The sequence below is a fragment of the Devosia sp. FJ2-5-3 genome (genome assembly GCF_029201545.1).
In the GTDB taxonomy this organism is placed as follows: domain Bacteria; phylum Pseudomonadota; class Alphaproteobacteria; order Rhizobiales; family Devosiaceae; genus Devosia.
This window is the reverse complement of record NZ_CP104007.1, coordinates 1,389,660-1,844,773: the sequence shown is the minus strand read 5'-3', so window position 1 is coordinate 1,844,773 and position 455,114 is coordinate 1,389,660. Positions and strand designations below refer to the sequence as shown.

Here is a 455,114-nt window from a genome sequence, read left to right as displayed (position 1 = left end):
TCGGCCGGTCCCAGCAAAAGCCGCATCAATTGCTTTGCCCCGGACGACACCCTCATCGGCGCCATCCCCGTCCCGCTCAAGAATCCGACCATGCCCTGTTTCGGCGGGCCGAATACGAAGACCCTCTTCGTCACCAGCCTCGACTCCAAGATCGACGCTCCCGGCCACGACGGCATCCTCGCCATCGACATGGATATTGCCGGCGTGCCCGTGCACAAATTCGGACGCTAAACGCCGGGAACCGTTTCACAGGCCCCGGACGCCAATGCTAGCACTCTGCTAGCGAATGCACCCTGAATGCGAAAATTTAGAGCTGTGCGAGCACATAGTCCGGCATGGTCGATGGCGTGCCCTTCATCGGCACCCCCGTCTCCAGCAACACGCTGCGCACCCCCGCATTCCGCGCCGCCTTGATGTCGGTATCTATCTGATCGCCCAGCATAATCGCGTCCCTGGCCTCGGCCCCGACCACCTTCAGCGCCATTCTTATGATCGCCGGAGCCGGCTTTCCAAGGATCACCGGCGTCGCCCGGGCCGATGTGGCAATCGAAGCGACAATCGCCCCCGTTCCCGGCTCATATAACCCGCCCGAAATCGGCCGGATCACATCCGGGTTGGTGCCGATAAGTTCCGCCCCCGCAATAATATTTCGCACGGCCGTGGTCATCATCGCATAGTTGAACTGCCGGTCCAGCGCCACGATCACGACCCGCGCCCCGGTCTCCACCAGCTCAAATCCTGCAGCCTCGACCCGCGCCTTTAGCGAAGCAGAACCAATGACATAGGCCCCACTGCCCACGGGGTATTTTTTCGTGGCATAATCCAAGGCAACCTCGGCTGACGTCAGCACCTGGTCAGGCGCGCAGTCGATCCCCAGTCGCCGGATCTTCTCGGCAAATTCCGCCGGGGATTTTTCGGCATTATTCGTTATAAAACAATACCTTAGACCCTGCTTCTGCCACAGATTGAAGCGTTCAACCGCCCCTGGAATGGCATCCTCGCCACGATAGACAACGCCATCGAGATCGGACAGAACGGCGTTGAACTGGATCTCTTCAATCGAGGCAAGCCTTTGAGATGTCAGCATAAAATTCATCATACCTTGCCCTGAAGATTGGGATCAAGCTTGTCCCGCAGCCAGTCGCCCAGAAGCGAAATGGCCAGAGTTGTCAGGAATATGACGACCCCAGCCGGAATGCCAATCCACCACGCCGTCGCCAGATAATTCCGCCCCTCGCCCAGCAGCAGACCCAGACTCGTTCCAGGAGGTTGCACGCCTAAGCCGAGGAAAGACAACGATGTTTCGAGGAGAATGATCTCTGGAAAATTGAGCGTCACCTGCACCATGATGATGCCCATCATGTTCGGCAGCACATGCCGCCAATAGACTTTTGCCGGATGCACGCCCAACGTCCGGATGGCGAAGGCATAACCCTGACCATTGGTCGAGAGCACCAGCCCGCGGGCGATGCGCGCATATCCATCCCAGCCAAAAAGCCCAATCAAAACAACGAGCAGGATGAAATTATTGCCGAAGAAAGCCAGCACCGCCAGCGCCACGATCAGGAACGGGATCGAGGCCTGAAAGTCGACCAGCATCATGATGAAATCATCGACCCAGCCCCGGAAATGGGCGGCAACAATCCCCATCAGCGTTCCGACCGTCGCCCCAATGACCGTTCCCATCAGCGCGATGAGAATGCTGGTCCGCATGGCGTAGATCACCCGACTGAGCACATCGCGGCCGAGATTGTCCGTGCCGAGGAAATAGTCCGGCAACCCGCCCATAAAACTCGGCGGCTTAAGTCGCTTGAGCAGGCTCTGCTCGGCATAGCCGTAAGGCGCTATGAAATCAGCGAAAATCGCCGCGAGAGTAATCAGCAAAAGCCAGCCTATGCACAGCCCGATCACAACCGGCGGCCGGGATTTCCAGATGCGGGTCAACCAATTCGGACGACGGCGAAGCCCCGCCGAAGCAATATCCATCGTGCTCATGCGGTTGCCGCTTTCTTGCTTTGCAGTTCGATCCGGGGATCAAGCCAGCCATAGGCGAGGTCAACGATCAGATTGACCGCAACCATGGTGAAGGCGATCAGCAGCACCACGCCCTGCACCACCGCCAGATCGCGTTGGTTGACAGCATTGACCAACAACATGCCGACACCCGGCCAGGCAAACACGGTTTCAATCGTCACCGCACCGCCGATCAGCCCGCCGATACGCATGCCGACCACAGTCACCACCGGGATCGCGGCATTTGGAATGGCATGGCGGAGAACACGCCGCTCATGAGGAATGCCCTTGGCCTTGGCCGTCCGCATGAAAGGCTGATGCAGCACATCGAGCATGGACGAGCGGGTAAAGCGCGCCACGGTCGCCGCTGCCGCCGTCCCCAGCGTGATCGCCGGCATGAGCAGGTGCCATATGCTGCCGGTGCCCGAGCTCGGAAGCCACCGAAGCGTCATGGAAAACAACAGGATAAGCAGGATCCCGAGGAAGAAGTTCGGGATCGAATGACCCAGAATGGTAAAGCTCATCGTCGCCTGGTCCACCCAGGTCCCCCTCTTGAGCGCGGCCATCACCCCCGCCGGAATGCCGACCGCCAGTGTGATCAAAAGGGCCGCAAGGCCAAGCTGCAGCGTCACCGGCACGCGTTCGGCGATCACTTCCAGCGCCGGTCGACCGTCGCGGAAGGAATTACCGAAATCCCCCTGCAGCATCGCCCCGAGATAGGTGAGATACTGTTCGAACATCGACTTATCGAGGCCCCAGCGCTCCCGGAACGCCGCAATGGCGTCCGGGGAGGCTTCGTCCGACATCATGATCTGCGCGGGGTCACCCGACGCACGCAGCACGATGAACACAAAGGTCACGGCCAGTAGCAGGGTCAGCGCCCCGCGAAAAAGCTTGGTGACGAGGAATTGCAAATTCATGCGCTCCAGGCCCCCGTTCCCGCCGTCCAACCGCAATCGACGATGGTCTTGCCCTCGATCACCCACTGGCGGAGATATTGCTCATGCCCCCTATGGCTGGCGCTGAGCACGCGGGTCTCGACATCAGGCGCCGTGCCAAAACCCGGGGTATCCCCGACAAGCGCCTCAACCAGCGGACGACCCGATGTGCCGTCCAGCGGCAGCCCCATCGTGGTGAGAATGGTCGGCGCGATATCGGGCAGCCAGCAAGGCGTCTCCGAAGCGAAATTCGAGCGATAGGCAGTCCCCTGCCCAGCCAGAACCGTCGAAAGTTCGCCGCGATTGAGGCCGCCATGCATGCCCCCACCCGGCTTGATCCAGGCGGCAAAAATGCAGCCATCCTCATTGGGGCCATAACTCTCGGACGAATTGGTGGCCCGCAACGTAAAGCCAACATCGGCGTTGCGCGAATGACCATTGCGAACCGCTGCCCACGGCAACGCGCCCTCGATGGCCGAGCCATCTTCCGCCGTCGCGAAGACCAAACCGCAGAAATCCTGCTCGACCAACCAGGCAACCACCCGCGCCTTTTCCGCGTCGCATTTGTCGTTGAGATAGATGCCGCTGAAGGAGCCGATCGACGCCTGGCCAAACTCGGCCGGGATGATGTCGAGCGTCGCAAGCTGACGCTGGCCGGTGATCTGCCCGTGGTCGGACATCACGATGATGTTTTCCGGCCCATTCCCCGCGCGCCACCAGGCCAGTATCCGCCCGAAATTATCGTCGCAATGTTTCTGCGCCGCCTCGGTTTCCGCCGCCGTGACCCCGAAAAGGTGCGAGCTCATATCCGGATCATTCATCCAGAACACGCAGAGATCTGGATTATAGTCGGGATAGATGACCTCCATCAGCACGTTGGTCGAGTAGGTCATGCGGTCAAAATTGGGCGCAGACGCCTCGGGAATGTCGCCGAGACGCGCGACCACCTTGTCATGCAGTTCGGCGTTCGACACCGGTAGGCCATGCATGGAGAACACAGGCTGGCCAAGATCATGCGCGCTCGAATTCATCATGCGCGACGCGCCCTTGGTGGCGGTGCTGAGTACAGCCATGGTGCGCCCGGCTTCCGCCATGCGCTGGCCGAGCGTCTTGCGATCGAGCAGCTGCCCCGCTAGCGCAGCCGCTTCGAGATGCTCCCATTCGGCGGTCTTGAACAGTTCGCCGGGCCGAACCGGATGGATGAACTGATTGGCCACAACGCCATGATCGGCCGGCGGACAGCCGGTCATGGTTGAGGTTACGGCCACGCGCGTCTCGCTCGGAAAGATGGACCGGGAGTTGAGGAAATTGCTGCCCTCGGCCATGAAGGCGGCGAGGTTCGGCATCAGCTCCGGCGTGGCGCGATCGCGGCGCAACCCGTCAAAGGTGATGATAAGCGTGGAACCGCGGCTCATTGGAGCGCCTCCAGGATGGATTTGGTCAGGGCAACATCGTTGATCAGCACGCCATCGACACCCATTTCGGCCAGCGCCGTGAGGCTCGGCGCATCCGCATCGCCGACCTTGCGGCCGGTCGTGTGGTGGCCGGTTGTCACCCACACCTCCGCCCCCGCCGCCTTCAGCGCCGCCACGCGCTCATGGGTCACATCGCTTTCCCAGAGGCGGATGAGACTGGCCCCTGCCCGGTGAAATTCCAGGGCGAGATCGGGGTTCGGAATGAAACCGAGAATAGTCACGCTGCCTTTGGCCGCGAAAAATTCCGTGGCGTCCATCGTGTGGCAACCGGCGATCACCAGGTGCCGCAAGGCCGCTGGCACAGCGCCCTCGATATCCGCCCAGAGACGCACAAGCCCCTCGGGGCTCTCATCCTTGAGGTCCAGCAGCACGGGCTTGCCACTGGCGGCATAGGCCAGCACTTCGGCAAAGGTGCTGACGCAATCACCAAAATCCGTGCTCAGCGCCGACAGTTCGCCAAAGCTCAGCGCATCGGCGCGATCCGTCAGGCCGAACAGGCGCTGGAGCGTTGGATCGTGGGAGCAGATGCCCACGCCATCGGCTGAATAGCGAATATCCGCCTCGATGGCGAAGGCCCCCTTTTCGAAAGCCGAATCCCAGCTGGCTGGCGTGTTTTCGGGGAAGGCGGCGCTGTCGCCGCGATGTGCGATGATCTTCATGTTCTGTCCGATCCGTTCGGAAACTGATGGCGCTCAGAGCGCCGCAAAAGTCTGCAAGTCGCGTTGTCGGCGCTGGCGCGGCGTATCGGCCGGAATGGCCGCCAGCAGACGGCGGGAATAGTCGTGCTTGGGGGCTTCAAAGAGCGCCGTGGACTCCCCGATTTCCAGCAATTGCCCCCGATGCATCACCCCCACCCGATGGCTGATATGGCGCACCACTGAAAGGTCGTGGGAAATGAACATCATCGAGAGGTTGAGCCGTTCGCGCAGCTCTAGCAAGAGGTTGATGATCTGGGCCTGCACCGACACGTCGAGTGCACTCACCGCCTCGTCGCACACCACCAGCCGAGGCTTCAGCACCAGCGCCCGGGCGATCACCGCACGCTGCAATTGCCCACCCGACAATTGGTGCGGCAGGCGATGGCTCATTGGCCCCAGGCCGACCATATCGAGCATGTCCTGCGCCCGGTCATCGGCCTCGGACGCCGCCAGCGTCTCATGCGCTGTCAGCGCCTCCCGCACCTGAGCATGAACACTCCAGCGCGGGTCGACCACCGAAGCCGGACTCTGGAAGACCACCTGAACCCAGCGCCGCTGCGCCCGCCATTCCTTGGTGCCCACCGGCGCGTAGTTCTGCCCCCAGAACGACACCTGCCCGCTGGTCGGGGTTTCGATGCCGGCGATCATCCGCCCGAGGGTGGATTTGCCGCTGCCGCTCTCGCCGACAATGCCCAGGGTCTCCCCCTCGGCGATATCGAGCGTCACCGTGTCGACCGCCCGGAACACTTCCGGCTTGCCGAAGAGCTTTCGGCCGACCGGATAGCTCTGGACGAGGTTGAGCGCCTTGACGCCGCTCATTGGGAAAACCCCGCACCGATGTGGTGGCAGGCCACCATCGTGCCCTGCCCTTCGACCATCACCGGCGTGGTCGTGCAGCGTGCACTCGCCAGCGCGCAACGCGGCGAGAAGGCACAGCCCTGGGGACGCGCCGATGGCGACGGCACGGTTCCGGCGATCGCCTGCAGCGGCGTCCCGGGCACGCGGCCAAAGCCGATCCGGCTGTTCATCAGCGCGCGCGTATAGGGATGGGACGGATGATCAAACAGCGCATCCACGCTGCCGGTTTCAACCACCTTGCCGGAATACATCACCGCCACGTCGTCGGCGATTTCCGCCACGACACCGAGATCGTGGGTCACAAACACCACCGCCAGATCGAGCTCGGTCTGCAGATCGCGGATCAGCCGCAGGATCTGCGCCTGAATGGTCACATCCAACGCCGTGGTCGGCTCGTCGGCAATAAGCAGTTTTGGCTTGCAGGCCAGCGCCATGGCGATCATCACGCGTTGGCACATGCCGCCCGACAGCTGGTGCGGATAGTAGTTCTTGTGGCGCGGCACATTGGGAATGCCGACCTGATCGAGCAGCTCCTCCATGCGCGCCTCGGCCTTACGGCCGCGCAGATCTGTGTGCTGCAGGATCGCTTCGACAATCTGCTGTCCAACCCGACGGATCGGGTTCAACGCCGTCATCGGGTTCTGGAAGATCATCGTGACATCACGGCCACGCAGACGGTTCAGCGCCCGCTCCGGCGCGCCGATAGTCTCTTCACCGAAAAGACGCACAGAGCCGCTGGAGACGAGGCCGTCATCGAGAAGCCCGAGCGCCGACATGCAGGTGAGGCTCTTGCCGCACCCACTCTCCCCAACGAGACAGAGCGTCTCGCCGGGGCGAACGGCGAGGCTGACACCATCCACCAGATTGGCCGACCCGGCGCGCACCACGAGATCGCGGATATCGAGAACCGGCTCGGCCAGCTTGCGCCCAGCCTCGGCGAAAGGGGCAGGCGCAGGTGCGCCCACTCCTCCAAGATGTGCCAGCCCCGTCATCACTTGCCTTCAAAGCTGAGATTATAGGGACGCAAATCCATGTAGTAGAACGTGTAGGGGTTCCAGTTCACGTCCTTGGCCACGCCATAGGTCTCGAGCGGCTGGTAGAGCACGGTACCGGGGGCATCGGCTTTCCAGATGTCGATCATCTCCCAGGCAGCTTCCTGGCGCGTCGCCAGATCCACGGTGCTTTCCAGCACGGCGCCCAGCTCGTTGAAGCGCGCAACGCCCTCCGTGCCGATCCAGGTCTTGTTGGTCTTCTGTGGGCCAGAATGCGGGCCCCAGGTGTTCCAGACGCCGCCGACCGGGTCAGGGTAACGGGTCGAGTTCGACCAGGTACGCACCTGCAGCGCCCCGACGTCAACGCCGGTCAGGCTCTCGACGACGTTGAGCTCGACATTGACGCCGACTTCCTTCCACATCTCGACGATCACCTGCGCGGCCGGCAGGGCGTTGAGATAGTAGTTCGGCTGGGTCGTGTATTTGATCAGCTCGCCATTATAGCCGGCTTCCTTGAGCAGCTCGCGAGCGCGTTCTGGGTTGTACTCAACGCCGACGAAGTCGGGGGTGTACATGTCGCCATATTCCGGATATTGGTGGCCATTCGGCACCACGGCCTTGCCACCCCAGAGCGCTTCATTGAGCAGGTCGCGATCGATCGCCAGGTTCAGGGCCTGGCGGATGCGGGCATCATCCATCACCGGATCTGTAACGCTGTAGACCAGCACGTGGGAGTTCGCGAGCACCACCGAGCGGGCCTCGATATCGTCATAGGAATTGATCTGCTCGATCTGGTCCGGCGACACATTGGTGATGATGTCGAACTCGCCCGACACGAGACCAGCGACACGGGTCGAAGGCTCCGGCACTTCGCGGAACGTCACCGTCGCAGCGTTGGGTACGCCGCCGAAATAGCCATCATTGGCTGATAGCACGATCTTTTCGTCCGCCTTGTATTCCTCGAGCATGTAGGGGCCGGTGCCGACCGGGAACATGGGCAGACCGCCATCCTGTTCGGCCTTGGCCAGCCAATCTTCCTTGTTCACCACCCACGATGCCCAGGAGGCGAGGCGCTGCTCGAGCAACGGATCGGGCGCCTTGGTGATGAAGTGCAGCGTGGTCGGATCGATCACCTTCACTTCGCTCAGCACGGAAAAATAGGCCGGGCCTTCGGGCAGCAGCGCATTTTCGCCGCTCAGGCGCTCAGGCGAGAAAGTGAAGGCAACGTCTTCGGCAGTGAGCGGCGAACCATTGTGGAATTTGACGCCTTCGCGCAGCTTGATCTCGAGCGTGAGATCGTCGATGCGCGTCCACGATGTCGCAAGGCCCGGCACCAGCTCGGAGCCACCACCACCTTCGGCGGAGAGGAAATCGCGACGGATCAGCGTGTCGAAGATCGAATAATTGACGCGCGTACCGACATTGGACAGCTCCTTGCCCGGCTCGAGGGTCGGCGGCAGGTCCGCCACGCCAACGACGAGATCAGGCCGCTCCTGGGCGAGCACGGGAAGCGATACGGAGCCGAGTGCCAATGCACTGACCAGTCCAAGAATGAGGCGATTGGAAGAGAGAGAAGCAGGCATTGGAAGCCCCCATTTGGTTAGCTGGGAGCGACCTACAAACCGCCAATGACAGTGCGGTGACGTCGATACGACAATTCGATGAACTTGGCCGGGCCTCCCCGCCGTCGGTATTAACCGGCAGCCAGATGCAGGCCATCGGGCGCCCTATTGCCAGATATTGATGGTGGCGAGCGTGCGCATCAGATGGTCGTTGACCAGTTCCTCCGCCCGCTTGCCGTTGCGCTCGGCAATGGCATCGACGATGGCCGAAAGGTCCTTGTGGGTCTGCCGCTTGACCAGGTCCGGCGCGGGCTTGTCCGTATCATGCCCGTCGAACAGAACGGCGCGGCGGTCATCGAGGATCGAGTTCATGATCTGCACCAGGAACTTGTTCCGCGTCGTCGCGAAGATGGCCCGATGCAGCGCATAGATGCTTTCCTTGAAATCCTCCCAGGTCGGCGATCCAAGAATATCGTCCAGGATTCCGCGCATCTCGGCGATATCCCGATCCTGTACGCGATTGACCACGAGGAGCATCATCGCCGGCTCGAACAACAGCCGCCCCTCGACGATTTCGCCGAAGGACGGCACGTCGTCATGGGAGGCAGCGCTGGTCTGGTCCATGCGCTCGAAAACCGAAAGCGCATCATCGGCGAGGAACGTGCCCGCCCCCACGCGGCGATGCACCAGGCCCTCACGCTCCATGATGGCCAGCGCGGACCGAACCGCCGTACGGCTGGTATTGAGTTGCTGTGCCAGATCCCGCTCATTGGGCAGCTTGGCCCCGGGGACCATCATGCCCTCTCGCAGCGAGCGCAGGAGGGCGCGGTAAACCAGCGATGGCGTGGCGCGCTCATTGGTCGATATAGAAACGAGCGGGGTCGCCGCGCCATTGGTGGTCATCTGAGGATCCTCGAAGCGGTCTGCAATGAGCAGAATCAGTCCCCCATTGTCAACCATTCGTGCCGAATGCGAAATTAACGGTTCACTTCCACGACCTTGCCCGTCTGTGCCGAGAGCGCCAGCGCGTCGAGCACCGGGATTGCGTCCAGTGCCTCGCGATAATGCTGTACATAGTCCCGCCCGGCCAGCGTCGCCTGGACGAAATGGTTCAGCTCATCCGCCAATGCACCGGCGATCCGTCCATTGATTTCCGGCCAGAGATGGGTGTCGCCACCGACCGTCCCACCATCGTTCACAAAATAGAGACCCTGGTCGGTCACATCCATCGCCGCGGCGGTCTTGGTGCCGACAATCTCGAAGGCGGAACGGAACCCGTTCATCATTCCATCCGGCCACGCCCAGGAATAATCGAGATTGCCGATGGCCCCATTCTCGAAATTCAGCACGGCATAAAGCGCGTCCTCATTGCCGGTCCCCAGCATTTCCACCTTGCGGGCATAGACGCTGGAGATGCGCGACCGCGCCACCCATTGCATCGCATCCACATCGTGAACGCCCATGTAGAAAAGTATAGACGAGGACGACCCCAGGCGCCTGGCCGTCGAGCGGATGCCGTTGCGTTTGGCGCGCAGATGGATCGGATTGCCCAAGAGCTCCGGCGCCGCGGCCTCATAAACCTGCACATAGCGCGGGTCGTGCCGCAGGATGTGCCCGATCATCAGGCGCACATTGGCCGCTTCCACGGCCTCGACGATCCGGCGTGCTGCCTCGCCATTATGCGCCAGCGGCTTTTCCAGGAGGATGGTCTTGCCGGCGCGCGCGCAGGCGATCGCAACCTCCTCATGCAGACGGTCCGGCAGGCAGATGCTGACAGCCTGGAGCTCCGGCATGGCCAGAAGATCCTCGACCGACGCGAAGGCCTCCGCCCCCAGCGCCGCGCCAATCTCTTCCGCCCGCGAAAAATCTGCGTCGCAAACGCCGATCAACTCCGCCGCAGGATGGTCGGCATAGATGCGCGCATGGCGTCCGCCAAAAAAGCCGAGGCCGATCACCCCGATCTTGAGGGTCTTCATTGTTTACGTCCTGGAAGTGTCCAGCCTCGAAAATCGCCGATAAACGCCGCCAGGGCCTCGGCTGCGGCGTTGAAAAAGCGCTCTCCCGCCTCGGCGCTGGCAAGAGATGGATCCCCCAGCGTTCCGGTTGGCGAGAGATCTCCGAAATCGTGATAGACCCGCACCGACTGGCTCCCGATGAGGTCGGTGGTGAGATAGTCCGATCCCGGGTCGGGATAATGGGTTTCCGCCCGCTCGATCTTGACCAGCTCCGGCCGCAGATGCTGGATCAGCGATGTTTCATATTCGCACGCATGCCCCATGCCGCCTGGCGCCGACTGCCGGCCCGCCGCAATGGAATCCCGCGCCAGCGCGAAATAGGTCAGTGTCGCGATCCGCGCCTTGCCATAGTGCTTGTGGCCAAGCGTGGAGGCCAGCACGTCGATCACCCCGCCATTGCCGCCATGGCCGTTGACGATCAGGATCTTGCAGAACCCATGCGTTACCAATGACGCCACAACGTCATCAGCCACCGCCATCAGCGTCTCCGCGCGCAGGCTGATCGAGCCGGGGAACCGCATATGGTGCGCCGAAAAGCCGAACCACGGTCCCGGCAATACGGCCACTTCGCCCGCCAGTTCGGCCGCCTTGAGGCTCACCGCATGGGCCAGAATGCTGTCCGTGCCCAGCGGCATGTGATTTCCATGTTGCTCGATTGAGCCAATGGGGAGCACGACCACCGTGCGCTCCCGATCGAGCGCGCCGATTTCCGGCGACGTCATTTCTTCCCAACGCATCAGCGCACCGTAAATGTTGCAGTCTTGAGATCGCACATGGCCATCAGCGCATGCTTGCCGCCGACGCGGCCCATGCCGCTATCCTTGCCACTGAGCCCGCCAAAGGGAATGTGCAATTCCCAATAATTGGATGTGTCGTTGATGTTGACGATGCCCGTCGGCATCTCTTCGACATAGCGGAAGGCGCGGTCGATATCTTGGGTGAAGACTGACGACACAAGGCCATAGCGATTGTCCCGCGCCATATCGAACGCCTCCTCGTCCGTGTCGAACACCAGGAGCGGCGCCACCGGTCCAAAGGTTTCTTCGGTGTTGATGATCGCCTCACGGCTCACACCGGTCAGAATGGTTGGCTCGAAATAGAGCGGGCTGAGCGCGTTGTCCGGCCGCTTGCCGCCCGTGATCGCCTTTGCCCCCCGTTCCAGCGCATCATTGACGTGCTGGCCGACCTTTTCCGCCACCGATGCATTGTTGAGCGGCCCCATCGTCGTACCGTCCTTGCGGGGGTCGCCGAGCACCACGGCGCGAGCCTTCTCAGCCATCCGCGCCGCAAATTCATCATAGACGGCGCGATGCACGAGGATGCGCTCGGACGACGAACACACCTGCCCCGCATTGGCAAAACATCCCGAAGCCGTGGCGGTGACAGCCCGTTCGAGATCGGCGTCCGGCAGGATCACCACCGGACCATTGCCGCCCAGTTCCATCAATTGCGGCTTGCCCGCGGCCCTCTGCGCGATCACCTTCCCGGTCGCCGCGCTGCCGGTAAACCCGACGCCATTCGTGCCCGCATTTGAGACGATTTCGTCCCCGACCACCGCCCCGGCCCCGGTCACCAGATTGAGTATGCCCGGGGGAATATCCGCCTCGGAGATCACCCTCACCAGCGCCGCCGCAATCAGCGCCGTACTGGGCGCGGGGGTCCAGACAATGGTGTTTCCCGCGGCCAATCCCGGCGCGATATATTCGACCGGAATGTTGACCGGAAAATTCCACGGGGTCACCACGGCGTAGACGCCGCGCGGCTGGTAAAACGTCATCACCCGCTTGGTCGGATCCTCGGTCGGGATCGTGCTGCCCTCGAGATATTTGACCAGATCAGCCGCCAGATTGAACCCGTCGACCGACTTGCCGACCTCGAAATAGGCCTCGGCAAAAGGCTTCCCCTGCTCAAGCGTCAACAGCCGGGCCAAATCCTCGCGGTTTGCAGCAATGGCCGCGCCGATGCGCTGCATGGCCCGCGCCCGATCCCACGTCGAAACCTTGCGCCAGCGCGCCTGCGCGATCTGCGCAGCGTCTATCGCCCGCTGCGCCGCGCCCCGAGAACTCCAGGTCACCGGTCCGATTTCGCTGCCATCAATGGGCGAGCGCTGCATCCTGACGTCGCCGTCAGGGTCGCCTACCCACTGTCCGCCGATAAAGTTCGTTCTGGCGTTGTCGGTCATCACGGGCCTATTCGAATAATTGGTTGCAATTGATCACGAGTGGTTCATATAGTCCAACCAGCAGCCCCGGTGTCAACGACTATCGACACCGCTGCGAGGGAACATAGCCCGCGGGAGACCGGGCTAAGGAGAGGATGAATCAAATGAACATGTGGAAACTCCTTGCCACGTCGGCGGTCGCCGGCCTCATGGCACAGCCTGCGCTTGCGCAGGATGTCACGCTCGAATTCGTCGTATGGAATTATTCGCTCGAGACCGTCCTGGACAATATTGCCAAGTTCGAGGCCGAAAATCCGGGCATAAAGGTCAACGTCACCGACTATGCCTGGCCCGACTACAATGACAGCCTGATCCTGCGAATTCGCGGCAACACCCAGACTGACGTTGTCTATGGTGGTCAGGATTGGTTGCCAGCTTGGGGTGCAGCGGGTTTCATCGCGCCATTGGACAGCGTCGCACCTGCCGGCGCCGTGGAAGAACTGAGCAAGGATATCGCCCCCTACGCCCTGACCGACGTCACCTATGACGGCAAGGTCTACGGCCTGCCCTACTATTCGGACACGATCAGCTTCCTCTACAACAAGAAGATTCTCGACGATAACGGCATCGAGGTGCCGACTTCCTGGGAAGAGGTGACTGCCGCCGCCGAAAAGCTCAAGGCCGCGGGCATGGATAAGCCGATTATCTATGAATATGATCAGGAACTGCCCAATTTCTACGACGCCTTCGTCGCTCAGGCCTATTCGCGCGGCGCCGAAATGTTCGATGCCGATCTCAATCCGCTGTTCAACGACCCGTCCAACGGCGCCTACCAGCAGCTCGAATGGATTGCCGACGCCTGGTCCAAGGGCCTTGTCCAGCCGGACCCGCATGAATCGACCATCATCACGGCGATGAACACGGGCAACCACGCCTTCACCATCGTCTACACCTATGTCCTTGCAGCGCTGAACGATGTGGGCTCCCAGCCGCTGGCCGGCCAGTTCGCCATGGCGCCAATGCCCGGCGAAACCCACGCCACGCTTGGTTTTGCAAAATCCTATGTCGTCACTGCCCAGGCTGCCGCCGATCCGGCCCGAGCCGAGGCCGCCTGGAAGTTCGTGAACTTCATGGCCGGCAAGCCATATACGATCGCCGAGCGCTGGGCCGTTGAAAAGGGCCTCGGCTTCGGTCAACTCCCCCTCTTTGAAGACGAAGACGTTATCGCTGCATGGGGCAAATGGGCCGATATGGCTGATCTGGGCGCCCAGGCCGGGCGCGCAAAGGCCGGCACCTACACTGAATTCTCCTCGATGTGGTCGGCCTATTTCCGCCCGCTTCTTGCCCAGGCAATGATCGGCGAAACGCCTGTCGCCGACGTCATGAACTCGGGTGCCCAGCGCTGGAGCGAACTCAAGGAACAGTTCGCCAACCGCTGATATCCGTCAACACGACAGGTGAGCAGCTTCGGCTGCTCACCCAATGCAGGCACTGAGCATGTGGACCATTCATCGTTATCCGGGCTTGTGGCTGCTGCCGGCCTTGCTTCCGGTCATTCTTCTGACCGTCTACCCCATCGGGCACACCCTCTGGACCTCCCTGCACGAGGTCATGCTGCTCTTTCCCGGTGAGCCCTTCGTCGGCCTGCGGAATTACCAACGCGTGCTGTATGGAGACTATTTCGGCGTCGCCCTGCGCAATTCTCTGGTCTTTACCATCGTCTCGGCGCCGCTCGCCGTACTTTTGGGCACCCTGATCGCCCTCTTCCTGCAGCGAAAATTCCTTGGCTCGCAGGTGGTCCGCTCCGTGGTCCTGCTGCCCTGGGTTTTGCCCGGCGCCATTTCCGCCGTGTTGTGGGTCTGGGTCTTTCACCCCAGCTTCGGCTTCCTCAATGGCCTCATGCTCGAACTTGGGCTGATCAATTCGCCCATCGGCTGGCTGACCAGCCCGCAGACGGCGTTGGGCGCTGTCATCGTCGCCCATGTGTGGACGCAGATCCCCTTCGTCGTCGTCTTGATGATGGCCACCCTGTCGACCATCAATCGCGAAACGCTCGAGGCCGCCGCCATCGATTGCCGCAATCCGTTCAAGCGCTTCCGCTACGTGGTCTTCCCCGAGATCAAGTCGATGCTGGTGGTGCTGCTGGTCTATAACGCGCTCACCGCCTTCACGAGCTACGACGTCGTCTATGCCATGACCGGTGGCGGGCCGGGCACCGCGACCACCATGCTCAGCTTCCAGATCTGGCGCGAGAGTTTCTCCATGTACGATTTCGGCGCGGGTTCCGCCGTGGCCTTCATCGTGGTGGTCATCAGCGCCCTGCTGATCGTCGCCATCACCAAGGCCCTCCCCTCCGACCTGTTCGCGGGAGATTGAGATGACCGGACGACTTCACCCCATCGCCACCTTCATCTTCGCCTTGCTGATCCTGTTGTTCAGCGGCGGGCCGGTCCTCTTGTCGCTCTATGGCAGCGTTGTGCCCGATCGGGTCTTGCTCAGCCCGAATATGAACCTTCTCACCGAAGGCCCGAGCTTTGAGACCTATCGCTATGTCTTCACGGGGCAATTACCGGATTCCTACAATGCCGAGGGCGCCAACCGGGCGATGATCTCCGATGCAGCGCGACAGGTGCCCCGTGCCCTCGTCAATTCCTCGATCAACGCCCTCGCCGCTATGGTGCTCAACATCATCCTGGGCGCACCGGCCGCCTTCGTCTTCGCCCGCTACGTCTTTCCGGGCAAGAAGATCAGCTTCATGTATCTCATCCTCTCGCCGTTGGTCCCGGCCGTGGCGTTGATCACGCCGATCTACATTCTTCTCCAGTCCATGAATCTGGTGGGCTCGCCCCTCGGCATCATTCTTGTCCACACGGCCAAGGCCCTGCCCTTCACCGTGCTGATCCTCTCGGTCTTTTTCCGCAAGATCCCCGGCGAAATCTTCGAGGCCGCAATGCTCGACCACTGCAATCGATTCCAGACCTTCTGGCGCGTGGCAGTTCCTCTCGCCCTGCCGTCCATTGGCGCTACAGGGCTATTCGCATTCATGATCAGCTATTCCGAATTCATGTTCGCCCAGATCCTCTCCGGCAGCAGCCAGACCCGCCCGGTCTCCGTGGTCATGGCGGCCCTCGCCCGCAATACCGACGTCAGCTGGAGCCTGCTCAACACCGCCATCTTCATCGCCATCGTCCCAACGCTGGCCCTCGTAATCCTGGTCTGGCGCTTCGTCGTCGAAGGCCTGCTATCCGGCTCCGTCAAGGGGTAACGATGACTGACACACCCGAATACCACCCCCTCAAGACCCGTCCGAAAGACGCGCGCCAGCACGTTACCGCTGGCCCCTATTCACCCGTGCTTGAAGTCGATGCCCGCCACCTCGTGGTCCTTTCGGGCCAGGTGGCCGTGGACCTCGATGGCCAGGTCATCGGCACCACCATCGAGGAGCAAACCCATGCAACGCTTGCCAATTGCGCCACCCAGCTGGCCTCGGCCGGCTGCTCGCTGGCCGATGTCTTCAAGGTCAATATCTACCTGATCAATCTCGATGAATGGACGCGCTGCAACGCGGTCTACGAGCAAATCATGCCCGCCCCGCTACCGGTGCGCACCGCCATCCAGGCCGTGCTGCTCCCCGGATTCCTGGTGGAGATCGAAATGTGGGCCGTCAAGGCGAAGAACTGAACCATGGCTTCAATCGAGCTGGAAAATATCAGCAAGAGCTTCGGCAAGATCAGCGTTGTCCATGGCGTCACCCTGTCCGTGGCCGACAAGGAACTCCTGGTTTTCGTCGGCCCCTCTGGCTGCGGAAAATCCACCCTCCTGCGGATGATCGCGGGCCTTGAGGAAATCTCCCACGGCACTTTGCGCATTGGCGGCAAGCCGATGAACAATGTCCCTGCCGCCGATCGCGGCATCGCCATGGTGTTCCAGTCCTACGCGCTCTATCCGCATATGAGCGTGGCCGAGAACATGGGCTTTGCCCTCAAGATGATGGGCGTTCCAAAGGCGGAGGCGGAGGCAAAGGTCGCCCGCGCCGCTGGTATCCTGCAGCTCGAGCACCTGCTCGACCGCAAGCCCAGGCAGCTCTCCGGCGGCCAGCGCCAGCGCGTTGCCATTGGCCGCGCCATCACCCGCTCGCCCGACGTCTTCCTCTTCGATGAGCCCCTGTCCAACCTCGACGCCGATTTGCGCGCCCAGATGCGCGTCGAGATCGCGCGGCTCCACACCGAGCTGCAGACAACCATGGTCTATGTCACCCACGACCAGGTCGAAGCCATGACCCTTGCCGACCGCATCGTCATCCTCCGGGATGGCCGCATCGAGCAGGTCGGCTCGCCGATGGACCTCTATCAGAACCCGGCCAACCGCTTCGTTGCCGGCTTTCTCGGGCAGCCCAAGATGAATTTCATCCCGGTCACCAGCGAGGAAGGCACGCTCAGGCTCGCTGCGACCGGCGTCGCCATCCTCGACCGCAACGCCCCCAATGCTGTGGAGATCGGCGTCCGGCCAAACGCCATCCGCATCACCGAAAACGGCAGGGCCGCAGCGAAAATCATTCTCGTCGAACAGCTTGGCGGCTCGAGCCTTGCCCATCTGCAGCCCGAAGGCACCGATCTCATGATCACCGTGGAATTGCCCGGCGCGTCCTCATACGCCCCCGGAACATTTGTGCGCTTCGACATCGACCCTGAACAGGCCCACATCTTCGACGCCCAGGGATTGACCCTGCGCTGACCCCTTCCTGGGTCCAGGGGCAGCCGGTGGCAGCCCCATTTTCGTAACGGGCGGATGCTCCATTCCGCCCGTTACGCTCCGCCCGGAGACGCCCCCGCAATCGCTCGCTCAGCGCCGCACGCGCCCGGCGCCTGGGCCCCTTGCCCAGTTTTCCACCCCTCCAGCCCACGCATGCGACTCGTCTTGATTCAATTTTCCCATCCTGCTAATACGTATGAACGCTAATACGCATTAGCAGATTGGAACCACGCACTTGGCGACGCCCAAACGCTTGACACAAAAGGATATTGCCCGCCTGGCCGGTGTAAGCCAGGCCACGGTATCGCTTGTGCTCAACGGTTCGCCCGAAAACGCCAATCGCATTCCCGACGACACCCGCGAGCGCGTCCTGAAAGTCATTCGCGACACCGGATACGTCGCCGACCCCATCGCCCGTCGCATGGTCAACGGCCACAATCGCATTCTGGGCGTGTTCACCTACGAACCCGCCTTCCCATCCGATCAGGCCGACTTCTTCCTGCCCTTCCTTCTCGGCATCGAGGAAGCCGCCCAAAAGCTCGGCTATGACCTCCTGCTGCTGACCGGTGCGGGTGCCGGAGCCAAGCGCAAGATTTTCGGCAATGACGTGCGCCTCCGCCTCGCCGATGGCTGCATCATCCTCGGCCGTCAGTTCGACACCAAGGAACTCGCGCGCCTCGTTGCCGGCGATTTTCCCTTCGTGGCCGTGGGTCGACGCGATGACGCCGGCGGCCCCGTCCCCTATGTCGGCGGCGACTACGCCACGGCCACTGCCGCCCTCGTCAACCGCGCCCGCGGCCTCGGTCACCGGAAGCTCGGATTTGTCGGCTTCAAGGATGGCGCTGAATCGAGCGCCGACCGCTGGACAGGTTTTACGGCCAGCCTCGAAGGCGCCGATCTCGCCTTTACCCACCATGCGGTCGGCGTTGATCCCACATTCCTGCTCGACGGCCTCCTCGCGGCGGGCGTCACCTGCGTCTTCTGCACCGAACTCGTCGACGCCAATGGCCTCGAGGCCGTCGCCACCGAGCGCGGCCTCACCGTGCCCGGCGATCTCTCCATCGTGGTGCTGGGCAACCACATCCGCGCCGAGGAACCTGGCCGGAAATTCACCTCATTCGCCATTCCCCGGGAAGCCATGGGCAGCGGCGCCACCGAAATGCTGGTGCGCCGCGTCGAACAGGCCGCCCCCCTCGAGCAGATCCTGCTCACCTGTGACCTTCGTGAAGGCGACACACTGGGCCCCTGCCCGGAGATGCCGCCTTCGCACTCCTCTCAAGCAAAACCGAACGGATCAAATGACTAAAGAGCTTCACGCAGACATTCTCATTGTGGGCGGCGGATTGGGCGGCGTTGCAGCGGCCCTTGGCGCGCTTCGCGCGGGCCGTTCCGTCATCATGACCGAGGAATATGACTGGATCGGCGGCCAGCTGACCAGCCAGGCCGTGCCCCCCGATGAGCATTCCTGGGTCGAGCAGTTCGGCATCACCCGCTCCTATCGCCAGCTCCGCACCGGCATCCGCCAGTACTATCGCGATCATTACCCGCTGACCGAAGCCAGCCGCGCCTGGGGCGATCTCAATCCCGGCGCCGGCTTCGTCAGCCGCCTCTGCGTCGAGCCCCGCGTCGGCCTTGCCGTCATGGAAGCCATGCTCGCCCCCTATATAGGCGGCGGCAAGCTGACCATCCTCAAGCCCTATCTGCCGATTTCGGCGGATGTCGTTGGCGATGAAGTCAAATCCGTCACCCTGCGCCATCGCGACAGCGGCCGGACCATCACCTGCTCGGCCCCTTACTTCGTCGATGCCACCGAGCTCGGCGACCTGCTGCCGATGACGGGCACGGAATACGCATCCGGCTTTGAATCCCAGGCCGACACCGGCGAGCCCAGCGCTCCCGCCGAAGCCCAGCCCGACAATGTTCAGGCGGTTTCGGTCTGCTTCGCCATGGACCACCTCGATGGCAACCATGTCATCGACAAGCCGGACAACTACGACTACTGGCGCAGCTACGAGCCCCATTTCTGGGGTGGCCCGATGCTTGGCTTCACCGCGCCCCATCCGCGCACGCTCGAAAGCACCACCCGCACCTTTACCCCGAACCCGGATGACAATCCGCTCCTGGTCGATGCCGATCAGCGCCGCAATCCCGGCGACGGCAATCTCTGGACCTTCCGCCGCATCGCCGCGCGCCGCAACTTCGTGCCCGGCGCCTATAATTCCGACATCTGCCTCGTGAACTGGCCGATGATCGACTATCTCGATGGCAACATCATCGACAAATCCGAAGAGGAAAAGGCTCGCCACCTCAAGGCTGCCGCCGATCTCTCCTACTCGGTCTTCTACTGGCTGCAGACCGAAGCCCCCCGCACCGATGGCGGCCAGGGTTTTCCGGGCCTGCGCCTGCGCGGTGATATCACCGGCACCGAGCATGGCCTCGCCATGGCGCCCTATATCCGCGAGAGCCGCCGCATCCTGCCGGTCACCCGCATCGTCGAGCAGGACGTCTCCATGCTCGTGCACGGCAACAATCTGTCCAAATCCTACCGCGACAGCGTCGGCATCGGCATGTACCGCATCGATCTGCACCCCTCCACCGGCGGTGACAATTATGTCGACGTGGAATCCGCGCCCTTCGAGATCCCGCTCGGCTCGCTCCTGCCGCGCCGCGTCAAGAACCTGCTCGCCGGCGGCAAGAACATGGGCACCACCCACATCACCAATGGCTGCTACCGCCTGCACCCCGTCGAATGGAACGTGGGTGAAGTGGCCGGCATGCTCGCCGCACACTGCCTCAACAATGGCCTCACCCCGCACCAGGTTCAGGCCGACGACGCTAAACTCCAGGACTTCCAGGCACAGCTCTACCAGGCGGGTATCGAGATCCGCTGGCCGGACGTCCGGGGCTATTGATTACGCATAACCACAGGGAGAGAAGAATGACCCATATTTCCAACCTCAAGGCCAGCGCTGCGCTGGCCGGCATCCTGCTTCCGCTGGCTTTTGGCGGCGTCGCCTGGGCCCAGGACGCAGTCAATCTGCGCATGACCACCTGGAGCGCCAACGAAGCGCACATGGCGCTCTTCAACGGCATTGCCGAAGAATTCAAGAAGACCCACCCGAACGTCACGGTGACCTTCGAACCGCTGCCGTTCGACAATTACACCACCACGCTCACCACCCAGATCGCCGGCGGCAACGCTCCTGATCTGGCCTGGATCTTCGAAACCAGCGCCATCGACTTCGTGTCCTCGGGCGCTCTCGTCCCGCTGACCGAGCGCTTCAACGCCGTCGAGGGCTATAACCTCGCCGACGTCACCGAGAGCGCAACCGCCCTCTGGCGTCGCGATGGCGAACTCTTCGCCTACCCGTTCTCGACCTCGCCCTTCGCGATGTTCGCCAATACCGATCTGATCACCGCGGCCGGCGCCAAGACCCCGTCCGAGCTGATCGCCGCCGGCGAATGGACCTGGGAAAACGCCCTGGCTTCGGCCAAGGCCGTCGCTGACGCGGGCAAGGATGGCATCGTCATCCGCGACTTCAACTACCAGAACTGGCAGAACCTCACCGCCTACTTCCGCGCCTGGGGTGCAGACGCCTGGAGCGCCGACGGCAAGACCTGCGGCTTCAACACGCCGGAAATGGTCGAAGCCATGACCGTCTTCCACAATGCCGTCTTCAAGGATGGTTCGCTCCCGGGCCCGGGCGAGAACGTTGACTTCTTCACCGGCGACGCCGCCATGACCGTCACCCAGATCTCGCGCGCGTCGCTCCTGCCCAAGGAAGACCCATTCAACTGGGAACTCGTTCCGCTTCCGGCTGGTCCTGTCGGCACCTATTCAGTGGTCGGCCAGGCCGGTGTTGGCGTGCTCTCGAGCGGCAAGAATGTCGACACCGCCGTCGAATTCCTCGCCTTCTTCACCAATGCCGAGAACAGCGCCAAGCTGGCCAGCTTCTTCCCGCCGGCCCGCGCCTCGCTGCTCAACACCGTCACGCTCGCCTCCACCAATCCGCTGCTCACCCCTGAGCAGATCGAGAACGTCGTCATCAACGGCATCTCCACCGGCAACGTGGTCGCCGGCCACACCAACTACGCCCAGATCCAGCAGACCGTCCGCGCTGGCCTCGACGCCCTCTGGGTCGCCGATGCCGACGTCGCTGCCGTGCTGGACAATGTCTGCACCAGCGTCAGCCCGCTGCTGATGCGCTGACCGTCGGCCGGCTCCGGAGGAAACTCCGGAGCCACCCACGCACGCCCTGCCCTCGGGCTCGACCCGAGGGTCATTCGCCGCAACCACAAAGGTGGCGGTGCCCAAGAAGGTCGTCGGTTTATCCCCGGCCCCGTCGGGAACATCAATGCAATGCGCCCACCAATCAGACTGTGGGAAGCGGCGAAGGAACCTACCCCATGAGTGCCTCGGCCTCGCCAAACTCCAAGCGCCCGTTCTGGACCATCGCGCGTCGCGATGCGGCGGCCGGCTACATATTCATCGCCCCCCAGCTGCTCGGTACGATTATCTTCGTGCTGATCCCGCTTGGGCTGGTGTTCTACTACTCGCTGCACGAATGGAACGTGCTGGCCAACACTTTCACTTTCGTCGGTGATGCCAATTACCAGCTGCTGCTGCGCGACCCGAACCTGCCGCAGGTTCTGTGGGCGTCGGCCGTGTTCTCGGCTGGCCTTGTCGTGCTCAATATGAGCCTCGCGCTGCTGCTCGCCGTGCTGATGGATCAGAAGCTCAAGGGCATCGTCGTCTTTCGCACCCTGTTTTTCTCGCCCGTCGTCGTCTCGCTCGTCGCCTGGACCATCGTCTGGAGCTTCCTGCTGCAGGTCAATGGCGGCATCAATGGCCTGCTCTCGATGATCGGCGTCGAAGGCCCCAACTGGCTTCGCCAGCCCGGCACCGCCATGATTTCCGTGGTCGTCGTGCAGGTCTTCAAGAATGTCGGGCTGAACATGATCCTCTTCCTCGCCGCCCTCCAGGGCGCGCCGAAGGAGCTTTATGAGGCCGCCCGCGTCGATGGCGCCCCCGCCTTCAAGCAGTTCCGCCGCATCACCCTGCCGATGATCTCGCCGACCATCCTGCTGACTTCGATCATCACCATCGTCGGCTCGCTGCAGGTCTTCGCGCAGATCGCCATTCTCACCAAGGGCGGCCCGGGCGTCTCCACCACGGTTCTGGTCTATTACCTCTACCAGCAGGCGTTCCAGTTCAACTTCTTCGGCTACGGATCGACCCTCTCGATCCTGCTCTTCCTCATCGTCGCGGTGCTGACTTTCATCCAGTGGCAGATGCGCAAGCGGATCGTCTTCTATGAAAACTGATCTCTCCCCCCGCATGAAAGTCGCGCTCTACGGGCTGCTCTGCGTGCTGCTCGTGCCCTTCGTCTTCCCCACCTGGTGGATGATCACTTCCTCGGTGAAGCCGATCAGCGACATCTTCGCTTTCCCGCCCGATATCTGGCCACGCCGGTTTGACTGGACCACCTATCAGAAGGTGTTCGAGCTCCAGCCCTTCGCGCGCCAATATTGGAACTCGGCCTATATCGCCGCCATCGTCACCGTGGGCACGATGATCATCTCGTCCATGGCCGGTTACGCTTTCGCACGCATCAAATTCCCCTTCTCCAACGCGATTTTCATGATCGTGCTTCTGGGGCTGCTTATTCCGTCCGAAGTCACCATCGTGCCGCTGTTCCAGATGTTTTTGAGCTGGGGCATGATCAACACCCACTGGCCGCTGATCCTCGTGCCGATCTTCGGTGCGCCCTCGGTGTTCGCTACCTTCGTCATGCGTCAGTTCTTCATCTCGCTCCCGGGCGAATTGGAAGAAGCCGCACGCGTCGATGGCCTGGGCCGGTTCAAGATCTTCTGGACCATCGCCCTGCCGCTGGCCAAGCCCGCGCTCGGGGCCGTCGCGATCTTCACCTTCCTCCACTCCTGGAACCTCTATCTCGAGCCCATCGTCTTCATCTCCTCGACCAACATGTTCACCCTGCCCCAGGCGCTGACCCAGTTCACCGACGCCTATGGTGGCGCCATGTGGAACATCCAGCTCGCCGCTGCGACCATGACCGCCATCCCGGTGCTCATCGTCTTCATCGTGGCCCAGAAGCAGTTCGTCGAAGGGCTCGCCCATACCGGTCTGAAAGGCTGACCCATGGCCAAAGTAACTCTCGATAACGTCCGCAAGGCCTATGGCGACATCTCCATCCTGCATGGGATCAATGTCGACATCACCGATGGCGAATTCATCGTCCTCGTCGGCCCCTCGGGCTGCGGCAAGTCCACTCTGCTGCGCATGATCGCCGGTCTCGAAACCATCTCCTCGGGCGAAATCTCGATCGGCGACCGCGTCGTCAACGAGCTCGAGCCCAAGGACCGGGACATCGCCATGGTGTTCCAGAATTATGCGCTCTACCCGCATATGACGGTCGCCACCAATATGGGCTTCTCGCTCGAGCACCGCGGTGCCTCCAAGGCCGAGATCGCCGAGCGCGTCAAATGGGCGGCCGACATCCTCGACCTCTCGCACCTGCTCGATCGCTATCCGCGCCAGCTCTCGGGCGGTCAGCGCCAGCGCGTGGCCATGGGCCGCGCCATCGTGCGCAACCCGCAGGTCTTCCTCTTCGACGAGCCGCTCTCCAACCTCGACGCCAAACTCCGCGTCGTCATGCGCGGCGAGATCAAGGCCCTGCACCAGCGGCTGGGGGTCACCACCATCTACGTCACCCACGACCAGATCGAAGCCATGACCATGGCCGACCGCATCGTGGTCATGCATGGCGGCAAGGTGGAACAAATCGGCGCCCCGCTCGATCTTTATGATCGCCCGGCAAATCTCTTCGTCGCCGGCTTCATCGGCTCGCCGGGCATGAACATCATCCCTGGCACCATCGAAGCCAGCGGGTTCGTTGCCAATGGCGTCACCTTCCCCCTGCCCGCTGGCATCACCGCCACCGGCGCGGCCAAATACGGCATCCGCCCCGAGCATCTGACCCTCGACCCCAATGGCATCCCGGCCGTGGTCAATCTGGTCGAACCCATGGGTTCTGAAACCCAGGTCACGCTGACCCTCGCCGGCCAGACCATTATCGGCATTTTCCGCGAGCGGCTCACCGCCCGCCCCGGCGAAACCATCTCGGTCACGCCCGAGCTTTCCGCCATCCACCTCTTCGACGCTGCAGAAGGCAACCGGATCAACTGATGTACGCGACGACCCCGTTCTACACTTCCCTCACCGACGGCAGCTTCCCGGTCATCGTCTCGCTGGCGCGGCACGATATCGACCTCGCCAAGGCCGCCCTCGATGCCGGCGCGACCGCGATCAAGACCCACCTCAACGCCTACCACCGCGCCACCGACCGCACCTTCGGCACCTTTACCGAAGAGCGCCCGTTCTTTGAGGAACTGGCAAAGCTCGGATGCCCGCTGCTGGTCATGGCCGGTCAGGAAACCGTCCCCACCGCCGAGGAAATGGACGCCCTCCACGACCTCGGCTTCCAGGGTTTTAACGTCTACATCGACCATCTGCAGCCGCATCTGCTGCAGTCAAAACTCCGGCCCATGCCGGCGCTGTCCGCGACCAGCACCCCGGACGATGTGAAATCCATCGCCGCCATTCCCGGCTGCATCGTCGAAGCCTCGATCATGACCTTCGACCGCTACCGCACCGCCATGACCGCCGACGATCTCGCCCGCTACAAGGCCATCGTCGACGCCGTCGACGTCCCAGTGATCGTGCCGAGCCAGCTCGCGCTCACCCCCGACGACGCCCGCGCCCTCAAGGACATCGGCATCGCCGCCCCCCTCCTTGGCGCCATCGTCACCGGCGACACCGTGGAGAGCATGGCAAAGTCCGTGAAGGCAATCGCTACCGCCTGACCCCATCCCGCCACTCTGCTTCCCTCGGGCTTGACCCGAGGGCCCCGATCCAAGCACACTTTATGGCTATTTGGTTCACGCTGTGGCCCTCGGGTCAGGCCCGAGGGCAGCGCGGTGCTCCCTTGAGCGATGAGAGCAACAACCGCGCACAGTAAGCGCTTCAATCACCGTCGGGCCAGGATAGTCCTGGCCCGCGCAATCACCGGCGCATCGACCATTTTACCGTCGAGCTCAAACGCGCCCTCGCCGCCAGCCGCCCGCGCCACCACCCGCTCAGCCCAGTCCAATTCCTCCGCACTGGCCGAAAACCCGGCATTGAGCAGCGGCACCACCGCCGGATGCACGCAGCTCGCGCCATCAAAACCATGCGCCCTGGCCTCGGCCACCGCGGCTTTGATCCCCTCGAGATCCGCATAATCGGCCACGCTGCGCAACAGCCCCAGCGACAGCAAGCCCGCCGCTTTGGCCGCATAATGCACCATCAGCTTTGGCACCCGCAGCACCTCAGGCGTCGGCTCTCCCCCGATCGCCAGAGCAAAATCCTCGCCGCCGAGCGACAGCGCCATCAGCCGCGGCCCCGTCGCAATTCTAGCAGCATCGAGCAGCGCCCCCGGATCCTCCAGCACCGCCACAAACTCCATCGGCGCCCGACCGGCCTTTGCCTCCTCGGGCTCTAGCAAATCCGCCAGCGCAGCAAATTCATCCGGACTCCGCGCCTTGGGCACCGAGAGCCCATCCGCCCCCGCCCGACACGCCGCCAGCGCATCTTCGCGCTGCCGCTCCCCGGCATTGATCCGCACCAGCACCCGCGCCCCGTTCCGCCGCACCGCCGCCACCGCGTCAGCCAATCCGTCCCGCGCCGCATCCTTGCTCGCTTCGGGCACCGCATCCTCGAGGTCGAGGATGATCGCGTCGGCCCCCCGCTCATGCGCCTTGGCGATAAACCGCTCGGAATGCGCCGGCACATAGAGCAGCGACCGCATCATTTGCTTCCGCCCTCCACCGCACGGGGCTCGACGCCAATCTCGCGAAGAATCTCGTCATTGTGCTGGCCCAGTTCGGGCGCCGGCAGCCGCCACACGCCCGGCGTACCGGACATGCGCGGCACGATATTGTGCATGGGCAGCGTCCCGAACTCGTCATCTTCCGCCGCCACGATAATCTCGCGCTCGGCAAAATGGCTGTCCGCCATGGCGTCGGCGATATTGTAGACCGGCCCCACCGTTGCCCCCGCCGCGCGCATGGTTTCCAGCGCCTCGGCGCTCTCACGCGTCGCAAACCAGTTACCGATCGCCTCATCCACCAGTGCCCGGTTCTTCACCCGATCCGAATTGGTGGCAAATCGCGGATCCCCGATCATCTCCGGCCTGCCGATGATCTCGAAAATCCGTTTCGCCACCGCCGGCGTCGAGCCCGACAGCGCCAGATATTTCCCATCGGCGCAGAGATAGACGTTTCGTGGCGAGGCCGTATTAGACGCGCTGCCAGAGCGCTGCTTGATCTTGCCGGTCACCGCATGGATCGCCGCCTCCGGCCCTAGCACCGAAAACATCGGCTCGAGGAGGCTGAGATCAATCACCTGCCCCCGCGCCGTGCCGCCCTGCCGCGCATAAAGCGCCATAATTGTCGCCGAGGCCCCATAGATCCCGGCGATCATATCCGCCAGCGCCAGCGGCGGAAGAACCGGTTCGCGATCCGGAAACCCCGTCCGATCGGCAAACCCGCTCATCGCCTCGACAATGGTCCCGAACCCCGGCAGATGCGCATAGGGTCCCGTCTGCCCAAACCCCGAAATCCGCACGACGATCAGATCCGGATTGCGCGCCAGTAGCTTTTCCGGCGCCAGCCCCATTTTTTCGAGCGTCCCCGGTCGAAAATTCTCGATGAACACATCCGCCGTCTCGACCAGCCGCCACAGCGCGTCCATCGCCTGGGGCTCACGCAGATTGAGCATCACCGACCGCTTGTTGCGCCCATAGGTCTTCCAGAACAGCGAATGCCCGTCATCCTTCCACGCCCGCAGCGGATCCCCCTCCGGCGGCTCGATCTTGATCACATCCGCCCCAAAATCCGCCAGCTGCAAGCTCAGCATATTCCCCGCCATCAACCGGCTGAGATCCAGCACGCGAATACTTTCCAGCGGTCCCCGCGCTGCAGGATCGAATCTTCTCGTCTCAAAACTCATATCTGATCCCTAAACACTGGGAGCCCCGATCTCACGGGCAAACACCGTGTCATCCCCGCGAAAGCGGGGACCTCCGTTAAACAGAGCTTCCCGCTTTCGCGGGAATGACATCGCGCAATTTCTAATCCCTCTTCCAAACCACCCCCACCCTTGATCCCTCCCCACAAGGGGGAGGGAGACGATGGAGCCGAGAGTTCGAGATAACCGTTGCTTCCAGGCTATCAAACCATTCGACCAAATATCGCGATCTCCCAGTCTGCGCCCCTCCCCCTATCAGGGGGAGGCCGGGTGGGGGTAACGAGGGCCCCTCAGCCCCCCTTCACCTCAACCGCAACCCCGTCGCCTTATCAAACACAAACACCCGCGCCGGATCGATCACCAGCCTGATCTCCTCTCCCGGCCGCAGCAGCGCATGGTCCCTAACAACCACCGAAATCTCCTCGCCGCCCAGATGCGCCAGCACTTCCTGCGCATCACCGGTCGGCTCCACCACCTGCACGCTCACCGGAACGCCCTCGGCCCCGACGGCAATCTGCTGCGGCCGCACGCCATAGACGATCTCCGTCCCCGCGGGCACGTCGAGCGGCGTGCCCAGCGGCAGATCCTGCCCACCAACCTGAACCGAAGCCCCGCCCTCGTAGCGCGCCTCGAACAGATTGATCTCCGGCGAGCCGATAAAGCTCGCCACAAACAGATTAGCCGGGTTGTTGTAGAGCTCGAGCGGCGCGCCGGCCTGCTCGATATTGCCGCCATTGAGCACCACGATCTTGTCGGCCATGGTCATGGCCTCGGTTTGATCGTGGGTCACATAAATCATCGTCTTGCCCAGCCGCTGATGCAGCCGCTTGATCTCGCCGCGCATTTTCACGCGCAGCTTGGCATCGAGATTAGACAGCGGCTCATCGAAGAGGAACGCCCGCGGGTTGCGCACGATGGCCCGCCCCATGGCGACGCGCTGCCGCTGCCCACCAGAGAGCTCCTTGGGCAGCCGGTCGAGCAAATTCTCGAGCCCCAAAATCTCCGCTGCCTCGGCCACCCGCGCCTTGATCTCGGTCTTGGACGTGCCCGCCAGCCGCAGCGCAAAACTCATATTGTCGGCGACCTTCATATGCGGATAGAGCGCGTAGCTCTGGAACACCATGGCGATGTCCCGCTCCTTGGCCGGCATATTGTTGACGACCTTGCCCCCGATGGTGATCTCGCCCGAGGAAATATCCTCCAGCCCCGCAATCATCCTGAGCAGCGTCGACTTCCCGCACCCTGAGGGCCCGACCAGCACGACGAATTCGCCGTCGCCCATTTCGAGCGAAATATCATTAAGCACCGCGACCGAGCCATAGCGCTTGCCCACATGCTTGAGTTCGATTTCCGACATTATCGCCTCCTCAGAACCACCGCGTCATTCCCGCAAAAGCGGGAACCTCTGTTACCCTCTTCACCTCTTCCCCTCGGGCTTGACCCGAGGGTCGATGCGCAGCATCGGGTGAGGGGGCCTTCTCTCTTCACTCAGCTCTCGACGATCTCGATCCGCCCGACACTCATCCGCCCCGCCGAAGCGAGCCGCAGGCCGGCCATACCGTGCTGATACTCCCCGTCCGAGGCACTGATCAGCTCCATCCCATCCACCGCAAAAGTCAGCTGATCCCCCTTTACGCTGAAGGCGAACTGATAGCTCTTCCCGGTCTCCGGAGTGAACTTCGCCCGCGCCAGCGCGGTCGAGCCAAATTTCTCCTTGAGGATGACCACCTCATCGCCCTCAAACCCGGCCGCATAGAAGCGTCCCGTGCCCAGCACCCGCGCCGTCACCAGCTGCGACGCGCCCGAGAGCCGCTGGATATCGGCCGAGACGGTGACATCCTTGGCGTAATAATGCCCGGTCCACATATCGGCATCGCCCGCCGTATGCCCCTGAATGCGCCCAAAGCTCTTCGTCCAGTGCCCACGATTGTAGGTAAACCGCGTGATCGCGCCCCATTCCTGCGCCTCGGTCTCCGGCTCGATGACGATCCGCCCCGGTCCCTCCACCTTGAAATCGGCGAGGAACAGCCGCCCGAGGAACTTCAGCCGCCCGAAATATTCGATGGAAATGCCGATCTCGTCGATCGCTTCCATCCCATCCGGCACCGCGAACGAATAGTCCTGCCAGCCCTCGGCGGATGGCACATCCCAGGCACCAACCTCTTCGATGGCCCCGCTCATCGTCCGGCGCACATAGGGCGCCACGCGCAGATTGCCGTCGCCATTCCACGGATCGAGCCAGAGCTTGAACGACACGATCTGCCCTGCATCCACCACCGGGCTGAACATCGGGCGATAGCGCTCATCGTCAAAATCCGTGCGCCGATAGAACGACTTCCAGAACACCCGACCGCCCTGCCCGCGCTCGAGCCGATCGAGCTGGATTTCCAGCGATCCGCGCGAGCCCTCCACATGCCGTTCCCCGGAATGTTTTAGGGTGATCTGGTTGAACCCCTCCGTCCGGAAACCATGGGTCGAGCCCGGCAGGTCAAAATCAAACCGCAGCCCGCGACGGGTGAAATCCTCCCGCCACAGCGCCGGAACCTCCCGACCCGCCAGTTGCAGCGCCAACACAGTCAGCTCCCGCGCAAAGCTCGGAATATCGACGATGTTGATGGCGCCAACGATGCCCGAGGCAATCAGGAAATCATTGATCGGCTTGCGATATTTGCCCCAGCCTTCATCGAGGCCCTGGAAGGTCGCGACAATCGCCGCCGCATTGCCGGCGTTACAATCGGTGTCCCAGCCGGCCATGGTGGCGATCTCGGCCGTCCGCGGCAGATCGCCCGCGCCATAGAGGATCGCCATGATGGTCACCCCCGCATTGGGAATGATGTGGCAGACGCCGGGATAGCGGTCATAGCCCCATTCGGCCTCCAGCATGTCGCGGCAGGCGCGCCAGTCCGAGGGGTTTGCCTTATGGAAGTCGATCACCGCCTGGCAGACGCGGGCATAGGTCGAGCCGGCATCAATGGTCGACATCGCCGTCGCGATGATCTCGTCAATGCTTCCGGCCTCAAACGCCGCCGCAATCGCCGCCGCACAGAACCGCGCGCCATTGAGCCCGTCGCCATCGTGCGCCACGCTCGCCGCCATCGCCGACATGTCGGCCGCCCGCTGCGGATTGCCCGGGTTCACCCAGCCCCAGCTGTCGATGAAAATCTGCCCGCCGATCTGCTCGGCCACCGTCGTGCCGTTCTGCGCAATCGAGCCCGATTGCGGTGCGGGGATACCGGCCCGCAGATTACGATAGGCGGTGTGCTCGGTCGAAACACCAAACCCACCCCACCAATACATGCCGTGCTCCTCGGCGGCGTAGTTCAGCCAGGTCTTGCCCACGTCCTCGGCGGTGCAATCGAGCCCATAATCGCGCAGCGCCCGGATGAAATAGACCGGGCCATTAGTGTCATCATCCGCCGCGAAGTTCTTGAAATCGCGGAGATATTGGGTCACCTCGCCGTAGGTTTTGTGGATGCGCTCATAGCTCCAGATGGTCGGCTCGACCGGGGCGCCGAGGCGCACGCCAATGGCCTTGCCGATAAAGCCGGCGTAGATCTTTTCGAGGATTTGGGTTTCGGACAGCATTCGTTTCGGACTTTCAAAATTCTTGGTGCGTTCGTCCCGCCGTCACAGGCAGGAGCCGGAAAACTCAGAGAAAAATCACGCCAAACCCAGTTCCGCCCTGGCCACCCAGCGCGCCTCCGCAGCCGCACGATCCGCAGCCAGAATTTCCGTCACCACCCCGGCAAACGCATCCGCCGACGCCGTCAGATCGAGCCTGTTCGCCCGGTTGATCTGCGCATGGTCCTCAGCGTCGATAACGCCCTCGCCATGCATCGCCCCCAGGATCGCCCCGGCCATCACGCCGATGGAATCCGTATCGCGCCCCGAATTGATGCCATCTTCGATCGACAGGCGGAAATCGCCATCATTGAAGAGGCAAAAACCCAGCGCCAACGGCAGCTCCTCGATCGAGAGCAACCGGCTCGGCCGATAGGCATCGGTCCGCCGCCCGACCTTTTCTTCCAAATGATTGACGTCGTCGCCCATCACCGAAAACCCACCGATGATCTCGTGGAAGATGGCGCAGACCTCTTCATGCTCAGCGTCCGTCTTCCGCAGCCGCACCGCCGCCTCGGCAATCGCTTCAATCGCCTCCCGCGTGCCATCCTTGGCCAGCCCGGTCACAGTCTCGACAATCTCGTCAATGCTCGTGCCCGGCACGAAGGCTGCCGCCACCGCCGCCGCCATCACCCCGGCCGCTTCGAGCCCATAGCTCTCCTGATGCCCCGAGGCGAAGGCGATCGCCTCGTCATAGGCGGCCTTCGGGTCCGCCGCATTCACCGCCCCGATCGGCGCGATGTACATCGCCGCCCCACAGTTCACCATGTTCCCGATCCCGCCCTGTCGCGGATCGCAATTGGCCAGCTGGTGACGCTGAAAAATCCACTTCTCCGGATAAAACAGCCGGTCGATGAGCATCGCCTCGCGCTGCAATTCGGGCACCCAGCGCTTGATCCAGGCGATCTGGCGCACCATCCCGTCGGCCATGTCCCAGGCGTCCAGATGCCGCTTCACCTCAGCGTAGATGTCCATCACCGCCAGCGTCATCAGCGTGTCATCGGTGACGATCCCGTCGCCGCGCACCCTGTGGTTCCGCTGCTCGGGCGGCAGATCCATCTTGTGCCACCGCGTCATCACCGACCGCACCCGCCCATAGCGCTCACGGATCTGGGCAGCCGACAGCTTCTCCACCGGCGCACCCAGCGCATCGCCCAGCGCCACGCCATGCATCATGCCGCGAATGCGGGAGTTCAGGGATGGGGTCATCGTATTCTCTTCATTCCTCAGCACGCGACGGTGCCGATGTTCATCGTCTCCCTCCCCCCTGTGGGGAGGGATCAAGGGTGGGGGTGGCAACAAACACCGCGCTTGTGGCGTCACCCCACCCTCATTCCCTCCCCATCAAGGGGAGGGAGGCGCAGACTGTTACATCTGCGCCCCTGCCCTTACTCGCCCAACACGCTCGCCGCGTATTCGGCCATGCGGGCACCACCGGCAGCGTTGTATTCGCTGACGAAATCGCCCCACTGGTCCAGCGAGGCCTCACCGGTGATGAAGCGGGCCACCCAGGCGCGGTAGATCTGCTCGGTGGCGTCGACCTCGGCGGCATATTCGGCCGGCCAGACAAAGGAATTGTCGGCGACGAAATCGGCCTTGATATTGTCGAGCGCGGCCTGTGCGGTCTCGCCCAAGAGCGGGGTCGGCGGCGTCCAGTTCGATGCGTTGAAGAAGCGCGCATACCAGGTCGAGATCGCGTCGGTTAAGGTCACGCTGCCATCGGCGGCAGTGTTGTGGTGCACACCCTCAAAGCCCAGCCGGTCGATGTCCTGGCCCTCCTTGGAGGCCATGAATTCGAGCACCTTGAAGGCTTCTTCCTTGTGCTCGGAGAGCGAGGAAATCGCCCAGCCGCGGGATTCCTTGGCCACATCCACCGCGGCCAGACCCTTGCCGCCCGGGCCCGACGGCGCCGGCAGCAGTACGAGGCTCACGTCCGCGTCCGGATGGGTCTGGCGCATCTTGCCCGAATAGATGTCGATCACTTCCGGCGACGAGCCGAAAATCACGCCAGCCTTGCCGGTGTAGAATTTGTCTTCCTTCACGTCATAGGTGTTGGTGACATATTCCTTGTCGAACAGGCCCTTGTCGGCCAGCCGCGCATAGAACTCGATCTTGGCCTTTTCCGCGTCGGTCACGCGGGCATTCACCCACTTGCCCTCGCCGTTCTTCATCCAGGTCCCGGTCACGCCAAACGCCTGGTTGAAGATGGAGTCGAGTTCGCCCGTATTGCCGAACCCGGTCAGGCCCAGCGTATTGCCCGGCGTGCCGTCGCCATCGAGGTCGGCGTCGTGAATGGCCTGGAACAGCGCCTCATATTCTTCCACGGTGGTCGGCGGCTGCAGGCCCAGCTCATCCAGCCAGTCCTTGCGCATCACCGGCTGCGGCGCGCGCGCAGGGTAGAGATAGATGAGATAAGGATAGTTCTCGAGCCGGTCGAAATTGTGCGGCCACATGCCGGCCTTGACCGTTTCGGACCCTTCCACCCACGGGCGCAGATCCTCGAGAATACCCTGCTCGGCCATCTTCTGGTCGCCGCCCTGGAAATACATGATGTCCGGGATATCGCCCGACAGCAGCATGACGCCCAGTGCTTCGCCATAGGCAGCAGTGCCGCCCGGCAAATCGATGGTCTGGATATCGACATCGGTCCCCTGCGCCTTGAGCGCAGCTTCGATCGCCTCGATTTCCTTCATGTCATCGGGGTTGGTGGTCAGCAGATCCTTGCTCACCAGCCGCAGCGTTGTCTGGGCCATAGCCGGCGCCACAGCAGCACCCAGCATCGCCATGGCCGTCGTTGCCAAAAGCAGCGTCTTCAATTTCATTTTTCAGTCTCCTCCGTTTATTCCGTCACACCGCTTCCGCGGAATTTTTTGTCACTTGGTCGCTACGGGCACCTCGCCCGCCACCTTCACGATGTCATTCCCGCGAAAGCGGGAACCTCCGTTCAACCGGGGTCCCCGCTTCCGCGGGGATGACCCGGGCCAAAACACCCACCAGCCCGCCTCCCTCCCCCTTGCGGGGAGGGATTGAGGGTGGGGGGCGAGAGCCCCGATCCATCGTCCGCCACCACCTCTCCTTTGGCAAAGAGGTCGAAGTCCCATCCTCGATGTCATTCCCGCGAAAGCGGGAACCTCCGTTCAACAGGGGTCCCCGCTTCCGCGGGGATGACCCGGTAGAAGGAGCCGCCCTCCATCTGCCCCCACCTCGCCCCCAAGGGAGAAGTGAACACCCCCAAAAACCCCTCATCCCTTCAGCGCCCCCGACATTGTGCCCTTGGTGAAGAACTTCAAAATCAGCGGGTAGATCGCCAGGATTGGCAGGATGGTGATGAAGATCATCCCGGCCTTGAGCGCGCGGATATTGATCTGGGCAATGGCGGTGTTGTTGGCGACATTATGGGCGCCGACGATTGCCACCTTGTCGCCCTCGATGACAAACTGGCGCAGCACCACCTGCAGCGGCCATTTCGTCTGGTCGTTGAGGTAGATCATCGACCGGAAGAACTCGTTCCAGTGCAGCACGAGATAGAAGAGCGCGATGGTGGCGAGCGCGGGCTTGGCCAGCGGCAGCACGACCAGGAAAAAGGTCTGGAACGGATTGGCGCCGTCGAGCTCTGCCGCCTCCAGCAATTCCTTGGGAATTTCCTCGAAGAAGCGAATGAGGATGATGAGATACCAGGCGCTGATCACCTTATACATGATCACCGACCAGGGCGTGTTGAGCAGGCCCATCCGCTTCATCAGGAAGTAGTCGGGAATGATGCCGGGCTCGAACACGATGGTCACCAGCACCATGATGAAGATCAGCCGCCGACCCGGCAGGCCCGGTCGCGACATGCCCCAGGCCATCAGCGCCGTGCCGAAAACGCCGAGGCACACGCTGGTGGCCGTCATCCAGATCGAGTTGAAGAGACCCCGCTGCACATTGGGATGCTGCAACAGCAGCGCCCACACATCGGTCGAAAACCCGTCGGGGATGATCGACAGGCCCGAAAAGCCAGCTACCTTGCTCGGCTCGGTGAACGACAGCGCCAAGAGGTTCAGCAGCGGATGCAGCGTGAACACCACAAGCAGCAGCAGGGTCGAGACGATAAGCACATATTCGACGCGTTCGAGCGGCGTCCGGCGCGAAAAACTGGCCATCACCACACTCCCTTGCCGGTCAGTCGCTTGCTGATGAAATGTGAGATCAACACCAGCGCCATGCCGATCACCGCCTTGAAGAGGCCCGCCGCGGTCGCCAGCGCGTATTCCCCGGTAAACAGGCCCATGCGGTAGACATAGGTGTCGAGAATATCGATGGTCGACGCATTGACCGCGTTCTGCATGTTGACCACCTGGTTGAGGTCAGCCGAGAGGAACATGCCCATGTTGAGAATGAACAGCGTGGCGATGGTCGGCACGATGCCGGGAATGGTCACGTGCCGGATCTTCTGCCAACGGCTCGCGCCGTCCAGCTCCGCCGCCTCATAAAGCTGCGGGTCGATGGCAAAGATCGCCGCGAGATAAAGGAGGCTGTCCCAACCGGCCGAGCGCCAGATTTCCGAGATCACCAGCACCCAGCGGATCGTTCCGGTATTGGTCATGTAGTTGATGGGCGCAAAGCCCATCGCCGTCTGGATCTGGTTGACCGCGCCATCGGTTGGCGACAGCAGCGCGATGAACACGCCCGCGATCACCACCCACGACAGAAAGTGCGGCAGATAGATCGCCGACTGGATCATCCCGCGGAATTTGCCGCTGCGGATTTCATTGAGCAGCAGCGCCACGATGATCGGCACCGGGAACACGAAGAGGATCTTCATGCCCGAGATGATCAGCGTATTGGCCAGCACCTGGTAAAACAGCGGCGAGGAAAACAGCGTCTGGAAGTTCTTCAGCCCGACCCAGATATTGGGCGGAATGATGCGGACCTGCTCGAAAGCCATCTTGGCTTCCCAGATCGGAACATAGTGCCAGACGAAGAAGAACAGGAGGCCCGGCGCCATCATCGCGTAATAGGGCCACCATTGGCGCACGCTTTCGCGAAAGCCCCGTCGCGATGATAGCACTGGGTTAACAGACTCGCCCGAAGTGCGAAGCGCACCACTTGCGGGAACGTTCCCACCAATAGGCGAATGTGTCGAACGCTGAGTGGCATCGGTCGCCATACTTATACCCTCCCTGTCCCCGCAATGTGCTGGGACCGCTGCGTCGACAGATCGGCGAGTGAGCCTCGCTCTAAGAGGCGACACGGCATGTAGATGCGCCGGTGGTCCGGCTTGTGTTCGATTTCGTCAAACAGGCACTCCACCGCCCGCTCGCCAATATCCCTTCCCGGCTTGGCCACGGTCGTGAGCCCAGGCCAGGCGAATTCGCCTGAAGGAATGCCGTCGAAACCGAGGATGGACACATCGCCCGGGCAATCGAGGCCCGCGTCGCGCACGGCCATCATTGCCCCCAGCGCCATCATGTCGTTGGCGGCGAACACCGCGAGATGCCCGACCCGAGCCTGCGCCAGCAGGCGGCGCATGGCCTCGCGCCCGCCCTCGACGGTATATTCGCCATCTTCGATCGGCAGGATCGCCGAATCGACATCGCGCTCCACGCAGTGCTCATGCACCGCGCGCAGAAAGCGCGACCGCGCCAGACGTCCCCGGGACCCCAGAATAAGCGCCGGGGCCATGTGTCCCTTGCTCACCAGAAAATCGAGCCCCAGCCGTACCGCTTGTGCGATATCCGAACCCACGCTCGAAATATCGGGAAACCGCTCGGCGCTCGATCCGATGAACACGCAGGGCATGCCGAACCGGTCGAGATCGTCAAAACTATCCGAGACCGGATTGACGATGGCCCCGTCCACCCGGGCGCGGCGCAGCGCGCGCAGATGCGCCGCCTCGACCTGTGGGTCCCAGTCCGATGAAAACACCAGCAGCGACGCCCCTGCCCTGGAAGCCCGGTCCTGCGCACCGCGCGCCACGTCGGCCCAGAACGGGTTGGCGATATCGGGAATAACGAGGCCCAGCATCCCGCTGCGTCCCGATCGCATCCCCACGGCCAGATGATTGCGCTCATAGCCCACGGCCTCGGCGGCCTGCACGACTTTTTCGCGCGTTTTTTCGGTGATGTTGGAAGAACCAGCCAGCGCCCGCGCCGCGGTGCTCTTGGACACCCCTGCGCGCTCGGCAACATCGATAATGGTAGGCCGTCGGTTACGGCTCAGTCCCATGGCTCTTCCCTCGCCCGGCTCCTCCGCCGTGCATGGGAACGTTACCGCGAATGGTGCGCAAGTCAACCCCGCCAGCGTCGCCCCGATGACAAACCCCAGGATATAACTTGTTTTCCAGGAGCTTAGTCGGCCCTATGCCCGATTGCCTTCGTTCCCAAATCGCCCGAAAACCGCCTTCGCCCTCGGAATTTCGCGCACAAAAAAGCCCCGCCCAGCTCGGGCGAGGCTCCAGAAATGCGGGAATAGATTATTTGGATTCGGCTGCGATGGCGGCGCGAGCCGCCTCAACCAGGGCCGGACCATCAACGCCGATGGCTTCCATTTCCTTGTACCATTCGGCATAGGTCGGCTCGGCCGCGGCCACCCAGCGCGCGGTCTCCTCGGCATCGAGCTGGACGATGTTGTTGCCGGCCTTGACGGCAAGAGCGAGGCCATTGGCGTCGCCATTGTCCATCACCCGGCCGAACTGGCGCGACAGCTCCAGCCCCGAATGCTCGTCGATGATCGCCTTCAGATCGTCCGGCAGATTGTTGTAGCTGTCATGGTTCATGAACATGCCGAAAGTCTGGCTGTAGAGGCCATGATCGCTGGTGAAACCAGTGTGGTTTTTCACCAGTTCGGCAATGCGCAGCGAGGGCGTAACTTCCCAAGGCACGGTCGTCGCTTCGATGACGCCCTTGGACAGCGCCTCCGGCGTCTGGGTCACCGGCATGCCCACCGGCTCGGCACCAAGCAGGCGCAACATATTGGAAATAATGCGAGAACCGCCTCGCACCTTCATGCCCTGCAGATTCTCGAGGGAGTTGATTGGCTCCTGCGAATGGAAGAGGCCCGGGCCGTGGGTGTGGAGCGCCAGCACCTTGGAACCGGCCACTTCGTCGGCCGCATTGTCCATCACATATTTGTAGAAGGCCGCCGAAGATGCCTCGCCGGTCGTCAGCATGAACGGCAGCTCGAACACTTCCGATTTTGGGAAACGGCCTGGCGTATAGCCCAGAATGGTCCAGACGATATCCACCACGCCATCCTTGGCCTGGTCGTAGAGATCGGCAGGAACGCCGCCCAGCTGCATCGCCGGATAGAGCTCAAAGGCGATGCGACCGCCGGAGGCCTCGGACACCATATTGGCCCAGGGCTCGATGGCCTGAGCGGGAATGGTTGCCTGCGCCGGCAGCATCTGGTGAATGCGGAGCGTCACCTCCTGGGCAAAGCTTGTGGTAGACAGCGCCAAGGCAGCAATTGCACCCAGGATAAGGCTGGTCGACTTCATTTTACTTCCTCCCTTTGAAGGACCGAACTTTCGTTCGGCCAGTTGGCCCTGCGCCTCATTTCCTCCTCGACGCACAGGGCATTTTCGCTAGTAGATCCACCAGACCAGACAGAGTGTGATCGCGGGAAAAGCTACCAGGATTATGGTGCGGACAATGTCGCTCAGAACGAATGGCAACACGCCCCAATACGTGTCGGACAGCTTTGTGCCGGGGGACATCGTATTGATAATAAAGAGGTTCATTCCAACGGGCGGCGTTATCAGCCCCACCTCCACCGCGATCAGGACGATGATACCGAACCAGATCCCGAACTCGTCCGGCGTCATGCCGAAGTCGAGCACCATCATCATCGGATAGAGGATGGGGATGGTCAGCAGGATCATCGACAGCGAATCCATGACGCAACCGAGGATAAGGTAGAACACCAGCACGATCGCGAGCACCACCCAGGGGTTGAACCCCTGCTCCCCGATCCAGTTGGCCGAAAATTGCGGCAATTGCGACAGCGCCAGAAAGCCGTTGAGAACGGCCGCTCCGAACACGATCAGGAAAATCATCGCGGTCGACATGGCGGTCGAAATCAGTGCATCGCGGATACCGGCCAAGCTCAGGCTGCGGTTGGCCAGGGCGATGAGCCCGGTGCCGGCCGCGCCGATCGCCGCCGCCTCGGTCGGCGTGAAAACGCCGGTATAAATCCCGCCGATCACGAGTACGAACACCGCCAGAACTGGCCAGATGTCGAAAAGGGCCTTGAACCGCTCGACATAGGGAACGCGCTCCAGCGTCGCGCCGGCGCCGGGCCGGACGCGAACATAAATGGCGATCACGATGATATAGCCGATGGCCGCCAGCAGCCCCGGGATAAAGGCGCCCATGAACAGTTTGGCGATGTTCTGCTCGGTCAGCACCGCGAAAATGACGAGGATCACCGATGGTGGAATAAGAATACCTAGCGTGCCCCCGGCCGCCACGGTTCCTGTCGCCAGACTATCCGAATAGCCATATTTCTTGAGCTCCGGCAGGGCCACCCGCCCCATCGTCGCCGCGGTTGCCAGCGACGAACCGACAATGGATCCGAAGCCCGCGCTGGCGCCGATCGCAGCCATGGCGACCCCACCCTTGCGATGCCCGAGCCAGGCCGTCGCGGCCTTGAATATCTTGGTGGACAGCCCGCTCATCGTCGCGAACTGGCCCATCAACAGGAACAGCGGCACAACGGAGAGGCTGTGAGACGCGAACGTGCTGTACGTGAGTGTCTTGAATTGCGACATCACCGGATTGAAGGTCTTGGTGACAAGCCAGGTCCCGACCACACCGACCACCATCATGGCCAACCCGATTGGAACGCGCAGAAAAACCATCAGCAGGACCACGGGAATGCCCAGCAGCCCCAGAATAAGATTGGTCGTCAATGTTCGCTCCCCACATGCTTGGGTCCGGCGCGCCCTGCCAGTGCATCGCTGATGGAGCGACCGAAAACATAGAGGGCCACAAAGACCATACCCGCCGCGCCCACCATCGCTGCGGCAAATGCCCATCCCATTGAAAGTCCAAGAAGAATAGTGGTTTCGCGATAGCTGAACTTGTCCAGCATGCCGAACCACAGCCGCCAGGCGATAAAGGCCGAGGCAACCAGCATCATGAAATCGGTGACGACAAGGATCCAGGCGTTTGCCCGAGGCCCGAAATTGTCCGTGACCAGCGACACCAGGGCATGGCCGCGCGAAATGTGGGCGATGGGCAGAAAGGCGAAAATCGCAAAGCCCATGCCCACCGTTATGAGCTCATAATCGCCCAGAATTGGCTTTAGCCCCGCCCAGATGAAGGCTCTGCCAATAACGCTGACGACGACAATGACAATCATCGCCAGGAGGACGACGCCCCCGGCTATCGCCAGCCAGCGCGCGACACCATTCGCCGCTCGCCCAAGCACGGACGTATCCTGGAACACTATTCCCCTCCCCGTTAGTTTGACCGCCCAGTATCTCTGTCGTGATATGCTAGCTAGGCGAGACAGCCCTCCTCGGCTATCGACACCTCAACGCGTTGGACGACGCCTTCCAGACGATGGGAACATCAAAGCAATTGACGATGCGCCCTCTGGAATTTGCCCATTCGGAACTTCAGACGACCTCCTCGAGCCGCTTGACGAACCCGCCGCCTAAAATGTTATTTATCATAACAAAACTCTTTGGTCGCATCAAGCGACACTCCCTACAGACGGAGCGCCCGAATGCCGAAAACTGATGCCGTGCCCGAAAACGATGAGACCGAAATCGGGGCGGCAGCCGATGCCCAGCTCGGAATGATCGGCTATCGTTTGCGGCGCGCTCAGCTCAGTGTGTTTCAACGGTTCATGGCAGTTTTTTCCGACCTCGCGCTGCGCCCGGCCGAATATTCGGTGCTTGTCCTCGTCGACGGCAATCCAGGGCGCAAGCAGACCGAAATCGCCTCCGCACTCGGGGTCAAGCGCGCCAATTTCGTCGCCCTTGTCGATGGTCTGCAGGCCCGGGGCCTGCTTGAGCGCGTGCACGTCAAGACCGACCGCCGGGCCAATGCATTGCACCTCACGCCCGAAGGCGAGAAATTCCTCGCCCAGGCGCGCAAGGTGCACGAAGAGCTGGAGCAGGAATTCATCGACAGGCTGGGGGGCAATGCGCAACGCGACCAATTGCTGTCTCTCCTCGAGCGGCTGACCTAGCGAAACACCGGAACGCGCTTTTCAAGGAAGGCTCGCAGCCCCTCTTCCGCATCGGGCCCGGTCTGGCTGAGCGCCGCCGTCAGGCTTTCAGCATAGAGGCCGGCCTCTGGCGGCATTGCCGAAATCTGCGCGATCGCCTGGATGATCAGCTGGTTGATGGTGGGCGAATTGCACACGATGCGCTCGGCCAGCTCGAATGCCTTGGTCAGCGCCTGCCCCTCGGGCACGCAATGATGGGCCAGACCCAGCCGTTCTCCATCGAGGCCCGAATAGCTGCGCCCGGTCAGCATCATCTCGGTCATGCGATGCGCCCCGATCAGATTGGAAATCCGCACCGAACCACCCCCGCCGACGAAGATGCCGCGCATGCCCTCGGGCATCTGAAACCGCACCGTCTCCTCGGCCACCCGAACATGGCAGCTGGCGGCGAATTCCAGCCCGCCCCCCATGACAGCGCCGCTCATCGCCGCCACCACCGGACGCGGCGACTGCGCGATCAGCGCCATCACCCTGTGCCAGTTGCGCGAATGCGCCATGACTTCCAAGGGCTCGCGGGAGACATGTTGCGATAGGTCGAGGCCTGACGAAAAATGACCGCCGGCGCCCGAAACGATGATTGCGCGGGTGTCGTCTCCCACCGTCGAAAAGAAGTCATCCAACGCCGCGATCAGCGCATCATTGAGCGCGTTGCGCTTGTTGGGCCGATTGAAAACAATGTGAGCAATCGCGCCCTTGTGGCCGATTTCGAGCACATCCGTGTGCGTCATGTCTTGTCCTTTCACATGACAGAAGCGAGGCGCACAAGGCGCAGATGGGGCCTGCCTATTCCGACAGACATTTGCGTACGGCATCGGGGAGAGGTGCGGAGCGGATCGCCCCGGTTTCGTCCCGTCGGGTCCAGACGCGCTTTTCGAGCGCCTCGACCGCCAGGTCGGTCTCCCGCAAGATCTTGTGGCGCACCGAAAAGCTCGATCGCCCCAGCTCAGTTATTTCGCTCTTGATATCCAGCACGTCACCGAAGCTCGAGGGCACGAAGAACTTCGCGCTCGTATCGACCATCGGAATGCCGGCAATACCCTGTTCGGCGAGCCATTGACGCTTGTTCATGCCGAGAGCTGCCGACAGCAGCGCCGCCGTCGCATTGTCGAACATGCGGAAATAATTGGGATAATAAACGATGCCCGCCGGGTCGCAGTCGCCGAACTGGATCGTCACGGTGGTGAGATTGCTGAACATTTCCGCCTACTTTGCCTGCATGCGCAGCGCGCCGTCGAGGCGGACGACTTCGCCGTTGAGATAATCGTTCGCAACCATGGCCATCACCAGCTGGGCAAATTCGGCCGGACGTCCGAGCCGGGGTGGATTGGGAATATTTCCCGACAACCCGTCCTGTACCTCCGCGGGCAGTTCCTCGAGCAGCGGGGTCAGGAACAGTCCCGGCGCAATGGCAAGGACACGCACGCCAAACCGCGCCAGCTCTCGCGCCGCCGGCAGCGTCAGCGCCACGATCCCGCCCTTGGACGCGGCATAGGCCGCCTGCCCGATCTGGCCTTCATAGGCGGCAACCGAGGCGGTGGAGATGATCACGCCGCGCTGCCCGTTCGCGTCCGGCTCCGCCTGAGACATGGCATGAGCGCACAACCGCATCATGTTGAAACTGCCCACCAGATTGACATTGATGACCTTCTGGAAGGCCGCCAGATCCATGGGCCCTTCGCGCCCCACAATGCGTGCTGCGGTGCCAATTCCGGCGCAATTGACCAGCACCGACGGCGCCCCCAATGCCGCAATAGCCTCGGCGATGGTCGCTTCAGCGCTCGCCGCATCCGAGACGTCCACCGCGAAAAACTGTCCGCCCAGTTCCGCCGCCACGGCTTTGCCCTTGACCGCATCCCGGTCAAAAATTGCCACGCGGGCGCCGCCCCCCAAAACCAGCGCCCGCGCGGTCTCCGCGCCTAGCCCGGAGGCGGCGCCGGAAACGAATACCGTCTTGCCCGCAATATCCATCAGCGGGCCTCCACATTTTCAATGAGCAGGGCAATTCCCTGCCCGCCGCCAATACAGGCCGAAGCGATGCCATAGCGCAGCCCCGACCGCTTGAGCTCCAGCGCCAGCGTCAGCGCTAGTCGCACGCCGGTCGCCCCGAGCGGATGCCCGATGGCAATCGCTCCGCCATTGACGTTGAGCTTGGCTTCATCGAGCCCCAGTTCCGCCACGCAGGCCAGCACTTGCGCCCCAAAAGCCTCGTTGATCTCGATCCGGTCGATCTGGTCGAGCGTCATTCCGGCCGCATCGAGCACGGCGCGGATGGCCGGCGCCGGGCCGATCCCCATGATCTTGGGCGGCACGCCCACGGCGGCGCTGGCAACAATACGCGCCAGCGGCGCCTTGCCCTTGCGTCGCGCATAGTCGGACGAAGCCACCAGCACCGCGGCCGCACCATCGACGATGGCCGACGAATTGCCGCCCGTCTGCACGCCACCAAAGGCCGGCCGCAGCTTGGCGAGCACCGCATAGGGCGAGATCCGCACATGACTGTCTTCGGTCACCGCGGCAATGTCGCGCGGCAATCTGATCCCGCGATCGCCAAGCCCTTCGATACTGAAAGTCTCGGTTTCGACCGCAACGATCTCCTCGGCGAGGATGCCCGCCTCCCTGGCCGCCACCGCGCGCTCGAAACTGCGCTCGGCAAACCGGTCAACCGCCTCGCGCGAAATCCCGTATTGCTGCGCCAGGTTTTCGGCCGTGTCGCCCATGCTGACGCAACCGGCCGGATCGTAGAGCGCCTCGAGCAGGAAGTCCTTGAACTCCACCTCGCCCAGCGCAAATCCATTTCGGTGCGTATAGGCCGCGATCGGGTTCCGGCTCATCGACTCGCATCCGGCGGCAAGCGCAAGGTCGATCCGACCCAGCGAAACCGAGTCCGCGGCCTGGGCGATCACCTCGAGCCCCGTTCCGCAAATCCGTTGCACCAGAAGCGCCGGCGCCTCCACGGACGCCCCGGCATAAAGCCCGATATGGCGCGGCGTCACATAGGCGTCGAACGAGGCCTGCGCCATCGAGCCGGCGATGGTGTGCTCGATATCCTCTGCAGGCACGCCGACGCGCTCGATTGCGCCCCGCGCCGCCTTGATCCCCAGGTCGATAGGCGAAATCGACGAAAATGCGCCCCGATAATCGACAAACGGTGTCCGGGCGCCGCCAAGCAGCCAGGCATCGTCAAACCGCATTGCGAGTGGCCTAGCCATTCTGCTCTCCCTGGCGACGGAAAATCATGATTTCGGCATCCGGCGTGTCCGCATAGAGCCGTTCGACGAGATGGCGCCGGTGTGTGCGCACGGCGCGCTGATTGATGGAACCCTTGTCGGTAACCTCGCCCTTGTCGATGTCGGGAAGGCAATCGAGCAGCAGGGCACGGGCGACATGGTTCGAACTGCCCGTCGCCTGCTGCGAGAGCGAATTGAGTGCGGCCTCGAAATGCGCTCTCACCTCAGGCCGGGAGACGATGGCATCCGGCGGCGTCGCCTCGTCGAGCCCCGCATGTCGGCAACAGCCTTGCATGTCCGGGAAAATCATGGCGCCGATGAAATTGTGGTCGAGCCCGGTGATGACGACATCGCGGATCAGCGGCGCGCAGGCAGCTATGATCTTGCTCCGCAGCGCCGCGAAATTCACCCATGTCCCCGTCGAGAGCTTGAAATCCTCGGTCACGCGGCCATCGAACACCAGCCCACGATCAAGCCGGTCCGGCTCCGCAAACCGCACGGCGTCGCCAATGCAGTAATAGCCCTCGTCGTCGAACGTCTCGGCCGTCTTTTCGGCGTCCCGCCAATAGCCCGGCGTCACGTTCGGGCCTCTGAGCCGCAATTCGAGCTTTTCGGCGTTGCGCACCAGCTTCACGCTCATCCCGGCGGCGGGAAGGCCGATATGGCCCGCCTCTTCCACCGGCCAGGTGGTGGTGAAAGCAAAAGGAGCGGTCTCGGTCGAGCCGTAACCGGTAATGATCAGGATACGCTCGCCCGTCTCGGCGCGCGCTGCCTCGTCCAGTCCGTCAAAGACATGCTGGGCGAGCCCCGCCCCCGCATATTGCAGCAGCTTGAGCCGCGCGAAGAGGTTCTTGCGCGCAGTGGGATTGTCGGCAAATGCCGCCACCAGAAACTCGTAGGCCTTTGGCACATTGGTGAAAAAGGTGGGCTGCACCATGGAGAGGTTTTCTAGCGTGCGGCCGAAGCGTGCCGGCGTCGGCTGTCCGTCATCTATGTAGAAGCTGCCGCCATTATAGAGTGTCAGCCCCACATTGTGGCTCCCGCCCGCCACATGGTTCCAGGGCATCCAGTCGAGCAGCACCGGCGGCTCATCCTCGAGGAAAGCAAGAGCCTGGCGGATCATCTGCTGGTTGCAGGCCATCATCCGGTTCGTGGTGATGACGCCTTTGGGCAGGCCCGTCGAGCCGGACGTAAAGAGCACCTTGGCAATGGTATCGCCTGAGATCGCCGCATGGGCGTGCGCCACCACCCTGGTGACGGGCGTTTTCAGCAATTCGTCGAAAACGAGGCTGTCGCGCGACGCCAGGGGATTGGTGCGAACCACCACCGGAACATCGCCCCCAATGACGGCCTCGATTGCCGCCTCGAAACGCTCGCCATCGCTGGCATAGATCATTCCCGGCGTCAGCAGTTCTGTAATGTGCCGGAGCTTGCCGAAATCGGTCGAGACCAAGGAATAGGCTGGGGAAATCGGTGCATAGGGAATACCGACCCAAATAGCCGCCATTCCGAGCAGGAAGTGTTCGATCTCATTCCCCGACAGGATCATCAGCGGCCGCTCTGGCCCGAGCCCGGCATCGAGAAGCGCCTGCGCCAGTGGCTGGATGCGCTCCACTGCCTGCGAATAGGTCAGCGAGCGCCAACCCGCGCCTTCGCGATCCGAGATCAGAATGGCATCGGGGGTCTTTTCGGCCCAGGCAGCAAGCGCATCGACGATGGAGCGCGGATAGGCACCCAGAGTCTCTGAAGATTTGATCAGTATACTGCCGTCAGGCCGTGGCTTGGCCGTGGCTGCCATATTCCCCAGACGCACAGGCCGTATGGACGCTGCCTTGAAATCCATGAGTCCCCTCCCTCATGAATCTTGTTATATATCATAACTAATCCCGCGCAAGGGGGTGCGGTGCCGTGCCTCACGCCCCCCGAAGGAAGCGAGAGACACGGCAATTTCAGGCGCGATATCCCACGTCGATTGTGCCGCCGCCGGCGGTCAGGCGAGAGACGCAGGCGCACATGCGGTCGTTCTCCGCCTTTTGCTCCGCGCTGAGGAAGACGTCGCGATGGTCGATCGCGCCCTGGCGCTCCAGCACTTTGACGGCGCACAGCCCGCATTCGCCGCGCTGGCAGTCATAGACCATGTCCACCCCTGCATCGAGCAGCGCTTCCAGCAGCGTCTGGTCGGGACGAACCGTAACGGACTGATTGCGATTGAGGATGTCGACGCTGAACGCCTCCTCGGCAAGAAGACCACTATCCCCGAACACCTCGTAGCGGAGACGGCTGAGGGGCCGCCCTGTTCCCACCCAGGCTTCTTTCGCCGCCTCCAGCATGCCGATCGGCCCGCAGAGATAGCATTCCCCGCCGGGCGGCAGCGCCGCGAATTCACCTGCAAGGTCAACATGCTCGCCGACGGAATTATCCCGCAGCACGAGCCTCTCGCCGAGCAGCTCCTGCAGTTCCTGGCGGAATGCCATCAGGCCGGTCGCGCGGGCCCCATAGACGAGCCGCACCGACGCTCCGCGCCCCATAAGGGCCTTCGCCATCCCATAGATCGGCGTGATGCCGATGCCGCCGGCGAGCAACAGATAGTGCGGTGCGCGCCAACTCAGTTCGAACCGGTTTTCCGGCACCGTGAGCCGCACCGGATCGCCCTCCCGCAGGCTCCACATATGGCGCGAACCGCCCCGGCTCTGCGGATGCAATTTCACAGCAACCGCCAGATGCCCTTTTGGAGCCGGCACGATGGTATAGGTCCGCACCGCATGCCTTTCGCCGATATCGACCCTGATATTGGTGTGGGACCCGGGATCGAAACGTGGCAAGGCGCCTTCGACGGCGAAGGTCAGGCAGAGAACATCGTCCGCGACATGCCGCAGGCTGGCGACGCGCCCATTGCGCCATTCAAGTCTGTTACGCATGGGACTACCCCACCACCAGTGAGAGTGCCGGAACGCGGCGGATCAGGCTGCGATCCTCATCCAGCACGAATTCGAGGTTTTGCCGGGCCAGCATTGCATGTTCCCGGGCCAAGGCTTCCGCACGGGCCCCTTCCCTGCGCTCGACAGCCTGCACCATCGCGCGGTGCTGGTCCTGGGCCCCGTAGAGAGATCGACGGAACGCCAGCACATCGGCCTGCTTGTTGAGAAAGGCGCTGGGCGAAGCGAAAGGCAGGCTTGTGACGCGCTCTATCTCGCGCTGGATTGTCTGGCTTGCCAACCCCCAGAGCCGCGTATGCAACTCGGCATTGAGGGTGACATAGCGCTCGAAATCCATGCTTTCGGCGACAACCCCGAGCGCCTCGTCCAATTCTGCGAGCAGGAGCTTGAGCCCATCCATCCTGCCGGTATCGACGCCCCGTTCCGCCGCCAGCCGGAGGGCGGTGCCCTCCAGCACGCCACGCAGTTCTATCGCGTCGGTGACGTCCTCACGGGTAAATCCGCGAACCGCATACCCACCGGTGGGGATCGCTTCCACAAGCCCTTCCTGCTCGAGCCGCGCCAGCGCCGACCGCAAGGGGGTCCGCGATATACCCAGCCGTTCGGCCAGCGCCACTTCCGACAGGCGCGCATGGGCGGGTATTTCTCCGCAGATGATCAGATCGCGCACACCCATCAGAGCGCGTTGCGATTGGCCCGCACGATCCGAACTGGCGTTCATTCTGCGGCCTGCTGCATTTCATTTTCGGCCGCGATCATGCGGTCGATGAGCTTGCGGGCCCACATCGATCCGGCATCGATGTTGAGATTGTAGATGACATGGTCGGGATTGGCGTCGATCGCCTTCTGCTGGGCCTCGAGGATGATCTCGTCTTCCTTGAAAATCCCGGAAACGCCTTCGCGCAGATTATGCGTTCGCGCCTGTTCATCGAGCTTGTAATTGCGCGCAAAGGCCCAGAAATAGTGGCAGGTCTTGTCGGTTTCCGGCGTCATGGTGTTGAGAACGAAGCCGTTCACCCCCTGGCTGCGGTCGCCCTCCGGCGCACCCGTGCCTGCAGGCGCCACGCCCACATCGATGGCGATGGTCGAAGGCGCCTGGAAATTGATGATCTGCCAGCGATCCACATTGCCGGGCTTGCCCAACTGACCGCGCCAGAATGGCGGCGCATCGATATCGCGCATCCACCGGGTGATGGTTGCGGTCGTGTCGGTATGGGTCGCCTCGAACGGCGCCTCGGCAACGGCCCGATTACCGATCGAGGAACCATGCACATAGGTCTCGTGCGTGAGATCCATCAGATTGTCGATGACGAGCCGGTAGTCGCACTTGACGTGGATCACCTTGCCGTCCGACGCCCATTCAGGGTCCTGGTTCCAATGCAGATCCGGCACCAGCGCAGGATCGGCCAGTTCGGGCTCCCCCATCCACAGCCAGATGAAACGGTGACGTTCGACTAGCGGATAGGATTTTACGCAGGCCGATGGATTAATCGTATCCTGCGACGGCATGTATACACAACGACCGGTATCATCGAATTCGAGGCCGTGATAGCCGCAGATGACGTTGTCGCCGTAAAGCTCTCCCATCGAGAGCGGTAGCAGACGATGCCAGCACGCATCGGCCAGCGCGGCCGCACTGCCGTCTTGCTTTCTATAGAGAACTACGGGCTTTCCGCAGATCGTGCGCGCCAGGAGGCTGCGCTTGACCTCAACATCCCAAGCAATGGCGTACCAGGCATTCATCGGAAATGTTTGCGTCGTCATTCAGTCCCCTCCCGAGCCAACAACAGTGCAATTCCAAAATTGTATACATAATTGCCAGTTCTTGTCACGCGCCATGAATTGCCGGATTCACGCCTGGAATGCGCTGATGTTACCCTTTGGCTAACACCAAGCCCCTCGGTGCGAAGACCCTGGCGCGATTAAGTCCCCGCAGGATAAGTCGAACGGACCGTTGCTTCTCTTGGCCCTCTGTCATATTGGGCCTAGGCAGACCCGAGATTTCCTCGAGAACGGACCGGCACTGCGCATGGTTTTGGAGGGCAGTGTGAGCGAACAGGCTCCGCGTATCGCTTTTGTCGCAAACGAGACCACGACGGCCGAGGCCGCCGCCGCAAGGCTCCGAAATCTCTATGGCGATGCCCCGATCGAAGACGCCGACATCGTCGTCGCCCTTGGTGGCGACGGGCTAATGTTGCAGACACTTCATAGGGTTATGCAGACCAACATCCCCGTCTATGGCATGAATTTCGGCACTGTCGGCTTCATGATGAACGCCTATTCCGAAGACGGCCTGGAGCAGCGTCTTCGCTCCGCGCAGCGGACCCGCATCTACCCATTATCCATGCGCGTCGTCGATTCCGCTGGCAACGCGCAGTCAGCGCTGGCACTCAACGAAGTCTCGCTTTTCCGCTCCAGCCACCAGGCCGCCAAGGTCCAGATCGCCGTGGACGGCGAAGTCCGCCTGAGCGAACTGATCTGCGACGGCATCCTGCTTGCCACCCCGGCCGGATCCACCGCGTATAATCTCTCCGCCCACGGCCCGATCCTGCCGATCGAGGCGCAAATCCTTGCATTGACACCGATTTCCCCGTTTCGGCCCCGTCGCTGGCGGGGTGCAATCCTGTCCAACAGGGCCGAGGTGAAGTTCACTTTGCGCGAGGCAGAAAAGCGCCCGGTCAGCGCCGTGGCCGACAATGTCGAGTTCAAGAATGTCAGCGAAGTGACCGTGCGCGAGGATCGCACTCACGGCGTCACGCTACTGTTTGACCCCGGGACAAGCCTCGAAGAACGCGTCCTGAGCGAGCAGTTCCGGTTCTGATCAGGCCGCCGGAAGGGGCAGAAGGGCCGACTGTTCCACCGGCGGAAGCGACATCGGCGCCCTGGCTACCCCTGCAAATGTCGACATCACGCCGCGCGCGGCCTTGCGGGCCAGCGCGATGTTCTGCTCGCTGAGATAGGCAAAGGCTTCTTCCAGCGCCTGCGGGATATCGCCGTCATACTCGGCAATGAGTTCTTCTGTCAGCGCCGTCACCACATAGTGCCGCGCGGCAACATCATCGGCGAGGTCGGCAGCCCGGGCATGGAACACCAGCCGGACCAGCAGGCGACCGGTTTCGCCGCCAAGTCCCGCCCGCGAAAAGAGCGCAATCAGTGCCGCTCGGCTCCCATTTTCCAGCAGTGTGAACACCTTACCGCGCGACACGCCACTCAGCTCCGCCACGCAGGCGGCAAAGAACATGACGTGACCAGTGACCAGCGCGTGCAACAAGATGCGCATGTTGAGCTCATCCGATCCGACAAGACGCTCGAAGAATTCGCCCCGCGCCTGAACCGCCTCGGTCTCGCCGATGGCGGAAAGCGCCGTGTCGGTACCATCGCGCAGGAGCCGCTCCAACCGATCCGGCGCGAGTGCCCCTCGAACGATGCGCGCCTGGCGCAGACTTTCCGTAATTCGCTGCACAAGGATCAGGCGCGCGGGTGCGGGAAGGTCTTTCCGGCCCAACAATGCCCCCCGCATGTTCGCATCCCCGCCATTGCGGTGTGCGAGTTCAAGCAGCAGACCGGGATCAAGCTGCACGTCATCCCGGCGAAGAATGCGCATCGTGAGCGCTGAATTTTCCTGCGCAATCAACGCGCTGGCGATCCGCGCCGAGAGTTTTTCCCGCTGGGAAATAGCCAGTAGAGTCGATGGATCGCCGCACAACACCAGCCCCACAAGGTCAGCGTCGAGCAAGACCGGGCTATACTGCAGGACTGCCCGCGAGATCACGGCGCTATCGCGCAGCAGGGCCATGATGATCGGCCGGGGCGCCTGAACGGAATGCAGCAGGCCATAGGCCAGCGCTGCGCGGACCTTCACCGAAGGATCATCGAGAAAGCCGATCAGGGCCGCATAGAGGGCCGCATGCTCGTCGGCAGGACCATCGTGATCGAGATAGGCAAGCGCAGCCAGATGCGCGGCGTGGCCGCGTTCGTCGCTGTCGCCGGACCGGGAGAGCCGTTCAAACTCGCTGTACTCGATCATCACCTTCTCCGCACCGAGGCGAAGGAAAGCCTAGCTCATAGTGTTTAAGGAACTCTTCACCATAAGAGCTAAGCCGATGATAACTATTGGCTATAGAGTTGGGTGAAAAACGCCGAGCCGCCCTGTCCGCGGGTCTGGATGTTCTCGGCCTCGGTCTTGAAGAGGCCAGTAAAGGTCAGGTTCTCGCGGGAGAACCGGGACGGCACGACCGGCGCCGGTACGGGGGCGCCACTGCCTTGCCCGGCCATTTGCTGGGCGGAAAACTCAGCATTTCCAATATCTTGGTGCTTGGCGACCAGCACTCGATAGACTTCGCGGATGGTGCGCGGCTGGCCATTCGCGTAAAAAATCGAGCGGTTGGCATCGGCCTGGCGGGGAAAGACCTCGACCGCCAGTTGGTCAGGATTTTGAAGGCCGGCCTGGAACATCCGCTCGGCACCCTGGGCGCCGAGGAAGTGGGCGATATAGAGTTCGCCGGCGCTTGGATTGCGCCCAAACCGTTCGCGCAGATAGTCGCCGTTCGAGCGTGTGAAGGCGGCGGCAAGGTCCGAAGCAATCTGCGGATTTTCGCGTAAGGCAAGGATTTCCCTACGTTTTTCCGGATCGCTGATGGTGTAGTTGCCGCCGCTGGTGACCTCGATATGGGCCGCGTACTGGCCGTAGCCCAGGCGCGGCCCATCGGTCTTCAAAACCTGCAGCCAAGTGCCCTCCAGAAACTGAAAAAGCCCGACGGCAGAAGAGGTTGAAGCCCGCGCATTGGGGTTCAGGCTGCTCTCGCGCATGGCCGTCTGCAGCAGATAGGAAAAATCCACGCCGCTGCGATTGCCGGCCGTGGTGAGCGCCGAGGCAAGGTTTTGCGGGATGGAAATCGGCTGCACGCCCATGAACGGCCCAATTGCACAGAATCACATTCCGTTAACTTTTGGACCGAGTTCGCTAACAGACTGTTAACCTTGACGCCTCCTAAGGCTGCCAGAATGTGACAATGTCACCCAACTGAGGCCGCGGCCTGTCCTCGATGATTGTCTTGGGTGTGCCAATATGGACAAAACCCACGAAACGCTCGCCGGGCTGCGCCCCAAGCAAAGCCGAGGCCTCCTGCTCGAGTGCATACCAGCGGGTAATCCAGTTCGCGGCATAGCCCAGTGCGTAGGCGCCGTGGACGAGATTGAACGCGACATTGCCGGCCGAAATCAATTGCTCGAATTCGGGGATCTTCGGATGCGCTTTCGGGGCCGAGAGAATACCGATCACGAGCGGCGCGGGCAGAAACTGGTTACGCTCGACTTCGAGCGATGCCTCGTCGATATCGGGACGCCTCTGCTGAACCAGATTGGCCAGCTTCTCGCCCGCCGCCACCCGGGCGTCTCCCGAGAAGACCACCAGCCGCCAGGGGGTGAGCTTGCCGTGGTCGGGCACGCGCGTCGCAATGGTAAGCAGGGTATCCAGGTCCTCTCCCGTCGGGGCGGGCTCGGTGAGGAAGGCCTGGCCGACAGAACGACGGGTCAAAAAATAGTCACGCAGGGCAGGATTGGCGGGCATTGTGTGGCTCTTGCTCGAATAGGATGGTAGGGCGGGACCTGTAGGAAAAAGCTTTGAGCCCAATGCGCACCGGTTTTCAAGCCGTGCCGTCTGTGACAGAGATTTTCCCTACTCGCGCCTGTGGCTCCAGGAGTCGGCGCGTCTGTCCGTCAACGCTAGAGGATGGCCCGGGATTTTCATGCTCTCAGCCAAACGCCTGATTGTCGCGGCCGCGCTGGCCTGTGCCGTATTCACCTCCATCGTGCCCGCTGCAATGGTGGCCGCCCAGGAGAGCACGGAGATCCCGCCGCTGCCGCGTCCCCGGCCGGACCGCGACGCCGCCCCGTCCGAAACGACCACGCCCGCCCTGCCGACGCCAGCCTCGGAGGCGGCCTCGGCCCTCGCCAACACGCCGCAACCGGTAACGCTGAGCGCACGGATTTCCCAGAACGGCCAGACGATCCCCGACGGCCTGGTCTGGCGCGTTTTCGAAGCCGTGCCGGACAGCACCGGGGAAATGCCCCTGGTCGCAAAATCCGACGAGGGCACCGCGCGGCTCGACCTGCCCCCGGGCGACTATGTCGTGCATGTTGCCTATGGCCGTGCCCAGCTCAGCGAACAGCTGACGATTTCGCCGGGCAACAATGAAAAGATGATCGACCTCGAGGCAGGAGCGCTCCGGCTCAATTCGGCCGTGACGGGGGATATTCCGATTCCCGCGACACAGCTCAAATTCGATATCTTCACTGCTGGCACCGAGGCCAATCGCGTCCTCATCGCCGAGGGCGTCCCGCCCAACGACATCGTTACGCTCAATGCAGGGACCTACCACATCGTGTCCTATTTCGGCTCGATCAATGCCGTGGTGCGAGCCGATCTGCGCGTCGAGGCTGGAGAACTGACCGACGCGACATTGTTCCATCAGGCCAGCGAAGTCTCGTTCAAGCTGGTTTCAGAAGCCGGCGGAGAGGCCATCGCCGACGTCGAATGGACGGTCAAGACGGCCGATGGCGTAACCGTGTTCAGCGACCGCGGCGCCTTCCCATCTACGGTTCTGGCCGAGGGCGACTACACCGTTCTCGCCAAGCAGGGCGAGCAGGTCTACAATCGCGATGTGGAAATCGTGCCGGGTGGCTCCCGCGAGATCGAAGTGCTGACCTCGGTCTATCAGGGCGGCTGACGCCCTTTCTGGGCAAAACACGCCAGGGGTCGCTTGTGCCGCGGCCTCTCGCATCCCATTTGCCTGTCATCTATTTGCCGGATAATCCTGGAAATCGAGAGATTCTGGCCATGCACCAGTCTGGCCGGTTGACCATAGGGAGCGAGATATGTCCTTGAGCGTGACCAAGAAGCGCAGCCTGGCAGCCCTTGCGGCTGCCTGCCTTGCCAGCGTTGCCCTGCCGGCGACGCCGGCCCTGGCCCAGAAGGTGAAAAACAAGACACCAGCCGCAGAGGCCAGTGCGTCGTCGGTAGACTATGTGGTCACCATTCCCAGCGTGGAGGCGGTCCAGTCCAGCATGGACGAAGCCACCATCACCGATATACTGAGCGGCAATCTCGCCGGTAACGCGGCTGCCCTGGCCGAGCTGGACGCAACCAGCATCACCATTCCCGAAATCACGGTGACGCTCGATGTCGAAGTCGATGGCGAGACCGAACGCGGCACGCTGACACTCAGCAATCTGGTGCTGGAAGATGTTTCGGATGGTGTTGCCACATCGATGCGCCTCAACGGGTCCAGTTTTGCGACGCCTGAAGGGAATGCCGACATGGGCACGATTTCGGCGGAAAACGTCAATCTCGCGGCCATTTTGGGCATTTACGGTCTGGTCGACGCCGGCGCTTCGCGCGAAATGCAGACGCTTTACACCGACTTCCTTGTGGGAGGCGGCTCGTTCTCCTCGGACGAATTCAGCTGTGATATCGGTGCGATCAGCGGTGGCGAAGTCCGCGGCCGTCCGTTCGAGACATCCTTTGTCGAGATCATCTCCATCGCCCAGAGCATGGAAGACAATCCGGAAGATATCAGCCCCGAGCTTCTCGGCAAGTTTGTGCGGATGTATGCCGACCTCCTGACTGCCTTCGAAAGCTCCGAATTCACATTCGACGGCCTCGATTGCGCCGGCACCACCGATGAAGGTGAGGCGCTGGCGATTTCGGTGGCCGGCATCACCATGGCGGGCATGTCGCCGGGCATCTATCCCCAGCTGTCCTTCGACGGGCTGAGCATCGTGGCCGATGACGGCACCATGGCGCTGGAGAATTTCACGCTCAAGCAGTTCGATCTCAGCAGTGTTATCGCCACTCTCGAGGCAGCTCCCGAACTGGTCGAGGAAAGCTGGTTCGAAGCCAATGGGCGCGGTCTCATCCCGGCCTTTGAAGGGTTCTCGTTCAGCGGCCTCTCGATGGATATCGAGGACCAGGACAATGAAGGCGAGCGCATCATTGCCGATGTCGCCGAATTCGACCTGAGCCTCGGTCAATATCTCAATGGCATCCCCTCCGCGCTCGACACCTGGGCACGGGGCCTCCGCGTCGACCTGCCGGAAGATTCCGAAGACGAGCAGGTCCAGCAATTGCTGGCGCTGGGGATCACGACGATCGATGCCGGCTTCCGCATCGCTGCGGCCTGGAACGCGGACACCAACACAATCGATGTCGAGGAAGTCTCGATGTCGGGCGTCGATCTGGCATCGGTCGCGCTCAAGGGAACCATTGCCAACGCCACCGAGGCCTTGTTCTCGCTCGACATGGATGAGGCGATGACGGCGGGCATGGGCATGGCAGTCAAGGCGCTCAGCGTCGACGTCGTCGATTCCGGCCTCTCGGACATTGTCCTCGCCGTGGTGAGCGCCGAGCAGAAGGTCGATCCGAAGACGCTGCGTCCCGTCTTTGCGGGGCTGGCCGAAGGCACCGTCGTCGGCATGATGGCGGGCGTCGCCGACGCCGCCAAGCTGGGGTCCGCGCTCAGCAGCTTCATCGCCGGAAAAGCCAAATCGCTCAACATCAGTGTCGAAGCCAAGGACGATCCCGGCCTTAGCCTCGAAGACTTCATGATGGCTGAAGACGACCCGACCACCCTGCTGGGCAAGGTCAATATCGACGCCTCGGCCAAGTGAGGCCTTGCGAGACCCAGTTGTTGAAGGGGGCGCCGAGGCGCCCTCTTTTTTTGGAGGTGGCGGTGCTTGTGGGTACCCCCTCCTAACCTCCCCCTGATAGGGGGAAGGATTGGGCTGGTGGTGTGGCGGAAACGAGAGCCACTATCTGCTCCTCCCCCTATCAGGGGGAGGTTGGGTGGGGGTGGCCCCGCCGACGACTTGGGTCAGCGGACCGCCTTTTTCAGCACGTCCATGGCCCAGCCGAGCAGGCTCGTTGCCTTTTCCGGTGTGCCGGCCTCGACATAGCAGCGCAGTTCGGGGGCGTTGCCGGAGGCGCGGAAGTGGACGGTTTCGCCGCTCGCGAGGTGGAATTGCAGCCCGTCGATGGCGTTCACGCCAGAAATGGCGTTTGGCCCGAAGATGGCGCTGGCGTAGGCCGGATCGATCTCGAGACGCGAAAGGAATTCGGCGCTGCGCTCGCTGGGAACCTCTTGCAGGCGATCCGCCACCGCAATCTGGAGCGGCAGGTTTCGGACCAGCTGGGCGATTGAAATCTGCTGCTGCTGCGCAAGGCCAAGGGCGGCGAGCAGTGGCAGGATGGCGTCGCGGGTAGGCAGTGGGCTGAGCTCGAAACCGGGGCCGACAAAAGTGCCGCCATTGGCTTCAAAACCGACCACCTTATCGCCCGCCGCTTCCATGCCTGCGACCACGAAGGGCGAGCCGACGCGGGTGCGGATAACGGCGGCAAAGAAGCCGGTGCGCTCGATGGCGGAATTTGAGGTGACGGGCGTCACGACCGTGCGGGCGCCGAGGAAGCGCGCCGCAAGCAGGCCCAGCGCATCGCCGCGCACGAAATTGCCTTCCCCGTCCATGAGAAGGGGCCGGTCGGCATCACCGTCGGCAGAGACGATGGCGTCGAGCTGGTGCTCGGTGATCCAGCCCTTGAGCGGGGCAAACACCGCGTCGGAAAAGGCCTCGGTATCGACCGGCACGAACAGATCGCTGCGGCCCAGCGAAACTGTTTCGGCGCCGAGGGCACGCAGCACCTGACCCAGAAGATCGCGCGAGACGGTGGAATGCTCGAAGACGCCGATGCGCAGCCCCTTGAGGGCATTTTCGGGAAGGAGCGCAACGCAGCGATTGAGATAGGCCGCTTGGGTGACGGCGAATTCGTCCTCGGCGGAGACGGCGTTTTCGGCAATATCGGCGTCGGATATCTGGGCGAGAATGCCTTGCTCGTCGGCCTTACTGATTTCGCCGTCGGGCGTATAGAATTTGAGGCCGTTCCGGTCGGCAGGGATGTGGCTGCCGGTGATCATCACCGCGGCCGCCCTGGTGTCCAGCGCGCGCAGGGCAAGGGCCGGCGTCGCCACCGCGCCGCAATCGATCGGGGTGAAGCCGGCAGCGGCAATGGCGGTGAGGCAGTCGCGCGCGATATCGGGGCTAGAGGAGCGCAGATCATAGCCGACGAGCACGCGTCCCGCCTGCATCTGCCCCGAGGCCTGGAGGTGGCGGAGGAAGGCGGCGACATAGCGGCGGGCCGGCTGGCCCCGCAGTTCGGTGACGAGGCCGCGGACGCCGCTGGTGCCGAATTTGAGACTCATGGTGTGGCCCTTCTGGAATGATCAGTCTTCGGTGCCCGGGGCGCCGCGCAGGCGCTTGACGCCGGAACGAATGGTCTTGCCCTCGAGCCGGCGCTTTTTTGAGGCGAGCGTCGGGCGCGTGGCAATGCGCGGCTTGGGCGGGTGTGCGCCCTCGCGCAGAAGCGCCACGAGCCGCGCCTGTGCCTCGGCCCGATTGAGCGGTTGGTCGCGATGGGAGTTCGACGTGATGACGATGACGCCATCCTTGGTCAGGCGGCTGCCGGCAAGCGCCGCGACGCGCCGCTTCATCGGCTCGGACAGACTGGGGGAATTGGCGAGATCGAAGCGCAGTTGCACCGCGCTTGCGACCTTGTTGACGTTCTGCCCGCCCGGCCCCGAGCCCCGGACGAATGTTTCTTCGATCTCGGAGGGATCGATGGAAACGAAGCGGGTGATCATGATTGGTTCGGCCATCAACACCCCCTCCTAACCTCCCCCTGAAAAAGGGGGAGGAACCGTTCGAGTTCCTGGCGCTGTCAGTGCACCTGTTCCGTCAGCGCTTCCAGCGTCCGGTGAAATAGACTTGCTCGTCGTGGATGATGCGGCCCTTTTCGGTCGTCCGGTATTTTCCGGGCTGGCCTTCGGCCTCTTCGACCCATTTCTTCTTGAGCATGCCGGCAAAAGTCTTTTCGCCGATATCCTTGAAGTCATCCGGGCCGAGAGCCTTGTCCTCTCCCATATGGAAGAGGGCCTTCATCTCGCGATTGGACGGACGCTGCGGCATCAGGCAGCCTCGGCCGTCTTCTTGAGGTCCGGCGGGGTGCCTTCGGCCATCAGCGCGACGATGGCTTCCATCGCCGGCATGACCTTCTGACCTTCAGTGCCGAGACGACGCACCGACACGGTGCCCTCTTCGGCTTCACGCTTGCCGATGACGAACATCAGCGGGACCTTCTGCACAGAGTGTTCGCGGACCTTGTAGTTGATCTTCTCGTTGCGCGTGTCGATCTCGGCACGGATACCGGCGGCGCGCATCTGGTCGACGAGCTTCTGCGCATAGCCATCGGCTTCCGAGACGATAGTGGCGACAACGACCTGGGTCGGGGCCAGCCACATCGGCATCTTGCCAGCGTGGTTCTCGATCAGGATGCCGATGAACCGCTCGAGCGAACCGAGGATCGCGCGGTGCAGCATGACGGCGTATTGGCGCGAACCGTCCTCGGCCACATAGGTGGCGTTGAGGCGCTCGGGCAGGACATAGTCGAGCTGCAGCGTGCCGACCTGCCAGGACCGGCCGATGGCGTCCTTGAGGTGGAATTCGAGTTTTGGCGCGTAGAAGGCGCCCTCGCCTTCGGCGATCTCGAAATCATAGCCAGTGGCACGGAGCGCGTCGCCCAGGGCCTTTTCGGCGGCATCCCAGCGCTCGATCGTGCCACCGAATTTTTCGGGGCGCGTGGCGAGCTTGATGACGACGTTTTCGAAGCCGAGATGGCCATAGACCGAATAGAGCAGATGCACGAAATGCTCGGTCTCGGACTGGATCTGGTCTTCGCGGCAGAAGATATGCGCGTCGTCCTGGGTCATCTGGCGCACGCGCATCAGGCCATGGAGCGCGCCATGGGCCTCGTTGCGGTGGCAGCAACCGAATTCGGCCATGCGCAGAGGCAGATCGCGGTAGGACTTGATACCCTGGTTGAAGATCTGCACGTGCGCCGGGCAGTTCATCGGCTTGAGCGCGAGAAGGTCGGCGCCCGACTCAAAGATCGGCGCGTCATCTTCCGTGTTCGGCACCTGGTCGGGCACCACGAACATGTTCTCGCGGTACTTGCCCCAGTGGCCGGACTGCTCCCAGAATTTGGCGTGCATCAGCTGCGGCGTCTTGACCTCGACATAGCCGGACGAGTTGAGGCGGCGGCGGATATAGGCTTCCATCTGGTTGTAGATGACGAAGCCGCGCGGATGCCAGAACACCGAGCCCTGCGCTTCCTCCTGGAAGTGGAAGAGATCGAGGTCGCGACCGATCTTGCGGTGGTCGCGCTTTTCGGCCTCTTCAACCATCGTCAGATAGGCTTCGAGCTCTTCCCTTGTCGCAAAGGCGGTGCCGTAGATGCGGGATAGCACTTCGCGATTGCTGTCGCCGCGCCAATAGGCACCGGCAACCTTGGTCAGCTTGAAGGCCTGACCGACATCCTTGACGGAGCGCATGTGCGGGCCGCGGCAGAGGTCGATCCACTGACCCTGCTTGTACATCTTGAGCGACTGGTCGGCCGGGATGGCGTCGACGAGCTCGACCTTGAACTCCTCGCCCTTGGCGCGGAAGAAGTCCTTGGCCTGGTCGCGCGTCCACACTTCCTTGGTGAAGGCAGCGCCGCGCTCGATGATCTCGCTCATCTTCTTTTCAATGACGCGCAGCTCATCCTCGGTGAAGGGGCCGGCCGGACGATAGAAATCGTAATAGAAGCCGTTTTCGATCACGGGACCGATGGTCACCTGCGTATCGGGCCAGAGCTCCTGCACGGCCTCGGCGAGAACGTGGGCGGCGTCATGGCGGATAAGCTCAAGCGCATCCTTGGAGCCTGAATCGCGCGTGACGAATTCGAGCTTGCCGTCGGCTTCGAGCGAGTCCGAGAGATCGGAGAGGACACCGTTCCAGCGCATGGCCACAGTCTTCTTGGCCAGGCTCTTGGAAATGCCATCAACGATGGCGGTGCCGGTAGTGCCACGCGGAAATTCGCGCACTGCACCATCGGGGAACGTCACCTTGATTGACATTTTTGATCTCCAGAAAAGGGTTGTCGCGCTTTCCGAATGGGCGCGAGGTGGACGGATTACCACGAATTGCCGGGATTTCCAGCCTTTACTTGCCAATCATGTCGGCAGTTCGGGGAACTGTGGCAAATCGTCATTGATCTCGTACCAGGGCGCCTTGGAGCCGACGAAGATGTGAAACGAAGGGCGGACCGAGGGCGGGTCGATCAGGGTGCCCATGGTGACATGGCCGTTTCCGTTGCCCGCAATGAAGGAATAGAGAAGCGATCCACACTTGCCGCAGTGGAAATCGCGGCTCCCCTCCGGATCGCCATAAAGCAGGAGATCGGCCTCGCCGGTGACGATGCGGATGCGGTCGAAGGGGATGGCGCCCATAGGCTTGAAGGCCGAACCGGTGGCTCGCCGGCAGTTTGAGCAATGGCAATAAAAGGCGGCCGTAAAGGCGTCTTCGACCTCGTAGCCTACCGCCCCGCAAAGACAACTTCCTCTCAGCATTTCTTGCTTACCTCCAGCGCCCATAGAGCCATGGATGATACCAACGGCCTGTTTCGGGCAATTCGATCGGCACCGGATCGTACCCATGGGTGCCACCGGGGCGACAGCGCCAAAACCGCGCCAGCCCCATCCAGCCGCCCGGCCAGAACCCGAAACGCCAGATGGAATCGCGGGTATATTCAGAGCAGGTCGGCAAGTGTCGGCAGGTTCGTCCGACAAAGGCTGAGAGGGTATAGCGGTAGAGCGTGATCAGGAAAATTGCGGCCAGCTTGAAGGGGAAATCGACCGCCTGCCAGAACGCTGCGATGATTCTCTTCATGAACCGGATGCACCAAGCGACTGACTCGATTCGAGTTTTCCCAGCGCCTCAACCACAGCGTCAAAGACGAGGAGCGTGGAGGTGTGACGCGCCGGAAAATCGCGCACGGGCTCGAGGTACCGCAAATCACGCCACTTGCCTTCCGGCGGCGCACCATCGGCCTTGAGCATGGCATGCATGGTATCGCGCAGGGCTCGGAAGTCTGCCACCGGCGTACCGACAATCTGTTCTGCAACGATGGCGGCGCTGGTCTGGCCCAGCGCACAGGCGGACAGATCATGGCCATAGGCGGTGATGACGCCATTTTCGACGACGACATCGACCTCGATCATCGAGCCGCAAACCCGGCTAACCTTGCGCGCGCTGGCATCTGGCGCGATGAGGCGACCCGGCTGTGGCGCATTGCCCGCCAGTTCGAGAATCCGGTCGGAATAGAGATCGCTCAGAGACATGATCGAAAAAAATCTGTTCCTTGTTCCTATCGTCCTAGACTTCTATATAGGGTGTCGCCAGCAGAGCGTCACGGAAATCAATCTGCTCGACTGGTCCAGATCGGTCCCGCCTGCGTAAAGAGTTTGGATCGCAACGCCCCTAGGAGCCTGCCAGATGGATGTCCGCGCCGAGCCATTTTCCGCTGTGCCCATGAGCGAGGAAGCTGCACGCCGTCCGACGCGCGAAGAGGCCGAAGCGGCCGTTCGCACGCTCATTGCCTGGGCGGGCGACGACCCGACCCGCGAAGGCCTGCTGGAGACCCCTGCCCGGGTCACCAAGGCCTATGGCGAGCTGTTCGGCGGCTATAAGCAGGACGCCAAGACGGTGCTGGCCAAGACTTTCAAGGAAGTCGGCGGCTATGACGACATCGTCTTCGTGCGCGACATTCCCTTCTATGCCCATTGCGAGCACCACATGGTGCCCTTCTACGGCAAGGCGCACATCGCCTATCTGCCGCATGACGGGGTAGTCGGGTTGTCCAAGCTGGCCCGCCTGGTCGACGTTTTTGCCCGGCGCCTCCAGACCCAGGAAACCATGACGGCGCAGATCATCGACGCCATCAACGATAGCCTCGGACCGCGCGGCGCCGCCGTCATGCTCGAAGCCGAACACATGTGCATGACCATGCGCGGGGTGAAGGCCCATGACGTGATGACCATCACGCACCGCTTTACCGGTGTGTTCGCCGAAGATCGGGTGGAGCAGGACCGCTTCTTCGCCATGATCAACCGGCGCTGACGCGCCAGTTTCTACTCACCAGAGCAGCTAAGATGGGTCGCTCTTAACGGCGGAGACGCCCATGCTCACAGCCTATGCTTCAGTCGACAAACTCCTCGTGCGCCGGGACTTCGCCGCGGACGATCTGCCCAATCTTGTCTGGGTCGATCTCCTCAATCCCACGCCTGAGGAGAACGGGGCCGTCGAGGCAGCTCTCAAGATCAGCGTACCCTCGCAGCACGACGTCGCCGAGATCGAGCTGTCCTCGCGCCTCTATCTCGAGGATGGCGGCGAATTCCTGACGGTGACGGCGCTCACCGACCTCGACACGGACGATCCCGGCAAGATGCCGGTGACCTTCATTCTCAAGGCAGGCGTGCTGGTGACCGTGCGCTGGTGCGAGCCCAGGCCCTTCAAGACCTACACGATGCGCGCCTCAAAGCTGAGGGACGTACCCTCTGGCAATGGCGAGGAAGTCATGGTCGGGCTGCTCGAAGCGCTCGTCGATCGCCTGGCCGACGCGTTGGAGCAGGTTGGGACGGAGATCGACACTATTTCCCGCGAGGCCTTCCGCAACAAGGCCCGCAAGGCGAACAAGAAAGCGCATGAACTGCAGGTGCTGATCGAACGCATCGGCCGCAAGGCGGAAGTGCTCAACCTGGTGCAGGAAAGCCTTGTGAGCATAGGCCGGGTCACGGCCTATCATACGGCCGCCGACGCGGGGGCCCGCAAGAGCGAGGCCAGCAAGGAGAGCCGGACCTGGCTCAAGGTAATCCAGCGTGACGCCACATCCCTGGTCGAGCATGCCCGGGGGCTGAACGGCCGGGTGAACTTCCTGCTCGATGCGACGCTGGGACTGATCAGCCTCGAGCAGAACCAGATCATCAAGATCTTCTCTGTCGCCGCCGTGGTGTTCCTGCCGCCGACCCTGGTGGCCTCTATCTATGGCATGAACTTTACCGTCATGCCCGAACTCGACTGGGTGCTGGGTTATCCCTTCGCCATCGGCCTGATGGTGCTGTTCGCAGTGCTTCCCTATCTGTTCTTCAAGCGCAAGGGCTGGCTCTGAAAGCCCGCGCACAGGAAAGACCCAGAATGACGATCATGTTCGCAGACCCGGCGGGACTGGACCACCAGGCACTCGAGGCAGGGGAAGTCTTCGCGCCCCGTTTCGACGACAAGGGGCTGATCACCGTGGTGACCATCGAGGCCGACAGCAATGACGTGCTGATGGTCGCCCACATGAACGCCGAGGCCCTGGCGCTGACGCTCGAGACAGGCATCGCGCACTATTGGTCGCGCTCGCGCCAGTCCTTGTGGAAGAAGGGCGAAACGTCGGGCGAATTGCAACAGGTGGTCGAGCTTCGCACCGACTGCGACCAGGATTGCCTCGTCATGAGCGTGCGACAGACCGGGCGCGGCGCGGCCTGCCATACCGGCCGCAAGAGCTGCTTTTACCGCCGCGTGACCCTGGAAGAGGGCAAGGCCGGCCTGCAAGACACCGGCCTGCCCCTGCTGTTCGATCCCAAGGCTGTTTACGGCCGCTAGGCCATTTGCCGGCGGGCGCGGCGCTCGAACAGGGCGACCAGGAAGAAGCCGGCGACAAAGCCGCCCAGATGCGCCTGCCAGGCAATGCCGAGGCTCGTTCCCATCAACAGCGGTGCCAATGGCACGGCGGCATTGAGCACCAGCCAGATCAGCGTGAAGAATCGCGAAGACGGATTGGCAAAAACCTCTCCGATGCTGGCGAGACGCCGTCCGAGGACGATTTTCTCTCCGGTTTCGGGATGGCGCGTGACCAGGAGCGGCTGGAAGATGAAGCGGATGGCCGCCCCCGTCAGTCCGGCGACACCACCGGACGCCCCGATCAGAAAAACGCCGTCGTAAAGCGAGGTCAGGGTGAAGGCGAGCGCCCCGGCGGCCGCCGAGAGCAGGAAGATCGCCAGCATGGGCCCTGCCCCGTAGCGGCGCGCCACGGGCGTGGCAAAAATGACCAGCCAGGCGACGTTGATGAGCAGATGGTCCCAGCCGCCGTGAAGGAAGGCATGGGAAAACGGCGTCCACAACAGCGGCACGAGGACGCTCGGATCCTGCTGTGCCAGAAGGATACGCAATGGCTGGTAGGCGAACCAGACGTAGAAATCCGCCAGACCCTGGGGGTTAAGCGCAATGGTTGACGCCAGGTGAACAGCGACCAGCACACCCACCAGAGCCGTAATCGAGCCAGGTAGAAGAAAGATCGGCTCGCGTACCGGAGAAGGCCTGTCCACGGGGCCTTGACCTGGTTCTGTCATCGGGTTGGTCCTTTCACGCCGGCACATTACCGCACTGTTTCGCCTTATCCACATTTGGGACACCGGCGTTAACCTTAATTAATGTTTAAGCGGGAAATCGGCCCGCCATTTTGCCATTCTGGGATTCGCGGCGCAGCGTTCCAAGGGGGAGCGCGTCGGCCGTCTATGCTTAGCGGGTCCTTACGATGCAGATGACGAGCACCACAACGCTCTATAACTACTGGAACTCGATTCGAGGGGCCCGGAGTGCTCCCGACCGCAAGGATATCGACCCTACCCGTATCCGCGAAGCGCTGGCGAATACTTTCATCCTCGAACTGGATGAAAGCGATAAATTCTCGTTCCGCCTGGCCGGGTCGCATCTGTGCACCTCCTATTGCCGGGAGCTCAAGGGACGCTCGTTTTCCGGGCTCTGGCACGACCGGGACAATGACGCGATGGAAACGCTTGTCCGCGCCGTGACCGAAGATCATGCCGTGGCGCTCGTCACCTTCCAGGGCTCGACGGCCCTGCACACCAAGGTGACCTTCGAAACCATCCTCATGCCGCTGCGCCATAACGGCTCGACCCATACGCGTATCCTGGGCGCCATGACGGCCATCGACGAGCCCTACTGGCTGGGCGTGCAGCCTGTCGTCGAGCAGCGCATCACCGGCCTGCGTCTGATTTGGCCGGATGACATGGCCGAGGAACAGGATCACTTCCGCGAGGCCGTCAGCCACGTCGTCAACGATGTCTCCTTCGCCCCCTCCGCGCCGTCCAATGGCATGCCCACTACCGTGTTCGGCCGCACAGCGCGCCGCTATGCGCATCTCGCCGTCATCGACGGCGGCCGCAACTGATCCGAAGGCTCGCCGGACCCACCGGACCCAGGCGAGCCGATACCATGCGTTAACCAAGACCGAATAGCCTGTCTTGCGGAACTTCCCCGAGACTGAAACCGGTTGCGCATGCTTAGTGACGATATTCCATCACCGCTCTTTGCGCCGTCCGCTCGTCCGCGAGCGGCGGAGGGCCGCTTTCAACGCGTGAAAGTGTCCATTCTCGGTCGCTACATGCTGGCGGACCGCAGAGAATTCCCCTGCCAGGTGCTGGAGATGTCCCCCGGCGACGCCGTGGTGATCGCACCGGTTGCCGGTGTCGATGGCGAACGCATCATCGCCTATCTCGATCATCTGGGGCGCATCGAGGGCACAATCCTCAAGCAGGTGGATGGCGGCTTCCGCATGGATATCGCCGCCTCGCCGCGCAAGCGCGACAAGATGGCCGCCCAACTCACCTGGCTGGCCAACAAGGATCTGCTCAACCTGCCCGAAGACCGGCGGCATGAGCGCGTGGTGCCGGACATCCGCCATTCCAGCGTCGTGCTGGACGATGGCCGCCGCTACAATTGCAAGATCATCGACATTTCGCTCTCCGGTGCGGCCATCGAACTCGATGTGCGCCCGGCCATGGGGACCCCGATCACCATCGGCCGCATGCGCGCCCGCGTCGTGCGCCATTTCCAGAACGGGGTGGCCGTCGAATTCGCCTCCGCCCAGGAAATGCTCAATGTGGTGCAGCAGAATCTGCGCATGCACTGAGCATCTCGATCCCAGAGTTTTGAGAGCCTCGGACGCCCAGCGTCCGGGGCTTTTTTCATGGCCGGCGGGGCATGGTAAACGTGCCCTTAGCGCACCGTATAAAACACGTATAAAAACTCCATGACAGTTTTTCTTCCGGGGCAAGTCGGCCCCCCTAGCGTGGTCTCCATCAGGGAGACTACCCAATGGCATTCAAATTCACCGGCCTTCTGGCCACAGCGATCGCAGGGCTCGGCCTCATGGCCAGCGCGCCGGCGGCGATGGCGATGGACTTCACCAATATCGCCTATGTCCAGGTTGCGAGCGGCAACACCTCTATTCCCGTCGGGCATCTCGAGTTCTGCCGCGCCCGCCCCGGCGAGTGCCAGAGCTACAACGAGATCGTGCCGGCCATGACGCTGTCGGATGCCAATTGGCAGCAGCTGGTTTCGGTCAACGCCCATTTCAACCAGACCATCATTCCGGCCACGGACAAGGACCTCTACCAGGTCGAGGAATTCTGGACCTACCCAACCAGCGGCTACGGCGATTGCGAAGACTATGCGCTCGCCAAGCGACGGGCCCTGATCGAGGCCGGCTGGCATCCCAGCACGCTGATGATCGCGGTCGTCCGCCAGCAGGATGGCAGCGGCCACGCGGTCTTGATCGCGCGCACCGATCGCGGCGATCTGGTGCTGGACAACCAGGAAAGCCTGATCCGCGTCTGGAACGAGACGCCCTACAAATTTCTCAAGCGCCAGTCCCAGGCCAGCGCCGGCCAGTGGGTGGACATGGTCGACGAGCGCAGCGTGGCGGTCGCCGCAACGCAATAAGAGTTTCCGGGCTCCGCCCCAACTACCCTGATAGGGGCCTGAAGAACGAAGCCGTCAGCGCTCGCCAATGCGCTGCCGGCTTTGTTGTTTTTAAAGGGCGGATACTGCGCCTAGAGCCGGACGGCCAGATAGACGCTCATGAAAAAGAGGCCGGTCACGAAAGCCCAGCCGAAGGCGACGACCGCGGAAATAAGGGCCGAACTCATCGAGATGGTCCCCCCGCTCTCCTGCCGCCACCCCATCTGCAGCATGATGTAGGGCCCGCAGATGACGCTCATCACCAGATGTCCGGCAGCGCCGAGAGCTGTCCGCCCGTCCATGCGCAGCATCGCCTCCTGGCGCGCCAGCCATTGATAGAGATGCGTGCCGGCACCGGCCACCGAGAGGCCAACGCACATGATAAAACCTGCCAGCAACAGTTCGCGCGTCATCCCCTGCCATCCCCGCGTGACGTCGACCCAACACGGATCGCGCATTTAACGATTTGGTAACCATATTGCCGCTCCTATGAACTGTCATCTCCCGGCAGCAAACTTGGTTAATTTACGGCCATGCCCGCATCGCCCCTGCCCGCCGCGTCAAATTCCGGCGCCGGCCACATCGCCTATAACCTCAGCGGCATCGCCATCATCGTGCTGATGATGGCGGTAGGGTTTGCCTATATGGTGGATATGGCAGGGCGCGATGGCACCGCCACCGATGCGGGAAGCGACGAGACTATTACCCAGACCATAGGCGGGCGCGATCTCGCGATCCCCGAAAGCTGGTTCCGATACGGCGAACAGATGCGCCCGGGCTTCGTCAATCAGGTCGATCTCGAGATGTCGGTCATCCTGCCCAGTCTCGATGCGCCGGTGCCGGTAACGGTAACGGTGACGCTGCTGCCACGCAGCCGCGCACGGGCCAGCAGCGTACTGCTCGACGCCGTCTATCTGCATCAGTTCGATGAGGGGATAGTGAGCGGCGTAGCCGGGCTGGTCGGCAAGCCGCTGAAATATGGCGCCGGCTATGTCGGAGAGACGGTCTGGTACGACGCCCTGTCGCCCAATCCGTTCGTCGCCAAATGTGCAGACCCGGTCGAGGCGGACAAGCCCAAGCGCTGCCTGCGTACGGTGCAGCTCGGCTCTGGTCTCGCCGCTATTTACGGGTTTGATGCCGCGGCCCTGCCGGGCTGGCGGGATTTTGATGCCGCCATGGCGCAGCGCCTCGAAACGATCGGGGCGCTCTGATAGCGCAGCGAGGCGGTGACGCTATCGCGCACACCGCCACGAATGGCTCAGCCCAGGTCTTCGAGGTCGATATCCAGGATCGACATGGAGAACATGTAGGATTTGTCGCCGTCTTCGTCGTCCACATGGATCAGGCCGATCGACTCATCACCGATGAAGACCTCGACGGAATCGTTGAGCTTGGCGCGCGGGCGGACGTCGATGTTCTTGTTGTTGAAAGTGCGCTGCAGGAAGGTCTGCAGCTTGATGATCTCGGGATGGTTCACGATGGGGTCCTGACGTTGATGTTGGCCGGCAATCTAGTGGCTGGCCAAGCTCTGACAACCCCCGGCCCGGCCATTTTATCGGTAACAAACCCGGCGCGGCCCTTGCCTCGACCTCAACCGTTCCTGTCGTGCACTAGGACCATCTGGTCCATGACGAGGGCCGGCTGTGCACAACCGGCCTCCCCGATTACCTTTGCCGGAACACCGGCCACGGTGGTGCGCGGGGGTACTTCCTTGAGCACGACCGAGCCCGCACCGATGCGGGAGCAATCCCCCACGATGATATTGCCCAGCACCTTGGCACCGGCACCGATAAGCACGCCATTGCCGATCTTGGGGTGACGATCCTGGTCCGACTTGCCCGTGCCGCCCAGCGTCACATTCTGCAGCATGGAGACATTGTCGCCCACCACCGCGGTCTCGCCGATAACGAGGCCCGTGCCGTGATCGAGCATGATTCCGCGCCCCATCGGAACGGCCGGATTGATATCCACCTGAAACACCTGGCTCGATCGGCTCTGAAGATAGAGCGCAAAATCGCGGCGGCCGGCGCGGAACAGCGCATGAGCGAAACGGTGGGTCTGGATCGCCTGGTAGCCCTTGAAATAGAGCAAGGGCTCAATTGCCCGGTGACAGGCGGGATCGCGCTCGAGGGTTGCTGCGAGGTCGGCGCGCGCCGCTTCGCCAATCACCGGATTGTCCTTGATCACCTCGGCAAAGGACTGCCGGATGATGTCGGCCGAGACATCCTCATGATCGAGTCGTGCCGCCAGACGATGGGCGAGCGCGTCTTCGAAACTCTCCTGATTGAGAATGGTGGAAAGGACCAGATTGCCAAGCGGCGGCTCGCTGTCGAGGATTTGACGCGCGCCGGCACGAACAGCTTCCCAGACGGGATCTACCGCCTGGATATGCGACGTCTTCTTGGCATTGCTGTTCATGGCGCCAGTCTCCACTCTATCGAGAAGTGACGATATAAGACATTCTCTTGCACAAGACAAAGGCCTCGCACACGGATTGGTTCACGATCCTGATGCCGGAGAGAAATTTCTTGCGAGAAACGCCAGGGCGGCTTCCTTGAATTTTGCATCGCCGGTGGCCCGCATATGGTCCCGGCGCGGGATTACAAACGCTTCGCCCGAAGGCAGCAGCTCGGCCAATTGCTCCGGCGGGCCGGCCATGTCGTCGGCCTCGCCCACCGCCACCAGCACCGGCACGTCGATCCGACGGACGTCGGCCCGGGCCATCGGCTGGCGGGACGTTTCCATGCAGGCAGCCAGGGCCTCGCGGTCCGAACCGGTATGGTCGGCAAAGATGCGGAACTGGCGCGCGGTGGGATGGGTAAGATCGGCCAGCGCCGGGGCCCGCAGGCCGGCGATGATGTCGTTGCCGTCGGTGAGGCCATTGATGAGGTTCATGCCCATGCCGCCGAAGATTGCCGCCACGACGCGCTCGGGATGGGCATAGGCGAGGAACGCCGAAATGCGCGCGCCCATGGAATAGCCCAGCAAGGCTGCGCGTTCGATGCCCAGATGATCGAGCAGCGCCAGCGCATCCTCCGCCATCTGGGTGGGATAATAGGCGTCGGGGTCATGCGGCTTGTCGGAGGCGCCGTGACCCCGATTGTCCAGCGTGATCGCCGTGTAGCCCGCGCCGACCAGTGTCTCGACCCAGCCGGTGTCGATCCAGTTCACCTTGCCGCTGGAGGCGAAGCCGTGGATGCAGAGGACAGGCGGCCCATCGCCGGCGATTTCATAGGCAAGGGTGAGACCACTGGTTTCAAAGACGGGCATGGGCAGGTCCTTTCGCGGCCCCGTGTTTAGCGGGCTTGGCAGCGGAGGGCCAGAGGGGGTGTCGGTGACGAGAAAGCACCCTGCGCCCCTTTTCTTCCCCGGCAGGCTTGGGTATGGTCCGCGCGATATTCCGACCCCACAGGTTTGACCATGGCACACGGCTCCACGCCTCACTTCCACAATTCCACCGGCCTCGCCCGCATCGAGATCGGCTCGAAGGAATTCAAGTGCGTCGGCGCCCTGCCCCCGTTCGATCATCCGCACATTTATCTCGACATGGGCAAGGACGATGAAATCGTCTGCTCCTATTGCTCGACGCTGTACGTCTACAAGCCCGAGCTTGGCAGCGGACAGGCGAACCCTGCCGCCGCTGTCTTCACGGACAGCGCCGCCTGAGTTTGCACCATGCCCGCCACGGGCCGTAATTATATCATAGCGGGCGCCGGCATTACCGGCCTGACCCTGGCGCTGGCGCTGGCCAAATTCGGTGCCAATGTCACCGTGCTGGAGCGCGCCGACAGCCTGCAGGAGTTCGGCGCCGGCTTGCAGATCAGCCCCAATGCGCGCCGGGTTCTCGACCGACTGGGGCTGGGCGAGGCCCTTACGCAGGCGAGCCTCGAGCCCCTCGCGCTCGACACTTATGCCAATGGTGGACAAAAACCACTGATCAGCCTTGAGCTTGGCCCGGTCATGCGCGAGCGGTTCGGCGCGCCTTATGCCGTCATGCACCGGGCTGACCTAGCCGAGGCGCTCTACAAGGCGACGCGGCGCTTTGCCAATATCGATATCCTCTACGGGATCCGCCAATGGGACGCACGCTCGGATGAGCGGGGCGTGGCCGTGGACATCGAACAGGCCAATGGCCAGAACCAGACCATGCGGGCGCTTGCCTTGCTCGGCGCCGATGGCGTCCACTCCCAGACGCGCCAGCAGATCCTTGGCGGCCCGGCAGCCCGATTTGACGGGCGCGTGGCCTGGCGGACGCTCGTGCCGTTCGAATCGGTGGCCGGGCGGATCGCCATGGACAGGGTTTCCGTCTTCTTCAGCCCCGGCCATCACCTCGTCTGCTATCCGCTGCCGCACCGGCAGCAGGTCAATCTCGCGCTTTTCCTGCCCGGCTCTGCCGACAAGGCGCAGGCCTTTCCAAAACTGCGGACGCGCGGCGGGCCAATTGACGCATTGATGGCGGCGGCGGGCGCATCCTGGATGCCCTGGCCGCTTCACACCGTCGCCACCGAAACCTGGCACAGGGGCAATATCGGCCTCGTCGGTGACGCTGCCCATGCCATAGTGCCCTTCCAAGCGCAGGGCGCCGCCATGGGGATAGAGGATGCCGCTGTGCTGGCACCACTGCTTGTGGAAAGCGACAGCGCCGAGGCGGCGCTTGCCCGTTATGTCACACTGCGCCAGAAGCGCGTCGCGCGAATTGCAGCGCTCTCGGCCAGCAATGGCCGCATTTTCCACATGCCATGGCCGCTCTCTGTGGCCCGTAACACCGTGATGCGACTTCAGGGAAAGCGGGCGCATCTGCGCCGGCTGGGATGGATCTACGGACACGATGTGGGCGAAGGCCCTGCGCATTCGTGACTTGTCGGGCCTTGCCTTGCGCCATGCGCCCGTGTCAATTGCGGCCAACACAGTCGCAGTGACAGGACGAAGGGATCGGATAACCGCATGCAAGCTGCGACTCGCTCCCGACTGACCCTCACCTGCATTCTCGTGACCATTCTGCTCGACATGATCGGCGTCGGCATCATCGTGCCTGTCCTGCCCGAGCTTCTCGAGGAACTCACCGGCGGCAGCGTGGCGCAAGCGGCGGTGATCGGCGGATATCTGGTCTTCGCCTATGCCTTCATGCAGTTCGTGTTCTCGCCGGTCCTCGGCAATCTCTCGGACCGATACGGGCGGCGACCCGTGCTGCTGGCGTCGCTCCTGGGGCTGACTTTCGACTATCTGATGATGTCGATCGCCCCCTTCGTCTGGTATCTCTTCATCGGCCGGATCATCGCCGGCATTGCCGGCGCGGCCCTTGCTACCGCCACGGCCTATATGGCCGACATCACCCCGCCGCATAAGCGCACGCATCGCTTTGGCCTGATTGGCGCCGCCTTCGGGCTCGGCTTCATCATCGGCCCGGTGATCGGCGGCGAGCTCGGCGAATTCGGGCCGCGCGTGCCGTTTTACGCGGCCGCGGGTCTCGCCTTCGCCAATTTCCTCTTCGGTCTCTTCGTGCTGCCGGAAAGCCTGCCCAAGGCCTCACGGCGCAAATTCGACATCCGCCGCGCCAATCCGCTCGGGGCCGTTCTGGCGCTGCGCAAATACCCATCCGTGCTCTGGCTGCTCGGCGTGCTGTTTTTCTTCCAGCTCTCGGCCCAGGCGCTGCCGACGGTGTTTTCCTACTTCACCGTCGAAGTCTTCAATTTCAGCTCTTCCATGATCGGGCGCACGCTGGGCGGATTCGGCCTCGGCTTTGCCATCAGCCAGGCCGTGCTGGCGGGGCCGCTATCGAAGGGCATTGGCGAGCCGGCCGTGGCGATGATCGGTCTCCTCGCCGCTGTCGCGGGCTTTGCCGGTGTCGGCATATCGAGCGAGGTCTACCAGCTCTATCTCTTCATCCTGGTGGGGACGGTGAGCGGGCTTGCCCCCCCGGCGATCAACGGCGTGCTGTCGCGCCAGGTGCCGGACAACAGCCAGGGCGAATTGCAGGGCGCCGTCAACGCGGCCAGCTCGCTGGCAACGATCATCGGGCCCCTCGCCGCCACCCAGATTTTTTCCTACTACACGACCGATCCCGGCGCGCACGAATATTTCCCCGGCGCCCCCTTCATCGCCGCGAGCGTCAGCGTGGCCGTCGCCCTGCTGCTGTTCTGGTTCACCGCCTGGCGCTTCGAGCTCGGCCGTCGCCCGAGCATTGCCGACCATCCGCACACACCGGAATTCCCAGCACCCGGCCAGGTGCGCGTCCCTCCCCTCGAAGAGGGCACCGACGACCGCTGAGGCGGCTGATCGCGCTCTCCGTTTCGTGACTGCAATTGGCGCCGCTATTGGCGCAGACTGCTCCTCCTGTATCCATGCAGAGAGGAGACCGACATGGCCTTCACTGGAACTGGCCGGCGCGCCATCGTCCTCGCAGGCGCCCTGCTCGGCGGCGTCGCACTGGCGGGCACGGCCCTTGCCCATCATGGCTGGAGCTGGGCCGAGGCGGGCATGATCGAACTCACCGGTACGATCTCATCCATCACCATTGCCCCGCCCCATCCGATCATCGAGGTCAATGCCGATGGCGAGATCTGGACGGTGGAATTGGGCAATCCCGGCCTGACGGAGCGCTCGGGCTTTGTCCAGGGCGTCGCCGATGTGGGCGAGGAAATCATCGCACTCGGCAATCGCGCCCAGGACGGATCGAACCGCATGAAGGCGGTCCGCATCACCATCGGCGAGGACGTCTACGATATCTATCCAGACCGCATCCCTGCTCAATAGGCATGTGGGAGGCGCTGTCGCACTGGCCGGGGGCGATTGCGATGCGGCAATCGCCAACGTTCTACATTTTCGTCAATGCCGCCCACATTCTGGGTATCGGGCTGATCCTTGGCCCGATCCTCGCGCTCGACGCCCGGCTGCTTGGATTTTTTCGGCAGGTGCCGCTCAGCGCGCTTGGTGGCTATCTGGCAGGCACGGCCAAGATCGGCGTGGTCCTGGCCGTGCTGACCGGCATAGCATTGTTTTCGGTGCGGCCCATCGACTATCTCGATAATTCAGCGTTCCTTGCCAAGCTGGCTATCCTCGCGCTCGCCATCGCCAATGCCCTGCTCATCAATGGCGGCCAGGCCTGGCGGGCGGCCATTGCCGGAAACGAAATCGCCGCCAGCCTGCGGATGCAGGCGGCGGCGAGTGGTTTATTGTGGATCGCGGCCCTGGTAGCGGGCCGCTGGATCGGATTTTTATAGCTTACTTGCCCAGAGTGGACGGCCAGGTGCCGTGCAGATCGGCGCCACGGCCTTCGATCTCAAAACCATGGGCGCCAAAGAAGTCGCGCTGGCCCTGGATGAGGTTGGCCGTGCCCTTGGCCTGACGGTAGCTGTCGAAATAGGAGAGCGCAGCCGACAGGCAGATCATCGGGAATTCGCCGATTGCGGCAGCGGCGACGACCTTGCGCAGGCTCGGATGGCTGTCCTTCATGATGGTGACGAAGTCCGGCACGACGAGCAGATTGGTGGCCTCGCCCTTGGCATAGGCAGAGCTCATCTGATCGAGGAAGCGCGAGCGGATGATGCAACCGGCGCGCCAGATCTTGGCGATCGTGGCGAGCGGCAGCGCCCAGCCATTCTCTTCCGAGGCCTTGGCGATGACGGCAAAGCCTTGCGCATAGGAAACGATCTTGCCGGCGAGCAGCGCCTTTTCGAGATCGGCCAGCGTCACATCGGTCTTGGCGCGGTTCGGCTTGCCATAAATGGCTTCAGCGGCAACGCGCTCTGCCTTTCGCGACGAAATCGAACGGGCAGCCACGGCGCCTTCGATGGCGGTTGCGGGAACGCCCATCTGCTGGGCGACGATCGCGGACCACACCCCGGTGCCCTTCTGGCCGGCCTTGTCGAGGATGAGATCGACGAGCGGCGTATTGGTCTGAGGGTCGACGGCTGCGAGAACGTGGCCGGTGATTTCGATGAGGTAGGAATTGAGCGGACCCTTGTTCCACTCCTTGAAGACGTCGGCGCATTCGGCGGCATTCATCCCCAGCCCATCGCGCATCACGCCATAGACTTCGGCGATCATCTGCATGTCGCCATATTCGATGCCGTTGTGGATGGTCTTGACGAAGTGGCCGGCGCCGCCCTCGCCGAGATAGGCGCAGCAGCTCTCGCCATTGAACTGGGCGGCTATGCCGGTCAGGACCGCTTCGGCATTGTGCCACTGCTCCTTGGAGCCGCCGACCATGATGGACGGGCCGTGGCGGGCGCCCTCTTCGCCGCCGGAAACGCCGACGCCGAGATAGCCGATATTCTTGGGCTTGAGATAGTCGAAGCGACGCTGGGTGTCGGTAAACAGCGAATTGCCGCATTCGATGATCGCATCGCCCGGCTCGAGATGCGGCAAGAGCTGCTCGATCATGTCGTCGACCGGCTGGCCGGCCTTGACCATGATGATGATCGAGCGCGGTGCCTTTACCGTCTGCACGAAGTCGGCGAGGTCGTATTTCGGGATGGTCTTGCCATCCAGGCCCTGGGCCTTGGCTTCGGCGACAAATTCGTCAATGCGACCGGCCGACCGGTTGTGCACGGCCACGGTGTAGCCTTTTTCGGCGATATTGAGAGCCAGGTTGGAACCCATTACTGCCAGGCCAATCAGGCCGATATCCGCAGTCGACATGCATGCAGTCCTTCCGAAGACTAATTCTGTCCAGTCAAGCGCGCATAGAGCGCGACACGTGCGGCGAAATGACCACAATCTGTCCGGAGATGAAAGGCCTCGAAATGCATAAATTGGCTGAAACCCCCATCTTGTATGGAAGATTGAGCCTGTGGCTTGCATTCCGTTCACCCCACCGGATAACTATCGTCACACTTTGTGTGGGGGGCCGAGAGAATGCTGCAGTCTAACCCATTTGACCTGTCAGGACAACGCGCCCTCGTCACGGGTTCCAGCCGCGGCCTCGGCTACGCCATGGCGCGGGGATTGGCCCAGGCGGGCGCGAGCGTCGTCCTCAATGGACGCGACAGCGTTGCGCTCGGCAATGCGGCAGCCGACCTTGCTGCAGAGGGCGCCAGCGTCACGGCGCTGGCCTTCGACGTGACCAGCCCCGACAGCGTCAAGGCGGCGATCGAGCACTGCGAGAGCGAGATCGGTCCCATCGACATCCTCGTCAACAATGCCGGCATCCAGATCCGCGGGTCTCTCGAGAATTTTCGCCACGACGATTTCGAACGCATGCTGTCGGCCCATGTCGTGTCGACCTTTAGCGTCAGCCAGATCGTGGCGCGGCACATGATCGCCCGTGGCCGCGGCAAGATCATCAATATCTGTTCGGTGCTGACCAATGTGGCGCGCCCCAGCGTCGCCCCCTATGGTGCGGCCAAGGCCGCAATCGCCAATCTGACGCGCGGCATGGCTGCCGACTGGGCCCCGAAAGGGCTCCATATCAACGCCATAGCCCCCGGCTATTTCAAGACCGAACTCAACCAGGCGCTCATCGCCGATCCCGCCTTCAATGCCTGGGTCGAACAGCGCACTCCCATGGGACGTTGGGGGGAAGTCGCGGAACTGGGGCCAGTGGCCGTGTTCCTCGCCTCCAACGCCTCCAGCTATATCAATGGACACATTCTCTATGTCGATGGCGCCTTCACAGCGGTCGTTTGAGCCGGCCCGTATCATCATCGTGATGGGCGTCAGCTCGTCGGGAAAATCCACGGTCGGCGCAGCGCTCGGCCGGGCCCTGCATGCGCCTTTCCTCGATGGCGACAAGTACCACCCCGAGGCCAATGTCGAAAAGATGCGGGCCGGGATACCCCTCACCGATGAGGATCGCTGGCCCTGGCTCGAGGCGCTGGCGGCAGCCCTCAAGGAAGCGGCGGACGGCAAGAAGGGCATAGCCGTCGGTGCATGCTCGGCACTCAGGCGCAGCTATCGGGACTTTATCACCGAACAGGCCGGAGAACCCGTGCTGTTCGTCTATCTCAAGGGCAGCCGCGAGGTCATCAGCGAGCGCATGGCCAAGCGCAGCCACGAATATATGCCCACGAGCCTGCTCGACAGCCAGTTCGCGACGCTGGAAGAGCCCGATCCGGCAAGCGAGAACGTGCAGATCGTGCCGGTGACCGATCCGGTCAATCGCATTGTGACGACGGTCACGAGCACGCTGACGCACCTCAAGAGCTTCAAGCGCTGGCAGTAGAAGCCGCCAGCGCCCGAACCCGCCGGTTACTGCGCGACGAAGCCACCATCGACGAGATGGTAGGAGCCGGTGATGTTGGAAGCAGCGTCGGAGAGGAGGAAGAGCGTCAGAGCCGCCACCTCGTCCGACGTCCCCAGCCGTCCGATCGGGTGCAGCGCCTTGAGCCCGTCATGCGCCTCCTTGGGCAGGTTTGCGAGGAGCGGCGTATCGATGAAGCCGGGGCCTACCGCGGTGACGCGAATGCCCTTCTTGGCGTAGTCCACCGCGGCGGACTTGGTCATGCCGACGACGCCGTGCTTGGCGGTCACATAGGCTGGGGCGTTGGGGAAGGTCACCGAGCCCAATATCGACGCCATGTTGACGATGGCGCCACCGCCTGACTTCAGCATGGCCGCGATCTCGTATTTCATCGAGTAAAAGACCGAGTTGAGATTGACGTCGATGACCTTGTGCCAGTCCTCGAAGCTGTAGTCGCCAAGGGGCGCAGCCGCGCCGCCAATGCCGGCATTGTTGACGGCGACATCGAGCTTTCCAAAAGTGTCGAGGACAAACTGCACCGCCTTTTCGACCTGGTCGATCTTGGCGACGTCCACGGCCACCGCTGCCGCCTCGCCGCCCTTGCCCTTGATGGCGTCAGCGACGGACTGGGCCGCATCGAGCTTGAGGTCGGCGATCACGACTTTGGCGCCGCGATCCGCCAATTGCAGGGCGACTGCCTCGCCAATGCCCGACGCACCGCCCGTAACGAACGCCACCTTGCCTGCAAAATCCCTGGTCATGGCTCTCTCCTTGAGTGATTTCCCTGAGCCTAGGCTTAAAGGGGAAACCCGCCATGATTTGGATCAATCCTGCGATTATAGCCCCGCCTCATCCGGAACACCGGGGTTACGCGAGAGGCTGGCATTGGCATAGCGGTCGTCGTGGCTGACCTCGCGCCCAACCCAATCGGGAAGCTCGACCAATTGGTCGGCGTGGGTCAGTTCCACCTCTGCCATGATCAGACCGGCATGGCCGCCCTCGAAAACATCGACTTCCCAGATGAGCCCGCCGAAGGGCACCTCATAGCGGCGCTTCTCAACCACTTCGGGCCGCGCCATGTCGAGCAGCACCCTGCCCTCTTCGAGCGGCACCTCATATTCGAACTCGGCCCGGCTGATGCCGCTGGTCGGCCCCTTGAGAGTAAGCACGGCGCTGGCATCGTCGATGATCCTTATGCGGACCGTCGCCTTGGCATTGGTGGAGAGGTAGCCCTGCCGCAGGGCGGAGGCACTGGTGGCCAGGGGGCGCCAGCTATCGCTCGTGACCAGAAATTTGCGCTCGATTTCGACGGCCATGGCTAAAATCCGAAATTCATCTGGCCCGGAGGCGAGCCGATGGTAACGCCCTCAAGGGCCAGCATTTTGATCTTGGTCTGCGCCCCACCCGGCGCCGAAAAGCCCCCGGGCTTGCCATCGCTGGCCAGCACACGGTGGCAGGGAATGACCAGCGGCATGGGATTGGCACCCATGGCCTGCCCGACGGCGCGCGAAAGGCCGACATCGCCCAGCGCCCGGGCCATTTCGCCATAAGTCGTGACCTGTCTCCAGCCGTAACCGAGCAGGAGCATATAGGCGCGATGGCGAAACGCGGGGACGCCGGACAGATCGAGCGGAAATCCGCTGAATTCAACGGCGATGCCGTCGGCATAGTCCTCGATCCGTCCCATAAGTGTCTCCACCCAGATCGGCGGTTCGGCCGGTGTCGCGCCGCCCCGAGCGAGGCGCTCCCGCAGCGCCTGCTCGTCGTCATCCGGCAGCAATACCCGCGCCAGCCCCTTTTCGGTCCAGCCAAGACCGAAGGAGCCAAGTGCGGTGGGGAAAATCGAGGTTTGCATGGTCCTAGAATAAGCAATGCGCGGGCCATGCACCAGTCGCGCCTTGGCGTCCCCCTTGCATGCTGACAGCGTCTGTCACCGGGCTGCGCTATCAGACCCCCGCGAAAAGGGAGAAAGCCATGGCCAGGATCGTTGGATATATCGCCGCCAGTCTCGACGGCTACATTGCCGACCCAGACCAAAATCTGGACTGGCTGACCCAGCGCACCGATCTGGAATTGGGCGAGCACCACTATGACAATTTCATCAAGTCGATCCGCACAGTAGTCATGGGGCGGTCGACCTATGACTGGATCGCCGCTGACGCGAGCCCGTGGACCTATGCTGACCAGCGCGTGATCGTCGTGACCTCGCGGCCGATCACGGATCCCAAGGGTCAACTGGAGACCCGTACCGATATCGACGCCTTGGTCGCAGAGCTCAGGGCCCTCGACGATGGTGACGTCTGGATGCTGGGTGGTGGCAAGCTGCAGATGGCCTTCATGGAGCGCGGGGCGCTCGATGAATTGGAAATCTATGTGATTTCGGAGATTTTGGGTGGCGGCATACCGCTCTTCCCGCCAACTGGGCTTCGCGCGGCGCCAGAACTGATATCGGCAAAATCGCTAGGCGCCGGCTGCGCGCGGCTGCACTACCGCTTCCCATAGCAAAAAGGCCCCGACAGATCGGGGCCTTTCACTGCAACCTTGGCGAAGATTAATCGTCGAGGGCTTTGCGGACGTCGTTCTTCACGTCGCCCACCTTCTGCTGGACCTTGCCTTCGGCCTTGTCCATCTTGCCTTCGGCCTGGAGCTTCGCATTGCCGGTAAGGCCGCCGACGGCGTCCTTGACCGCGCCCTTGACCTGCTTGCCGGCGCCGTCTACCTGGTCCTTGTTCATCGAAATCTCCTTGAGTTGAACTTGCCGGAATAACTTCGGTTAGCCGGGGTTTGTTCCCTCAACAGATTGTGCGCACCGGTTGGCGGAACCATCCGCACTCTGCTAGAGGCATGGCCATGCCCGGACCCATGCCCACACTGATCGACTATTTCCCCCCGACCGATCCCTATCTCAACGTGCTCCATGTTGATGACGATATCCTCGTCGTCGACAAGCAATCGGGGCTGCTCAGCGTGCCCGGCAAAGACCCTTCGCTCTGGGACTGCATCGAGCATCGTGCACGCCAGACCTGGCCGACGGCCGGCATGTGCCATCGGCTCGACAAGGATACGTCAGGGGTTCTGGTGCTGGCGCTGAACAAGCGCGCCCATGGCCGCATCGGCAGCCAGTTCGAGCATCGCAAGACCACCAAGAGCTATGTGGCCCGCGTCGCCGGCATTATCGAGGAGGAGAGCGGCCTCATCGATTTGCCCCTGGCGACCGATTGGGATAACAAGCCGCGCCAGCGCGTCGACTATGAAAACGGTCGCTCGGCACAAACCGAATGGCATGTTCTGGAACGCGAGGAAAACGCCACGCGGGTTCGCCTCGTGCCGCTTACGGGGCGGACGCACCAACTCAGGGTTCACATGAAGGCATTGGGCCATGTGATTCTGGGTGATGCGTTTTATGCCGATGGCGAAATACTGCGCGCTGCAGACCGGCTGCAATTGCACGCCGCCGAACTGGGGTTTACCCATCCGACGACCGATGAGTTCATGACCTTCGTCGCGCCAACGCCGTTCTGAAGGCGCAGGCGCTGACTGTGCAGTAAAAGCCCCCTCGCCCCTCAGGGGAGAGGGTTGGGGTGAGGGGTGAAGACCTCTCAGACAAGAGCTAGTACGAACCCCTCATCCCAACCGAAATTCGCTTCGCGAATTCGGTGTGCCCTTCGGGCCTCCCCTCAGGGGAGAAGGGAAGGACATGCCCACCGCCGCCCCTACTCGGCGTCGCCGATGTAACCCACTTCGATCTTCTGGAAGAGGCTGCCCTCTTTCATCGTGTCCAGCCATGCCCGGAAATCTGCGACGTCCTTGAAGCCGGCGCGCTGTGAATCGGCTTCGGTAACGTCATCGGGGCTCATATCGGTGACCCCCTTGATGGCGAGAAGGCCCACCTTGGTCTTGAGAGTGCCGCCGGCTTTCACCGTCGGCCTATTCCACCGCCGAAAAATCACGTCGATCTTTCCGGCCTTGATCTCCTCGAGAAGGTCACGCTTGAGCAGCATCAGTCCAGCACCGCCGTTGCGGTCATCTCGATGCAGAGACCCTTGGCGAGCAGTTCCTTGACTACGACCGTGGCGCGCACGGGGAATGGCTGGGCGGTGAAGAACTCGCGATAGACCTTATTCATGCCCGGCGCATCGGCGCTGTCGATGAGGAAAATCTGGATCATGACGATATTCGTCAGGGCCCCGCCCGCGGCCTTGACGCCCATCTCCAGATTCTGGATGCAGCGGCGCGCCTGGGCTTCGATATCGCCGGTGAGAACTTCCCCGGTGACCGGATCTTCGGCCACGGCCACGAGCCAGACATGCTTGCCTGCCCGCACCGCGTCATTGATGGGAGCCGAGGATGGCGCGACGCCGGTTGCGATGGGTTCGATCATGTCGGTCTCCGTGGTGAGAATCGTCAGCGCGCAATTGTCTTGCGCCTCGCCTTGTGACAAACACGGGCGGCCGAGCCAAGCGGGCGTGGTGAAACTGGTAGACACAAGGGACTTAAAATCCCTCGGCTTACGCTGTACGGGTTCGATTCCCGTCGCCCGCACCAGCCATTCCTCTCTTCCATCCAGACGCTTGCCCTCCGCAAGGATGGGACAATTGTTCGCGTTATGTTCGCATGTTAGAACACAGCAGCGTCGACGATGTCGGCATGGGGGGAATCACATGTTTCAGAAACTCGAATGCGTCTGCATCCACACTAGGGACATCGCCGGCTCACTGGCCTTTTATACCGCGCTGGGACTGAGCCAGGCCTGGCGGATCGAGCGACAATCGGCCGATGGGACGCCATCGAGCCTGATCGGCCTCAAATTTCCGGATCAGGCCAGCTCGGAGCTGGTCCTGAGCGATAATCCGGCGCTCGACTTCACCGAAATTGAGATCAATGTGGGAGATGTGGTCCGCACCTATGAGGCGCTGAAGGACAACGATGCCATCCAGTGGATCCGCACGCCCTTTGCCACGGAGTCCGGCCACGTCGCCGTGATGGAAGCGCCCGACAAGAATGTGTTCGTGCTTGTCGGACGCTAGGTCCGGCCGCTCCGCAGCCACCGCGCGGTCGAAGGCACGGTGGCGCAGAAGCGCATATCGAGGCGGGCACCGCCTAGGGCGATCTTAGTCCGTGCCGCCCGAAATCGGCGCGACATAGGCCACATCGAGATCCCAGGGGAAGAAGATCCACGTGTCCTGGCTGACTTCGGTGATGAAGGTGTCGACCAGATCACGGCCCTTGGGCTTGGCGTAAACAGTGGCGAAATGCGCGCCGGGCAGCATTTCCCGCACTACGCGGGCGGTGTTGCCGGTATCGACCAGATCGTCCACGATCAGAACCTTGCCGCCATTGGCAGCGAGATCGAGAACCGGCTGGCTGATCTCTTTGAGCACCTTGATGCCGCTCTGGTTCTGGTGGTCATAGCTCTTGACCGACACGGTCTCGACGGTGCGGATATTGAGTTCGCGCGCAACGATCGCGGCCGGCACGAGGCCGCCGCGAGCAATGGCCACCACGGCGTCGAACGTGCCCATGCCCGCCAGGCGCCAGGCCAAAGCGCGACTATCGCGATGGAACTGGTCCCAGGTGACGGGGAACGACTTCTGGTTCGGATTGCTCAACGCATCTCTCCTTGGGGCGGGGCGGACCAACGCCCCCTGAATCTGGATTTTTCGAGCCTGTCCTTAGCAAAGCTCGGGGCTGACGCCAATCATTGTGCGTCGGGCGGCTCGATTCCTGCTTTTTGATGCGCAGCGTCCACCATGGCACGGACTTTTTCGGCGGCCTCGGCAAGACGCGCTTCGTCAGAACACCGCAGCACCAGCTCGGTCATGGCCCGGTCGCCCCCCATTTGTGGGTAACTGCCCATCTTTACGTCGGGATATTCCTGCTGCAGCGCCGCCAGCGGGCCGCCGACAGTGCCTTCGCCCACCCCGGCCTTGACGGTGACCGACAGCACCTTCTTGCCGCCCTGCAACGTCGGCGCCAAAGCCTCGAGCATGGCGCGCATGATCACCGGCACACCGGCCATGACATGGACGTTACCGATGCGGAAACCTGGGGCAGCGCTGACCGAATTGACGATGAGATCAGCCCCCTCGGGAATTCGCGCCATGCGCAGCCGCGCCTCATTGACCTCGGTGCCGGTCTGCTTCCAGCGGGCTTCGAGCATTTCGCGCGCCTGCGGGTTGATCGGCAAGGCAACGCCGAACGCCTTGGCTATGGCGTCGGCGGTAATGTCATCATGAGTGGGTCCGATGCCGCCAGTGGTGAACACATAGGTGTAGCGCGACCGCAGTTCGTTGACCGCCTCCACGATGCTTTCCTCGACATCGCTCACGACCCGCACTTCGGTAAGGTCGATCCCAAGATCGGTGCAAAAATCGGCCACCGCGCCAATATTGACGTCCTTGGTGCGGCCGGAGAGGATTTCATCACCGATCACGAGAAGACCGGCAGTAACGCGGGATTGGCTCGACATAGGGCATTCCATGAATGTGGGCCATGAGGAATGCTACCAGCGCATGGGCGCGTCAAGTCGCAGGGCCTTTCAATCGCCTGTGCAAGTGACTAGGTTAAACCCCGACTACCGGAGTTTTCTATGGTTACCTACGTCGAAGCGTCCACCCAGCCCCGCCGCACGCCGGGCATCATCCCGCTGCACGGCGAAGACGGGTTTGCAGGCATGCGCAAGGCCGGACAGCTGACGGCACAGGCCCTCGACATTCTCACCGAATATGTCGAGCCGGGCGTGCCGACGGCCAAGCTCGACCAGATTGCCTATGAGTTCGCGCGCGACAATGGCGCCCTTCCGGCGACCCTCTTCTACAAGGGCTTTCGCCATTCGCTGTGCACCTCGATCAACCATGTGGTGTGCCATGGCATTCCCGATGAGCGCGGCCTGCGCGACGGCGATATCGTCAATATCGACCTCACCCTGATCGTCGATGGCTGGTATGGCGATTCCAGCCGCATGTATCCGGTGGGAGAAATCACCCGCAAGGCCGAGCGCCTGATCGAAATCACCTATGCCAGCCTCGAAGCCGGTCTCGCCGCCGCCAAGCCGGGCAATACGACCGGCGATATCGGCGCCGCGATCCAGGCCGTGGCCGAAGGCGAGCGGATGAGCGTCGTGCGCGATTTCGTCGGCCACGGCGTGGGCCGGCTTTTCCACGACGAGCCCAACATCCTCCATTTCGGCACGCCCGGCACCGGTGCGCCGCTCAAGCCAGGCATGATCTTCACCATCGAGCCGATGATCAATCTCGGCCGGCCGCATGTGAAGATCCTCTCCGATGGCTGGACCGCCGTCACCCGCGACCGGACACTCTCGGCGCAGTGCGAACATTCCATCGGCATCACCGAAACCGGCAATGAGATCTTCACGCTCTCGCCGGGCGGGCTGTTCAATCCTTTGGCGGCGCGGAGCAGCCAGTGAGCGACGACGAGGCCAAATCAACGGGCCTTTCCGAAGCGGTGGCAAAGCCCCACTATCTTGGGCATCGCGAACGGGCGCGGGAGCGCTTCAACCTCCTGGGCGGGGAAGGCCTCGCCGACTATGAACTGCTCGAGCTGCTGTTGCACATGGCCCTGCCCCAGCGCGACACCAAGGCGCTGGCCAAGGACCTCCTCGCCCGCTTCGGCTCCATTTCCGAAGTGCTGGGAGCGCCTGCTGCCCGACTGGCGGAGACCAAGGGGCTCGGCGAGACCTCCATCACCCATCTCAAGGTCATGCAGGCGGTGGCGCAGCGCTATGGGCGAGACAAGATCGATGTCGAAAAACCGATCCTGTCGTCATGGACCCAGCTCATAGACTACTGCCACAGCGCCATGGCCTATGAGAGCGTCGAGCAGTTTCGCATTCTTTTTCTCGACAAGAAGAACCGGTTGATCGCCGACGAGGTGCAGCAAATCGGCACGGTCGACCACACGCCCGTCTATCCGCGCGAAGTGATCCGCCGCACGCTTGAGCTCTCGGCCACCGCGCTCATCCTCGTCCACAATCATCCGTCCGGCGACCCGACGCCGTCGGCGGCCGACGTGCGGATGACCAAGGAAATATCCGAGATCGCCAAGCCCATGGGCATCACGGTGCACGACCACATCATCATTGGCCGTTCCGGACACGCCTCGTTGCGCGGTTTGAAATTACTCTGAGGTCGGCCGCGACGGTCTGAGGCGGTCCGCAATTTGCCGGAAGTGCCGCAACCCGTTCTTGATGGTGGGATGGGCTTTCGCCCAGGCGCGCAGCCGCTGGAAATTCCGGTGGAGGCCAACCGCCGCCCGCCCCTTCCGCGTGATCCCGATATAGTGCTGGCGCAGCGGCGTCTGCACATTGCACCAATGCCGTTTTTCGTCGGTGAAGCCCGAGCCCATGTCGAACATGGTGTAGCCCTGGTCGAACACGGACTGCATGACGCGCAGCAAGCACTGCTTGCCGGGCGAACCGATCTGGATCCGGGGATCATCGCTCATCGACGAGATGAGGCAGAACATGCGATCGGCATGGACGATATTGTAGCGAACCGCGACGATTTCCCCCTCCAGCCGCAGCACATGCAGGCGCACATCGACACCGGAGCCGGGCTGCATGGCGCGATGATAGAAACCGACGAGATCGTCGCACACGAAGATGTCGCGAATGCCTTGCGCCCGGAACCGCGCCGAGCGCTGTCGGAACATGATTCCGATGGCCTCGGCGCCTGCGACCGGATCGGTAACCAGCTCGAAACCGATCTCGCCCAGCGCCGCCAGCCTGTCGCCCTGCTGGCGATCATGCTTCCGGCGCGAGCGGCTGCGCTGGATCTGATCGCATTGCTCCCAGGATGTAAACTCGGCGCGATAGAGGACATCGACCGCCAGCGCATCGCCAAGCTCATCGAAAAGCCCATGATATCCGGCGATCTCTGTAGGAATGGAGCGCAGATAGACAGCATCCGCCCCCTCGAGCTGCGTGATCATCGCCTGCCAGAGCGCACGACGGCCTTCGGGGCCGAGACGCTCGAGCGCGGCGTAATCGGAGATCGGGGCATAACAGCCCACATGGCTGCTGGGAAACCAGGTGTACACCTGCAGGCCGTTCATCCGCCGGCGCCGCAGCGGCAGGAGCGCAATGGGCTCGCCCTTCAGTTCGGCAACGACATAGCGCTGGTCGTGGGGAGCAATTTTGCGGTCTGCAATCCAGAGCCGGATGAAATCATAGCTCTGTCCCGGCGATTCTATGCGTTCCGTTGTGAGGCCCCGCCAGATCGCCTCGACATCCTCGATGCGGGTCGTGACAGACACTGTGAAAGTGTCGGTCAATGGCGGCCATTCCTGGCCCGTTGGTCCAACAGTGCTCGCCGTCTCGTTTCCGAGACGCACCATCGGCTCCCCACTCGCCCCCGCAGCAACCATTGCACTCGCTCTGTCCCTGGACCGATCCTGCAGCAGCGCTGGTAAACTCCGCCTGAACTTTTGGCGCGGAATACCAGCGGGGCGACAAGATTGAGTAGAGGGTTAAGCGCGGCTTACCGTTAGCCGAAGCTGGCCAGCACCGGGAAGGTTTCGAGGAACCAGAAGGAAATGCGGGTGAAATTGCCGGTCAGGAACAGGACGCCCGTCACCACCAGCAATCCGCCCATGATTTTTTCAACAGTGCGCAGATGGCGCTTGAAGCTGTCGAAGAAGGTCAGGAACGGCCCGATGGCGAGGCCCGCGAGGAAGAACGGAATGCCCAGGCCAAGCGAATAGAGCCCGAGCAGGGACGCGCCCTCCCAAGCCGTTTCCTGGCTTGCGGCCACGGACAGGATGGCGGCGAGCACAGGACCGATACACGGGGTCCAGCCGATGGCGAAGGCCAGGCCGAGGAGAAACCCGCCCATTGGACCGGAGGCCATTCCGGGGCCGTTGTGCCGGATCTGCCGGTCCAACAGCGCAATGCGATAGACACCCAGAAAATGCAGTCCCATCGCGATGATCACCACGCCGGCGACGGGCGTGAGGATCGGCAGCAGCTGGCGAAACACCTGCCCGAAGGCAGTGGCGGTAGCGCCCAGCGTCACGAAGACGACCGAGAAACCGAGAATGAAAAACAGCGAGGTTACGGCTACGCGCAGTTGCAGCGGGCTCCCCGACCGCGACTCATCGCGAAACTGCTCGAAGCTCGCACCGCTCATATAGGTGAGATAGGGCGGGACCAAAGGCAGCACGCAGGGGCTGAGAAAGCTCAGAACACCGGCCCCGATAATGAGAGGAAGGGAAAATTCCAAAGTTGACGCTCCTGGTTGGCACCGGTGTAACGCTATTGCCGGCCAAAGCAATGAGCCGGTCTGCCGCATCGCGCCAATGTTATAGGGAATACGACTTTTCGCGGGGCTGATAAGCTGGCCTCCGCTCTTGCCCCATTTGGCGCACGGCCCTATAGCAGCCTCATTTGCAGCGGCCGAGGTGCCCCAGATGACCCCCCTTCCGATCCGCATCGCGCCGTCCATCCTCTCCGCCGATTTTTCCCGGCTGGGCGATGAAGTGGCAGCGATCGTCGCCGGCGGCGCAGACTATATCCATATCGACGTGATGGACGGGCATTTCGTGCCCAATATTTCCTTCGGCGCCCCGATCATGAAGGCGGTGCGCGGGGTGACTGACAAGCCCTTCGACTGCCATCTGATGATCTCGCCCACCGATGCGTATCTGGCCGATTTCGCCAAGGGTGGCGCCGACCTCATCACTGTGCATGCCGAGGCCGGGCCCCATCTCCACCGCTCGCTCCAGGCCATTCGCGCCCTCGGCAAGAAGGCAGGCGTCGCCCTCAATCCGGCCACCCCCGTCTCGACGATCGAAAACGTCATCGATGATGTCGATCTCGTGCTGATCATGAGCGTCAATCCCGGTTTCGGCGGCCAGAGCTTCATTCCCGGCAGCCTCGCCAAGATCCGTCAGGCCAGAGCGCTGATCGGCGGCCGCGCCATCGATCTGGAAGTCGATGGCGGGGTCACGCCTGCCAATGCCGGCGAGATCGCCAGGGCCGGCGCCAATGTGCTGGTGGCCGGTTCATCAGTGTATGGCGGAAACGACCCCTCGACCTATGCCGGTCGCATCAAGGCCATTCGCGATGCGGCAACGGGTATCATTGCCTGACAATCGTCACAGAGGCGGCCGAAAATGCCGCCTCCACCTGAATCAAATTCTCACCAGCCGAGGCTAACCCCATGATTCCGCGCTATTCCCGTCCTGAAATGGTGGCAAACTGGTCGGCCGAGACCCGCTTCGCGATCTGGTTCGAAATCGAGGCGCATGCGACCTCCAAGCTGGCCGAGCTTGGCGTCGTGCCCAAGGAAAGCGCCGACAAGATCTGGGAAGTGATGAACGCGCGCAAGGCCGAGCTGGGCGATTACGGCTTCGATGTCGAGCGCATCGACGAAATCGAGCGCACCACCAAGCACGATGTCATCGCCTTCCTGACCCACCTGTCCGAGATCGTCGGCCCCGATGCTCGCTTCGTGCACCAGGGCATGACCTCGTCGGATATTCTCGACACGACGCTCTCGGTGCAGATGAAGCGCGCCGCTGACATCCTGATCGCCGATGTCGATGCGCTGCTCGAGGCCCTCAAGCGTCGTGCCTATGAGCACAAGAACACCATCACCATCGGCCGCAGCCACGGCATCCATGCCGAGCCGACCACATTCGGTGTAAAACTCGCCGAGGCCTATGCCGAGTTCACCCGCAACCGCGCCCGCCTCGTTGCCGCCCGCGATGAAATCGCCACTGCCGCCATTTCCGGCGCGATCGGCACCTTCGCCAATATCGACCCGTCGGTCGAGGAATATGTCGCCGAAAAGCTGGGCCTCTCGATCGAGCCTGTTTCGACCCAGGTGATCCCGCGCGACCGCCACGCCATGTTCTTTGCAACGCTCGGCGTCGTGGCTTCCTCCATCGAACGCGTCGCGGTCGAAATCCGTCACCTGCAGCGCACCGAAGTGCTCGAAGCCGAGGAATATTTCTCCCCGGGCCAGAAGGGCTCGTCGGCCATGCCGCACAAGCGCAACCCGGTGCTGACCGAGAACCTCACAGGCCTTGCCCGCCTCGTACGCGGCATGGTGACCCCGGCGCTCGAAAACGTCGCCCTCTGGCACGAACGCGACATCTCGCATTCGTCGGTCGAGCGCATGATCGGCCCGGACGCCACCGTCACCCTCGACTTCGCACTGGCCCGCCTCACCGGCGTCATCGACAAGCTTGTCGTTTATCCAGAAAACATGCGGAAAAACCTCGACCTGCTCGGTGGCCTCCACAATTCGCAGCGCATGCTGCTGGCTCTCACCCAGGCCGGCTACTCCAGGGAGGACAGCTACGCCGCCGTCCAGCGCAACGCCATGAAGGTCTGGCAGCACAATGGCGACCGCGCCGGTCTCTTCGCAGCCAACCTCAAGGCCGACCCGGAAGTGACTCTGTCCGATGAACAAATCGACGCCATGTTCGATGATGCCTACCATCTCAAGCATGTCGACACGATCTTTGCCCGGGTCTTCGGCGCATGAGAATCGCTGAGTGCGACATACTGATCCTGCCGGGTCTCGGCGGGTCAGGTTACGGTCACTGGCAGGTGCGCTGGGCCGAGAAAATGCGCACCGCAGCGATCGTCGAACAGGCCGATTGGGATGAACCGGATCCGGAGGATTGGGTCGACACCATCATCAAGGCGGTTGAACTTTCCGACCGTCCTGTCGTCCTCGTCGCCCACTCGCTGGCCGTGTTCGCCGTGGTCCACGCTGCCTCGCGCTTCCCCAAGGGCAAGGTGCGCGGCGCGTTTCTGGTCTCCCCACCCGATCTGGAAATGAACCCGGACGTGCCCGAGGAAGCAAAGTGCTTCGGGCCTGCCCCGCGCGATCCCCTGCCCTTCCCGTCGCTCCTCGTCATATCCTCGAGCGACCGCTACTGCTCACTCGAGCGCGCGGCGGACATGGCCGGTGCCTGGGGCTCGGAATTTCACCAGGCCGGTGATGCCGGCCACATCAATATAGCGTCCGGCCACGGCCCCTGGCCGGAAGGCCTCCTGATGTTCACTCGGCTGATGCAACGGCTGTGAGCGACCAATATCGGATCGAGGAACAGGCGCCGGCGCTGGAAGATTATCTGCGCTTGCGCTTGGCTGCAGGCCTCAGCGGCAAGACCGTGGAGCAGGCCCGGGCCGGGCTGCCCAATACCTGGTTCGGCGTGACGCTGCTCCATGAGGGGCGCGCAATCGGCATGGGTCGGATCATCGGCGACGGCGGCACCGCTTTCCAGATCGTGGACATTGCGCTCGAACCCGAGCACCACGGCAAGGGGCTGGGCAAGGCCATCATGTCGGCCCTCATCGATCATCTGCGCGCCAACGCCCCCGAAGGCGCCTATGTCAGCCTGATAGCCGACGGCGATGCCCGCCATCTCTACGCAAAATATGGCTTCAACCCGGTAATGCCGGCCTCCATCGGCATGGCCATGAATCTTGCCAGAGACCCGTGACCTGGAACCGTTCCAGACCGCCGCACAATCGCCGGAAAGTCGCCTAAGTGCTTGAAATTTAGGCGTTTCCGCCACTTTCAGAATTAAATCTTCTTAACTTGAGACCGACTGGCGGCGGGCCTAAACCACTCCCCGCTGGTTTGGATCTGCCGGCGGGCCGAATTGTTGCCCGCGACTCGACGGCTCCAGAAAACCGGCAGTCCCGGACAAATGTCCGGCAACCGCATGGAGATCATCATGCGTAAATATCTTGCTCCCCTCCTGATCGCTCTCGCCGTAGCCGCACCTGGTGCCGCTTTCGCGGCCGGCACAATGGCTCCCGCCGCAAAGCCCGCGGCCGCCACGCAGGCCGACCAGACCATTTCAGGCACCGTGAAGGCCTTCGACCTCAAGGCCCACACGCTGACCCTTGCCGACGGAATGGTCTACCAGCTGCCCGCTACCTTCAAGGACCCTGGCCTCAAGAACGGCGAGAAGGTCACAGTGCACTGGAAGATGAACGGCACCGCCCATGAAGCGACGAATGTCACCATCGGGTGACATGCAAAAAGGGAGCCGGCGCACCGCCGGCTCCCTTCAAGACTCAAACGATTAGGACAGCTCAGCCTTCGGCGGCGATCTGCTGGTTGGCGAGAGCGGCCAGGCTCAGCATTTTCTGGCGAATCACGTCGTCACCGACTTCGATCCCCTTGGCCTTGAGATCGCCCGACACCTTGCGGAACACGTCCTCGTCGCCGGCTTCTTCAAAATCGGCAGCCACGACTTCGGCGGCATAGGCCTTGGCTTCGTCGCCCGAAAGGCTCATCAGTTCGGCAGCCCAGATGCCCAGAAGCTTGTTGCGGCGGGCTTCCGCCTTGAACTGCTTTTCAGCGTCGAAGGCAAACTTGGCTTCCTGGCCCTTCTTGCGCTCGTCGAAACCGCCCATTTCCGTCTCCCGATTGTCTTGTCCGCCGGTCAGTCCGGCCTTCATGCTCCGACATAAGTGGTTGCGGCGCGCAAATCAACGCGGCTCGGCCAGATGCGACGGCGTGACCCGCCAGCCATGTTTCAACAGCACGGCCCCCCTGACTGCGAAAGGGCTTGCATTTCCGCTCCGATCTGGCGCATGAAGCGGCCTTGACGCGATGCAGTTTCAGAGCAGCGGAATCCCGATGAATCGTCGACGCAAAATCTACGAGGGCAAGGCCAAGATCCTTTTCGAAGGTCCCGAGCCGGGCACTCTGGTGCAGTATTTCAAGGATGATGCGACGGCCGGCAACGGCGCGAAGCACGAAGTCATCGACGGTAAAGGTGTGCTGAACAACCGGATTTCGGAGTTCATCTTCACCAAGCTCAATTCGATGGGCATCCCGACGCACTTCCTGCGCCGCATCAACATGCGCGAGCAGCTGATCAAGGAAGTCGAAATCATCCCGCTCGAAGTGATCGTGCGCAACTATGCCGCCGGTTCGCTCTGCAAGCGACTCGGCCTCGAAGCCGGCACGCAGCTGCCGCGCTCGATCATCGAATTCTGCTACAAGGATGACGCGCTGGGCGATCCGATGGTCTCGGAAGAGCACATCACCGCCTTCGGCTGGGCCACCCCTGCCGAACTCGATGACATCATGAGCCTCGCCATCCGCATCAACGACTTCCTGACCGGCCTGTTCATGGGCGTCGGCATCCAGCTCGTCGATTTCAAGATCGAGCTTGGCCGCCTCTATGAAGGCGATCTGATGCGCATTGTCCTGGCTGACGAGATCAGCCCCGACAATTGCCGCCTGTGGGACATCAAGACCCGCAACAAGATGGACAAGGACCGCTTCCGCGAAGGTCTTGGCGGTCTGGTCGAAAACTACCGCGAAGTCGCCCAGCGCCTGGGCATTCTGGTGGAAAACGACAATGCGCTGACCACCGGTCCGCGTCTCGTTCAGTAATTTCTAGGGCATAGTCAGATGAAAGCGCGCGTCACCGTCACGCTCAAGGCCGGCGTACTCGATCCGCAGGGCCAGGCCATCGAAGGCTCGCTGGCCAGTCTCGGCTTTGCCGGCGTCCAGGGCGTCCGCCAGGGCAAGGTTTTCGACCTCGCTCTTGCGGACACCGATGCGGAAACGGCCAAGGCCGAGCTGACGCAGATGTGCGAAAAGCTGCTGGCCAATACCGTGATCGAAAACTACGCCATCGAAATTCTCGCTTAACGTTTTCTTGCGACACTCCCCTCGCGCGCCGCGTAATGGCGCAGGATCAATTCACCATGCGTAAAACTCTCGCCCTCTGTGTGATGTTCGTCGCCTCGCTCGGCCTGCTGTTCGCGGCTTACGCCTCGGTACCGCTCTAAAACCACGCCCCTTAGCGGCTTGGTTACCAATCGCGCATTTGCGATCACAACCATCCCCGTGCCTTAACGCGCCGGTCTCAGCCATGGGCTAGACTTCCCTTATCACAGGGGGAATGCACCATGGTCAGGGATCAGCATCGGCTTGAATGGGTGGACATGGCCAAGGGCCTGTCCATTTTTCTCGTCGTCATCATGTATTGCGCGTCAAGCGTTGGCGAGGACACCGGCCAGACCGGGTTCCTGCACTGGACCATCGCCTTCGCCATGCCCTTCCGCATGCCCGAATTCTTCCTGATTTCGGGGCTCTTCCTCAGCCAGGTCATCGACCGCCCCTGGCGCGCCTTCGCCGACCGGCGGGTGGTGCACTATCTGTATTTCTATGTGCTCTGGGCGATCATCCATATCGTGTTCAAGGTGGCCCTCGTCGGCCGCGATCCCGGCGGGGCGCTAGGCGCGCTTGCCTTCGCCATTGTCGAGCCCTATGGCGTCTTGTGGTTCATCTACATGCTGGCAGTCGTCTCCGCCGCGAGCAAACTGCTGCGCCAGGCCAAAATCCCGCAATGGGCCACCCTTGCAGGCGCTGCAGCACTGCAAATCGCGTCCATCCACACCGGCAGCTACCTCATCGACCAGTTCGCCGCCTATTTCGTCTATTTCTACGCTGGCTACATGTTCGCGCCGCACCTGTTTCGATTGGCGGAATGGGCAGGGAGCAACGTCGCCCCCGCCCTCGCCATTCTTGCCGCCTGGGCTGTCATCAATGCCATCCTCGTTTTCAGCCCAGGCTTCCGGCTCGATCCCGTGCACATCCAGATGGGCTGGGCCGCGCTGCCTGGCATCCATCTCCTCGCCGCGATGGCCGGCGCGATTGCCATCGTCATCGCTGCGGCCCTGCTGGTGCGCCAGCCCGCGATGGCATGGCTCCACTGGCTCGGCACGAAATCGCTGGTGATCTACGTGGCATTCGCTCTCCCGATGAGCATCCTGCGCGTCCTGCTCCTCGCCACCGGGATAACGGAGCCCAATCTCGTCAGCCTGCTGACTATGATTGCAGCCATCTGCGGTCCGCTCGTCCTGTGGTGGATCACCCAGAAGATCGGCTTTGGACGTTTTCTCTTCGAGCGCCCCGACTGGGCCCATATTCCGGGTACGCAACGCATCAAGCCAGCGGCAGCACCGGCGGAATAGGTTCGGCTACCTCCCGCCTGTCGCAATGGATCCCCGCTCTTCCCTCGGGCTTGACCCGAGGGCCACCCGGCGAGCCCCATTATTGGCAATCTGCGTGTGATTAGGGGCCCTCGGGTCACGCCCGACAGAAGCTCCGTGCACGGGGCATCCCCACGGCGCGCCCCCCTTCCCCAAAGGTTTTACCGCCCCACCGGACCGAGGGTCTTGCCTTTTAGCCCAAGACCAACCAAAAGGGCCTCGCGCATTCCCAGACACAGCGAGGATCCACCGATGAAGGCAGCTGTCATCGTGTTCCCGGGCCTTAACCGTGACCGCGACATGATCGCGGCACTGACCAAGATCGGGGGCCAGGCTCCGGCCATCGTCTGGCATCAGGACGCCGATATTCCTGATGTTGATCTTGTCGTCATTCCCGGCGGCTTCTCCTATGGCGACTATCTCCGCTGCGGCGCCATCGCCGCGCGCTCGCCGATCATGGACAAGCTGCGCGAACGTGCTGCCCGCGGCGTAAAAGTCCTCGGCGTCTGCAACGGGTTCCAGATCCTGATCGAGGCGGGGCTGCTGCCCGGCGCCCTGATGCGCAACACCTCGCTCAAATTCGTCTGCCGCGAAGTCAAGCTCGAGGTCAGCGCCACCGACAACCCGTTCACGCGTGGTTACGCCAAGGGCCAGATCATCCGCTGCCCGGTCGCCCACCACGACGGCAATTACTTCGCCGATGCGGAAACGCTGGCCCGTATTGAGGGCGATGGCCGCGTCGCCTTCCGCTATGCCGAGGGGACCAATCCCAATGGCTCGATCAACAACATCGCCGGCATTCTCAACGCCGAAAAGAACGTTCTGGGGCTGATGCCCCACCCCGAAAACCTCATCGAATCCGCCCATGGCGGCGATGACGGACGGGCTCTTTTTGCCGCACTTCTCGACCGGGCGGCCTGACTATCATCCTGAGTCTTCAGGCCGGCGCGCTGCGCATTTTTCGGAGGGCGCAACATGGCTGAACATGGTTTCTCCATTGCCATCGTCTTGTTTCCCGGCGTGGAAGAGCTCGACTTCGTCGGGCCCTGGGAAGTTTTTTCCATGGCCAAACTGCTTGGTACGGGCCTGGATGTCTTCACCCTTGGCTGGCCGGAAAAGCGCCTTACCTGCGGCAAGGGCCTCGTCGTCGAGGCCACCCACGCATGGGCCGATCGTCCGCCCGCCGATGCTATTATCGTTCCGGGCGGCAAGGGCACGCGGACCCTTGTCAACGAGGATCAATTCCTCGCCGAATTGCGTGCCTATATGGCAGACGCCAATTGGCACGTATCGGTCTGCACCGGAGCTGCGATCCTGGGCAAGATCGGCTTTCTCGAAGGCCGCCGCGCGACTACCAATCGCTCCGGCATCGATTTTGTCCGCGCCCATGCGCCGCGCACGGAATTTCTCCAGGACGAACGCTATGTGCAGGATAGCGGCGTCGTCACCAGCGCCGGCGTATCGGCGGGCATAGACATGTCATTGTGGCTGCTGGGCCATCTGTTCGGGCAGGACACTGCCCGCGACACTCAGCGCGCCATGGAATATTACCCCGAGCCTCCCTACGGAACGACCCGATGACCCTTCGCAACGACATCGCCATCACACCGCAGCTGGTTGCGGATCACGGGCTCAAGCCGGACGAATACCAGAAGATCCTCGACCTGATCGGCCGCGAGCCGAGCTATACCGAGCTCGGCATCTTCTCGGCGATGTGGAATGAGCACTGCTCCTACAAGAGCTCGAAAAAGTGGCTGCGCACGCTGCCGACCTCCGGCCCGCGCGTCATCCAGGGCCCGGGCGAAAACGCCGGCGTTGTCGATATCGGCGATGGCCAGGCCGTGGTCTTCAAGATGGAATCACACAACCACCCGAGCTTCATCGAGCCCTATCAGGGCGCGGCGACCGGCGTGGGCGGCATCCTCCGCGACGTCTTCACCATGGGCGCCCGACCGGTTGCGGCGATGAACGCGCTGCGCTTCGGCGCGCCGGAGCATGAAAAGACCCGCCATCTCGTCAATGGCGTCGTTGCCGGTGTCGGTGGCTACGGCAATGCCTTTGGCGTGCCCACCATTGGCGGCGAGGTCGAATTCGACGCCCGCTACAATGGCAACAATCTGGTCAATGCCTTTGCGGCGGGGCTGGCTGATACCGACAAGATTTTCTACTCCAAGGCCGAGGGCGTTGGCCTGCCGGTGGTTTATCTTGGCGCCAAGACCGGCCGCGACGGCGTCGGCGGCGCGACCATGGCTTCGGCCGAGTTCGGCGACGACATCGAGGAAAAGCGTCCCACGGTCCAGGTCGGCGACCCCTTCACCGAAAAGCGCCTGCTCGAAGCCTGCCTCGAGCTGATGGCCACCGGTGCCGTCATCGCCATTCAGGACATGGGCGCTGCGGGCCTTACCTGCTCTGCCGTTGAAATGGGCGCCAAGGGCGACCTCGGCATCGAGCTTGATCTCGACAAGGTGCCGGTGCGCGAAGCGCACATGACCGCCTATGAGATGATGCTCTCGGAAAGCCAGGAGCGCATGCTCATGGTGCTGCACCCCGAAAAAGAACCCGAAGCGCGAAAAGTCTTCGAGAAGTGGGAGCTCGATTTCGCCACCGTCGGCAAGACCACTGACGATCTGCGCTTCCGCGTGCTCTGGCAGGGCGAAGAAGTCGCCAATCTGCCGATCAAGGACCTCGGCGATGAGGCCCCTGAATACGATCGCCCGTGGACCGAGCCCGTCATCCCGGCGGCTCTCGCCAAGGACGACGTGCCCCAGATGGATATCGCCGAGGCGCTGCTGGCGCTGATCGGCGGCCACCATTGCTCGTCGCGCCGCTGGGTCTACGAGCAGTACGACACCATGATCCAGGGCAACACCATGCAGCGCCCGGGTGGCGACGCCGGTGTGATCCGCGTCGATGGCGCCGAAACCAAGGGCCTCGCCTTCACCTCGGACGTCAACCCGCGCTATTGCGAAGCCAACCCCTATGAGGGCGGCAAGCAGGCCGTCGCCGAAGCCTGGCGCAACCTCACCGCGACCGGTGCAGAGCCGCTGGCAGCAACCGACAACCTCAATTTCGGCAATCCCGAGCGCCCGGAAATCATGGGCCAGCTGGTCAAGGCCATCGAGGGCATAGGCGAAGCCTGCCGCGTCCTCGAATTCCCCATCGTTTCGGGCAATGTCTCGCTCTACAACGAAACCAATGGCCGCGGCATCCTGCCGACCCCCACCATTGGCGGCGTCGGCCTGCTGCCGGAATGGGAAAAGTCGGTACGCATCGGCTTTGTCGCCGAGAACCAGCCGATCCTTCTGATCGGTGGCCCCGCCGAACGCGGCACCCATCTTGGTCAGTCCATATATCTGCGTGATCTCTTCGACCGCCGCGACGGCGACGCGCCGCATGTCGATCTCGCTGCTGAAAAGAAGACCGGCGACTTCGTCCGCAAGCTGATCCGCTCCGGCGTCGTCACCGCCTGCCACGATCTCTCCGATGGCGGCCTGGGTGTCGGCCTCGCCGAGATGGCCATTGCCGGTGGTCTCGGCGCCCGCGTCGTTGACCTCGAGGGGAACGACCCGGTCCTGCAATACTTTGCCGAGGATCAGGGCCGCTATCTGGTAACGCTTAATCTCGACCCGCAGGGCGACGAAATCCTGGCGCTGTGGAACGAGGCCAAGGCTCTCGGCATCCAGGCGCCCTGGATCGGCACGACGGGCGGCAGCGAACTTATCCTGGGCAATGCGAAGCCGGTATCGGTCGTCGCCCTGCGGACCGCGCACGAGGCGTGGTTCCCCAACTATATGGCCGGCTGAGTATTCGAATCCGATCCCGTGCCATATGATCGCCGCTCTTGGGGGGCTTTGCTCACCTGGGGTGGCGTAAATGGTTGTGGAGAGACGAATGAACCGGAACTGGGCAGTCGCGGCACTTGCTGGCGTATGCATGGGGCTTCTGCCCGCGGCCAGCATGGCGCAGAGCGTCAACATCACCCGGTCCATCCTTGCCGACCAGCCCTACACGCTGATCTATCCCGAAGCCATGATCGCCAGTGGCGGGGCCTCGGAGAGCCTCACCATCAACCACCCCAATGCTCCGCTGCAGTGCGACCTCAGCGTCGTGCCGGTGGAAGACACGGGCTGGACCGCCGAAAACGCGCTGGGCGCTCTTGACCGGGACGCGATCACTGCAGGCTGGGTCGAGAGCCTGCCCGGCTTCGTGCTCGGCTCTGCCGGCACGACCGCCTTCCAGGACGCCATCGCCCTTATTTACGACGGCACCAGCACCGATTCGCCCATGGGAATGCCCCTCACCCTCGTTCATACCGAAACTGTCTCCCAGGGCCGCGGCTATTCACTGGACTGCCTCTATGCGACCGAAGTCGCCGAACAGGCCCGCCCGATCGTCGACTTCATCCTCGCCAATTTCGCCACCCGTTCGGATGCCGAATGCTGCATTGGCGCCGCCGTCGAGCCGGAAGCGGAGACCTCTTCGGGGCAATAGCGCCCACCCGATATTGAAGCTGCCGGAGGGCCATGCCATATCAGTGCGTGTGCCGGACGGTCCGGCTTCTTGAATAACGGGGAGAGTGTACATGCCAATGGACGCCAATGAGATCGAGCGCCGCATCAAGGCCGCCCTGCCCGATGCGGAAATCGAAATTCGCGATCTGGCCGGTGACGGCGACCACTATGCGGCAACAGTGATATCCGAGCAGTTCCGCGGCAAGTCCCGCGTGCAGCAGCATCAGCTCGTCTATGCGGCCCTCCAGGGTGATATGGGGGGAGCCCTCCACGCCCTGGCGCTGCAAACCAACGTGCCGGAGTAAGGCCGATGTCGGGGCTGCGGGACTCGCTCGACCTGATCCGTATGGTTCGGCCCGAGGCGGGAACCGCAGCCATCGACCATGAGATCCTTGCGGAAAAGGCCAATTCACTGGGAGCGGCGGAGCGGCGCGTCATCCGCGCTGTCGCTGCCCTCGACGCCGGCCCGGAAATCAAGGCAGCTCTTGCCGAAGCGCGCGACGCGGTCTGGGGCTATTTCGTCCAGAGAGAACTGCTGGGCTTCGAGACTCACGACGAGGTCATCGCCGATCTCAAAATACCCCGCTCCGTGCTGCTCGGGCTCGGGGCCATCGAGGGATGACCGAGAATTGCCGGTTCTGCCTCGATAACAATCTCCTCTTCGACAGCCCGGTCGCCTCCACCGCGCATTTTTATGTGCTGCGCAATGTCGACGCGCGCTTTGCGCACGGCGCGATTGTCATTCCCAAACGCCATACCGAAACGCCCTTTGAGATGAATAGCGACGAGTGGCAGGATTTTCCCGCTGCCCTCGCCAGCGCCCGCGCCCTTTTTGACCACGCCGATCCAGAGGGCTTCACCCTCGGCTGGAACGTTGGCGCCGTCGCCGGGCAGACAGTCTTTCACACCCATTTGCACTTGATTGCGCGCTTCTCAGGCGACGCCCACGAAGGCAATGGCATTCGCCGCATTTTCAAGACCAACGACGAGGACTGAGTTTGGCCAGAGCGATTGTTTTCGACGTCGATGGGGTTCTTGTGCATGGCTATCACGCCCACCCAGACCGTCGCGAACGCTGGGACGCCGCGCTCCAGAACATCGGAATCAATCCCGACCGGTTCCAGCGCGAGTTCATCTTCGACATCTTCATGAAGCGCGTACTGATCGGCGAAGTCCCGATGGTGGAGGCTCTTGACAAGCGTCTCAAGGCCTTTGGCTACAAGGGCTCGACCATGGCCATGCTGGACCTCTGGCTGGGCTTCGATTTCAATCCGAATGCGGAGCTGCTGGCCAGGATCCGGCGCCTCAAGGACCACGCGGACGTAAAGCTCTACCTGGCCACGAACCAGGACCATTCCCGCGCTCAATACATCTGGCAGAACCAGCACTTCCACGGCCTGTTCGAGGACATGTTCTATTCCGCCCGTTTGGGACGCACCAAATACGACAAGAAGTTCTTTGCCATGGCAGACGAGCGCATGATCGCTTCCGACAGCCCGCCGCTCTTTTTCGACGACACGCCAAAAGTGATCGATGTCGCCCGCGCCTACGGCTGGGAGACAGTCCTGTTCGCCCAGAATGAGGATGTTTTCACCCATCCCTGGATCGCGCAAAAAATAGCTGACCTGCAGGGAGAAGACGCATGAAGGCCTGGGGCATCCTCACTATTACCGCTTTGGCCGGGTTGGGTTTTGCCGCCCCAGCATCGGCCTACGATGCGCAATGCTTCCAGAATGAGCATTACCTCGTGATCGCCCAACAGCGGGCCGAAGAGGTCGGCTCCGATTTCATTATTCGGCCTCCGGCCGTGGGCAAGATCGCCTGCATTTTCGAGACTCGGGACGGCGACATCCGCATCGGCGAACATGAGGATCCCTTGTATTTCACCGGCTTGTCGAGAAATTACCTTGTACTGACCCGCTCGACCGGGCCGGACGGCAATTTGGTGATCTACGACCTCGACGCCGGTGCATTCGAACCCATCGTCGATCTGCCCGCCGACGATGAGGTCATCGTCGGCGACAACGCGGTTACTTATTGGGAGCGAACGGCCGAGGGCAATGAGGACAATTGCCCCGAATTCGCCGAATACTCCGGCTATGGTTTTGGCGCGGTGATTGCAGAAGAGCGTATCCTCGATACGGCGACCGGCCAGATCTCGGCCACGGGCCAATCCCATTGCTCCAGCACGCAATGATGATCGCCATTTTGCGATAGTCTCGACAGCGCCCTCGTCCTGACCTATTTAAGGGCAACAGCCAGCGGGCCTTGACCCCGCTTATCGAAAGGTTTTCCTTATGTCCGATATCAACGCTTTCATCGATGACAAGGTGAAGAACAACGACGTATTCCTGTTCATGAAGGGCTCGCCTGACTTCCCGCAGTGCGGCTTTTCCGGCCAGGTCGTCCAGATCCTGAGCTATCTTGGCGTCGAATACGGCAGCGCCAATGTCCTGGAAAGCGAAGAGCTCCGCGACGGCATCAAGGCCTACACCAACTGGCCGACCATCCCCCAGCTTTACGTCAAGGGCGAGTTCGTCGGCGGGGCCGACATCGTCCGCGAGATGTTCCAGGCCGGTGAATTGCAGACCCATCTCGAACAGGCCGGCATCACCTTCAAGCAAAGCGCCTGATCGCTTGAATCATTTTCGAAGGGTCTCAACCTAAGCCGTTGGGACCCTTCGTCATTTGCGCCATGGCTCGAAAAGTCACCGCGACTGACATCACCGCGTTTGATGACACCCATTCCGCAATATTGCTTTGCGTGATGACGCGGCGGGGCTAATCTGGGGCATCTCCCCGCTCCGGTATTTGCCATGTCCAGCGCCGCCCCTGCCCGTTCCGCCATTCCTCTTCCCGTCGTGATCATCGCTGGCTGCATCATAGCCGCCATCGGCTTCGGCACGCGCGGCGCCTTTGGGCTGTTCACGCTCCCCGTGACCGAGGACCTCGGCCTCAGCCGCGAGCAATGGGGCATGGCCATGGCGGTCCAGAACCTCGTCTGGGGCATGACACAGCCATTTGCGGGTGCATTGGCAGACCGCTATGGCAGCGGGCGCGTGCTGGCGCTGGGCGGTCTGATCTACGCTGCCGGCGTGCTCGGCATGGCCTTTTCACCCGATACGCTCAGTCTGACTTTGACGGCCGGTGTCGTAACGGGCGTGGGCATTGCCGTTGCCTCTTTCGGCGTGGTGATGGCGGCCTTCGGGCGCGTTGTGCCCGCCGAAAAGCGCAGCTTCATCTTCGGCGTCGCCACTGCTGCATCATCGGCGGGCCAGTTTATCTTCGCCCCGGTCGGCCAAGGCTTCATCAACGCCTTCGGTTGGCAAATGGCGCTCGTGTGGCTTGCGCTGCTGCTCCTGCTCATCATTCCGCTGGCAGGCGCATTGCGCGGCCGCAGCGAATCCGTCCCGGGACAGGCGGACCTGCCCTTCATGGAGGCCTTGGCAAGCGCCTGGGGTCATGGCTCCTACAGATTGCTGGTGATCGGCTTCTTCGTCTGCGGCTTCCACCTGGCTTTCATCAACGTTCACATGCCTGCCTATCTCGTGCAGTGCGGCCTGTCTCCCGAGGTCGGCAGCTGGACCATTGCCGTCATCGGGCTATTCAACATCGCCGGCTCCCTCTTGTCCGGCTGGCTCGGCAGTCGCCTGCCCAAGCAGATGCTGCTGGCCAGCATCTATTTCCTGCGCGCAGTCGCTATCGCGGCCTTCCTTCTCCTGCCTGTGAGTGAAGTCACCGCCTATGCCTTCGCCGCCGCCATGGGGCTGCTGTGGCTGTCCACCGTACCACTCACGGCGGGCCTCGTGACCCTGTTCTTCGGCCCCCGCTATATGGGCATGCTCTACGGCGTGGCCTTTTTCAGCCATCAACTGGGGTCGTTCATCGGCGTCTGGCTGGGTGGATTCGTTTTCGACCAGACCGGCTCCTATAGTCTCGTCTGGTATTTGGGCATCCTTCTGGGTTTGGCCTCGGCGGTCGTCCATCTCCCCATAAACGAGCGCAGTTCGCCCAAATTCGCGTTCAAGCCCGCGTGAATTTTTCAACTATCGGGTTTTGCCGATAGAGGGTTGTCATTGGTGCCGGACCGGTTCATGGTCCGGCCATTATTCAAGTTCGCCGCCCAACTCTCTCCTGGGCGACCCTCCTTATCGAGCTGCTGTCATGCCGGACCACTTCACAAGGGTGCTGTCGCGCCCGCATTTCATTGCCCTGATCGCTGCCATAATGACGATGAACGCCATCGCCGTGGACGTGATGCTGCCGGCACTTCCTTATATGGGTGAGGCACTTGGCGTCACCGCGGAGAACGAGCGCCAGTTCGTCATCACTTTTTACTCGCTAGGCATGGGCATTGGCGTGCTGGCATTCGGGCCCCTGAGCGACCGCTTCGGTCGACGGATGCCCTTGTTCGCGGGGCTCGGCCTCTACGTGGTCGCGGCGCTGGCAGCAGTGTTCGCCCCCGACTTCACCACCCTGCTTGTGCTGCGCTTCATCCAGGGCGTCGGCGCTGCAAGCGCGCGCGTGGTGACCACCGCCGTCGTTCGTGACAAATATTCGGGCCGCGAAATGGCGGAGGTTATGTCATTGACCTTCATGGTGTTCATGGCCGTGCCGATCGTGGCGCCTGGTATCGGCCAGGTCCTGCTGCTGACCGGACCATGGCAGGCAATCTTCGTCTTCATGGGCCTGCTCGCTGCCGCGATCGCCTTCTGGGCCTTCCTGAAACTGCCGGAAACCTTGCCGGCGGAACAGCGCCGCCCCATGAGCTTCAGCGGCATAGCGCTCGGCTTCAAGCTGGTTTTCACCAACAGGACCGCCTTTTCCTATGGGCTGGCGGGCATGTTTCTGTTCGGCGCCCTGATGGGCTTCATCACCTCCGCCCAGCAGGTCTATGTCGAGACCTATGGTCTGGGCATCTGGTTTACCGTCGCCTTTGCGGCGATCGGCGCCCTTATGGCCGTGTCTTCGTTCACGAATTCCCGCATCGTGCGCAGACTGGGCATGCGGCGGCTCGCCCACGGCGCGATCATTGTCTATACGGCAACCGCCGCGGTCATGCTGACGCTGGCGCTGGCCGACATGCTGCCATTCCCGGCCTTTTACGGCCTGCTCGCCATCATCATGTTCTGCTTTGGCTGGTCTTCGTCGAACATGAACTCGCTGTCCATGGAACCGCTGGGCAGTGTCGCCGGCACCGCGGCGGCAACCTTCGCGTTCGTCCAGACCGTCGGCGGCACGCTGATCGGCACCGGCATCGGGCAGCTCTACAACGGCACGGCCTCAAACATCGCTGGCGGGTATTTCTCCATGGGAATCATGGCGTTGATCTGTGTTCTCGTTGCAGAAAAAGGCCGCCTTTTCGGTGTTGGCGAGCAATACGACACGGCCGCGTTCCGCGAACCGGCAGCTCACTGATTCCCATTTGACGGAGCCGGCCCTGCGAGCTGGCTCCGGTCATGGTAGACGTGATCGACAAGGCCCCAGGCCTGGGCCTCTTCGGGCGCCATGTAGCGGTCTCGCTCCAGCGCCAGTTCGACCTCTTCATAGGTTCGGCCACAATGCCTGGCGTAGATTTCGTTGGTGCGCCGCTTGAGCCTCAGGCTCTCTTCGGCATGGATCATGATATCGGTCACCTGCCCCTGATAGCCGCCTGACGGTTGGTGTAACATGATGGAAACATTGGGCAAAACGGCGCGCATCCCGGCTTCGCCAGCGGCGAGGATCAGGGTCGCGGCCGAGGCAGCCATGCCCATGCAGAGGGTTCCGACCGGCGCCTTGATGAACTGCATGGTGTCGTACATGGCCAGGGCCGACGTGACGACGCCGCCGGGCGAATTTATGTAGAGATATATGGGCTTAGCCGGATTTTCTGCCTCGAGGAAAAGCAGCTGGGCGCAGACCAGGGAGGACATGTTGTCCTCGATCTGGCCGTTGATGAAGACGATCCGCTCCCGCAGCAGGCGAGAATAAATGTCGAAGGCGCGTTCGCCACGGCTGGACTGCTCGACCACCATAGGGACGAGTTGCATTATGTCGCGCATCGGCGACCTCCTGTCTTTTCAATGGGTTAGAACGACTAGATCAAGCCGCGCGCATTACGGTCGCGGCAGGTTCGTTGCTATTGGCTGCGGCCGGAATGCGGACCGGCGCATGGGTCAGGCGGAAGGACGTGCCGCCATCCTCTGCCGGATAGAGCTCGATGGTGACAAGGCTCTTTTCGTTTCGCTCCAGCCAGCGAAATGTTAGCAGACTGTTAGCATTTGCGGCGACCACCTGCAGTTGCACATCGTCGGGCTTTTTGAGCCAGAGGTCGCGATATTCTGGGATGGTCAGCGCCCGCCAGACTTTCTCGGGCGGAGCCTCGAGCACAGTCTCGAAGGTGAGGCCGTCTTGTCCGTCACTCACTGATCCATCTCCTTTAGAACATCCCGCAAACTGTCGATGCGGCTCGGCCAGAAATCACGATAGCGCGCCAACCATTGATGCAGCGGCGCGAACCCGTCCGGGGCGATCCGGTAATGGGCGTAGCGACCCTCCCGACGTTCGGCGACGAGCCCTGCCCCGCGCAAGACGGCAAGATGCTGCGACATCGCGGGCTGGGAGATGGCAAAGCCCTCCCTGAGATCGGTGGCGGTCATTTCCTCTCCGGAAAGCCGCTCCAGGATCGCCCGCCGCGTCGGATCGGCCAAGACTTTGAAGAGTTCTGCTTCGTTCATGGCAACAGATAAGCACAGACTTATGTGTTAGCGCAAGGGGGATTGGTGGGAGGTGGCTCGGGACTGACCGGTTGAGCGACAGGGGTTACCCCCGCCCCAGCTGCGCCAGGGGCATGCTGGGCCTCGCTATCTCCCCTCAAGGGGGGTGTGGGATGGAGCCGAGGTTTAGGATGGAGGCTGATGGGTGCCCCTCGGGACAGGCCCGAGGGACGCGCAGTGCGGGCGCGGAACGGCATCCGGGCACCATGCGCAACGCTCACCTCCCCACCGGCGCAGGAGGCGGCAGAGGCTGAGAGCAGGAACGACTGCCGCAGGCCGAGGGGCGGCGAGCTAAACCGTAAACACTTCGCGCTTGATTTCGTCCCAGCTGTCCTTGTCGGGGGCGATGAGAAGGCCGCCACCGGTATCGCTGGGGCGGTAGTCCGAACCGTCGAACTTGGCGACGTGGGCCCCGCATTCGCGCATCATCAGGGCGCCGGCGACGTGGTCCCAGGGCATGAGCTTGTTGTACATGAGGAAGTGGATATTGCCGCCCGCAGCGAAGCGATATTCATGTCCGGCGCAGCGGTAATTGCCGAGCATTTTGATCTTGGCGAGATTGCCCAGAACGATCCGGCGCTGCTCGAGCGGCAGGAAGCCGGTGGATGCGAGGCCACCCATCTCCGCAAGGGGAACCGGGTCGGCAAACTTCATGCGGATGCGACGGCCATCGGGGAACACCTGCCAGGTGCCGCAACCCTTTTCGGCCATCAGGAAGTCGTCCCCCATGGGATCGTAGATGACACCGGCAACAGGCTCGCCGTTCTGCACCACCGCTGCCATGACCGCAAACAGCGGCAGGCCGCCCGCAAAATTGGCAGTTCCATCAACGGGATCGACGTAAATCGTGATTCGATCCTCGAGGCTGGATGTCAGCAGGGCCGGATTGGCCGACACGGCCTCTTCGCCGATGACGAGCGTGTTGGGAGAATGAGCGAGGATCGCTGCGGTGATGACCCGCTCGGCATTGGTATCGGCCTCGGTGACCAGATCGAAAGCGCCCGTCTTGGTCTTGATCATCCCATCGTCGAGGCGGCGGAAACGCGGCAGGATCTCCTGCTGGGCGGCCTGCTTCAATATGGCGGCCAGACGGTCGATATTCATATGGTCACGAGTCCTTTGGCTTGAGGGTGAGGCCTGCGAAATCGAACAGGCGCGGGTCGAGCATATGGCTGGGGTTGATATTGCCCAGGGCGCGGATCATGACGTCCTTGCGCCCCGGCATCGCCTTTTCCATATCGGTCAGCATGGCTTTGGTGACGTTACGCTGCAAGCCATCCTGCGAACCGCAGAGATCGCAGGGGATGATCGGAAACTGCATGGCATCGGAAAAACGCTGCAGATCTTCCTCGGCGCAATAGATCAGCGGACGCAGCACTTCGAGATCGCCTTCGTCATTGACCAGCTTGGGCGGCATGGCGGCGAGCTTGCCGCCATGAAAAAGGTTCATGAAGAAGGTTTCGAGACTGTCGTCGCGATGGTGGCCGAGGACCAGTGCCGTGCAGCCTTCCTCGCGCGCGATACGATAGAGATTGCCACGGCGCAGGCGCGAGCAGAGCGAACAATAGGTGGCCCCAGCCGGCAGCTTGTCCGTGACGATCGAATAGGTGTCTTTATATTCGATGCGATGCTCGATGCCGAGTTCGGTCAGGAATTGGGGCAGGATATGTTTGGGAAAGTTGGGCTGGCCCTGGTCGAGATTGCAAGCGAGCAGCTCAACCGGCAGCAGGCCACGCCATTTAAGGTCGAGCAGGATGGCGAGGAGGCCATAGGAATCCTTGCCGCCCGACAGCGCGACCAGCCATTTCTCGCCCGGCCGGACCATGGCGAATTTTTCGAGCGCCTCGCGGACATTGCGAATGAGGCGCTTGCGCAGCTTGTTGAATTCGACCGAACGCGGGGCCTTGGCGAAAATCGGATGCGCGCCGCTCTCGGCGTCGTCTTCCGGCGTGGCGTGGGCTTCCATCACCGCGGTCATGGCGAAACTCTCTTTGGAATTAGTGCCTAGCTGATATCGCCCCTTGGCAGCGATGGAAAGTCAAACCCGAGTTCCCAACCTTACCAAAGCTTCACTTGGCGTCCTTGTTTAATCCTGATTGTCACAGTTAGATGACGCCATCTTCTTGGCACCCTGGAGTCTCTCGGTGTTTCGCTCATTTTTTCCCAATCCGCGACTGTTCTTCACCGCCGCCCTGTGCTGGGTCGCGGTCGTCATGGTGGCCTGGTACACGATAGGCACCAATCTTCAGTCGGCATTCAGCCTGGGCCCATGGCTCGGCATACCGGCGACCGAAGCCAATCCTGATCCGTTTTTCTCTTCGGACAAGGTCTGGCTCTACCAATACGTCCTGATGTCGGGGTATCTGTTCTGCATTCCCTGGTACTGGATTGGCGGGAACCGACGCTGGTACTGGTGGAGCGTCGTGGGCAGCGTGACGATCATCGAGGTCGTCTATTTCAACGTCCAGATCAGCGCCTGGCTCAATGACTGGTATGGCGAATTTTACAATCTCATCCAGTCGGCGCTGACGACGCCTGGCAGCGTGACGCTCGACCAGTTCCTCGGCGAAATCTGGACTGTCGCCTATGTGCTGATCCCCAACATCACCGTCCTCGTCCTCAACGCCTTCTTCATCGCGCATTATCTGTTCCGCTGGCGCCGGGCGATGACCTTTTTCTACCAGAGCCACTGGCAGCATCTGCGCCACATCGAAGGCGCCTCCCAGCGTATTCAGGAAGACACCCAGCGCCTCGCCAATATCGTGGAAGGCCTGACGGTTTCGCTCGTCGCCTCGGTGATGACGCTGATCGTGTTCCTGCCCCTGCTCTGGGAGCTATCCTCGAACATCACCGAACTGCCGTTCTTCGGGGCGGTCAATGGCAGTCTGGTGTGGGTGGCGCTGGTCTCCTCTGCCTTCGGGACCGTGCTCCTCGCCGCCGTCGGGTGGAAACTGCCGGGCCTCGAATTCGACAACCAGCGCGTCGAAGCGGCGTTCCGTAAGGAACTGGTCTATGGCGAGGATCATGGCGAGCGGGCCGAGCCGGTCACGGTGCGGCAGCTGTTCATCAACATGCAGCACAATTACTTCCGGCTCTACCGGCACTATCTTTACTTCAACATCGCCCGATACGCCTATCTGCAGGGCTCGAACTTCGTGCCCCTGATCGCCATGGGCCCGTCCATCGTCGCCGGGGCGCTGACACTGGGCCTGTTCCAGCAGGTCAGCAACGCCTTCGGCCAGGTCGAGGACTCGTTCAAGTTCCTCGCCAGCTCCTGGACGACGATTATCTCGCTGATCTCGGTGTTCAAACGCCTGCGCGCGTTCGAGGCGAACATTCCGCCCAATGCGATCGCCGCGAACGACTATGACGACCCGATCTTCCTCGAAGAGCTCGCGGCTCCCCGGACCAGCGACGCGGTTCCGCAACAGCCGGCGCAGTTTTGAGCCGGTAAGGGAATGAGCGACAAGGCCGCCCTTCGGGGCGGCCTTTTTTGTATGGAGTGCCCGAGTGGCCGGATAACCCCCACCCGGCCTCCCCTGATAGGGGGGAGAACTATCGGGGCTCACGGGTGGCGGGGCCAGGCTCGGTCAGTCCCTCCCCCTGTTTCAGGGGGAGGTTAGGTGGGGGTGCTCCGAGCGAGGCGCCACACAACAAAACAAAAGGGCCGCTCCGAGGAGCGGCCCTTTCGCAAGTTCTGAAATTCGTGTCGCTGTTAACGCGAGTAGAATTCGACGACCAGGTTCGGTTCCATCTGGACCGGGTACGGCACGTCCGACAGGGCAGGAACGCGGACATAGGTCGCGGTCTGCTTGTGGTGGTCGGCGTCGATGTAGTCCGGAACGTCACGCTCTGCGAGGGTGTTGGCTTCCAGAACGACGGTGAGCTGCTTGGAGCGCTCACGCACTTCGATCTTGTCGCCGACCTTGACCTGGTAGGACGGAATGTTGACGCGCTTGCCGTTGACGAGGACGTGGCCGTGGGACACGAACTGACGGGCAGCGAAAACGGTGGCGACGAACTTCGCGCGGTACACGATCGCGTCGAGACGCGATTCGAGCAGACCGATCAGGTTCTCGCCGGTGTCGCCCTTGCGGCGGCTGGCTTCGTCATAGAGCTTGCGGAAGCCCTTTTCGGTGATCGAGCCGTAATAGCCCTTGAGCTTCTGCTTGGCGCGCAGCTGCAGACCGTAGTCCGACAGCTTGCCCTTGCGGCGCTGACCGTGCTGGCCGGGGCCATAGGCACGTGCGTTCAGCGGGGACTTCGGACGGCCCCAGATGTTCTCGCCAAGGCGACGGTCAATTTTGTACTTTACGGAATGACGCTTCGACATCGCGTATCCTTCGTTGAGTTAGAGTTCGAATGGATCGCGCCCTCCTCTGCCCTCCTTGCGAAGGACCGACAGACTCCCAAAAGAGAATCCCGGGTGCGCCTATGGGCCGAAACGGCCGGAATAGGTGGGTGCGTCTTAGAGGGGCGAAAGGGGGGAGTCAAGGCCGGGACCGGCCTCGACTACAGTTAATGGGCCAGCAAAGCCGGAGTTTTTGCCGCTCAGGCCATTTTCTTGTCGAGCGTGCGCTGGTCGCGCAGCTGCGGGAAGATTCGGCTCCAGATGATCGCCACCGCAATGGCGCCAAAGCCGCCCAGCACCACCGCCGGCACCGGCCCGATGAAATGGGCCACCGTGCCCGCCCGGAACTCGCCCAACTCGTTGGAAGCCCCGATAAACACCGAATTGACGGCATTGACGCGGCCGCGGACCTCCTCGGGCGTCCAGAGCTGCATGATGGTTTCGCGGATGGTGACGCTGACCATGTCGGACGCGCCGACCAGCGCCAACGCCGGAATAGAAATCCAGACGGTGGTCGAGAGACCGAAGATCGCCGTGAAGGCGCCGAAGAGACCCACGAAGAGGAACAAGAGCTTGCCGGCGTGGTCGCGGATCGGGAAGCGCGTGAGGAACAGCGCCATGGCGATGGCGCCGATGCCGGGGGCAGCGCGCAACAGGCCCAGCTCCTGCGGGCCGGCGTGGAGGATATCCTTGGTGTAGACGGGCAACAGCGCCACCGCCCCGCCCATCAGGACGGCGAACATGTCGAGCGAGATGGCGCCGAGCACCACCTTGTTGGAGCGGATATAGCGGAAGCCGCCGAAAATGCTTTCGAGGCTCTTGGCCTGGCTGTCGCGGACCTGCGCCGGCTTGGGGATCATCAACACGCTGACCACGGCGCATGCCAGCAGCACGGCAGCCGTGCCGAAGGCAACGCTCGGCGATATGCCATAGAGCAGGCCCCCGGCCGCGGGCCCCAGAATGGCGGCCATCTGCCATGCCGTGGCATTGGTGGTAATGGCGTTGGACAGCGCCTCGGGCGGCACGAGATTGGGGGCCAGCGATTGCGCGGCCGGGCTCCAGAAGGCACGGGCCGTGCCCAACAGCACCAATATGCCGAAGATCGGCCAGACCTCGTGCTCCTGCGCATTGACGAAGACGAGGAAACCGAGGGCGCAGACCAGTTCGACCGTGAGGCATATGGCCATGATGCCGCGCCGGTTGAAGCGGTCGGCGGTGAGCCCGGTGACAAGGATCAGCAGCAGGGCCGGCAGGAAGAGGCTGAGCCCCACCAGCCCAAGCAGGAACACATTGCCGGTGACATCGTAGATCTGCCACGCCACCGAGACGGACATGATCTGGACAGCAAAGCTGACCAGGAGCGTCGTGAGCCAGAAGAAACGGAAGCCCCTATAGGTCAGGGCGATGCGGTGTTTTTCGGTGGGAGCATGCATGATGCCCACTCGATTGCCACGCCATCGCCCCGCCGTCAAAGGCGGAAACGGCTCAAACCGTACGCAAGCCGACTAGTCTTTGGGCTGATCCGGCTTTTGCGGCTTCTGCCGATTGGGATTGGGCCGCTCGTGGCGACGATCGATCGAGGAGATGACGCCGCGCAGGGTGCGGATCTCCTGAGCGGTGAACCGACCCCGGGTGAGCGCCGTGCGGAGGTTATTGACCATACTCGGACGCTTGTCGGGCGTGGTGAAAAAACCGGACTGGTCGAGCACGCCTTCGAGATGTTCGAACAGGCCAATCAGGTCCTGGCGGGGTGCCGTTTCATCGAGACCGTCCGAAAAGGGCAGCGCCTTGCCCGTTTCGCTCTGGCGACGCCATTCATAGGCCATCAGCAACACCGCCTGGGCGATATTCAGCGACGCAAAGGCAGGCTCGACCGGCAGGGTGACAATGGCGTCTGCCATGGCCACTTCGTCATTGAGCAGGCCCCAGCGCTCGCGTCCGAAGAGCAGGCCCACGCCCCTGCCCGCATGGACATGGCTTGCCATATTGGCCGAAGCTTCTTCCGGCCCCAGCACTTCCTTCTGCATGTCGCGCGACCGCGCAGTGGTGGCATAGATCAGGGTCAGATCGGAAATGGCGTCTTCGAGCGTCTCGAACACGCGAACGCGCTCCAGCACATGGTCGGCGCGCGATGCGGCGGCCACCGCCTTTTCATTGGGCCAGCCATCGCGCGGGCGCACAAGCCGCAAATCCCACAGTCCGAAATTGGCCATGGCGCGCGCCGCCGAGCCGATATTCTCGCCCAATTGCGGTTCGCACAAGATAATGGCCGGCCCGGGGGCCAGCGTTATGGGAAGGGAGGTATCTGTGCCTGCCATTTGCCGCCATCCAGTAAATCTGGAGGGCGGCATAACCTAATTGCCCGCGCGGGGCAATTCAGGCGACGCGGCCCCGTAGCGGCAGCGGGCGGACCTTGGACGAGGCCTGCCATTCGCGATCAAGAATGGCGAAATGCAGCTCTTCGTCCCATTCGCCCTGGAAGAGGGCGTGCTCGCGATAATGCGCCTCGAGCCGCATGCCGAGCTTTTGCATCAGCTTGACGGTGTGATGATTGCGGCCTTCGCATTTCACGAAAAGGCGATGGATGCGGAAATGCCCGAAGGCGACATCGAAGAGAGCCGAAAGCGCTTCGGAGAGATAACCATTTCCCGCGCGGGCAGGGTCGATGACGAACCGAACTTCGCCCTGGCTTGCCGTGGCGTCGGACCAATGCAGGCTCACCTGACCGATGAGGTCCTGCTCGACCTGGCGCACAATCGCCGCGCTGATCGTGTCGCCCGGGCGCTGCAACGCCGTATGGCCACACATGATATCGACGGCGCCGGCGACTTCCTCGGGATAACGCGTTGGCCGCACGACATAGCGCTGTACGCTGGGCAGCGTATGATAGCGCGCGACAGCGGCAACATCAGAGCGCTGAAATGGTCTGAGCAACAGACGATCGGTTTTCGTATTCAGGCTAAAGCTCGACATGATCGCTACGGTCCCTCCGCAAAGCCAAAGACGCTTACGCCAATAACGCGGCTGGTTGCCCGAAGTTCCTGTGATCATTGACAGATTTGAACGACGAACTTCAGGGCTTATAGCAGCGCAACCGGACGATCTGCATCGCCGCGGGGCCACCAACAACACTCATGAAATGCACCGAAGGGGAAACTAGAGAACCTGCTTCGCCCATTCGCGAGCGAGGATAGCATAGATGAATTCTTCGTCCCAGCGCCCTTTGAACAGGCCGTGTTCACGAAAATGCGCTTCACGCCGCATGCCCAGACGCTCCATCAGGCGCCATGAAGGCTCGTTAAGGGCGTCGCAGCGCGCAAACACCCGGTGCAGTTCGACGACGCCGAATGCCAGGGACAGCATTGCCTGGGCGGCCTCAAAGGCTAATCCCCGACCCTGGGATTGGGGGTGAAAAATCCATCCCAGTTCCCCCTGGCGGGCATCTCTCGAGCGCAGGATCAGCGACACCTCGCCAATGACAGGGCCGCCATCGCGGCTTTCGACGGCGAGAATGACCCGGTCGCCATCGTCTTCGACGCCGGTCTGGGTTGTGCGCTGCTGCACCGCAAGGGCGCATTCTTCCCGGCTCAGTGGCGGGTCGAACAAGTACCGCGCGACCTCCTCGAGACTGCGATAGGAGAAGACGTCATCGACATCGCCGCGGGTAAACGGCCGCAGCCTCAGTCGTTCGGTCTCTATCGGATATTGCGGTCTTGGCGCCATCGCACTCCCCCGCCTCATAATCTCCGGGCCGCATGTGCATGGCAAGCCGCTTGCGCGACTGTGCACCCCGTGCCAGCCTGCTCCAATGTCAGGCCAGCATTATCCAGAACTCGACTTGTCCGCCAGTTGCGATTGCGGCGCCATCACCCTGTCGGTGAAGGGACGGATTCTTTCCATGTTTCAATGCGCTTGCGTGAATTGCCAGAAGGTGAGCGGCAGCGGCCATTCCTCGGTCGTGCTTGTCGCAGCCGACAGCGTCGGCATTGCCGGGGCGACCAAGACCATCTCGCGCACCGCGGCCTCCGGCGCCAGTTTCACGCGTCATTTCTGCCCTGAATGCGGCACGACGATCTGCGCCTTCAGTTCGCGTGCGCCGGGGATGCGCATCCTGCCTGCCGGCCTTTTCGCAGGCCAGAACGACTGGTTCGAGCCCAACCAGCTGATTTTTGCACGCAGCCATCTGGCCTGGGATCTGATCGCCGACCATCTGCCGCGCCACGACACCTATCGGGGAGTGGACAGGTCATGAGCCTTGCTCGCGAAGAACTGGCCGACCGCGTCAGGGCGTTGCTGCCGCCCCATGCCTTGGTGCGCGAGAAGAGAATGTTTGGAGGCATCGCCTTCATGCTCAACGGCAATATGCTGGTCTGCCCGCTCAAGGACGGAACGCTGATGGTGCGGGTCGGCAAGGACGGCATGGCCGAGGCGCTCGAGCGCGGCGCGGCCCCCATGACCATGGGTGACAAGACCATGGCCGGCTTTGCTATCGTCACCGGCGATCTCGTCGAGGACGATGACGGGCTGGCGGCCTGGATCGAGCGGGCGCGCCGCTTTGTCGATACCCTGCCGCCCCAATAGGCACTGACTGGGCAAGCCCCCATGCCGTGCGCGCGTTTGCGCTTTTCGCTGGCGATGCTATAGGGGCATCCGACGCTGGCCGAGGGGCCGACACAAGCAATCTAGGGAGCTGTTCCATGAGCAAAATCAAAGTCGCCAACCCGGTGGTCGACCTCGACGGCGACGAGATGACCCGCATCATCTGGCAGGCAATCAAGGACAAGCTCATCCATCCCTATCTCGACCTCGACATCGAATATTACGATCTCAGCGTCGAAAACCGCGATGCCACCAACGACCAGGTGACCATCGACGCCGCCAACGCCATCAAGAAGCACGGCGTCGGCATCAAATGCGCCACCATCACCCCCGATGAGCAGCGCGTCGAAGAATTCGGCCTCAAGAAGATGTGGAAGTCGCCCAACGGCACCATCCGCAACATCCTGGGCGGCGTGATCTTCCGCGAACCCATCATCTGCAAGAACGTGCCGCGCCTCGTTCCCGGCTGGACCCAGCCGATCATCGTCGGCCGTCACGCCTTCGGCGACCAGTACCGCGCGACCGACTTCACCTTCCCCGGCAAGGGCACGCTGACGATCAAGTTCGCGGGCGAAGACGGCACCGTCATCGAGCACGAAGTGTTCCAGGCCCCCGGCGCTGGCGTGGCCATGGCCATGTACAACCTCGACGACTCGATCCGCGACTTCGCCTATTCGAGCTTCAACTACGGCCTTGCCCGCGGCGTGCCGGTGTACCTCTCCACCAAGAACACCATCCTCAAGGCCTATGACGGTCGCTTCAAGGATATCTTCCAGGAGATCTACGAAGCCGAATTCAAGCAGAAGTTCGAAGAAGCCAAGATCTGGTACGAGCATCGCCTGATCGACGACATGGTCGCTTCGGCCCTCAAATGGTCCGGCGGTTATGTCTGGGCTTGCAAGAACTATGATGGCGACGTGCAGTCCGACATCGTGGCGCAGGGCTTTGGCTCGCTCGGCCTGATGACTTCGGTCCTGGCCACGCCAGATGGCAAGATCGTTGAAGCTGAAGCTGCCCACGGCACCGTGACCCGTCACTACCGCCAGCACCAGCAGGGCAAGGAAACCTCGACGAACTCGACCGCGTCGATCTTCGCCTGGACCCGTGGCCTCGCGCACCGCGCCAAGCTCGATGACAATGCCGAGCTCGCAAAGTTCGCGCTGACCCTCGAGAAGGTCGTTGTCGACACCATCGAAGAAGGCAAGATGACCAAGGACCTCAGCCTGCTCGTCGGCCCGGATCAGCCGTGGCTGTCGACCCTGGGCTTCCTCGACGCCATCGACCAGAACCTGCAGAAGGCCATGGCGTAAGCCAAGGCTGCATAGGATTGGAAAGGCCGGGGTCGATCCCCGGCCTTTCTGTTTGTGGCCGACGCCCGCAGGGTTCGACCTGAGAGCTCAAGGCGTTGAGCGAAATATTCATTATCGAGAAGGATTTGACGCATTATTGCCCCAGTGCCTGCTCATGCAGGGGCGAGGGATGTGGGGGGGAATGCTGAGATGAAGAAGCGGCTGCTGGTGCCGGCACTGATCCTGGGCGGGATCTATCTGTTCAACTCCAGCTGGCGTGTGGCACCGCCGTCCGGTGACGGACCGCAGCTGATCGCCCATCGTGGCGTGCACCAGACCTATCACCGCGACGGCCTTGAAAGCGACACCTGCACGGCCGAGCGCATCGATGCGCCGCGGCATGGCCTACTGGAAAACACCCTGCCCTCGATGGACGCCGCCTTCCAATCCGGAGCCGATATCGTCGAACTCGACGTGCATCCGACCACGGACGGCTATTTTGCCGTGATACATGACTGGACCCTCGAATGTCGGACCGAAGGGAGCGGCGAAACCCGGGGCCATAGCCTCGCGGACCTCAAGGCCCTCGATATCGGTTATGGCTACACCGCCGATGGCGGCGCAACATTCCCCTTTCGCGGCAAGGGCATAGGGCAAATGCCGGAATTGCGGGAGGTGCTGGCGGCTTTTCCCGACAAGCGTTTCCTCGTCAATTTCAAGAGCCGCGAGGCGCGCGAGGGCGACATGCTGGCAGCGCTCCTCGCGGATCACCCCGAGTGGCGAAATGCCATCTGGGGCGCCTATGGGGGCGACGAGCCGACCTATCGCGCAGCCGAACAGATCGAGGGGCTCAATGTGTGGTCGCGGCGCGGGCTCGTCGATTGCCTCATACAATACGAGCTGCTTGGGTGGATGGGGATAGTTCCGGAAAGCTGCAGCAATACCAAGGTGATGATCCCGATCAACGCCGCGCCGTTCCTCTGGGGCTGGCCCAACCTCTTGCTGCAACGCTTCGCCGATGCCGGGAGCGAGGTGATCCTGCTCGGCCCCTATGGAGCAGGCGATCCCGGCACTGCGGGGCTCGATGATCTCGAAATGATCGACCAGATCCCGGAGGGCTTCCAGGGCTATGTCTGGACCAACCGGATCGAGCTTGTCGGACCCGCTCTCAAAGCTTTGCCCCTTGCGCAAATCACGCCGGCACCGTAACCACAAAGTCATAAAGCCTCTGGTATGGTAGAGGCGTATTTTCGCGGGCCCTGCCCCATTTTTCCTGGATATTGCGATGCCGACCGGCGTCATTCTGGCCTTTGTCGGCTATGCCGTTTTCTCCTTTGCCGATGCGCTGATCAAGGCCGTGGGCCCGACTATGTCGGTGTTCGAAATAGCTTTTTTCACCACGAGCTTCTCCATCATCCCGCTCATGATCCACAAGCGGGGTGAGCGCTGGCGGGATATGTACAAGCTGCATCACCCCTGGCTGGTCCATGCCCGATGCGCCACGGCCATCACCGCCACGGGCTGTGTGATGTACGCGTTTACCCATATTCCGTTCGCTGATGTCTATGCCATCGCCTTCACGACGCCGATCTTCGTGACGCTGCTCTGCGTGCTGCTGCTCAAGGAAAATGTCACGGCCCTGCGCTGGTTTTTGCTGTTCGTCAGCTTCATGGGCGTGATCCTGGTGATCCGCCCGGGTATGCGCGAATTGCAACTGGGCCACTATATCCTGGTGTTCAGCTCCATGCTCGGCGCCTTCACCACCATCATCCTTCGCCATGTCGCGCCGCGGGAACGGCGCGTCAGCCTTGTCGGCCTGCAGGTGCTTTATTCAGGCATTATCAATGGCTTGCTGATGATCCCGAGCTTCGTCATGCCCACCCTGGAGCAGTTCGCGATCTTCCTCGCCATCGGCCTCCTGGGCGGGATTGGCGGCCTGCTGATCATCTCCGCCACCAGGCGCACGCCGGCCAATCTCATCGCGCCGGTGCAGTATAGCCAGCTGATCTGGGCGATCGTCTTCGGCGCCGCATTCTTTGGCGAATTTCCGGACTGGGTGGCGGTCGCCGGCATGTTCGTGGTCGTCGCTTCGGGCGTTCTCAACGTGCTCAGCGAGAAGCGGCCGATCCGCTGGAAGCCGCGAATCTTCTTCTTCCGCGCCGGTCTCTAGTTTCGCATTTCGGCGCGAATTCGTTAGCAGACTGCTAGCATCGAGATTACCCAAACGCGAAACGCCCCGTCACTGACGGGGCGTTTGCACTTGGACTATCCGAACCTAGATGAGGGCGCGGATCGCGGCGATGGCGTCCTCGGCCTTCGAGCCATCCGGACCGCCGCCCTGTGCCATGTCCGGACGACCGCCACCACCCTGCCCGCCCAGCGCAGCCGTTGCCGACTTGATGAGCGTGCCGGCGGCATATTTGCCGGTGAGATCGTCGGTGACGCCGATGGCGACCGTGCCCTTGCCGTCTTCGCCCTTGAGCACCATGACGACGACGCCCGAGCCGATGCGCTTCTTTTCAGCGTCGACCACGGACTTGATGTCCTTGGCAGCAACGCCTTCGACGACGCGGCCGACAAAGGTGACGCCATTGACGGTCTCGGAGGCCGCGCCATTGGCGCCGCCGCCGCCGAGCGCCAGCTTCTGGCGGGCATCGCTGAGAGCCTTTTCGGCGCTCTTGAGCTGGTTCTGCAGGGCCTCGATGCGTTCGAGCACTTCATGCGTACCGGAGCGGAGGATGCTCGCGGCCGAAGCCACGATATTGGTGCTGTCATTGCCGCGATGACGGGCGGCCTTGCCGGTGAGCGCCTCGATGCGGCGCACGCCACCGGCGACCGAGCTTTCGGCGACGACGGAGACGAGACCGATATCGCCGGTGCGACGGACATGGGTGCCGCCGCAAAGCTCGACCGACCAGCCAAGCCCATTGCCGGTCGGCTCGCCCATGGAGACGACGCGGACTTCGTCGCCGTATTTTTCGCCGAAGAGAGCCCGCGCACCAGACTCCTTGGCTTCTTCCACGCCCATCAGGCGGGTTTCGACCGGGGTGTTCTGAAGGATGATGGCGTTCGCGATATCTTCGACTTCGGCCAGCTCCTGCGGGGTGACGGGCTTGGTGTGCACGAAATCGAAGCGCAGGCGATCGGCGGACACCATCGAGCCCTTCTGGGCGACGTGGTCGCCGAGCACGAGGCGCAGGGCTTCGTGGAGGAGGTGTGTTGCCGAGTGGTTGGCGCGAATGGCGGAACGACGATCGTGATCGACGATCAGCTCGACGGCCTGGCCAAGCTTGAAGCTGCCTTCGGTGACCTTGACCTTGTGGGCGAAGACGCCGTGATGCTTGCCGGTATCGAGGACTGCGGCGCTGACGCCTTCGCCCTTGATGACGCCCGTGTCGCCCACCTGGCCGCCGCTCTCGCCATAGAACGGGGTCTGGTTGACGATGACGATGCCTTCCTGACCGGCAGCAATGGCGTCGACCTCGGTGCCGTCGACCAAGAGCGCCTTGATCTCGGCTTCGGCGGTCTCGGTTTCATAGCCGAGGAATTCGGTGGGGCCGAGCTTGTCGGAGAGGCCGTACCATACGGTGTCGGTGGCCGCTTCGCCCGAACCAGCCCAGTTCTTGCGGGCCTCGGCTTTTTGCTGGGCCATGGCGGCGTCAAAGCCGGCCTGGTCGACAGTGATCGAGCGCGAGCGCAGGGCATCCTGGGTCAGGTCGAGCGGGAAACCATAGGTGTCGTAGAGCTTGAACGCCGTGGCGCCGGCCAGCACGTCGCCCTCGCCGAGGCTGGAGGTTTCAGCCTCGAGGATCTGCAGGCCACGGCCGAGCGTCTTGAGGAACCGGCCCTCCTCGAGGCGGACGGTTTCGGCGATCATGGCTTCGCCACGGCTGAGCTCGGGATAGGCCTGGCCCATCTCGCGCACCAGGGTCGGGACGAGCTTGTAGATCGTCGGCTCGCTCGAGCCGAGCAGCGTCGCGTGGCGCATGGCGCGACGCATGATGCGGCGCAGCACATAGCCGCGGCCTTCATTGGAGGGCAGCACGCCTTCGGCAATGAGGAAGCTCATCGAACGAAGATGGTCGGCGATGACGCGGAGCGAGCGGTTGCCCGGGCCGTTGACGTCGGCATTGGTGACGTTGGCGGCAGCCGAGATCAACGCCTTGAACAGATCGATGTCATAATTATCGTGGACGCCCTGCATGACGGCGGCAACGCGCTCAAGGCCCATGCCGGTATCGATGGACGGACGCGGCAGGCCGGTGCGCGAACCATCGGCATGCTGCTCGAACTGCATGAAGACCAGGTTCCAGATCTCGATCCAGCGATCGCCGTCTTCATCGGGAGAACCCGGAGGGCCGCCCCAGACCTTGTCGCCGTGATCGTAGAAGATTTCCGAGCACGGGCCGCAGGGACCGGTATCGCCCATCTGCCAGAAATTGGACTTGGCGCCGAGCCGCACGATGCGATCCTCGGAAATGCCGGCAATCTTCTTCCAGAGTTCGAGCGCCTCGTCATCGTCCTCATAGACGGTGACCATGAGACGGTCCTTCGACAAGCCCCAGTCCTTAGTAAGAAGGGTCCAGGCCAGCTCGATCGCTTCGGGCTTGAAATAGTCACCGAAGGAGAAATTGCCCAGCATTTCAAAGAAGGTGTGGTGGCGCGCGGTGAACCCGACATTGTCGAGATCATTGTGCTTGCCGCCGGCGCGCACGCATTTCTGCGCGGTCGTCGCCGTGGAATAGGGGCGCTTCTCGACGCCGGTGAAGACGTTCTTGAACTGCACCATGCCCGCATTGGTGAACATCAGCGTCGGATCGTTGCGCGGCACAAGCGGGCTGGATGCCACGGCTTCATGGCCGTTACGGGCAAAGTAATCGACAAAGCTCGAACGGAGATCGTTTACGCTGGTCATCAACTAGCTTTCATGCGGAACGGGCACGAGCGCGCCCTTGAAGAAAATCGTGGCTTTTTATCGTGCAGTGAACCGGAATGTCCAGCATTGCAGCAGGCTGGCATGGGGGAAAGTGGCGGGGCCAGCGGGTTTGAGGGCGCTCCGGGCGGTGTGGGAGGGGAACAAGGGGCATTTGGGGTGGATCGGGAGCGGATTGGACGGGCAGCGCTGAGGTGAAGTTGGTGGGCGGAATGTGACATCGGGACTGTCCGCCCCCCACCCTCGATCCCTCCCCGCGAGGGGGAGGGAGGCGGGCCGGTGGGTGGGGCAATTTTCTGCGATGTCATTCCCGCGAAAGCGGGAACCCCTGTTGAGCGGAGGTCCCCGCTTTCGCGGGGATGACATGGGGATTGGACGGGCAGTGCTGGGCCGCAATTGGCGTGGAGATTGGGGCGTCGGGGCTGTCCGCCCCCCACCCTCGATCCCTCCCCGCGAGGGGGAGGGAGGTGGGCCGGTGGGTGGGGAGAAGTTGGGGCCAAAGTGTGCGTGCATTCGCTTCGCGCGCACGGGGCTCCCCTCGGGCTTGACCCGAGGGGCTCTGTCCCAGGGCCTATTGCCGGTATTGGGGCTCGCGTCGTGGCCCTCGGGTCAAGCCCGAGGGAAGCGCGCCGTTCCATTGATAGCGCCGTTCCATTGAGCAAGGTGCGGCCCTGACAAACAAAAAGACCCCCGCTTTTGGGCGGGGGTCGAAGTCCTGCATGGGAGGCGGAGGAGAATTATTCGTCGCTGCCGGAATCGTCCTCGCCGCCGGCAACGAGGAGAACTTCGCCGAGCAGGCCCGAACTCTCGCGCACACCCTGCTCGATGGTGGCGGCAATTTCCGGATTGTCCTTGAGGAACTGGCGGGCATTCTCACGCCCCTGCCCCAGACGCTGGCTTTCCCAGGAGAACCAGGCGCCGGACTTGTCGACGATGCCGGACTTGACGCCCAGATCGAGCAATTCACCGGTCTTGGAAATGCCTTCGCCATACATGATGTCGAATTCGACCTGACGGAACGGCGGGGCAAGCTTGTTCTTGACCACTTTGACGCGCGTCTGGTTGCCCACGATCTCTTCGCGATCCTTGAGCGCGCCGATGCGGCGAATATCGAGGCGAACCGAGGCGTAGAACTTCAGCGCATTGCCGCCCGTGGTGGTTTCGGGCGAGCCGTACATGACGCCGATCTTCATGCGGATCTGGTTGATGAAGATGACCAGACACTTCGACTTGGAGATCGACGAGGTCAGCTTGCGCATGGCCTGGCTCATCAGGCGGGCCTGGAGACCGGGCAGAGAATCGCCCATTTCGCCTTCGAGTTCGGCGCGCGGCGTAAGGGCCGCAACCGAGTCGACAACGAGCACGTCGATGGCGCCGGAACGCACCAGCGTATCGGTGATTTCGAGGGCCTGTTCGCCCGCGTCGGGCTGGGAGATCAGGAGGTCATCGACATTGACACCCAGCTTGCGGGCATAGACGGGGTCGAGAGCATGCTCGGCGTCGACAAAGGCGCAGATGCCGCCCTTGCGCTGCGCCTCCGCAATGACGTGCAGCGCCAGCGTCGTCTTGCCCGAGCTTTCAGGCCCGAAGATCTCGACGATGCGGCCCTTTGGCAACCCACCAATACCCAGCGCAATATCGAGGCCGAGCGAGCCGGTGGAGATAGACTCCACTTCGATCGACGCTGCCTCTCCGAGGCGCATGATCGAGCCCTTGCCGAAATTGCGTTCGATCTGGCTCAGCGCCGCAGCGAGAGCCTTATCCTTATCCATTGATCCACCTTCAACAACGCGAAGCGGCGAGCTAGCCATGATTTCTCTCCTTATTTCACGCTCTCGAAGGCTGCGCAAACGCGCTGGGATGAGAGAGCCTTGTTTTGCACCCGTGCTGCATTTGTTCTCATTTTGTTTCAGTCCTGTCAAGAGACAAAACCAGAACATCCCGCTTATCCCACAGTCTTCGTCCGGCCGTGATTCCATCCGGCGCGCCGCGGCTTCATCATAAGTATGATTTTTGACTGGACAGGCCGCGAGCTCTTGCGTTTTATGCGCGGGCCCGACGCTGGGGCAAAAGGGACGAGGATTTCTGACCATGCATCTTATTCAGTTTTTTGACGACAATGGCGCGCGCGCCGTCGGGGTGACCCGCAATGGTGAAACGCGCCGCGTCGAAGGATCAAGCACGGTCTATGAACTGGCGCTGGCCGCCATCGCGTCCGCGGAAGGTCTCTCGGGCATAGTCGACCAGCGCGGACTGGGCGCGGCCATCGACAAGGCGGCCCTTCTGGCCGAAGGACGGCTGCTGGCGCCGATCGATCATCCGGACAAGGCGCATCTGCACGTGACCGGCACCGGGCTGACCCATCTCGGCTCCGCCGCGACGCGCGACGCCATGCACAAGGCCAATGGCGAAAAGCCCGCAGCCGAGCTGACCGACAGCATGAAAATGTTCCGCATGGGGCTCGAGGGGGGCAAGCCCACTTCCGGCCAGCGCGGCGTGCAGCCGGAATGGTTCTACAAGGGCAATGGCAATATCGTCGCCAATCCAGGCCACCCCATCCCCTCGCCCGCCTTCGCGCTCGACGCCGGCGAAGAGCCGGAAATCGCCGGCATCTACGTCATCGACAATCATGGCCAGCCGCGCCGGCTCGGCTTTGCGCTGGCCAATGAATTTTCCGACCACGTGACCGAGCGCATCAACTATCTCTTCCTCGCGCACTCAAAACTGCGCGCCTGCTCGTTCGGGCCGGAGCTGCGGGTCGGCGATCTGCCGAGCCATATCGAGGGCACATCGCGCATCATTCGCGACGGCCAGGTGATCTGGGAAAAGCCGTTCCTCTCCGGCGAGGACAATATGAGCCACACCATCGCCAATCTCGAATATCACCATTTCAAATATGAGCTGTTCCGCCAGCCGGGCGATGTGCATGTGCATATGTTCGGCACGGCGACGCTGAGCTTTGCCGACGGGATTTCGACCCGGCAGGACGATATCTTCGAGATCGAGGAAGCCCAGTTCGGGCTGAAACTGCGCAATCCGGTGCGCGTCGAGAGCGAGAAGCCGGTGTTGATCAACGGGCTGTATTAGAACAGAAGCGCGCGCGCTTTACGCCGGGGAACTAACATGTCAGTTATTTGCCCGGTGGGGAGACACGGCAAATGAGTGCGCGCAGCTTCGACAAACGGCCTGTTGGCCGCACGGACCTCACGGTCACGACATTGGGCCTGGGCGGGGCGTCGCTGGCCGGGAACTACAATGCCGTTCCGGCCGACGAGGCGCGGGCGCTGGTGCGCCACGCCACCGATCTCGGCATCAATTATGTCGATACCGCGCCCCATTACGGGTTTGGCCGCTCCGAGCATCTCGTCGGCGATGTGCTGCGCGAAAAGCGCGAGGGCGTGGTTCTCTCCACCAAGGTGGGCCGGCTGCTGCGGCCGGTGCATGGGCAGGACTGGCCGCGCGACGAATGGATCGACCCGCTGCCGTTCCGCGAGGTCTATGACTATTCCTATGACGGGGTGATGCGCTCGTTCGAGGACAGCCTGCAGCGGCTGGGGCTCGAAAAGATCGACATGCTCTATGTCCACGATATCGGCGTCGTCACCCATGGGGTGGAGGGCAACAAGCCGCTGTGGCAGCAATTGGCAGGCGGCGGGTACAAGGCGCTGCGCGAGTTGCGAGACGCGGGACTGGTCAACGCGATCGGGCTTGGCGTCAATGAATGGCAGGTGCTGATGGATGCATTCGCGCTGGGGGACTGGGACGTGTTCCTGCTCGCCGGACGCTATACGCTGCTCGAGCAGACTTCGCTGACGCCGTTTCTCAGCACCTGCGTCGAACGCGGGGCATCGGTGGTCGTGGGCGGACCGTTCAATTCCGGCATTCTGGCCGGGGGCGACCGCTTTGACTATGCGCGGGCGCCTGAGGCCGTGGTGGCCAAGGTGCGGGCGCTCGCGGCCGTGTGTCGGGAGTTCGACGTGCCGCTGCCGGCGGCGGCGCTGCAGTTCCCGCTGGCCCATCCGGCGGTGTGCACCGTCTTGCCCGGCCCCCGCTCGAGCGAGGAACTGGACGGGATATTGGCCTGGTGGGACGTCACAATCCCCGATGGACTGTGGGCGGCGCTGATGGACAAGGGGCTGCTTGCCGAAGGGACGCCGATTGCGGGCTAAGGCCCGGATTCACTAGTTGAGGTCGAGCGCGTAAGTCTTGAGGATTTCAAGCGGAACCAGTCCCAGGACGTTCTGGTTAGTGGCGTGCAGATAGACACGGGGCGCATGGCCCGCCTCATGCGCCTGCATCCATCTGCCCGCCACGAGGCACCAGCGATTGCCTGCGACGAGACCGGGAAAACCGAACTCCGGCCGCGGGGTCAAAAGGTCGTTCCCGACGCTGGCCGAATAGGCGAGGAACGCGTCCGTGGCTTCGATGCAAACGAGGTGGACGGCGGCATTGTCGGGGCCCGCAGCGCAATAGCCGGACCGATAAAACCCGGTGAGCGGATTGTCCGAACAGGGCTGCAGCGGCTCGCCCAGCACATTGCGTTCGGCGGCGCCCTCAAATCGTGGATGAGCGGTCATCGTCAGTCCTTCAGGCTATCGAGACAGGCATCCGGGGTGCCGATCATTCCGGTTTGTCGATCCGTCGCAGCACTTCCTTGACCTTGGAATTGATCTGGTCGAGCGAATAGGGTTTTGGCAGGAAATCGACGCTCTGGTCGTCGGAAATGTCGCGGCGGACGCTTTCCTCGGCATAGCCCGACACGAAGATGACCTTGAGATCGGGCATTTTTTCGCGGATGTGCTTGAGCAGCGTCGGGCCATCCATCTCGGGCATGACGACGTCGGAGATGACGAGATCGACCTTGTAGTCGATCTCTTCGAGCACCTCGATGGCCTCGTCGCCGCCTTCGGCCTCATAGACCTTGTAGCCGGTGGTGCGCAGGGCCCGGGCGGAGAAGGCGCGCACGCTCTCTTCGTCTTCGACAAGCAGGATGCGCTCATTGCCGGTCAGATCCTTGGCCGGAGCGGTTGCCGCGGCAATCTTGGCGGTGAGCTCGGCTTCGGTGGGCACATAGCGGGGCAGGAAGATCTTGAAGGTTGTGCCTTCGCCGAGGACCGAGACCGGATAGATGAAGCCTTCGGTCTGCTTGACGATTCCGTAGACGGTCGAGAGCCCGAGGCCCGTGCCCTTGCCCAATTCCTTGGTGGTGAAGAAGGGCTCGAAGATCTTCTGCAGCACTTCCGGGCTCATGCCCGTGCCGGTATCCTCGACGTCGATCAGCACGTAGTCGGCCGGCACCAGCCCGTCAAAGCGCAGGCTCGCCGCCTCGGCCTCGGTGATATTGCTGGTGCGCACCGTGATCGAGCCGCCATCGGGCATGGCGTCGCGCGCATTGACCACGAGGTTGATGATGACCTGTTCGAGCTGCACGACATCGGCGCGGACCGGCCAGATATTGCGGCCATGCTCGACGGAGAGGTGGTTCTTCTCGCCGATCATGCGCTTGAGGAGGACCGTGAGGTCATCGACGATCAGCGGCAATTCGAGCACTTGCGGGCGCAGGGTCTGGCGGCGCGAGAAGGCCAGGAGCTGGCGGGTGAGACCGGCAGCGCGATTGGCGTTCTGCTTGATCTGCATGAGCTCGTTAAAGGACGGATCGCCCGGCTTGTGCTTGAGCAGCAGAAGATCGGAGAAGCCGATAATGGCGGTCAGCAGATTGTTGAAATCGTGGGCGACGCCGCCGGCAAGCTGGCCGACGGCCTGCATCTTCTGGCTCTGGGCGAACTGGGCTTCGAGCTTGCGCTGGTCAGTCATGTCGAGGGCGTAGACATTGACCTGCTCGGGCGAGCCGGCGCTGCTTTCGGACGCGGAGATATAGAGGCGCACCGCATGGTCGCCTGCCGCGCTCAGCAGCGCATCGACGGGCTCGACCTCGGATTGGCGCGCCATGGCGGCGGCGATGGCCTTGTCGAGCTTTTCGCGGCTGCCTTCGCCGATGAGGTCGCGCAGCGGCTGCTGTTCGACGCTTTCTTCCTCGCCCGACCAATGAAAAATGCGCCCGAACGGCGCATTTGTGCGGACCACCCTGCCTGCGCTGTCGAGCGTGGCGATGGCGAAGGGCGTGTCGTTGAAAAAGCGCGAAAACCGCACTTCGGCGGCGCGCAGCTCTTCTTCGGTGTCAGGCGCGCTCGACATGTCGAGCACGAGCGTACGCGTCTCGCCCAGCTCGCCATCGGCGAGGCGGGCCGCGCGGTGCAGGAGGCGCACGGGCAGCGTCGTGCCATTGCGACGCACGAGGTCGATATCGATGATCTCGGTGCGGATTTCGCCATCGCGCCGGCCGCGCATGAGGAGCGAGGAGCCGTCCCCGCGCACCACGTCCTCGAGGCGCAGATGGCCGGCATTGAACTCGGCGAGGTCGTAGCCCAGCCAGTCGGCCAGGGTGGAGTTGAGATATTGAATGCGTCCCTGGGCGTCGGCGGAAAAGAAGCCGGAGGGCGAATGATCCAGATAGTCGATGGCACGCTGCAGGTCGCGGAAAGCGGTTTCATTGCTCTCGCGGTCGCGCGTCATGTCCTCGATGGTCCAGGCGACCATGGGCTTGTGCGCGTCCTCAGTCTCCGGCAGCGGCCGCACCGTCACCTTGTACCAATAGGCGCGCGCCGAATCGTCTGCCGCGCCGCCAAGGCCGCCCAGGATGCGAATATTCTCCGCCGCGCTGCGACCATCCTTTGCCGCGCGCACCAGGCGATAGATGGCCTCACTGGCATCGGCATGGCCGGCAAACAGGCGCGGAACGCTGACCGGCAGGCCATTGTGCAACGCGCTCGGAAAAGCGCCATAGCTGGAGTTCACATAGGAAATCTTGCCGTCGCGATCGGCCACGACGATGCCGCGCCCGGCGCTGTCGATGACGGCATTGGCGATGGTTCGCCGCTCTTCGGCCCCGGAAAACCGGAACAGGCCCGCGGCGATGCCGAACATGAAAAACACCCCGGCCACGGCGAGGATGCCCACAAAGGTCATCACCAGCTCAGCGGGAATACGGTCGCCGAACATGGCAAAGCCTGCGGCCATGGCCACGAGGAAGACGCCCAGTGCCACAACCCGCCACAATCCGGCGCCACTGCGCGACGATGCCAGAACCGGATCGGGGTAGCTGCCCTCGCCAAGTGGCGTTGTGGCCATGAGGAAACGCTCCAGCACGAGATGTGACCCGAATCGGGACATACAAGGTCTATCAAATGGGCCGCGCACATGGGAGTGCGAAGGCGGTTTTCAACATTAGTACGGGCGAATTGACGATCCGGCCATGCCCGGCGGAGGCTGATTTTGCCGCCAGCCCGAAGTTTGAGGCGGAGTGTGAGGGAAATGGAAAATTTCGTCGTGATTTCAGGCTGTTCAAGCGGGGGCAAATCGACATTGCTCGCCGAACTGGCGCGCCGGGGTCACGCCGTCGTCGAAGAGCCTGGACGCCGCATCGTCGCCGCCGAACTGGCGGCCAATGGCAATGCCCTGCCCTGGGTGAATCCGGAGGCGTTCATCCGCAGGGCCATTGCCATGGCGTTGGCGGACCGGGACGGCAAGTCCGGACCCGGCCTCGTCTTTTTCGACCGCGGGCTCGTGGACGCGGCTTCGGCGCTGACGGAAATGACGGGGGAGCCCTGGCTGTCTACCCTCGGCCAAGCGCATCGCTACCACGGCCGGGTCTTCATGGTGCCGCCCTGGGCGGAAATCTATGTGACCGACCCGGAGCGCCGCCATGGCCTCGCCGAGGCGATCGTCGAATATGAGCGGCTGCAGCGGGACTATGCCGCACTGGGTTATGAGCTGGTGGTCATTCCGAAAACGCCGGTATCGGAGCGCGCAGACTTCGTGCTGGGCATTCTGGGCGTGACGAAATTGCCATAAGCGATTGTTTTTGTTGCATTTCCTAGCCACAAGACCGGTTCCACGCCTGCTGGAAACGCCCTAGGCGCGCCAGCTCGACTTCTTGAGGCGCATGACGAAGCCGATGATTTCGGCAACGGCCTTGTAGTGGTCGGCCGGAATGATCTGGTCGACATCGACCGAGGCAAAGAGCGCGCGCGCCAGAGGCGGATTTTCGATGATCGGCACATCGTTGTCCTTGGCGACCGCCCTGATGCGCAGGGCCACGGCATCGACGCCCTTGGCCACGCAGATCGGCGCCGGCATGTTCTTTTCGTATTTGAGCGCCACGGCAAAGTGGGTCGGATTGGTGATGACGACAGTGGAATCGGGCACGGCCGACATCATGCGCTTGCGCGCCTTTTCCTGGCGCAGCTGACGGATACGACCCTTAACGTGAGGGTCACCTTCCATCTGCTTGTATTCGTCGCGCGTTTCCTGAACCGTCATCATCTGCCGCTTCCACCATTTCTGGCGGACATAGAGAAAATCGGCACCGGCAATGAAGGTGACGACGATCAGCACCGCGGTGATGATCTTGACCGCCATCTCCTGCACGTCGAGCAGGATCATGATCGGGTCGGCCGTCATCATCGTGTCCAGCCGGTCGCGTTCCGGCCAGGCGACCATGAAGACGACGATGCCGACGACGCTGATCTTGATCAGGCCCTTGCCGAAATTGATGAGCGCATCGATGGAAAACAGGCGCTTGGCCCCCGCCAGCGGCGACACCTTGGAGAATTTCGGGGTGATCGGCTCGGTCGACATGAGGGGCCGGTGCTGTACGAGATTGGCCGCGAGGCCACAGGCATAGAGCACTGCCAGGGGCGCCAGCACGACGCCGATAAGCGACAGGCCCAGACCCGTGACGAAGCCGGCAAAGCCTGAGCCATCGACGTCGAACTGATCGGCGTTCATGAGCACCAATTGCAGGGACGCGCTGATCTGGCCGGCCATCCACGGCGCCACGGCAGAGAGGACAATGGCGGTGCCGACCAGCATGAACCAGGTCGTCACTTCCTGGCTCTTGGCGACGTCGCCCTTCTTGAGCGCATCCTCCAGTTTTTTCTGGGAGGGGTCTTCTGTCTTGCTGTCCTTGTCGGGTGCGTCAGACATCGGGCATCGCCCTCAGTCCTGCATCGCATCCGGAACAGCCCCTGACGTGGAGGAATGACATGGCTAGCCCCGCCACATCGCAAGATGGTTTTCGAAGGCCGTGAGATACCACCCCATCATCATGACGAGGAGCAGGCCGAAGAGAACCAGCCCGGCCATGATATTGGCGGGCATGAGAATGAAATAGACCTGCAATTGCGGCATGAGGCGCGCGAGGATACCCGCCCCGAGGTTGAAGACGAGGCCGAAGACGATGAACGGCGCCGACATCTGGATGCCGATGCTGAAAGCGCTCGCCACGGTGCGCAGCACCAATTGCAGGGCATCTTCCGACATGATCGGCGCGGTCGGCGTGAACACCGAATAGCTGTCATAGATCGCCGCCAGCGCCACATGATGCAGATCGGTGGCAAAGATCAGGGTAATGCCGAGAAAGGACAGGAAGCTGGCAAAGACCGCGCTCTGCATGCCCTGCTGGGTCGGATCGGCCGCCATGGCACCGCTGAGGCCGGCCTGGAAGGCGACGATGGCGCCCGCGACCTGGGTGGCCATGACGGTGATGCGAATGATGGCGCCGATGATGATGCCGACCGCAAGCTCGTGGAAAAGCAGCTCGATCAGACCGCCAAGGCTCTGCGGCCGGGCGGGAATGAGGCCGGACAGCAGCGGATAGAGCACGAGCGTGAGGAGCAGCGCGAAGGTGAGGCGCAGCCGCATGGGAATGGACTGCTCGCCCAGCGCCGGCATGAGCATCAGCATGGCGCCGATACGCGCGAACAGCATCATGTAGACGAAAGCGGCGGCCGGGCCCCAGTCGAGGCTCAGATTGAGCATTACCCGCCGACGATGATCATATCGACCACGCGCATCATATAGGCCGAGAGCATCGACCCCATGAAGGGCAGCGCGATCAGCATGGTGACGAAGATGGCGATGATCTTGGGGACGAACACCAGGGTCATTTCCTGGATCTGCGTCAGGGCCTGGAAAAGCGCGATCACGACGCCGACCAGCAGGCCGACGAGCATCATGGGCAGGGACACGATGATCAGTGTCCAGATGCCCTGGCTGGCAATGTCGAGAACTTCGGCGCCGGTCATTCCTACCGCCTCCGCCGCGGTTGATGCGGCAATGGTAGCTGATTCCCCGCGCCCTTGAGCAGGCAATTGTGGGCTGCGATGCCGCAGCCCCAATCAATTCACGCCGACCACATCGACATGCAATGCCGATCAGATCGGCATGCGCATGATTTCCTCATAGGAGGCGATGACGCGGTCACGGATGGTGACGATGCTCTCAATGGCCATTTCGGTCTGACTGAGGGCCGTGACCATATCGACGACATTGGCCTTGCCGTTGACCATGTCCATCGACATCTTTTCGGAGGCGCGGCCGCTGTCGACCACACCCTGCACGCTCTGGGCCAGAATCTGTGCGAAGTCATTGCCCTGCTGCGCCGGCGCGGTGCCAAGCTGCGCGCCCGGCATGGCGGCCTGCTGCAGCATCAGGCTGGCGGCGTCGCCGACCATGGCAATGCTCATCGGATCGGCGGAGCGGCTCTCCACCACACCCTGCACGCTTTGGGCCAGCATCTGAGCGAAGTTCGGACCGGAGGCAACGGAGCTGGCTGCGGTCTCGATGTCAGATTTGACAGACAGGCGGCTGGCATTGCCATAGGCAGCAGCCGCGATATTGAAGGGGGTGGAAGCCATTGGACGCTCCTAGATTGTCAGCCGCGTAAGATGTCGAGCGTTTGCCCGAGCATCTGGCGGCTGATCGAGACCACATTAAGGTTTGCTTCGTAGCTGCGCTGGGCTTCGCGCATATCCATCGTCTCGATCAGTGTGTTGACGTTGGGATATTGCACATAGCCATTGGCGTCGGCCGCTGGATGGCCGGGCTCGTAGCGGGGGCTGAATTCAGTATTATCCAGCGCCACCTTGCCCATCTTGACCGTGCGTCCGCCGATCTCGTTGTTGAAGGTGGTCAGGAAGGTGGGCACCCGGCGGCGGTAGGGGTCGCCGTCGGCGGTCGTCGCGGTGGAATCGGCGTTGGCAATGTTTTCCGCGATAACGCGCATGCGGGCCGATTGTGCATGGAGCCCGGTGGCTGCGATGCGGATGGAGGAGCTGAAATCCATTTTTGCCTGTCCTTACGCCGACTTGCCCATGGCGGTACGCAGGATGCGGACCGATTTCTGGTAGATGTTGGTGGCGGCCTGATAGTCCATCAGATTGGTGGTGACCTTCATCATCTCGTCTTCGAGCGTGATGCCATTGCCGCCGGGCGTGACCTCGAAATTGACCATTTTCTGGTCGGCGAAATTGGAATTGCCGCCGAGCGAGGTACTGAAATGCCTGGGCTGGGTGACGAAGGTCGCCACTGAAGGCGGCTTCACCTGATCGACCCGATCAGAAAAATTGTACTGCTTGAGGTCGCGCCCCCGGAAGCCGGGATTGTCAGCATTGGCCACGTTTTCGGCCAGCAGGCCTTGACGCGCCTGATGCCAGCGCATCTTGTCCGTCAGCGCCGCGAAAACCGGCAGATCCATAATGCCCATAACGAGGCGTTCCCGAGTCCAATTTGGTATAGGCAAATCCTGCCCATTTAGGGTTAACGAACAGTTAATCACCCGGTAAGACTGACCCACCTTGCCTCGCAAAATGCAAAATTGGCTGATTTGGGTGGGCAGAAAGTGCCAGCGCGGATTCGCTGGCTATCTACACAGGAGACTTCTTAGGTGCAGTTCATCACCAGCCTTTTCGGTGGAGACGGCGGCAATACATACCTTACCGCCCTCTTCGCCCTCGGCGCCGTCATCGTTCTCATCGTGCTCGGCGTCTGGCTGCTCAAGCTGATCTTCAAGGTGACGACCAACGGTCCGCGCGGTCGGAACCGGCGCCTGGCCATCGTGGATAGCCTCGTCGTGGACCAGAAGCGGCAATTGCTCGTGATCCGCCGCGACAATGTCGAACATCTGATTCTGACCGGCGGACCGCAGGATCTGGTGATCGAGACCGGGATCGCGGTCGAAGAGCCGCCCGCCGTGCAGCCGACGCGCCGCCCGGTGCCCTTCATGGGCAATCGACGCCCCGGCCCTGTCGCAACCGATTCCAAGCCCGGCGAGTCCAAGCCAGCGATCGTACCCGCATCGGCCGTCGCGGCCGGCCCATCGGCCAATCTCGACCGCCTGCGCGACGCCAAACCGAAGGACGGCTCTGCCCCCCGATCCCTGCGCCACACCGGCCTGCTCCGCCCCGTAAGCCCGCCGGAATCGGCAGCAGACGGGTATAAGCCTGACATTTCGCCCGACCCGGCAATCGACTCAGCTAAAGAGATCGAAGCAGAACAGGCCAATGAAGGGCTCGGCCTTGACCAGAACAAGCACACCGAAGCCAAGAGCAACTAGGTTCTTCCAGATCCCCGGCCAGCGGGCGCTCCTGATTGTCGGCCTCACCGGGCTGGTCATGCTGGGCGCCGCTGGCGTTGCCCACGCACAGGACCTCTCCATCGGTTTCGGCGACGACACCGCGCTGGTCGACCGCGCGGTCCAGCTCATCGGCCTGATCACGGTCCTATCCCTGGCGCCGTCGATCCTGGTGATGGTCACCAGCTTCACCCGGATCGTGGTGGTCCTGTCGCTCCTGCGCACGGCCATCGGCCTGCAGACCGCACCGCCCAACTCGGTGATGATGTCGCTGGCGCTGTTCCTGACCTTTTTCATCATGCAGCCCACGCTGCAGCAGAGCTATGACCAGGGCATCGCCCCGCTCATGGCCAATGAGATCGAATTCGCCGAGGCTTTCGAGCTGACGGCGGCGCCGCTGCACGAATTCATGCGCTTCAACGTGCGCCAACAGGATCTGCAGCTCTTTTACGACCTCACGGAGGCCGAAATCCCGGCCGAACCGGAAGCCATTCCGCTCCAGCTGCTGATCCCCGCCTTCCTCATCTCGGAATTGCGACGGGCCTTCGAGATCGGCTTCCTGCTGTTCCTGCCCTTTGTCATCATCGACATGGTGGTGGCGTCGGTGCTGATGTCGATGGGTATGATGATGTTGCCGCCCGTGGTGATCTCGCTGCCCTTCAAGCTGATCTTTTTCGTGCTGGTGGACGGCTGGTATCTGGTTGTGGGCTCGCTGGTCCGCAGCTTCAACACATAGCGACCCGACCGACCCACACCCAAGGCATTGCGTCCCTGGGGCGGCGTGGGCCCCGGTTTTGGGCGCAGGGAATTTGCGCCCGCTCGTCGTGCAGCGGACGCGGCTCGCGGGTGTGGCGCGAGCCTAGCCGCTGGTCGAGAGGTCGATATTTTCCGATTTCGCGACCGGAGCCAAAGCCCCCTGGCCCTCATAGGTCTCGCGATAGGCGGTGAGGAACAGATCGAGGCCATCGCGCGAGGCGATCTGGGCCGCCACCTGCTTGAACTCGTTGCTCGTCACCTCGATCGGACCGGTGATGAAGTCGAAGATCGGCCATTCCGGTGAGTTGACCATGGCGTCGGAATATTTTGCCCGCAGCCGGGCCAGTGCAGTTGTATCGCTGGTCAGCACATAGCCGACGCCGGCCTGGATGATATTGAGACGGGCCGGCTTGCTGAGCGGCGCAGCCAGGGCCTGCGCGCCATAAAGCGCCTCGATCCCCTGCCCTGCCTGGCTGTAGCGCTTGGCCTGCCAGTGCGCATTGATGCGCATCAGCTCGACATCCTGGCCTTCGAGATCGCGCAGCAGGTCCAGTGCCAGCTGGTCGCGGCCGCCATCGATCATGGCGCGGGCCTCGATGACGCGACGCTGGCGGGCCAGCGAGGCCGGCAGGTCCGGCAGGCGCGAATCGTTGAGCACCCGCATTGCCTCGGCGGGCTTGTGATTGGCCAGGTAGAGCACGGCGAGATCGGTCGCCACCTGCGTGCGCGCAACGCCGCGCAGGCGATTGTCGAGCTGGTACTGCAACAGGGCGATGGCCTGCGGCAGAAGATCGACGCGCACCAGACGCCGCGCGAGATTGCGGATCATCTCGTCGCCCTGCGCCCCGGCTGGGGTCAGGTGCTGGAAATCATAGTAGATGCTCAGGGCATCGATCGGGGCGAGCTTGTCGGCAAAGCCATTGAGGAAGAGCTCGGTAAAGGTGCGCTGGGCGTTATCGCTGAGCTGCTGGACCGCACGGCTCTCCGGATCGCTGAGGAGAGCGGCCTTCACCGCCTCGAAGCCTTCCCGATAGTCGGCCTTGCGGAAATGCAGATCCGCCAGCATGGCCTGCATGTTCGCTTCCAGCCGGTCGCCCCGCCAGAGCATCGCCTCGGCGGTGAGCGTCTGCGTGCCGCGCGCCAGATCGAGCCGGCCCTGCTGGTCGAGGATCTGGAGGGTGCGGAACACGGCCTCCGCGCGCGCCGGGCGCACCTCGGAGGCAATCACCTGACCATAGGTGTCGATCGCATCCTGCTGGCGTCCCTGGGCTTCTGCCAGCCGGGCCGTCAGCAGGTTGAACTCGGCGATCTGATCGGTTTCGAGCGAGGCGAAATCCACATCCTCGAGCATGGCGGCAGCCTTATCGGGATTGTGCTCCTCGAGCGCGGCGCGAATGGCGGCGAGATGGAATTTGTCGCGCGCCCAGGACGGGTAACCGTCGGCGATCGAATAGGCCTGGGTGGCGTCGGCGAGGGCGCCGGAGAAATCATTGACCTCCTCGCGCGCAATGGCCCGCCAGAACATGGCGTCGACATCCTGGTCGAAGCGGCGGTCGTTTAGCGTCGCGAGCGCATCTGCAGGACGGCCGGCCACGACATTGGCAGCCGCCCGCGTCATTTCGATCCGCGGCAGGAGCGCCTTGTCCCGGAGCCCCGAATTGGCCACCTGGAGCACGCCCAGCGCCTCGATGGCGAGCCGGTTGGCCAGGAAATACTGCCCGAGATCGAGGCGCGCTGTGTCGCGCGAACTGCCGTCACTGGCAGCGGCGATGGCCTCATATTCATCACGCTGCTGGCCGAAAATACCCGGATCGGTCTGCACCAATGGCGCAATATCAAGGAAATTGAGGCGCTGGGCAGGCGCGATGCTGGCCTGATCCTGCCGCAGGGTCTCGAGCGGCGAGACCGTGAGCCCATCCGCGCTGGAAATGACGGCGAGCGCATTCTCGATGGCGACATCGAGTTCCCCCGCCTTGGGGCGAACGACCAGACCATGGACGCTGCGCATGGCGGCAAAATCCACATAGTCGAAGGAACGCGTGAGGCCGCGCGCCGGCGGATAGGCGGTGACGACCTTGAGCGTATCGCCGACCATCGGATCGACGAAATCGTGGACGCGGGCGGGCCGGACGATATTGGCCACCATCTCGAAGGCGCCCTTCATGTCGCGGCGACGGACCAGCTCCACCGGCTCTGTCGGCGACATCATGACATCACCGAGGGACAAGACCCAGGAGAGGCCCTCCGAGCCCAATGTGGCCAGGCGATCCTGGGAGAGGTCGATCCGCACGATCTGCGTATCGGAGCCGGAATTCGTGGCGACGAATTCGGTGCTTATGGCCTGGAGTTGCCCCATCTCGGCGGGACTGTTCACATGGCTCTGGCTGTCGAACACCATCCACACCGAATCGCCGCGACGGAAGACGGCGGCGGGCGTTTCCTGCTCAAACGGGAAGACGACGCGCACCGTGCTGCCGAGCATGGTGACGAATGGCGTAATAGCTTCCGGGGCGGCGGCCTTGCGCGTTTCGGCGCCGGGCAATGCCGGCGTTCCGCCGAGCGAGGCCGATGCCACCTGCGGCGCATCCTGATCGGCCAGGAGACCGGCGGCCGTCAATTCGGGAAGGCCCTCCCCCTCAATATCGATGTCGAGCACATATTGGGTGGCGGAAGTGGAATAAAAGCGCGGCTCCACCCCCTTGGCGAATTTCAGTTTGACCGTGCTGCCATCGGGGGTGACGACATTCTTGAGCTCGGCGATTTCGCGCGGCAGATCGACCATCACCTCGCGCAGATCGACTTCAACAGGCCATTCGAACGCGATGTCGCCCGCCTCGTCCTCGAAATCGAACTTTCCGCCAGTGGGAATGGTCCAGTCGAACTGGACGCGGAGGAAGGTCGGGTTGCGCCCGATGCGGACGGTGGCGCGCGGGTTCTGCTCGGCAACGACCTGCGCCTTGCGCAATTGATCGGCGCGCAGGGCAGCGCGCTCGGCCTTGCGGTTCATCTCGTCGATGACCTCCTGCGGAAGCCCGGGAGGCATGCCCTGCCAGTCGGAGGGCAGGAGATCGATGAAGAGCTTGTCGCCCGCTTCGGTGCGATTGAAGTTGAAACTCGTGCGCAGGCCAAGGCGCATGCCCTTGCCATCGCCGTCGACGCGGGCCACGGACAGATATTCCGGCATGGTGGCGGCCACATCCGGAAGGGCGATCGCGACCTCTTCGTCAAAGGTCAGCGTCAGCACGCTGTTGGACATGCGCAGATCATAGCCCGGCAGCGTATCCCGGCCCGGGAAGCTGATGATCAGCCGGCCATAGCCGTCTTCCTGGGTGGCGAAGAACTGCCCCTGCTCCTGCGCCCAGGCGGCCGAAAGAGCCGCCATGCTCACCGAAAGCGTTGCCAAAGCCAGAAGGGCTCGAGACCGCAACCAGATTGAACCAGTCCTGATTTTCAAGGGTGAGAGCCCGCCCGACACTTTCAATCGCGCTCCACGATGGTCGAACCAGACCAGGCCGAGGAGCGGCGAGTTACACAAATTCACTTGGGCCCAACCCTAAGCGCGCATGCTTAACATGGCCTTACGGGCGTCAAGGATGGCTGGCCCTAGAAGAGGTAGAGTGCGGACAAGCAAAAACCGCGGCGCCTGGGACGCCGCGGTCGGAGAAGGTGGGGGTGTCGGTTTACTGGCCGACGATCTGGGGCAGCGCGGCGACATCGGCCGGCTGCATCTGCTCGGGATTTTCCGAGGTTTCCGCAGCCAGGCGGATCGTCAGTTCCTGGGCCCGTGTCGTGGTCATGGCAGCCAGGACCGGCGCCAGCTTGCGCGGGCTCATCATCTTGGCCACACGCACCAGCACATCGATGTCGAGTTCGTCGAAGATCGAGGCGGCGTCCTTGGGCTTCATCGTCTGGTACATGGAGACGATGCCGGCGAACTGCTCCTGCTCGAGGCGCTTGCGCTCATCCACCAGCGAGGCAATCTGGGCCTCGAGGGCTTCCAGCGTCGAGGCCCGATCCTGGACCCGGCGCTCGGCCGCATCGACCAGGGAGGCACGCACGCTCAGTTCCTGCTCGAAGGCTTCGAGCTCGGTGCGACGGGCGGAAAGGCGGTCGAGCAGCACCTGGCCGGTGAGCGAGGTATCGCCGACGGCCATGTCGACCACGCCGCCCGGCGTCGCCAATTGCGGCATGGCATCGCCAATCGGCGGGCAGCCGCCGGGAACGATGGTGAGCTGTCCGCCCTCCTGCTCACCCGATTCGCGGGGCGCACAGGCATTGTCCACGGCCACGCTATTGGCAGGGGTCGAACCGTGATCGTCGGCGGGTGGCACACCATCCGCAGCGATTTCGGTTGTTGCCGAATGGTCGGTTTCCGCGCCATGGCCGGCTTCGGCAGCATCGGCGCCCATGGTCGGCGCACCGTCAGACATGAGCGGCGCCGCATCGGACAGGGTCGGCTGCTGGAGGGTGATGCTTTCCTGCGGTGCCGGACTTGCCGGAGCCGCTCCGCCACCAGCGGCGGCCACGGGAGCCACGCCCGAGAGGACATAATGCCCCTCGGTCACGAGGCCCGTGGTCTTGAGCACGAGAAGCGCGCCCACCACCAGGATGACGACGGGAAGCAGTCGGATATTGGTCACGCTGCGACCCCACGATTATGCACACGGGTGGACAATTGTTCGAGCGCGGCACGGACCTTGTTGGTGCCGTGAGCCGGCGCCGCGGCAGGCGCACCGGGGAGCAGGTCGAGCCCGGCGACGGGAGCCGGCGTGCGACGGCCTGCAGCGGTGATCTTGGCGATCCGCTGCATCAGCGCATTGCCCGAATTGATGTGATTGGCCAGCTGGATGCCGAAACGCTCGGCTTCCTCAAGTCGAGACGTCAGCGACAAATCGGCTTCCACCGCGGTGGTCTTGAGCTCCTTGATGGCCTGGTTGGCCAGGCTGGTCGCCGTAACCAGATCTCCCACCATCAGGCGGAGCGCGTCGCGGTCCGCATGCAGCAGCGTCAGGCGACGGTTGAGGACGATGCAATAACCAAGGGTCAGTGCCAGCAGCAGAGCAACGGCACCTTCAATGAACAAACCCAGAGACAAACCCAATTTTATCGCCCTTCCATAGACTCGTCGATCGCTTCAAACGCCGCCATCGTGACCTTGGGCGGGTTGAGCGGGCGCGTAACACGCACCGAAACATGATTTCCAATATGACCCATGATCGCCTGGGTAAGATCGACATCGCCGCAGCGCAGCTGGATCGGATCCGTCGGGGCGCGCTCGAACATGATCGTCTCGCCCGGCTTGATGTTGATCAGGCGCGCCAGCGGCAGGTCCTGCTCGTGCAGCACTGCCTCGATCTCGACGTCGGCCTGGTAGATCTCGGTGGCGAGATGGCCTTCCCAGATCGGATCGCGGCCGAACTTTTCACCCATGAACATCTGCAGGAGCTGGTCGCGGATGGGCTCGATCGTCGCGTAGGGCAGAAGGATTTCGATCTTGCCGCCGCGATCATCCATCTCGATCCGCAGTTCGATCAGGATGGCCGCATTGTTCGGGCGGGAGATCGCGGCAAAGCGCGGATTGCTCTCCATGCGCTCGAGCTTGAAATTGACCTGGGTCACCGGCTCGAAGGCCCGGTGCGTATCATCGAGGATCAGCTCGATCATGCGCTGTGCCAGCGCCATTTCGATGGTTGTATAGGGACGCCCCTCGACGCGGACATTGCCACCGCTGCGGCGACCGCCCAGCAGCACGTCGATCATCGAATAGATGAGATTGCTGTCGACGGTGAGCAGGCCATAATTGCCCCATTCCTCGGCCTTGATGACCGAAAGGATGGCGGGCAACGGAATGGAATTGAGATAGTCGCCGAAACGCACCGATGAGATCGAGTCCAGCGAGACTTCGACGTTGTCGGAGGTGAAATTGCGCAGGGAGGTCGTCGCCAGCCGCACGAGGCGGTCGAAGACGATTTCGAGCATCGGCAGGCGCTCATAGCTCACCAGGGCCGAATTGATGAGCGCCTGAACGCCCGACAGCTCGACATTGTTGGCGGCCGCGGCATCGAAGCCGAGCAGATTGTCGATCTCGTCCTGATTGAGCACACGGTCGATACCGTCGCTGCTGCCGCCATCGCCGGCCTGCAGCATCGCCGCCCAATCTTCCATGCCCGGATCGTCGGCAGCAGGAATATCGAACCCGCCACCGCTTCCGGTCAGGGCGTCAAGGCCCCAGTCTTCGGAGAGTTTGTCTTGATCGGAAGGACCAGCCATTACTGCACCAGGATTTCCTTGAAGAGGACGCTTTCGACCCGGGCCGGATAAACGGCCAGGTTGACGCGGCGCAGCAGCTCTTCCTTGAGGCGATAGATGCCGGCGGAACCTTCCAGATCGCTCTTGCGCAGCTCGCGCATGTAGACCTGGAATGCATCCACGACCTTGGCGAGGCGCGGCTGGATGGCTGTCATCGTCTCCTGGTCGGCAACTTCGAGCGCGACGGTCAGCTTCATATAGTTCTGCTGGCCTTCGGCGCTGTTGAGATTGACCATCATCGGTTCGAGATTGAAGATGAAGGTATCGGTGACGATGGCGGCCTCGCCATGCCCTGCTCCATCGTGAGCGGCGGCCGCGTCGGCCGAATTGCCCGAGGACAGGAAGAAGAAGAGACCCGCTCCACCGACGATCACGACGGCCGCTGCAGCACCAATTATGACGAAGAGCTTGTTGATGCCTTTTTTGGCGGGCGCTTCGCCACCGATTTCTGCTTCTGCCGCCATGACGAACCCTAACAAATGCCGCGTGTTTCCGGACGATTCCGGCCTGATCACAGCTAATGCCATCTTGGTTAACGAGTGGTTACTATTGCCACTTTTTGGGCACATTTTGCCCGGCAGGAATTGCCGACCGGCAGCTTTGCATACCGACCCCGGGATGCGGATGAAAAAGCTAACTCACTGATTTATAGTAATATTCCGCCTTGGCATGGTTTCTGCATTGTTACCAGCGAGGCGACCAGCTTGGGGAAGCGGGCCTCTCGGGCACAGTTAACCGGGGACCGGGGCGAATGGAAAACGCACAACTCATCAACCTCTCGCGCCAGATGGCGCTGCAGCGGCAGATGGACATGCTGGCGAACAATATCGCCAACGTGAATACGACGGGCTTCAAGGCCGAACAGATGCTGTTCGAGGAATACAAGATGCCAGTCGCGTCCCATCGCGGCTTTTCCGGTGAAGACCAGTCCCTGCGCTATGTGCAGGACTGGGCGACGATCCAGGATTTTGCCAACGGTCCGATGGTGCAGTCCGGTAGCCCGCTCGACGTCGCGATCATGGGCGACGGCTTCTTTGCCGTGCAGACGCAGGGCGGCGAGCGCTGGTCCCGCGCCGGTTCCTTCCAGCTCAACAATACCGGCACGCTGGTCGATCTCTCCGGCAACCCCATTCTCGGCGAAGGCGGCCCCATCCAGTTCGGCCCCGAAGAAACCGACATCACCATTGCCGCAGACGGCTCCGTGTCGTCCAGCGAAGGCCCCAAGGGCAAGCTGCGCATCGTCGAGTTCGACGAGCCGCAGGAACTGATCCGCCAGGGCAACAACCTTTTCTCCGGCGGCACGCCCGTCGCCAACGCCAATTCCCGCGTCATGCAGGGTTTCGTCGAGCGCTCAAATGTCTCGGGCGTCGCCGAAATGTCCGAAATGATCCGCGTCACCCGCACCTACGAATCCATCGCCTCGCTGGCCCAGAAGCAGGATGAGTTGCGCCGCAACGCCATCCAGCGCCTCGGCGACGCCAACGCCTGAGCTTAAGGACCCGAGATGAAAGCCCTTTATATCGCATCGACCGGCATGAGCGCGCAGGAACGCAATGTCGAAGTCATTTCCAACAATATCGCCAACATGCGCACCGCCGGCTTCAAGCGGCAGCGCGCCGAATTCGAAGATCTGCTCTACCAGCAGATTTCCCGCGCCGGTTCGGAAACCTCCGACCAGGGTACGCTGGTGCCTGCGGGCCTCGAGATCGGCTCGGGCGTGCGCACCGTGGCAACGCCCCGCGTTATGAGCCAGGGTAGCGTCAACGTCACCGAGCGCGAACTCGACGTCGCCATCCGCGGCGAAGGCTTCTTCATGATCGACCTGCCCGATGGGCGGACGGCCTATACCCGCGACGGCTCGTTCGAGCGCAGCCCGGAAGGCACGCTGGTCAATTCCAGCGGCTTTTCGATGACCGGCGGCATCACCATTCCCGGCGACATCACTTCGGTGAGCATTTCGCCCAGCGGCGTAGTCCAGGGCTTCCGCGGCAACAATACCGACGCGCAAAATCTCGGCCAGATCCAGCTGGCGCGCTTCACCAACAAGTCGGGCCTCGAATCGATGGGGGACAACATGTTCCTCGAGACCGGCGCCAGCGGCCCGGCCCAAATTGGCCTGCCCAACGCCGACAGCAATGGCAATCTGCTGCAGAACTATCTGGAAATGGCCAACGTCAATTCGGTGACCGAAATCGCCGATCTGATCGCCGCCCAGCGTGCCTATGAAATGAATGCCCGTGTCATCTCCGGTGCCGACCAGATGATGCAGGCAACCAGCCAGCTGCGCTGATAGGAGGCCGTGATGGCGCATTTCCGCACACTGACCGCCGCAATTGCCCTGTCGCTCATGGCCGGCTCCGCTCTTGCAGCACCCGTCCTGCGCGGCGACATCATCGTCATCAACCCCGTCGTGACGGCGGGGGACATGTTCGAGGATGCCGGCGCCCTCGCCGACACCCCGATCTTCGGAGCACCCGCTCCGGGCACGTCCGGTCTTGTCGATCTCGGCGCCATCAAGGCGGCGGCGGCGCGCATCGGCATCAACACTTTCGGCAATAATGGCCTCGATCGGGTCCGCGTCTCGCGTGCAGCAATTCTGGTGGACGAAACCTTCCTCAAGGACATGATCTTTGCCGATCTCAAGGCCCGGGGCATAATCGGCCAGGGAATGCATGCCGATATCATGCTCTCGCCGGGGTTCTCGCCGGTGCAGGTCGCGGCCGATGCCGAGCCCGCCCGCCTGGACAATCTGCGCTATCACCCGAGCCGCAACGACTTCTCGGCCCGCTTCACGCTGTCGGGCATGAGCCGTCCGCTCGACGTCTCGGGCAATATCATGATGTCCGTCGACGCCCCGCACCTGGCGGCCACGCTGGCGGCAGGCACGGTGCTGATGCCCGAGCATATCGTCATGCGGCCGATCCCGCTGCGCGACGCCGATAGCCTTGGCATCGTGCCGGTGGAGAAATTGGTGGGCATGGCGCTTCGTCGCCAGAGCCGCGACGGCGTCGTCCTGCGCGCAGCCGATATCACCGAGCCGCTGGCCGTCACCAAGAACGAACTCGTCACCATCGTCTTCCGCCAGGGTCCGATGACCTTGACCGTCAAGGGTCAGGCCGTCACCAGCGCCGCCAAGGGCTCGCCCCTGCAAGTCATCAACCTCATGTCCAAGCGCATCATCAGCGCTACCGCCATCGCGCCCGGCACGGTCCAGGTGACCTCTGCCCCGCTGGCGCTGGCCGGCCTCTAATCGGGAATGCCCGCTATGAACTTTTTCAAGATCGCTGCCATCATCACCCTGGCCGGCTCGCTTGCAGCCTGCAACACCATGGATCGCCTCGCCGATGTCGGCCGGGCCCCGAGCCTCACCGCCATCCAGGATCCGACCGCGATGGCCGGCTACCAGCCCGTGCGCATGCCGATGCCCGAGCCGATCGCCGACACCTACCAGTCGAACTCGCTCTACCGCACTTCGGCCAAGGGCTTCTTCAAGGACGAGCGCGCCCACCGCGTCGGCGACATCCTGACCATCGTCGTCACCATCGATGACAGCGCCCAGATCGACAACTCCACCCAGCGCAGCCGCGCCTCGACCAATTCGGCCGGCATGGGCGGCATTTTCGGTTCGGCCGTGACCCATCTTTCCGGCGGCAATATCGATCCGGCAGCGGCCATCGACCTGACCTCGGGCATCAACGATGCCGGCGCCGGCTCGGTCAACCGCTCGGAAAGCCTCGAGACCTCGGTTGCCGCAGTCGTCACCCAGGTCCTTCCCAACGGCAATCTCGTGATCGAAGGCCGCCAGGAAGTGCGCGTGAACTTCGAAGTGCGCGACCTCATCGTCACCGGCATCGTCCGCCCCTCGGACATCCAGGCCAACAACACCATCCCGTCCACCAAGATCGCCGAAGCCCGTATTTCCTACGGTGGCCGCGGCCAGATCACCGACGTGCAGCAGCCGCGCTACGGCCAGCAGGTCCTGGACGCCATCCTGCCTTTCTAAGGCAGCTCCCATCCGGCGGCGCCGTCCCCATTGCGCCGCCGTGTCCCCAAGCCATCCAGAAGGATGGTTCAGGTCAGGCAGAAGCCAATCGGCCAACTCATGAGGCGCAGCTCCCCGGCTGCGCCTCTGCCCATTTGTGAGCTATGCTTGCTGTCATGCGGAACCGGCGGGCCGCGGAAAAGATTGCCGTTGGAAGAAGGAGGATGGCCGGATGAACATGGGTGTGGGGATTGCCATTGGTGTCGCGCTGGGCGTGGCGATCGGGGCGTTCATGGACAATATCGGGGTGGGCATCGCCATCGGCGTGGCGCTGGGGATTGCGCTGGCGGCGGCGTTCAACAAAGGCAGCAGTCGCAACTAGCAGCCCCTTGCCCGCGCCAAAAGGCTGTGAAACATCTCTGGCACATTCAAGGAGCCAGACATGTCCTTTCAGAAACTCGATGATCTCGGCCGCAGGCTCGAGGCGCTTGAACATGCGCTGTCCATCCTCGGCGCCGACGAGGCGACCCATATGGCGGTGGGCGGCGGCGACAAGCGCGCCGAGGCCATGTCGAACCTGGCGGGCATGTATCACGCCCAGGCCACGGCGCCCGAAATCCGCGACTGGATAGAGGCCGCCAAGGCCGAGGAACTCACGCCCGACCAGTCCCTGGCGATTGCCGAGTTCGAGCGCGGCTATGTCAACGCCACCTGCCTGCCGACCGAATTCGTCGAGCGTCGCACGGCGACCACAATGCGCTCCGAGCAGCTCTGGCGCGATCTGCGGGCGAAGGGCGACTGGGACAGTTTCCTGCCCTCGTTCGAGGGTGTCGTGGCACTGGCGCGCGAAGAGGCGCAATTGCGGGCGCACGCCCTCGGCCTTGCCCCTTATGACGCGCTGATGGACCAATATGATCCCGGCAACCGGGTCGCCGATATCGATCCGGTCTTCACCGACCTCAAGAATTTCCTGAAGGATTTCCTGCCCGAGGCGCTGGATGTTCAGGAGGCGCGGCGCTCCAGGCATCCGCGCAAGGAGCTCAATGCGCCCTACCCCATCGAAAAGCAGCGCGAGCTGGGGCTGGCGGCGATGCGCGCCGTGGGCTTCGATTTCACCCATGGCTCGCTGGCGGTCTCCCATCACCCCTTCTGCGGCGGCGTGCCGACCGATGTGCGCATGACCACGCGCTATCGCACCGACCAGTTCCTGCCCTCGCTGATGGGCGTGCTGCACGAGACCGGGCACGCGCTTTACGAACAGGGCCTGCCCAAGGAATGGTCGCACTGGCCATTGGGCAAGGCGCGCGGCATGGGAATGCATGAAAGCCAGAGCCTGTTCGTCGAAATGCAGCTCTCGCGCAGCCCCGAATTCTGGGAATTCATGCTGCCGCTGGTGCACCAGCATCTGGGCGAGGATGCCATCCCCGGCTGGGATATCGCCGATATCCTCAATGAGGTGAACCATGTCGAGCGCGGCTATATCCGCGTCGATGCCGACGAGGTGACCTACCCGCTCCACGTCATCCTGCGCTACGAACTCGAGCAGGATCTGGTGGGCGGAAAGCTCGAGGCCAGCCAGATCCCCGAGGCATGGGACGCCAAGATGACCGAATATCTCGGCATCTCCACCATCAACGACCCCAAGGATGGCCCGATGCAGGACGTGCACTGGCCCTCGGGCGCCTTTGGCTATTTCCCCAGCTACACACTGGGCGCGATGATCGCGGCCCAACAATGGGCGGCGATGGAGCGGGCGCTTCCCGCCGCGCCGGACATGGTGCGCCAGGGCGATTTTTCGGCCATCAACCAGTGGCGCGCTGACAATATCTGGACGCAGGCTTCGCGCCTGTCGACGCCGGATTTGATTACGGCAGCCACCGGCGAACCGCTCAATGCCGACCACTTCAAGGCCCATCTCAGGCGCCGATACGGCCGGGTCTGACGACCCGCGCCTGAATTGCAGCGAAAATGTCGAAATGCCAAGATCGGCTCGTCGCGATGATGAGGGACGCTCATGTCCTCACGGAAAGGAACGAACCATGCGTGTAATGGTATTTGTGAAAGCGACTGCGGATAGCGAAGCCGAAGTGAGTGGAACACCGGAAATGTTCGAGGCCATGGGCCGGTACAATGAGCAGCTGATCAATGCCGGTATCCTGCTCGCCGGCGACGGCCTGAAACCCTCATCCCGAGGCAAGCGCGTGGTGTTCAGCGGCGCCAATCGCAGCGTCTATGACGGCCCCTTTGCCGAGACCAAGGAACTGGTCGCCGGCTATTGGCTCTGGCAGGTGCGCGACATGGATGAGGCCGTCGAATGGGTCAAACGCTGCCCCAACCCGATGTTCACCGATAGCGAGATCGAAATCCGCCCGGTTTATGAGATGGCAGATTTTGCCGATATCATGACGCCCGAGTCCAAGGCGCTCCACGAGGGCAATGCCGACAGGGTCCGCTGAACCACGGGCAAAAAAAGAGCCCGCATCACTGCGGGCTTTTTGAGGCTATGAATTCCGATTATTCGTCGCGATACACCTTTTCGCGGCGTTCGTGCAGTTCCTGGGCTTCCAGGCTCAACGTGGCGATGGGACGGGCATCGAGGCGGGCGACACCGATCGGGTCGCCGGTTTCCTCACAAAAGCCATAAGTGCCCTCGTCAATGCGCTTGATGGCAGAATCGATCTTGGCGATCAGCTTGCGCTGCCGATCCCGGGTGCGCAGCTCGAGCGAACGATCGCTCTCCGAGCTGGCGCGATCTGCCATATCAGGATGATTCTGGCTTTCCTCCTGGAGGTTCTCCAGAGTCTCCCGGCTTTCGCGAAGAATTTCCTCTTTCCACGCGAAAAGCTTGTTTCGGAAGTATTCCCGCATGCGCGGGTTCATGAACGGCTCGTCTTCACTGGGCCGGTATTCCAAGACATCAACCGAAGACATCAGCAGACTCAACTCCAATGCGCCCCTTAGGCGGCCTATATAAGCTGCTGCTGTTTTCCCGGCAAGCGTCGATATTACGCAGGCTGATTTTCAAAAAAGGACTTAATTTCAAGTAGCTAGCGAATTCTGACAAGAAATTGATTGACTTTGCGCCCGCTCGGGCGGCCCCAGCTTTGGCCTAAAGCGGCGGAAAGCGACCAAGCTTGGCCAGTTCGATCCGGACCCGAAGCTCGATTTCGTCGATGACCCCATCGAGGCCCGGGTCGACCCTGTCCCGCATCGACTGCAGCTGTTCAGCCAGAATGTCGAGGCGCTCGGGTGTGATCCGCCCAACCAGGAGATCGGCTTTGACCTCCTCGAGCACATCGAGCATCGATGCTCCGCGCTTGACGGCCCGGCGGCGCCCCGTCAGGGCGTCACCCACTCCCTGCAGCGCCAAAATGGCATCGAGGGCGGCCAGCGGCATCACCGGAGAGGCCGCCGACGGACGCGCCGGGGCGCTTACTCCGGCAAGCGCGAACGCCTGCCCCCCAGAATAGCGGCCTACGGCACCGCGACTTGCTACACTCGACAGGCGATTGGCGGACTCGATACGCACGGCCTGCATAACCCTCACAAAAAACCGACACCGGCAAAATCTGCCCGACATGGTTAATACCCGCTTAATGAAGGCGGCAAGAATTGCTTGGCAGCCAGACATTTAGGGCACGCGGAGCCCCATCACACGCCATTTGCTTATATTTTTCAGCGGCTTAAAGAAATTTCAGCAAACTGGCACGGTTCTCGCATTGCTGTGGGCAAAGGTTGCGCCATGGGGATGACGCAACGCCGATCCGGGGATTGAAATGCAATATCGCTTCCTTCGTACCGTCCTAGCCGCCGCACTCAGCGCCGCCATGGTCCTGACACCCGTCAGCCAGGCAAATGCTGCCCCTGCGCGGATCAAGGACATCGTGGATGTCGAAGGCATTCGCGAGAATCAGCTGGTAGGCTACGGCCTCGTGGTCGGTCTCGACGGCACGGGCGACAGCCTCAACAATTCCCCCTTCACGCGCCAGTCGCTGCAATCCATGCTCGAGCGGCTTGGCGTGAACACCAATGGCGAAAACGTCCGCACCGCCAATGTCGCCGCCGTGATGGTGACGGCCAATTTGCCGGCCTTCGCCACCCAGGGCTCGCGCATGGACGTGGCCGTTTCGGCACTCGGCGATGCGGACAGCCTCCAGGGCGGCATGTTGCTGGTGACCCCGCTGGTCGGCGCCGACGGTGAAGTCTACGCGATCGCCCAGGGTCCGGTTGCGATCAACGGCTTCAAGGCCCAAGGCGACGCCGCCAGCATCGTCTCCGGCGTGCCGACGACAGGCCGCATTTCCTCGGGCGCCCTTATCGAACGCGAAATCGGCTTCGAACTGGGGTCCATGCACTCCCTGCGCCTGTCGCTGCGCAATGCCGACCTCACCACGGCCCGCCGCATCGCCATGGTGATCAATGATTTCATCGGTGCGCCGACGGCCGTGCCCGAGGATCCGGCAACCGTCCGCCTGACCCTGCCGGCCAATTTCAACGGCAATATCGTCGACCTCCTGACCGATATCGAGCAGCTGATCGTCCAGACCGACCAGTCCGCCAAGATCGTGATCGACGAAAACAGCGGCATCATCGTCATGGGCAAGGATGTGCGCGTGTCGAGCGTTGCCGTTGCCCAGTCCAACCTCACGGTCTCCATTGCCGAGAACCCGGAAGTCTCGCAGCCCAATCCCTTCTCGATGGGCCAGACCGAAGTGGTGCCGAACACCGATCTCAACGTCACCCAGACCGACACGGCGCTGCAGACGGTGCCGGAAAGCGTCACCTTGCAGCAACTCGTCGATGGCCTAAACGCCCTCGGCCTGTCGCCCCGCGATCTGATCGCCATCCTCCAGGCCATCAAGGCCACCGGCGCCCTGCAGGCCGAAATCGAGGTGCTCTGATGAATATCACCTCCCCTATCCAGACCACCCTCGAGCCGGCGCAGCTCAACCGGCTGAAGAAGCAGGCAGAAGACCTCGAGGGCGTGTTCCTCAACCTGCTGACCAAGGAAATGTTCGCGACCGTCAAATCCGAAAACGGCTTTGGTGGTGGCTTCGGCGAGGAGACCTGGCGCTCCATGCAGGCCGAACAACTGGCCAACACAATGGCTCAAAATGGCGGCCTCGGCATTGCCGACCAGCTGCTTGGCGACATGATCGCCATGCAGGAAGCCGCCCAGAAAACCCAATCGCGTGCTACAGGAGTATACCGTTGATGTCTGCCGCAGCCGATCGTATTGCGTCGCTCGACAGCCTGCCTGCCCTTGATCTCTGCCAGCAGGCCGAGACCGCGTTGCAGGCGCTCGTCACCATGATGAACGAAGAGACCACCCTCTTGCGCGCCGGTCATTTCCGCGAAGCCGGCGGACTGACCGCACAGAAGACGCAGCTGGCCCAGGATTACGTGGTGTTCGCGCGCGCCGTGCAGCGCCAGACCGAGCGGCTCCTCTCCGAAGCCCCCGAGGCGCTCGACCGCCTGCACAGCAATCACGACAGCCTCGCCACCCAGATGGCCGAGAACCTTCGCGTTATCGCCACGGCCAAGCACCTGGCCGAGGACCTGTTGACCGATGTCGCCGAGACAGTCGGGCACAAGGACCGCACCCGGACCTATAATCGCAATGGCGAAGTCCGGGCGCCGCGCGCCGCATCCGCCCGCGGGATCGCGGTAAACCGCGCGCTCTGACATTCAAATCGCCGCTGCGCTTGCGCCATGGGCGAAGCCCTCCAGAAGGAGCGCTGATCTTTCCAGCCGGCCAAAAGGGTCTCCGCAGAAGCGGGGACCCTTTTTAATTGCCGTGACGGCCAGCGGACGGAGACATTTAAGATTTTCCTAAAAAGCGAGCACCCGCACAAAGGAGACGACAAAACTTCAGCCGCTAGCCTGCCCTTGGCCAATTGTGGCTCCAGGACAGGAAAAATGAGCGCCAGAATAGCGCCGAGGCCCGATACGATGCGTATCGGCTTTTCGCCGCATCATCCCAGACATCTGCGCCAATATCGGCGCCCCGACGAGACCGCCAGTGACAAGCCGGCACCGCAGCACTCCGATAGCCCGGAGACAATGCTGGTCGACGGCGATCAACTGGAAGGTCTGCCGCCCGAAACCTTGTTCGAGGCAGCGCTGCTGAGCGACAACAGGCCCCTCTCCCCTTACGAAATCGCCCAGCGGCTGAGCCGCGACTGGGCCCCGCCGGCCTCATCGTTCCCGCTGACCGACAAGACGATCTGACGATTTGGACGACACAAAAGCCCCGGAGCAGATTTGCTCCGGGGCTTTTCGTTGCACCGGTTCTCACCGGCCAAAAAAAAGGCCCGCCATACGGCGGGCCAGTTCAGTGAATGCGGTTTGCGTCTTAGCGCAGCAGGCTCAGAGCGGTGGTTTCCGAGGACTGCATGATCGACAGCGCCGTAGTTGCCATCTGCTGGCGGGTCTGGAGCGCAACCATATTGGCGGCTTCCTGATCCAGGTCTGCAGCGGTCAGATTGGTCGAACTAGCCTTGAGAATGTCGGACAGCGAAGTGTTGAACTCCTTACGGGCCGAGATGATCGACTGGTTTGAGCTGAACGAAGCAGCGGTCGCCTGGAGGGAGTCGCCGGCGGCAATCAGAGAAGTCAGTGCGTCGTTGACTGCTTCATCGGTCTGCCAGCTGGCGCCAGCCTCGGCGATATTGAGGGTTTCTGCACTCACCGCGGTCCCTTCGATCGTCGTCGAGGACGTGCCGTCTTCGTTGAGGGCAAGCTTGATCTTGTCACCGGCCAGGAGATTGGTGCCGTTAATGCCGGCATCCTTGGCGATGCGGGTGATTTCCGACCGCAGAGCGTCGAACTGCTTGGCAAGAGCTTCGCGGGCAGCGTTTGGCTTGAACTCGGTTGTACCAGCTGTCAGGCCGAGACCGGCAACGCCCGTGCCACCGATCGTGATGTTGCCGGCAGATTCGAAGGCCAGCTTGCCGTCCTTGATCGACGCGGTGATATTGAGATCGGCTGTGCCGTTGATTTCATCCATCACGTCCTGGACCGTGTCACCGGCCACCACAGTGTAAGTGGCCGTCGTGGTGCCGTTACCAACCGTGATGGTCTGACCGGCGGTCATTGCCGGTGCAGGGGATGCAGCCGTCACAACAGTTGCGGCAGTCACGTCTGCTGTGCCGGCAACATTTGCCTTCTCGGAGGCCGTGGCGGTCAGCGCCTGGCTTGTGAGGCTGCGGGCTTCCTTGATCAGGCCCTGGATACCCTTGATGCCTTCGCTCGCGGCCTTCATGGAGGACTGTGCGGCGTTGATATTGTCCATCAGGGAGTCAATGGAAGCAGCGCGTGTATCCATCGAAGCGGCAGTAAAGAACTTAGCGACATTGTCGAGCGGGCTGTTTACGGCCTTGCCGGTAACCAGACGGCTCTGCGTGGTGGACATCTGTTCTGCAACGTTACGCAGAACGGTAAGACCAGTGCGGGCGTTCGACGAAAGATTTACTGCGCTCATTTTATTGACTTCCTGTTCCTGGGATTTGTTGTTCCGGCTTCCTTGCCGGCGAGAACAGGTTTAGGGGTCAAAAGCTGCGGCCCCCTCTCGCCAAAACGCGCAATTTATTTCAAATTTTATCTAATTCCTGCGGGCCGTCTGACGGGCCGGAAACGCAAAAAGGCCCACCATGACGGTGGGCCAGTTCGCGAAGGCGTTTGGTATTAGCGCAGCAGGCTCAGAGCGGTCGATTCCGAGGACTGCATGATCGACAGCGCCGTGGTTGCCATCTGCTGACGGGTCTGGAGCGCAACCAGATTGGCGGCTTCCTGATCCATGTCGGCGGCCGTCAGATTGGTCGAGCTGGCCTTGAGGATGTCGGACAGCGACGCATTGAAATCCTTGCGGGCGGCAATGATGGACTGGTTCGAGCTGAACGAGGCTGCAGTTGCCTGGAGCGAGTCGCCGGCTGCGATCAGGGCGTCGAGCGCCTCATTCACGGCGGTGTCGGACTGCCAGTCGCCTTCGGCGGCGTCGATCTTCAAGGTGTCTGCGCTCACTGCTGTGCCCTCGATTGTGGTCGACGAAGAACCATCCTCGTTCAGTGCCAGGCGGATCTTGTCACCGTTCAGAAGATTGGTGCCATTGATGCCTGCATCCTTGGCGATGCGGGTGATTTCGGAGCGCAGGGCGTCGAACTGCTTGGCCAGGCCCTCGCGGGTGGCGTTATTGGCGGGCTTCTCGACGCCTGCGGTCAGGCCAGCAGCGGAAAGGCCGGTGCCGGTGCCTGCAATGGTGACATTCTCACCCTTCGAGCCGGTCAGCGTCAGCTTGCCGTCAACGAGCGAGGCTTTCACGCCCACATCTGCGTCACCATTGATGCCGTCGATCAGGCCCTGAACTGTGCCGCCACCACCAGGAGCGGTGTAGGTGTAGGTGCCGCTGTCGGTGGTCAGAGTCAGCGTATCAGCGGCAGTGATTGCCGTCGTGTCGGTTACGGTGTTGGTGCCGGCGACCGAGACATTGTTTGCCGACGCGGTCAGCGCCTGGCTGGTGAGGCTGCGGGCTTCCTTGATCAGGCCCTGAATGCCCTTGATACCTTCGCTGGCGGCCTTCATCGAGGACTGCGCCGCGTTGATATTGTCCATCAGCGAGTCAATGGAAGCAGCACGAGAGTCCATCGAGGCTGCAGTAAAGAACTTGGAGACATTGTCGAGCGGGCTGTTGACGGCCTTGCCGGTAACCAGACGGTTCTGGGTCGTGGCCATCTGTTCTGCGACGTTACGCAGGACGGTGAGACCGGTGCGGGCGTTCGACGAGAGATTTACTGCGCTCATTGTTTGGACTTCCTGTTCCAGAGATTTTTTCTTCCGGCTTCCTTGCCGGCGAGAACAGGTTTAGGGATCAAAAGCTGCGGCCCCCTCTCGCGAAAACGCGCAATTTAGTTCAAGTTTTATCGAATTCCCGAGAGCCCGATGCGGGGGACTGACCACCGGAAACCGGGCCGCTGGAAAGGGTCTCTATAAAGCGGGGATGAAAGGGCAATCATCGAGACAGGCCACATGGCGGCCACTTTCCAGCGTGAAGCTCATATTAAGCAGATTCTGCCATAACCAACCCGACATCGGCCCGCCAACTCTCTGGTGTCCTGCGATTTCTGCTGTTACCGCTTATCAAGTCCGTCAATCGACCGGCGGCATTCCCAGAATAGGAAGAACAAGCCATGTCCCTCAAAGTCGAGCTCAAGCCTGGTGAGCGCCTGATCATCGGTCAGTGCATCATTACCAATTCAGACCAGCGCACCCGGCTCTTCATCGACGGCAAGGCCCCGATCCTGCGCGAAAAGGACATCCTTACCGTGTCCACGGCGGACACGCCGGCCAAGCGCATCTACCTGGCCGTGCAACTCATGTATCTTGAGGACGACACAGCCCGTCTGCGAGAAGAATACTTCCATCTTGTCAATGAGATAATCACCGCGGCGCCTTCAATGATCTCGCTGATTAATGGCATCAACAACGAGATTTTAACCGGCGAGCTGTACAAAGCTCTCAAGGCAGCCCGGAAACTAATCCAGTACGAACAGGACCTTCTTGCAAATGTATCATCAGGGAGCGCAGGCCTACCAACAGGTGGCCCGCAAGACGGAAGCCCCGCGTGACCGCGAAGCCAATCTGCTGTCGCGGGCAGCTGCCAATCTCCAGCTCATTCACGACGCGTGGGAGCTCAAGCAGGACAGCCTGAATGAGGCCCTGCTCTTCAATCGCCGCATCTGGAACATTTTCCTGACCTCGGTGACCCGCGAAGACAACCCGCTCCCCGCGGCCGTGCGCCAGAATATCGCCAATCTCGGTCTGTTCGTCATGAACGAGACACGCGAACTGCACATGGAACCCAGCCAGGCCAAGCTCCTGCCGCTGATCAATATCAATCGTCAGCTGGCCGCAGGCCTGCGCGGCGCCGGCGAAGAGTAATCTCTTCCGCTCCAGGATCGCCTCGACGCGATATTCAAAGCCCCCGGATCCAACCGGGGGCCTTTTTTTTGGACGATGCACCACCGCCCTGCCCCCAGACGCCGGACACAAAAAAAGCGGGGCGTTTCCACCCCGCTTCCTATTGGCCATCCTGGCCGATCAAGCGCCTCCTGGCGCCGCCAATCGGCTATTTGAGATAGTTGACGAGGCTCAGATTTGCGACCTGGGCCGTGGTCTGGTAGCTGGCCTCAAGACGGGTCTTGAGTGCAAGCAGCTGCATCACGGTCTCTTCCATGCTCACCGTTTCGACCTCGCTGAGCAGGCTCTGCAACTGGCCCGAAAAGGCGACGTTGCGCTGCGCGGCGCGGCCGACCGTGGCCTTGGTGACGCCCAGCTCGAGGGCAATGCGCTCCACCGAGCCGTCATCCGTGGCAGTGTCCGTGGACATATTGTCCATCTGCCGTTCGACCATGGCGCTGAACCGACCCTTCGAGGTCGGATCGCTGGTGCGATATTCCTGCACACTCATCGAGGCGAGCGTGCGGACCATGTCGAGCAGGCCCTGTTCATTGGCTCGCACGCCATAGCCGACCTTGGTCGAGTCATCGACCTGGGCCGTGGCGGACAGGCGCGGATTGTTCGAGGCAATCTCGCCGGTGTACCAGACGACGGTATTGCTCCGGCCATCGACCAGGGCGGTGGCAGTCTCGGGATTGCCATCGACGCGCATCGGAATGCCATCGGCGCTGAAGAAGTCGTCGGCAGCCGCGAAGGTCGATGCCGCCACCAATTCGCTCTTGGCGACGGTGTCGAGCTGAAGGCGGAGCGCGGCCTCGAAGTTCTTGGCCGTCTCAGCCGCATCGGGCGTGATGCGGAACTGGCCGACGCCGGGGTTCCGGTCCACCGCCGACAATTTGATCGTCGCCGTCGTGCCATCGGGCATCTTGACGCCGAAGCTGACGGACTCGCCCGGGCGCACGTCGTCGGGCAGAGTAATGGTGGGGTTTGGAGCCGGGGTTACGGTCGCCTTGCCGACTGTCGTGGCAATCGAGGTGATATCGCCAAAACCGAATGGGTTCGTCGAATCCTTGGAGATGCCGACGGTTGCACCATTGCGCTCGATTTCGAGGCGGCCGGTTTTTACATTGGCCTCCATCCCGCCGATCCTGGCCTTGAGAGCGGCCTCAAGCGACTCCATGGTTTCGCGCCGATCCGCGCCGATCGCGAAATCATTGGCGCCAAGCGGCCCCGCCAAGGGATCGCGCGCGGTCAGGGAAATGGTCTCGAAAGTCCCATCCGGCTTCTTGAGGGTGACGCTGAGCGTTTCGCCCGGGGCCGGGTTCTGTGCAAGCTTGATGCTCAGATTGTCGGTGCCGTCCGCATCGCCCGATACCTTGATATTGGCATTGTTCGTGGTGATCGCCGAAAAACTGTCGAGATCGCCGCCGGTCAAATTTTCCAGCGCCGCCTGGAATTTTGCGGCAGTCGCGCTGGTATCGCCGGGGACGATCTCATATTCGGTGGCCACCGGCGGAACGGAAAGCGTATCGACGGCCTTGAGAATATGCGTCTGCGAGGTGCCGTCCTGGCGCTTGAGCGTGACGCTGACCGCGTCCTGATCGACCGGGTTCTGGCTGAAATAGGCGGTCTGGTTGATCGGGTTGGACGTGGGGCCGACCGTCTTGATGCTGTCGGTATTGGACGACACCGAGGCCAGCTTATAGCCGAACGCATCGAACATGTTCGAGGACACGGACAGGTAATTGCCATGCGGCCCGCTGATGCGGGTATTGGGCAGGCCGACCCCGCCCAGGGTAATCGTCTGATCGGCGCCGAGATCGGCCCGGTTGCGTTCATTGACGACGGTCTTGTAGCCGGCGAACTGGCCCTCGCCGTTCATGATCCGGTCCATGGGCTGGACGGGAGCGCTGTCGGTCTTGTTCCCGCCCATCAGGTAGCGGCCGGCAACGCTGAGATTGAGCGTTTCCAGCAACTGCGACAGACGGTTTTCGCTGTCCTTCTGCAGGCTGGCCATGACGAGGCCATTTTCGCCAAAGCTGGTCGGCGTGGCCGAATTGCGCGTTTCGGACTTCAGCCCGTTGAGGGCGGTGAACGCCTGGTCGAGGAAACCGAGGCGCAGATTGACGGTGTCGATATTGGCCGAGAAGGATTCGAGCTTGGTGAGGCGACCGCGCGTGGCGAGCGACACGGTGCGATCGCTCCCCATCTCGGCCAGGGTCTGGGCCTTCTGGCCGCTGCCGAGCTGGGTCTGCAGCTTGCCGAGCTGGCCCTGCATGGTGGAGATCGCGCTATATCCGGCCTTGACCGGATACATGGATTTATTGACGAGCATGTTCGCTATCTCCTCTTACCGGAAGGACTGCATGAGGGTGTCGAGCAGTTCCTGCACCACCGACGCCACGCGGGCATTGGCGGCATAGGCGTTCTGCAGCTCCATCAGCCGGGCCACTTCCTCGTTGATGTCGACGCCATAATTCTCCTCCATGCGGGAGCTGATGGCCTCGAGTGTCTGTCTGTTGGTCTGGTCGGCCGACAGGGCGGTCTGGATGGTGCTGCCCTGGTATTCGACCATCTGGTTGACCATGTCGGTCAGTGAGCCGCTCATGCGGAAACCACCGCCATTGGCGCCTACGGCCGTGTTCGAGCCGAAGCGCAGGTTCTTGAACTGATCAACCAGATATTCAACGCGCTTGCTGTCGCCCGCCGCCGTGCCGGCCTCGTATTTGACGAGGAGCGTATTGTCCTGCACCACCGCCGGGTTGATGGTGATGCGCGCGGCAAAGCCGAGGCGCTGCCCCTCCCCGCCCAGTGCGTTGGTAAAGGGCTTGCCGTCCGCATCGAGGAAGAGCGGCACGCCCAGATCGCCATCGGTCAGGCCTGTCGCCGTCCAGCGCGATGTCGCGCCGACCGTCGTGGCATTGCCATTGTTGCGGATCTGCAGATCCGTGTCGCCGGCGACACCCGTGCTGGAAAAACTCGGCCCGACGGCGAGCGAGATGTTCAGCGTATTGGCGATGTGAGCCATGTCGATCGTGCCGGCGACGCCGCCGCCGGCACGATTGAAGAAATCGATCCCGACCACCTGCATGCCATTGCTGTCGGGGCTGGCGAGGGGCAGTTTCGTGGGGTCATCGACACGCACGACCTTGGCCGAGCGTTCGACGCCATCCGTGCCGCGATATTTGAGAACGAAATCATTGCCGTCCTGCAGCTTGGACAGGTCGATGTCATAGCCTGCAGGATCGACGCCGGCAGCAGTGGGTTCGCCCGGGGTCTGCACGGTCGAAAACACCTGCGCAAGCGCGGAGGCGATATCGTCGAGCTGCCTCTGGGCGTCCTGGAGCGTGGTATCGCGCAGTTCGATCAACGCACCCAGCGAGCCGGAGCGGATGGCGCCTTCCTTGATAAGATCGACGCGCGTGCCATTGGGCGTTTCGATGATCAGCTTGCCGACGCTGCTGCGCTTGTCGTCGGTGTTGAACTGGGAGGTGGGGGTCAGCGAACCTGCCTGCTCGAAGGCAAGCATGGATGGCTTGACGTCCAGCAGGGAGGTGCCGGCGCGCGTTGCGAGACGCACCGTGCCGTCAGGATTATAGTCGACCCGCAGATCCATGATTTCGGATATGCCGGACACCAGACGGTCGCGCTGGTCGAGCAGGCTGTTGCGCGTGTTCTGGTCGACGCCGTAGTCGGCAAGGACCAGGTTCACGTCACGCAGCGAGCCCAGCATCGAATTGACCTGGTCGACGCTGGTCGCCATGCGCGTTTCGGTTTCGCGGCGCATGGACTGCACTTCGAGCGACAGCCGATTGAGCGTGGACGCCATGTCCGATGCCTTGGAAACGGCATCGGCACGCGTCGCATAATTGTCCGGGCTGGTCGCCAGGGCGTCCATGGCGTTCTGCAGATGGCCGAGCATGGTATCGAGCGAGCCTGCGCTGCCGGGCTTGCCCATGGCATTCTGCATGCGGTCGAGGAAGGTCCCGCGCGTCGCCGAATAGGCGGTCTCCGGCACCTGCTTGGTGTAGTAATTCTGCAGGATGGAGTCGAAGGCGCGATTGACCTGTCCGGCGCGGACATAGGAATTGTCGCCTCGGCCCACTTCGATGACGTTGAGCGTCTGCTTGTGGTAGCCGGGCGTACCGGCGTTGGAAATATTGCGGGAAATAACTTCCAGCGCCGACTGGCTGGCCTTCAGGCCCGAAAGCGCATTCCCGATAGCGACCGTCAAACCCATAACGGGTCTCCTTTGGAACACAGCGACCGCACGCTAAAAAGGACGCTGCGGCAGATACGAGGGAAATTCGAAACAGTGAGTCCCGACGCAAGCGCCGGGACCGGGAAGAAAAATGAAATGCCGCACCTCTCCCCGCCCAGGCGGGGCATGAACCGGTCAGACAGCCCGAATGACCGGTAGGGATCGATGCAGCATTCCAAAGTCATGTGACCTCAGCGGATCATGTTGAGGGCTTCCTGAAGCATCTCATCGGCTGCGGTCACGATCTTGGTGTTGGCCGAATAGGCCTGCTGGGTGACGATCAGCTTGGTGAATTCTTCAGAAATATCGGTGTTGGAGGCTTCGGTCGAAGAACCGACAATGCCCTGGCCCGTCTGGTCGATGATGGGCTCGCCGGACTCGGAGGTGATGGTGTAGGCACCGCCATCGCCACGCTTGAGGGCGTTGGCATTGGAGAAGCTGGCGGTGATGATCTGCGCCACTTCGCGGTTCTCGCCATTGGTGTAGGAAGCCACCACGCGGCCATCGTCGGAGATGCCCACCGAGATGAACTCGCCCGCACCATAACCGTCCTGCTTGAGGGTCGTGGTGGTGGCCATGCCGCTATTGTCGGCGAACTGAGTCATGCCCTTGAGGCCGTGGTCAATAGACAGATCGGTAAAGTTACGGCCATTCACTGTGACATTGCCAATGGTCACGCGCTCATTGCCATTGACTTCCACACCCGGGGCGCCGGTAACTTTGGCTAGCTGACCCTCGTTGAAAGTGTAGTCGGCGATCTTGCTCCAGGCCTTCGCGGCACCAGGGCTGGAATCGGAAGCGTAGTAGAGGCTCCAAGCTTCCGCGCCGGCGGCATTGCTGGTCTTCGCCCAGCGCATTTGAATGTTGATGGGCTCCCCGGTCTGCGAGTAGACGGTAACCCCGCCGCCCGAAATAGACTCCTTGATGAACAGTTCAGAGTCCGAGCCCGCGATATCGACAACCTCACCGGCCGCGGCCTCTTGGTCGTCCACTATTCCCAGCTTGGCAGCACCCGTGCCCGAGATTTCAACACCGGTGCGATAGTTACCAACAAAATCAACACTCACATTGCCATCATCATTGATGCCGACAACAACCCCGCTCGCATCGGGCCCACCATTGGCGCGCAGATCAGCCTGGATAGCACTCAGCATCTCTCCGAGCGTACCACCAGCATTGACCTTGATCTGAGGCGCAGTCACTGACGCTGTATTGTCTGTGTCCAGAACATATTCACGCACGATGGTACCAATTTGGACCTTGATGACATCATCTGTCGCCACCAGCGTATCTGCTGAATCGGTAGCATCTGCAGCATTCCCTTCAAAAGAGGGGCTATTCACCGCAGCCGGATCGAGGAGCGAAGCCTTGTAGCCCCATGGCTTGAGCAATTCGCTACCCGGCGTGGTGGACACATAAGCCGCCGTCTTGGGGTTTTGCGGAAGGTTTAGTTGATAGTTGATTGTGGTCGACTTCTTCGCCGGCAGGAAGGAATTGTCGATCTGGATGGCCTTGGCGACGGAACCGGTAACAACCCCATTGCTCATATCAAGACCGGTCAGGCGATAGCCCGCGCCGTTGACCAGATAACCATTGCGGTCGACGTCGAAATCGCCACGGCGGGTGTAGAATGTGCCGGCGCTGCCATCGGCCTTCTCGGTGACGAAGAAGCCATTGCCGTTGAGGGCCATATAGGTCTGGGTGTCGGCATTCTGGATGTCGCCGCGCAGCGTGTTCATCGAGCGCGAGAAAGCCGAGACAGCGCCTGCCACCTGGCTTTTGACCGGGGCGTCGGCGATCATGTCGACGAAGCTGGTATCAATCCGCTTGTAGCCGATGGTCTGAGAGTTGGCGATATTGCCGGAAATGTTCTCCATGGCGTGCGACTGCGCCTTGAGACCCGATACCGCACTTTGAAGAGCGCCAAAAATACCCATCTATAACTCCAGTTCCCCAAATTCGAGGCAAACGCCTGTTTTGGCTCCTGCAATGCAAGCACAGTGCCAACTTGTTAACCAACTGAATTAACTATGTTTTTGCTGGAGCGGAGGGCGGCAGGGACCAGGCAACCCGGCAAGTTTGGGGCGACAACATGGCAAAAACTGCCGTCTGAGTGTGGCTCCCGGCGGGGTCGTGAGTTTGGCACCACACTTCCTTTCCCCATGACAGGGCCTTGTTTGCTGGCACTCCACCCAGCGCGTCATTCCGGGCGGCCAGGTGTCCGTACTTGTGCCGCCATCACGATTGTTCTAAACGCAGCGGGAACCACGAAAAGCCTGTCATGCTGTTTGAAAATCCCGACGAGTTCATCAATGCTCCACGCCGTGCCGTGACCGTTTTCGGCATGGCGGGGGTCGGCAAAACGCGCTTGTCCAATCTGCTGCGAAAGAACCGCTGGTTCCACTACTCGGTGGACTACCGCATCGGCACGCGGCACATGGGCGAGTTCATCGTCGACAATTTCAAGGCCGAAGCGATGAAAGTGCCGTTCCTGGCGGAATTGCTGCGCTCGGACTCGATCTACATCTCGTCCAACATCACCTTCGACAATCTCGACCCGCTCTCGACTTATCTGGGCACGCCGGGCAATCCCAAGCTGGGCGGGCTGCCGCTGGCCGAATATCAGCGCCGCCAGGAGCAGCATCGCGTGGCCGAAATTTCGGCCCTGCTGGACGTGCCGCACTTCATCGACCGGGCCAAGCAACTCTATGGCTACAGAGATTTCATCGCGGACACGGGCGGGTCGCTGATCGAGGTCATCGACCACACCGATCCGGAAGATCCGGTGGTCAAGGCGCTGACCGGCAATAGTCTGCTGCTCTACATCCGCGGCACCGACAAGGACGCCTCCGAGCTGGTTCGGCGCTTCAAGCAGAGTCCCAAGCCCATGTATTATCGGCCCGAATTCCTGGTCGAGAAATGGGCCGAGTTCAAGCACATCGAAGGCATCCACGAGGACGACGACGTGGACCCGGCAAAGTTCGGCGCCTGGGGGTTTGAGGCCCTGTTGCACAACCGCCTGCCCCGCTACCAGGCGCTGGCCGACAATTTCGGCTATACGATAGACGCGTCGGATCTGGCGACGGTCCGCGATGGCGACGAGTTCACCGACCTGGTCGCGTCGGCCATCGAGAAGCGAATGCGTTAGCGCGCCCCATTGGGGACGCGCCTGTTCGCTATTCGGTTTTTTCGTTGCCCGTTTGTGAGGCCAACATGCCTATTCGCATTCCCGACAATCTGCCTGCCCGCAAGACGCTCGAAGAAGAGGGCGTCAATGTCATGGATTCCAGCCGCGCTTCGCGGCAGGACATCCGCCCGCTCGAAATCGGCCTGCTGAACCTGATGCCCAATAAGGAGCGGACCGAGACGCAGTTTTCGCGGCTGATTGGCGCCACCCCGCTACAGGTCAATCTCAGCCTCGTGCGGATCACCGAGCACCAGTCCAAGCACACCTCTGAGGAGTATCTCAACTCCTTCTACCAGACCTGGGAAGAGGTGCGCGAACGCAAGTTCGACGGCTTTATCGTCACCGGCGCGCCCATTGCGCATATCCCCTTCGAGGACGTTCGCTACTGGAACGAGATGCTCGAAATCATGGCGTGGACGCGCACCAATGTGCACCACACCATGTTCATCTGCTGGGGCGCCCAGGCCGCACTGCACCATTTCCACGGCGTCCGGCGCCACCGCATGGAGGAAAAGGCCTTCGGCGTCTTCCGCCACCGCATCGTCAATTCGCGCTCGCCATTCCTGCGCGGCATGTCCGACAGCCCGATGATCCCGGTCTCGCGCTATAACGACATCGACCGCACGAGCGTGGGTGATGATCTCGACGTTTTGGTCGACAGCGATATCGGGCTCTGCATGCTGGGCGACCGGGCGGGCAAGGCCGTCTATTTTCTCAACCATCTCGAATATGACAACCGCTCGCTCGCCGACGAATATGACCGCGACGTCCAGGCGGGCCTCAGCCCCAAGCTGCCGGTCAATCTGTTCCCGGGCGACAACCCCGCCGTCGAGCCGGAAAATCGCTGGCGCAGCCACGCGCATCTGTTGTTCCAGAACTGGATCAACGAGATCTACCAGACGACGCCATACGATCTGAACGAGATCGGGCAATAAAAAAGGGGCCGCTGCAGCGGCCCCTTCGCTTTTCAGCCAAAGGCTCAGACGGCGATCTTGCCGCCACCCTGCCTGGTCACCACGACCACGGAGGGGCGAACCGGCATGGCGGGATCGAAATCCGGCCAGCGGGTGGAGAGGTCTTCGTAATAGGACGGACGCCCGAACCCTTCCCAATCGTCGCCGCCATCGCCTGGATGCTGCACGGCGAGGAACAAGGTCTCCCCATCATCGGTAAAGACCGGGCCGCACATTTCAGCGCCAACCGGCACGCGGAAGAAGAGCTTGGAGGTTGCACGTGCCTCCCCTTCCGTATCCACCGCCCACAGACCATCCGTGCGGCCGGTGGCCGAGGGGTTGTTGCCATCGGTTGAGACCCAGAGGCGGCCATCGCTGTCGACCGCGCAATTGTCCGGCATGCCGAACCAGCCATTGGCGGTCGTATCGGTCGAAAAACTTGCCCCGACTTCGGCAATCGAGGGATCTCCGCATTTGAGCAGGATTTCCCAGCTGCCGCTCGTGGCGGCAAAGTCACCATCGCGCTCGGCGATCTCGATGATATGGCCGAAGGCGTTCTTGGCCGTCGGGTTGGCCGCATCGACCTGATCCGCCTCGCGACGGGTATTGTTGGTCAGCATGACATAGACCTTGCCATTGCTGGCGTTCGGCTCGACGTCTTCAGGGCGGTCCATCTTTGTGGCGCCGAGGAGATCGGCGGCGCGGCGTGTCTCGATGACGATATCGGCCTGGCTGGCAAAGCCGTTCGCTTCCGTCAGCGGTCCCTCGCCGTGGACGAGCGGCAGCCATTCCATGGAGCCATCCGCGTCGAACTTTGCGACATAGAGCGTGCCGTCATCGAGCAGGTCCATATTGGCGGCGCGGTTGTCGGGGTTGAAGGTCCCGGCCGTCACGAATTTGTAGACATAGTCGAAGCGTTCGTCGTCGCCGAGATAGAAGACCACGCGGCCATCCTTGCTGACGATGGACTCGGCGCCCTCATGCTTGAAACGGCCCAGCGCCGTGCGCTTTTTCGGAACCGAGTTGGGATCCATCGGGTCGACTTCGACGATATAGCCGAAACGGTTGGGCTCGTTGGGCTCCTTGGAAACGTCGAACCGGTCATAGAAGGCCGCCCATTCATAGGACCCTTCGGGCAGGCCAAGGCGCTCGTAATTGGCCGCTTCGGGATGGTCGGCAGGCAATTCGCCGCCGAAATAGCCGTGAAAATTCTCCTCGGCCATGATGTAGGTGCCCCAAGGCGTGACGCCGCCGGCACAATTGTTCAGCGTGCCGAAAACCCTGGTGCCGGTCGGATCCGCATTGGTCTTGAGCCGGTCGTGCCCGGCCGCCGGACCGCGCACTTCCATCTCCGTTTCGGCGGTGATGCGGCGATTATACTGGCCGTCCCTGACCACCTGCCACTTGCCCTGGTCCTTGCGGATTTCGACGATCGTGCCGCCATGGGCCATGAGCTCGATATCGACCTGCTCCTTGCTGAGCGGGTTCATGGTGATCGTGCCCTCGGCCAGCGTGACGAGGCCCGGGAACATCAGGTGCGGATTGGTGTATTCGTGGTTGACCACAAGCAGGCCATGTTCGCTCGAGCCATCGAGGGGGATATAGCCGACATAGTCATTGTTGTAGCCGAACTGTCGGGCCTGGGCGGCAGCGGTCTGGTTGGCGGGGTCGAACTCTGGCGCGTCGGCGAACAGCCCGTCGCCCCAGCGCAGCAGAATATCGGCGTCATAGCCCTCGGCCACGTGATGGGTCGCGTCGACCCCGGCCTCGACTTCAGTGAACGAAAAGGCCGAAGCACCCGCCGCCTTCGCTTCGCCCGCCGTCAGGAGCGCCAGCGGGCTGACCGTGGCGGCAATGGCAGAAACCGCCAGCGAGCCCTTGAGGAAACCGCGGCGCGAGAAACGGACACTGATCAGCTCGCCCATGGTCGGGTTGCCCGACAGATTGCGCGGCTCGGCATCGGCGGCCTCGAGCTGTGACGTCTTGAAGATGGGGGTCTGGTCGTTCATCGATCGCTCCTCAACAGCGGGCCCGGGAGGGCCGGTCGGAGCGGGAATAGAAGGGGAGGATGACGCCTCCACTACAGGGACGCGACAATTGTATGAACTTGACACCTCTTTGCAAACCGCGCCCCGCTCCCTACCTTGCAGGGACGAATGGGGACAATGCCTTGCCACAGCCGCCGACCACCCTGACCGACGAACTGGGCATTGCCCTCTCCAATCTTGCCGACAGCGCCACGGGAGTGTTCACGCCCACGCTGCGCCTCGGCGTGACGGGGCTGAGCCGGGCCGGCAAGACCATCTTCATCACCGCGCTGGTGCACAATCTGCTGACCCAGGGCCGCCTGCCCGGCTTTACGCCCCTGGCCGAGGGGCGCTTCATCGGGGCGCGGCTGGCCGAATATCCCGACGCTACCATTCCCCGCTTTGCCTATGAGCAGCATCTTGCGACGCTGACCGGCAACCCGCCCGAGTGGCCGGAGGGCACGCGACGCATTTCCCAATTGCGCCTCGTCCTCAAATTCCAGTCGGCCAAATGGTGGTCGGGCATGCGCGGACCGACAACGCTCAATCTCGACATCGTCGACTATCCCGGCGAATGGCTGCTCGACCTGCCCCTGCTCGGCCTCACCTTTGCCGAATGGAGCAAGGACGCGCTCGCCCGCGCCAATCTGCCCAGCCATCTGTCCGAAGCGGCTGATTTTCTGGGCGAACTCGACAAGACCGATGTGAAGGGCCAGGCCACCGACATTCTGGCCGAGCATCTGGCCGGGGCGTTCACCACCTATCTCCGCCGCAGCCGCGAGCACGGAGCACTCGAAACCCTGCCGCCGGGTCGGTTCCTGCTGCCGGGAGACCTCGAGGGCTCGCCGGCGCTGACCTTCGCGCCCCTGCCTCTGCCAGCTGGTGACATCCCGCGCAACAGCCTCTATCGTATGCTGGAACAGCGCTACGAGGCCTATAAGGACCGGATCGTCCGCCCCTTCTTCCGTGACCATTTCGCCCGGCTCGACCGGCAGGTGGTGCTGGTGGATACGTTGCGGGCGCTCAATGCCGGTCCCGGCGCCGTCAGCGATCTCGAAACCGCGCTGACCGCCGTGCTCGCCTGCTTCCGTCAGGGGGAGGCCAATCCGCTGCTGCGGCCCTTCACGCGACGGATCGACCGGATACTCTTTGCCGCCACCAAGGCCGATCACGTCCATCACACGAGCCACGACAAGCTCGAAGCCATTCTCAATCGCCTCGTTGCCGATGCAACCAAGCGCGCCCGCTTTGCGGGAACCGAGACCAAATCCATCGCCATGGCCGGCATAAGGGCGACCAGCGAGGGCACGATCCGCGAGGGCGGCGAGACGCTGGCAACCCTGATCGGCACGCCGATCGCCGGAGAGGAATTGGGCGACACCACTTATGACGGCAAGACCGAAATTGCCTTGTTTCCCGGTGACTTGCCGGCAAGGCCGGATTCATTGTTCGAGGATGGCAGCCCCGTCGAGCTGAATTTCTTGCGCTTCGCGCCGCCGCAAAAGCTCGAGCGCAACGCTTCCGGCGACCCTGTCCTGCCCCATATCAGGCTCGACCGGGCGCTCGACTATCTCATCGGAGACTGGATGGCATGAAGCGCCCTGTTGCCCACACCATTACCCCGAGCGCGCAATCCGCCGAACCGATGCGCGCTCCCCGCGCCTTCACGCCCGACCGCGCAGAAATCGTCGAGACGGCGTTCGAGCCCGAACTCGATCCCCAACTGATCACTCCACCACCCCGGCGTATGAGCTGGATCGGCAGGATCGCCTGGACGACGGGTGGCATTCTCGTTTCCGCCGGGCTGGGCCTTGCCGCGGACCGGCTGATCCGGGACCTCTTTGCCAGCAATGAATATCTCGGCTGGATCGGCCTTGGTGTGCTTGGCGCATTCGTCGTCGCCGTGGCGGCGCTCGTGTTTCGAGAATTCCTGGCGCTGCGCCGCCTGCGCGTGCTCGATGCGCTCAAGGCTGACGCCACCAAGGCCAGCCTCGAGAATGACCGCAAATTGGCCGGAGCGGTGGTGAGCCATCTCGATGGCGTCTATGCCGGCCGCGCCGATCTTGCCCGCGCCCGGGACGAGGTGAACCGGCACCTCCCCAATCTCTTCGACGGGACCGAAGTCATTACCCTCGCCGAGCGCAATCTCATGGCCCAGCTGGACGCCCGCGCCAAATCGCTGACGGCGGCCTCGGCGCGCCGCGTGGCCCTGGTGACGGCCGTCTCGCCCCGGGCTCTCATCGACATTGCCTTCGTCATCTACGAAAGCGTACGGCTTGCGGGGGCGATTGCGGCCCTCTACGGAGCCCGCCCAGGCTTTTTCGGGTTCTGGAGGCTCGCTGGGTCCGTGCTGACGCATCTGGCCGTCACAGGCGGCCTCGTGCTCACCGATGGCGTCGTGGAGCAGCTCGTGGGCCAGGGCTTGGCGGCAAAGCTCTCCGCGCGATTGGGCGAGGGCGTCGTCAATGGCCTGATGACGGTTCGCGTCGGCATTGCCGCCATGCGCGTCGTCCGTCCCCTGCCCTTCGACGCGCTCCCCCAACCGACCGTCCGGGATTTTATTCCCGAACTGGTCAAGGTGACACAGGACGTCGCCAAATGATCAGGCTGCCTGGCTGAGCCCTTCGAATTTGTCGAAGGTTTCGACCCGGGGCCGGGCAAAATAATAGCCCTGGAACAGCGAAATATCGGCCTGGCGGAGCGCGGTCAGCTCTGCTTCCGTCTCGACGCCTTCGGCCAGCACGACCACGCCCATTTCCCGCGCCATGGTGACGATGGCGCCGATGATGTGCCGACGCGCCGCGGAGGTGTCGATGCCGCGCAGCAATTCCATGTCGATCTTGATGAGGTCGGGCTGGAATTTGGCCAGCAGGCCGAGCCCGGCATAGCCGGCGCCGAAATCATCGAGCGCGGTGAGGAAGCCCATGCGCTTGTATTCAGCCACGATATTGGCGACATGAGCCACATCCGCCATGCGCTCGTTCTCGGTGAACTCGAACATCAGGCGCTGCGGATTGAACTGGGTGCGCGCCGCTGCCGCCAGGGTGGCGCGAATGCATGCCTTGGGCTCATAGACCGCATTGGGCATGAAATTTATCGACAGGCGAGCGGTGGATGAGGCCGGCAGATGCGCGCCGGCCAGTTCGATCGCCTTGACCCGGCAGGCCTGGTCGAACACATAGCGGTTCGCTTCGGTGACGGCGGCAAGCACCGCGCCAGCGCCCTGCCCGTCCACGCCCCGAACCAACGCCTCGTAGCCCCAGATTTCGCCCTGGACCACATCCACTATGGGATGAAACGCCATGGTGAAGGCAATCGGAAACGGCGCCGCATCTTTGCAGCCTTGGCACGAAACGGCACTCATGGACTAACCTATGTTACGGAAGTATAAGGGAAACTTCCCTATCCTGCCGCATAGGCCTTAAAGCATCGCCAACGCTGGCGTCAGTCCTTGGCGGCGCTGGGGGCGAGGGTCAGCCTGAGGCCGTCGAGAGCATCCGAGCAGAGTATCTGGCAGGAGAGGCGCGAGTTCGGCTTCACGTCGCCGACGCTGTCGAGCATGTCCTCTTCTTCGTCGCTGGGGGCGCCCACCGCGTCGAGCCAGTCGCTATCCACATAGCAATGGCAGGTGGCGCAGCTCAGCGCCCCGCCGCATTCGGCCTTGATGTTGAGGCCCCAGTCGCGAATGACCTCCATGACGCGCCAGCCCTCGAGCCCTTCGAGCTCGTGCACTTCGCCTGCCTGGTCGGTAACGGTAATTTTCATGGGTCGCTCCTCAACAGCGGGCCGTGAATAACGCCCAATGGGCCAGCCGCGCAAGAGCGCAGCACAGCCCCACACGCCAGGTCATTCCCGCGCAGGCGGGAACCCCCTGTTTTATGGAAACGGAGGTCCCCGCTTGCGCGGGGATGACACCGTGATTGTATCAGCCCTTAAGCGACGCCGAGCTTCTTCTGCAGCTTGGTCGAGCTGGTGGTGTACTGGAACACCACACGCTCATCGGGCGAGATGATCTTCTTGGCGGCCTGGGCCATGAGGGCAGCCTCATGGAAGCCGGAGAGGATCAGCTTGAGCTTGCCCGGATAATAGTTGATGTCGCCGATGGCAAAGATGCCGGGGACCGAGGTCTCGAACTTTTCGGTGTCGACGACGATGGTGTTGTCGTTGAGTTCGAGCCCCCAATCGGCGACCGGGCCGAGCTTCATGGTGAGACCGAAGAAGGGCAAGAGGCGCGTGGCGGGAATCGAGAGATCGCCGGCCTCGGTGGTGAGGTGGACGTGGTGGATCTGGCCGTTCTCACCGTCGAGCTTGGCGATCTGGCCGAGCTGGAAATTGACCTTACCTTCGGCCACCAACTCCTTCATCTTGTTCACCGAAGCCGGAGCCGCCTTGAAGGCGTCGCGGCGATGGACCAGCGTCAGCGTGCGCACGATCGGCTGGAGGTTCAGCGTCCAGTCGAGCGCGGAATCGCCGCCGCCGACGATGACGACATCCTGCCCGCGGAAGTCTTCGATCTTGCGGACGGCGTAGAACACCGACTTGTTTTCATAGGGTTCGATATCGGCCACTGGTGGGCGCTTGGGCTGGAACGAACCGCCACCGGCGGCGATCACTACGACCTTGGCGTAGAAAATCTCATCCGCATCGGTCTCGAGGCGGAACGAGCCGTCTTCCAGCTTCTCGATGGTATTGACCATGCGCGAATAGTGAAATTCGGGCGCAAAGGGCGCGATCTGCGCCATGAGATTGTCGGTCAGCTGCTGCCCGGTCACGATCGGGAAGCCCGGAATGTCATAGATCGGCTTTTCCGGATAGAGCTCGGCGCACTGGCCGCCCGGACGATCGAGAATATCGATGAAGTGGCATTTGAGATCGAGCAGCCCGAGTTCGAATGCGGCGAACAGCCCGCAGGGGCCCGCGCCAATAACGACGACGTCGGTAGTGATCTCGGTGCTCATTTCTACATGTCCAAGCTAACCGAGGCGCCCTGACTGCCCCGGCATCATTCCCGCGAGAAGGGGAATATGTGTTTAGGGAAACCGCGTGTTCCCGCGGACGCGGGATATCACGGCACTAATATGATGTGTGCTATCCACTTAGCCTAGGAAACACGACGAAGGAAGGGGCGGGTCCCCAACGGAATTTCCGTCACGCCAACCGGCTGATAGAATACGGCCACTTCTGGCAATCGGTTTTCGATCAATGCCTGCCGCGTGGGCTCGTGGGTGACCACCAGCGCATTGATGCCGCAGCGCCGCATCAGCGGAATCTGATCCTGAAGGACATCGCCTACAGCCCTGATTTCTCCGGCATATTTCAGCCGTTCAGCGAGCAGGCGCGCCGTCGAATAACCTCTGCCATCACTGAAGGCCGGGAATTTGATGGCGATCGAGACAAAGCGGGAGAGGTCGTCGGCAGCGTCCTCGATCTTCTCGCCCGGCGCGACAACAAGCCCCAGCGGGTGGGGATTGGCGAGGAATTCGGCGTGATTGGCAAGGAACACGGCCAGGGGCACGTGCACGTAGCGCGCTTCCGACGGGTTGGTGCCCTCTTCCCAATCCTTGAATGGATCGGCGATGAAGGCGCCATCTTTCCACAGCGTATGGCGGTTTGCGGCAGTCATCGGATTGGCGATCGCTCCACTGAAATCATAATGGATGCCGCATTCCTTCTTGTTGAGGCCGCGCCACCGTCCGGCGCGCGGATCCTCGCCCTCGGCAACGATCGAGGTGCAGGGGGCGCAGCCAATGGACTTGTAGCCTTTGGCATAGAGCGGGTGCTCGGGCAAGTTGTGCTTCTGCCGATATTCGACGACGTCGGCATCGGAGAAATAGGCCAGCGGATTGACCTTGATGCGATCATCGCTGGTCAATTCGAAATGCGGCAGCACGCCGCGCTCCTTGGTCTGGTAGCGCTTCCGGCCCGTCACCCAGCCACCATATTGCTCGGTGATCGGCTCCAGCGGCTCGGTCTTGCGGATATGGCAGCAGCTGTCGGGATCCGTTTCCCACAGATCGCCATGCGGATCGAAGCGCTTGATATCGGCCGGATCGGGATGGATGCCGTGGACATTGATGAGGCCGAACTGCTTTTTCAGCGTCTCGACATAGTCCAGCGTCTCGGCGAAATGCTTGCCCGTCTCGAGGAAATAGACCGGCATGGACGGATCGACCTGGGCGACCATGTGCAGCAGCACCGCCGAGTCAGCGCCGAAGGACGACACGATGGCCAGATCGCCCGGCAAGACTTCGGCCACCGCATAGCGCAGCACGCCGACAGCGTCCATTTCGTCGAACATGCCGTTGAGCGCCAGGATGCCAAGCGCACGGAGCTTGTCATTGGCCACCGGCACGGGGGCGAGTTTAGGCAAGGCCATGGAGAGTCTCCCAAAGAGGAGCGGAACGAGCGAATCTATCGCCCCCTCGCCCCTGAAGGGAGAGGGTCGGGGTGAGGGGTTCGGTGTCGGGGAAGAGCACCGCGCACAGGACAGCGCTGAACCCCTCACCCGACGCAAGAGCGTCGACCTCTCCCCTCAGGGGAGAGGTGAAAGAGGCATCAGGCTGCACCATACAGTGCCTCCTTGAACGGGGCTTCGCCGAGGCGGCGATAGGCGGCGAGGAAGGGTTCTTCGGCACTCGTCCGATTGGCGATGTAGAAATCAACGAGCTTTTCGATCGCGGCAGGTACGCGCTCAGCCTCGAAGCCGGGGCCGATGATCTTGCCCACGGCAGCGTTCTCGGTGGCGTCTCCGCCGAGCGTGATCTGATAGAGCTCGCCGCCCTTCTTCTCGACGCCCAGAATGCCGATATGGCCGACATGGTGGTGGCCGCAGGCATTGATGCAGCCGGAAATCTTGATCTTGAGATCGCCGATTTCCTTCTGCCGTTCGGGCGCGGCAAAGGCCTTGGAGATTTCCTGCGCGATCGGGATCGAGCGGGCATTGGCCAGAGCGCAGAAGTCCAGACCTGGGCAGCAGATCATGTCGGTGATGAGATTGTTGTTGCCCTCGGCCAAGCCATTGGCAACCAGAACGTCATACACCGCCCGCAGATCGGCGATGGCGACATGCGGCAGAACGAGGTTCTGCTCGTGGGTGACGCGCAGCTCGTCGTGGGAGTATTTTTCCGCGAGGTCCGCAACCACGTCCATCTGGACGTCGGTGGCGTCGCCCGGTGCACCGCCGATGGGCTTGAGTGAAACCGTAACCGATGCGTAGCCGGTCACGCGGTGCGGATGGAGATTATTATCGAGCCACCGGCCATAGGCGGGGTCGATGATCGACTGATAGGCCACGTCGATTTTGTCGCCGGAGCGGTCGGCGAAATCGGGTGGCGCGAAATAGGCGGTGATCCGGTCGAGTTCTTCCTGCGGCAGGGTCAGAACGCCACCGCGCACTTCGGCAAACTCGGCTTCCACCTGCCCCTTGATGCTTTCAAGACCCTCTTCATGGACGAGAATCTTGATGCGCGCCTTGTACTTGTTATCCCGGCGACCATAGCGGTTGTAGACCCGCATGATGCTTTCGAGATAGGCGAGCAGATGCTCGTTGGGCACGAAGGCATTGATCAGCTTGGCGATCATCGGCGTGCGGCCAAGGCCACCGCCAACCCAGACTTCCCAGCCGATCTCGCCTGCCCCGTTCACAGCGGCCTGGAGGCCGATATCGTGGAAGCGAATGGCGGCGCGGTCATTGGGCGAGCCTGTGATGGCGATCTTGAATTTGCGCGGCAGGTAGGAGAACTCCGGGTGGAGGCTCGACCACTGGCGCAGGATTTCGGCGATTGGACGCGGATCGATGATCTCGTCGGCGGCGGCACCGGCGAACTGGTCCGTCGTGACATTGCGGATGCAATTGCCCGAGGTCTGGATGGCGTGCATCTCGACCGATGCCAGTTCCTCGAGGATCGCAGGAATGTCCTTGAGCTTGGGCCAGTTGAACTGGATGTTCTGCCGCGTGGTGAAGTGGCCATAGCCGCGGTCATAGGTGCGCGCGATGTAGGCCAGCTTGCGCATCTGGCGCGAGTTCATCGTGCCATAGGGCACGGCGATGCGCAGCATATAGGCGTGCAGCTGCAGATAGAGCCCGTTCATCAGCCGCAGCGGCCGGAACTGGTCCTCGCTGAGTTCGCCAGAGAGGCGGCGCTTTACCTGATCGGCAAACTGCGCGGTGCGGCCCATGACAAAGGCCGCGTCGAATTCGTCATATCGATACATGACCGTCCTGATCCAGATGCTGGCGGTCGTAAGCCTGCCCGTTGAGAGTGAGGGGTGCGGTGGGGCCCGCAGCCCGGATGCGTTCGCGCAGGCGGCGGGGCACGATCACCCCGTCGACCTGGTCGATTTCTTCGATTTCTAGACTGACGATGCGGCCCGTCGCCTTGGTGGCGGCAATGGCGGCGTCGCGCTCGGCGGTCTGGTCCTTGTCGAAGAGGCGGGAAGCCTGCAGCTCCTCGCCCCAGACGCCATCGGCGCGGAGATAGACCGCAGCGCCCGAAACCAATTCGTTACCGGTCAGGATTTCCATATGTCACGCTACCTTGAAACTATTTTGGGCGGCGGCCGCTGTCGCGGACCAGTCACCCGACGCGATCGCACGGCCGATGAGGATCACCGCCGGACCATCGGGAAAATCGACGACACCCTGCGCCACAGCGCCAAGCGTGCCGGAATAATTGCGGCTGTCGGCACGCCCCGCATTGACCACGATGCCAATCGGAAGATCGGCTTCCGCACCATGGGCGATGAGGCGGCCGGCGGTCTCGGCCGCGATGGACTTGCCCATGTAGAGCGCCAGCGTCAGCCCGGACTGCGCCAGCGCCGCCCAATGGGCGAGATCGCCGTCGTCGGCGCCATGGGCCGTTGCCATGACAAAACCGCTCGAGACTTTTCGGAGGGTGACCGGCGTAGCCGTGTCGGAGGCGGCGGCCAGAGCAGCGCTGACGCCCGGCACGATCTCGTAGGCAAAGCCTGCCTTGCGCAGTGCAGCGATCTCTTCGCCGGCCCGACCGAAGATCATCGGATCGCCGGATTTTAGCCGGGCGACTTTCTTGCCTTCGCCGGCAAGGCGCACGAGCAGCGTGTTGATCTGGGCCTGGCTGAAGGAATGGTGCCCCTTGGCCTTGCCGACGGAAATCTGCTCTGCGTCGCGGCGGCCCATCTCGACGACGGCGGCAGGGACAAGCTGATCGTGAACGATGACGTCTGCCTGCTGCAGCAGGCGCTGGGCACGCAGGGTGAGGAGGTCTTCGGAGCCCGGGCCCGCGCCAATCAGCCAGACGACGCCCGCGCCCCTGCCCCCAGCCGCATGGGCGGCCAGAAGCTTTTCGGCCTCTGCATTGCCTTCGCCGGCAAGTCTGGCGCGCTCGATGGCGGGCGAGGTGACGAGGTCCTCGTAGAAGCGACGACGGGCTGCACCGTCCTGAATCAGGCTCTCAACCTTGTGGCGTAACCCACCGGCGAGACTCGCGATTTTGCCGATGCCCGGAGACAGCAAGGCTTCGATCTGCGCCCGTACCAGCCGCGCCAGCACCGGGGCATCGCCTTCGGTGGAGATGGCGACGGTCAGCGGCGCGCGATCGACAATGGACGGGGTGTAGAAATCGCACTCGGCGGGGACGTCGACGACATTGAGCGGAATGCCGCGGCGCCGCGCTTCGGCCTTGGCCAGCTCTGCGTCGGCACTCTCTTCGGCAACGAAGACCAAAGCTGCGCCAAAGATGTCGGCAGCGGTGATGGCGCGCTCGAAAATGCTGGCAGGAAACTGGGAGAAGTCAGCTTCGATGTGCTGGGAGTAAATCTCTATCGAAGCAGTAGTCTTAGAAACCAACCTGACCTTGTTGAGGGCCTCATCGTCACCGCCGACGATGATTATGCGCTTGCCCTTGACCTTAAAACTCAACGGAAATGTGTTGAGACTGCCCATCATGATCCTGTTCGAAAGATGCTGGAAACTAATCCAAACGCACTCCTCGCCACAAGACTTTGAAATTCAATAGCTTTTATATTTCTCTGCCACGACAGGGATTGGAATGGGCGGCGCACCAGACCCGGTGCGCCGCCAAATGAATCCTCGACCGGCCCATCGAGAGAAAATTTTGCTTTAAAAGGGGCTCAGCCCTGGCGGGTCGGCACGTGGACGACGAGCCCGTCAAGAGTGTCGCGCACCTTGATCTGGCACGAGAGACGGCTCTCGTCGCGGACGTCGAAGGCAAAGTCGAGCATGTCCTCTTCCATCGAGGACGGGCCGCCGACTGTCTCGCGCCAGGCATCGTCGACATAGACATGGCACGTCGCGCAGGTGCAGGCGCCGCCGCACTCGGCAACGATGCCGGGAACGGCATTCATGATGGCAGTTTCCATGACGGTCGCGCCGTTTTCAGCTTCCGTCTCGATGCGCTCGCCATTGGCGGTAACAAAAGTGATTTTGGTCATGGGTCTCAGGATCTTGCTGTTCTCAAGCCATATAGGGGCTCGGAGCGGCTCAGGAAAGGCCGAGCAGGCCTTCGAGGTAGTGCCGGCTTATACCAAACATCGCCTTCACTTCGGCAATGCGTGACAGTGTCGCTTCACGCGAGGGCGCCTTGCCCTTTTGCGCGACGATCAGATTGTTCTTGGGCGTGTGGGCATCGGACACGAACTCGAACACCTTGGTGCGATAGCCACTGGCCTCGAGCAGCAGCGAGCGCAGACCATCGGTCACCATCTCGGACTGCTTTTCGAGGAAAGTGCCGTGGCGAAGGAGGAACTCGAGGCGGTCGTCGCTCTGTCCGCGCTCAATCTCGCGGCGGATCTGCTTGTGGCAGCAGGGCGCCACGGCGATGAGATCGGCCCCTGCCCTGATGCCCTGGAAAATGGCATCGTCCGTCGCCGTGTCGCAGGCATGGAGCGCAATGACCGCGTCAGCGCCGCTGGCGTCATAGTCGAGAATGCTTCCGGCTTCGAACCGCAACCCGGCAAAGCCAGACGCCTTGGCAGTCGCGTTGCCGTCGCTGACCAATTGGGGCCGCAGCTCGACACCGATGATCTCCGCGCTCTTGCCCTGGCCCGAGAGATAGTCGTAGAGCGCGAAATCGAGATAGCCCTTGCCCGCGCCCATATCGAGAATGCGCGGATTCTCTGCTTTAAGGCCCTGAATCAGGGGCGCAAAGATTTCAACCATCTTGTTGATCTGGCGGAATTTATCCTGCGCATCGGCGCGCACGGCGCCGTCCTTGCCGGTGATGCCGAGGGCGTGCAGCCACGGTTTGTCGGTTTCAGTCAGGGGGCGGTTCTTGGTGCGGTCGTGGCTCGCCGTCGCGGCCTCGCGGCCGCTCACGGCCCGGCGTTTGAAATGGATTTTGTCGCCCTGGATCTCGAACTTGATGTCGAAATTTGTCGTCTCAAGCTGCGCGCTGCGCCAGATCGTTCCGAGGGCCTCACCCAGAAAGGCGCGCGCCTCCTCGATGGAGAAATTCTTGGTGATGTCGCGCGTCTTGTAGCGAAACACAAAGCTTAGGCGCTCGCCGGCCTTGATCGAGACTTTTCGCGCCTCGAACGATTTGAGTTCGGCTTCCGGACCGTTGTAGCCGCCGCATTTGAGTTTCAGCAAAGAGCCGTCCGCGAAGGACGCGGAGACGGCCTCGAGGAACTCGGCGATGCGGTCGGGGGCGCTCAATGCCGTTCCTTGGTGGTGAGGAAGCGGATCTTGGGCCAATCCTGCTTGGCGCGATCGGCCCACCAGGCGTTCTGCGCGAGAAATACCGGCGCGCCCGAGCGATCCTCGGCCATATTGACCTTCTGGGCGGTGATGAAGCGGTTGAGTTCGGCCGGATCGTCGCTTTCGACCCAACGCGCCACTTCGAACCCCATGGGCTCGAAAGTGATCGGCACGCCATATTCCTTGCCCACGCGACTGGCGAGCACTTCGAGCTGTAGCTGGCCGACCACGCCCACGATCCAGTCCGCACCGACCATGCGGCGGAAGACCTGGGTTACACCCTCCTCGGCCAGATCCGAGAGGGCCTTGGCCATCTGCTTGGTCTTCATGTGATCGGTCAGGCGCACGCGGCGGATGATTTCCGGCGCGAAGTTCGGAATACCCGTCACATTGATATTGGCGCCTTCGGTCAGCGTGTCGCCGACCGAGAGCGTACCGTGATTGGGGATACCCACAATATCGCCGGCCACGGCCTCTTCTGCCAGCTCGCGGTTATTGCCGAAAAAGAACATCGGGTTGGACACGGCCATGTCCTTGCCCGAGCGCACATTCTTGAGGCGCATGCCGCGGGTGAAGGTGCCCGAGCAAAGGCGCACGAAGGCGATGCGGTCGCGGTGGTTGGCGTCCATGTTCGCCTGCACCTTGAATACGAAACCGGTGACCTTCTTGTCCGAGGGCGGGATCGGGGCCGGCAATGCCGGCTGCGGCCGCGGCTCGGGACCCCACTCGCCCAATGTGCGCAGGAGTTCGGCCACCGAGATGCCCCGCAGCGCCGAACCGAACAGGACCGGGCTCAAATGGCCGGCATGGAAGGTTTCGAGATCGAACTTGGGCAGCATGGCCTGTGCCATTTCCAGCGTCTCGATCGCCGTCATGAACACGGGGTTGTCCGCCAATGCCGATACGTCGAGCAAATCTTCGAGCTGCTCATATTCGGCGATCGGCTTGCCCTGCGGGTTGACGACACGCTTCTCCAGCAAATCGATATAGCCGAAGAAATCGACACCCATGCCGATCGGCCAGAGTATCGGCGTCAGATCGAGAGCGAGCTTGCTCTGGATTTCGTCGATGAGATCGAGCGGCGCGATACCCTCGCGGTCCACCTTGTTGATGAAGGTGATGATCGGGATGTCGCGGAGGCGGCACACTTCAAAGAGTTTTTGCGTCTGGGCTTCGATACCCTTGGCGGCGTCGATGACCATGATGGCCGCATCGACAGCCGTGAGGGTGCGGTAGGTGTCCTCGGAAAAGTCCGAGTGGCCCGGCGTATCGAGCAGATTGAGCGTCAGCCCGTCATAGTCGAAGGTCATCACCGACGAAGTGATGGAAATGCCGCGCTGCTGCTCCATCTCCATCCAGTCCGAGCGCGTCGAACGCTGCCCGGCCTTGCCGCGCACGGCGCCGGCAGACTGGATCGCGCCGGCCGCCGCCAACAGGCGCTCGGTCAGCGTGGTCTTGCCGGCGTCCGGATGCGAAATGATCGCAAAGGTACGGCGGGTGCGGAAAGGTTCAAGGGCGGCACGAGGGGAGGCCTCGGCGACGGAAGGCGATAGGGACATGGAAGCGACCGGGCCTCGTGGGCGCCAGACCAGGGCCGGCGCGAACGACTAAACTGTGCGGGCTCTATAAAAGAAGCCGCAAGCGCGGTCAAACACCAGCCGCGTGATCGCCTTATTCGGGCGCGCCGACCAGCAGGCGGGCGATGTAGCCGCGCACATCTTCGACAGCAAGACCCAGATCGTCGACGCGCTCCGCCACCATTGGCTGTCCGCCGCGAATATCCGCTTCGAGTGCAACCGCCATGTCGGCGATTGTCCAGGCGCCAACCCCCGAGGCGGCTCCCTTGATGGCGTGAAGGTTCATCGCGATCTGCTCGGGCGTGGCCGCGGCACGCAGCCGCGCATAATAAGTGGCGATGGTGGTATCGAAGAGCCGCAGGATTTCCAGCTCCAGCCCTTCATCACCAAGACATTGCTTGGCCAGGTGTACGAGATCGATCGGGCGCATCGTGCGCGAGCGGACCTGCGGGGCCGCCTCCGGCTTTGCAGCAGCTGTGTTACGCGCCATGGTCCAACTCCTCGCCAATGCGAAGCCGGCAGACAATTGGACCGCCTCGCGCCACCCAGCCTAGATTGCACCCATGAACAGCTTCTTAAGCCACATCTTTGCCTTTGTTTGCCGTTCCTCTCCGCCCGTTTCCACGCGAAAATTAACCTTTCGCTAGGAAAAAGTTCGGTTTGCATCAAATTGAATGTAATAGTGAACGATGAGCCAGCGCGCGGCGGCGAAGGTTCGGAACGGTGCGGGGCATTTGCATCGAATTGTTCCGGTTTGACCACGTGCTCCGAAAGGGGACCGGGGTTAAAGACTGCTCCTTCAGTCCGCCATGTCGCTGTAGTGCCGACGCGAGAGTTGTAGAGAGTATGGCCAAGAACCCGACGCCCCAGAACGATCCTGCCGCGCTGGCGTTTTCAGCAGTGGAAGACGCCCTCAAGGAATCGGTGTTCAGCCTCGATCCCGCCAACCGCCAGTCGGAGCGCAAGCCAAGCGAGCCCAGCAAGTCCGAACGGCTGCGCACGGCCGACAAGATCGCCCAGCAGGCCGGCGCCGTTGCCAATGACGATCGCGCCTCTACGTCGCGCTTGCTCTACGGCCTTCAGAACCGGTCGTCCTCGACGCCGACCTGGCTTGCCATTGTCCTCTCCGCACTCTGGGTCACCGCAGGCGTAACCGTTGCCGTGCTGCGCTACGGTCCGGAAATGGCCAATTTCGGACAATTCGCCGGCACCATCGAATTCATTGCCATCCTCGCCATCATCGTGCTGCCGGTTCTCGGCTTCTTCGCCGTGGCGACGCTCATTCGCCGCGCCCAGGATTTGCGCAATGCCGCATCCTCCATCACCCAGGCCGCCATCCGCCTCGCCGAACCCGAAGTGACCGCTGCCGACAAGGTCGCTTCCGTGGGCCAGGCCGTGCGCCGCGAAGTAAACGCCCTGGGCGACGGGCTCGAACGCGCCCTCACCCGCGCCGGCGAACTCGAAGTGATGATCCACAACGAGGTCACGGCCCTCGAGCGCACCTATTCGGACAATGAATCGCGCATGCGCGCGCTGATCGCCGAACTGGCCAGCCAGCGTGAAAGCGTCCTCACCAATACCGAGCGTGTCCGCGAAGCCATCACTGAGAGCCACACCGGCCTCGTCTTCGACCTCGACATGATCAGCCAGCGCATCGCCGGCACCATCGTCGAAAGCGGCGGCAATCTCACCCGTGCGCTCGAGACCACGGGCAATGTCCTGAACACGACATTCTCCGAGCGATCGACCGACTTCGCCCAGCTGGTCGACAACCGCACCACCGACTTCCTCTCGGCGCTGGATGACAGCGCTTCTCGCGTTCAGCGGACGCTGGAAGACCAGTCCAACTCCCTCAGCGTCAATATCGAATCCCGCTCCGCCGAGATGGCAGCCGTGGTCGAAGGGCAAATCCAGGCGCTGATCGAAGCACTCGACAGCCGCGCCAGTACGATCGGCGGCACGTTGGAATCGCACACCGCGTCCTTTACCTCCGCCTATCAGGACCAGACCGACGCCCTTGCAAATCTGCTGGCCATCGGCGGCACCAAGCTGGTCGATCAGCTGCGTGAACGCGGCGATCTTGTCAGCGCGGCCCTCGAACAGATTGGCCAACGCGTTTCCGAAGACATCTCCGGCCGCTCGCACGAGGCCGAGAGCCTGCTGTCCGCGCTGTCGCGCCAGCTCGACGAATCCGTCTCCATCCAGCTCAACGCCATGGAAAGCCGCCTCCAGTCCGCGCTGATCGAAATCAATGGCGCACTGGACGATACGTCCGAACGCGCGCGCATCACGCTGTCCTCGGCCGGCCAGGATTCGCTTGGTCTCTTCGACGCCCGCCTGAACGAAATCACCGGCGTTCTCGATGATCGCCTGCACGCGCTCGACAATGTCATCGGCGACAAGGGCGACCGCCTGCTGTCCCGCCTCGACGAGCATGGCAGCAGCTTTGCGACCCGCGCCAATGTTCTTGAAATGGCGCTCGACAAGGAATCCGGCCGCTTCAACGACGTCGTCACCGAGCGCACCCGCGAGATGAACGAGGTCATCGGCGCCAAGACCAAGGCCATTGCCGAAAGCCTGATCAGCAGTGCCCAGGAAATCTCGAGCACGCTCGACACCTACACCGCCGCCCTGAGCGAGACGATCGACAGCCGCACCGGCCGCATCGACGATATCCTCACCACCCGGACAAGCGACATTGCCGGCGCAATCGCGTCTGGCGCTGAGGCCCTCGAAACAACCCTGAGCGGTCGCGGTCACGAAATGGGCGAAGCCATTCGCCAGCAGGCCCAGCAGCTGGGCGAGACCCTCACCATCAGCACGCAGGGTTTCGAGCAGGCCATTACCGGCCGGACCCGGGATCTCGCGGACACGCTGTCCGAGCGCTCGAACGCCCTGTCGCTGGAGCTCGAAAGCCGTACCGGCGCCCTCACCAGCCAGCTCGACGAACGCACCAATCTGCTGACTTCGCGCCTCGATCAGCGTACCGACGAACTGACCAGCGGCCTCGATATCCGGACCGAGGCCCTTGCCAGCGCCCTCGACATCCGCACCGAAGTTCTCGGCCACACCATGGACGAGCGCACCAGCGCCCTGACCGGCGCCCTGGACGAGAAGGCCACCGCGCTCAACGAAGCGCTTGCGGCCCGCAGCGCTGCCCTCACCAGCGACATCGCCGAGCAGGCCCATGCGCTGACCAGCGGCATCGACGCCCGCACAGGCGCTCTGACCTCGGGCATCACCCTGCGCGCCAATGCTCTTCACACGATCATCGAGGAGAAGTCCGCGGCTTTGACCACAGGTCTCGACGAGCGCACTGCCGCCCTGACGGCGGGCCTCGAAGAACGTGCTTCGCTCCTCGAAGAACGCGCAGCCGCGTTCACTACCGGTCTTGACGAGCAGACGACCGCGCTCACGACTGGTCTGGATGAGCGGACCGCCGCGCTGACATCGGGGCTGTATGCCCGCACAGCGGCGTTCAACGCCGGCCTCGACCAGCGCGCATCTGCCCTCACTGCCGGCCTGGATGAACGCGCCAACGCCCTGACCACAGGGATCGACGAGCGCACCAGCACCCTCAATGCCGGTCTCGATGAGCGCACCCTCGCCCTCAGGGCAAGTCTGGACATGCGCAGTGCCGCACTCAAGGCAGGCATTGATGAGCGCACCAATGCCCTCAATGCTGGTCTCGATGAGCGCGCTGCCGCGCTGACGGCTGGCCTTGACGAGCGGACATCCGCCCTCACCGAAGGCCTCGATGAGCGCACCAATGCGCTGACCTCCGGACTTGATGCACGCGCCGACATCTTTTCGGCCAGCATCGACGTTCGCACCCAGGCGCTTGGCAATACCATCGATGCCCGCGTCGATCGCCTCGCCGAAGAACTGGACAGCCGCACCCTCGCCCTGGGCGCAAAGCTCGAGGAAGGCCGTGGCCGCCTGACCAGCGCCATCGATTATCGCGCCACCCAGCTCGTGGAAGACGTCAGCGCCCGCACAACGCTGATGACCGAAGCCCTCGATGCGCATGCGCAGGAGCTGAACACCAATCTGGCCACCCGGACCGCCGAACTGGATTCAACGCTCGGCAGCCATTCGGCTGACATCACCGCAACGCTCGACAGCCGGACAGCCGCTCTCAACAGCGCGCTCGAAAACCGCGCAACCGAGTTCGCCGAAGCCATCGACAGCCGCACCCAGGAGCTGGCAACCACGGTCGGCACGCGCACGCACCAATTGAGCAGTGCCCTTGCCGCCCGCACGCAGGCCCTGTCCGACACGCTGACCAACCACACCAACTCCATGGGCGAGACGATCGGCCTGCACACCGCAGAAATGGCCCAGACGCTCGACCAGCACAGTGTCGTCGCCCGCCAATCCATCGACGCCTCGCTGCGCACCGCCACCGAGACCATGACCACCCGTCTTGAAGACATGTCTTCGACGGTCTCGGGTCGCGTCAACGAAATCAGCGGTGCGCTCACTGCCGGTATCGACACCGCCCTCGCCCGCGTGGACGAGAGCGAACGCAATGTGACGAGCCGCATGGATGCCGCCAGCGTCAATTTCCACGAGAATGTGCGCAAGGCCACCGACATCGTCGAAGCCGGCGTCAATGCCGCGCGCCAGTCCATGATCGACCTTGTCGACCAGCGTCTTGGCACCCTGCCCGAGGCCATCACGGCGCGGGCCGACATCACGGCCGAGCGTCTGGCTTCGCTCAACTCCTCGATCAATACCTCGATCACCCAGTCCATGGCCGATCTCGAAGCCGGGGCCGACCGCATCGAGGAGACGATCGCGACGCGCATCACCGCCGCGACGCACACGATCGCTGCCGATGTCGAGAACACCGCCACCCGCATGGACATCGCGGTGCGCTCCGCCCTCGACCAGTTCCGCATGGCCGCGCACAATATCGACGAGATCGTGACGGTTAAGGCAGTCGACAGCGTGACCTCGATCGAAGAGCGCCTGGGCGAGGTCAATCGCTCGGTTTCCAACCATACCGCCGCCTTCGCGGCGCTGGTCAATGAACGCTCCGCCGAACTGCAGAACGCCCTGCGCGGCCATGGCAATATCCTGCGCGATGCCCTCTCTGAGAACGCACGCGAGGCCGAAGAGGTCATGGCGACCTCGACGTCCCGCATTCTCAACGACGTCACGACCGCGCTCAGCAAGCTCAACGATTCCAATTTGATGCTGCAGCACGTGCTCGACGCCTCGACCACCAATCTGGCAACGCTCGAAACCAGCATCGCCCAGCAGACCGCCAATTATGCCGGCACGATGCGCGAAGCCATGGGCCAGACCGAGGAAGCCGGCATCCTCGTCGGCCAGCATGTCGGCGCCCTGCAGCAGACCATCCGCTCCATGGTCGACGAATTTGCCTCCATCCTCGGCCGTCTCGACGTCGAAGTGGTGAGCATGAACCAGGCCTCGCGGGCTCTCGAATCGACCAGCGGCTCCGCCCTCGAAACCCTCGAGGAGCGTCGCGGCGCCATGGAAGCCCTCGCCGAGAGCTTTGCCTCGCGCGCCGACGACATCGACGGCCGCATGCGCATGTTCGCCCAGTCGATCGCCGATACCGTCCAGGAAACCGAGCGTCGCCTCATCAGCGCACGCCGGGCCATGGATGAGGCCCTGCAGGCGACCAGCTTCCAGGTCACCGACACACTCGGCCAGAGCACCCAGGCCATCACCCAGGCGCTCGAAACGGCAACCACCAGCGTCAATGATGCGCTCTACTCGACCAATGAGCGTTTCACCCAGACCCTGGGCAACAACGCCGCACAGGTCGATGGCGCTGTCCAGCGCGCTGCCGAAGCCGCTGCCGCCGCTCTCAGCCAGACCTCGACCGCGGTCCGCTCGGCTCTCGCCGGCCAGGCCAATCAGGTCAATGCTGCCCTGGAAGAGAACGCCAACAAGGTCAGCGACCTCCTCTCCTCGACCGCCGGCAGTGTTACCGACGTGCTCACGACCACGACCAGCACGCTGGCCGACACGATCGCCGACTCGACCCAGTCCGTGCGCGGCGCCATCGCCTCGAACACCGGCCAATTGCGCCAGGCGGTCGACCAGTCGACCGACATCGTTCGCAAGGCGCTGGACGAAACCACAGAGGAAGTCACCGGTCGCCTTGGCGATTTCCGCGAAACCGCGGATGGCGAAAGCCGCCGCACCAATGCTGCGCTCCAGGATGCTCAGCGCCGCCTGATCGCAGAAATGCAGCAGGCCATCGAAGACGCCACCCATCGCTTCGGCGAGACCGCCCGCGCCATGCGCGAAACGGCCCGCGAAGTTGGCGGCGAACTGGAAGCCACGCGCGCCGAACTGGCTCGTGGCGTCAACGAGCTGCCGGAAGAAACCCGCGCCAGCGCCGCGGCCATGCGCCGTGTCGTTGCCGAGCAGATCGAGGCACTCTCCGAACTCAACGCCATCGTCCGCAACCAGCCGGCAACCCACGACGTCACCGATCGTCGCGCCAGCTCGCGTGCGGCCCTGCGCCAGCCCGACCCGGCACCGCGTCAGCCCGAACCGGCACAGGCGGCCCAGCCGCTCGTCGACCCGATCCGTGCACGCCCTGCCGAGCAGCCGGCCGCTGTGGCCCAAGCTCCGGCACAGGCACCAGCGCCTGCCCCCGCCCCTGCTGCCCCCCAGGCCGCACCTGCTCCACGGGCAGAAGCTCAGGCGCAGGCCGGTGAAGGTGGATGGCTCCGCGACGTGCTGCGCAATGCTTCGGCCAAGCAGGCCGGCGCCCAGGCACCCCAGGGCCTCTCGACCCTGACCGAGGAAATTGCCCGTGCCATCGACGACGGTGCCCTCGCCGAGGCCTGGGGCCGCTACCAGGCCGGCGAGTCCAACGTGTTTTCGCGCCGCATCTACACGCTGACTGGCCAGGGTACGTATGACGAAGTTCGCAAGCGCCTGCAGCGCGACGCCGACTTCATGCGGACGGCACAGGCCTATATGAGCGACTTCGAGCAATTGCTGAAGCGCGCCGCTGCCGGCCCGCGTCCTGCCGCCGAGACCCGCGAATATCTGCTGTCGGATCGCGGCAAGGTCTACACCACTCTCGCCCATGCAAGCGGCCGGCTCAGCTAAGCCTAGCCAACGGAACGAACGAAAAAGCCCCGGTAGAGACCGGGGCTTTTTTTTATGGCCGGAGGCGTCGCTGGGAACAGGCTGAGACGGGGATCGCGCCGTCCCCCGTCCCCTGTCAGCGGGGAAGCACTGCATCCTTTGGGGGCCGCAGCTTCAACGAGAGCAGCACACAAACAATCGCGATGCTGCTGGTGAGGGTGGAGTAGAAGAAGGCCCCTGCCCCGAACAGCTCGACAAGGAAGCCGAAGGCCACCAGTGCGAACATGGACGCACCCTGCTGCAGCATGTTGGCAAAGCCCTGCGCCTCGGCAGCATTGGCTTCGTTGGTCCAGTTGGCGATGAAATGGACCACCCCCAGATAGCCGATGCCGAAGCTGAAAGCGTGCAGGGTCTGGACGAAGAACAAAAGCTCGACCGGAGGATTGAACGCCATGACGGTGAAGCGGATTAGCCCCGCTATGGCCGCGGCAAGGATCATGTTTCGGGCGGTAAAACGCCCACCGAACCGTCGCCACAGGAACATGGCCAACGCTTCGGCCGCCGCCGCCGCAGCCAGCAATGGCCCGATGTAATAGTCGGCGATGCCGCTTTCATGCCAAAGCAGCGCGGCAAAGCCACCAATCAGCGCATTGCTGGAATTGACCAGCGCAAAGGCGACAAGCGGCAGCACAAACCAAAGCTGCAGCGAATCCCGCAGGCGCGTGCCGGTCACGGCCTGCAAATTCGGCTCGGCCAGTGTGGTCTTGGCAGATGGAGCCCGGAACCGCGGCAGGCCAAGGCCGAGCAGCGCTCGACCCAAAGTCATGACGACATAAAGGGTGATGAAGGAACCGGGTCCCATCTGGGTCAATGCGACGCCGATTGCCGCAACGCCGACGACGTAGCCGACCGTCGCCCAGACCCTGATGGCGCCGAAATCCGTGCCATTGCGCCGGGCCATCCGCACCGTGGCGGCATCGATAATGGGCGGCACCAGGCCATTACTGATCGAGCACAGGCTCCAGACCAGCAAAATCCCCCAGAACTCGCTGACGAAATAGAGACCTATCGGCGCCAGCGCCGAAGCCACCGAGATGATGATGATAGCCGTTCGCCAGTCATCGGCCCGATCGGCAAGCCTGCCGACCACCACATTGAGCAGCAGCAAGCCCAGCATGGGCAAGGCGTTGATGATCCCGATCTGGTCAGCCGGAATGCCGTGTTGGCTGATCCAGAGGCCCAGAAACACAGTGGCGACAGCGCCAGGGAGATAGACGGTGAATTGATAAATTGACGTGCGCGCTTCGGGACTACCCAAGCGCGAAAGGGCCGGCGGCATGGAAAAGACTCCGGGCGCAAGGGCTGCGCCCCGTTCGTCTTGGTGCATCGGTTGCACAAACAATGCAAGAGGCAAGCAAGTTCAAAAGCGCGCAAATGCGTGTCGCCGGCCGATGTTGTTGGGCGGCCCCTAGACGTCGCCTACGCTTCGATTTTTCATGCGCCGCGGCTCACCGGTCACCATTTCGGTCCATTTGACCAGTTCAAAATTGCCGTCCTGGTTTTCCACCACCGCGGTGCAGCTCTCCACCCAATCGCCAGTATTGATGTAGTGGATGCCCAGCCGTTCATGCATGTCGGCGAAATGGATATGCCCGCAAATGACGCCATCCACACCGCTCTGCTTGGCCTCATGCACCAGCGCTTCTTCAAAGCGGCCAATGACCGAGACGGCGTTCTTCACCTTCTGCTTGGCCCAGGCGCTGAGCGACCAATATTGCAGCCCGAGCTTGCGGCGAACCCAGTTGATGACGCTGTTCACCCTCAGGGCAAAATTATAGGCCCAGTCCCCGACATGGGCGAGCCATTTGGCATTCATGACGACGACGTCGAACTGATCGCCATGAATGACAAGATAGGTCTTGCCCGTCGCCGAGGTGTGAACCGTGCGGTCGACAAGCTCGATCTTGCCGAAATATGTGCCGAGATATTCGCGCAGGAATTCGTCATGATTGCCGGGCAGGTAGACGATACGGACGCCGGATTCGGCCTTGTCCAACAGGATCTGGGCCAACTCGTTGTACTCTTCGGGCCACCGCCAGGTCTTTGCCAGGCGCCAGCCATCCAGAATATCGCCGACAAGATAGATGGTGTCTGCATCGTGCAACCGCAGGAACTCGATGAGTTGCCTGGTCCTGATGGGCTTCATGCCCAGATGCACATCGGACAGGAACAATGCCCGGGCTTGCCGAACCTGGCGGTCATCCGTCATTGCCGTTTTATCTCCGGTTGCTGGCGAGCACCTTATCTTCGCTCACCGGCCAAGAAAACCGCCTGACAGAGAAAGCCGGGGAAACAGCGCGGCTAGTTGATCCGGGACTTGAGGGCGGCAATTCGCCCATAGCTTTGCTCGATACGGGCGGCAAAGGCGGGATCGGCTGCCGCTTCGCGCAGCAGGATGTCCAGAACCTCCTGGCCGAGCCCGGGCCGCTGATAGGCCGTATTGGAAAAGAGCAGCACATCCATGCCAGCACGCACCGCTTTCACGACCGTCTGTTCAAGCGTGAAGTGATCGCGGATTGCGCCCATTTCGAGATCATCGCTGATGACGACGCCGTCGAATTTCAACTCGTCGCGAAGAACCCCATCGATCCAGCGCGGCGAGAGGGATGACGGGCTCTGCCCGTCCCCTTCGGCATAGTCGGCGTGATAGAGGTGGCCCACCATGACCATATCTGCCAGCCCATCGGCGATCAGGGCGCGGTAGGGCTCAAGCTCATCGACGGACCAGGTCTCGGTGATATCGACGAACCCCTCATGGCTGTCAGCAGTCGACGAACCGTGGCCGGGGAAATGTTTCAGCGATGTCACCAGCCCAGCGGCATGATGTGCCTTCACGAAGGCGGCGTCATAGGCGGTGACAATGGCCGCGTCGGCAGAATAGGCACGGCCAAAACGGGAAATGACCTGGTTGTCGGGATTGGTATCGAGATCGGCGACCGGACCGAAATTGACGGAGAAACCCAGCTCGGCAATCCCCGCGGCCATGCGGGCATAGACCGCCTCTGCCTCTTCAGGCGTGTTGCGCGCGGCAATCGCCCTGGCGTTGGCGATTTCGGTAAAGCCCACATCCTTTGTCAGTCGCTCGACGGCGCCGCCTTCCTGGTCGAGCGTGATCAAGGGGGGGAGATTTGGCGACGAGGCGCGGAAGAGCGCGTTCATTTCTCGCACCGCGCCGAGGCTTTTCACGTTCTTCTTGAGATACATGACGCCGCCGAGATGCCCGGCTTCCAGTTCCGCCGCGATCGCCTTGACGCTGCCGGTGTCTACACTACTGCCCTCGAAACCAACGACGATCATCTGTCCCGCCATCTCTTCGAGGGTCGCCGCATGAGCGCCTCCGATAAGCGCGGCGAAAGCAATGGCGACTGACAATAAGCGGCGCACGGGCGAACTCCGGGGGAATCGATGGGCCGACAGTGAATGCATAAACGCGGCAAGACAATGATCCCGCCCCCAAAGAGGGGTGGCGGCAGAGCGCCGGTTGATCAATGATCCCCGGGCGAACATTCGGTCGATAGTTCCCCCCCCGATCGGCCGGCACTAAAACGAAATCGGGCGGCTTCCCTAAAGGGAGCCGCCCGCATTGTTTGTGGTAACGAGCCGCCTTAGGTGGCGGGACGGTTCTGCCGGTTGGCGATCAGATCATCCACCACGCCGGGATCGGCAAGGGTGGACGTGTCTCCCAGCGCGCCAAAATCGTTCTCGGCGACCTTGCGCAGAATACGGCGCATGATCTTGCCAGACCGGGTTTTCGGCAGGCCCGGAGCCCACTGGATGAAGTCCGGCGACGCAATCGGGCCGATTTCCTTGCGAACCCAGTTGCGCAACTCGCCACGCAGGGCGTCGTCATATTCCTCGCCCGCCATCAGGGTGACGTAGCAATATATGCCCTGCCCCTTGATATCGTGCGGGAAGCCGACGACGGCCGCTTCGGACACTTTGGGATGCGCCACCAGGGCGCTTTCCACTTCGGCCGTACCCAGGCGGTGGCCCGAGACGTTGAGCACGTCGTCGACGCGGCCGGTGATCCAGTAATAGCCGTCCTCGTCGCGGCGGCAGCCGTCACCGGTGAAGTAATAGCCCTTGTAGGTCTCGAAATAGGTCGAAACGAACCGGCCATGATCGCCCCAGATGGTGCGGGCCTGTGCCGGCCAGCTATCCTTGATGGCCAGAACGCCTTCGGCCTTGGTCTGGTCCTGCAGCTTGCCCTCGGGCGAGAGCACGACTGGCTGGATGCCATAGAAGGGCACCGTGGCCGAACCCGGCTTGGTCGGCGTGGCGCCCGGGAAAGGCGCAATCATGTGGCCGCCAGTCTCCGTCTGCCACCACGCATCGACGATGGTGCAGCGGCCCTTGCCAACCTTGTTGTTGTACCAGAGCCAGGCTTCCGGGTTGATCGGCTCGCCCACTGTGCCGAGGAGACGCAGGCTGGGCATGTCGTGCTTGTCCACGAACTCCGACCCTGCACCCATCAGCGAGCGAATGGCTGTCGGCGCGGTGTGGAAAATATTGACCTTGTGACGCTCTACCACCTGCCAGAAGCGGCTTGCGTCGGGCCACGAAGGAATGCCCTCGAACATCACCGTCGTCGCACCATTGGCCAGGGGGCCATAGACGATATAGCTGTGGCCGGTGATCCAGCCAACGTCAGCGGTGCACCAGAACACCTCGCCGCGCTTATAGTCGAAGCTCAGCTCATGGGTCAGCGAGGTATAGGTGAGATACCCGCCCTGGGTGTGCATCACGCCCTTGGGCTTACCCGTCGAACCGGAGGTGTAGAGGATGAAGAGCGGATCTTCCGCATTCATCGGCTCAGGATCGTGGAAGGGCTCGACGCCAGCGGCGGCTTCATGCCACCACACATCGCGGCTGCCCTTCATCGGCACGTCGGCACCGGTGTTGTGCACGACCAGAACCTTCTGCACGCCCGGGCAATCCTCGAGTGCCTTGTCGACATTGGCCTTGAGCGGCACGGTCTTGCCGCCACGACGACCTTCGTCGGCGGTGATTACCACGGCGCTGTCGCAGTCATTGATGCGGCCGGCCAGCGAATCTGGGGAAAATCCGCCAAACACGACGGAATGGACCGCGCCAATGCGGGCACAGGCCAGCATGGCGTACGCCGCCTGCGGAATCATCGGCAGGTAGATGGTGACGCGGTCACCCTTCTTCACGCCGAGTGACTTCAGAACATTGGCGCAGCGGCACACTTTTTCGTGCAGCGTGCGGTAGCTGATATACTCGGCCTTGTCCGCCGGATTGTCCGGCTCCCAGATGATGGCGATATCATCGCCACGCTCCAGCAGATGACGGTCAATGCAATTGGCCGCAACGTTGAGAACGCCGTCCTCGAACCACTTGATCGAGACGTCCGGATATTCGAACGTGGTGTTCTTGATCTTGGTGGGAAAGGTCATCCAGTCCAGGCGTTTGGCCTGTTCTGCCCAGAAACCATCCGGGTCGGTGACCGAGCGGGCATAAAGTTGATCGTACTTCTCGGCCGTCGTGTGAGTATGCGCGAGCGCTTCTGCACTTGGCTGGAACAAGAGCTGTTCGCTCATTGTCATCCTCCTAGTCTCTCCCGTGACCGTTCTAATCAGCCCGCCCTCCCCCGGCAAGCCCTGCCACATGAGACAAAGGCAGGGTGCCCCGACTTCGCGACGCTCTTTTAACCTGCGCGGTTCAGAAATCTTGAACACGACAGGGCTTAAGCTGCGCACACAAGTAATGGGGGCTCGACCATGGCAGAAATGACTATCAGGGCCGCTGGGCCGTCCGATATCGCCTTGATCCACAAGGAACTCGTGGACGTCATCGGCAGTTCACCGCACTACAGCGAGCGCTTCAAGGCGCATGAAACTGCTCGCCTGAACAAGAATTTTCTCCACAACCTTCTTGCCATAGACCCCTGGCACATCATGATTATGTGCGCTGACGGCGTGCCCGGGGGAGCCATGATCTCCGGCCCCGAATGCGGCGCGGTCTTTCGGTACTGGAGCTGGGTCTTCCCATCGCACCGCCAGACCAAACTGGGCATGTTCGGGATGCGGGCCTTCGACGGCCATTGGGACAATCAGCGCTTCCACAAAGCCTTCACCTTCGTGCGCCCCGAGAACGAGGTCGCCCGCATGTTGCTCAAGCGCTATGGCTACCGGGAAACCGCGCTGCTCGAGCAGCACATCTTCGGCGAGGACTATCTGCTGATCGAGAAGTTCTACTCGCGCCAGCCCGGGGAGTATGACAGCGGGGTCAATATCGGGCGCCTGGGTCGACTGAAGCAGCAGATGAAGAGGCTGGTTGGCGCCTCCGCATAAGTGGCAGGGGTCAGGCAGTTGCCGCGCGCCGCGTGCGGAACCACTGCATGATCGATACATCGACCCCGGCTGTCCAACGCACCGTCAGCCACAGGGCAAACGACCAGATCGTGATGGCGATCAAAGCCGAACAGGCGGCGCCCATAAGGCCAAAACCAGGGACCAGAAGCAGGTTGCCGACAACAAGGCAGGCGAGGCCAATGCCGATGGCGGGCAGGCTGGCCCATGGCCTGTCATGAATCGACAGGACCAGCGAGGCCGGGCCGAACGCCGAGCGGACGATCAAGCCAAGGCAGAGTATTGCCAGTGGGACGGCGCCAGCCGTGAAGGCAGGTCCGAAAAGCTGCAGTGCGAACGGCGCAAGAACCAGCAGCACGGCAAAAAGCGCCAGGGCGATCAGACTTGCCACCATGTTGGCCTCACCCACCTTGCGATGAAAATCGGCTCGATCGGCGCGCGCCTCACTCTCGAACATGTCCGGCAAGGTCACCGCGTAGACGGCGGCAACCCCGAATGAGGCCAGGGAGAAGATGCGTGCACAAACGCCGAATATGGCGAGGTCCTCGTGGCTGAGGCTGTGGCTGAGCAGCAACAGGTCGATATCGAAGAAGAAATCGGTGGCAATGCTGATCAACACCCAGGGCAAGGCAAATCGCCACCACCGGGCGCTCTCCAGCGGCCGTAGGGGCGCCTCGCTCGGAATTCGCTTGAGGCTCGTCATGACGAAGACGAATTGCACGATGGAGACAGCCACATAGCCCGCACCAATGATCCAAAGCATGGTGGTGAAGCCACTTTCGGCCACACTGGCGGACATAACGGACAGAAAGGCCGCCATCACGATCATGGGACGGAGCAGCGTATCGGCGAAGAACCCTGCAAAGGGACGCTTCAATCCTATGAGGAGGGCACTGTTGACGTAGACGATCGCCGTGCCCAGCGTCAGCATGGCCACGGGGATAAAGTGGCGAGCGACAGTGCCCTGCCCTTGGCCCACACGGTCAAGAATCCATGGCCCCAGAAGGACGAGAAGGGCGAAAGCGACCACCACGTGCAGATAGGCCCTGGTCAGAAAGGCGGCGAGCTGGCGCCGGTCTCCGCGCGCCCGGTATTCTGCGGCGAAGTAAGTCCCCACAGTGTGGAAGCCCAGCGGCATTGCCACCGAGATGAGATTGACGCTGGCGACGACGATGAGGAACTCGCCAAGCAGGGGCGCCCCCCACATCCGGGCGATCAGCGCCTGGACGAGGAAGATCAATCCCGCTCCGAATAGTCGCGCCCCGAAGATGACGCTCGATTGGGACGCCAGTTTCCGCCCCAGACTCATTGGAAATCGACCTCCGGACGGTGCGGCGGCTGATCCGGTTGTGCCTTGGGGCTTCTGAGTTTTCGGATATGTCGGAGAAGATGCTGCAGCATGTCCCGGCCCCGGAACGCTAGCGTGCCGAAGAGCAGCGCGCGTCTGCTGTCGGCATAGTTGACGACGGGCGGCACGGGCCGAATGAGCCCGGCCTCCCCAACCATGCCCTTTTTGAACTGATGCAATCCGAGAAAGCCGTCGGTGCCGCCAAGGTCGTACCAATCCGCGGTGGTATTGTCGCGGAGCCAGCGAATGATGTGCCAATGCATGAAATAACCAGCGCGCACGGGCAGCGCCTTTTCATTGGTCGCGCCATAGAGATAGACGGCGCGCTTGCCGGCCTTGAAGATCAGCGCCCCAGCCACGCACTCCTCGCCCAGAGAGACGAGAAACAGCTCCGGTCGGAGCTTTTCGTCGACACCCATCAAGGCGTCGAGCGTTTCATAGGCGGAATGATCTGGAAACTGCTTGCGGTCGGTCATGGCCGCGTACAGCTGTTTGAACATATCGAGATGTTCCGTGCCGACCCGCTCGAACCTCAGACCGGCCTTTTCCGCCTTGTTGAGGTGATACCGCCACTTCTGGTGCAGGCTCTTGCGCTGCTCGGCGTCCGAAAGCCGCAGGCGGACCAGATACCGGTTCGGAAAAAGCAGGGTTGATCCGCGACGAAACCCATTGTGTCGAAGCGCCTGATACGCCGGGTGCATCTCGTGGGTAGATGCCGCGAGCAGGACCGACACCATCATGCGGCGGGCCGCCGAATATTCAGCGATGACGGCCTCTACCATCGCCTGGCGAATGGCTTCCGCATCCACTCGGGTCGCATCGGCCAGCATGGGCGCCCATTTCAGCACGGCCATGTTTGCGAGGCGCAGGGGCAAGGGCTGCACCATGATGAGGGCGCCGCCGACGATTGTACCGTCGAGCGAGAACAGCGTCGGCTCGAGGGTCACCCCTGGCCAGTGCACGGCCGAAAAGGCGAACATCTGCTCCTGGCAGACTTCGTCGAAGCCGGAAATGATCTCGTCCCAATCGGCGCCGGAAATGCGCTCAACTTTCAACTTGGGCAGCACGACCGGGGACGCGGCACGCTTGGGCCCGGCATCGGATGCGCTCAGGCGATCGGCAATGACGGACATGAAAATCCCCGCACCATGAGTATGATGCGGGGAAGTCTAGTGGGCTGGAATGAGCAAATTGCTATTGGCCGCATACAAATGCGCCCAAATTGCCCCTTTGGTTTAGCAGAGCCTAATGCGCAACCGCCGCGCCGGCCGCATGCGGCGTATAGAGCAGCGGGATTTCGGGGATGGCGATAAACGCCCCTGCCCCTTCGAGCACCATGCGCACCGCGACAAACAGGATGATGGCCAGGCCGACCCAGGCGATCCAGTGGAACCGATGAAGCAGGCGGGCGATATAGCTTGCCGCCACACCCATCAGGATCACAGACAGCGCCAGGCCGAAGATCAGGGCTTCGAAATGGTGCTGGGCAGCACCAGCGACCGCCAGAACATTGTCCAGCGACATTGAAACGTCGGCAATGATGATCTGGATGACGGCCTGGCGCAGGGTCTTGCGCGGAGCCTTGCCAGCAACGCTGCCGTCCGAATTGTAATCGGCGTCAGACAGGGCCTCTGTCGCCTCGTGCTCCTCCTCGAACGAGACCGTGAGTTCACGATACATCTTCCAGCAGACCCAGAGCAGCAGAATGCCGCCGGCCACCAGGAGGCCGCCCCCCAGAGAGAGCAGTTGGGTTGTGATCAGCGCAAAGAATATGCGCAGTACAGTTGCCGCCAGAATGCCGATGAGGATGGCGCGCTTGCGCACATCCGAGGCCAGGCCTGCGGCAGCAAGGCCGATAACGACGGCGTTATCGCCAGCAAGGACCAGATCAATCAGGATCACCTGCGCGAGCGAGCTAAAGAAACTCGGATCAATTCCGAACATGGAGATTTCACTTTCAGGAGGGTGCAAAGCACGCGCTCGCCTATACGCCTCAGAATAGGCGCAAAAAAGCAAATTGTCGCATCACGCCCGAAATTTGAGCGTCCGTACCGATCGGCGCGGTCGATTACCGATCAGGCGTGATAAACTTGTCTTTTGTTTTGCTCGGCACCGACCAGATCGCCCCATTTGGGTGGCCATGCCGTCGCGTCCCCCGACACCACCAGCGATGCTGCGGTCACGCCTGCCACCATGACCCCATAACCCAAGGCGATAGGCAGACGCATATATTCGTCATTCTTTTTGGGCGACATGCCCATGTGTTCAAGCATGCCAAACAGGTGCTGAGGTGTTCTCACCCTGCCCACTGGCCCATCTTCAGACCAGGCCAAATCCAGAACGATGTGCTCAGACGGCGGTCTTTCGGAAAAACGGAAGTTTGCGATCATTCGGATCTGCCCCACTAGTCCCCGCCACAGATTAGGCACAATTACGCAGAGCAACGCAATCGTTTGGGTAATGTTTTGAACCGGTGGGGGCTCATAAGGCGCAGATTGGCCACAAAGGCGATCGATCGACCTCCTATCGGCCTGACAGACGCGCGCGCCGCCAGGCCCGGCAGCCAGATTTCGCGATCGTCGGCAGCCCGACATAAGCGACCACCTGTGAGTCCCGGCTGACATCGCAGTGGCTGACAGTCATCACATCGAAGAACTTATCTTTGCAAGGGCTGCGTGCGGGCCTCGGCCGATGGAACGTTAAACTATTCACACGACACATTTTTTCTTCGACAGGACCATCGACTAAATAACTAGCTCCGGCTACGGGTTGGCGCTTGCGCGCCTTCGTATAATTGTTATGTTGTAGAACATTATTCGCGATTGCCGCGAGCGGGCGCCAAGATGCGAAAAGCACGTGCGTCAGGGGGAGGACATGGTGCTCAAACTCGAGGGAGTGTGCATCTCAACCAAATATGCCGCCCAACATCTGGTGGGCCCGATTTCGTTCGAGGTGAAGGCCGGGGAGATCTTCGGGATCGTCGGCGAGAGCGGTAGTGGCAAGACGTTGACGGGCCTGGCAATTCCACGCCTGCTGCCGCGACAATTGTCCATCAGCGGTCAAATCGCTCTGGATGGGCAGGAACTTACTGTCCTCACCGAACACGAAATGCGCCAGGTGCGCGGTCGGCTGGTGACGGTGATCTTTCAGGAGCCGGCCAGCGCCCTGAACCCGGTCTTCACCGTCGGTGAACAGATCGAAGCAGTCGTTCGCGCGAATACGCAATTGCGGGGCCAGGCCCTGAAGGACCGTATGCTTGAGCTCCTGCGTCGAGTCGGAATTCCCGACCCCGAGCAACGCTCCCGCGCCTATCCCCATCAATTCTCCGGCGGCATGTGCCAGCGGGTCATGATCGCGATGGCCCTGGCTTCGGGGGCACGCCTGCTGATTGCCGACGAACCCACCACCGCCCTGGACGTGACGATCCAGGCGCAGATCGTCGACCTGCTGCTCAAGCTCGCGGCGGAAGAAAACCTTACCGTCATCTTCGTATCCCACGATCTGGGACTGATTGCCGAGACATGCGATCGCATCGCCGTCTTCTATGCTGGGCAGGTCGTCGAAGTGGGCACGGCCGCAGACATCATCTATCGCCCGCGTCATCCCTACACCGCCGCTCTTGTGGGGGCCACGCCGGACATGTCGGAAGTCGGCGTTCTGCTTCAAGGCATACCGGGCCAGCCGCCGCTCGCAGGTCGATGGCCGGATGGGTGCCGGTTCCGGAACCGCTGCCCGCATGCACACGACCGATGCGTCGAGCCACAGGCCCTTCGAGAGGTGGATAACGGGCGCGGCGTCCGATGTGTCCTCGTCGACGATGTGGGAGTTATCCAATGACCAGCGAAGCCCACGGGTCAATCGCCCTGTCCGTCGACGACCTCGTCGTTCGTTTCAAGCGGCCGCGCGCTTCTGATGTCCAGGCCATCAGCAATGTCAGCATAAGCCTGCCGGCGCGGTCGACCCTGGCGCTCATCGGCGAGTCGGGCTCTGGCAAATCGACCTTCGCCCGTGCGGTTTGCGGGCTGGTCCCATCGACCATGGGCCGCGTGCAGGTTGCGGGCGTGGAACTCCAGCAAGGCGGCATGACGGCAAGGGACGCGGGCGCCGCCGGTATCCAGATGGTCGTCCAGGACTCTGGCGGAGCGCTCAATCCGCGTTGGCCCATCTGGCGCATTATCAGCGAGCCCTATCGCCTGATGCAGAAGCGTCGCGGCACGGAACTCCGGACCCTGGCTGCCAAAATCCTTGATGACATCGGCCTGCCTGCAGAGTTTCTGGACCGCTACCCCCATCAGCTCTCTGGCGGACAGCGCCAACGTGTCAACATAGCCCGGGCGCTCGCGGCCGAGCCGACCATCATCGCGCTCGATGAAGCGGTGTCCGCACTCGATCTGTCGGTCCGCAACGAGATCCTGGGGCTGTTGAGCCGCCTGAAGCAGAGCCGGGAACTGACTTATCTTTTCATCACCCACGACATGGGTGCGGTGGTGCAGATCGCCACCCATGTTGCCGTGCTGTACCTCGGAAAACTGGTCGAAAATGGCCCCGTGCGGGAGGTCGTCCAGCAGCCCAAGCACCCCTACACCAGGGCCCTGGTCGGCGCGGTACCCACTATCGGCAAACCCCGCGCGGCGACGGTGGTTGCGCAGGGCGAGGCTGATGATGCCGGGGCCCCGCCACCAGGCTGCCGTTTCCATCGGCGGTGCCCATTCGTGGCCGATGTCTGCCGCACAACGGTGCCCGAGCTAACCGCCTATTCCGGTCGGCAAGTCGCTTGCCACCGCATCCAAGAAATCGACGATCTACTTTCTGAGGGAGGAAGAACATGAGACTGAAGCAAATTACTGCAAGTCTGTTACTTGCAGCCACTTTCGCCACGATAGTGTCAGCCCCGGCGGCATATGCCGGGCCTGACACCAACATTGCCGTCATCGGCGTGGGAGAGGAGCCCACGACCCTTGACCCAGCAAACGGCCTGTCGGGCGGCGATATCCATTTCCTTTACACCGTCTATGATCGCCTGCTGGATTTCGACCCCGCAACGCTCGAACCGCGCCCAATGCTTGCGGAGTCTTTCGAATGGGCGGACGAAAACAGGACTCTCGTCCTCAAGCTGCGCCAGGGTGTGACATTCCACGACGGCGAGCCCTTCAATGCCGAGGCGGTCAAGACGAGCATCGAGTTTTATCAAAGCTCGGGCAAGCAGGCCGACCTCAACCCGGTCACCGAGGTCGAGGTGGTAGACGAGTTCACCGTCGCACTGCATGTCGACCGGCCGTACTCCGTGCTCACCTCGCTCCTTATGGATCGCGGCGGCATGATCATTTCGCCAAAGGCCATCGCCGAGTTCGGCGTTGAAGGTGTCGGCCGCAATCCCGCCGGCACGGGTCCGTTCCGGGTCGTCAGTTGGGCGGCCGGCGACAATCTGGCCCTCGAACGCTTCCCTGACTATTGGAATCCTGAGCGCATCAAGCTCGATGGCCTGGAATACCGCATCATCAAGAACCAGACGACCGTGGTTTCGGCCCTCATGGCCGGCCAAGTCGACTATGTGATGAGCATTGATCCTGTGAACCTGCCGGTGATCAGGCGCAATCCCAACCTGCAGGTGATGACGCAGCCGACCATTGCCTCGGTGGTGATCGCGGTTAACACCAATCTCGAGCCGGTCTCGAGCAAGCTCGTTCGTCAGGCCTTTTCCTATGGCATCGATCGAGAAGCTCTCGCCCGCATCGCCTATGGTGGCGAGGTCGAGGCGCTGCCGGCAAGCCTTCTGGTCCCACCGAGCTATTGGCCTTCTACCCCAGAACTCGACGGCCACTACACTTACGATCCAGTCAAGGCCAAGCAATTGGTCACTGAAGCCGGGTATCCGGACGGTGTGGAGGTCGCTATCTGCGCCAACGCCAATAGCGGCTCGCCCGCCCCGGGTGCCAAGCTGGTTGACATGATGCGCGAACAGCTCCGGCCCGCGGGCATCACGCTCAACGGCGAGATGCTGGCCACTGGCGCAGCCTGCATCGAGCTCTACAACGGCCAACAGGCGATAATGTTGAACCTGGCAGGCTGGAGCGGGCGCCCCTCGCCCATCATGACCTATCAGCAGACCTTCACGTCCTACGCCGCCTATCACGTCTCCAAGGAGCCGTTTGACGGTGTCGACGCGGCCGTGGAACGCCTGCTCGCCACTTCCGATCCTGCAGAACAGGAGAAGATTTTCGATGAGCTCAATGCCATGTGGGTCGACAACGTGCCGTGGGTGTCACTGTACTTCCAGCCGCGTGTCTTCGCCCAATCGAGCCAGCTCGCCGGTGAATTGCCCAATCTCATGGGCAAGGCCAATCTGACCACACTGTACTTCGAGTAACGCGATCGGGGGAGAGCACGCTCTCCCCCAAACAAACACCTCGAGGTGCCTGATGTTATTGCTCATTCTCCAACGTCTAGGGACGATAATCCCCACCGCCCTGCTGGCCTCGATACTGGTGTTCTCCATCGTCCAGTTGACCCCAGGTGGCCCCGCCTATGCGATTGCCGGTCCGGACGCAACACCCGAATTCGTGGCGCACATCAACCGCGAGCTCGGCCTCGACCGGCCCTTGCCGGTCCAATATCTGAGTTGGCTTGGTCAGATGACAGAGGGATCGCTCGGCCGCTCTCTCGTCAACCGTACCGAAGTGACCACCCTGGTGGCCAACCGTATGCCCGTATCAGCGACCATCGCACTTGAGGCCTTGATCCTGGCCGTGCTCGTCGGCATTCCATTGGGGATCATCGCCAGCGTGCGCGCCGGTGGCGCCATCGACGGCGGCATCCGGAGCTTCACCTCGATCGGGATCGCAGTTCCCGAATTCTGGCTTGCCATGCTGGCCGTCAACCTCTTCGCCCTCCAGCTCTTCTGGCTACCTCCGACAGGCTTCTCACCGCCCTCTGCAGGTCTGGTCGTCCATTTCAAATCGGTCGTCATGCCCGTGGTGACACTCGCCTTGGGGCCCATCGCGATCATTGTGCGATTTACCCGCAGCGCCATGAACGAGGCCCTTTCCGCTCAGTATGTCCGGACTGCCTGGTCGCTGGGACTTCCCGCGCATCAAGTCTATCTGCGCTTCGCGCTGAAGAACGCCCTGCCTTCGATCATCACGGTCGTGGGAATGGTGGCTTCCGTCTTGATTGGCGGCGCGGTGCTCATCGAGTCCGTATTTGCCATCCCAGGCATCGGCGAGTTGCTCGTGCAGTCCGTGCTGTCCAAGGATTTTCCAGTCGTGCAGGGCGTAACGACGGTTCTAATGTTCATCGTCATTCTGATCAACCTCGTCGTCGACCTCATTGTCGCGGCCATCGATCCGAGAACCCGCTGATGACAATCGTCGACAAAATGCCCCCTGAAGGCCGCCGCTTCGGCCGGATGCTATCGGTCCTGTCGCAGCCCACTTTGGTCCTCGCAGTGGCCTGGCTCGTATTCGCAGTCTTTGTGGCGCTGTTTGCTCCGATCCTTGCGCCTTACAACCCGATCTCGCAAAATCCCGCCGACGTCTTGATGCCGCCCTCGGGGCAATATCTGCTCGGCACCGACGATCTGGGCCGAGACGTCCTGTCGCGTTTGATCTACGGCACGCAGCCCACATTGCTGGGCATGCTCATCGCAATCGGCACGGCGGCCGCCATCGGCATACCGTGGGGCCTGGTCTCGGGCTACGTTGGCGGTTGGGTGGACCTCACCCTTATGCGCTTCGTCGACGCGCTGCTGGTTTTCCCCGGCCTCATACTCACTCTCGCGCTCACCAGCGCGCTGGGAGCCACACTTCAGAACACCATGTTCTCGCTGGGGATCGTCTATTCGCCCCTGGTCGCCCGCGTCGTTCGCGTCGGCGTGCTGAGCGTGCGCAACCGCGACTATGTGCAGATAACGCGCATGTTCGGATCGTCGACATCGTATCGCATTTTCAACCATGTGCTGCCCAGCGTGCTGCCGGCAACCGTGGTCCAGCTGACGCTGCTTTGCGGCCTATCCGTGCTTGCGCAGACCGGCCTCAACTTCCTCGGCCTCGGCGTGCCGAACCCCAACCCGAGCTGGGGAAGTTCGGTCGCCGAAACCTTCCGCTATCTGATGATCGACCCGATGGCCCCGGTTCTGCCCGGTCTCATCGTGGTGTTCACCGTACTCGCCATCTATCGCGTCGGGGACGAAGTCCGCGACCGTCTGGAGATCTATTCCCGATGAATGCAGCAAACATGTCCGCCGAAGCGCTCGACCGCAGCAATGCCGACCACGTCTTCGATTTCACCGTCATCAACGAAGTCGGCCATCCCACGCGCGAGCGGTCCAAGCATCAGGAAGAAGCCGGCGGCATCCATGATGACAGCGTCGCCCAGCGCTATGGTTATCAGGGCGCGTTGGTGCCGGGGATCGTTATCTGCGCGCACACCATGCCGGCACTGGTCGACCGGTGGGGCAAGGACTGGCTGAAGCGCGGCCGTGTCGCGATGAAACATATCCGCCCCGGCTACCACCAGGACCAGCTCACCGCTTGTTATCGATTTGTATCGGACGCGGACGGAGAGCGTTGCGACATCGTGGTCATGCGCGAAGACGCAGTGCTGGCCATCGGTGACGCCGCCCTCCCTAACCAGGCACCCACAGTGCCCGCTGATTTTCCGCGTCAGGTGCTGCCCGTGCCCGAACAACTGCCCCTTGCCGAGCCCGGCATCCTCGCGCCCGGGCAGTTCCTGTCCAGCGCACCGACCCTGATGGACCAAACCGAACACCAACGGATGCTTGGACGAATTGGCGGGGTTTCGGGTCAATGGCCCTATGGCAGCATTCATCCCGTCGCCTACCAGCACCTGACCAGCCACGACGCGATCAACAGCTTCCAGTATTCGACGCCCGGCATCCATGTTTCGGGTGATACCCAGATGCTTGATTGGGCCGAGCCCGGCGAGACACTGTCCGCCAGCGGGCGCGTCGTAGCGGTGTATGAGCGCAAGGGGCACCACTATTTCGATACCGAGCAATTGGTTCAGACGGCAACCGGACGCCCCGTCGCCTTGTGTCGGCGCAGCGTTATCTACCGCACACGCGAGGTCAACGCTGCGCAATGACCGCACTTGCAGATCTCAAGGTCATCGATCTCTCTGAATCGGTGGCCGGACAATATTGCTCACGATTGATGTCGGGTTATGGAGCCGACGTTGTTCTCGTTGAACCGCCGGGCGGATCGCAGGTTCGTCAGCTCGGGCCGTTCAGCAAGCTGCACGGCGACTCCACCACGTTTTACCATCTGAACATCGACAAGCGTTCGGTTGTGCTGGACGCCGAAAGGGACTTTGCCCGCCTCAAGGCCATGTGTGCGGCCGCGCACGTCGTCTTGGTGCCCCGCGGTGACCTTGTGGATCGACTTCGAGACCCTGCAGGCAAGACAGTATTCTGCCGCATCAGCGATTTCGGGGAATATGGGCCTTATGCCGGTTGGCAGGGCGGCGAAATGGTCCACCAGGCCCTGTCCGGCATCATGTACTACAACGGTCGCACCGGCGAGGCGCCGCTTTTTGGCGTCGGGCACCGTGTGCAGCATGTGGCAGGGGTTGGAGCCTATACCGCGGTCCTCGCCGCCTTGCGAACCGGTGCGGGCGAACTGATCGACATCGACGTCCACAAGACTGCGGCTTCGATGAGTTACAATTTGCCCAATCAATATTTCTACAGTGGCACATTCGATGAACGGAACGGCACCAAATACAATCCCGACCTGCTGATCCGCGCCCGCGACGGATGGGTGACCGTATTCGTCTACGCCTATCGCTGGCCGGCAATGTGCGAAGCGTTGGGACTGAGTGCGCTGCGCGACCATCCCGATTTTCAGACGCAGGTGGATCGGCTCGCACGCTGGGATCAGGTTTCCGAGCAGGCCAGTGCCGCCGCAAAGGACATTACGGCAGCCGACCTGGTGATGCTGCTTCAAAGCCTTGGCGTGCCGGCCGCCGCCAGCCTCACGCCTGAAGAGCTGGCAAACTCCCCTCACCTGGCAGCCCGTAAATATTGGAAGAGCGCGCAGACGGATGCGGGCGAGCGCCGCGCTTTCGGCGCACCGTTCCGCCTCAGCCAGGCGTGCTGGCGCGCCGAAAATGCCCTGACAACGGAAGAGGATGCATCATCATGAGCGCCGGTCCCCTCCACGGCATACGCGTTCTGGACGTCACCACCGCATGGGCCGGGCCCTTTGTGGGCCGCGTTCTGGCTGCGCTCGGCGCCGACGTCGTCCATGTCGAGGCCGCCAAGCGCATGGATCTCTGGCGCGGCGGCTTGACCGGTGAAAATCCCCGGCGCTATCCCGACGGCGTGCTGGGCGATCGCCCCTACGATCGCACCGTGCTGTTCAATTCGCAGAACCTCAACAAGCGATCGCTCTGCATCGACATCAAGAGCCCCGGTGGCCGCGAAGCGCTTCAGGCCGCTGCGGCCAGCGCTGATGTGATCGTGTCGAACTTCACTCCCGGAACGCTGGCTCGCATGGGCCTTGATTATGCAGCGCTCAGCGCCATCAACTCCGGCATCATTCTGGTTGAAATGCCGGCCTTCGGTATCGACGGACCCATGGCGGGCCTGTCGGCGCTCGGTCCGAGCATGGAATTTTCCACCGGAATGAGCAATTTCATCGGATATGGCGACGGGGCACCGACGGCCACCGGGCCGGCCTATCTCGACCCTATCGGGGGGTATAACGGCGCCGCCGCCATCATGACCGCGCTGCACCAGCGCGAGCAGACCGGGCGCGGTCAATATGTCGAGATTTCGCAGGTGGAAGCGGCGATGCCGCTGATTGGGGGGCTGGTCCTGGCGTCGCTGGAGAACAACGAGCCCCCAGCGCCGCAGGGCAATCGACAGAACTCGGCCATTATTCACGACGCCTTCCGCTGCCGCGGCTCCGAAGAATGGGTGGCGATCAGCATCGATACCGAGGAAAAATGGAGCACCCTCGCCCACCTGATCGGCCGTGCCGATTTGGCGGACATCGCCCTCGCCGCCAAGGATGACTGCATCCGACACGCCGATCAATTGCATGGCGCTGTGGCCGCGTGGACGGAAAAGCACGAAAAACACTGGATCGCCCCGCGCCTGCAGCGGGCCGGCATTGCCGCAGCGCCGGTGTGCCATGGCAGGGACGTCGCGCTCGATCCCCACCTGCACTCAACGCATTTCTTCGAAGAAATTGACCATCCCGAAGCGGGCCTGCGGCCCTACCAGGGCCTGCCGTTCCGTTTTGCGGTAACCGGACTGCCCCGACTCAATCCTGCTCCCATGCTCGGCCAGCACACTGAAGAAGTGCTGCGCGAGTGGGCGGGACTGGGTGATGCCGAACTCGCCGAATTGGCAGCGCAGGGCACGACCAGCAACGACCCATACCGAAATTAGGAGGAGTTTCGCAATGAACGAGACAATAATTGCCCAACAGGCCAGCCAGATAGCAGCGTTGGAGCGGCGCCTGCAGCGTCTGGAAGATATCGAAGCCATCAAGGTCCTGCAGCGCACCTATGGCTACTTTGTAGACAAGGCGCTGTGGAGCGATCTGGCCGAACTGTTCAGCCAGGACGGCGAGATCGAAATCGGCGGCCGTGGGGTTTACCAAGGTATTGAACGCATTCGCATTTTCCTGCGCGATGTCATGGGCAAGGGGCATGACGGGCTCAACCACGGGCAATTGATGAACCACATGCAATTGCAAGGCGTCGTGACGCTGGACGAAGGCGGGGACAAGGCGCTCGGCCGCTGGCGGGCGTTCATCCAGGCCGGTGAGTTCGGGAAGCATGCCCAGTTTGCCGAAGGGGTCTACGAGAACGAATATGTCCGCGAAGGCGGGACCTGGAAAATCTCCCGCCTCACTTGGTTCGCAACTTATTATACGCCCTATGAAAAGGGCTTCGGCCAGGAGACGCTCCCGCTGACAACCATGAGCGAATCTTTCCCGCCGGATCGGCTCCCCACCCACACCTATGCGGCCTTGCCGGATGTCTTCATCCCGCCGTTTCACTACCAGCACCCCGTGACTGGCGAGAAGATCGGCCGCAACGTCAAGGCCAGCTAGAAACCCAGGATTTGCTTGGAGATGCCGGGGCATTCGTGTCCCGGTATTTTTGTGTCGGGTTCTGAAAATTGCATCGCGCATGGGCCGGCGCAGGTGGCCTAATGTGGATCGTCGCCCGGCAGGCGAAACTGCGCAGCTCCGGAAACAACAAAGGCGACCCGAAGGTCGCCTTGTTAACTCCGTGCCGTGGCAGGGAGAACTTTGGTGGGTGCACAAGGGCTCGAACCTTGGACCCGCTGATTAAGAGTCAGCTGCTCTACCATCTGAGCTATGCACCCGGCCTTGTTTTGACAACGCCGTCTTCAAAGTTGACGCCTTCTAGCAAAGCGATTTGGCCCTGTCCAGCGTCGGAAGAGGAGAACTACCGTACTTCTTTCGCCGGTGAGCAGATATTTTCGCAGGCCGGCCCAGGGGCTGAAACAACAAAGGCGGCCCAAAGGCCGCCTTGTTAAAACCTTGCCAGGCAAGGAGAACTTTGGTGGGTGCACAAGGGCTCGAACCTTGGACCCGCTGATTAAGAGTCAGCTGCTCTACCATCTGAGCTATGCACCCGGCTTTGTTTCGACAACGCCGTTCTTCAAAGTTGGCGCGTTCTAACAAAGGCATTTTGGTCTGTCTAGCGTCTAAAATCTCGGACTGTGGATAAAAATGTCGCGTGGCGACTATCTGCCTGACGCGCGGCGGGCCTAGCCGCGCTCACGGCGGTAAGCCTCGAGGCTATAGACATTTTCCGGCATTTCGTTGGCTTCCTGGCGCAGATCGTCCATCAGCCCAATGGTCCGCTCGATGATGTGGCGCAGCTGGCGCGAGCGCGTGTCGGCGCCCTGAAGAATAACGGCGGCGCGCTGCAAGTGATCGCGAGCGAGCAAGAAGGTGGGCGGCATTGTCGGGCTCCATGGCATTCGTGGGAATCGCCGGTGGTTCGGCATAGGCTAAGACTGAACCCGCATAGTTCCCGACATCTTTCCCAAGTGGCTGCAACTTAATTAGAATTTTATCGACCCTTGTCGCGGCTGGGGATTTTTCCGCCTCGTCCTGTGCAGAAACTTGATGTCAGGGAGTGGCTCCGGTCGGACGACCCGCTAAGAATAGATCGAGAGCCAAATTGGAGGCGTCCATGCCCCTGCCCCCCTTTACCGCAATCGTATCGGACTTGCCCGAAACCGTCCCCTTTGTCGGGCCGGAAGCGCTCGAGAGGCGGAGTGGGATAGCAGTGCGGGCGCGGCTGGGTGCCAATGAATCTGCATTTGGCCCCAGTCCCTTAGCGCTGACGGCCATGCGCGAAGAGGCGTCCAAGAGCTGGGCCTATCCCGACCCGGAGAACCATGCTTTGCGGGTGGCATTGGCCACCAAGCTTGGAATCGCCGCCGACGAGATTGCTATTGGGGAAGGCGCCGATGGCCTGATGGGACTGGCGGTGCGGTTGTTCATTGCGCCCGGTGACGTGGTGGTGACCTCGCTGGGGGCCTATCCGACCTTCAACTACCATGTCGCTGGCTATGGCGGGCGGCTGGAATACGTTCCGTATCAAGGCGTTAACGAGGATTTGGACGGCCTGCTCGCGGCCGTGGAGCGGACGGGTGCGAAGATGGTCTACCTCGCCAATCCGGACAATCCGATGGGCTCGTTCTGGCCGGCGGCGGCAGTGGAGCGATTTATCGCAGCATTGCCAGAGACTTGCGTCCTTGTGCTGGACGAAGCCTATGGCGAACTGGCGCCGGATGACGGTCTTCCTCCAATCGATACGTCCCGCGCGAACGTGTTGAGACTGCGAAGCTTTTCAAAGGCTTATGGCATGGCCGGGATGCGCTGCGGCTATGCCATCGGCCACCGGCAGGTGATCGGCGCCTTCAACCGCGTTCGCAATCATTTCGGGGTCAACAGGCTGGTTCAGGCAGGGGCGCTGGCAGCGCTGAACGATGAGGCCCATCTCGACTGGGTAAAGTCGCAGATTGCCGCTTCGCGTCAGCGTATTGCTAACATTTCGACCGCCAATCGGTTAATTCCGCTGCCTTCGGCGACAAATTTTGTGACAATTGATTGCGGCCACGACGGTGCCTACGCTCAGAAGGTACTGGAAGAATTGGGCAAGCTGGGCGTGTTCATCCGCAAGCCGATGGCGCCGGGGCTCGATAAGCACATTCGCATCAGCGCGGCGCCAGAGGCCGAGATGAAGATTCTCGAAGCCACGCTGCCCGTCGCGCTTCGTGCCGCTCAGGGAGCCGCGTAGAGCTCTACACGGGCCGACAGCGGACGGTGGTTGGATCCAAAGCTGTCACTGCCCGCAGACAGCGCCATGATACGCGCATTGCCTCGGGTGAGGATATTGTCGATCGGCACGCCGAGCGGCCCCGCGCGGACCGGCCAGGTCGCGGGGTAGAACGGAGCTGGAGCCAGATCCTGGGCGCGGGCAAGACGCGCGACGGGGCCCGACCAGAGGGCGGAATTGAAATCACCGGCCAGGAGGACTGGCCCCTCGATCCGGCTGAGAACGCGCTCAATGGTCAGCAGCTCCAGCCACGACGCCTCATCGAAATAAGGTTTTGACAGGTGGACGCCGACGATGGTGACCTTTTGCCCACCAATCGTGACGGGTGCGATGGCCAGCCGCTCGAAATGAAAGGGCTGCATGGTGCGGATCTCGCCGCCCTCGATGGGCAGGCGGGAATGAATGGAGATATCGCAGGTCTGGGGCCGAGTGCATCCGATCGAATACGGGAAGGTCTCCCTCAGGCGATCCAGCTGATTGAAAATGCCCGGCGTCTCCATAACCACGGCGATGTCGGCGCCAGAGGCAGCAAGGAAATCGGCCGCCTCGACTGAACGTCGATTGCCTGTGAGCACGTTGAAGCTGATGAACGAGATTTCGGCCACCGGTGCCCCCAAAGGCTCGGAACGGCGGTCCTGATATTCGAGCACGAAGCGCCCTGCATGGGCACTGGCCGCGACCAGCACAAGCGCAAAAAGACCGGCACGCCAGCGGGCCCCGGCAATGACCATCAGCACAAGCAGGCAGAGTCCTGCGGCAATCAGGTGGAAGCGCAGGCTCTGCAGCAGCAAGGCACCGGGCAAATTGATGGAGAGCGAGGCGATCGCCAGGACAATCGCCAGCAGCGCGCCGAGCGCAAAGAGCGCGCCGCGAAATTCGTCCCGGCTCAGTGGGGAAGGAAAGCTTATGACGACCTCCTGCGGCCCAGCCTATGCCGGCGGGATTCGCTGGCGGATCATGGCAAGGGCGGGTCAATTTGGGAAGAGCTGGAGCTGCTTGCGGGGTTCCAGGCTCCCCGCCCCCCACCCTCAATCCCTCCCCGCGAGGGGGAGGGAGGCGGGCCGGTGGGTGGGAGAGATAGGGCCCCAAAACAAAATGGCCGGACGATGATGTCCGGCCATGCTGTTCTATATCTTCGACTGGCGGGCGATCAGCCGGCCAGCGCGCCTTGTGCCGAGGCGCCGCGCTCGATCATGACGCGGTTGAGCGCGTTGAGATAGGCACGGGCCGAGGCCACCAGCGTATCGGGCTCGGCAGCATTGCCCGAGGCGATACGGCCGTTCATTTCGAGACGGACATGGGCCGAGGCCTGCGCATCGGTGCCGCCGGTGACGCCGTCGACGGCGTAGAGCACCAGATGCGGGTCCTGCCCGGCAGCGGCCTTGATGGCGTTGAAGATGGCGTCGACCGAACCGGTGCCTTCATAGGAAACGCTGGTCTCTTCGCCATCAATGGTAACGACGAGGTTGCACTTGTGGACGCCGCCGGTCTTGGAAACGACTTCCATGTCGACCAGCTTGATGCGATCCCCGACCGAACCGACTTCGTCATCGACCAGCGCGATGATGTCAGCGTCGTAGACGTGCTTCTTGCGGTCAGCCAGATCCTTGAAGCGCTGGAAGGCTTCCTGGAAGGCATTATCGCCAAGCTCGTAGCCCAGTTCCTTCAACTTGTCCTTGAAGGCGGCGCGGCCGGAGTGCTTGCCCATGACCAGGGTCGTTTCCTTGATGCCGACGCTGGCCGGGGTCATGATCTCGTAGGTTTCGGCGTTCTTGAGCATGCCATCCTGATGGATGCCGCTTTCATGGGCGAAAGCGTTCTTGCCGACGATGGCCTTGTTGTACTGCACCGGGAAGTTCGAGGCGGCGGACACCACCTTGCTGGCGCGGGCCAGATGGGTGCTGTCGATGTCGGTGAAGAACGGCATGGCATCGCCGCGGGTGCGCAGCGCCATCACCACTTCCTCGAGCGCGGCATTGCCGGCGCGTTCGCCCAGGCCATTGATGGTGCATTCGATCTGGCGCGCGCCGCCAGCCACGCCGGCCAGGGAATTGGCGACAGCCATGCCCAGATCGTCATGGCAGTGGACCGAGAAGATGGCCTTGTCGGAATTGGGCACGCTCTCGATGATGGTCTTGAACATGCGGAAATGCTCGTCGGGAACGGCATAGCCGACCGTATCGGGCAGATTGATCGTGGTCGCGCCAGCCTTGATGGCGGCATCGACGCAGCGCTTCAGAAATTCGAGCGGCGTGCGGGTGGCGTCCATGGCCGACCATTCCACATCGTCCACCAGATTGCGGGCGTGGGCGACGGTACGAGAGATGATCTCGATGACCTCGTCCTCGGTCTTTTTCATCTGGTGGGCCAGATGAATGGGCGAGGTGGAAACGAAGGTGTGGATGCGGCCGCGCTGGGCGTGGCGGACGGCCTCACCGGCGCGATCGATATCAGCGGTGATGGCGCGGGCGAGACCGGCGACGGTGGCGCGCTTGACCTGCTTGGCGACGGCAACGACGGCCTCGAAGTCGCCATTGGAAGCAATGGGGAAACCGGCTTCGATGATGTCGACGCCCATTTCGTCGAGAGATTCGGCAACCTGCAGCTTTTCTTCCAGCGTCATGGTGGCACCGGGCGACTGCTCGCCATCGCGCAGCGTGGTGTCGAAGATGAAGACGCGTTCTTTGTTGCTGTTGGAAGCGGTGCTGGTCATATCAGGCTCTTTTCCTATCGGCCCCGAGGCAATGGCTCGCTGGACCGGACATTTCTAATGTTCGGTTTGTGGCGCAATCCCCTGACGACCCGCTCGTTATCCGAGCTGCCGGTGATCAGGGGCTGATAAGAAGGAGAAGGAGCGCAGGCAAAAGCAGCATGGCAGCCGCAATCATCAGCTTGGTCTGGAGGACCTGCTGCTGAGCGATTGCAATGGCTTTGGCGCGACGGCGCTGCATGGAAGTGCTCTCTATTTGCAAGGAGCATGCGACAATCACGCTGACGATGCAAGGGGATGGGGCAAGAAAGTGGGGGCGAATCTGGCCGTCTGCGAGAAATTATCGGGCCCCAGGCGCGGAAAAGGCAAATGCAGCCTCAGTTGAACGCCAGAACCGCAGCAAGGATGACACCGACAAAGGCAAGGCCGGTAATCCTGTGGGCAGCGTGGGCGCGGGTGCCGGCTTGGGCATCGCCCGCCTGGGCTTTCTTGGATTGAATGCCGCCAAAGATGATCGAGGCCAGCATCACAACGATCAGCGCCATCTTCACCCAGAACCAGATATTAGCGCCGCCAAGCCCGCCATAGCGGAGGAACATGATGAGTGGGCCGGTGACAAGGAGGACAATCATGGCCACCCTGCCGATCTGCCCCAGCCTGTTCATCACGGCGAAATAGCCGGCGCTAACCTCCGGGCTGGCCCCATGCATGCGCGCCCCAATGACCGGACCAACAACGGAATTGGAGCCCCCGGCAATGAACGCCAGGATATGGGCCCAGATGAGCAGATTGATGACGACTTCCATCGTCCATTCCCCACTGCGAGCATTCCCGGGCGCAAATTAGCACGCCCGGAAAACGCCCGAAAGAGGATCAGTCTCCCAGATCGAGCGTACCCTCGCCCACGATCACGGCATGGCCGCCGATGGCACCGTGGACAAGCTGCTCGTTTTCCTTGCGGAGTTGCAGGGTAATCCGGCAGGGGCGGCCCATTTCGTGGCCCTGGCGCAGGACGAAATCAGCCTGGCCGGTGGCAAAGGGCTGGTTTTCGGCCAGGAGACCAATGAGGGCCGCTGCAGCGGCTCCGGTGCCCGGATCCTCCCCGAGGCCCATGCCGAACATGCGGGCGGCGATGTCGTTTTCCGGCTCGTCCGGCGTGAGGGTGAAGACATAGACCGAATGCCGATCATGCGTGAACACCTTGTCCTTGAGCGCGTGGTTGACCGAGAGGCGGCGCAACACATCCGCATTGCGGACCGGAACCAGATGGAAGGGCACGCCGGCCGAAAAGACGGCGGGCTTGTAGAGATCGCACCCAATATCCTCGATCTCGATGCCCAGAACCTGGGCGATGCCGAGATTGTCGCGGATGTCGTCCACGCGGGCGGAGAGCTTTGGCAGCGAGAATCGCGCTTCGCCGGTGGATTTGTCGAGGCGTTCAACCAGGGCGGTGACGAGGCCGACCTTTTCCTCCATGCGCACAGCCGAGAGCTTGTTCTGAAGGCCGAGGACCACGGCGGAGCCAATGGTCGGATGGCCGGCGAAAGGCAGCTCCTGATAGGGCGTGAAAATGCGCAGGGCGGCGGTGTTGCGCTCCGCCGATGGCTTGCAGAAGAACACCGTCTCGCTGAGGTTGAACTCCTTGGCGATCATCTGCATCTCGTTGTCGAGAAGGCCATCGGCCTTGGGCACGACGGCGAGCGGATTGCCCTTGAAGCGCTCCCGGGTAAAGACATCGAGCAGGAGATAGGGAAGCTTCATGGCTCAGACCTCGCGCAGGGCATAGTCAGCGCGATTGCGGCCAAGATGATCGCAGATCGCATCGACGGCGACGCCATGGTCGCTGCGGCCCGGCAGGCCCGAAATGGTCAGCGCCCCAATGATGCCGGCCCCCGGCACACGCAGCGGAAACCCGCCGCCGGCAATGACATAGTCGGCGGGATCGACACCTGACTGTGGCGGGAACGGCGCTTCGCCACGCTCGAGCACGAGCCGATAGCTGGCACGCTGGAAGCGGCGGACCGAATTGATCTTGCGACGAACCCATTCGGCATTGTCGAAACTGGTGCCTGGCGTGGCCGAAAAGAAGAGCTGGCGGTCCCAGGTGCGGATATCGACCACAAGCGAGAGGTTTTCGGCCAGCGCACGGGCGCGGATGGCGGCGCCGATATAGAAGGCGACGCCTTCATCGAGCGCGGGAAGGACAAGTTCGAGTTCCTGCCGCTTGACGCGGCTGATATCGTCTTCGGTGGTCATGGGTTCAGTCCTGATGAAGGCGGGTCCAGGCGTCGTAAAGCGGCGTACGGTCCACTGCGCCCTTTGGAAAGTTGACGAGTTGGGGATCGATGCCGGCCCATGCGGCCTTGCTGTCGGTCCAGATATTGCCGACGGGAGCGGCCCAGTCGATGTCATCCAGCGTACCGGCCCTAACCACCTTGATGCCGGGCGATGGCGGATCGTTCCACAGCCAGCCATGGCAATTGGCGCAAAAATTCATGACGATGACATTGCCGCTGTCGGCGGTGCGCCGATACTGAACCGTCGGCCCCTCGACCTCGAAGTCCGCGTCGCGCACGATCATGGACATGGACCACCCCGCGCCCGAAAATCGCTGGCAGTCCTTGCAATGGCAATTGTAGACCGAGAGCGGGCCGGCCTTGAGCCGGTAACGCACCGCGCCACACTGGCAACCGCCTTCGACAGGAAAATCCGGCAGACCCATCGCCACCCTCCACGACTCCACGGCGCTCATCCTCGATCGGTTCTAGACCAAGATCCTTGTCCGCAGAAGGCCGCTGTCGGGCGATAATCTGAATGATCTGGCTTTACGCCCGCGATTGGGGCGCAGATGATTGCAAGACGAGCATGGGAAGGAGTTGGCATGGAACAGACAAGCGTTCTGGTTGCCGGCGGCGGCCCGGCCGGGATCATGCTGGGCTTGTTGCTCGCTCGGGCGGGAGTGACAGTCACCGTCCTGGAAAAGCACGGCGATTTCTTGCGCGATTTCCGTGGGGACACCGTGCATGCTTCCACCATTGAGTTGCTGGATGAGCTGGGACTGGGCAATGCCTTCCGCCAGCTCAACCAGACACGGCTGCAGAACTTCCAGTTTCCCTTGCCCGATGGCAGCACCGTGCTGCTCGGCGACTTCTCGCGGCTCAAGCCACCCTACGACTATGTCGCCATGCTGCCGCAATGGGACTTCCTCAATTTTCTGCGCGATGCGGCCTGTCGCGAGCCGAGTTTTTCCATTCGCATGAACACCGAAGTGACGGATCTGCTCAGGACGGATGGCACTGTCATCGGCGTGCGCTATCGGGAACGGGACGGCGAAGAGGGCGAGATCACCGCCGATCTGGTGGTGGCCTGCGACGGGCGAAATTCCATCACCCGGCAGAAGGCCGGGCTGGTGCCGCGCGAATTCCCCGTTCCGTTCGACACCTGGTGGTTCAGACTGCCACGCCATGCCAGCGAAATGGGCGAAGTGGCAACGCTCATCCCCCAGTTTCGGGGGCGTGAAATCATGCTGTCGCTGACCCGCGAGACTTTTTACCAGGTCGCCTATTTTACCGACAAGGGTGCCGACGCGCGGTTGCGGACCGAAGGGATCGAGCGCTTCCGCGAGCGTGTCGCGGCCATCAGGCCGGACTTTGCCGACCGGGTCGATGCGCTCGCCACCATGGAGGATGTGCACGTGCTCGACGTGCGGCTCAACCGGCTCGAGATCTGGCACAGGCCCGGCCTGCTCTGCATTGGCGACGCCGCGCACGCAATGTCGCCTGCCGGCGGGGTGGGCATCAACCTCGCCATCCAGGATGCAGTCGCCGCAGCATCGATCCTGGCGCAGCCCCTACGCGATGGAGCGCTCACGCCACAGAACCTGGCCGCGGTGCGTCGGCGCCGCTGGCGGCCAACGGTGATCCTGCAATTTGCGCAACGCGTCCTGCATCGGATCCTGTTCGTGCCGACCTTTGCCGGCAAACGCGCCGGCCCGCCCAGCGTCGTCCTCTTTGCCGCCCGTTTCATTCCGGGGCTCACCGCCCTGCCCGCGCGGCTTATCGCCTTCGGACCGCAACCCGAGCACGCCCCCGACTTCGCGCGGAGACCACAGTAGCGGCCGAAAAGAAACGGGGCCCCGAAGGGCCCCGCTCGATATGGATTGGCAGATCGATTAGTTCTTGGCCTTGTCGACCAGCGCGCCGGCCTTGATCCAGGGCATCATGTCGCGCAGCTTGTGGCCGACGTCTTCGATCGGATGCTCGTCGGCGAGGCGACGGGTCGCCTTGAAGCGAGCACCACCGCCGGACTTGATTTCCTGCATCCACTCGGAGGTGAACTTGCCCGACTGGATGTCGTGCAGAACGCGCTTCATCTCGGCCTTGGTTTCCGAGGTGATGATGCGCGGGCCGGTGACGTATTCGCCCCACTCGGCGGTGTTCGAGATCGAGTAGTTCATGTTGGCGATGCCGCCCTGGTAGATCAGGTCGACGATCAGCTTCACTTCGTGCAGGCACTCGAAATAGGCCATTTCCGGAGCGTAACCGGCTTCAACCAGGGTTTCGAAGCCAGCGCGGATGAGTTCGACCAGACCACCGCAGAGGACGACCTGCTCACCGAACAGGTCGGTTTCGCATTCTTCGCGGAAATTGGTTTCGATGACGCCCGAACGGCCGCCGCCAACGCCCGAAGCATAGGCCAGAGCGATGTCATGGGCATTGCCCGAAGCGTCCTGGTGAACAGCGATCAGGCAAGGCACGCCGCCGCCACGCTGATATTCGCCGCGCACGGTGTGGCCCGGGCCCTTCGGCGCGATCATGATCACGTCGACGGTGGACTTGGGTTCGATGAGGTTGAAGTGGACGTTGAGGCCGTGTGCGAAAGCCAGCGCTGCGCCGTCACGGATATTGGGCTCGATGTCCTTCTTGTAGATGTCGGCCTGGAGCTCATCGGGGGTCAGGAGCATGATGACGTCTGCCCATGCGGAAGCCTCGGCAACCGACATGACCTTGAGGCCTTCGCCCTCGGCCTTCTTGGCGGACGGCGAACCCGGACGCAGACCGACGGCGACGTCGGTGACGCCCGAATCGCGCAGGTTCAGCACGTGGGCGTGGCCCTGCGAACCGTAGCCGATGATGGCGACCTTCTTGGCCTTGATGATATTGAGATCGGCATCACGATCGTAATAGACGCGCATTTGGGTGCTCCCTGGACTTGCGTTTGTCAGTTGTTGGCCTTGGCCCCATAGAGGGCCAGGAATTGATCCGTCGCGGCCTTGATGTCGGCTTCGACATTGGCTTCGACATTGGATTGGGTCAGGCTTTTGTCGCCGAGCAGCAGACGGATCTGCACGTCGCGCACGACAAGGCCGAAAAATGTTCGGTAGGCGTCCTCGCTGGAGGTAAAGCGCAGGAGGCGCGCATCGCGCCCGGCCTCGAGAATGGGCTTCAGGCGCCGACGGATGGCCAGCGGGCCGTTTTCCAGGACGATCTGGCCCAGGCTATCCTTCTCCTGGGCAGCATGGGTAACGGCGGTGCGGTTGAGCGTGATCGACACTTCGCCGATAATCGTGGTGAGTAAATCGCGCGCGAATTGCTCGAGGCTTTCGCGCAGCACTTTTGCGGTGAGATGGCTGCGATCGACGCTCGGCATGCGCACTTTGGCCGCCTGCCACTGCACGGTGGCCGTGAGCAGGCCATCGCGGTCGCCGAACCATTTGTAGAGGGTTTCCTTGGAACAGGACGCCCGACGCGCCACCGCAGTCATGGTCAGGCCATCGCCGTTCTCGACCAGGAGATCGAGCGCGGCCGTCAGCACCGCCTGCTGGCGGGGCGTGAAGGTTTCTTCGCTGATCTTGATGGGCAAAGGCAAAGTGACCCACCCCGCAATACTGATGTCCGAACGGTTTCGGCCATTTCCGTCCGCAGGCGTACCGTACGGTACGGTTCAGTGCAAGAGGGAATCGTGCGCACCGCAGGATCGATTTCCGCTTGGTCGTGGACAGGCACGCCCTTTCTCCGGAATCCGCCTTCTGAAACAGGCACTGGATCCGCTGCGGCTTGGTCTCGCCGTCAATCGGCGCCGGGCAGCAGCGCGTCCGTCAGCGCACCCGTGAGCCACTCCGCATAGCCGGCCGGTTGCAGCCCTTCAAGATCGGTCATCAGGAGATAGAGCTCTGGGCTCGCGAGCCGCCAGAGCACGCCTGTCGCCGCTTCTGCGTCCATGCTATGGCGCAAAGCGCCCTTCTGAGCCAGGAGCTTGGCGACAAAGGCGAGGTTGCGGCGGCGGCCGTCGTGGAGGCTACGGTACAATTCAGATAGCTCAATATCGGTGCCGGCGGCAGTGCGCACGACGGCAACGAGTTCGGCCACATTGCCCAACACAGCTGTAATATCCTTGGCAAACACCGCGATCTGCGTCCTCTGGTCGGCCGCAGCAGCAACGGCCTGCGGGCCGGCCTGTTGCAGGAGCGGGACGCCAGGATCTGAACGCCGAACGGCGCGCTCCAGGACCGCCCGGAGAAGCGCCTGCTTGTTGCCGAACACGGCATAGATGGTCTCCTTGGAGACCTCCGCGGCGCGTGCCACGCCCGCAATGGTCGTGCCTTGCCAGCCACTCGCGATGAACTGCTGCCGCGCCGCCGAGATCACGGCCTCCCGCGTGTCGGCCGCCTGGCTGGCGCGACGCGTGGAGGCATATTTTCGCTTCGGCTTGACATCTTCGGGCATTTAGATACACCGTTAGTTTATTGAATAATTCGCCCGTTAACTCATGTCAGCGCGAGCCACAGGGGTCAACACATCGCGGAGTTCATCATGTCTGCTGCTCTCCCCACTGCCACCCAAACGCTCGCCCTGCTGCTTGTCGGATTGGTCACCGGCGGCATGTTCGGCATCTGGCGCGGCTATGACATTACCATCTATGCGCCGACAACTTTCGTCGAGGTGCATCAAGGCGCCGTCCGTGGCCTCAATTCCCTGTTGCCGGCAATGGCGGCCGCATCTCTGGCCCTGGTGGTGGTCCTTGCTGTGCTTGGCCGCAATCGGCCTTCGGTACTGGTATTGTATATGCTTGCCGCGCTGGCGATCGTCGCGGGCGGGGTCATCACGCGCTTTCTCAACCAGCCCATCAATGACCAGATCATGGGTTGGACGCCCGCAGCCATGCCGGAGGACTGGACCTCCGTGCGGGACCGGTGGTGGTATTGGCATCAGGCGCGCCTGGCCACCATGCTGGGCGCCCAATTCCTGTTGATCGCGGCTGTGTTCACCGACCGCGGGGGCTAGGCTCCGAGGACCGAGGCGGCATGTCATCAAACGGGTCGCTATCGTGCCTCTGATACCGATTTCTGCAACCGAACGATTTCCCGCACGAGGAGGGACAGATCCTCTCGCCTTGTCCGGTGATTGGCGATGGCGACGCGGAGACAATGCCGCCCCCTGATCGTTGTATCCGAAAGCATTGCGATGCCCTCCTCCTGAAGGCGCAGCATGATCTCGACGTTGATCGCCTTCGTGACGGCGGGGTCGCCGCCTTCTGCACGGACGGAAAAGCAGACGATATTGATACTTGTCGGCGTCAGTCGTTCGAGGCTCGGCTCGGCATCGATGAGATCGCTCAGGAAATGCGCCTGGGCGATGTTCTGGTCGATCATCCGCCCGAACTTGTCGATGCCGTGCTCCTTGATAGACATCCAGACTTTCAGCGCCCGGAAGGCGCGGGTGGTCTGCAGGCTATATTCATGTAGCCAGGGCGCCGCGGCCAGACCGCGGGGCGATTGCTCGAGATATTCCGGGGTCACGGCGAAGGTGCCGTGATGGGCGCCTGGATCGCGGATCAATGCGCACCCGACTTCGAACGGCGCGTGCAGCCATTTGTGCGGATCAAGCGCAATGGAATCGGCGCGCTCGATGCCAGCGACGAGGCGCCCGTTATCGGGAGCGATAGCGATCAAAGCCCCAATGCATCCGTCGACGTGAAGCCATAAATCCTCCTCCGCCGCCACCGCCGCAAGGCCGGGCAGATCATCGATGGCACCGGAATTGACCGTTCCCGCCGTTCCGATGATGCAGGCCGGACGAAGCCCGTTGGCCCGATCCTCCGCAATCGCCAGACGAAGCGCCTTGATGTCAATGCGCAGATCGGCATCGCTGGGAATGCGCCTCAAGGCCTGATTTCCGAGGCCCAGCGCCTCCATGGCCTTGCGGTGGCAGGAATGGACCTGATCGGAAGCATAGAACCGCAATTTCTGCGGGATCGCCGCCACGCCCTGTTCACGCACATCCACGCCCGCCTTGACGTTGCGGGCGACCGTGAGACCAATGAAATTGGCCATCGAGCCACCGCTCTCGAGCGTGCCACTGGCGCTGGCGGGGAAGCCCAGCATCTGCTTGCACCAGCCGACCACCTGCTGGTCGAGCAGGGCGGCGGCATGATTGCCACCGCCGAGGTTGGAGCCCTGCACCGCCGCGAGGAAATCGGCCAGCGCGCCGGTGAAATTGGACGATCCCATGTACCACGACCAGAACCGCGGATGGATGTTGCCCATGGGATAGGGCATCAGGTTCTCGGTGACCGAGCGATAGACGTCGGGCAGCGACGAGGGACCATGCGGCACCGGCTCGGCAAAAATATTCCGAACCGTGGCGGGCATGGCCTGCCACGGCTTTCGCTCGCGCAGTGTGCGCAGATAGCGCACCGCATCGGCCACGATCTGCTGGGAGAGGGCTTCCGTTTCGCCCCAGTCTTCGGGGTCCAGCGTTTCCTCCCGCGGTGCCGGGGCGTCCATCAGGCTGGCTCCAAATGGTAGCCGGGAGTGGACTGGGACAGCGCCATTTCCTCCGCATCCATCTCCGCCTCGATCGCCTCGAACAGGGGCGTCGTCATGTAGCGCTCGCCCGTATCGGGAAGCATGCACAGGATGACCGAGCCGGCGGGTGCTCGCTCCGCCACCTGATGGGCGACGGCAAAGGTCGCGCCGCCGGAAATACCGGTCAGTATGCCCTCCTTCTGCGCCAGCAGTCGTGCCCAGACCATGCCATCGGGACCAGCAACCGGGATCAGCTCGTCATAGCCCTTGGTGTCGACCGCTTCCTGCAACACGAGGGGGATGAAATCCGGCGTCCAGCCCTGGATGGGGTGCGGCGTGAAGGCAGGGTGGCTGACGCTGGGCGCGCCCTGCGGGCTGCGCTCCTGGGAGTGCCCGCTCCCCAGCAATTGCGCATTGGCCGGTTCGCTGAGCACAATACGGGTCTCGGGGCGCTCCCGCCGCAGGACGCGGGCAAGGCCGGCCACCGTACCGCCTGTGCCGTAGCCCGTAACCACGTAATCCAGCCGCGACCCTGCGAAATCATTGATGATTTCCCGGGCTGTAGTGGCTTCGTGAATGTCCGCATTGGCGGTGGTTTCGAACTGCCGAGCGAGAAACCAGCCATTGGTTTCAGCAAGTTCGACAGCCTTGTTGTACATGCCGAGGCCCTTCTGGGCGCGCGGCGTCAACACGACCTTGGCACCCAGCATGCGCATCAGCTTGCGGCGCTCGATGGAGAAGCTGTCCGCCATGGTCACCACCAGGGGATATCCCTTCTGGGCGCAGACCATTGCCAGGCCGATGCCGGTATTTCCGCTCGTCGCCTCAACGACCGTCTGTCCGGGCTTTAACGCCCCACTCCGTTCCGCCTCCTCGATGATGTTGAGGGCAAGGCGGTCCTTCACCGAGCCGGCCGGATTGAAGAACTCGGCTTTCACGTAAAGCGTAACACCGGGCACGCCCAGATTGTTGATCCGGACAGCCGGCGTGTCGCCCACTGTTTCAAGAATGCTGTCAAAAAGCCGCCCCCGCCCCTTAGTGGTTCGTGTGCTTGAATTCTGCATGAGACATCTCCCTTTTGCGCTGCCGGACCTGGCCGGATGCACGCCAATGGATTCAATGCTATGATGATCTCGAGCCGACTATCGTGGGAGAAACCGTGGAAACGCGCGTGGAATCCTCTACCTCGGACTGGGCGAGCCGGGGCAAGGGCATGGCGATTGCGATGCTCGGCCCACTGGTCGCATGGCGCGATGGTGTGCCTGTCGTTTTGCCTCCGTCCCGCAAGGCGCGCGCGCTGCTGGCCTACATCGCTCTGGCGCCACGCCCCGTGAGCCGCTCTCACCTCTGCGAGTTGCTCTGGGACGTGCCCGATGATCCGCGCGGAGAGCTTCGCTGGTGCCTCAGCAAGCTCAGGGGGCTGCTCAACGAGCCGGGCGCTGATCGTGTGCGCACGGAGGGTGACCATGTCTGGCTCGAGCTGACCGACTGCTCGATCGATATTGCCAGGCTCGAGGCGGCGAACGCGGCGCCGGACGCCATGACCTATCCGGAATTGTCGGCACTCTGGCGCGGACAATTCCTGGATGGCCTGACGCTCGATCGTGCACCCGCCTTTCAAGCCTGGGTCGAAGCAATGCGGCGGCGATCCCTCGGAAATTATGTCGCATTGCTGCAGCGGGCGATCGAAACTGGTGACGACCATGAGCATCGCCGGAGCTGCATCGAACGCTGGGTCGAACTGTCGCCCTATGACGAGCGGCCACACCTGCTGTTACTGGACAGCCTGCGTCGGGGCGGACAAATCATCGCGGCGGAGACGCATCTGCGCACGGCGATCGCCCTGTTCCGCTCCGAAGAACTGGACCCTGCAGGACTTCAATCGGCATGGGAAAGCATGCGGGGCGCTGCGCGAATGCCTGCATCCCTCATATTGCCCGATCCCGACGGCCCCGGTGTAGGTGTCCCTGAACCGCGCCAGAGGGCCTCTCTGGCGGTGATGCCGTTTGCCGAGGAAGTGAGACAAGGTTCTCGCGGCGGCCTGGCGGATGCGCTGACACAGGATATCATCACGCGACTGGCCAAAATGCATACGCTGTTCGTCATTGCGCGAGGCTCGATCTATGCGCTGGCGGAGGCGGGCCTTTCCGCGGCGGAGGCGGCAAAAAAGCTCAAGGTCGACTATTTCACCAGCGGTTCGACGAGCCTCAAGGCAAAGGGGCTGAGCCTGACCATCGAGTTGATTGAGGTCAGGTCCGGACGCATCGTCTGGAGCGAGCGTTTCGAGCGACGCGCCGACGATGCGATAACGCTGCTCGATGAACTTGGTGACCGCATCGTTGCATCAATCGCGAGCGAGATCGAAACCGTGGAGCGGAACCTGGCCGTGCTGAAGCCGGCAAGCTCGCTCAGCGCCTGGGAAGCCTATCATCGTGGGCTCTGGCACATGTACCGCTTCACCAAAGATGAGAACGAACTGGCGCAGCACTTCTTTCAGCACTCGGTCGACCTTGATCCGACCTTCGCCAGGGCTCATGCGGGGCTGTCGTTCACCCATTGGCAGAGTGCGTTCCAGCATTGGGGCAACAAGGAGCGAGACCGCGATCTCGCCTACGCAGCGGCAGGGCAAGGGCTCATTGCCGACCATCGCGATCCGGCCGCGCACTGGGCGATGGGACGAGCGCTCTGGATGCGGGGGGATATCGATCAGTCGCTGGTGGAATTGGAACAGGCCGTAGAGCTCAGCCCCAACTTCGCCCTTGGGCATTATGCCCTGTCCTTCGTACAGTCCCAATCGGGCGACCCGAAGGCGGCGATCGCTGCGGCGGACCATTCACGCAACCTCAGTCCCTTCGATCCGCTGCTGTTCGGCATGCTGGGTGCCCGGGCCATGGCGCATGTCCGGCTGGGTCAGTTCGAGGAGGCTGCCGACTGGGCACTCAAGGCCGCGGCACGGCCCAATGCGCACCCCACGATCCTGGCCATAGCGGCCCATTGCCTGGCGCTGGCAGGGCGAACCGAAGAAGCCCGGACGATGATGGGAACCATCCGCGCTGTGATGCCCGGATACGGGATCGGGGATTTCATCGACACATTTCGCTTCGCACCAGAAGCCGAAGCGCATTTCCGGCGCGCGGCCCGCCTTATTGAGACGGGTGCCGCCTAGTGTCGTCGGACGTCAGCGGCACTCAGAACCAAACGTCCTTTTCTACCCTTGGCGCCAGTTTGCAGCGCGGCAAGAAATGGCGTGAACGCTAGGGCGCAGTGACGTTCAAATGCCCTGGGGTCCGATAAAAGAAATCATCGCCGCGCCTTTCATGGATGATGGCCTCGATGTCTGCCAGCGACAGGTTCTCCTGCTCCGCCAGCCTGGTCTCAACGTCGCTCAACACCCTTAGAAAGGATGCGGAGCCATAATCGTCGTCTCGGAAGAGCGTAATCGAGGGCATCGGACTTTCGGAGGTGCCGCTCGCGTCGAAAACGCAGTTCGGACCACACGACTCGCCGAGCACGAGGCTCGTCCATTTGGGGCCGCCCAGATAGACGGCGGCATACATGATCTTGGCCTTGACCATGGGGACCCCCAACGCAAGCAGGGCGTCGTAGAACATCCTGTGCGTCTCGCGCCAGCCTCGCACGTGATTTTCGTCGTAGCAGTAATGGTCATGGACGACAGCGGCGAGCAGATACTCGTCGCTGTATGGCTCGCCGATCAGCCTCTGAGCCCAGTCCGGGATGGTGGCGCCATCCGTCAGGCCGGTTTGAATTCCGGGGCCCGCGTCCGGATCGCGCTTGCCCGCTTTCCAGCGCAGATTGGACGGATCGGTAAAGATGATATCATTGCGCAGGTAGCATTGCCGCCGGGCCTGGCAACCCTCCGGATAGAGGTCGAGCACACCCTCGAAGGCCGCCGTGACCGGCTGGTCCGCGAGAGCGTAAATGGCACTAAATGTCTCGAGATCGCACGGCGCCAGATAGGAGCGTTGCCCGATCGGCTGGCCGGGTGGCACCGTTTCTATGGTGACCAAATTGGCCGGATCCCTGGAAAAGGCATAGGCGGAATAGTGCATGATCGAATCGTAGCAATAGGGTCCGACTTCCTCGTAGGTGGTCGGATCGGGTTCGAAATTCCCTTCCCTCCCCGGCAAGATGTTCTGCGAAAACACCACGACATATTCCGCCCGGTCCACCCGCGCCTGTTCGTGTTGGAGCCCAAGGGCATGCCCGATTTCATGGATGACATTGCCGACCTTGCAATCCTCGGACAGCGTCAGGGGCTGTGGGCCGCCGACCATTCCCACGTAGGAACTGCAGCCATCGCCGGGAACGAAGACAATCTGGTTCTCTGAGGACGAATTCGCCTCCTCGAAGACCACACCGGCCTCCGACCGCCATGTCTGCATGGCGCTGAAGACGCGTGCCTGATCGGGAAGATCTGGGTCGATGCTGTATCTTACCACCGCATTTGGCCACCGGAACTCCCTGCCCCGGATTGCCAGGCCGAACAGATGTTCATCGCCGAGATCCATCAGACCGACGCCCTGAGGCAGGTTGAGGACACTGGCGAGCGGCCCGAAAATGATGTCTCCCTGATAGAGCGCATTTCCGCGGGAGTCTGCGCTGAGATCAAGATTGGCAATCGTGCCATCGACGGTCAGCGATATATTCCCTACATTCGGTCCTGCCCCGTATTCCGGTGCAGCGGCGTCTTGTCCGACCGAAAGCGATGGCAGAAGGGCAAATATCAGGCTAGCTGCGACAAGCGTCCTAGTCCGTTCCATTTCCCGGCGTCCTCATGATGATGTCGCGCGCGTCCTTGACCGCGATAACGACGTTGCCCGAACTGGTCGACATCCCCAGATTGTTGTTCGGGATCTGGTTGCAATCCATGCTTTGCAGCGTTCGGTGCCGCAGATAGTAGATGACTGAATCCTTGCCATTGCGAGGCTCCGGCAGCCGAGCGAATTTCAGCAGGACGGCATCGGGTGCAAGACCGGGAACCGTGCACAATGTGCGCGGGTTCACCTGTCCCAGATTGCCGCGAACCAGCGTGCCGTCGGAGAGTTCCACCAGGTCCTCGTAGACAGAAACAGCCTTGATGGGGTTGAGAAGCCGACCGTCCGTCACTCCAGACAGGCCTGCAACCAGATCTGCAGATGCAAGCAAGCGCGTCCGAACCCAAATCGGCGACTGGCGATCGCTCGGCATGAGAGAGGCAACGATAGCCGCCACGTAGGAAACGATCGGCGCAGAGAAGGATGTCCCGGCGAACCTGGCCGCGACATATTCCTGTCCAGCCACATCGGGCATCCATGAAGCAATGGCACAGCCGGGCGCGGCGATTGCGACATAGTCATCCGAGAAGTTGGAGAACCAGGCCCGGCCCACGCCATCATAGGAGGCCACAGTGATCAAATTGGGAGCCGAGCTCTCATCGCTGAACAATTGCGGGTATAAATTGGTGACAACGAGATCCACCCCACCGCTGTCATAGTTCAGATTGTTGTTGCCGGCGGCCACGACAAAGAGTTTTTGCGCGTAAGGTCCCAGGAAACGCGCGAATTCATCCATGCTGCGTTTATCAGTGGTTGCAAAGCTCAGGTTGAAGATCTGGGCCTCGCTGTCGATCGCGTCGTACAGCTTGATCAGATCCACTTGCGGCACGACCACTCCCTCGATCGTCAATTCCCTATAGATGCGGCGCGGCGTTATGCTGATGTCCAGTCCGAGTGCGTTGGTCAGACCCCACAAGTCCGGTCCGCCGATGGCGACGCCGGCAACCGCGGTGCCATGCGCACGGCGCTCACCAAGCGACGCGCTCGCCTCCTCCACTTCCAGGCTTTGGCCTGACAGGTTGAGAGCACCGCGTTCGAATGCCCCCATCTTGCTGACGGGCACAAACCCTGAATCAATCACCGCTATCTGCACATCGTTGCTATTTTGGCCCGAGCGGAAGCCAAGGAGCCTCGACCGCGCAATCGCTGCCGCGAAGGCATCCTCGAACGCGTCGGTGCCCCAGTTCTTATAGGTGGCATTATCGCACCGGCTATTGGCCACCGCGCTGATACCCTGGGTCTCGAGGAGCGTGATCTCAACCGGTACGTCGCTTTCAATTTCGTCGAGCCGACCACTGACCAACGCAACTGGATCGTCGGCCCCTTCGGGTAGGCGGCCCGGGTCGATGACGATCTGTACCGGCTGCGAACGGAATTGGGGAACCAGGGCAATGTCACCCGGCGCGAGGGCAGCGCCCGGCAGCACCCGGGGATTTGGGTCCAGCCACTGAATCTCGTCCGTAAACATTTTGCCTTCAGCGGAGGACGGTGATTTGGCAGGGATGTTGGCCCACCGCTCAGATGTAAGATCGGGTTGATTTGAGTATTTGTCGAGCGCCCCTGACAGCGCTGCTTCCATGTCCCGCGCAAACCGGGGCCTCCCGGCTTCGGCATAGGTCTCCGCTATCACCGAGGTGACCATCGCCGGGTCAGATCCGGCTTGCACCAGTTCATTGGCCGCCAGAAAGGCATCGAAGGCTGCCTCGTCCTCCGGTTTGTCGTTCGACAACCAGCGTTGGCTCCTCTGGTTGAGATAGTCATGAATTTGCGTGCGATCACCGACGTCGAATTCGCCAAGACTATCGGGCGGGGCGACGTTGCCTGTCGCGGCAATCACGTCCTCCGGCGATCGCTGCACGAGCCGGTCATTCCCGAAGGCTACGCTGCCGGCGCTGTCGGCGGTAAAATAGTCGAAGAACGTGGTCTCCGGGAGCGCCAGCTTCGGCACCAGCGCACTCTTCGGCTCCGGCAAACAGGGTGGGACTGCGAGCGTGGAGCCCGATAGCCCCTCTATTGACCCGTCCTCGGCGACCGCCATTCCGTCCGCTTCGAGGGCCCGGCCGAAGAGGTCGAGATTGCTCGGACTGGCTTGCCCGCATGCCTCGATGACATAGTCCGCCAAGCGCTGGCCGGGGACGACGTCGAGGTGGCTGCGCGCACCATATTGGGCAATGAAGTCGACAAATTCCGGCGAGAACGCACCGCTCTGATAATTGAGCGAAATGACTATCCCGTTCGGCGCCTCGCCTTGCCCATGCGCAAGCCCTGCCGAGCCAATAGGGAAAAGCAGCGACAGGGCAAGAAGTCTCAGGCCTTTCACGAGGTTCATTGCCAGTTTCTCCGGTCGAGGCGCGGCAATCGTTGACGATGGGCTTGGATTTTTTCGCGTTGAGCGCCGAGTGGAAGGTGGGGCTCACGCTCCACCGACCCGGTTTTTTGGGGGATGACGGCCGTCAGTGTTTCCGCTGCAGGGCTGGACCGGTAGCATTGACGATCTGGTCGATCAGGTGAGGCGGCATGCTGGCGGCTGGATCATCGTGACCATTGGAAAGCACCGCGCCCTTGCTCAGTTCGCCAACGATCGTTGGAAGAGCCGACGCGACCACCCGGGCGACGGCACCCCAGAACTTGTCGTCGCCGGTGTCGAGGCCTTTGGTCATGTCGAAGCCCTTGCCGAGCTGGCCTTCGTCGAGGGCCACGCGCGACAGAATCTGGGGAAGGCAACGGTCCATCACGATGCCATAGGCTCTCCAGAACTTCTCTTCGCCGCCGAAATCCTTTTGAGGTTCGTATCCGCCCTTGCTGAGCGCCTCGATGACCACCGGTATCGCCGAGGCCAAAGTGCTGGCGAGCGCACCCCAGAACTTCTCTTCACCTCCACCGAAATCCTTCTGGGGTTCGTATCCGCCCTTGCGTAGCGCCTGCACGACCGCTGGAAGGGCCGTGGCGACGACGCTGGCCAGTGCTCCCCAGAATTTCTCCTGATTTTCGGGAGCCGTTTCAAAGCCCTTGGGCGGAGCGGCACCCTGTTTGCTCAGGGCCTGAACGACGGCCGGCAATGCGGCCGAAACGACGCTGGCGATGGCGCCCCAAAACTTCTCTTCGCCGCCGAAATCCTTCTGGGGTTCGATGCCAGACTTGGTTACTTCGCGGATGATCGTGGGCAGGGTTGTGGCCACGACACGGGCCAGTGCCCCCCAGAACTTGTCCTGACTGCCACCGAAATCCTTGGCAGGCGCGAAACCCTGCTTGCTCAGCGCCTGTATCACGGCCGGCAGGGCCGAGCCGACGATCCCCAAAATAGCTCCGAAGAATTTATCCTGTCCGCCGGGCGCTGACTGGAAATCCTTCTCGGTTACATATCCGCCCTTACTGAGGGCGTCGATGACGGTCGGCAAAGTCGAGACGACAAGGCTCGCTATGGCGCCCCAGAACTTGTCGTCGCCCTGTGGGGACATCGTTCCGGAGGAAGTGGAGGTATCAATTGCGGGTTGCATGGCCTTATTCCCTTGCAAGCTACTGATTGCTGCCTGGATCGCCTGGAGGATCGGATCGCTCGTGTCGCCAGTCCCGATCGATGGGCTGGAGACGCTCGCGCCGTCCAGGAGGAGGAAGGAACGCGATCCCAGCGCAGCAGGCTGAGCCGGTTCCATGAGCACTGGAGTTTGACGGAAGCCGAGGGTCTTGAGTGAAGCTCCAACGCTCTCCATCAGGCTGGCATTCGAGACCCCGGAGCCCAAACTATTGAGCTGGTTCAATAATACGAATGTAAACGCCGACTTACCGTCGGTCTTTGCGGTGGACGCCGAGGCGGTTTCGTCTTCCAGACACGCCGACAGCAGAAGTCCGTTCATCGCCAGCTGTCCGGCTTCGTCGAAGCTCTTCGTCGGTTGGTTGCCGAACCTTTTTTCCACGGCGGATTGGGAGTTCTTCGCGGCACCGAAGGGCCTGTAGCGGAGCCTTCGAACGGTTCCGGGAGCATCGAAACTCGCAACCTTGGCCATCGACTTGGGCGGGACCTTGAGCACCTTGGTCTGAGCAATTTCAACAGTTTGCCCATCGAGCACGACGACCTTGTAGAGGCCGCCGGAATGACAGCTGTCGGACACGAGCGTAAAGACCCCCGGCGCAAGCGATTGGGTCTTGGCAGTCAGATCGTCGTCGAAGAGGAACTCGTCATAAAGACAGAGCACCTCGTCCAGATCTTGCCCCCTCTGGGCCTGGTATCCGTGCCCCGAGAAGTAGAAGACCAGGCGGTCGTCTGAACTGCCTTTTTCAAATAGCCAGTCCAGCCCGCTCTCGACGTTACTGAGGGTTGCCTGGCTATTTTCGAGCCGCCGGATTTCGTCGAATCCATAAATCGACTGCATCACTCCGGCGAAGGCATTTGCGTCGTTGACGCAGCTCGGAAGATTGTTGGCGGGATTAGGGTATTCATCCAGCGCCACGACTAGGGCTCTGCGTTTGGGCATGGTGCTCCCTTTCCGGTTCCAGTGAAGGCACAAGCACGGGCAAGGTCTCTCAGTCCCTGCGAACTGGGCTGACTCTGTCGAATGTCACTGGTCGCAATCGGTCGGTGTCGTGTCGCCCATGCCGAATTCTTCTGAACCCGGGCCGTTGGGCGCGGACTTCAGAACGCGTTTGGTATCAAATACCTGCGACCTGCGTGATAAGGGGCGATACTACGCCTTGTCGGACTTGAAGAGACAACCTGCCCGTTCTAGGTAGCCAACAGCATCCATATGACTACCGGATCAAGGGTTGATAGCCCATAAAATCCAGAGGCTTAGCTCGTTTTGATAATAGCCTCGAACGACCCTGCCCCAGCCTCTGTCGGTGCTTCTTTCCCTCCCCGCATACCGTCACCGCGGCCTCTTGGTGCTATCGATGCAGTGGGCGACGCGGCGCTTTCTTGACAAATGCGGGGCGAGCGGGGCTCTACTCCCCCATGCAACAAGCCGCCCCTATTCTCTCCGTCCACGCAGTATCCCGCCGCTTCGGCAAGGTCGCCGCGCTCGACAAGGTTTCGCTCGACATCAAGCAGGCGGAGATCGTTTGTCTCGTCGGCCATTCTGGATGCGGGAAATCAACGCTGCTGCGTGTCATCGCCGGTATCGAGGATATTGACGGCGGCCGCGTGGTGCTGGACGGCGAACAGGTGTGTGGCGACGGCGTTTTTGTCGAGCCCGAGCACCGCAGCGTCGGCTTCATGCTGCAGGATTATGCGCTTTTCCCGCATATGACCGCCCGCCAGAATATCGGCTTCGGCTTGAAAAAACTGAGCCGGGGCGAAGCGGCGATAAGGGTCGAAGACATAATCGAGCGTTTGGGACTTGCGCCGCTCGCCAACCGTTATCCGCATATGCTTTCCGGTGGGGAGCAGCAGCGAATTGCCCTGGCGCGAACCCTTGCACCACGCCCAAGCATCTTGCTGATGGACGAGCCCTTTTCCAATCTCGATCGGGGATTGCGGGATGACATCAGGGCGGAAACGCTGTCCCTGTTGCGGGGGTTAGGCACCACCGCAATCGTCGTTACCCACGATCCCGAAGAGGCGCTCGCGATCGGCGACAAGGTCGTGTTGATGCATCGGGGGGCCGTCATCGAAGCGGGCACCGGCGAAGCCATCTACGGAGCGCCGCACACCGCCTATGCCGCGGGCTTCTTCTCGCAGGTCAACCACATACCGGCCCAGCGAAAGGGCGACTGGCTGGAGACCCCTCTCGGCCGCATCTCCGCCCCTGCCCTGCCCGGACCTGTCGATGTCTTCGTTCGTCCGCGCGCCCTGACTATGAGCGCTGACGGCGTCCCGGCGCGGATTCTCTCGCGCAAACTGCTCGGTGAGATCGAGGAATGGAACTTTGAACTCGAGGGATTGGCCCGTCCACTGGTGATGCGAACTACGGCTCGGCTTGACGTCGCACCCGGCGCGATCGTCAGGATCAGCATGGATCCGAGCGACTTCATCGTCATCCCAACGGGCAAACAGCCGCAAGTATAGATAAAATAGTCCTGCTCCTTCAATAGGTTAGAACCATTCTAATCTATGTCAATATTACTTGACTTGAATAGTCAGGCATGAGTTAAGCGCCGTCATGGGCGCGAAAACAGGCCTCCGCTGCCCTTGATGCTTTGCACCAAGAGGAGACTATCCATGACCAAACTTGCAGGAATTTTGAGCGCCACCAGTTTTCTGGTGCTGGGCTGTGCCGTTCCGGCCCTTGCCCAGGAGGTCAACATCTACACCACGCGCGAGCCTGGGTTGATCCAGCCCATTCTCGACGCCTTCACAGCCGAAACCGGCGTCAAGGTGAACACGGTTTTCCTGCAGGATGGACTCATCGAGCGTGTCTCGGCTGAAGGCGAAAGCTCCCCCGCCGATATCTTGATGACGGTCGATTTCGGTGCCCTGATCGATCTCGTCAATGCCGGCCTCACTCAGCCTGTCGACTCCGAAGTTCTGGAGACAACCGTTCCCGAGGCCTTGCGCGATCCCGATGGTAACTGGTTTGCCCTGTCGGGCCGCGCACGCGTGGTCTACGCCGCCAAGGACCTCGACCTCGACGCCATTACCTATGAACAGCTTGCCGACGAGCAATGGCGCGATCGCCTCTGCATCCGCTCGGGCCAGCATCCCTATAACACCGCAATGATCGCGGCCTACATCGCCAAGCATGGCGAGGAGGAAGCCCGCACCTGGCTCGAAGGCCTCAAGGCCAACCAGGCTCGCGTCGCCGCTGGCGGTGACCGTGATGGCGCGCGCGACATCGCCGCCGGCATTTGTGATATTGCTGTCGCCAATTCCTATTACTATGGCCTGATGAGCAGTGGCGCCGGTGGCGACGAGCAGAAGGCCTGGTCCGATGCGATCAAGGTGATCCTGCCCACGTTCGAAAATGGCGGCACGCTGGTCAATATTTCCGGCGCCGGCGTTGCCGCGCACGCCCCCCATCGCGACGAAGCCGTGCAATTGCTCGAATACCTCGTCTCCGGGCCGGCCCAGAAGCTCTACGCCGAGGCCAATTTCGAATATCCAGTCAATGCGACCGCCGAAATTCATCCGATCATCGCCGGCATTGGCACATTGACCCCCGACACCCTCCCGCTGACGGAAGTCCTTCCGCATCGCACCCGCGCCAGCGAACTGGTCGACGAAGTCAATTTCGACACCTTCGAGTAAGTGGAAGGGCGGCGGGTTCGCCCGCCGCTGCCGACCCCATGAACCAGCTCGCCATCGGACGCGCTTCGCGTCGGTCGCGCATCACGATCAGCCCCTGGACCGCGTTGGCCTGTGCCGCCGCGGCCCTCGCGCTTTTGCCGATCATCACCATTGCGCTGACGGCCTTCGCCGACACCGGCGCCCTCTGGGGCCATGTGCTGGTCCATGTACTGCCCCAATCGGCCTGGAACACTGGGGTCCTGCTGGTCGGAACCGGGATCATCGCCACCTGCGTCGGCACGGGCGCAGCCTGGATCGTTTCGGCCTATGACTTCCGGGGCCGCGGCGTGCTCGAATGGGCCCTGCTGCTTCCGCTGGCGGTGCCGACCTACATCATGGCCTATGCCTATCTCGATATTCTGAGCCCACTCGGCCCGGTACAGGGGGCGGTGCGGTATGTCCTCGGCTATTCGAGCCCACGCCAGTTTCGCCTGCCCGACATCCGTTCGATGTGGGGCGCGATCCTCGTCTTCGGCTTCGTCCTCTACCCCTATGTGTATCTGACCGCCCGGGCGATGTTCCTGACCCAGGCTGCCAATCTGGTGGAGGTATCGCGCACGCTGGGCGTCAGCCGTAACGCCGTTTTCTGGCGTGTCGCCCTGCCCCTGGCGCGCCCGGCCATTGCGGTCGGCGTGTCTCTGGTGCTGATGGAAGTGCTCAATGACGTCGGGGCAGCCCAATTCCTGGGCATCCGCACCATGACGGCCTCCATCTATACAACGTGGATCGTCCGCACCGATCTGGCAGGAGCGGCGCAGATCGCAATGGCCATGCTGGTCATTGTCATTGCGCTTCTGGTGATGGAGCGCTGGGCGCGTCGAAACCAGCGCTTTGCCTCGAATGCGCAGCGAGCCCGGCCCATGGTGCCGGAGCGGCTGGTCGGGCTGAAGGCGTTTATTGCGCTGGGGCTGGGCCTGACGCCGATTCTGATCGGCTTTGCCGGCCCGGCACTCTACCTCATCGTTGCGGCCATCAGGCGGCTCGAATTCGCTGGGCTTTCATCGACGCTGGTTCGCGCCACGCTCAACACGATCAGCGTTTCCGCGATCGCCATGCTGGTTGTGCTGGTGCTCGGTTTCGCCACCGCCTATGCCGGACGGCTCCGGCCCGGCCGGATGAGCGCCGCCCTGTCTCGTATTGCAACCTTGGGCTATGCCGTTCCCGGGACCGTGCTGGCAATCGGCATCCTCGTGCCTGTGGCGGCGTTCGACCGAAGCCTCGATGGCTTCGTTCGGCAGGCCATGGGCTGGTCGACGGGTCTTTTGCTCCTCGGCTCGGGTGCGGCGCTGGTCTATGCCTATACGGCGCGCTTCCTCGCCATTTCCACCGGCGGCATCGAGGCCGGCCTCAGCCGCATTCCGCCGTCCTTCGATCATGCGTCGCGAACGCTGGGGCAAAGCGCCACCGGCACCATGCTCCATATCCATCTGCCGCTATCGCGCACGGCAATCGTGGCCGCGGGCCTGCTGGTGTTCGTCGACTGCATGAAGGAACTGCCGGCAACCTTGTTGCTGCGGCCGCTCAATTTCGAAACGCTGGCGACCCTGCTCTATGGCGAAGCGGCCCGCGGGACCTATGAAGATGCCGCGCTGGCGGCACTGATCCTCGTATTGGTCGGCATCCTCCCCGTGATCCTGCTGGCCCGCACCGGCAGGGCCGCCGGCGTGGCGCGGCCCGCCCATGATGCAGGGGACCACACCCATCGTCGAACCCTCACTGCCGACAGCGCGTGACGGCTCAGGCGTTGGCGCCGAGATGTCGGCCGAAAAAGGCGAGCACGGCCTCCCGCATGCGCGGCGTTTCTCGGTGTCCAATCCCGGGCTCGCTGACTTTTTCGAGCATGTCGGGATTGGCGGTGTAGGCGGGGACGAGCTCCGACCAGGCGCGCGCAACGGCTTCGGGGGGCGTAAGGCTATCCGCCTCGCCGATACAGACCAGTTGCGGACGCGGCGCGATCAAGGCTGCGATCGCACCGCAATCGGCCTCCTTGAGCAGGCCGGGCACCGTGAGATAGATGCCGTGCCCGTCATGTGCACCGAGTTCGATCATGGTGCGGAAATCGGCAAAGCAGCAGAGATGGGCGACGGCCGCTATTCGCGGGTCGAGCGCCGCCAGCCAATAGCTGAGCGCACAGCCCATGGAGATGCCGAAGGCGCCGATCCTGTTGGCGTCGACATCGTCACGTCCAGCGAGATAGCTCAGAGCGGCGGCATGGTCGGACAGCATCTGTCCGAACAGTGATTTGCCATGCCACAGCAATGCCTTGGCGGCAAAACTCTCACTCACGCTGGCGCGCTGCCCGAAAATGGGCATATCGATGCAAAGGGTGACGTAGCCCGCGCGCGCGAAGACCGGTCCCAGCGGGTCGAGCAGATACTCCCGGCCATCGAGCAATTCGCTGGCGCCGATGGAATAGCCGCCGCCGTGGGAATGGCCATAAAGGATCGCAGGGCGCGGTGCGCTCTCTCCGACAGGCCGCGTGAGAATGCCGCGCACATCCTCCTCGCCAAGGCGAAAACGGAGATGTTCTATGGTGTAGTCGCCCCTATCCTCAATGCGGCGTGACGCCAGGGTGATCGACGGCTCCTCGAGGCCGACCAGCTCGGCAAAGCGCGATCTCGTGATGGTCATAGTCTTCTCCCCCCTGAAACTCTCCCAGAGCGTAGCCGAGCGATGATCGTGGTGCCATGCCGCCCGGCACGAAGACACAATTGTTTCCCGGCGCCGCTCAAATTCTTCATCGGCACTTGCCGATGAACGCTTCAATGTGCATGTAATTCGTCCCCTGAGTGCTTCCACTGCGTCGAGACCCCATGACCAAGCTTTTCTCCCCCATCGCCCTGCGCGACCTGACCTTGCGCAACCGTAGCGTCGTGGCGCCGATGTGCCAGTATTCGTCGATCGACGGCTTCGCCAATGACTGGCACATGGTCCATCTCGGACGTTTTGCCATGGGCGGGTTCGGGCTGGTGGTCCTGGAGGCGAGTGGTGTCGTGCCTGAGGGCCGCATCACCTATGGCGATCTGGGCATCTGGAAAGACGAGCATATCGCCAATCTGTCCCGCATCGTCGATTTCATCCACAGCCAGGGCGCAGCCGCTGGCATCCAGCTGGCCCATGCCGGGCGCAAGGCATCAACCTCGGTATCCTGGCGCGGGCCGGACGAACTCGCCACCGAGGAGCAGCGCCGCGCCGCGGGCTATGAGCACTGGACGCCCGTTGCGCCGAGCGCAGTGTCGCACGACCCCAATGACAGTGACTTCCAGGTGCCCACCGCGCTCGACAAGTCGGGCATCCAGCGCGTGATCGACGGGTTCGTGGCGGCTGCGCGCCGGGCGGAGACAGCGGGCTTCGACACCATCGAAATCCACGCGGCGCATGGCTATCTGCTCAACCAGTTCCTGTCCCCGCTCGCCAATTTCCGCACCGATGAATATGGCGGCAGCCTCGAAAACCGCATGCGCCTCGTCCTTGAAGTCACCGAGGCAGTGCGTGCGGTCTGGCCTGCCCACAAGCCCCTGCTCGCCCGCCTGTCCGTGAGTGACAATGCCGAGGGCGGCTGGACCGTGGAGGATAGCGTCGTGCTCTCCCGCGCTCTCAAGGCCCTTGGCGTCGACGCCATTGATTGCTCGAGCGGCGGCTTTGCCCAGGGCAAGATTGTCTCGACCGCTGGCTATCAGGTGCCTTTCGCCAAGGCGGTCCGGGACGGAGCGGAGATCCCAACCATGGCGGTCGGGCTCCTGGGTGACATCAACGAGGCCGAACGCATTCTGGTCGACGGCGAAGCCGATTTCATCGCGCTCGCCCGCGGCGCGCTCGACGACCCCAATTGGGCGGCGCATGCGGCTCGCGTGCTGGAGGAGGACTACTCGCTGTGGCCGATCCAGACCCGCCGCGTGCTCGGCCGCGACAAAGTCCTGGGCATTCGCAGCTAGAGCGTTTCGAGCAAGGGGCAAGTGCCATTGCCCCTTGGCCATGACCTAAAGATGAACGTCGCCATCCCATTTTCGCCGTGATGGCGGCGTCTGTTGGGGGCCAATGAAGCGGGAGAATTGCATGGATACCAAGGCCGCCATTCTGGCATTGCTCGCGGCATGGGGGTTCGCGGCAGGGGCCGCAGGGCCCGCCTTTGCGCAGGACACCGAAGAAACCAGCATCGAGCCGGAGGAGCGGGTGAAGAACGCGCCGCTGCTCAACAAGGTCTGGGTGCGCCAGGACGATGACAGCGGCTTGCCCGGCGTCATGCACATCTTCCTCGAAGACGGCACGCTGGTGTCGGACAGCTGCTGGGAGACCTATCGGCTTTCGAGCTGGCAGCAGGTGTCCGAGAGCGCAATCTCCTGGGACGAAGACGGCATGACGATCAATGCCGATATAACCGCACTCTCGGAGACCGAACTGGTGCTCAATCTCAAGCTCGGCGCGGAGGTGCTCGAGCAACGCTTCGCGCCGGCCGCGGTGCCCTATGTCTGCCCGGACATGGTGAAGTAGCCCCGCCCGGCTACATCACCACCTGTGTGCCGATCTCCACCACACGACCGGTGGGAATATGGAAGTATTCGGTGGCGTCGCTCGCATTGCGCGCCAGCCGGATGAAGACCCGATCCTGCCAGAAGCGCAGGAGCCCGGTTTTCTGCCCCAGCTTGAGCGAGCGACGGGAGAGGAAGAAGGAGGTCGACATGATGTCGAACTTCCAGCCGAGCCGCCGCGCCAAGACCAGCGCCTTCGGAATATTGGGCGTTTCCATATAGCCAAAAGTGACGATCACCCGCGAGAACAGCTCGTTATAGGCGTCGATGGTCACCTTTTCGTCGTCCGGCACACGGGGCGAGACTGACGTCCGCACGGTGAGGATGACATTCTGCTCATGCAGCACCTTGTAATGCTTGAGACTATGGAGAAGCGCTGTGGGCGCGCCTTCGATGTCGCTGGTGAGGAAGATGGCGGTACCCGGAACGGTGGTCGGCTTCTTGCGGGCAAGATTGTCGACCAGGAACTGGAGCGGCACCTCGTCACGACGCGTCTTGTCGGATAGGCGGCGGCGGCCTGCCATCCAGCTCCACATGACAAGCGCTACTGCCAGCGCCACCACTGCCGGCACCCAGCCACCCTGAAAGAGCTTTGCAGCATTGGCGGCAAAGAACACCCCATCAATGATGAGGAAGATCAGCCCGAACAACACGACGGCGATGGGAGACCACTTCCAATTGCGCCACATCACCACGACCAGCAGCGCCAGGGTCACGCCCATGACGCCCGACACCGCGATACCATAGGCGTTGGACAGCGCCGCAGAACTGCCGAAGGCGGCGACCAGCACCAGAACGCCGATCATCAACATGGCATTGATCTGGGGCATGTAGATCTGGCCGCTTTGGGTTTCTGACGTGTGCTGAACCACCATGCGGGGCAGCATGTTGAGTGCGATGGCCTGCTGGGCAAGGCTGAACGTGCCGGTGATCACCGCCTGGCTGGCGATGATCGTCGCCATGGTGGCCAGGATGACGAAGGGCAGCAAGGCCCACTCTGGCTGCATCTCGAAGAACGGGCTGCCGACATTCTCGATGCCACGTTCGAGCACATAGGCGCCCTGCCCGAAATAGTTGAGCAGCAGGCAGGGAAACACGAGGCCGAACCACGCCAGGACGATCGGCTTGCGACCAAAATGGCCGAGGTCGACATAAAGCGCCTCCGCACCGGTGACGGCCAAGAAGATCGCGCCCATCACCACAAAGGCAATGCCGAAATGGGAGATGAGAAACTGGACGCCCAGAATTGGATTGAGCGCCGAAAGGACTGCCGGGTAGTCGATGATGTGGAAGAGCCCCGAAATGCCCAGGGTGAGAAACCAGATCGCGGTGATCGGGCCGAAAACTATCGACACTTTGGCCGTGCCGAAGCGCTGCACGGCGAATATGCCCAGGATGATCACGAGGGTGATGGGGACCACCCAGCGCCCCATGCCCGGCGCCACGAGGTCAAGGCCTTCGACGGCGGATAACACTGAAATGGCCGGCGTGATGATGGCGTCGCCGAAGAACAGGGCAGCACCCAAAACGCCGAGGAAGGTGATCCAGGCCGGCGGCTTGGCAAAGGTCTTGCGTGCCAGGGCCATCAGAGACAGCGTGCCACCCTCGCCATTATTGTCGGCCCGGGTGACGAAGAAGACGTATTTGACCGCCACGGTGAGCGTGAGCGCCCAGACAATCAGCGACAGCAGACCCAGGACTTCAAGATGGGACGACGCCACCCCGGGCCGCACATGCATGGCCTGGCGGAAGGCGTAGATCGGGCTGGTGCCGATATCGCCATACACGACACCAATGGCCCCCAGGGTGAGGATTGGCAGATTTGATTTTGCGTGGCTGGCCTGATCGGTCGCTACCGCCCCGGCCGCGGGGCCGAACGTATTGGAGCGCGTCATGAGAAGCGGGGCTCTCTGTTGCTAAGGCGGGCGCCGCTATACACCCGCGCCCGATCACACACAACACCCATAGCATTGTTTGGTTCAAAACCAGCAGGGATCGCTCCTTTCGGAACGACCCCTGCCAGGTAAACGAAGATTTGGAGGTCTTCGAATACTATTATTCGGCGGCCTGAGCGGTCTCAGCTTCGTCTTCGCGGGCGGCCTTGGTTGCCGTGCCCCACCAGATCAGCTGGTCCAGCATGTCCTTGGCCGACGGGCCGATAGCGCCTTCGAGGTCGGCGAGCGTCTTGGTGCCACCGAAGCCCGGGTGCACCGAGAAGAAGTCCGCGCCGGCGATGTGCACAGCCGAACGGGTCGACGCCATCTGCAGTTCGACACCGATGGTGCGCAGGTTTTCAATCGCGCGGGCACCGCCGACCGAACCATAGCCCACAGCGCCGAAGGTCTTCTTGTTCCACTCGACATAGGCCTGATCGATGGCGTTCTTCAGCGCGCCGGTGATGGCACGGTTGTATTCGGCAACGACGAAGATATAGGCGTCGAATTCGCCGATTTTCTTCTGCCAGCGAACGGCTTCCGGGTTCTGGCTTGGAGCCCAGGCGTTCGAGGCGACTTCGTCGAAGAAGGGAAGGTTGAAGTCACGCAGGTCAACGAGCTCTGCCTCGATCTCGGGGCGAGCATTGGCCTTCTCGAGGATCCACTTGGCGGGGAGTTCGCCGAAGCGAGTAGGACGGGTGGACGAGATGATAACGCCGACTTTGAGCTTGGACATTGATTGCCCTCCTTGGTAACAAATCGTAACTGAGGCGATATATGTGCCTGCAGCGGATTTGCTCAAGAGGGCACGCCGGTGTCCTTCAGGGACATGAGTGTCCCATAGGCACATCAGTGTAAGTATCTGCAGTTCGGGGGTTTTCTGACGTTTCTGTGGGTAATGGGGCAGCTGTGGCTGCCGTCAGTCCTGCTTTTAAGACGCAGTGTTCAACCAGATGCAACAATCTCTGGGATTAAAAGTGCTGGGCGTCAGCCGCCCAGCACCTCAATATAGCGGCGCGTCGCCTCGGCGAAACCCATGAGCAGAGCATCCGCGGTAATGCCGTGGCCGATGGACACTTCGGCGACGCCCGGAACCTTGGCCTGGAATGCCTCCAGATTTTCGAGCGTCAGGTCGTGACCGGCATTGACGCCAAGACCGATGGCCAGCGCGGCCGAACAGGTAACCGCAAGGTCTGCCAGTTCGCGCTCGGCGCGCCCGGCGTCATCGTAGCAGGCGCCATAGGGGCCGGTGAACAATTCGATCCGGTCGGCGCCGGTGGCCTTCGCTGCGGCGACGCCGGCAGCGCCAGCGTCCGGATCGCAGAACAGCGAAATGCGGCGCCCGGACCGGCTCAACCGCTGGACGACGTCGCGGAGGAAATTGCCCTGCTCCGCAAAGGGCCAGCCATGGTCCGAGGTCGCCTGAGCCGGATCATCGGGGACGAGCGTCACCTGCTCGGGATTGACTTCATCGACCAGCGCCAGAAAATCTTCGCTGGGATAGCCTTCGATATTGAACTCGGCCTGCGGATAGTCCGCCTTGAGCAAGGCGGACAACTCGAACACGTCGGTCCGCCTTATATGGCGCTCGTCGGGACGGGGATGGATGGTGATGCCGCTCGCACCAGCATCGAGCACAACGCGGGCAATGCCGGTGACGCTGGGCCATGGCAGGTCGCGCCGGTTGCGCAGCTGGGCGACGGCATTGAGGTTCACGGAGAGAAGAGTCATGGCGGGGCCCCGATTTGGTCGGCCCTGCCATACACCAGACTGGGCGTTTCGCCCAATCTATCCTTGCGGTTCGAGGAGAGCCTGCGGCTACATGCTCGCCGGGCCGCGACCGATGGCGGCAAGTCCGGTGCGCACCACTTCGACAAGGCCGAGCGGCGACATCAGGGCGATGAAGCTGTCGATCTTGTCGGGCTTGCCGGTCACTTCAAAAACAAAGCTCTCGACAGTCGCGTCAACGATATGGGCGCGGAACGCGTCGGCGAGGCGCAGGGTTTCGGCGCGATGCTCGCCCGAACCCTTCACCTTGATAAGGGCGAGTTCACGCTCGACGAAATTGCCTTCGGCGGTGAGGTCGTGGACGCGATGGACCGGCACCAGACGCTCGAGCTGAAGCTTGATCTGCACCAGCGTCCTGGGCGTGGCGATGACGACGACGGTGATGCGACTAAGTCGGCGGCCATGTTCGGTCTCGCTGACCGTCAGGCTCTCGATATTGTAGCCGCGAGCCGAGAACAGCCCCACCACGCGGGCGAGGATGCCAGGCTCGTTGTCGACGAGGACCGAGAGCGTGTGCCGTTCGGTTTGCTGGGTTTCCTGGGTCAGGAAATAGGCGGAACCAGTCGGTTGCATGTGTGCGTTCATGTCTAATTACCTCCGCAGCCGGCCTAGACCAGCTGGCGTCCCTTTTCGTCGATGATGTCGCCGATATTGGCCGTATCGGGCAGGATGATTTCGTTGTGCGGCTTGCCCGACGGGATCATCGGCAGGCAGTTTTCGTCCTTTTCGACGATGACGTCGAAGAGCACCGGGCCGTCATAATCGAGCATTTCGGCAATGGCCGCATCGAGCTCCGCTGGATTTTCGCAGCGAATACCCCGCCCCCCATAGGCTTCGGCCAGCTTGACGAAATCGGGCAGCGATTCCGAATAGGAATGCGCATAGCGCGAGCCATGCAGCAGGTCCTGCCACTGGCGAACCATGCCCATGCGCTCATTGTTGAGGATGAAGATCTTGATCGGCAGGCGATATTGAACCGCCGTCGAGAGCTCCTGCATGGTCATCTGCACCGATGCTTCACCGGCAATGTCGATCACCAGCGCATCGGGATGGGCCACCTGCACGCCGACAGCTGCCGGCAGGCCGTAACCCATGGTGCCGAGGCCGCCGGAGGTCATCCAGCGATTGGGCTGGTCGAAGTGGAAGTGCTGGGCTGCCCACATCTGGTGCTGGCCGACCTCGGTGGTGATATACACCTCCTTGCCCTGCTTCTTGGTCGCTTCGTAGAGGCGTTCAATGGCGTATTGCGGCTTGATGGTGGTGTCGGAGTTCTTATAGCCGAGCGAATTGACCGCACGCCACTTTCCGATCTGGCCCCACCATGGCGCGATGGCCTCGGTGCGGGGCTGATTGGTCTTGCTGCGCCAGACGCGGACCATTTCGGCCAGCACGCGCTCGCAATCGCCGATGATCGGCACGTCGACGCGCACGACCTTGTTGATCGAGGACGGGTCGATATCGACATGTATCTTGCGGCTATTGGGCGAGAAGGCGTCGATCCGGCCGGTGATGCGGTCGTCGAAGCGGGCGCCGATATTGATCATGACGTCGCAGTCATGCATCGCCCAATTGGCTTCGTAAGTGCCGTGCATGCCCAGCATGCCCAGCCATTGCGGATTGGACGCAGGGAAAGCGCCGAGGCCCATCAGGGTCGAGGTCACCGGGAAACCGGTCAATGCAGCCAGCTCGCGCAGATGCTCGGAAGCGGCGGGGCCGGCATTGATCACGCCGCCGCCCGTGTAAAACACCGGGCGCTCGGCCTTGAGCATCATGTCGACAGCAGCTTCGATCGCAGCAGCATCGCCATCCACCTGCGGGCGGTAGCTCTGGTGGCGCAGGGTATCGAGGTCGGGCATGTAATATTCGCCAAGCGCGAACTGCACGTCCTTGGGAATATCGATGACCACGGGACCGGGGCGACCGGTAGTGGCGATGAGGAAGGCCTCGTGCATGATGCGCGGCAGGTCTTCGACGCGTTTGACCAGATAATTATACTTGGTGCAGCTGCGGGTGATGCCGACCGTGTCGCATTCCTGGAACGCATCGGACCCGATCAGGGTGGTGGGGACCTGCGCGGTGATGCAGACCAGCGGGATGGAATCCATCAGCGCGTCGGTGAGACCGGTGACGGCATTGGTGGCGCCCGGGCCGGAAGTGACGAGAACAACCCCCGGCTTGCCGGTGGACCGCGCATAGCCTTCGGCCATATGGGTCGCGCCCTGCTCGTGACGCACCAGAATGTGCTTCACCTGATCTTGCTGGAACATGGCGTCGTAGATCGGCAATGCCGCTCCGCCCGGATACCCGAAGATATGTTCAACACCCTGATCCGTCAGCGCCTGGATCACCATCTCTGCGCCGGTCATTTTCTCGGCCATTGCAAGCCCTTCCCTAAAGTCCTGTTGCCCATGGCGGCGGGCCTGTCATCCGTTGCGCCTTCTGACCGCCTCGGCGGAAAAAAGGCAATAAAAAAGGCCCCGTTCGGGACCTGTTTTCGGCGCACCAGCTATCGCGCGGGGTTTTACCCCACGTTGCCGATGCGCCTACCTACTACGAGAATGAGTGCCCGCATGGGACCTCTCCAAATTCAAAGACGCGTATTGATAGGAGCAAGCCGAAGCATTCGTCAAGGGCATGAACGAACCGAATGGTCCTGCACCGGGCCAGAACGGCACGAATTATCCGCCCGATCCTTCCGTTCCAACCAGAGTCCGGCGGGAAAAGCGTGGAGGGAGTTGCAATGCGAACGCAAAACAGGTGGCCTCGGCGCCAGACAATGCTATGGGCATCAGCAGATTTCATGACGGTTTGGTGACATGAGCAAAAGCGCGCTGGACAAGGACCTGCAACGGGTAACCGGTCTCGAGACGGCTACCCACAATCTGAGCAGGTCCCTTGCCGCTCCCGGCATCGCCTTGGTCTTCCTGCTGGTGGCAGCGGTGTGGGCAAGCTTTTCGGTGGCCCAGGGCCCCACCAGCTATATCGTCATCATTGGCGCCATCATCGCCGGCTATATGGCGCTCAATGTCGGCGCCAATGACGTGGCCAACAATATGGGCCCGGCCGTGGGCTCGCGGGCACTGAGCATGGGCGGCGCCCTGATCATCGCCGGCATCTTCGAGGCGGCTGGCGCGCTATTGGCGGGCGGCGACGTGGTGAACACCGTTGCCCGGGATTTGCTGACGACGCCGGATATCGAAACGGCGACCTTCATCATGGTGATGATGGCGGCCCTGCTCGCTTCGGCGCTGTGGGTGAACCTGGCGACCTATATCGGCGCGCCTGTCTCGACGACCCATGCGGTGGTCGGGGGCGTCGTCGGCGCCGGCATCGCTTCCGCCGGCTTCGGCGTCGTCAACTGGCCGACCATCGGCGCCATCGCAGCAAGCTGGGTCATTTCCCCCGTGCTGGGCGGCATCGCCGCGGCGGCCTTGCTGTCCATCATCATGGCCACGATTACCAACCGGATCGACAAGATCTCCGCCGCCCTGGTCTGGGTGCCGATCTTCGTGGCGGCGATGACCGGCGTCTTTGCCATGTATCTGGCGACCAAGGGCCTGAGCCGCATCTGGTCGCCCGATTTGGTGACCACGATTGTCCTGGGCGTGGCCTTTTCGGCGCTCGGCTGGATCATCGCCATGCCGTGGGTGCGCAAGCAATCCCTCAAGATGGAAAACCGGAAAAAGCACGTCGCGACGCTGTTCCGCCTGCCCCTCATCGTATCCGCAGCCCTGCTCTCTTTCGCCCATGGCGCCAATGACGTGGCGAATGCCATCGGCCCGCTGGCGGCTATCGTAACGGCGGTGGAGACGGGACATGGCGAAGTCGCGGGGGTGTCCCTGCCCTTCTGGGTGCTGGCCATCGGCGCCGTCGGTATCTCGCTGGGCCTGGCCCTTTTCGGACCCCGCCTCATCCGCACCGTCGGCGAGCAGATCACGAAGCTCAATGAAATTCGTGCCTTCTGCGCGGCACTGTCGGCGGCGGTTACCGTATTGGTCGCCTCAGCGCTCGGCATGCCCGTGTCCTCGACCCATATCGCGGTCGGTGCCGTGTTCGGCGTCGGGTTCCTGCGCGAATATCACTCGCGGCGCGACATGGAAGGCACTGCCATTCCGGTGAATGCCAAATTCGTTGATTCCAGCCAGCTCAACGCCACGCCGGAAGAGGCGCTGGCCAATGCCCGCAAGGCCGAGAGCCGCCTCCTCGTGCGCCGGCACCACGTCTACAGCATTGCAGCTGCCTGGGTGGTGACCGTGCCGGCCTCGGCCATCTTGTCGGGCCTGCTGTTCCTGGGATTGACCCTGATTATCGGCTAGTCCCGAGCAGCTGTGCGTTTAGGCGCACGGCAAGCCGAGCGAGCGACCGATCGGCAAGCAGGCGCTGGGCTTCGGAAAGCGTTGCCCAGTGTCGAAGACGCTGTCCCTCTTCGCGCCAATTATCGTGCTGGCGCAGGACCTTGAGCGGATAAAGATCCACGTCGACAAGACTAGCGCCGTCCGAGCCGATGCCGGTGCGATAGCTGCCGATCGGCGTGGAGGAAATCTCACCTGATACGCCGGCTTCCTCGAGCGCTTCCATGGCGGCGCTGTCCCATGGCGTGGTTTCCGGCTCGATTGCGCCCTTGGGGAAAATCCACTTGCCGCTGCGCCGGGATGTGATCAGCAGGAACGCCATGCGCCCATCGACGATGGAATAGGGCAGCGCCCCAGCCTGGCGCAGGCCGGAACTCGTCTCCGCCACCGGACTCCAATTCTTGAGAATATCGCGCAGCAACGCCTTCTCCCTTCATGTCTGGGACGCTCTCTCGCATGATGCGTCGGGGAGAGTCTACCGCCGGACGCAAGATTGGCGCGCCTGTCACCAGATCAGATGTGCGGCATGAGCAGAACAAAAAACACCCGGCAGGGCGAACCGTGCCGGGTGTGGGCGCCAAGGGAATGGCGCAGAGCCGCATAGGGGGCGATGCGGCTCGTGGGGTTAGCCTCGAGGGCAGGTATCGACGTACTGGGTGCCGTTGGCGCGGCGATAGACGCAACGGTCATTGCTGCCGTCGACCCGGCCGAGAACGTCACCGGCTGCTGCGCCGACGACACCGCCAATGCCTGCGCCGACTGCGGTTCCAACAATATTGCCGCCAGTCGCACTGGCACCAACGATCGCACCGCCCACGGCGCCTACGGTGGCACCCTGCTGCGTCGACGTGCAAGCTGCCATCGAAAGCGCCGTTGCGGCGATGATCAGAATCTTGTGCATGTAACCCTCCACTGAGATATTGCCGGAAAAATGCCCCAGAATGGGTTTGGTTCCGGCTTGCGTTAAGATTTATTCAAATCAATTGCGGCCAAATTTCGCGAACAGGCCCCAAGCCACCACGCCCGCCCAGCCCAGGAGCATGGCGCCTCCGCCGAGCGGCGCCGCCCCGGGAAAGAGCGCCTGGCCGGCATATTCGCGCAGGGCGAGATCGCCCGCAAACACCAGCGTACCAGCCGAAAGCACCAGGGCCGCGGCCTCAAGCCCCCTGCCCCTTCGCGCCAGCCCCACGGCCAGAAGCGCCGGCCCATGCGCGAGGCAGATCGCCGATATAGCCGCCAGATTCCGGGGATTTTCGCCATGCGAGGCCATGGCGGCGGTGGCGACGCCGATTGCGCCAAAGAAACCGCCAAGGCAAATGATCACCCGCTCGATCAACCCGGTCATCTCAGCATCATCCTTCCTGTCCTTCCCTGTGCGGCAAGTTTCGACTAGAGCATGCAGGCGAGTATGGGAAACGACAATGACTGAAGATGTCGCGCCGATGGCGACCGACAGGAATAGTGCTGCCTCCAGCGGCTGGGCCACCGAGTTTCGGGAGACCTTTGCGCTCGCCTGGCCGCTTGTCATCGCCCAATTGGCGCAAAACGCCTTGCATACGACCGATGTGATCCTGCTCGGCTGGCTGGGCTCGACCTATCTCGCCGCAGCGACGCTGGCCACGAGCTTCCTGACCCCCTTCCTCGTGGGCGGGGTGGGCATTGTGGGGGCGGTTGCGCCGCTGGTCGCCCAAGCGCGGGGCGCGCGCGACATCAAGGCTGTGCGCCGGATCGTGCGTCAGGGGTGCTGGGCTGCGATCGTGCTCGGCGCGCTCCTCGTTCCCATGGTGTTGCAGATCAAGCCGCTTTACCTGGCGCTGGGCCAGGATCCTGTCGCTACCGAGATGGCCGGGCAGTTCATCCAGTTTGCAGCGTGGTCGCTGTTCCCGGCATTGGGCATCATCGCCTTCCGCTCCATGCTTTCGGCCTTTGATGCTACAAGGGCGATCCTCGTGATCACCGTGCTTGGCGTATTGGTTAATGCACTCATCGCCTATACGCTTATTTTCGGGCATTTCGGCTTTCCGCGCCTCGAACTGCGCGGCGCCGGCATTGCGACGCTGACGACCAATATCGTCATGTTCCTGGCCATGATGCTCTATGTCGTCCGCCACAGGAAACTGAAGCGATTTCATGTGCTTGTCCGCTTCTGGAAGCCGGACTGGGCGCGGTTCCGCGAGATCTTCCGCATCGGCACGCCGATTGGGTTGACGGTGGTGGCCGAGGTCGGCCTGTTCACCGCCGCCGCCCTCCTCATGGGCAGGATCGGCACCGACGAGGTTGCCGCCCATGCCGTGGCACTGCAATGCGCCTCCATCGCCTTCATGGTGCCGCTGGGGCTGGGCATCGCCGCCACGGTGCGGGTGGGCCGGGCCTATGGGCGCGGCGACGCCGAGGGCATCCGCAAGGCCGGCTACGCCTCGCTGGTGATGGGCACAGGTTTCATGGTGCTGTCCTGCATAGCGTTTTTGGCCTTTGCCCCAGACATCGTCCGCATCTTCCTCGACCCGACGGTGGATGGAAATGCAAGGGCCGTGGGCATGGCGGCGACCTTCCTGCTGATCGCCGGCGTGTTCCAGCTGGCAGACGGCGCCCAAGTTGTCGCGGCCCATGCCCTGCGCGGTATGAGCGACACGAAAATCCCCATGCTGCTGGCAATCTTCGGATATTGGCTCGTCGGCCTACCAATTGCCTATGTGCTTGGTTTTGTTGCCAATTGGGGTGGTGTGGGCATCTGGATCGGGCTGGCGGCAGGCCTCACCTTCGCCGCCGTGGTGCTGGTGATCCGCTTCGTCCTGCGCGAGCGGATCGGGCTGCTGGAACGCATGCACAAATCTTTCGCGGGATAAGTGGAGCAGTTGGATAAGTGGGCACAAGTCCCATTTAGATCAGGGACTTGGGCCCACTAATGGGCGTCCTTCAAGACCGAGACGCGGCCAGTCGCCCATGCGGTTGCGAAACCATGTGCCCTGGCGCTTGGCATATTGATGGGTCGCGATCGTCGCGAGGCGTATGGCATCCTCTCGCGACAGCATCCCCTCCAGCCACCCAGAAATCTCCGGCACGCCAATGGCCTTCATCGCCGGAAGCGATGGATCGAGCTTTTTGGCCAGCAGCGCCTCGACCTCCTCAACCGCGCCGTTCTCGAACATGGCGGCGAAGCGTCTTGTGATACGGCCCCGCAATATGTCGCGCTCGGGTGCGAGGACGATTCGCTCGATCTGCCAGTCGGCAAGCAGGGCCGGCTGCTCGGCACCCTGGAATTCGGACAGCTTTTTTCCGGTGGCGCGCTTGACCGCGAGGGCGCGAATGACGCGCTGGGGATCGGCCACGCCGATGCGCGCGGCCGTCTCCGGGTCTTCTGCCGTCAGCATTGCCATGCGCCCCGCCTGGTCCAATTTTTCGATCTCTTCCTGGACCCCGAGTGTAACCGCCGCGGAAATGGCGGGGACATCTGCGAATCCCTTTGTCAGCGCATCGAAGTAAAGGCCTGTTCCACCGACGAAAATCACCTCGCGCCCCGGGTCGACCGCGGCGAGAATTTCGGCGACGGCATTCAGCCATTGGCCGGTGGAAAAGCGATGCCCGGCAGGCACAATGCCGTAAAGACGGTGCTCGGCAAGGGCTTCGTCCTCGATGCCCGGCCGGGCCGTGACGACGCGCAGCGTGTCGTAGACCTGCATGGCGTCGGCGTTGACGATCAGTCCCTGCCCCGCCTCGGCGCGCGCCAGGGCGAGGGCCGACTTGCCGCTGGCAGTGGGACCCGCTATCAGGACGGCACGCCTTTGAATGCTCACCAATTCCTCCCGAAAGCACCTGTTCTCATGCCGGTCCTGAGCCTTATCGCCAATCCTGCCGACCCCGAACTGGACGCCGCGCTTGCCGCCGCAGTGGTGCAGCAAACCGGCGGAGAACTCAACTGGCTCAACCACGGCGTGGCTTGCGATATTAGCGAACCCACCGCGCCGCAAGCTCTTCAAATTGCACGCGATGTCATCGGCACCAAGAGTGTCGACGCCAATCTGGTGCCCACCGAAGGACGCCGGAAGCTGATCCTCGTGGCCGACATGGACTCAACCATGATCGAGCAGGAGTGCATTGACGAACTGGCCGCGGCACTGGGGATCAAGGATAAGGTGGCCGAGATTACCGACCGCGCCATGCGCGGGGAGCTCGATTTCGGTGAGGCGCTGGATACGCGCGTCGCGCTGCTCAAGGGGCTGGAGCGTTCTGTTATCGAGGAAATCCGGCGCGAGGCGATTACGCTGGCGCCGGGCGGCCGGGCGCTGGTGCAGACCATGAAGGCGTATGGCGCCTATACCTCGCTGGTCTCGGGCGGCTTCACCTTTTTCGCCGACTATTTCGGCAAGCGCATCGGCTTTGACGAGGCGATCGCCAATGTCCTCGAGTTTGACGGTGATGTGCTGACAGGCACCGTGGCCAAGCCCATAGTCGACAAAAACACCAAGCGCGAGAGACTGTTGGCGCTGGCCGCCGAACGCGGCGTCGACCCCAGCCTGACCATTGCCGTGGGCGATGGCGCCAATGATCTCGATATGATCCGCGTCGCCGGGTTCGGCGTGGCGCTGCATGCCAAGCCGACCGTGGCGGCGGAAGCGGGCATCCGGATCGACCATGGCGATCTGACGGCCCTGCTCTATCTTCAGGGATTTTACGACGACGATTTCGTCCGCTAGGCGTGGCGGGCGGGGCAGCGACCCCCCCCGAATTGGCGTCGCATTTGGCCCTGATTTGCTAGCAGGATGCTAGCATTTGCCGGCAACGGTTGCGAAAATGTACGAGGCATGAAAAAGGCCGACCTGGAGATCCAGGTCGGCCTTTTTGTGTGTCGCTCTAAGCGCGCTTACTGAGCGGCAGGAGCGGGCGTTTCCGCAGCCGGAGCCGGAGCGTCCGTGGCCGGCACTTCGACCGGAGCCGGAGGCTCGGCCCCGATGGTCGGGGTCAGCTCGGAACCGTCTTCCAGCGTCAGGCTGGGAACGGTGGTTTCCTCGATGCCGAGGCCGTCGAGAGCCGGGCCCTCGCTGGTCGGCAGTTCGGGCGCTTCGATGGGCTGTGCCGGCGGAGCCAGGTTCGGATTGGCCGCCGGGATCGACCCGTTGGAGCCGAAATAGCGGAAGAATTCGCTATCCGGGGAAAGAACCATGGTCGTGCCGGTATTGGCCAGAGCCGCACGGTAGGATTCCATCGAGCGATAGAACTCGAAGAATTCGGAGTCCTGGCCATAGGCCTGGGCGAAGATGCGGTTCCGCTCGGCGTCGCCCTGACCGCGGATGAGTTCGGCATCGCGGGTTGCCGCGGCGACGATTTCAACCGACTGACGGTCAGCAATAGCGCGCAGGCTCTGCGCCTGTTCCTGACCGCGCGCGCGCAGCAGTGCGGCTTCGGCAAGACGCTCGGCACGCATACGCTCGAAGGTGGTGGCCGAAACATCGCTGTCGAGATCGGTGCGCAGGATACGCACGTCGACGACGTCGATACCCAGATTGGCAAGGTCCGGACGGATGAGGTCGCGGGTTTCCTTCATCATCTGGTCGCGCTGGTCAGAGAGGGCCGCGTTGAATTCACGCAGACCATAGACTTGGCGCAGGGCCGCATCGAGGCTGGCGCCGATACGGGCCTCGGCAACCGAGAGCTGGCCGGTGGCGCGCTCACGGAACAAACGTGCATCGGCGATGCGGTAGGTCAGGAAGGCATCGACCTGGTAGAAGGCGTTGCCCGACACCTGGACACGCATATTGGCGATGTCATAGCGCAGGAGACGATCTTCGATGATCTGGACCGTGTCGACGAAATCGGTCGGGATCTTGAAGTAGATGCCCGGCTCGGTGCGCACATCGGTGATCTGGCCGAAGCGCGTGACGATGGCCTGCTCGCGCTCGTCCACGACGTAAAGCGAGGAGAAGAAGATGTAGATGGCCACCAGAATGGCCGCGCCGATGATATAGAGACGATTGGTCATTACTGGTTCCCCGACGAGGTGTTAGCGCCGGGGCGCAGTTCGGGCAGCGGCAGATAGGGGACGACCCCCGAGCCATTTGCCCCGTTCTCGATGAGGACCTTCTCGGACCCACCCAGAACCTCTTCCATGGTCTCGAGGAACAGGCGCTTGCGGGTCACTTCGGGCGCATTCACATATTCGGCGTAGATGGCGTTGAAACGGCCGGCTTCACCGGTTGCTTCCTGCACCACTCGGTTGGTGTATGCGGCAGCTTCTTCGCGCAGGGCCGCAGCACTACCACGGGCATTACCCAGAAGGGTATTGGCGTAGGAGCGGGCTTCTTCCTGCAGACGCGTCTCGTCCTGACGGGCGCGCTGGACTTCGTTGAAGGCGTCCACCACTTCGGGCGGCGGGCCGGCATTTTCGATCAGGATCTGGTTGACCGAGACGCCAAGGCCATAGCTTTCGAGCGTTGCGAGCGTAATGCGCATCACTTCGGCCTGGATGCCCGAGCGGTCGTCCGAATAGACGTCCTGAGCGGGACGGCGGCCGACGACTTCGCGCATGGCACTTTCGGCAGCGTAGCGAACCATGGATTCCTGGTCGCGCACGTTGAAAAGATAGGCAACCGGGTCGTTGATGGCCCAGAACACCGAGAACTGGACATTGACGATGTTCTGATCGCCCGAGAGCATCAGGCCGTCATTTGCCTGCTGGCCGCGCGGGCCCGAGGCTGCGCCGGTGCCGATCTGGGTCTGGTTGACCGTGGTGGTCGCACGCTCGACGCTTTCGACCGGCCAAAGCATGAAATGCAGGCCGGGACCGGACAATTCGGGCTTGGGCTTACCAAACTGCAGTTCGACGCCGACTTCCTGCGGATTGATGGTGTAGACCGAATTCACGCCCCAAAAGGCGAGAATGGCCAGCACGCCACCGATGATGGCCCAGCGGCCACCGGGCACGCCACCCTTGAACTGGTCGCGACCGCGATTGAGGATGTCCTCGAGATTGGGCGTATTGCCGCCCGGACGGCGCGGGCCGCCGCCACCTCCACCAGGTGCCTGGCCCCAGGGACCGCCATTATTGCGGCCACCTCCGCCTCCATTATTCTCCCAAGGCATCTTTTTCCTTTCGGCTCTATAGAGAAGTCGATGCTGCCATATATAAGCAAGCCGCCCGCGCGATCAATGCGGCCTGTCGCCCAGCTTTTCATAGATGCGGATGATATATGCCGCCGAATCCTTTTCCGAAGGGGTGACCTCGGGGGTTTCGACCACCCTCCAGGCAGTTGGGTCGATGTCCGGAAAGACCACATCGCCCTCGGGCTCCAGCTCGACATGGGAGATGTAGAGCCGGTCCGCGCGCGCCATGGACTGGGCATAAATATCCCCGCCGCCAATGACCATGATCTCGTCCTGACCGGCCTCTTCCGCGAGCTTTCTGGCCAGATCGAAGGCGGCATCGAGGTCGTGGACGACATGAACGCCCTCGGGCGCGAAGTCCTTGCGGCGTGTGACCACGATATGCGGGCGGCCGGCCAACGGCTTGGGGAAAGTGTCGAACTGTTTGCGGCCCATGATCATTGGCTTGCCCATGGTCTGGCGCTTGAACCAGGCAAAGTCGGACGGAATGCGCCAGGGTATGGACTGATCGGCCCCGATCACATTGTTGCGGGCGACGGCGGCGATGAGGGAAATTTTTGGGGGCATTGGCTTCCGGGAGTTGTGAGGCAAGTCTTTCTCTGCAGGGAAAGCTGGGCCGCTTGGTTTGCGTTCCCCACCAGCGGGTCATTTCCGCGAAAGCGAGGTACCCCACTCTAAACGGAGGTCCCGGCTTTCGCGGCGATGACACGGGGGCACTATGGCCTTGAGGATCGCTCCTCGGAAAGACTACGCAGTGACCAGCTTGAGCAGGGCCTCGCCCTCGACGCGGACCTTGGTCCATTCGTCTTGCATGACGCCGCCCTGGCTCTTGTAGAAGGCGATGGACGGCTCGTTCCAGTCGAGAACCCACCATTCGAAACGGCCAAGATTTTCGGCGACGCAGCGCCGCGCCAGATGCTGGAGGAGCGCCTTGCCTATGCCCCTGCCCCGCTGGTCCGGCTGGACATAGAGGTCTTCCAGCCAGATGCCGTGCCGACCCTGGAAGGTGGAATAGGTATAGAACCAGAGCGCAAAGCCCACCGGCCGGCCATCCCATTCCGCGATCTCGCAGAAGATCCTGGGCTCGGCCCCGAAGAGATCGCGCGCCAGGTCCTCGGTGGTGATCTTCACCTCGTGGAGGAGCTTTTCGTACTCGGCCAGCTCGCGGATGAAGCCGACGATGAGGGCCGCGTCGGCGGGCGTGGCGGCCCGGATGGAAAGGTTCTGGTGGGCTTGGGTCAAAATGCCAGCCCCCGCCGATGCGGGGGCCTCCGTGCTTGAGTGAGGGTGAGGGTCCGGCCGCGGCGCGACCGATTTATTCGTCGTACCAGTCGACCGGCTTGAGCAGCAGGATTTCCAGCTCCTTGTCCCAGGGCGGGTACCAGTCGGTTGCGGTCATCCGGAACGTGGTGGGACCGATCTTCTTGACGTCCTCGCCGCAGAAGGAGACGAGATTGTTCACATCTCCCTTGTCCACTGTGAGCGTGAACTTGCCGATCGGGCCGGACCAGTTATTGCCGGTCGACCAGATGTAGGAAATCCAGCTCTCGATATAGGGATATTGGGTGTAGTCCTCCTGCTTGATTTCCTTCTTGCGCAGGGTGGCGACAAGATTGTCATCGACGCAGTAGCGCTTCCCATAATCGGCGTAGCGCTCCATGGAATATTCATCGCCCTTGACCGGCATGAAGGTGGTGGCGACCGTGCCGCCGACGCTGGGGCGATAGGTGTGGACGACGTTGGAGATACCCGGCTCGAAAGTGGCCTGCCAGGAATAGGTCGAGCGCAGCGTCCAGAGCGGCACCAATTCCCATTCGAGCCCCTCGCCGGCGTCATATTCGGAGCGGTAGACAAGGCCCAGCGTCGTCAATCGCTCAGCATCGGCGCTGTCGAGTGCCTTGAGCGCCGCATAAGTGGCGTCGCCGAACGGTTCGAGCGGCACGCCGAGGTCGCGCAGCGTGGCCGAATAGTCGATATTGTGGGCAAAGGCGTATTGGTGCAGCTCGGCCTCGACGGGCTGACCATTGAACTCGGTGGCAAAGCCGAACAGATTGTCCGGGTCCGCAATCAGCGGCTTGCCGTCTTCATCGGTATACTGGACCGGAATATCGACCATCATATTGCCGCCGCCCTCGACATCGGGCATCGGGAAAGCGACGAGAATGGTCTGGGCGGCGTCGGAGATATTGTTGAACTCGTACGCCACACGGACCTCTTCGGGCGATACGAAGAGATCTTCCGAAGCCATCTGAATGCTCTCGTTCGAGACGAAAACAAGACCGCCAACGCCCAATTGCGCCGTGGTGTCATTGGCCAGGACCGGCGATGCCACCGCCAGAGCCAGCATCGCGGCTCCCATTATTCTCGTCATCTGTCTCTCCCCCATGAAAGCCACGGCGGATTCGCCGGCGCCCTGCCCTATTTTACCGCCTCGGCGCGCCGAAGCGAAGAGCATGCGATGGCGTGATCACACATTGGGCGTCATTTCCCCGATGTCGACCATAGGGAGAGATGGGAAGCGGGCGAACTGGCGGAATGCTCGTCGCCGACACGCCTGCTTCTTATCGGGGTGCGGAGTCTAGCGGCCGCGCTGCGCCCTGCGATAGGCGGCAGGCGTCGTACCGACGATGCGGCCAAAGGCCCGGGTGAGGTGGACCTGGTCGGCAAAGCCGCATTCGGGCGCTATGTCCACGATCGGCGTGGCAGTCTGGGCCAGCATGAGGCGGGCGCGCTCGACGCGGCAACGAATGATGAACTGGTAGAGCGTGACCCCGCAGGCGCGCTTGAACAGCCGGCCAAAATGATCGGCGCTGAGGCGGAACTCGCGGGCGATATCGGCCAGCGAGATCCTCTCGGCCAGCCGCGCCTCGATGATCTCGCGCGTTCGCATGATCTGTCGCTCCGACAGCGTCGTGGTGGCTTCCGTCGTGCTCTGGACCGCCGTGCTGTAGTTCCGCACCAGATGGGCAGCGATGCCCTGGAGCATGTGCTCGACATATTGGGTCGAGGCGCGGCCCGCCTCGTGCAACTCTTCGCGCACGGCAGAACAGAGCTGCTCGAGCACCGGATCATAGGCGGCGGCGCAGAACTGGATGGCAATGCCGCGCTGGCCCTCGGCGAACATGCTGAAGATGACCTGATCGAGCAGCTTCTCGCGGATGTAGAGATGCGTGGTTTCCACCGCCGTCTCGAGATCGAGGTCAAAAGCCTTCTGCGCCGGTATGATCGTGACGGTGCCCGGCCCGCCCTCGATCGGATATTCCTTGCCGTCGAGCGTGATCCTCGCCCTCACCGTCCTCGAATTGATGACGTTGATCAGCACATCGCTCTTGGGGTGAAAATGCATCTTGTAGGGACCTTCGCGCTGAACCGACATGAAGGCGCGACGCCACCCCAGACCGACGCTCGTCCGGGAAATGTCAATATTCCCAGCATCCGGGAAGCTATGTGTCTCCGCGACCGAAAATTCGGGGCCATGCGGCATGAACAGGGATCCTCAACGACAATAGTTTAGAACGGCAGGGCAATACCCCCTGCCGGCCCACCAAGCGCGTCCACATGCTATGGGTGACCTGAAATCGACCAAGCGTCTTTTCCAATTCTGGCGCGAATAGCACATTCCCGAGGATGACAATCATCACAAAGTGGCAAAACTTGTATGCAAGCGCCCGGAATTCGGGGGTCCGCGTCAAGTAGACGAGCTAAACCTCGACCGCACATTTGTTTTCCAGTCGTCGTGGTGAGACTGTGGAAATCATCCAGCCTACTTGCCATAGACCAATTGCCTACTGCCCGCCCCGGGCCGAGCAAGAAACGCGGGCGGGACACGGCCAGATTAGGCAGAGATGGCTTGGGTTTAGGGTAGGAATCTGGGCTGAAGTTTGGCCCGGAACGCTGTCAGCGCTCGGCGGCGGGGAGCAGATGCCGGAGCCATTTGCGCTCGAGCGCAGCGTCGAGATCGACCCGGTTATGGCGGGCAAACAGCAGCACGCTGGCCAGGAGATCGGCGGTTTCGTCCTCGAGCTTTTGCCTGATGGTGGCGGGGTCGTCGCCCTTCAGGCGGCCGCGAGCGGTGGTCCTGAGATATTCCGAAACCAGCTCGCCAAGCTCTTCCTGGACTTTTAGCACAAACCAGTCGTCGTCGCGGGCGATGTCATTGCGCGCGGCATAGAGGTCCGAAACTTCGGCCACAAGGGCGGTGAGTTCGGACAGGGAGCGGCTCATACCGCGACCGCAGCCTTGATGTGCGGATGCGGATCGTAGCCTTCGAAGGCAAAATCCTCGAAGACGAAATCTTCGAGCCGCTTGCGCTCGGGGTTCATGACAAGGCGCGGCAGCGGACGCGGCTCGCGGGTCAATTGCAGCTGGGCCTGCTCGAAATGGTTGGAATACAAGTGCACGTCGCCGAAGGAGTGGACGAAATCGCCGACTTCGAGATCGCAGACCTGCGCCACCATATGGGTGAGCAGGGCATAGGAGGCGATGTTGAACGGCACGCCGAGGAAGGTGTCGGCGGAGCGCTGGTAGAGCTGGCAGCTCAGCTTGCCATTGGCAACGTAGAACTGGAAAAGGCAGTGGCACGGCGGCAGAGCCATCTCGTCGACTTCGGCTGGGTTCCAGGCCGAGACGATATGGCGGCGCGAATCCGGCTTGCTGCGGATGGATTCCAGCACATTGGCGAGCTGGTCGATGTGGCGGCCATCCGGCGCCGGCCAGGAGCGCCATTGCGAGCCATAGACCGGGCCGAGATCGCCGTTTTCGTCGGCCCATTCGTCCCAGATCTTGACGCCATGCTCCTGCAGCCAGCGGACATTGGTCTCGCCGCGAATGAACCAGAGCAGTTCATAGATGATGGATTTGAGGTGCAGCTTCTTGGTGGTGAGAAGCGGAAAGCCCTTCGAAAGGTCGAAGCGCATCTGATAGCCGAACAGCGAGCGCGTGCCGGTGCCGGTGCGATCGGCCTTGTCGGTACCGTTTTCGAGAATGTCGGACAAAAGCTTCAGATAGGGCTGCATGGAGCATGCTTACTGCGATTCGGGGCCCGCTGGCTTGGCACCAAGATGGTTCTCCACCAGGCGCGTCAGCCGCTCGATCTGCTCCTGTTGCTTGAGCACGATCTGCCGGATTTCCTCCTCGCGCAGCCGGTCGAATTTGTCGTGCAGGGCCATGATCTCGATCTCGGCCTTGAGGTTGACCTCGTAGTCATGGGCCGAAACGTCGCGATCCTTGGCCGCCTGCCGGTTCTGGCTCATCATGATGACGGGCGCCTGCACGGCGGCGAGCATGGAGAGCATCAGATTGAGAAAGATGAAGGGATAGGGATCGAAGGCGCGGCTGGCCAGGAGCAGATTCGACAGCACCCAGACCACAAGCACAATTCCAAACCCGATGATGAACCCCCACGAGCCGCCGAACGTGGCAACATTGTCGGCAAGTTTTTGCCCCAGGGTCAGGCGCTCGTTGAATTCGGCGGCCGGGTCGCGCGACAGGGTGCGTCGGCTGATGGCCTGCTCGATGATGGTCCGTTCGCGCTCGGTCAGCTGGGCAGGATGCTTGCCCAGGAAGTTTTCGGCGGCGCGGGCGAACTTGCTGGTGCGATCTTGCGACATGAGGTTTTCTTCCCCGGCAGTGCGGATGAGCCAGATGCTAGCCCAGTTTGAGGCAAAGGCGCGATGCGGTAGCCTAATACCGGAGGCCATGCTGACATCCCCTGTCCGCACCTTTGCCCAGATTGGGGCGGCAAAGTGGAGCTTCCAGGAGGACATGAAAATGAGCGTTCAATATGTAAACCCGCCCAACATGCATATCAGCCCGGTATTTTCCCAAGGGATCATCCTGCCGGCCAATGCGCGGCTCCTGCTGATCGGCGGGCAGAACGCCGTAAACGCGCAAGGCGAAATGGTCGGCAAAGGCGATATCGTCAAGCAGACGGAACTGGCCCTCGACAATATGCAGAAGGTGCTGGCCGCGGCCGGGGCGGGGCTGGAGCATCTGGTGCGGACCATGATCATCATGCGCGCCGATGCCGACCTCAATGCGGCGTTCGGCGTGTGGATGAAGGTCTGGGGGCAGCGCCCCAACCCGCCGACGGTGACGGGATTGCTGGTGGCGGCCCTCGCCAATCCCGATTTCCTGATCGAGATCGAAGCGCAGGCCGTCTTGCCATGAGCCCTGCCCTGCGGCCGCTGCGCAAGCGCGAGGACATGCCCGACTTCGTGCGGGAGGCGCTTGCAGAGCGGGGGCTCATGGCCGCGTATGAGGCGCGGCCCGCCTATCAGCGCAACGATTATCTTTTGTGGATCAACAAGGTCAAAGGCGAGCAGACCAAGCGTCGCCATCTCGCACAGATGCTCGACGAACTCGAAGCCGGTGGCGTCTACATGAAGATGCGGTGGAACGGCTGAAGAGTCAGCAAGCAGACGACGGATCAGGCCAGCGTACTGTGCATTATCGTCTCGTCGCGTTCCCAGCTGTGGGAGCGGTCGATATGGGCCAGTGCCCAGGCAAAGACCTTCTGCATTCCGCGCAGGTCCCGCGCCGCGACCGCCTCTTCGAGCAATTCGTTCATGGCCATCTTTGCCGGCAGATGGCCCGACGGCCCGACGCGCTCGAATTCGACGCCGACGCCCTGCTCCACCCAGGCGCCGATCATCCCGGCAAACTCTTCCGACACGAGGAAGGAATTGAGTTCGAGAATCAGGAAGGTGACGGCATCCTCGTCCAGATGCTCGGAGCGGATGACCACGCCGCTGCGGATGGGATGCCACTCCGGACCCAGCTCCGGCAGGAAGAAATATCCGCAATAAAAGCCCCGGCAGACATCAGGCCGTACATCATAGACCGTGCAGCCCTGCCCCTCCGCACACTGGAGGCACAGCGTATTGGCCGGCTTTTGCAATTGCTCGGTTCGAATGGGCGGGAATTCGCAACAGGCCGTGCATCCCTCGCAATGTCTCTCCGCGATGACGGGCAGTGGCACGACATTCCTCCCAGGCAATGGAGGACAGACATAATCAAAGACCGTGACTTAACACCAGCCCTCGCGCCGCCCGCGCCATTGGTGGGCGAGGCCTTCGGCGACGAGGACCTCCCCGACAGACTTGCCGTTGCGCTCGACGATCCGCAGCTTGCGGCCATATTGATCCTCGTCGCGATCGATGCGGCGCATCTCGAATGGCCCCTCGGAGAGCAATTGCGCGAACCGGCTCGTGGCCTTTCGGCCCAATGCGGCTTCGGTGGGGCATTGCGGCTGGCCGATTTCAGGGGTGTTGTAATCGGCGACGCGATACTTGACGCCTTCGAGCCAGAACGTATCCCCGTCGACCACGCAGGTGCTGCGCACGGAGCCGGCGCAAACCGGAAAAGCGCGCTGTGCGATGGCGCTGGATGCGCGAGAAGAACCCAGCATCCAGTCGGCAAGGCCGGTTTCGGTGAGGGCGATTGTTGCGCCGCCCCCGACGCCGAAGGCAATGAGCATGAGCACGACAGCCGGAAGCCCCCGTCGGCGTCGCGCGCCGCGAGAAAGCTCGAGGATCTCGGACAAGCTGGCCATGGCGCCTCCGTTCAGGACGCAGAATGGGCCTTAGGTGTTAAACCTCGCTGAATCAGCATGCAGGAGTTTGCATCAAGACCCGGGGTGTCCTATATAGGGAGTGCCCGCAAGGGCTATGGCGATAAACGGTCATTGTAATAAACCCATCGGACCCGGGGGCAGTACCCGGCGTCTCCACCATCTCCTCCCCTCAAAAGGGGGAGCCACTGGGGACGAAACAGGATCGACGAGGGCGTAAAGAGTGTGCTTTTGCTCGGTGAGGTACCACCGTTATCGGTCCGAAACTTATAGTTGCAAATGACAACAATAAGGCTCCAGTCGCTCTCGCTGCGTAAGCAGTGCTAGCATTGGGAAATTAAGTCCTCCACCCCTAGCCGGGTGACAGGCGGGGTTCGCAGGCACCTGGCAACAGAAGCCTGCACTTTTCCCATGCTGCCCGCCTTGTCCTCGGCCTTTGTTCTTGAATTATCGGGGAACGTAGGGCTGATATGGGCCGTTCGGATTCGTGCCGATCGACAAGACCAAGGGACTAAAATGGCCGAAGATCATCTGCGCTACGACATACTCGCCCAGGAAGCCCTGCGCGGCGTCGTGCGCAAGGTTCTGGCCGAAGTGTCCCGCACCGGCCTGCCCGGCGAACATCATTTCTTCATTTCCTTTGCCACCCGCGCCCCCGGCGTGCGGCTGAGCGAAAAACTGCTGACCCAGTATGACAAGGAAATGACCATCGTCCTGCAGAACCAGTACTGGGACCTCAAGGTCACCGAAACCGGTTTTGAGGTTGGTCTCAGTTTCGACGGCATTCCCGAGACGCTGGTGATCCCCTTTTCGGCGATCAAGGGGTTCTTCGACCCCTCCGTGCAGTTCGGCCTGCAGTTCGATCCCGCCACCGCGCCCAATGAGGACGCAGAGACCGAAGCCAAGGCCGACGCCGCGACCGAAAAGGCCGCCAGCGGCGAGGACGCCCAGCCCGAAGCTACAGGCGAAAAGGTCGTCAGCCTCGACGCCTTCCGCAAAAAGCCCTGATTTTCCAGGAAGCGCATGCAAAAGCGCTCCTTTTCCATCGCCGGTCACCGCACATCGGTCGCGCTCGAGCCCGAATTCTGGGCCGGGCTGGAAGCGATGGCAGATGCCCGTGCGCTAAGCCTTGCCGGTCTCGTCCGCCAGGTCGATGAGGCGCGCGAAAGCACCAATCTCTCCTCGTCACTGCGACTGGCCGTGCTGGCCTGGTATCGCGACGGCGCAGCTTCGGACGCAGCTGACGCCGAGAGCATTTCACCGCGTCGTTGACGCGATAAAATCACTCCAAGTCCTTGCTTTGTCGCGCTTCCGAACCGGAAAAGTGGTGTCCACTTTTCCTGGAAGCGCTCTAGCAACATCGTTTAGCGCGGCAAATTCAGAAGATCGCTGGGAAGCACCTGGAAACCGGAAGGCGTCGGCACGCCCGTCTGGAACCCCGGCTGCAGGCCGAGATCGAGCGGCCGGTTGAGATCGGTCGGCGGCGCCGGCTGGGGCGCGATCTGTGGCTGCTGCTCGAGGCGAAGCCGCTCCTCTTCGAGGCGCTTGGCTTCTTCCTCGGCGGCACGAGCGGCCGCCGCCTCCGCAGCCTGACGGCGCTGCTCTTCGATCAACCGATTGCGTTCCTGGGCAGCGGCCCGCTGGCGGGCTTCGTCTTCGAGACGCATCGCCTCGAGCCGGTCAACTTCCAGTTCATTGGCCCGGACCTGAATGGCGGCAACCATTTCGCCGAGGTCAATTTCGACATCCGGCTCGGGCAGAGTGCCGGCGAGCCGAAGGATGATGCGCGCGGTCTCGGACTCAACGAGCCCGCTCGGGTCGACATAGCCGAACGGGGTCATGACGAAGCTGCCATTGAGGCCGAGATCGGCCAGGGTCAGATTGAGCCCCCCAGCGAGGCGCGCGCCTTCCCCCTCGACCATGAAATTGGCAAGCCGAACGATGCCGCCGGCGATCGTGAAGGCGCCCTGAGCGGTCTCGGCGACGAAATTGCTGCGCCCCAGGGCCTGGGAAATCAGGATTTCGAGCGCATCGCTCTCGGTTTCAAGGACATTTTCAAGACCGGATATGGCCGGATAGACCGCCGGATCGAGGCCGGTGAGGCGTAGGTCGGCGAGGGTGAAATTGCCCTCCCCGGTCATGGCGGCCATGGCGTCCGCCAGGCTTGCGCCCGTGCCCTCGAATTGCAGCCCGCTGCTGATCGTGCCTTCGATGCCTTCGGCGATGTTCTCGGGCAGGATTGCGGCAGCGTCGACATCGGTCAGCGTCAGCCGGCCCGACACGACCCGATCGGGCAAGGGCCCGGAGCAGCAGAGGGTGAGATCGAGCGCGGCGCTGCCACCCCCTATCGCCCCGGTGAGGCGGCTGAGCCCGATCGACTGCGGGTTCCAATTGACGTCGAAGCGGGCATTGGCAAGGCTGGCATCGCCCAGGCTGAGCTGGTCCGCCTCGACGGAAATAGTTCCCCGCGACGGCCTCTGCGCGGAGGCCCCGGCAAGCGGTCCCTCGGGCCAGACACCGTCCGTGCCGATCAACGCCGCCGGCGAGAGAATGGCCCCGGCAAGGTGCTCCGCCGCCAGATGGTCAAAACTCAAATTGCCGCTGAAATTGGGCAACTGGCCGACGGAAGCCAGCTCGATAGAGCCGCCAAAGCCGCCCACGCCGCTGACCCCGGAAATGCCGGAAAGGACAAGGCTGTTCCTGCCGGAGAAACGTAACCCCGCACTGGCCTCGAACGAGCCAAGGCCGAGACCGGAAATACCGGCGAGGCCAGCCAGGCCCGAGCCGTTCTCGACCTGCACATCGAGCGTGCCGACACCGGAGAGCTCGCCGCTGTCGGCCAGCTTCAGGGCGCCGACATAGGCGATGGTTTCTTCGCCCTGGCTGGCGGCAAGGCGGGCATCGAACCCGTCCAGTCGCGTGCCTTCGGCAAAGAGGGAAATCATGGCCGGTTCGTCAGCGGAAAACGGCGAGACATCGGCAAGGCCGAACTGCGCCATCATCCCGGCGGCGTCCTCGCCCTCGATAGAGGCCGAGAGCAGAAGATTGCCCTCGTCGACGCCGGCTAGCCCCTTTTCCATGTCGGCGCGCAGGGTCAGCGTGCCTGCGTCGGCCGTGCCATTGAGCGAGAGGATCTGGCCGCCGACCGACGAGGGCCGGGTGAGATCAAGCTCGACATCAAGCGGGAGCGACCCCGAGAGCCCCTCGCGCCAGCCATTCGGCACGCTGAAATAGTCGTAAAGCGCTGTGATGGCGGGGGCATCTGGTTGATCGAGTTTGAGGCGCCCGGCCAGCCCAAGCTGCGGCGCGCTCAGGGAGCCGCCGAGATTTGCGCTGATATCGAGCTCGGCACCGCCGAAATCGCTACTGACAATGCGCGAGAACCGCACTTCGCCGGGAACCCAGCTGCCCTCGGCGATGAGATCGGCAGCGTCGAGCCCCAGAACGCGAATGTTCTGCGTGTTCAACGCAAAGCTGCCTTGGGGAAAGCTGACGGCGAAGATATTGTCACTGGCAGGATCGGGAAACAGCGCGCCGAGCGCTGCGCTGTCCGCCACGGCGAGATCATCGAAACGCCCGACGAGATCGATCCGCGGCTCATCCCCGAAGCCGAGGCGCAGCTCGACCACATGCACCTTGCCATTGAGGGTAAGGCGGCCATGGCTGATGCCGAAGGCGTCGCCGGCAAGCATGACCTGGCCTTCGAGCCGACCCGGAACGTTGATGAGCGGGTTGTCTTCGCGGGCGCGGCGCCAGAGCAGCGAAAAGGCGTCGAGCCGGGCGCTCGCCAGTTTCAGCGTGCCATTGAAGGCCGGCCGGCCCTCGATATTGCGCGCCGTTCCGGCGAGGGAAACGCTGGTATTGCCGGGAAGCTCGGCCATGGCGCGGGAAATCTGCCAGGCCACGCCATCGAAATTGGCGTCGACGCGCACATTGCGCAGGGCGGCGCCGCGGAGGCCGATTTCGGCCAGGTCGACGCCCAGCCGCCCGGGCATGGGCGGGAGCGGCGGCGGCGGCAGTTCGGAGAGGAGGCGCACCAGTTCATAGGGCTGTTCGCCGGCCACTTCATTGGCATCGCGCGGCGGCAGGGTGAACACCCCGCCCGAAACCACGGCCTCGAAATCGCGGCGCGCGCCGAGCTGGATACTGGCCGCACCGGTCAGGCGCATGCCGGCACGGTTCTCGTCGAGCAGCAGCGTATAGCCATTGAGAACAACCCGGTCGGTCGAGGCCGTCACCTTGCTTTCGAGCACCAGATTGCCGCGGATCTCCTCGGCTGTGGCCGCAGGGGGCGGCGCCTGGCGATAGACCATGGTGCCATCGAATTTCGGCGCCATGCCTGAGGTCATCGCGCCTTCAAGGCTGAGGCTATAGGCCCCGCCGGTGCGGCCGAGGAATGCGGTGAGCCGCGCCGTGCCATCCATATCGGCAACGCTGCTGGAAAGGCGCAGATCATAGGGCGCATCCTGATAGTTCAGGCGCCCGGAAAACTGATAGGGGCCGGCAAGGCTCGACAGCCGCAAATCCCCGCTGATGGCGGAAAATGCCTGGCTTTCGCCGGAGCGCATATCGGTTACGGTAATGCGGCCATCCTCGACGCGGGCGTGATCGAGGACAACGCCGCTCCCTGCCCCCGAAAGTTCGACACCGCTGGCCAGAAGCCCGTTTTCATCGACAACCAGATTGATGACCGGCGCCCGCAAGACGAGCTGGGTGAGCTTGTACTGGTCGCGCAGGAAATCCATGAGCGCGAACTCGGCTTCTACCCCGGCAATGGTGGCGGCCGGCTGGGCGGGCGGCCCAACGACCACATCGGAGAATACGAGGCGCGGCTGGGGCAGAAGGGCAAAGTCGATATCGCCCTCGATGGTGACCTCGGCGCCCAGAACGCTCGAGGCGAGCACCTGCATGCGGTCGCGATAATCGCTCCACTGGATAAAGCGCGGCGCAAGAAACGCTCCCGCCAACGCTGCGATGGCGATCAAACCGACGACGATATAGATGCGATTGAGCACTGCCTGCGTTCTGCCCGCCAGATTCCCGCCGTGAGTGTAGGCACTTGGCGTGCCTGCGCAAGACCGGCAAGGGGCCAATCGACGCTTGCGCGTGCCGCAAAACCACTCGTGAACAAGAAAAGAACGAAATCGCCCGTCTTATTGGCGCAAAGCCGTGCGGTGACGCCTGTGCAAGGGGTCGCGCTTCTATACAGGGGGCCGCCCCGACCCTATATTGCACCCAGAACAAAATAAGATTCGTCAAGGCTTGGCCGAGCATCTGCCCCGGGTGTCAGGCCAAGGGATTTAGCGCTCATGGTCGAACCCGCCCCCCTGCACCGCCCCCAAGGCGGGCCCATCACCAGCCAGCTGCGCCGGGCGGATACGCCTGACTATCTGGCCGGCCTCAACGCAGAGCAGCGCGAAGCGGTGCTGTCGACCGAGGGGCCGCTGCTGGTGCTGGCCGGCGCCGGCACGGGCAAGACGCGGGTGCTGACGACGCGCATTGCACACATCCTCAACCAGCGCATGGCCTGGGGCAGCCAGATCCTGGCGGTGACCTTCACCAACAAGGCCGCCAGCGAAATGAAGCGGCGCATCCACGAGATCGTGCCCAATTTCGACGGCCTGCCCTGGATGGGCACGTTCCACTCGGTGTCGGCGCGGATCCTGCGCAGCCATGCCGAACTGGTGGATTTGAAGCCGGCATTTACAATTCTGGATACGGACGACCAGATCCGGCTGATCAAGCAATTGCTGGCGGCCGAGAATATCGACGAGAAGCGCTGGCCCGCCCGGCAGTTCGCCGGCATGCTGGACGCCTGGAAGAACCGCGGCTGGCTGCCCAAGGACGTGCCGGCCAGCGATAGCGGCTATTTTGCCAATGGCAAGGGCGGCAAGCTCTATTACGATTACCAGGCGCGGCTGAAGACGCTGAACGCTGCCGATTTCGGCGATCTGCTGCTCGAATGTATCCGGCTGTTCCGCGAGAATCCGGAAGTGCTGGCCGAATATCACCGCAAGTTCAAATACATGCTGGTGGACGAATACCAGGACAGTAACACCGCCCAATATCTGTGGCTGCGGCTGCTGGCACAGGGCAAGCCGGCTCCGGAAGCCAATATCTGCGTGGTGGGCGACGACGACCAGTCGATCTATGGCTGGCGCGGCGCCGAGGTGGACAACATCCTGCGTTTCGAGAAGGATTTTCCCGGCGCCAAGGTGATCAAGCTCGAGCGCAATTACCGCTCGACCGCGAATATCCTCAAGGCCGCTTCGACCCTGATCGCCAATAATGAAGGCCGGCTGGGCAAGACGCTGCACACCGACATTGCCGAGGGCGGCGAGCTGGTCTCGTTCACCCAGGTCTATGACAGCGAGGAAGAAGCGCGCACGATCGGCGACGAGATCGAGCAATATCACCGCGCCGGCGAACCGCTCAATTCCATGGCCATCCTCGTGCGCGCCTCCTTCCAGATGCGCGAATTCGAAGAGCGTTTCATCACGCTGGGGCTCAATTATCGCGTCGTCGGCGGCCCGCGCTTTTACGAGCGCAAGGAAATCCGCGATGCGCTGGCCTATCTGCGCCTTGTGGCACAGCCGGCGGACGATCTCGCCTTCGAGCGCATCATCAACGTGCCCAAGCGCGGCCTTGGCGACACCACCGTCAACATGCTGACGGCGACGGCCAGGCATCAGAACATTCCTCTCCTCGCCTCGACGCGGATGATGGTCGAGACGGAGGATCTGAAACCCAAGCAGCGCAGCACGCTGCGCAGTCTCGTCACCCAGTTCGATGACTGGTCCTATCGCTCACAGAACCTTCCGCCCTACCAGCTGGTCGAGCAGATCCTCGAAGAGAGCGGTTATATGGACATGCTGGCGGCCGACAAATCCGCCGAATCCGAGGGGCGCAAGGAAAACCTCAAGGAACTCAGCCGCTCGATGGAGGAGTTCGAGACCCTCGGCGGCTTCCTCGAACACATCTCGCTAGTGATGGACCGCGACAGCGCCGACGCCAGCGATGCCGTCACCATCATGACGCTGCACTCGGCCAAGGGGCTGGAATTCAACACCGTGTTCCTGCCTGGCTGGGAGGATGGCACCTTCCCGAGCCAACGCTCGATGGACGAAAGCGGTCGCGCCGGACTCGAGGAAGAACGCCGTCTCGGCTATGTCGGCATTACCCGCGGCCGCAAGCGCGTGCGCATTTCGGCGGCGCAGAACCGGCGCATCCATGGCCTCTGGCAATCGGCCATTCCCAGCCGCTTCATCGACGAACTGCCGGCCGACGCGGTGGAAGTGACCGATCGCGGCTCGGCCTATGGCGGCTATAGCTATGGCGGGGGCGCGGCCAGCCGCTTCAACAAGGCCGATCCGTTCGAGAGCGTCTACGAAACGCCCGGCTGGCAGCGCGCCCGCGCCAACCAGGCCAGCCGCAAGGGCGGCGGGCCCATGACCATCGAAGGCGAACTGGTGGCGCGCTCGGTCGATCTCGGCGGCCAGTCGAGCGGCTTTGCCCTCGGCGACCGCGTGTTCCACCTCAAATTCGGATATGGCGAAGTCATTACCATCGAAGGCAACAAGCTGACCATCGACTTTGAAAAGGCAGGCACCAAGAAGGTCTTGGAGAGCTTTGTGAAGAAGGGATGAGCGCTCCCAAGAGGATAGTATAGGGCCACTCTTGCCTTTTACCCTGAGCGCCCCACATGCTGGGGAGCAAACAGGAGGGCCGCCATGATCATTTCGACCACCCCCACACTCGAAGGCCGGGTCATTCGGGAATATCTCGGCATTGCCACGGGCGAGGTGATCGTCGGGGCCAATATCTTCAAGGATCTGTTTGCCGGGATTCGCGACATTGTCGGGGGCCGCGCCGGTGCCTATGAGGGTGCGCTCCGCGATGCGCGGCGGCAGGCCTTTCTCGAGCTTGAAGCCGAAGCCAAGCGCATGGGCGCGGACGCCGTGGTGGGGACCGACATCGATTATGAGGTGGTCGGCCAGGGCGGTTCCATGCTTATGGTCTCGGTATCGGGAACAGCCGTACGCCTTTCATAGCAAGCAGTTAACCACGCGTATTCACTCCTTGTCAGCCCGACGCATGCCAAATTAAGGCACTGCGGAGAGAATGGCCGTGTTTCGAATTCAACACCTTCAGTGGCTGGGAGCAGCAGTGGTGGCCTTTGGCTGCCTGCTCCTTGGCGGCGCCGCCATTCTCACCAATTTCAACGATTTCAAGCGCTCCAGCCATGGCGCCGAGGAACTCCGCATCTTCGTCACCGTGCTCGACGCGGCCAATGCTATTTCGGCCGAGCGCGGACCGGCCAATGTGGCGATGGCGGCGAGGCCCTCCGATTTAGCGAGGGCACAGGCCAACCTTGCCGAGAGCCGGGCACAGACCGACGCCAATGTGGCCATCATGATCGAGGCGCTGACCCTGCATCATTCGGGCGACGAAGACAGACTGACCGTTATCGGCGAGGTGCTGGAAAGCCTGCAGATCGGCCGCCGCGCGGTGGATGACGTCATTGCCGTGCCGCTGGCGGAGCGGACGACCCAGCACGTGCCGCAGGCGATCATGGCGATGTTTCGCGCTGCCGACAGCGCCGCCGACCTGCGCAACGAGGTCAGCGGACATCTGGTGCCGATGACGCCCCAGATCGCCGGGGAAGTGCTGCTGGCCAGCAGCGCCAGCGCCCTGCGCGAACAGGCCGGACGCCTTGGATCCTATGTGGTCATGACGCTGGTTGCCCCGCGCGACGAAGACGCCAATTATGCGCTCTTGATGGACAAGACCAACGCCATCATCCTCAATCTGTGGGAGAGCGGGCTCAGCAATGCCGGGCTGTTTACCGGCAGTGAGGCCATTTCCGCGCTGGTGGAGCGGGTAGAGCTGGACTATCTCAGCGACGCCATGCCCATGGCCATCGCCACCGCCCATATCATGGGGCCGACCAATGGCATGTCGGGCGGCTCGTTCACCGATCAATATGTGCCCGGAATGGCCAGCCTCGTGGGCCTGCGCAGCGAACTGGTGGATTTCTCGCTCAAAACCCTGGAAACCCGCCGGCTCCAGGCGCGGCAGGCCATGATCAATTCGGCGCTTCTGAGCGCGCTGGTCATATCGGTGCTGGTCGGCGTGGCCGTGATGTTCCGCCGCGGGCTGTTCATGCCCCTCCTCGACCTGCATGGCGAGGTGGTCGCCCTGGCCAGCGGGGATCTCGGCGCACCGCGCCAGGCACTGCACGCCGCGCGCGAGGTCAATGACATCTTCGAGGGCCTGGCCATTCTGCGCGAGAACCAGCGCGAAAAACGTCGCCTCGAAGACCGGCAGCGCCAGCTCAACCTTCGGTTGAAGCGACTGTCTGAAACGGACACGCTTACCGGCCTGCTCAACCGCAGGGCGTTGATGCAGCGGGTCGACGTGCTGTTCCGCCGCGCGCAGATCACGGGCGAAGACATGGCGGTGGTGCTCTTCGACATCGACCATTTCAAGAGCGTCAACGACACGCATGGCCATTCGGTGGGCGATGAAGTGCTGGCCGGCGTGGCGCGTGAGATTGCTCATCTGATCCGCCCCGGCGATGCCTTTGCCCGGCTGGGCGGCGAGGAATTCGTCATCGTTCTCCGCCGCGTCGACCTCGAGACGGCGTTGCATCTTGTCACCCGGTTCAAGACCCAGCTGCACCGCAAGGCGGTCCAGCGCCCGCTCCAACTCAGGATCACCGCCAGTTTCGGAATTGCCATGCGCGTCGCCACCTCGGGCGAAACCTGGGACGAGATCTTCCGTCGCGCGGACAAGCATCTCTATGCTGCCAAGCATGCCGGCCGCGACCGCATCGTCAGCGACGAGGCAAAGCCGGGAGCCCAGCGCATCGCGTGATTTGTCGCGCCCTCTTCGCGCGCATTGACTTGGCCTTTGGCGCAGGCAACAAGGGCGCAAACCCATAAAGGATGCCCGCCATGTCCGTCGACCAGCTCTCCATTGCCCTCACCAAAGAGCAGGCCTATGCGCTCGTCGATGCCGTCATGGAGCGGGACGATCTGGCCCTGACCGCTTCCGCCCACGAGAACGAAGAGACCGGCGAGTGGATTTTCGAGGCCACCTGCGACAGCCCGCCCGATATCGACGCGTTCAATGAGTTGGCCCAGCAGGTGCTCGGCGGCGCGGTGGAATTTTCGGTGGAGACACTCGACCCCAATGTGAACTGGGTCGCCAAATCCCTCGAAGGGCTGGCTCCGGTGATCGCCGGGGGCTTCTATGTGTATGGAAGCCACGAAACCAGCCCCATCCCCGAGGGCCTGACGCCGATGAAGATCGACGCTGCGCAGGCTTTTGGCACCGGCCACCACGAAACCACCACGGGATGCCTCGAGGCCATCGAAGCGCTGCTGCAGCGGGAAACGCCGCGGAACATGATCGATGTCGGCACCGGCACCGGCGTTCTCGCGATCGCGCTGGCCAAGCGTGTCGGTGTCAATGTTCTGGCCACCGACATCGACCCGGTGGCGGTGACGACGACGGAAGAAAACGCGCGCGACAATGACGTTGCGGACCTGATTGACGCGCTCGAAGCCACCGGCCTCGACCACGAAGCGATCACCGCCCGCGCGCCCTATGATTTGGTGGTGGCCAATATCCTCGCCGGTCCGCTGACCGAACTGGCGCCGGGCATGGGCGGGATCACCCGGCAGGGCGGCACCGCGATCCTCTCGGGGATTCTCAACACCCAGGCGGACGGCGTCATCGCCGCCTATATCACCGCAGGCTTTGCGCTGGTGGATCATCTCAAGCGCAAGGAATGGACGACGCTGGTGCTCGAAAAGCGCTGAGCGAGAGGATTGCACAGGCTGGCTTCCCTCGGGCTTGACCCGAGGGGCTCTATCCACGCGCGAAACTCTTCTGCTGGGGCTCACGGAGTGGCCCTCGGGTCGAGCCCGAGGGCAGCGCGGTGATTGGCTGCCAACTCAATTAAGCCACGCCCCTCATCCAGCGTCATTGCCGGCTTGTCGGGGCAACCCCACCTCCAAAAAAGCAAAATCCCCGAAGCGGGCTCCGGGGATCGGTCAGATCGTCAGCGATGCAGGCAGCCTTACGGGCGCTTGGTAATCGCACCGATCAGCTGATGCTGCATGCGGTAGTTGATCTGGCGGGTAGCTTCGCGACCACGGGCGTCGATAAGGCCACCCAATGCGTTGCGGAAACCGTTCTTATTCTCAGCCATCATCTACTCCATGCGACGGGGGTCTGTTGCCATCCGTCAAAGCTTGTTTACGCTGTTCGCTCGCCCAGTGTTAGGGCTGTCTGGGCAGACCAGCCATGCCCAATCTGCAGGGCGTGATTAACGCGCCAGCTTCCTGGCCGCATCGTGCCCGTGATCGCGATCATACTGTGCAAGATAGCGCTGGGCCTGACGCGTACGGCCTTCAACAATCGAATTGAGCGCGCGCTGGAAGAAATTGTTTCCCTTGTTCATTTTCCGTCTCCTGATCTCTGCCGATGAGATAGTGTTCTTTGAGCGCGAGGAGTAGCGCCACAACCACAAGCCAGCCATGCCTGCACTGCAGCCCGGCACCGGGAAGATTTCAATGAGCACAGCCAGTTTCGCCCCTGCACTATTCCAGAGCTTTGAGGAAAAGAGCGATCCCAGCCATGTTGCGCCGCGCCTGGCCGCCCTGCGCCAGGCGATGAAGGAGGCGGGCGTGGATGCTTTCCTCATCCCCCGCGCCGACGCCCATCGCGGCGAGTCCGTACCGGCGAGCGAGGCGCGCCTGGCCTATATCACCGGCTTTACCGGTTCGGCGGGCATGGCGCTGGTGACGGCCGACAAGGCCCATCTTTTCATCGACAGCCGCTATACGCTGCAGGCGCCCGCCCAGACCGACACCAGCCTTGTCGAGGTGCATGAAGTGCCCAGCATGAGCTTTGACCTCAAACCCTATATCGGCGCGGGAAACGTGCTCGCCTATGACCCATGGCTGCATACGCCCGGCGGCGTGCGCGACATGGAAGAGCGGCTCAAGGGCCATGCCAGGATCGTGCCGCACGCCAATCTGGTGGACAGCGTGTGGGAAGACCGCCCTGCCCCGCCCGTCAGCACGATCGAATTTCTCGGCCACAACCGCGCCGGAAAGACGGCGAGCGACAAGATCGAGGAGATTCAATCATCGCTGGCTGCCGACGGCGCCGATGCGGCGGTGCTGACGCTGCCCGAATCGATCTGCTGGCTGTTCAACATGCGCGGCCGCGACGTGCCCAACACGCCCTTCGTTCTGGGCTTTGCCCTGGTGCCGGCCGAGGGGGCGCCCGTGCTCTATCTCGACCCGGCCAAGATCACGCCGGAACTTGAACGCGCGCTGGATGGCATTGCAAGCGTTGCCGCAAGCGAGGATCTGCCCGCCGCGCTCGAGGGGCTCGGCAAGGCCGGCAAGTCCGTGCTGGTCGACCCCGATTCAGCGCCCATGGCCGTCGCCGACAGCCTGAGCAAGGCGGGCGCCAGGCTCGTGGAAAAACGCGACCCGGTACTGCTGCCCAAATCGCGCAAGAACGAGGCCGAGCTGGCCGGCATGCGCGAAGCGCATCGGCTCGATGGCGTCGCCATGGCCAAGTTTCTCCACTGGTTCGACAGCGAAGCGCCCAAGGGCGAATTGACCGAGATCGGCATCGTGACGGCGTTCGAGGCCTTCCGCCGCGAGGAAGAGACCTGTGTCGACGCCAGTTTCGACACCATTTCCGGGGCCGGGCCGAACGGGGCAATCGTCCACTACCGCGTGACCAACAAGACCGATCGCCGCCTCAACCCGGGCGAGCTGATGCTGGTCGACAGCGGCGCGCAATATCTCTCGGGAACGACGGACATTACCCGCACGCTCTCGACCGGTTCGACCACGCCGGAGCAGAGGGATCGCTATACGCGCGTGCTCAAGGGCATGATCGCCATTTCCATGGCGCGCTTCCCCCGCGGCACCAGCGGCGCCCAGTTGGACATTCTGGCGCGGCAATTCCTCTGGGCCGATGGCGTGACCTATAACCATGGCACCGGCCACGGCGTCGGCGCCTTCCTTGGCGTGCATGAAGGGCCGATAGGCATTTCGCCGCGCTATCCCCTGCCTCTTGAGGCGGGCAATATCATTTCCAACGAGCCGGGCTACTACAAGGCCGGGGAATATGGCATCCGCATCGAAAACCTCATCGTGGTGCAGGAGGCCGAGGCCTTTCCGGGCTATTTCGATTTCGAGACACTGACCCTTGCGCCCATCGACACGCGGCTGATCGATCTCGCCCTGCTGACCACAGCCGAGCGCGACTGGCTCAACGCATTCCATGCCCGCGTGTGGAAGGAAGTCGGCCCGCTGGTGAGCGGCGCGGTCAAGACCTGGCTCGAACAGGCGATCAAGGCGATCTAGCGCCCGATATCAGAATACCCCCACCCCTTAGTCCCTCCCCACAAGGGGAGGGAGACGCAGGGGACGATGTTCTGGTGAGTAGAAACGCTGGCTTGGCGCGTCTGATCGCGGCAGGCCGGGCGAAAAAACCTCAGCCGCCGCTGGCTTCTTCGAAAATCTCGCTCAGACGGTATTCGCGACCGGGCGATATCGAGGTGACATCATCGATGCGCCAACCATTGTCTTCGAAGACAAGGTCATAGATCAGCTCGGTCGGCTCGCCGAAATTGGTGAAGTGAACCTCTGCCGTGGCGACATCGCCGGAGATATCGCTCTCGACAATCTCGAAATTGTCGATGTCGAAATCCTGCCCGTTCACATAGGGATCAAAGCCCAGCGCGCCCATTTCGCCGTCCGGCGTATTGGCCTCGTCCTGCTCATAGAGGCCCTGCAGGGCAGCGGACCGGAAGATGGATTCGTCCTCGGCGAAATCGCCGGAAAAATAAGGCTCATAGAAAGCCTCGAGGAGCGCCTCGGGGCTGGCATAGGGCTGGGCGGAAACGGCAGAGGCGATCCCGAGCAGAAATCCGAAGGCGAGTGCGACGCGACGCATGATGCGGCTCCTCAAGGCGTGTGGGCGGATTATGAACCGGCTCAGTTGAACCACAACACGAAATTGGGCCAGGAATCGCCAAAGACGCGATTGCCCTGGGCAAAACTGTCGGCATCGGCCACCGGGCCATCGGCCAGGAATGGCAACGCTGCGTGGCCGGCGAACAGCATGACGAGATCGGTTTCCTCCGCTGTTTCGAAAAACGCCTTGAGGTCAAAACCCTGGCGAAAGCGCCAGTGCGGCAGGAGCAACTCGCCCTCGAGGATCGTGTCGAGCGTGTCAAGGGTCGCGAGCCACGCCTCGACCACCTCATCGGTGACGGCGTGCTCGGGGATGATCGAGGTCTGGCGTGGCGAGGGCACGAGTTCACGCTCATCGTCGGTTTCGGCCAGGATCGCATCCCAATTGCGGCGCGACAGGCTGGTGATTTCGAGCAATCGCTCGCGCACGCCACTCAGCCGCTCGCGATCCACCACGGGGAAAGACATTTTGTGAATGGCAGCGACGATATCGGCGATGGCGGAATCGCTTTCCGCATCGAGCATCAGCGTGCCGCCGCGCGAATAATCCTGCATCGGCAGCCCGGCCTTGGGAAAGGCGCGGTGAAGATAGGCGTCGTAAAAGCCGGAGATGTCGTGGGCGAGGATGAAATCGAGCGGCGCCCCGGCGATCTGGGTGTAGCCGGCAAACCAGAATGCATCGGCGCGATCAAAGCCGACCGTGCTGCCGGGCTGCGGTGACTTGGTCTTGGTCTTGCCCCCGGGAGCAGGATCGGGCGTCGGGATCTCGACGAACTCTCCGGCCGAATTGAGCAAGGCGTCCAGGGTTTCGCCGGGGCCCGCCACGCCGTCGCCATCGAAATCGATGCGAACCTTCAGTGGATCGATGCGGATGACATAATCGCCGCTCTCGCTGGCGCGCAGGAAGGCAGCGCGGGTCTGGTCGAGATCGGCAAGGAAATCCTCGAGCATCTGGCGCAGCTGGTCGTAGCTGAGCGGTTCGGGGTCGGGATTGGACGGCTGAGAGATGTCCCCACCCATGCCGAGGCCCAGCAGCATGGCAGCGGCGGGCACGGACGGCGTGGCGGCGCCATAGCGATAGAGGTCTTCGGCAAGGCCCTCATAGGCGAGCACGAGGGAATACATGGCCTCGGCAAAGCAGGCTTCGCTGTCGCCGGCCTCGCAGGCGGTCGCCGCCCCGGAAAACCCTTCGGCGGACGTGCCGGCATAGAGGTGCTGCACCAGAGCGTCGCCTGCTTCCCCCGCGACAGCCACACCTGGCAGCATGGCCGCAGCCAGTGCCCAGCCGATAACTCTGCCCATAAATCCTCCCCTCGCCGGCCTAGCGACCGATGCGTTCAAACCATTCGTCTTCGCTGATGACTTCGACGCCGTGTTCCTGCGCGGTCTTCAGCTTCGACCCCGCACCGGGGCCGGCCACGAGGATATCGGTCTTTGCCGAAACCGATCCGGCAACCTTGGCCCCCAGCCTTTCGGCCATAGCCTTGGCTTCGGATCGTGTCATTTTTTCGAGCGAGCCGGTGAAGACGATGGTCTTGCCGGCCACGACGCTATCGGCGGAAATCGTGACCACATAGGGCTTTGGGTGGACCTCGGCGAGGAGCGCGTCGAGCACCTCGTCATTGCGCTCATTGCCGAAGAAATCGACCAGAGCATCAATGACCGTGCCGCCAATGCCGTCCACGGAGGGGAAGACCGTGGTCGGATCCTCGGCGGCTGCGGTTTCCTTGCCGACCCGCATCAGCTCTTCCATGGTGCCGAAGGTGCGGGCGAGGACGGCGGCGGTCGTCTCGCCGATATGGTGGATGCCGAGCGCGAAAATGAAGCGGTCGAGCTCGGGCTCGCGGCGGGCGTCGATGGCGGCAAAGAGCTTGTCGAGCCCCTGATAATTGCGATCCTCGACGCTGCGGACATTCTTGCGCGTCTTGCCCGAGGCCAGCTCGCGGGCGCGGGCCTGCTCCTCGCGCTTTTCGGCCATGACCCGCTGCACGTCGGCACGCCGATCCTTGAGAGTGAAGATGTCCGCCGCGGTCTTGACGAGGCCGGTGGAAAAGAACAGCTCGATGTTTTCCGCGCCCAGCCCCTCGATATCGAGGGCGCCACGCGAAGCGAAATGCTTGAGACTTTCCACTGCCTGGGCGGGGCAGATGAGTTCGCCGGTGCAGCGGCGGCGGGAATCTTCCTTGCCGGTCTTCTCGTTGATCTCGCGGGTGGCGGGCGAACCGCAGACCGGACAGGAATGGGGCATTTCGTAAGGCACGGCATCGGCCGGGCGCTTTTCGACCAGCACATCGACGATCTGCGGAATGACGTCGCCGGCCCGCTGGATGACGACGCTGTCGCCGATGCGGATGTCCTTGCCCTCGCGAATGGGCAGGCCATTGCTGTCCTTGCCGGCGATGTAGTCCTCGTTATGGAGGGTGACATTGACCACGGTGACGCCGCCGACGCTGACCGGATCGAGCCGGGCGACGGGCGCGAGCGTGCCGGTGCGGCCCACCTGGATATCGATGCCGCGCACCACCGTCGTGGCGCGCTCGGCGGGGAATTTGTGGGCGATGGCCCAGCGGGGCTCGCCGGTGACGAAACCCCAGCGCCGCTGCAGCTCGAGCTGGTCGACCTTGTAGACGACGCCGTCAATGTCGTAGCCGAGCGAGGCGCGCTGCGCCTCGATGGTGCGATAATGAGCGATCAGCTCATCGGCATTGGTGGCGCGGACCATCAGCGGGCTAATCTGGAACCCCCATTCGGCGAATTTCTGCACGGCCTCATATTGGGTGGGCGCCGGCTCCTCGCTGGCAAAGCCCCAGGCATAGGCAAAAAACCGCAGATTGCGGCTGGCAGTGATCGTCGGGTCCTTCTGGCGGAGCGAACCGGCCGCGGTGTTGCGCGGATTGACGTAATCCTGCCCGCCTGCGGCCGCGGAGCGTTCCTTGAGAGCCTGGAACTCGGCATAGGTCATGTAAACCTCGCCGCGGATCTCGATCACCTCGGGCCAGCCCGAGCCGGACAATTTGTGGGGAATATCCTTGATAGTGCGCAGATTGGCGGTGATGTCCTCGCCCACGGCGCCGTCGCCGCGCGTGGCGCCCTGCACGAACACGCCATTCTCATAGCGGAGCGAGGCCGAGAGCCCGTCGATCTTGGGCTCGGCGGTGAAGGCGATGTCGAGATCCTTGTCGCGCTCGAAAAAGCGGCGGCCACGGGCGATGAAATCGACGACGTCCTCATCGGTATAGGCCTTGGCGAGGCTGAGCATGGGCACGGCGTGGCGCACCTTGGCAAAGCCTTCGGCCGGAGCCGCGCCGACGACACCGGTGGGGCTATCGGCGCGCACCAGATCGGGAAACGCTTCCTCGATGGCCTTGTTGCGCTGGCGCAGCGCGTCATATTCGGCGTCGGTGATCTCCGGCGCGTCGTTCTGGTGATAGGCGATGTCGGCAGCAGCGATGGACTTGGCGAGCCCCTCGAGCTCGGCGCGCGCTTCGTCTTCGGTGAGGTCCTCGACAGGTTTTTGGGACAGATCGGACATCAATCACTCTCACTTGGCATCGCACTGCGCGGCCATACTATAGCGGAGTCATGCGCGCGAAAGCGGGCACCTCCATTTCAAATCCTGCATCGCCGACAGGGGTTCCCGCTTTCGCGGGAATGACACGGTGGACGGGTTGAACTCGGGGACGCGTTCCTACCCCACAGCGCTCAGCAATTTCTTGGCAGCAGCCCGGGCTTCCGACGTGATTTCCGCGCCGGCCAACATGCGGGCAACTTCTTCCTGGCGTGCAGGCTTGTCGAGCGGACGGACATGGGTGCGCATGAAGGCGCCCTCATCCACCATCTGCTTTTCGATGAGCAGATGCCGGTTGGCCCGCGCCGCGACCTGCGGCGCATGGGTGACAGTGAGCACCTGCACGGTCTTGGCGAGACGCGCCAGGCGCCGGCCAATCGCGTCGGCAACCGCACCGCCCACACCGGTGTCGATTTCGTCGAAAATCAGCACCGGGGCCGACCCGCGATCGGCCAGCACCACCTTGAGGGCGAGCAGGAACCGGCTGAGTTCGCCGCCCGAGGCGACTTTCAGCAAGGGGCCGGCGGCGGTGCCGGGATTGGTCTGCACGTGGAAGGCGATCTGGTCGAAGCCGGTGGCGGCAACGCGCTCGCTGTCGTGCTGGTGATCGACGATGAAGCGGGCAGCGCCCAGCTTGAGATCGGGCAGTTCGGCCTCGACAGCCTCGCTGAGCGCTTTTGCGGCGCTCGCGCGGGCAGCGGTGAGCGCGCTGGCCACTTCGCGATAGCGGGCCCGGGCTGTCGCTTCCTGTGCCTCGAGGGCCCTGAGGCGGCTCTCCCCGCTTTGCAGCGTATCGAGATCGCCCTGATATTTTTCCAGCACTTCCGCAAGGCCGTCGCAGGTGGTCTGATGCTTGCGGGCGGCAGCGCGCAGCGCGAAGAGCCGCTCCTCGACGGCCTCGAGCTCGCCGGGGTCATAGGCCATCTCGCGCTTGAGGTCTTCCAGCGCCTCATTGGCGGTATCGAGGGCGGCAAGCGTGGTGTCCAGCGCCTCGATGATCGGCTGATAGGGCGAATTCTCGCCATCCGCCTTGCGCAGCATGCGGCGCATCAGGCCAGCCAGCGCCGGTGACGGCGCGCTGGGCCCGTTGAGGATTTCATCGATCTCGACAAGATCGCTCGCGCCTTTTTCGGCCTGCTGCAATTGCTGGCGGCGTGTGGCGAGCTCGTCTTCCTCGCCCGCCTGGGGCTTGAGCTTTCTCAGCTCCTCGACAGTGTGACGGGCGTAATCCTCGGCGGCGAGTGCCTCCTGCACCCGGGCCTGCTGTTCCTTCACCGCCTGCTGGATCTCGGCCAGATCCGCCCAGGCAGCGCGAACGGCTTCGGCCCGCCCGGTCAATTCGCCAAAGGCGTCGAGCGCAGCGCGATGGGTGGCGACGTCGACAAGCGCCCGATCATCATGCTGGCCGTGGATTTCGACGATCTGAGTGCCGATGCGCTGGAGCAGCGAAGCAGAGACCGGCTGGTCGTTGATGAAGGCACGGGTGCGGCCATCGGCAAACTGCACGCGGCGCAGGATAACGTCTTCATCGTCGGGAATGGCATTATCGCGCAGCGCAGCGCGCGCGGGGTGATCGGCGGACAATTGCAACACGGCCACGACCTGGCCGCTATCCTGCCCCTGGCGCACGAGGGATGCGTCGCCCCTTCCCCCCAGCGCCAGCGTCAGGGCGTCGAGCAGGATGGACTTGCCGGCACCAGTTTCACCGGTGAGCACGGTCATGCCGCCATCGAGCGCCAGGTCGAGCTGGTCGATGAGCACGATATTGCGGACCGAAAGCGCGTTCAGCATGAGGGTCTTTCCAGAACCTATCCGGGCCTTGCCTCATAGCATTGGCGCGTAACCATGCGTCTTCGGCAATTCACTTTCGCACAGCTTGCGAACAGTTTGGCATGATACCGAAACAGAACAAAATGGCAACTGGCCACAAATCATTCTGCGTACGCAATCCACCCCCGGAAACTGAGGCCTGCATAAAAGAGGCTGACGCCTCCGAATCCCGCCTCGCGCATCTGGGCCTCCTCCTCGTCGGGCGAGAGGATGGTTAGGCGCGCGGCAATGGCATCGCGCGATTGCTGGAGCTGCGCGGGATCGGTTCCCGGATTGGCATAGGCCACATGCCGGGCGATCCATGTCGAGCGCTCCGGCTCACCCTGGGGGAAGCTGATGTGAGCCAGCACCAGCGGCGCACCGAGCCTGAGCCGGCGCCGGAGCTGGCGCAGCGTCTCGAGCCGCTGTTCGCGGGCGATGAAATGAAAGGTCAGGATCGAAACGGCCGCGTCGAACGGACCATCGGATGCGTCTTCGATATAGCCCTGACGGAGTTCGATGCGCTTCACATGCTCGGCGGCAATGGTCCGGGCGAGCGCCAGCATGTCTGCTGAGGGGTCGACGCCTTCGAAAGTCCAGCCCGGCCGCGCATCGGCGAAGGCCTTCAGCTCCAGCCCACCCCCTGCCCCAAGAGCCAGTAGGCTGGCGTCAGCGGGGACGCGCTCCGAGAGGAGCTGGATAATCATACGATGGAGATCGGCGAAACCGGGCACCTGCCGCGCCGGGCGGGATGCGTAGTCATGAACTGCTGCGCCCTCGAAGAAATTTTGGCTCATCCACCTGTCTCGCATCGATCATGGAACTTGGATCGTTACATAAGCATGATCGCCAGCCGGCAACAGGTCTACGCCCAAAAGAAAAGGGCCCCGAAGGGCCCTTCATATTCGTTTTGTGCGGCGCCTAGCGGCGGAAGCCGGCGAGCCAGCTGCCCGAATTGAGGTTCGGCGCAAGGCCCTGCTTGCCCAGGATTTCGAAGGCGCGCTTGTACCAGTCGCTGGCCGGGTAATTGTGGCCCAGCACGGCGGCAGAGGACATGGCTTCATTGGTGAGGCCAAGCAGCAGGTAAGTCTCGGTCAGGCGATAGAGCGCTTCCTCGATATGGGTCGAGGTCTGCCACTTCTCGACCACTTCGCGGAAGCGGTTGACGGCGGCGCTATACTGGCCGTTGCCCAGATAATAGCGGCCGACCGACATTTCCTTGCCGGCAAGCTGGTCATAGGCGACGAGCAGCTTTTCCTTGGCATCCGCAGCATATTCGGACTTGGGATAGTTGGAGACCAGCAGATTATAGGTGTCGATCGCGTCGCGCGACAGCTGCTGATCGCGCGTGATGTCCTTGATCTGGCCGAAATAGGACGTACCCTTGAGATAGAGCACGTAGGGAACGTCCTTGCTGCTCGGATAGATCGCAAGGAAACGGTCGGCGGCGAGGATGGCCTGGTCGAACTTGCCGATGCGATAATGGGCATAGACCTGCATCAGCTTGCTCTTTTCCGTCATCGGATCGCGCGGATGCTGGCGCTCGAGCTGTTCAAGCTTCTTGATGGCGGTCTGGTAGTATTGACGATCCATGTCGTCGAGCGCGCCCTGATAGAGCGTGGCCGCCGGGATAACCGGCTCCTCCTTGATCTTGGGGGGACCGAACAGGCCCCCGCCCGAACAGGCGGCAAGAATAGCGGCCATGAGGCCGACGGCAGCGAGCCGAGTTGCACGGCTGGAAATCTGGCTTACGACGTCGAGCTTCACAAACTGCCCCGTTCTTCAAACAACCGCAATTGGTTGCGGCGTAGTTAGCAAATGGATCAAAACTGTGGCGCGGCTGCCGGTGTGCACCGGATCAGCGCACTGACCGCAAATAAGGACGAACGCCAAGCTCTTCCGGCAGATCGTCATATGCGCCAATTTCCAGCGGAAGATCCTCCGCATTGACTATCTCATAATTGGCTTCGCTCGAAAAGAGACCGGCCAAGACATGTGCGTTGAGCGCATGCCCACCCTTGTAGGAGCGGAAACGCCCCCAGATCGGCAGGCCGCCAAGCGAAAGGTCGCCAATGGCATCGAGCAGCTTGTGGCGGACGAATTCGTCTTCGAAGCGCAGGCCACCGGGATTGAGGATGCGGTCCTCGTCCACGGTGATCGAATTGTCGAGGCTGGAGCCGAGTGCATAGCCGGCCTGGCGGAGGATCTTGGCGTCGCGGGCAAAGCCGAACGTGCGCGCCCGGGACACATCTTCGAGATAACGCCGTGGCGTCCAATCGAAAATCATGCGCTGGCGGCCGATGACACGGGAATCAAAATCGATCTCGAGGTCGAAGGCGCGACCATTATAGGGTTCGAGAGCGGCAAAGGCATCGTTGTTGCGCACGGTGACGGCGCGGATGACCTTGAGAAACTTGCGCTGCGGAGGCTGTACCTCGAGGCCGGCCTCGATGATCGCCTTCGAAAACGGATAGGCGCTGCCGTCGAGAATCGGGCACTCGGGCCCATCAAGGGTAATGAGCGCATTGTCGACGCCCATGCCCGAAAGCGCCGAAACCACGTGTTCGACGGTCGCGACGCTGACGCTGTCGCCAAGGTCGAGCGTGGTGCAAAGGGTCGTGCGGCTGACACGCGAAAAATGCACGGCCACAGGCTGGGTAATACGGCCCTCGCCCATGTCGCGACGGATCAGAAACCCGCTATCGGCAGGAGCGGGTCCAATGCTGAGCGTCACCGGTGCACCGGTGTGAACCCCATAGCCCGAAAATGTCACTTCGCCGGCAAGAGTGCGCTGGCGCGTGGATAGTTTGATCATACTCTTCTTACTCCACCCCAGGGCCCTCGGGATCGGCGCAACAGTTAGCGAAAAAAAACTCGGTGCGGAAGCCGCACCGAGTAAGGTTTTACAGAACTCTGTTGCTCAAGCCTTAACCATGCTTGCGCAGGAAGGCCGGAATCTCGAGGTGCTCCTTCTGCGGAGCAGCAGCCGGAGCACGGCCCTGGCTGTCGAGATTTCCACGAGCGCCTTCAGTGGCGGGCGGAACGCGCGAAGCCCTTGCGCCGCCTGCCTCAATGGCACTGCGCGCAGCTGCGTCATCGGAGATCACCGGTGCAGGCTCGCGGCGCGGTTCGACATGGGGCTGGGCCTGGGGCTGACCCAGGTTCAGGCCGACATTGGAAGCAAGACGCTTGAACAGGGCGCGGGCGTTGCGTGGCTCGCCGTCGTGACGATCCTGCGCTTCCTGTGTCTGGCGTGCAACAACCGGCAGCTCTTCCGTGCGCGGCATGCGGCGATATCCATCGGGACGGGCCGCGTGGGAGGGCACGTAGACGCTGGGAATCGGCTGCTCTTCGACCATCGACTCCTCTTCCGGCTCCTGCATGACTTCAGCAGCGGGAACATAGGGCTCGACGATGATGCCATCGTCGTCCTGGTGGGAGGCGGCATAGGACTGCGCGGGACGCTCGACGGCAAAGGCCTCTGCGACGGCAGCTTCAACCTGATGACCGATATCTTCGATTTCCATGACCGGCGCGGCGACCTGGGGCGCAGCGGCGGCACGGGAGGTCTCGACCGGAACGTGACGACGCACGGAAAGCGGCGTGCGCGAAGCATGCGGCTTGGCCGGCTCCATGGCCTGAACCATTGCGGCATCGGTGCCGGTGGCAACGACGGAGACGCGGATCGTGCCGGTAAGATCCGGATCGTAGGTCGCGCCGAGGATGATGTTGCAGTCCACGTCCACTTCTTCGCGGATGCGGCTGGCAGCCTCGTCGACTTCGTAAAGGGTGAGGTCCGGACCGCCGGTGATGGAGATCAGCAGGCCACGTGCACCCTGCATCGACACATCGTCGAGCAGCGGGTTGGCAATGGCGGCCTCGGCAGCGTGGCGGGCACGATCTTCGCCCGATGCTTCGCCGGTACCCATCATCGCCTTGCCCATGCCGCGCATGACGGCACGCACGTCGGCGAAGTCGAGGTTGATCAGGCCTTCCTTGACCATCAGATCGGTGATGCAGGCGACGCCGGAGAACAGCACCTGGTCGGCCATCGCGAAAGCGTCGGCGAAGGTGGTCTTCTCGTTGGCAACGCGGAAGAGGTTCTGGTTCGGAATGACGATCAGCGTATCGACATGGCGATGCAGTTCATCAATGCCGTCATCGGCAAGGCGCGTGCGACGATTGCCTTCGAAGTTGAAGGGCTTGGTGACGACACCAACCGTCAGGATACCCTGCTCGCGCGCCGCCCGGGCCACCACAGGCGCCGCGCCGGTACCGGTACCACCACCCATGCCGCAGGTGATGAACACCATATGCGAACCCGAAAGGTGATCGTTGATTTCGTCCCAGCTTTCTTCGGCAGCCGCGCGACCCACTTCAGGATGCGAACCGGCGCCAAGGCCTTCCGTGACGCCAACGCCAAGCTGAATGATTCGCTGCGCCTTGGAGAGGGCAAGCGCCTGAGCGTCCGTATTGGCGACAACGAAGTCCACGCCATCGAGCCCGGACTCGATCATGTTGTTGACAGCGTTACCGCCACCACCGCCAACACCGAACACGGTGATGCGGGGCTTAAGTTCCTGGATATCGGGGATAGTGAGATTGATGGTCATGGATGGCCCCATAGGTGGCGTGGTTGGTAAAGATTTACCCCCCAATTCGTTAACCAGACCCTAACAATTGTCCCAAAGGCGTTAACTCTTCTGCAGAATGCGAGACGAGACGGTTACGGTTTCACCTCGTGTTAACCGAGACTTAGCCCTTAACGGCGCTTTTCCGGCCAAGCCGTTTGGTAAAAACGTGATCGAGCGGTTACCCGTACGCAGAAAGGGAAGGGCCCCGCCCCCAGCGGCGCAGGACAGTTCATGCCAGATATCCCGGCAATTTCGATTCAAGCCGGCCCGAATGGCCGATGGCTCAAAAGCTCGAGCGCAACCAGTTTCCGACACGGGCGAAATAACCGTCCGTCCCGGTCAGCCGGCGCGTGCCACGCGGCTCGGCATATTCCTGGGCGCAGACCTGCGGATAGATCAACATGCCGGCAACGGTGGAAAACGCGGCACTCTTGGCGATCTCGGGCAGGCCCGCAATGCCCATTGGCCGGCCGTTGCGCACATTGCGCGCCAGCGTCCGGCGCGCGACTTCGGGCAGGCCCGTCAACTCGCTCGCCCCGCCCGTCAGCACGAAGCGCCGGCCACAGACATCCATCATGCCCGTAGCCTGCATGCGGTCGCGAATGGCGGTGAGAATCTCTTCGATGCGCGGGCGCATGATCCGGGTCAGCACCGAACGGGCCACCTGCCCCGGGGCTTCATCGAGGGCCGAGCCGACAGGCTGGATCGGAATCATGTCGCGCTCATCGGCCTGGCCGGGCAGCACCGAGCCATAAAGCGCCTTGAGACGCTCGGCATCGGCCACGCTGACCGAAAGCTGGCGGGCAATGTCGAGGGTGAGGTGATGACCGCCAATGGCGATGGCATCGGCATAGACCAGATGCCCGTCATTGAAGACGGAGACCGTGGTGGTCGCCCCGCCAAAATCGATGCAGGCAACGCCGAGCTGGGCTTCGTCATCGACGAGGCTGGCAAGCCCAGACGCATAGGGCGTGGCGACCAGCGCCTCGATCTGCAGATGACAGCGGTGCAGCACCAGCTCGAGATTGCGCATGGCGAGGGTTTCAGCCGAGATCACGGCGACATCGACGCCGAGCTTTTCGCCGACCATGCCATTTGGATCGCGAATACCCTTCTGACCATCCAGGGCGTAGCCGATCGGTAGCGCATGAATGATGGAGCGCTCGGGACGGACCGAACGCGAATTGACGGCCTTGAGCACGCGGAAAATGTCCGACTTCTCGACTTCCTGGCCATCCAGCGAGACGGCGGCAGAGAAGGTTTCCGAGCCCAGCCGCCCCGCCGTGACATTGACGAGGACGCTTTCGAGCGTCAGCCCGGCCGCGCGTTCGGCCATGCCCACCACGGTGCGGATGGCGTGCTCGGCCTTCTCGATATCGGTGACGACGCCGCTCTTGACCCCGGAGGACGGACCGTAACCAAACCCGATCACTTCGGCCTGGTGCGAGCGCCCCCGCAGGGACTTGCCCTCGGCGCGCGGAACCAGACGCGCAATGACGCAGCAGATCTTGGTCGATCCGATATCCAGCACCGCCACCAGGGTGGTCTTGCCCGGCTGGACGGGGCGGAGCCGCGATGTCATTGCGTCGGTCATCATGATTTGCTGGTGTCTTCGTTTACGGCCGGACGCACCGCAACCACGCTCTCCACGCGGAGGTCGATGACAGTGATATCGCGGTCGAGCAATTGGTACTGGGCCTGGTAATTGGTCAGTTTGCGCAGGGCCTGGGCGACGCCCTGCTCGGGCAGCTGAATACGCAGCCCGGTGTCGTAGATCATGTCCCAGCGACGGTCCGCGATGCGCGACAGCGCGATCAGATTGTTCCGCAACTCAGGGAAATTATCGAGCGCACGGATCATCACCAGCGCGTCGTCCGCCGCGCCATCGCCGATCACCAGCGGCAGGTCGCCATAGGCGCCGCCATCCTCGCCGATCTGCTCGCCCTGCCCGTCGATGACGAAGGTGATACCATCGACGCGCCAGCGGGCGACCGGCACCTTCTCGGTGATCACGACCTCGACGTCCCCGGGATAGGTCTTGCGAACATTGGCGGTAGCGATGGCCGGAAGCAGGGCAAGGCGCTGCCGTGCCGCCTCGACGTCGAAGGCCAGCGTCGACATATCGGGCTGAATGCCGAGCGCGTCGAAGATCGCCTGTTCGGAGGTCAGGGTCTGGCCGCTGATGGAAATTTCGCCGATGGCGAGGCCGGCTTCGGCGAAGCCCCCTTGGGCAACCACGCCGGCAGCGGCCAGCAGATTGCCGATTGGCTCACGGATCTGGAAAATTCCGGCGGCGGCAGCGATGGCAAGGCCGATCATGGCCCCGCGGCGCATGGCCCCGCCATGAAGGACCCGCAGACGCGTCAACCCGCTGGTCACCCGCGCCAGGCGCGAGCGGCGAACGTGCACAGGCAGTGCGCGCGGGTCGATCGGCCGCGCTCCAGCGAGAAAGACCTCGCTCTTTACCTGTTGCAACTCGCGTCCTCCACCATCCAGGAGACCAGCTCTTCGAAACTATGGCCCACATGCGCGGCCTGCTCGGGGGCCAGCGAAGTCGGCGTCATGCCCGGCTGGGTATTGATCTCCAGACAGACAAGCTCGCCATCTTCACCCGCCGCGTCATTGTAGCGGAAGTCCGTCCGCGTAATGCCACGGCAGCCGAGAGCCGCATGGGCAGCAAGGCTAAGCTTTTGCACTTTGTCGTAAATTTTGGGTTTAATATCTGCCGGCAGGATGTGACGTGATCCACCCTCGGCGTATTTCGCCTCGTAATTGTAGAAATGAAGATCGGTGACGATCTCGGTCACGGGCAGTGCCACATCGCCCATGACCGCACAGGTCAATTCCCGGCCCGGAATATAGCGCTCGACCATCAGCTCTTCGCCGCCCTTCCAGTCGTCCCCGAGGATCTCCTGGGGCGGATGGGCCTGGTCGGCCTTGACGATGAGGACGCCGAAGCTCGAGCCATCGGCAATGGGCTTGACGACATAGGGCGGCGCCATGACATGGGCGCGGCCCACGTCCGAACGCGAGGCGATCACGTGGTCGGTGACCGGGATACCGGCCGCCTTGAGCATGATCTTGGCCTGATGCTTGTCCATGGCGAGGGCCGAAGCGAGCACACCCGAATGGGTATAGGGAATGCGCAGGAACTCCAGCACGCCCTGGATGGTGCCATCCTCGCCGAAGGGCCCGTGCAACGCGTTGAATGCGACATCGGGCGCGATCTCGCGTAGGCGCTCGGCGACGTCATAGCCCACATCGAGCTCGGTGACGCGATAGCCGGCGCGACGCAGCGCTTCGGCGCAGCCCTTGCCGGTGCTGAGGGAAACGGGGCGCTCATTGGACAGCCCACCCATGAGGACGGCGACGTGCTTGCTCATAATGTGGCTCCGTGGCGTTCGAGTATGAGGCTTACCCCCACCCGACCTCCCCCTGAGAGTGGGAGGAGTTGGTTCTGTGGGTTCGCTGGAATCGCGTCACAAACTGGATGCGGCCTCTCCCCCTGGCAGGGGGAGGCTGGGTGGGGGCGGAAGCTCATTCCACGTCCTTGCCCATCAGCGCGCCGAGTTCGCCCGGCAGCGCAGCGGCCCATTGGGTGATATTGCCGGCGCCGAGGCAGACGACATAATCGCCATCCTCGACCCGACCGGCGATCAACTTGGCCAGCGCAGCGGGGTCGTCGAGCACGCGCGCATCGCGATGGCCGCGGGCGCGGATGCGGTTGACCAGCTCGTCATGGGTGACACCGGGGATCGGCGTCTCCCCGGCGGCGTAGATCGGGGCGACGATGACCGTATCGGCATCGTTGAAGCAGGCGGCGAAGTCGTCGAAGAGATCCTTGACGCGCGAGAAGCGGTGCGGCTGCACCACGGCCACGACATCGCGCCGCGTCGATTGCCGCGCCGCCGTAAGGGCCGCTGCGATTTCGACGGGGTGATGGCCATAATCGTCGATCACGGTAACGCCACCGACGGTGCCGGTGCGGGTGAAGCGGCGCTTGACGCCGGTAAAGCCCTTGAGCCCCCGGCGGATCGCTTCGGCCGGCACATGCAGCTGATCGGCGACGGCGATGGCCGCCGTGGCGTTGAGCGCATTGTGAACGCCGGGCATGGGCAGTTCCAGCCCATCGATGCGCAGCTGGGTCTGGCGGATACGGTCACGGATCTCGACGGCGAAATGCTGGACGCCGCCATGGTTCTCGAGATCGACGAGGCGAACATCGGCCTGCGGGTTCTGGCCATAGGTGATGACCCGGCGGTCGCGCACTTCGCCCACCAGCGCCTGCACATGGGGGTGGTCGAGGCACATGACGGCAAAGCCATAGAAAGGCACGTTCTCGACGAACTGGTGGAAGGCCTTCTTGACCCCTTCGAAATCGCCATAATGGTCGAGATGCTCGGGGTCGATATTGGTGACGACAGCGACGTCGGCGGGCAGTTTTACAAATGTGCCGTCGCTTTCGTCTGCCTCGACGACCATCCACTCCCCGGCGCCCAGGCGAGCATTGGTGCCATAGGCATTGATGATGCCGCCATTGATGACGGTCGGGTCGAGATTGCCGGCGTCGAGCAGCGTCGCCACCAGCGTCGTGGTCGTGGTCTTGCCATGGGTGCCGCCAATGGCGATGGCGGTCTTGAAGCGCATGATCTCGGCGAGCATTTCGGCCCGGCGCACGATCGGCAGATTTTTCGCGCGGGCCGCGACGAGTTCGGGATTGTCCTTCTTGATGGCGGAGGACACGACCACGACCTCGGCCTGGCCGAGATTATCGCCGCTCTGGCCGATTTCGACCCTGATGCCCATGTCGCGCAGGCGCTGGACATTGGGATTGGCCGAGGCGTCGGAGCCCTGAACGATGTAGCCTTGGTTGTGCAGGATCTCGGCAATGCCGCTCATGCCGATGCCGCCGATGCCGATGAAGTGGACCGGGCCGATATTGCGGGGCATTTTCATGATGTGGGGTCCATTTCGTTCGTACCTTTGCCGGCAAGGCTTTCCGCCAGATCGGCCAGCTTCTCGACCCCTCCGGGCTGTCCCAGGGCGCGTGCGGCTGCAGCAGCCCGGATCAGTTGGGCGGGGTCGGCTAACAATTGTGTGATGCGAGTGGCAAGCGATTGCGGTGACAGTGTGGCCTGCTCGGCGACCCAACCGCCCCCACCTTGCTCCAGGAACTGTGCATTGTACTTCTGGTCCGAATCCAGCGCGCCGGGCAGCGGGATCAGGATGGCCGGGCGCCCAATGACGCAAAGCTCGTTCACGGTGGATGCGCCGGCGCGCCCGATCACCAGATGCGCATCGGCGATCCGCTCGGGCAGATCGGTGATGAACGAGGCCAGTTCCACATTAGTGCGCGACTTCCGATAGCTCTCCGCCACCCGGTCGATGTCTTCAGGCCGCGCCTGCTGCAGGATCTGGAGACGCTGCCGCAAGGCATCGGGCAAAAGCGCGATGGCCTCGGGCACGAGGTCGGAAAGGACACGCGCGCCCTGGCTGCCACCGGTAATGACGAGGCGAATCTGGCTCTTCTCGTCGAGGCCCGGATAGGGCTTGCCGATGACACCCCGCACCCTGTCGCGCACCGGATTGCCGGTGAGGATTTTCTCCAACCCCTGGTCGTCGGCATATCGCGTCTGCGCAAAGCTCAGCGCCAGCACATCGGCAAAGCGAGCCAGCGCCCGATTGGCCCGGCCCATGACGGCGTTCTGCTCGTGCAGGATGCCGGGAATGGACAGAAGACTGGCCGCAAGAAACGGCGGAAACGTCGGATAGCCACCAAAACCCACGACCGCGTCGGGGCGGACATTGCGCAGGATGCCAAAGGCGGTGACGATGCCACCCGCAATCTTGAACGCTGCGCCGGCGAACTGGATCGGGTTCTTCCCCGATGGGGTCGCCGAGGGAATGATGTGGATGCGCCGGGCGGGAAATTCCACGCCATAGCCATCCACCCGATGATCGGTCATCAGTTCCACGACATGGCCGCGACGGATCAATTCCTGGGCCAGCGCCATGGCGGGAAACAGATGCCCGCCCGTGCCACCGGCCATGAGTACAAAGGTTTTCATTCGGCGGGGGCTACCACGGCACTACGATAAGAGGGAAGTCCGGTGGCCATGCGCTCTTCCGGCTTGGTTCGGGTGAGAGCCAGCATCAGCCCCATGCCGAAGGCGACGGCCAGCATGGACGTGCCGCCATAGGACACGAAGGGCAGCGTCATGCCCTTGGGCGGGATCAGATTGAGGTTCACCGCGAGATTGATGCCCGATTGCATGGCCAATTGGATGGCGATGGTCGAGGCCGCCAGGCGCGCGAAGAGGCTCGTCTGGCGCTGGGCGGAAACCATGGCCCGCAGCACGATGAAAGCGATCAGCCCCACAAGGGCAAGGCAAAAGAGAATGCCGTACTCTCCCGCAGCGGCCGAGAACACATAGTCGGCGTGCGCGTCGGGAATAAGCTTTTTGGCGATGGACTCGCCCGGGCCACGGCCCAGCCAACCGCCTTCGAGCAGGGACTGCAGCGCGCGGTCGATCTGATAGGTGTTACCGCCGCCATCCGGATTGAGGAAGGTATCGATACGGCGCGCCACGTGCGGGAAGAAAAGATAGGCCCCGACAAGCAATGCCCCTGCCGCCCCGCCCAGGCCGACGATGATCCACCAGGAAATCCCCGACAGGAACAGCAGCACCGCCCAGGTCGCGACGACCAGGGCCGACTGCCCGATATCGGGCTGCAGGAGCAGGCCGCCGACGATCAGGCCCATGACCAGGGTTGCGAGGATCCGTCCCGGCACGTCGCGGTGGATCATGTATTCCGCCATCAGCCAGGCCCCGATCACCGCGAAGGCCGGCTTGACGAACTCGGAGGGCTGGATCGATTGTCCGGCAAAGGAAATCCACCGGCGCGCGCCCTTGACCTCGGCGCCGAAGCGCAGCGTGGCCCAAAGCAGCACTGTCATGACGATCAGAGTGCCCAGCGCCGCGAACCGCGCCTGACGGTGGTTGAGGAGCGACGTCACCAGCATGACCGGCAGGGCCAGAAGGCAGAACATGGCGTGACGGATGACGAAGTGCCACTGGCCGAGGCCGATACGCTCCGCCACCGGGGGACTGGCGGCAAAGCTGAGCACCATGCCTGCGGTCAGCAGGAGAATGAGGGCTCCAAGAAGTTCGCGGTCTATGGACCACCACCACTCAGCGAGCGGTGTTTTTTCAGCTCTGGAAAACATCATGGGCTTGGGCCGGCTACTCGATACAAACTGCATCGAATTGTAGCCGGCGATGGTTACCGATTTGGTAAGGGATTTCGCGTTTTGCGAAAGGCGCTGGCGATTAGCGCAGTTTGAGGCTTGAAAGACCGATCAGCGCCAGTACGAAGGAGATGATCCAGAACCGGATCACCACCTGGCTCTCCGTCCAGCCCAAAGCCTCGAAATGGTGGTGTATCGGGGCCATTCGGAACACCCGCTTGCCGGTCAGCCGGAAGGAGGTGACCTGCACGATCACCGATACGGTTTCGAGCACGAAGAGGCCGCCAATGATCGCCAACACGATTTCGTGTTTGGTCGCCACGGCGATAGTGCCGAGCGCACCACCGAGTGCGAGCGAGCCGGTATCGCCCATGAAGATCTGGGCCGGCGGGGCGTTGAACCAGAGGAAACCGAGACCCGCCCCGATCAACGCACCGCAGACCACGGCCAGTTCGGCCGTACCGGGCACCGAGTTGAGCAGCAGATAATCGGCATAGTTTTGCGAGCCGACGAGATAGGCGATGAGCCCAAAGCAGGCAGCCGCGACCATCACCGGAACGATGGCCAGACCATCGAGACCGTCGGTGAGGTTCACCGAATTACCCGCCGCCACCACGACGAACCCGCCGAAGAGAATGTAGAAATAGCCGAGATTGACGGCGAGATCTTTTACGAACGGGAATTGCAGCGAGGTGCCATAGGCGCCGGTGGTCAACTGCGAGATGGCAAAGGCCGCGATTGCGCCGATCAGCGCCTCGAGCAGCAGCCGCTGTTTCGAGCCGAACCCCTTGTGGCTCATGCGCTTGACCTTGAGATAGTCATCGTAAAAGCCGATGGCGCCGAAGCCGATGGTGACAAACAGCACCACCCAGACATAGCCATTGGTGAGGTTGGACCAGAGGAGCGTCGAAATCACCGCGCCCGAGAGGATCATCAGCCCGCCCATGGTGGGCGTGCCCTTCTTGGTCAGCAGGTGCCCCTGGGGACCATCCTCGCGGATCGGCTGGCCCCTGCCCTGTTTGAGACGCAGCATGGCGATCATGCCCGGACCAAACAGGAAGACGAAGAACAGCGCCGTGATCACCGCCCCGGCTGTGCGGAAGGTGATGTAGCGGAAGACGTTGAATGCAGCGAGCGAGTCACCCAACTGGCCGAGAAAATAGAGCATGCTCTCTGGTATCCTGGTTGGGCGGCTTCAGCGCTTTTCGAACGTTTGGCGAATGGAGGCGACGAGCCGTCCGAGCCCGATGCCATTCGATCCTTTGATCATAACTGCATCTCCATAGGCAAGCGCGTCCCTTACGACCGGTTCGGCATCCGCGACACTTGTGAAATGTCCGGTCACCGTCCCCGGGGGCAATGCGCTGGCCAATGCGGCCATATTGGGGCCGACGAGATAAACGAGGTCGGGCCTGCTTGCCAGAACCGCATCGGCCAGGCCGGCGTGATGGGCTGCGCTTTCGGCGCCCAGTTCCAGCATATCGCCGAGAACGATCGCCCTTTGCCCGCCGGCCGCTTCGAGCGAGGAGAAGACCTCGAGCGCCGCCCGCATCGAGGCGGTGTTGGCATTGTAGCTTTCGTCGACGAGGATAAGCGGCCGATCCTCCGGTCCCAGGGCAAGGCGCTGGCCGCGTCCGGGCTGCGCCCCGAAACCGGCAAGGGCGCGCAGGATCACCTCCGCTTCGATACCCGCCAGATGGCCGACGACGAAGGCCGCAGTGGCATTGGACAGCATGTGTCGGCCGGGCACACTCAGCGCCAGCGAATAGCGATCATCGCCATTCACCACCTGGGCAAAACTCTTGCCGGCCGCAATTTGCGGATCGATGATCTGCCAGTCGACGCCGCGGGCAAAGCCATAGGTCACCACCCGAGCTACCCCGGCCGCCGCCGCGGCTTCGAGCAGAATGCCGATCTGTGGATTGTCCGCATTGATAACCGCGGTGCCGCCTGGCTCAAGCCCCTCGAATATTTCCGCTTTCGCCCGGGCGATGGCCTCGAGGCTGCCCAGCTTTTCGAGATGGGCGGGGGCAATATTGGTGATCACCGCGATATGGGGACGGACCAATTGGCTGAGCGGACGGATTTCGTCCGGGGCGTTCATGCCCATTTCGAAAATGCCGAACTGGGCGCTCTCGGGCATGCGCGCGAGCATAAGCGGCACGCCCCAGTGATTGTTGAAGCTCTTTATCGAGGCGTGCGTCGCGCCTGCCGCCGAAAGCACGTGGTTGAGGGCTTCCTTGGTGGTGGTCTTGCCGACGCTTCCCGTGACCCCGACGATGAGGGCGCGACTGCGTTCGCGGGCGGCGCGGGCAAGATCGCGAAGACCGCCCAGCGCGTCTGCGACCACGATCCGCCCCGCTCCCCCGCCCCGATGGACGAGCGCGGCCACGGCGCCATTGGACAGTGCCGTCTCGACGAAATCATGGCCATCGAAGCGATCGCCCTTGATCGCCACGAACAGGGCATTGGGGCCAATCTCGCGACTGTCGATGCTGATGCTGTCGATCTTGCCGTCGGCGATATCGGTGCCCCGGCCGCCTGTGGCGGCGAGAATTTCATCGAGTGTATAGAGGGGTCTGGTCATCTTATCTGTCCGAACGGAGCCATGTTCCTTGCCTGTAGCCGGATCAGGAATTGGCCGGCACCCCCGTTCCGGCCAACCCTGCAATGCGTGAATGGGCAGGCCTTGCCTGTTGCGCTAGCCCTTGATCGCCTGCGCAACTTCCTCGTGGTCGGAGAAGTGGTGCTTGGTCGTGCCGATGATCTGATAGGTCTCGTGTCCCTTGCCGGCCACCAGGAGCACATCGCCGGGCTTGAGGGATTTGACGGCCTCCTGGATGGCCTTCCTGCGATCGGCGATTTCCTTTGCGCCCTTTGCGCCGGCGAGCACTTCAGCCCGGATGGCTGCAGCATCTTCGGTGCGCGGATTGTCGTCGGTGACAATGACGACATCGGCAAGTTCGCTGGCAATCTCGCCCATTTGAGGGCGCTTGCCCTTGTCGCGGTCGCCCCCGCAACCGAACACCACGCGCAGCTTGCCCTTCACATAGGGCCGCAGGGTGTGGAGCGCCGTGCGCAGGGCTTCCGGCTTATGCGAGTAGTCCACGAAAATGGCCGCGCCATTGTGCTCGGCGACCAGCTCGAGGCGTCCGCGTGCGCCGACCAGCGATGGCAGCGCGGCGAAGGCATCGGCCTTGTCGACGCCCGACGACATGGCGAGCGCAGCGGCGACCAGCGCGTTGGACACCTGGAATTCGCCGGGGATGTGCAGGTGGAAATCGACGAGTTCGCCGATATGGCGGATCTGCACCCGCTGGCCATAGGCCTCGGGCTCGATCGAGATGATTTCGATATAGGCGCCTTCCCGGCCCACCGTGAGCAGGGTGGCATTGGCCGACAGCGCCGCAAACATGAACGGCATGTGCTCGGGATCATCGACATTGACGATCGCCGCCCCGCCATCGACCAGCAGGTCCGTGAACAGCCGCAATTTGGCGTCGCGGTATTCATCCATATTGGCGTGGTAATCGAGATGGTCGCGGCTGAGATTTGTAAAGGCGACAGCCTCGAAATGCATGCCGTCGAGGCGATGCTGGTCGAGACCATGGCTTGAGGCCTCGAGCGCGACGTGATCCACACCCTGGGCCTTGAGGGCCCGCATGGCCTGGTGCAGCGTGCGCGAATCCGGGGTGGTCAGCGCGCCCTCGATGAGCCGTGTCTTGGTCTCGACACCCAGCGTGCCGACGCTGGCGCCGGGTATGCCGGCGAAGTCCCAGATCTGGCGCACGAAGGAAGCAACCGAGGTCTTGCCATTGGTGCCGGTGACCGCGACGGCGATCTCGGGCTGCGGCTCGAACACGCGGGAGGCAGCGCGGGCATAGGCGGCGCGCACATCCTGCACGACGATGACGGGTACGCCGGGATCTCCCGGCGGGGCTTTGTCGGTTACGATGGCCAGCGCGCCGCGCTGCACCGCATCGGGCACGAAGTCATTGCCGTGGACCTTCTTGCCGGGCAATGCGAAGAAAATGTCGCCCGGCTCGATCCGACGGCTGTCCGAGTTGAGCCCGAAGACGGTGCCCAGACCCTTTTTGGGGCGGGCGCCCGAACCTTCGAGCAATTGCGATACGCTAAGAGACACGGCGACAAATCCTTCGGGATCGATCTATCTGAGTACGGACGGGACGAGTTGTTGATCCAGCACTTCACTGAAGTCAGGAGCGACGCCAAGCATTGGTGCAACGCGCTGGATGATCCGGCCGGTAACCTGCCCGGCATTCCATCCTGCGGTCGTGCCTGACTGCGGATTTTCGGCCTTGGGCTCATCGACGAGGATGACCATGGCATAGCGCGGATTGTCGAGCGGGAAGGCCGAGGCGAAGAAGTTCGTCACCTTGCTCGAGGAATAGCGGCCATCGACCACCTTTTCCGCGGTGCCGGTTTTTCCGCCGACGCGATAGCCGAGGGCAAGCTTGTTCATCTGCGAGCCGGAGCCGCCCGGCTCGATGGCGTTGATCCGCATGAGATACCGCATCAATTCACTGGTCTGGGGCTGCACCACGCGTGTGTAATGCTGCTCGGCCTCGGCAATATCACGCTTATAGAGCGTTGGTGGAACATAATTGCCCCCATTCACGAAAGCCGAATAGGCCGTAACCATGTGCAGGGGCGAGACGGACAGGCCATGCCCGAACGACGCGGTGGCCGCGCCGACCTCGGAAAATTCCTTCGGCACTGTCGGCAGGCGCATCTCGGGCAGTTCGAACTGGACGCGGGCGTCAAAGCCCATCCGGTTGAGGAAGGCCCGGAAATTCTCCTTGCCCAGCGCCTGCATGACGCGGATCGTGCCGATATTGGAGGAATATTTGTAGACCTCCGGCAGCGACAGAATGCGGTATTTGCCGTGGAAATCGCTGATGGTGAAGCGACCGAAGCGGACCCCGTATCGCGCATCGAACGTGTCGGTAATCCGCACAGCCCCCGCGTCGAGCGCGCCGGCGATGGTCACGGTCTTGAAGATCGAGCCCGGCTCGAAAATGCCGGCGGTGATCCGGTTGAATGTGTCCTTGACGAGGGCGCTGGCCGGTTCGTTGGGATTGAAATCGGGGAGCGAAGCCAGGGCGATGACTTCGCCGGTGTAGATGTCGAGCATGATGCCGGCAGCGGCGATGGCCTGGTAGCGTTCCATGGCGTCGGTCAGCTGGTCGTGCATGACGTGCTGGACGCGCATGTCGACGCTGAGCTCGACCGGTGTCAGCGCATTGCCGCGCGCGAGGCCAAGTTCCTGCAGCAGGGCGATGGATTCGCTGTCCATGTGCCGCTCGATGCCGGCAATCCCCTGATTGTCCACATTGGTGGATCCGAGAATGTGCGCCGCTTCATTCATGGCCGGGTAGAAGCGCTTCGACTCGGTGATGAAATCCACCCCCGGCAGTCCCAGGCGCATCACCTGTTCCTGGATCGCCGGTGTCAGTTCGCGCTTGATCCAGACAAAGCCACGATCGCCCGTCAGCCGGTTGCGCAGCCATTTCTCGTCGATATCGGGCAGGACGGTGCGCAGCTTTTGCACGGCTTCCTCGACATCGACGATGCGGCGCGGCTCTGCATAGAGCGAGGGCACACGGATATCGACGGCCATCTCGAGCCCGTTTCGATCCAGAATCGGCGGCCGGCTCGCCGTGATCACGTCGCGCGCCTGGCCTTCGATGCGCTGGTCGGTCTCAACGAAACCGAGCTGGATCAGCCGGCCGCCGACGAGGGAAAAGCCGATGACCAGCGCCAGGATCATCCAGCGAATGCGGGCCTGGGTCAGGTTGCCACGAGCCTTGCGGCCACCATCGAGCGAAATGGTTGGTGCGAAATCATCGCCGAGAACGGCCATCACTCAATCCCTTCCAGCTCAAGGATGGCATCGATCGGATCGATGCCATTGTCGATGGCCTCGAACAGGGCATCCATGGCCGCGCTGTCGGGCTTGGCCGGGCGCATCGGCAAGGCGTCGAAGGCGCCGAACTGCTCCTGCTTGACCTGTTCGATCGCCAGTTCCGCCTGATGGCGACGCACGATGGGTTCGATATAGGCCGGCTGGTTCAGCACGGCCCAGTCGGCCTGAAGCAGGGAAAGCTGCCCCTCCTGCTCGGAAATGAAGGCCTGCAGGGCAGAGCGTTCGGACGCCGTGCCCTCGATGGAGAACTTCAACATATAGACGCCGATGAGCATCAGAATGCTTGTCAGGATGAGGAAGACGTTGATGCGACGGATCAATTGCGCCCCCGGAAATTGGGGACGCCCAGACCATCAAGCCGCACTTCACGCGCCGCGGCCGAGGTGCGCGTCCCGCACCGCAAAACCGATGATCGCGCCCGCGGATTGCGCGCCAGCTCGGCAGCGCCCGGTTTTATCGCCTTGGAAACCGGATCCCAGCGCCGCGCCTCGGACGCCACCTGCGGCAGATGCCGCGACTGTGCCGGCCCGGCCTTGTCGGGATCGAAGTAGCGCTTGACGATGCGGTCTTCGAGAGAGTGGAAACTGACGACCGCCAGTCGCCCACCCTCGGCCAGAAGGCGCTCTGCCGCAAACAGACCCTCGACCAATTGCTCGAGTTCGCCATTGACCGCGATCCGCAGTGCCTGGAACGAGCGCGTTGCCGGATGCGCGTCGCCGGGTTTGCGGCCGATCGCCTTTTCGATGATCTTTGCCAGCTGCAGCGTCGTTTCGATGGGCGCCTCGGCCCGCGCGGAAACGATGAACTGGGCGATACGGCGCGACTTGCGCTCTTCCCCGAACGCAAACAGCAGATTGGCGAGGTCGTCCTGTTCGAGGGTGTTGACCAGATCGGCCGCGCTCTCGCCGGACTGGCTCATGCGCATGTCGAGCGGGCCGTCGCGCATGAAGGAAAAGCCGCGCCCGGCTTCATCCAGCTGCATCGAACTCACCCCGATGTCGAGGACCACGCCGTTGATCGGCGCATAAGGACCCGCCAAGGCGTCCAATTGTGAAAATGTGCCCGGAAGGAAGGTGAAGCGCTCAGGGAAGTCCTGCTTGAGCTTTTCGGCATGCGGGAGGACGGAGGGATCGCGATCGATCGCAATCACTTCCGCGCCCGCTTCCAGCAGCGCACGCGAATATCCCCCGGCCCCGAACGTGCCATCGACCACGCGGCTGCCGGCCAGCGGCGCGAGGGCCGCCACGACCTCTTCGAGCAGCACCGGCACATGCGGACCGCCTGACGCTTCTATTTCGGGCAGGATACGCTTGCCCATGTCGGCCAGAACTCCACTCGCGACCACTCGGCCGTTAAAACACTGGCCGCGACAATCGCATGGTGACGATTAAGATTTTGTTTCCCATTCCTGTTTCAACCAAGATCCAGTCCTGCAAAGAAATTCGACCGCGATTGGGGCCGGCATATTGCTCTGCACCCGCATTCACGCCATGAAAGTGCGACGCCAACGGAATAGATAATGCCCATAACCAGCAAATCTTTCGTCAGAACGACCGCCCTTATGCTTCTCGTCGGATTGCTGGCCTTGCTTGGCATCGTCGGCACCAATGTGTGGCTGGTGGAGCGGTCTCAGGGTTACTTCGACGAAGTGACCGAGGCCCGTGCCCTTCGCCGTTCCGTGATCGACCTCCGCGCCATGCTGCAGGACATCGAGACCAGCCAGCGCGGCTATATCATCACGCTCGAACCCGCATATCTCGAGCCTTATGAGAACGCTTTGCCGCGCGTCGCCGGCGGGCTTGAAAGGCTGAAGGCTCAATTGGCGCCCTACCCGGCCGCTAACGAAGCGCTCGCCGAACTGGAGCAGAACATCGGCTTCAAGCTGCGAGAAATGTCGGAGACAATCGAGCTGGCGCGCCAGGGCCGTGTCGAGGAGGCCGTCGCGCAGGTCCGCACTGATCGCGGCAAGGCTGCCATGGACGGCGCCCGTGCTTTTTTCGAGACCTTCCTCAGCGACATCGACGACCAGCTCACCATCGGCGTGAACAACCAGCGCGGCACCACCAATGCCCTGCGATGGGTATCCATAGGCGGCGGCGCCATCATCCTCATCGTCGTCCTGGGCGCCATATGGACCGTCTTGCGCTACACGCAGGAACTCAACCAGGCCCGGCGTGAAGTGGAAGATGCCAATTCCGGCCTCGAAGAACGGGTGCGCGAGCGCACTTCGGACCTGGGCAAGGCCAATGAAGAAATCCAGCGCTTCGCCTATATCGTCACCCACGATCTCCGCGCCCCGCTGGTCAACATCATGGGCTTCACCAGCGAGATGGAAACCAGCGTCGACACGCTGCGGACCTATATGGAAGGCAAGCCGGCCGAGGACAATCCAGCCTTCGACGAAGCAAGGATCGCCGCCACCGAGGACCTGCCCGAAGCCATTACCTTCATTCGTGCCGCAACGCGAAAGATGGACGGGCTCATCAATGCCATCCTCAAGATTTCGCGCGAGGGACGGCGCCAGCTCAAGCCCGATGCGCTCGATCTCGAAGAGCTGGTCAACAATTCCCTGGCCGCCGTGCACCACCAGATTGCCGACAAGTCCGGCGAGACCTCGACCGATCTGCGGGCCAGCAAGCTGGTGAGCGACAAGCTCTCGCTCGAACAGATCCTCGGCAATCTGCTCGACAACGCCATCAAGTACCAGCAGCCGGACCGCCCCCTCAAGCTCACCGTCCGCTCGCGCCACCTGCCGGGCAACCGCGTACTCGTCGACGTCCAGGATAATGGCAGGGGCATTGCCGAAACCGACCATGAGCGTGTATTCGAGCTGTTCCGGCGTTCCGGGGCGCAGAGCCAGCCTGGCGAAGGCATCGGCCTGGCCCATGTGCGCACCATGGTCCGCAGCCTCGGCGGCGACATTACCTTGACCTCGCAACTCGGCGAGGGCACGACATTTCATATCAACTTGCCGCGTGACGTGCGGTCCTACCTAGGAAAAATCGACCGATGAACGACGCGCGCCCCGTAACAATCATCATGATCGAAGACGATGAGGGCCATGCGCGCCTGATCGAGAAGAACATCCGCCGCGCCGGCGTCGCCAATGAGATCGTGCCGTTTGCCAACGGCACCGATGCCATTGCTTATCTCCTCGGCCCGGATGGCACTGGCCTCGTCAACAAGGGCCGGCAATTGCTGGTGCTGCTCGACCTCAACCTGCCCGACATGACCGGCATCGACATTCTCGAAAAGGTGAAGGGCAACGAGCACACGCGCCGCTCCCCGGTCGTGGTGCTGACGACCACGGATGATCAGCGCGAAATTCAGCGCTGCTACGATCTGGGCGCCAATGTCTACATCACCAAGCCGGTCGACTATGACGGCTTTGCCAATGCCATCAAGCAGCTCGGACTGTTCTTTTCGGTCATGCAGATCCCAGAGGCCGATTGATCGACCATGCCGAACCGTAAGCCGCAAGTTCTCTATATCGACGACGATCCAGGCCTTGCCCGTTTGTTGCAAAGGGCTCTGGAACGGCGCGGCTATGAGTTTGAGCACGCAAGCAGTGGCGAGGCAGGGCTCGAGATCATTCGCCGCGGCGGCATCGATGTTGTCACGCTCGACCACTATCTGCCCACGGGAACCGGCCTCGACATACTCGAGAAGATGACCGATCTCGAGGATAAACCGGCCGTGGTCTACGTGACCGGATCGGCCGAAACCGCGATTGCGGTTGCGGCGCTCAAGGCCGGCGCGACCGATTTCGTGCCCAAGACGCTGTCGGAAGAGTTCATGGAACTGCTTCTGTCAGCGATAGACCACGCCGTCGATCATGTGCGGCTGGTGCGCGCCAAGGCCAAGGCCGAGCGCGAGGTCCATGAGGCTCGCGAGCGCGCCGAAATGTTGCTCGGCGAGGTCAATCACCGCGTGGCCAATTCGCTGGCAATGGTCGCGGCCCTCGTTGGACTGCAGTCCAACGCCGTGTCCGACCCCGAGGCCAAGCGCGCGCTGTCGGAAACCCAGGCCCGCATCCATGCGATTGCCGGCGTCCATCGCCATCTCTACTCCGCAGAGGACGTCCATTCGGTCGAGATCTCCGACTATATCAAGAGCCTGGCCTGCGAGCTGGGAACCTCAATGCAATCGGAAGGGCAGACGGCCGAACTCAAGGTCAAGGTCGAGAGCTTCCACCTGCCGACCGAGAAAGTGGCATGGCTGGGCGTCATCCTCACCGAGCTTGTCACCAATGCGCTGAAATACGCCTATGCCGGACGCGAACTCGGGGAAGTGCGCGTGGCCATGGCCCAGCAGGATGGAATGGCAAAGCTCCTGGTCGAAGATGATGGTGTCGGCTGGACCGGCCAGGGCGTGCCGCAGGGTACGGGCCTTGGAAGCCGCATCGTCAAGGCCATGGCCCACAGCCTGGCGGCCGACGTGTCCTACGACCAGGCAGGACCTGGGACGCGCGTGACGGTGACGTTCCCCATCTAGAGCGCTTCCCGGAAAAGTGGACACCACTTTTCCGGTTCGGAAGCGCAACGAAATAGGGACTTAGAGTGGTCTCATCGCGTTGCCGACGCGGTGAATGACCTAATCAACAAAAAACAATTGCGGCCGGTCGATGAACCGGCCGCAACTCATGTCTGGACTTAGGAGACGCCGAGGCGCGTCGAAACCGGACGCAGCGAACGCATCTCTTCATCGGTCAGCGCCCGGTCGCCCCGGCCGTCGCGAATGCGGGTGGGCAGGCCCATCCGGTTGAGCAGGCTGATGAACGGCACTGGCGGCAATTCCTCGACATTGACCATGTGGTGGCAATCCCACTCGCCCTTGGCGATGAGGATGGCCGCGGCCACGGCCGGCACGCCGGCCGTATAGGAAATGGCCTGGCTACCGGTTTCGGCGAAGGTTTCTTCGTGGTCGCAGATGTTGTAGATCAACACCTCCGACGCCACCCCGCCCCGCATTCCCTTGACGAGGTCGCCGATAAAGGTCTTGCCGGCATAGTCGGGCGCCAGAGAGGCCGGATCGGGCAGAACGGCCTTGACCACCTTGAGCGGCACCACTTCCTGCCCTTCGGCGGTGACAACCGGCTCGTTCGAGAGGAGGCCGAGATTGTTCAACACCGTAAAGACATTGATGTAGTGCTCGCCAAAGCCCATCCAGAACCGGATATCCGGCACGTCCAGATTGGCCGAGAGCGAATGCAGCTCGTCATGCCCAGTCAGATAGGTCTTGTGCGATCCAACCACCGGCAACTCGTCAGTGCGGCTGACCTCGAACATCTTGTTCGCCGTCCACTGGCTCTGCTGCCAGCTCCACACCGTACCGGTAAATTCGCGGAAATTGATCTCGGGATCGAAATTGGTCGCGAAATAGCGGCCATGGCTGCCCGCATTCACGTCGATGATATCGATACTGTCGATGCTGTCGAAATAGTGCTCCGCAGCCAGCGCCGCATAGGCGTTGACGACACCAGGGTCGAACCCTGCGCCGAGAATGGCGGTGATGCCCTTGCGCTCGCACTCCTCGCGATGCTTCCACTCATAGTTCCCGTACCAGGGCGGCGTCTCGCACACCTTGGCAGGATCTTCGTGAATGGCCGTGTCGATATAGGCGGCGCCCGTCTCGATGGCGGCCCGCAGCACGGACATGTTGAGGAAGGCCGAACCGGCATTGATGACGATCTGGCTTTTGGTGCGGCGGATGAGCGCCTTGGTGGCCTCGACATCCATTGCGTCGAGCTGGTGAGCGGCAAGCAGCCCAGGACGCTTCAGCGCCTTTTTCTCGAGCACGCCGGCGATGATCGCCTGGCATTTGTCGAGAGTTCGCGAAGCGATGTTGATGTCCCCGAGCACGTCGTTGTGCATTGCAGCCTTAACGGCTGCGACCTGCGCGACACCTCCGGCACCGATGATCAGTACGTTTTTCTTCAATTGACACGAAACACCTTATTGGTGGTTGACGATATCAGCCCCTCTCAGGAGAGGCTGGCGACGTAGTCCGTATAGCCGAATTCCCGGATAAGATCGACCGCACCATTCTTTCGGCGGATGGCTATAGAGGGCATGGCCACGCCGTTGAACCAGTTCTTCTTGACCATCGTGTACCCGCCGGCATTGAGGAACGCTATGCGATCGCCCACTTCCAGCGGCTTTTCGAAGTCAAATTCACCGAAAACATCACCTGCAAGGCAGGATTTTCCGGCAATCATGTAGCGATGCCCGCCCGTATTGGGCGCAACAGAGGCGCTCTCCCGATAGACCAGCAGGTCCAGCATATGGGCCTCCACCGCACTATCGACAATGGCGACGGCCTTGCCGTTCTCGATGACGTCGAGCACACTGACCTCGAGCGTCGTCGTATCGGTCACCACCGTATCGCCGGGCTCGAGATAGACCTGCACATCGAATCGCTCGGCAAAGCGGCGCAATCTTTCGGCAAGCTGGTCGATCGGATAGCCGTCCCTGGTGAAGTGGATGCCACCGCCAAGGCTCACCCAATCGAGACGGGAGAGGAAACCACCAAGCTTTTCTTCGATGCGATCGAGCAAATCGGAGAACGCCTCCTCCGAGTCATTCTCGCAATTGCAGTGGATCATGAAGCCTGACACCTGGTCCATGACCGCCTCGATCCGCGCCGCATCCCACTCGCCAAGGCGACTGAACGGACGCGCCGGATCGGCAAGATCGAAATGGGAGTGGCTGACGCCTGGATTGACCCTCAGGCCGATGGCGAGGTGCCGCGCCTTGTCGGCGAAGCGCTCGAGCTGGTTGGCCGAGTTGAAGATGATCTTGTCGGCATTGGCGATCGCTTCGTCGATTTCGTCGTCCGACCAGGCAACCGAATAGGCATGCGTCTCGCCGGCAAATTTCTCACGGCCGAGCCGCACTTCGTTGAGCGAGGACGAGGTCGTCCCGTCCATGTGCGGAGCGATCTGCTCGAATGTCGACCAGGTGGCAAAACACTTGAGCGCAAGCAGGCATTTCGCGCCCGAGGCGGCGCGCAGTTGATCGATCCGCGCCAGATTGCGTTCAAGCAGGGTTTCGTCGATCAGGTAATAAGGTGTTGTCAGGGGCATCGCGCGCAGAACTCCAACAGGCGTCATGTCCCCGCCACGTCAGGCGGAAAATGGGAAGGCCAGCCCTTACCGGCATGTGGCGCCAATCGCAAGCGATGCCCCGCATTTGAGGCATGCACGCAAGGGTTTCTGGAGCGCAAAAACGCAAAAACCCCCGGCGATATTCCGGGGGCCTTCAAATTCAAACCAGACAGAAGACGGATTAGTCTTCCTTGGTGTTGGAAAGGGTCTCGACCTTGCAGAGGACCTGATCCTTGAACGCGCAGTTCTGGACGGTCTGGGCAAATGCCGGTGCGGCAATGCTGGAAACGACGATTGCTGCGAGGGCGGCTGCTGCGAGCTTCTTCATGGTGAATTCCTTTTCTCGAGATGACGCGCCACAGATGTCTGGCGGAGATTGCGCCAGCATTGCACCACCCATGCTCCAGCCGCAGGCCTGCACGGCAGGCCATGCAGATCACGGAAATTTCAGCGCAATGTCAGGATTTTGGCGAATTGCAGCGCATGCGGCGACGCGCCTTCGGGGCGCGCAACGCCCGTGGGTGAATGCCTTCCAGGGTTTGGGAGGGTCAAGAGCCAGTTGACCTATAAGCCGGGTTCTGTAGGGCCGCTTGCGCGACGTGGTGACCATTCATCTGTGGCCCCTGTTACCAGGGCACTCGTGCAACCAACCCGGACGACATGGCCTCGAAACAGGCTGGGTTTCCCCGCGTCATCCCTATTTGGTCTTGCTCCCGGTGGGGTTTACCGTGCGGCCCCTGTTGCCAGGCGCCCGGTGCGCTCTTACCGCACCCTTTCACCCTTACCGATCCGAAGATCGGCGGTTTGCTTTCTGTGGCACTTTCCCTGGGGTCGCCCCCGGCGGCTGTTAGCCGTCACCGTGTTCCGATGGAGCCCGGACTTTCCTCTGGCAGAGGGTTACCCCACTGCCAGCGGCCACCCGGTCAACTGGCCGGCGTCTTGTGCGGGACGCCGCGTTTGCAGTCAAGTGAGCAATGGTTGCGCCTTGGGCTTTGTAATCGCCTGATAGGCCAGATTGATTGCCGACATCCGGGCGGTGGCGACATCGATCAGTTCTTCGGGCACGCCCTTGGCAATCAGCCGGTCCGGATGATGCTCGGCCACCAGCAGGCGATAGACCCGGCGCACTTCTTCGGGGGGCGCATCGTGGGTCAGACCGAGAACCATATAGGGATCGACGCTCTCGTCGAGCATGACGTGCTGAGCCGCGATCTGCTCGAAACGCACTTCGTCGAAGCCGAAGATGGCACTGACCGAGCGCAGGTAATCGAGCTCTGCCTCATGCACCATGCCGTCTGCCGTGGCGATGAAGAACAGCCCATCAAGGACATGCTCGAGTGTTTCGGGCGCATCGGCGAAAAAGCGCGCCACCTTGCGGGCATAGGCGTCGTATCCGGCGACATCCTGCTGGGCGAGGTTGAACAGGCGTTCGATCTGGGGCTCCTGCCCCTTGGCGATCTCGACGGTGGCGTTGAAGGCGCGCACTTCCGATGCCGTCACCGCGCCATCGGCCATGGCCATCTTGGCCGACAGCGCGATCAGCGCCAGCGTGAATGCGGCCTCGCGGCCACCCGGCAACCAATTGTCGGGATCGAGAATATTGGCGATGTGTCCGGCCACGCCGGTGCGGCGCGAGAAGGACCCGAGAAAGCGGGCGAGCCGTTCGCGAATATCGCGATTCTCTTCCGCCTTGCGTACGCAGCACAGCATTTGTCCGCCTTTCCGCCCCGTCGCGCCACTGGGCGACCTGCCAGTCATACTAGCGGTTGTGGTCTGAACGGTCCATGCCTCTAAATGGTGGCAGCCATGCGCTTAGAGCGCTTCCAGGAAAAGTGGACACCACTTTTCCGGTTCGGAAGCGCGACAAAACAAGGACCTAGAGTGATTTCATCGCGTCAACGACGCGGTGAAATGCTCTAGGGCGCGAAGGGCATGAAGTAGTCATTATCATAAGCCGAGGGGAAGCCCCCGCCGCGACGGTTGCCACGCGGCGCCTCATCGAGCCAGAAGCCTTCGGTTTCATAGGAATTCTCGTTCGGCTGCACCTGATAGACGGCGCTGCTGCCCTGCTGCTGGCGCTGCGCGAGGAAGTCGGACAGCGGACCGGTTTCCCACCCCTCGAGATCGTCGGCCGTGATCACCGGCGACGGCGCGCCCCGGACCGGAGCCGGCTCGTCGACAATCAGGACGGGTGCCTGGGGGACGCTTGCCTGCGGGGCGACAGCCACCCGCGGCCGCATCGATAGCGGCATGGGCACGGGCGCCACCTTGGGCGGCAGTATGGCCACAGTCTCGACCGGAGGCGTCGTTGCTGCCGGCGGACGCGCTTCCGCACTGGACGGCACGGCGGCGACGACCGGAGCGGTCGGCGTGGATGCAGGAACCGCAGCCGGCGGATTGCCGGCCTGAACCGGCGTCGGCACGGCGGCACTCTGTTGCGGTTTATCGGCGACCGACCCGGCATCTCCGCCGGTGATATAGCTGGGCAAGGACTTTCCGGCGTCGATATAGCTCTGAACCGCGTCACCCCCCACGGCGGGCTTGTCGAGCGCCGCGCTCTTTACCGGCGCGACTGCCGCGTTCGACGCAGTCTCGCCGGCCGGTTCGACACTGGCGATTGGCGCGGCAACCGGCGTGCTGTTTCCGGCATCGACCACGCTGGCGCGCGCCATGTCGGTCTCGCTCATCCGGCCAATGAAGAAATCGGCCACGGGCACGCCGACGACGAGCAACGCCCCGGCCCAGGCGAGGCCATTTGTGAGGCGGCGATCAAGTTTCATAGTCAAGGAGCTCCGCTCTGCGTCGCAATATTTTGGGCGTTCAAACCCAGATTGGTGGCCATTTTATGAAGGCCAGCGCGTAGTCTTGGTCTGCCCCGGATGAACCGGGGCTGAACGCGCCCATCAGCTCTCGGAACGACGCCCGAGCAGCCGAGCGAGGGCCAGCACCAGATTGGAGCGATTGAGCGTGTAGAAATGGAATTCGGTGACGCCCTCGTCGAGCAGTTCGGTGACTTGCTCGGCCGCGACCGCCGCCGCCACCAGGGCGTGCGTTTCCGGATCTTCCTCAAGTCCTTCAAAGCGTTCCGCCAGCCAGTCGGGGATCGAAGCGCCGCAGCGCGAGGCAAATCCGGAGATCTGCTTGAAGCTGTGGATGGGCTGGATGCCCGGAACGATCGGCGCGGTGATACCGGCCTTTCGGGCCCGCTCGACGAACCGGAGATAGTCCGAATTGCGGAAAAACATCTGCGTGATCGCACGGTCGGCGCCGGCATCGAGCTTGCGCTTCAAATTATCGATATCGGCATCCCAGTCCGCGCTTTGCGGATGCTTTTCCGGATAGGCGGCGACCGAAATGTCGAAATCGCCGATGCGGCGAATGCCGGCAACGAGATCGGCGGCGTCCCGATATCCATCGGGATGGGGTGTGAACGGATGGCCGACGCCTTCCGGCGGATCGCCACGCAGGGCCACGATGCGATTGACGCCCGCCTGCTTGTACCCCTCAACCACGGCGTCGACTTCGGCGCGGCTGGCGCCAACGCAGGTCAGATGCGCCGCCGCCGGCACACCCGTATCCGTCGTGATCCGGCTGACCATGCGCAGCGTGCGCTCGCGCGTCGTGCCGCCGGCGCCATAGGTGACCGATACGAAGCGCGGCTTGAGCGGCGCCAGCTTGCCGATGCTGTCCCAGAACCGCTCTTCCATCGCGTCGGTCTTGGGCGGGAAGAATTCGAAGGAAAGCTGCAGGTCCGGGCGCTTGTCGGCGGTCAGTCGGCTGGCGCGAAGATTGTCGTCGATCATAATTCTGTTCCGTTATTTGCGGTCGCCGAGGTGCCACAGGCACACTGTCAGCCCGCGATCCGAAGTGTTGCTGGGAAATTCCTGGACGGCGCGCACATCGAGGCCGGCGGCATCCGCCCAGGCATTCATCTGCTCCCTGGAAAGACCAAGCCGCCTATGGGCATGCTCGGTCCGCAGGAATTCGAGGTCATGGGGCGCGAAATCGACGATGAGGATTTCCCCGCCCGGTCGCAGCAGGCGTCTCGCCTGCGCCAGCATGCGGCCCGGATCGTCGAAATAATGCAGCACCTGATGGATGGTGATCACATCGGCCGGGCCGATGGCGGGATCGAGCGCGGCGATATCGCCCAGCCGCACCTGCGCATGCGTCAACCCGGCAGCAGCCAGTCGCGCCCGCGCTACCGCCAACATCTCTCGGCTCGAATCGACGCCGATGCCGCGCCGGAAACGCGGGGCGAGGACTTCGAGCATCCGCCCGGTCCCCGTGCCCAGATCGACCAGCAGATCCGCCACGCGCCCCTCGAGTGTCTCGAGCATGGCCGCTTCAACCGCAGCTTCCGGCACGTGGAGCGTCTTGAGCAGGTCCCAGCTGTCGGCAACCTTGGCGAAATAGGCCCCTGCCCTTGCCTGCTGCGCCGAAAAGATTTCGTCCTGTCGCGCCTTGTCCCGCAGCCGTTCGCCATCGTCATGGGCAAGGCGGGCCACCAGCCAGCGCGCGAGTTCGGCGCCCTTGCCGCTTGGCGCCAGACCGTAATAGGCCCAGGCACCTTCGGCATGGCGCTGCACGAGGCCCGCATCGGCAAGCAGCTTGAGATGGCGCGAAACGCGGGGCTGGCTCTGGTCGAGAATCTCGGTCAAATCCTTGACCGAATGGTCGCCGTCAGCCAGCAATGCGAGGAGGCGCAACCGCGTGCCCTCGCCCGCAGCCTTCAACACGCCCACCAATTCGGTCAAATCGCTCATCGCCCACCTGATATAAAGATATCTTTATATTCGGTGCGGGCGATTGGTCCAGCAGAAATTGTGGCTGGGGAAATCTCAATGCGAGATCTCCCCATTCGCCCCTCAGGCGCGCATGGCGACCCGTGTTTCCGGCGCGGCCGCGCGGCGGCGGAAAGAGTGGGCGCGCCACAGCTCGAAAATGCTCGCCGCCTCTTCATCGTCGAGCGCCGCAAACCGGCTTGCGACCATGGTGCGATCCGCTTCGGTGGGAAGATCGCGCCAAGGCAGCACCGCCACAGTGGCCAGGAAGAGCTCGGCCTCCATCTTGAGCGCCCGCATGGCGACCGTCACAGCCGCGTAGTCCTGGCTGGCCAGCCATTTGACGACGATTTCAGGCGAGACCCGCAGCATCACGGCAAGAGCCGCGGCCGCATGGTGCCCATAGCCGAACCGGGCAAACCGCGTCATGGCCCGCTCATCCAATTGCTTGCGGTCGTGCAGCGCCTTGACCTGGTTATAGGCGACCTTCCACTCCTGGCCGTTAAAGCCGGCCCGGTTTCGGATGCGGTTGTAAACAACGGCATTGACCTTGCCGGCCGTCACCGGATCGAAGCGGCCATCGACCTCGCCCAGGCTCTCGAGCACCTTGCCGGCGACAGAATCGATCTCGCCCCGCAGCGACTTCCAGTCGATCTCGGCGCGATTGCGCAGATCGGCGGCGATTTCGGCATTGGTCTTGGCGCGCTCGACCAGCTTTTCCAGCGTCGAGCGCCCGAACTCCGCGTTCGAATTGCGCACGAGGCGAATGACCGAACTGGTCTCGCCGTGCTCGACGATCGCTTCGCCAACCCGCTCCGGCACCACCGCCCTGCCGGCAATGGCGAGCCTGTGGGCCTCGCTTTGCCTGGCAATGATTTCGATCAGATCGTCATCGCTGAGAACGGTCGAAAACTCCAGCAGCGGCCGGGCGACCTCGATGTCGTCATTGGCCAGCTTGACCACGACGGTGCCTGGCGCCCTTTGCAGCGGTGCCAGGATTTTGGCGACATGGACGCGCGCCTCGACCTCCACCAATTCGGCGAGAAGGCACAGCGCTTCGTCATATTGAGCCACTTGGTCGTCGTCGCAGCGGTCCGACACATAGCTGAAGAGCTTGGCCATGTTGCGGAAGAGCTGATCCCGTTCGGACAGGCTGTCTTCACCGTTCAACACGCGAAAACTCGCAAATGCCCGGCTGCCCTCGTCAAATTCACTCATCAGCCTTCTCCCGGTGACTACCGCAGTCCAGCACCAATCTGGACCGAACTCGCTTGCACCGCCTGAAGGCGCGGGGGGCAATTTGAATAAAGCTCGACCGATCCTGCCCTAAGTCCTGGTCCCCATAGAAAAAAGGCTCCGGGAAAACCCGGAGCCTTCTCTCAACTCTCTTGCAATCGATCAGACGAGATCGAAGCGATCGGCGTTCATCACCTTGGTCCAGGCGGCGACGAAGTCCCGGGCGAACTTTTCGCCCGCATCGGCCTGGCCATAGACTTCGGCCATGGCACGCAGCTGGCTGTGCGAACCGAAGATGAGGTCGGCGCGGGTTGCGGTCCAGCGGGCTTCGCCGGTGACCCGGTCCGTGCCCTGGTAGACGCCGTCGCCGGCCGGCTTCCACTGCGTTGCCATATCCAGAAGATTGACGAAGAAGTCGTTCGTCAGCTGTTCCGGACGATTGGTGAACACGCCATGGTCATTGACGCCCGCCTTGAGCACGCGCAGGCCGCCGACCAGCACCGTCATCTCCGGAGCCGACAGGCCGAGAAGCTGGGCCTTGTCGACCAGCGCAGCTTCAGCCGACAGGCGGTGCGGACGATAATAGTTGCGGAAGCCATCGGCGATCGGCTCCAGCCACTTGAACGAATCCGCGTCGGTCTGTTCGGCAGACGCATCGACGCGACCCGGCGTGAACGGAACTTCGACCACCACCCCGGCATCGAGCGCTGCGCGCTCAACCGCGACAGTGCCCGCCAGCACGATGACATCGGCCAGCGACACCTTCTTGGTGCCGGTCTGGGCGCTGTTGAACGCGGTCTGGATGCCTTCGAGCACTTCCAGCACGCGAGTCAGCTGCTCGGGCTTGTTCACCTCCCAATTGCGCTGCGGCGACAGACGCACGCGGGCACCATTGGCGCCACCGCGCATATCGGAGAAGCGATAGGTCGAGGCGGATGCCCAGGCCGTCGACACCAGCTCCGCAACCGAAAGGCCCGAAGCCAAGATCTTGCCCTTGAGGATGGCGATATCGGCGTCGTCGATGACAGCGAAGTCGCGAGCCGGCAGCGGATCCTGCCAGATCAGGTCTTCGGCCGGTGCCTCGGGACCGAGATAGCGGGCCTTGGGACCCATGTCGCGGTGCGTCAGCTTGAACCAGGCACGGGCAAACGCGTCGGCGAACTCGTCCGGGTTCTCGAGGAAGCGGCGGGCGATCTTTTCGTAATTGGGGTCGACCCGCAGGGCGATGTCCGAGGTCAGCATGGCCGGCGCATGACGCTTGTCGGCGTGGTGCGCATCGGGAACCGTATTGGCGCCCATGCCGTGCTTGGGAATCCACTGATGTGCGCCGGCCGGGGACTTGGTCAGCTCCCACTCATAGCCGAACAGATTCCAGAGGAAGTTGTTGCTCCACTTGGTCGGCGTCGTCGTCCAGGTCACTTCGAGGCCCGACCCGATGGTGTCGGCGCCCTTGCCGGTGCCAAACTTGTTGTCCCAGCCCAGGCCCTGCGCCTCAAGCCCTGCCGCTTCCGGCTCCGCGCCCACATTGTCGGCGGGACCGGCACCATGGGTCTTGCCGAATGTGTGGCCACCCGCGATCAGCGCTACGGTCTCGTAGTCGTTCATCGCCATGCGGGCAAAGGTGTCGCGAATGTCGCGCGCCGAGGCGAGCGGGTCGGGATTGCCGGCCGGGCCCTCGGGGTTCACATAGATGAGGCCCATCTGCACGGCCGCCAGCGCGCTATCGAGCTCGCGCTCGCCCTGGTAGCGCTCGGCGTCCGAGAGCCATTCGCCTTCCTGGCCCCAATAGATATCGAGCTCGGGCACCCAGGTGTCGACGCGGCCACCGGCAAAACCAAAAGTCTTGAAGCCCATGGATTCGAGCGCGACGTTGCCGGTCAGGATGAAGAGGTCAGCCCAGGAAATGCGGTTGCCGAATTTCTTCTTGATCGGCCAGAGCAGGCGACGCGCCTTGTCGAGATTGACGTTATCGGGCCAGGAATTGAGCGGGGCGAAACGCTGCTGTCCCGCGCCGCCACCGCCACGACCGTCCTGCACGCGATAAGTGCCGGCCGAGTGCCAGGCCATGCGGACCATGAGCGGACCGTAATGGCCGAAGTCAGCCGGCCACCAGTCCTGCGAATCCGTCATCAGCGCACGCAGATCGGCCTTGAGGCCCTCATAGTCGAGCTTCTTGAACTCTTCGGCATAGTTGAATGCCGCGCCCAGCGGATTGGCCTGGGCGGAATGCTGATGCAATACCGAGATATCGAGCTGGTTGGGCCACCAGTCGCGATTGGACCGAGCGGACTTGGCACCATGATCAACGGGGCACTTGCCGGCCGGAGCGTCGGAGGCAGGAGCGGGATTGATAATGTCGTTCATGTGGGCACCCTTTTCTTGTTGAGGGCGTTATAGGGGGCTGGCACTCATAAGGCCAATCGATTATTCATTCCCCACCGATAAGGTGAACTTATCTTGCCAATCACGATCAAACAGATGCGATACGCCCTCGCCGTCGCGCGCGCCGGCCATTTCGGTCGCGCCGCCGAAGCCTGTGCCGTATCCCAGCCGGCGCTGTCCCAGCAAATTCTTGCCCTCGAGCAAATTTGCGGCACGGCGCTCTTTGATCGGGGCAAGGCGGGCGTCCGTCTTACCCCCTTTGGCCGGGAGTTCGTGGCGCTGGCCGAGGCTTCGGTCGAAGCCGCCGACAAGCTCAATAATTTTGCTCTCGGCCATGGCGGCAGGCCCGATCGACCACTGCGCTTCGGCCTCATCCCGACCGTGGCGCCCTATCTCCTGCCCAAGATTTTTCCCGCGCTGATCGCCGATCTCCCGGACATGCGCTTTGCCATCAGCGAGAGCCGCACGGAGACGCTGCTGGACGGGCTCGAGGATGGCTCGATCGACATCGCCCTTATCGCCACCGAGCCGCCGCGCACCGGCCCCCGCCTCGTCAGCGCACCGCTGTTCGAGGACGCCTTCGTGCTCGCCACGCAGCGCGGGGAAGCCAGCGCGGATCCGGTGTCGCTGACACAGATACCGCCCGAACGCATTCTCCTGCTCGATGAGGGCCATTGCTTTCGCGACCAGGCAATCTCGGCCTGTCGCCTCGACGACGATCGCAATAGCCGCACCTTTGCCGCGACCTCCCTCTCCACCATCGTCCAGTTCGTGGCCAATGGGCAGGGTGTCACCCTGCTGCCCGAGATCGCAATCGACAAGGAAGGCAGCGACCCCCGCATCGCCATCCATCGCCTCGACGACCCGAGTGCGGGCCGCCAATTGCGCCTCGTCTGGCGGGAGGCCACCCCATATGGCAGGATTTTTCAGCAAATCGCCGAAATTGTGCGCACCACGCAGCACGTCGAGAGCGGCGAACCGGCCTAGCATTTTCGCAATAGGATCGGGGCGGCCATTGAACTGGTGTCCGGTCACCCCAACCTTTTCATCAGTAGGACGTTTGGCTCTCGATGACCGTGGCGCAAATGCTGCGGTCGGGTCCGTCCCAACTGAGGAGAAGCAGATGAAAAAGCCCATTACCTGGATCCTGATCGCCAACGGCACCCAGGCACGCATCCTGGAGCACAATGGCCCCGGAAAAGGGCTTACCAGCATCAGCGGCCTTGAATGGTCCATCGCTCCCCTCCAGAGCCAGGACATCAACACCGACAAGCCAGGACGCGGCTTTTCCTCGGCGGGCGCCGGCCGCAGCGCCATGGAACCGCGCACCGATGCCGCCGAGCACCGCGAGGCCGAATTTGTGCGCTCGGTCGCACAGGAACTCGACCGCAAGGCGCTCGATGGTGCCTTCGACCGGCTGGTGATCGCCGCGGCGCCGATTGCCCTGGGCAATTTCCGCAAGCAATTGTCCGATCACTCCAAGAAACTGGTCCTGGCGGAACTCGACAAGGATTTGACCAACCTGCCCACGCCGCAGTTGAACAAGCATTTTGACGGCATTATCGCGGTCTGAATGAAGACGGCCCGGCGCCCCCTCCAGGAGCGCCGGGCCACATCCAAAAACCGTGCTAAATCAAGATATTGCGCGGAAAATCTGACTCAATTCGCGCAGGAACTGATTCAGTGCATCAGCGCCTTGAATCACTTCTTCCGCTGCGCCGCCTATCCTATTCCTCGTCGTCCTCATCATCATCGTCCTCGTCGCCGGTGAAGGCATCGAGGAATTCTTCGAGCATGCGGTTGATGAGGTCGGGTCGCTCGATGCTGGGGATGTGCGCGACGCCTTCCAGCACCACGGCAAAGGCATTGGGCATGGTCTCCGAGAGGTGCTCATGCCGGTCCACCAGCGCGGTGAAATCCTGGTCGCCGACGATCAGCAGCGACGGGCTATTCACTTCGCCAACGCGCGGCCACGCCGGCTCCCGCTCTTCTTCCTGGCTCAATGCCGGCTTCGCGAGCGCTTTGGCGTTCATGTCGAGAAACAGGGCGCGCGCCTCCCCGCCCACCCTGCCGCTCTGCGCCCTTGGCCCATCGAGCCATTCATGGGCCTGCACGCGATTCATCAGCTCGAGGTCGCCCCGCTCCCAGGCGTCCTCCTCGGCCATTTCGATAGACTGCTCCACCTGCGTGGCAGACCACGGCGCGCCGGTCACCGATGTACCGATCAGCACGAGCCCGATCACCCGCCCGGGATGGCGCAGCGCAAAATCGAGCGCCAGTCCTCCGCCCAGCGAACAGCCCACGAAAATGGCCGCATGGACATCGAGCGCCTCGAGCACCGCTTCGAGGTCATCAAGGTGGCTGAACCTTTCATCGGGGCTCATCGCATCGCCATAGCCGCGCCGGTCATAGGCAATGGCGCGCCAGCCGGCATCGGCCACCATCTCCATCTGGTGGGTCCACATGCGGTGGTCGCACACGCCGGCATGGAGGAACACGACGGGAAGCCCCTCGCCGAGTTCCACCCCGGGCAGAACCGCCCCACCGACTTCTATGGCAAATGGTTGGCCTGACATGAGCAAGGCTCCGCTTGAATGAGGACTTTTGCCGGTCTGCCGCCTATTGCTGCACCATGGCGCAGAAACGGATCTCGTCGCGGCCACCGAACCAGCAGCCGGGCTCCCCCTCCACTGGCGCGAATACCCCGAGCTCCACCGGCAATTGGCCCGGCTTTGGCTCAGCCGCTATCCGGTAGCCCTGGCCCGAATTGTCCGCGGTAAGCGCAAAGGCAAACACCTGGCCGTCGGGGAGCGAGAATGTCAGCCCGCCGCCATCGACGACCACGTCGCAGGCAAAGCTGTCATAGCCCGTCATGTCGCACAGCCCGGGCGCTGCCCCGGCCGGCGCGGCGAGGACAAGGCCGCCGAGCAGCGCCGCCCCCGTCAAATACCTCTTCATCCATTCCCCCAAACGAAAAACCTTGAAGGGCGCAGGCCCTTATCGAGGTCCAGCATATTGCATAAACCCCAGCAAACCCAACGGGTTTTCGCGCTGTTCTGGCGGATTGGTAAAGGAGCGACGGGGGAGAAATGCGGATCCTTGGCCCCCAAACCTCGCATGCGATCCGGCGCAGCCGGCTTTCCACCCGGCGACGTCGGGGCAGCCTTCGGCAATGGGGACGTTTCCGGCCCCGATTGCCCAAACAAAAACCGGCCCCGACAGTGTCGGGACCGGCCACAATTTGGATTGGAGCCTGATAAGCCTAGCGCGTCAGCGGCTTGTAGGTTGCGCGCTTGGGGTTGACGGCGTCCGCGCCGAGGCGACGAACCTTGTCGGCCTCGTAGTCCTGGAAATTGCCTTCGAACCATTCCACGTGGCTGTCGCCTTCAAAGGCCAGCATGTGGGTCGCCAGACGATCGAGGAACATGCGATCGTGGCTGATGATCACGGCGCAACCGGCGAATTCCTCCAGCGCCTCTTCGAGGGCTGCAAGCGTTTCGGTGTCGAGATCGTTGGTCGGTTCGTCGAGGAGGAGAACGTTCGAGCCGGCCTTGAGCATCTTGGCCAGGTGCACGCGGTTACGTTGGCCACCCGAAAGATTGCCGACCTTCTGCTGCTGGTCCCCGCCCTTGAAGTTGAAGGTCGAAGTATAGGCGCGGCTGTTCATTTCGCGCTTGCCCAGCATCAGGATGTCGTCGCCACCCGAGATTTCTTCCCAGACGGTCTTGTTAGCTGCGAGCGTATCGCGGCTTTGGTCGACATAGCCCAGGTGCACGTTCTCGGCGACGGTGATGGTGCCGGAGTCAGGCTTTTCCTGTCCGGTCAGCATCTTGAACAGCGTGGTCTTGCCGGCGCCGTTCGGCCCGATAATGCCCACAATGCCGCCGGGCGGCAGCTTGAAGCTGAGATTGTCGATCAGGAGGCGATCGCCGAACGACTTGGAGATCCCCTCCACATCGATGACGTTATGGCCGAGGCGTTCGCCCGGCGGAATGATGATCTGGGCGGTATGCGACATGGTGCGGGCGTCGTTGAGCTTGACCAGTTCGTCATACGCCTTGATACGCGCCTTGGACTTGGACTGGCGCGCCTGTGGCGACATGCCCATCCATTCCTTTTCGCGTTCCAGCACCTTGGCGCGGGCGGCGTCTTCGCTCTTTTCCTGCGCGAAGCGCTTGGCCTTGGCGTCGAGATAGGCCGAGTAATTGCCTTCGTAGGGCACGCCGCGGCCGCGGTCGAGCTCGAGGATCCAGCCGGTGACGTTGTCGAGGAAGTAGCGATCGTGGGTGATGATCAGCACGGCGCCTTCGAATTCGCGCAAGTGCCGTTCGAGCCACGCCGTCGTCTCGGCGTCGAGATGGTTGGTCGGTTCGTCGAGCAGCAGCAGATCGGGCTTGCTGAGCAGCAGCGCGCAGAGCGCGACGCGGCGCTTTTCACCACCCGAGAGGTTGTCGACCGCGGAATCGCCCGGAGGGCAGCCCAGCGCTTCCATGGCCACTTCGACCTGGCTTTCCAGATCCCAGAGGTTCTGGCTGTCGATGACGTCCTGCAGCTTGGCCGCCTCATCGGCGGTCTCGTCCGAATAGTCCATCATCAGCTCGTTGTAGCGATCGATGACGGCCTTCTTCTCCTTGACGCCGAGCATCACATTGCCCAGCACGTCGAGGTTTGGATCGAGCTGCGGCTCCTGCGCCAGATAGCCGATCTTGGCGCCATCGGCGGCCCAGGCCTCTCCGGTGAACTCGGTGTCGATGCCGGCCATGATCTTGAGCAAGGTCGACTTACCGGAGCCATTCGGGCCCAGAATGCCGATCTTGGCGTCGGGGTAGAAGGAGAGATGGATATTATCCAGCACCTTCTTGCCGCCGGCATAGGCCTTACTCATTCCGTGCATGTGATAAATGAACTGGCGCGCCATGTGCCGGGAAACCTCTCAGAAAAAACCAGGGAATTTGACGCCTATGTAGGCCAAGCGCGCAGGCGGGGCAACCGGTCCCCACGTCGCGGGGGAACCAAGTCATCACGGGCATGTTATTCCCTGACCTCGGGGGCTCACATGTCTGACTTCACAGTTCCACCGACCTTCACGCGACGCCGTCCCAGCACCTTCGAGAGCGTGGCCACCTTCGCCATCATCGCCGCCCTGCTCTATTTCGGGGCCGGCATTTTCGTGCCCCTGGTGCTGGCGACCCTGCTCGCCTTTGCGCTCAATCCGCTCGTCAGCTGGATGAACCGTCGGCTCGGCCTGCCCGACGCCGTCGCCGTCATCCTCGCCGTCATCATCGCCATTGCCGCGCTGGCCAGCTTCGTCTTCTTCGCCGGCATTCAGATTGCCGGCCTCGCCCAGGAATTGCCGGGCTATCGCCAGACCATCCTGACCAAGATTTCGGGCCTCCAGGAACAGTTTGGTGGCCTCGTCTGGCTCGATCAGATCAACAATATGATCGCCAGCGTCGGAAACGGCCTGGGCGGCGACGAGCCCCTGCAACCCGGCCAGGTGCGCCCCGTTCCCGTCACCATATCAAACGAGCTGGGTCCTCTTAACCTGCTCGGTTCGGTGATGGGGTCCATCATCGGACCCGTCGCCACTATCGCGATCGTCACCGTCTTCCTCATCTTCCTGCTGTTCGGCCGCGCCGATCTGCAGGACCGCTTCATTCGGCTGGTAAGCGCGGGGCGCTATTCGCTGACCAATCTGGCAATCACCGACGCCAGCCATCGCGTCGGCCGCTATCTCATCGTCCAGCTGATGGTGAACATCACCTATGGCATTATTTTCGGCACGGGCCTCTGGTTCATCGGCGTGCCCAGCGCCCCGCTCTGGGGCCTGCTCATCGTGCTCTTCCGCTATATCCCCTTCGTCGGGGCGCTGATCATCGCCGTCCTGCCCTTTGCGCTGGCCTTCGCCATCGACCCCGGCTGGAACATGCTGCTGATGTCGGTGGGTCTGTTCCTCGTCATCGACCTGACCACCGCCAATGTCATCGAGCCCCGCCTCTACGGCACCAGCACCGGCGTGTCGCCGATCGCCATCCTGCTTTCGGCCATGTTCTGGGCGACGCTCTGGGGACCCGTGGGACTGATCCTTGCGACCCCCATGACGGTCTGCCTCGTCGTCATCGGCCGTCATCTGCCCCAGTTCCGTTTTCTCGAAACCCTCCTTGGCAGCGAGCCCGTCCTCTCCCCCGCCGAGCGGCTTTACCAGCGCATGCTCAAGGGCGATGCCGAGGAAGCGATCCAGATCAGCGAAGACTATCTGGAGGAACACGGTCAAAAGGAACTGGTCAGCGACGTCATGCTCGGGGCCCTGCGTCTGGGCACGATCGAGCTCTCGGATCGGCCCGAATCCCTGCCCCAGCGGCGCCAGCTGATCACCTCCTTCGAGGCCGTGCTGGACACGGTCCTGGCCCGGAAATGGTCCGACGGAGAGCCCATACTCCTTGTCGGCGGGCGCACGGAAATCGACGAGGCAGCCGCGCGGCTCGTGGGCGTTCAACTGGCCGGCGAAGATGTGGCCGCCAGCATTGTGCCCCCCGGCGCCATACGCCAGGAAGCCATCGGGCGGCTGAACCTCGACCCGGTCCACGCCATGGTCCTGGTCTTCACCGGCAGCGACGTCCGCGCGCAGTGCCGTTACGTCGCCCGCCGGGTCCGGCGCATGGCGCCGAACACCATCATTGCCGCCGTCCTCTTCAACCCGCTCACCGCCGAAGAGACTGCCGAGACGCTCCATGTCGACATCGTCTACCGCGACATCAGCAGTGTCTGCGAGGGCATTGTCGAATTACGGACACCTGATCAGTCCACCCCGATGAGCAGGGACCGGCAGCCCTTTGCCGGCCTCGGCCGCGGCGACGACGAACTGGGGCGCGCTCTCGACGATATCGCCGAGCGTTTCGGCGTGCCGGCCGCGGTCATCAACCTCATCGACGACGACCGGCATCTCGAGGATTTCGACGCCGTCAAGCTGACCCAGCTCACCATCGATAGCGAGGCTCCGCTGATCGTCCACACCAACGCCCAGGACGAGCGTATCGGCGACAATTCCTATCTCCTGACCAATGGCATCGACTTCTATGCCAGCGTGCCCCTGGTGCTCGCCGATGGCCGCAAGATCGGCGCGCTGGCGCTGATCGATTACGAGCCCCACGCCTTCACCCTCGAGGACGCGGAGCGCCTTGCCGGGGAAGCCGCCGCCCTTGTCGAACGCTTCGGCTAGGCCGCTCAGGCGGAGACGGCCAGGATGGACGATCTGGCATCGGCGATCACCCGGTCGCGTCCGGCCTTCTTGGCCACATAAAGGCGGCGATCCGCCTCCGCCAGAAGCGCGGTTCCGGCGAGCACACCGGACTCCGCCAGGCCAATGCTCACCGTCACCTGCAGCCCCTTGGCGATATCGCCCAGATCGAGCCGCCGCACCGCGTTCACCACCAGCGTAGCCAGCGGCTCGGCGTGCTCCAGCGACATTCCGGCAAAAACCAGCGCAAACTCTTCCCCGCCAATTCGGAAAATCTGCATTGCCGGGTTGATGGCCTCCACCAGCCCGGCAACCCGAATGAGCACCTGGTCGCCCACGAGGTGGGAATAGTGGTCGTTGACGAGCTTGAAGTGATCGATATCGAGAATCCCGACCACCGCCTGCTGGTGCGAAAGCTGGGAGAAGACGGCGTCGAATGCGCGCCGGTTCGGAATTCCCGTCAGCGGATCGAGGCCTGCCTGCATTTCGAGCTGCGCCGCCTTCTCCCGCAGTTTGTCGTTCTGCAGCTGCATGTCGAGCGCATGGGCCCTGCGGCGCGACATCTCGCCGGTCTGGGCCACATAGGCATCGTGGAAGGCCCGGTGATAGGACAGGGCCTGTTCGAACTCGCCGCGCTTCGCCTTGATCTCGCACAAGCGGCGCAAGGCGTTGACCTTGTGGTCATGCAGGGCCGATTGATCCGCCAGACGCAGCGCGTCGCGATAGAGCTCCAGCGCCTCTTCGTTGCGGTCCAGCCGATACAGCACGTCGCCCTTTGAATAGATGTAGTGAATATCTTCGCGCGGGCCGGTCACTCCGGGCAGATCGTCCCATTCTGCCAGCAGGGCCTTGGCCCTTTCGATATTACCGTCAAAGCTGAACAGCTCCGCCCCGTTGCACAGCGCCACGCGCAAATTCCACAGGTCCCCCGCTTCGCGCGCCACCTCGACGGCCTGCTCGACAAAGTCCATGGCCTCGGCGGCCAGCATGCTCTCGGCATCGCGCCGGCCTTCCGCCCGGGCGCGAAAAACCTGGTTCATCTTGGCATAGCCGAAATTGACCAGGGTCAGGGCCCGGGTGCTCATGTCGCCCGACAAATTCGCCAGCTCCAGCGCCTCGTCAAGCAGCGCGACTGCCAGCTTGTCCTCGAGGCACATCACTAGCGCGATGGCCTTGCAGTTGAGGGCAAAGGCGTTGAGGGCCAGATCGTCGGTGCGCGCCGCAATCACTGTCGCCTCTGCGGCGCTCTCAAATCCAATATCGGAAAGGCCGACATCGAGCAGGGCCCACGAATAGACGGCAAGTGAGAGCGCATGCCCCCAATTATCGTCCACGCCGGCATAGTAATTGCGCGCCTCATTGGCCGCTTTCAACGCATCTTCGGTGAAGCCGAGCTGCAGGCAGAACCATCCTATGCAGCGATTGACGCCCGCCAGGGCCTCGAGATCATTTGCCCGCCGCGCTTCTATGAGCAGCCGGCGGGCTTCCACAAGACCCTCATGCGACCGGCCGACCCGGCCCTTGTCCCAGCAGGCGTGAACCCGGGAAAGCAAGCTCTGATCCTCGTAACCCGGCACTGCCTAGCCTCCTTGGCATTTGAGCATCAGCCCGTCCGGGTAAACAAACGGAAAATCAAAATGCGAAAATCGCCTGTGATAACTGCGTATTTTCGGCCTCTACTTGCACAATTTCACCGCAACACTCACGCCGAAACTTGCACGGGAACAGATTTGAAGGCCGGCGTCTTGCTGCGCGGATCGACCGCCGTCCCCACCAGCACATTGGCTTCCGGATAATAGGCCAGCACCGAGCCGCGCGGCAGGTCGAACAGGGTCGCCACGCCCTCCATCCTGCCGGTGTCAGAAGTGACGACCACTTTCTGCCCCTCGGCCAGCCCACGTTCCGCCATGTCCTCGCCATTGAGGAAGACCGATTTGCGTCCCGCCTTGCCGCGATAGCTGTCCGTCTCCTCATAGATGATTGAGTTGAACTGGCCCTCGCTGCGAACCGAGGCGAGCATCAGCCGTCCTTCCTCCATCTGCGGGATGGGCGTAACCACGAAGTGCGCCCGTCCGTCCGCCGTGCCGAATTCGGGCACATGCATCACCCGGTTGCGGATATGAAATTCGCGCTTGGCCACGTCGATATCGGCGAGATCTTCCATGCCGGGCACGATGGCGGCAATCGCGTCGCGGATTTTCGCGTGGCCCGAAAAGGCCTCGAAGTCGATGGGCGAATTCGGCAGCATGCGCTTGCCGATCTGTCCCAGGATCCAGCTTTCCGGCCGGACGGTATCGATCCGGCAGATGCCGCCATCGGACAGGCGGACGAAATTGAACATGGATTCCTGCGTCGTCGGTTCCCATTCCTCGTCGCGCGCGGTGACGGGCAGGATCAACACCTCGCCCGCGCCAAGTCCATGGACGTGGCCCTGGTTGAGCGTCGTGGTGAGAAAGAGTTTGAACCCTATGGCGCCCATTGCCCGGCTCGAAAATGCCGTGTCCGGGGTCGCGGCCCAGAGATTGCCGCCCATGATAACGGCGGCGTCGATCTCCCCCGCCTCTGCCCGCTTGAGACAGGCCATGGTGTCGAGCCCTTTCTCTTCGGGAAAGGTCACCCCGAATTCCTGCTGCATCCGCGCCAGCACATCGCGGGCCAGCACCGGCTTGACCCCGATCGTGCCGATCCCCTGCACATTGGAGTGCCCGCGCAAGGGCAAGAGGCCCGCAGAGGGTTTTCCGATCATGCCGCGCAACAGCGCCAGATTGGCTATGGCTTCGACATTGGCAACGCCGTGCACATGGTGGGTCATCCCCATGCCCCAGGCGAACACGGCGTTCTTTGCCCGTCCATAGGCCGCTGCAACCCGGCTTATCTCGTCGCGGGAGAGCCCGCAGGCCGTGGAGATTTCGTCCCAGTCGAGGGCATCAAGATCCTCCCGAAAGGCCGAGAAATCGGCGCCATGGGCGGCGATGAAATTACGGTCTTCGGTGCCCTGCTCCAGCACCGCCTTGGCCAATCCCTTGAACAGGGCAATGTCGGAGCCGATCCGGGGCTGGAGATAGTCCGAAGCAATCTCGCTGCCACCCTTGAGCATGGACATGGGCGATTTCGGCACCGCAAATTTCACCAGGCCCGGTTCCTTGGCCGGATTGATGACAATCACCTGCCCGCCCCGCTCGCGGCAATTCTTCAGCATGTGAATGAAGCGCGGGTGATTGGAGGACGGATTGGCGCCGATGACGAAGATCAGATCGGTTGAGGTCAGGTCCTCCAGCTCGACCGTCGACGTCCCCTTGCCGATGGTGGTGGCCAGCCCTTCGCTGGTCGCCTGATGGCAGTAATAGGAGCAATTATTGACGTTGTTGGTGCCATAGGCCCGCGCCAGCAGCTGGAACAGGAACCCGGCCTCATTGGACGAGCGTCCCGACGAATAGAAAAAGCTGCGCCCCGGATCGGTCTCCCGCAGTCGCTCGGCGGCATGGTCGAGCGCCTCCTCCCACTCGATGGGCTCGAAACGCTCGGAGCCCGCGCGCCGGAACAGCGGCACGCCAAGGCGCCCGAGATGCTCCATTTCCTTGCCGGTCAGTTCACCCAACTCGGCGATGCTATGACTGAAAATCTCGTGGGGTATGGGCGGCTGGATATCGGTCGATTGCGCCTGCACGCTCTTGTTGCAGACCGAGGGGAACTCATCGAGCTCATTGGTCATGCCGCCGCGCTGCCCGCCCATGCCATAGGCACAGGCCTTGCAGGCGTTCTTTGAGGTAAGCGCCTTGGCCGATTTGCCCACCCCCATCCGGGTGATGGTGGACAGGGTGTAAAGCACCTTTTTGGGGCCGCCTCCGACAATCCCGCTGGTATCAGCCAAAACAAATCTCCCGACGACAATATCGCGATTGTCGCCGGGAGACTTGGGGAAGGCAAGCGCGCTACGCTGGCCTCACCGCAAGTTTTAGTAGACGAAGACCGTCAGCTGGTTGCCGCTGCGATTGACCGCAAAAACCCGCGACGGGCTGTAGCTCGACCGGCTGATCGAGGCATTGAGCAGCGGATCGCTGCCGATCGCCGCCTGCAGGCTGCGGCCAAGGCCGGTGCTGGTCAGGGTCGATGCGAGCCAGGTCTGCACTTCGGGGCAGATGGAAACGCGCTGGATGGCGACATTGCTGGCGCGCTGCCAGGAGGCGTCGATGCGGGTGTCGCGGATCAGCCGCTCCAATTGCGAGGGTTGCGTGCCCACGCATGCCGCCGCGCCATTGCCGGAGCCGGTCGAAGCGACAGGCAAGCCGCCGCCATTACCACCACCATTGCCGCCACCACCATTGCCGCCGCCGCCGCCGTTGCCGCCACCGCCGTTGCCGCCACCGCCGCCGCCATTGCCACCGCCATTGCCACCGCCGCCGCCGGAACCTCCGCCACCGCCGCCGATCCCGACATCAACGCCAATCAGGCTGGGCCCGCCGACATTGGCGTCGACATTGACCGCGCCATTCAGCGCATTGACGTTCGCGTCGACAAGGCTGCCGCCTCCGATAGTGGCATCGACATTGGCAGCACCGTTGAGAGCATTGACATTGGCATCGACAAGACTGCCGCCACCGACGCCGACCGTGGCGCCTGCAAGCGGCTGGGAACCGCCAATCTGCAAGTCGACGAGATTGTCGCCTCCGACGCCCAGATTGATGAGCCCGGAAGAAGAAGCATCACCCGATCCCAATGTAATCAAGGCATTATCGCCATCGCCGCCAACAATTCCCAGCAAAGATTGGGCTTGGGCGGGCAGCGCCACACTGGAGAGCAGAGCGAGTGACAGAAACGTTCTCGAAAGTAATTTCATGATCCTTCTCCTTTTCCACGTCGACGGTCGCTACGGGGAAGAACCTATGCTTGAGGTAACCGTTTCTTCACGAAAAATTCAACAGCATTAATGGTTTAGCAAGAATTGCCAAAATCGTTAAAATGCCAGTTTGCGCCCTCGGCAAAAAAGAAGGCGCGGAACCTTGGTTCCGCGCCCCATCGGGGTCACATCGAAGGAGCGTCAGCCTTCGCGCCACCGCCGACCATGATGGCGATCCGGGAGGGAGGTCGGTTCGCCGCTAGCCGTACTGCTGATTTGCAGTTCGCCTGCTCAACGGCAGAGGCGGGATAGGGTTCCCAAAAAATCATCCATGATGGCGCGGAGTTAAGACGGGATCACCTGCAAGGCCTTGATGGCCGCGGACGCCCGGTTCTCGACGCCGAGCTTGGTATAGACCTGCTCGAGATGCTTGTTCACCGTGCGCGGGCTGAGCCCCAGAATATCGCCGATATCCTTGTTCGACTTCCCTCGCGCAATCCACAGCAGCACTTCGCTCTCGCGATTGGTCAGCCCAAAGCTCTGCCGCAGCGCATCCTCCTGCCCCGCCGCCTGCGCTCCCGCCAGCCGGAAGAGATATTCAGCGCCCCCGACAATCCCCAGGAATGAAAACTGCAGCAGCGGCGCATCGCTGAGCGCCAGGTCAAAGCCGCCCCCATGCCCCGGATTACCCTTGAGCCAAAGCCCGAACCGGCGCGCCATCTCCGCCTGCCCCGCCGCATCCATGCCCGAACGCTCCAGCAGCCGGTTGGCCTGCGGCGTCGACCACATCACCCCACCCTCCGCATCGAACGCCACCAGATGCCGCCCCGCCGCATCGAGCGCAATCCGCGCACTCTGCGCCCGCCGCGCATTGGCCAGATGCACCCGGATCCGCGCCCGCAATTCATCGACATTGATGGGCTTACTGAGATAATCCACGCCCCCGCTTTCGAGCGCATGCACGATATGCTCGGTCTCGGTCAGCCCGGTCATGAAGATCACCGGCACATGGGTCAGCGTCGCCATGGCCTTGAGCTGGCGGCAGGTCTCGAACCCGTCGAGCCCCGGCATCACCGCATCCATCAGCACCACATCCGGCGTCACCCGCTGCGCAATGCCCAGCGCCGCCTCCCCGCTGCGCGCCACCAGCACCGTCACCCCTGCGGTTTCCAGCGCCGCCGTGACAAAGCCCAGCGATTCCGGAGAATCGTCGACCAGCAGCACGATGTCCTGGTCCCTCTCAAGCCGGCTCATGGCCTATCCGCTCCAGCACTTCGGCATATCCCTCAAAATCATAGGCCTCGAGCGGTTTTCGCAGTGCCGCAACCAGCGGCAAGTTTGCCGGCTCCTCCGCCAGCCCCCGCAGCTTGGCCTCGATGCCGCGGATATGGCCGATCTGCCCCAGGCTCGCCAATTCCTGCAAATGCTCCGCCCCCGGATTGCGCATCGGCTCGCCGACGACAATCCCCTCCTGGGCCCCGCCGAAAACCCATTCAAGCTTCAGATGCTGCCCGATCTTGTCGAGCAGCTGAGCGAGATCGAAGGGCTTGGCGAGACTGTCGCTGTGCCCGGCATCCCGGCTCGCCGGCCCCCCGCCATCCCCCACATTGGCCGAAAGCATGATAACAGGCGCACCGACCGCACGCTCCCGCAATGCCGCCGCCAGCGCCCAGCCGCTCATTCCGGGCATGCGGATATCGAGGAAATAAAGGTCGGGCTGCACGATATCGAGCATGGCGAGACACCCTGCCCCGCTCTCCGCCGTCAACACGGTGAACCCCAAGGGCGTCAGCATTTCCCGCATCAGCTCGCGATGATCGAGATTGTCGTCCACCACCAGAATTGTCCGATGCGCGCCCTTGTATCCGACGATCTCCCGCGCCGCGGAGAGGTGCGCCACCGGCCGCTCCACCTTGGCCAGCATCAGTCGCGCCTGGAACCGCGTCCCCTCTCCCGGCGTGCTGGTGACGCTGATTTCCCCGCCCAGCGTTTCCGTCAGAAGCTTGGTGATCGTCAGCCCCAGCCCCAGTCCGGGCGTAAAGCTGTTGTGCTCCGCCTCGCCGCGCACGAAGGGCTCGAAGATATGCGGCAGTTCCACCTCCGGAATGCCGCTGCCACTATCTTCCACCACAAAGCTGGCCACCTGCATCCGGTAACCGACCTCGAACCGGACATATCCGGCGCTGGTGAATTTTATCGCGTTCGACAGCAAATTCACGAGGATCTGTCGCAACCGCTTTTCGTCCGTCCGCACATAGAGCGGCAGCGATTTTGCCCGCACATGGCGAAACTCCAGCCCCTTGGCCCGCGCCTGCAGGCGGAACATGTCGACGATCTGGTCGAGGAAATCATGGATATTGATCTCGTTCGAATAGACGTGCAGCCGCCCCGTCTCGATCCGCGAAATATCGAGCAGTCCGTCGATAAGCCCCGAGAGATGCTCCGCACTGCGCCGGATCACCTGCACCGAACCGCGCCGGTTCTCCGGCACACCCGCGTCGCGCTCCAAAATCTGCGCATAGCCCATCACTGCGTTGAGCGGCGTGCGCAGTTCATGGCTCAGCCCGACCACATAGCGGCTCTTGGCCTGGTTCGCCGCCTCCGCCTTTTCCTTGGCGCGCTGCAATTGCGCATCGGTGCGCCCGTGCGCGTCGATTTCCTTGAGCAGCAGCGTGTTCTGGCGCGAGCTTTCTTCTTCGGCCACCAGCCGGCTGTCATGCGCCAGCACCAGGAACCAGATCATGATCCCCGCCGCCACCGCGAAGACGAAGAAGACCACCAGCAGCGTCCCCCCGACGACTTCCGCCGTCGCCGGCGCGGCGCCAATGGCGAAATAATAAACCAGCCCCAGAATGCCGGCGAGGATCGCCACGGCAATCCCCATGGAGACGCCATAGCGCCCCAGCCGCGTCTGCAACTTTTCGATCGCCCAGTCCGGCAATATGGTCGCGGCCACCGCGTGGCTCTGCGCCCGGAAATGGGCGTGCGGCTTGCACATATCGTGGCAGCGCGCATCCAGCGAACAGCAGAGCGAGCAGATCGGCGCGGCATAGGCGGGGCACCATGCCATGTCCTCGGGCTCGAACGGATGCTCGCAGATCGAGCAGGTCACCGACGGCTTCGATGCCCAGGCTTTTCGCGGTTTGCGCGCCAGATAGAATTTGCCCTTGGTCGCCCAGGCGATCGTCGGCGAGGCGACGAAGCAAACGACAAGGGCGATATAGGGGGCAAGCGAGGCCGCCATTTCCCCGAAGGCGCCGAAATGGGCCACCAGCGCAATCACCGCCGAGAGCAGCATCGAGCCGACGCCCACCGGATTGATGTCGTAGAGGTGTGCCCGCTTGAATTCGATGCCTGGCGGCGCGAGGCCCAGCGGCTTGTTGACGAAGAGGTCGACCGAGATCGAGCATAGCCACGCCATGGCGATGATCGAGAAAATCCCCAGCGTTTCCTCGAGCAGCCGATAGATGCCCAATTCCATCAGCAAGAGCGCGATGGCCACGTTGAACAGGAGCCACACCACCCGCCCCGGATGGCTGTGCGTCAGCCGGGAGAAAAAGTTCGACCAGGCCAGCGAGCCGGCATAGGCATTCATCACATTGATCTTGAGCTGGCTGACCACGACAAACACCGCCATCAGCATCAGCGCCAGGAATTCGTTGGGGATCATGTAGCCAAACGCCACGGCATACATATATCCCGGCTCGGAAGCATGCTCTGGCGCGACACCTGCCGACAGCGCCAGCACGGCGAGGAACGACCCCGCGATCAGTTTCGGAGCTCCGACGATGACCCATCCTGCTCCAGCGAGGAATATCCCGATCTTCTGCCGCCATTTCGGCGCTCCTTCGGCGGGCAGGAAACGCAGGAAGTCGACCTGCTCGCCGATCTGGGTCATCAGCGCCAGGATTACCGCCGAAGCCGCACCGAATTTGGCGATTTCAAAGGGCGCCATGCTGCCCGCCGCGCCCTCTGGCTGACCAAGGCCGGCAAAGGCGCGCCAGAGATCGAATTTCTCCCAATCCATGAAGGCGATGAAAATGAACGGCAGGATATTGAGCACGATCCAGACCGGCTGGGTCAGCAGTTGGAACCGGCTGATCATGCGGATGCCATGGGTCACCAGCGGAATGACCGCGATTGCGGAGATGATATAACCGATCCAGAGGGGCAGCCCGAAGGCCAGTTGCAAGGCACTGGCCATGATCGAGGCTTCGATCGCAAAAAGGATGAAGGTGAAACTCGCATAGATCAGCGAGGTGATGGTGGAGCCGATATAGCCAAAGCTCGCCCCCCGCGTCAGCAGGTCGACGTCGACACCATGCCGTGTCGCATAGCGCGCAATCGGCACACCCACGAGCAATATGGCGATGGACGCGATCACTATGGCGATCAGCGCATTCGTCGTGCCATAGCTCAGTGTAATGGCGCCGCCAATGGCCTCGAGCGCCAGGAATGAGATGGCGCCGATGGCGGTCTGGGAGATCCGGTCGTTCGAAAAGCGCCGTGCCGACTTGGCGGTAAACCGCAAGGCATAGTCTTCCAAAGTCTGGTTCGCGACCCAGCGATTATAGTCACGCCGAATAGGAATGATCCGCTGCCGCGCCATTTTCCGCCCAGTTTATAGACAGAAACACCCTCTGCCCAAAAAATTGCCACCGCTTAAATAGCACGCTTTTTAGCCAAATCACCCGGTTTTTCGGGCGCTTGGCGCAATTGCTCGAAGCAGCCTCGGCGGCAGTTACGTCAATCGACGTATAGGGTCTTTGGTCGCAACCGCTCCAGTCTCCTCCCGAGACGCCTCCCTTGGTGTCATCGGGGAACAAACTTTCAGGGGACTAAACATGACCATTCTCAGCGCCCGCAGCGCTATTGTTGCCGCGGCTTTCGCCGGCGGACTTTCGTTTTCGATGACCCCTGCCATGGCGCAGGACGACACCATCAAGGTGGGCATTCTCCATTCGCTCTCGGGCACCATGGCGATCTCGGAAACCACGCTCAAGGACACCATGCTGTTCCTCATCGAGCAGCAGAACGCCAAGGGCGGCCTGCTCGGCAAGCAACTCGAACCCGTCGTCGTCGACATTGCCTCCGACTGGCCGCTGGCCGCCGAACTCGCGCGCCAGCTGATCGAAGTCGACGATGTCGACGCGGTCTTCGGCTGCTGGACTTCTGTCTGCCGCAAGTCGGTCCTGCCGGTCTTCGAAGAGCTCAATTCGCTACTCTTCTACCCCGTCCAGTACGAAGGCGAGGAAAGCCAGCGCAACGTCTTCTACACCGGCGCGTCGCCCAACCAGCAGGCCATCCCGGCTGTCGATTATCTCGCCGAGGAAGAAGGCGTCGAGCGCTGGGTCCTGGCGGGCACCGACTATGTCTATCCGCAGACCACCAACAAGATCCTCGAGCAATATCTGCTCGACAAGGGTGTCGCCAAGGAAGACATCCTGATCAACTACACGCCCTTCGGTCACTCCGATTGGCAGACCATCGTCTCCGACATCAAGGCCTTCGGCTCGACCGGCAAGAAGACTGCCGTGGTCTCGACCATCAATGGCGACGCCAACGTGCCGTTCTACCGTGAACTGGGCAACCAGGGCATCAAGGCCGAAGACATTCCCGTCGTCGCCTTCTCGGTCGGCGAAGAGGAACTCTCCGGCTTCGACACCACTCCGCTGGTCGGCCACCTCGCCGCCTGGAACTATTTCATGAGCGTCGATACGCCGGAAAACGAAGCCTTCATCGCTGATTGGCAGAAATTCATCGGCTCGACCGACCGCGTCACCAACGACCCAATGGAAGCCCACCTCATCGGCTTCAATCTCTGGGTCAAGGCCGTCGAAGCCGCTGGCTCCACCGAAGCGGACGCCGTCATCGACAGCATTGTCGGCCTCGAAACGCCGAACCTCACCGGCGGCATCGCCAAGATGCTCCCCAACCACCACATCACCAAGCCGGTGCTGATCGGTGAAATCCAGGACGATGGCCAGTTCTTCGTGGTCTGGGAAACCGAAGATCTCGTCCCCGGCGACGCCTGGTCCGACTTCCTGCCCGAGAGCGCCATGCTCGAAGCCGATTGGACCGCCCCCATCAACTGCGGCAACTACAACACCGAAACCAAAACCTGCGGTTCGGCACTAGCCTCCAAGTAAGCGCACTCTTCCCCTCCCCCTCCTTCAGGGGGAGGCCGGGTGGGGGGCCCTGGGAAGGCCACGGCACTCTCGCCAAACGCGATGCAGCACCTCCCCCTTGACGGGGGAGGTTGGGAGGGGGTGCCCCACCCACCAGTCGGCGAGCGAACCGCCGCCCCATCGCCTCCCTCCCCCTTGTGGGGAGGGATTGAGGGTGGGGGTTCCGTGGGGCGACCACGGAACTCTCCCCAAACTCGATCCACCCCTCCCCCTCCTGCAGGGGGAGGCCGGGTGGGGGTCCTAAAACTCGAACTGCATTCCGACGACCCGACAAGGACACAAAGCGATGACCAATTTCCTCCGCCTCGCGCTCCTGGCCCTGTCGCTTCTCTTCCCGGCCACCGCGCAGGCCCAGACCGACATCCCCGCCCTGGTGCAATCCATGGGCGACGCCAGCCTCAAGGAACTGGGCGCCCTCGTCACCGACCTCGCCGCAACCGGCGACCCCACCATCATTCCTGCCCTCACCGCCCTCGCCGACGGCAATCTCTATGTCGACGACACCTCCGGCCGCGTTGTCATAGAGACCGGCAAACGGATCACCGACCCAATGACCGGCGAGGCCATTGAACTCGGCCCCGATGCCGACCTCTCCCGCATCCGCGTCAATAATGGTCTCCGCCGCGACATCGCCACCGCGCTCTCGGGCATGACGCTGATGAGTGACGATCCCGCGCGGCGCCGTTCGGCCGCCGCCCAGCTCCTCGCCAATCCCGACCCGGCCAATCTGCCCATCCTCGACGAGGCCATTTCAGCCGAAACCGACGCCGCGATCCGCGACACCATGGAGACGGCGCGCGCCGTCATTGTCCTCCGCGACAATGATGCCGCGATCAGCGACAGACAGGCCGCAGTTTCGCGGATTGCTGCGGGAAATGCTAACATTGCGCTAACCAATTTGACCCTGGCGCTACAAGATGCGCCGCCCGAATTGGCCACCAGCATCAACGCCGCGCTCGCCGGCCTCCAGCAGGCCAAATCGGTCCGCGACGCGCTGCAAAATGTGTGGTTTGGCATATCCTTAGGCTCGGTTCTCCTCCTCGCCGCCATCGGTCTCGCCATCACTTTCGGCGTCATGGGCGTCATCAACATGGCCCACGGCGAAATGGTCATGCTCGGGGCCTACACCACCTTCCTCGTCCAGCTGGTGATCCGCACTAACTTCCCGTTTCTGCTCGACTATTCCCTCCTCATCGCCCTGCCCGCCGCCTTCCTCGTCACCGGCGCCATCGGGGTTGGCATCGAACGCGGCATCATCCGCTGGCTCTATGGCCGTCCCCTCGAAACCCTCCTCGCCACCTGGGGTCTGTCGCTGATCCTGCAGCAGACAATCCGCTCCATTTTCGGCCCCACCAACCAGATAGTCATCGCCCCCACCTGGATGTCCGGTTCGGTCGATTTCTTTGGACTTTCCATCACTTACGGCCGGTTCTGGATCGTCATCTTCGCGCTGCTGGTCTTCGCAACCCTGCTGCTCGTCCTCAATCGAACCGCACTTGGGCTGCAGATGCGGGCCGTCACCCAGAATCGCCGCATGGCCTCCTCCATGGGCATCCGCACCCCCTTCGTCGACGCCATGACCTTCGGCCTCGGCTCCGGCATCGCCGGCCTCGCCGGCGTCGCCCTCACCCAGATCGACAACATCTCTCCAAACCTGGGGCAGAACTACATCATCGACAGCTTCATGGTCGTGGTCTTCGGCGGTGTCGGCAATCTCTGGGGCACCCTGGTGGGCGCGCTAACTCTCGGTATCGCCAACAAATTTCTCGAGCCCTATGCCGGCGCCGTCCTGGGCAAGATCATCATTCTGGTCCTCATCATCCTCTTCATCCAGCGCCGCCCGCGCGGCCTCTTCGCCCTCAAGGGCCGGGCGGTGGAGCAATGATTTTGGGCCTTTTGATCACCAAATACGCGGCCCCTTCGTCTCCCTCCCCCTTGTGGGGAGGGATCAAGGGTGGGGGTGGGCCATACGCACTGAATAGGAGTTCTTCCCCATGCTGACCCAAGCCCTGTTCCGCGCCCTCGACAAAAAGGCCATCTGGGTCATCGGCATCTTCCTCGCCGTCGCGATCCTCGTGCCCATGGCCAACCTTCTGATCCCGCCGGGAAATTTCGGCCACGTCCCGACCTATATGGTCTCGCTCTTCGGCAAATATCTCAGCTACGCCATCCTCGCGCTCGCGCTCGATCTGGTGTGGGGCTATTGCGGCATTCTCTCGCTCGGTCACGGCGCCTTCTTCGCGCTCGGCGGCTATGCCATGGGCATGTATCTCATGCGCCAGATCGGCAGCCGCGGCGTCTATGGCAATGCGAACCTGCCGGACTTCATGGTGTTCCTCAACTGGAAAGAGCTGCCATGGTATTGGCAGGGCTTCGATAATTTCTGGTTTGCCATGGTCATGGTGGTCTTGGTCCCCGGCCTCCTCGCCTTTATCTTCGGCTTCTTTGCCTTCCGTAGCCGCGTCACCGGCGTCTATCTCTCGATCATCACCCAGGCGATGACCTTCGCCCTGCTGCTCGCCTTCTTCCGCAACGATATGGGCTTTGGCGGCAATAACGGGCTCACCGACTTCAAGGAAATCCTCGGCGCGCCGGTCCAGGCGCAGACCACCCGCGCCGCCCTCTTCGCCGCCACCGCAATCACCCTCGCGCTCTCGGTGCTGGTCTGCTCGATGATCGTCAATTCCAAGCTCGGCAAGGTCATGGTCGCCGTGCGCGATGCCGAGAGCCGCACCCGCTTCCTTGGCTACCGCGTTGAATACGTAAAACTTTTCGCCTTCACCGTCTCCGCCATCATGGCCGGCATTGCCGGGGCGCTCTATGTGCCGCAGGTGGGCATCATCAATCCCGGCGAGTTTGAACCGGGCAATTCCATCGAGGTTGTGATCTGGGCGGCCGTCGGCGGTCGCGGCACCCTCATCGGCCCGATCATCGGCGCCATCGTGGTCAATCTCGGCAAATCCTGGTTCACATCGGCGCTACCCGAATATTGGCTCTTCGCCCTTGGCGCGCTCTTCATCTTCGTCACCCTCTTCCTACCCAAAGGAATTGTCGGCCTCTGGAAACAGATCATGGGCAGACGCCGTACCATCCGCGCCGAAACACCTGCCGCTCCGAAACCCAGCGCCTCTGCCGACATGGAGCGCGGCGAAGACCCCGCCAGCTTCGGCACTTCCCCTCAACCCCGTCCGGCGGAGTGAGAACCATGCACAAGGCCCAGGAAACCATGCTTTACCTCGATGGCGTTTCGGTCGCCTTCGACGGGTTCAAGGCGATCAACGGCCTCTCCATCATCGTCAGACCCGCGGAAATGCTGGCCATTATCGGCCCCAATGGCGCCGGCAAGACCACGATGATGGACATCATCACCGGCAAGACTCGCCCCGATGCCGGCGAGGTGCTGTTCGACGGCCGCACCGACCTCACGCGGCTCGATGAAGCCGGGATCGCCAATCTCGGCATTGGCCGCAAATTCCAGAAACCCACCGTGTTCGAAAGTCATACGGTCTGGGACAATCTCGAAATGGCGCTGAAAAAGCCGCGCGGCATCTTTGCCACGCTCTTCTACACGCCCGACGCCGCCGACAAGGCCCGCATCACCGAGATCCTCTACACAGTGCGCCTCGCTCATCGCCAACACGAGCTCGCCGCCAATCTCAGCCACGGGCAGAAGCAATGGCTCGAGATTGGCATGCTGCTTGCACAGGATCCGAAGCTCCTCCTGGTCGATGAACCAGTGGCGGGCATGACCGACAGCGAAACCGAAGAGACCGCAAAACTGCTCAAGCACATCGCCCAGACCCGCTCTGTCGTCGTCGTCGAGCACGACATGAGCTTCGTGCGCGCGCTGGGCTCGCGAGTGATCTGCCTTGCCGAAGGTTCGGTGCTGGCAGAGGGCTCCCTCGATCAGGTCAGCGCCAATCCCGTTGTTATCGAACGCTATTTGGGGAGATGAGGATGACTTATGAGCTTTCGGCATACCCGAGGCAGCTCCTCCCCCTCGACGGGGGAGGTTGGGAGGGGGTGCTTGCCGCACCCAAACCTTTGATCTGTCAGTCAACTTTCGAGGCACTCATCCCCCCACCCCGACCCTCCCCGCAAGGAGGAGGGAGTTTGGCCGGTGGTTGCGGAGGCATAGAATGAACGCTGCGCTCTCTCTCGACGCCATCGACCTCCACTATGGCGCGGCTCAGGCGCTCAAGGGCGTTTCCATCGAGTGCCGTCCCGGCCGGATCACCGCCATTCTCGGCCGCAATGGCGTCGGAAAGTCCTCGACCATCCGCGCCATCGCCGGCATCAACCATATCTCATCCGGTGCCGTTATTTTCGGCAGCGAGCTGCTTAAAAAAGCGCCACCCTACAAACGCGCGCGCATGGGACTGGGTTATGTCCCGCAAGGCCGTGAGATTTTTCCGCTGCTGACGGTTCGCGAAAACCTCGAAACCGGCTTCGCCGGTCTCGCCCGCGCCGACCGAAACATTCCAGACTATATCTTCGAGCTTTTCCCGGTTTTGAAGGCCATGCTCAACCGGCGCGGCGGCGATCTCTCCGGCGGCCAGCAACAGCAATTGGCCATTGCGCGAGCGCTCGTCACCCGTCCCACCCTGCTCGTTCTTGATGAACCCACCGAAGGCATCCAGCCCTCGATCATCAAGGATATCGGGCGGGCGCTGCAGTTCCTGCGCGACGAGAAGGGCATGACCATCCTTCTGGTCGAACAGTTTCTCGATTTCTGCCGCGAGATCGCCGACGATATCTACGTCATGGATCGCGGCGAGATCATGCATAGCGGGCCTGCCCAGGATCTGGACCGGCCCGAAATACGTCAACACCTGATGGTCTAGACATGAAAAGGCACCCGGCAAGCCGGGCGCCCTGAAAGGAACAGATGGACTGCGCCTTAGCGGGTGACGAGACCCGCATCCAGGCAAGCCTGGAGATCAATGGTATCGAGGTCGATCGTGCTGGTCATATTGGCCATCTCGTTAACGGCCGGCGCATCCTCGATGGTTGCATCAGCAGCGCCGGACGAATCGTCGGAAGCGTTGCTGTCAGGCTCGGAACTTTCCGTCGCAGTGCTGGTGGATGCGGTGGTGTCAGCAACCAGCAGCTGGTCGCAGCGTTCCTGGACGGCAGGCAGGTCGGCATCGCTCACGTCAACACCGTTGATGGACGTCTGCGCCATTACCGAACCGGTAAATGCAAGGCTTGTGCTCAGGGCGAGAATAGAGAGTGCAGATTTGATGTTCATGCCTATAACCTCTTGAAATTTCGCTATCAAAGAGCGTTTGCTCATGTAACTAACGAGCTTTCCTTTGGATCGTTGCAATGAAGACTGCAGCTTTCGAACATGTTTTCGATCAACAAAAAATGCAACGAGCGCGTGGAACCGGACGCGTCGTTACATATCTTCGCGACGGCAAGACATGTCTTGATCAACTCTATCAGGACGGTTGCGCGAAGATCCGCCTGCCGCGGACACATTCAAACGCACTCGAAGCCGTCCTCATCAATACTGCCGGTGGACTAACCGGCGGTGACGTTATCGAATGGGGTGCAGAAGTGGCTGCCGGCGGCCAGATGATCCTCACCACCCAGGCCTGCGAACGCAGCTACCGCTCCACAGGCGCAATGGCCGAGGTCACCACGAGCCTCAAGATCGGCCGCGACGCCCATCTCGACTGGCTCCCGCAGGAAACCATCCTTTTTGCCGGCAGCCGCCTCGCCCGCACGCTCCAAATCGATCTCGACGAAGGCGCAACACTAACCGCCATCGAAGCGGTACTGCTGGGGCGCGATGCCATGGGGGAAGAAGCGCGTGACGCCGTCTTTACCGACAATTGGCGCATCCGCCGCTGCGGCCGACTGGTCCATGCCGAAGCCACCCGTCTCGATGGCACCGACAGGGAACGCGACGCACTCTCCCTCCTGGACGGCGACCGCGCCATCGCGACCATTGTACACCTTGCTGCAGACGCCGACCGCGCAGCGCAGCGCCTGGCGCACATCCGCACCGCCTTGCCGCCGGACGCGAACATCGCCGCCAGCCAGATCGGCGAGCGTCTCGTGGTGCGCGCCAGCGCCCCGACCGGGCTTGCGCTTCGCCGTCTCATCATCCCCCTGCTGATCGAACTCACCGGCGCCGGCAATCTGCCGCGCCTCTGGCACCTCTAGGACCCCGCCATGAACCTCACTCCACGCGAAAAAGACAAATTGCTGATCGCCATGGCGGCCAATGTGGCGCGTCGCCGCCTCGAACGCGGCGTCAAGCTCAACCACCCCGAAGCAATTGCCCTGATTACCGATTTTGTCGTCGAAGGCGCGCGGGACGGCCGCCCCGTGTCCGAGCTGATGGAGGCGGGCGCCCATGTGGTCACCCGCGACCAGGTGATGGAAGGCATCGCCGAGATGATCCACGACGTACAGGTCGAGGCGACTTTCCCAGACGGCACCAAGCTCGTCACCGTTCACCAGCCCATCCGATAGGAACAAGACCATGCTCAAGCGTGCCCTCGTCGCCCTTTCCATCCTTCTTGCTGCGACCTTGCCGGCTTTCGCGCATCTGGACCCGGCCGAACATGGCTCCTTCGCTGCCGGTTTCAGCCATCCGCTTTTCGGCCTCGATCATATCCTCGCCATGGTGGCCGTTGGCCTCTGGGCCGCCCAGCAGGGCGGACGCGCCGTGTGGCTTGTGCCTTCGGCCTTCGTTGGCACCATGGCAATCGGCTTCGCCGTTGCCATCGGCGGCGTGCCCCTGCCCCTCGTCGAGCCGGTCATCCTCGCCTCGGTGGTCTTCATCGGCGTCGCCATCGCCCTCGCCCTTCCCATTCCGACGCTGGCTATTGCCGGGCTCGTCGGCTTTTTCGCCTTCTTCCACGGCCACGCCCATGGCGGCGAACTTGGCGCGGCGGGCGCATGGGAATTCGCCATCGGCTTTATCCTGGCCACCGCCGCGCTCCACGCCGCCGGCATTGCGGCGGGCCTAGGCCTCGCTCGCCTCAGCGGCAAGCTCGTCACCCGCGCTGCCGGGGCCGCCACCGCGATGGGCGGCCTGTGGCTGGCCTTCGGCGCCTGATCGGAGACACAGACAATGATCCCCGGCGAAATCATCCCAAAATCGGGCTCGATCGAACTCAATGTCGGCGCGCCCCAGATCGTTCTGGAAGTGGCCAATACGGGCGACCGACCTATCCAGGTGGGCTCGCATTACCACTTCTTCGAGACCAATGCCGGCCTCCGCTTTGATCGCGACAGGACGCGCGGCATGCGCCTCGATATCGCCGCCGGCACCGCCGTGCGCTTCGAGCCGGGCCAGACCCGCGAAGTCCGCCTCATCCCTATCGGCGGCGACCGGCGGATCTACGGCTTTCGCCAGATGGTCATGGGGCCGCTGTGAACGACGCCCTGGCCCCAGTCAAAAGCCGCAAGCCGGCATGGCATTTTGTGCCAAATGGTGGTTTAAGAACCGCCAGCCAAAACCATTGCCTGGACGCCCATGACGACCGCCCCGACCAAAGAAGCCGAATTCAAGCAGCGCTTTGTTGCCGTCCTGCAGGATCTGCAGGAGGCGGGCGTGCGGGATGGCGAGACCATGGCGCTGATCGGGAGCCTTGCCGCCGAGTTGGCCGCTTCGCTCAACCAGCAGAGCTGGAGCGGGGCGAAATCCGTGATGACCACGGAGACCTACAACGATTTGCTCAAGACCTTCGAGACCAAGGGCAATGGCCATCACCAGGCCGGCCGCATCAAGCAGGCCTATGCCCTCCAGGCGCTCGCGGTTTCCCTGATCGCCGCAACCCAGCGGGCCGATCAAACCATGGCCCAGGGCGAGATGCTGCTCGACGCGATCATCGATCGCTCGGTCGCCATCTACCGCCAGCAGGCGCGGTCCAACCCGAACTAAACCACCCCTCATCGTCAGCCGCCATCGGCCATGCGCGCGCGTCCCATCCGGGGCGGGCGCCAAACCCGTTTGCGCTATCCGTTCTTCACGCCTGCCCCTGATCTTCCGGAGCCGCCATGCCTGCTCAGATTTCCCGCGCCGCCTATGCCGACATGTACGGCCCCACCACGGGCGACAAGGTGCGGCTGGCCGATACCGAGCTCTTCATCGAGGTGGAGAAGGATTTCACCATCTATGGCGAGGAGGTGAAGTTCGGTGGCGGCAAGGTCATCCGCGACGGCATGGGCCAGTCCCAGCGCACCCGCGCTGAAGGCGCTGTCGACACAGTCATCACCAATGCCGTCGTCGTCGACCACACCGGCATCTACAAGGCCGATGTGGGTCTCAAGAACGGCCGTATCGTCGGCATCGGCAAGGCCGGCAATCCCGACACCCAGCCCGGCGTCGATATCATCATTGGCCCCTCGACCGAGGCCATCGCCGGCGAAGGTCGCATTCTGACCGCCGGCGGCATGGACGCCCATATCCATTTCATCGCCCCTCAGCAGATCGAGGAAGCCTTGATGTCGGGCGTCACCACCATGCTCGGTGGCGGCTCCGGCCCCGCCCATGGCACGCTCGCCACCACCTGCACCGGCGCCTGGCACATCGAGCGCATGATCGAGAGTTTTGACGCTTTCCCTATGAACCTCGCCCTTGCCGGCAAGGGCAACACCTCGGTCCCCGCCCCGATCGAGGAAATGATCCTCGCCGGCGCCTCCTGCCTGAAACTGCACGAGGATTGGGGCACCACCCCGGCCGCCATCGACAATTGCCTCGCCGTTGCCGACGACTACGACGTGCAGGTGATGATCCACACCGACACGCTCAACGAAAGCGGCTTCGTTGAGGACACGATCGGCGCCTTCAAGGGCCGCACCATCCACGCCTTCCACACCGAAGGCGCCGGCGGCGGCCACGCCCCTGACATCATCCGCGTCGCGGGCCTGCCCAATGTCATCCCCTCCTCGACCAATCCAACGCGTCCCTACACTCACAACACCATTGCCGAGCATCTCGATATGCTCATGGTCTGCCACCACCTCGACCAGAATATCCCCGAGGACGTGGCCTTTGCCGAAAGCCGCATCCGCAAGGAGACCATCGCGGCCGAAGATATCCTCCATGACATGGGCGCCTTTTCGATCATCTCTTCCGACAGCCAGGCCATGGGCCGCGTCGGCGAAGTTCTGATCCGCACCTGGCAGACCGCCGACAAGATGAAGCGCCAGCGCGGCCCCCTGCCCGAGGAAACCGGCGACAACGACAATTTCCGCGTCCGCCGCTACATCGCCAAATACACCATCAATCCCGCCATCGCCCACGGCATGAGCCAGCACATCGGCTCGGTGGAAGTCGGCAAGCGTGCCGATCTCGTGCTGTGGGATCCTTCCTTTTTCGGCGTGAAGCCCGAAATGGTGCTGATCGGCGGTTCCATTGCCGCCGCCCCGATGGGCGACCCGAACGCGTCGATCCCAACGCCCCAGCCCATGCACTACCGGCCCATGTTCGGCGCCTATGGCAAGCTGGTCAGCCGCTCCTCGGTCACCTTCATCTCCCAGGCGGCTCATGATGCAGGCCTCCGCAATCGTCTCGGTGTCGACAAGGACCTCGTCCCGGTCACCAATACCCGCGGCGGCATCGGCAAGGCGTCGATGAAGTTGAACGCGGCCATGCCCCATATCGAGGTCCATCCCGAGACCTATGAGGTGCGCGCCGATGGCGTGCTCCTCACCTGCGAGCCGGCCACGATCCTGCCGATGGCCCAGCGTTACTTCCTCTTCTAGGCTCACAAACCCTTGCCAGATCGCGTATTCGCCATGATTGTGAGGCCGGTTGGTTCGGGTGCTTCAGCACCCCACCCCAACCAGGAGGAAACACAATGATCATGACAAAACCCTTGCTTGCTCTCGTGGGCATGGTCCTGATTGCGCCGACCATGGCTTGGGCCCAGGCAGAGGACACTGGCCCCGGGCCTGCGACGGCTTCGCGCCCCTCCGTGACGGCCGCCCTCACGCTCACCCTGGAAAGCGCTGGCGACATCGAGCGCACGATCGCGCTCTATCAGTGCGAAAGCGGGGAAACCCTGGCCGTTCAATATATCAATGCCGCCCCGAACTTCCTCGCCATCGTGCCGGTGGAGGGCGAGAACTACATCTTCGCCACGACGATTTCGGGTTCTGGTGCGCGATATGTCTCCGGCCCCTATGAATGGTGGAGCCACCAGGGCGAAGGCACCCTTCGCGATATGATGCAGGATGAGGACGCAGAGCCGCTGGCCACCTGCACCGCCTCGTCCAACACGCCCTAGCGCCGGAGCCGCCGATGGTTGACACCTCCCAGCATGTGGAATTCTTTTCACATGCTCGCATCGTGATCGGCATGATTATCGGCCTTGGCATCACCCGCACGCTTCTGACCTTCGCCAATATCATGCAGCATCCGCACGTCTACAATCGGTCGGTGCTGCACTTGCTCTGGCTCAGCTCGATGCTCGTCGAGCTGACCCTGTTCTGGTACGGACATTTCGACCTGATCGAGATTGCCGACTGGCCCTTTGGCCTGTTCATGTTCTTCAACAGCTACGCCATCGTTCTCTTCCTGCTCGTGGCGCTGCTGTCGCCCGACCGGAGCGAGGAATATGCTGGCTACGAAGGTTTCTTCATCAAGCGCCGTCACTGGTTCTTTGGGCTCCTGGCCCTGACCATGGTGCTCGATATCTTTGACAGCTTCTTCATGTACCAACAGGAAGGGATCGACCTCTACGATCTGGTCCCGGCACTGTTCTTCCTGCCACTGTGCGTCATGGGCTGGTACATCCCAAAAAAGCACGTCCAATATGCCATCGTGACGGCCCATTGCACCTATCTGGTGGTGATGATTGGCCTCTTTTCCTTCGAGATTATCTAGTCCCCATGCACTCAGTCATCGCCATCCACGCCGCTGCAGACCGGAACGCTGTACCGCTCGACACGATCACCCTCGATCATGACGAACGCCGCGTGCGCCGTAAGCTCTTGCGCGGCGCCAATGGCACCGAAATCCTGCTGGACCTGCCGCAGGCGACCACGCTCGACCACGGCCAATGGCTCGAGCTCGACACCGGCGGATTAGTCCAGATCATTGCCGCCCCGGAGCTGCTGTACGAAATTCGCGCCCGGGACACTGCCCACCTCATCCGCCTCGCCTGGCATATCGGCAACCGCCATACGCCGGCCCAGCTCGATGAGCATCGCATTCTTATCAAGCGCGACCATGTCCTCAAGACCATGCTCGAGGGCCTCGGCGCTAACGTCACCAATGCGACAGAACCATTCTTTGCCGAGCACGGCGCCTATCACAGCCACAACCACGCCGATGGCGGGCACGCCTTGCTCGCCCGCCCATGAGCGCCGCGCTGCAAAAACTGTTGACCTGGCTCTCCCCGGCCTTTCCGGTTGGCGCCTTCGCCTGGTCTGCCGGGCTCGAAACCGCGATTGTCGATGGTCGCGTGGGGGATCGCGCCAGCGCCGAGAACTGGATTGCCGGCAGCCTCCACCATGGCGGCCTGCGCAATGACGCAATCCTCCTCGCCCATGCGCACCGGCAGGCAGCCAACGGCCCGGACCTGGCCGAATTGGCCGATCTCTGCCTGGCCCTCACCCCATCCAGCGAACGGCATGCCGAAACGCTGCAGACCGGCCGCGCCTTCATCCAGGCGAGTGCCGCCTGGCCCAGCTCCAACCCGCCGACTCTGCCGGACGTCTGCCCCTATCCCATCGCGATCGGGGCCATTTCTTCCAGCCACGGCATCGACGCCTATTCGACGCTGCTCGCCTACCTCACCGCCGGCGTCCACGGGCAGGTTTCCGTTGCCGTCCGTCTCGTGCCGATCGGCCAGACAGACGGCCTCTCCATCATGGCCGCGTTGGAGCCAGAAATCGCTGAGATTGCCGAACTTTGTCTCGGTGCGACACTAGACGACATTGGCAGTGTCGCTTATGGCGCTGATATCGCCCAGATGAAGCACGAAACCCTGGCGACGAGGATTTTCCGATCATGAGCATGCTGATTGCCGCCTTCGTCTGTATCGCTCTGCTGACGATCTCCATCGCCCATTTTGTGTGGGGCTTCGGCTTCACATGGCCATTGCGGGATCGCAAACTGCTGGCCCAGACCGTCGTCGGCTTCACCGGCATCGAGAAAATGCCCAACCGCCTTATCACCCTGGCCATCGCCGCAATCTCGTTCTACGGCTCGATGATCGCGCTCGCCATCGCCGACCATGACGGCGGCGGCGTGGCGCTTAATGTCGTTGGCGGCCTGATCGGCGCGATCTTCCTCGCACGCGGCGTCATCGGCTACACGCCGCAATGGCAGGCGATGACCGCCGAACCGATTTTCCGCCTCAACGACCGCCGGGTCTATTCGCCGATCTGCCTCTTCATCGGCCTCGGCTTTTTCACCCTTATCGTCCTTCGCCTCCTCTAACGCCCGGAGTCCCACATGTCCAAGAGCCTCAACGGTCCCCTGCGTATCGGCATTGGTGGGCCGGTTGGCTCGGGCAAGACCACGCTATGCGAAATGCTGCTCAAGGCCATGCGGGATCGCTATTCCATGGCCGTGGTCACCAACGATATCTACACCAAGGAAGACGCGCTCATCCTCTCTCGGGTGCAGGCGATCTCCGAAGACCGCATTGTCGGCGTTGAGACCGGCGGCTGCCCACACACCGCAATCCGCGAGGACGCGTCGCTGAACCTGGCGGCCATTGACGATCTCAACCGCAAATTCCCCGATCTCGACATCATCCTGATCGAGAGCGGCGGCGACAATCTGGCGGCGACTTTCTCGCCTGACCTCGCTGACGTGACCATCTATGTCATCTCGGTCGCCCAGGGCGAAAAGATCCCGCGCAAGGGCGGACCCGCCATTTCGCGCTCCGACCTCCTCGTCATCACCCATACCGATCTCGCGCCTTATGTCGGCGCCAGCCTCGAAGTCATGGAGAGCGACACGCAAAAAATCCGCGATGGCCGGCCCTATGTCTTTACCGACCTGCTGCGGCGCGAAAGCCTAGACCAGATCATCGGCTTTATCGAAAAGCATGGCGGCTTTATCGCCGAGGCGGCCGAGTAAGTGAGCCATCTGCGGCTGCGCAAGTGCCTTTCCGGTCCGATCGAGGCGCCGACTTGGCCCGCAGGCATACGCCCCGTCGAACTCGCAGCGACCGAGCCGCGCCAGGCTCATGCTGTGCTGGACGAGGCCTTCCCTGGCCTCGTTGCCCCCTTTGCCGACTGGCACGGCAATCTTACCGCCGACAGCGAATATGACCCGAGCCTCTGCGTTGCCGCAATGGCCGATGGTGGCGAGATCGCCGGCTTCATCCAGTGCTGGACCAGCGATTTCATCAAGGATCTCGCCGTCGCGCCGGGCTTCCGGGGCCGGGGCATCGGTGCCGCCCTGCTGGCGCACGCCTTCGGCCTTTTCGCCGGACGCGGCGCCGGCCATGTCGACCTCAAGGTTGAACCCGACAACGCCCCCGCCCGCCGCCTCTATGCGCGGCTCGGCATGGTGGAAATCACCGACTAGCGCTCAGGCCGCGGCCGCACCAGAGCCACCACCGAACGTGGGGGCAATGTCGCCGTGCCCGGAGTAAGCACAAGGCTGCCCGTCTCGTCCGAGACGATCCCGACGGCCCAATCCCCCTCCGGCAGATGCGCTACCACCGGCTCGATCCGGCGGTTGAACCAGACGATGACCTCATCATCCTTGTGCCGGAGATGGGCGCCAAGGACTGAGGCGGCCGGATCGTTCCAGTCGCCTTCGGACATCTCCCGTCCATCCGGATGCAGCCACACGACGTCCCGCACCCCGTGGTGATCGCGCCCCGTCAGCCAGTGGTCATGCGTGATCGCCGGGTGGGCCTTGCGAAAGGCGATGAGCCCTGCGGTGAGCTCGACGATCCCCTCGTCCACCCCGCCCCAGTCGAGCCAGGTGATCTCATTGTCCTGCGCATAGGCATTGTTATTGCCCCTCTGCGTGCGGAACATTTCGTCGCCCTGCTGCATCAGTGGCGTGCCGCGCGACAAAAACAGCGTGGCCAGCAGCGCCTTCACGTCGCGCTTGCGGGCTCCAACAATCGCCTCGTCTGTGCTCTCGCCCTCAACCCCGCAGTTCCACGAGTAATTCGCGTCGTGGCCATCGCGGTTCTCTTCGCCATTGGCTTCATTGTGCTTGTGGCTGTAGCTGACAAGATCGCGCAGGGTGAACCCGTCATGCACGGCCAGGAAATTGACGCCGTGGGCCGGCTTCCGCCCATCGCGGTCGAAGATCTCCGATGAACCGGCGATCTTGCCGGCCAGCGACCCGATCCGCCCACTCTGCCCCTGCCAGAACGCCCGGACCTCATCGCGATATGTATCGTTGTGCTCGTAGAACTCCCGCCCGAACTGTCCCAACGCATAACCACCCGGCCCCGGATCCCAGGGCTCGGCGACGAGGATGCATTGGCTGAGCACGGGATCTTGCTTGATCAGGCGGATCATTTCCGCATCGGGGTTGAACCCCGGCTCACGCCCCAGAATGGTGGCCAGGTCAAAGCGGAACCCGGAAACCCCGCCCTCCTCGACAAAATATCGCAGGCTCTCGATCACCAGTCTCTGCACCGCCGGATGATCGCACCGCAGCGTATTGCCTGTGCCGGCATCATTCACCAGAACCTGTCGCCCATCGACGGGCACGAAGCGATAGTAGCTGTGCGGATCGAGCCCCATCATGCTGACGATGGGCCCTTCGGCGTCGCTCTCCCCGGTATGGTTGTAGACCACGTCGAGGATCACCGAAATTCCGGCCTTGCGATAGGCATCGGTCATCGCCCGCAATTCGCCTATGCCACTGGGGGCAAGGCGCGGATCGAGCGCGAAATAGGCAATCGGATTGTAGCCCCAGGCATTGGCAAGGCCGAGCGGCGGCAAATGACGCTCATCGATCCACGCCGCAATGGGCATCAACTGTACGGTGTCGATCCCGACGCGCTTCAGATGCTCGATGACCGGCTTTGCTTTCAGCCCTTCCGCGGTTCCCCGCAGACGCTCGGCCACGTCGGGATGACGCTTGGTGTAGCCGCGCACATTAAGCTCGTAAAAATTGCCGGGCGCCTTCTTCCGCGGATTGGCTGGTGCCTGCGCCGCCCCCGGCACGATGGCCTTTGGCACAAGAGAAGCGGTGTCGAAATTGGCCTCTCGCGGCATCCGCAGGCGCGGCGAATAGACGAACCTCCGATCCAGCTGGCGCGCATAGGGATCGACCAGCAATTTAGCCGGATCGAAGTAGAACCCCTGCTCGGGGTCATAGGCGCCGTCCGCCCGCAGGCCATAACGTGCTCCCGGGCCAATGCCGGTGATGAAACCGGCAAAGATATTCTCCGCCCGCACATCCAACTGATAACGGCCGATCTCTCGATCATTGAGGTCGAAAAGACAGACCCAGATGGCCTGAGCCGCTTCCGAATAGACGGCAAAATTCACCCCACCCGAGACGGGTGTGGCGCCGAGTTGGGTGATCGTCCCGGCGCCGGGCACATTGTGGATAGTCATTAATTCATGCCTAGGTGATGACGCTCGGCGTTGGGCGGCCGGTGCGCGCCTTTGTGCCCGCCAACTGTTCGGCGATCGCGATCAGCGGTGCGAGTGCTTCCTGCGTCTCGAGGTCATGGTCGCCGTCGGCGGGCACATAGCGCTCAAGATAGAGCCGCAATGTCGCCCCCACCGTGCCCGTGCCCGAAAGGCGGAGGACAATACGCGATCCATCGACGAAACCGATGCGAATGCCCTGCTTGGCACTGGTCGAGCCATCCACCGGGTCGTGATAGGTGAAATCATCGGCATAGGCGACTTCCATGCCGCCCAGCACCTGCCCCGGCAAGCTCGGCAATCGCCCGCGCAGATCGTCCACCAAGGCATTGGCAATGGCGGCATCGACCTCTTCATAGTCGTGCCGCGTGTAATAATTCCGGCCGTAGATCTTCCAGTGCTCGCGCACGATCGCGTCGACGCCCTGCTTGCGCACGGCCAGGATATTGAGCCAGAGCAGCACGGCCCAGAGCCCGTCCTTTTCGCGCACATGGTTCGACCCGGTGCCCGCGCTTTCCTCGCCACAGATCGTCACTCGGCCGGCGTCGAGCAGATTGCCGAAGAACTTCCAGCCGGTCGGGGTCTCGTGCATTTCGATGCCGAGTTTTTCCGCCACCCGGTCCGCTGCCGCGCTGGTCGGCATGGAGCGGGCAATCCCGGCAATGCCCTTGCTGTAGCCGGGCGCAAGATGCGCATTGGCGGCCAGCAGCGCCAGCGAGTCCGATGGCGTCACGAAGCGGTTCTTGCCGATGATCAGGTTGCGGTCGCCATCCCCATCCGAGGCAGCGCCGAAATCCGGGCCATCCGCCGTCATCAGCAGATCATACATATCCTTGCAGTAGACGAGGTTTGGGTCCGGATGCCCGTCATTGAACGAGGGCGAGGGCTCGCCATTGATCACCGTGCCCTTGGGTGCGCCCAGCATGTCCTCGAGGATCTTGTGCGCATAAGGCCCGGTAACGGCGCTCATCGCGTCAAAAGTCATCCGGAAACCGCCCGCGAACAGCGCCCGGATCGCGTCGAAATCGAACAGGGACTGCATCAACTCGGCATAGTCGCTGACCGGGTCGATCACCTCGACCACCATGTCGCCGACCGTCTGCGTGCCGACAGCGCCCAGATCGATATCAGGCGTCTCCAGCGTCTTGTAGCTGTCGATTACTTTCGAGCGCGCATAGACCGCATCGGTGATCTTTTCCGGCGCCGGACCGCCATTGCCGACATTGTATTTGATGCCGAAATCGCCTTCCGGTCCGCCCGGATTATGGCTGGCCGACAGCACCAGCCCGCCGAACGCCTTGTATTTGCGGATGATATTGCTGGCGGCGGGGGTCGACAGAATTCCCCCCTGCCCGACCATCACCTTGCCGAACCCGTTGGCTGCAGCAATGCGGATGGCTTTCTGGATGGCCACATCATTGTAATAGCGACCATCGCCACCGATCACCAGGATTTGGCCCGCGAAGCCCTCAAGACTGTCGAAAATCGACTGGATGAAGTTCTCGACATAGTTCGGCTGCTGGTAAACCGACACCCGCTTGCGCAGGCCGGACGTACCGGGCTTCTGGTCGCTATAGGGGGTGGTGCTAATTGTCACGGTCATGGCGGTCCAATCCGATCAGCGAGGCATAAAGCTGGGCATATTGTGCGGCGCTGGCTTGCCAACTCACATCCGATTTCATCCCGCGCTTTTGCATCTTCTTCCATAGTTTTTGGTCGGCATAGAGCGACAGCACGCGCCTGATCGCGTCGGCAAGTGCAGCTTCATTCGGTGGAGCGAACTGCACGCCTGTCGCCACTTCCGCCTGCAACGCGGCCACATTGGCGTCGATGACGGTATCATCAAGCCCACCGACTCGGCTCACCAGGGGAATGGCGCCGTAGCGCAAGGCATAAAGCTGGGTCAGCCCGCAGGGCTCAAAGCGCGACGGCACCAGTACGACGTCGCCGCCCCCCTGCAGCAGATGGCTCAGCTCCTCATTGTACCCGGTCACCAGCCCGACCTGTCCCGGATGGCGCATGGCAGCGCCCCGGACCGCGTTCTCGAGTTCGGCCTCGCCCGATCCGAGCACGGCCAATTGCCCGCCTGCGGCCACGATCATGTCGATGCATGCGGCCAGAAGGTCGATGCCCTTCTGCCAGGTCAGCCGGCTGACCACGACAAAAAGTGGCCCGTCGCTCGGCTCCAGGCCGAACCTCTCCCGCAACGCGGCCTTGTTTTCGTCGCGATGGTGCAGCGAATTGGCCGTGTAATTCCGCACCAGCGCCTTGTCGGTCGCCGGGTCCCAGGCATTCATGTCGATGCCGTTGAGGACGCCGAATACCGTGTCGGACCTATTGGCAAGCAAACCATCGAGCCCCATGCCAAAGGCCGGTGTCCGGATTTCCGTGGCGTAGGTGGGGCTGACTGTGGTCACGACATCCGCGCATTCCACCCCGGCCTTGAGGTAGCCCACTCCGCCGTAATATTCGACACCTTCGACGGAGAATGCGTGCGGCGGCAGTCGCAATTGAGCAAAGATATCAGCGCTGTATGTGCCCTGAAAGGCCATGTTGTGGACGGTCATGACCGTCTTCAGCGTCGCCGACGGCCCATATTTCACATAGGCCGGCACAAGGCCCGCCTGCCAGTCATGGGCATGGATGATCTGCGGCTGATAGCCTTCCACCAGCCCCAGTCCCAATTCGGACGCCACCCAGCTCAGCGCTGCAAACCGTTTCCAATTGTCGGGCCAGTCCCAACCTTCCGGCCCGACATAGGGGTTCCCGGGTCGGTCATAGAGCGGCGGCACGTCCAGCACGATGAGGTCGAGCCCCTCCACCCGGCCGGCTATCAACCGCCCGCGAAAGCCGAACAAATCTTCGAACTGCGCGACCTCGCGGCCCCCTGTGAGCTTGGTGAGAACTGCCGGATAGCCGGGCACGAGGGTGCGCATCGTCACCCCGGTTTCGGCCAGCGCCAAAGGCAGGGCGCCGGCCACATCGGCCAGCCCACCCGTCTTGATCAGGGGATAGACTTCCGAGGCAACGGATAGAACCTCGATCATCTGTCGGCCAGGTACCGATTGATCATGGCCTGCGTTATCAGTGTCACCCCGTCCTCCGTCCGCCGGAACCATTTGGCATCGAATTCAGGGTCTTCGCCCACGACCAGCCCCTCGGGCACGCTGACGCCGCGGTCGATCACCACCTTCTTCAGCCGGGCGCTGCGCCCGATATCGCAATAGGGCAGGACCACCGCCTCTTCCAGCACCGAATAGGAATGCACCCGGCTGCCTGTGGACAGCAATGTGCGCTGCAAGTGGCCGCCCGAAATGATGCAATCGCCGGACACCAGCGAGTTCACCGCCGAGCCGCGTCTTCCGTCGAAATCATGGACGAATTTGGCCGGCGGCGTGATCTCGGCATAAGTCCAGATCGGCCAGTCGCGGTCATAGAGGTCGAGTTGCGGGTTGATGTCGGTGAGGTCGATATTGGCCTTCCAATAGGCATCCACCGTGCCCACGTCGCGCCAATAGGCGACGCTCTCATTGCTGGAGCGCACGCAGGAGCGCGTGAACCGATGCGCCCAGGCCGTGCCGTTCTTGACGATATAGGGAATGATGTCCTTGCCGAAATCGCGGCTCGAGCCTTCCGTCGCCGCGTCCCGGCGCAATTGCTCCATCAGGAAGCGCGTCTCGAACACGTAAATGCCCATAGAGGCCAGCGCCGTATCCGGACGATCCGGAATGCCCGGCGGATCCTTGGGCTTTTCGACGAAATCGATCACCCGGTCGCGCCCATCCACATGCATCACGCCAAAGGCCGAGGCCTCCTTGCGCGGCACTTCAAGGCAGCCGATCGTCACGTCCGCGCCCGTGTCCACATGCTGGCGGAGCATGATTTCGTAGTCCATCTTGTAGATATGGTCGCCAGCCAGGATGACGATGTAGCGGGCGCCATAATCCTCGATGATGTCCATGTTCTGGAACACGGCGTCGGCCGTGCCGGCATACCACATGTCCTCGGCGACGCGCTGGCTCGCGGGCAAGACATCGAAGCTCTCGTTACGTTCTTGCCGCAGAAAGTTCCAGCCGCGCGACAGATGACGGATCAGGCTGTGCGCCTGGTATTGCGTCGCCACGGAAATGCGGCGGATGCCCGAATTGATCGCATTGGACAGCGCGAAATCGATAATGCGCGACTTCCCCCCGAAATAGACGGCCGGCTTGGCGCGCCGATCGGTCAGCTCCATCAGGCGCGTTCCGCGTCCCCCGGCCAGCACATAGGCCATCGCCTCGCGGGCCAATGGCGATGGCACCCTGTAATCAGCCATTTATTTCCCTCCACCTCGCCCGGCTCCCCCGGGACATTTACCATTGTAGTCGGTTCAATCCGGATCGTATTTCAGGAAAAGTGTTGCCAGTGGCGGCAGGTAGATTTCCGCCTCCGCCGGCCAGTGCTGCCCCTTCACCTCATATGCCTTTACGGCGCCCTGGTTTCCCGTGTTTCCGCCCGCGTACCAGCCGGCATCCGTGTTGATCCGTTCGACCCACCGCCCTGCCTTTGGCAGTGGCACCTTGTAATGTTCCCGCGGCACCGGCGTCAGATTGGAGATCACGAGCACCGGATCGGCGTTCGGCGCCTTGCGCAGCCATGCCAGCACCGAATTGGTCTGGTCATTGCCGATGACCCAATCAAAACCATCGGGCTCGCAATCGCGTTCGTGCAACGCCGGCAGGCTCCGATAGGCTGCATTGAGATCAGCGACGAGACGCCGCATGCCCTCGTGCGGCGGCGAATCCAGCAGCCACCAGTCGAGCCCCTTGCCTTCCGCCCATTCGGCCCGCTGAGCGAATTCCTGGCCCATGAAGAGCAGCTTCTTGCCCGGATGCCCCCACATGAAAGCCAGGTAAGCCCGCAAATTCGCGAATTGCTGCCACTCGTCCCCGGGCATCTTGTCGAGCAGCGAACCCTTGCCATGCACCACCTCGTCATGGCTGAGCGGCAGCACGAAATTCTCGCTGAACGCGTAGACGAGGCCAAACGTCATGTCGTTATGGTGATAGCGCCGATGGATCGGGCTGCGCGCCATGTAGCGCAGCGTATCGTTCATGAAGCCCATGTTCCACTTGAACCCGAACCCCAGCCCGCCCGTATAGGTCGGGTGGCTTACGCCCGGCCATGAGGTGGACTCCTCGGCGATCATGAAGGCGCCGGGAAACTGCCGATAAACCTCGGCATTGACCCGCTGCAGAAAGGCCACTGCCTCCAGATTCTCGTTGCCGCCGTGCTTGTTGGGCACCCACTGCCCCGGCTGGCGCGAATAATCGAGATAGAGCATCGAAGCCACGGCATCGACGCGCAGTCCGTCGATATGGAAAGTTTCGAACCAGTAGAGCGCGTTGTTGGTCAGATAGGCCGACACTTCCTTGCGGCCGAAATTGTAGATGGCGGTGTTCCAGTCGGGGTGGAACCCCTGGCGCGGGTCTTCGTGCTCGTAGAGCGCCGTTCCGTCGAAATTGCTCAGGCCGAATTCGTCGGTCGGAAAATGCGCCGGCACCCAGTCAAGGATCACGCCGAGTCCCGCTTCATGCGCGGCATTCACCAATCTGGCAAATCCGGCAGGGTCGCCGAAGCGCGCCGTCGGGGCATAGAGGCCGGTCGGCTGATACCCCCAGCTCGGATCGAACGGATGCTCGGAAATCGGCAGGAATTCGAGGTGGGTATAGCCCATGTCCGCCGCATAGGGGATCAGCTGCTCGGCCAATTGGTCGTAGCTGAGGAAGCTGCCATCGGCGCGGCGACGCCACGAGCCGGGATGGACTTCGTAGATGGACATCGGCGTGCGCCGCCAATCCCGGCTGGCGCGGTCGCTCATGTATTTCTGGTCGGTCCAGGTGAATGGCGTCGGATCGGGCACCACCGAACCATTGCGCGGACGCAACTCGGCCTGGCGCGCGAACGGATCTGCCTTGAGCGGCAGAAGCTGCCCGTCCGGCCCGACGATCTCGTATTTATAGATCGTGCCGGTGCCCACCACCGGGACGAACACTTCCCAAATCCCGCCGCGATTGCGCATCGGGTGCCGCCGTCCGTCCCACTCGTTGAACGTGCCGACGACGGATACCCGCAGCGCATTTGGGGCCCACACGGCAAAGTGGGTGCCGTGAACGCCCTCGAACTCCATTTCATGGGCACCGAGCTTGTCGAAGAGCCGGAGATGGCTCCCCTCGCCGATATAATAATCGTCCATCGGCCCGAGGACCGGACCGAAGGAGTATGGGTCGAACACATCCCATTCGCCACCGGCGTTCCGCGCCCGGTAGCGAATGGGCTGCCGCTTGTCGATTGCGACTATCCCCTCGAAAAACCCCGCCGCGTGGCGGGGAATGAGGTGGCTCAATTCCGTCCCGTCTAATGTGTAGGCGGCCACGGATTCGGCGTGCGGGATAAAGGCGCGAAGCACCCATTTCCCGTCGAATTCATGCAGGCCCAGAAAAGCGAAAGCATCGCCGTGGCGCCCCGCCACGATTGCTTCGACTTCGCGTGCATCCGCCTGCCAGTTTTCTTTGTTCACGCCATTCATCCCCAGGGCGCTGGTCCCTAATGCTGCACCATAGTAACCACGCGCGGTGAACTTGGTTTCCCCGCGTTCCGTCTATCCGCCAAAAAACAGCTACGCCGTGGGGACACCCCAGATTTCGCCGGCATATTGGCGGATCGTGCGGTCCGACGAGAAGAAGCCCACATTTGCCGTGTTGCGGATCGCCATCGCCCACCAGCGGTCCGGTTTGGCCCAGAGGCGATTGACCTTGTCCTGCGCCGTCCAATAGGCGTCGAAGTCGCGGGCCACCATGAACCAGTCATGATCGTAGAGCCCGCCGATCAGATCGCGATAGCGGTTCGGATCATCGGGTGAAAACACCCCGGACGAGATGGACTCCAGCGCCTCGCGCAGCCGCCGGGACTTGTCGATGGCCGACCGCGGAACCTCGCTCCGGCTGCGCTTGTCCTCGACCTCCTGGGCCGAGAGCCCGAAGATGACGATATTGTCGGCGCCGACTTCCTTGTGCATCTCGACATTGGCGCCGTCCATCGTGCCGATGGTGATGGCGCCATTGGCCATGAACTTCATGTTGCCCGTGCCGGACGCTTCCATGCCGGCCGTCGAGATCTGCTCGGAAAGATCTGCTGCCGGCACGATCACCTCGGCCAGGCTGACGTTGTAGTTGGGCAGGAACACCACTTTGAGCAGGCCACGCACCGCCGGGTCGTTGTTGATGACCCGCGCCACATCGTTGATCAGCTTGATGATCAACTTGGCGTTCCAATAGCTCGGCGCTGCCTTGCCGGCGAAAATCTTGACGCGCGGCTTCCACTCCCGCTCCGGATGGGCCCGGATCTCGTCATAGAGCGCCACTGCATGGATGATGTTCAGCAGCTGTCGCTTATATTCGTGGATGCGCTTGATCTGCACGTCGAACAGCGCATCCGGCGAGACCACCACGTTGAGGCGATCCTTGATCAGCTTGGCGAGGCGCTGCTTGTTGGCATGCTTGACCGCCGCAAACTGCTGCTGGAAACCCTTGTCCTCAGCATGCGGCACCAGCAGGTGGAGTTTTTCCACATCGTCCATGAACTCTGGGCCGATGCGGTCGCTGATCAGCTTGGTGAGGCTCGGATTGCACTGCAGCAGCCAGCGCCGCGGCGTAATGCCATTGGTCTTGTTGTTGATCCGCTCGGGATAGAGCCTGTGCAGATCGGCAAAAACCGTCTGTTTCATCAGCTCCGTATGCAGCGCCGAAACGCCATTGATCGAGTGCGAGCCGACAAAGGCCAGCTGGCCCATGCGGACGCGCCGCCCGCCATGCTCGTCGATCAGCGAAATCGCGGCCACCTGCTGGTCGTTGAAGCCGGCCTTGACCCGCGCTTCGGTCAGCACTTCGGCATTGATCTGGTAGATGATCTGCATGTGGCGAGGCAAAAGCCGCTCGAGCAGCGCCACCGGCCAGCTCTCCAGCGCTTCGGGCAGCAGGGTATGGTTGGTATAGCCGAACGTGCCCTTGCACAGCTTCCAGGCCTGGTCCCAGGCGAGCCCATTGTCATCGATGAGAATGCGCATGAGCTCGGCGACCGAAATAGCCGGATGCGTGTCATTGAGCTGGATGGCGACCTTGTCCGGCAGCGAGCCGAGATCGCCATATTGCTGCAAATGCCGCCGCACGATGTCCTGCAATGACGCCGATGAGAAGAAAAACTCCTGGCGCAGCCGCAATTCCTGCCCGGCCGGGGTCGAATCCGCCGGGTAGAGAACCCGGGTGATCGCTTCGGCCTTGGAGCTTTCTTCCAGCGCCCCGATGTGGTCGCCGGAATTGAATTTGTCGAGCAGGATCGGGTCGATCGGCTGCGCGCTCCACAGCCGCAGCGTGTTCACCCGCTTGCCGCGCCAGCCCACGATAGGCGTGTCATAGGCCACGGCCAACAGGTGCTCATTTGGCTCCCATTCCTGGCGCACGCTGCCATCAGGGTCCTGGACCGGGTTCACATGGCCGCCGAAGCCGATTTCATAGGTGCTTTCGCGCCTCTCGAATTCCCATGGATTGCCGTGCGCGAGCCACTCCTCGGGCAGTTCGACCTGCCAGCCTTCGCTCATCTCCTGGCGAAACAGCCCATGCACATAGCGGATGCCATAGCCATAAGCTGGGATATCGACCGAGGACATGGATTCCATGAAACAGGCCGCCAGCCGGCCGAGGCCGCCATTGCCTAGCGCTGCGTCGGGCTCGAGATTGATCAGATCGCCCAGGTCGACATTGAGGTTGGCCAGAGCCTGTTGCACCGGCTCCATCAGGCCCACATTGCTCATCGCGTCGCGCATGAGCCGGCCGATCAGGAATTCGAGGCTGAGATAGTAGACGCGCTTGTTGGCGGTGCGCCAGGTCTCGCGCGAACTCTCCATCCAGCGATCCATGACACGGTCGCGCACGGCCAGAATGGTAGCGGTCAACCAGTCATGCGGGCGGGCAACTATAGGATCCTTGCCTACGGAATAGATCAGCCTCTCGAGGATTTCGGCCTGAATGGCTTCAACAGTAGTGGCACGGGGCTCGTGGGTTGGAGCATCGTAGACGATCGGCTTTTGCGGCATATCGCAATCCAGTTTTCATGACGATGTTCCCCTCGGACAGGGGTACTGTTGCACTTAATTTCAGCATCGAAAAGCCCCCATCCGCGCAGCCACGTTTTGTTAGTGGCTCTGCGTGCTGGCTTTCGCATTTGCTTCGGCGGCCTGGGGGTCGACATCCACCCCGCCTTCCCGGGCCTGGTCGATGGCATTTGAAAGCAGCAGGTCCTGCTGGCGCAGATCGCCCAGCAATTGCGCCTCGAAGCGCATCCGGTCGCGCGTCCGCACCCCCTCTGTCGCATCCTCGATTTCCACTTCCGTGGCTCCCATGATGCGGATCGCCTGCGCCCCGAACCGAACCGCCGATTCGAACGTCTCGCGCAGTTCGTATTCGACGCCGATCTCGCGCAATTCGATCGCGTGTCCCCGGTCGAAGGCGCGCGCCATCACCTTGGCGATCGGAAAATGATCCCGGATCAGCTCGGCAATCAGAGTGGCGTTCTTGGGTTCGTTGACGCAGATCAGCACCAGTTCAGCTCTGTCCGCCCCGGCTGCGTGCAGCACGTCGAGTCGCGTGCCGTCGCCATAATAGACCTTGAACCCGAATTGAGCCGCCGCCCGGATCATCTCCACGTCATTGTCGATGATCGATATTCTGTGCCCCTGCCCCAGCAAAGGCTGGCTGGCGATCTGTCCGAAACGCCCGAACCCGATAAGCAGCACCCGTTCGCTGAGGCCGTTCACCTCCTCGATCCCGTCCATCGACATGACGCGCTTGGGTGCAAACCGCCGCATCGGGATGACCAGCAGCGGCGTCAGCACCATGGAAAGAATGACCGTGGCGGTGAATATGGCGTTGGATGGCCCGTCGATCAGCCCCGCACTGGCGGCGGTCGTATAGAGCACGAAGGCAAATTCGCCGCCCTGCCCCATCAGCACCGCCCTTTCCAGCGCCTCGCCATGGCTCGACCGCATGAGGCGCGCAATGATGTAGATCGCCACCGCCTTGACGGTCATGGCAGCGACGACGCCGGCGGCGATGACCGGCCAGTTCTCGGCGACCACGCCAAGATCGAGAGACATCCCCACCGCCAGGAAGAACAGCCCCAGCAAGAGCCCCCTGAATGGCTCGATATCGGCTTCGAGCTGGTGACGGAAAGTGGATGTCGAGAGCAAGACGCCGGCCAGAAACGCCCCCATGGCCATCGACAATCCGGTCGCCTGGAACAGCAGCGCCGCGCCGAGCACCACGAGCAGCGCCCCTGCGCTCATCACCTCGCGGACCTTGGTTGCCGCCAGGAACCCGAAGAACGGGTTCATGATCCGCCTGCCGAGGAAGATCAGCAGCGCGACGGCACCCACCGCGACCCCGATGGCGGCAAGGCGCGTGGCCCAGCCCGTCTCGCCCGCGCTGGGCGCCAGCAGCGCCACCACGGCGAGGAGCGGAACAATGGCCAGATCCTCGAGCAGGAGGATCGACACCATTTTCTGCCCACTTTCGCTGGCCAGTTCCCCTCGCTCGCCCAGCATCTGCATGACGATGGCGGTCGAGGTCAGCACAAAGCCCATGCCGAAAACGAAGGCGACGACCGGCGCAAAGCCAAGCAGCATCCCCACGCCCGTCAGCAAGGCGCCGCACACCCCGACCTGGATGACGCCAAGGCCGAAAATCTGCCGCCGCAGCGCCCACAGGCGCGAAGGCTCCATCTCCAGACCGATGATGAAGAGAAACATGACGACGCCGAGCTCGGCCAGCTGCAGCACCGCCGAGGGATCGGTCACGACATCGATTCCGGAAGGCCCGAGCAGGAGCCCTGCGGCCAGGTATCCCAGCACCGAGCCCAGCCCCAGCCGCTTGAACAGCGGCACCGCGATAGCCGCGGCGGCCAGCAGGATGACAATTGGGACCAGGTCAACTCCGTGATGGGCCGCGTGATTGACGCTTTCCAGCAATTCTTCGGCCATCGCATACTCCTTGGGAATCGGAAATTGTGCCCACGGAGAACGGGCGTCAAGAATTTCCATTGCATGGCTGCCTGTCGCCTTCGGCTATGCAGGCTTTTCGGCTGGCTTGGCGGGCGCGGATTTGCCGTCCTGCTGGTCCTCTCGCTGCTCCTTGATGGCTTGGGCCGCATTGGCCAGCAATTCCTCGCGCGGTGACATGGTCCCCGTTCGCCGCACCGGCCGCCTTGGCGCAATCGGCTTGCTGGGCAAAATATGGGCCAGCAAGGAGCTTGCGATCAGCAGCGTCGGAACCGCGACAAGCCCTCCGATCGGCCCCCAGGCCCACAGCCAATAGGTGATCGACAGGAAGATCAAAAAGGGATTGAGGGTCATGGTGTGGCCGATGAAATGCGGCGTCGCGAACTGTCCCTCGATGAAGTTGATCGCCATGTAGCAGAGCACGGGTAGCACGATCTGCTGGAGACTGGTCTCGGTGGCAAGTCCCACGACGAGCAGGCAGGCAATCATCACCGCCTGCCCGATATAGGGAATATAATTCAGTACCGCCGCGAGCGCCCCCCAGAGCAGGGGTGATGGCATGCCGATTGCCCACATGGTCAGGGCCACCACGCATCCGAGGCAGAAATTGATCACGCTGATCGAGAGCAGGTAGCGGCTGACCTTGTGCTCCACATCCCGAAACACATGTGCGGTGCGCCAGCGCATGCGCCGGGTGACGCAGAGCGAGAGGATGGACACGCGGATCTGCTCGCGCGTGGCGACACAGAAGTAAAGGCTCGCGAGGGAGATCAACACCTGCGCCAGGATGGCCGGGGCGATCATGGCGAGATCGGTGACCGTGCTGCCATCGTCGACCTTGACGGTCATTCCCTCGCCGTTTCCGAAAATAGAGGACAATTGCCCCTGGAGGTCACCCAGGCTCTCCAGCGGTTCGCGGAAATTGGCAATCTGGTGCTGCAGCCTTTCCCAGATGACGGGCACCCGCGCCGCCCACCCGCTCAGCGGCACGGCGAACATCGCAACGCCGAGCGCGATCACGCCGATGAGAAGGAGCACCACCAGTGCCGCGGACACGACCGAGGGTATGCCCCAGGCCTCGACCCGGTCGGCCACCGGCCCGAACATCAACCCGACGACGATCGCCAGGGTTACCGGAGCGAGGATCACCTGCCCCGCCTGCAGCACAAGCAGGAGCGCCGCCAGCCCCAGGCCAACGATTGCCAGCTGCGCCGCATTACTCAGCAGGCGCTCGAACTGGCTTTCGCTCATGGCTTCGGCACGACCGGAATGACGACGGCTGAACATGACAATTCTGCGGGAATCAGGACACGATGAGAAACGCCCGGCTTCGGGGAATGTTCCTCGACCACGCCGCGCCCGACACCCTCTGGCCGCGCCCCCTGCGCGCCGGCCAGCTCTTCTCAAGGACTATAAATGTCTCGCAAGATCATCATCGACACCGATCCCGGACAGGACGATGCCGTCGCCATTCTTCTGGCTCTCGCCTCCCCCGAAGAGTTGGACGTGCTGGGCATCGTGGCCGTCGCCGGCAATGTGGGCCTTCACCACAATGCCAATAATGCGCGCAAGGTCGTCGAGCTCTCGGGCCGTCGTGATATCCCCGTCTATGCCGGTTGCGCCCGCCCCATGCGCCGCGAACTGGTCACCGCCGAACACGTCCATGGCGATACCGGCCTCAACGGTCCTGACCTGCCCGATCCCACCATTCCCCTGGAGGCCCAGCACGGCGTCGACTACATCATCGACACGCTGATGGCTGCCGAGCCGGGCACCATCACGCTGTGTACGCTGGGGCCACTGACCAATATCGCCATGGCGCTGGTCAAGGAGCCGCGCATCGCCGAGCGCGTGCAGGAGCTGGTCATGATGGGCGGCGCCTATTTCGAGGTCGGCAACATCACCCCGGCGGCCGAATTCAACATCTATGTCGACCCCGAAGCCGCCGATATCGTCATGCGCTCGGGCATGAAGATCACCATCCAGCCGCTCGACGTCACTCATATGATCCAGTCGACGCCCGCGCGCCTCGCCGCCATCAAGGGCCTCGGCAACCGCACCGGTGTGGCCGTCTACGAGATGCTGACTTTTTCGGAAGGTTTTGACCTGCAGAAATACGGCTGGACCGGCGCTCCGCTCCATGATCCGACCGTCATCGCCTATTTGCTCCAGCCCGACCTGTTCGAGGGCCGCGCCTGCCACGTCGCCATCGAAACGGCGAGCGAGCTGACCTTGGGCATGACCGTCGCCGACTATTGGCACGTCACCGGAAAACCCCACAACGCCACATTCCTCCGCACCGGCAATGCCGACGGCTTCTACAAGCTCCTCACAGAGAGATTGGCGCGCCTGCCGTGACGATCCCGGCGTGAACTGCAGGGAGCTCGCTGCTCATGAAGACCAGATTTTCGATCCCTGAAATAGGTCGCTTCCTGCGGGATGCCTACGGCCCCTTCCTCCACCTCTCGCAGCTGGAAGAAGGGGACGACAGCCAGGCCTTCTCTGCCAGTGTGGACGGCCGGGACGTTGTCGTTCGGGCCGCCTCCACACGTGACGGCTTCGACAAAGACCGGCTGGTGGCAAGCCGCTGGCCGACCACGCTGGCCCCAATCGTGCTCGACATCTTGCCCATCGGCGATGGCTGGGCCTGCATTTCCGAGAAGGCCCCTGGCCGGACGCTCCAATCCTTGGGAACTGCTACGAGGGAGATTGCTCCGGCTGTCTGCGCCATGATGGACGTCATCGCGGCCTCGGACATCAGTCCTGTCACCGGCTATGGCCCTTTCAGCGCCCAGGGCAAGGCCGGATTTTCATCCTGGCGCGACTTCATCCTGAGCATAGAGGGCCCACCTCAATGGCTCGCCCTGCTGGAGGCATTCGACTATGGCGCGCCCCATGGCCTCGTCCATGGCGATTTCGGGTCCAACAATGTTCTCGTGGCCGATGGCAGGATCAGCGCCGTTCTCGACTGGTCCGAGGCGATGACAGGCGATCCCGCCTACGACCTTGCCAATCTCTTCTTCTGGCGTCCCTGGCTCGACTGCATGGAGGCCCAGTGCAGTTACATCGAGGTCAACGAACCCTATCGTTCGGCCGATGCCGCGCGTCTTCTCCGCTACCAATTGCGCATCGGCCTCCAGATCCGCGCAGAAGCCCAGGCCGATGCAGATACCCGGCTGGTTGAATGGGCCACCCACCGCTGCGCTACCATCGCCGCCGCCTTGAGCGGGCCCCAGGAACAAAGGCTCCGCCCACCGCGCTTGACCGAAGGTCACGATCCATCAATTGTCAGCCGCAATCCTGGGGAGCGGAGCCGATCTGATGCAAGGCATAGAATTATCGCGCCGCTTCTACGCCGAGATCGTGCGGCCCTGGCTCGCCAAGGCCGCTCCGGACCTGCCCCACGCGGCTGCCCTCATCGGATACGGATCGGAGCTGCTGGGCTTCGACGATGAAACGTCGCGGGATCACAATTGGGGGCCCCGGGTCCATCTGATCGTGACAGCCGAGGACTTTGCCACCCATGCCAGGCATTTGGTCGATGCCTTTGCCGAAGTCGCGCCACAGACCTATCTCGGTGAGCCCATCGGCTGGCGCAGCCGGCCCCATCCTGCCGCCAACGGCCCAGAATCCGCAGGCGCCATAGCCCATGGCCTGGAAATCCACACTCTCGAAGCCCGGCTCGAAGCCCATCTCGGCTTGCGTTCCCTCGACGCAATCACCGCCCGCCAATGGCTTGGTTTTGCCGAACAAAAACTCCTCGCCTTCACCGCCGGCGCCGTGTTCCACGACGACGATGGCCGCCTGAGCAAAGCGCGCGACGCCATGGCCTATTTCCCGCACGATGTCTGGCTCTACAAGCTCGCGTGCCAATGGCGGCGCATCGCCGAGGAACAGGCCTTTGTCGGCCGCACCGGCCAGGTCGGGGACGATCTCGGATCCCGCATCATCGCGGCCCGTCTGGCGCGGGACATCATCCGCATGGGCTTCCTGCTCGAACGAAGATATGCCCCCTATTCCAAATGGATCGGCAGCGCCTTCGCCAGGCTCCCCATCGCCGCGCGCCTGTCCCCGCATATGCATGCGGCGCTCACCGCATCCGAATGGAAACCGCGCGGCGAAGCCCTCGCAGCGGCCTATCTCGAGCTCGCCCACAGCCAGAACCGGCTCGAAATAGGCGTCTTCGAGCCCATCGTCGGCCCCTATCACGAGCGCCCCTTCGCCACCATCAATGCCGACGATGCCATTGCGGCACTCCTGGCGGCCATCACCGATCCGGAACTCGGAAATTTGCCCATCATGGGCTCGCTTGACCAAGTCACCGATCTCACGCCCCTCCTCGAAGACGCCGCCCTGTCCCAGCGCATCATGGAGCCGCTCCTTGCGGGCCCTAGCGGCCCTCCCCCAGCCGCACTTCCCGCGTGATTCCGATGGCCTCGAGAAACGCCCGGTCGTGGCTCACCACCAGCAGCGCCCCGTCATAGGCCCGCAGCCCTGCCTCGATCTCCATGATCGCGTCGATATCGAGATGATTGGTGGGCTCATCGAGCACCAGCAGGATCGGCGGCGTTTTCCCGCCGACGGCGCAGGCCAGCCCGGCCCGTAGCATTTCCCCGCCACTCAGCGTTCCCACCTCCTGCAGTGCCGCATCCGCGCGAAAACTGAATGCGGCGAGCAAGGCCCGGCAATCATTCTCGCTACTCTCCGGATTGAGCCGGCGGAAATTGTCGACGATGCTGGCCTCCCGCTGCAAGAGTCCCACCTGTTGGTCGAGCAATGCAAAGGGCCCGCCCATCTGCACGCTCCCCGCGCTCGGTGCTAGGCTCCCCGTCAGCAGCTTCAGCAGCGTCGTCTTGCCAGTTCCATTGTCGCCGGTGATCGCCACCCGCTCCGGCCCGACGATTTCAAACGACACATCGCGGATGACCGGCTGCTCAGGGTCATAGCCCCCGCTCAACCCCACCGCCCGCAGCACGACCTTGCTGCGCGGCAAGTGCGTCGGCGCCAGTTTTACCGCGAATGGGGTGAGGATTTCGATTCTCTCCCGCGCCGCCCGGGCCTGCTCCTGCGCGGTCTCGGCCTGCCTTTCCGCGAGAGTATCGAGCCCTCCCGCCGTCTCCTCGGCGCGACGCTTGAGCCCGCCGAGTACGATTTTTGGCATATCGCCCTTCGCCGCCTTGCGCCGCCCGCCGGCATCGCGCTGGGCCTGCTTTTCGCGCGCCTCCTGCGCCTTGCGCGCCACCTCGCGCACCTCCCGCTCGGCCACGTCACGGTCCCGCTCTGCCGCCTGCAGCTCGAGCGCCCTGCGCTCCCGATACTGGCTCCAGCCGCCGCCGTAATATTTGGCGCCGAGGCTTGTCAGCTCGACGATAGCATCGACATTTTCCAGCAGATTGCGATCATGGCTGACGACGATAGCCGCCCCCCGCCACCCTGCCAGCATATCGGCCACTGCGGTCCGTCCCTCGGCGTCGAGATTGTTGGTTGGCTCATCGAGAAGGATCAGATCCGGCTCGGCAAACACCAATGCGGCCAGCGCCGCCCGTGTCCGCTGCCCACCCGAGAGCGTCGAAAGTGCCGTGTCCGGCCCCACCGCCAGGCCAAGTTTTTCCAGCGCCGCCTCCAACCGCGGCTCCAGTGTCCAGTCGGCATCGGCAAGCTCATCGACATCGGCGGTGCCATTCGTCGCCCTTTCGAGCAAGGCCAGGCCTTCTCGAACACCAAACAGATCGGCGATGGTTTCTCCCGCGGCCGGTTGCACCTGCTGGCGCAAAATGCCCAGCCGGCCTGTAAGGCTTACCGTGCCGGCGGCAGGCACGAGTTCACCCGCAATCAATCTGAGCAGCGTGGTTTTGCCCACGCCGTTACGCCCCACAAGGCCTGTGCGCCCTGGGCCAAAAGTCAGATCGAGATTGGAAAAGAGCTTCTGGCCGTCAGGGCCGATATAGGAAAGCTGCGAAATCGTCAGGGATTGAGGCATGGAACGAGAATTCTCCAAGGGCAAGGCAGGTCGGCATTGCGGTGGAGAAGCGTTCCATTGGGCACCATCCGGTCGAATTGCGGTTCATCATAGATAGCGCAGCCGAAACCAGCGTCAACCGGCCTCTGGCCAATCCGGTCAGTCGGGAGTAGGAGTGTGGCCATTCTGCCCAGCCGGACGCCGCCAGATGGACCTCTTCACCCTCGCCGCCTTCACCATCGCCTATGCTATCGCCGTGCTGGTACCCGGCCCTGGCGTCGCTGCGGTCGTTGCCCGCGCTCTGGGCGGCGGGTTCAAGGGCGCTTTTCCAATGGTGCTGGGCATCCTCGCCGGCGATCTCGTCTATTTCGTCTTCGCGGTCTTCGGCCTGGCGGCCATCGCCACCTATTTCGCGCCCATCTTTGTCATCGTCCGCTGGGCGGGCGCCGCCTATCTCCTCTTCATCGCCTGGAAGTTCTGGACTGCCCGTCCCGGCTCCGAACAGATGAAGCCCAAGAATGAAGACCCCTGGAAAACCTTCCTGGCCGGTTTTTCCCTGACCATGGGCAATCCCAAGACCATCGTCTTCTATCTCGCCATCCTCCCCACCGTGATCCCGCTCGACCAGATGAACCCCGTCGCCTTCATCGAGCTGACGATTATCGTGGTGGTGGTCCTGCTGCTGATCGGCTGCGGCTATGCCTGGCTCGCCTCTGCCGCGCGCGAAATGTTCAGGAGCGAAAAGGCCCTGGGCCGTCTCAACAAGACTGCCGGCGCCATGATGGCCGGGGCCGCCGGCCTCGTCGTCTTCCAGCACTAGCCCTGTTAAATCCCCGCTAACTTTTGCGCGCCAGACTGTGCTCATGGCAAGCATCAGTAAAATCTCCCAAATGACGCGCTGGCAGCAGATGGAGTACTACCGAAGTGCCCGCAAGGAAGGCTTCGCGCGTGTCCAGCAGTTTTCCGCCACCGCCAATTCGATGATGTCCATCAAGACCAATGAGGCCATTGGCAAGGGCAATGTGGTGGCAAAAGTCGCCTTTCAGCGCATGTCCAAGACCGCCTGATCGCCCCTCGCGAGCGCCCAGGGCGAGTGCCGCGAAAAACCAGGCAAGATTTCCACCAAACCCTTTGACACCACCCACGCCCCTGCTAAGAGGCTACCTAGGGGCCTATAGCTCAATGGTTAGAGCCGACCGCTCATAACGGTCTGGTTCCAGGTTCGAGTCCTGGTGGGCCCACCATTTTCCAAGCGCGCGCCAAAACATGCCCTCGGAGCCGGGTGCCGGGAGCGCTCTACGTCGTTCCGTTGAGGAACAGGACGCGGGTCATCTGCGTGTAGGTGGCCTCCAGCGACATCAGTGCCACGAACACCAGGATCAGGACCGGCGGAACGAGGATGGCGTAGCTCAGCGCCAGCCGCTCCCAGCGCATATGCATGAAGATCGAAACGATCAGCCCCGCCTTGAGCAGCATCAGCGTCAGGATCAGCCCCCAGCGCAACAGGCCCTGGAACTGCAGGATATCGACCATGTAGGAGCCGACGCTGAGGATGAACAGCCAGCCCCACACCACCAGATATAGCCGGATCGGATGCTGCTGGGTGTCGGTGTGGGCGGAGGCCGGGGGTGCGGCGGCAGTCGCGTTATGTGTCATCGGGCTCACCACAGGTAGAACAGGGCAAAAATGAAGACCCAGACCAGATCGACGAAGTGCCAGTAAAGGCCCATGATTTCGACCATTTCATAGCGCCCCTTGCGGGACGTGAAGAAGCCGGGGCGCCCGGTGTCGAAATCGCCGCGCCACACCTTGCGCGCCGTGATCAGCAGGAAAATGACGCCGATGCTGACATGGGTGCCGTGAAAGCCGGTGATCATGAAGAAGGTCGCGCCAAACTGTTGGGCGCCCCAGGGATTGCCCCACGGACGAACGCCCTCGCTGATCAGCTTGCTCCATTCGAAGGCCTGCATGCCCACGAAGGTCACCCCGAGCGCAGCGGTCAGCAGCAACAGTACCGCGGTCTTGAGCCGGTCGCGCTGATAGCCGAAATTGACCGCCATCGCCATGGTGCCGCTTGAGGTGATGAGCACGAAAGTCATGATGGCGATGAGGAGGAGCGGCATGTGGGTGCCGCCTATCTCGAGCGAGAAGACCTCGCTGGCATTGGGCCAAGGCACGGTCGTCGACATGCGGGCTGTCATGTAGGAGAGCAGGAAACAGCCGAAGATGAAGGTGTCGCTCAAGAGAAACACCCACATCATCACCTTGCCCCAGGAGGCGGTCTTGAAGGAGCGCTGGTCGGAGGACCAATCGGCCACGATGCCGCGCCAGCCGGGAGCCTGGACCGTGGGTGCGTGCCCCGGGGGCAATGCTGGATCGCTCATGGGACACCTCCATCGAACAGGATCTGGCCGCAAAGGGCAAGGAATTCGGCCGCCCCGCCGGAGAGGACCATGAGCAGCAAGACCCACACGAACAGCATGAACAGCAGGTAGATAGTCGATAGCTCAACGCTGATCTGGATGCGGTCGAGCCTTTCGCCGCGCAATATCCGGTCATGGCTGCGCGCCAGGGCGACCATGCCCCCGATGATGTGCAGGCCATGGGCCGCGGTCATGAGATAGAAGAAGCTGTCCGCGGGGCCGGAATTGACGAAATTGCCGCTGGCAGCAAGCATCCGCCAGGTGACGAACTGGCCGACGAGGAACAGTGCCGTTCCGGCAAGGGCCACGAGGACGCCGCTGCGCGCCTTGTCGAGCGCCCCGGCCCGCGCCGCCGACAGGGCCCATTCGAGGGCTGCGCCACTGGCCACAAGGGCGAGCGTATTCGGCCAGACGAGCCACGGCAGCGGCATGGCCCGCCAGTCGCCCCCCTCCGAGCGCAGCAGATATCCCGTGATCAGCAGCGCGAACAGTGACCCGACCACCGCCAGGAACACCCCCAGTCCGATTTGTGCCGGCACATAGCGCGGGCCGTCCCGCTGGATTGCTCCGGCGGGTCCGTCCACCTGCAACCACGGTTTGACCGCCAGGCCTTGCTGGGCGAACCACCAGCCGACGATGAGTGTCATGATGGCGATGAACCCGAGGACCGCGCTCATGTCGTGTCTCCCCTCGAAAGGGCGCCGGGCACGTTTTGCGGGATGAAGTCCTCGGCGGCGCCGGGCACGCTGTAGTCATAGGCCCAGCGATAGACGTTTGGCAGTTCATCGCCCCAATTGCCATGCGCCGGCGGGGTTTGAGGCGTCTGCCATTCGAGCGTCGTGGCGCGCCAGGGATTGGGACCGGAGGCCTTGCCGTGGCGCAGGCTCCAGATGAGGTTGAACACGAAGACGATCTGCGCAAAGCCGACGACAAAGGCCATCACCGAAATGAAGACGTTCAGCCCATGCGCCGAAGCCGGCATGATGTCGATGTCGGAGGACTCGAAATAGCGCCGCGGCACACCCATCAGGCCCAGATAGTGCATGGGGAAAAAGATGAGATAGGCGCCCAGGAACGTGACCCAGAAATGGAACTTGGCCATGGCGTCGCCCAGCATTCGGCCGGTGACCTTGGGATACCAGTGATAGATGGCCCCGAAGATGACGAGGATCGGCGCCACGCCCATCACCATATGGAAATGGGCGACGACAAACATCGTGTCGGAGAGCGGCACATCGACGACGACATTGCCAAGAAACAGGCCTGACAAACCGCCATTGACGAAGGTGACGATGAACCCAAGCGCGAAGAGCATCGGCGGGTTGAAATGGATATCGCCGCGCCAGAGCGTCAGCACCCAATTATAGACCTTGATCGCCGTCGGCACCGCGATGATCAGCGTCGTGGTGGCAAAGAAGAACCCGAAATAGGGGTTCATGCCACTGACATACATATGGTGCGCCCAGACGATGAAGCTCAGCGCTCCGATGCCCACAATGGCCCAGACCATCATCCGATAGCCGAAGATATTGCGCCGCGCATGGGTGCTGATCAGGTCGGAGACGATACCGAAAGCCGGCAGGGCGACGATATAGACTTCCGGGTGGCCGAAGAACCAGAACAGGTGTTGGAAGAGGATCGGGCTGCCCCCGCCATAGCTCAATTGCTCGCCCATCTCGACCAGCGTCGGCATGAAGAAGCTGGTGCCAAGATATTTGTCGAACAGCATCATCACGGCGGCCACGAACAGCGCCGGAAACGCCAGCAGCGCCATGACGGTGGCGACGAATATGCCCCAGATCGTGAGGGGCAGCCGCATCAGCGTCATCCCGCGCGCCCGCGCCTGCAGGACGGTGACAGTGTAGTTGAGCCCGCCCATGGTGAAACCGATGATGAAGACGATCAACGACACCAGCATCAGCATGATGCCCCATTGCTGGCCCGGGGTATTGGAGAGGATTGCCTGCGGCGGATAGAGCGTCCAGCCGGCGCCGGTCGGCCCGCCCGGCACGAAAAAGCTGGCCACGAGGAGCAGCACCGCGAGCAGGTAAAGCCAGTAGCTGAGCATGTTGGCGTAGGGGAACACCATGTCCCGCGCCCCCACCATCAGCGGGATCAAATAATTGCCAAAGCCGCCGAGGAACAGCGCGGTGAGAAGGTACACCACCATGATCATGCCGTGCATGGTGATGATCTGGTAGTAGCGGTCGGCGTCGATGAAGTCGAAGACGCCGGGAAAACCCAGCTGCAGCCGGATGAGCCAGGACAGGACCAGCGCCACAAAACCAATTCCCAGCGCCGTCGCCGCATACTGCACGGCGATGACCTTGGCGTCCTGCGAGAAGACATATTTCGTCCACCAGCCATGCGGGTGGTAGAGCTCCATCTCCTCGACTTCTGCGGGCGGGACGATGTCGCTCGCGTCATGGGGGATGTCGGCCATGCGCTCCTCCTCAACACTGATCTTCCCGGCGGTCTTCAAGCCGCCCTTATAGGCACGACCCTTCGCTTGCGACGCTCACAACGAAGTCCCGGCGAATGTCGCCTGTGACGTCAGCCAGTCCTGGTATTCTGCATCGGTGACGACGTTAACGACGCCGCGCATATAGGGATGCCCCACCCCGCAGAGTTCGGCGCAAAGGATCTGGTAGCTGCCGGTTTGGGTCGGCGTTATCCAGAAATAGGTGACCGAGCCGGGGATCATGTCCATTTTCGCCCGGAACTGGGGCACGTAGAAATCGTGCAGCACATCGATCGAGCGCAGCAGGAAGCGCACGGGGCGATCGACCGGCAGCATGAGGTCCCCGCCTTCGATCAGCACATCGTCCTGACCGAACGGATCGTCGGGGCTGACGCCAAGCGTGTTATCGGCGCTAACCAGCCGGTTGTCGGCGGCGCCAAGCCTGCCGTCGGCGCCGGGCAGTCGGAAGCTCCAAAGCCATTGCTGGCCGATCACTTCGACATCCGTGGCCGTTTCCGGAACCTGGACGAACTGTGCCCACACGAAGAGGCCGGGGGTCAGCATGGCGATGACGCCGCCGGCGGTGATCGCCGTCAGCCAGCCTTCGAGCCGCTTGTTCTCGGGTTCATAGGCGGCCTTTCGACCTGGCCTGTGGCGGAAGCGGAACAGGCAATAGGCGACGAACAGCAGCACCGCGGTAAAGACCAGCCCGGTGATCCAGAATGTCAGCACAGTGGTGTCGTCGATATAGTTCCAGTTCGAGGCCAGCGGGGAAAACCACCAGGGGCTGGCGAAGTGAAACACCAGCGACCCGACGACAATGAGGATGAAAATGACAGCGACTACCATCGCGCTCTCACCTCGCTTCGGGAGGAGGAGCTTGGGGGCGCGGAGACCAGCCCGATCAGGTGATGTCCCCGCCGGCTTGAGCAGCCGTCATGTCGCGGTTTCGTTCGCATATCCACGCTCCGGGCGAGTGAATGCAGAAACAGAAGCGACACAAGACAAATGGGCTGCAAGCAATGGGGCCAGCAACCCACGCAATCGAGGCTGTCATTCGCCAGCGAGAATGTCAACTTGCTTTGCGAATACCAAAATTTTCCGGGCGCTTGTCTGCAAGTAAACGCCGGACGACCCAACCCATCCTTCATCCCAAAGCAATGCCCGCCGCAACCAGCGATGGACTGTTGCGGGATAGAATAGTCGTTCAGTGTCGCCGCGCCCTGGCCCGGCGGCACATGGCGATTATTGGGGCGTCGCCGGCATCGTTGCCAGATAGGCTATGACGTTATCGATATCGGCCTGCTCCTTGAGCCCGGCGAAGGACATCTTGTTGCCCGGCACGAGTTCCTTGGGAGAATGCAGATATTTGGCGAGATTTTCAGGGGTCCAGGTCAAGCCGCCCTCGCCGGCCTTCACCATCGCTTCCGAATATCGGAATTCAGGGAATGTGCCGGCAGTTCGCCCCACGACGCCGTTGAGCACCGGCCCGACCTTGTTGCGCGCGTTATCGCCGACCGCGTGACAGGTTATGCACTTTTTGAACACGGCCTCACCGGCCGCAGCGTCGCCCACCTCCTGGGCCGAACTCGCGCTCGTCAGGAGCACGCCAATCAGGATTGCAAGAGTGCGGATACCCATTCAAGTCCTCCACCATTGTCGCTTGTGCAACCGCCGTCGGTATCTCTGCCGCAAAACGGACTACGGCCGAGCGACGCATGGCCATCTTGGTGACGGCGCATAAGGCCACAATAACACAATTGCAGCCACATGCACGCTGGAGAGACAAGAGCGGCAACGACACGGATCGGCCACGCATGAAACGCCGCAATCTCACGCCCTCCATGCTCGTCTAGGTCTGCACGCGACAGCTGTCGTTGCTTTTGCCCGCTTGAGCCTGCCCCGCCCCACCCTGGCCACACCGCGCGGGACCTGCCCGCCGGCGCGCAGCCTCAGGCTTCGCGCGCCCCGCCCGTGCTCTCGCGAATGACGAGTTCAGGTTCGAACAGGGTCACGCGCGGGTCGGGCAGGTTTCCGGGGCTGTCGATCAGGCGCAGCAGCCTCTCCACGGCCATCCGGGTAATATCCTCTGTCTTGTAGCTCACGGTCGAGAGCGTGACGCTGAGATATTCCCCGGCCTCGAGATTGTCGAAGCCGATGATGGCGACATCTCCAGGCACCGACAGGCCATGCTTGAGGCACCACTTCATGACGCCGATGGCGATGTAGTCGTTGGCGACGAACACTGCAGTCGGCCGCCGCCGCGCGCTCATCAGCGCGTCCATGGCCCAATAGCCCGATTTTGGCGTAAATCCGCGCGGGTCCACCTGAAAGGCGGGGTCAAAGGGAATGCCCGCGCTGGCCAGCGCCTGCAGATAGCCGTCGAACTTGTGGCGATTGCCCCTGGGATCGCTGCCGTCGATCGTCCCCACGCGCGTGTGTCCGAGATCGATCAAATGGCGAACTGCGATATAGGCGCCGCGCTTTTCATCGACACTGATCATGTCCACGCCAATATTCTCGCCGGGGATGAGCATGACCAGCGGAAAGCCGCTTTTGCGCATCTCCACCAGGTGCTGATAGTTGCGGTGGTCGCGCGTCGGATAGACGAGGATTCCATCGACCTGGCGGGAGCGGAACATCTCGACGGCCGCGACTTCCTCGGAGAGCGTGCTGTTTGCCGTGGCAAACAGCGTCCCGTAGCCATGGGTGGCCAGCTCGGTTTCGAGCGATTTGGAAGTCTCGGTCAGGATGGGATTTGAGATATCGGCGAGCAGCAGGCCGATGGTCCTCGACGTCCGGCTGCTCAAGGACTTGGCGAAATAATTCGGCCGATATTGAAGCTCGTCGGCGGCCTGCCGGATAACGAGGCGCGTCGCTTCCGATATTCGCGGACTGTCGCGCAGGGCGAGCGAAACCGTATTCTTGGAATATCCGGTTCGCTCGGCGATGTCCGATAGCCTGTAACCGGACTTGTTCATCACTACCTCGTCGAAAATCCGCCGGCCTGGCCGGCGGATTGCTTATATCCGGCCAACGCGCCGCACAAGACTTAGACAGTTTCCGCGTGGAGACGCCTGATGGCCTGCAATTGCAGGCAATCGGGGGACATTTCCATCAGCTCGATCCGGTTCCCGTCGGGATCCTCGAGCCAGGCCTGGCGATTGCCGTCGAGGCCATCCTTGATCGGGGAGAGCAAGGTGATGCCCGCCGCCTCGATCCGCGCCACGGTGCCGTCGAGATCCTCGATGGTGAAGCAGATGTGGTTGACTCCATTGGCATTCCAGCCCGGTGCTCTGTCGTTTTCCGCGCCCGGGAAAATTTCCAGATATTGCTCGTCCGTGATCCGCAGATAGACCAGCCATGGCGTGCCGTCATCGTTGAACAGGCGCAGCATTTCCGGAAACCCCAGCCGCTTCTGATAGTAGTCGAGCGACCGATCCAGATCGGTGACCTTGATGGCGACGTGACCGACGCCCACAATTCCCTGCATTTTCTCTTCCCTCTTGTGCGGTTTTGTCGGCGACCTGTTCTCCGCTGGCCTGCCAAACTGCGATACCGGTAATACGACTAACGTCGCGGCGTCAATCGGTCTCGATCAATCCCATTGGGGCGCCCAGTCGAAGTCGATATAGCGCGTGCCACGCTCAACGCCGCCGATGATGGCCATGTCCGCCTCGGTCAACTCCAGGGCCTGCGCCGCGAAATTCGTCCTCAGCCGATCAGGGTTTGCAGAGGCCGGAATGACGCTGAGCCCACGCGCCATATTGTAGGCAAGGGCGAGTTGTTCGACACTGCAGTTCTTCGATTTGGCCAAAGGCTCCAGCACCGGATCACCGGCAAGCTTGCCCCGCGCGATGGGCAGGTAGCATGTCACCGACACACCTGTCCTGCGGCAGTGATCGACCAGGGCCTTGTTCTGGAGATAGGGGTGGCATTCGAACTGGTTGTTGACGATCCGAATGTCTCCCAACAGTTCTTGCGCCGCATCGAGCAGAGCAATCGGAAAGTTGGAAACGCCGATATTCCTGGTTAAACCAAGCATTTGCGCTTCCCCGATCTGCTCGACATAGACTTCCAGCGGCACCTTGCCGCGCGGCGATGGCCAATGAAGCAGCGTCAGGTCCACCTGGTCCTGGCCCAGCCGATCGAGGCTCCTGCGCAGCGACGGCACGAGCGCGCCGGGGTCAAAATTCTCGGTCGAGATCTTGGTCGTGAAGTGGATATCGGACCGCTTCAAACCCGACAGGCGGAACGCCTCGCCGCATTCGCCTTCCGTCTCGTAAGTCTGGGCAGTGTCGATGTGCCGATAACCGATTTCGAGCGCTGCCAGGATGGCGTCACGCCCTTCGGCACCGGTTCGCCCGAATGTTCCAAGCCCCATCAGCGGCATGCCGTACTGCGTCGTCTTCAATAGTCTTTCCTCCCTCATTGCCACCCCGGCGCCCGCCGTCTCGCGACGTTGGGACCACCACTAAATTGTGGGTTGACGCCGTGCTTTGGCTATACTTAGATTACCGGTAATACGTCTTTGTTGCAACAAGCCGGATCAACCGGCGCAACTGGGAGCGCTTCACCTGGAGGAGGTGGAGTGAAAGGAGGACCAATGCGCATTCGGTGGAGCCGATGGGCGCCAGAGCTCGCCCTTACGCCGGCTGTGGCCATCACCATGGTGGCCTTTTTGGGGTCGATGGTCTGGACCATTTATATCAGCTTGACGCGCAGTCGCCGCTTTCCCGACTACGAGATCGACTGGTCCGAATGGGGACGGCAATATGCGCGTCTGTTCAACGACGACGCTTGGCTGATCGCCCTCAAGAACCTGCTGATCCTGGGCGTTGGAAGCACGCTGGCCATTGGCTTCGGGTTCATTCTCGCCTGCCTCATCGATCGCGAGAAGCGCGGCGAGGGCTTCTTCCGCACCGTATTTCTCTATCCCCTGGCAGTTTCGCTGATTGTTACGGGCGTGGCCTGGCGCTGGCTGTTCGATCCCAATCTCGGGCTACAGGCCTTCTTCCACTCCATCGGCCTCACCTGGCTGCGCTTCGACTGGCTCGCGAGCGGCGACACCGCCATTTACGGCATCATCCTCGCCTCTGTCTGGCAGGGCTCGGGCTTTTACATGGCCCTCATGCTCGCAGGGCTCAAAGGCATCAATACCGAGATCTGGAGCGCGGCGCGCCTCGACGGCGTCTCGACCTGGAAATTCTACACCGAGATCGTCATTCCGATGATGCGGTTCACCTTTCTGACCTGCGCCATCCTGCTCTCGCTGGGCGTGGTGAAGGCCTATGACATCGTCGTCGCCATGACCAATGGCGGCCCGGGGCAATCCACCTGGGTGCCCGCCTATTTCACCATCAGCGCTTACTGGCAGAAGTCGAACCTCGGCTACGCCTCCGCCGCTGCAGTCATCATGCTGCTGATCACGGCGGCCGTCTTCCTGCCCATGGTCCTCCTGACCGTCTGGCAGCAGCGTCGCAGCGGGAGGGTCGCCGCATGAGCCAGATTTCCGTTACCGGGCGAACCGCCATCGAACGTGCCACAACCGAAGCCAGGCCGGTCTATTTCCCGCGCCGCAAAAAGGGCATTCGCCCCCGCTCGATTGCCATCCTCGTCTTCCTCACCATGTGCGCCGCCTTTTTCTGCGTGCCGCTCTATGTGATCGTCGTCACCTCGCTCAAGACCATGGACCAGATCCGGCTCGGGGAAATCTTCTCCCTGCCCGAAGTCTGGACCGTCCAGCCCTGGCTCACGGCCTGGAACGACGCCTGCTCGGGGATCAACTGCAACGGGCTCAAGGTCGGTTTCGTCAATTCGCTGGCGATCCTCTTTCCCTCGCTGATCCTCTCCCTCGCCATCTCCTCGGTCACCGGTTATGCGCTGGCGCTGTGGAATGTGCGCTGGGCCGGCCCCTTCATGTTCCTGCTCTTCATGTGCGCCTTCGTGCCCTTCCAGATCATCATGATCCCGCTGATCGTGCTGTCCGGCATGCTCAAGATCTACGGCACGGTCTGGGGTATCGCCATCGTCCACGCGGTCCTCTCCATGCCGCTCCTGACGCTGATCTTCCGGAATTACTACAAGGACATTCCCAACGAGATCATGCGCGCGGCCATGATGGACTCAGGCTCGTTCTGGCGCACCTTCTTCGAGATCATCCTGCCGATGTCGGGCAATATCCTGATCGTCGTCCTGATCATGCAGATCACCTCGATCTGGAACGACTTCCTCGTCGGCCTCACCTTTGGCGGGCTCGGCACGCAGCCGATGACGGTGATCCTGGCCAATGTGGTCATCACCACCACCGGCGAGGTCGTCTACAACGAGAACATGGCGGCCGCGCTGCTCACGGCCATCCCGCCGCTCGTCATATACTTCTTCCTCGGCAAGTTCTTTGTGCAGGGCATCACCGCCGGCGCGATCAAGGGGTAAACCATGCCAAGTGTCAGCTTCGAGCACATCGTGAAGTCTTATGGAGCGATCACGGTTCTCAACGATCTGAACCTGTCCATCGACGACGGCGACTTCCTGGTTCTTCTCGGCCCCTCGGGCTGCGGCAAGACCACGCTCCTGAACCTCCTGGCCGGGCTCCTCGAGGTGACGGACGGGCGCATCACCATCGGCGATCGCGACGTTACCGATCTCGATCCGAAGGACCGGGGCCTCGCCATGGTGTTCCAATCCTACGCGCTCTATCCGACCAAGACTGTTCGTGGAAACCTCAAATTCGGTCTTTCCGCCAGCAAGCTGCCCCCGGAAGAAGTCGAGCAGCGGATCGCCTGGGCGGCGAAGCTCCTGCAGATCGAGCCACTGATGAACCGCAAGCCGGCCGAACTCTCGGGCGGCCAGCGCCAGCGCGTCGCCATCGGCCGGGCGCTGGTCAAGAAGGTCGGCGTATTCCTCTTTGACGAGCCGCTCTCCAACCTCGACGCCAAGCTGCGCACCGAAATGCGGCTCGAGATCAAGAAACTGCACGACGAACTCAACCCCACCATCGTCTATGTGACGCATGACCAGATCGAGGCCATGACCATGGCCACCCGGATCGCCGTCATGGATGGCGGGGTGATCCAGCAGTTCGGCACGCCCGACGAGATTTACGAGCGACCCGCCAACATTTTTGTCGCCGGCTTCATCGGCTCGCCGGCGATGAACATGCTGGACGCAAGGCTCAAGGTCGACGGCGCCCGCATCCTGGCCGAAGTCGAGGGTGCGGTGGGCGGCATCGACCTGTCCGACTACCCGTTCATGAACCGCCCGAATGATGGCGCCCAGATCGTCCTTGGCCTGCGCCCGGAGCATTTCGGGCCGCTTGGCGTCATCCTGCCCGATGCCGCCGGCACGATTGCCCTGCCTGTCCAATATGGCGAACGCACCGGCTCGGACGCCACCGTCTATTTCCGCACCGGCGGCAAGCTTCTGGCCGCAAGGCTCGACCCCTCGCAACTGCATGCGGCACGGCAGGGCGAAACCATGTCGGTCAGCTTCCTGAAGGGCCGCGCCAATGTCTTCGACGCCCGCACTGGGCGACGCCTGTAAGCACGTCATCACAAAAGGGAGGAATGACAATGCTTCGTACATCCATGCTCGGCCTCACCGCCGCGCTGCTCATGGGGGCCGCGCCTGCGGTGCTCGCCCAGGAGCTGGTCGTCTATCACGGCTGGTCGACCCCGGCGGAAGTCTCGGCGCTGGGCAGCCTGCGTGATGCGCTGGCCGAAAAGGGCATCAGCTGGAAGGACCTGGCGATCCCGCACAATTCGGGCGTCAATGTCAGCCTCGTCAACATGGTGACGGGCGGCAATCCGCCGAACGCCTTCGTTGAGTCTAATCCCGGCGTTTATCGCGACCTCGCCAATATCGGCCTGTCACTCGACCTCACCGAGCTCTACACCACAACCGGCATTGCCGATAACCTCGCCCCGGTCGTGCGCGAGCTCAGCCAGGTCGATGGCAAGTTCGTCAAGGTGCCGGTGGCACTCCATCTCGACGGCATGGTCTATTTCAGCAAGGAAGTGGCCGAAAAATCCGGGGTCAATCCCGAGAACTGGACCTCGATCGACGAGATGCTCGCCGATTTCGACAAGGTGCGCGCTGCCGGCTTTGCGCCCGCCGCCGTCGGCAGCCAGGCCTTCCAGGTCGGCTACCTGACCCACGCCATGACCGCAGCCATCGCCGGCCCGGACATTTACAACCGCATCTATGGCCCCGAGCCCGATGTCACCGCCTTTGACACCCCCGAATTCCGCAAGGTCATCGACGTCGTGCGCGCCTTCTCCAAGGAAGCCGGGCCCGAGGCGCAGAACCGCCCTTGGAACGAGACGACCAATACCGTCATCACCGGCAAGGCCCTGATGCACATCATGGGCGACTGGATGAAGGGCGAATGGAAGGCGGCGGGCAAGGTACCGGGCGTCGATTTCGGCTGCATCCCGATCCCCGGCGCCAAGGCCATTCCGGTGACTTCGGACGCCTTCGGCCTCCTCGGCGGCCAGTCGGAAGAAGCCACCCAGGCCGAACTGACCTTCGCGGCGACCGCGCTCGACCCGAAGGTTTCCGGCACCTTCGCCATGTATAAGGGCGCCACGCCGGCGCGCCTCGATGCCCCGGCCGATGTGCTCGACCCCTGCAATGAGGTGGTGATCGAGCTGCTGCAAGTGCCAGATGGCACGGTGCAGAACCCCTTCAACATCATCGACTCCGATTGGAACCAGGCTCTCTGGAACACGATGTTCTCGTTCTGGAGCGACCCCAATCAGACCGCCGACGACGTCATCGACACGCTCGTGGACGAACACGACGCCATCTTTGGCTAACGACCAGGTAAAGGACCAGGCAATTGGATAAACGTCTGCTCGACGAGGATGCCGTGATGCAGCTCTGCTTCATCACCGACAATCTCGAAAAATCAGTGGCATGGTTTGCCGATCTCACCGGCAAGCAGCCGGCCCATCAGGGCAAATCGGCTGAAGCCGAAATTGCGCAGGCGACCTATCTCGGCAAGCCCGCCACCATCACCTTCCGCCTGGCCCTTTTCCGCTTTGGCAATATCGATCTCGAATTCCTCGAGCCGGGCCCCGAGCCCAGCACCTGGCGCGACCAGCTCAACGAAAAGGGCCCGGGGTTCCACCACTTTGCCTTCCGCACCAGGAACATGACCAATCGTCGTGCCTTTCTGGAGGAGAAGGGACTGCCCATGATCCAGCATGGCGAGTTCGAAGGCAGCGACGGGCGCTACGAATATTTCGACAGCACCGCGCAATTGGGAGCAATCATAGAGCTCCTCGAATGGGATAAGGACAAGGAGCCGCAGACCTAAGGCGGATCCTCCCGGCGGCGCCGCTTATCCCAGAGCGGCGCCGCATCCACCAATTATGGAGACAGGCATGATCAGGCTGGGTGGGCACGGACTTCCCGTGGGATCAGACGACCCTGAGGCCTTCGCGCGGGCCCATCGCGATTTCGGCTATTCCGCCGCCTATTGCCCGCCCTGCGATCTCTTTGACACGGATCGCCAGCTTGCCATCGAAAAAAGCTTTGCCCAGGCCGACGTGATGATCGCGGAGGTCGGCATATGGTGCAATCTGCTGACCCCCGAAGACGACGTTCGCCGCGCCAATATCGACCGCGCCTGCAATCTCCTGGCGCTCGCCGATGCTGTCGGCGCCAAATGTGCGGTCAATTATATCGGCTCCTTCGCCGCCGGCACCGACTACGCGCCGCACCCCAAAAACCTCTCCGCCGACGCCTTTGACGCAACCGTCGCCACGGCGCGCGACATCATCGATCGGGTAAAGCCGACGCGCGCCCGCTTTGCGCTCGAGATGATGCAATATGCCCTGCCCGATAGCGTCGACGCCTATCTCGACCTCATCCGCGCCATCGATCGCCCCGCCTTCGCCGCCCATCTTGACCCGGTCAACCTGGTCATGACCCCGCGGACCTATTTCGACACCGGCCGGTTGATCCGGGAGTGCTTCGAAAAGCTCGGGCCCCATATCGTCAGTTGCCACGCCAAGGACATCAAGCTGCACCATCAGGCGGCGCTCCATCTCGACGAGGTGATGATCGGCGAGGGCAATCTCGACTATCCCACCTATCTCCGCTGCCTCGACGCCATGCCCTTCGAGGTTCCGCTGATGCTTGAACACCTCGATGGACCCGACTACGCCACCGCCCGGGACCGGCTCTTCGGCATCGCAGCGGGCGCAGGCCTCCGGTTCAGATGACGCAGCCTTCCCGTGATCAGCATGTCTGGCGGGACGAGGAAGAGATGGCAGCGGCCATCTGCGAACTCTATCCGGACACGGACCGCCAGAACCTTCGCTTTCACAGAAGCGGCTGGGATTCCGTTGCCATCGAGACTGCCGGGCGGTTGTTCAAGTTTCCGCGCCAGACCAACGCCCTCGCAGCGCTGCGGCGCGAAGTGGACATCCTTGCCCTCGTTCGTCCTTTAAGCCCCCTCCCCGTCCCCGATATGCGGCTCCATGGCCACCCGGCCCCGTTCAGCGAGCATCTCGTCCTGCCCGGCGAACACCTGGTCACCGCTCAATACGAAAGGCTCTCCGAAGCCCGGCGCGATCGGCTGGCCGCCGCTCTTGCTGACTTTTACGCGGCCATTCACGCCATAGACCCCGCCGCCGCGCGGGCTGCGGGCGCTGTCCCGGTCGAGGCATGGCTGCCCGCGCAAACAGTCGATAAAATCGCGCTGCCGCTTCTGCCGGTGCATATCCGCGCCGAGGCGCGCCAGATCATCGAAGTCTATGCGGCGACTGCCAGTGCCGAACCGGATGAGATCTATGGCTTTTTCGATGGCCACGGCTGGAACATGGCCTTCGACCACGCGACCGGCACGCTTAACGGCATGTACGACTTCGCCGATTCCGGCATCGGGCAGCGGCATCAGGAGTTCGTTTATTCGAGTTTCATCAGCTGGGACCTGACCGAGCGCATCATCGGCCATTATGAGCGGGTGACCGGGCTGTCGATCGATCGCGAGCGCGTCCGTACGCTGACAGGCTATCATCGCCTCTGGGAACTCGCCGTCTGCGCGCAGAGCGGGAACAGCACCGAAATCGAGGAAATGCTCACCTCCGCATTGTCGTGGCTGGAGAGGCCTTGACCCCTGCCGGCGGCATCGACCGATACGGCCCAGCCCATGGTCACGGAGGGCACTACCCGTCCTGCACCACGATTGGAAATTTGGGTCCGGTTGGCCAGCCGGCACGTCGCGAAACGCCTATGCTGCAGCGCCCCTATCCCCGGTCTCGCTGATCACGGCAGCCACAAGCCCACTGGACACGGGCTTGCCGTCGACATAGCCACAGCCCACTCCAGAAGCATAATTTGCGCAAGCGGCTGCCGCTCGACGTTCCGCCGATCGCATCCTCAACGGGCGTCTTGGACTTGTCCGCTGGCCAAAAGAAAAGGGACGAAGCGCGCGCCTCGTCCCCTTGGTCTCTCTGGCCATGAAGGGGCAATGCCCCTCCCCGCTTGCCTCAGAGGCTGGCGAGGAACGCGTCGATACCGGCCTGGGCCACTTCGGTGTCCTGCGCGGGCGAACCCGAGCTGATGCCGATGCCGCCAACGACTTCGCCATCCACGATGATCGGCAGGCCACCGGCCACCACCATCAACCGGCCATTGATCGCCGAGTTGATGCCGTAGGCCGGCGAACCGGGCTGGCTGGCCGTACCATAATCGCCAGTCGCCTTGCGTGCGCCGGCAGCGGTAAAAGCCTTGTCGATGGCAATGGTGATGGACGTGATCTTGCCGCCATCCATGCGCTCGAACGCAATGAGATTGCCCGATTCATCGGTGATGGCGATGCACATCGGCACGCCGATCTGCCGCGCCTTTTCCTGTGCACCCTTGAGCAGCACCTGCGCGTCCTGAACGTCGATCCGCTTGAGCGTCAGCATCGATAGTCTCCTGTAATACAGTTATACAATATGCCCTGGGCCTTAGCTTGCTCCTAGGCCAACAAGGGGCCAATGAGCAAGGGCCGCGTGCCCCCGCGAACAGATTGTTTGCGCTGCCTTGTTCTGCGCTTATGCCTTGCCGCCATAAGGCACATTGCGCCCGCCATAGCGCCGCACGCGAATATTGGCCTGCTCGGCATGCCCAACGAACCCTTCGAGCATGGAGAGGCGCGAGCCATACTCGCCCACCATCGCCGAGGCCTCGTCGGTCTTCACCGTCTGCCAGGTGCAGGTCTTGAGGAATTTGCCGACCCACAGCCCGCCCGTATAGCGCGCCGCCTTCATCGTCGGCAGCGTGTGGTTGGTGCCGATCACCTTGTCGCCATAGGCCACATTGGTGCGCGGCCCGAGGAACAGCGCCCCGAAATTGCGCAGATTGTCCCGGAACCACATGTCCCTGTCGGTCATAACCTGGACGTGCTCGGAGGCAATGCGATCGGCTTCGGCCAGCATTTCCTCATAAGACTCGCAGACGATCACCTCGCCATAATCGGCCCAAGACTTCCGCGCGATATCGGCCGTTGGCAGGATTTCCAGCAACCGCTCGATTTCCGCCATCGTCTCCCGCGCCAGCTTTTCGGAATTGGTCAACAGGATTGCCGGAGACGTCGGCCCATGCTCGGCCTGCCCCAGCAGATCGGTGGCGCAGAGCTCGCCATCCACCGTCTCGTCGGCAATGACCAGCGTCTCGGTCGGCCCGGCGAAGAGATCGATCCCGACGCGCCCGTAAAGCTGCCGCTTGGCCTCGGCCACGAAGGCATTGCCCGGCCCCACCAACATGTCGACGGGGTCGATGCTCTCCGTCCCGATGGCCATCGCGCCAATGGCCTGGATGCCGCCGAGCACATAAATTTCGTCCGCCCCCGCCATGGCCTGTGCGGCAACGATCGCGGGAGCCGGCTTGCCGTTGAACGGCGGCGCGCAGGTGATCACGCGCGGGCATCCGGCCACCTTGGCCGTCAGCACCGACATATGCGCCGAGGCCAGGAGCGGATATTTGCCCCCCGGCACATAACACCCTACCGCGCTGATCGGCACATGCTTGTGCCCGAGAATAACGCCCGGCAGCGTTTCCACCTCGAGATCGAGCATGGTGTCCCGCTGCTTCTGCGCAAAATTACGCACCTGGGTCTGCGCAAACTCGATGTCGCGAATATCCTCGTCCGAAAGCTGGGCGATGCACTCGTCGATCTCGGCCTTGGTCAGCCGAAAATCTTTCCGATCCCATTTATCGAACTTGATCGAGAGGTCGCGGATCGCCGCATCGCCGCGTTTTTCGATGTCCGACAATATGGCCTCGACCGTGGCGCGCACCTGCCGGTCGGCATCGGCCCGCTCCTCGACATTTTTACCGCGCTTGAGCCAAATCGGCATGAACTATCCTCCAGCATGGAAAGGCTGCGTCCGGCCCCTGGGGCCATCCGTGAAAAGAAACAATAGGGGTCAGTACCGCGCCTGCGGATCGACCACACCCTCGAGGGGCTCGCCGGCGAGATAGCGCTCGAGATTGCGGCGGAAAAATTCCGTCACATTCTGGTCGCTCTGCGGCGAACTGCCCGAAATATGCGGCGAAATCCGCACCTTGGGGTGCGCATAGAGCCAGTGCCCGTCGGGCAGCGGCTCCGGCACCGTCACATCCAGCGTCGCTGCGCCGAGCTTGCCGTCGAGCGCGGCCTTGAGGCCATCCTCGGTGATCACCTGCCCCCGGCCGATATTGATCAGATGGGCGCCCTCTTTGATCCCCGCCAGGGTCTCGACATTGAGCATGCCCGCCGTTTCGTCGGTGAGCGGCGTCGCCACCACGATATGGTCCGAGCGCGATATCAGCTCGGCCAGCGAGACGATCTCGACGCCGTCCATCCCGCTCGGCCCGTTCGACCGCTTGGTGCCGATCACCGCCATCCCGAAGGTCAGCGCCTTTTCGGCAATCGCTTTGCCGATCTCGCCAAAGCCGATGATCCCGAGCGTTTGCCCGTTGAGCGTTCCGAGCTTCGGGCGCGGCTGCCATTCGCTCCCCGCCTTCACCCAGATTTCCGGGATCAGCTTCACCTGCGCCAGCATCGCGGCCAGCACATATTCCGAGATCGGCACGGCATAGCCGCCGCGCGTGACGCAGACCTGCGGCACCTCGAAAATCCAGTCCGGATATTTGTCGATGCCGGTCGAACGCAGCTGCACAAATTTGAGGTTGAACGGCCAGCCCTCGGGCTTTTCCATCCCCCGGTGCAGCCCAATATCCGGGCTGTTCTGGTTGATGAGCAGAATTTCGGCCTCCGCCGGCACCCTCCAGGCCGTCTCCACACGCGCCCCAAGGGCGCGAAAATCCACGCCCTCGGGCAACACGGCCGCGACCTTGGCCGCCAGCCGCTCATCATAATTATGCGCGATCACGACCGGCATCACGTCTTCCCCTAGCGCAGCTTGACGATGGTGCGCCCGCGCACCTGGCCGGCCAAAATCCGCTCCGCCGCATCCGGCAGCGCGTCCAGCCCGATTTCCTCGACCAGCGCATCATAAGTCCCGAGATCGAAGATCTCGGCAATCCGGTTCCAGGCCGGAACGCGATTGGCATAGGGCTGCATCACGCTGTCGATGCCCGCAAGCGTCACCCCGCGCAGGATGAACGGCAACACATTGGTATCGAGCCCGATCCCGCCGGCATTGCCGATAGCCGTGGCGATGCCATTATACTTCATCTGCTTGAGCGCCTTGGCCAGCATTTTGCCGCCGACATTGTCGATCAGCCCCGCCCAGCGCGCCGATTCCAGCGGCTTGTCCGGCTGCCCCAGGAAATCATCGCGCGCGATGATCTCGCTGGCGCCAAGACCCTTCAGCGTCTCGGCATGCTCCGGCCGCCCGGAAACCGCCACCGCTGTGTAGCCCAGCTTGCCCAGAATCGAGAGCGCGATCGAGCCCACGCCACCAGCCGCGCCGGTCACCAGCACCTCGCCCGCTTCCGGTGTCAGCCCCAGCTTTTCGAGCCGATCCACCGCCAGCATGGCCGTCAGCCCGGCCGTGCCCACCACCATGGTATCGCGGGTGGAGAGCAGTTCCGGCACCGACACAAGCCAGTCGGCATTGACCCGCGCCCGCTGCGCATAGCCGCCCCAATGGGCCTCACCCACGCGCCAGCCCGTCAGCAGCACCTTGTCGCCCGCCTTGTAGCGGTCATCACTGCTTTCGGCGACGGTCCCGGCAAAATCGATGCCCGCCACATGCGGATAGTTTCGCACCAGCCCGCCAGCCCCGGTCAGGCACAGCCCGTCCTTATAGTTGAGCCCCGCCCATTCCACATCGACCGTCACATTGCCTTCTGGCAAGCGATCGTCACCGATCGTCTCGACCCGCGACGAGACCTTGCCAGCCTCGTCCTTGCTGGTGACCAATGCCTGAAAACTCATGAAACCTGTCCTTCTACTCTCGTCATTGCCACCAGGGCCCTAAACCTTCCAGTCATCGCCCCACGCCTGCACGATATGGCCCGGCGAGACTTCGCGGTACTCCCGATTTGGCGGCACATAGTCCACCTTGCGGATCGGGCTCTTGATCTCATCATTGCTGACCGGCCGCAATTGCGTGCGCCGCGCCGGATCGGGCACCGGCACCGCCGCCATCAGCCGCTTGGTATAGGGATGCTGCGGATTGCCGAACACGGACGCCACCGGCCCGCGCTCGACGATCTCACCCAGATACATCACCGCCACCTGATGGCTGATCCGCTCCACCACCGCCATGTCGTGCGAGATGAAGAGATAGGACAGCCCGAACTGCTCCTGCAGATCCATCATCAGATTGACCACCTGCGCCTTGATCGAAACGTCGAGCGCCGAAACGCTCTCATCGGCCACGATCACCTTGGGCTCGAGCGACAGCGCCCGGGCGATGCAGATGCGCTGCCGCTGCCCGCCCGAAAACTGCGAGGGATAGCGCCCGGCCATCTCGACATTGAGCCCGACCCGCTCCAGCAGATCCATCGACTTGTCGCGCGCCTGCTTCTTGGTGCCCAATTTGTGCGTCAAAAACGGTTCGGCAATGGCATCGCCGATCTTGATGCGCGGATTAAGGCTCGCATAGGGGTCCTGGAATATCATCTGGATATGCCGGCGCATGTCGCGCATGCGCTCCTTGTCCAGCGCGCGGATATCGGTGCCCCCGAGATTGACCTCCCCGCTCTGCGGCTCGATCAGCCGCATCACCGCCCGGCCCGTCGTCGATTTGCCGCAACCGGACTCGCCCACCAGCGACAGGGTTTCCCCTCCGCGCAGGTCGAAGCTCACATTTTCCACCGCATGCACGCGCCCGACCGGCCCGCTGAAAAGGCCACCCGCAATGTCGAACCGCTTGATGAGGTTCTTCACCCGCAGCACCGGCTCGGCCTTGTGTTGCACCGTGTCTGGCCGCTCGCGCCCCGTCACCACGAGGCCCGTGGCCCGGTCGAGGATCGGGAAGTGCTGGGGCCCCTTTTTGTTGCCTTCACCCAGCCGCGGCACGGCCGCGATCAGCGCCCGCGTATAGGGGTTCTGGGCATGAGCAAAGATGTTCTCGGTCTTGTCGGACTCGACCGCCTTGCCCTGCAGCATCACCACGGTCCGGTCGGCCACTTCCGCCACCACGCCCATATCGTGGGTGATGAACAGAACGCCCATCCCCTCTTCCTTCTGCAACTGCTTGATCAGCTGCAGGATCTGCGCCTGAATAGTCACGTCGAGCGCCGTCGTCGGCTCGTCGGCGATGAGAAGCTTGGGCTTGCAGGCCAGCGCCATGGCAATCATCACGCGCTGGCGCATGCCGCCCGAAAGGGCATGCGGATAGTCCTTGAGCCGCGACGCAGCCCCGGGAATACGCACGCGTTCGAGCAGCCGCTCGGCTTCCTTATAGGCCTCCTGGCCCGAATAGAGCCCGTGAATGGTCAGCACTTCGGCGATCTGCTGGCCAACGGTCTGCAGCGGATTGAGGCTGGTCATCGCCTCCTGGAAGATCATCCCGATCTGCCGGCCGCGCACCATGCGCATCTCGTTGGGCCCGAGCGAGAGCAGTTCGCGTCCCGCCAGCTTCACCGAGCCTTCGACCCGGCTCATCTCATAGTCGAGCAGGCGCATCACGCTCAGCGCCGTCACCGACTTGCCCGACCCGCTTTCGCCCACCACGGCGAGGGTTTCCTCCGCCGCGATGTCGAAGCTGATGCCCTTGACGATTTCCACCCAGCCCTTCTGGGTCAGGAACGAGGTCTTGAGGTCGCGAACCGACAGCACCGGCTCTGCGCCGGCCTTCGGAGATTTCTGGTCGGCAATATTGTCCATTGCGCTCATGGCCATCTCCTAGCGTGCCGTCGATGGGTCGAGCGCATCGCGGATTGCGTCGCCGACGAGGTTGAACGAGAGCACCACCAGGGTAATGGCAATACCGGCGCCGATGATCGGCCAGGGCGACCCGAAAAGACTGTTGAGCCCGTCGCGGATGATATTGCCCCAGCTCGGATTGGGCGGGCGCGTGCCGATGCCGAGAAAGCTCAGCGAGGCCTCGATGCGGATCGCCGAAGCCACCCACAGCGTCATCAGCGCCACGATCGGGGCCATGATATTGGGAATGATGTGGCGGATGATGATGATCGGGGTGCGCACGCCGGTGGCGATGGCCGCCTCGACGAAAGGCTCCTGCTTTATCGAGAGCGTCTGCGCCCGGGCCACGCGGGCAAAGCCGGGGATGAACGCCACGGTGATCACGGTGATGATGTTCCAGAAGCCGCCGCCGAGCACGGCCGCGATCAGGATCGCCAGCAGCAGTTCGGGGAAGGCGAGCAGGAGATCGATGACGCGCGAGATCAGCCGGTCGACGACGCCGCCGAAATAGCCGGCGATCACCCCCAGCATGGTGCCGAACAGCGCCGCCAGCACCGGCGAGATGAAGCCGAACAGCAGCGAATTGCGCGACCCGTAGATCAGCCGGCTCAACACATCGCGGCCGAACTGATCGGTGCCGAGCCAATTGTCCGCACTGGGCAGGCGATTGATCTTGAGCACCGACTGGGCCAGCGGATCATAGGGCGCCAGCATCGGCGCAAACAGCGCCACGAGGATGAAGACCAGGATCATGAGCGTGGCAAAACCCGTCTCGGGCCGCCCGAACAATATCTTGCCAAGCCTTCTGAAAAACCCCGGCTCGACCGGCGGGACGCGAACGGTATCTTCGGTAATGACACTCATATCAGCTCACCCGCACGCGTGGATCGACAACGACATAGACAAGGTCCATCAGCAAATTGATGAGGACCACGAAACCGGCGAAGACCAGCACCCCGCCCTGGATCACGGCATAGTCGCGCTGGGCGATGGCATCGATTAGAAGGCGGCCGATGCCGGGGCGGTTGAACACCAGCTCCACCGCCACCGAACCGGACAGCGTCGACAAGAGGCTCAACCCGAGACCGGTCGTGATCGGCAGCATCGCATTGCGCAGCCCGTGCCGGTAGATGACACGGTTTTCCTTGGCGCCCTTGGCGCGGGCCGTGCGGACATAGTCCTTGCCCAGCACTTCAAGCAGGCTCGTTCGGGTCAGGCGCCCGAGAAAGGCGGCCTTGACGAAGGCCAGCGTCAGCGCGGGCAGGAACAGGTGATGCAATCGGCTGGCAAAATCGGACCCGGCCCCGTTGATCGGAAACCAGCCCATATTGAGCGAAAAGGTGATGAGCAGGATCGCGCCGAGGAAGAAATCGGGGATGGCATAGCCGATCAGCGAGAACACCCGCACCACCCCGTCCGGCGCCTTGTTGCGGTTGGTCGCCGCAATGACGCCCATCGGCACACCGGCAACGATCCCCATCAGCATGGCCGCCACGGTCAGCTCGATCGTATAGGGCAGGTTCTGCGCGATCAGCTGCAGCACCGGCGTATTGGTCAGCAGCGAGCGCCCGAAATCGAGCGTCAGCACCCCGCCGATAAAATTGAAATATTGCTGCCAGAGGGGCACGTTGAGCCCCATCCTTTCGCGGAATTCGGCCAGCTGCTCTGGGAGGGCCGCGTCGCCGAGCGCCGCCAGCGCGGGGTCGCCGGGCAGGATGCGCATGGCGATGAACACCAGTGTCAGCACCAGGAACAGGGTGGGGATCGCGTCACCCAAGCGTAAGAGCAGATATCTGGCCATTTGCACCGCCTTTGAGAGTCCGGGCTCCCGCTCCTGGGAGCCCGGGTTTTTTAAGATCAGACCGTCTTGGTCGCGCGATGGAACCGCCAGCGCGCATAGCCGCTCTCGACTTCGTAGCCGAGATCGATCTGGGCGCGGCGCACCGCCGTGAAGCCGAGGGTCGACAGACCGATCAGCGGCAGGTCACGCAGCACCTGCAGCTCGATCTGCTTGCAGAGGTCGAGATAGGTGGCGTAGTCCGAGGCGGTCAGCGCCTGCGCGAGCAGGTCATCGATGCCCGGCATGGCAACGCCATAATGGCTGTAATTGCCACCGCCCGAGCCATCGGCCTTGACCTCGGAGCCCGAAGCCAGCTGCTGGAAATAGATCTGCGTCGGGATCGGCGGATAGCTCGAGGAGTGCATCGCCAGGGTGTTTTTGTCCGAGCGATTATCCGCGTGATAGGCGGTGTGGTCGATGATCTGCAAATCCATGTTGAACCCGGCCGGACGGATCAGTTCCTGCACGATCAGCATGGTCGAGGAATAGTCCTCGCGCTGGCTGCACAGCGCGCTGAAGCTGATGCCATCCGGGAAGCCGGCCTCGGCCAAGAGGGCCTTCGACTTTTCCGGGTCATAGGGATATTGCAGCTCTTCGGGCAGGTCTTCCTTCTTGAAGCCGGCCGGGAAGAAGTCGGGCTGCAGGCCCGCCATCGTGCCACCCATCGGAGCCAGTGCGGCAGCCACGGCTTCGCGGTCGATGGCATGCATCAGCGCCTGGCGGACCAGGAGATTGTCGAACGGCGCGCGGGTCAGATTGACGTGCAGCGTATTGAACGAGCCGGGGGTCGTCATGTCGATCTTGAGGGTCGGGTCGCGCTGCAGGATGGAGTCGATCCAGCCCGGGGCTCGAACCGCCTCGATGCAGTCGACTTCCCCCGAGAGCAGCGCCAGGGTCCGCGCCGTCGTATCGGCGATATAGACGCATTCGACATTGGCGATCTTGGCCTTGTCGCCCCAATAGCCCTCGTGCCGCGTCATCCGCGTGCCGAATTCGGGGTCGAACTCCACCAGTTCATAAGGGCCGGTGCCCACGGCGTCGGTCACGAACGCGTCCGCACCGATTTCCTCGAACGCCTTCTTGGAGATGATCGAGGTATTGTTGTTGAAAATCGAGGTGCCAAGCAGGTTCACGTCCGGCTGCTTGAGGGTGATCGTCACCTCATAGGGGCCGTTGGCGACCACGCTTTCGATATTGGAGAGGATAGTCTTGTTGGTGCCCCCGGCCATGGCGCGCTCATAGGAAAACACCACGTCTTCCGACGTCATCTCGCCATAGCCGCGATGGAATTGCACGCCCTCGCGCAGTTTGAAGGTCCAGACCTTGGCGTCGGCAGACTGCGTCCATTCGGTCGCCAGCGTCGGCAGATATTCCTCCGGTGTCAGCGCGAAACGACCGTCATCGGGACGCACCAGCTGCTCATACATCTGCTCGGTCGCCCAATTGTCCGACCCCTGGGTCGTCAAATTCGGGTCCGAATGGCGCGGATTGTTCGCCGCGATGCCCATGCGCAGCGTGTCGGCGCTCTGCGCCCGTGCCGAGCTGACACCGATTGCGGTCAGGGCAGTCGTTGCTGCCGCCAGCTCCATGAAGTTCCGTCTGTTCAAAGTCATGGGGTCTCCTCCTCCCATTTTGATGGGGGCGCCGACCCCTCGCCGGCGCCCCCACACACTTACGCCTTGGTGGCGCGGTGTAGTCTCCAGCGCGCATAGCCGCTCTCGACCTCATAGCCGAGGTCGAGGCGCGGATTGCGCACCATGGTGTATGACAAGGTCGACAGGCCGATCAGCGGCAGGTCACGCAGCACCTGCAGCTCGATCTGGCGGCAAAGGTCGACATAAGTGTCGTAATTGGTGGCGGCCAAAGCCTGCTCGAGCAAATCGTCGATACCCGGCATGGCAACGCCATAATGGCTGTAATTGCCGCCACCCGAACCGTCGGCCTTCACCTCGGCCTTCGAATAGAGCTGCTGGATATAGATCTGCGTCGGGATCGGCGGATAGCTCGAGGCGTGCATCGCCAGCGTGTTTTTGTCCGAGCGGTTGTCGGCGTGATACGCGGTGTGATCGCCGATGATCAGGTTCATGTTGAACCCGGCCGGGCGGATCAGTTCCTGCACGATCAGCATTGTCGAGGAATAGTCCTCGCGCTGGCTGCAGAGGGCATCGAAGCTGATGCCATCCGGGAAACCGGCCTCGGCCAGCAGGGCCTTCGACTTCTCCGGATCGTACTCGTAGCGCAGCTCTTCGGGCAGGTCCTCGGTCTTGAGCCCCGGCGGGAAGAAGTCCGGCTGCAGGCCGACCAACACGCCGCCCATCGGCGCCAGCGCCTCGGCGACGAGATTGCGGTCAATGGCATGCATAAGTGCCCGGCGCACGAGGATATTGTCGAATGGCGCGCGAGTGAGATTGACGTGCAGGGTGTTGAACGAACCCGGCACGGTCATGTCGACCTTCATGTTCGGATCGCGCTGCAGGATGCTGTCGATCCAGCCCGGCGCACGCACGGCCTCGATCATGTCCACCTGGCCGGAAACCAGCGCCAGCGTCCGCGCCGTGGTATCGGCGATATAGAGACACTCGATATTGGCGACCTTGGCCGGCTCGCCCCAATAATCGGCGAAGCGGGTGAGATAGGTGCCGCTCTCGGCATCGTACTTCGTCAGCTCATAGGGGCCGGTGCCCACGGCGTCGGTGGTGAACTTCTCCACCCCGATTTCCTCATAGGCCTTCTTGGAGACGATGTTCGCATTGAGCGAGAACACCGTGGTGCCGAGGAAATTTACGTCCGGCTGCTTGAGCGTGATCACCACCTCATAGGGGCCATTGCCCACCGCATCCTCGATATTGGCAAAGATCACCCGGCCCGTGCCGAATTCCTTGGCCTTGAGGAAGGTGAAGACGACGTCTTCCGAGGTCATCTCGCCATAGCCGCGATGGAACTGCACACCCTCGCGCAGCTTGAACGTCCAGGTCTTGGCGTCTTCCGAAACCGACCATTCGGTGGCCAGCACAGGCTTGTAGTCGTCCGGCGCCAGCGCAAACTTGCCGTCATCGGGACGCACGAGCTGCTCATAGAGCTGCTCGACCGCCCAGTTATCGGGGCCCTGCGTCGTCTGGTTGGGGTCCGAATGGCGCGGATTATTGGCGGCGATGCCGATCCGGATCGTGTCGTCGCCCTGCGCGCTGGCGGCGCTGACGCCAACTGCGGTCAGGGCCGTCGAAGCTGCAGCCAGCTCCATGAAATTGCGGCGATTCAAATTCATTGATAGTCCTCCAATGCGCGCTTAGCGAACGCGTCTGCTTTCGAGTATTTCTTCGTTCAGCTCGAGGCCGAGACCGGGGCCGTCGGGGATCTGGAACTTGCCGTTGACGGGTTTGGGGGGATTGACGAAGGCCGGATGCATTCGGTCGTCCGGATCGGCGAATTCGGCCGGCTTGGTCAGGTGCATGATGGTGGCCAGCACATGCAGATTGGCCATGTGGCCGATCGTAGGCTGGGTCTGGTGGGGCACCAGCTCAACCCCATGGGCGTAGGCGATTGCCGCGCACTGCATCAGGCCAGTGATGCCGCCCATTTTGACGATATCGGGCTGCACCATGCGCACCCCGGCATTGATGATGTCGACCAGCGCCTGGGTCGTATAGGTCTGCTCGGCCGCTGAAACGGTGATATCGAGACGCTGGGCGACCTCGCCCATGGCGCGCACGTCATAGTGCTGCACCGGCTCCTCAAACCAGATATAGCCCAGCTCCTCGAGTGCCCGGCCGACCCGGATGGCGCCGCCGACCGAATATTGGTTGTTGGCGTCGAAGGCGAGCGGGAAGTCGTCGCCCACGAGCTTGCGCACGGCCTTGGCCTTGGCGATATCGCCAGGAATGTCATAATCTTGGCGCGTCCGGTCCCCATCCCAGCGGATCTTGATCGCGGCCGGCTTTTCGGCCAGCCAGCGCTGCTCGACCACGCGCACGGTTTCATCGACTGTCCGGCTCGCATTGCCGCCGATCGAGGCATAGAACGGCACTTCTGTCCGCCACGCCCCGCCCAGCAGCTTGTAGATGGGGAGGTTGAAGAGCTTGCCCTTGATGTCCCAGAGCGCAATGTCGAGCGCCGCCAGCGCCCCGGTCACCGCGCCTTCCGGCCCCAGCTTGATGTAGCGGTGCAGCAGCCGATCATAAATCACCGAATGGTCGAGCACGTCGGCGCCGACCAGCGAGGCCGCCGCATCGCGCAGCACCCACAGCGAGTGCTCGCCGCCGAACATGGGCGAAGCCTCGCCATAGCCGACCAGGCCTTCCTCGGTGGTAACGCGCACGAAGGCGCTACGCCGACCCGGCGGATCCTCTGGCCGCCAGGCCAGCTGGAAGGCATCGACCGACTTGATTTTGGACGCTTTGGACATTGGCGGCCCCTCCTCAGGCCGGGTCTGTCTGGATGGACGAAAGGTGGTTCCGCACGGTCGCGCTGAACGGCATTGGCCGCTTGCTCGCGGGGTCGACGAAGACATGGATGAAGTAGCCGTCCGCGGCCGCGCTGCTCTCGCCATTGACGAAGGCGGCCAGCCCGTAGCGCACCGATGACGTGCCGATATGTTCGACCCGCAGCCCCATCTCGAGCGTGTCGGTGAATTTGACCTCCCGGTGGAAACGGCAGCCATTTTCGGCCACCACCATGGCCGCCCCGCCCGTACCGAGCCCCAGATCGGCCTCATGCAGGAAACCGACCACCGTGGTGTCGAAGAATTCGTAATAGCGGGCATTGTTGACGTGCCCGAAAATGTCGATGTCGTTCCAGCGCAGGGTAATGCCGGCAAACCAGCCGAAATCATCGCGTTTGGCCGGCGGCAAACGTTTCGTCATGACAGCCGTATCCGTGGCGCGAAATCGCGCAGACGGTTCCCGAGCATGTTGATCCTCTCCCGATCTGGCGAGCGGGCTATTCTTGCACCGACCCAGCTCTCCACAGACTTAACCTTGCACCCTTTGCATCCGCATGCAAGAGTCAATATATCCTATATTCTACTCGCTTTTCAGCCATTTCATGATGTGATCGGCCACAGCCACCACACGGCCCGACTGGTTGGTTATTTCGATCCCCGCCACCGAGCGCCGACGCTCTTCGTCGATCGTCTTGACGCTGTAGGACACGCGCAGCGCGTCGCCGGGAAAGACGGGCGCCACGAACCGCATCCCCTCATAGCCGAGCGCCACGGGCGCGCAGTCATTGCCCTTCTCCCGGGCCTGCCGGATCGCTTTCGTGCCTGCTGCAGACATATAGCCGACCAGCAAAGCCCCATGGGCGATGATCCCGCCGAAACTCGACTGCGCCATGATGGCGGGATCGGTATGCGCCTCGTAATCGTCGCCGCTGAGGCGCGCGAAAACCGCGATATCCTCTGCGCTCACCGTCACGTCGTAAAATGCGACCAGTCCATCGACCGATTGTGTCCAGCTGCTAGCCATAGATCTGGGTCCTCCGGAACCGGGCAGCAGGCTGCCCATCGGCCAGCAACACCTCGTCCGAGACGAAATAATGCTTGCCCTTGCGCTCATAGATTTCGGCGATGGTGCCGGCGGTGCGGATGGTCTGGCCAGGGTAGACCGGCCGGAAATGCTGGGTTTCGGTCTCGACCAGCACCACTGCCGCCGGGAATTTCCAGCCCGAATTGACATCGCCCATGGCCGTCCGCATCAACATGCCCGAATGGACGAAGCCGGGATCTTTATAGATCGGATGGTTTTCGGCGAAGGCCGCCAGGGATCCGGCAAAATCCTCCGCCGTAAGAACCCTTTGGCGGCTGTGGAGGAAAGCGCCGACCGGCAGTTCGCCGGCCTTGACCGGCGGCGGCGCCTCCGGCGAGGGCAGGAGCGTCAGGCTCGCCGGATCGGGAGGCGTCAGCGCGTGATGCGCAAGCGCGATCCACCCCGTCGCCACCTCCTCGCCATCGCCATTGACCACCCGCGCCTGGCTGCGCGCAAACGCCCCGTCATCGATCAGTTCGCTCAGGAAGACCGTGATGACATCATGATTGTAGACCGGCCGGCCAAAGCGCGCCGACATGGCGCCGCGCTCGGCCCAGTCCTGCCCCCAGCTCTCGATCGCACCCCGGCTGATATGGCCGTAGATAAAGGCGCCGGGGATCAACGCGGCCTTGTAGCCGCGTGCCCTGGCAACCGCGTCATCATGGATGGACCCCTTGTAATGGGGTTCGTCATTGAGAAGGATCCTGACCTCATAGCTGCGCGGAAACTGCGGGGCCATGCTCAGTGCCCTTCGAGAGGTTCGGTCGCCATGGCATCGCTCGCCTCGATGGCGGCAATTTCTTCGGGCGACAATTTCAAAACATTTTCAAGCACATGCCGGTTATGCCAGCCAAAGGGCGGCGCCGACCGCACCTGCGCACCGGGCGTGGCGCTGAGATGCATCGGCAGGCTCGGATGCTTGTGCCGCCCCGCATCGGGATGCTCGAGTTCGGTAAAGAACCCCCGATGGGCGAGATAGGGATCCTCGGCCACATCCTTGGGTGTCTGCACCGGCGCCGCTGCCACGCCCGCCGCCTGCAACCGGCCCGCCAGCTCGTGCTTGTCCTGGCCCCGCGTCCAGTCGCCGATGATCTTGGTCAGCTCATCCTCATTGTCGCGCCGCCGTCCAAGGTCGGCGAAGCGCGGGTCGGACGCCAGTTTCGGCTGACCCATTTGAGCGCACAGCGCCTGCCACTGCCCTTCGTCCAGCGCCGCGATGGCGATCCATTGATCGTGCCCGCTGGTTGGAAACGCATCGTGCGGACTGGCAAAACTGACGCGATTGCCATTGGGAGCCGGATCGTTCCCGGTCTCCCCCGCCTTGAGGATTTCAGCGCCGATCAGCTGCATCGCCGCCTCGACCTGGGGCACTTCCACATATTGCCCCTCGCCGGTCCGCTGCCGATGCACCAGCGCGGTCAGGATTGCCGCCGCGGCATTGAAGCCCCCGATCGGGTCGAGATAGGATGGACCTGTCACCTCGGGCTGACCGCCGGGATAGCCGATCATCGCCGACATGCCCGCTGCCATTTCCATTGTCGGACCGAGCGCCGCATAGCTGGACATCGGCCCGTGCACGCCGAAGGCCGGCAGTTCGGCGACGATGATGTCGGGCTTGATCTTGGTGAGGCTGTCGTAATCCAGCCCCAGCTTTTTCAGCGTCCCGGGCCGGAAATTGCAGATCAGCACATCGGCCACTTCCACCAGCCGCCGCAGGGTGTTGCGCCCCTCCTCGGTCTTGAGATTGAGGATGCAGCTCAGCTTGTTGACGTTCTGCGAATTGAACAGGAAGGAGCGGTCATACCAGCGCGCGCCCGGCTCCCGGTCTGGGAAATTGACCGGATTGGGCCGGTCCTTGTTGAGCCGCCAGGAATTGACCCGGTTGGGCGCTTCCACATGGATGGATTCGGCGCCGAGATAGGCCAGCACGCGCCCGGACATCGGCCCGGCCCATGCTGTCGTCAGCTCGATGACCCGCAGGCCTTCGAGCGGCGGACGGCCCGCCGAGGCCGCCCCAGTTGCGGTCTGTGCCGGCCAGGCCAATTGCTGGGCAGAGCCGAGCGCCGGCGCGGCCCCCTGCACCCGGCGCGGCGTCCGCGTCAGGCGGAAAGCCGGCCCCAGAATGCGCTTGCCCTCGATCTCTTCCCAATAATCCCGGGCGTCGAGGTGTCGGTTATGCATCAACTCGGAAGGGCGATAGGCCTTGGCCGCTATGACTTGCGCCTGCTGCAGGATTTCGACCAGGTCTTCTGCCGACATGTCGGCAACCTTGGCCTGGAAGATCGCGAACAGCGCATCCCAGTTCGTACGCCGCTCCGCCGGATCGGCGAAGCGTGCATCGTGCTCCAGTTCCGGCAGATCGAGCGCCGCCAGCAGCGCCTGCCAGCGGAAATTGTAGATCCAGATGCAGACCCAGCCATCCCGGCACAGCACCTGCCCCGCCTGCACCGCCTGCTCGGTCCGCTGCCGCACCGAACCATTGTAGATGTGCTGCATCACATAGGGGAAGCACATGGTCGCAGCGGTCTCGGCGGCATCGATCCTGACCACCTGCCCCGCCCCGTTCTGCTCGCGCGCAAACAGCGCCGCCAGCGTTCCGACATAGGCGCCGACCCCGCTCGCCATGGCGGCGCGATTGGCAACGCCGAACAGCGGCTCGCGCCCGGCGGCGCCATTATTGTGCATCATGCCCGACAGCGCCTGCAGCACGATTTCCGGTCCCTGCCAATCGGCGCGCGGCCCGTCCGTCCCGAAGGCGCTCGGTTGCACGACGATGCAATTGGGGTTGGCCGCGCTGACCGCATCGGCATCGGCATCGGCCGGCAATACGGCGATATCGGCCCCGCGCAGCAGCATGGCGAAGCGCTGGGCATCCGCCGGCGCAGCGCGGTCGAGCATCAGCGACTGCTTGCCGTGGTTGAGATGAAAAAACTGGAGCGACTCGCCTGCCTGCCCCATGGGCTCGCGCAAACGCAGCGATGACCCGCCCGGGGGTTCGACCAGGACGACGGAGGCACCGAAATCGGCGAAAAGCCGGGCGCAATACTGACCGGCAAGACTGTCGGAATAATCAACGACACGCAGATGTGCCAAGGCGCCGTCCATAGGCTCCGCTCCTCTCAAATATGCTGTCGTCGGGGCTTCTCAACCGGCTCCCTTACGACAGCGCCTCGAATACGATAGGATATGTTTGCATCCGTATGCAATATCATTGTGCATCCGTATGCAAGTTTGTGGCATAGCGCCGAAATCCAGCTATGATGCGCATAAGAAGAATTGTGAGGTGCCATGAGCACACCGCCCGATGCTGCCATTGCGCCGCGCAAGACGCCCATCACTGCCCGCGATCTTGCGCAGATGCTGGGCGTCAGCCAATCGGCCATTTCGCGCGCCTTTACCCCCGGCGCGTCCATCTCGCCCGAATTGCGCCAGCGCATTCTCCGCGCCGCCGAGGAGCTCGACTACCAGCCGAATGCCATCGCCTCGATGCTCTCGACGCGCCGCAGCAACATCGCCGGCATCGTCGTCTCCGAGATGCGCAATCCGTTCTATCCGTTCCTGATCGAAAAGCTTTCCCGCGAGCTCCAGCGCGTCGGCATGCAGAGCCTGATGTTCAACATCACCCGCGGCTCCAATATCGAGGAACAGCTCGTCGCCCTGCGCAAATACAATGTGGATGCGGTGGTCGTTATCTCGGCCACCGTGCTCTCGGGCGCATCGTTGCGCTGGGCCACCGAGGGCCGCGCCGCCGTCCTCGTCAACCGCACCGTGTCCGAGCAGAGCCTCACTTCGGTCAGCTGCAACAATGTCGAGGGCGCCCGCGCCATTGCCGATCATTTCCACGCCATCGGCAAGCATCGCGTCGCCTTCGTGGGCGGCCTCAGCCACACCTCGACCAATCTCGAACGCCAGAACGCCTTCATCACCCGCGTCGCCGAACTGGGCATGACCCTCACCCATTCCGTGCCCGGCGGGGAATATAGCTACGAAGCCGGCTATCGCGCCGGTCTCGAGATCGGCAGCGCCAATCGCACCGACGCCGTCTTTTTCGCCAATGACGTCATGGCCTTTGGCGGCCACGATGCCCTCTGCGACCGGCTCAAACTGCGCATCCCCGAAGACATCGCCATCGCCGGCTTCGACAATATCCCGATGGCCGAATGGCCGCGCTATTCGCTGACCACCTTTCGCCAGCCGGTGGACGCCATGGTCGAAAAGACGATTTCGCTCATCGGCGAGCAATTGTCCGGACAGCCCTTCACGCCGACGCAATACGCCCTGCCCGGAGAGCTGATCGTCCGCCATTCGACGCTGGCCGAAACGCCCCCCGAACGGATCGACCACCCTTATCTGCCGACACAGTAGACCGCGGGCGATCAGCCGCCCGCGGCCCGGAAAACCCTACCAGCTGACAGCGATATATTTGGCTTCGCAGAATTCGAGGATGCCGTGATGCGCGCCCTCGCGGCCCAGCCCGCTCTGCTTGACCCCGCCAAATGGTGCCGCCGGGTCGGAGGCCAGCCCGCGATTGAGCCCGATCATGCCCGCCTCGATCTTCTCCGACACGGCCAGCCCGCGCTTCAGATTCTCGGTGAACACATAGGCGATCAGCCCATATTCGGTGTCATTGGCCCGCGCGATCACCTCGTCCTCGGTCTTGAAGCTGGCGAGCGGCGCGATGGGCCCAAAAATCTCGTCGCGCACCAGCGGCGAGTCCACCGGCACATCGGTCAGCACGGTCGGCGGATAGTAAAATCCGTCTCCGCCCGGCGCCGTACCCCCGGTCAAAACCTTGGCGCCCTGCCCCTTGGCATCCTCGATCCAGCCGCTGATCCGCTCCAGCGCATCCTGGTTGACCAGCGGCCCGCACTGCACGCCCTTTTCATAGCCGCGTCCGAGCTTCATCGCGCCCATGCGATCGGCGAGGCCCTTTGAAAAGGCCTCCATGATCCCTTCCTGCACGAAGAAGCGATTGGCCGCGGTGCAGGCCTCGCCGCCATTGCGCATCTTGGCGATCATGGCGCCATCCAGCGCCTTTTCGAGATCGGCGTCGTCAAAGACGATGAAGGGCGCATTGCCCCCGAGCTCCATCGAGCAGGAAATCACCTGGTCCGCCGCCTCGCGCAACAGCTTGCGACCCACTTCGGTCGAGCCGGTAAAGCTGAGTTTTCGCACGCGCGGATCATGCAGCATGGCGCTGACTGTCGCGCCAGACTTCGAGGTAGTGATCACATTGACCACCCCATCCGGCACGCCCGCCTCGGCATAGATCTCGGCCAGCGCATAGGCGGTCAGCGGCGTTTCGGTGGCGGGCTTGAGCACCACCGTACACCCCGCCGCCAAGGCCGGCGCGATTTTCCGCGTGGCCATCGCCGCCGGGAAATTCCACGGCGTCACCAGCACGGAAACGCCAATCGGCTGGTATTGCACCACGATCCGGTTGGCCCCGCTCGGCGCCGTCGATATCTCGCCATTGAGCCGCACGGCTTCCTCGGAAAACCAGCGGAAGAACTCGGCGGCGTAAGCCACTTCGCCCTCGGCATCGGGCAGCGCCTTGCCGTTTTCGAGGCTGATCAGTTCGGCCAGCATCTGCTTGCGCTCGATCATCAGCTCGAAACAGCGCCGCAATATGTCCGAGCGTTTGCGCGGTGGGGTCGCCGCCCAGCCCGGCGCGGCGTCATGGGCCGCGGCGACGGCTGCCAGCGCATCCTCCACCGAGGCATTGGCGACGCTGGAAATCACCGCGCCGGTGGACGGATCGACCACGTCGAGACGCCCCTCGGCGCTTCCCTCGCGCCATTGCCCGCCAATCCAGAGATTGCTGGGGATTTTCGCCGGATCGAAGGAAAGGGAGAAATCGGTGGTCATGTGCGCACCCCTTCAAGCTTGGGATTGATTTCGAGCATGCTCCGGTCGCCGGCAAAGGCGGCGGCGACCAGGAGGTCCATGCCTGCCCGGTCGACCGGGCGCGGATTGTTCTTGATCAGCCTGTTGGCGCCCAGCGATTGCTCGGCGATCCAGGGCAAGTCCTCGGCCTTGACCCCGATTTCGGCCAATGTCGAAGGAATGCCGATGGTTTCGAGCAGTGCCGCGACCCCGGCAATGCAGGCATCGGCGGCCTTGGCGTCCGTGTCTTCCGCTTCGGCAAACCCCATCATGCGCCCGATTTCGGCGATATCGGCCAATGCGTGGCCGCGATTGAACGCCAGCGCATAGGGCAGCATCAGCGCCACGCCCAGCCCGTGGGCCGTGTGCGTCAGCGCCCCCACCGGATATTGCACCGCGTGGGAAATCGAGGTGCCCGCGGTGCCGAAGGCCAGCCCGGCCTGGGTCGCGCCCAGCATGACATCGGCACGCGCCGCCGCATCACTGCCGTCCGCAACCGCCCGCGCCAGGCTCCGCCCGATATTGACGATCGCTTCCCGCGCAAAGGCGTCGGTCAGCGCATTCTTGCCGACGAACACATGCTCGAGCGTGATCCTGGGATCTTCCGCACGCGTCGCGGTGGTGAACGCCTCGATGGCATGCACCAGCGCGTCGGCGCCCGAATAGGCGGTAAGTCCGGGCGGGCAGCTGGCCGTCAGGTCGGGGTCGCAAATGGCGATCTGCGGCAGCAAATGCGGGCTCGAAAGCCCGACCTTTACGGCCTTTCCCGGGTCGGCAATCACCGCCACCGGGGTCACCTCCGAGCCGGTTCCCGCTGTCGTCGGCACGGCGATGACCGGCAGGATCGGCCCCGGCACTTTCAGCTCGCCATAATAGTCCGAAATCTGTCCGCCATGGGCAGTGATCAGCGCGATGATCTTGGCCGCATCGATGCAGCTGCCGCCACCAATGCCCACGATGACATCGGCGCCGAAGTCCCGGGCGGCGGCAATGCCGGCCTCAAGGCAATGGGCCGGCAGCTCTGCCTCGACCTCGGAAAACACTCCGACTTCGAGACCGGCCGCGATCATCGCGGCCTTTACTCCCCCAAAAACGGGGTCCCCGGCAAGCCGCTGGTCAGTCACCAGCAGCGGCTTTTTCCCCAACGTCGCCACATGGCCTGCCAGCGAGCCGATCTGGCCATGGCCGAACACGACGGTTCGAGGCGAACGAAATGCACCAAACATGATCTAGTCCTTATTCATCTCGGCCTATGCGGCCAGTTCCTGCAGGCGCGACCAGATCACGTCGGCAACATTGATACCGTCGAGGAGCGCCTGGGCCGCCAGGGCCCTTCCACGTTCCCCGGGAATGCGAACGCTCTCGACCCCTTCGGCAGGCGCCTCCGCCCGCAGCAGATCGAGAAAGCCGGCGACCGGCGACAGATACTGGTCGATGACGATAAAAAGGTCGGCCTTGTTGCAGGGCTCGGTGGAATCGAGCGTTCCCTTGACCTCCCGACCAATCGCCGCCCCGGCCAAAGCCGTCAGCAAGAGTTCGAAGGCGAGCCCCAGCGCATAACCCTTGGCCCCGCCAAAGGGCGAGATCGCGCCGCTCCGCGCCGCCGCTGCGTCCGTGGTCGGATTGCCCTCGGCATCGATCGCCATGCCGGGCGGCAGCGCCACGCCACGATTGGCGTGGTCATGCACCTCCCCCATGGAAATGATGCTGGTGGCGGTGTCCATCATGAAGATGCCCTCGCCCGTCGGCATGCCGATGGCGATGGGATTGGTGCCGATCATGGCCCTGCGTCCACCCCAGGGATGCACGAGGGCCTCGCTGGTCGAAAACGCGATCAGGCACTTTCCTGCCGTCGCGACGCGGTCGGCGTAAAAGCCGAGCATGCCGATATGATTGGCATTGGCCACCGCGCCCACGGCGACACCCTGTATCGCGGCGCGCTCCATCAACGCATCGATTGCGGACTGCGCCACGACCGGCCCAAGGCCTTGCTCGCCATCGACTCGGAGAAATCCCGGCGCGGTCCACTCATGCCGCCCCTTGGTCACGGGGTCGGCCACGCCATTGGCGATCCGTTCGACAAGCCGCGGCAGGCGCAGAAGACCATGCGAGGCGATCCCGCGCATCTCGGCGTCCAATAAGAGCTCGCGCTGCAATCGAGCATTGTCCGCTGGCACGCCGGCCGCCGCCAGAACCCGGTCCGCCAGATTCCGAACTTCACTGACAGGCACTAAGGGCATGTCTACTCACTCTCCAAATCCAGACTTCCGCTTTGGGACAGTCGGCGATGATCTTGACCGGGACCATAAAACAGCGCCTGATATATCCTATACGATTTCGCCAAAGCACTATGCGCCTTGTGCAGCGATGTCAAACGCAAGTTCACTTTTCGCCGCGTTTCCAAATGGAATACGATAGGATACAGCTCCCCGGCCCCTCTCAACCAGGAAGGATTCCGCGCTATGGCGCCACCGGTCAATCAGATGCCGACCAATCCGATCAAGCGCCCGCCGCGCCTTGGTGATGAGGTGTACAACACCATCTACGCCCAACTGATGAGCCAGAGCATTCTGCCCGGCTCGAGAATATCTATCGACAATCTCGCGCGCGAGCTTGGCGTTTCCCAGACCCCCATTCGCGAGGCCCTCTCCCGCCTCGAGGCGCAGGGGCTTGTGGTCAAGACCCACCTCATCGGCTTCAGCGCCACCACACAGATGGATCGCGGCCGTTTTGAACAGCTCTATGAACTGCGCCTGCTGCTCGAACCCTATGCGGCCCGCAAGGCGGCGACCATGATCACCGAAGAGCAGTTCGCCACCCTCGAACGGCTGGCCGAGGAAATGTCCGGGACCGGCCAGGGCAAGGTCAGCTACAGCGAGTTCGCGCGCCTCGATGGTCAGTTCCATGATCTCATCGCCCAGGCCAGCGGCAATGATCTCGTCCAGGAGACGCTCGCCAATCTGCATATCCACATGCACCTGTTCCGGCTCTTCCACCACCACCAGGCTGCCTCCACCGCCAATATGGAACATGCGGATCTGATTTCCGCCCTCAAAGCCCATGATGAGGACCGGGCCGAAGCGGCCATGCGCGCCCACATCAAGCAATCCTACGAGCGCTTCAACACCTTCTTTTCCTGAGGGAGGGGCCGGCGCCCGTCAGGCCGGACCAAGCTTCTGTGACTTGCCGGGCGGACCGGGCCCAGCCAAGATGCAGGCATGGCGCAGTTTTTACGGACATGGCTGAAGCGCGTATGGCTCTTGCTGCTCCTCATGTCCCCTGCTCTTCACGAGGCCCGCGCCCAGACGAAAGCCGAAGAAGAACCCGGCACCTGCCACACAATCGGTCAGCAGGAGATCTGCATCACCGAGGCCAATTACCGGGCCGATGTCTGCGCCGCCATCGCCGCCTATGCCGCCAACTGGCAATTGCCCGCCGATTTCTTCGCCCGCCTCGTCTGGCAGGAGAGCCGCTTCGATCCCGCGGCCCTCAGCCCGGCCGGTGCTCAGGGCATTGCCCAGTTCATGCCCGGCACGGCGCGCCTTCGCGGCCTCGGAAATGCCTTCGACCCTGCCGAGGCCCTGGCTCGCTCCGCCGAATATCTGCGCTTTCTCGAAGAAAAATTCGGCAATCTCGGCCTCGCCGCCGCGGCCTATAATGGCGGCGAGGGACGGATCAGCCGCTACATCGCCGGTACCGGCGGCGGCCTCCCCCTCGAAACCCGCAATTATGTAATGATCATCACCGGCCACCCCGTCGACATCTGGCTGGCCGACATCGCAGGGGACGTCGACTACACGCTCGACAAGGAGAAGGACTTCCAGGCGGCCTGTCTCGATATGGCCCGCTCCGTCCGCCGGCCCGACCTCGTCGCCAGTCCGGCTCAATGGCAGCCCTGGGGCGTCCTCATCGCGCAGAACGCGTCCGCCGACACCGCCCGCTCCCGTTTCGCCTCCGCCCAGGCCAGTTTCAAAAATGTCCTCGGTCCCGAGCAGCTCATGTTGATCTCGGTCCGCAATCCGAGCTTCGGCAATCGCATGCGGTTTTCCGCCATGGTCGGTCGACAGACGCGGCAGGAAGCACAGGAATTTTGCCAGCGTCTTCTCGCCGCCGGCGGCAATTGCATCGTCCAGAAAAACGCACCTTGAGCCGCCGCGGCGTTTTCACAGGCGCCGTCCGCAAATGCTAACGTTCTGCTAGCGAACTCGGCCCGTTTGCGACTGCAATGGGGCCACTCTGAGCGCCGCAAGATCGACCGATCCGGTGCAGAAACAGGCCACCCGCAACTGCCCGATAATGGCCGAAAAATGCTCGACCACCGCCTCGGCAGACTCGGTCGCGGCGGTCAGAACCCCCGCAGCCTGGCCCACAATATCGGCGCCAAGCCGGATCGCCTTGGCGGCGTCGACCCCATCCCGGACGCCGCCTGAACCCACCACGATCGCCTCCGGACAGGCCGCCCGCACCGCTTCAATCGCCGCCGCAGTCGGCTGTCCCCAATTGACGAAAGCCCGGGCAATAGCGGCCTGCATCGGCGATTGTGCCCGCTCCGCCTCGACCGCCGCCCAGCTCGTTCCACCTGCTCCGGCGACGTCGATTATGCTTACGCCTGCATCTACCAATCGGCGCGCCGTAAGGCCGGAAATGCCCGAACCGACCTCCTTCACTGCCAATGGCACCGGCAGTGTTCGCGCCAGGGTCTCGATTTTTGCGAGCAATCCCAGCCAGTTACGATCGCCCTCCGGCTGCACCGCCTCCTGCAGGGGATTGAGGTGGATGATCAGCGCGTCCGCCCCGATCATCTCCACGGCCCTCAGCGCCTGATCGGCGCCATAGCCCAGATTGAGCTGGGCCGCCCCGAAATTCGCGAGCAGAGGGATGGTCGGCGCATGCCGCCTTAGGTCCTGCCCCAGCCCCCCATCGGCGGCGCTGTCTATGGCCACGCGCTGCGACCCGACGGCCAGGGCGATCCCCAATTCCTCGCAGGCCACCGCCAGATTGGCATTGATCGTTTCCGCCCGCGCCGGACCACCCGTCATCGAACTGACAAGAAGCGGTGCCCTGATCCGCTTGCCGACAAACTGCGTATCCAGATCGATAGTGTCCATGTCTATTTCTGGGAGGGCAGCGTGCTCAAATCTCACATCGTCAAAGCCAGTCGAAATCGAGGACGCCCCTCGCCCTCCCAGGACAATATCCAGATGCTCGTTCTTACGGTTGATGGTCAATGAGGGGCCTCTTCAGCATGACAGCCTGCGATAGATTTCGAGCGGGGGCATCCGATTTCTTGTCCCGGCCAGATAACTTTGGCTCTTACGTTGTAGCGGCGTTTCTGGTTCACTTCTCCTGCATTTCCAAGCCGGGGTACGCGGGATGATCCCTAGGAATTGCATCGAAGGGGCGCGCACGGGTGGACAAGCCGTTGAAGACGCACGCTCAATTCGCGATCGCGTCGACGCCTGTCTTGAGCGGATGATCGAGGGTTCGGAGGCGATGCCCGCAAATCTGGCGGCGGCAATGAGGCATGCTCTTCTGGCGCCGAGCAAGCGTCTTCGCCCCGTCCTCCTCTACATGATCGCCGATCCCGATCCCGATCTGGAAGAGGCCGCCCTGACCTTGGGATGTGCTGTGGAAATGGTCCATACCGCCTCCTTGGTCCTGGACGATCTCCCCTGCATGGACGACGCTCGCATGCGACGCGAACGGCCATCCAGCCACGTCGCCTTTGGCCAGGCGACGGCCATCCTGAGCGCGATAGCACTCCTGAGCCGCGCGTTTGGTGTGATCTCGGAGCTCGAAATTCCGGCCGCCGCCCGGACCCGCCTGGCAGCAATTCTCTCGGATGCCGTGGGGCAGAACGGGCTCGTCGCCGGCCAGGAAATCGACATCAATGGGCGGGCGAGCCTCGTGGGCGAGCATGAAATTGAAAACCTCAACTGGCTCAAGACCGGCACACTCTTTGTCGCGTCCGCTGAAATGGGCGCCGTCCTTGCCGACATGCCGGAGGATCGCATTGATCATGTCCGCCGGTTCGCACGCCATCTGGGACTGGCGTTTCAGACCGCGGACGACCTTCTCGACAAGTCGGCCGACCCCAAACTCATCGGCAAAGACGTGAACAAGGACGAGGGGAAGGCCACTCTGGTATCAATATTCGGCGCCCGCCAGGCGCGCCTCACCTGCGAGGAACATCTTGCCGCAGCCGATGCTGCCTTGATCTCCAGCGGCGTCAACTCCGCACCCATTCAGGCCTTGATCGCGAAATACTTCAAGAGCAAGCTCGCCTCTGATGCTGGGTGATGCAAAGCCACTTGAAGTGGCCGATCTGTCAGTGCGCTACGGACAACGCGATGTCCTGAATGGCCTCAACCTCAAACTCGCCCGGTCGGAGATTTTTGGGCTTCTGGGGCCGAACGGCGCCGGAAAAACCACGCTCATCCGCACCATATGCGGGCGGGTTCGCGCCACCTCCGGACACATACAAGTAGCGGGACTAACCGGCAAAAAGAGCGTGCGCCATATCGGCCTCGTACCCCAGGAACTGGCGCTTTACCCACACCTCACCGTTCGCGAAAATCTCCAGGTCTTTGGACGCCTGTCGGGACTTTCCGCCGCAGACACGGAAGAAGCGATCGATTGGGCCGGCCATGCCACCGATATTGGTGGCCGTATCGACGAGCGCGTGGATATCCTTTCGGGAGGATGGAAGCGCCGGGTCAATATTGCCGCCGCAATTCTTCATCACCCTGACCTGCTCATCCTCGACGAGCCTACAGTCGGCGTCGATGTGGAGGCGCGAAATGTACTGCATGATGTTCTCGTCCACCTTAGCCACGCTGGAATGGGGATACTCTTGACCACCCACGACCTCGACCAGGCCGAGACCCTTTGCACCACGGTTGGCTTCCTCCGCGACGGCAGGATCAGCCCTCAGGGCAAGCCGCGGGACCTGATTGCCGAGGCCTTCGGCACGCGCCGGGAGGTTATTCTCGAGTTGCGCCATCAGGCGTCCGCGGATCAGTCGGCAATCCTGCACAAAGCCGGTTTCAGCCCCCTCAAGGGCGGCTATAGCTGGATCATGCTGACCGGAGCGAGTTCCCACTCGCTCGAGCGATTGTCGATTGCACTCAACAATGCGGGCATCGAGACCCGCGAAATCCGCTTCCGGGAGCCGGGCCTCGACAGCCTGTTTGTACGGCTGACGCGCGACGCGGGGGCAGCTCTTTGATCCTTTCCATGCTTCGCGTCATGGCGCTCAGCGTGATCCGCGATCGCGGCGCGCTCGCCCTGGCATTTCTCTTGCCCCCGATCATATTCATCATCTTCGCGGCCATTTTCTCCGGCTCGAACGGGGAAGAAATGCGCCTCCACGTCGCCTATGGCGCAGAGGCCGATACGCCTATAATTCAGCGGCTTGAAGCCGCCCTTCGCGACGACATCAGCCTTCGTGTGATAGCCGGACGCCTTAGCGATCGTGACGATGTCGCCCGCATGGTGGAGACCGGCCGGGCCGATGTCGGCCTGTTTGTGTCGGGTGATCTGGAGGATGGCGCCTCCTCCCCCATCATTGTTCTGGTCGACCCCGCCAAAGTGATCGCCGGGGCCAGCCTCTCGGGCCAGGTCCAGAACCTTATCGCCCTGAACCTGCCTGAGATCGGCGTTTCCCGCACGGCCCCGCTCATTGGCCAATTGGTCGGGGGCTTTCGGCCCGAGCAGCAGGCCCAGCTTGACGCAGCACTCGCGGCCATAAGCGACGATGCGGCGAGTTTTGATGCGGCACCGGGCCTCATCACCTTGCAGAATATCGGCTCGGCGACCTCGTCCGGCGCGACGATCAGCTATTATGCCGGAGCCGTCGCCATCCTGTTCCTGTTGTTTTCTGCAATGCAGGGCGCCGCCACGCTGATCGAGGAGAGACATTCCGGTATCGTGGACCGGATCGCTGTCGGCCCGGCAGGAACCGACGTTGTGGTGCTCGGAAAATTCCTTTTCCTCACGGTGCAGGGCGTACTCCAGGTGGGGTTGATCTTCCTCGTCGCGGCGATGATCTACCGCGTCGACGTCACCCACCATCTTGGGGAATGGCTGTTGACGACCCTATCGGCGTCTGCGGCCACTGCGGGCCTCGGCCTGGCTGTGGCTTCGGCCTGCACCAGCAAGCAGCAGGCGCAGACGGTCTCCACCTTCGTCGTTCTCGTCAGCTCGGCGATCGGGGGATCCATGGTCCCGCGCTTCATGATGCCGCCCTGGCTGCAGGATGTTGGCTGGTACACGCCCAATGCTTGGGCGATCGAAGCCTATCACGGCATTTTATGGCGCGGCGAGCCGCTCAAGACGGTGGCCCCGGAACTGGCATGGCTCATCTGCATCGCCATGGTGGGCGTGATCCTGAGCCTCGTCATATCACGCCTCCGGCTCCGCCTTTAGTGACCATACGGCACTGGCCCCGGAGGTCGGCGCCAATTATTCTGACGTTTCTCGAAGGAGGCCTGAATGGACACTGTTCTCTACTATCTGGTGCCAACCGGGCTCGTGGTTGGTTCCGTCCTGTTCATGGAGTGGTTCGCCACCTGGTCGCATGAGCACATCATGCACGGATGGGGCTGGGGGTGGCACAAATCCCACCATGAGCCGCATGACGACGCCCTGGAGAAAAACGATCTCTACGCCGTGGTCTTTGCCGGCGTCGCCATCGCCATGTTCGCCCTCGGTCATTTTGCCTGGTGGCCGCTGACCTGGCTGGGCCTCGGCGTAACGATCTATGGGATGCTCTACTTCTTCTTCCATGATGGACTGGTCCACCAGCGCTGGCCCTTCAAGCACATTCCGCGCAAGGGATACATGAAGCGCGTCTACCAGGCGCACAGGCTTCACCATGCTGTCCAGGGCAAGGACGGTTGCGTCTCGTTCGGCTTTGTTTATGCCCAGCCAGTCGACAAGCTGCTCAAGGAGCTTGAAGTGAACAAGCGCTCATATGACCCACAGGCTCTCAAGGACGAAGATCGCCCCGCCACGCACTAGGCGGGGCGCTGCCAGAGGCCGGTGCGCGGGCTCTGGCGCCTTGGCAGCCGCGTCCAGGCAACATCTCCCAAGGACTTGAGCAGAAGCGCCATCTTCTCATTGCGAGAGGTAGAGACGCGCTGCTCCCACGCATTCGGCCCGCCTGACCTCAATTTTTGCCCGATGGCGCGATAGACCCGCCGGGCCGCACCGATGGCCCAGGCCGAACGCGGCGGCAATTCGGCCATTCCGTGATAGGCAGAGGCGTAGTACGCCTCGGCGAGTTCCAGCAGTTCAAGCGCGGCGGCGTGCAGCTTTGGCCACTCTGCGCGATCGTCGGGTCGGATTTCCCGGATATCGTGCCGCGCCAAAAGCTCTCTGGGCAGATAGACCCGCCCCATGCGCGCATCATCGATCACATCGCGCGCAATATTGGTGAGCTGGAAGGCAAGGCCGAGATCGCTGGCGCGGTCGAGCACGTCGCGCTCCCGCACACCCATGATCATGGCCATCATCACCCCGACCACACCGGCAACGTGGTAGCAATATTCGAGCGTGTCCTCGATGGTTTCGTAGACACGGTCTTCCACGTCCATCTGGAAGCCGGTCAGCAATTCCTGAGGGTGGAGATGGGGGATCTCGTGCCGCTCCACCACACGCTGCAGGGCGTTGAAAATATAACTGTCCGAGACCTCACCCAACAAAGCCGCGCTTGTCTCGGCGCGGAGCTGTTCAAGCCGCGCCTGCTGGCCGTTTCGGAAGTCTGCGACCTGCTCGTGCCCCAGCGTCTGCCCATCGATCACATCGTCGCAATGGCGGCACCACGCATAGAGCATGACGGCATCATCGCGCGTCTGCCGATCGAAGAGGCGCGCCGCAGCCGCAAAGCTCTGCGACCCCTTGGCGATTGCCTCCTCGCTGCGGCTGATGATTTCGTCGCTCATGCATGGGCATCCGCGATCATCAGCCCCGCCGTGGCCTTCGCCGAACCGACGACGCCCGGAATGCCGGCCCCCGGGTGCGTACCGGCACCGACGATATACATGTTGTCGATGACGTCATCGCGATTGTGCGGCCGGAACCAGGCGCTCTGCGTCAGGATCGGCTCGATCGAAAACGCGGATCCCAGATGCGCATTGAGTTCGTCACGGAAATCAAAGGGCGTGAAGTGACGCACCGTCACAAGATCGTCCAGCAGGCCCGGGATATAGCGGTCGTTTATGTATTTGAGGATCCGGTCACGATATTGCGGGCCGACCACGTCCCAGTCGATATCGGCAGTTCCCAGATGCGGGACTGGTGACAGCACGTAATAGGCGCTCTGGCCGGGAGGGGCGAGACTGTCGTCGGTCACGGAAGGCGCGTGCAGATAGAGCGAGAAATCATCTGCAAGACCATCGGTGTGGAAGATGTCCTTGATCAGCTCGCGATAGCGCGGACCAAACAGCACCATGTGGTGCTTCAGCTCGGGATGCTCCGTCTTAAGGCCGAAATAGACGACGAACAGCGACATGGAAAAACGCTTCTTTTCCAGCGCCTTGCCCTTGGCGTCGCCACGCTGCGTGCCGCGCATCATGTCGCGATAGGTGTGGACCACATCGGCGTTTGAGGCGATTTGGTCAAAGCTGAAACGCCGCCCATCCTTGAGGGCAACTCCCGTAACCGTGTCGGCTCCACCCTCGATCCGGTCGATCTCGGCATTGAGTTCGAGCGTTCCGCCCAGATCCTCAAACAGTTTGACCATTCCGGCGATCAGCGCACCCGTGCCGCCCTTGGCGAACCAGACACCACCGCGCCGCTCAAGCGCGTGGATCAAGCCATAGATCGACGACGTTTCGAACGGATTTCCGCCGACCAGCAGCGAATGAAAGCTGAAGGCCTGCCGCAGCTGATCGTCTTTGATGAACTGGCTGACCTTGGAATAGACGCTCCGGTGGCTCTCGAGCCTCATCAATTGCGGGGCGGCCTTGATCATCGAGAAGAAGTTGAGAAAGGGGACAGTCCCGAGCTTCTCATAGCCCTCTCGAAAGAGGTCTTCCGAATAGGCGAGGAATTTACGGTACCCTTCGACGTCTTCGGGTGATTTGGCCCCAATCTGCCGATCGATCTCGGCCTGGTCATTGGCGTAGTCGAACCGATAGCCGTCTTCCCAGCACAATTGATAGAAGGGCGCGACGGGCAGCAGCGTGACATAGTCCGCCATCTTGCGTCCGGAAATCGTCCACAGCTGATCGAGGCAATCGGGATCGGTGATCACCGTGGGCCCGGCATCGAAGGTAAAGCCGTCGTCGGTATAGACATAGGCACGCCCACCCGGCTTGTCGCGTTTTTCGAACACCGTCGTCTTGATGCCAGCGCTCTGCAGCCGGATGGCCAGAGCCAGGCCGCCAAATCCGGCGCCGATGACTGCTGCGGTCTTTGATGTCGTCACGATGTCTCCGAAGATAGGAGGGGTTTTTCAAAAAAGCACGCCAGCGCGCGATGGACCGGCACCGGGGGCTTGCCGATCAGTATGCGAGCCATGTCTGCGGGAGTTGTTTGCCCGGCATAGAAGCGCTCGATCAGCGGCTGCGGGAGGCGGTAAAAACGCTGCAGGACGATATGTCGGCGATGCGGCTCGGCGGCGAGGAACAGCATGCGATTGAGCAGGCGATAAAAGCGCTGCGCCCGGTGCCGCGCGAGGGCGTGATCCCTGATCTTGACGGCAAGCGCCGCGCTGCTGCAGGGCCAGGCATCCGCAACCAGATTGGCGACGCGCACAGCCTCGGGCAGGCTGTATCCGGTGGTGGGATGAAACAGCGCAGCCCGCATTCCGGCCTGCGGCACGTCGGCCGGCGCTTCCGCCCAGAAGCGCTCGGCATCATGGGCAAGCGCAATCGGCAAAACCCCATGCTCGCGCCGAATGATCTCCGCAACAGTCCAACCCTGCTGGCGGGCATAATCCATGATGGCGGCTTCGAGCTCGGCCTTGTCGAGGTTTTCGCCATCGGCATAGCGCGTGTCCTCAATCAGCACGCGGGTGGGCGAAAACGGCAGGAGATAGACGAAACGATAGCCATCCAGCTGATCCACCGAGGCGTCCATGATGACGGGATCGACAAGGCCGTGCGGCTCTGCCGTCTCGACCTCAAGACCGACAAATTTCTGATAGCCGAGCACCAGTGAAGAGCTCTTGCGATAGCCGCGGGCATCGATCACACAATCGGCAGGCAGCTTTTCGCCTCCATCGAGCGTGACGCTGTCCGGCGAGACCTCCGAAACGGCTGTGCCGGCGCGAATTTCCACATTGCCGAGGCGCGACATCGCCGCCCGGGCAGACCGAGACGTCAGCGTGGCATATCCAGACTGAAGATGCCGGGAAAACTCCGGAAAACGCACCGATTGTCCGGCCCAGCGATGGGCAACAAGCGGATCGATCCAGTCAAGATCGGCCTTTCCGACATCGGCCAGGTGAAACGACCAGGTGTGTTCGCCAAAAGGCTCGCTGGCGGCCTCAAGAATGACGATTTCTAGGTTGGGAAAGGGGCTGAGCCGCTGCGCGATCAGAGCAGCGGCCAATCCGCCGCCGGCCACCAAAAGCCTCCTGACACCGCGCCCCGCAACCGCCAATTCCAGCCCTCCGCCTGCCGCATCGACGATGGTCGCGTCGCGTCCACACCATGCAAGTGCAATAGTCTACGCATGGCAAGCGATTTTGGATCGCCCAAGGCCGGGGCGTTCGTCATTCGTGACGCAAAGGGGCACGAGCGCGCCAGCGCCCGTGCCCCTCTCAAACGATTGCCGAATGCGTCCCTCAGCCCTCGTTGGCCATGGTCTTCTTGAACTGCGGCAGGTGCTTGGACTGCGCGTCGAGCATCTTCTCGCGATACTGGCCATAGATGATGTCGGTATCGTGCAGCGTAACGCCCGGAATGGTCGGGGACGCGAACACCGGCAACTCGATCCCCTTCTCGGCCAGCTTCTGCGCCGTGCGGGAAACCAGTTCATGCATCATGATCATGGCCAGCACCGTCGATGAACCGGAAACCGGACGGCTCCAGCCTTCGATGGCGACGATCGCATCTTCCACCGGCGCGCCGGTATCGATGACGATGTCGGACGCGTGCGGCAGGCGCTTGCCGGACGAATGGGTCGCCGGCTTGCTGGCGTTGGACTTGGCGGTGATCGCGATAACGGTCAGGCCGCGCTCCTTGGCGTAGAGCGCCGTGTCGATGCCCGATGCATTGCTGCCCGAATGGCCGAAAATGACGATCGTATCGCCGGGATTGAGCGGCTGGTGGTCGAGGAATTTCTCGGCGTATTTCTCGGTACGCTCGAGCCAGAGCAGCTCACGCACGCCGCCGGCGCCCAGAATATTGTGCCACATGACGCGCGGGTCGGTCAGCGGGTTGAACCCGAGATAGGACCCGTAGCGCGGGTAGGTTTCCTGCACGGGAAGAACCGAATGGCCCGAGCCGTAGAGGTGCACGAGGCCGCCATTGGCGAGCGTCTCGCTCATGGCCTTGGATGCGGCTTCGAAGGCCGCTTCGTTTTCGCCTGCAGCTTTTTCGGCAATGGCCGCAAGCTTGCTGATGAACAATGTCGACATGAGGGGTCTGCCTTTCAGACTATACGTAAAGAGTGGAACGGATTTCGTAGCGGTCGGCCCGCATGGTGGAGACCGCGAATTCAAAGGGACTTCGTGCGTCGAAGGTGATGCGCTCGACCTCGAAGGCGGGCGTACCCGCGGGCAGTTCGAGATCACCGGCGTCTTCCTTGGCGACGGCACCGACGCGGTAGACTTCCTTGGCCCGGACCGGGACGATGCCGGCATTGTCCTTGAGCCAGCGATAGAGTGAATTCACTTCCGAGGCCGCCTCGAAAAGGCCGGGAACGCGACTGGCCGGCAAATGCGTGGTCTGGATGCCGATAGGCTGGCCATTGCCCAGGCGGAGGCGACGCAATTGAACAACGTCCTCCCCCTCAGCAATTTCCAGCGCCTCGGCGGTCGCGCCGCTGGCCCCGATGATCTGCGCGGCGAGCAGGCGCGTGCCCGGAGACAGCGCCAGGGTCTGCATTTCGTCGGTAAAGCTCGTCAGCCCGCGAACGCCTGCGACCATGGTGGCAGATCGCACGAACGTGCCCCGCCCATGTTCGCGGCGCAGCATGCCGGCCTCTTCGAGGTTACGCAGCGCATGACGAAGCGTGATCCGAGAAATGCCGAGCATCTCGCAGAGCTTGTCTTCATTCGGGATCTGCATGCCGGGCGCCCACTCGCCCCGGTCGATCAAATAGCGCAGCGCCATTTCCGCCTGGTGCCAAAGCGGCTCGGGGCGACGTCTGTCCGGACGCACCAGACCAGCAGGATGGTCGGTCATGATGTCCTCCTCCAATTGGATCCAGACGCGCCGGCAAAGGCTGCGCCAATAAGTCCTGCACGCGACCGGTGATGGGCCGGTTTCAGGGCGACGCCGCGCAGATGCGGCGGCAGGCGGCGATCGACCGCCGGACGCAGCAGGGGCTCAAGAATATCGAAAGCGTCCGCCACCCCTCCGGCGATGATGACCATCGCCGGATCGAGCAGCGCTACCGCCGAGCCGATGGCCGCGCCCAGCGCGTCGATTGGATAGTGAAGAGCCGAAAGAGCCGCGCTGTTGCCCTTGCGGGCCGCTTCCATCAGGGCATGACCGTTCGGCAGGTTCAGCGAAGCCGCCAGATGATCGAGCGCCCTGCCAGCCGCCTGTCGCTCCAGCCAGCCACTGACCTCCTCGCCCGGATCGGCGAGATCAGCCGTGGCCCAGCCAAAGGAACAGGCACCACCGGCATGGCCAGCTATGATCGTGCCCGACGCAAGAACGGCGGAGCCGATGCCTGTCCCCACCGCGAGCAGGACGGCATCTGTCGTCCCGCGCGCCGCGCCAGCACGCACTTCGGCAAGCAGGCTGAGCTGCGCGTCATTGCCCAGCCCGATCGAAATACCCGGCAGCGCCTCGGCAAGGTCGAGACCATCGAGATAGGGCAGGTTCGGCACCCATCGGCATACCGATCCCCGCGCAAGGCCAGGGATGCCGAGCCCCAGGGCCCCTGCCCCGTGCCGCTTCAGCCGATCCTGGACCAGCGCCATAAAGTCATCGCGCGTTTTTGGCGCCGCCACATCCTCAAGCAGGTCCACACCGGCCGGATTGGCTCCTTGTGCCAGCCCGATGCGGCACCGTGTTCCCCCAAGGTCAATCGCGAGGATCGCGCTCATCCCTTCACCCCGGTCGCCATGATGGAGTCGACGAAAAAGCGCTGGAGGAAGACGAAGAGCACCACAGGCGGCAGCACGGCCAACGTTGCGCCAGCCATGACGAGGCCGGTGTTCATCGCCCCGCGATTATAGCTCAGGAGCCGGGAGAGCGAGATGACGATGGGGTATTGGTCGGTATTGCCTTGCAGGACCGTGAGCGGCCAGAGATAGCTGTTCCAGTGATAGACGAAGGCGAAGAGCGTCAGCGCGGCAATGGCCGGCATGACCGCCGGGGCCACGATCTTGAAGAGGATGGTCACCTCAGACGCCCCATCCACCCTAGCCGCGTCGATGAGATCGTTGGGAACGCCCTTGATATATTGGCGCATCAGGAAGATGCCGAAGGCATTGGCCAGGTGCGGCACCACGACGCCCAACAGATTGGCATTGATCCCGAGATAGCCGGTCATCCGATAGAGCGGGATCAGGGTGACGATGGGCGGCAGGAACATGGTCGCGATCAGCGCTGCGAACAGCCAGTCGCGGCCGGCGAAACTGTATTTGGCAAAGGCATAGCCGGCCATCAGGCTCGTCACCACGATGGCAATCGTGGTCACCAGTGCGATGAACGCCGAATTGAGGAAGGACCGCCCCAGGCTGACGACCTCGGAGACCTCGAAATAGGCGTCGAAATTGGGCGAGCCCGGCAGCCACACCGGCGGCACCTGCATGCTTTCGGCCGGCGTTTTGAGGCTCGAGAGCACCATCCACACCAGCGGAAAGGCAGCGGCAACCGCAATCACGAGGATAGCGAGCGACAGGAGCGACGACTTCCAATTGGCCGGATAGCGACGATAGGGACGCTTGGTGCTGCTCATCGTTGTTCCTCCCGATCCCGGAAGAAGGCGAAGAGCAGGACGATGACCACGATCAGCGACAGCATCAGCGTCACCGCCATGGCCGAACCAAGGCCACCCTGCGCCCGCTCAATGCCGACGCGGCGGATATGATAGGTCATGACATTGGTGGAATTGACTGGTCCACCCTGGGTGATCAGAGCCACCGGCTCGAACACCTGCACCGCATTGATGACCGCGATGACGGCCGAAAACAGCAGCGTATTGCGCATCAGCGGCAGGGTGATCTTCCAGAACTGCAACCAGGCCGACGCGCCGTCCACCCGCGCCGCTTCATAAAGCGTCGTCGGGATCTGCGTCAGGCCAGCAACGGCGAGGACCGTGAAGTAGCCGACCTGTTGCCAGACATTGAGGAGGACGATGGAAAAAAGCGCCGTATTGGGTGACGACAACCAAGTTTGCGGCGGTATGCCGACCCAGCCCAGCATCTGGTTGAACGGCCCTTCGGTCGGCGAATAGAGCTTGGACCAGACCAGCGCCACCGCGATCATCGGCACCATATAGGTCGAGAACAGCACGGTTCGCAGAACGATGCCGCCCGGCGCAAATGTCTGATGGACCATCAACCCCAGAATGACCGAAAGCGGCAGGATCAGCGCGACAGACAAGGCGGTGTAGAGCGCGGTGTTGGTGAAGGCCGCGCGAAAATCGCGCCCAATTGAGGTCGGCCCGAAGAGATCGGCGAAATTGGCCAGCCCGACAAATCGTGCCGTGTCGAACCCCGTCTGGGTCGACCATTGGGTGAAGCTCAGCCCGATGGTCAGCGCCATGGGAACGAAGACAAAGATGGCGATGAGCCCCGTGGCAGGCGCAAGCATGCCGATAGCGGAGCGGGAAGTGCGGCCAATCATCCGGAAACTGCCTGGGAAACGGACAGACGGGACCAGGGCCCCGCCTGTCTCAAATCATCGCCTACTGCGCGTTGCGCTCGAGGATTTCGGTCGCGTCGGCCTGGGCATTTGCCTGGGCATCGGCGGCGGAAACCTGGCCGAACTGCAGGGCCTCCAGCGTCTGCTGCAACGATTCCGAGAATTCCTGTCCGCCCAGCACCACCGGGAACGGCTTGGCGTCGGAAAGGGTCTGGGTATAGCCCTCAAGGAAGGGGTCGTTGAGACGCTCGGCGAAGGCCACGCCATCGGATGTGCGGGACGGCAGGATGCCCATCGACATGAGAATCTCGCCCATGGCCGAAGCACCATCTTCGCCCGAATCCGGCCCGTTCAGCCAGGACAGGAACTTCCAGGCAGCATCCTGTTCTTCCGCCGATGCCTGCGCATTGACGACAGTCATCCAGGAATAGGAAATCGAGCGCGCCTTGTCGCCCGATGGACCGACCGGGATCGGCGCCGTTGCCACGTCGGCAAAAGCATCGCCCATACCGGCCTTGAGCGCGGACTCCCACCAGTTCGCCATGATGATCATGCCGGTCTTGCCCGAGACGAAATTGTCGAGGAACGGGCCAGTGGTGTTGGCATCGGCGGTGGCCATGGCCGGATCGGCATAGCCCGAGGTGATCAGCTTTTCGTAGAGCTCGAACGTCTCCTTGGCAGCCTGGCTGTCGAGCACCGGCTTGCCGTCGACGATGAGATCACCGCCATTGGACACGAGGAGCGATGCGAAGGGGTGCAGCACGCCTGCCGCCCAGGAATTGATGAGGCCAAAGCCCTGCTGACCCTTGGACTTGTCGGTCAGCTTTTCGGCCGCTGCGAGGAACTCGTCCCAGGTCTTTGGGGGCTCGGCGATGCCGGCTTCCTCAAACAGACGCTTGTTGTAGTTCAACGCATAGACGTCGATTTCATTGGGAATGCCGTAGAGCGATCCACCGGCAGAAGCCGCTGAAACCACACCTTCTGGCCAGTTGGCCCTGGTATCGCTGGCGATCGCCTCGGGCGCTGCGCTGACGAGGCTGTCCCGCACCAGATCCGGCAGCCAGGCATCGTAGATGCCGGCAATGGTTGCGCCGCCCGCGCCACCACCCGAAGTGCGCAGCGTCGTCAGCAGATCCCCGAAGGGGACCGCGCGAACGGTAATGGTATCGCCCGGATTTGCGGCTTCGTACTTGTCGATCGCGGCATCCAGCTGCGCGACCGTATCCGGTCCCCAATGCGTCAGAAATGAAATTTCTGCGGCCTGGATCGGTGCGGTCGTTGCCATCAGCAGCGCGCCAAAAAGCGCCAGGTTCAAGCCCTTGCTTGCGTTCATCGTATTCTCCCATCCTCCGTGCGCGGCTTCTCCAAACCGCAACACGTCCTAGTGTTATGACGTTATAACGACTTGGGCAAGAGGTCTGTTATGTGAGTGGCGCTGGAATAGCGCGCACGCCAAGAATACGATTTGCACGCTCCAGGGGAGCCGAGGATTGCTCTGGTCTGCCGCGCTGCCCATAGCCTGGAAACGAGTTGTGACCGTCGATCCATGAGATGAACGGGAACGTCGGCTTCGCCTCACGCATTGGCCATCCAGATTCCTTTGGAGGCAGATATGACCGACCGTTTCACCATGCAGGACCCGCGCCATCAATATCCAGCCCCGCCCTTCCCCCGCCAGGAGCAGGAGCGTCCGGGCCTGGTCAACAAGATGAAACCGGCGCCGGACCATGGCGAGGAGAGCTATTCGGGCTTTGGCAGGCTGCTGGGCCGCAAAGCCCTCATCACCGGAGGCGACTCAGGCATCGGCAGGGCCGCCGCAATTGCCTTCGCGCGGGAGGGTGCTGACGTCGCGATCAATTTCCTGCCCGAGGAGATGGAGGATGCGGACGAGGTCATAGGCTATATCGAAAGGGCCGGAACCAAGGGGGTGGCGCTTCCGGGGGATATCTCCAAGGAAGAGACCTGTAACTCCATCGTTGCGGCTGCGGTCAAGCAACTCGGCGGCCTCGATATTCTCGTCATCAATGCCGCTCGCCAGCAGGCGCGGAAGTCGGTTGATGACGTGACCAGCGAAGACTTCGACAAGACGATGAAGACCAATCTCTATGCGCTGCACTGGCTGACGCGGGCTGCGGTTCCGCACCTGCCGCCCGGCGCATCGATCATCAACACGACCTCGGTGCAGGCCTACCAGCCCTCCGCCGATCTCCTCGACTACGCCACCACCAAGGCCGGCATCGTCGCCTACACCAAGGCGCTCGCCGAGCAGCTGATCGAAAAGGGTATTCGCGTCAATGGCGTAGCGCCCGGCCCGTTCTGGACCGTGCTGCAGCCCAGCGGCGGCCAATTTCCTGAAAAGGTGGTGAAATTCGGGGAGAACAGCGCCTTCGGGCGACCGGGCCAGCCGGTCGAACTGGCGCCGATCTATGTGCTTCTCGCCTCTCAGGAAGGCAGCTACATCACCGGTGAAATCTTCGGAGTCACCGGCGGCAAGGGCATCGCCTGAACACCCGATATGGCGGCGCTCACCGAGCGCTGCTGCCCTCCTGCCCCGGCTTCAGCACCTGATAAGCGCCTGACCAATAAAGCAAAGGCTGGCGTGCCGGAGATACTTTGACGCCCCTCACCCGTCCGAGAAGAATCGCGTGCGTGTGTCGTTCAATGGCCTCATCGAGTTCGCAATCGATGACTGCCACGGCGTCATCGAGTCCCAGGGTTCCGGTTTCCAGCCGGCTCCACTCCCAGCCCACATAGCGGTCATTGCCCCTGATGCCGCCTCGTCCGGCGAACCTGTCGGCCACCGCCGCCTGATCGTGTGCCAGAATATTGACCGCGAATGCCCCTTCGTCGCGCAGGGCTGCCCAGGAGGATGAGCCCATGTTCAGGCTGACCAAAAGCGTGGGTGGCTCGGTGGAAAAAGACGAGACCGAAGTGGCGGTAAAGCCGGTACGGCTGGGGCCTTTTCCAAGTGTTATGACGCTGACAGCGCCTGCCAGACTGCGCATGGCGCTCTTGAAATCAGGCACGGGAACAGCTGGGTTCCGATTGGGGAGATAGGCGGCAAGATCAACGACCGACATGGATGGCCTCCGTCTTCGTGATGATATGTCACCAGCTTAGGGGAGGTCCCGGGATCGGGGGAGCGGCCGACGAAACAAAGCTTTTCGAAGTTGCCGCCCCGCAGGGTAATTAAGTCTACAAAATTTATAGAATTAGGATCGGTTGGCATCTGTCGTTGGAACTGGGTCTGCTGGAGCGGCGATCACCGCACCCTTTGACCAGACGCGTCAAAGATCAGCGCCTCGGCCAGCGCAAACGGCGCGGTAAACTTGTCCTGTGCTCTGGCGCGGGTCTTACCCCTTTGTTCGACAAGAACAATTTGCCCTTCGTCGAGGCGGCCGTGGACGATAGATGTACCGCCGAGGTTTTCGACGACATCGACGGATACGGATAAAGTGCCCAATTCGCCTTCGGCACTGTCGAATTGTTCCGGGCGCAGGCCAATGGTTACCGGCCCCACAGGCAAGGGCCCGTTCAAAGCCGGCGCGAAGGTGAGATCGCTGATCGAAACGACCTTGCCGTCGCTGGTGCCATTGAGAAGGTTCATGCGCGGCGAGCCGATGAAGCCGGCCACGAAGACATTGTCCGGATCGGCATAGAGGTCACCGGGTGTGCCGACCTGCTCAATCCGCCCGGCGCGCAGCACGACGATGCGATCGGCAAGGGTCATGGCTTCGACCTGGTCATGGGTGACATAGATCATGGTCGAGCCAAGGTCTTGATGGAGCTTGGCAATTTCAACCCGCATGGCGACGCGCAGCTCTGCATCGAGGTTCGATAGCGGCTCATCGAACAGGAAAGCCTTGGGCTGGCGGACGATGGCGCGGCCGATGGCGACGCGCTGCCGTTGGCCACCGGAGAGCTGGCTCGGCTTGCGCTTCATCAGCGGCTCAAGCTGCAGGATCGCCGCCGCTTCCTTCACCCGCCGCTCGGTCTCCGCCTTGGAGGTACCCGTCATGCGCAGGCCGAAACTCATGTTTCCCGCCACACTCATGTGGGGATAAAGGGCATAAGACTGAAAAACCATGGAGAGCCCGCGCCTTGCGGGCTCGATCTCGTTGACCACTTCGCCATCGATGCGGACTTCGCCTTCGGAAATCTCCTCAAGCCCCGCAATCATCCTCAGAAGCGTGGACTTGCCGCAGCCTGAGGGGCCGACAAAGACGATGAACTCGCCCTTTTCCACACTGAGGTCGACGCCATGGATCACCGGCGTCACCCCATAGGATTTGCGCACCTGGCACAGTTCGATGGCACTCATTGCCGTACGCCCTCCCACCAATCGAGGATTGTCTGCCTTGTCACCTCCGGCGCCTCAATGGCCTGACCATTTAAATAGGATGCCAAGGCAGCGCGGAACGTGCGCGCCACCGGCCGGTCGTCGAGATTATGCTCGAGATCGAAGGCCACGAGGATAAGTCGGCCTTGGCCGAGACGCATTTCAGCGCAGAGAACGAGGTCTCGATTGCTATTCCAGTCATCGACAACACGAACAATCGCCTTGTTTTTGAGGCCTTGCATGTCGAAAGCCCGTCGCAGATGGGTCAATTCCCACCAATGCCAGTCGGTGTGATCTGCCGATGGAAACTCCTCAAAAAGTGGGTGCTGGCTGTCGACAAGCAGGCCAAGCGTATGCGGGGCCTGCCCGTCGGTCCAGAGCGTGTTCCAGAACGCCGCTGTGTGCCCCAGAATGCTGTTTGGCCTCAGGGTTTCGGGCGGCGGCGACAGCACAAGCGATTCCCCTGCTGCGATGCGGTCGAGGGCGGCAGCGTCGAGCGCAGTAACGATCGGCAGGGTATGTGTCCCGGCGGCGGCCGGCATGACCCACAGCCCCCAGCGATTGCGATATTCGGTGCCGTCGAGGGCCAGAACCAGTTCATATCGTGCCGCAGCCGGAAGACCTGTCGTATCGATGATGATTTCGCCGATATCGTGCAGCTGGCCGGTGGCAAGGCGGCCTGCCGATAGAGTGCCGCTGCGGACCACATGCCCTGCCCCATCCTGTAGCGACCAGGATAATTCAACGTTTTCAATATCCTCGCCGGCGAACTGCGCGAGCTGGGCAAGGCCGGTGAAACGAGCCCCTTGGGTCAGCACAAAACCGTCGGCACGCAGCAGCGGGACAATCGGCGCGCAGAATTCGCGGAATTGGGATGGCGTCACATAGGGCTTTTCATCCCAGAACGCGTCGACGACGCCGACAAGCGCCGTGCCCTGCCCGGAAAAATCCTGGAGGCCCAGCAATTGCACGCCCGCCATATCGCGGGTGCGGAGCGCGGCCTCCATCTCTTCCTTATAGAGCTGGGTCTGCAGCGTGCCGCTGGCCATAAGGTAGTCGTGCGCGAGATGGCCGAGCCCCTTGGCTTCCAGATCCTCCTTGATCGTCAGGAAGTTACGCGCTTCGAGGACGCCGGAATATTTCGAGATTTCCTCGAGATTTGGGAAGACGCACCACTGGCCGATCTCGTGGCTGACCAGCGCCATGGGCACGGAGGCCACCCAGTCGGACCAGTCGGTTCTTGTCTCCAGAGCGCGGGCGTTGAGGCGACCATCCAGCCCCTCGCCCCAGCGCTGATTGCGCGGTTCGGGCTTGGACACATAGTCGGCGCGTTGGGTGGTCGGCCAGCCGGAGCCCCCGGTATAAAGCCTTCTACTGTCAGCCTTTTTCCACTTGTCGATGAAGCGTTCGAGGAAGGCATGGAGGCCCCGCCCGTTCACCTCATTACCCACGCAAAGCATGACAAAGCTTGGGTGGTTGCCGTAGTCCCGGATGATCCGCTCGGCCTCTGCGTGGATATAGCGATCCAGCGCGGGATCGGCGCCGAGGACCGGCCAGACTGGGGTTTCGACGTGGAGCAGCATGCCCAGCCGATCGGCGACTTCGAAGGCTGCTTTGGGCGGGCACCAGGAGTGGTAGCGGATGTGATTGAGGCCGTAAGCCTTTGCAGTACCGAAGACTTTTTCCCAGCCGGCGTGATCGGGGGGGGGATAGCCGGTGAGCGGGAAAATGGCGCATTCGAGCGTGCCACGCAGGAAAACAGTGCGGCCATTGAGCTTGAGATGGCGGCCATCGCGGGTAAAATTTCGAATGCCGAAAGTGGTTTCGCGGCGATCTTGAGCGACGCCATCCCGCAGCCATTCGACGGTGAGGCGATGGACGACAGGGTCGAATTCGTCCCAGAGCGCGGCGTCATCGGGCAGCGTGATGGTCTGCTCAAAAGTCACAAATGCGCTGTCAACTGCTAGCAGACTGCTAACGTTGAGAGGCTCATTTCGGCCCGCAATGTGAAAACTGAGCACCAACTCGTCCTGATGCGTCTCGGTCCAGAAAGTAGGGAAGCGAATGTCGGGGTCGAAAGCATCGAGTTCGACCTTGATGGTGATATCGCGGCTGGGGGCGTAGACATCGACACGGGCGATGGAGGCGCGGGCGGCCTCGATGCGGAGAAAGCCGACGACGCCGTTCCAATTGGTCTGGGTGTGCTCGGTTTTGGAGTGGGCGACGTCGCCCATGAGGGCGTGATCCCGAATGATCGCCTCGCCCACGGCCTCGAAGCGAGCATTGTCGATCATCATGACGATCTTGTGCGGCCCCGGCGCGAGCTTGCCGATGAGCATGCGCACGGCCGTGGACAGGCTTTCGTCGCGCCCGAGCTTATAGCCATCGACCCAGATATTGACCTCGCCATGCGGGCGCTCGAGGGCGATGTGAAAATAGTGGTCGTCCAGCCCCTCGGGAATCTCAATGGTTTTGGCGTACCAGGCCTTGCCGACATAGGGATGGCGGCGGCTGAGATGGGCCATGGTGCGATTGGTCGAGAGTGGGGTCTTTTGCGCCTCGTCGACGCTGCCGGGCAGCTGGATGGTGTCGGAGAGATCGGCCTTGAACCAATGCTCGGCCTCCCCGCAGCTGTCGGGATCAAGTGCAAAGGCCCATTCGCCTTCGAGGGAGATAGAGGTGAGCATGAGAGCCTTCTTCTTGAAGTCGGTGTCTGGTTGCCAAGAGTAACCCCCACCCAACCTCCCCCTGAGAGGGGGAGGAGTCGTTCAGTGGGCGGGATGGTTTCGGCAAACTCGATAGGTCCCTCCCCCTGAGAAGGGGGAGGTTAGGTGGGGGTCGACGCCCCTACATCTGCGCTTCGACTTCGGCCTTCACGGCGGCGAGCGCTTCTTCGACGCTCTGAACGCCGCGGGCGACGTTGTTGATGGCCGTGCCCATGGCCGTTGCGGCGACGGGATCGAGTGCGTTGAGGGTGAACGGGACCATCTCGGCCTGGATCGGGGCAAAAACCTCGTTGACGTTCTGGCCGCCATAATAGGGATCTTCGAAATTGATCCACTCCGACTGCGTGGCCGGGGTGTAGGCGGGGAAGAGATCGTCGTTCTGGTATTGCTGCTTGAGGCTCTCGTCATTGGTGACGACCCAATGGATGAAGGCCCAGGCGGCTTCCTTGTTCTGGCTGCCCTCAAGAATACCGATATAGTCGCCGCCCGAGTTGAAGGAGCGATTGCCATCGACGCCAGGCACCTGGGTAATGGCCCATTTGCCTTCCTGATCGGTGGCATAGGCGCGCTTCAAGAGGCCGCCGAACCAGTTGCCGTAGAGAGCAGTCGCGAGCTGACCGCGCTGGAAGGCACCCTGCCATTCCGGGCTCCAGGCGGTGAAGGGCGAGATCATGCCCGCATCGGCGGCTTCCTTGACCTTTTCGAGGGCGGTCGTGAAGATCGGATCATCGATCTGGAATTCGCCCTCGGCGCTGAAATAGCTGACACCCGCCTGAGCCATCATGGCGCGGACGATTTCCTCGCCATTGCCGATCACCCAGCGCTCATTGGGAATGACCAGCTTCTGGCCCTCGGCAATAAAGGCGTCCCAATCGGCAAAGAGCGCGCCGACTTCGGCGGGATCGGTCGGGAGGCCCGCTTCGGCGAAAATGTCGGAGCGGTAGAACATGCCGCCCGGGCCGGTGTGCTTGGGGAGAGCGGAGATCTTGCCATCCGGCAGGGTGACATTGGCGACGGTGAAGCCAGCGAAATCATCGATGAACTCACCGGCATTATAGGGCGCCTGCGAGAGATCGACCCATTGGGGCTTGTCACGCAGGAGCGCCATCATGCCGATCTCGATCATGGCCACGTCGGTGCCGCCGCCGGCCAGCATGGCGCGCTGCACAGCGTTGAGATAGGCGCTGTTGGCCTGCGGAATGCCCTGAACATTGACGGTAATGTTCGGATAGACCGCGTTGAACGAGGGCAAAAGCGCCTGGAAGGTGCGGTCATTATTGGGCCAGGTCAGCACATTGATCGTGCCGGAAATGCTGGTATCCGGCGCGTCCTGGGCGATGGCAGGCAACGAGACGATGCTGGCCAGCGCCAGGGCCGCAAGTCCTTTCAGAATAGTCTTCATGGTGCAAATCCTCCCTTTGCAGTGTCCTGCCGCTCCCCGCGGCAATTGGTTTATTTGACCGACCCGGCGGTCAGCCCGGCGATAAATTGGCGGCTCAGCAGGCCGAACAGGATGAAGACCGGCACAAGGCCCATCAGCGTGGCGAGCATCACCGCCGGCATGTCGGAATAATGGGTGGTCGAGAGCGTGGTGAGCGCCAGCGGCACGGTGAACTTGCTGCCGTCGCTGAGCACCACGAGCGGGATCTGGAAGTCGTTCCAGGTGCTGATCAGCGTCCACACCGACAGCGCTGCAAGCCCGGGCCGGATGATCGGCAGGACCACGAAGAAGAAGGTGGAGAGCCCCTTGGCGCCGTCCATCTCGGAGGCTTCGTAAAGCTCCTTGGGCACGGTAGAGCCGATATAAGTGTACATCCAGACGACGCCAAAGCCCGAGGCCAGCGCGGGGATGATGAGCGGCCAATAGGTGTTGAGCCAGCCCAGAGCGTTCATCTGCAGAAAGAACGGGATCAGCGCCAGCGAGGGGGGAAAGAAGAGGGTCGCGAAGGTGACGACGAGGATCATCTTGTAGCCGGGCGCGCGCGTGTAGCGCGCGAGGCCATAACCGGCCAGTGCACTGACCAGCACGAGCCCGATGGTTTTGGGCACCGCCACGATGAGGGAATTGAGGATCGGCCGGAAGGGCGGGAACACCGCTTCGATGTTCTTGTAGTTCTGGACGATATTGTCGCCGAACCACAGGGGCGGCGGGAACTGGAACACCTCGTTGAGGGTGCGCGTGGCGAAAACGGCCGTCCAGTAGAGCGGCAGGATGAAGAAGATGCTGAGCGCCAGCAGCACCAGGGTGATGACAAGGTTGAAGCGCTTTTCGCGATTGCGGAGCATCTGGATCATGCGCTCGCCCCGCGCAGGCGCTTGAGGCCGGCCTGATAGACAAGGGTGAGGATGACGACCGCGGCAAAGATGTACCAGGAGACGGCCGAGCCCAGCCCGAAATTGAGGCGCGTGAAGGCAGTGGCGAAAAGGTACATGCCCAGCGTCGTCGCCGAGTTATTGGTGCCGCCCATGCCCTGGGTGAGAACATAGGGCTCATCGAACATCTGGAGGCCACCAAGGGTCGCGGTGATGGTGGCGAAGGCGATGGCGGGGAGCAGCAGCGGCAGGGTGATGCGGGAGAAGATGGCCCAGCGCCCGACGCCATCCATGCGCGCGGCCTCATAGATATCGCGCGGAATGGACTGCAGAGCGGCCATGAAGATGATTATGTACCAGCCGGTCCAGCGCCAGATGACGAGGAGGACCACCAGCGGCTTGATCCAGGCTTCAGAGCCCAGCCAGTCGAAATAGCTCGGCGTGCCGCTCATGGCGCCGGAGAGCAGATTGACGATGCCGCCATTGGCCGAAAAGAACATGCGCAGGACGATTGCCGCGATGGCCGGCGCCACCAGCAGCGGCAACAGGAAGACCATGCGGAAATAGCTTTTGCCGAAGGCGACGTAGTCGTTGACGAGGACGGCGATGACCAGCGCCAGGAGCACGGTCAGCACGGTCGACCAGAACCACATGAAAATCGTGTTGCCGATCGCCTTCTGGAACACGGGATCGCGCAGGGCGCGGGCATAGTTCTCGAACCCGACCCATTGCGGGTCGGAAAACCCATCCCAGCGATTGAAGCCGAGATAGAGCGAGAAGATCACCGGGAAGACCGAGAACACGAGGAAGACGAGCAGGAAGGGCGCGACCGCCAGATAAAAGGCGTTGTCGCGGCGCATGCGGTGCAGTGTCTTCCCAGCGTGGCCCGATGCCATGCCAATCCTCCGGTTTCTGGGATTAAATAATCTGATGTTTGATCCGCCTGTCAAGAGGCAGCGCGCGCTGTTGTGCCGGGCACGCTGATCGCCGTATATAGGCGCTCGAATACTGGATGACGGATTGAAAGCGGCACCCCTTGACCCCACCAAAACCGTCACCTAGCATCCAATCATCTGATTTATAGGTGCCGTGTGAAGATCACAGCGATTTCGACCCGTGTGGTCAATGCGGAAATGCGCAATTGGGTGTTCGTCAAGGTCGAGACCGACGAACCCGGCCTGTTCGGTTGGGGCGAGGCAACGCTTGAATGGAAAACGCGCGCTGTCGTCGGGGCCATTGATGATCTGGCGCCCCTGCTGATCGGGCGCGATCCTCGCGACATCGAGCAGGCTTATCGGGCCATGACCAAGCAGAGTTTCTGGCGGCTCGGCGCCATCGGCATGAGCGCGGTCTCGGGCATTGAAATGGCGCTCTGGGACATTATGGGCAAGCATTTCGGCGTGCCGGTCTGGCGACTGCTGGGCGGCAAGGTGCGCGACAAGGTGGCGGTCTATACCCATCTCGGCATGGGCGACATGCGGGCGGTCTATGAGACCGACGAGATCGATCCGCTGGTGGAGCGCGCCCGCGAAGTGGTCGAGAGCGGCTACAAGGCGTTCAAGGCCGTGTTCGTGCCCTATACGCACTATCACGCCCCCCTGCCCCAGATCGACAAGGTCGCCCGGATGATGGAAGCGATGCGCGCCGCCGTGGGTGACGAGATCGAGATCATGGTCGACTTCCACGGTCGTCCGGCATCGGCCGGTGCGGCGCTGGCCTATATCGAGGCGCTGGCCCCCGCGCGCCCCATGTTCGTCGAGGAACCGGTTCAACCCGGCGACTTCCAGAGCCTGGCCAAGCTGGGGCGGCAGACCAAGGTGCCGCTGGCAACCGGCGAACGGCTGATCGACAGGAGCGAATTCGACGCGCTCTTTGCCACCGGCGCCATCGACATCGTCCAGCCCGATATCTGCCATTGCGGTGGGCTGATGGAAGCCAAGAAGATCGCCGCCCGCGCCGAGGCGCTGGGCATCGGCGTTGCCCCTCACAATCCTCTGGGCCCGATCGCCGGCGTGGCGGCGCTGCACTTTGCCGTATCGACGCCAAACCATGTCATTCAGGAGGAGATGGTGGGGGCCGTGCCCTGGTATTTCGACGTGGTGCAGGGACCGATCCGGCGCGTCGACGGCTTCTGGCAAGTGCCTGAGGCGCCGGGCCTCGGAATAGTGGTTGACGAGGCGGAGTGCGCCAAGCATCCCTTTGCACAGGAAGTGATGCATACGCAGAACGCCGTCATGCCAGACGGGACAATCGTGGATTGGTAAATCGATGCGCCTTGGGGGGAAAATCGCCGTGGTCACCGGAGCGGGACGCGGCATCGGAGCAGCCATAGCCGAGGCGTTCATACGCGAGGGGGCGCAGGTGATCATCGCCGAGCGCGACGAAACAACCGGCGCCGAGACAGCCGCCCGCCTGGGCGACAATGCCTTTTTCATCCACACCGATGTGACCGACCAGGACTCTGTCGATACCGCCATTGCCGAGACCCTCGCCCGCAACGGTGGCATCGACGTGCTCGTCAACAATGCCGGCATCAATGTGTTTCACGAGCCACTGGCCACGACCGATGACGAATGGGCACGCTGCATGGCGGTCGATCTCGAAGGGGTCTGGCGCATGTGCCGGGCCGTGCTGCCGACCATGCTGGACCAGCAGGCGGGCAGCATCGTCAACATCGCCTCATCGCACGCCTCGACCATTATTCCGGGCACCTTCCCCTATCCCGTCGCCAAGCATGGGCTGCTGGGGCTGACGCGGTCGCTGGGCATCGAATATGCGGCGCAGGGCATTCGCGTGAACGCGATTGCGCCGGGCTATATCGAGACCGATCTGGCCGTCGAATATTGGAACACTTTCCCCGACCCGGCGGCCGAACGGCGGCGCACCTATGACCTCCACCCGCCCAAGCGCATCGGCAAGCCGGAGGAAGTGGCGATGACAGCGGTGTTTCTCGCCAGCGACGAGGCCCCTTTCATCAATGCGACATCCATTGCCGTCGATGGCGGACGCTCGGTGCTCTATCATGACTAGGGCGGGACCGGCGTGCCCGCCAACGCCCTAGCAACGCCAGCAAAGGAGCGCGTGCCGTGACCCTGGCCGCCACGACCAAGCCACTCCTCAAGCCGCGCGTGCATCGCCACGTGGTCAAGACACTGGCCCAGCGCATTCTGGACAATGAATTCCCGCCCGGCAGCGTGCTCCCCTCCGAACCGGAACTGTGCGAGACGTTCAATGTCAGCCGCAGCGCCGTGCGCGAGGCGGTCAAGGTGCTCGACAGCAAGGGCATGGTGACGACGCGACCGCGCATCGGTACGGTAGTGCGGGCCCGCGAAGACTGGAATTTGCTCGATCCGGACGTGCTGGCCTGGTCGATGGAGCTGCACCCGAGCGCCGAACTGGTGCTCAGCCTCATCGAAGCCCGGCAGGTGATCGAGCCAGCCGCGGCCCGCTTTGCCGCGCTCAGGGCCACCGCCAGCGACATCGCCCCCATGGAGGACGCGTTTGCCCGCATGAGCATGCACAAGGCCAGCCAGGATTTCGAGGCGTTCAACAAGGCCGATATCGACTTCCACACGGCCCTCCTCAGGGCCAGCGGCAATATCGTCTTCCAGCAATTGTCCAACACCATCGGGGCGGCGCTGGCCTATTCATTCCGCCTCACCATCGCCCGCGCCCGCGAGCCTGGCGCTTCGCTGCCAAACCATGGCGAGGTGATCGAGCGCATTCGCCTGCGCGACAGCGAGGGCGCGTTTGCCTCGATGGCGCGCCTGCTCAATATCGCACTGGTCGACCTCAGTCTCTCCGGCATGCGCGAAGAGCGGCAGTCGTAAGCCGCGCTGCTAGATCACCGCGAATTTGCCGCCTTCGACAAGCACTTCGACGGCGGCAGGGTGGCTCAGGAAATTGCCGGGGCTGGCGGTCGGCCCATAGGCGCCGGACTGCAGCACGGCGACCAGGTCCCCCGCCTTGAGCCCGGGCAGCTGGGCACTGCGCGCCAGCGTATCGAGCGGCGTGCAGAGCGGCCCGACAATGGTCATCGGATGAAGATCGGTTTCGTCCATCCGCGCCGGAGCGACGATTGGAAAATCGCGCTTGATGATCTGCCCCAGATTGCCCGACGCGGCCAGATGATGGTGCATGCCGCCATCGGTGACGACGAAACTGGTGCCGCGCACCGCTTTGACCGAATTGACCTCGGCGACATAGATGCCGCCCGGCCCGGCGAGGAACCGCCCCGGTTCGACAACGATACGGGCACGGGAGAGATTGGGGTCGGACTTCAGCAGCGAGGACAATTCGGGCAGGCCAGCCTTGACGGCGGCCAGATCGAGGGGCGTTTCACCCGCATAATAGGGAATACCAAGGCCACCGCCAAGATCGATGGAATCCAGCGGGCGTCCCAGCCTCGTGGCGATGTCGCCGGCGATGCGGATGCCGTGGCGCCATTGATTGAGCAGCGCCGCCGCATCGAGGATCTGCGTGCCGCCATAAATGTGCACGCCGACGAGATCGAGCTGGTGGCATTGGGAAAGCTGGGTAAAGACCGGCTCCAGATCTTCCTCGCAAAAGCCGAAGGCCGTGGGCTTGCCGCCCATGCGCATGGCGCCGGCCTGGGCCTCGGCCATGGGATTGATGCGGAGGGAAATCTTGACGCGCCAGGCCAGGGAAGCGGCGAAGGCTTCGATCCGCTCGATCTCCTCATGGCTCTCGACATGGATTTCACCGATGCCGGTGGCGATGACCTCCTGCAATTCGTTGCGGCGCTTGCCCGGGCCCGCAAAGAGGATGCGCTCCGGCAGGGCACCCGCCCCAAGGGCCGCCCGATATTCCCCGATCGAGGCGATTTCGATGCCGGCGCCTTCGGAGACAAAGAGCGCGATTACCTGCCGTGCCGGGTTGGCCTTGACCGAATAGTGGATATCGGCAAAGCCGCCCAGGGCCCCGGCGAGGGCGCGATAGCTCCGGCGCATGACGGCGCCGTCATAGAGGAAAGCCGGGGTCCCGACTTCGGCCACGATGGACCGCACGCTCACTCCGCCGAGGACGAGATCGGGCCCGTCGACGGTAAAGATCGAGCCGGCGATATCGGGCCCGTGCGGCAGCTTTGCGCTTTCAGGCCCCGACATTGTCGCTCCGCTCCCGCACGAGGCTCTTGTAGTCCACCTTGCCATTGGGTGTGGTCGGGAGCGCTTCGGAGAGCTCGAGGGCGCGCGGCAGCATGTAGCTCGCGAGCTTTTCGCCGAGGGTGCGCATCACCTCGCCGGTGTCGACGGTCTCGCCCACGGGAACGACTATGGCGTGCACCTTTTCGCCCGCAAGTGGATCCGGAAGCCCGATCACCGCCACATGGCGAAAACGACCGGTCGCCATCAGGGCTTCCTCGACTTCCGTCGGGCTGATTCGATAGCCGGAGGATTTGATCATCACGCCATCGCGGCCGACAAAGCTGAAATAGCCCTCTTCGTCTTCGACGACGATATCGCCGGAATAGCAGACGGTTTCCCCACCCTGCTCGGACGAGATGAATGGGTGGGGCCGCAGGACGCGGGCTGTTTCTTCAGGCCGGCGCCAATAGCCCAGCGACACGGTGGGCCCGCGATGGACCAATATGCCCGGCTCGCCCGGACGGGCGCGGCGGCCATCGGCAGTCACGGCAAAGATTTCGCATTCGGGAATGGCGCGGCCAATCGAGGTGGGACGCTTTTCGATGTCCTCGGGCGGCAGGAAGGTCGAGCGGAACGCCTCGGTCAGCCCATACATGAGGAAGATCCTGGTCTGACCCAAAAGGGCGCGAAGGCTTTCGACCGTCTCGGCCGGCACGCGGCCACCCGAATTGGTGATGTAGCGCAGATGCGGCAATTCGGTTTTACGCAGAAGCGGCGCGCCCTTGGTGAGGATCGCCCAGATGGTGGGCACGCCGGCGAGCGCGGTGATGGCTTCGTCGCGGAGCACCCGGACGATTTCATCGCCGAAGCGGAAACTGAAAATGACGAGGCTCGCCTTCTGTTCGACGGCGGTGAGCAATTGATTGAGCCCGTAGTCGAAGCTGAACGGCAAGAGAGACAGAATGCGATCGCTCGCGGTGATGCCGAGATAGGTGCGCACGATCCGCGTGCCGGCCAGCAGATTGCGATGCGACAGCATCACGCCCTTCGGCAGGCCGGTGGAACCGGAGGTGTAGAGAATGGCCGCGAGATCCTCGCCGATGGCGACCTCGCGCGGTGGGCGCGGCGCGGCGCGATTGTCCATGTCCTCGACATAGAGCAGGCGAATATTCTCCAGCCCCGCGAGGGCCGGCTCGATGGTTTCGGCAAGGCTGCGGCTCGAAATGACGATGGCCGCTTCGCAATCGGCCACGATGTGGCGCACCTGGGGCGCCTTCAGCAGCGCATTGACCGGAACGAAAACGCCCTGGGCCATGCTGATCCCGAAAATGGCCCAGCATTCCTCAACACCGCGCGGCAGGAAGATGACGACCCGCTCCCCGCGCTGGAGGCCAGCCTCGGCAAGATGACCCGCACACTTTTCGACGGCCTTGGCCAGCGCTGCATGATCGAGGCGGCGCGCGCCATGCACGATGGCTTCATCAGCGCAATCTGCGGACCCATCGAGCAGGTGATGGAGAAGATAGGGCGAACGGCTCAATGCGTTCCCCGCCGCACAAAGGCGATGATATTGCCGGGGGTTTCGAGATTGGCCGGATCGAAATCGTCATCGGTCAGTTCGATCCCGAATTTCTCGCTGAGAAACATCATGAGCTCGAGAAAGCCGAGGGAATCGAGGGCGCCCGACTCGATGAGCGGGGTATCGGCATCGCAATCCGCAAGCGCGGGAAAGCGCGCGCGCAGATAGTCGTAGACGATTGCTTCGACATCGTCGTTGATCAGCATGGCCGCAGCACTCAAAGTGTCCTCCAATTGGCCTCAGAGGCCCATAAACGCCAGTTCCGAATAGGCCGCGTCGATGCGCCCGTCATGCCATTCGCCCTTGACCTGCACCGGTGCGCCGCGGCCGAGCCATCCGCTCGGCACGGCCTCGTCTCGATTGACGAACAGGCAGAGCAGAAAGACGCCCCGGCCGATCAGGAAGCGCGCAATGGCGCCGCGAGCGGCCTGGGCAGCACTGCGATCGCGCGCATAGATCAGCCGCGCGAACGGCACACCGCGGCGCGAGGTCCGCGAAAAAATAAGTGGGGTCACACCCGCTTCGTCTTCGAGCACGGCACAGATGCAGTCCAGCTGTGCGTGAAATTCGAGCATCGCCCGGTCGGCTTCATCGAGCCGCGCCAGGGATCGCGCTGACACCGGCGCCACATGCGCGCCGGACCGGAAATTTGAAAGGGCGATCCAGGGCAGGAAAAGATAGGCGACCGTATCGGTAATGGTCCGGAAGCCGAGAAGCGTGTTGAGCTTGGCCGCCTCTTCGGACGCGGTGAGGTCGGTATAGGTGGTCGCGGGCTCGGAAGTGGCGCGCATCAGCATGCGCGGCGCCAGCCAGCGATATTTGGGGCGCACATACCAGCTGGAGAGATTGACCACTTTTGGTCCGTTGAAAGTGCGGCGCCCAATGGTGAGGAGCACGCCGACGGGCTCGCCATCAACGCTCATGACATGACCCGGCGCGCCCAGCTGCGAGGCCTTCGAATAGTCAGAAACCGCCTGCAGCGTTCGCGCCCAGAAGCCATCCTGGTGCCTGGGGAATCCCTCCTTCAGCAGCGCAGCAGCAATTGCGAAATTGCCTTCCCCGATGGGACTGAAAATGATTGATGCGCCGCCCATTGCCCTGCCATCGCGTAGAAAAATACATGTGCGGTAGAAACCCCATAATATTCCTACCCAATATCGATGCAATTTGCTGAAAGAACGCCGCAGATGGTTAAGCCGTCAGTATGAGGTGTGGGAGACGGGCAGCGCGCGGCCTCGACCGCCCTCCCTGCGCCCCCTATCATCGGGCCCCCAAGTTTTGTACGAGATTGATAGGGCGTTTGGTCCCGCACAGTTCCGGGATCCCCCTCATGAGAAAACCCGCGCCGCGCAATCAGAGCTTCAGTGAAGAAGTGGTGGAGCGTTTTGCGCGGGCCTGGGCGTCGATCGACGGACGGCTCGAGGATTTCGATCGCGAACGCAACAGGGCCCTGCCTCCCGCCGAGGCGTGGGAAACCGAAGAATGGACCGGCCACTATATCGGTTACATGGCCGAGGCGCGCGAGCTGCTCGAGCGCGCCGGGTGCTATGTGTCGGTACGCCCGCCGCCCCAGATCGTCAACGACGAACCGGAGCAGCGGGCCAAGCCGGATGGTGATCTAGACTTCGACTGAGATCGGCGCGTCGAGCTGGAAGAGGATGCCATCTTCCTCGCTCTCGGCCTTCCACATGATCATGCCGAACTGCGCCGGCTGATCCAGCACGGTGAGGCCGGCATGCCAGACATTCTGGCCGATGCAGATGGCGTCTTCCGGGCCGGCGAGGAAAGCCTTGGCGCCGGAAAGATCGGGGGAGCCATCGGCGGCAGTGGGTGCAACCAGCACCAGCCACCGACCTGCCTTGAGCGGGACAAAGCTCTGCGTGGAATGCGGGTGGCGCTCCAGCGCGGCGACCGAAATCGCCCCTGTGACGGGCTGCGGGCAAAGCACTGTGAAAGCATGGGCGCCGGAAACATCGCCCTTTTCCATCACTTCGGGGATGGCCCGGGCCTTGCCGTCGTCCGAGCCGAGCAGGGTGACATAGGGAGCAATGGCCGCAGCGGTGAGCGGCTGAGCCTTGAGTGTGATCGACATGGTCGTGACCTAGTTGAGCCGCTTGAAGCTGGCATGGCAGATGGGGCCGCGCAGCAGGGTCATCACATCGCGCCCCGCCTCGCATTCGGCGATCAATGCAAAGACCGGATCGAGCGCATGGAAATAGCCATCGACGATATCCGGCGTGTGGGCGGTGCAGGTGTAGACGCTGTTGGCAGCCAGATAGCCCTTATCCAGCATTTCCTGGCTGATCAATGTCTTGTAGGCGGCAGAATTGGGGCCAGCGAAATTGAAGCTGGTGAGGGCCGGAAGTCCTGCCGTGGTGAGCTTGAGGCCGTGCTTTTCAGCCAGAGTTTTCCAGCGGGCGGTAATATCGAGCCCTGTGCGGGTGATAGCGTCCCAGGACTGGGTTTCTTCCATGACGGCGAGCGTGGCGAGACCCGCTGCCGAGCCGATGCGCTCGGTCCAGAAGGTCGAGCTGATAAAGGTGGTCTGGGCAGATTCCATGACCGCGCGACGGCCAATGATGGCGGTGACGGCATAGCCATTGCCCAGCGCCTTGCCGAACACAGCCATGTCGGGGTCGACATTGTAATTCTTGTGCAGACCGCCAAAACTCTGTCGGAAGCCGGAGGTGCACTCGTCGAAAATCAGCACGATGCCATTGGCCGTGGCCAGCTCGCGCACACGCTCGAGATAACCCGCCGGCGGATCGAAGTTTCGCGAGACTTCCATCATGATGACGCCGACCTTGCCGGTAGCGATCACCGCTTCGAGGGCTGGAATATCGTCATAGGCAAAGGGATAGACGGTGCCGCGCAGATTTCCCGGCACGCCATTGGGATCGAGGCCGGGCAGCAAATGGCCTGCAAGGCTGTCGTCGGTGCCCAAGTTCGAGGCGAGGTACCAGTCGTGCCAGCCGTGATAGCCGCAGATGGCGATGCCATCGCGACCGGACGCGGCGCGGGCGATGCGGATGGCGATGGCATTGGCCTCGCCGCCGGTGCGGGCAAAACGGGCCATGTCGGCCCAGGGATGCAGCTCGATCAGCTTTTCGGCCAGCGCCACTTCCTCGGGGGCGTTGAGCGTGGACATATTGCCCTTGGCGACGACCTCGAGCACGGCAGCATCGACGCGCTCATCCCCATAGCCCAGCGTGTTGGCGCCGACGCCCATAATGGTCATGTCGATGAGCTCGCGCCCATCGAGATCCCACACGTGACAGCCCTTCGACTTGCTGAAATAGGCCGGCCACTGATCAGGCAGAAACATTTCCGGCCGCTTGGACAACAGCATATTGCCCCCCGGAATGACCTCCTTGGCCCTGCGCCACAGATCCTGCCCTTTTCCCACGCTCAACCTCCTGATGTCACTTGATTATATTGTTATCAGTGTAACATGATAGATCAAGCCTGAACGGAGGATATTATGGCTGATTTCGCGCCAACCGATCTCGATCGACGCATCTGGACCGAGGAGCTGGATGCCTTCGTTCCGGCGAAGGTGTTTGACGTGCACACCCACATCTATCGCTGGGCCTTCAACATCAACCCGGACAAGGAAAGTGGTCCCTATGCGGCCAGCATCGGCACGCATTTTCCCGAGGTCACCAAGGAACTCGCCGATGCTGTCGACGCGGCGATGATGCCGGGACGCGAGATCGAGAGGCTGGCGTTCCCATTTCCTTTTGCCGGCAAGTGCGATTTCGAGGCGTCCAATGTTTACGTGGCCGCCGAGATGCAAAAGGCCAAAAATTCGGCCGCGCTGATGATGGTGCATCCGACGATGACCGAGGATGACATTCTCGACACGCTGCGGCGCACCGGCGCCATCGGCCTAAAGCCCTATCTGGTCTACGCGACAAACGGGGATCCGCCGGAAGCCTCGATCACCGACTTCCTACCCGAGCACCAGATCGCGCTGGCCGACAAGCTGGGGCTGATCGTGATGATGCATCTTTCCAAGCGCAAGGCGATTTCGGACCCGGACAATATCAGCGAGATCCGTCGCCTGAGCGAAAAGTACCCGCGCGTGCGCTGGATCCTTGCCCATTGCGCCCGCTCCTATTCGTCCTGGGCCATCGAGAAGGCGGCGGCGAGCCTGCGCGGCCTGCCCAATGTCTGGTACGACACCTCCACCGTCTGCGAGTCCGATGCGCTCGACGCGCTCTACACCGGTGTGGGCGTCGACCGGGTGATGTATGGCAGCGACGACATGATCGGCCCGGCGCGCGGCAAATATATCGCCTTCGGCTATGCCTGGGCGTTCCTCTCGGACACCAATCACAGCCTCAATCTCAGCCATTGCGACAGCCGCATGACCTATATCCGCTACGAGCAATTGCGGGCGATGAAGCGCGGGGCGCGCCAGCTCGGGCTGACCGAACAGCAGCGCAATGCCCTCTTCCACGACACAGCGCGCGAGCTGGTCGATGCTGCGCGCGAAGATGTGCGGGCTTTTATGGGGTCATGATCTCCGGGATCATTTGATGGGCGATGGCGCGCAGCGCCGTCGCCGCATCCGGATCAATGGAACGATAGGGCCCGCGCAGGCGCGTGCCCACATCGGCCCAGCCGCCAATGGCGGCGAGCAGCTTGTCGAGCGCGGCATTGGAAAAACCCTGCTCGGCAAAGGGCAGGATATGGCCCATGACGAAACCCTTGATGCGCGTCTCGATATCGAGGGCGGTTGCTAGGTCGGTCTTCATCATCTCCGTCCAGCGCTGGGCGCCGATCGGAGAGAGACAGGCCACATTGGAAAAGGCACCAGCGGCGACGCCCTCACGCATGCCGGTCGCCAGATGGTGGCCGGGCACGAACACGCCGAGATGGGACAGATGCTGGCGCGCCTCCTCGTACCACCCTTCCCCACCCAGCGTCAGCTTGGTGGCGCTAACGGCAGTGCCGTGCGTCGCCTCGGCAATCTCGGCCGGCGTCAGCACACGCTTGGCGTGGGGCGGATTGTAGAGAATGAGCGGGATGCCGGCCGCGGCCTCCGAAGCCTGCATGAGGAAATCACGGGCTTCGTCGACGCCGACCGGCCACCAGTCGGGCAGGATCACCTGCATCGCGAGCGGCTTCAGGCCAACCGCGCGGCGCACGCGCTCGAGAGACTGGCGGGCATCTGTGTGGCAGGCACCAATGATGAAGGGCTGGCCTGCGGCGGTGCAGCGGTTCGCCAGCATCTCCTGAATCTTGTCGAACTCGGCTTCGCTCTGGGTGTAAAATTCCGAGGCCGTTCCGTTGGAATAAATACCATCGACACCGGCCGCGACGAGCACGTCCATGGCGTCGCCGAGCTGGGCATAATCGATGCTGTCGTCGCTATTGATGGGCAGGAGCAGGGAAGCCCAATTGCCCGAAATCCTGGTGCTGGCGGCGGTCATTGCGTTACCCCTTCCCAACTCTCGGCCCAGTCGCTCGGCCAGTGGAGCCCGGCAATATCCGTCTCGGGATGCCAAAGGTCGGTCGGCGCTTCGCACAGCCTCAGACTGTTGGGACGGTCGAGATGCGGCGGCAGGATGCGGCACTCGCCCTTCGGCCCGATCACGAGACTGCGGGGTGGCACGTCGCGCGTGACCACCGCCCCGGCAGCGACAAAACTGCGCTCGCCGATGGTGACACCCGGCAGGATAGTGACGCCGCCGCCAATCATGACGTCATCCTCGATGGTCGCGCCGCGCGGCGTCGGCGGATCGTCGAGACGCCCCGGGAGACGCTCATTGAGGAATTTCGTGCCCGGCCCGACAAAGACGTGGTCGCCGAACCAGGTGCGGGAGGGGATGTAGACATGGGACATGATGCGGACGCCCTGCCCCATCCGCACCAGCCCTTCGATGGTTGAGCCATTGCCGATGGCGCAGAAATCGCCCATCGCCACCTTGGCGCGGATCACCGTGTGGTGCCCGCTTTGGAAGTGATCGCCAATGCGGACATCGCCATAGATGATCGTGCCCTTGCGCACGATGCCATGGCGGCCGACAGAGGCAGGACCGCACTCGGGGTGGTAGCGGAAGCCGATGGAAACGTCTGGCTCGATGATGGTGTTCTCGCCAATATTGGCGTTGTCAAAAGTCACTTTGCGATCAACCAGCGTATGGCGTGCCGTGTCCGGCTGCGCTCGAATTTGAGGGTGTAGGGATTGCAGAGCCAGCGCTCGACCTCGCCATCGGTGCGGGCGACAAGCCAGCCGAAATCCCAGCCCTGGCTGGTGTAGCGCAGCGGCATGTCTGGGCGGACGCGGACGACCGGATGCGTGCCGGTGAGGAAGAGCTTTTGCTCGGTGTAGTAATAGCAGGAGCCGGCGTGGACGAAGACTTCGTGGGCGAGCGGCGCTTCCGGCGAGAGATCATCGCATAGGCCGGAAATGGCGAGCTTGATCGGGCAACCCTGCAGGAAGGCGTCGGTCAGGTCAGAGAGTGCACCAGAGACGGGACTCCCGGCGCTGTCATGGGCGTAGACCTCCTGCCAGCGGTCGTTGACGAGGAAGGTGTAGCTCTCGAAGTCATAGATGAAATTGCTGCTCGGCGCGTTGGTGCCGGCGTCCCAGCTGTCGAACTGGTGATAGCGCGGCATGGCGCTGTGATCATCGAGCGGGGATGGGCCAAGGGTGCCAGAAGCGGGCTGGCCATCGAGGAATGGCCGCGCGATGGCCTGATGCCCATCCTGATTGTAGAGAAAGAACGACATCGACGGGCGCGGCCCGAAGCCGGTGGGAATTTCGACCGGCATGCGCAGCGTCATGATCCCGGCAGACCAATGATCGTCGAGCAGCAACGTCTGGCGGAATTCAGCGACCTCATCGACCAGTTCCGGATTGGGTGAACTGGTGTCGATATGCTCGTTATGGCGAAAAGCGGTGCGGATGCGCAGATCGCCGCCGCGCCTGATGGCATCGGCGAGCGCCTTCGTGGTGCCGCTGCGCACCGAGCGGTCGCCATTGAGCGTCAATGGAGTGATTATTGGCAATGCGTGGCCCCCTCTCCTCGCAACGCAGACGGCCCACCGCCGGATAGGCCGGCGGTGGACATGCAGGAGGCTAGATGACGTCGAGGAAGTTGACGCCCGTGATCTTGCGTTCGGCCTTGAAGGCGCGGAATTCGGCCTTGAGCTGATCCTCTTCGGCCTGTGTGTAGAAATTGCCAAAGGGCTTGCGGCAATAGCCGGCATCGGCGCCCTGCCAGGTCACCATGCGCTTGAGGGCGGCCATGGCATTACGCGGCAGGGTGAAGAAGATGATGGCATTGCCCACTTCCTGCAGCTCCTTGGCCTTGGCCATGTCGCCAGCCTTGACCGCCGCGTAAAGCGCCAGGAAAATTTCGGGAATGGCGTTGTAGAAGCTGCCGATAATGCCGTCGGCACCAAAATGCAGGCCCGACATCGCCATCTCGTCGGCACCCGAATAAAGCACGAAATCGGACCCGATCTCGGCCTTGATGCGCATGATGTCGTGGTGGGTAGTGGCGGTGTACTTGATGCCTTCGACGCCCGGAATTTCGGCCAAACGCTTGATCATGTCGAAGCCGAAGAGCCCGGCCAGCGGCACGTTATAGGCGCACATCGGCAGGCCGGTCGAAGCCGTGATGTCGGTATAGTAGGAGAGAATCTGGTCCTGGGAAAAACCCCAGTAGAAGGGCGGCACGGCCGAGAGCGCATCGGCGCCGGCCTTTTCGGCGTGACGCGCCAGATCGGACGAGTGGTACGTGCTGATGGCGCCGACATGGGCGATGACCGGCACCCGGCCCTTGGTCTCGTCGATGACCACTTCGAGCGCACGCTTGCGCTCTTCGGGCGACATCATGAAGGCTTCGCCGGTGCTGCCGGTGACATAAAGCCCGTCAATGCCGCGGCCGATGAGGAAATCGACGACGGCGCGCATCCGCCCTTCGTCGAAATTTTCGTTCTCATCGAACGGGGTCACCAGGGCCGGCAGCACGCCGGTGATGGAAGCAAGCTTTGACGCTGACAATTTTGGCTCCGAATTGGAAAAATCAGGCCGGGATGGCGACGGGAGCATCCGTCGCTTCCGGCAAATCGATGAGGTGGCAGGAGGCGTAGTGATCGTGCCCGTCGACCGAGTAGCGCTTGAGCGGCGGCACGACAGTCTTGCAGACGTCCTTGGCGTAGCGGCAGCGCGGATGGAACGGGCAGCCCGAAGGCGGGTTCACCGGGCTCGGCACGTCGCCCTGGAGGACGATGCGATCGGTTTTCTTGTCGAGGTCCGCCACTGGAATGGCCGAGAGCAGCGCCTCGGTATAGGGGTGGAGGTTTTTGGCAAAGAGATCTTCCGAGCGGCACAGCTCCACCACCCGCCCCAGATACATCACGGCGACGCGGTCGCAGATATATTCGGTGACGCTGAGATCGTGGGTGATGAAGATATAGGTGAGGTTTCGCTCGCGCTTGAGCTTCATCAGGAGCTGCAGCACCTGGGCCTGGATCGACACGTCGAGCGCCGAGACGGCTTCGTCGCAGACGATCAGTTCCGGCTCGATGCTGAGCGCCCGGGCAATACCAATGCGCTGGCGCTGGCCGCCCGAAAACTCGTGCGGATAGCGGTCCATATATTCGCGGCGCATGTTCACCGCTTCGAGCAGGTCGCCGATGATCTTGCGGCGCTCCTCGCGCGTCTTGACCCCGTATTTCTTGAGCGGGTCTTCGAGCGAGCCGAAAATGGTGAAGGCCGGATTGAGCGAGGAATGCGGATCCTGGAAGACGATCTGCAGGCGCTTGCGGAACGGGGTCATCTGCTCGTTGTCGAGCTTGACCAGATCGGCCTCTTCACCCTGCGGCGAATTATAGACGATTTCGCCGTCGGTGGGCTTCACCAGCTGCAGGATGGCCTTGCCGAGCGTGGTCTTGCCGCAGCCGCTTTCGCCCACGAGGCCGAGGACCTCGCCGCGATAGACGTCGATATCGACGCCGTCGACAGCCTTCACATGGCCGACCGTGCGCTTGAAGACGCCTGCCTTGACCGGGAAATGCGCCTTCACCCCGCGCAGGCGGAGAATGACATCTTTTTCCTCATTCATGAGCGGAAAGCTCCTTGTAGCGCCAGCACATGACCCGATGGGTCGATGTCATGTGTGTCTCTGGGGGCATGGCCTTGCACTGATCGATTGCGAAATCGCAGCGATCGGCGAACTGGCAGCCCTTGGGTCGGTTGAGCGGATCGGGCGTCGAGCCGCGAATGGCCTTGATGTCCTGGCTCTTGCCCTTGCCCAGAACGGGCACGGAGGAGAGGAGCGCCTTGGTATAGGGGTGGGTCGGATTGCGGAGGACTTCGTCCACCGTCCCGGCCTCGACGATATTGCCCATATACATCACGGCCACATCGTCAGCGAGTTCGGCCACCACGCCCATGTCATGGGTAATGAGCATGATGCCGGTGCCGTGCTCGCGCTTGAGCTTGTCCATGAGCTCGAAGATCTGCGCCTGGATGGTCACGTCGAGCGCCGTTGTCGGCTCGTCGGCGATCAGAACCTTGGGGTTGCAGGCCATGGCCATGGCGATCATGGCGCGTTGACGCATGCCGCCCGAATAGCGATGCGGGAAGTCGTTCACCCGCTTTTCGGGAAGGGCGATCCCCATTTCCTTGAGGAGGGAAATCGCCTTCTGATGGGCCGCCTTCCCGACCATTTTGAGATGGTAGCGCAGGCTTTCCTTGATCTGGAAGCCGACCGAATAAACCGGATTGAGCGCCGTCATCGGATCCTGGAAGATCATGGCGATCTCGCCGCCGCGAATGCGGCGCATGTCGCGGCCGTTCTTCTCCAGAGCGTGGAGCGGAATGTCCCCGCGATCGGCGTGATAGATGATCTCGCCATCCTCGATGCGTGACAGATCGGGCAGCAATTGCATGATCGAGGCGGCGGTCACGGATTTGCCGCAGCCGCTTTCGCCGACGATGCACAGCGTCTTGCCCTTCTTGATGTCGAAGGAGACGCCGTTGAGAGCCCGGTTGCAGCGATTATTGGTGTAGAAGAAGGTTTTGAGATCGCGCACGCTGATGGCGATATCTTGCGTATCGGTCATCGCCTTATCCTTGCTGGGTCGGATCTGTCGCATCGCGCAGACCATCGCCAATGAAATTGACGCTGAGCACGAAGAGCGAAATCACGGTGCCGACAGGCAGCCAGATCCACCAATTGGTCTGCAGCACGCGAAGGTCCTGCGCCACGTTGAGAATATTGCCCCAGGTCGGGATGGAGAGCGGCACGCCGAGCCCAAGGAAGCTGAGGCCCGCTTCCTGCAGGATGAACGCCGCCGTCGAGAGGGTAATGTTGACCATGATCGGGCCGAGGGCATTGGGCAGCATGTGCTTGTAGGCAATGAGCGGCCGGGACAGCCCGAAGCTGCGCAGCGCCAGCACATATTCTTCTTCGCGCAGGCTGAGCATGCGCGCCCGGGCCATGCGGTAGATTCCGCCCCATCCGGTGAGCGTGAAGATCAGCATCAAATTGAGCAGCGACTGGCCAAGGATCGAGACCAGCATCAGCACGAGGATGATCTGCGGAAACGACATGAAGATTTCCGAGATGCGCATGGCGAGGGCATCGAGCCAGCCGCCGACATAGCCGGTATAGACCCCGATCAGCACGCCCACTATGGCCGCCATGATGGCGCTTCCCAATCCCACGAGGATCGAGATGCGGCCGCCATAGAGCACGCGCGAAAAGAGGTCGCGGCCGGTGCGGTCGGTGCCGAACCAGTGCTCCCAGGACGGGGCCTGCAGCATGCCACGCAAATCGATCTTGTTCGGATCGTAGGGCGTGAGGAGCGGTGCGAAGATCGAGGCGAGGATGATCACCGAAAAGATGACCAGTCCGACCACGGCAAGCCGGTTGTTGAGGAATTTGTTGAATGTTCGCGAGCCGCCGCGGGAGCGGGCCTCGCCGGCCTCCTCACGGGCGCGGATGCGATCGAACTGGGCGTCTAGCCTTGTGCGACGGCGAGTGGAACGAGCAATGGGGGCTGTCATGAAACTATTCTCCCAGCCGCACGCGCGGATCGATAAGGGCGGTCAGGATGTCGACGATCAGGCTGGCGATCAGCACTGCCATCACCGAGAGCAGCGCGATGGTCATCACCACCGGATAATCCTGGGAGCGGACGGCCGAGATGAACTCATTGCCGATCCCGGGCCATTGAAAGACCTGTTCGATGATGACCGAGCCGCCGATGAGCACCGGCAGGCGGAAGCCGATCAGCACGACCACCGGGGTCAGCGCCACGCGAAAGCCGTGCAGCACGTTGACGCGCCATTCCGGCAGGCCCTTCGAACGGGCGGTCTTGATGAAATCGCGGCTCAGCGCATCGAGCATGGAGGAGCGCGCATAACGCATGACGCCGGCGGTCAGCATGATGGAGAGCACGAGGGATGGCATGACCAGATGCGGCACCCGATCCCAGAAGGTCAGATAGCCAGGCATGGAACGTCCGCCCACGGGCAACCAGCCGAGATTGAGACCGAAAATCAGGATGGCGACGAGGCCGAAGAAGAATTCGGGGATGGAGACGCCCAGCATGCCGACGACCGTCAGCGCGCTGTCGGTGGCGCTGCCGCGCTTGAGCGCACTGACCACGCCCAGGATGCAGCCGATCACCGTCGAGAACAACAGCGCGATGGCGGCCAGTTCCAGCGTGGCCGGCAGGCGCGTCGCGATGATGTTGGCAATGGGCACGCCGCCATTGGTTGAATAGCCGAAATTGCCCTGGATCAGATTGGTGAACCAGGACCAGAACCGGACATAGAAAGGCTGACCGAGCCCGAGCGACTGGCGCAGGGCTTCTAGTCGTTCCGGATCCATGCTGCCGAGCATATCGGGACTGATCATGTGGGAGACAGCGTCCCCCGGCGTGAGCTCAAGCCCCAGATAAACCAGGAAGCAGATGACGAATGCCATCGGGATCAGGATCAGGATGCGCCTGATGATGTAGGTCAGCATGGTGTCTGGCCAGTCCCCGTCTTAATTGGAAAATATGCGAGGAGCGCCGGCCTCGAAGCCGGCGCTCCCGTCAGTCAAATCAGTTCGTCGGATGCGGGAACTGGTTGATCCAGAGCATGCGCGTGTAGGGGATGTTGATCGGGTGCACGACCATGTGATCCAGCGCTTCGAGTGCCGGCACGTCGCTGGCAACCTTGGTGTAGCCGAAATCGGCCTTGCCGGCGGTTGCGTTGACGAGCAGGTTCGCGTCGTTTTCATAGGACGGGCTGGCGATGATCTGTTCGATCTTCGGAGTGCCCTTGTGATAGCCCTCGAACGGCACGAGCGTCGTGTAGTCGTTCATCACGACTTCATCGATCTTGAACGGACCCGAGCCGATCGGCTTCTGCCAGTAGGGAGCCTGCTGGAGATTGATCGGGTCGACACCTTCGAACTGTGCGGCCGGAAGCGGTGCGAACTGGCTGAAAGTCAGCAGCACATTGGGATCGACCGTCGCGAACTTGACGGTGACCGTATTGCCGTCGACGCTGACGCCGGAGACAGCATCGGCCTCGCCGGCCACGAATGCCTCGGCGCCATCGATCTTGGCCAGGGTCGACTTGACCACGGGATGGGTGATCGGGAACTTCATCGCGGCCCCGATCGACCAGGCCAGGTCATCGCCGGTAATGGCGGTGCCATCGTGCCAGGTCAGGCCATCCTTGAGCGTCACCGTGAAGGTGAGGCCGTCGTCGCTAACGGAATAGGTGTCAGCCATCTCGCCGCCGATCGGCAGCAGGTCGCCGTCGGATTCGAGAACGGTGTCGAAGGCGAACTTGTTGGAGACCCAGATCCCCAGATTCTGCCACGGCACTTCGAAGAACTGGGCAGGGGCGGTATTGGTGTACATCACCGCCTTGCCGCTGGCATCGGGCTCGATCGTCCAGCCTTCGACACCCCAGTTGTAATTGTACTGCTCGTTGCCGTATGGGGCACCGTTGCGGTTGAGGCGCGTGCTCTCGAACGTGTAGAGCTGCTGGTAGTACAGCGGGATCTGGTAGACGTTCTCGTTGATGATCCGCTCCATCTCGAAGTAGCCTTCGCGCTGGATTTCCGGATCCGTCGTGCCGTTGACCTTGGCCACCAGCTCGTTCATCCGCGGAATGTTCGGGATCATCGGCTTGCCGCCCAGGGCATAGCGGTTGAAATATTCCTGCAGGGCCAGCGCGGCGCGGGCACCGTAGAGCATATCCCAGGTGACCTTGGACGGGCCGTTTACCGGATCATCCGGCACCACCGAGATCTGCGAGCCGATATCGCCCTCGAGCAGGCGGTAGTTCATCTTGATGCCGACATCGGCGAGATAGGCCTGCATGGCGGCCATAAGGTCGGTCGTTGCCTGGTCGGCGTAATAGAAGACGACGTCCAGTTCGCGATTGCTGTCCCAGCCAGCTTCGGCGAGGAGTTCGCGAGCCTTGTCCGGATCATATTTGTACGGGTTGAGATCGGTCGGCTTGTTCGGACCATCCGGCAGAAGGCCGTCGGCCGGAATGGCAGCGCCCTCGAAAATGGTCTCCGCGATCGTGTCCATGTCGATGGCGTAGGAAATCGCCTGGCGCACGCGCGGATCGGACAATGGATTTTCGTTGATCGGCTGAGCGACCACGCCGCCAATGGCGGTGGACGTCATCAGCACGGCCAGGCCGGTAGCGATCAGTTTCTTGAATTGCATCTACGTTCCCCTGTTAGAAAAATATTTTGAACTCTGCTCCGGAACGAACCCCACGTCAGTCCCGGGCGCCGCAGCCAATGCTGCGGAAGTCGGTGATCGGCTAAACCTCCAGCGCTTGATTGCCGCCCCCCATCGGGGCCAGCACGTGATTGACATAGACGGCGTAATTTCGCGTCAGGTGTTTGGTCAGGATGGTGACCGCCGCCTCCGCATCGCGGGCGATGATGGCCTGCACCACACCCTTGTGCTCGTCATTGCTGCGCCGGTTATGGCGCGCGATTTCGGTAGGGTCGGGCCGGGCCCGCATCAGCCCACCGACAAAGGCGTCGTGTAGCGCGATGAAAATCGGATTGCCCGGCACCTCGGCGAGCGCCCGGTGGAATTCCACGTCGGCATCGCGGAAGCGCGGCAAATCCTCGATCGCGCCATCGGCCTTCTCGATCGCCGCAACCATCTTGCCGATCTGGGCCGGCGTGGCGGATTGGGCTGCATAGCGAACCATGCTGGTTTCAAGGAACAGGCGCGCCTGCTCCATATGGGCGCCGCCCTCGGTGCCGCTGAACAGCAAGCGCGATGCGCCCGAAATACTGTCCAGCAGACGCGCCAGGGTAGGATAGACCACGCGGGGCCGATGCCCCTTGCGCAGCTCGACAAGGCTCATCGCCTCCAGCTGCTTGATCGCTTCGCGAATGATCGAGCGACCGACGCCAAAACGCTCGCAAAGGTGACGCTCGGATGCGAGCATGCCACCCTCTTCGAGCGCACCGGAATGAATGTCCCGGGCGATGGTTGACGCAATCTCGGCAGCATCCGGCACCGCACTCGGACCATTGGCTGGCTGTCCGCACGGGTTTGGCGAACCCTTGCTCAAATCTGGTCGACCAAACTTGGCACTTGGATCGACATCTGGGCGCACTGGGCCCGGAAAACTGGATATCTGCATAATCGTCCCGACCCCTCCCAGAAATCGAATTCTACGCAATTGGGATATTTCCGCCAGCGGCAGAAATTTCATCCCACGAAACAGAAGTTCGCCAAACGAATTCCTTCAAAAACACGGCTGCACCCGTGTTGACAGTCCAAGATATCTCATTAACATAACAACATAGTTTTTTGGAGTGTCAAGCACCAATCAGCGCTTGATGGGGGACGGAATGAAGAGGGTTCTGATTATCGGCAGTGGTGGCATTGGCCGCCGGCATCTGCGTGGCTATCTGGCGACAGGGCGGGCAAGCCTGTCGATCGTCGAGCCGCACGCGGAACGGCGCGCCGAGGCCGAGGAGATGTTTCCGCTCGAGGCCAGCTACGCCGCCCTGGAGGAGGCCGATCTCTCTTCTTACGATCTCGCGGTCATCTGCGCTCCGGCCCATCTGCATGTGCCATTGATGCAGCGCTGCGCCGAGGCCGGCCTCGCCTTCATGGTCGAAAAGCCGCTGGCCGTGACCATGGACGGCGTCGACGCCGCCATCGAGGCCGTCAGGAAATCGGGCGTTTTGGCGCGTGTCGGCTATATCCGACGCATCGCTCCCGAATTGCTGGCCGTGCGCGAGGGTATTGCAAACGGCAAGATCGGCGATCTGCGACTGGTCTATGCCAATTCGGGCCAGGAATTTCCCAAATATCGCCCGGACTTCCAGCGCACCTATTATGCTCGCCCGGAAATGGGTGGCGGCGCCATTCTCGATGCAGCCAGCCACACCTTCGATATGCTGATCTGGCTGATGGGTCGGCCCGTCGCCGTAGGCGCGATGCATGACCGTCTCGTGCTCCAGGGCACCGAGACCGAGGACACCTGCCTCGTCAATATCTGCTTCGAAAGCGGGGCGATGGCCAATGTCACCATCAACCAGTTCCAGAAGCCCAATATCGCCCGAACCGAATTCATCGGCACCAAGGGCAATCTGACGCTCAACCACTCGATCCTGAGCTTTGCCGACGACGACAGCGGCCAGGACAAGGAAACGCACGACTTCATGGACGGGCTGGTGCCGACCGAAGCCCACCAGGCCCGGTTCTCCATCCAGGCCAATGCCATGCTCGATGCCCTCGAGGGCAAGCCCTGCCATTTGGCCACGCTCGAAGAAGCGCGGCTCAATCTCATGGTCGCGCTGGGCGCAAAGCGCAGCTGGACCGACCGCACGATCGTCTCCCTCGATCAGTAGAGAAGAACCAATGTTCCAGATGGATGGACGTACAGTGCTTGTGGCCGGCGGTGCCGGTTACCTGGGCACACCCACATGCCTCCTGCTCAAGGCGCAGGGCGCCAATGTGGTGATTGCCGACCGGGATCAGGATCGGCTCGCGGCAGCACTGGAAACCGTGACGGCGGCGCCCGGCAAGGGTGGTGTCGCCGCCCTGCCCCTCGACATGGCCGACGAAGCCTCGATCCTTGCCTGTGTCGAGCAGGCAGCCAGCGCTTTCGGCGGTTTTTCCGGCCTGATCGGCGCGACGGCCTTCAACTCCGGCAAGGCGTTTGACGCGCTTGACGCAGAGACCTTCGATCTCGCCAACCGCATCAACATCACCGGCACGTTCCTGCTCGCGCGCGCGGCTGCCAGCCGGATGAGCTCGGGTGGCTCGATCGTGCTCTATTCGTCCATGTATGGCGTCGTCTCGCCGGACCCCAGGAACTATCCGGGCGAAATGACCCCCAATGCCATCGAATACGGTGTCGGCAAGGCCGGGCTCAACCAGATGGTGCGCTACATGGCCGGCCACTACGGCCCGAAGAATATCCGGGTGAACGCCCTCTATCCTGGCCCCTTCCCACATGAGGGCGTGCAGAAGGCCCATCCCGATTTCATCGCCAATCTCGAGGCCGAAACCATGCTTGGCCGCATCGGCCGCCAGCACGAGACCGCCGGCGCTTCCGTATTCCTGATTTCCGACGCTGCCTCCTACATCACCGGCCAGGTGCTGGGCGTGGATGGCGGCTGGACCGCCTGGTGAGGTTCTGCCTATGAATTTTCCTTTCGCCGACCGCCCCATTCGCCTCGCCATGCTGGGCATGGTCGAGGGCAATGGCCACCCCTATTCCTGGTCGATGATCATCAATGGCCGCTACGACGCGGAGGCGCTCAAGCACTGCCCCTACCCGGCGATCATCAATTATATCGGCAAGCAGCCGCCCGAGACGCTGGGCATCCCCGGCGTCGAGGTGACCCATGTCTGGACCGACAATCCCGACGAGGCCCATGACGTCGCCAAGGTTGCAAAGATCGCCAATGTGGTGGCGCGCGCCGAGGATGTAATCGGCCATGTCGATGCGGTGGTCGTCGCCACCGACAAGGGTTTTGAGCATGTCCAGCGCGCCCGACCCTTCGTCGAGGCGGGGCTCCCCGTCTTCATCGACAAGCCGCTCTGCGACAACCGCGCCGATCTCGAAACCTTCAATCGCTGGGTGTCCGAGGGCAAGCCGATCATCTCGTCTTCCGGCATGCGCTTTGCCAAGGAATTCCTGCCCTATCACGGCGCGACCCATGAATTCGGCGCCCTGCGCACCGTCTTCGTGACCATGGCCAAGAAATGGGAAACCTACGGCATCCACGCCCTGGAATCGATCTACCCCATAATCGGACCCGGCTTCGTCTCGGTGCGCAATACCGGCACCTATGAGCGCAATGTAGTCCATCTCAAGCATGAGAAGGGCATCGACGTCGTCATCACCACCACAGCCGACCAGATCGGTGGCTCGGGCTTCATCACCCTGGCCGGCACTGAAGGCGGCACCACCCTGCGCAGCCAGGACACCTTCACGGCCTTCAAGGCGCAGCTCGAAAGCTATGTCGGCTTCCTCCGCACCGGCACGCCGCCCGTGCCCTTCGCCGAGACACGCGAACTGATGCAACTCGTCATCGCCGGCATCGAGAGCCGCGAAGCCGGTGGCGCCGAAATTCTTCTCTCCAGCTTCGGATATTAAGATGGGCGTTCTCGACACATTTTCCCTCAAGGGCAAAGTCGCCCTCGTCACCGGCGGTGCTGGCCTCTACGGCCGCCAGATCGTCGCCGCGCTCGCCCAGGCTGGCGCAAAGACCTATATCGCCTCGCGTAATCTCGAAGCGCTCGAGGCGGTAGCTGCCGAAGAACGCGCAGCCGGTAATGACGTCGTCGCGCTCTCGCTCGATCTCAATTCCGACCAGTCCATCGAAGAGCTGCACCGCACCATCATCGCGCAGTCCGGTCGCTGCGATGTGCTCGTCAACAATGCCGTCATCCGCTCGGCCATGTCGGGCTGGGACCATGACCTCGAAGCCTATGACAAGAGCCTGCGCATCAACGCCTCGGCGCTGTTCAAGATCACCTCGCTGTTCGGCAAGTCGATGGCGGCCAACAAGTCCGGTTCGATCATCAATATCGGCTCGATGATGGGCTCGGTCGGCCTCGAAATGGGCAATTATATCGGCACCGACATGATGCCCGATCCCTCCCCGATCTATCACTACGAAAAGGGCGGCATGCTCAATTTCACGCGCTGGGCGGCGAGCATCCTCGGCCCCGACAATGTGCGGGTGAATTGCCTCGCGCCGGGTGGCTATTTCAACGGGCAGCCCGCTGCCTTCGTGAAGAATTATTCCGACCGCACGCAATTGGGCCGCATGGCCAATGACACCGACATGATGGGCGCCATCGTGTTCCTCGCTTCCGATGCCTCAGCCTATATCACCGGCACCAATATCCCGGTCGATGGCGGCTACACAGCAAAGTAAAGAGCCATGTCCGAAAAGCAGCAATATACCGCCGGTCCCGCCACCCAGCACCGCATGCGCCCCAGCCGGGTGCTGCGCACCATCGCCAGCGGTGGCGTCGCCAAGGTGCTCAAGCTCAACACCTATGATGCCAAGGTCGCCGAGATTTTCGCCTCGGCCCAGCCCGACGCGCTGTGGCTCTGCCAGGAGCACACCTCTTCGAGCATCGAGGCCATCGAGCACCAGATCCGCGCTGCCAAGATCTATGACGTCGACACATTGGTCCGCGTCGCGCGCGGCTCCTATTCCGACTATATCCGCCCGCTCGAAGCCGATGCCACAGGGCTCATCGTACCCCATGTCATGGGTGCTGCTGATGCGCGTGCCGTGCGCGACATGACCAAGTTCGCCCCGCTCGGCCGCCGCGCCGTCGATGGCGGCAATAATGATGGTCTGTTCACCCGCGTCGGCTTCCTCGACTATCTCGAGGCCGCCAACAAGGAACGCTTCGTCTGCCATCAGATCGAAGACCCCGAGGCGCTCGACGAAATCGAAGCCATCGCCGAACTCGATGGCGTCGATTGCCTGTTCTTCGGCCCCGGCGACTATTCGGTGCGCCTCGGCATCCCCGGCCAGATCCAGGCACCGGAAATCATCAAGGTGCGCGAGCGCGTCGCCGAAGTGGCCCGCCGTCATGGCAAGATCGCCGCCACCGTCGCCGGCAAGGCCAATGTGAAGGACTATGTGTCGATGGGCTATAATCTGCTCAGCGTCGGCGCCGATGTCGTTGCCCTTGCCAGCTATGCAGACGATATGCTCTCCGCGTTTGACGCCATCTAGGGAGCCCAAAATGAATCTCGACGCGCTGAACCAGACGCAACTCGACGGACGCACGAAGGGGATTCCGGCCAATGCCGCCCCCTTCTCTCTTGCCGACATCGGCAAGAAGAATTGGAATGTCCTCGCCGAGGACCTTCCCATGCCGCTGATGCTGCTCAAGCGCAGCGCGCTCGACCACAATGCCGAGGTTTTCGGCCAGTATCTGACCAGCCACGGGCTCTCGCTTGCCCCCCATGGCAAGACCACGATGAGCCCGCATATCTTTGCCGAACAGCTCGGCAATGGCGCCTGGGGCATGACGGCGGCAACGGTCAATCAGGTGCAGGTGATGCACCACTACGGCGTCAAGCGCGTGGTGCTGGGCAACCAGCTGATCGGCAAGGCGCATCTGGCGGGGATTGCCGCCTTGCTGAACGCCGATCCGGAATTCGATTTCTACACCTTCCTCGATTCCGCCGCCCAACTCGACAACATGCTGCGCCATCTGGCGCCGCTGAAGCCGGCTCGCCCGATCAAGGTTCTGCTCGAGATCGGCGCCAAGGGCGGACGCACGGGCCTTCGCGACAAGGCCCAGGCCCTCGCCCTCGCCGAAAAGCTGGCGACCACCGACACGAGCCTCGTGCGCTTCGCCGGCATGGCGACCTTTGAGGGCGTCGTTCCCGGCATCGACAAGGATCCGATGCTGATCGATGGCTTTGCCCGCGAGATCGTCGAAATCGCCCGTGCCCTGCCCGCCAGCCTCTGCACGGGCCTTGGCGAATTCGTTCTCTCGGGCGGGGGCTCGTCCTATTTCGATATCGTCGCCGATCAGTTCACCAAGCTCGAACTACCCATTCCGGTGCGCGTCCTCCTGCGTTCGGGATGCTACGTCACCAACGATTCCGGCAGCTACAAGCACAGCCAAGACGAGGCCAAGGCCGACCCGCGCCGCTCGTGGAAATCCGATCTGGAGCCGGCGCTCGAAGCCTGGGCCTATGTCCAGTCCATGCCGGAGCCGGGCCTCGCCTTCCTCACCATGGGCAAGCGCGACATCCCCTATGATGGCAAGCTCCCCGTGCCGTTCAAGCGCTACCGCCCCGGCACCGGCTTCCTGCCCATCGGCACGGCGGAGGTTTTCGCCACCAATGACCAGCACGCCTATGTGCGCCTCGGCGCCGATACCGATTGGCAGGTCGGCGACCTCATCGCCTCGGGCGTGTCCCATCCCTGCACCGCCTTCGACAAATGGCGGTTCCTGCCCATCGTCGATGACAATTACACCGTCATCGACGGCGTCCTCACCTTCTTCTAGAGCCAAGGCGCAAGAGCCATGACCAAGACCATCCTGTTCGGCGGCCTCTACCACGAGACCCACACCTTCCTCGCCCAAAAGACCGGCATGGCCCAGTTCGAGGAAGGCGGCATCCATATCGGCCAGGCCGCCATCGACAGGAACCGCGGCAATGGCTCGCCCAGCGCCGGCTTCATCGACTATGCCGAAAAGGCCGGCTGGCGGATCATCCCGACCATCCAGATGGCCGCCCAGCCTGCCGGCAAGGTGACCGACGATGTCGTCGACATGTTCTTCGAGCATTTCCTGGCCGGCCTCGACCGTCACGTCCAGGAAATCGACGGCATTTTCCTCGTGCTCCACGGGGCCATGGTCAGCGAAAGCTCCGACGACGTCGAAGGTCTGGTCATGGGCAGGATCCGCGACCGGCTGAAGGCTGCCGGCCGGCCCGACCTGCCGATCGGCGCCGTGCTCGACCTGCATGGCAATATCTCCCAGGCCATGGTGGAAAACGCCACCGTACTTCGCGCCTATCGCGAAAATCCTCACACCGACGCGCTTGAATCCGCCGTCGCCGCGGCAGAGTTGCTCGATGCGGCGCTACGAGAACCCGGCATAAGGCAGGTCCATCGCGCCACCAAATATGTGCTGTCGCCCACCGGCGTCGGCTCGGCCAACGAGCCGATGAAGAGCGTTTTGGCGGCCGCCCGCGCCATCGAGGCCTGCGACAGGAACATTCTCAACATCAATGTCATGGCCGGATACGCCTATTCGGACATCGCCATTTGCGGCTTCAGCCTCAGCGTGGTGACGCGCGGCACGGTGGAAGCCGCCAATGCTCATCTCGATGATCTGGTGGATCTGCTCGAAGCCAATATCGAAGCCGGCTATCCCAGCGAAGACGATCTCGAGACTGCCCTCGCCAAGGCCGACGCCCTGCCCCCCGGCACGGGCCCGATCCTCCTCATCGAAGCCTCGGACAATATCGGCGGCGGCACGCCCGGCGATGCCACCGGCCTGCTCGGACCATTGCTTGAAACCGGGCGCAAGAACATTCTTGCCGCGCTGGCAGACAAGGAGGCTGTAGCGGCCTGCTTTGACGCCGGCCTCAGCTCCGTCGTCTCATTGAATATCGGCGCCAAGACCGACGCGCACCACGGCACGCCCATTGCCTTCACCGGCACGATCCAGCATCTCAGCGACGGCGTCTTCCAGCTCGAAAACCCCAAATCGCACATGGCCTCGATGGGCGGCACCACCATCCGCATGGGCCGCTGCGCCGTGCTCGTCAACGACCAGGCGAAAATCCTGCTCTCCGAGCGCAAGACCGCGCCGATGGATCTGGGGCAGTACCACTCCCAGGGCCTGCGCCCGGAAGACGCGACCTATGTGGTCATCAAGGCCGCCGTCTCCCACCGCGCCGCCTATGACGACATCCAGCGCGCCAGCTTCTATGTCGATACGCCTGGCCTCTGCACATCCAATCTCAAGCGCCTGCCCTACACCAAGCTGCACGGCAAGGTCATTTCGCTAGACTGAAAGAGCCCGGCCATGGCCACCCGCCCGACCGAATGGCACGAAGAAAGGTGGAGCCCCTCGGGGCTCCACCTTTTGCCATCAGATCTGGTTGGCGGCGCGCATGTCGGCCTGCAGCTTGGCCTGGTAGGCCGCTCTTGCCGCCTCGTCCACCTTGGCGCTCTCTCCGAAATAGACGAAGCCCAGCGCCCGGCGCGCGCGGGTGGGCGAGGTGTTCGGCCCGGCCCAGTGAATGGTCTTGGAGTGGTGCATCAGGAATGTGCCGGCTTCCCCCGGGAAGGCCACCGTATTCGCCTTGTCGTCTTCAGTCCCGAAATCGGTAATGCCCTGCGAAAAGCCCAGGATCTGGGACCGGCCATGCGGCCGATAACCCTCGTTTCTGTGCGAGCCGCGCACATAGTGGATGCAGCCGTTTTCCTCGTCCACCCGCTCCAGCGCCAACCACCCGGTGACTGCGGCAGGCGGGCTGAAATGGAAGTAATAGCCATCCTGATGGGGCGGAGTGGGCTTGCCGATACCGGCCGGCTTGTTGAAATATTCAAGGTTCACCGCCCGCGCGGCCTCGCCCAGCATGGTTTCAGCCAGATCGCGCACCACGTCGGTTTCCAGCAGTTCCCGGAAATAGGCGTCATAGTGCTGCATGTTCTGCATCTGCTTGAGGCTGCCCTTGGCGCCCTTTTCCTCATAGAACACTTCCGTGTCCTTCATCTGCGGAACGCAGGCCTCGACATAGCGATCGAACTCGCGGTTGATTTCGGCCATCTTGGCGGCATCGAACAGCGGCTTGATGGCGATATAGCCGTCGCGGTCGAAATCCTGTTTCAGATTGGTGCCCGATCTCTGCAGAGCGTGGGACATCGCGCTTCTCCTCATTTCTATCCTCGCCGACCATCAAAGACTACGCGACGGGGCTCGTCTGTGGAGCAGTGTGGCAGGCGACTAGGAATTCCGATTGCACGCAGCCGTGCGCCATGGCGCCCGGACCCTCGTCATGGTGCAGTATCGTCATGACCAGGGCGATCGATCAGGACAGCATAGACCTCAGGGAGCACCGGCTCGGTCGCTTCGACCGGCGCATGCCGATCGGTCCTGCGCGCTGGGATTTTCATGACCTGCTCTGGATCCACGAAGGCAGCGTCAGGCTCGATATCGGAACGGCGAATGGGCTGCGCCTGCATGCGCCCTCCGGCATTCTCATCCTGCCCGATACGCCATTCTCGGGCGCCGCAATCGGCGGCTTTGCCACCGCTTCGATCTGCCATTTTTCCTGGCCGGATGCCGATAGGCTGGACATGTCCGGCCAGGGATATCGCCTGCCCCGTCCCAGCGAAGCCATGCATGTCCAGGCCATGCTGCGTCTCAGCCTCGATCTGGCGATCGCCCGCAACGAGGCCGATCTTCCCCGCCGGCGCCGGCTGCTCTCCGCCATTCTGGATTGCTTCGAGCATCCGGAGAGCACCCATCCGGTCGCGATCCGCACACCCGATACCAGTCTCGACCTGGCCTGGAACCAGGCCGGGGCGGCGCTGGGCAAGATGCGCACGCTCAGCGATGTCGCAGCCCTCATGGATGTCCATGAAAGTGCCCTGCGCGCCCGCCACCGCCGCCACTACAACACCTCCGCCGGCAGCCATTTGCGCGAGATGCGCCTGCGCCGCGCCGAGGATCTGCTCTCCACCACGCGGTGCAGCATCGACGAGATCGCCCGCCTGGTTGGCTATGGCCACGCCGAAACCCTGATCGCCGCCTTTCACCGCAGCCGGGGGTGCACGCCCGGCCAATTCCGCCACCGTTCCAATCCCTTTGCCTGAGACCCCGATGCGCCTCATCGAATCCACCACTCTCTACGCCAATCCCGCCCCCCTTCTCGTTAGCCGGCAAGGCGTGTTTCCCGGCCTGGCGCGCCTCGACAATGGCGATATCCTCGCCATCTTCTCCATCGGCCAGGCCTTCGACGCCGCCGATATGCGGGCCCATGTCAGCCGCAGCACCGATAATGGGCGGTCGTGGAGCCCCCCTGCCCTCCTTCACGACACCGTCCTCGACCCCATGGAATCCGAGAGCTACAAGCCGCTGGCGCTCGCAGATGGGACTTTGCTCGCGACGGGCTATGTCTTTGTTCGCCCCTCCCCGCTTGCCCCCATCGTGGCAGACGACGGCGCTTTGCTGCCCCTCCACAACAAGATCGCCCGCTCGACCGATGGCGGGAAAAGCTGGACCCGCCCGGAGCGCTTCATTGTCGACGGCGAAGGCCTCGAGCTTTCAGGCCCCTGCATCCAGCGCGCGTCCGGTGAGCTTCTCGGCGCGGCGCCCCCGTTCCACCTTGGCGCCACCAGCCAGGAGGGATGGATCATTTCGAGCCTCGATGGCGGCAAAAGCTGGCGGAAAAAATCGGTCTTCTTTGCGTCCGATGCCGGCAATATCGCCCCCTGGGAATGCCGGTTGATCGACTTTGGCGGCGAGCGGATCGGGGTGCTGTTCTGGGCCCATGATCTGGCGGCTGGCAAGAACCGCAACAATCACCTGGCGCTCTCGGAGGATGGCGGCGAAACCTTTGAGGTGTTCGAGACCGATATCGCCGCCCAGGCATCGGGCGGCCTGGCGCTGGCCCGCGATGAACTGCTGACCATCCACGCCCATCGCGAAAGCCCTGTGGGCCTCAATGTCTACCGCTCACGCCTGGTCGACGCGCAGCTGCAGCGTCTCGACGCGCTGGAACTCTTCACCGACGAACGCCTCGGGCAGAACGGCGACATCGCCTTTGATCCCTTCGTCAATTTGCGCTTCGGACAACCCAGCCTGCTCGCCCTCGGTGGCGATGAATATCTCGCCTGCTGCTGGATGGTGGAAGCCGGACAGCACGTCATCAAGACCTTCCGCATCC

At 62.5% G+C, this 455,114-nt stretch carries 431 protein-coding genes, 4 tRNA genes and 2 other RNA genes (2 of these 437 cut by a window edge); 177 read left to right on the top strand and 260 right to left on the bottom strand.

Features of this window, described 5'->3' with window-relative positions; genetic code table 11:
• On the top strand, positions 1-231 hold the 3' end of the coding sequence (locus N0P34_RS08875) for an SMP-30/gluconolactonase/LRE family protein (RefSeq protein WP_275606658.1). It extends 642 nt beyond the left edge of the window; only the last 231 of its 873 coding nucleotides appear in the window; the start codon falls outside the window, past its left edge; it ends in the stop codon at positions 229-231.
• Between the two features lie 76 nt (positions 232-307).
• Here the strand turns inward: N0P34_RS08875 and N0P34_RS08870 are convergent, their stop codons facing one another.
• The 12 genes from N0P34_RS08870 to N0P34_RS08815 all read right to left on the bottom strand — a co-directional run bounded on the left by N0P34_RS08870 (position 308) and on the right by N0P34_RS08815 (position 12,733).
• A complete protein-coding gene (locus tag N0P34_RS08870) occupies positions 308-1,099 on the bottom strand; it encodes an HAD-IIA family hydrolase (RefSeq protein WP_275606657.1) in 792 nt (263 codons plus the stop codon).
• Entirely contained in the window at positions 1,096-1,995 is a 900-nt protein-coding gene (locus N0P34_RS08865; RefSeq protein ID WP_275606656.1) for an ABC transporter permease, read from the bottom strand. The genes N0P34_RS08870 and N0P34_RS08865 overlap by 4 nt, the downstream gene beginning before the upstream one ends.
• Positions 1,992-2,933: an ABC transporter permease gene (locus tag N0P34_RS08860; RefSeq protein WP_275606655.1), complete on the bottom strand. Its 942-nt coding sequence runs from the start codon at positions 2,931-2,933 to the stop codon at positions 1,992-1,994. Before N0P34_RS08860 ends, N0P34_RS08865 begins: the two co-directional genes overlap by 4 nt.
• Complete coding sequence (locus N0P34_RS08855; protein WP_275606654.1) at positions 2,930-4,366, bottom strand: alkaline phosphatase family protein; 1,437 nt, start codon at positions 4,364-4,366, stop codon at positions 2,930-2,932. Before N0P34_RS08855 ends, N0P34_RS08860 begins: the two co-directional genes overlap by 4 nt.
• Positions 4,363-5,085 carry a glycerophosphodiester phosphodiesterase gene (locus tag N0P34_RS08850; RefSeq protein WP_275606653.1) on the bottom strand — a complete coding sequence of 241 codons (723 nt, stop codon included), beginning with the start codon at positions 5,083-5,085 and terminating at the stop codon, positions 4,363-4,365. The genes N0P34_RS08855 and N0P34_RS08850 overlap by 4 nt, the downstream gene beginning before the upstream one ends.
• A 33-nt stretch (positions 5,086-5,118) precedes the next feature.
• On the bottom strand, positions 5,119-5,943 hold the full coding sequence (locus N0P34_RS08845; RefSeq protein WP_275606652.1) for an ATP-binding cassette domain-containing protein: 825 nt from the start codon (positions 5,941-5,943) through the stop codon (positions 5,119-5,121).
• On the bottom strand, positions 5,940-6,974 hold the full coding sequence (locus N0P34_RS08840; RefSeq protein WP_275606651.1) for an ABC transporter ATP-binding protein: 1,035 nt from the start codon (positions 6,972-6,974) through the stop codon (positions 5,940-5,942). The genes N0P34_RS08845 and N0P34_RS08840 overlap by 4 nt, the downstream gene beginning before the upstream one ends.
• Positions 6,974-8,557, bottom strand: a complete 1,584-nt coding sequence (locus N0P34_RS08835; RefSeq protein ID WP_275606650.1) for an ABC transporter substrate-binding protein — start codon at positions 8,555-8,557, stop codon at positions 6,974-6,976. The genes N0P34_RS08840 and N0P34_RS08835 overlap by 1 nt, the downstream gene beginning before the upstream one ends.
• A 144-nt stretch (positions 8,558-8,701) precedes the next feature.
• Positions 8,702-9,439, bottom strand: coding sequence for a GntR family transcriptional regulator (locus N0P34_RS08830; RefSeq protein ID WP_275606649.1), 738 nt, complete (start codon positions 9,437-9,439; stop codon positions 8,702-8,704).
• 74 nt (positions 9,440-9,513) lie between these two features.
• A complete protein-coding gene (locus N0P34_RS08825; RefSeq protein ID WP_275606648.1) occupies positions 9,514-10,512 on the bottom strand; it encodes a Gfo/Idh/MocA family oxidoreductase in 999 nt (332 codons plus the stop codon).
• Positions 10,509-11,288, bottom strand: coding sequence for a creatininase family protein (locus tag N0P34_RS08820; RefSeq protein ID WP_275606647.1), 780 nt, complete (start codon positions 11,286-11,288; stop codon positions 10,509-10,511). The genes N0P34_RS08825 and N0P34_RS08820 overlap by 4 nt, the downstream gene beginning before the upstream one ends.
• The gene (locus N0P34_RS08815) at positions 11,288-12,733 is read right to left on the bottom strand and encodes an aldehyde dehydrogenase family protein (RefSeq protein WP_275606646.1); all 1,446 of its coding nucleotides are present in this window, start codon (positions 12,731-12,733) and stop codon (positions 11,288-11,290) included. Before N0P34_RS08815 ends, N0P34_RS08820 begins: the two co-directional genes overlap by 1 nt.
• Before the next feature lie 143 nt (positions 12,734-12,876).
• On the opposite strand from N0P34_RS08815, the gene N0P34_RS08810 reads away from it, so the two are divergent.
• The 12 genes from N0P34_RS08810 to N0P34_RS08755 all read left to right on the top strand — a co-directional run bounded on the left by N0P34_RS08810 (position 12,877) and on the right by N0P34_RS08755 (position 25,348).
• Entirely contained in the window at positions 12,877-14,151 is a 1,275-nt protein-coding gene (locus N0P34_RS08810; protein ID WP_275606645.1) for an extracellular solute-binding protein, read from the top strand.
• Positions 14,152-14,209: 58 nt separating this feature from the next.
• Complete coding sequence (locus tag N0P34_RS08805; protein WP_275606644.1) at positions 14,210-15,088, top strand: sugar ABC transporter permease; 879 nt, start codon at positions 14,210-14,212, stop codon at positions 15,086-15,088.
• Position 15,089: 1 nt separating this feature from the next.
• A complete protein-coding gene (locus tag N0P34_RS08800; protein ID WP_275606643.1) occupies positions 15,090-15,977 on the top strand; it encodes a carbohydrate ABC transporter permease in 888 nt (295 codons plus the stop codon).
• 2 nt (positions 15,978-15,979) lie between these two features.
• Entirely contained in the window at positions 15,980-16,393 is a 414-nt protein-coding gene (locus N0P34_RS08795; RefSeq protein ID WP_275606642.1) for a RidA family protein, read from the top strand.
• Between the two features lie 3 nt (positions 16,394-16,396).
• Positions 16,397-17,446: an ABC transporter ATP-binding protein gene (locus N0P34_RS08790; RefSeq protein ID WP_275606641.1), complete on the top strand. Its 1,050-nt coding sequence runs from the start codon at positions 16,397-16,399 to the stop codon at positions 17,444-17,446.
• 253 nt (positions 17,447-17,699) lie between these two features.
• Positions 17,700-18,770, top strand: coding sequence for a LacI family DNA-binding transcriptional regulator (locus N0P34_RS08785; RefSeq protein ID WP_275606640.1), 1,071 nt, complete (start codon positions 17,700-17,702; stop codon positions 18,768-18,770).
• Complete coding sequence (locus tag N0P34_RS08780; protein ID WP_275606639.1) at positions 18,763-20,376, top strand: FAD-dependent oxidoreductase; 1,614 nt, start codon at positions 18,763-18,765, stop codon at positions 20,374-20,376. Before N0P34_RS08785 ends, N0P34_RS08780 begins: the two co-directional genes overlap by 8 nt.
• Positions 20,377-20,402: 26 nt before the next feature.
• On the top strand, positions 20,403-21,674 hold the full coding sequence (locus N0P34_RS08775; RefSeq protein WP_275606638.1) for a sugar ABC transporter substrate-binding protein: 1,272 nt from the start codon (positions 20,403-20,405) through the stop codon (positions 21,672-21,674).
• A gap of 197 nt (positions 21,675-21,871) precedes the next feature.
• Positions 21,872-22,789: a sugar ABC transporter permease gene (locus tag N0P34_RS08770; protein ID WP_275606637.1), complete on the top strand. Its 918-nt coding sequence runs from the start codon at positions 21,872-21,874 to the stop codon at positions 22,787-22,789.
• Positions 22,779-23,621 carry a carbohydrate ABC transporter permease gene (locus N0P34_RS08765; protein ID WP_275606636.1) on the top strand — a complete coding sequence of 281 codons (843 nt, stop codon included), beginning with the start codon at positions 22,779-22,781 and terminating at the stop codon, positions 23,619-23,621. The genes N0P34_RS08770 and N0P34_RS08765 overlap by 11 nt, the downstream gene beginning before the upstream one ends.
• A gap of 3 nt (positions 23,622-23,624) precedes the next feature.
• Positions 23,625-24,671, top strand: a complete 1,047-nt coding sequence (gene ugpC, locus N0P34_RS08760; RefSeq protein ID WP_275606635.1) for a sn-glycerol-3-phosphate ABC transporter ATP-binding protein UgpC — start codon at positions 23,625-23,627, stop codon at positions 24,669-24,671.
• Complete coding sequence (locus N0P34_RS08755; protein ID WP_275606634.1) at positions 24,671-25,348, top strand: hypothetical protein; 678 nt, start codon at positions 24,671-24,673, stop codon at positions 25,346-25,348. The genes ugpC (N0P34_RS08760) and N0P34_RS08755 overlap by 1 nt, the downstream gene beginning before the upstream one ends.
• A gap of 164 nt (positions 25,349-25,512) precedes the next feature.
• On the opposite strand, the gene N0P34_RS08750 is transcribed toward N0P34_RS08755, so the two are convergent.
• The 12 genes from N0P34_RS08750 to N0P34_RS08695 all read right to left on the bottom strand — a co-directional run bounded on the left by N0P34_RS08750 (position 25,513) and on the right by N0P34_RS08695 (position 40,601).
• Complete coding sequence (locus N0P34_RS08750) at positions 25,513-26,334, bottom strand: CoA ester lyase (protein WP_275606633.1); 822 nt, start codon at positions 26,332-26,334, stop codon at positions 25,513-25,515.
• Positions 26,331-27,533 (bottom strand): CoA transferase, encoded by a 1,203-nt coding sequence (locus N0P34_RS08745; RefSeq protein WP_275606632.1) that lies wholly within the window; start codon positions 27,531-27,533, stop codon positions 26,331-26,333. The genes N0P34_RS08750 and N0P34_RS08745 overlap by 4 nt, the downstream gene beginning before the upstream one ends.
• A gap of 319 nt (positions 27,534-27,852) precedes the next feature.
• Positions 27,853-28,908 carry a sn-glycerol-3-phosphate ABC transporter ATP-binding protein UgpC gene (gene ugpC / locus N0P34_RS08740; protein ID WP_275606631.1) on the bottom strand — a complete coding sequence of 352 codons (1,056 nt, stop codon included), beginning with the start codon at positions 28,906-28,908 and terminating at the stop codon, positions 27,853-27,855.
• Between the two features lie 131 nt (positions 28,909-29,039).
• Positions 29,040-31,136 carry an ADP-ribosylglycohydrolase family protein gene (locus N0P34_RS08735; RefSeq protein WP_275606630.1) on the bottom strand — a complete coding sequence of 699 codons (2,097 nt, stop codon included), beginning with the start codon at positions 31,134-31,136 and terminating at the stop codon, positions 29,040-29,042.
• A gap of 75 nt (positions 31,137-31,211) precedes the next feature.
• Entirely contained in the window at positions 31,212-32,381 is a 1,170-nt protein-coding gene (locus N0P34_RS08730; RefSeq protein WP_275606629.1) for an ADP-ribosylglycohydrolase family protein, read from the bottom strand.
• Positions 32,382-32,560: 179 nt separating this feature from the next.
• Complete coding sequence (locus tag N0P34_RS08725; RefSeq protein WP_275606628.1) at positions 32,561-33,994, bottom strand: extracellular solute-binding protein; 1,434 nt, start codon at positions 33,992-33,994, stop codon at positions 32,561-32,563.
• 420 nt (positions 33,995-34,414) lie between these two features.
• Positions 34,415-35,314: a carbohydrate ABC transporter permease gene (locus N0P34_RS08720; protein WP_275606627.1), complete on the bottom strand. Its 900-nt coding sequence runs from the start codon at positions 35,312-35,314 to the stop codon at positions 34,415-34,417.
• Positions 35,314-36,189, bottom strand: a complete 876-nt coding sequence (locus tag N0P34_RS08715; RefSeq protein ID WP_275606626.1) for an ABC transporter permease subunit — start codon at positions 36,187-36,189, stop codon at positions 35,314-35,316. The genes N0P34_RS08720 and N0P34_RS08715 overlap by 1 nt, the downstream gene beginning before the upstream one ends.
• 134 nt (positions 36,190-36,323) lie before the next feature.
• Entirely contained in the window at positions 36,324-37,379 is a 1,056-nt protein-coding gene (locus tag N0P34_RS08710; protein ID WP_275606625.1) for a LacI family DNA-binding transcriptional regulator, read from the bottom strand.
• Positions 37,380-37,626: 247 nt separating this feature from the next.
• Positions 37,627-38,649: a TRAP transporter substrate-binding protein gene (locus N0P34_RS08705; protein ID WP_275606624.1), complete on the bottom strand. Its 1,023-nt coding sequence runs from the start codon at positions 38,647-38,649 to the stop codon at positions 37,627-37,629.
• 87 nt (positions 38,650-38,736) lie between these two features.
• Positions 38,737-40,011 (bottom strand): TRAP transporter large permease, encoded by a 1,275-nt coding sequence (locus N0P34_RS08700; RefSeq protein ID WP_275606947.1) that lies wholly within the window; start codon positions 40,009-40,011, stop codon positions 38,737-38,739.
• A 47-nt stretch (positions 40,012-40,058) separates the two neighbouring features.
• The gene (locus N0P34_RS08695; RefSeq protein WP_275606623.1) at positions 40,059-40,601 is read right to left on the bottom strand and encodes a TRAP transporter small permease subunit; all 543 of its coding nucleotides are present in this window, start codon (positions 40,599-40,601) and stop codon (positions 40,059-40,061) included.
• Positions 40,602-40,883: 282 nt separating this feature from the next.
• Between N0P34_RS08695 and N0P34_RS08690 the strand changes: the two genes are divergently transcribed.
• The gene (locus N0P34_RS08690) at positions 40,884-41,351 is read left to right on the top strand and encodes a MarR family winged helix-turn-helix transcriptional regulator (RefSeq protein ID WP_275606622.1); all 468 of its coding nucleotides are present in this window, start codon (positions 40,884-40,886) and stop codon (positions 41,349-41,351) included.
• Here N0P34_RS08690 and N0P34_RS08685 read toward each other — a convergent pair.
• From N0P34_RS08685 to N0P34_RS08650, 8 genes are all read right to left on the bottom strand, one after another.
• A complete protein-coding gene (locus N0P34_RS08685) occupies positions 41,348-42,118 on the bottom strand; it encodes a crotonase/enoyl-CoA hydratase family protein (RefSeq protein ID WP_275606621.1) in 771 nt (256 codons plus the stop codon). The two genes, N0P34_RS08690 and N0P34_RS08685, sit on opposite strands and share 4 nt — an antisense overlap.
• 55 nt (positions 42,119-42,173) lie before the next feature.
• Positions 42,174-42,587 carry a thioesterase family protein gene (locus N0P34_RS08680; RefSeq protein WP_275606620.1) on the bottom strand — a complete coding sequence of 138 codons (414 nt, stop codon included), beginning with the start codon at positions 42,585-42,587 and terminating at the stop codon, positions 42,174-42,176.
• A gap of 6 nt (positions 42,588-42,593) precedes the next feature.
• On the bottom strand, positions 42,594-43,358 hold the full coding sequence (locus N0P34_RS08675; RefSeq protein WP_275606619.1) for an SDR family NAD(P)-dependent oxidoreductase: 765 nt from the start codon (positions 43,356-43,358) through the stop codon (positions 42,594-42,596).
• Positions 43,358-44,599, bottom strand: a complete 1,242-nt coding sequence (locus N0P34_RS08670) for a thiolase family protein (RefSeq protein ID WP_275606618.1) — start codon at positions 44,597-44,599, stop codon at positions 43,358-43,360. Before N0P34_RS08670 ends, N0P34_RS08675 begins: the two co-directional genes overlap by 1 nt.
• Complete coding sequence (locus N0P34_RS08665) at positions 44,592-46,460, bottom strand: feruloyl-CoA synthase (RefSeq protein ID WP_275606617.1); 1,869 nt, start codon at positions 46,458-46,460, stop codon at positions 44,592-44,594. The genes N0P34_RS08670 and N0P34_RS08665 overlap by 8 nt, the downstream gene beginning before the upstream one ends.
• Before the next feature lie 106 nt (positions 46,461-46,566).
• A complete protein-coding gene (locus N0P34_RS08660; protein ID WP_275606616.1) occupies positions 46,567-47,535 on the bottom strand; it encodes a PDR/VanB family oxidoreductase in 969 nt (322 codons plus the stop codon).
• 4 nt (positions 47,536-47,539) lie between these two features.
• Positions 47,540-48,274, bottom strand: a complete 735-nt coding sequence (locus N0P34_RS08655; RefSeq protein WP_275606615.1) for a GntR family transcriptional regulator — start codon at positions 48,272-48,274, stop codon at positions 47,540-47,542.
• A complete protein-coding gene (locus N0P34_RS08650; RefSeq protein ID WP_275606614.1) occupies positions 48,271-49,317 on the bottom strand; it encodes an aromatic ring-hydroxylating dioxygenase subunit alpha in 1,047 nt (348 codons plus the stop codon). Before N0P34_RS08650 ends, N0P34_RS08655 begins: the two co-directional genes overlap by 4 nt.
• A gap of 259 nt (positions 49,318-49,576) precedes the next feature.
• Here N0P34_RS08650 and N0P34_RS08645 point away from each other — a divergent pair, with 259 nt between their 5' ends.
• Entirely contained in the window at positions 49,577-50,374 is a 798-nt protein-coding gene (locus tag N0P34_RS08645) for an NAD kinase (RefSeq protein WP_345774463.1), read from the top strand.
• Here the strand turns inward: N0P34_RS08645 and N0P34_RS08640 are convergent, their stop codons facing one another.
• The 3 genes from N0P34_RS08640 to N0P34_RS08630 all read right to left on the bottom strand — a co-directional run bounded on the left by N0P34_RS08640 (position 50,375) and on the right by N0P34_RS08630 (position 53,122).
• A complete protein-coding gene (locus N0P34_RS08640; RefSeq protein WP_275606612.1) occupies positions 50,375-51,580 on the bottom strand; it encodes a DUF2336 domain-containing protein in 1,206 nt (401 codons plus the stop codon).
• 83 nt (positions 51,581-51,663) lie between these two features.
• Positions 51,664-52,464, bottom strand: a complete 801-nt coding sequence (locus N0P34_RS08635; protein WP_275606611.1) for a transglycosylase SLT domain-containing protein — start codon at positions 52,462-52,464, stop codon at positions 51,664-51,666.
• Between the two features lie 79 nt (positions 52,465-52,543).
• Positions 52,544-53,122 carry a nitroreductase gene (locus N0P34_RS08630; protein ID WP_275606610.1) on the bottom strand — a complete coding sequence of 193 codons (579 nt, stop codon included), beginning with the start codon at positions 53,120-53,122 and terminating at the stop codon, positions 52,544-52,546.
• Between the two features lie 178 nt (positions 53,123-53,300).
• On the opposite strand from N0P34_RS08630, the gene N0P34_RS08625 reads away from it, so the two are divergent.
• Positions 53,301-54,281, top strand: a complete 981-nt coding sequence (locus N0P34_RS08625) for a hypothetical protein (protein ID WP_275606609.1) — start codon at positions 53,301-53,303, stop codon at positions 54,279-54,281.
• A gap of 148 nt (positions 54,282-54,429) precedes the next feature.
• On the top strand, positions 54,430-56,220 hold the full coding sequence (locus N0P34_RS08620) for a hypothetical protein (protein WP_275606608.1): 1,791 nt from the start codon (positions 54,430-54,432) through the stop codon (positions 56,218-56,220).
• Positions 56,221-56,423: 203 nt separating this feature from the next.
• Here N0P34_RS08620 and N0P34_RS08615 read toward each other — a convergent pair whose 3' ends face one another.
• The 7 genes from N0P34_RS08615 to N0P34_RS08585 all read right to left on the bottom strand — a co-directional run bounded on the left by N0P34_RS08615 (position 56,424) and on the right by N0P34_RS08585 (position 61,817).
• On the bottom strand, positions 56,424-57,803 hold the full coding sequence (locus N0P34_RS08615) for a phosphomannomutase (RefSeq protein ID WP_275606607.1): 1,380 nt from the start codon (positions 57,801-57,803) through the stop codon (positions 56,424-56,426).
• A gap of 21 nt (positions 57,804-57,824) precedes the next feature.
• Positions 57,825-58,256: an alternative ribosome rescue aminoacyl-tRNA hydrolase ArfB gene (gene arfB / locus N0P34_RS08610; RefSeq protein ID WP_275606606.1), complete on the bottom strand. Its 432-nt coding sequence runs from the start codon at positions 58,254-58,256 to the stop codon at positions 57,825-57,827.
• A gap of 79 nt (positions 58,257-58,335) precedes the next feature.
• Positions 58,336-58,566, bottom strand: a complete 231-nt coding sequence (locus N0P34_RS08605; protein ID WP_275606605.1) for a hypothetical protein — start codon at positions 58,564-58,566, stop codon at positions 58,336-58,338.
• A complete protein-coding gene (thrS, locus tag N0P34_RS08600; protein ID WP_275606604.1) occupies positions 58,566-60,554 on the bottom strand; it encodes a threonine--tRNA ligase in 1,989 nt (662 codons plus the stop codon). Before thrS ends, N0P34_RS08605 begins: the two co-directional genes overlap by 1 nt.
• Before the next feature lie 96 nt (positions 60,555-60,650).
• The gene (locus tag N0P34_RS08595) at positions 60,651-61,046 is read right to left on the bottom strand and encodes a GFA family protein (protein ID WP_275606603.1); all 396 of its coding nucleotides are present in this window, start codon (positions 61,044-61,046) and stop codon (positions 60,651-60,653) included.
• Positions 61,047-61,053: 7 nt separating this feature from the next.
• Positions 61,054-61,365: a membrane protein insertion efficiency factor YidD gene (yidD, locus tag N0P34_RS08590; RefSeq protein WP_275606602.1), complete on the bottom strand. Its 312-nt coding sequence runs from the start codon at positions 61,363-61,365 to the stop codon at positions 61,054-61,056.
• Positions 61,362-61,817, bottom strand: coding sequence for an iron-sulfur cluster assembly scaffold protein (locus tag N0P34_RS08585; protein WP_275606601.1), 456 nt, complete (start codon positions 61,815-61,817; stop codon positions 61,362-61,364). The genes yidD and N0P34_RS08585 overlap by 4 nt, the downstream gene beginning before the upstream one ends.
• A gap of 154 nt (positions 61,818-61,971) precedes the next feature.
• Here N0P34_RS08585 and folE point away from each other — a divergent pair, with 154 nt between their 5' ends.
• The 3 genes from folE (at position 61,972) to hisI (ending at position 64,122) form a co-directional block, all read left to right on the top strand.
• A complete protein-coding gene (folE, locus tag N0P34_RS08580; protein ID WP_275606600.1) occupies positions 61,972-62,595 on the top strand; it encodes a GTP cyclohydrolase I FolE in 624 nt (207 codons plus the stop codon).
• A 61-nt stretch (positions 62,596-62,656) separates the two neighbouring features.
• Positions 62,657-63,643, top strand: coding sequence for a magnesium/cobalt transporter CorA (gene corA / locus N0P34_RS08575; RefSeq protein WP_275606599.1), 987 nt, complete (start codon positions 62,657-62,659; stop codon positions 63,641-63,643).
• A gap of 26 nt (positions 63,644-63,669) precedes the next feature.
• Positions 63,670-64,122 (top strand): phosphoribosyl-AMP cyclohydrolase, encoded by a 453-nt coding sequence (gene hisI, locus N0P34_RS08570; protein WP_275606598.1) that lies wholly within the window; start codon positions 63,670-63,672, stop codon positions 64,120-64,122.
• Here hisI and N0P34_RS08565 read toward each other — a convergent pair.
• Positions 64,119-64,868, bottom strand: a complete 750-nt coding sequence (locus tag N0P34_RS08565) for a rhomboid family intramembrane serine protease (protein WP_275606597.1) — start codon at positions 64,866-64,868, stop codon at positions 64,119-64,121. The two genes, hisI and N0P34_RS08565, sit on opposite strands and share 4 nt — an antisense overlap.
• A gap of 191 nt (positions 64,869-65,059) precedes the next feature.
• Between N0P34_RS08565 and N0P34_RS08560 the strand changes: the two genes are divergently transcribed.
• From N0P34_RS08560 to N0P34_RS08550, 3 genes are all read left to right on the top strand, one after another.
• On the top strand, positions 65,060-65,710 hold the full coding sequence (locus N0P34_RS08560) for a PAS domain-containing protein (RefSeq protein WP_275606596.1): 651 nt from the start codon (positions 65,060-65,062) through the stop codon (positions 65,708-65,710).
• A gap of 108 nt (positions 65,711-65,818) precedes the next feature.
• Positions 65,819-66,451, top strand: coding sequence for a PilZ domain-containing protein (locus tag N0P34_RS08555; protein WP_275606595.1), 633 nt, complete (start codon positions 65,819-65,821; stop codon positions 66,449-66,451).
• A gap of 185 nt (positions 66,452-66,636) precedes the next feature.
• On the top strand, positions 66,637-67,263 hold the full coding sequence (locus N0P34_RS08550) for a transglutaminase-like cysteine peptidase (RefSeq protein WP_275606594.1): 627 nt from the start codon (positions 66,637-66,639) through the stop codon (positions 67,261-67,263).
• A gap of 110 nt (positions 67,264-67,373) precedes the next feature.
• Here N0P34_RS08550 and N0P34_RS08545 read toward each other — a convergent pair whose 3' ends face one another.
• Positions 67,374-67,694: a hypothetical protein gene (locus tag N0P34_RS08545; RefSeq protein WP_275606593.1), complete on the bottom strand. Its 321-nt coding sequence runs from the start codon at positions 67,692-67,694 to the stop codon at positions 67,374-67,376.
• Between the two features lie 120 nt (positions 67,695-67,814).
• Here N0P34_RS08545 and N0P34_RS08540 point away from each other — a divergent pair, with 120 nt between their 5' ends.
• On the top strand, positions 67,815-68,492 hold the full coding sequence (locus N0P34_RS08540; RefSeq protein ID WP_275606592.1) for a hypothetical protein: 678 nt from the start codon (positions 67,815-67,817) through the stop codon (positions 68,490-68,492).
• Between the two features lie 47 nt (positions 68,493-68,539).
• On the opposite strand, the gene N0P34_RS08535 is transcribed toward N0P34_RS08540, so the two are convergent.
• From N0P34_RS08535 to N0P34_RS08525, 3 genes are all read right to left on the bottom strand, one after another.
• Positions 68,540-68,758 carry a DUF3126 family protein gene (locus N0P34_RS08535; protein WP_275606591.1) on the bottom strand — a complete coding sequence of 73 codons (219 nt, stop codon included), beginning with the start codon at positions 68,756-68,758 and terminating at the stop codon, positions 68,540-68,542.
• A gap of 113 nt (positions 68,759-68,871) precedes the next feature.
• On the bottom strand, positions 68,872-69,699 hold the full coding sequence (gene cysE / locus N0P34_RS08530; RefSeq protein ID WP_275606590.1) for a serine O-acetyltransferase: 828 nt from the start codon (positions 69,697-69,699) through the stop codon (positions 68,872-68,874).
• 81 nt (positions 69,700-69,780) lie between these two features.
• Positions 69,781-70,551 (bottom strand): alpha/beta hydrolase, encoded by a 771-nt coding sequence (locus tag N0P34_RS08525; protein ID WP_275606589.1) that lies wholly within the window; start codon positions 70,549-70,551, stop codon positions 69,781-69,783.
• A 150-nt stretch (positions 70,552-70,701) separates the two neighbouring features.
• Between N0P34_RS08525 and N0P34_RS08520 the strand changes: the two genes are divergently transcribed.
• The 5 genes from N0P34_RS08520 to N0P34_RS08500 all read left to right on the top strand — a co-directional run bounded on the left by N0P34_RS08520 (position 70,702) and on the right by N0P34_RS08500 (position 74,501).
• The gene (locus N0P34_RS08520; protein WP_275606588.1) at positions 70,702-70,947 is read left to right on the top strand and encodes a zinc-finger domain-containing protein; all 246 of its coding nucleotides are present in this window, start codon (positions 70,702-70,704) and stop codon (positions 70,945-70,947) included.
• A gap of 9 nt (positions 70,948-70,956) precedes the next feature.
• On the top strand, positions 70,957-72,138 hold the full coding sequence (locus tag N0P34_RS08515; RefSeq protein ID WP_275606587.1) for an FAD-dependent monooxygenase: 1,182 nt from the start codon (positions 70,957-70,959) through the stop codon (positions 72,136-72,138).
• Between the two features lie 87 nt (positions 72,139-72,225).
• A complete protein-coding gene (locus tag N0P34_RS08510; RefSeq protein WP_275606586.1) occupies positions 72,226-73,548 on the top strand; it encodes a TCR/Tet family MFS transporter in 1,323 nt (440 codons plus the stop codon).
• Positions 73,549-73,641: 93 nt separating this feature from the next.
• Positions 73,642-74,034: a DUF6152 family protein gene (locus tag N0P34_RS08505; protein ID WP_275606585.1), complete on the top strand. Its 393-nt coding sequence runs from the start codon at positions 73,642-73,644 to the stop codon at positions 74,032-74,034.
• Between the two features lie 2 nt (positions 74,035-74,036).
• Positions 74,037-74,501, top strand: a complete 465-nt coding sequence (locus N0P34_RS08500) for a DUF2214 domain-containing protein (RefSeq protein WP_275606584.1) — start codon at positions 74,037-74,039, stop codon at positions 74,499-74,501.
• Position 74,502: 1 nt separating this feature from the next.
• Here N0P34_RS08500 and gndA read toward each other — a convergent pair whose 3' ends face one another.
• Entirely contained in the window at positions 74,503-75,921 is a 1,419-nt protein-coding gene (gene gndA / locus N0P34_RS08495; protein WP_275606583.1) for an NADP-dependent phosphogluconate dehydrogenase, read from the bottom strand.
• A 219-nt stretch (positions 75,922-76,140) separates the two neighbouring features.
• On the opposite strand from gndA, the gene N0P34_RS08490 reads away from it, so the two are divergent.
• Entirely contained in the window at positions 76,141-76,908 is a 768-nt protein-coding gene (locus N0P34_RS08490) for an SDR family oxidoreductase (protein WP_275606946.1), read from the top strand.
• Positions 76,883-77,443: a gluconokinase gene (locus N0P34_RS08485; RefSeq protein ID WP_275606582.1), complete on the top strand. Its 561-nt coding sequence runs from the start codon at positions 76,883-76,885 to the stop codon at positions 77,441-77,443. Before N0P34_RS08490 ends, N0P34_RS08485 begins: the two co-directional genes overlap by 26 nt.
• Before the next feature lie 26 nt (positions 77,444-77,469).
• On the opposite strand, the gene N0P34_RS08480 is transcribed toward N0P34_RS08485, so the two are convergent.
• From N0P34_RS08480 to N0P34_RS08470, 3 genes are all read right to left on the bottom strand, one after another.
• On the bottom strand, positions 77,470-78,222 hold the full coding sequence (locus N0P34_RS08480; protein ID WP_275606581.1) for a glucose 1-dehydrogenase: 753 nt from the start codon (positions 78,220-78,222) through the stop codon (positions 77,470-77,472).
• 75 nt (positions 78,223-78,297) lie between these two features.
• The gene (locus N0P34_RS08475) at positions 78,298-78,777 is read right to left on the bottom strand and encodes a CYTH domain-containing protein (protein WP_275606580.1); all 480 of its coding nucleotides are present in this window, start codon (positions 78,775-78,777) and stop codon (positions 78,298-78,300) included.
• Positions 78,778-78,779: 2 nt separating this feature from the next.
• Positions 78,780-79,316: a methylated-DNA--[protein]-cysteine S-methyltransferase gene (locus tag N0P34_RS08470; protein WP_275606579.1), complete on the bottom strand. Its 537-nt coding sequence runs from the start codon at positions 79,314-79,316 to the stop codon at positions 78,780-78,782.
• Between the two features lie 119 nt (positions 79,317-79,435).
• Here N0P34_RS08470 and N0P34_RS08465 point away from each other — a divergent pair, with 119 nt between their 5' ends.
• The gene (locus N0P34_RS08465) at positions 79,436-79,963 is read left to right on the top strand and encodes a dihydrofolate reductase family protein (RefSeq protein ID WP_275606578.1); all 528 of its coding nucleotides are present in this window, start codon (positions 79,436-79,438) and stop codon (positions 79,961-79,963) included.
• Positions 79,964-80,012: 49 nt separating this feature from the next.
• On the opposite strand, the gene N0P34_RS08460 is transcribed toward N0P34_RS08465, so the two are convergent.
• Positions 80,013-80,195 carry a CsbD family protein gene (locus N0P34_RS08460; protein ID WP_275606577.1) on the bottom strand — a complete coding sequence of 61 codons (183 nt, stop codon included), beginning with the start codon at positions 80,193-80,195 and terminating at the stop codon, positions 80,013-80,015.
• 116 nt (positions 80,196-80,311) lie between these two features.
• Between N0P34_RS08460 and N0P34_RS08455 the strand changes: the two genes are divergently transcribed.
• The gene (locus N0P34_RS08455; protein ID WP_275606576.1) at positions 80,312-80,983 is read left to right on the top strand and encodes an RluA family pseudouridine synthase; all 672 of its coding nucleotides are present in this window, start codon (positions 80,312-80,314) and stop codon (positions 80,981-80,983) included.
• 191 nt (positions 80,984-81,174) lie between these two features.
• Here N0P34_RS08455 and N0P34_RS08450 read toward each other — a convergent pair whose 3' ends face one another.
• Both N0P34_RS08450 and N0P34_RS08445 read right to left on the bottom strand, forming a co-directional pair.
• On the bottom strand, positions 81,175-81,462 hold the full coding sequence (locus N0P34_RS08450; protein ID WP_275606575.1) for a hypothetical protein: 288 nt from the start codon (positions 81,460-81,462) through the stop codon (positions 81,175-81,177).
• Complete coding sequence (locus N0P34_RS08445) at positions 81,462-81,842, bottom strand: RidA family protein (protein WP_275606574.1); 381 nt, start codon at positions 81,840-81,842, stop codon at positions 81,462-81,464. The genes N0P34_RS08450 and N0P34_RS08445 overlap by 1 nt, the downstream gene beginning before the upstream one ends.
• 79 nt (positions 81,843-81,921) lie before the next feature.
• On the opposite strand from N0P34_RS08445, the gene N0P34_RS08440 reads away from it, so the two are divergent.
• A tRNA-Leu gene (locus tag N0P34_RS08440) sits at positions 81,922-82,006 on the top strand.
• A 116-nt stretch (positions 82,007-82,122) separates the two neighbouring features.
• Entirely contained in the window at positions 82,123-82,488 is a 366-nt protein-coding gene (locus N0P34_RS08435) for a hypothetical protein (RefSeq protein ID WP_275606573.1), read from the top strand.
• A gap of 84 nt (positions 82,489-82,572) precedes the next feature.
• Here N0P34_RS08435 and gpt read toward each other — a convergent pair whose 3' ends face one another.
• Positions 82,573-83,070 (bottom strand): xanthine phosphoribosyltransferase, encoded by a 498-nt coding sequence (gene gpt, locus N0P34_RS08430; protein ID WP_275606572.1) that lies wholly within the window; start codon positions 83,068-83,070, stop codon positions 82,573-82,575.
• Between the two features lie 89 nt (positions 83,071-83,159).
• On the bottom strand, positions 83,160-83,930 hold the full coding sequence (locus N0P34_RS08425) for a competence/damage-inducible protein A (RefSeq protein WP_275606571.1): 771 nt from the start codon (positions 83,928-83,930) through the stop codon (positions 83,160-83,162).
• Between the two features lie 120 nt (positions 83,931-84,050).
• On the opposite strand from N0P34_RS08425, the gene map reads away from it, so the two are divergent.
• On the top strand, positions 84,051-84,887 hold the full coding sequence (gene map / locus N0P34_RS08420) for a type I methionyl aminopeptidase (protein ID WP_275606570.1): 837 nt from the start codon (positions 84,051-84,053) through the stop codon (positions 84,885-84,887).
• Complete coding sequence (gene radC, locus N0P34_RS08415) at positions 84,884-85,606, top strand: DNA repair protein RadC (protein ID WP_275606569.1); 723 nt, start codon at positions 84,884-84,886, stop codon at positions 85,604-85,606. The genes map and radC overlap by 4 nt, the downstream gene beginning before the upstream one ends.
• Here radC and N0P34_RS08410 read toward each other — a convergent pair.
• Positions 85,598-86,752 (bottom strand): GNAT family N-acetyltransferase, encoded by a 1,155-nt coding sequence (locus N0P34_RS08410; protein WP_275606568.1) that lies wholly within the window; start codon positions 86,750-86,752, stop codon positions 85,598-85,600. The genes radC and N0P34_RS08410 overlap by 9 nt on opposite strands.
• Positions 86,753-86,964: 212 nt before the next feature.
• Positions 86,965-87,699: a cytochrome c biogenesis protein CcdA gene (locus tag N0P34_RS08405; protein ID WP_275606567.1), complete on the bottom strand. Its 735-nt coding sequence runs from the start codon at positions 87,697-87,699 to the stop codon at positions 86,965-86,967.
• A 187-nt stretch (positions 87,700-87,886) separates the two neighbouring features.
• Here N0P34_RS08405 and rpe point away from each other — a divergent pair, with 187 nt between their 5' ends.
• From rpe to N0P34_RS08380, 5 genes are all read left to right on the top strand, one after another.
• Complete coding sequence (rpe, locus tag N0P34_RS08400; protein ID WP_275606566.1) at positions 87,887-88,567, top strand: ribulose-phosphate 3-epimerase; 681 nt, start codon at positions 87,887-87,889, stop codon at positions 88,565-88,567.
• Positions 88,568-88,638: 71 nt separating this feature from the next.
• The gene (gene purB / locus N0P34_RS08395) at positions 88,639-89,970 is read left to right on the top strand and encodes an adenylosuccinate lyase (RefSeq protein WP_275606565.1); all 1,332 of its coding nucleotides are present in this window, start codon (positions 88,639-88,641) and stop codon (positions 89,968-89,970) included.
• Positions 89,967-90,518 carry an alpha/beta hydrolase gene (locus tag N0P34_RS08390; protein ID WP_275606564.1) on the top strand — a complete coding sequence of 184 codons (552 nt, stop codon included), beginning with the start codon at positions 89,967-89,969 and terminating at the stop codon, positions 90,516-90,518. The genes purB and N0P34_RS08390 overlap by 4 nt, the downstream gene beginning before the upstream one ends.
• The gene (locus tag N0P34_RS08385; RefSeq protein ID WP_275606563.1) at positions 90,515-90,937 is read left to right on the top strand and encodes a GNAT family N-acetyltransferase; all 423 of its coding nucleotides are present in this window, start codon (positions 90,515-90,517) and stop codon (positions 90,935-90,937) included. The genes N0P34_RS08390 and N0P34_RS08385 overlap by 4 nt, the downstream gene beginning before the upstream one ends.
• A gap of 237 nt (positions 90,938-91,174) precedes the next feature.
• Positions 91,175-91,477, top strand: a complete 303-nt coding sequence (locus N0P34_RS08380) for a DUF1344 domain-containing protein (protein ID WP_275606562.1) — start codon at positions 91,175-91,177, stop codon at positions 91,475-91,477.
• 61 nt (positions 91,478-91,538) lie between these two features.
• On the opposite strand, the gene N0P34_RS08375 is transcribed toward N0P34_RS08380, so the two are convergent.
• Positions 91,539-91,862, bottom strand: coding sequence for a DUF1476 domain-containing protein (locus N0P34_RS08375; protein WP_275606561.1), 324 nt, complete (start codon positions 91,860-91,862; stop codon positions 91,539-91,541).
• A 226-nt stretch (positions 91,863-92,088) separates the two neighbouring features.
• Between N0P34_RS08375 and purC the strand changes: the two genes are divergently transcribed.
• The 15 genes from purC to N0P34_RS08300 all read left to right on the top strand — a co-directional run bounded on the left by purC (position 92,089) and on the right by N0P34_RS08300 (position 104,389).
• Positions 92,089-92,853, top strand: a complete 765-nt coding sequence (gene purC, locus N0P34_RS08370) for a phosphoribosylaminoimidazolesuccinocarboxamide synthase (RefSeq protein WP_275606560.1) — start codon at positions 92,089-92,091, stop codon at positions 92,851-92,853.
• 18 nt (positions 92,854-92,871) lie between these two features.
• Complete coding sequence (gene purS, locus N0P34_RS08365) at positions 92,872-93,114, top strand: phosphoribosylformylglycinamidine synthase subunit PurS (RefSeq protein ID WP_275606559.1); 243 nt, start codon at positions 92,872-92,874, stop codon at positions 93,112-93,114.
• A gap of 260 nt (positions 93,115-93,374) precedes the next feature.
• Entirely contained in the window at positions 93,375-94,442 is a 1,068-nt protein-coding gene (locus N0P34_RS08360; protein ID WP_275606558.1) for an acyltransferase family protein, read from the top strand.
• 270 nt (positions 94,443-94,712) lie between these two features.
• Positions 94,713-95,381 (top strand): phosphoribosylformylglycinamidine synthase subunit PurQ, encoded by a 669-nt coding sequence (gene purQ / locus N0P34_RS08355; protein ID WP_275606557.1) that lies wholly within the window; start codon positions 94,713-94,715, stop codon positions 95,379-95,381.
• A gap of 54 nt (positions 95,382-95,435) precedes the next feature.
• Entirely contained in the window at positions 95,436-96,041 is a 606-nt protein-coding gene (locus tag N0P34_RS08350; RefSeq protein WP_275606556.1) for a DJ-1/PfpI family protein, read from the top strand.
• On the top strand, positions 96,038-98,263 hold the full coding sequence (purL, locus tag N0P34_RS08345; RefSeq protein ID WP_275606555.1) for a phosphoribosylformylglycinamidine synthase subunit PurL: 2,226 nt from the start codon (positions 96,038-96,040) through the stop codon (positions 98,261-98,263). The genes N0P34_RS08350 and purL overlap by 4 nt, the downstream gene beginning before the upstream one ends.
• Positions 98,264-98,351: 88 nt before the next feature.
• The gene (locus N0P34_RS08340) at positions 98,352-98,951 is read left to right on the top strand and encodes a hypothetical protein (RefSeq protein WP_275606554.1); all 600 of its coding nucleotides are present in this window, start codon (positions 98,352-98,354) and stop codon (positions 98,949-98,951) included.
• 91 nt (positions 98,952-99,042) lie between these two features.
• Positions 99,043-99,276 (top strand): BolA family transcriptional regulator, encoded by a 234-nt coding sequence (locus tag N0P34_RS08335; protein ID WP_275606553.1) that lies wholly within the window; start codon positions 99,043-99,045, stop codon positions 99,274-99,276.
• A 5-nt stretch (positions 99,277-99,281) separates the two neighbouring features.
• On the top strand, positions 99,282-99,593 hold the full coding sequence (locus N0P34_RS08330; protein ID WP_275606552.1) for a DUF6665 family protein: 312 nt from the start codon (positions 99,282-99,284) through the stop codon (positions 99,591-99,593).
• Positions 99,590-99,967, top strand: a complete 378-nt coding sequence (locus N0P34_RS08325; protein ID WP_275606551.1) for an HIT family protein — start codon at positions 99,590-99,592, stop codon at positions 99,965-99,967. Before N0P34_RS08330 ends, N0P34_RS08325 begins: the two co-directional genes overlap by 4 nt.
• Before the next feature lie 2 nt (positions 99,968-99,969).
• Positions 99,970-100,617 carry an HAD family hydrolase gene (locus tag N0P34_RS08320; RefSeq protein ID WP_275606550.1) on the top strand — a complete coding sequence of 216 codons (648 nt, stop codon included), beginning with the start codon at positions 99,970-99,972 and terminating at the stop codon, positions 100,615-100,617.
• The gene (locus tag N0P34_RS08315) at positions 100,614-101,168 is read left to right on the top strand and encodes a hypothetical protein (protein ID WP_275606549.1); all 555 of its coding nucleotides are present in this window, start codon (positions 100,614-100,616) and stop codon (positions 101,166-101,168) included. Before N0P34_RS08320 ends, N0P34_RS08315 begins: the two co-directional genes overlap by 4 nt.
• A gap of 100 nt (positions 101,169-101,268) precedes the next feature.
• Entirely contained in the window at positions 101,269-101,604 is a 336-nt protein-coding gene (gene grxD / locus N0P34_RS08310; protein WP_275606548.1) for a Grx4 family monothiol glutaredoxin, read from the top strand.
• A 183-nt stretch (positions 101,605-101,787) separates the two neighbouring features.
• The gene (locus N0P34_RS08305) at positions 101,788-103,008 is read left to right on the top strand and encodes an MFS transporter (protein WP_275606547.1); all 1,221 of its coding nucleotides are present in this window, start codon (positions 101,788-101,790) and stop codon (positions 103,006-103,008) included.
• A gap of 127 nt (positions 103,009-103,135) precedes the next feature.
• Positions 103,136-104,389, top strand: coding sequence for a multidrug effflux MFS transporter (locus N0P34_RS08300; protein WP_275606546.1), 1,254 nt, complete (start codon positions 103,136-103,138; stop codon positions 104,387-104,389).
• Here the strand turns inward: N0P34_RS08300 and N0P34_RS08295 are convergent.
• From N0P34_RS08295 to ttcA, 5 genes are all read right to left on the bottom strand, one after another.
• Positions 104,383-105,015 carry an ATP-dependent Clp protease proteolytic subunit gene (locus tag N0P34_RS08295; RefSeq protein ID WP_275606545.1) on the bottom strand — a complete coding sequence of 211 codons (633 nt, stop codon included), beginning with the start codon at positions 105,013-105,015 and terminating at the stop codon, positions 104,383-104,385. The genes N0P34_RS08300 and N0P34_RS08295 overlap by 7 nt on opposite strands.
• Before the next feature lie 40 nt (positions 105,016-105,055).
• Entirely contained in the window at positions 105,056-105,379 is a 324-nt protein-coding gene (locus N0P34_RS08290) for an SRPBCC domain-containing protein (protein ID WP_275606544.1), read from the bottom strand.
• On the bottom strand, positions 105,376-105,690 hold the full coding sequence (locus tag N0P34_RS08285; protein ID WP_275606543.1) for a metalloregulator ArsR/SmtB family transcription factor: 315 nt from the start codon (positions 105,688-105,690) through the stop codon (positions 105,376-105,378). Before N0P34_RS08285 ends, N0P34_RS08290 begins: the two co-directional genes overlap by 4 nt.
• 330 nt (positions 105,691-106,020) lie before the next feature.
• Positions 106,021-106,833, bottom strand: a complete 813-nt coding sequence (locus tag N0P34_RS08280; RefSeq protein ID WP_275606542.1) for an inositol monophosphatase — start codon at positions 106,831-106,833, stop codon at positions 106,021-106,023.
• Positions 106,834-106,837: 4 nt separating this feature from the next.
• Entirely contained in the window at positions 106,838-107,695 is an 858-nt protein-coding gene (gene ttcA, locus N0P34_RS08275; protein ID WP_275606945.1) for a tRNA 2-thiocytidine(32) synthetase TtcA, read from the bottom strand.
• Positions 107,696-107,873: 178 nt separating this feature from the next.
• On the opposite strand from ttcA, the gene sbmA reads away from it, so the two are divergent.
• Positions 107,874-109,175, top strand: coding sequence for a peptide antibiotic transporter SbmA (sbmA, locus tag N0P34_RS08270; protein WP_275606541.1), 1,302 nt, complete (start codon positions 107,874-107,876; stop codon positions 109,173-109,175).
• 269 nt (positions 109,176-109,444) lie between these two features.
• On the opposite strand, the gene rpsD is transcribed toward sbmA, so the two are convergent.
• From rpsD to N0P34_RS08245, 5 genes are all read right to left on the bottom strand, one after another.
• A complete protein-coding gene (rpsD, locus tag N0P34_RS08265) occupies positions 109,445-110,062 on the bottom strand; it encodes a 30S ribosomal protein S4 (RefSeq protein ID WP_275606540.1) in 618 nt (205 codons plus the stop codon).
• Positions 110,063-110,280: 218 nt separating this feature from the next.
• Positions 110,281-111,513: an MFS transporter gene (locus N0P34_RS08260; protein ID WP_275606539.1), complete on the bottom strand. Its 1,233-nt coding sequence runs from the start codon at positions 111,511-111,513 to the stop codon at positions 110,281-110,283.
• A gap of 72 nt (positions 111,514-111,585) precedes the next feature.
• Positions 111,586-112,398: an RNA methyltransferase gene (locus N0P34_RS08255; protein WP_275606538.1), complete on the bottom strand. Its 813-nt coding sequence runs from the start codon at positions 112,396-112,398 to the stop codon at positions 111,586-111,588.
• Positions 112,399-112,456: 58 nt separating this feature from the next.
• Positions 112,457-113,014, bottom strand: a complete 558-nt coding sequence (locus N0P34_RS08250) for a GNAT family protein (protein ID WP_275606537.1) — start codon at positions 113,012-113,014, stop codon at positions 112,457-112,459.
• Positions 113,015-113,236: 222 nt separating this feature from the next.
• Positions 113,237-113,803 carry a GNAT family protein gene (locus tag N0P34_RS08245; RefSeq protein ID WP_275606536.1) on the bottom strand — a complete coding sequence of 189 codons (567 nt, stop codon included), beginning with the start codon at positions 113,801-113,803 and terminating at the stop codon, positions 113,237-113,239.
• Between the two features lie 175 nt (positions 113,804-113,978).
• Here N0P34_RS08245 and N0P34_RS08240 point away from each other — a divergent pair, with 175 nt between their 5' ends.
• From N0P34_RS08240 to N0P34_RS08220, 5 genes are all read left to right on the top strand, one after another.
• Entirely contained in the window at positions 113,979-114,332 is a 354-nt protein-coding gene (locus N0P34_RS08240) for a GFA family protein (protein ID WP_275606535.1), read from the top strand.
• Positions 114,329-114,661 (top strand): TfoX/Sxy family protein, encoded by a 333-nt coding sequence (locus N0P34_RS08235; protein WP_275606534.1) that lies wholly within the window; start codon positions 114,329-114,331, stop codon positions 114,659-114,661. Before N0P34_RS08240 ends, N0P34_RS08235 begins: the two co-directional genes overlap by 4 nt.
• Before the next feature lie 116 nt (positions 114,662-114,777).
• Positions 114,778-115,989, top strand: coding sequence for an NADP-dependent isocitrate dehydrogenase (locus N0P34_RS08230; protein ID WP_275606533.1), 1,212 nt, complete (start codon positions 114,778-114,780; stop codon positions 115,987-115,989).
• Positions 115,990-116,178: 189 nt separating this feature from the next.
• Positions 116,179-117,177: a glycerophosphodiester phosphodiesterase family protein gene (locus tag N0P34_RS08225; RefSeq protein WP_275606532.1), complete on the top strand. Its 999-nt coding sequence runs from the start codon at positions 116,179-116,181 to the stop codon at positions 117,175-117,177.
• 76 nt (positions 117,178-117,253) lie between these two features.
• Positions 117,254-118,138 (top strand): DMT family transporter, encoded by an 885-nt coding sequence (locus N0P34_RS08220; RefSeq protein ID WP_275606531.1) that lies wholly within the window; start codon positions 117,254-117,256, stop codon positions 118,136-118,138.
• 105 nt (positions 118,139-118,243) lie between these two features.
• Here the strand turns inward: N0P34_RS08220 and alaS are convergent, their stop codons facing one another.
• Together alaS and recA are read right to left on the bottom strand one after the other, a co-directional pair.
• A complete protein-coding gene (alaS, locus tag N0P34_RS08215) occupies positions 118,244-120,883 on the bottom strand; it encodes an alanine--tRNA ligase (RefSeq protein ID WP_275606530.1) in 2,640 nt (879 codons plus the stop codon).
• Between the two features lie 755 nt (positions 120,884-121,638).
• On the bottom strand, positions 121,639-122,712 hold the full coding sequence (recA, locus tag N0P34_RS08210) for a recombinase RecA (protein WP_275606529.1): 1,074 nt from the start codon (positions 122,710-122,712) through the stop codon (positions 121,639-121,641).
• A gap of 280 nt (positions 122,713-122,992) precedes the next feature.
• On the opposite strand from recA, the gene araD1 reads away from it, so the two are divergent.
• Positions 122,993-123,988 carry an AraD1 family protein gene (gene araD1 / locus N0P34_RS08205; RefSeq protein WP_275606528.1) on the top strand — a complete coding sequence of 332 codons (996 nt, stop codon included), beginning with the start codon at positions 122,993-122,995 and terminating at the stop codon, positions 123,986-123,988.
• Positions 123,989-124,059: 71 nt separating this feature from the next.
• On the top strand, positions 124,060-125,070 hold the full coding sequence (locus N0P34_RS08200; protein WP_275606527.1) for an aldo/keto reductase: 1,011 nt from the start codon (positions 124,060-124,062) through the stop codon (positions 125,068-125,070).
• A gap of 12 nt (positions 125,071-125,082) precedes the next feature.
• On the opposite strand, the gene N0P34_RS08195 is transcribed toward N0P34_RS08200, so the two are convergent.
• Positions 125,083-125,478 (bottom strand): DUF2237 domain-containing protein, encoded by a 396-nt coding sequence (locus N0P34_RS08195; protein WP_275606526.1) that lies wholly within the window; start codon positions 125,476-125,478, stop codon positions 125,083-125,085.
• A gap of 43 nt (positions 125,479-125,521) precedes the next feature.
• Positions 125,522-128,089: a PAS domain-containing sensor histidine kinase gene (locus N0P34_RS08190; RefSeq protein ID WP_275606525.1), complete on the bottom strand. Its 2,568-nt coding sequence runs from the start codon at positions 128,087-128,089 to the stop codon at positions 125,522-125,524.
• 183 nt (positions 128,090-128,272) lie between these two features.
• Here N0P34_RS08190 and N0P34_RS08185 point away from each other — a divergent pair, with 183 nt between their 5' ends.
• Positions 128,273-128,812 carry an AAA family ATPase gene (locus tag N0P34_RS08185; protein WP_275606524.1) on the top strand — a complete coding sequence of 180 codons (540 nt, stop codon included), beginning with the start codon at positions 128,273-128,275 and terminating at the stop codon, positions 128,810-128,812.
• 60 nt (positions 128,813-128,872) lie between these two features.
• Here N0P34_RS08185 and flhB read toward each other — a convergent pair whose 3' ends face one another.
• From flhB to N0P34_RS08155, 6 genes are all read right to left on the bottom strand, one after another.
• Positions 128,873-129,946 carry a flagellar biosynthesis protein FlhB gene (gene flhB, locus N0P34_RS08180; RefSeq protein ID WP_275606523.1) on the bottom strand — a complete coding sequence of 358 codons (1,074 nt, stop codon included), beginning with the start codon at positions 129,944-129,946 and terminating at the stop codon, positions 128,873-128,875.
• A gap of 63 nt (positions 129,947-130,009) precedes the next feature.
• Complete coding sequence (fliR, locus tag N0P34_RS08175) at positions 130,010-130,780, bottom strand: flagellar biosynthetic protein FliR (protein ID WP_275606522.1); 771 nt, start codon at positions 130,778-130,780, stop codon at positions 130,010-130,012.
• Positions 130,780-131,046, bottom strand: a complete 267-nt coding sequence (gene fliQ, locus N0P34_RS08170; RefSeq protein WP_275606521.1) for a flagellar biosynthesis protein FliQ — start codon at positions 131,044-131,046, stop codon at positions 130,780-130,782. The genes fliR and fliQ overlap by 1 nt, the downstream gene beginning before the upstream one ends.
• Before the next feature lie 129 nt (positions 131,047-131,175).
• Positions 131,176-131,658, bottom strand: a complete 483-nt coding sequence (locus N0P34_RS08165) for a flagellar hook-basal body complex protein FliE (RefSeq protein WP_275606520.1) — start codon at positions 131,656-131,658, stop codon at positions 131,176-131,178.
• 17 nt (positions 131,659-131,675) lie between these two features.
• Complete coding sequence (gene flgC, locus N0P34_RS08160; protein WP_275606519.1) at positions 131,676-132,086, bottom strand: flagellar basal body rod protein FlgC; 411 nt, start codon at positions 132,084-132,086, stop codon at positions 131,676-131,678.
• 12 nt (positions 132,087-132,098) lie between these two features.
• Positions 132,099-132,506, bottom strand: a complete 408-nt coding sequence (locus N0P34_RS08155; protein WP_275606518.1) for a flagellar basal-body rod protein FlgB — start codon at positions 132,504-132,506, stop codon at positions 132,099-132,101.
• Positions 132,507-132,686: 180 nt separating this feature from the next.
• On the opposite strand from N0P34_RS08155, the gene N0P34_RS08150 reads away from it, so the two are divergent.
• Together N0P34_RS08150 and fliP are read left to right on the top strand one after the other, a co-directional pair.
• Positions 132,687-133,355 carry a flagellar biosynthetic protein FliO gene (locus N0P34_RS08150; RefSeq protein ID WP_275606517.1) on the top strand — a complete coding sequence of 223 codons (669 nt, stop codon included), beginning with the start codon at positions 132,687-132,689 and terminating at the stop codon, positions 133,353-133,355.
• Between the two features lie 58 nt (positions 133,356-133,413).
• Positions 133,414-134,109: a flagellar type III secretion system pore protein FliP gene (gene fliP / locus N0P34_RS08145; RefSeq protein ID WP_275606944.1), complete on the top strand. Its 696-nt coding sequence runs from the start codon at positions 133,414-133,416 to the stop codon at positions 134,107-134,109.
• Positions 134,110-134,232: 123 nt separating this feature from the next.
• On the opposite strand, the gene N0P34_RS08140 is transcribed toward fliP, so the two are convergent.
• The 5 genes from N0P34_RS08140 to N0P34_RS08120 all read right to left on the bottom strand — a co-directional run bounded on the left by N0P34_RS08140 (position 134,233) and on the right by N0P34_RS08120 (position 140,902).
• Positions 134,233-137,556, bottom strand: coding sequence for a hypothetical protein (locus N0P34_RS08140; protein WP_275606516.1), 3,324 nt, complete (start codon positions 137,554-137,556; stop codon positions 134,233-134,235).
• Positions 137,557-137,809: 253 nt separating this feature from the next.
• Positions 137,810-138,769 carry a hypothetical protein gene (locus tag N0P34_RS08135; RefSeq protein WP_275606515.1) on the bottom strand — a complete coding sequence of 320 codons (960 nt, stop codon included), beginning with the start codon at positions 138,767-138,769 and terminating at the stop codon, positions 137,810-137,812.
• The gene (locus tag N0P34_RS08130; RefSeq protein ID WP_275606514.1) at positions 138,766-139,230 is read right to left on the bottom strand and encodes a DUF6468 domain-containing protein; all 465 of its coding nucleotides are present in this window, start codon (positions 139,228-139,230) and stop codon (positions 138,766-138,768) included. Before N0P34_RS08130 ends, N0P34_RS08135 begins: the two co-directional genes overlap by 4 nt.
• A gap of 2 nt (positions 139,231-139,232) precedes the next feature.
• A complete protein-coding gene (gene fliM, locus N0P34_RS08125; protein ID WP_275606513.1) occupies positions 139,233-140,399 on the bottom strand; it encodes a flagellar motor switch protein FliM in 1,167 nt (388 codons plus the stop codon).
• Positions 140,399-140,902, bottom strand: a complete 504-nt coding sequence (locus tag N0P34_RS08120; protein WP_275606512.1) for a flagellar basal body-associated FliL family protein — start codon at positions 140,900-140,902, stop codon at positions 140,399-140,401. The genes fliM and N0P34_RS08120 overlap by 1 nt, the downstream gene beginning before the upstream one ends.
• 287 nt (positions 140,903-141,189) lie before the next feature.
• Here N0P34_RS08120 and flgF point away from each other — a divergent pair, with 287 nt between their 5' ends.
• The 7 genes from flgF (at position 141,190) to N0P34_RS08085 (ending at position 146,876) form a co-directional block, all read left to right on the top strand.
• Positions 141,190-141,927, top strand: coding sequence for a flagellar basal-body rod protein FlgF (flgF, locus tag N0P34_RS08115; protein ID WP_275606511.1), 738 nt, complete (start codon positions 141,190-141,192; stop codon positions 141,925-141,927).
• A gap of 15 nt (positions 141,928-141,942) precedes the next feature.
• The gene (gene flgG, locus N0P34_RS08110) at positions 141,943-142,728 is read left to right on the top strand and encodes a flagellar basal-body rod protein FlgG (RefSeq protein ID WP_275606510.1); all 786 of its coding nucleotides are present in this window, start codon (positions 141,943-141,945) and stop codon (positions 142,726-142,728) included.
• Between the two features lie 12 nt (positions 142,729-142,740).
• The gene (gene flgA, locus N0P34_RS08105) at positions 142,741-143,688 is read left to right on the top strand and encodes a flagellar basal body P-ring formation chaperone FlgA (RefSeq protein ID WP_275606509.1); all 948 of its coding nucleotides are present in this window, start codon (positions 142,741-142,743) and stop codon (positions 143,686-143,688) included.
• Positions 143,689-143,703: 15 nt separating this feature from the next.
• Complete coding sequence (flgH, locus tag N0P34_RS08100) at positions 143,704-144,441, top strand: flagellar basal body L-ring protein FlgH (RefSeq protein WP_275606508.1); 738 nt, start codon at positions 143,704-143,706, stop codon at positions 144,439-144,441.
• A 211-nt stretch (positions 144,442-144,652) separates the two neighbouring features.
• Complete coding sequence (locus N0P34_RS08095) at positions 144,653-144,802, top strand: hypothetical protein (RefSeq protein ID WP_275606507.1); 150 nt, start codon at positions 144,653-144,655, stop codon at positions 144,800-144,802.
• A 60-nt stretch (positions 144,803-144,862) separates the two neighbouring features.
• The gene (locus N0P34_RS08090) at positions 144,863-146,362 is read left to right on the top strand and encodes a carboxypeptidase M32 (protein ID WP_275606506.1); all 1,500 of its coding nucleotides are present in this window, start codon (positions 144,863-144,865) and stop codon (positions 146,360-146,362) included.
• Between the two features lie 97 nt (positions 146,363-146,459).
• The gene (locus N0P34_RS08085) at positions 146,460-146,876 is read left to right on the top strand and encodes a YciI family protein (protein ID WP_275606505.1); all 417 of its coding nucleotides are present in this window, start codon (positions 146,460-146,462) and stop codon (positions 146,874-146,876) included.
• Positions 146,877-146,934: 58 nt separating this feature from the next.
• Here N0P34_RS08085 and dksA read toward each other — a convergent pair whose 3' ends face one another.
• Together dksA and N0P34_RS08075 are read right to left on the bottom strand one after the other, a co-directional pair.
• Entirely contained in the window at positions 146,935-147,351 is a 417-nt protein-coding gene (gene dksA / locus N0P34_RS08080; protein WP_275606504.1) for an RNA polymerase-binding protein DksA, read from the bottom strand.
• Between the two features lie 178 nt (positions 147,352-147,529).
• On the bottom strand, positions 147,530-147,949 hold the full coding sequence (locus N0P34_RS08075; RefSeq protein ID WP_275606503.1) for a flagellar assembly protein FliX: 420 nt from the start codon (positions 147,947-147,949) through the stop codon (positions 147,530-147,532).
• Between the two features lie 247 nt (positions 147,950-148,196).
• Between N0P34_RS08075 and N0P34_RS08070 the strand changes: the two genes are divergently transcribed.
• The 4 genes from N0P34_RS08070 to N0P34_RS08055 all read left to right on the top strand — a co-directional run bounded on the left by N0P34_RS08070 (position 148,197) and on the right by N0P34_RS08055 (position 150,651).
• Positions 148,197-149,321 carry a flagellar basal body P-ring protein FlgI gene (locus tag N0P34_RS08070; protein WP_275606502.1) on the top strand — a complete coding sequence of 375 codons (1,125 nt, stop codon included), beginning with the start codon at positions 148,197-148,199 and terminating at the stop codon, positions 149,319-149,321.
• Positions 149,321-149,635, top strand: a complete 315-nt coding sequence (locus N0P34_RS08065) for a rod-binding protein (RefSeq protein ID WP_275606501.1) — start codon at positions 149,321-149,323, stop codon at positions 149,633-149,635. The genes N0P34_RS08070 and N0P34_RS08065 overlap by 1 nt, the downstream gene beginning before the upstream one ends.
• Complete coding sequence (locus N0P34_RS08060) at positions 149,635-150,105, top strand: hypothetical protein (RefSeq protein WP_275606500.1); 471 nt, start codon at positions 149,635-149,637, stop codon at positions 150,103-150,105. The genes N0P34_RS08065 and N0P34_RS08060 overlap by 1 nt, the downstream gene beginning before the upstream one ends.
• A gap of 234 nt (positions 150,106-150,339) precedes the next feature.
• Positions 150,340-150,651 (top strand): hypothetical protein, encoded by a 312-nt coding sequence (locus N0P34_RS08055; protein WP_275606499.1) that lies wholly within the window; start codon positions 150,340-150,342, stop codon positions 150,649-150,651.
• A 124-nt stretch (positions 150,652-150,775) separates the two neighbouring features.
• Here the strand turns inward: N0P34_RS08055 and N0P34_RS08050 are convergent, their stop codons facing one another.
• Positions 150,776-151,903, bottom strand: a complete 1,128-nt coding sequence (locus N0P34_RS08050) for a flagellin (RefSeq protein ID WP_275606498.1) — start codon at positions 151,901-151,903, stop codon at positions 150,776-150,778.
• 203 nt (positions 151,904-152,106) lie between these two features.
• Positions 152,107-153,219: a flagellin gene (locus N0P34_RS08045; protein ID WP_275606497.1), complete on the bottom strand. Its 1,113-nt coding sequence runs from the start codon at positions 153,217-153,219 to the stop codon at positions 152,107-152,109.
• Between the two features lie 386 nt (positions 153,220-153,605).
• Between N0P34_RS08045 and flbT the strand changes: the two genes are divergently transcribed.
• Positions 153,606-154,043, top strand: coding sequence for a flagellar biosynthesis repressor FlbT (gene flbT / locus N0P34_RS08040; protein WP_275606496.1), 438 nt, complete (start codon positions 153,606-153,608; stop codon positions 154,041-154,043).
• Positions 154,015-154,356 carry a flagellar biosynthesis regulator FlaF gene (gene flaF, locus N0P34_RS08035; protein WP_275606495.1) on the top strand — a complete coding sequence of 114 codons (342 nt, stop codon included), beginning with the start codon at positions 154,015-154,017 and terminating at the stop codon, positions 154,354-154,356. The genes flbT and flaF overlap by 29 nt, the downstream gene beginning before the upstream one ends.
• Positions 154,357-154,543: 187 nt before the next feature.
• On the opposite strand, the gene N0P34_RS08030 is transcribed toward flaF, so the two are convergent.
• The 3 genes from N0P34_RS08030 to N0P34_RS08020 form a co-directional block, all read right to left on the bottom strand.
• Positions 154,544-156,709, bottom strand: a complete 2,166-nt coding sequence (locus tag N0P34_RS08030; protein WP_275606494.1) for a hypothetical protein — start codon at positions 156,707-156,709, stop codon at positions 154,544-154,546.
• A 15-nt stretch (positions 156,710-156,724) separates the two neighbouring features.
• On the bottom strand, positions 156,725-158,614 hold the full coding sequence (flgK, locus tag N0P34_RS08025; protein ID WP_275606493.1) for a flagellar hook-associated protein FlgK: 1,890 nt from the start codon (positions 158,612-158,614) through the stop codon (positions 156,725-156,727).
• Positions 158,615-158,826: 212 nt separating this feature from the next.
• A complete protein-coding gene (locus N0P34_RS08020; RefSeq protein WP_275606492.1) occupies positions 158,827-160,572 on the bottom strand; it encodes a flagellar hook-basal body complex protein in 1,746 nt (581 codons plus the stop codon).
• A 344-nt stretch (positions 160,573-160,916) separates the two neighbouring features.
• Between N0P34_RS08020 and N0P34_RS08015 the strand changes: the two genes are divergently transcribed.
• Positions 160,917-161,783 (top strand): ATPase, encoded by an 867-nt coding sequence (locus tag N0P34_RS08015; RefSeq protein ID WP_275606491.1) that lies wholly within the window; start codon positions 160,917-160,919, stop codon positions 161,781-161,783.
• Positions 161,784-161,848: 65 nt separating this feature from the next.
• Positions 161,849-162,757, top strand: coding sequence for a homoserine O-succinyltransferase (gene metA, locus N0P34_RS08010; protein ID WP_275606490.1), 909 nt, complete (start codon positions 161,849-161,851; stop codon positions 162,755-162,757).
• A 44-nt stretch (positions 162,758-162,801) separates the two neighbouring features.
• Here the strand turns inward: metA and N0P34_RS08005 are convergent, their stop codons facing one another.
• A complete protein-coding gene (locus tag N0P34_RS08005) occupies positions 162,802-164,784 on the bottom strand; it encodes a PhoX family phosphatase (RefSeq protein WP_275606489.1) in 1,983 nt (660 codons plus the stop codon).
• Between the two features lie 161 nt (positions 164,785-164,945).
• Here N0P34_RS08005 and N0P34_RS08000 point away from each other — a divergent pair, with 161 nt between their 5' ends.
• Both N0P34_RS08000 and N0P34_RS07995 read left to right on the top strand, forming a co-directional pair.
• On the top strand, positions 164,946-166,397 hold the full coding sequence (locus N0P34_RS08000; protein ID WP_275606488.1) for a YcjX family protein: 1,452 nt from the start codon (positions 164,946-164,948) through the stop codon (positions 166,395-166,397).
• Positions 166,394-167,404 carry a TIGR01620 family protein gene (locus tag N0P34_RS07995; protein WP_275606487.1) on the top strand — a complete coding sequence of 337 codons (1,011 nt, stop codon included), beginning with the start codon at positions 166,394-166,396 and terminating at the stop codon, positions 167,402-167,404. The genes N0P34_RS08000 and N0P34_RS07995 overlap by 4 nt, the downstream gene beginning before the upstream one ends.
• Here the strand turns inward: N0P34_RS07995 and N0P34_RS07990 are convergent, their stop codons facing one another.
• The 11 genes from N0P34_RS07990 to N0P34_RS07940 all read right to left on the bottom strand — a co-directional run bounded on the left by N0P34_RS07990 (position 167,405) and on the right by N0P34_RS07940 (position 178,564).
• The gene (locus tag N0P34_RS07990; RefSeq protein ID WP_275606486.1) at positions 167,405-168,166 is read right to left on the bottom strand and encodes an EAL domain-containing protein; all 762 of its coding nucleotides are present in this window, start codon (positions 168,164-168,166) and stop codon (positions 167,405-167,407) included. It lies immediately after the preceding gene.
• 80 nt (positions 168,167-168,246) lie between these two features.
• Complete coding sequence (locus tag N0P34_RS07985) at positions 168,247-168,567, bottom strand: 2Fe-2S iron-sulfur cluster-binding protein (protein WP_275606485.1); 321 nt, start codon at positions 168,565-168,567, stop codon at positions 168,247-168,249.
• A 167-nt stretch (positions 168,568-168,734) separates the two neighbouring features.
• Positions 168,735-169,760, bottom strand: coding sequence for an NAD(P)/FAD-dependent oxidoreductase (locus N0P34_RS07980; protein WP_275606484.1), 1,026 nt, complete (start codon positions 169,758-169,760; stop codon positions 168,735-168,737).
• A gap of 143 nt (positions 169,761-169,903) precedes the next feature.
• Positions 169,904-171,178 (bottom strand): phosphoadenylyl-sulfate reductase, encoded by a 1,275-nt coding sequence (locus N0P34_RS07975; RefSeq protein ID WP_275606483.1) that lies wholly within the window; start codon positions 171,176-171,178, stop codon positions 169,904-169,906.
• Between the two features lie 179 nt (positions 171,179-171,357).
• Positions 171,358-173,016, bottom strand: coding sequence for a nitrite/sulfite reductase (locus tag N0P34_RS07970; protein ID WP_275606482.1), 1,659 nt, complete (start codon positions 173,014-173,016; stop codon positions 171,358-171,360).
• A complete protein-coding gene (locus N0P34_RS07965; RefSeq protein WP_275606481.1) occupies positions 173,003-173,326 on the bottom strand; it encodes a DUF2849 domain-containing protein in 324 nt (107 codons plus the stop codon). The genes N0P34_RS07970 and N0P34_RS07965 overlap by 14 nt, the downstream gene beginning before the upstream one ends.
• A 3-nt stretch (positions 173,327-173,329) precedes the next feature.
• On the bottom strand, positions 173,330-174,727 hold the full coding sequence (gene cysG / locus N0P34_RS07960) for a siroheme synthase CysG (RefSeq protein ID WP_275606480.1): 1,398 nt from the start codon (positions 174,725-174,727) through the stop codon (positions 173,330-173,332).
• Between the two features lie 185 nt (positions 174,728-174,912).
• Entirely contained in the window at positions 174,913-175,233 is a 321-nt protein-coding gene (locus N0P34_RS07955; RefSeq protein WP_275606479.1) for a 2Fe-2S iron-sulfur cluster-binding protein, read from the bottom strand.
• A 49-nt stretch (positions 175,234-175,282) separates the two neighbouring features.
• On the bottom strand, positions 175,283-176,455 hold the full coding sequence (locus N0P34_RS07950) for an SAM-dependent methyltransferase (RefSeq protein ID WP_275606478.1): 1,173 nt from the start codon (positions 176,453-176,455) through the stop codon (positions 175,283-175,285).
• Positions 176,452-178,056: a peptide chain release factor 3 gene (locus tag N0P34_RS07945; protein WP_275606477.1), complete on the bottom strand. Its 1,605-nt coding sequence runs from the start codon at positions 178,054-178,056 to the stop codon at positions 176,452-176,454. Before N0P34_RS07945 ends, N0P34_RS07950 begins: the two co-directional genes overlap by 4 nt.
• A 112-nt stretch (positions 178,057-178,168) precedes the next feature.
• Positions 178,169-178,564 carry an Hpt domain-containing protein gene (locus tag N0P34_RS07940; RefSeq protein ID WP_275606476.1) on the bottom strand — a complete coding sequence of 132 codons (396 nt, stop codon included), beginning with the start codon at positions 178,562-178,564 and terminating at the stop codon, positions 178,169-178,171.
• Between the two features lie 356 nt (positions 178,565-178,920).
• On the opposite strand from N0P34_RS07940, the gene N0P34_RS07935 reads away from it, so the two are divergent.
• Positions 178,921-185,178: a hypothetical protein gene (locus tag N0P34_RS07935; RefSeq protein WP_275606475.1), complete on the top strand. Its 6,258-nt coding sequence runs from the start codon at positions 178,921-178,923 to the stop codon at positions 185,176-185,178.
• Positions 185,179-185,293: 115 nt separating this feature from the next.
• Here the strand turns inward: N0P34_RS07935 and N0P34_RS07930 are convergent, their stop codons facing one another.
• From N0P34_RS07930 to acs, 4 genes are all read right to left on the bottom strand, one after another.
• Complete coding sequence (locus tag N0P34_RS07930; protein WP_275606474.1) at positions 185,294-186,496, bottom strand: MFS transporter; 1,203 nt, start codon at positions 186,494-186,496, stop codon at positions 185,294-185,296.
• A gap of 129 nt (positions 186,497-186,625) precedes the next feature.
• Positions 186,626-187,426 (bottom strand): UDP-2,3-diacylglucosamine diphosphatase, encoded by an 801-nt coding sequence (locus tag N0P34_RS07925; RefSeq protein WP_275606473.1) that lies wholly within the window; start codon positions 187,424-187,426, stop codon positions 186,626-186,628.
• 92 nt (positions 187,427-187,518) lie between these two features.
• Positions 187,519-188,601 (bottom strand): glycoside hydrolase family 3 N-terminal domain-containing protein, encoded by a 1,083-nt coding sequence (locus tag N0P34_RS07920; protein WP_275606472.1) that lies wholly within the window; start codon positions 188,599-188,601, stop codon positions 187,519-187,521.
• 221 nt (positions 188,602-188,822) lie between these two features.
• Positions 188,823-190,778, bottom strand: a complete 1,956-nt coding sequence (acs, locus tag N0P34_RS07915) for an acetate--CoA ligase (RefSeq protein WP_275606471.1) — start codon at positions 190,776-190,778, stop codon at positions 188,823-188,825.
• Between the two features lie 180 nt (positions 190,779-190,958).
• On the opposite strand from acs, the gene N0P34_RS07910 reads away from it, so the two are divergent.
• On the top strand, positions 190,959-191,531 hold the full coding sequence (locus tag N0P34_RS07910) for a hypothetical protein (protein ID WP_275606470.1): 573 nt from the start codon (positions 190,959-190,961) through the stop codon (positions 191,529-191,531).
• Between the two features lie 10 nt (positions 191,532-191,541).
• Here N0P34_RS07910 and N0P34_RS07905 read toward each other — a convergent pair whose 3' ends face one another.
• From N0P34_RS07905 to N0P34_RS07890, 4 genes are all read right to left on the bottom strand, one after another.
• A complete protein-coding gene (locus N0P34_RS07905) occupies positions 191,542-192,858 on the bottom strand; it encodes a polysaccharide biosynthesis C-terminal domain-containing protein (protein WP_275606469.1) in 1,317 nt (438 codons plus the stop codon).
• Positions 192,855-194,030, bottom strand: coding sequence for a peptidoglycan bridge formation glycyltransferase FemA/FemB family protein (locus N0P34_RS07900; RefSeq protein ID WP_275606468.1), 1,176 nt, complete (start codon positions 194,028-194,030; stop codon positions 192,855-192,857). The genes N0P34_RS07905 and N0P34_RS07900 overlap by 4 nt, the downstream gene beginning before the upstream one ends.
• Positions 194,031-194,142: 112 nt before the next feature.
• A complete protein-coding gene (locus N0P34_RS07895; protein WP_275606467.1) occupies positions 194,143-194,841 on the bottom strand; it encodes a YjbE family putative metal transport protein in 699 nt (232 codons plus the stop codon).
• 131 nt (positions 194,842-194,972) lie between these two features.
• Entirely contained in the window at positions 194,973-195,287 is a 315-nt protein-coding gene (locus tag N0P34_RS07890; protein ID WP_275606466.1) for a hypothetical protein, read from the bottom strand.
• 484 nt (positions 195,288-195,771) lie between these two features.
• On the opposite strand from N0P34_RS07890, the gene N0P34_RS07885 reads away from it, so the two are divergent.
• From N0P34_RS07885 to N0P34_RS07845, 9 genes are read left to right on the top strand one after another with little or no spacing between them, the layout of a single operon-like run.
• Positions 195,772-196,734, top strand: a complete 963-nt coding sequence (locus N0P34_RS07885) for an ABC transporter ATP-binding protein (protein WP_275606465.1) — start codon at positions 195,772-195,774, stop codon at positions 196,732-196,734.
• Complete coding sequence (locus tag N0P34_RS07880; RefSeq protein ID WP_275606464.1) at positions 196,731-197,726, top strand: ABC transporter ATP-binding protein; 996 nt, start codon at positions 196,731-196,733, stop codon at positions 197,724-197,726. Before N0P34_RS07885 ends, N0P34_RS07880 begins: the two co-directional genes overlap by 4 nt.
• Complete coding sequence (locus tag N0P34_RS07875) at positions 197,723-199,264, top strand: ABC transporter substrate-binding protein (RefSeq protein WP_275606463.1); 1,542 nt, start codon at positions 197,723-197,725, stop codon at positions 199,262-199,264. The genes N0P34_RS07880 and N0P34_RS07875 overlap by 4 nt, the downstream gene beginning before the upstream one ends.
• Positions 199,265-199,316: 52 nt before the next feature.
• Positions 199,317-200,255, top strand: a complete 939-nt coding sequence (locus N0P34_RS07870; RefSeq protein ID WP_275606462.1) for an ABC transporter permease — start codon at positions 199,317-199,319, stop codon at positions 200,253-200,255.
• Complete coding sequence (locus N0P34_RS07865) at positions 200,255-201,118, top strand: ABC transporter permease (protein WP_275606461.1); 864 nt, start codon at positions 200,255-200,257, stop codon at positions 201,116-201,118. The genes N0P34_RS07870 and N0P34_RS07865 overlap by 1 nt, the downstream gene beginning before the upstream one ends.
• Complete coding sequence (locus N0P34_RS07860; protein WP_275606460.1) at positions 201,115-201,999, top strand: hypothetical protein; 885 nt, start codon at positions 201,115-201,117, stop codon at positions 201,997-201,999. The genes N0P34_RS07865 and N0P34_RS07860 overlap by 4 nt, the downstream gene beginning before the upstream one ends.
• Positions 201,996-203,057 (top strand): CoA transferase, encoded by a 1,062-nt coding sequence (locus tag N0P34_RS07855; RefSeq protein ID WP_275606459.1) that lies wholly within the window; start codon positions 201,996-201,998, stop codon positions 203,055-203,057. The genes N0P34_RS07860 and N0P34_RS07855 overlap by 4 nt, the downstream gene beginning before the upstream one ends.
• The gene (locus N0P34_RS07850; RefSeq protein ID WP_275606458.1) at positions 203,054-204,310 is read left to right on the top strand and encodes a CoA transferase; all 1,257 of its coding nucleotides are present in this window, start codon (positions 203,054-203,056) and stop codon (positions 204,308-204,310) included. Before N0P34_RS07855 ends, N0P34_RS07850 begins: the two co-directional genes overlap by 4 nt.
• A 13-nt stretch (positions 204,311-204,323) precedes the next feature.
• On the top strand, positions 204,324-204,980 hold the full coding sequence (locus N0P34_RS07845; RefSeq protein ID WP_275606457.1) for a nuclear transport factor 2 family protein: 657 nt from the start codon (positions 204,324-204,326) through the stop codon (positions 204,978-204,980).
• 202 nt (positions 204,981-205,182) lie between these two features.
• Here the strand turns inward: N0P34_RS07845 and N0P34_RS07840 are convergent.
• The 3 genes from N0P34_RS07840 to N0P34_RS07830 form a co-directional block, all read right to left on the bottom strand.
• Positions 205,183-205,258: transfer RNA gene (locus tag N0P34_RS07840), tRNA-Lys, on the bottom strand.
• Positions 205,259-205,456: 198 nt separating this feature from the next.
• Positions 205,457-205,532 (bottom strand) — tRNA-Lys (locus N0P34_RS07835).
• Positions 205,533-205,666: 134 nt separating this feature from the next.
• Entirely contained in the window at positions 205,667-205,864 is a 198-nt protein-coding gene (locus N0P34_RS07830; RefSeq protein WP_275606456.1) for a hypothetical protein, read from the bottom strand.
• 233 nt (positions 205,865-206,097) lie between these two features.
• Between N0P34_RS07830 and N0P34_RS07825 the strand changes: the two genes are divergently transcribed.
• A complete protein-coding gene (locus N0P34_RS07825) occupies positions 206,098-207,210 on the top strand; it encodes a pyridoxal phosphate-dependent aminotransferase (protein WP_275606455.1) in 1,113 nt (370 codons plus the stop codon).
• Here the strand turns inward: N0P34_RS07825 and N0P34_RS07820 are convergent.
• The 7 genes from N0P34_RS07820 to N0P34_RS07790 all read right to left on the bottom strand — a co-directional run bounded on the left by N0P34_RS07820 (position 207,195) and on the right by N0P34_RS07790 (position 212,681).
• Positions 207,195-208,040 (bottom strand): endonuclease/exonuclease/phosphatase family protein, encoded by an 846-nt coding sequence (locus N0P34_RS07820; RefSeq protein ID WP_275606454.1) that lies wholly within the window; start codon positions 208,038-208,040, stop codon positions 207,195-207,197. The genes N0P34_RS07825 and N0P34_RS07820 overlap by 16 nt on opposite strands.
• Before the next feature lie 359 nt (positions 208,041-208,399).
• Positions 208,400-209,962, bottom strand: a complete 1,563-nt coding sequence (locus tag N0P34_RS07815) for a 2-isopropylmalate synthase (protein WP_275606453.1) — start codon at positions 209,960-209,962, stop codon at positions 208,400-208,402.
• Positions 209,963-210,077: 115 nt separating this feature from the next.
• Positions 210,078-210,200, bottom strand: a complete 123-nt coding sequence (locus tag N0P34_RS07810; protein WP_275606452.1) for a hypothetical protein — start codon at positions 210,198-210,200, stop codon at positions 210,078-210,080.
• A 136-nt stretch (positions 210,201-210,336) separates the two neighbouring features.
• Positions 210,337-210,765, bottom strand: coding sequence for a hypothetical protein (locus N0P34_RS07805; protein ID WP_275606451.1), 429 nt, complete (start codon positions 210,763-210,765; stop codon positions 210,337-210,339).
• A gap of 67 nt (positions 210,766-210,832) precedes the next feature.
• Positions 210,833-211,720, bottom strand: coding sequence for a PhzF family phenazine biosynthesis protein (locus N0P34_RS07800; protein WP_275606450.1), 888 nt, complete (start codon positions 211,718-211,720; stop codon positions 210,833-210,835).
• A 3-nt stretch (positions 211,721-211,723) separates the two neighbouring features.
• Positions 211,724-212,215, bottom strand: coding sequence for a heme-degrading domain-containing protein (locus tag N0P34_RS07795; protein ID WP_275606449.1), 492 nt, complete (start codon positions 212,213-212,215; stop codon positions 211,724-211,726).
• Between the two features lie 4 nt (positions 212,216-212,219).
• Positions 212,220-212,681, bottom strand: coding sequence for a GFA family protein (locus N0P34_RS07790; protein WP_275606448.1), 462 nt, complete (start codon positions 212,679-212,681; stop codon positions 212,220-212,222).
• A 159-nt stretch (positions 212,682-212,840) separates the two neighbouring features.
• Here N0P34_RS07790 and N0P34_RS07785 point away from each other — a divergent pair, with 159 nt between their 5' ends.
• On the top strand, positions 212,841-214,073 hold the full coding sequence (locus N0P34_RS07785; protein ID WP_275606447.1) for an FAD-dependent oxidoreductase: 1,233 nt from the start codon (positions 212,841-212,843) through the stop codon (positions 214,071-214,073).
• Positions 214,074-214,130: 57 nt separating this feature from the next.
• On the opposite strand, the gene ilvC is transcribed toward N0P34_RS07785, so the two are convergent.
• The 3 genes from ilvC to N0P34_RS07770 all read right to left on the bottom strand — a co-directional run bounded on the left by ilvC (position 214,131) and on the right by N0P34_RS07770 (position 216,684).
• Positions 214,131-215,153, bottom strand: coding sequence for a ketol-acid reductoisomerase (gene ilvC, locus N0P34_RS07780; RefSeq protein ID WP_275606446.1), 1,023 nt, complete (start codon positions 215,151-215,153; stop codon positions 214,131-214,133).
• Between the two features lie 26 nt (positions 215,154-215,179).
• Positions 215,180-215,827 carry a TetR/AcrR family transcriptional regulator gene (locus N0P34_RS07775; RefSeq protein ID WP_275606445.1) on the bottom strand — a complete coding sequence of 216 codons (648 nt, stop codon included), beginning with the start codon at positions 215,825-215,827 and terminating at the stop codon, positions 215,180-215,182.
• Positions 215,828-216,027: 200 nt separating this feature from the next.
• Entirely contained in the window at positions 216,028-216,684 is a 657-nt protein-coding gene (locus N0P34_RS07770) for a TetR/AcrR family transcriptional regulator (protein WP_275606444.1), read from the bottom strand.
• Between the two features lie 87 nt (positions 216,685-216,771).
• Between N0P34_RS07770 and N0P34_RS07765 the strand changes: the two genes are divergently transcribed.
• Entirely contained in the window at positions 216,772-217,242 is a 471-nt protein-coding gene (locus N0P34_RS07765) for a DUF1772 domain-containing protein (protein WP_275606443.1), read from the top strand.
• A 38-nt stretch (positions 217,243-217,280) separates the two neighbouring features.
• Here the strand turns inward: N0P34_RS07765 and N0P34_RS07760 are convergent, their stop codons facing one another.
• A complete protein-coding gene (locus N0P34_RS07760) occupies positions 217,281-218,744 on the bottom strand; it encodes an aspartate aminotransferase family protein (protein WP_275606442.1) in 1,464 nt (487 codons plus the stop codon).
• Positions 218,744-219,829, bottom strand: coding sequence for a PLP-dependent cysteine synthase family protein (locus N0P34_RS07755; protein WP_275606441.1), 1,086 nt, complete (start codon positions 219,827-219,829; stop codon positions 218,744-218,746). The genes N0P34_RS07760 and N0P34_RS07755 overlap by 1 nt, the downstream gene beginning before the upstream one ends.
• Before the next feature lie 107 nt (positions 219,830-219,936).
• Between N0P34_RS07755 and N0P34_RS07750 the strand changes: the two genes are divergently transcribed.
• Positions 219,937-221,931 carry a BTAD domain-containing putative transcriptional regulator gene (locus N0P34_RS07750; protein WP_345774455.1) on the top strand — a complete coding sequence of 665 codons (1,995 nt, stop codon included), beginning with the start codon at positions 219,937-219,939 and terminating at the stop codon, positions 221,929-221,931.
• 88 nt (positions 221,932-222,019) lie between these two features.
• On the opposite strand, the gene N0P34_RS07745 is transcribed toward N0P34_RS07750, so the two are convergent.
• The 3 genes from N0P34_RS07745 to N0P34_RS07735 all read right to left on the bottom strand — a co-directional run bounded on the left by N0P34_RS07745 (position 222,020) and on the right by N0P34_RS07735 (position 228,072).
• The gene (locus N0P34_RS07745; RefSeq protein ID WP_275606440.1) at positions 222,020-223,546 is read right to left on the bottom strand and encodes a M12 family metallopeptidase; all 1,527 of its coding nucleotides are present in this window, start codon (positions 223,544-223,546) and stop codon (positions 222,020-222,022) included.
• Positions 223,533-225,929 carry a S8/S53 family peptidase gene (locus N0P34_RS07740; RefSeq protein ID WP_275606439.1) on the bottom strand — a complete coding sequence of 799 codons (2,397 nt, stop codon included), beginning with the start codon at positions 225,927-225,929 and terminating at the stop codon, positions 223,533-223,535. The genes N0P34_RS07745 and N0P34_RS07740 overlap by 14 nt, the downstream gene beginning before the upstream one ends.
• Before the next feature lie 124 nt (positions 225,930-226,053).
• Positions 226,054-228,072, bottom strand: coding sequence for a caspase family protein (locus N0P34_RS07735; RefSeq protein WP_275606438.1), 2,019 nt, complete (start codon positions 228,070-228,072; stop codon positions 226,054-226,056).
• A 476-nt stretch (positions 228,073-228,548) separates the two neighbouring features.
• On the opposite strand from N0P34_RS07735, the gene N0P34_RS07730 reads away from it, so the two are divergent.
• The 3 genes from N0P34_RS07730 (at position 228,549) to N0P34_RS07720 (ending at position 232,552) form a co-directional block, all read left to right on the top strand.
• Positions 228,549-229,601, top strand: coding sequence for an ABC transporter ATP-binding protein (locus N0P34_RS07730; RefSeq protein ID WP_275606437.1), 1,053 nt, complete (start codon positions 228,549-228,551; stop codon positions 229,599-229,601).
• Between the two features lie 153 nt (positions 229,602-229,754).
• Positions 229,755-230,780, top strand: a complete 1,026-nt coding sequence (locus N0P34_RS07725) for a Fe(3+) ABC transporter substrate-binding protein (protein WP_275606436.1) — start codon at positions 229,755-229,757, stop codon at positions 230,778-230,780.
• Positions 230,781-230,818: 38 nt separating this feature from the next.
• On the top strand, positions 230,819-232,552 hold the full coding sequence (locus N0P34_RS07720) for an iron ABC transporter permease (RefSeq protein ID WP_275606435.1): 1,734 nt from the start codon (positions 230,819-230,821) through the stop codon (positions 232,550-232,552).
• 4 nt (positions 232,553-232,556) lie between these two features.
• Here the strand turns inward: N0P34_RS07720 and N0P34_RS07715 are convergent, their stop codons facing one another.
• The gene (locus N0P34_RS07715) at positions 232,557-233,450 is read right to left on the bottom strand and encodes an acetylxylan esterase (RefSeq protein ID WP_275606434.1); all 894 of its coding nucleotides are present in this window, start codon (positions 233,448-233,450) and stop codon (positions 232,557-232,559) included.
• 182 nt (positions 233,451-233,632) lie between these two features.
• On the opposite strand from N0P34_RS07715, the gene N0P34_RS07710 reads away from it, so the two are divergent.
• Complete coding sequence (locus tag N0P34_RS07710) at positions 233,633-234,754, top strand: NADH:flavin oxidoreductase/NADH oxidase (RefSeq protein WP_275606433.1); 1,122 nt, start codon at positions 233,633-233,635, stop codon at positions 234,752-234,754.
• A 121-nt stretch (positions 234,755-234,875) separates the two neighbouring features.
• On the top strand, positions 234,876-235,310 hold the full coding sequence (locus N0P34_RS07705; protein WP_275606432.1) for a hypothetical protein: 435 nt from the start codon (positions 234,876-234,878) through the stop codon (positions 235,308-235,310).
• A gap of 10 nt (positions 235,311-235,320) precedes the next feature.
• Here N0P34_RS07705 and N0P34_RS07700 read toward each other — a convergent pair whose 3' ends face one another.
• The 5 genes from N0P34_RS07700 to N0P34_RS07680 all read right to left on the bottom strand — a co-directional run bounded on the left by N0P34_RS07700 (position 235,321) and on the right by N0P34_RS07680 (position 241,448).
• Entirely contained in the window at positions 235,321-237,243 is a 1,923-nt protein-coding gene (locus N0P34_RS07700; protein ID WP_275606431.1) for a potassium transporter Kup, read from the bottom strand.
• Positions 237,244-237,403: 160 nt separating this feature from the next.
• Positions 237,404-238,018, bottom strand: coding sequence for an NAD(P)H-dependent oxidoreductase (locus N0P34_RS07695; RefSeq protein ID WP_275606430.1), 615 nt, complete (start codon positions 238,016-238,018; stop codon positions 237,404-237,406).
• Positions 238,019-238,269: 251 nt separating this feature from the next.
• Positions 238,270-239,013 carry a pyridoxine 5'-phosphate synthase gene (locus N0P34_RS07690; RefSeq protein WP_275606429.1) on the bottom strand — a complete coding sequence of 248 codons (744 nt, stop codon included), beginning with the start codon at positions 239,011-239,013 and terminating at the stop codon, positions 238,270-238,272.
• A gap of 87 nt (positions 239,014-239,100) precedes the next feature.
• Positions 239,101-239,655 carry an acetolactate synthase small subunit gene (gene ilvN, locus N0P34_RS07685; RefSeq protein ID WP_275606428.1) on the bottom strand — a complete coding sequence of 185 codons (555 nt, stop codon included), beginning with the start codon at positions 239,653-239,655 and terminating at the stop codon, positions 239,101-239,103.
• A 23-nt stretch (positions 239,656-239,678) separates the two neighbouring features.
• Positions 239,679-241,448 (bottom strand): acetolactate synthase 3 large subunit, encoded by a 1,770-nt coding sequence (locus N0P34_RS07680; RefSeq protein ID WP_275606427.1) that lies wholly within the window; start codon positions 241,446-241,448, stop codon positions 239,679-239,681.
• Positions 241,449-241,886: 438 nt separating this feature from the next.
• Here N0P34_RS07680 and N0P34_RS07675 point away from each other — a divergent pair, with 438 nt between their 5' ends.
• Complete coding sequence (locus N0P34_RS07675; protein ID WP_275606426.1) at positions 241,887-243,386, top strand: inorganic phosphate transporter; 1,500 nt, start codon at positions 241,887-241,889, stop codon at positions 243,384-243,386.
• Here the strand turns inward: N0P34_RS07675 and N0P34_RS07670 are convergent.
• The 3 genes from N0P34_RS07670 to N0P34_RS07660 form a co-directional block, all read right to left on the bottom strand.
• Positions 243,376-243,843 carry an NUDIX hydrolase gene (locus N0P34_RS07670; protein ID WP_275606425.1) on the bottom strand — a complete coding sequence of 156 codons (468 nt, stop codon included), beginning with the start codon at positions 243,841-243,843 and terminating at the stop codon, positions 243,376-243,378. The two genes, N0P34_RS07675 and N0P34_RS07670, sit on opposite strands and share 11 nt — an antisense overlap.
• Positions 243,844-244,047: 204 nt before the next feature.
• Positions 244,048-244,323, bottom strand: a complete 276-nt coding sequence (locus tag N0P34_RS07665) for a glycine zipper domain-containing protein (protein ID WP_275606424.1) — start codon at positions 244,321-244,323, stop codon at positions 244,048-244,050.
• Positions 244,324-244,401: 78 nt separating this feature from the next.
• On the bottom strand, positions 244,402-244,767 hold the full coding sequence (locus N0P34_RS07660) for a DUF423 domain-containing protein (protein WP_275606423.1): 366 nt from the start codon (positions 244,765-244,767) through the stop codon (positions 244,402-244,404).
• Between the two features lie 76 nt (positions 244,768-244,843).
• On the opposite strand from N0P34_RS07660, the gene N0P34_RS07655 reads away from it, so the two are divergent.
• Entirely contained in the window at positions 244,844-246,268 is a 1,425-nt protein-coding gene (locus tag N0P34_RS07655) for an MATE family efflux transporter (protein WP_275606422.1), read from the top strand.
• A gap of 39 nt (positions 246,269-246,307) precedes the next feature.
• On the opposite strand, the gene miaA is transcribed toward N0P34_RS07655, so the two are convergent.
• Positions 246,308-247,216 carry a tRNA (adenosine(37)-N6)-dimethylallyltransferase MiaA gene (miaA, locus tag N0P34_RS07650; RefSeq protein ID WP_275606421.1) on the bottom strand — a complete coding sequence of 303 codons (909 nt, stop codon included), beginning with the start codon at positions 247,214-247,216 and terminating at the stop codon, positions 246,308-246,310.
• 27 nt (positions 247,217-247,243) lie between these two features.
• Here miaA and serB point away from each other — a divergent pair, with 27 nt between their 5' ends.
• Positions 247,244-248,116, top strand: coding sequence for a phosphoserine phosphatase SerB (gene serB / locus N0P34_RS07645; RefSeq protein ID WP_275606420.1), 873 nt, complete (start codon positions 247,244-247,246; stop codon positions 248,114-248,116).
• A gap of 167 nt (positions 248,117-248,283) precedes the next feature.
• Here serB and N0P34_RS07640 read toward each other — a convergent pair whose 3' ends face one another.
• From N0P34_RS07640 to N0P34_RS07600, 9 genes are all read right to left on the bottom strand, one after another.
• On the bottom strand, positions 248,284-249,399 hold the full coding sequence (locus N0P34_RS07640) for a protease modulator HflC (RefSeq protein WP_275606419.1): 1,116 nt from the start codon (positions 249,397-249,399) through the stop codon (positions 248,284-248,286).
• A complete protein-coding gene (gene hflK / locus N0P34_RS07635) occupies positions 249,399-250,499 on the bottom strand; it encodes an FtsH protease activity modulator HflK (RefSeq protein ID WP_275606418.1) in 1,101 nt (366 codons plus the stop codon). The genes N0P34_RS07640 and hflK overlap by 1 nt, the downstream gene beginning before the upstream one ends.
• Before the next feature lie 63 nt (positions 250,500-250,562).
• Positions 250,563-251,087 (bottom strand): dihydrofolate reductase, encoded by a 525-nt coding sequence (locus N0P34_RS07630; RefSeq protein ID WP_275606417.1) that lies wholly within the window; start codon positions 251,085-251,087, stop codon positions 250,563-250,565.
• Positions 251,088-251,267: 180 nt separating this feature from the next.
• Positions 251,268-251,762: a GNAT family N-acetyltransferase gene (locus N0P34_RS07625; RefSeq protein WP_275606416.1), complete on the bottom strand. Its 495-nt coding sequence runs from the start codon at positions 251,760-251,762 to the stop codon at positions 251,268-251,270.
• Positions 251,763-251,835: 73 nt separating this feature from the next.
• Positions 251,836-252,891, bottom strand: a complete 1,056-nt coding sequence (locus tag N0P34_RS07620) for a DUF4424 domain-containing protein (protein ID WP_275606415.1) — start codon at positions 252,889-252,891, stop codon at positions 251,836-251,838.
• A 207-nt stretch (positions 252,892-253,098) separates the two neighbouring features.
• A complete protein-coding gene (locus tag N0P34_RS07615) occupies positions 253,099-253,896 on the bottom strand; it encodes an AraC family transcriptional regulator (protein WP_275606414.1) in 798 nt (265 codons plus the stop codon).
• A gap of 521 nt (positions 253,897-254,417) precedes the next feature.
• Positions 254,418-254,744 (bottom strand): phosphoribosyl-ATP pyrophosphohydrolase, encoded by a 327-nt coding sequence (locus N0P34_RS07610; RefSeq protein ID WP_275606413.1) that lies wholly within the window; start codon positions 254,742-254,744, stop codon positions 254,418-254,420.
• Positions 254,741-255,535, bottom strand: a complete 795-nt coding sequence (locus tag N0P34_RS07605; RefSeq protein WP_275606412.1) for a thymidylate synthase — start codon at positions 255,533-255,535, stop codon at positions 254,741-254,743. The genes N0P34_RS07610 and N0P34_RS07605 overlap by 4 nt, the downstream gene beginning before the upstream one ends.
• 9 nt (positions 255,536-255,544) lie before the next feature.
• Entirely contained in the window at positions 255,545-256,129 is a 585-nt protein-coding gene (locus tag N0P34_RS07600) for a DUF1003 domain-containing protein (protein WP_275606942.1), read from the bottom strand.
• A gap of 160 nt (positions 256,130-256,289) precedes the next feature.
• Between N0P34_RS07600 and N0P34_RS07595 the strand changes: the two genes are divergently transcribed.
• Together N0P34_RS07595 and N0P34_RS07590 are read left to right on the top strand one after the other, a co-directional pair.
• Positions 256,290-256,688: a RidA family protein gene (locus N0P34_RS07595; protein WP_275606411.1), complete on the top strand. Its 399-nt coding sequence runs from the start codon at positions 256,290-256,292 to the stop codon at positions 256,686-256,688.
• Positions 256,685-256,924: a YdeI/OmpD-associated family protein gene (locus tag N0P34_RS07590; protein ID WP_275606410.1), complete on the top strand. Its 240-nt coding sequence runs from the start codon at positions 256,685-256,687 to the stop codon at positions 256,922-256,924. The genes N0P34_RS07595 and N0P34_RS07590 overlap by 4 nt, the downstream gene beginning before the upstream one ends.
• Before the next feature lie 23 nt (positions 256,925-256,947).
• Here the strand turns inward: N0P34_RS07590 and N0P34_RS07585 are convergent, their stop codons facing one another.
• Both N0P34_RS07585 and N0P34_RS07580 read right to left on the bottom strand, forming a co-directional pair.
• Complete coding sequence (locus N0P34_RS07585) at positions 256,948-257,499, bottom strand: hypothetical protein (protein WP_275606409.1); 552 nt, start codon at positions 257,497-257,499, stop codon at positions 256,948-256,950.
• A 48-nt stretch (positions 257,500-257,547) separates the two neighbouring features.
• A complete protein-coding gene (locus N0P34_RS07580; protein ID WP_275606408.1) occupies positions 257,548-258,072 on the bottom strand; it encodes a thermonuclease family protein in 525 nt (174 codons plus the stop codon).
• Positions 258,073-258,135: 63 nt separating this feature from the next.
• Between N0P34_RS07580 and ssrA the strand changes: the two genes are divergently transcribed.
• The 3 genes from ssrA to N0P34_RS07565 all read left to right on the top strand — a co-directional run bounded on the left by ssrA (position 258,136) and on the right by N0P34_RS07565 (position 259,362).
• Positions 258,136-258,495, top strand: a transfer-messenger RNA (tmRNA) gene (ssrA, locus tag N0P34_RS07575).
• A 111-nt stretch (positions 258,496-258,606) separates the two neighbouring features.
• Positions 258,607-259,098, top strand: coding sequence for an SspB family protein (locus N0P34_RS07570; protein ID WP_275606407.1), 492 nt, complete (start codon positions 258,607-258,609; stop codon positions 259,096-259,098).
• 15 nt (positions 259,099-259,113) lie between these two features.
• Positions 259,114-259,362, top strand: coding sequence for a ribbon-helix-helix domain-containing protein (locus tag N0P34_RS07565; RefSeq protein WP_275606406.1), 249 nt, complete (start codon positions 259,114-259,116; stop codon positions 259,360-259,362).
• Positions 259,363-259,454: 92 nt separating this feature from the next.
• Here N0P34_RS07565 and N0P34_RS07560 read toward each other — a convergent pair whose 3' ends face one another.
• A complete protein-coding gene (locus tag N0P34_RS07560; RefSeq protein WP_275606405.1) occupies positions 259,455-263,105 on the bottom strand; it encodes an AsmA-like C-terminal region-containing protein in 3,651 nt (1,216 codons plus the stop codon).
• Between the two features lie 294 nt (positions 263,106-263,399).
• Between N0P34_RS07560 and N0P34_RS07555 the strand changes: the two genes are divergently transcribed.
• The 4 genes from N0P34_RS07555 (at position 263,400) to N0P34_RS07540 (ending at position 268,916) form a co-directional block, all read left to right on the top strand.
• Positions 263,400-265,736 carry a UvrD-helicase domain-containing protein gene (locus N0P34_RS07555; RefSeq protein WP_275606404.1) on the top strand — a complete coding sequence of 779 codons (2,337 nt, stop codon included), beginning with the start codon at positions 263,400-263,402 and terminating at the stop codon, positions 265,734-265,736.
• An 84-nt stretch (positions 265,737-265,820) separates the two neighbouring features.
• Positions 265,821-266,141: a heavy metal-binding domain-containing protein gene (locus N0P34_RS07550; protein WP_275606403.1), complete on the top strand. Its 321-nt coding sequence runs from the start codon at positions 265,821-265,823 to the stop codon at positions 266,139-266,141.
• A 76-nt stretch (positions 266,142-266,217) separates the two neighbouring features.
• On the top strand, positions 266,218-267,966 hold the full coding sequence (locus tag N0P34_RS07545; protein WP_275606402.1) for a GGDEF domain-containing protein: 1,749 nt from the start codon (positions 266,218-266,220) through the stop codon (positions 267,964-267,966).
• A gap of 80 nt (positions 267,967-268,046) precedes the next feature.
• On the top strand, positions 268,047-268,916 hold the full coding sequence (locus tag N0P34_RS07540; RefSeq protein ID WP_275606401.1) for a 50S ribosomal protein L11 methyltransferase: 870 nt from the start codon (positions 268,047-268,049) through the stop codon (positions 268,914-268,916).
• A 260-nt stretch (positions 268,917-269,176) separates the two neighbouring features.
• On the opposite strand, the gene N0P34_RS07535 is transcribed toward N0P34_RS07540, so the two are convergent.
• Entirely contained in the window at positions 269,177-269,308 is a 132-nt protein-coding gene (locus N0P34_RS07535) for a hypothetical protein (protein WP_275606400.1), read from the bottom strand.
• Between the two features lie 117 nt (positions 269,309-269,425).
• Entirely contained in the window at positions 269,426-269,560 is a 135-nt protein-coding gene (locus N0P34_RS07530) for a hypothetical protein (RefSeq protein ID WP_275606399.1), read from the bottom strand.
• Positions 269,561-269,672: 112 nt separating this feature from the next.
• Between N0P34_RS07530 and N0P34_RS07525 the strand changes: the two genes are divergently transcribed.
• A complete protein-coding gene (locus N0P34_RS07525) occupies positions 269,673-271,490 on the top strand; it encodes an aminopeptidase P family protein (protein ID WP_275606398.1) in 1,818 nt (605 codons plus the stop codon).
• 130 nt (positions 271,491-271,620) lie between these two features.
• Here N0P34_RS07525 and N0P34_RS07520 read toward each other — a convergent pair whose 3' ends face one another.
• The 20 genes from N0P34_RS07520 to rsmH form a co-directional block, all read right to left on the bottom strand.
• Positions 271,621-272,082, bottom strand: a complete 462-nt coding sequence (locus N0P34_RS07520; RefSeq protein ID WP_275606397.1) for a hypothetical protein — start codon at positions 272,080-272,082, stop codon at positions 271,621-271,623.
• A gap of 41 nt (positions 272,083-272,123) precedes the next feature.
• Entirely contained in the window at positions 272,124-273,404 is a 1,281-nt protein-coding gene (locus N0P34_RS07515; protein ID WP_275606396.1) for a hypothetical protein, read from the bottom strand.
• Positions 273,405-273,423: 19 nt separating this feature from the next.
• A complete protein-coding gene (gene ligA / locus N0P34_RS07510) occupies positions 273,424-275,634 on the bottom strand; it encodes an NAD-dependent DNA ligase LigA (RefSeq protein ID WP_275606395.1) in 2,211 nt (736 codons plus the stop codon).
• A 156-nt stretch (positions 275,635-275,790) separates the two neighbouring features.
• Positions 275,791-277,461 (bottom strand): DNA repair protein RecN, encoded by a 1,671-nt coding sequence (gene recN, locus N0P34_RS07505; RefSeq protein ID WP_275606394.1) that lies wholly within the window; start codon positions 277,459-277,461, stop codon positions 275,791-275,793.
• 140 nt (positions 277,462-277,601) lie between these two features.
• Complete coding sequence (locus N0P34_RS07500; RefSeq protein WP_275606393.1) at positions 277,602-278,276, bottom strand: class I SAM-dependent methyltransferase; 675 nt, start codon at positions 278,274-278,276, stop codon at positions 277,602-277,604.
• A 124-nt stretch (positions 278,277-278,400) separates the two neighbouring features.
• Positions 278,401-279,246: an outer membrane protein assembly factor BamD gene (locus tag N0P34_RS07495; RefSeq protein WP_275606392.1), complete on the bottom strand. Its 846-nt coding sequence runs from the start codon at positions 279,244-279,246 to the stop codon at positions 278,401-278,403.
• 91 nt (positions 279,247-279,337) lie between these two features.
• Positions 279,338-280,294 (bottom strand): UDP-3-O-acyl-N-acetylglucosamine deacetylase, encoded by a 957-nt coding sequence (lpxC, locus tag N0P34_RS07490; protein ID WP_275606391.1) that lies wholly within the window; start codon positions 280,292-280,294, stop codon positions 279,338-279,340.
• Between the two features lie 112 nt (positions 280,295-280,406).
• Complete coding sequence (ftsZ, locus tag N0P34_RS07485) at positions 280,407-282,092, bottom strand: cell division protein FtsZ (RefSeq protein WP_275606390.1); 1,686 nt, start codon at positions 282,090-282,092, stop codon at positions 280,407-280,409.
• Positions 282,093-282,396: 304 nt separating this feature from the next.
• On the bottom strand, positions 282,397-283,710 hold the full coding sequence (gene ftsA, locus N0P34_RS07480) for a cell division protein FtsA (RefSeq protein ID WP_275606389.1): 1,314 nt from the start codon (positions 283,708-283,710) through the stop codon (positions 282,397-282,399).
• Positions 283,707-284,588, bottom strand: coding sequence for a cell division protein FtsQ/DivIB (locus N0P34_RS07475; RefSeq protein ID WP_275606388.1), 882 nt, complete (start codon positions 284,586-284,588; stop codon positions 283,707-283,709). The genes ftsA and N0P34_RS07475 overlap by 4 nt, the downstream gene beginning before the upstream one ends.
• Positions 284,576-285,499: a D-alanine--D-alanine ligase gene (locus N0P34_RS07470; RefSeq protein ID WP_275606941.1), complete on the bottom strand. Its 924-nt coding sequence runs from the start codon at positions 285,497-285,499 to the stop codon at positions 284,576-284,578. Before N0P34_RS07470 ends, N0P34_RS07475 begins: the two co-directional genes overlap by 13 nt.
• Before the next feature lie 151 nt (positions 285,500-285,650).
• On the bottom strand, positions 285,651-287,069 hold the full coding sequence (gene murC / locus N0P34_RS07465) for a UDP-N-acetylmuramate--L-alanine ligase (protein ID WP_275606387.1): 1,419 nt from the start codon (positions 287,067-287,069) through the stop codon (positions 285,651-285,653).
• Positions 287,066-288,181 carry an undecaprenyldiphospho-muramoylpentapeptide beta-N-acetylglucosaminyltransferase gene (gene murG, locus N0P34_RS07460; protein WP_275606386.1) on the bottom strand — a complete coding sequence of 372 codons (1,116 nt, stop codon included), beginning with the start codon at positions 288,179-288,181 and terminating at the stop codon, positions 287,066-287,068. Before murG ends, murC begins: the two co-directional genes overlap by 4 nt.
• Positions 288,178-289,341, bottom strand: coding sequence for a putative peptidoglycan glycosyltransferase FtsW (locus N0P34_RS07455; RefSeq protein WP_275606940.1), 1,164 nt, complete (start codon positions 289,339-289,341; stop codon positions 288,178-288,180). Before N0P34_RS07455 ends, murG begins: the two co-directional genes overlap by 4 nt.
• A 103-nt stretch (positions 289,342-289,444) precedes the next feature.
• Positions 289,445-290,530: a phospho-N-acetylmuramoyl-pentapeptide-transferase gene (gene mraY, locus N0P34_RS07450; protein ID WP_275606385.1), complete on the bottom strand. Its 1,086-nt coding sequence runs from the start codon at positions 290,528-290,530 to the stop codon at positions 289,445-289,447.
• A 27-nt stretch (positions 290,531-290,557) separates the two neighbouring features.
• Positions 290,558-291,949: a UDP-N-acetylmuramoyl-tripeptide--D-alanyl-D-alanine ligase gene (murF, locus tag N0P34_RS07445; RefSeq protein ID WP_275606384.1), complete on the bottom strand. Its 1,392-nt coding sequence runs from the start codon at positions 291,947-291,949 to the stop codon at positions 290,558-290,560.
• Positions 291,950-292,063: 114 nt separating this feature from the next.
• Positions 292,064-293,506 (bottom strand): UDP-N-acetylmuramoyl-L-alanyl-D-glutamate--2,6-diaminopimelate ligase, encoded by a 1,443-nt coding sequence (locus N0P34_RS07440; protein ID WP_275606383.1) that lies wholly within the window; start codon positions 293,504-293,506, stop codon positions 292,064-292,066.
• A 24-nt stretch (positions 293,507-293,530) separates the two neighbouring features.
• A complete protein-coding gene (locus tag N0P34_RS07435; RefSeq protein ID WP_275606382.1) occupies positions 293,531-295,246 on the bottom strand; it encodes a penicillin-binding protein 2 in 1,716 nt (571 codons plus the stop codon).
• Positions 295,246-295,629: a hypothetical protein gene (locus tag N0P34_RS07430; protein WP_275606381.1), complete on the bottom strand. Its 384-nt coding sequence runs from the start codon at positions 295,627-295,629 to the stop codon at positions 295,246-295,248. The genes N0P34_RS07435 and N0P34_RS07430 overlap by 1 nt, the downstream gene beginning before the upstream one ends.
• Complete coding sequence (rsmH, locus tag N0P34_RS07425; protein ID WP_275606380.1) at positions 295,626-296,627, bottom strand: 16S rRNA (cytosine(1402)-N(4))-methyltransferase RsmH; 1,002 nt, start codon at positions 296,625-296,627, stop codon at positions 295,626-295,628. The genes N0P34_RS07430 and rsmH overlap by 4 nt, the downstream gene beginning before the upstream one ends.
• 201 nt (positions 296,628-296,828) lie before the next feature.
• Here rsmH and N0P34_RS07420 point away from each other — a divergent pair, with 201 nt between their 5' ends.
• From N0P34_RS07420 to N0P34_RS07410, 3 genes are read left to right on the top strand one after another with little or no spacing between them, the layout of a single operon-like run.
• Positions 296,829-298,322, top strand: a complete 1,494-nt coding sequence (locus tag N0P34_RS07420) for a CHASE3 domain-containing protein (protein WP_275606379.1) — start codon at positions 296,829-296,831, stop codon at positions 298,320-298,322.
• Positions 298,319-298,762, top strand: a complete 444-nt coding sequence (locus N0P34_RS07415) for a response regulator (RefSeq protein WP_275606378.1) — start codon at positions 298,319-298,321, stop codon at positions 298,760-298,762. The genes N0P34_RS07420 and N0P34_RS07415 overlap by 4 nt, the downstream gene beginning before the upstream one ends.
• Positions 298,763-298,768: 6 nt before the next feature.
• On the top strand, positions 298,769-299,803 hold the full coding sequence (locus N0P34_RS07410) for a response regulator (protein ID WP_275606377.1): 1,035 nt from the start codon (positions 298,769-298,771) through the stop codon (positions 299,801-299,803).
• Between the two features lie 158 nt (positions 299,804-299,961).
• On the opposite strand, the gene N0P34_RS07405 is transcribed toward N0P34_RS07410, so the two are convergent.
• From N0P34_RS07405 to katG, 10 genes are all read right to left on the bottom strand, one after another.
• Positions 299,962-301,248, bottom strand: coding sequence for a saccharopine dehydrogenase family protein (locus tag N0P34_RS07405; protein ID WP_275606376.1), 1,287 nt, complete (start codon positions 301,246-301,248; stop codon positions 299,962-299,964).
• A gap of 44 nt (positions 301,249-301,292) precedes the next feature.
• On the bottom strand, positions 301,293-302,393 hold the full coding sequence (gene nspC / locus N0P34_RS07400; protein ID WP_275606375.1) for a carboxynorspermidine decarboxylase: 1,101 nt from the start codon (positions 302,391-302,393) through the stop codon (positions 301,293-301,295).
• A 202-nt stretch (positions 302,394-302,595) separates the two neighbouring features.
• The gene (locus N0P34_RS07395) at positions 302,596-302,742 is read right to left on the bottom strand and encodes a hypothetical protein (RefSeq protein WP_275606374.1); all 147 of its coding nucleotides are present in this window, start codon (positions 302,740-302,742) and stop codon (positions 302,596-302,598) included.
• Positions 302,743-302,965: 223 nt separating this feature from the next.
• Positions 302,966-303,345, bottom strand: an RNA gene (rnpB, locus tag N0P34_RS07390) — RNase P RNA component class A.
• A gap of 32 nt (positions 303,346-303,377) precedes the next feature.
• Positions 303,378-304,124 (bottom strand): DnaJ family molecular chaperone, encoded by a 747-nt coding sequence (locus N0P34_RS07385; RefSeq protein ID WP_275606373.1) that lies wholly within the window; start codon positions 304,122-304,124, stop codon positions 303,378-303,380.
• Positions 304,125-304,330: 206 nt separating this feature from the next.
• Positions 304,331-305,194: a hypothetical protein gene (locus tag N0P34_RS07380; protein ID WP_275606372.1), complete on the bottom strand. Its 864-nt coding sequence runs from the start codon at positions 305,192-305,194 to the stop codon at positions 304,331-304,333.
• Between the two features lie 123 nt (positions 305,195-305,317).
• A complete protein-coding gene (gene metF / locus N0P34_RS07375; protein ID WP_275606371.1) occupies positions 305,318-306,217 on the bottom strand; it encodes a methylenetetrahydrofolate reductase [NAD(P)H] in 900 nt (299 codons plus the stop codon).
• Between the two features lie 12 nt (positions 306,218-306,229).
• Positions 306,230-307,180 (bottom strand): metalloregulator ArsR/SmtB family transcription factor, encoded by a 951-nt coding sequence (locus N0P34_RS07370; protein ID WP_275606370.1) that lies wholly within the window; start codon positions 307,178-307,180, stop codon positions 306,230-306,232.
• Between the two features lie 102 nt (positions 307,181-307,282).
• The gene (locus N0P34_RS07365; protein WP_275606369.1) at positions 307,283-308,416 is read right to left on the bottom strand and encodes a DUF2336 domain-containing protein; all 1,134 of its coding nucleotides are present in this window, start codon (positions 308,414-308,416) and stop codon (positions 307,283-307,285) included.
• Between the two features lie 180 nt (positions 308,417-308,596).
• The gene (katG, locus tag N0P34_RS07360) at positions 308,597-310,798 is read right to left on the bottom strand and encodes a catalase/peroxidase HPI (RefSeq protein ID WP_275606368.1); all 2,202 of its coding nucleotides are present in this window, start codon (positions 310,796-310,798) and stop codon (positions 308,597-308,599) included.
• A gap of 114 nt (positions 310,799-310,912) precedes the next feature.
• On the opposite strand from katG, the gene N0P34_RS07355 reads away from it, so the two are divergent.
• Complete coding sequence (locus tag N0P34_RS07355) at positions 310,913-311,803, top strand: hydrogen peroxide-inducible genes activator (protein ID WP_275606367.1); 891 nt, start codon at positions 310,913-310,915, stop codon at positions 311,801-311,803.
• 136 nt (positions 311,804-311,939) lie between these two features.
• Positions 311,940-312,389, top strand: a complete 450-nt coding sequence (locus N0P34_RS07350; RefSeq protein WP_275606366.1) for a host attachment protein — start codon at positions 311,940-311,942, stop codon at positions 312,387-312,389.
• A 154-nt stretch (positions 312,390-312,543) separates the two neighbouring features.
• On the opposite strand, the gene N0P34_RS07345 is transcribed toward N0P34_RS07350, so the two are convergent.
• The 3 genes from N0P34_RS07345 to ettA form a co-directional block, all read right to left on the bottom strand.
• Positions 312,544-313,392 (bottom strand): alpha/beta hydrolase, encoded by an 849-nt coding sequence (locus tag N0P34_RS07345; RefSeq protein WP_275606365.1) that lies wholly within the window; start codon positions 313,390-313,392, stop codon positions 312,544-312,546.
• 43 nt (positions 313,393-313,435) lie between these two features.
• The gene (locus N0P34_RS07340) at positions 313,436-313,774 is read right to left on the bottom strand and encodes a hypothetical protein (protein WP_275606364.1); all 339 of its coding nucleotides are present in this window, start codon (positions 313,772-313,774) and stop codon (positions 313,436-313,438) included.
• Positions 313,775-314,078: 304 nt separating this feature from the next.
• Entirely contained in the window at positions 314,079-315,734 is a 1,656-nt protein-coding gene (ettA, locus tag N0P34_RS07335; RefSeq protein WP_275606363.1) for an energy-dependent translational throttle protein EttA, read from the bottom strand.
• Positions 315,735-315,872: 138 nt separating this feature from the next.
• Between ettA and N0P34_RS07330 the strand changes: the two genes are divergently transcribed.
• A complete protein-coding gene (locus N0P34_RS07330; protein WP_275606362.1) occupies positions 315,873-318,035 on the top strand; it encodes an AI-2E family transporter in 2,163 nt (720 codons plus the stop codon).
• A 5-nt stretch (positions 318,036-318,040) separates the two neighbouring features.
• Here N0P34_RS07330 and N0P34_RS07325 read toward each other — a convergent pair whose 3' ends face one another.
• The 5 genes from N0P34_RS07325 to N0P34_RS07305 form a co-directional block, all read right to left on the bottom strand.
• Positions 318,041-319,630, bottom strand: coding sequence for a tetratricopeptide repeat-containing diguanylate cyclase (locus N0P34_RS07325; RefSeq protein WP_275606361.1), 1,590 nt, complete (start codon positions 319,628-319,630; stop codon positions 318,041-318,043).
• A gap of 125 nt (positions 319,631-319,755) precedes the next feature.
• Positions 319,756-321,924 carry an FdhF/YdeP family oxidoreductase gene (locus N0P34_RS07320; RefSeq protein ID WP_275606360.1) on the bottom strand — a complete coding sequence of 723 codons (2,169 nt, stop codon included), beginning with the start codon at positions 321,922-321,924 and terminating at the stop codon, positions 319,756-319,758.
• 84 nt (positions 321,925-322,008) lie between these two features.
• Positions 322,009-322,890 (bottom strand): hypothetical protein, encoded by an 882-nt coding sequence (locus N0P34_RS07315; protein WP_275606359.1) that lies wholly within the window; start codon positions 322,888-322,890, stop codon positions 322,009-322,011.
• Positions 322,891-323,235: 345 nt separating this feature from the next.
• Positions 323,236-324,144, bottom strand: coding sequence for a DNA-binding response regulator (locus N0P34_RS07310; protein ID WP_275606358.1), 909 nt, complete (start codon positions 324,142-324,144; stop codon positions 323,236-323,238).
• Entirely contained in the window at positions 324,131-327,499 is a 3,369-nt protein-coding gene (locus N0P34_RS07305) for an ATP-binding protein (protein ID WP_275606357.1), read from the bottom strand. The genes N0P34_RS07310 and N0P34_RS07305 overlap by 14 nt, the downstream gene beginning before the upstream one ends.
• A gap of 235 nt (positions 327,500-327,734) precedes the next feature.
• Here N0P34_RS07305 and urtA point away from each other — a divergent pair, with 235 nt between their 5' ends.
• The 5 genes from urtA (at position 327,735) to urtE (ending at position 333,922) form a co-directional block, all read left to right on the top strand.
• A complete protein-coding gene (urtA, locus tag N0P34_RS07300) occupies positions 327,735-329,039 on the top strand; it encodes an urea ABC transporter substrate-binding protein (protein ID WP_275606356.1) in 1,305 nt (434 codons plus the stop codon).
• A gap of 325 nt (positions 329,040-329,364) precedes the next feature.
• Positions 329,365-330,963 (top strand): urea ABC transporter permease subunit UrtB, encoded by a 1,599-nt coding sequence (gene urtB, locus N0P34_RS07295; protein ID WP_275606355.1) that lies wholly within the window; start codon positions 329,365-329,367, stop codon positions 330,961-330,963.
• A 109-nt stretch (positions 330,964-331,072) separates the two neighbouring features.
• Positions 331,073-332,278 (top strand): urea ABC transporter permease subunit UrtC, encoded by a 1,206-nt coding sequence (urtC, locus tag N0P34_RS07290; protein WP_275606354.1) that lies wholly within the window; start codon positions 331,073-331,075, stop codon positions 332,276-332,278.
• Positions 332,279-332,283: 5 nt separating this feature from the next.
• Positions 332,284-333,033: an urea ABC transporter ATP-binding protein UrtD gene (urtD, locus tag N0P34_RS07285; protein ID WP_275606353.1), complete on the top strand. Its 750-nt coding sequence runs from the start codon at positions 332,284-332,286 to the stop codon at positions 333,031-333,033.
• A 184-nt stretch (positions 333,034-333,217) separates the two neighbouring features.
• Positions 333,218-333,922: an urea ABC transporter ATP-binding subunit UrtE gene (urtE, locus tag N0P34_RS07280; RefSeq protein ID WP_275606352.1), complete on the top strand. Its 705-nt coding sequence runs from the start codon at positions 333,218-333,220 to the stop codon at positions 333,920-333,922.
• 56 nt (positions 333,923-333,978) lie between these two features.
• On the opposite strand, the gene N0P34_RS07275 is transcribed toward urtE, so the two are convergent.
• Positions 333,979-334,329, bottom strand: a complete 351-nt coding sequence (locus tag N0P34_RS07275) for a hypothetical protein (RefSeq protein WP_275606351.1) — start codon at positions 334,327-334,329, stop codon at positions 333,979-333,981.
• A gap of 77 nt (positions 334,330-334,406) precedes the next feature.
• On the opposite strand from N0P34_RS07275, the gene N0P34_RS07270 reads away from it, so the two are divergent.
• The 13 genes from N0P34_RS07270 (at position 334,407) to N0P34_RS07210 (ending at position 342,591) form a co-directional block, all read left to right on the top strand.
• Complete coding sequence (locus N0P34_RS07270; protein ID WP_275606350.1) at positions 334,407-335,252, top strand: urease accessory protein UreD; 846 nt, start codon at positions 334,407-334,409, stop codon at positions 335,250-335,252.
• A 9-nt stretch (positions 335,253-335,261) separates the two neighbouring features.
• The gene (locus tag N0P34_RS07265) at positions 335,262-335,564 is read left to right on the top strand and encodes an urease subunit gamma (protein WP_275606349.1); all 303 of its coding nucleotides are present in this window, start codon (positions 335,262-335,264) and stop codon (positions 335,562-335,564) included.
• A 10-nt stretch (positions 335,565-335,574) separates the two neighbouring features.
• Positions 335,575-336,153 carry a HupE/UreJ family protein gene (locus tag N0P34_RS07260; RefSeq protein ID WP_275606348.1) on the top strand — a complete coding sequence of 193 codons (579 nt, stop codon included), beginning with the start codon at positions 335,575-335,577 and terminating at the stop codon, positions 336,151-336,153.
• Positions 336,154-336,168: 15 nt separating this feature from the next.
• Positions 336,169-336,474 (top strand): urease subunit beta, encoded by a 306-nt coding sequence (locus tag N0P34_RS07255; RefSeq protein ID WP_275606347.1) that lies wholly within the window; start codon positions 336,169-336,171, stop codon positions 336,472-336,474.
• A gap of 99 nt (positions 336,475-336,573) precedes the next feature.
• Entirely contained in the window at positions 336,574-336,981 is a 408-nt protein-coding gene (locus N0P34_RS07250) for a hypothetical protein (RefSeq protein WP_275606346.1), read from the top strand.
• Between the two features lie 116 nt (positions 336,982-337,097).
• On the top strand, positions 337,098-338,807 hold the full coding sequence (gene ureC, locus N0P34_RS07245) for an urease subunit alpha (protein ID WP_275606345.1): 1,710 nt from the start codon (positions 337,098-337,100) through the stop codon (positions 338,805-338,807).
• A 95-nt stretch (positions 338,808-338,902) separates the two neighbouring features.
• Complete coding sequence (locus tag N0P34_RS07240; RefSeq protein WP_275606344.1) at positions 338,903-339,331, top strand: MliC family protein; 429 nt, start codon at positions 338,903-338,905, stop codon at positions 339,329-339,331.
• Between the two features lie 14 nt (positions 339,332-339,345).
• Positions 339,346-339,930, top strand: a complete 585-nt coding sequence (locus N0P34_RS07235) for a hypothetical protein (RefSeq protein ID WP_275606343.1) — start codon at positions 339,346-339,348, stop codon at positions 339,928-339,930.
• 5 nt (positions 339,931-339,935) lie between these two features.
• The gene (locus N0P34_RS07230) at positions 339,936-340,409 is read left to right on the top strand and encodes an urease accessory protein UreE (RefSeq protein ID WP_275606342.1); all 474 of its coding nucleotides are present in this window, start codon (positions 339,936-339,938) and stop codon (positions 340,407-340,409) included.
• A 20-nt stretch (positions 340,410-340,429) separates the two neighbouring features.
• On the top strand, positions 340,430-341,062 hold the full coding sequence (locus N0P34_RS07225; protein WP_275606341.1) for an urease accessory protein UreF: 633 nt from the start codon (positions 340,430-340,432) through the stop codon (positions 341,060-341,062).
• The gene (locus N0P34_RS07220) at positions 341,059-341,490 is read left to right on the top strand and encodes a DUF3995 domain-containing protein (protein WP_275606340.1); all 432 of its coding nucleotides are present in this window, start codon (positions 341,059-341,061) and stop codon (positions 341,488-341,490) included. The genes N0P34_RS07225 and N0P34_RS07220 overlap by 4 nt, the downstream gene beginning before the upstream one ends.
• A 15-nt stretch (positions 341,491-341,505) precedes the next feature.
• Positions 341,506-342,138, top strand: coding sequence for an urease accessory protein UreG (gene ureG, locus N0P34_RS07215; protein WP_275606339.1), 633 nt, complete (start codon positions 341,506-341,508; stop codon positions 342,136-342,138).
• Positions 342,139-342,591, top strand: coding sequence for a GNAT family N-acetyltransferase (locus tag N0P34_RS07210; protein WP_275606338.1), 453 nt, complete (start codon positions 342,139-342,141; stop codon positions 342,589-342,591).
• Here N0P34_RS07210 and glgX read toward each other — a convergent pair.
• From glgX to N0P34_RS07170, 8 genes are all read right to left on the bottom strand, one after another.
• Positions 342,588-344,597, bottom strand: a complete 2,010-nt coding sequence (gene glgX / locus N0P34_RS07205; RefSeq protein ID WP_275606337.1) for a glycogen debranching protein GlgX — start codon at positions 344,595-344,597, stop codon at positions 342,588-342,590. The genes N0P34_RS07210 and glgX overlap by 4 nt on opposite strands.
• Positions 344,598-344,607: 10 nt before the next feature.
• A complete protein-coding gene (locus N0P34_RS07200) occupies positions 344,608-346,236 on the bottom strand; it encodes an alpha-D-glucose phosphate-specific phosphoglucomutase (RefSeq protein ID WP_275606336.1) in 1,629 nt (542 codons plus the stop codon).
• Positions 346,220-347,677: a glycogen synthase GlgA gene (gene glgA / locus N0P34_RS07195; protein WP_275606939.1), complete on the bottom strand. Its 1,458-nt coding sequence runs from the start codon at positions 347,675-347,677 to the stop codon at positions 346,220-346,222. The genes N0P34_RS07200 and glgA overlap by 17 nt, the downstream gene beginning before the upstream one ends.
• Positions 347,677-348,948, bottom strand: a complete 1,272-nt coding sequence (glgC, locus tag N0P34_RS07190; RefSeq protein ID WP_275606335.1) for a glucose-1-phosphate adenylyltransferase — start codon at positions 348,946-348,948, stop codon at positions 347,677-347,679. Before glgC ends, glgA begins: the two co-directional genes overlap by 1 nt.
• Before the next feature lie 54 nt (positions 348,949-349,002).
• A complete protein-coding gene (gene glgB / locus N0P34_RS07185) occupies positions 349,003-351,192 on the bottom strand; it encodes a 1,4-alpha-glucan branching protein GlgB (RefSeq protein ID WP_275606334.1) in 2,190 nt (729 codons plus the stop codon).
• A 99-nt stretch (positions 351,193-351,291) separates the two neighbouring features.
• Positions 351,292-353,763: a glycogen/starch/alpha-glucan phosphorylase gene (locus tag N0P34_RS07180; RefSeq protein ID WP_275606333.1), complete on the bottom strand. Its 2,472-nt coding sequence runs from the start codon at positions 353,761-353,763 to the stop codon at positions 351,292-351,294.
• A gap of 99 nt (positions 353,764-353,862) precedes the next feature.
• The gene (locus N0P34_RS07175) at positions 353,863-355,704 is read right to left on the bottom strand and encodes a monovalent cation:proton antiporter-2 (CPA2) family protein (RefSeq protein ID WP_275606332.1); all 1,842 of its coding nucleotides are present in this window, start codon (positions 355,702-355,704) and stop codon (positions 353,863-353,865) included.
• An 84-nt stretch (positions 355,705-355,788) separates the two neighbouring features.
• Positions 355,789-357,009, bottom strand: a complete 1,221-nt coding sequence (locus tag N0P34_RS07170; protein WP_275606331.1) for an AI-2E family transporter — start codon at positions 357,007-357,009, stop codon at positions 355,789-355,791.
• Between the two features lie 129 nt (positions 357,010-357,138).
• Here N0P34_RS07170 and N0P34_RS07165 point away from each other — a divergent pair, with 129 nt between their 5' ends.
• Genes N0P34_RS07165 through N0P34_RS07155 form a run of 3 tightly spaced genes read left to right on the top strand, consistent with a single transcriptional unit; the run spans position 357,139 to position 360,147 of the window.
• Complete coding sequence (locus N0P34_RS07165; protein WP_275606330.1) at positions 357,139-358,080, top strand: nucleoside hydrolase; 942 nt, start codon at positions 357,139-357,141, stop codon at positions 358,078-358,080.
• A gap of 35 nt (positions 358,081-358,115) precedes the next feature.
• Positions 358,116-359,177, top strand: coding sequence for a phosphotransferase (locus N0P34_RS07160; protein WP_275606329.1), 1,062 nt, complete (start codon positions 358,116-358,118; stop codon positions 359,175-359,177).
• On the top strand, positions 359,086-360,147 hold the full coding sequence (locus tag N0P34_RS07155) for a DUF4037 domain-containing protein (protein WP_275606938.1): 1,062 nt from the start codon (positions 359,086-359,088) through the stop codon (positions 360,145-360,147). The genes N0P34_RS07160 and N0P34_RS07155 overlap by 92 nt, the downstream gene beginning before the upstream one ends.
• Here N0P34_RS07155 and N0P34_RS07150 read toward each other — a convergent pair.
• On the bottom strand, positions 360,113-361,702 hold the full coding sequence (locus tag N0P34_RS07150) for an ABC-F family ATP-binding cassette domain-containing protein (protein ID WP_275606328.1): 1,590 nt from the start codon (positions 361,700-361,702) through the stop codon (positions 360,113-360,115). The genes N0P34_RS07155 and N0P34_RS07150 overlap by 35 nt on opposite strands.
• 187 nt (positions 361,703-361,889) lie before the next feature.
• Here N0P34_RS07150 and N0P34_RS07145 point away from each other — a divergent pair, with 187 nt between their 5' ends.
• From N0P34_RS07145 to N0P34_RS07135, 3 genes are all read left to right on the top strand, one after another.
• Positions 361,890-362,501: a LysE family translocator gene (locus N0P34_RS07145; RefSeq protein ID WP_275606327.1), complete on the top strand. Its 612-nt coding sequence runs from the start codon at positions 361,890-361,892 to the stop codon at positions 362,499-362,501.
• Between the two features lie 43 nt (positions 362,502-362,544).
• Positions 362,545-362,748 (top strand): hypothetical protein, encoded by a 204-nt coding sequence (locus tag N0P34_RS07140; RefSeq protein WP_275606326.1) that lies wholly within the window; start codon positions 362,545-362,547, stop codon positions 362,746-362,748.
• 101 nt (positions 362,749-362,849) lie between these two features.
• A tRNA-Ile gene (locus N0P34_RS07135) sits at positions 362,850-362,925 on the top strand.
• A gap of 52 nt (positions 362,926-362,977) precedes the next feature.
• Here the strand turns inward: N0P34_RS07135 and N0P34_RS07130 are convergent.
• From N0P34_RS07130 to N0P34_RS07090, 9 genes are all read right to left on the bottom strand, one after another.
• Positions 362,978-363,337, bottom strand: a complete 360-nt coding sequence (locus N0P34_RS07130; protein WP_275606325.1) for a cytochrome C oxidase subunit IV family protein — start codon at positions 363,335-363,337, stop codon at positions 362,978-362,980.
• Positions 363,338-363,342: 5 nt separating this feature from the next.
• Positions 363,343-364,065: a heme-copper oxidase subunit III family protein gene (locus tag N0P34_RS07125; protein ID WP_275606324.1), complete on the bottom strand. Its 723-nt coding sequence runs from the start codon at positions 364,063-364,065 to the stop codon at positions 363,343-363,345.
• A complete protein-coding gene (locus tag N0P34_RS07120) occupies positions 364,062-364,781 on the bottom strand; it encodes a cytochrome c oxidase subunit 3 (protein ID WP_275606323.1) in 720 nt (239 codons plus the stop codon). The genes N0P34_RS07125 and N0P34_RS07120 overlap by 4 nt, the downstream gene beginning before the upstream one ends.
• Positions 364,778-366,547 (bottom strand): cbb3-type cytochrome c oxidase subunit I, encoded by a 1,770-nt coding sequence (locus tag N0P34_RS07115; RefSeq protein WP_275606322.1) that lies wholly within the window; start codon positions 366,545-366,547, stop codon positions 364,778-364,780. The genes N0P34_RS07120 and N0P34_RS07115 overlap by 4 nt, the downstream gene beginning before the upstream one ends.
• Positions 366,548-366,622: 75 nt before the next feature.
• Positions 366,623-367,414 (bottom strand): cytochrome c oxidase subunit II, encoded by a 792-nt coding sequence (locus N0P34_RS07110; protein WP_275606321.1) that lies wholly within the window; start codon positions 367,412-367,414, stop codon positions 366,623-366,625.
• A gap of 396 nt (positions 367,415-367,810) precedes the next feature.
• Positions 367,811-368,206 (bottom strand): cytochrome c family protein, encoded by a 396-nt coding sequence (locus N0P34_RS07105; protein WP_275606320.1) that lies wholly within the window; start codon positions 368,204-368,206, stop codon positions 367,811-367,813.
• 311 nt (positions 368,207-368,517) lie between these two features.
• On the bottom strand, positions 368,518-369,546 hold the full coding sequence (locus N0P34_RS07100) for a LacI family DNA-binding transcriptional regulator (protein WP_275606319.1): 1,029 nt from the start codon (positions 369,544-369,546) through the stop codon (positions 368,518-368,520).
• A 71-nt stretch (positions 369,547-369,617) separates the two neighbouring features.
• On the bottom strand, positions 369,618-370,058 hold the full coding sequence (locus N0P34_RS07095; protein WP_275606318.1) for a VOC family protein: 441 nt from the start codon (positions 370,056-370,058) through the stop codon (positions 369,618-369,620).
• Positions 370,059-370,163: 105 nt separating this feature from the next.
• On the bottom strand, positions 370,164-370,979 hold the full coding sequence (locus tag N0P34_RS07090; protein ID WP_275606317.1) for an aldo/keto reductase: 816 nt from the start codon (positions 370,977-370,979) through the stop codon (positions 370,164-370,166).
• Between the two features lie 192 nt (positions 370,980-371,171).
• On the opposite strand from N0P34_RS07090, the gene N0P34_RS07085 reads away from it, so the two are divergent.
• From N0P34_RS07085 to N0P34_RS07055, 7 genes are all read left to right on the top strand, one after another.
• Entirely contained in the window at positions 371,172-372,068 is an 897-nt protein-coding gene (locus N0P34_RS07085) for a sugar ABC transporter permease (protein WP_275606316.1), read from the top strand.
• On the top strand, positions 372,065-373,000 hold the full coding sequence (locus tag N0P34_RS07080) for a carbohydrate ABC transporter permease (RefSeq protein WP_275606315.1): 936 nt from the start codon (positions 372,065-372,067) through the stop codon (positions 372,998-373,000). The genes N0P34_RS07085 and N0P34_RS07080 overlap by 4 nt, the downstream gene beginning before the upstream one ends.
• Positions 373,001-373,003: 3 nt before the next feature.
• Entirely contained in the window at positions 373,004-374,107 is a 1,104-nt protein-coding gene (locus tag N0P34_RS07075) for an ABC transporter ATP-binding protein (protein ID WP_275606314.1), read from the top strand.
• A 29-nt stretch (positions 374,108-374,136) separates the two neighbouring features.
• A complete protein-coding gene (locus N0P34_RS07070) occupies positions 374,137-375,381 on the top strand; it encodes an ABC transporter substrate-binding protein (RefSeq protein WP_275606313.1) in 1,245 nt (414 codons plus the stop codon).
• A gap of 23 nt (positions 375,382-375,404) precedes the next feature.
• Positions 375,405-375,884, top strand: coding sequence for a VOC family protein (locus N0P34_RS07065; protein ID WP_275606312.1), 480 nt, complete (start codon positions 375,405-375,407; stop codon positions 375,882-375,884).
• A 67-nt stretch (positions 375,885-375,951) separates the two neighbouring features.
• Positions 375,952-376,794, top strand: coding sequence for a sugar phosphate isomerase/epimerase (locus N0P34_RS07060; protein WP_275606311.1), 843 nt, complete (start codon positions 375,952-375,954; stop codon positions 376,792-376,794).
• On the top strand, positions 376,791-377,687 hold the full coding sequence (locus N0P34_RS07055; RefSeq protein WP_275606310.1) for a phosphotransferase: 897 nt from the start codon (positions 376,791-376,793) through the stop codon (positions 377,685-377,687). Before N0P34_RS07060 ends, N0P34_RS07055 begins: the two co-directional genes overlap by 4 nt.
• Positions 377,688-378,063: 376 nt before the next feature.
• On the opposite strand, the gene N0P34_RS07050 is transcribed toward N0P34_RS07055, so the two are convergent.
• The 14 genes from N0P34_RS07050 to N0P34_RS06985 form a co-directional block, all read right to left on the bottom strand.
• A complete protein-coding gene (locus tag N0P34_RS07050) occupies positions 378,064-378,486 on the bottom strand; it encodes a heme-binding protein (protein WP_275606309.1) in 423 nt (140 codons plus the stop codon).
• 129 nt (positions 378,487-378,615) lie between these two features.
• Entirely contained in the window at positions 378,616-379,920 is a 1,305-nt protein-coding gene (gene hisD, locus N0P34_RS07045; RefSeq protein WP_275606308.1) for a histidinol dehydrogenase, read from the bottom strand.
• A gap of 69 nt (positions 379,921-379,989) precedes the next feature.
• Positions 379,990-380,946, bottom strand: coding sequence for an NAD(P)-dependent oxidoreductase (locus tag N0P34_RS07040; protein ID WP_275606307.1), 957 nt, complete (start codon positions 380,944-380,946; stop codon positions 379,990-379,992).
• A gap of 11 nt (positions 380,947-380,957) precedes the next feature.
• Positions 380,958-381,947 (bottom strand): oxidoreductase, encoded by a 990-nt coding sequence (locus tag N0P34_RS07035; protein ID WP_275606306.1) that lies wholly within the window; start codon positions 381,945-381,947, stop codon positions 380,958-380,960.
• 39 nt (positions 381,948-381,986) lie between these two features.
• Positions 381,987-383,855, bottom strand: coding sequence for an ABC transporter ATP-binding protein (locus N0P34_RS07030; protein ID WP_275606305.1), 1,869 nt, complete (start codon positions 383,853-383,855; stop codon positions 381,987-381,989).
• Between the two features lie 9 nt (positions 383,856-383,864).
• The gene (locus N0P34_RS07025; protein ID WP_275606304.1) at positions 383,865-384,749 is read right to left on the bottom strand and encodes an ABC transporter permease; all 885 of its coding nucleotides are present in this window, start codon (positions 384,747-384,749) and stop codon (positions 383,865-383,867) included.
• Between the two features lies 1 nt (position 384,750).
• Positions 384,751-385,686 carry an ABC transporter permease gene (locus N0P34_RS07020; RefSeq protein ID WP_275606303.1) on the bottom strand — a complete coding sequence of 312 codons (936 nt, stop codon included), beginning with the start codon at positions 385,684-385,686 and terminating at the stop codon, positions 384,751-384,753.
• Positions 385,687-385,742: 56 nt separating this feature from the next.
• Positions 385,743-387,338: an ABC transporter substrate-binding protein gene (locus N0P34_RS07015; protein ID WP_275606302.1), complete on the bottom strand. Its 1,596-nt coding sequence runs from the start codon at positions 387,336-387,338 to the stop codon at positions 385,743-385,745.
• Positions 387,339-387,397: 59 nt separating this feature from the next.
• Positions 387,398-388,990: an ABC transporter substrate-binding protein gene (locus N0P34_RS07010; RefSeq protein WP_275606301.1), complete on the bottom strand. Its 1,593-nt coding sequence runs from the start codon at positions 388,988-388,990 to the stop codon at positions 387,398-387,400.
• A gap of 21 nt (positions 388,991-389,011) precedes the next feature.
• Positions 389,012-390,127 carry a mandelate racemase/muconate lactonizing enzyme family protein gene (locus tag N0P34_RS07005; RefSeq protein ID WP_275606300.1) on the bottom strand — a complete coding sequence of 372 codons (1,116 nt, stop codon included), beginning with the start codon at positions 390,125-390,127 and terminating at the stop codon, positions 389,012-389,014.
• 13 nt (positions 390,128-390,140) lie between these two features.
• Complete coding sequence (locus N0P34_RS07000) at positions 390,141-390,584, bottom strand: thioesterase family protein (protein ID WP_275606299.1); 444 nt, start codon at positions 390,582-390,584, stop codon at positions 390,141-390,143.
• Between the two features lie 159 nt (positions 390,585-390,743).
• A complete protein-coding gene (locus N0P34_RS06995; RefSeq protein WP_275606298.1) occupies positions 390,744-391,187 on the bottom strand; it encodes a MaoC family dehydratase in 444 nt (147 codons plus the stop codon).
• Positions 391,180-391,986, bottom strand: a complete 807-nt coding sequence (locus N0P34_RS06990) for a hypothetical protein (RefSeq protein WP_275606297.1) — start codon at positions 391,984-391,986, stop codon at positions 391,180-391,182. The genes N0P34_RS06995 and N0P34_RS06990 overlap by 8 nt, the downstream gene beginning before the upstream one ends.
• A 2-nt stretch (positions 391,987-391,988) precedes the next feature.
• Positions 391,989-394,352: a CoA transferase gene (locus N0P34_RS06985; protein WP_275606296.1), complete on the bottom strand. Its 2,364-nt coding sequence runs from the start codon at positions 394,350-394,352 to the stop codon at positions 391,989-391,991.
• 183 nt (positions 394,353-394,535) lie between these two features.
• Here N0P34_RS06985 and N0P34_RS06980 point away from each other — a divergent pair, with 183 nt between their 5' ends.
• Positions 394,536-395,612 carry a LacI family DNA-binding transcriptional regulator gene (locus N0P34_RS06980; RefSeq protein ID WP_275606295.1) on the top strand — a complete coding sequence of 359 codons (1,077 nt, stop codon included), beginning with the start codon at positions 394,536-394,538 and terminating at the stop codon, positions 395,610-395,612.
• A gap of 36 nt (positions 395,613-395,648) precedes the next feature.
• Here N0P34_RS06980 and N0P34_RS06975 read toward each other — a convergent pair whose 3' ends face one another.
• From N0P34_RS06975 to N0P34_RS06965, 3 genes are read right to left on the bottom strand one after another with little or no spacing between them, the layout of a single operon-like run.
• Positions 395,649-397,115: an NAD-dependent succinate-semialdehyde dehydrogenase gene (locus N0P34_RS06975; RefSeq protein ID WP_275606294.1), complete on the bottom strand. Its 1,467-nt coding sequence runs from the start codon at positions 397,113-397,115 to the stop codon at positions 395,649-395,651.
• Complete coding sequence (locus N0P34_RS06970) at positions 397,112-398,359, bottom strand: iron-containing alcohol dehydrogenase (RefSeq protein WP_275606293.1); 1,248 nt, start codon at positions 398,357-398,359, stop codon at positions 397,112-397,114. Before N0P34_RS06970 ends, N0P34_RS06975 begins: the two co-directional genes overlap by 4 nt.
• A gap of 24 nt (positions 398,360-398,383) precedes the next feature.
• The gene (locus tag N0P34_RS06965) at positions 398,384-399,373 is read right to left on the bottom strand and encodes an Ldh family oxidoreductase (RefSeq protein WP_275606292.1); all 990 of its coding nucleotides are present in this window, start codon (positions 399,371-399,373) and stop codon (positions 398,384-398,386) included.
• A gap of 222 nt (positions 399,374-399,595) precedes the next feature.
• Here N0P34_RS06965 and N0P34_RS06960 point away from each other — a divergent pair, with 222 nt between their 5' ends.
• A complete protein-coding gene (locus N0P34_RS06960; protein WP_275606291.1) occupies positions 399,596-400,273 on the top strand; it encodes a GntR family transcriptional regulator in 678 nt (225 codons plus the stop codon).
• A gap of 78 nt (positions 400,274-400,351) precedes the next feature.
• Positions 400,352-401,281, top strand: coding sequence for a lytic transglycosylase domain-containing protein (locus N0P34_RS06955; RefSeq protein WP_275606290.1), 930 nt, complete (start codon positions 400,352-400,354; stop codon positions 401,279-401,281).
• 48 nt (positions 401,282-401,329) lie between these two features.
• On the opposite strand, the gene fni is transcribed toward N0P34_RS06955, so the two are convergent.
• Complete coding sequence (gene fni / locus N0P34_RS06950) at positions 401,330-402,361, bottom strand: type 2 isopentenyl-diphosphate Delta-isomerase (protein ID WP_275606289.1); 1,032 nt, start codon at positions 402,359-402,361, stop codon at positions 401,330-401,332.
• Between the two features lie 145 nt (positions 402,362-402,506).
• Here fni and N0P34_RS06945 point away from each other — a divergent pair, with 145 nt between their 5' ends.
• The 4 genes from N0P34_RS06945 to N0P34_RS06930 all read left to right on the top strand — a co-directional run bounded on the left by N0P34_RS06945 (position 402,507) and on the right by N0P34_RS06930 (position 406,154).
• The gene (locus N0P34_RS06945; RefSeq protein WP_275606288.1) at positions 402,507-403,433 is read left to right on the top strand and encodes a polyprenyl synthetase family protein; all 927 of its coding nucleotides are present in this window, start codon (positions 402,507-402,509) and stop codon (positions 403,431-403,433) included.
• Positions 403,423-404,361 carry an ABC transporter ATP-binding protein gene (locus N0P34_RS06940; RefSeq protein WP_275606287.1) on the top strand — a complete coding sequence of 313 codons (939 nt, stop codon included), beginning with the start codon at positions 403,423-403,425 and terminating at the stop codon, positions 404,359-404,361. Before N0P34_RS06945 ends, N0P34_RS06940 begins: the two co-directional genes overlap by 11 nt.
• Positions 404,358-405,560 (top strand): ABC transporter permease, encoded by a 1,203-nt coding sequence (locus tag N0P34_RS06935; RefSeq protein WP_275606286.1) that lies wholly within the window; start codon positions 404,358-404,360, stop codon positions 405,558-405,560. The genes N0P34_RS06940 and N0P34_RS06935 overlap by 4 nt, the downstream gene beginning before the upstream one ends.
• 66 nt (positions 405,561-405,626) lie before the next feature.
• Entirely contained in the window at positions 405,627-406,154 is a 528-nt protein-coding gene (locus N0P34_RS06930) for a sterol desaturase family protein (protein ID WP_275606285.1), read from the top strand.
• On the opposite strand, the gene N0P34_RS06925 is transcribed toward N0P34_RS06930, so the two are convergent.
• The 9 genes from N0P34_RS06925 to N0P34_RS06885 form a co-directional block, all read right to left on the bottom strand.
• A complete protein-coding gene (locus N0P34_RS06925; RefSeq protein WP_275606284.1) occupies positions 406,151-407,077 on the bottom strand; it encodes a phytoene/squalene synthase family protein in 927 nt (308 codons plus the stop codon). The two genes, N0P34_RS06930 and N0P34_RS06925, sit on opposite strands and share 4 nt — an antisense overlap.
• On the bottom strand, positions 407,074-408,564 hold the full coding sequence (locus N0P34_RS06920; RefSeq protein WP_275606283.1) for a phytoene desaturase: 1,491 nt from the start codon (positions 408,562-408,564) through the stop codon (positions 407,074-407,076). The genes N0P34_RS06925 and N0P34_RS06920 overlap by 4 nt, the downstream gene beginning before the upstream one ends.
• Positions 408,561-409,706, bottom strand: a complete 1,146-nt coding sequence (crtY, locus tag N0P34_RS06915) for a lycopene beta-cyclase CrtY (RefSeq protein WP_275606282.1) — start codon at positions 409,704-409,706, stop codon at positions 408,561-408,563. The genes N0P34_RS06920 and crtY overlap by 4 nt, the downstream gene beginning before the upstream one ends.
• Before the next feature lie 220 nt (positions 409,707-409,926).
• Complete coding sequence (locus N0P34_RS06910) at positions 409,927-410,721, bottom strand: sugar isomerase domain-containing protein (protein ID WP_275606281.1); 795 nt, start codon at positions 410,719-410,721, stop codon at positions 409,927-409,929.
• Positions 410,722-410,740: 19 nt separating this feature from the next.
• Entirely contained in the window at positions 410,741-411,490 is a 750-nt protein-coding gene (locus tag N0P34_RS06905; protein ID WP_275606280.1) for a GntR family transcriptional regulator, read from the bottom strand.
• On the bottom strand, positions 411,487-412,362 hold the full coding sequence (locus N0P34_RS06900) for an ROK family protein (protein ID WP_275606279.1): 876 nt from the start codon (positions 412,360-412,362) through the stop codon (positions 411,487-411,489). The genes N0P34_RS06905 and N0P34_RS06900 overlap by 4 nt, the downstream gene beginning before the upstream one ends.
• The gene (locus N0P34_RS06895; RefSeq protein WP_275606278.1) at positions 412,359-413,219 is read right to left on the bottom strand and encodes a carbohydrate ABC transporter permease; all 861 of its coding nucleotides are present in this window, start codon (positions 413,217-413,219) and stop codon (positions 412,359-412,361) included. The genes N0P34_RS06900 and N0P34_RS06895 overlap by 4 nt, the downstream gene beginning before the upstream one ends.
• A complete protein-coding gene (locus N0P34_RS06890) occupies positions 413,216-414,109 on the bottom strand; it encodes a sugar ABC transporter permease (RefSeq protein ID WP_275606277.1) in 894 nt (297 codons plus the stop codon). The genes N0P34_RS06895 and N0P34_RS06890 overlap by 4 nt, the downstream gene beginning before the upstream one ends.
• A gap of 61 nt (positions 414,110-414,170) precedes the next feature.
• Positions 414,171-415,460 carry a sugar ABC transporter substrate-binding protein gene (locus N0P34_RS06885; protein WP_275606276.1) on the bottom strand — a complete coding sequence of 430 codons (1,290 nt, stop codon included), beginning with the start codon at positions 415,458-415,460 and terminating at the stop codon, positions 414,171-414,173.
• Between the two features lie 279 nt (positions 415,461-415,739).
• Between N0P34_RS06885 and N0P34_RS06880 the strand changes: the two genes are divergently transcribed.
• Positions 415,740-416,633, top strand: coding sequence for an SDR family oxidoreductase (locus N0P34_RS06880; RefSeq protein ID WP_275606275.1), 894 nt, complete (start codon positions 415,740-415,742; stop codon positions 416,631-416,633).
• 19 nt (positions 416,634-416,652) lie between these two features.
• Here N0P34_RS06880 and N0P34_RS06875 read toward each other — a convergent pair whose 3' ends face one another.
• From N0P34_RS06875 to N0P34_RS06850, 6 genes are all read right to left on the bottom strand, one after another.
• Complete coding sequence (locus N0P34_RS06875; RefSeq protein WP_275606274.1) at positions 416,653-417,207, bottom strand: flavin reductase family protein; 555 nt, start codon at positions 417,205-417,207, stop codon at positions 416,653-416,655.
• Positions 417,208-417,389: 182 nt separating this feature from the next.
• Positions 417,390-418,448, bottom strand: coding sequence for a sn-glycerol-3-phosphate ABC transporter ATP-binding protein UgpC (gene ugpC / locus N0P34_RS06870; protein WP_275606273.1), 1,059 nt, complete (start codon positions 418,446-418,448; stop codon positions 417,390-417,392).
• Positions 418,445-421,153 carry a sugar-binding domain-containing protein gene (locus tag N0P34_RS06865; RefSeq protein ID WP_275606272.1) on the bottom strand — a complete coding sequence of 903 codons (2,709 nt, stop codon included), beginning with the start codon at positions 421,151-421,153 and terminating at the stop codon, positions 418,445-418,447. The genes ugpC (N0P34_RS06870) and N0P34_RS06865 overlap by 4 nt, the downstream gene beginning before the upstream one ends.
• Before the next feature lie 160 nt (positions 421,154-421,313).
• Positions 421,314-422,594 carry an extracellular solute-binding protein gene (locus N0P34_RS06860; protein ID WP_275606271.1) on the bottom strand — a complete coding sequence of 427 codons (1,281 nt, stop codon included), beginning with the start codon at positions 422,592-422,594 and terminating at the stop codon, positions 421,314-421,316.
• Positions 422,595-422,644: 50 nt separating this feature from the next.
• On the bottom strand, positions 422,645-423,487 hold the full coding sequence (locus N0P34_RS06855; protein ID WP_275606270.1) for a carbohydrate ABC transporter permease: 843 nt from the start codon (positions 423,485-423,487) through the stop codon (positions 422,645-422,647).
• On the bottom strand, positions 423,484-424,401 hold the full coding sequence (locus N0P34_RS06850) for a sugar ABC transporter permease (RefSeq protein ID WP_275606269.1): 918 nt from the start codon (positions 424,399-424,401) through the stop codon (positions 423,484-423,486). The genes N0P34_RS06855 and N0P34_RS06850 overlap by 4 nt, the downstream gene beginning before the upstream one ends.
• Positions 424,402-424,596: 195 nt before the next feature.
• On the opposite strand from N0P34_RS06850, the gene dgoD reads away from it, so the two are divergent.
• The 3 genes from dgoD to N0P34_RS06835 are packed head-to-tail and all read left to right on the top strand — an operon-like array spanning position 424,597 to position 427,335.
• On the top strand, positions 424,597-425,769 hold the full coding sequence (dgoD, locus tag N0P34_RS06845; RefSeq protein ID WP_275606268.1) for a galactonate dehydratase: 1,173 nt from the start codon (positions 424,597-424,599) through the stop codon (positions 425,767-425,769).
• A gap of 4 nt (positions 425,770-425,773) precedes the next feature.
• The gene (locus N0P34_RS06840) at positions 425,774-426,535 is read left to right on the top strand and encodes an SDR family oxidoreductase (protein WP_275606267.1); all 762 of its coding nucleotides are present in this window, start codon (positions 425,774-425,776) and stop codon (positions 426,533-426,535) included.
• A gap of 56 nt (positions 426,536-426,591) precedes the next feature.
• Positions 426,592-427,335, top strand: a complete 744-nt coding sequence (locus tag N0P34_RS06835; protein WP_275606266.1) for a FadR/GntR family transcriptional regulator — start codon at positions 426,592-426,594, stop codon at positions 427,333-427,335.
• A gap of 9 nt (positions 427,336-427,344) precedes the next feature.
• Here the strand turns inward: N0P34_RS06835 and N0P34_RS06830 are convergent, their stop codons facing one another.
• Genes N0P34_RS06830 through N0P34_RS06815 form a run of 4 tightly spaced genes read right to left on the bottom strand, consistent with a single transcriptional unit; the run spans position 427,345 to position 431,283 of the window.
• A complete protein-coding gene (locus tag N0P34_RS06830; RefSeq protein ID WP_275606265.1) occupies positions 427,345-428,631 on the bottom strand; it encodes a type III PLP-dependent enzyme in 1,287 nt (428 codons plus the stop codon).
• Complete coding sequence (locus N0P34_RS06825; protein ID WP_275606264.1) at positions 428,618-430,150, bottom strand: AMP-binding protein; 1,533 nt, start codon at positions 430,148-430,150, stop codon at positions 428,618-428,620. Before N0P34_RS06825 ends, N0P34_RS06830 begins: the two co-directional genes overlap by 14 nt.
• On the bottom strand, positions 430,147-430,410 hold the full coding sequence (locus N0P34_RS06820) for an acyl carrier protein (RefSeq protein ID WP_275606263.1): 264 nt from the start codon (positions 430,408-430,410) through the stop codon (positions 430,147-430,149). The genes N0P34_RS06825 and N0P34_RS06820 overlap by 4 nt, the downstream gene beginning before the upstream one ends.
• 18 nt (positions 430,411-430,428) lie before the next feature.
• On the bottom strand, positions 430,429-431,283 hold the full coding sequence (locus tag N0P34_RS06815) for a hypothetical protein (RefSeq protein ID WP_275606262.1): 855 nt from the start codon (positions 431,281-431,283) through the stop codon (positions 430,429-430,431).
• Between the two features lie 236 nt (positions 431,284-431,519).
• Between N0P34_RS06815 and N0P34_RS06810 the strand changes: the two genes are divergently transcribed.
• Positions 431,520-431,822: a hypothetical protein gene (locus N0P34_RS06810; protein WP_275606261.1), complete on the top strand. Its 303-nt coding sequence runs from the start codon at positions 431,520-431,522 to the stop codon at positions 431,820-431,822.
• Here the strand turns inward: N0P34_RS06810 and N0P34_RS06805 are convergent.
• The gene (locus tag N0P34_RS06805) at positions 431,808-432,281 is read right to left on the bottom strand and encodes an ureidoglycolate lyase (protein WP_275606260.1); all 474 of its coding nucleotides are present in this window, start codon (positions 432,279-432,281) and stop codon (positions 431,808-431,810) included. The two genes, N0P34_RS06810 and N0P34_RS06805, sit on opposite strands and share 15 nt — an antisense overlap.
• A 9-nt stretch (positions 432,282-432,290) precedes the next feature.
• Complete coding sequence (locus N0P34_RS06800; protein ID WP_275606259.1) at positions 432,291-433,538, bottom strand: aminotransferase class III-fold pyridoxal phosphate-dependent enzyme; 1,248 nt, start codon at positions 433,536-433,538, stop codon at positions 432,291-432,293.
• A 132-nt stretch (positions 433,539-433,670) separates the two neighbouring features.
• On the opposite strand from N0P34_RS06800, the gene N0P34_RS06795 reads away from it, so the two are divergent.
• The gene (locus tag N0P34_RS06795) at positions 433,671-434,714 is read left to right on the top strand and encodes an amidohydrolase family protein (protein WP_275606258.1); all 1,044 of its coding nucleotides are present in this window, start codon (positions 433,671-433,673) and stop codon (positions 434,712-434,714) included.
• Here N0P34_RS06795 and N0P34_RS06790 read toward each other — a convergent pair.
• From N0P34_RS06790 to N0P34_RS06745, 10 genes are all read right to left on the bottom strand, one after another.
• A complete protein-coding gene (locus N0P34_RS06790) occupies positions 434,701-435,627 on the bottom strand; it encodes a dihydrodipicolinate synthase family protein (RefSeq protein WP_275606257.1) in 927 nt (308 codons plus the stop codon). The genes N0P34_RS06795 and N0P34_RS06790 overlap by 14 nt on opposite strands.
• Positions 435,624-436,319 (bottom strand): acyltransferase, encoded by a 696-nt coding sequence (locus tag N0P34_RS06785; RefSeq protein WP_275606256.1) that lies wholly within the window; start codon positions 436,317-436,319, stop codon positions 435,624-435,626. Before N0P34_RS06785 ends, N0P34_RS06790 begins: the two co-directional genes overlap by 4 nt.
• Positions 436,316-437,209, bottom strand: coding sequence for a hypothetical protein (locus N0P34_RS06780; protein WP_275606255.1), 894 nt, complete (start codon positions 437,207-437,209; stop codon positions 436,316-436,318). Before N0P34_RS06780 ends, N0P34_RS06785 begins: the two co-directional genes overlap by 4 nt.
• A gap of 70 nt (positions 437,210-437,279) precedes the next feature.
• A complete protein-coding gene (locus tag N0P34_RS06775) occupies positions 437,280-438,209 on the bottom strand; it encodes a dihydrodipicolinate synthase family protein (protein ID WP_275606254.1) in 930 nt (309 codons plus the stop codon).
• A gap of 22 nt (positions 438,210-438,231) precedes the next feature.
• Positions 438,232-439,272 carry an ABC transporter ATP-binding protein gene (locus N0P34_RS06770; protein WP_275606253.1) on the bottom strand — a complete coding sequence of 347 codons (1,041 nt, stop codon included), beginning with the start codon at positions 439,270-439,272 and terminating at the stop codon, positions 438,232-438,234.
• Positions 439,265-440,275, bottom strand: a complete 1,011-nt coding sequence (locus N0P34_RS06765) for an ABC transporter ATP-binding protein (protein WP_275606252.1) — start codon at positions 440,273-440,275, stop codon at positions 439,265-439,267. Before N0P34_RS06765 ends, N0P34_RS06770 begins: the two co-directional genes overlap by 8 nt.
• A gap of 4 nt (positions 440,276-440,279) precedes the next feature.
• Positions 440,280-441,221, bottom strand: coding sequence for an ABC transporter permease (locus N0P34_RS06760; protein ID WP_275606251.1), 942 nt, complete (start codon positions 441,219-441,221; stop codon positions 440,280-440,282).
• A 4-nt stretch (positions 441,222-441,225) separates the two neighbouring features.
• Entirely contained in the window at positions 441,226-442,188 is a 963-nt protein-coding gene (locus tag N0P34_RS06755; RefSeq protein ID WP_275606250.1) for an ABC transporter permease, read from the bottom strand.
• 79 nt (positions 442,189-442,267) lie between these two features.
• Complete coding sequence (locus N0P34_RS06750; protein ID WP_275606249.1) at positions 442,268-443,899, bottom strand: ABC transporter substrate-binding protein; 1,632 nt, start codon at positions 443,897-443,899, stop codon at positions 442,268-442,270.
• A 100-nt stretch (positions 443,900-443,999) separates the two neighbouring features.
• Complete coding sequence (locus tag N0P34_RS06745) at positions 444,000-444,842, bottom strand: FCD domain-containing protein (protein ID WP_275606248.1); 843 nt, start codon at positions 444,840-444,842, stop codon at positions 444,000-444,002.
• 211 nt (positions 444,843-445,053) lie between these two features.
• Between N0P34_RS06745 and N0P34_RS06740 the strand changes: the two genes are divergently transcribed.
• The 7 genes from N0P34_RS06740 to N0P34_RS06710 are packed head-to-tail and all read left to right on the top strand — an operon-like array spanning position 445,054 to position 452,233.
• Positions 445,054-446,061 carry a Gfo/Idh/MocA family oxidoreductase gene (locus N0P34_RS06740; protein WP_275606247.1) on the top strand — a complete coding sequence of 336 codons (1,008 nt, stop codon included), beginning with the start codon at positions 445,054-445,056 and terminating at the stop codon, positions 446,059-446,061.
• A gap of 10 nt (positions 446,062-446,071) precedes the next feature.
• A complete protein-coding gene (locus tag N0P34_RS06735; RefSeq protein WP_275606246.1) occupies positions 446,072-446,848 on the top strand; it encodes an SDR family oxidoreductase in 777 nt (258 codons plus the stop codon).
• Between the two features lie 10 nt (positions 446,849-446,858).
• The gene (locus tag N0P34_RS06730) at positions 446,859-447,818 is read left to right on the top strand and encodes a Gfo/Idh/MocA family oxidoreductase (protein ID WP_275606245.1); all 960 of its coding nucleotides are present in this window, start codon (positions 446,859-446,861) and stop codon (positions 447,816-447,818) included.
• Between the two features lies 1 nt (position 447,819).
• On the top strand, positions 447,820-448,605 hold the full coding sequence (locus N0P34_RS06725) for an SDR family oxidoreductase (RefSeq protein WP_275606244.1): 786 nt from the start codon (positions 447,820-447,822) through the stop codon (positions 448,603-448,605).
• Positions 448,606-448,611: 6 nt separating this feature from the next.
• Positions 448,612-449,424 (top strand): aldolase/citrate lyase family protein, encoded by an 813-nt coding sequence (locus N0P34_RS06720; protein WP_275606243.1) that lies wholly within the window; start codon positions 448,612-448,614, stop codon positions 449,422-449,424.
• A 10-nt stretch (positions 449,425-449,434) separates the two neighbouring features.
• Positions 449,435-450,715: an amino acid deaminase gene (locus tag N0P34_RS06715; protein ID WP_275606242.1), complete on the top strand. Its 1,281-nt coding sequence runs from the start codon at positions 449,435-449,437 to the stop codon at positions 450,713-450,715.
• A gap of 18 nt (positions 450,716-450,733) precedes the next feature.
• Complete coding sequence (locus N0P34_RS06710) at positions 450,734-452,233, top strand: M81 family metallopeptidase (protein ID WP_275606241.1); 1,500 nt, start codon at positions 450,734-450,736, stop codon at positions 452,231-452,233.
• Between the two features lie 78 nt (positions 452,234-452,311).
• On the opposite strand, the gene N0P34_RS06705 is transcribed toward N0P34_RS06710, so the two are convergent.
• Positions 452,312-453,088 carry a phytanoyl-CoA dioxygenase family protein gene (locus N0P34_RS06705; RefSeq protein WP_275606240.1) on the bottom strand — a complete coding sequence of 259 codons (777 nt, stop codon included), beginning with the start codon at positions 453,086-453,088 and terminating at the stop codon, positions 452,312-452,314.
• 149 nt (positions 453,089-453,237) lie between these two features.
• On the opposite strand from N0P34_RS06705, the gene N0P34_RS06700 reads away from it, so the two are divergent.
• On the top strand, positions 453,238-454,041 hold the full coding sequence (locus tag N0P34_RS06700; protein WP_275606239.1) for a helix-turn-helix transcriptional regulator: 804 nt from the start codon (positions 453,238-453,240) through the stop codon (positions 454,039-454,041).
• Positions 454,042-454,048: 7 nt separating this feature from the next.
• Positions 454,049-455,114 carry the 5' portion of a sialidase family protein gene (locus N0P34_RS06695; protein ID WP_275606238.1) on the top strand. The gene runs 8 nt beyond the window's last position, so the window shows 1,066 of its 1,074 coding nt (coding positions 1-1,066); it begins with the start codon at positions 454,049-454,051; its stop codon lies beyond the right edge, outside the window.

Bases quoted from the DNA above. Each gene is read 5' to 3' on its own strand.
- N0P34_RS08870 (WP_275606657.1), bottom strand. From the start codon at position 1,099: ATGATGAATTTTATGCTGACATCTCAAAGGCTTGCCTCGATTGAAGAG.
- N0P34_RS08865 (WP_275606656.1), bottom strand. From the start codon at position 1,995: ATGAGCACGATGGATATTGCTTCGGCGGGGCTTCGCCGTCGTCCGAAT.
- N0P34_RS08860 (WP_275606655.1), bottom strand. From the start codon at position 2,933: ATGAATTTGCAATTCCTCGTCACCAAGCTTTTTCGCGGGGCGCTGACC.
- N0P34_RS08855 (WP_275606654.1), bottom strand. From the start codon at position 4,366: ATGAGCCGCGGTTCCACGCTTATCATCACCTTTGACGGGTTGCGCCGC.
- N0P34_RS08850 (WP_275606653.1), bottom strand. From the start codon at position 5,085: ATGAAGATCATCGCACATCGCGGCGACAGCGCCGCCTTCCCCGAAAAC.
- N0P34_RS08845 (WP_275606652.1), bottom strand. From the start codon at position 5,943: ATGAGCGGCGTCAAGGCGCTCAACCTCGTCCAGAGCTATCCGGTCGGC.
- N0P34_RS08840 (WP_275606651.1), bottom strand. From the start codon at position 6,974: ATGACGGGGCTGGCACATCTTGGAGGAGTGGGCGCACCTGCGCCTGCC.
- N0P34_RS08835 (WP_275606650.1), bottom strand. From the start codon at position 8,557: ATGCCTGCTTCTCTCTCTTCCAATCGCCTCATTCTTGGACTGGTCAGT.
- N0P34_RS08830 (WP_275606649.1), bottom strand. From the start codon at position 9,439: ATGACCACCAATGGCGCGGCGACCCCGCTCGTTTCTATATCGACCAAT.
- N0P34_RS08825 (WP_275606648.1), bottom strand. From the start codon at position 10,512: ATGAAGACCCTCAAGATCGGGGTGATCGGCCTCGGCTTTTTTGGCGGA.
- N0P34_RS08820 (WP_275606647.1), bottom strand. From the start codon at position 11,288: ATGCGTTGGGAAGAAATGACGTCGCCGGAAATCGGCGCGCTCGATCGG.
- N0P34_RS08815 (WP_275606646.1), bottom strand. From the start codon at position 12,733: ATGACCGACAACGCCAGAACGAACTTTATCGGCGGACAGTGGGTAGGC.
- N0P34_RS08810 (WP_275606645.1), top strand. From the start codon at position 12,877: ATGAACATGTGGAAACTCCTTGCCACGTCGGCGGTCGCCGGCCTCATG.
- N0P34_RS08805 (WP_275606644.1), top strand. From the start codon at position 14,210: ATGTGGACCATTCATCGTTATCCGGGCTTGTGGCTGCTGCCGGCCTTG.
- N0P34_RS08800 (WP_275606643.1), top strand. From the start codon at position 15,090: ATGACCGGACGACTTCACCCCATCGCCACCTTCATCTTCGCCTTGCTG.
- N0P34_RS08795 (WP_275606642.1), top strand. From the start codon at position 15,980: ATGACTGACACACCCGAATACCACCCCCTCAAGACCCGTCCGAAAGAC.
- N0P34_RS08790 (WP_275606641.1), top strand. From the start codon at position 16,397: ATGGCTTCAATCGAGCTGGAAAATATCAGCAAGAGCTTCGGCAAGATC.
- N0P34_RS08780 (WP_275606639.1), top strand. From the start codon at position 18,763: ATGACTAAAGAGCTTCACGCAGACATTCTCATTGTGGGCGGCGGATTG.
- N0P34_RS08775 (WP_275606638.1), top strand. From the start codon at position 20,403: ATGACCCATATTTCCAACCTCAAGGCCAGCGCTGCGCTGGCCGGCATC.
- N0P34_RS08770 (WP_275606637.1), top strand. From the start codon at position 21,872: ATGAGTGCCTCGGCCTCGCCAAACTCCAAGCGCCCGTTCTGGACCATC.
- N0P34_RS08765 (WP_275606636.1), top strand. From the start codon at position 22,779: ATGAAAACTGATCTCTCCCCCCGCATGAAAGTCGCGCTCTACGGGCTG.
- ugpC (WP_275606635.1), top strand. From the start codon at position 23,625: ATGGCCAAAGTAACTCTCGATAACGTCCGCAAGGCCTATGGCGACATC.
- N0P34_RS08755 (WP_275606634.1), top strand. From the start codon at position 24,671: ATGTACGCGACGACCCCGTTCTACACTTCCCTCACCGACGGCAGCTTC.
- N0P34_RS08750 (WP_275606633.1), bottom strand. From the start codon at position 26,334: ATGATGCGGTCGCTGCTCTATGTGCCGGCGCATTCCGAGCGGTTTATC.
- N0P34_RS08745 (WP_275606632.1), bottom strand. From the start codon at position 27,533: ATGAGTTTTGAGACGAGAAGATTCGATCCTGCAGCGCGGGGACCGCTG.
- ugpC (WP_275606631.1), bottom strand. From the start codon at position 28,908: ATGTCGGAAATCGAACTCAAGCATGTGGGCAAGCGCTATGGCTCGGTC.
- N0P34_RS08735 (WP_275606630.1), bottom strand. From the start codon at position 31,136: ATGCTGTCCGAAACCCAAATCCTCGAAAAGATCTACGCCGGCTTTATC.
- N0P34_RS08730 (WP_275606629.1), bottom strand. From the start codon at position 32,381: ATGACCCCATCCCTGAACTCCCGCATTCGCGGCATGATGCATGGCGTG.
- N0P34_RS08725 (WP_275606628.1), bottom strand. From the start codon at position 33,994: ATGAAATTGAAGACGCTGCTTTTGGCAACGACGGCCATGGCGATGCTG.
- N0P34_RS08720 (WP_275606627.1), bottom strand. From the start codon at position 35,314: ATGGCCAGTTTTTCGCGCCGGACGCCGCTCGAACGCGTCGAATATGTG.
- N0P34_RS08710 (WP_275606625.1), bottom strand. From the start codon at position 37,379: ATGGGACTGAGCCGTAACCGACGGCCTACCATTATCGATGTTGCCGAG.
- N0P34_RS08705 (WP_275606624.1), bottom strand. From the start codon at position 38,649: ATGAAGTCGACCAGCCTTATCCTGGGTGCAATTGCTGCCTTGGCGCTG.
- N0P34_RS08700 (WP_275606947.1), bottom strand. From the start codon at position 40,011: ATGGTTTTTCTGCGCGTTCCAATCGGGTTGGCCATGATGGTGGTCGGT.
- N0P34_RS08690 (WP_275606622.1), top strand. From the start codon at position 40,884: ATGCCGAAAACTGATGCCGTGCCCGAAAACGATGAGACCGAAATCGGG.
- N0P34_RS08685 (WP_275606621.1), bottom strand. From the start codon at position 42,118: ATGACGCACACGGATGTGCTCGAAATCGGCCACAAGGGCGCGATTGCT.
- N0P34_RS08680 (WP_275606620.1), bottom strand. From the start codon at position 42,587: ATGTTCAGCAATCTCACCACCGTGACGATCCAGTTCGGCGACTGCGAC.
- N0P34_RS08675 (WP_275606619.1), bottom strand. From the start codon at position 43,358: ATGGATATTGCGGGCAAGACGGTATTCGTTTCCGGCGCCGCCTCCGGG.
- N0P34_RS08670 (WP_275606618.1), bottom strand. From the start codon at position 44,599: ATGGCTAGGCCACTCGCAATGCGGTTTGACGATGCCTGGCTGCTTGGC.
- N0P34_RS08665 (WP_275606617.1), bottom strand. From the start codon at position 46,460: ATGGATTTCAAGGCAGCGTCCATACGGCCTGTGCGTCTGGGGAATATG.
- N0P34_RS08660 (WP_275606616.1), bottom strand. From the start codon at position 47,535: ATGCGTAACAGACTTGAATGGCGCAATGGGCGCGTCGCCAGCCTGCGG.
- N0P34_RS08655 (WP_275606615.1), bottom strand. From the start codon at position 48,274: ATGAACGCCAGTTCGGATCGTGCGGGCCAATCGCAACGCGCTCTGATG.
- N0P34_RS08650 (WP_275606614.1), bottom strand. From the start codon at position 49,317: ATGACGACGCAAACATTTCCGATGAATGCCTGGTACGCCATTGCTTGG.
- N0P34_RS08640 (WP_275606612.1), bottom strand. From the start codon at position 51,580: ATGATCGAGTACAGCGAGTTTGAACGGCTCTCCCGGTCCGGCGACAGC.
- N0P34_RS08635 (WP_275606611.1), bottom strand. From the start codon at position 52,464: ATGGGCGTGCAGCCGATTTCCATCCCGCAAAACCTTGCCTCGGCGCTC.
- N0P34_RS08630 (WP_275606610.1), bottom strand. From the start codon at position 53,122: ATGCCCGCCAATCCTGCCCTGCGTGACTATTTTTTGACCCGTCGTTCT.
- N0P34_RS08625 (WP_275606609.1), top strand. From the start codon at position 53,301: ATGCTCTCAGCCAAACGCCTGATTGTCGCGGCCGCGCTGGCCTGTGCC.
- N0P34_RS08620 (WP_275606608.1), top strand. From the start codon at position 54,430: ATGTCCTTGAGCGTGACCAAGAAGCGCAGCCTGGCAGCCCTTGCGGCT.
- N0P34_RS08615 (WP_275606607.1), bottom strand. From the start codon at position 57,803: ATGAGTCTCAAATTCGGCACCAGCGGCGTCCGCGGCCTCGTCACCGAA.
- arfB (WP_275606606.1), bottom strand. From the start codon at position 58,256: ATGGCCGAACCAATCATGATCACCCGCTTCGTTTCCATCGATCCCTCC.
- N0P34_RS08605 (WP_275606605.1), bottom strand. From the start codon at position 58,566: ATGCCGCAGCGTCCGTCCAATCGCGAGATGAAGGCCCTCTTCCATATG.
- thrS (WP_275606604.1), bottom strand. From the start codon at position 60,554: ATGTCAATCAAGGTGACGTTCCCCGATGGTGCAGTGCGCGAATTTCCG.
- N0P34_RS08595 (WP_275606603.1), bottom strand. From the start codon at position 61,046: ATGCTGAGAGGAAGTTGTCTTTGCGGGGCGGTAGGCTACGAGGTCGAA.
- yidD (WP_275606602.1), bottom strand. From the start codon at position 61,365: ATGAAGAGAATCATCGCAGCGTTCTGGCAGGCGGTCGATTTCCCCTTC.
- N0P34_RS08585 (WP_275606601.1), bottom strand. From the start codon at position 61,817: ATGTCTCTGAGCGATCTCTATTCCGACCGGATTCTCGAACTGGCGGGC.
- folE (WP_275606600.1), top strand. From the start codon at position 61,972: ATGGATGTCCGCGCCGAGCCATTTTCCGCTGTGCCCATGAGCGAGGAA.
- corA (WP_275606599.1), top strand. From the start codon at position 62,657: ATGCTCACAGCCTATGCTTCAGTCGACAAACTCCTCGTGCGCCGGGAC.
- hisI (WP_275606598.1), top strand. From the start codon at position 63,670: ATGACGATCATGTTCGCAGACCCGGCGGGACTGGACCACCAGGCACTC.
- N0P34_RS08565 (WP_275606597.1), bottom strand. From the start codon at position 64,868: ATGACAGAACCAGGTCAAGGCCCCGTGGACAGGCCTTCTCCGGTACGC.
- N0P34_RS08560 (WP_275606596.1), top strand. From the start codon at position 65,060: ATGACGAGCACCACAACGCTCTATAACTACTGGAACTCGATTCGAGGG.
- N0P34_RS08555 (WP_275606595.1), top strand. From the start codon at position 65,819: ATGCTTAGTGACGATATTCCATCACCGCTCTTTGCGCCGTCCGCTCGT.
- N0P34_RS08550 (WP_275606594.1), top strand. From the start codon at position 66,637: ATGGCATTCAAATTCACCGGCCTTCTGGCCACAGCGATCGCAGGGCTC.
- N0P34_RS08545 (WP_275606593.1), bottom strand. From the start codon at position 67,694: ATGACGCGCGAACTGTTGCTGGCAGGTTTTATCATGTGCGTTGGCCTC.
- N0P34_RS08540 (WP_275606592.1), top strand. From the start codon at position 67,815: ATGCCCGCATCGCCCCTGCCCGCCGCGTCAAATTCCGGCGCCGGCCAC.
- cysE (WP_275606590.1), bottom strand. From the start codon at position 69,699: ATGAACAGCAATGCCAAGAAGACGTCGCATATCCAGGCGGTAGATCCC.
- N0P34_RS08525 (WP_275606589.1), bottom strand. From the start codon at position 70,551: ATGCCCGTCTTTGAAACCAGTGGTCTCACCCTTGCCTATGAAATCGCC.
- N0P34_RS08520 (WP_275606588.1), top strand. From the start codon at position 70,702: ATGGCACACGGCTCCACGCCTCACTTCCACAATTCCACCGGCCTCGCC.
- N0P34_RS08515 (WP_275606587.1), top strand. From the start codon at position 70,957: ATGCCCGCCACGGGCCGTAATTATATCATAGCGGGCGCCGGCATTACC.
- N0P34_RS08510 (WP_275606586.1), top strand. From the start codon at position 72,226: ATGCAAGCTGCGACTCGCTCCCGACTGACCCTCACCTGCATTCTCGTG.
- N0P34_RS08505 (WP_275606585.1), top strand. From the start codon at position 73,642: ATGGCCTTCACTGGAACTGGCCGGCGCGCCATCGTCCTCGCAGGCGCC.
- N0P34_RS08500 (WP_275606584.1), top strand. From the start codon at position 74,037: ATGTGGGAGGCGCTGTCGCACTGGCCGGGGGCGATTGCGATGCGGCAA.
- gndA (WP_275606583.1), bottom strand. From the start codon at position 75,921: ATGTCGACTGCGGATATCGGCCTGATTGGCCTGGCAGTAATGGGTTCC.
- N0P34_RS08485 (WP_275606582.1), top strand. From the start codon at position 76,883: ATGGCGCCTTCACAGCGGTCGTTTGAGCCGGCCCGTATCATCATCGTG.
- N0P34_RS08480 (WP_275606581.1), bottom strand. From the start codon at position 78,222: ATGACCAGGGATTTTGCAGGCAAGGTGGCGTTCGTTACGGGCGGTGCG.
- N0P34_RS08475 (WP_275606580.1), bottom strand. From the start codon at position 78,777: ATGGCCGTCGAAATCGAGCGCAAATTTCTGGTCACGAGCGATAGCTGG.
- N0P34_RS08470 (WP_275606579.1), bottom strand. From the start codon at position 79,316: ATGCAAACCTCGATTTTCCCCACCGCACTTGGCTCCTTCGGTCTTGGC.
- N0P34_RS08465 (WP_275606578.1), top strand. From the start codon at position 79,436: ATGGCCAGGATCGTTGGATATATCGCCGCCAGTCTCGACGGCTACATT.
- N0P34_RS08460 (WP_275606577.1), bottom strand. From the start codon at position 80,195: ATGAACAAGGACCAGGTAGACGGCGCCGGCAAGCAGGTCAAGGGCGCG.
- N0P34_RS08455 (WP_275606576.1), top strand. From the start codon at position 80,312: ATGCCCGGACCCATGCCCACACTGATCGACTATTTCCCCCCGACCGAT.
- N0P34_RS08450 (WP_275606575.1), bottom strand. From the start codon at position 81,462: ATGCTGCTCAAGCGTGACCTTCTCGAGGAGATCAAGGCCGGAAAGATC.
- N0P34_RS08445 (WP_275606574.1), bottom strand. From the start codon at position 81,842: ATGATCGAACCCATCGCAACCGGCGTCGCGCCATCCTCGGCTCCCATC.
- N0P34_RS08435 (WP_275606573.1), top strand. From the start codon at position 82,123: ATGTTTCAGAAACTCGAATGCGTCTGCATCCACACTAGGGACATCGCC.
- N0P34_RS08425 (WP_275606571.1), bottom strand. From the start codon at position 83,930: ATGTCGAGCCAATCCCGCGTTACTGCCGGTCTTCTCGTGATCGGTGAT.
- map (WP_275606570.1), top strand. From the start codon at position 84,051: ATGGTTACCTACGTCGAAGCGTCCACCCAGCCCCGCCGCACGCCGGGC.
- rpe (WP_275606566.1), top strand. From the start codon at position 87,887: ATGACCCCCCTTCCGATCCGCATCGCGCCGTCCATCCTCTCCGCCGAT.
- purB (WP_275606565.1), top strand. From the start codon at position 88,639: ATGATTCCGCGCTATTCCCGTCCTGAAATGGTGGCAAACTGGTCGGCC.
- N0P34_RS08390 (WP_275606564.1), top strand. From the start codon at position 89,967: ATGAGAATCGCTGAGTGCGACATACTGATCCTGCCGGGTCTCGGCGGG.
- N0P34_RS08380 (WP_275606562.1), top strand. From the start codon at position 91,175: ATGCGTAAATATCTTGCTCCCCTCCTGATCGCTCTCGCCGTAGCCGCA.
- N0P34_RS08375 (WP_275606561.1), bottom strand. From the start codon at position 91,862: ATGGGCGGTTTCGACGAGCGCAAGAAGGGCCAGGAAGCCAAGTTTGCC.
- purC (WP_275606560.1), top strand. From the start codon at position 92,089: ATGAATCGTCGACGCAAAATCTACGAGGGCAAGGCCAAGATCCTTTTC.
- purS (WP_275606559.1), top strand. From the start codon at position 92,872: ATGAAAGCGCGCGTCACCGTCACGCTCAAGGCCGGCGTACTCGATCCG.
- N0P34_RS08360 (WP_275606558.1), top strand. From the start codon at position 93,375: ATGGTCAGGGATCAGCATCGGCTTGAATGGGTGGACATGGCCAAGGGC.
- purQ (WP_275606557.1), top strand. From the start codon at position 94,713: ATGAAGGCAGCTGTCATCGTGTTCCCGGGCCTTAACCGTGACCGCGAC.
- N0P34_RS08350 (WP_275606556.1), top strand. From the start codon at position 95,436: ATGGCTGAACATGGTTTCTCCATTGCCATCGTCTTGTTTCCCGGCGTG.
- purL (WP_275606555.1), top strand. From the start codon at position 96,038: ATGACCCTTCGCAACGACATCGCCATCACACCGCAGCTGGTTGCGGAT.
- N0P34_RS08340 (WP_275606554.1), top strand. From the start codon at position 98,352: ATGAACCGGAACTGGGCAGTCGCGGCACTTGCTGGCGTATGCATGGGG.
- N0P34_RS08335 (WP_275606553.1), top strand. From the start codon at position 99,043: ATGCCAATGGACGCCAATGAGATCGAGCGCCGCATCAAGGCCGCCCTG.
- N0P34_RS08330 (WP_275606552.1), top strand. From the start codon at position 99,282: ATGTCGGGGCTGCGGGACTCGCTCGACCTGATCCGTATGGTTCGGCCC.
- N0P34_RS08325 (WP_275606551.1), top strand. From the start codon at position 99,590: ATGACCGAGAATTGCCGGTTCTGCCTCGATAACAATCTCCTCTTCGAC.
- N0P34_RS08315 (WP_275606549.1), top strand. From the start codon at position 100,614: ATGAAGGCCTGGGGCATCCTCACTATTACCGCTTTGGCCGGGTTGGGT.
- grxD (WP_275606548.1), top strand. From the start codon at position 101,269: ATGTCCGATATCAACGCTTTCATCGATGACAAGGTGAAGAACAACGAC.
- N0P34_RS08305 (WP_275606547.1), top strand. From the start codon at position 101,788: ATGTCCAGCGCCGCCCCTGCCCGTTCCGCCATTCCTCTTCCCGTCGTG.
- N0P34_RS08300 (WP_275606546.1), top strand. From the start codon at position 103,136: ATGCCGGACCACTTCACAAGGGTGCTGTCGCGCCCGCATTTCATTGCC.
- N0P34_RS08295 (WP_275606545.1), bottom strand. From the start codon at position 105,015: ATGCGCGACATAATGCAACTCGTCCCTATGGTGGTCGAGCAGTCCAGC.
- N0P34_RS08285 (WP_275606543.1), bottom strand. From the start codon at position 105,690: ATGAACGAAGCAGAACTCTTCAAAGTCTTGGCCGATCCGACGCGGCGG.
- N0P34_RS08280 (WP_275606542.1), bottom strand. From the start codon at position 106,833: ATGAATATCGACCGTCTGGCCGCCATATTGAAGCAGGCCGCCCAGCAG.
- ttcA (WP_275606945.1), bottom strand. From the start codon at position 107,695: ATGGAAGCCCACGCCACGCCGGAAGACGACGCCGAGAGCGGCGCGCAT.
- rpsD (WP_275606540.1), bottom strand. From the start codon at position 110,062: ATGTCGAAGCGTCATTCCGTAAAGTACAAAATTGACCGTCGCCTTGGC.
- N0P34_RS08260 (WP_275606539.1), bottom strand. From the start codon at position 111,513: ATGCATGCTCCCACCGAAAAACACCGCATCGCCCTGACCTATAGGGGC.
- N0P34_RS08255 (WP_275606538.1), bottom strand. From the start codon at position 112,398: ATGGCAGGCACAGATACCTCCCTTCCCATAACGCTGGCCCCCGGGCCG.
- N0P34_RS08245 (WP_275606536.1), bottom strand. From the start codon at position 113,803: ATGGCGCCAAGACCGCAATATCCGATAGAGACCGAACGACTGAGGCTG.
- N0P34_RS08240 (WP_275606535.1), top strand. From the start codon at position 113,979: ATGTTTCAATGCGCTTGCGTGAATTGCCAGAAGGTGAGCGGCAGCGGC.
- N0P34_RS08235 (WP_275606534.1), top strand. From the start codon at position 114,329: ATGAGCCTTGCTCGCGAAGAACTGGCCGACCGCGTCAGGGCGTTGCTG.
- N0P34_RS08230 (WP_275606533.1), top strand. From the start codon at position 114,778: ATGAGCAAAATCAAAGTCGCCAACCCGGTGGTCGACCTCGACGGCGAC.
- N0P34_RS08225 (WP_275606532.1), top strand. From the start codon at position 116,179: ATGAAGAAGCGGCTGCTGGTGCCGGCACTGATCCTGGGCGGGATCTAT.
- N0P34_RS08220 (WP_275606531.1), top strand. From the start codon at position 117,254: ATGCCGACCGGCGTCATTCTGGCCTTTGTCGGCTATGCCGTTTTCTCC.
- alaS (WP_275606530.1), bottom strand. From the start codon at position 120,883: ATGACCAGCGTAAACGATCTCCGTTCGAGCTTTGTCGATTACTTTGCC.
- recA (WP_275606529.1), bottom strand. From the start codon at position 122,712: ATGGCTAGCTCGCCGCTTCGCGTTGTTGAAGGTGGATCAATGGATAAG.
- araD1 (WP_275606528.1), top strand. From the start codon at position 122,993: ATGCATCTTATTCAGTTTTTTGACGACAATGGCGCGCGCGCCGTCGGG.
- N0P34_RS08200 (WP_275606527.1), top strand. From the start codon at position 124,060: ATGAGTGCGCGCAGCTTCGACAAACGGCCTGTTGGCCGCACGGACCTC.
- N0P34_RS08195 (WP_275606526.1), bottom strand. From the start codon at position 125,478: ATGACCGCTCATCCACGATTTGAGGGCGCCGCCGAACGCAATGTGCTG.
- N0P34_RS08190 (WP_275606525.1), bottom strand. From the start codon at position 128,089: ATGGCCACAACGCCACTTGGCGAGGGCAGCTACCCCGATCCGGTTCTG.
- N0P34_RS08185 (WP_275606524.1), top strand. From the start codon at position 128,273: ATGGAAAATTTCGTCGTGATTTCAGGCTGTTCAAGCGGGGGCAAATCG.
- flhB (WP_275606523.1), bottom strand. From the start codon at position 129,946: ATGTCTGACGCACCCGACAAGGACAGCAAGACAGAAGACCCCTCCCAG.
- fliR (WP_275606522.1), bottom strand. From the start codon at position 130,780: ATGCTCAATCTGAGCCTCGACTGGGGCCCGGCCGCCGCTTTCGTCTAC.
- fliQ (WP_275606521.1), bottom strand. From the start codon at position 131,046: ATGACCGGCGCCGAAGTTCTCGACATTGCCAGCCAGGGCATCTGGACA.
- N0P34_RS08165 (WP_275606520.1), bottom strand. From the start codon at position 131,658: ATGGCTTCCACCCCCTTCAATATCGCGGCTGCTGCCTATGGCAATGCC.
- flgC (WP_275606519.1), bottom strand. From the start codon at position 132,086: ATGGATTTCAGCTCCTCCATCCGCATCGCAGCCACCGGGCTCCATGCA.
- N0P34_RS08155 (WP_275606518.1), bottom strand. From the start codon at position 132,506: ATGGGCATTATGGATCTGCCGGTTTTCGCGGCGCTGACGGACAAGATG.
- fliP (WP_275606944.1), top strand. From the start codon at position 133,414: ATGCTGGGCGCCGCTGGCGTTGCCCACGCACAGGACCTCTCCATCGGT.
- fliM (WP_275606513.1), bottom strand. From the start codon at position 140,399: ATGGCTGGTCCTTCCGATCAAGACAAACTCTCCGAAGACTGGGGCCTT.
- N0P34_RS08120 (WP_275606512.1), bottom strand. From the start codon at position 140,902: ATGGCGGCAGAAGCAGAAATCGGTGGCGAAGCGCCCGCCAAAAAAGGC.
- flgF (WP_275606511.1), top strand. From the start codon at position 141,190: ATGGAAAACGCACAACTCATCAACCTCTCGCGCCAGATGGCGCTGCAG.
- flgG (WP_275606510.1), top strand. From the start codon at position 141,943: ATGAAAGCCCTTTATATCGCATCGACCGGCATGAGCGCGCAGGAACGC.
- flgA (WP_275606509.1), top strand. From the start codon at position 142,741: ATGGCGCATTTCCGCACACTGACCGCCGCAATTGCCCTGTCGCTCATG.
- flgH (WP_275606508.1), top strand. From the start codon at position 143,704: ATGAACTTTTTCAAGATCGCTGCCATCATCACCCTGGCCGGCTCGCTT.
- N0P34_RS08095 (WP_275606507.1), top strand. From the start codon at position 144,653: ATGAACATGGGTGTGGGGATTGCCATTGGTGTCGCGCTGGGCGTGGCG.
- N0P34_RS08090 (WP_275606506.1), top strand. From the start codon at position 144,863: ATGTCCTTTCAGAAACTCGATGATCTCGGCCGCAGGCTCGAGGCGCTT.
- N0P34_RS08085 (WP_275606505.1), top strand. From the start codon at position 146,460: ATGCGTGTAATGGTATTTGTGAAAGCGACTGCGGATAGCGAAGCCGAA.
- dksA (WP_275606504.1), bottom strand. From the start codon at position 147,351: ATGTCTTCGGTTGATGTCTTGGAATACCGGCCCAGTGAAGACGAGCCG.
- N0P34_RS08070 (WP_275606502.1), top strand. From the start codon at position 148,197: ATGCAATATCGCTTCCTTCGTACCGTCCTAGCCGCCGCACTCAGCGCC.
- N0P34_RS08065 (WP_275606501.1), top strand. From the start codon at position 149,321: ATGAATATCACCTCCCCTATCCAGACCACCCTCGAGCCGGCGCAGCTC.
- N0P34_RS08060 (WP_275606500.1), top strand. From the start codon at position 149,635: ATGTCTGCCGCAGCCGATCGTATTGCGTCGCTCGACAGCCTGCCTGCC.
- N0P34_RS08055 (WP_275606499.1), top strand. From the start codon at position 150,340: ATGAGCGCCAGAATAGCGCCGAGGCCCGATACGATGCGTATCGGCTTT.
- N0P34_RS08050 (WP_275606498.1), bottom strand. From the start codon at position 151,903: ATGAGCGCAGTAAATCTTTCGTCGAACGCCCGCACTGGTCTTACCGTT.
- N0P34_RS08045 (WP_275606497.1), bottom strand. From the start codon at position 153,219: ATGAGCGCAGTAAATCTCTCGTCGAACGCCCGCACCGGTCTCACCGTC.
- flbT (WP_275606496.1), top strand. From the start codon at position 153,606: ATGTCCCTCAAAGTCGAGCTCAAGCCTGGTGAGCGCCTGATCATCGGT.
- N0P34_RS08030 (WP_275606494.1), bottom strand. From the start codon at position 156,709: ATGCTCGTCAATAAATCCATGTATCCGGTCAAGGCCGGATATAGCGCG.
- flgK (WP_275606493.1), bottom strand. From the start codon at position 158,614: ATGGGTTTGACGGTCGCTATCGGGAATGCGCTTTCGGGCCTGAAGGCC.
- N0P34_RS08020 (WP_275606492.1), bottom strand. From the start codon at position 160,572: ATGGGTATTTTTGGCGCTCTTCAAAGTGCGGTATCGGGTCTCAAGGCG.
- N0P34_RS08015 (WP_275606491.1), top strand. From the start codon at position 160,917: ATGCTGTTTGAAAATCCCGACGAGTTCATCAATGCTCCACGCCGTGCC.
- metA (WP_275606490.1), top strand. From the start codon at position 161,849: ATGCCTATTCGCATTCCCGACAATCTGCCTGCCCGCAAGACGCTCGAA.
- N0P34_RS08005 (WP_275606489.1), bottom strand. From the start codon at position 164,784: ATGAACGACCAGACCCCCATCTTCAAGACGTCACAGCTCGAGGCCGCC.
- N0P34_RS07995 (WP_275606487.1), top strand. From the start codon at position 166,394: ATGAAGCGCCCTGTTGCCCACACCATTACCCCGAGCGCGCAATCCGCC.
- N0P34_RS07990 (WP_275606486.1), bottom strand. From the start codon at position 168,166: ATGAGTGCCGTTTCGTGCCAAGGCTGCAAAGATGCGGCGCCGTTTCCG.
- N0P34_RS07985 (WP_275606485.1), bottom strand. From the start codon at position 168,567: ATGAAAATTACCGTTACCGACCAGGCAGGCGAAGTGCACGAGCTCGAA.
- N0P34_RS07980 (WP_275606484.1), bottom strand. From the start codon at position 169,760: ATGAGCACCGAGATCACTACCGACGTCGTCGTTATTGGCGCGGGCCCC.
- N0P34_RS07975 (WP_275606483.1), bottom strand. From the start codon at position 171,178: ATGGCCTTGCCTAAACTCGCCCCCGTGCCGGTGGCCAATGACAAGCTC.
- N0P34_RS07970 (WP_275606482.1), bottom strand. From the start codon at position 173,016: ATGTATCGATATGACGAATTCGACGCGGCCTTTGTCATGGGCCGCACC.
- N0P34_RS07965 (WP_275606481.1), bottom strand. From the start codon at position 173,326: ATGGAAATCCTGACCGGTAACGAATTGGTTTCGGGCGCTGCGGTCTAT.
- cysG (WP_275606480.1), bottom strand. From the start codon at position 174,727: ATGATGGGCAGTCTCAACACATTTCCGTTGAGTTTTAAGGTCAAGGGC.
- N0P34_RS07955 (WP_275606479.1), bottom strand. From the start codon at position 175,233: ATGACCAAAATCACTTTTGTTACCGCCAATGGCGAGCGCATCGAGACG.
- N0P34_RS07945 (WP_275606477.1), bottom strand. From the start codon at position 178,056: ATGTCCCTATCGCCTTCCGTCGCCGAGGCCTCCCCTCGTGCCGCCCTT.
- N0P34_RS07940 (WP_275606476.1), bottom strand. From the start codon at position 178,564: ATGGCGCGTAACACAGCTGCTGCAAAGCCGGAGGCGGCCCCGCAGGTC.
- N0P34_RS07935 (WP_275606475.1), top strand. From the start codon at position 178,921: ATGGCCAAGAACCCGACGCCCCAGAACGATCCTGCCGCGCTGGCGTTT.
- N0P34_RS07930 (WP_275606474.1), bottom strand. From the start codon at position 186,496: ATGCCGCCGGCCCTTTCGCGCTTGGGTAGTCCCGAAGCGCGCACGTCA.
- N0P34_RS07925 (WP_275606473.1), bottom strand. From the start codon at position 187,426: ATGACGGATGACCGCCAGGTTCGGCAAGCCCGGGCATTGTTCCTGTCC.
- acs (WP_275606471.1), bottom strand. From the start codon at position 190,778: ATGAGCGAACAGCTCTTGTTCCAGCCAAGTGCAGAAGCGCTCGCGCAT.
- N0P34_RS07910 (WP_275606470.1), top strand. From the start codon at position 190,959: ATGGCAGAAATGACTATCAGGGCCGCTGGGCCGTCCGATATCGCCTTG.
- N0P34_RS07905 (WP_275606469.1), bottom strand. From the start codon at position 192,858: ATGAGTCTGGGGCGGAAACTGGCGTCCCAATCGAGCGTCATCTTCGGG.
- N0P34_RS07900 (WP_275606468.1), bottom strand. From the start codon at position 194,030: ATGTCCGTCATTGCCGATCGCCTGAGCGCATCCGATGCCGGGCCCAAG.
- N0P34_RS07895 (WP_275606467.1), bottom strand. From the start codon at position 194,841: ATGTTCGGAATTGATCCGAGTTTCTTTAGCTCGCTCGCGCAGGTGATC.
- N0P34_RS07890 (WP_275606466.1), bottom strand. From the start codon at position 195,287: ATGATCGCAAACTTCCGTTTTTCCGAAAGACCGCCGTCTGAGCACATC.
- N0P34_RS07885 (WP_275606465.1), top strand. From the start codon at position 195,772: ATGGTGCTCAAACTCGAGGGAGTGTGCATCTCAACCAAATATGCCGCC.
- N0P34_RS07880 (WP_275606464.1), top strand. From the start codon at position 196,731: ATGACCAGCGAAGCCCACGGGTCAATCGCCCTGTCCGTCGACGACCTC.
- N0P34_RS07875 (WP_275606463.1), top strand. From the start codon at position 197,723: ATGAGACTGAAGCAAATTACTGCAAGTCTGTTACTTGCAGCCACTTTC.
- N0P34_RS07870 (WP_275606462.1), top strand. From the start codon at position 199,317: ATGTTATTGCTCATTCTCCAACGTCTAGGGACGATAATCCCCACCGCC.
- N0P34_RS07865 (WP_275606461.1), top strand. From the start codon at position 200,255: ATGACAATCGTCGACAAAATGCCCCCTGAAGGCCGCCGCTTCGGCCGG.
- N0P34_RS07860 (WP_275606460.1), top strand. From the start codon at position 201,115: ATGAATGCAGCAAACATGTCCGCCGAAGCGCTCGACCGCAGCAATGCC.
- N0P34_RS07855 (WP_275606459.1), top strand. From the start codon at position 201,996: ATGACCGCACTTGCAGATCTCAAGGTCATCGATCTCTCTGAATCGGTG.
- N0P34_RS07850 (WP_275606458.1), top strand. From the start codon at position 203,054: ATGAGCGCCGGTCCCCTCCACGGCATACGCGTTCTGGACGTCACCACC.
- N0P34_RS07845 (WP_275606457.1), top strand. From the start codon at position 204,324: ATGAACGAGACAATAATTGCCCAACAGGCCAGCCAGATAGCAGCGTTG.
- N0P34_RS07830 (WP_275606456.1), bottom strand. From the start codon at position 205,864: ATGCCGCCCACCTTCTTGCTCGCTCGCGATCACTTGCAGCGCGCCGCC.
- N0P34_RS07825 (WP_275606455.1), top strand. From the start codon at position 206,098: ATGCCCCTGCCCCCCTTTACCGCAATCGTATCGGACTTGCCCGAAACC.
- N0P34_RS07815 (WP_275606453.1), bottom strand. From the start codon at position 209,962: ATGACCAGCACCGCTTCCAACAGCAACAAAGAACGCGTCTTCATCTTC.
- N0P34_RS07810 (WP_275606452.1), bottom strand. From the start codon at position 210,200: ATGCAGCGCCGTCGCGCCAAAGCCATTGCAATCGCTCAGCAGCAGGTC.
- N0P34_RS07805 (WP_275606451.1), bottom strand. From the start codon at position 210,765: ATGGAAGTCGTCATCAATCTGCTCATCTGGGCCCATATCCTGGCGTTC.
- N0P34_RS07800 (WP_275606450.1), bottom strand. From the start codon at position 211,720: ATGAAGCTTCCCTATCTCCTGCTCGATGTCTTTACCCGGGAGCGCTTC.
- N0P34_RS07795 (WP_275606449.1), bottom strand. From the start codon at position 212,215: ATGACCACCGAAGACGATATCAGCCGCGTCAAGCGGCAGGAACTCGAA.
- N0P34_RS07790 (WP_275606448.1), bottom strand. From the start codon at position 212,681: ATGGGTCTGCCGGATTTTCCTGTCGAAGGCGGTTGCCAGTGTGGCGCG.
- N0P34_RS07785 (WP_275606447.1), top strand. From the start codon at position 212,841: ATGGAACAGACAAGCGTTCTGGTTGCCGGCGGCGGCCCGGCCGGGATC.
- ilvC (WP_275606446.1), bottom strand. From the start codon at position 215,153: ATGCGCGTCTATTACGATCGTGATGCCGATCTCAATATCATCAAGGCC.
- N0P34_RS07770 (WP_275606444.1), bottom strand. From the start codon at position 216,684: ATGCCCGAAGATGTCAAGCCGAAGCGAAAATATGCCTCCACGCGTCGC.
- N0P34_RS07765 (WP_275606443.1), top strand. From the start codon at position 216,772: ATGTCTGCTGCTCTCCCCACTGCCACCCAAACGCTCGCCCTGCTGCTT.
- N0P34_RS07760 (WP_275606442.1), bottom strand. From the start codon at position 218,744: ATGGACGCCCCGGCACCGCGGGAGGAAACGCTGGACCCCGAAGACTGG.
- N0P34_RS07755 (WP_275606441.1), bottom strand. From the start codon at position 219,829: ATGCAGAATTCAAGCACACGAACCACTAAGGGGCGGGGGCGGCTTTTT.
- N0P34_RS07745 (WP_275606440.1), bottom strand. From the start codon at position 223,546: ATGGAACGGACTAGGACGCTTGTCGCAGCTAGCCTGATATTTGCCCTT.
- N0P34_RS07740 (WP_275606439.1), bottom strand. From the start codon at position 225,929: ATGAACCTCGTGAAAGGCCTGAGACTTCTTGCCCTGTCGCTGCTTTTC.
- N0P34_RS07735 (WP_275606438.1), bottom strand. From the start codon at position 228,072: ATGCCCAAACGCAGAGCCCTAGTCGTGGCGCTGGATGAATACCCTAAT.
- N0P34_RS07730 (WP_275606437.1), top strand. From the start codon at position 228,549: ATGCAACAAGCCGCCCCTATTCTCTCCGTCCACGCAGTATCCCGCCGC.
- N0P34_RS07725 (WP_275606436.1), top strand. From the start codon at position 229,755: ATGACCAAACTTGCAGGAATTTTGAGCGCCACCAGTTTTCTGGTGCTG.
- N0P34_RS07720 (WP_275606435.1), top strand. From the start codon at position 230,819: ATGAACCAGCTCGCCATCGGACGCGCTTCGCGTCGGTCGCGCATCACG.
- N0P34_RS07715 (WP_275606434.1), bottom strand. From the start codon at position 233,450: ATGACCATCACGAGATCGCGCTTTGCCGAGCTGGTCGGCCTCGAGGAG.
- N0P34_RS07710 (WP_275606433.1), top strand. From the start codon at position 233,633: ATGACCAAGCTTTTCTCCCCCATCGCCCTGCGCGACCTGACCTTGCGC.
- N0P34_RS07705 (WP_275606432.1), top strand. From the start codon at position 234,876: ATGGATACCAAGGCCGCCATTCTGGCATTGCTCGCGGCATGGGGGTTC.
- N0P34_RS07700 (WP_275606431.1), bottom strand. From the start codon at position 237,243: ATGACGCGCTCCAATACGTTCGGCCCCGCGGCCGGGGCGGTAGCGACC.
- N0P34_RS07695 (WP_275606430.1), bottom strand. From the start codon at position 238,018: ATGTCCAAGCTCAAAGTCGGCGTTATCATCTCGTCCACCCGTCCTACT.
- N0P34_RS07690 (WP_275606429.1), bottom strand. From the start codon at position 239,013: ATGACTCTTCTCTCCGTGAACCTCAATGCCGTCGCCCAGCTGCGCAAC.
- ilvN (WP_275606428.1), bottom strand. From the start codon at position 239,655: ATGAACGCACACATGCAACCGACTGGTTCCGCCTATTTCCTGACCCAG.
- N0P34_RS07680 (WP_275606427.1), bottom strand. From the start codon at position 241,448: ATGGCCGAGAAAATGACCGGCGCAGAGATGGTGATCCAGGCGCTGACG.
- N0P34_RS07675 (WP_275606426.1), top strand. From the start codon at position 241,887: ATGAGCAAAAGCGCGCTGGACAAGGACCTGCAACGGGTAACCGGTCTC.
- N0P34_RS07665 (WP_275606424.1), bottom strand. From the start codon at position 244,323: ATGCACAAGATTCTGATCATCGCCGCAACGGCGCTTTCGATGGCAGCT.
- N0P34_RS07660 (WP_275606423.1), bottom strand. From the start codon at position 244,767: ATGACCGGGTTGATCGAGCGGGTGATCATTTGCCTTGGCGGTTTCTTT.
- N0P34_RS07655 (WP_275606422.1), top strand. From the start codon at position 244,844: ATGACTGAAGATGTCGCGCCGATGGCGACCGACAGGAATAGTGCTGCC.
- serB (WP_275606420.1), top strand. From the start codon at position 247,244: ATGCCGGTCCTGAGCCTTATCGCCAATCCTGCCGACCCCGAACTGGAC.
- N0P34_RS07640 (WP_275606419.1), bottom strand. From the start codon at position 249,399: ATGACCAATCGTCTCTATATCATCGGCGCGGCCATTCTGGTGGCCATC.
- hflK (WP_275606418.1), bottom strand. From the start codon at position 250,499: ATGCCTTGGGAGAATAATGGAGGCGGAGGTGGCCGCAATAATGGCGGT.
- N0P34_RS07630 (WP_275606417.1), bottom strand. From the start codon at position 251,087: ATGCCCCCAAAAATTTCCCTCATCGCCGCCGTCGCCCGCAACAATGTG.
- N0P34_RS07620 (WP_275606415.1), bottom strand. From the start codon at position 252,891: ATGACGAGAATAATGGGAGCCGCGATGCTGGCTCTGGCGGTGGCATCG.
- N0P34_RS07615 (WP_275606414.1), bottom strand. From the start codon at position 253,896: ATGTCGGTTCAGCGCGAAGGTCCCTACAAGATGCATTTTCACCCCAAG.
- N0P34_RS07610 (WP_275606413.1), bottom strand. From the start codon at position 254,744: ATGAGCCGCTCCCTGTCCGAACTCACCGCCCTTGTGGCCGAAGTTTCG.
- N0P34_RS07605 (WP_275606412.1), bottom strand. From the start codon at position 255,535: ATGCAGCCCTATCTGAAGCTTTTGTCCGACATTCTCGAAAACGGTACC.
- N0P34_RS07600 (WP_275606942.1), bottom strand. From the start codon at position 256,129: ATGTCGCAAGATCGCACCAGCAAGTTCGCCCGCGCCGCCGAAAACTTC.
- N0P34_RS07595 (WP_275606411.1), top strand. From the start codon at position 256,290: ATGAGCGTTCAATATGTAAACCCGCCCAACATGCATATCAGCCCGGTA.
- N0P34_RS07590 (WP_275606410.1), top strand. From the start codon at position 256,685: ATGAGCCCTGCCCTGCGGCCGCTGCGCAAGCGCGAGGACATGCCCGAC.
- N0P34_RS07580 (WP_275606408.1), bottom strand. From the start codon at position 258,072: ATGGCCAGCTTGTCCGAGATCCTCGAGCTTTCTCGCGGCGCGCGACGC.
- N0P34_RS07570 (WP_275606407.1), top strand. From the start codon at position 258,607: ATGGCCGAAGATCATCTGCGCTACGACATACTCGCCCAGGAAGCCCTG.
- N0P34_RS07565 (WP_275606406.1), top strand. From the start codon at position 259,114: ATGCAAAAGCGCTCCTTTTCCATCGCCGGTCACCGCACATCGGTCGCG.
- N0P34_RS07555 (WP_275606404.1), top strand. From the start codon at position 263,400: ATGGTCGAACCCGCCCCCCTGCACCGCCCCCAAGGCGGGCCCATCACC.
- N0P34_RS07550 (WP_275606403.1), top strand. From the start codon at position 265,821: ATGATCATTTCGACCACCCCCACACTCGAAGGCCGGGTCATTCGGGAA.
- N0P34_RS07540 (WP_275606401.1), top strand. From the start codon at position 268,047: ATGTCCGTCGACCAGCTCTCCATTGCCCTCACCAAAGAGCAGGCCTAT.
- N0P34_RS07535 (WP_275606400.1), bottom strand. From the start codon at position 269,308: ATGGCTGAGAATAAGAACGGTTTCCGCAACGCATTGGGTGGCCTTATC.
- N0P34_RS07530 (WP_275606399.1), bottom strand. From the start codon at position 269,560: ATGAACAAGGGAAACAATTTCTTCCAGCGCGCGCTCAATTCGATTGTT.
- N0P34_RS07525 (WP_275606398.1), top strand. From the start codon at position 269,673: ATGAGCACAGCCAGTTTCGCCCCTGCACTATTCCAGAGCTTTGAGGAA.
- N0P34_RS07520 (WP_275606397.1), bottom strand. From the start codon at position 272,082: ATGCGTCGCGTCGCACTCGCCTTCGGATTTCTGCTCGGGATCGCCTCT.
- N0P34_RS07515 (WP_275606396.1), bottom strand. From the start codon at position 273,404: ATGGGCAGAGTTATCGGCTGGGCACTGGCTGCGGCCATGCTGCCAGGT.
- ligA (WP_275606395.1), bottom strand. From the start codon at position 275,634: ATGTCCGATCTGTCCCAAAAACCTGTCGAGGACCTCACCGAAGACGAA.
- recN (WP_275606394.1), bottom strand. From the start codon at position 277,461: ATGCTGAACGCGCTTTCGGTCCGCAATATCGTGCTCATCGACCAGCTC.
- N0P34_RS07500 (WP_275606393.1), bottom strand. From the start codon at position 278,276: ATGAGCCAAAATTTCTTCGAGGGCGCAGCAGTTCATGACTACGCATCC.
- lpxC (WP_275606391.1), bottom strand. From the start codon at position 280,294: ATGATCAAACTATCCACGCGCCAGCGCACTCTTGCCGGCGAAGTGACA.
- ftsZ (WP_275606390.1), bottom strand. From the start codon at position 282,092: ATGACCATCAATCTCACTATCCCCGATATCCAGGAACTTAAGCCCCGC.
- ftsA (WP_275606389.1), bottom strand. From the start codon at position 283,710: ATGATGACCGACGCAATGACATCGCGGCTCCGCCCCGTCCAGCCGGGC.
- murC (WP_275606387.1), bottom strand. From the start codon at position 287,069: ATGAAAATGCCCCGCAATATCGGCCCGGTCCACTTCATCGGCATCGGC.
- murG (WP_275606386.1), bottom strand. From the start codon at position 288,181: ATGAAAACCTTTGTACTCATGGCCGGTGGCACGGGCGGGCATCTGTTT.
- N0P34_RS07455 (WP_275606940.1), bottom strand. From the start codon at position 289,341: ATGTTTTCCAGAGCTGAAAAAACACCGCTCGCTGAGTGGTGGTGGTCC.
- mraY (WP_275606385.1), bottom strand. From the start codon at position 290,530: ATGCTCTATTTTCTCGGCCAGTTGGGTGACTCGCTCGCTGCATTCAAC.
- murF (WP_275606384.1), bottom strand. From the start codon at position 291,949: ATGACCAGACCCCTCTATACACTCGATGAAATTCTCGCCGCCACAGGC.
- N0P34_RS07435 (WP_275606382.1), bottom strand. From the start codon at position 295,246: ATGGCCGTTCTCGGCGATGATTTCGCACCAACCATTTCGCTCGATGGT.
- rsmH (WP_275606380.1), bottom strand. From the start codon at position 296,627: ATGGGCAAGCGTATCCTGCCCGAAATAGAAGCGTCAGGCGGTCCGCAT.
- N0P34_RS07420 (WP_275606379.1), top strand. From the start codon at position 296,829: ATGCCCATAACCAGCAAATCTTTCGTCAGAACGACCGCCCTTATGCTT.
- N0P34_RS07415 (WP_275606378.1), top strand. From the start codon at position 298,319: ATGAACGACGCGCGCCCCGTAACAATCATCATGATCGAAGACGATGAG.
- N0P34_RS07410 (WP_275606377.1), top strand. From the start codon at position 298,769: ATGCCGAACCGTAAGCCGCAAGTTCTCTATATCGACGACGATCCAGGC.
- nspC (WP_275606375.1), bottom strand. From the start codon at position 302,393: ATGCCCCTGACAACACCTTATTACCTGATCGACGAAACCCTGCTTGAA.
- N0P34_RS07395 (WP_275606374.1), bottom strand. From the start codon at position 302,742: ATGAAGAAGCTCGCAGCAGCCGCCCTCGCAGCAATCGTCGTTTCCAGC.
- N0P34_RS07385 (WP_275606373.1), bottom strand. From the start codon at position 304,124: ATGCTGTGCTGCGTACGCAAGGCGGAAGAGAATCGCGATATTCGCGAA.
- N0P34_RS07380 (WP_275606372.1), bottom strand. From the start codon at position 305,194: ATGAAACTTGATCGCCGCCTCACAAATGGCCTCGCCTGGGCCGGGGCG.
- metF (WP_275606371.1), bottom strand. From the start codon at position 306,217: ATGATCGACGACAATCTTCGCGCCAGCCGACTGACCGCCGACAAGCGC.
- N0P34_RS07370 (WP_275606370.1), bottom strand. From the start codon at position 307,180: ATGAGCGATTTGACCGAATTGGTGGGCGTGTTGAAGGCTGCGGGCGAG.
- N0P34_RS07365 (WP_275606369.1), bottom strand. From the start codon at position 308,416: ATGAGTGAATTTGACGAGGGCAGCCGGGCATTTGCGAGTTTTCGCGTG.
- katG (WP_275606368.1), bottom strand. From the start codon at position 310,798: ATGAACGACATTATCAATCCCGCTCCTGCCTCCGACGCTCCGGCCGGC.
- N0P34_RS07355 (WP_275606367.1), top strand. From the start codon at position 310,913: ATGCGATACGCCCTCGCCGTCGCGCGCGCCGGCCATTTCGGTCGCGCC.
- N0P34_RS07350 (WP_275606366.1), top strand. From the start codon at position 311,940: ATGAAAAAGCCCATTACCTGGATCCTGATCGCCAACGGCACCCAGGCA.
- N0P34_RS07345 (WP_275606365.1), bottom strand. From the start codon at position 313,392: ATGTCAGGCCAACCATTTGCCATAGAAGTCGGTGGGGCGGTTCTGCCC.
- N0P34_RS07340 (WP_275606364.1), bottom strand. From the start codon at position 313,774: ATGAAGAGGTATTTGACGGGGGCGGCGCTGCTCGGCGGCCTTGTCCTC.
- ettA (WP_275606363.1), bottom strand. From the start codon at position 315,734: ATGGCGCGCCAGTTCATTTATCACATGCACGGAATGAGTAAGGCCTAT.
- N0P34_RS07330 (WP_275606362.1), top strand. From the start codon at position 315,873: ATGTCTGACTTCACAGTTCCACCGACCTTCACGCGACGCCGTCCCAGC.
- N0P34_RS07315 (WP_275606359.1), bottom strand. From the start codon at position 322,890: ATGAAATTACTTTCGAGAACGTTTCTGTCACTCGCTCTGCTCTCCAGT.
- N0P34_RS07310 (WP_275606358.1), bottom strand. From the start codon at position 324,144: ATGAGCCGGCTTGAGAGGGACCAGGACATCGTGCTGCTGGTCGACGAT.
- N0P34_RS07305 (WP_275606357.1), bottom strand. From the start codon at position 327,499: ATGGCGCGGCAGCGGATCATTCCTATTCGGCGTGACTATAATCGCTGG.
- urtA (WP_275606356.1), top strand. From the start codon at position 327,735: ATGACCATTCTCAGCGCCCGCAGCGCTATTGTTGCCGCGGCTTTCGCC.
- urtB (WP_275606355.1), top strand. From the start codon at position 329,365: ATGACCAATTTCCTCCGCCTCGCGCTCCTGGCCCTGTCGCTTCTCTTC.
- urtC (WP_275606354.1), top strand. From the start codon at position 331,073: ATGCTGACCCAAGCCCTGTTCCGCGCCCTCGACAAAAAGGCCATCTGG.
- urtD (WP_275606353.1), top strand. From the start codon at position 332,284: ATGCACAAGGCCCAGGAAACCATGCTTTACCTCGATGGCGTTTCGGTC.
- urtE (WP_275606352.1), top strand. From the start codon at position 333,218: ATGAACGCTGCGCTCTCTCTCGACGCCATCGACCTCCACTATGGCGCG.
- N0P34_RS07275 (WP_275606351.1), bottom strand. From the start codon at position 334,329: ATGAACATCAAATCTGCACTCTCTATTCTCGCCCTGAGCACAAGCCTT.
- N0P34_RS07270 (WP_275606350.1), top strand. From the start codon at position 334,407: ATGAAGACTGCAGCTTTCGAACATGTTTTCGATCAACAAAAAATGCAA.
- N0P34_RS07265 (WP_275606349.1), top strand. From the start codon at position 335,262: ATGAACCTCACTCCACGCGAAAAAGACAAATTGCTGATCGCCATGGCG.
- N0P34_RS07260 (WP_275606348.1), top strand. From the start codon at position 335,575: ATGCTCAAGCGTGCCCTCGTCGCCCTTTCCATCCTTCTTGCTGCGACC.
- N0P34_RS07255 (WP_275606347.1), top strand. From the start codon at position 336,169: ATGATCCCCGGCGAAATCATCCCAAAATCGGGCTCGATCGAACTCAAT.
- N0P34_RS07250 (WP_275606346.1), top strand. From the start codon at position 336,574: ATGACGACCGCCCCGACCAAAGAAGCCGAATTCAAGCAGCGCTTTGTT.
- ureC (WP_275606345.1), top strand. From the start codon at position 337,098: ATGCCTGCTCAGATTTCCCGCGCCGCCTATGCCGACATGTACGGCCCC.
- N0P34_RS07240 (WP_275606344.1), top strand. From the start codon at position 338,903: ATGATCATGACAAAACCCTTGCTTGCTCTCGTGGGCATGGTCCTGATT.
- N0P34_RS07235 (WP_275606343.1), top strand. From the start codon at position 339,346: ATGGTTGACACCTCCCAGCATGTGGAATTCTTTTCACATGCTCGCATC.
- N0P34_RS07230 (WP_275606342.1), top strand. From the start codon at position 339,936: ATGCACTCAGTCATCGCCATCCACGCCGCTGCAGACCGGAACGCTGTA.
- N0P34_RS07220 (WP_275606340.1), top strand. From the start codon at position 341,059: ATGAGCATGCTGATTGCCGCCTTCGTCTGTATCGCTCTGCTGACGATC.
- ureG (WP_275606339.1), top strand. From the start codon at position 341,506: ATGTCCAAGAGCCTCAACGGTCCCCTGCGTATCGGCATTGGTGGGCCG.
- glgX (WP_275606337.1), bottom strand. From the start codon at position 344,597: ATGACTATCCACAATGTGCCCGGCGCCGGGACGATCACCCAACTCGGC.
- N0P34_RS07200 (WP_275606336.1), bottom strand. From the start codon at position 346,236: ATGACCGTGACAATTAGCACCACCCCCTATAGCGACCAGAAGCCCGGT.
- glgC (WP_275606335.1), bottom strand. From the start codon at position 348,948: ATGGCTGATTACAGGGTGCCATCGCCATTGGCCCGCGAGGCGATGGCC.
- N0P34_RS07180 (WP_275606333.1), bottom strand. From the start codon at position 353,763: ATGCCGCAAAAGCCGATCGTCTACGATGCTCCAACCCACGAGCCCCGT.
- N0P34_RS07175 (WP_275606332.1), bottom strand. From the start codon at position 355,704: ATGGCCGAAGAATTGCTGGAAAGCGTCAATCACGCGGCCCATCACGGA.
- N0P34_RS07170 (WP_275606331.1), bottom strand. From the start codon at position 357,009: ATGTTCAGCCGTCGTCATTCCGGTCGTGCCGAAGCCATGAGCGAAAGC.
- N0P34_RS07165 (WP_275606330.1), top strand. From the start codon at position 357,139: ATGTCTCGCAAGATCATCATCGACACCGATCCCGGACAGGACGATGCC.
- N0P34_RS07160 (WP_275606329.1), top strand. From the start codon at position 358,116: ATGAAGACCAGATTTTCGATCCCTGAAATAGGTCGCTTCCTGCGGGAT.
- N0P34_RS07150 (WP_275606328.1), bottom strand. From the start codon at position 361,702: ATGCCTCAATCCCTGACGATTTCGCAGCTTTCCTATATCGGCCCTGAC.
- N0P34_RS07145 (WP_275606327.1), top strand. From the start codon at position 361,890: ATGGACCTCTTCACCCTCGCCGCCTTCACCATCGCCTATGCTATCGCC.
- N0P34_RS07140 (WP_275606326.1), top strand. From the start codon at position 362,545: ATGGCAAGCATCAGTAAAATCTCCCAAATGACGCGCTGGCAGCAGATG.
- N0P34_RS07130 (WP_275606325.1), bottom strand. From the start codon at position 363,337: ATGACACATAACGCGACTGCCGCCGCACCCCCGGCCTCCGCCCACACC.
- N0P34_RS07125 (WP_275606324.1), bottom strand. From the start codon at position 364,065: ATGAGCGATCCAGCATTGCCCCCGGGGCACGCACCCACGGTCCAGGCT.
- N0P34_RS07120 (WP_275606323.1), bottom strand. From the start codon at position 364,781: ATGAGCGCGGTCCTCGGGTTCATCGCCATCATGACACTCATCGTCGGC.
- N0P34_RS07115 (WP_275606322.1), bottom strand. From the start codon at position 366,547: ATGGCCGACATCCCCCATGACGCGAGCGACATCGTCCCGCCCGCAGAA.
- N0P34_RS07110 (WP_275606321.1), bottom strand. From the start codon at position 367,414: ATGGTAGTCGCTGTCATTTTCATCCTCATTGTCGTCGGGTCGCTGGTG.
- N0P34_RS07105 (WP_275606320.1), bottom strand. From the start codon at position 368,206: ATGGGTATCCGCACTCTTGCAATCCTGATTGGCGTGCTCCTGACGAGC.
- N0P34_RS07100 (WP_275606319.1), bottom strand. From the start codon at position 369,546: ATGAACAAGTCCGGTTACAGGCTATCGGACATCGCCGAGCGAACCGGA.
- N0P34_RS07095 (WP_275606318.1), bottom strand. From the start codon at position 370,058: ATGCAGGGAATTGTGGGCGTCGGTCACGTCGCCATCAAGGTCACCGAT.
- N0P34_RS07085 (WP_275606316.1), top strand. From the start codon at position 371,172: ATGCGCATTCGGTGGAGCCGATGGGCGCCAGAGCTCGCCCTTACGCCG.
- N0P34_RS07080 (WP_275606315.1), top strand. From the start codon at position 372,065: ATGAGCCAGATTTCCGTTACCGGGCGAACCGCCATCGAACGTGCCACA.
- N0P34_RS07075 (WP_275606314.1), top strand. From the start codon at position 373,004: ATGCCAAGTGTCAGCTTCGAGCACATCGTGAAGTCTTATGGAGCGATC.
- N0P34_RS07070 (WP_275606313.1), top strand. From the start codon at position 374,137: ATGCTTCGTACATCCATGCTCGGCCTCACCGCCGCGCTGCTCATGGGG.
- N0P34_RS07060 (WP_275606311.1), top strand. From the start codon at position 375,952: ATGATCAGGCTGGGTGGGCACGGACTTCCCGTGGGATCAGACGACCCT.
- N0P34_RS07055 (WP_275606310.1), top strand. From the start codon at position 376,791: ATGACGCAGCCTTCCCGTGATCAGCATGTCTGGCGGGACGAGGAAGAG.
- N0P34_RS07050 (WP_275606309.1), bottom strand. From the start codon at position 378,486: ATGCTGACGCTCAAGCGGATCGACGTTCAGGACGCGCAGGTGCTGCTC.
- hisD (WP_275606308.1), bottom strand. From the start codon at position 379,920: ATGCCGATTTGGCTCAAGCGCGGTAAAAATGTCGAGGAGCGGGCCGAT.
- N0P34_RS07040 (WP_275606307.1), bottom strand. From the start codon at position 380,946: ATGCCGGTCGTGATCGCGCATAATTATGATGAGCGGCTGGCGGCCAAG.
- N0P34_RS07035 (WP_275606306.1), bottom strand. From the start codon at position 381,947: ATGAGTTTTCAGGCATTGGTCACCAGCAAGGACGAGGCTGGCAAGGTC.
- N0P34_RS07030 (WP_275606305.1), bottom strand. From the start codon at position 383,855: ATGAGCGCAATGGACAATATTGCCGACCAGAAATCTCCGAAGGCCGGC.
- N0P34_RS07025 (WP_275606304.1), bottom strand. From the start codon at position 384,749: ATGAGTGTCATTACCGAAGATACCGTTCGCGTCCCGCCGGTCGAGCCG.
- N0P34_RS07020 (WP_275606303.1), bottom strand. From the start codon at position 385,686: ATGGCCAGATATCTGCTCTTACGCTTGGGTGACGCGATCCCCACCCTG.
- N0P34_RS07015 (WP_275606302.1), bottom strand. From the start codon at position 387,338: ATGACTTTGAACAGACGGAACTTCATGGAGCTGGCGGCAGCAACGACT.
- N0P34_RS07010 (WP_275606301.1), bottom strand. From the start codon at position 388,990: ATGAATTTGAATCGCCGCAATTTCATGGAGCTGGCTGCAGCTTCGACG.
- N0P34_RS07005 (WP_275606300.1), bottom strand. From the start codon at position 390,127: ATGTCCAAAGCGTCCAAAATCAAGTCGGTCGATGCCTTCCAGCTGGCC.
- N0P34_RS07000 (WP_275606299.1), bottom strand. From the start codon at position 390,584: ATGACGAAACGTTTGCCGCCGGCCAAACGCGATGATTTCGGCTGGTTT.
- N0P34_RS06995 (WP_275606298.1), bottom strand. From the start codon at position 391,187: ATGGCTAGCAGCTGGACACAATCGGTCGATGGACTGGTCGCATTTTAC.
- N0P34_RS06990 (WP_275606297.1), bottom strand. From the start codon at position 391,986: ATGGCCCCGCAGTTTCCGCGCAGCTATGAGGTCAGGATCCTTCTCAAT.
- N0P34_RS06985 (WP_275606296.1), bottom strand. From the start codon at position 394,352: ATGGACGGCGCCTTGGCACATCTGCGTGTCGTTGATTATTCCGACAGT.
- N0P34_RS06980 (WP_275606295.1), top strand. From the start codon at position 394,536: ATGAGCACACCGCCCGATGCTGCCATTGCGCCGCGCAAGACGCCCATC.
- N0P34_RS06975 (WP_275606294.1), bottom strand. From the start codon at position 397,115: ATGACCACCGATTTCTCCCTTTCCTTCGATCCGGCGAAAATCCCCAGC.
- N0P34_RS06970 (WP_275606293.1), bottom strand. From the start codon at position 398,359: ATGTTTGGTGCATTTCGTTCGCCTCGAACCGTCGTGTTCGGCCATGGC.
- N0P34_RS06965 (WP_275606292.1), bottom strand. From the start codon at position 399,373: ATGCCCTTAGTGCCTGTCAGTGAAGTTCGGAATCTGGCGGACCGGGTT.
- N0P34_RS06960 (WP_275606291.1), top strand. From the start codon at position 399,596: ATGGCGCCACCGGTCAATCAGATGCCGACCAATCCGATCAAGCGCCCG.
- N0P34_RS06955 (WP_275606290.1), top strand. From the start codon at position 400,352: ATGGCGCAGTTTTTACGGACATGGCTGAAGCGCGTATGGCTCTTGCTG.
- N0P34_RS06945 (WP_275606288.1), top strand. From the start codon at position 402,507: ATGATCCCTAGGAATTGCATCGAAGGGGCGCGCACGGGTGGACAAGCC.
- N0P34_RS06940 (WP_275606287.1), top strand. From the start codon at position 403,423: ATGCTGGGTGATGCAAAGCCACTTGAAGTGGCCGATCTGTCAGTGCGC.
- N0P34_RS06930 (WP_275606285.1), top strand. From the start codon at position 405,627: ATGGACACTGTTCTCTACTATCTGGTGCCAACCGGGCTCGTGGTTGGT.
- N0P34_RS06925 (WP_275606284.1), bottom strand. From the start codon at position 407,077: ATGAGCGACGAAATCATCAGCCGCAGCGAGGAGGCAATCGCCAAGGGG.
- N0P34_RS06910 (WP_275606281.1), bottom strand. From the start codon at position 410,721: ATGTCGACATTGTTCATCAGCAAGCTTGCGGCCATTGCCGAAAAAGCT.
- N0P34_RS06905 (WP_275606280.1), bottom strand. From the start codon at position 411,490: ATGACCGACCATCCTGCTGGTCTGGTGCGTCCGGACAGACGTCGCCCC.
- N0P34_RS06900 (WP_275606279.1), bottom strand. From the start codon at position 412,362: ATGAGCGCGATCCTCGCGATTGACCTTGGGGGAACACGGTGCCGCATC.
- N0P34_RS06895 (WP_275606278.1), bottom strand. From the start codon at position 413,219: ATGAGCAGCACCAAGCGTCCCTATCGTCGCTATCCGGCCAATTGGAAG.
- N0P34_RS06890 (WP_275606277.1), bottom strand. From the start codon at position 414,109: ATGATTGGCCGCACTTCCCGCTCCGCTATCGGCATGCTTGCGCCTGCC.
- N0P34_RS06885 (WP_275606276.1), bottom strand. From the start codon at position 415,460: ATGAACGCAAGCAAGGGCTTGAACCTGGCGCTTTTTGGCGCGCTGCTG.
- N0P34_RS06880 (WP_275606275.1), top strand. From the start codon at position 415,740: ATGACCGACCGTTTCACCATGCAGGACCCGCGCCATCAATATCCAGCC.
- N0P34_RS06875 (WP_275606274.1), bottom strand. From the start codon at position 417,207: ATGTCGGTCGTTGATCTTGCCGCCTATCTCCCCAATCGGAACCCAGCT.
- ugpC (WP_275606273.1), bottom strand. From the start codon at position 418,448: ATGAGTGCCATCGAACTGTGCCAGGTGCGCAAATCCTATGGGGTGACG.
- N0P34_RS06865 (WP_275606272.1), bottom strand. From the start codon at position 421,153: ATGCTCACCTCTATCTCCCTCGAAGGCGAATGGGCCTTTGCACTTGAT.
- N0P34_RS06860 (WP_275606271.1), bottom strand. From the start codon at position 422,594: ATGAAGACTATTCTGAAAGGACTTGCGGCCCTGGCGCTGGCCAGCATC.
- N0P34_RS06855 (WP_275606270.1), bottom strand. From the start codon at position 423,487: ATGATCCAGATGCTCCGCAATCGCGAAAAGCGCTTCAACCTTGTCATC.
- N0P34_RS06850 (WP_275606269.1), bottom strand. From the start codon at position 424,401: ATGGCATCGGGCCACGCTGGGAAGACACTGCACCGCATGCGCCGCGAC.
- N0P34_RS06840 (WP_275606267.1), top strand. From the start codon at position 425,774: ATGCGCCTTGGGGGGAAAATCGCCGTGGTCACCGGAGCGGGACGCGGC.
- N0P34_RS06830 (WP_275606265.1), bottom strand. From the start codon at position 428,631: ATGTCGGGGCCTGAAAGCGCAAAGCTGCCGCACGGGCCCGATATCGCC.
- N0P34_RS06815 (WP_275606262.1), bottom strand. From the start codon at position 431,283: ATGGGCGGCGCATCAATCATTTTCAGTCCCATCGGGGAAGGCAATTTC.
- N0P34_RS06810 (WP_275606261.1), top strand. From the start codon at position 431,520: ATGAGAAAACCCGCGCCGCGCAATCAGAGCTTCAGTGAAGAAGTGGTG.
- N0P34_RS06805 (WP_275606260.1), bottom strand. From the start codon at position 432,281: ATGTCGATCACACTCAAGGCTCAGCCGCTCACCGCTGCGGCCATTGCT.
- N0P34_RS06800 (WP_275606259.1), bottom strand. From the start codon at position 433,538: ATGCTGTTGTCCAAGCGGCCGGAAATGTTTCTGCCTGATCAGTGGCCG.
- N0P34_RS06795 (WP_275606258.1), top strand. From the start codon at position 433,671: ATGGCTGATTTCGCGCCAACCGATCTCGATCGACGCATCTGGACCGAG.
- N0P34_RS06790 (WP_275606257.1), bottom strand. From the start codon at position 435,627: ATGACCGCCGCCAGCACCAGGATTTCGGGCAATTGGGCTTCCCTGCTC.
- N0P34_RS06770 (WP_275606253.1), bottom strand. From the start codon at position 439,272: ATGAATGAGGAAAAAGATGTCATTCTCCGCCTGCGCGGGGTGAAGGCG.
- N0P34_RS06765 (WP_275606252.1), bottom strand. From the start codon at position 440,275: ATGACCGATACGCAAGATATCGCCATCAGCGTGCGCGATCTCAAAACC.
- N0P34_RS06760 (WP_275606251.1), bottom strand. From the start codon at position 441,221: ATGACAGCCCCCATTGCTCGTTCCACTCGCCGTCGCACAAGGCTAGAC.
- N0P34_RS06755 (WP_275606250.1), bottom strand. From the start codon at position 442,188: ATGCTGACCTACATCATCAGGCGCATCCTGATCCTGATCCCGATGGCA.
- N0P34_RS06750 (WP_275606249.1), bottom strand. From the start codon at position 443,899: ATGCAATTCAAGAAACTGATCGCTACCGGCCTGGCCGTGCTGATGACG.
- N0P34_RS06745 (WP_275606248.1), bottom strand. From the start codon at position 444,842: ATGCAGATATCCAGTTTTCCGGGCCCAGTGCGCCCAGATGTCGATCCA.
- N0P34_RS06740 (WP_275606247.1), top strand. From the start codon at position 445,054: ATGAAGAGGGTTCTGATTATCGGCAGTGGTGGCATTGGCCGCCGGCAT.
- N0P34_RS06735 (WP_275606246.1), top strand. From the start codon at position 446,072: ATGTTCCAGATGGATGGACGTACAGTGCTTGTGGCCGGCGGTGCCGGT.
- N0P34_RS06730 (WP_275606245.1), top strand. From the start codon at position 446,859: ATGAATTTTCCTTTCGCCGACCGCCCCATTCGCCTCGCCATGCTGGGC.
- N0P34_RS06725 (WP_275606244.1), top strand. From the start codon at position 447,820: ATGGGCGTTCTCGACACATTTTCCCTCAAGGGCAAAGTCGCCCTCGTC.
- N0P34_RS06720 (WP_275606243.1), top strand. From the start codon at position 448,612: ATGTCCGAAAAGCAGCAATATACCGCCGGTCCCGCCACCCAGCACCGC.
- N0P34_RS06715 (WP_275606242.1), top strand. From the start codon at position 449,435: ATGAATCTCGACGCGCTGAACCAGACGCAACTCGACGGACGCACGAAG.
- N0P34_RS06710 (WP_275606241.1), top strand. From the start codon at position 450,734: ATGACCAAGACCATCCTGTTCGGCGGCCTCTACCACGAGACCCACACC.
- N0P34_RS06705 (WP_275606240.1), bottom strand. From the start codon at position 453,088: ATGTCCCACGCTCTGCAGAGATCGGGCACCAATCTGAAACAGGATTTC.
- N0P34_RS06700 (WP_275606239.1), top strand. From the start codon at position 453,238: ATGACCAGGGCGATCGATCAGGACAGCATAGACCTCAGGGAGCACCGG.